Raw genomic sequence first — 461373 nt, forward strand, 5'->3', positions numbered from 1 at the left:
GATCCCGTTCGAGAACCTGAACCCGCTCACGCGGCGTCCGGTGAAGCTGGACCTCGACGCGGTGGAGCGCAAGCTCGTCACCGAACGCCGCGGCGGTTACTGTTTCGAACAGAACGCGCTGTTCGCCAACGTGCTGCTTCAGTTGGGCTTTACGGTCACGCCCTTGCTCGGGCGCGTGCTGTGGGGCCGCGAATCGGACGCCGTTCCGCCTCGCACGCATATGGTGTTGCGCGTCGACCTGAACGACGCAGCGTGGATCGCGGACGTCGGCTTCGGCAGCGTGACGCTGACCGCGCCGCTGAAGCTGACCGCGGGGCTCGCGCAGCCCACCGAGCTCGGCACGTTTCGCCTCGCCGACGCGTCGCGCGAGGCGCTCTATCTCGAAGTGCAGGCGCGCGACGAAAGCTGGGCGCGGGTCTACCGCTTCGATCTGCATCCGGTCGAGTGGATCGATTACGAAACCTCCAACTGGTACACATCGACATCGCCGGAAGCCATTTTTGCGAGCAACCTGATCGTGTGCCGCGTGTTGCCCGAGGCGCGGCTCGCGCTGCTCAACGATCAACTGAGCGAACGCGCCGCGGACGGCCGGCTCATCAGCGAGCGGCAACTCACGAGCGCCGACGAACTGGCCGCGTGTCTGCGCGATCGGTTCGGCCTCGATACCGGCGAGATCGACATCGCCGAGATATTCGAACGCGTGCGCACGCCGGCAACAACCACGTAGGAGAAAACGGTCATGGTCGCGCGCCTCGTCTTCCAAACGGTGGTCTGGCTGGCGGGCATGGGCGCGCTGCTGTTCGGCGCGGCGGGCACCTTTGCATGGCCGGCCGCGTGGTGGTACGTGATCGAGTTGGGCGTGCTGAGTCTGTGGATCGGCTTGTGGCTGGCGCGTCACGATCCCGGCTTGCTAGCCGAGCGTCTGTCGCCGTTCGTGCAGAAGCAGCAAAGCCGCTGGGACCGCATGTTCATGGTGGGCGTCTGCGTGGCGTGGTGCGGCTGGCTGGTCCTGATGGCGTTCGACGCGATGCGCTTTCATTGGACCGCGCCGCTGCCGGTCGTGCTGGTCAGCTTGGGCTCGCTCTGCGTGTTCCTCTGTCTCTTCATGTGCCGCTTCGTGTTTGAGGCCAACAGCTATGCCGCGCCGGTCGTGAAGATCCAGACGAGCCGCGGGCATAAGGTGATCGACACCGGCCCCTACGCGCATGTGCGCCACCCCATGTATGCCGCCGCGCTGCTGATGTTCATCGGCACCCCCTTGTTGCTCGGGTCGTGGTGGGGACTCGCCTTCGCGCCGTTCATGGTGATCGGCATCGGCTGGCGCGCGGTGCGCGAAGAGCGCGTGCTGGCCGCGCAACTCGACGGTTATACGGACTACATGGCGCGCGTGCGTTATCGGTTCGTGCCGTTCGTCTGGTAGGCGCATTCCAGGCACCATCGGCGCTTACGCGGCGGCGCGTCGCGCACCAACCTGTCTAGACAAAACAATTGGCGCCGGCCTATTCGGCCGCGCGCGCCCCCCGCCTTTCACACTTGAAAACTCCCCGCCAAGCCGCGCCAAACGGCATCGTCTAGGGGCTTACCCGATGATCCCGCCAATTTCCCGCAATTCTTCTTGCAGCGGCTTTTTGACTCATGCAGACTTGTCTATACAAATTAAGCAGCGATTAAACACTCGGTTCGACGGTTTCCTCAATCAAAGGAGTTTCGACGTGAAAGTGAAGCGCACGACGGCAGCAAAGGCATGGATCGGCGCCGTGATCGGCGCCGCGGCGATTTTCGCGGCACCGGCGCAGGCCAAAGACTGGAAGACGGTAACGATCGCGCTCGAAGGCGGCTACGCACCGTGGAATCTGACCTTGCCGGGCGGCAAGCTGGGCGGCTTCGAACCTGAACTCGTCGCGAACCTGTGCGAGCGCATCAAGCTGCAATGCAACCTCGTGGCGCAAGATTGGGACGGCATGATTCCCGGTCTGCAGGCAGGCAAATTCGATGTCCTGATGGATGCGATCTCGATCACGCCGGAGCGGGAAAAGATCATCGCCTTCTCGAAGCCGTACGCCGCCACGCCTGCTACGTTCGCCGTGGCCGATGCGAAGATTCTGCCGAAGGCCGCGCCGGGCGCGGGCGTCGTCAAGCTGTCGGGTGACCCGAAGGCCGACCAGCCGACTGTCGACGCTTTGCGCAAGCAGTTGAAGGGTAAGACCATCGGCATTCAGTCGGGCACGGTCTACACCAAGTTCATCAATGACGGCTTCAAGGACGTCGCCACGATCCGCGTCTACAAGACGTCGCCCGAGCGCGATCTGGATCTGGCCAACGGCCGCATCGACGCCTCGTTCGACGACGTGACCTACTACGCGGCCAACATCGACAAGAAAGAAACCGCGTCGATCGTGATGGCCGGCCCGAAGATCGGCGGCCCGATCTGGGGCCCGGGTGAAGGTCTGGCGTTCCGCAAGCAGGACGCCGATCTGAAAGCGAAGTTCGACACGGCGATCAGCGCGGCGCTCGCCGACGGCACCGTCAAGAAGCTTTCCAACAAGTGGTTCAAGACCGACGTCACGCCTTGATCGAGCGGGCGCCCGCGAACGTCGAGGCGGCGCGGTGCTGGCGGTGAGCCTGCGCCAGTCGCCGGCGGCGCGCTCGCTTGCCATGTCGCCGCTTTGCGCGAGGCGAAACCCGCGGGCGGCTCGCGCGTTTTCCCGGGCGCGTTCAGAGAGTACGGCGCGCGTGACCGCATTGCGCGTGCCGAGCGGTTGGATCCGCCGTAACGGATGAGAGGTAGAGAATGGCTCTGATACAGATGCTCGGCTTCGGGCCGGAAGGCTGGGGCGGCGTGTTGCTGCTCGCGGCGTTGATGACGGTCGCGCTCACCCTGGCGGCGCTCGCGGTCGGCGCCGTGTTCGGCGCGCTGGTGGCGGCGGCCAAGCTGTCGCATTTGCGCACCTTGCGCGTGGTCGGCGATATCTACACCACCGTGTTTCGCGGCGTGCCCGAACTGCTCGTCATCTATCTGTTCTATTTCGGCGGCTCGACGCTCGTCACCACTGTCGGCCAGTGGTTCGGCGCGGAAGGTTTTGTCGGCGTGCCGCCGTTCGTGATCGGCGCGCTTGCCGTGGGCATGATTTCAGGCGCCTATCAGGCCGAGGTGTATCGCTCGGCGGTGCTGGCGGTGTCGCGCGGCGAACTCGAAGCCGCGCGCTCGATCGGCATGCCCACGCTCACCATGGCGCGCCGCATCCTGATTCCTCAAGTGCTGCGTTTCGCGTTGCCCGGCATCGGCAACGTGTGGCAGTTGAGCCTGAAGGACTCGGCGCTGATCTCCGTGACGGGGCTCGCCGAATTGCTGCGCACGAGCCAGGTGGCGGCAGGGTCCACGCATCAGTACTTCACGTTCTTCGTGGTGGGCGGCGCGCTTTATCTGCTCATGACCAGCATCTCGAACCGCGTCTTCAATCGCGCCGAAGCGCGCGTGGGCCGGTCCTTCAAGCGCAACTTCGCGCGTAACTGACGAGGGCGGCCATCATGCATTTCGACTTCGACTTTCTGTTCGACACGCTCAAGCAACTGCTCGGGGCCGTGCCGACCACGCTTGGTCTGTTCTTCTGCTCGCTGATTCTCGGCGGCCTGCTCTCGCTCGTGATCGTCACGATGCGCGTGTCGCCGCACTGGCTGCCGAATCGCTTCGCGCGCGCTTATATCCTCGTGTTCCGCGGCTCGCCGCTGCTGATCCAGATGTTCCTCGTGTACTACGGCATGGGCCAGTTCGGCGTGATACGCGAGAGCTTCCTGTGGCCGGTGCTGCGCGAACCCTACATGTGCGCGGTGTTGTCGCTCGCGCTATGCACGGCCGGCTATACCGCCGAGATCATTCGCGGCGGGTTGATGGCCGTGCCGGTCGGTCAGATCGAGGCCGGCTACTCGATCGGCCTGTCGGGCTTCGCGCTGCTGCGCCGCGTGATCGGCCCGATCGCATTGCGCCAGTGCCTGCCGGCGTATTCGACCGAAGCCGTGCTGCTCGTCAAATCGACCGCGCTCGCGAGTCTCGTCACCGTGTGGGAAGTGACCGGCGTCGCGCAGCAGATCATTCAGCAAACCTATCGCACGACGGAAGTCTTCATCTGCGCCGCGCTGATCTATCTGTTCCTGAATTTTGTCATCGTGCGCCTGCTTGGCTTGCTCGAAACGCGCCTGTCGCGCCACCTGCGCGCGGCGCGCCCGCAGCCCGCGGCGAGCCGCGCGGTTTCGGGCAGCACCGAAGCGCGTCGCGCCGCGCCCTGAACGGCCGCCCATCCTGGATGAATCTGGAGAATCCCATGAACGCTACGGCACCCGTTGCACTGTCGGTCAAGAACATTCACAAGTCGTTCGGCGATCATCACGTGCTCAAGGGCATTTCGCTCGACGCCCACCAGGGCGATGTGATCTCGATTCTCGGCGCGAGCGGCTCGGGCAAGAGCACGTTCCTGCGCTGCCTGAATCTGCTCGAGACGCCCGACGACGGCTCGGTCGCGCTGGCCGGCGAAGAACTGAAAATGAAGCGCCGCAGCGACGGCAAGCTGCAGCCGAGCGACCGCCGCCAGGTGGACCGGGTGCGCTCGCAACTCGGCATGGTGTTCCAGAACTTCAATCTCTGGTCGCATATGACGGTGCTGGAGAATCTGATCGAAGGGCCGATGCGCGTGCAAAAGCGCAGCCGCGCCGAGTCGGTCGAAGAGGCCGAGGCGCTGCTGGCGAAAGTCGGCCTCGCGGAAAAGCGCGGCCACTATCCCGCGCATCTGTCGGGCGGACAGCAGCAACGCGTGGCGATTGCGCGCGCGTTGGCGATGCATCCGAAAGTCATGCTGTTCGACGAGCCGACTTCGGCGCTCGATCCCGAACTGGTGGGCGAAGTGCTGCGCGTGATGCGCTCGCTGGCCGAAGAAGGCCGCACCATGCTGGTCGTCACGCACGAAATGGGTTTCGCGCGCCACGTGTCCAATCGCGTGATGTTTCTGCATCAGGGGCAAGTGGAAGCCGACGGCACGCCCGACGAAGTGTTCGTCGAATGCAAGTCGGATCGCTTCCGGCAATTCGTGTCGAGCCATCAGGACCGCACCACCAACTGATCAGCATCACCAGGCAATCTACCGAGCAGAGCACTGACATGGCCGTGATCCGTTCCAATCGTCCTCTCGACTGGGCTCAGGTGGCAGCGGTTGCCGCCGGCGAGCCCCTCGAACTTTCCGCCGACGCCCGCGCGCGCATCGCGGCGGCGCGCGTGCTCGTCGAACAGATCGTCGAGCGCGGGATACGCGCGTATGGCGTGAACACCGGCGTCGGCGCGCTGTGCGACGTCATCGTCTCGCCGGGTGAACAGCGCACGTTGTCGCGCAACATCCTGATGAGCCACGCGGTCGGCGTCGGCGCGCCGCTCGGTGTCGCCGAAACGCGCGCGATCATGGCCGCGGCCGTCAATAACTTCGCGCATGGTCATTCGGGTATTCGTCTCGAAGTCGCGGACCAACTGGTGGCGCTGCTCAACGCGGATTGCCTGCCCGAAGTGCCGGCGTTCGGCTCGGTCGGTTATCTGAGCCACATGGCGCATATCGCGCTCGTCTGCATCGGCGAGGGCTACGTGCGCTTTCGCGGCGAACGGCTCAAAGGACGCGACGCGCTGCAGCGCATCGGGCTCGAACCGCTCGTGCTCGAAGCCAAGGAGGGCTTGAGCATGGTCAACGGCACGCCGTGCGTCACCGGCCTCGCCGCGTTGGCGCTCGCGCGTGCCGAACGCCTGCTCGACTGGACCGATATGGTCGCCTCGATGAGCTTCGAGAATCTGCGCGGTCAGCTCGCGGCTTTCGATGAAGCATCGCTTGCCTTGCGCATCTCGCCGGGGCTGAACAAGGTCGGCGAGCGGATGCGCGCCGCGTTGGCCGACAGCGGCATTCTGGCCGCGGTGGTCGGCCATCGCACGCAGGATCCGCTGAGCATGCGGACCATTCCGCACGTGCACGGCGCCGCGCGCGATGTGCTCGCCGCGACCGCCGAGGTGGTCGATCGGGAACTCGCGTCGATTACCGATAACCCGATCGTCGCCGGTACGCCGGAGGACCCGCGCGTGTATTCGCAGGCGCACGCGGTAGGCGCCTCGATCGCGCTGGCGATGGACAGTCTCGCCACCGCGATCGCGCAGGTCGCCGCGATGGCCGAGCGGCGCCTGGACCGCCTCGTCAATCCGCTGGTCAGCGGCCTGCCGGCGTTTCTCGCCGAACCGGGCGGCACCTGCTCCGGTTTCATGATCGCGCAGTACACCGCAGCGTCGCTGGTCGCGCAGAACCGGCGTCTCGCGCTGCCCGCGAGTCTCGACGGCGGCATCACCTCGGGTTTGCAGGAAGACCACCTGTGCCATGCCACGCCCGCCGCGTTGAAGGCGCTGGAGATTATCGACAACGGCGGGCGCATCGTCGCGATCGAATTGCTGGCGGCGACGCAAGCCTACGACCTGCAAAGCATCGACGCGCCGCGCGCGCCGCACACCGAAGCGCTCTGGCAGCGCGTGCGCCGCGTCGTGCCGGCGTACCGCGACGACCGGCCGCTCGCGGACGACATGAGCATCGCCTTTCGCATGATCGCCGACGAGGCGCCGCCGCCGTTGCCGAACCCTGGTAACATTGGCCCGCGACCCGTCACGTCCGCCGGCGGCGCGGCGTTGACGCCACCGGCCACGCTCACCCGTCTGGCGGCCGCGGGCCACGTGCGCGCGGCCGCGAGCGGCGCCGTCAACGACGGGCAGGCCGCCGCACACATGGCATGATGGAACAGCGCCGGTGAGCAGGCTTACCCGCCGGCAAGCCGGCCGAGGTGTACCAGTCAGGTACAACCCGCGTACCACCCACGAGGTCGGAGTGAACACAACTACAAACGCGAGAAGCGCAGAGACGCAGGACTGCCCTGATAGCAAACCGGCGACACCCGCGAAGGCGATGCCCGCCTATGAGCAGATCAAACGCTATGTGATCAGGCGCATCAGCGAAGGGGACTGGAAGCCCGGCGGCCTGATTCCGTCCGAAGCGGAACTGGTCAAGGAATTTGGCGTCGCGCGCATGACGGTGTCGCGCGCGCTGCGCGAATTGACCACCGAGCGCGTGCTTACGCGCGTGCAAGGCTCGGGCACGTTCGTCGCGCCGCAGCGCTACGAATCGACCGTGCTGGAAATCCGCAATATCGCCGACGAAATCGCCGCGCGCGGCCACCGCCATTTCGCGCGCGTGCTGACGCTCGAACCGAGCGACGACCCGAACGCGCTCGAAGCACTCGGTCTCGCCTGCGGGCCGGCGTTTCACTCGTGCATCGTGCACAGCGAGGAGGGCGAGCCGATTCAGTACGAGGACCGCTACGTCAACCCGAAGGTGTTCCCCGATTACCTGCAACAGGACTTTACGATCGAGACGCCGAATCACTACATGGTGCGGCTCGCGCCGATTCAGCGCGCGGAGTTCCGCATCTATGCGCAGAAGCCCGACGCCCATGTGCGGCGGCATCTGATGATGGATATCGGCGAACCGTGCCTGCAACTCTGGCGTCGCACCTGGGTGGGGGACGACGTGGCGACATCGGTGCAGCTGTGGCATCCGGCGTCGCGTTTTCATCTGGCGGGCAACGTCTAGCGTGGTTCGACACGGAGCGCGTTTTCAACCCTGGCGTTGCGACATATCTGGCGAGAAGCGGCAGCCTAGCCGGTAGCGCGAGCCCGGATGCACGAAACGCGCGAACGTGACCGCCACGCCGCTCGTCCACGTGCGGCGCATCAGCGTGAGACACGGCTCTTCGGCGCGGATTTCGAGCAGTTCGGCTTCGGCGCGCGTGGGCAAGCCCGCGTCGACCACGTGCTCGACGTCGTGCGCCGGCACGATCTCGAACAGATATTCCGACGGTCTGGTCGCTGAAAAATCCTGCAGCAGAAAATCCGGCGCGATCGCCGGATTCACATAGCGATCCTCCAGTTGCACCGGCAAGCCGTTCTCCCGATGCACGCAGATCACATGAAACACCGAAGCACCCGGCGCAAGCCCTAACGCGTTCGACACCATCACGGAGGCCGTTTCGCGCTGCAACAGGACGGTGTCGTAGCGATATTCGTGGCCGCGCGAGCGGATCTCGTCGCCGATATGGGCGATCATCAGCAGCGTGGATTGCGGCTTGCTCTGCGCGACGAAGGTGCCCACGCCCGAGACGCGCGTGACGAGCCCCTCTTCGGCGAGCTCGCGCAGCGCGCGATTGACCGTCATGCGCGAGACGCCGAGCGTCGCGACCAGATCGAGTTCGGACGGCAGACGGTCGCCCGCCTGGCGTTCACCCGATTCGATGATGTGCCGGATGTGGCTCTTCACCTGTTCGTAGCGCGCGGCCGGTGCATCGGCTGCGGCGCGCGCGGCTTTCATCGCCGCGGCGGACGGCGGCTTGTCGTGAGCCCGGCTGCGAACGCTGGAAGACATCGGCTGGGCCTTTGACTCAGTGCGCGCGTGAAACGGGCGGAAACCGGCGCGCGCTCATAGCGGTTGCGCGTCGTCGGGGCCGCGCGTCCAGAATGCGTTGCGGTCGAAGTAGTTTTGCAGGAACTGCCGCAACCGCGGCTGGCCGGCATCGTGAAACACATCGCGCGGGTTGCCCTGCACGGCGATCCGGCCCTGGTCGATGAACATGACCTTGTCCGCGACCTGCGCCGCGAAACCCATTTCGTGCGTGACCACGGCCATCGTCATGCCGTCGCGCGCGAGCTGCTTCATCACTTGCAGCACTTCGCCCACCAGTTCGGGGTCGAGCGCGGAGGTCGGCTCGTCGAACAGCATGATGTGCGGCTCCATGGCGAGCGCGCGCGCAATCGCCACGCGCTGCTGCTGGCCGCCCGAGAGCTTGGCCGGATACGCGTCGCCCTTGTGCGCGAGCCCGACCGTGTCGAGCATCGCATTGGCGCGGCGGCGCGCCTCGTCGCGCGACAGATGCCGCACGCGCAGCAGCGATTCCATCACGTTGCCGAGCGCGGTCATGTGCGGCCACAGATTGAACTGCTGAAACACCATGCCGACGTTGCGGCGCACGCGGTTGATCTCGCTTTGCGAGGCGCGCACGCGTTTGCCGTTGCGCTCGCTGTAGCCGAGCAGTTCGCCTTCGATGCGCACGTCGCCCTGATCGTAGGTCTCGAGTGCGGCGAGGCAGCGCAGCAGCGTGCTTTTGCCCGAACCGGACGGGCCGATGATGCAGACCACCTCCGAGCGCGCGATCTCGAGATCGACGCCGCGCAGCACTTCGACTTCGCCGAAGCGTTTGCGCAGGTCGCGCACTTCGATCAACGGCGCGCCGGGCGATGCTTTGACGTGGGCAGTGGACGCGGAGGAGGGCATGTCGGCGATGGCGTTCATAAGAGGGTCTCCGTTTTCGTTCATGCCATGAAGCGTGCGATGCGGGTTTCAGCCCACATGCCCGCGCGCGAAGTCAGTTCGACCAGCGCGAGATAGCACACGCACAGCACGAGCAGCGTTTCGACGAAGGCGAAGGTCGCCGAACCGATGCCGGTCAGCACGAACGTGAGCTCGGGCACGGTGACGATGGACAGCACGGCCGTTTCCTTGCTCAGCACGATGATCAGATTGGTGAGCGCGGGCACGATCAGCACGAGCATTTGCGGCACCTGAATCCGCATCACCGCCTGCCAGCGCGTGAGACCGAGACACGACGCCGCTTCGAGATGACCCGGTGGCACCGATTGAAAACCGGAGCGGAAGGCTTCGGCAAAATAGGCGCTGCCGTACAGGCCGAGTCCGAGCACACCCGCGGTCATCGGTTCGAGCGTGAGGCCGAAGGACGGTCCGCCGTAATAAAGCAAAAAGAGTTGCACGAGAAACGGCGTGCCGCGAAACAGTTCGATATAGACGCGCAGCGCGCCGCGCACCCAGCGGCCGCAAAACAGTTGCAGCACGGCAATCAGAAAGCCGATCAGGATGCCGATCGCGACCCCCGCAGCCCATGTGCCGAGCGTCGTGGCGAGGCCCGCGGCGATCGGCTGCAGGTGGTGCGTAATGACGGTGGGATCGAGCTTTTGCATGGATGGATTCGATGTCGGACGCAGAGCCGCTCAAGCGTGCTGCAAGCGGTGTTCGGCGGCGTGCGCGACGAGCGTGAGCGCACCGCAGATCACGAAGTAAATCAGCCCGGCGGCAAGATACGCTTCCAGCGGCCGATAGGTGCTGGCGGCGATGTTCTGCGCGGTGCGCGTCAACTCGGCCACGCCCACCACCGAGATCAGCGACGAAGCCTTGATGAGCAGCACCATTTCATTGACGAGCGACGGCAGCGTCAGACGGAACGCTTGCGGCACGAGAATGCGCCGCAGCATGTCGAACGGCGAGAGGCCGAGCATGCGCGCGGCTTCGAGATGGCCCGGCGGAATGCTGAGAAAACCGCCGCGCAGGATCTCGGCGATATAGGACGCGGAACACAGCGAGACGGCGCTGACCGCCGCCACCACCGGCGACACGTTGATGCCCGCGAACGGCAGCAGGTAGTACACCAGCAGCAATTGCACCAGCATCGGCACGCCGCGAAAGAAGAACACGTACGCGCCGCCGAACATGCGCGCCGCGCGGTTCGGCGAGAGCCGCGCCGCGCACACGCCGATCGCGACGAAGAAGCCGATCAGCAAACCTGTCAGCGAAATGCCGATAGTGGCGAGCGCCGCATGCAGCAGCAGCGGCAAGCCCTGAAGGAAGACGGTCGTGCTGAACATAAGCGTCGCTCGCTAGAACGGGAAGCGCGATGCGGCCCGGAGCGCGGTCCGCATCGCTTGCGTCACGACACGTGCATCGAAATCAGCGTGTCGGCCTGACAAAGCGTGAGGCGATCAATAGTTCGGCGCGGGCATGGTGGTGGGCGCGTCCATGGCGACACCGAACCATTTCTTCTGCAACGCGGCGAGGCGTCCGTCGTTGTGCATTTTCACGAGCGCGGCGTTGAACGCATCGGCGAGCGGCTTGCTGTCCGCATCTTTACGCAGACAGTAGGCGAAGTAAACCTTGGCGCCGAACGGCGGCTGCACCACGGCGAACGTTTCCGGGCGCTGCTTGGCCACATACGCAATGTTGGTCATGGAGTTCGCCACCGCCACGATCCGGCCTGCGGCGAGGTCGGCGTAAGCCTGATTGTTGTCGACGTATTCGCGGATTTCAGGCGGCTTCGGCAACGTCGCGACGTAGGCCTTCAGCTGGTCGAGTTGCGCCGAGCCTTTGCCCGCGCCGACCGTCTTGCCCGCGATATCCGACGATTGCTTGAGAGACGAATCGTTCGCGCGTTTGAGCAGCGCATCGGTAGCGTCCGCGATCGGCAGCGTGTACGTGTAGCGCTCCATGCGCGCCTTGGTGACGGTCAGCGGGCCGCCCACCATGTCGAACTTGCCCGCTTCCAGACCCGGCAGCACGCTTGGCCACGGCAAGTCGATAAAGCGCACCTTCACGCCCATTTCCTTGCCGATCTCGGCGAACAGATCCTTGTTGAAGCCCGCTTGCTGACCGTTTTCGAGGAAGTCGAAGGGCGCGAACTGCATCTCGGTGCCGACCACCAGTTCGCCGGCTTTTTTCACTTTGGCGAGCTGGTCTTCCGCGTGGGCGGTGACGCTTGCCGCGCACAACGCCAGCATGACCAAACGACACTTCCAGCCTGCAAGGATGCTCATGGGATTCTCCGGTTGGCAAAGCGGTGTCGCGCGAAGGTGGGCACGAAAACGGGTTCGGCGCGAGCCATGCGAGGCAGTATATACCGCAGTTTTGGCGCGAAATAAATAAACACGCGAGTAGAGAAAAGCCCTTACATGAGGCGGCGCGAAGCAACTTGCAGGTGCGCTTTTGGCGGTATATACAACTGCAATGCGCGAGGCGGAATGGCGTCTTTTCACAGAGCATTCATGCGCCTTCGTGTGCCTCTTTCATCAGTCGATACAGCCGGCCCTTCAGGAGCAGCGCGATGCCCGTGACCCGCATTCCGATCATCGATCTAGCCGGCGTTCGCGCGGGCGACCCGCAGGCTTTACAGCGCGTGGCGCGGGAAATCCGTGAAGCGTGCACGACGATCGGCTTCTTCTACATCGTCAATCATGGCGTGCCGCAAGCCTCGATCGATGCCGCGGCGCAGGCGGCGCGCCGCTTCTTCGCGTTTCCGGTGGAGACCAAGCGGCGCGCGGCGGTCAATCAACGGCATCGCGGCTTCAATGCGCTCGGCGACGCGACCATGTATCAGGCCAAACGGCCCGACTACAAGGAGTTCTTCAGCATCGGCCTCGAATTGCCGGAGGACGATCCGGACGTGCTGGCCGGTCAGGCGCTGCGCGGACCGAATAACTGGCCGGACTTCATGCCGGAGTTGCGCCCCGCGCTGTACGGCTACTATGAAGCGGTCGCGGCGTGCGGCGCCGATCTGCTGCGCGCGGTGGCGGTGAGCCTCGGCGTCGACGAACAGTTTTTCGCGCCGCGCTATACCAAACGGATGCAGCGCACCCAGATGGTCTACTATCCGCCGCAGCCGCCCCAATCGGACGACGATCAGTTCGGCGTCGCGCCGCATACCGACTACGGCTGCATCACCCTGTTATGGCAGGATCAGGTGGGCGGCCTGCAGGTGCGCGAAATCGCCAACGATACGTGGGTGGACGCACCGCCCGTCGACGGCAGCTTCGTGGTCAACGTGGGCGATCTGCTCGCACGGTGGACCAACGACCGCTTCCGTTCCACGCTGCACCGCGTGATCAATGCGTCGGGTCGCGAGCGCTATTCGATCGCGACGTTTTATGATCCGACTTACGGCGCGCTGGTCGATCCGCGCGATCTCGGCACGAACGAAGCCGAACTTAAGTATCAGCCGGTTGCCGCGGGCGACTATATTCTCGGGCGTATCAACGACTCGATGGGCTACCGGAAGAAACGCGCCGCTGAAGGCGCGCAAGGAACCGCTGCATGACAGAGAACAGCATGGCGCATCACGCAGCGCCGCTTTCCGCGACGCTCGAGGCGCTGCGCGCCGCGCTCGGTGAAGACGGCGTCCGCGTGGGCGAGCAGATTGGCGAACGCGCGCTGACCGACTGGACGCGCCACGATCCCACGCGACCCGCGGCATTGCTGTTGCCGCGCACCACGGAGCAGGTCTCGCGCGCGCTTGCGATTTGTCATGCGGCGCATCAGCCGGTGGTGCCGCAAGGCGGTATGACCGGCCTCGCGGGCGGCGCGATTGCGCGCGCCGCGGATCTGGCCTTGTCGCTCGAACGGATGGAGGGCGTCGAGGAAGTGGATGCCGCTTCCGCCACGCTGACCGTGCGCGCCGGCACGACCTTGCAGGCGGCGCAGGAAGCCGCGGCCGAAGCCGGCTTCGAACTCGCGCTCGATCTGGGCGCGCGCGGGTCCTGCCAGATCGGCGGCAATCTCGCGACCAATGCGGGCGGCAACCGGGTGATCCAGTCGGGCACCGCGCGCGACCAGGTGCTCGGTCTCGAAGTGGTGCTGGCCAACGGCGACGTGCTGACCTCGCTCGGCAAGATGGTCAAGAACAACACCGGCTATGACCTCAAACACTGGTTCATCGGCTCGGAGGGCACGCTCGGCGTGATCACGCGCGCCGTGCTGCGCTTGCACCCGCCGCGCGCCGCGCGCCATACCGCGCTGGTCGCGCTCGACGGCTACGATGCCGCCGTGAATCTGCTGCGCCGCTTGTCCACGCGGTTTGGCAACGATATCGGCGCGTTCGAAATCATGTGGCCGGACTTCTACGACTTCGGCGTGAAGCTGACCGGCACGCGTTCGCCATTCGCCGACGCGCACCCGCTCTATGCATTGATCGAACACGCGAGCTTCGATGCGGGCGACGGCGGCGAACGGTTTTCCGCCGCGTTGAGCGAAGCGCTCGAAGCAGGCGCGATCCGCGACGCCGTGATCGCGCAGTCGGTGGCCGACGTGCGCGCGTTATGGGCGATTCGCGAATGCACCGCGGAGTTTCCGGTGCGGCTCGACGCGATCAACTTCGACGTGAGCTTGCCGATCGGCGAGATCGGCGTTTTCGTCGACCGTTGCCGCGCGGCGCTCGATCAGCGCTGGCCGGGCAACGCGTCGTATTTCTTCGGGCATATCGGCGATTCGAATCTGCATGTCACGGTGGACGGCCATTCGATCCCCGGCGTCGATCATCACGCGGTGTACGCGTTCGTCTACGACATGCTGGGGCCGCTGCACGGTTCGGTGTCGGCGGAACACGGCATTGGTTTGCTCAAGCGCGAGTTCCTGCCTATCTCGCGCTCGCCGGCGGAGTTGGCGGCAATGGTCGCGATCAAGCATGCGTTGGACCCGCACGGCATTCTGAATCCGGGCAAGTTGTTCTGAACGGAGTGCGCCGTCGCCCGCGGGCGACCGCGCACTCGCTGCGCAGTTTCAATGAGCGGCGACGGAATCCAGACCCGTGGATTTGACCGCGGCTTGTGCACCGGGCGAGGCGAGGTAGTCGAGCAGCGCTTTCGCCTCCTGCGGATGCTGCGCGCCCACCGGAATGCCCGCGGCGTAGCGCGTGACCGATTGCACCGACTCCGGAATCTTGCCGACGAAGGTGGCGCCCGCCACCGGCAGCAATTCGCTGACCTGCTGGAATCCCACTTCGTAATCGCCATTGGCGACGACGGACGCGACCGGGATCTTCGGCACCATCTTCGCCTTGCTCTTCACCTGATCTTCGATGCCGAGCCGCTTGAAGAGCTCGCGCTCGATATAGACTCCGCTCGCGCTGTCCGAGTAAGCGATGGATCTGGCGCGCAGCAACGCCTCTTTCAGCGCCCCGACCGAGCTGATGTCCGGCTTCGGCGCGCCGTCGCGCACGGCCATGCCGATGCGCGAATCCGCGAGCTCGACCCGCGAGCCGGGAATCACCTTGCCTTGCTTGATGAGATCGTCGAGTGCATAGCCGACCATGATGACCACGTCCGCCCGTTCGCCGCGTTCGAGTCGGTTCGGAATGGCTTCCGGTGATTTGCCCATCGACGGGCCGAGGATGGTGTCGAGCGTATTGCCCGTCGACGCCGTGAACCCGGGGCCGAGGAGTTTGTATGCGGCAGTGAATCCGCCCGAACTCATCACGTGAAGCTCCGCCGCCTGCACATTCGCGGCGGCAACCGTGCTGCCCAGCAACGCGGCAGTCAACATGGACATACAGAAGGTTTTGATTGGCATAGGGGTGACGGTCTAAAAGTGCATGAAAGCGCTGCAGCTTGGAGACCATACCCGAACGGGCGCCAAAGGAAAACCGGCAGAATGTTGCTGAAAGCCTGCGTGCGGGCGAACGAAGGGGGCGCACGCGCAAGGTCCGCGCACCCGCCGGATAGCCCGGGCGCTCTTCGTCAATGCGCGTCCAGATACTTCGCGATCACCGGATAGACATCCACGGCGGCATTCTTGCCGAAGATACAGTCGATATGTCCATAGCCGGGAATGATGTGCCGCTCGTAAGGCTGTTCGGGGAACTGCCGGGTCAGCATCTCGTACGTGAGCAGCGTGCTCTTCGGCAGATAGGTTTCGTTTCTTTCGCCATGAATGAATCCGATCGGCCGGCGCATGCCTTCCAGCCCCTTCATGCCGTCCGCGCCTGTCAGATAGACATCCTTGCCGGCGGCATCGACCACTTTGCCGGCGCGCACCATCGCTGCAAGGTGCTTGAACACCTCGACGTCGTGTACGCCGAGCAGCTCCTGCAGATTCGCGTGAAGTGTCTCGTTCAGCTTTTCATGTTCGTAGAGCAGGCCGTACAGGAAGGTCGCGCGGTGGCAGATCGGATTGCCGCACCCTTCGTCGTGATCGAGCGGATAGAACTTGAGCGCTTCATCCAGCAGGTTATGAGGCCAGGACTTGTGTTCCGTGTACGCGGTCAGGTCGAGCACGCCGAGATGTTTCATGATGTCGGGAATATGCAGGCCGGCCTTGAGTTTCTGTAGCGTGCCCGGCACCGGATGCGTCGACACCTGCGAGATGACCGCCGAACGCACACCTTCGAGTCCCTGCAGCAGCGACATGCTCAACGCCAGGCCGCCCAGGCAGTGACCCAGTGCCTGAATTTCCGGCACACCGGTCAACTCGCGGATCTTGGCGACCGCGGCCGGAATGTCCTCGCGCGCCACCTTGTCGACGTTGGTCGGCACGAGCACGCTCGGCATTTCGATACTGACGCGCAGATCGACGAGCCACACGTCGTAGCCTGATGCGCAAAGATATTCGACCATGTTGGTCGCGATCAGGTCGGTGGAGTAGATGCGGCTCGATACGCCGGAGCCGTGAATCAGCAACACCGGGCGCGCCGCTTTGTTCGCGGGATCGTGGTAGCGCGTGAGCCTCAGCTTCGTTCCATCGGGCGTATCGAAGAAGACGACTTGCGGTGCCGGCGCGCGCAATGCACGCTTCAGACGCGGCTCGGCGTTCGGGTTGAAGTACTGCAAGGGCGCGGCCACGCCGCCGTACTCGGTAAACAGCACACCCGCGAAGAACTTGCCGAACTTCAGCGTCCATTCGAGGCGGGTCTTCAGATCGGGCGCGTGGGTGACTTCGAGCGTGCGCTGCTGCTTGAGGAAATTCTCGGGCGTGATGATCAGCGTCGCCTTGCCGAGCAGCGGTGCGTCCGCTTGCGCGGATTCGCGAATCTCAGCATAGAGCGTGTTGGTTTGCTCCCACAAGTTGATCGGCGAGCTGCGCGTAATGATCTTCTGTCCGCTCAGGTAGTAGGTCTTGCCTTCGGTGGAGTTGAGCGTCATGCGGTAATTCATGTTGCGCTCGTCCACGTCGGACGCGTCGACCACGAACAGATTGAAGGTGCCGTTGGTGATCGTCATCGGCTGCGCGGAGAGCGCGGGGCAGGTCAGCGTGCCGGCGGTGCGCGCCAGATGCTGCGGATTGCTGAGCATGTCGGCGAGATCTTCCGATTCGACGGTCAGCGTGAATTCGATCGGACTCGTCGCGGCTTCGCCCGCCACGACCGGCGTGTAGGTGCCGATCATCGTTTCGGTGAACTGCAGGCCGATCTTCTGCGGCGAGGACGGCGTCAAGGACGAGGACGCGAGTTCGGGTGTCGGCGCAGGCGGCAGGCTCGGCGTGGCGGCCGCGCCATCCGCTGTGGCGGTCACGGGGTGCGTGGCGAGCAGCAGTTCGCAATTGCGTTCGGCCAGCGCGGAAATGGTGAGAAGCGGATTGACGCCGAGCGACATCGGCATGACGGCGCCGTCCATCACGTACAGGCCGTCGTGCACCGCATTGCCCGTGGCGCCGCTGAACACGCGGCCCATATGGTCCACCACGCCGCGCTCCGCGTCTTCGCCCATGCCGCAGCCGCCGAGCGGATGCACGGTAACGGTGCGGTTGCCGACAATATCGGTGGAGATGGGGTTGCGCAGGTATTTGCCGCCGAGCGGCACGGTCGCCTGCTTGAGCGCTTGCTCGACCGCCTGAAAGATCGGCTGCTTGCCCGCGTTTTCCCACACGATGCGCGGCTCGCCTTTGCCGTCCACCTCGATCTGGCCGTTTTCGTCGTCATGCGCCATCACGAGGTAGCTTTGCGTGTGATTGAGCGCGCCGTGATACGGGCCGCGCAGAAAGCTCTCGGACGCGCGGGCGTCGTAGGCGAGTTGTTGCTCGAGCGAGCGCGGCGCGACATCCACGCCTTCGAGCGGCGCGGCGGCGCCGAGCAGGCCGACGAGCGCCGCGCCCACCGGTCCGGCGAGCGAGCCTTCTTCGATCACGTAGCCGTCCTTGACGTTCTCCGTATTGCGATGATCGATGAGGCCGGTAATGGTCGGCCCGACCGGCGGGATCTCGCCTTTCTCGTGCGCGCCCCAGCCGACGCCGTTGATCACGGGCTCGGTGTTGTACGCGAAGGCGAGCACGTCGCCGTTGCCGGTGAAGTGCTTGCCGAGCATGCCGGACACGCTCAAACCCTGATTGCGCGAGCGCAACAGCAACGCGGTCGAACCGATCGTGCCGGCCGACACGATGACGATATCGGCGCTCACGAACAGGTCGGGCGCGCCGTAGCTTTCGCGACCCAGGCTCACCAGTTGGTAGCCGACGATCCATTTCCGCGTGGCCGCGTCGCGCCGAACCGAATGGACGGCGGTTCCGGTGAAAATCTGCGCGCCGTGCGCCACGGCGTCGGGCAGATAGTTCATGTGGGTTGAATTCTTCGCGTCGTAGTTGCAGCCCGAATTGCAGTCGCCGCAGCCGACGCAAGCCTTCTGGCCGACGCCCGCGGCGTTCACGCGGTCCTCGAAGGTGACGGTGATATCCGGGCGCGTGAAGCGGTCTGCCATGCCGAGCGACTGTGCCGACATTTCCAGTGCCTGCAGTTTCGGCAGCGTCGGGTAATCCTTCGGCACCGGCGACGGTTGCAGCATCGCACGGGCGAGCGCATAGCCTTTGTCGCGGGCCGTCTTGTCGGCGCGCAATGCGGCCGGCCAGCGTTCATCCTCCCACAGGCGCGGGTCGGCTTCGAGCGCGACGTTCGCGTTGATCAGCGAGGTGCCGCCCAGACCGCAGCCGACTACCGCGTTCACATCCTCGTTCACGTGCACTTCGAGCAGGGCGAGCGGCGAGCCGATATGGGCCGCCGCCGTGTTGTACTGCACCTGCGCGGCGCCCTGAAACGGCGTGCGCGGAAATTCGCCCGCCATGAATTCGCGCCCGCGTTCGAGCACGCACACGCGCCGTCCGGCGCGCGCCATGCGGCACGCGGCTATCGCGCCGCCGTAGCCGGAACCTACGACGACCACGTCGTAATGCGATTGAATAGCGGTCACGGCGCTCGATAAGCGGTTCATCACGACCACCTCGTCTGGAAGGGAGTGCGGGGAAAAACGACCAGGACTTCGGAAGCAAGACGGTGTGCGGCGACGGCTTTTTTATCGTAGGCGGTGCGGGCTCACAAAAAAAGGCGCATCGTACGAAGCGCACGGCTTTGGCGGGGCACGTCCGCGACGTGAGAAGACGGTGCGGCTAACCCGCGCTCGCCTCGCGGCACGCTATTACGCGGCTGCTTCATTCATTTCGCTGTCGCTCGATTCCGCGGCGAGCAGGTTCAGCGCGAGCAGAATGGCGGGGCGGTTGTCGATGTCGATCTCGATGCCGAGCTCGTCCGTGAGCCAGCGGCCGATCTTGGTATTGGAAAAATCCTCGGCGCCGGCCGTCTTCTTCATGGTGACGCCGAGTTTGACGGCGCGATAGTGATAAGAGGGCACCCGATGCTGCGCTGCGACTGCCGACAAACCGCCTTTGCCTTCCGAGCACCAGCCGAGGCTGCCGGCCAGCACGATACGCTCGGGTTCGTCGAGGCTTTCGATAAACGCGCGCGCGGAGAGCCGCACGCGCTGTTCGTCCAGGCCGTATTGCAGCAGCACGCTTTCCACCGGGTCCTCCAGCGCTTGAGCATGCAGATCGATTTCCTGCGCCATGCCTTCGTTTTCCATCGATACGTTGCGCTGATGGCCGGCGCTGCGCAGGCAGTCGATCAGATAGCGGCGAAAATACGCGCACAATGCGTAGCCGTTGGACGGCGCGCTGTCGGCGCAGGCGCGGGTTTCGGTGTGGCCGGGCGCGAGGCGCAGGACTTTCGCGTAGATGAACTGGGCGACCAGTTCTTCCTTGTCCTCGCCGAGCGCCTGCAACTCCAGCGGGTGATAGGTCCGCAAGGCCCGCTTGACCAGTTCGACCATCGACACCATTTCGTCGCCGGACAACCGGGTGCGCCGGCGCCACAAATCCGGCAGGATCGCATCGTCGAGATTGCGGACGAACTCGTGGCTCGGAACTGCGCCCATGAAAACCTCCAGAAGGGGTAAGGCAACGAGCGCGGTGAGCCTGAACTGCAGGCGGGGTGTGGACGGTGGAGCTTTGAAGCCGCGCTGGAGAATGTGAATCCAGTATGGTTTCCAGCGGCCGTTTCGCCTATATGGATTAAGTGGTAGCTGATGGGTAAACTGCCGGGTAAACCATCCGGCAAGGTGCATCTCATTCGTCTGAAGAGAAACGGGTTGCACGGGAAGATCGCATCGCACTGCGGCCTCGCAGTTGCATCGCACACGCAGCGCCACGCCGTACCCGATGCGGTTGCAGTCAGGTCCGCGCCGCCCGCGTCGCCGCGCTTTCAGGCGACTCCACCGAATTTGCCGTGCCCGATGCGGTGCATCGATCGGAGCAGGCGCTAAAGCGCTAACTCCAGTCGACGCTGTGCATGGGACTGGAGTAAGCGCTAAAGCGCTAACTCCAGTCGACAAAAAAGGAGACCGCGTAATGCGGGCCGACCCGATCCAGCGTGCCATCGACGAAGATCTGGTGCGCGTGCTGTACGCACAAGACCCGATCGCTTTCTTTTCGCACTGGTTTTCGATCGCGGTGCTGGTGGCGATCTACTGGCCGAAAATACCGTCTCCGCCGCTGTTTATCACGTGCTTCGGGTTTTATGCCGCGGCCAATTGCGGCAGTCTCGCGCTATGGATCTGCAATCGCCGCTATCCCGGTCTCGTCTCGCCGCGCGGCTGGATCTATCTGCATGCGCTGCGCGGCGTGCTGCTGTACAGCGCCCCGGGCATCGCCGTGTGGTTCGCGTTCCAGAGCCCGCAAACCGACTTGCCGCTGCTGCACACAGTCATGCTCGTGACGTTGGCCGCGGGTGTGTTCATGTCGAATGGTTTCGACCTGCTGAATTTTTCGACCGCAATTCCGTTTCTGCTGTTTCCGTCGATCGTCATGCATTTCGGTACCCATACGTTCGACCGCACGATTCTCGCCATCGTCCTCGCGTTTTTCTTCTGCGCGATCAACGTCTATGCGCTGAGTTATCGCAAGCTGTTCCAGCAGGTCGTGCAGGCACGCGTCGACCAGCAATATCTGGCGGAGTCGCTGGCCGCGCAAAAACGCGTGGCCGAAGAAGCGAGCCTCGCCAAAACCCGCTTTTTTGCCGCCGCCAGTCACGACCTGCGCCAACCGCTGCACGCCATCGGCCTGCTCGCGGCCTCGCTCAACGACGCGGCGGCGACGCCCGTGCAACACGCGAAGACCGCGGAGCATATCGTCTACAACGTCGAGGCGCTGAACCAGTTGTTCAATCAGGTGCTCGATCTGGCGAGGCTCGAAAGCGGGGTGACCCAGGTGATCCGGCTGCACTTCCGCCTGTCCGAACTGTTCGAACGGGTCGGCAGCCAGTACCGTCCGCAGGCCGCCGCCAAAGGGCTGGCGCTGCGCATCGCGCCGACCGCGATGGTCGTGCATGACGATCCCGTGCTGCTCGAACGGATACTGAGCAATCTGCTTTCGAACGCGGTGCGTTACACCGAAGAAGGCGCGATCTGGCTGGGCGTTCGCCGCGCGGGGCGGCCCGCGGGCGGCTATATCGAAGTGCGCGACTCGGGGATCGGCATTCCCCCGGAGGAACACGAGCGCATCTTCGAGGAGTTCTATCAGGTCGCCAATCCGCAACGCGATGCGCGCCAGGGTCACGGTCTCGGCTTGCCGACGGTGAAGCGGCTGGTCGAGATGCTCGGCGGCAAGCTGCAACTGCGTTCGGCGCCGGGCCGCGGTTCGGTGTTCCGCTTCCCGGTGGAGGCGGGCGATGCGAGCGGCATCGTCGCGAGCCTGAACGAAGCCGTGGCAGGCGGCCCGTCGGCGCAAGGGCGGCGCGTGCTGTGCATCGACGACGATCCGTCGATTCTCGAAGGCCTCGTCAGTTTGCTGGGCCGCTGGGGGTGCAGCGTGCTCGGTGCGCGCGACGAGGCCGATGCCCTCGCGGCGCTCGAAGGCGGCTTCGTGCCCGATGCCGTGCTGTGCGATTACCAGTTGGCGAATCACCGCACCGGCGCGCAGGCGTTGACGGCGGTGCGCAACGCACGCGCGCGCGCGGGGCACGATAACGTGGTGACGCTGCTCATCACGGGCGACATGGCGTCGGCGGAACTGGCGGCGCTCGCCTTGCAGGGGATTCCGGTGCTCCACAAGCCGGTCACACCGGCGCGCCTGCGTCGCACGCTGGAGATGCTGTGGCAGCAGGCCGAACTGGACAAGGGGCGGGCGACGGCGGCGCTGGAGTTGCGCGGGGATCAAGCGGGAAGAGAAGCAGGCAAAGAAGCGGGCAAAGAAGCGGGCAAAGAAGCAGGCAAAGAAGCAGGCAAAGAAGCGGGCGGTCGGCAAGTGGCGTGATGCGGGCTGCGGAATTTCTGTCGCAACGCGAACGCACGACAGGATCGCACAGCCCGTCCGGGAGCACTCAGCATCGCAGCGCCCCGCGGCAAGGCAAGCCGCAGAACCATATGCGAACAGGCGACGCGGACGCCCCTGTCCCTCACCCCGTGCTACAGGGTTTTCCCGGCTTCCAGCCAGCCGTTGATGACGGCGATCGCCGTCGACCGGTTGTGCACGCCCAGCGCGCGGAAGATCACCGACAGATGCACCTTCACAGTCCCTTCCGCGACGCCCAGTTCGCGCGCGATCATCTTGTTGGTCCAGCCGCGATGCACGAGCCGCATGATGTCCTGCTGACGCGGCGACAGATTTTCCAGCAGATGCTGCTGGTGCGGCTGCAATGACTGAATCTGCGCGAGAGGTTCCGTGAGCGTGGCGGCGCCCTGGCTGGGCGCGCGCGCGCCGGTGGCGGCCGCGCCTTGCAGCGGCGGATCGGCGGCCGCTTCGGCGTGGGCGGGCGCCGGCTGCGCTTCACGGCAGCCCAGCAGGCTGAGGGCTTCCATGGGAACGTAGGCGCCGCCCGAGAGCACCAGTTCGATCGCCTTGAGCATGACGCTCGCGGGCTGACGTTTCGGCACGAAGCCGAGCGCGCCGGCCGCCAGCACCGCGCGCATTTCGTCCGGTGATTCTTCGGCGGAGAGGACCACGAGCGGCAGCGCCGGGTTCGCCTTGAGCAGCACCTCGAGCGACGAAGCGCCGCTCATGCCCGGCATATGCAGATCGACGATGGCGAGATCGTGATCGGCATCGGGACGCGCGAGGGTCGCGAGCGTCTCCCAGTTATCGGCTTCGTCGAACTGGGCGTCGGGATCGAGGCCGCGCAGCATGCCCTTGACGCCTTCGCGGATGAGTTCATGGTCGTCGGCTACAAGAAACTTCATGATGGCTCCGCGAGTCGGGCCCGCCCGATGTGGGCTGCCGCCGTGATAGGGTCTCGTTTTACTTCTAGCCTCGTGAATCGCATCATTGCCGCCCACCCCGCGATCTTATGCCCGACCGGTGGCGCGGCGCACCTTCCGGCTTGCCGCTCGTGTGACTGCCTATTTGTCAAATCGCCGCCGGGTCCAATGCACTGCATGATGTCTAAGGCAGGTCTCCCGCGCATAGGTTCCGGCTTGCATGGAAGACGAGCCGAACGGCCCTTTTTTGAAGCGGTCCATGCAGGATTCCGAAGGTTATGCGCTCCGGATCGAATCACGCCAAAGCAGTCGCTATTTGACTGCAAATAACGTCACATTCATCAGAATCTTGAATGCGAAGCCGAGCGACACCGCCGAGCCTACGCCGAAACACCATAGCGCGATGAACCAGAGCCAGCCCGGCAGCTTGCGAGCCGGCGCGGGCGATGCGCCGTGGTTTGCGCGATGACCCGCGCGATGACTTGCGCCGGCGTTCGTCTGCTCAGTGATAGTGATGTTGGTCGCCATGACGCACCTTGCCACGAAATACCCAATAACCCATCGTCGTATACGCGATGATGATCGGCAGAATGACCGCTGCGCCGACCAGCGTGAACATCTGGCTCGAGCGTGGCGCGGCCGCTTCCCAGAGCGTCATGCTCGACGGAATCGCGTACGGCCACAGGCTCACCAGCAGCCCCGCGTAACCAAGCAGCACCAGCAGCAGCGCGAGTGCGAACGGCGTGTTGTGATGCCGCTCACGCACCGCGCGATGCATGAAGAACGCGCAGACGGCCACGAGGAACGGCACCGGCAGCAAGCGGTAGAAGAGGCCGTCGTGGAACCAGCGTTGCGCGATGTTCGGATCCTGCAGCGGCGTCCAGAGGCTCACCATCGCGATGAAGCCGAGCAGCACGATCGTCAGCGGCCAGACCACGCGGTGCAGGCGGCGTTGCAGATCGCCTTCGGTCTTCGCCACCAGCCAGCAGCAGCCGAGCAGCGCATAGGTGACGACGAGGCCAAGACCGGTGAGCAGGCTGAACGGCGTGAGCCAGCCGAAAGCATCGCCCGCATAGGCGCCGTCGATCACGGGAATGCCTTGCAGGAACGCCCCCAGCGCGATGCCCTGAAAGAACGTCGCGCCCGCCGAACCGCCGATGAACGCCAGATCCCACAGGTGCTTCGTACGATTGGCCTTGGCGCGAATCTCGAACGACACGCCGCGAAAGATCAGGCATACGAGCATGAAGATCAGCGGCAGATAGAGCGCGGACAGCACGGTCGAGTAGACCGCCGGAAACACCGCGAACAACCCCGCGCCTCCGAGCACCAGCCAGGTCTCGTTGCCGTCCCACACCGGCGCGACGGTGTTCATCATCAGGTCGCGCTCCTTCTCATCGGGGAAGAACGGGAAGACGATGCCGATACCCAGATCGAAGCCGTCCAGCACTACATACATGAAAAGGCCCAGCGCGATGATCGCGGCCCACACTACGGTTACGTCCATGTTCTTTCTCTATCGCAAGTGGCGGGTGAAGCAGGGTGGGTTCAGGCGGCGTCGATCATGTGATCGGCGGCGGAGAGCGGGCGGCGCGCGGTCTGATTCGGTGACCGTTGCTCCGGCGCGCCGTGCGGCGTGTGTCCCGGCAAAGCGGGGCCCGTGCGCATCAGCTTGAGCATGTAGTAGATGCCGATGCCGAACACCAGGAAGTACACGATCACGAAGGCCATCAGCGAGATGCCGACCTGCTGCGTGGTCAACGGCGATACGGCCTGCGAGGTGCGCATCACGCCGTACACGACCCACGGCTGACGTCCCGCTTCGGTCGTGACCCAACCGGCCAGCAGCGTGATGAAGCCGGTCGGCCCCATCGCCACCGCCACGCGCTGAAACCACTTCGATTCGAACAGGCGTTCACGGCGGCGCAGCACCCAGGCGGCCACCGACATCAGGATCATCAGCACGCCGAGGCCGGCCATGATGCGAAAACTCCAGAACACCAACGTCGAGTTGGGCCGGTCTTGCGGCGGGAATTCCTTGAGGCCGCGAATCTCGCCGTCCCAGCTATGTGTGAGGATCAGGCTGCCCAGATGCGGAATCGATACGGCGTAGCGGGTAGTTTCCGCCTGCATGTCGGGAATGCCGAACAGGTTCAGCGCGGTGCCGCCTTTTTCGGTGTCCCACAGGCCTTCGATCGCCGCGATCTTGGCCGGCTGATATTCGCGCGTGTTCAGACCATGCTGATCGCCGACGAAAGCCTGGATCGGCGTGAGAATCAGCAGCAGCCAGAGCGCCATCGAGAACATCTTTTTGACGGCCGGATCGCGCCGTCCGCGCAGCAGATGCCACGCACCCACCGCCGCCACCACCAGCGCCGCGACGATGAATGCGGCGAGCGCCATATGCGCAAGCCGGTATGGGAACGACGGATTGAACACGATCTTGAACCAGTCGAGCGGCACGACCCGGCCATTCACGACTTCGAAGCCTTGCGGCGTTTGCATCCAGCTATTGGACGCGAGAATCCAGAAGGTCGAGATCAACGTGCCGATCGCCACCATCAGCGTGGCGCCGAAGTGGGCGCGTGGACTCACGCGCTGCCAGCCGAACAGCATGATGCCGAGGAAGCCCGCTTCGAGGAAGAACGCGGTCATGACCTCGTACATGAGCAGAGGTCCGGTGACGGGGCCCGCGAAACTGGAGAAGCCCGACCAGTTGGTGCCGAACTGGTAGCTCATCACGACGCCGGAGACGACGCCCATGCCGAAGGCGACTGCGAAGATCTTCGACCAGAACAGGCAAAGATCTTTGTAGTACGCCTTGCCGGTTTTGAGCCAGCGCCATTCGAGAACGGCGATGAAACTGGCGAGGCCGATGCTGAGCGCCGGAAAAACGATGTGGAACGAGACAGTGAACGCAAACTGGATGCGGGCGAGATCGAATGCCGATAGAGCGGAGTTCATGAGCGTGAAGTGCGTGATGACCGCGAAGGCGGACTACGCGCGTCGACTGGTGTCGGTGCGCACTGCTTTGGGCAGATGGCGCAAGAGTATGGGATCGACGGAAAGTTTGCTGCGCTGCGATCTGCGTCAAAAAACCGCGTTGTTTGGGGTTGATTTTCTTTTATGAGACAGCAAACCGTTGATGGGTATCAAGTTTTCCTGATTGCCTTCGTGCTGTCGTGTGGCGCGCGATGGTGCGCAACTGCGGCAATCGACCGCGCCGCAGCAACCTGCCAGGACGAAGGTCGCGCACGCATGGAGCCAGGCGCGGTGCTGGCCGTCGAACTGTCGCAAGTGCGGCGGGACCGCTCAGGCAGTCCACACCAACCGTCGCGCTGATAACGGATCGGGTTGAGTGCCATGCTATCGCGGCAATTCAGCTCGCCCGTGCGCGTTGCCGGTCCGCGTGCGCTAAGTGGAGTCCGCGTGGGGACGACACGTGCGATCTTCACGTCGCTCATTCCACCAAAAAAGCATTCCTAGTTATACGATGTCACATAAATGGAATATCGATATGGCGTTGATTATAAAGAGAAGTCTGACAATGGAAGGGCTGGAATAAGGGTAAGTGCCTAATTGAAATCGAAGCTGGCATCGATAATAGTACGTTATCGTACAACTATCGCTGGATCGGCCGGCAGTGCCGTGACGACGCAAAGCGATTGCGATATCCGAGTTCGATCGCGCACGGCGCAGTAAAGGAACCCTATGAAAAAGATTGCTCTGAGTGGAGCCGGTGGTCAGCTAGGCTCGGTGGTGCGCGCCGCGTTGATCGCGCGCGGCACGCCGTTGCGTTCGGCCGCGGGCTCGAAAGCCCTCGTGCCCCTGGTGGATGGCGAAGACGTGATGCACGGCGACCTGCGCGACCCCGCGGTCGTGGACCGCCTGCTGGAAGGTGTCGACGTCCTGATCCATTTCGCGGGTACCAGCGTGGAGCGGCCGCTGCCCGAGATCATCGAGAACAATCTGCGCGGGTTGGTCGAGGTGTACGAAGGCGCGCGCCGCCAGGGCGTGCGGCGCATCGTGTTCGCCAGTTCGAATCACGCTATCGGCATGTACCCCGTGACTGAACATCTGAGCCTCGATTGCGAGTTGCGCCCTGACGGTTTTTACGGGCTGAGCAAGGTGTGGGGTGAAGCGCTGGCCAGAATGTACTGGGACAAACACGGTATCGAGAGTGTGTGCGTGCGCATCGGCAGCTGCCTCGAGCGGCCGACCGAGCCGCGGCATCTGAGCACCTGGTTCGGCCATCGCGATCTGCTGCATTTCCTCGACCGCTGTGTCGAAGCCGAGAAGGTGGGCTTCCTGACCATCTGGGGTGTGTCGGCCAATACGCGAAGCTGGTGGGACAACAGCGGCGCCGAGCGGCTGGGCTATCGGCCGACGCAAAACGCCGAAGCCTACGCCGAAGAGATTCTCGCGCGGCCGAATCCGCTCGACGCGCTGGGTCAGCGCTTCCAGGGCGGCAGCTTTGTGGGTATCGACTATTCGCGCGATGATGCCGGCCCGGACGGCTCGGCCGCTTGCGCAACGCGGCCTGCTTGAGCAGTCCAGGACAACGAGGAGACGCAGCAATGAAAATCAAGGGCATCCGCTGGTGGATGGTCAGCCTGGTCGCGGCCGGACTCATCATCAATTATCTCGCGCGCAATACGCTGTCAGTGGCGGCGCCGACGTTGATGAAAGACCTCCACATCACCACGGAGCAGTATTCGCACGTGGTCGTGGCGTGGCAGCTTTGCTATGCATTCATGCAGCCGGTCGCCGGCTTCCTGCTCGATACCGTCGGCACCAAGATCGGCTTTGCGGCGTTCGCGCTGGCGTGGTCGTTGGCGTGCGCCGCGGCGGCGTGGTCGACGGGCTGGCGCAGCCTCGCGTTCTTCCGCGGCCTGCTGGGCATCGCGGAAGCGGCCGGCATTCCGGCCGGCGTCAAGGCGACGAGCGAGTGGTTCCCCGCCAGGGAGCGCTCGGTGGCGATCGGCTGGTTCAACATCGGCTCCTCGATCGGCGCGTTGCTGGCGCCGCCGCTGGTGGTCTGGGCGCTGCTGCGCGGCGAATGGCAACTGGCGTTCGTGATCGTCGGTGTTGCCGGGATCGTCTGGAGCGTGCTGTGGATGGTGCTCTACAAACACCCGCTCAAGCAGAAGCTGTTGGGCGACGCCGAGCGCGACTACATTCTGAGCGGCCAGGAAGCGAAGCACAGCGACGCCGGCGCCGCGAGGCGCAGTTGGTTCACCATGCTCCGCAGCCGCGACTTCTGGGCGATCGGCATTCCGCGCATTCTGTCCGAACCGGCCTGGCAGACTTTCAACGCGTGGATTCCGCTGTACATGATGACCGAACGTCACATGAACCTGAAGGAAGTCGCGCTGTATGCGTGGATGCCGTTTCTGGCCGCGGACATCGGCTGCGTGCTGGGCGGCTACCTCAGCCCGCTGTTTCACAAGTACGCCGGGGTGTCGCTCTTCACGTCGCGCAAGATGGTGTTCGTGGTCGGCGCGCTGTGCATGATCGGACCGGCCTGCGTCGGCCTGGTGGCGAGTCCTTATGTGGCGGTGGCGCTGCTGTGCGTCGGCGGTTTCGCGCATCAGACCTTGTCGGGTGCGCTGTACGCGATCACGTCGGATATGTTCGGCAAGAATGAGGTGGCTACCGCGACCGGCATGGGCGGCATGGCGGGCTACCTGGGCGCGGCGGCGTTCACGGCGCTGTTCGGGGTGCTGGTCACGCAGGTCGGCTACAGCCCGTTGTTCGTCGTGCTGGCGGTGTTCGACATTATCGCGGCCGCCGTGGTGTGCCTGCTGGCGAAAAGCGCCGACAAGACGCCCGAGCCGCGCTGGACGCCGGCGAACGCGGTGGCCAAATGATGCTGGCCGGCTTGCGATGATGCGTTCCGCCCGCTGATCGAGCGAGCACGTAATAGAAAAATGGCGGCGCTTTCGGGCGCCGCCATTTTTGCTTCTGCTCACCGCGTTCCTTCAATCTTCACGGCTGGACGAAGCTCGCGCTTCGCGCAGCCGGTCGATCTCCTGCCGCTTACCGTTTATCGACGACCGTCGTGTTGTACGTCGTCGCACCGATCACCACATTGTTCAACGTAATGCCGTTGACGTTGTACGCGTAGATCGGCCCAGGCGTGGTCGCGCTCGCGGGGCCGGCCGAGACCGCCGTGCCCAGATTGCAGTTCGAGATCGTCACGCCGGTGATCGGCGGAATGGCCGGGGCCGGCGCCGCGCCGTTGTAGTCGAACGCGACAGGCCCTTGCGCGACGATCGCCTGGAAGCACGAGCCGGTCACGCCGCCCACCGTCACGTTGCTCGCCGTCACGTTCGAAATGTTCACGTTCTGCACGACTGCCGGACGAATGCGAATCGCGTCGTTGGCCGGTTGATAGTCGCAGTCGAACGTGATCAGCCCGCCCTGTGCCGCCGACGGATTGGCCGCCGCCGCCGTCACGACCCCGAGCGGCACCGTGGCATTGATCGGGCTGCCGCTCAGCAACGCGCTGCCGTAGCCCCCGCCCTTCAGGCTGACGCCGTTGGGCAGCGTGACGGTATCCACATAGAAGTTCTTCACGAAGCCGCCGCGATTCATGTTCGTCTTGATGCGAATCGCGATGTTCAGCGGATTGGTCGCCCAGTTCTGGTTCAGCATCTTCAGATTGCGCGCGTAGATGTTCTGCACGCCGCCGCCCATTTCGCTGCCGAGCGTGATGCCGCCGTGGCCGCTGTTCATCGTGCAGTTCTGGATCACGTGATTCTGCGCGGGACCGTACTGCGTATCCAGATCCTTGCCCGATTTGATCGCGATGCAGTCGTCGCCGGTGTTGAACGTCACGCTGTCGCAGAGCACGTTGTTGCACGCGTCCGGATCGAAGCCGTCGTTATTCGGGCCGATGCTGTTGGTCGTCACGCCGCGAATCACGACGTTCTTGCAATCGGTCGGATGATGCTGCCAGAACGGTGTGTTGTTGGTGGTGTAGTTCTCCATCAACACATTCGTGCAGCCGATGAACTCGACCATGCACGGACGCAGATAGTGGCCGACGCCGAACACCCGCTGCGCGATCGGCACGCCGGCTTCGGAGAGGGCGGGCAGATAGTTCTGGTCCTCTTGCCAGGGTGTCGTGGGGCTGGTCAGTTGCGCATACAGCGCGTCGGAAATGCCGGGTGCGGCGGTTTTCAGGTCGACGTTCTTCGGGTTGAGAAATGCCTGCGACGGCGTCGACGAATTCACGCAGCCGTACGCGCCATTCGATCCCTTGAAGGTCCACCAGCAGGTGGCGGTGTTGCCGCTGCCGGCGAACGGCGTCATGGCCTGGCCGTTGAGCACCGAGCTCGCGTCCTCGCCGGTCAGGGCGATATTGGTCTGGTTGCGCGCATAGACAGGGGAGCCGTAGTTGAGGCAATCGTTCGCCTGCCAGCGGCTGTAGAACAGGTTGCCGTTGGCGCCGCAGGCGACCGGGCCGTCCTTCGCGTAGTCCGCTGGGTTCGGGCTGAAGTAGATCGTGCAATTCGCGCTGAGGTGGAAGTTCACGTTGCTGAGCAGGACGATCGGTCCGGCGCAGTACCACGTGCCGGCCGGCACGACCACGCGTCCGCCGCCGGCGGCGTTGCAGGCCTGGATGGCGGCGAGAAAGGCCGGGCGCGAGTCGAACGAGCCGGCGGCGTTGGTCAGGTTCGAACCGGGACTCGCGACCGACGCCGAGCCCGTATACGGATTGGCGGCGACGACGACGGCGCACGGCGCAGCGCCGTATTGCGTGACCACGAAGTCGCGGGCCGGGAACATCGACTGGGTGATGCCCTGCAGGGACGCGATGATCTGCGTCGCGGCGCCCGAGGTGCCCCAGATCGGATCCTGTACGACAGGCGGTGTGACCGGAGCGGAGGTACCGCCGGTGACGGATCCGCCGCAAGCGGAGAGCCCGCCAAGCAGGGTCGCGCCCGCGGACGTTCCCGCCAGCACGATAAAGGCGCGGCGAGCGGGCGAATTCGGTTCGGTCGGGCCGGGCGCGCCTGATGTCGCCCGCTTGCCGTTGTTTTTATCGATGATTGCCACGGATGTCTCCTTGCCCTTTGCGGGCGTTGTCAAATGTCGTTGCTATTCGGATGGATGCGGCTGGTCAAAGACGTTGTCTTAACGTAAGGTATCCTTAATAATTGTGAAAAAAATCTGCCGGCGAGGTGCCATGCGGCTTTGCTCATGCGCAGCGAAAAAGGCGAACGAACGCACGTATGCGCCGCTGCGCGTTGCCTATCTGCATAGGCAAGCGGAGCGGCGCCTGGAATACAGACGTGCGGCTTAAGCGGGTTTCTGCCCGATCTCGTGATTGGCGAGGATTTCGAGCGCGCGCACCATCGCCGAGTGATCCCACGCCTTGCCGCCATGCGCGACGCAGGCGTTGAACAGTGCCTGGCAGGTGGCGGTATTCGGCAGCGAGACGCCGAGCGATTGCGCCGTCGAAAGCGCGAGGTTCAGATCCTTCTGGTGCAGTTCGATACGGAAACCCGGATCGAAGGTGCGCTTGGTCATGCGTTCGCCGTGCACTTCGAGAATGCGCGACGACGCGAACCCGCCCATCAGCGCTTCACGCACGCGCGCCGGATCCACGCCGGCTTTGGACGCGAGCAGCAGCGCTTCGCCGACTGCCTCGATCGTCGCCGCGACGATCACCTGGTTGGCCACCTTGCACACCTGTCCCGCGCCGACGCCGCCAATCAGCGTGACGTTCTTGCCCATCATGTCGAAGAGCGGCTTGACGCTCTCGTACGTCGCGGTTTCGCCGCCCACCATGATGGTCAGCGAGCCGGCCTTGGCGCCGACTTCGCCGCCGGAAACCGGCGCATCCAGATAGTCCGCGCCGTGCTCGCGCACGCGGGCCGCGAACTCGCGCGTGGCCATCGGCGAAATCGAGCTCATGTCGACGACGGTTTGTCCCGCGCGCAACGCGCTTGCGAGGCCCTGTTCGCCGAACAGCACGCGTTCGACGTCGGGCGTATCCGGCACCATGATGAAGATCACGTCGGCGTGCGCGGCGACGGCGGCCGGGCTGTCGCACGCGACGGCGCCCGCCTGGACGAGATCGTCGGGCACGCCGCTGCGCGTGAACGCTGCCAGCGCGACGCCGTTCTTGAGAAGGTTGGCGGCCATGGGCTTGCCCATGATGCCGAGTCCGATAAAGCCTGCTTTTTGCATGAAATGCTCCGAAGATGTCACGGCGGCCGGTTTACTGCTGGCCCGCCTGTTTCTGCATGAAATGTTTTTGAACCGTCTGCGCGGCGCCTTTCAGCAGCCCCATGTCCGCACAGACCGCGACGACGCGGCAGCCCATGCCGATGTAGCGCTCCGCGTCGGCCTGGACCGGGGCGAGGATGCCGCTCGGCTTGCCCGCGGCTTGCGCGCGTTCGAACACGTGCGCGATGGCCTGTTGCACGTCGGGATGACTCGGGTTGCCGATTCGGCCGTAGGCGGCCGCGAGGTCGGACGGCCCGACGAACACGGCGTCCACGCCGTCCACGGCGAGAATCTCGTCGATTGCGTCGACCGCCTTGCGGCTTTCTATCTGCACGATGACGCAGACGTTGTCGTTGGCAATGTCGAAGTAGTCGGGCACGGTCGCGTAGCGATTACCGCGCTGGCTCACCGAGACGCCGCGAATGCCTTGCGGCGGGTAGCGCGTGGCGGTGACGGCGCGCGCCGCGTCGTCGGCGCTGTCGACGAACGGCACCAGAAAATTCGAGAAGCCGCTGTCGAGGAGCCGTTTGATGAATACACTGTCGTTAGCGGGCGGCCGGACGACTGGCGCGCTGGCGCTGTCCTTGAGCGCCATCAATTGGGGGATCAGCGTCAGCACGTCGTTCGGTGCGTGCTCGGCATCCAGCAACATCCAGTCGAAGCCGACCACGCCGAGCAGTTCGGTCACGATCGGGCTGGCGAGCGACGCCCAGCAGCCGATCAGGGTTTCGCCGCCGCGCACCGCTCGGCGAAAACTATTGGGTAAGGCCTGGTAGGGCGTGACGGCAGGCATGGGCTGTTTTCCTCGAACGGCAGTGGATCGGGCAAGCTGCGGACGACGGCTAATCGATAGTCAAACCATGGTTATAGGTCGTCGTATGTCTAGAATTCAGATTAGCACCGGCTCTGCCGATTGTAACGGCCACGTAAACCCGAATTCCTCACCAGGCAAGCGTTTCAGCTTGCAGGTGTAGTCTCTGATGTTGTAGGATGACCTATATCTTAGGCCTTTATCCAAGGAAAGCGAAATGTCTATTACCGGCGAAATGCTGATCGGTCGCAAAACGGTGCGCGGCGAGGAAAAACCATTGCATGCGTTCAATCCTGCCACGGGATCGGACATCGCGGAGCCGGTTTTCGGCAGCGGCTCGGCTGCCCACGTCGGCGAGGCCTGCGAGCTCGCGCGGCAAGCTTTCGATCCGTATCGCCAGTTGCCGCTCGCGGTGCGCGCCGAATTTCTCGAGCGCATTGCCGACGGCATCATGGCATTGGGCGATGCGTTGATCGAGCGGGCGCAACAGGAGTCGGGCTTGCCCAAGGCGCGTCTCGAAGGCGAGCGCGGCCGCACCACCGGGCAGCTCAAATTGTTCGCGCAAGTCGTGCGCGCCGGCCAGTGGCTCGCCGCCACGCTCGATTCGCCGCTGCCGGAGCGCAAGCCGTTGCCGCGCTCCGATCTGCGCCTGCAAAAGATTCCGCTCGGGCCGGTCGCGGTGTTCGGCGCCAGCAATTTTCCGCTCGCGTTTTCGGTGGCGGGCGGCGATACCGCGGCGGCGCTCGCTGCGGGCTGCCCGGTGGTGGTGAAGGCGCATCGCGCTCACCTGGGCACTTCGGAGATGGTCGGCCGCGTGATCCAGCGTGTCGCGCAGGAAATGGACTTGCCGGAAGGCGTGTTCTCCCTGATCGTCGGCGCCGGGAATTCCGTTGGCGAAGCGTTGGTTGCGCATCCGGCGATCAAGGCAGTGGGCTTCACCGGTTCGCGCGCGGGCGGCACCTCGCTGATGCGCGTGGCGGCGGCGCGCGCCGAGCCGATTCCGGTCTACGCGGAAATGAGCAGCATCAACCCAGTGTTCCTTCTGCCGAGCGCGCTGGCTCAGCGCGGCGAGAGCATCGCGCGCGGCTTCGTCGATTCGCTGGTGCTCGGCGCCGGCCAGTTCTGTACCAATCCGGGTCTCGCGATTGCCGTCGATAGCGACGCGCTCAAGGACTTCGTTGCAACCGCGTCCGACGCGCTGAGCGGCAAGCCCGCGCAGACCATGCTGACGTCCGGCATCCACGCCGCTTATGAAGAAGGCGAGGGCAAGCTGGCCGCGACCAAAGGCGTCGAGGCCGTGGCGCGCGGCGTCGACGCAACCGGTCCGACGCAGGCGCGCGCGGCGTTGTTCGTGACCGATGCGCAGACGTTCCTCGCCACGCCCGCGCTGGAAGACGAAGTGTTCGGCCCGGCTTCCACCATCGTGCGTTGCAAGGACGAGCAGGAGATGCTCGCGGTCGCCGAGCACTTCGCCGGTCAGTTGACCGCCACGGTGCAGATGGACAGCGCCGACCTGCCGGCGGCGAAGAAGCTGGTGCCGATTCTCGAACGCAAAGCCGGCCGGATTCTGGTGAACGGTTTCCCGACGGGCGTCGAAGTGTCGCACGCGATGGTGCACGGCGGCCCGTTCCCGGCCACCTCGGACAGCCGCGCGACGTCGGTCGGCACGACTTCGATCGAACGCTTCCTGCGTCCGGTGTGCTACCAGGATTTCCCGGCCGATCTGCTGCCCGAGGCGCTGACCGACGGCAATCCGCTGAATCTGTGGCGCCGCCGCGATGGCGAAATCACGCGCAGCTAAATGCTGAGTAGGCCTGATCGGGTGAAATGAAAAATGGCCGGGATATCCCGGCCATTTTTCTTTGCGTTCACGGCGACCGTAGCGCGACTTCGCTACGACTTCGCCCTGACGAATCCAATCAGCTATTCGCCTCGGCGGCTTCGTTCGCGCGCCGCAAGCGCTCGCGGCTATTGGACAGATGCATCCGCATAGCCGCGCGCGCGCCTTCCGCGTCGTGCCGCGTGATCGCTTCGAGAATGCTTTCGTGTTCGAGATTCACGAGCGACAGATACGCATCCGGTTCCGCGCGTGCGATGCCCGCCGAGTCGAGCCGGTTACGCGGAATCAGCGCGCTGCCCATTTGCGTGAGGATGTCGACGAAATAGCGGTTGCCGGTCGCGCGCGCCACCGAGATATGAAACTGCAGATCGGCATCGACACTGTCCAGCCCGTTATGACGCGTGGCTTCGATCGCGTCGAGCGCGGCGCGCATGCGCGCGAGGTCGTCCGGCTTGGCGCGCTGGGCGGCCAGCCCCGCGCATTCCGTTTCGAGGCTGATGCGCAGTTCCAGGATCGACAATACGTCGCGCAAAGTGGTGGCGGGCACCATGTCGATGCCCAGCTTTTCACGCTGCGGCTCCAGCACGAAACTGCCGATGCCGTGCCGCGTCTCGATGATCTTGCCCGCCTGCAATCGCGAAATCGCTTCACGAATGACGGTGCGGCTCACGCTCAGCGTGACCATGAGCTGTGACTCGGTCGGCAGTTTGTCGCCGGGTTTCAAGGCGCTGGACGCAATCTGCTCGGTGACGTAGCTGACGACGAACTCGGCAAGATTACGAGCGCGTCGTGGCGGTGCCGCGGATGCCAGTGGTGTAGCCATCGAAAACGCCCCTTGAATCAGATAGTTGCAGACACTTCATGCGCTTCATTATACCGTCGTCTGACGACTGATTATATAGACGCCGAATCATTTTGCGCGCGGGTGCGCGGCGTGACATCGGCGCATCGTTCGGGATGTCTGGCGCTGCGGCGGCCGTTATTTCGCCGCCGCAGAGAAGTACGAAAGCCGCAATGACAACCGCAATGACAACCGCCGCATAGTTAGCGCGGGCGCAACTCGACCCGTTTGATGTCTTTGACGATCACGAGATAGCTGAACACCGTGAGCAGGGCATTGATGCCCACGAACACCAGCGCGCCGTTGAACGATCCGCTCTTCGCCACGAGATAGCCGATCACGATCGGCGTCACGATGCCGGCCACGTTGCCGAACATATTGAAGATCGCGCCGGACAGCCCGAGCGCTTCCTTCGGCGACGTGTCGGCGACCACGGCCCAGCCGAGCGCGCCGATGCCTTTGCCGAAGAACGCGAGCGACATGAGGGCGACGACGACCCAGTCGGTCGTCACGTAGTTGCAGCCGATGATGCATACCGACAGCAGCATGCCGCCGACGATCGGCACCTTGCGCGCGATCGTGAGCGAATGGCCGCGACGGATCAGCCCGTCGGACAGGATGCCGCCGAGCACGCCACCGGAGAATCCGCAGATCGCCGGCAGCGAGGCCACGAGGCCCGCTTGCAGAATCGTCATGCCGCGCGCCTGCACGAGGTAGATCGGAAACCAGGTCAGGAAGAAGTAGGTCAGCACGTTGATGCAGTACTGCGCGAGATAGACGCCGAGCAGCATGCGATTGCCCAGCAGTTGGCGAACCAGATGCCAGCCGCCGGCGTTTTCGATCTTCCCGACGGATCGGGTTGTCTTCTGCCCGTTGACCACGCCGCCGCCCTGTTCGATGTACTCCAGCTCGGCACGCGAGACACGCGGATGGTCGGCAGGGTTCTTCATCATCTTAAGCCAGGTGAGCGCGAGCAGAAGCCCCGTCGCGCCCATCACGACATACACCATATGCCAGCCGAACGCGTGCGTGAGCCACGCCATCAGCGGCGTAAAGACCACGGCGGCGAAGTACTGCGCCGAATTGAAAATGGCCGACGCCGTGCCGCGTTCATTGGTGGGGAACCAGCTCGCCACCACCTTGGCATTGGCGGGGAACGCCGGCGATTCGGCCGCGCCCATCGCAAAGCGCAGCGCGAACAGCGCGGCGATGGCCGCCGCCGCGCTGCCCAGCAGGCCGATCGCGCCTTGCAGCAGGGTGAATAGCGACCAGAAGAAGATGCTCGCCGCGTAGACGCGCCGCGCGCCGAAGCGATCCAGCAGCCAACCGGCCGGCAGTTGCGACAGCACGTACGCCCAACTGAACGCGGAAAAAATGTAGCCCATGCGGATCGCGTCGAGACCGAATTCGGCGCGCATGGCCGAACCGGTCACCGACAGCGTGGCGCGGTCCGCGTAATTGAAGGTCGTGATCAGAAAGATCAGCAGCAGGATCGCGTAGCGGACTCGGGTACGCTTCGCGACGTGGGCGGCACTCGCCGTGCGGCTCAATTCCATGGTCATCTCCTGAAGTTCTTATGCGCGGGAGCGGGCTCCCCGGGCGTCGCGCCGCCGCAAGCGGCCACGAGCCTCGTCGATACCTTCGCGCGGCACAAAAACGCCCGGCGACGTTGCCGTGCCGGGCGCTCTTTACGGTGCCGTTCGCGCGGCGATCGTTCGCACGGTCGCCGCGCGCTATCTGCGCCTGATGCGCGAGCCGGATTACTGCGGGCCGAGCGTCTTGATGAGCGCGTCCAGCTTGTCCATTTCTTCTTCGGTCAGATCGGTCAGCGGCGCGCGCACCGGCCCGGCGCTGTGGCCGACCAGCTTCGCGCCCGCCTTGACGATGCTGACCGCGTAGCCCGCGCGGCGGTTGCGAATGGCGAGGTACGGCAGGAAGAATTCGTCGATCAGCTTGCCGACGGTCGCGTGGTCGTCCGCGGCGATCGCGCGGTAGAAGTCCATCGCGGTCTTTGGAATGAAGTTGAACACCGCCGACGAATACACCGGCACGCCAAGCGCCTTGTAGGCCGCGGCATAGACTTCCGCGGTCGGCAGGCCGCCGAGATACGAGAAGCGCTCGCCAAGGCGGCGGCGGATCGACACCATGTTCTCGATCTCGCCCACGCCGTCCTTAAAGCCGATCAGGTTCGGGCAGCGCTCGGCCAGCCCTTCGAGCATATCGGCGTTAAGCTTGGAATTCGCGCGGTTGTAGATGATCACACCCATGTTCGGCACGGACTTGCAGACTTCTTCGGCATGCGCGGCGATGCCTTCCTGGCAGGCTTCCGTCAGGTAATGCGGCATCAGCAGAATGCCGTTCGCGCCATGCCGCTCGGCTTCCTGTGCGTAGGCGATCGCGACCCGCGTCGGACCGCCCGCTCCGGCGAGAATCGGCACCTTGCCTTTACAGACTTCCGTGGCCGTGCGCACCACGTTCGAATAGTCGCTGTGCGTGAGCGAGAAGAATTCGCCCGTGCCGCCGGCGACGAACAGCGCCGACGCGCCATAAGGTGCGAGCCATTCCAGGCGCTCGGCATAGGTGTCGGCGCGGAAATCACCGTGCTCGTCGAAGTCGGTAACGGGGAAGGACAGGAGGCCTTCGGAAACGATCTGCTTCAGTTCCTGCGGTGTCGTCATGATGAGTATCCAGTGCGTCGGAATGGTTCGCGGTTGATTCGATGGGTCGAAATGGAGATTTCTTATACGTCATCGTACAACAACAAATCCACCAACTCAACGGGCATTTGGCAGCATAATGCTGCTACTAGGGTAAATACGGAACGTCTGCGGAATCTTTCATGTTGTAGGATGACGTATGAATAGTCGGCGCACCAGGCGTGCAGCGCCATAAGGATCGATGCAATGGAACAATCTCCGCTCTACATTCGCGTTCACCCCAATGACAATGTCGCGATCGTCGTCAACGACGGCGGGCTGGGTGAGGGCGCGGTATTTCCCGATGGTCTGGCGCTGCGCGAGCGGGTGCCGCAAGGGCACAAGGTCGCGCTGGCCGATCTGGCCGAAGGCGACGAAGTCATCCGCTATAACGTGGTGATCGGCTATGCGCTCAAGGCGTTGCCGAAAGGCAGCTGGATCAACGAACACGTGATTCGCATGCCGAGCCCGCCGGGACTCGAAGATCTGCCGATCGCCACGATCAAGGCGCCGCCGATGCCGCCGCTCGAAGGCTTCACGTTCGAGGGCTACCGCAACGCGGACGGCTCGGTCGGCTCGCGCAACATTCTCGCCATCACGACCACGGTGCAATGCGTGGCCGACGTGGTTCAGCATGCGGTCACGCGCATCAAGGCCGAGTTGCTGCCGAAGTACCCGAACGTCGACGACGTGGTGAGCCTCGGCCACACGTATGGTTGTGGTGTCGCGATCGACGCGCCCGACGCGATGGTGCCGATCCGCACCGTGCGCAATATCAGCCTGAATCCGAATTTCGGCGGCGAGGTGATGATGGTCAGCCTCGGCTGCGAGAAGCTGCAGCCCGAGCGCCTGATGCCGCCCGGCACGATTCCGATCGCCGCGGCCGCCAATGTGGCCGAAGTCGCGGACATCGGCGATATCGAGGCGGATCTGAACGGCGACGTCGTGGTGCTTCAGGACGAGGCGCACGTCGGCTTCCAGTCGATGATCGAGTCGATCATGAAAATGGCCGATGGTCATCTGCAGCGCCTGAACAATCGCCGCCGCGAGACATGTCCCGCGTCCGATCTGGTGATCGGCGTGCAATGCGGCGGCAGCGACGCGTTCTCCGGTCTCACCGCCAATCCGGCGGTGGGCTACGCGACCGACCTGCTGGTGCGTGCCGGCGCCACGGTCATGTTCTCCGAAGTCACCGAGGTGCGCGACGGCGTCGATCAACTGACGGCGCGCGCGGCCAACGCCGAAGTTGCCGCGGCGATCATCCGCGAGATGCAGTGGTACGACGATTATCTGAAGCGCGGCGGCGCCGACCGCAGCGCCAACACCACGCCGGGCAACAAGAAGGGCGGCTTGTCGAACATCGTCGAAAAGGCGATGGGCTCGATCATCAAGTCGGGCAACTCGGCCATCTCCGGCGTGTTGTCGCCCGGCGAAAAGGTCAAGCAGAAAGGCCTGATTTACGCGGCCACGCCGGCGAGCGATTTCATCTGCGGTACGTTGCAGGTGGCGGCGGGTATCAATCTGCACGTTTTCACCACCGGCCGCGGCACGCCGTACAGCCTCGCCGAAGTGCCGGTCATCAAGGTCGCGACGCGCTCGGATCTGGCGCGCCGCTGGCATGACCTGATGGATGTCAACGCCGGCACCATCGCGACCGGTGCGGCGACCATCGAAGAGGTGGGCTGGGAATTGTTCCGTCTGATGCTCGACGTCGCCAGCGGCCGCAAGCAAACCTGCGCGGAAAAACTCAAGCTCCACAATGCGCTAGTGCTGTTCAATCCGGCGCCGGTGACCTGATTGGCCCGCTCGATCCGCCAGGTCTGCTTCATCATGCTGATCTGATCGCACCCACACCAACATAGAAACATGACTGACTTGAATCTCGATCGCAGCGCGGCCCCCAAACCCTTCCGCCGGCTGCTGCTCACCGGCGCGGCGGGCAACCTCGGCCAGCAACTGCGCGGCGCGCTCGCTGCGTGGGCCGATATCGTGCGCGTCACGGATATCGCGCCGCTCGGCGAGGTGGCGGCGCACGAAGAGGCGTCGACAGTCGATCTCGCGGACGAGGCCGCCGTCCACGCGCTGCTCGAAGGCGTGGACGCGGTGATTCACCTCGGCGGCATTTCCGTCGAGGCGCCGTTCGAAGCGCTGCTCGAAGCGAATATCCGCGGTCTGTATCACCTCTATTCGGCCGCGCAGAAGCAGGGCGTGAAGCGCATCGTGTATGCGAGCTCGAATCACGCGGTGGGTTTTCATCCGGTGACGGATGTGGTCGATATCGACGCGCCGCCGCGCCCCGATAGCCTGTACGGCGTGACGAAGTGCTTCGGCGAATCGTTGTCGCGCTACTACTTCGATCGCTTCGGTCTGGAGACAGTGTGCCTGCGCATCGGCTCGTCGTTCGAGCAGCCGAAAAATCCGCGCATGCTCGTCACGTATCTGAGCTACCGCGACTTCATCGAACTGGTGCGCTGCTCGCTGTTCACCAATCGCGTAGGCCACGCGATCGTCTACGGCGTCTCGGATAACCGCACCAAGTGGGTCGATAACACCAAAGCCGCGTTCCTCGGCTTTCGTCCGCAGGACAGCTCGGTCGAGTTCGAACATCTCTTTCCGGTCACGGCACCCACGACCGACCTCGACGATCCGACCCAGCGTTTCCAGGGCGGCCCGTTCGTGCTCGCCGGGCCGATGGAGCCCAAGCGGTGAGCGCCGCGGCGAACCCGCGCGTGGAGCGGGTGGAGGCGGCAGGACAGGCGCCGGCTTCGGTCGGCGAAAGTCCGGTGTGGCGGGTGGCGGAGCAGGCGCTCTACTGGGTCGACATTCCGGCGCAGAAGATCGTGCGGTTGCGGCTCGACTCGGGTGAGCGTTGCGCGTGGCGGCTGCCGGAAAAGGTGGCATGCATTGCGTTCGACCATCGCGGCACGGTGCTGGCCGGCTGCGAGACCGGGCTGTTCGCCGTCGCGCTCACCGAGGGCGTGGCCGGCGGCGAGTCCGCGCAGGTGACAGGGCGCAAGCTCGCCGCGCCGGACTTCCCATGCGACGACATGCGTTTTAACGACGGCCGTTGCGACCGGCAAGGGCGCTTCTGGTCCGGCACGATGGTGCAGGACATGGCGGCGGCCAAGCCGGCCGGCGCGCTCTACCGATTCGACGCGCACGGCGTGCTGTCGGCGCCGGTCGTCGACGCGCTCATCACGCAGAACGGCCTCGGGTGGTCGCCCGACGGCCGGACCATGTATCTGTCGGACTCGCATCCTTTGCGCAGGCAGATCTGGGCATTCGACTACGACATCGAGACGGGCGAGCCGCGCAACCGTCGCGTGTTCGCCGACCTGAATCAGCATGCGGGCCGTCCCGACGGCGCCGCGGTGGATGCCGACGGTTGCTACTGGATTTGCGCGAACGACGCCGGTTTGTTGTTGCGCTTCACGCCGCAAGGCAAGCTGGACCGGCGGATTGCCGTGCCTGCGACCAAGCCGGCCATGTGCGCTTTCGGTGGGCGCGATCTGGACACGTTGTTCGTGACGTCGATTCGTCCCGCAGCGAACGCGAGCGAGCACGACGGCCATCTGTTTGCCGTGCGTCCTGGCGTGACCGGGCTGCCCGAACCGGAGTTCGCCGGCGCGTTGTAGGCGCAGCTTGTGTGAGAAAGGCGCCGGCCATGTCGACATGGCCGGCGCCTTTCTTTTGCTGGTCATGTTAATTCATCGCTCGTCGTACAACATTGTGACGTAAAACTGACGGTTTGTGCGCGGAGCTGGCACCAAAACGCCGCGTCGAATGACGCTGACCATTGCCTCCCAATTGCCGCGCCAGTTGGCTCGCCAATCGGCACACACCCGCTGCGCGCGAGGGTTCGTCCATCCCTGCCGATGCCTTGGTGGTGCGGGTAAATACCGTCTGTACAACTCAAATTGCGTTTTATAGACTTCATATGTTGTCGTACAACGTATAAGCCCAAACAAATGCCTTTCTGTGAGGTTTCAAGTTTCAGGGATGAACGAGGCGGCGTCGACGCGCGCGACACCTCGCGCGCGAGATGCAAGCTGAAGCAGTTGAAGCAAAAGTAAAAGAGTCGAGTTGTCTGACAGGAGTGCTGAGCATCTGCGCCGGGGACGTTGCACAGACCAGCATGGCAAGACGCTCGCGGCCGCAAACGGCGGCGGGCGCCGAGCCGGGAGACGCAGCAAACCATGTCGCATCCGCGGGCCGATGCCCGCAAGCGGGCCCTCCGCAATCGATTGGATGGTCAATTTTTCAAGGAATTTCACGATGAACAAGAAGTTTGCCTCTTCCCGTGTTTCGATAATCGTCGCAGCCTCGGTGCTGGCCTTCAGCACCGTGTCGGCACAAGCGCGTGTGTTCCGCGTGTCGGACGTGCATGGCGACACCTATCCGACCAACATGGCCGTGAAATACATGGGAGAACAGATCAATAAGGCAACCGGCGGCAAGGATTCCGTGAAGGTCTTCGGCAATAGCGCGCTGGGTTCGGAAAACGACACGATCGATCAGGTGCGCATCGGCGCATTGGACATGGCGCGCGCCAACGGCGCAGCGTTCAACGAAATCGTTCCCGAATCGATGATCCCGTCGCTGCCGTTCCTGTTCCGCGACGTCGACCATTTCCGCAAAGTGATGTACGGCCCGGAAGGCCAGAAGATTCTCGACGCCTTCAAGGCGAAGGGCATGATCGCGCTGACGTTCTACGAGAGCGGCGCGCGTTCGATCTACACCAGGAAGCCGATTCATACGCCGGCTGACATGAAGGGCCTCAAGGTTCGCGTGCAGCCGTCCGACCTGATGGTCGACGAAATCCGGGCAATGGGCGGCACGCCCACGCCGATGCCGTTCGCCGAGGTCTACACGGGCCTGAAGACGGGGCTGGTGGATGCCGCCGAAAACAACCTGCCGTCGTACGAAGAAACCAAGCACTTCGAAGTCGCGCCGGTCTATTCCGAAACCCAGCATTCGATGACGCCTGAAGTGCTGGTGTTCTCGAAGAAAGTGTGGGACACACTGACACCGCAGGAACAGGACATCATCAAGAAGGCTGCCGCCGACTCGGTGCCGTACTACCAGAAGCTGTGGACCGCGCGCGAGGCCGATGCGAGCAAGACGGTCACGAAGGGCGGAGCGACTATCGTCGGCTCGTCGCAGATCGACCGTGCGGCTTTCGTCAAGGTCATGCAGCCGGTTTGGGCGAAATACGAAAAGACCCCGCAAATGAAGCAGATCGTCGACGAGATTCAGGCAGTCAAATAAGGCTGGCGGGAACGGCGGCGCGCTGGCGGCGTGAAGGGCTTGCGGGAAGACTCGCGGGCCCTGGCCGCTGTGCGCCTCCTGAACCGAAATGCCGAACAGGATTGCTGACTAATAAAAACAGGTCGGTCGTATGCAAGGATGGGGTCAATGAGCTTCTTGAAGCGCCCAAATGATTTTCTCTTTCGCACGCTGGTTATCGTGGCGTCGGTGAGTCTCGCCACGCTGAGCCTGCTGGTGATCTACAGCGTCGTGATGCGCTACGTTTTCAGCGATGCACCGGATTTCGTCGAGCCGATCGCGCTCTTGCTGGTGATCGTGATCGCCATGTTCGGCGCGGCCCTCAAGGTGCGTGAAGGCGGCCATATCGGGCTCGACTCGCTCGTGAATAAATTGCCGCCCAGGGGCCAGCTCGTTGCAACGGCCTTTCAGCACGGTTGCCTGATCGTGTTCGCGATCGCGCTGTTCTTCGGCTGTCTGCAGATGGTGGAGGCCACCATGGAGGACCGCATTCCCATTATCGGGCTGCCGGAGTCGTTGCGTTACTGCGTCCCGGTCATTGCCAGCGTCTGCATTGCAATGTTCTCGTTAGAGAACCTGCTCGCGCTTTTCGCACAGAAACAAAAATAGAGCAATCATGGAACTTGCCATCCTCTCCGTCAGTTTCCTCGTTTTTCTTCTTCTCGGCGTTCCTGTTTCCTTCGGGTTAGGGCTCTCCTGTGTCCTGACGTATCTGTACGAGGGCTTGCCGGCGGCCACCGCCATGCAGTCGATGATTTCGGGCATCAACGGCTTTTCGTTCCTCGCGGTGCCGTTCTTCATTCTGTCCGGCGAGCTGATGCTGCACGGCGGCATCGCGGACCGCATCCTGCGTTTCGCGCAAGCCACGGTCGGGCATTTCCGCGGCGGCCTCGGCATGGCCAATGTGGTCGCCTGCACGCTGTTCGGCGGCGTCTCCGGTTCGCCCTCGGCGGATACGTCGGCCATGGGCGGCGTAGTCATTCCGTTGATGAAGCGTGAAGGCTACAGCGCGGCTTACGCGGTCAACGTGACGACGCACTCGTCGCTGGCGGGCGCGCTGATGCCCACCTCGACCAACATGATCATCTATGCATTCGCGGCCCAGGGCATCACCGGCACGCTGAATGGACACCCGATGAGCGGCGTCTCGATCGGCGATCTGTTGTTTTCTGGTCTGCTGCCGGTGTTGTGGGTGATGGGTTTCGTGCTGATCGCCGCGTACTGGCAAGCGGTCAAATACGGTTATCCGCGTCGTGCCGATGGTTCGACGGAGCTGCAGAAATTCCCCGGCTGGTACGCGGTGGCCCGCACCTTCCTCGGCGCATTGCCCGGCTTGATGGTGATCGCGATCATTCTGGTGTGCGTGGCCAAAGGCATTGCCACTGCCACAGAAGCCGCCGCGATAGCCGTGTTTTATTCGCTGGTGCTGACGATCGTCGTGTATCGCTCGATGACGATGAAGAAGCTGTTTCACGCGCTCTCCAAGGCCGCCAAAACCACTGGCGTGGTGCTGCTGCTGATCGGCGTGTCGAACATGCTGCGCTACCAGATGGCTTATCTGGAGATTCCGGATGCGATCGAACACATGCTCGACGGCGCGACCAGCCTGCCGTGGCTGATGCTGCTGTATATCAACCTGATCCAGATTTTCCTCGGCACGTTCGTCGACATGGCGGCGCACATCCTGATCACCACGCCGCTGTTCCTGCCGATGGCGATGCACGCGGGCGTGGGTCCAGTGCAGTTCGGCATCATGATCCTGCTGAACTGCGCATTGGGTCTGGTGCACCCGCCGATCGGCTCGGTTCAGTTCATCGGGTGCGCGATTGGCAATGTGTCGATTGGTGAAACTACCAAGGTGGCGTGGCCGTATTACCTGGCTATCTTCAGCGCGATCAATATCGTGACCTATGTGCCGATGTTTTCCACGTGGCTGCCTAGTCTGATCAACGGTCACCCGGTATTTTGAAATCCTTAATTACCGCCCCGAGGGAGATTCCCTTTGGGGACACTCGCCGGCGCTCGCACAGTGCAGCAAACAAAGAACAATCTTTTAAAGAGGAGCAGAAATGAAAAAGGCACTAGCAACCTCGGCCCTTGGGTTGGTCGCCCTCGGCGCGCACGCGCAGAGCAGCGTGACGTTGTACGGGATCGTCGACACGGGTATCGGTTATCAGAGTAGCCAGACGACGCTCGGTTCGACCTCGGGCGGACGTTCGGTCGTCAAGATGGTCAACGGCATCTGGGCGGGCAGCCGTTTCGGCCTGAAGGGCGCCGAGGATCTGGGCGGTGGCACGCGGGCGATTTTCCAGTTGGAAGAGGGCTTTAACAGCGCAAACGGCGCGCAGTCCGTTTCCGGCCTCGGATTCAACCGCCAGGCTTATGTCGGCGTGGCGAATGCCAGCTACGGTACGTTCACGGCGGGCCGTCAATATACGTCGTACTACACAATGCTCTCGCCGTATAGCCCGACCACGTGGCTCACGGGCGCCTACGGTGCGCACCCCGGCGATATCGATTCTCTCGATACGTTGTATCGCGCCAACAACTCGCTCGTGTACACGTCGCCGAGCATCTACGGTCTCACGGCTAGCGGCTCGTATTCGCTGGGCGGCGTGCCGGGCAGCTTCAACGCCGGTTCGACGTGGAGCGCTGCGTTGCAGTACCTGAATGGTCCGTTCGGCATTGCGGCGGGCTTCCAGCGCATCAACAACTCGACGCCTGGCGGCGGCGCGTGGGGCGCGGATTCCACGACGTCCAACAACGGCGCTCAGGCTGGCGTGTCGGGCATCAACAACGGCTATCAGCGCGCCCAGGCGCAGCAGCGCGTGGCGGTGACGGGCGGCTATGCGTTCTCGTCGCAATGGGACGTGTCGTTCTCGTACTCGAACGTGCAATACATTCCGGGTATCAACTCGCCGTTCCACACCACGGCGATCTTCAACACGGGCGGCGCCGTGGTGCACTTCAAGCCTTTGACGGCGCTCGATCTGGCGGCGGGCTACAGCTATACGCGCGCAACCAAAGCGAACGGCATCACGAGCTCGGCTAGCTACCAGCAGTTCAACCTCTCGCAGTACTACAGCCTCTCCAAGCGCACGGGTCTGTACGCGCTCGAGGCGTATCAACGCGCAGGCGGCCAGACGCTGGGAACGAACGGCGTGAGCATCATCAATGCGACGGCCGATATCGGCGACGGCCAGAACGGCGCGCCGTCCTCGTCGCGTAGCCAGTTTGCCGCGGGCGTGGGCATCATCCACAGGTTCTGATGGCGGAAGCCGGTGGCGGTGTGTTGCTACACCGCCACGGCGACGCGTTTTAATGCGCGTCGCAGAGCATCACCGGCTGCGCGCGCAATGCGCGCAGCATTTTCGACGACGCCAGGCCCGCGGCATTGCGCGCGTCGGACCAACCCGCGCGTGCGGCACGCTTCGCGCTTAGGCGTCGGACCACAAACGCCCACCCGTCGCCCAGTTTTCGCGTTTCACGTCGGTCAGGATGATATCCACCGAGTTGGCCTCGACACCGAGCGATTCGCAGGTCGCTCTGGTAATGGCTTCGACGAACTGGCGTTTCTGTTCCACCGAACGGCCCTCGAAAAGTTCGATATGAAACGTGGGCATGGCATGACTCCGTACAGGTTTGAGATGGGGTTGAGGTGAGCGTAAGGCCCAATTCAATCGCGATAGCCGGGATCGAGCCTGTCGAGCTTGCGCAGCAGGGCAGGCCATTCGAGCGCGCCTTCAATGGCGCCGCCATCGTACAGTTGTTGCGCCGTGCGGGCGGCGACCGCATCGTTCGGCACTACGAGTTCCGTGCCGCATGCCTGCGCCTGCAACTGGATCTCGCATGCCTTGAGCAGCGTGGCCATCAGCACGTAGGCTTCGGCGACCGTGCGACCGACGGTCAGCGTGCCGTGATTGCGTAAGAGCATGGCGGCCTTGTCGGCGAGATGGGCGACGAGACGTCCGCCCTCGGCCGGCGTGAACGCGAGGCCTTCGTAATCGTGGTACGCGAGTTGGCCGTAAAAACGCAGCGCGTGCTGCGAAGCGGGCAGCAGGCCGGCCGGCTGAGCGGAAACCGCCACGCCCGCCGTATTGTGCAAATGCATCACGCAGAAGGCATCGGCGCGCGCCGCGTGGACCGCCGCGTGCAGCGCGAAGCCGGTCGCGTTCACCGCGTGTTCGCTCGCGCCGACGATATTGCCGGCAATATCGATCTTGACGAGGTTCGACGCGCGGACTTCATCGAATGCGAGGCCGAATGGATTGATCAGGAAGTGGCCGGGCTCGTCCGGAACGCTCGCCGAGATATGCGTGTAGATCAGATCGTCCCAGCCGTTGAGCGCCGCGAGCCGATAGGCGGCGGCCAGGTCGACGCGGGTCTGCCGCTCCGCGTCGGACCGTGGACCCGTTTCGGCGACGCGGCCGGCGGGGGTGTGAGTGAACGACATGTCTGTCTCCTGAAGTCATTTGAGCGCCGCGGCGCGTGCGTGGCGAAAAAGCGGCGGGCTGGCTCACGCGTCCACGGGAACCTTAGTCGCCGCCGCGCGCGCGGTGTCGTTGCGGTGAGCGGGTTGCGTCGCGCCCGCGCCATGTGCCGGGCGCTGCTCGAGCCACTGCACGCTCCATGTCGCGAGCACGAAAGGTGCTGTCATCGCCGGCCAGCCGAAGTGTGCGGCCGCGGCTTGCAGCACCACCGACAAGGCCACGCCGCCGAGCATCGTCAAGACACCACTGTCGGCCAGCGCGAGTGCGGTCAGCGCGCCGTTGAATCCTAACAGGCCTGCGTCGAACGAGCTTGCGGTGGCGCCGAGCAGCAGGTGCGCGACGCTGGCGAACCCCGCGCCGATCAACGCCCACAGCGCATGCCAGGGTGACGACGCCGCGATGCCGACCAGCACCAGCAGGCCGGGTAGCGCATTCGAAGCAAAGCCGGTCTGCGCGAAGCCGGCCAGCAAGCCGCTGCCCCATTGCGCGGCGCTCAGCGCGTGGGTCGCGGCCACGCTTGCCGGTTGCGTGCCGGACGCGGCCAGCGGCAACCAGAGCCAGGTGAGGATCAGACACGGGCTCGAAAAAAAGCCGAGCCCCCGGGCACGCAGCATGCGCGACCATGGCTCCAGAAGCCACGCGGTAGCCGTGGCGGCGAGAATCGCCACGGCGGCGGCGGTGGCATTGTCGGCGATGAAGTGGCAGGCGGCGAGACCCGCCAGCGCGCCGTTGAAGCCGTGCAACCCGGCACGCGTATCGTCCTCGCGGTATCCGGCCAATACCGCGCTCACATTGGCCGCGACCGCACCCATGAGCGCGGCGCACGCAAGGCGCGGGTCGTCGAGCAGCCACGCACCCAGCAGGCACGCGCCGGTGAAGGCGTTCGGTTGCAGCACGATCTGGCCGAGACTGCGCAACAGCGTGCGCAAGGCGGCGGATCGAGATTCGGTCGCGGCGGCGTGCATGATGTGAAGGCGGCGTGATGTCGTTGAGGCGCAAATCCGGGGCGCGCGTGTCGAGCGCGCCGCGCGGGACGACTGCGAACCGCGAGGATAGGCCAGCTGCGCTGCGCCGTGCATCGCCGTGCGTTGATAGTGGCTATTTGCGACACCTGCCTGGAACCGCCTGGCGGGTCGGCGAACCGAAGGCTTTCGCGCTACGATAGTAGGCCGGCGCGCAGGCTGCGCCGTTTCACGAGGAGACACGCACATGCGCGAACTACGTTGGGCATCGGAAGAAGGCGACGGTATCGAACATCTGGCGTTCGACGCGCATGAGGACGGCTTCGCGGCGGAAAGCGTGCTGGTCGGGCAGCGCTATGGCAAGGCGTATGGACTGCATTACAAGGTGCGCTGCGACGCGCAATGGCGCACGCGTTATGCGTGGCTGAAGATCGTCGGCGGCGGCGAGCTGGAACTGCATGGCGATGGCGAGGGCCACTGGCACGATGGACACGGGCTCGCGCTGAGCGCGATCGAAGGCTGCATCGACATCGATATCGCCGCCACGCCGTTGACCAACACGTTGCCGATCCGCCGTTTGCAACTGGCCGAAGGCGAACGTCGGCCCATTTCGGTGGCGTATATCTCGACGCCGGATTTGCAGGTCACGCGTGTGGAGCAGGCCTATTCGTGCATCGCGTTGGATCGCGAGTATCGCTACGAGGGCATTTTCCGCGATTTCGCGGCGGACATGAAGGTGGACGAAGACGGTCTCGTGATCGACTATCCGACGCTGTTCACACGCCTGCCGCGCGCGCGTTGAGCGTGGCGGCGGCCGAGCCGCCATGGTCCGTGCGGTGCCGTTCGACAAAACTTGCGATGGCCGCCGCGACCCGCTCGGGCTCGCGCAGCACGACCCAATGGCCGGCATCCATCTCGACGCGCTCATGGGCGCCGAGCCAGCCCTCCAGTCCGAGCGAGAGCGCCGGCCCGACGTAGCGGTCATGCAGCGGCACGAGGAATTGCACCGGCGCGTGCGCATGACGCGCGCGCGGGTGCAGCAGCCTGTCGATGAAATTGGCGCGGTAGAGATTCAGGCCGTTGATCGCGTTGCGCATCTGCGCGGGATCGGGCGCCGGGCGCACGCGTTCCGTCACACGCAGCCATAGCGGCCACCAACGTGCGCCGCCCGCGCGCCATATCCACTCCGGCAGCCACGGCAAATGAAAGAAGAAGATGTACCAGGATTTGAGCGCTTGCCGCACGCCGCTGCCGAATGGGCGCTTTGCCGTCTGATGCGTGGTTTGAGCGTCGCCGCCGCCGCGTAAGTCGAAAGACGCATGATCGAGACACGGCCCCGAGATCGACGTGTACGAGGCAATGCGGCCTTTGAACGACGGATCGGTCACCGCTTCCCAGCTTTGAATCGAGCCCCAGTCATGCCCGACGAGATGAAACGGCCGTGTGCCGCACGTCGCATCGGCGACCGCCGCGAGATCGGCGGCGAGGCGTTCGAGCCGGTAAGCGCTGCGTGTGGCCGGCGCCTCGGAAGCACCCGCGCCGCGCACGTCGTAGGCGATCACGCGGTAGCGTGCATCCAGTTGTGCGCGCACCGGTTCCCATACTGCTGCCGAATCGGGGTAACCGTGCACCAGCACGATCGGCGGCGCGTCGCGCGGTCCGCTCACGTAGACCGCGAGCCGCACGCCGCCGGCCTCGACCGAGAGCGTGTCGCGTATCACGCGGCCGCCTGCACGCCGCGCCGCGCGGCCTTGCGGGCGCCCGGCGTGGCCGCGTTGGCCGCATCGACCGCCGCAACCAGTCCGTCGATGCGCGCCAGTTGCGCGCGGTTGTCGTGATCCCACGGGTGGAAGCCGGGCCGGAAAAAGCTCAGCCATTCACCGGCAATGCGCGGAAACACGCCGTGGCGCGGACCGTATAGATACTTCACGACGCGCCACATGCCGCGCAGATGGCCGCCACGTTTGCGGTCGGCAATGATGAGCCGCACATGGTAGTCGAACACGATCAGCCAGAACGTCACGGTGGTGGCGAGCATGGTGCCGGTGCGCAGCAGATAACGGCCGAGCCCTGGCTTCAGCACGGTGTTCCACACGTCGTACGAAACGGACTTGTGTTCGGTTTCTTCGAGTGCATGCCAGGTCCACATCTGCGTATAGCCCTCCACCGAGCCGCCAATGCGGGTCGCGTCCTGCAGCAGCAGGCCCGCCAGCATGGCCGTGTAATGTTCGAGGCAGACGGTCACCGCGAGCTGGTACGAATGCGGCAGGATCTTGCGGCCGAAGTTGAGAATCGCCCAGAGCCGTTTGTCGAGCTTATGCGCGGGCAAGCCGGCTTGCTGCAACAGATCGTTGTATTCCACATGCTCGCGCGTATGCATGGCTTCCTGGCCGATGAAGCCGAGCACCTGCTTCTTCAGCACAGGGTCGTCGATCTGGTCGCGATAGTTGCGCACGCTATCCATGAAGAAACGCTCGCCGGCCGGGAACAGCAGCGACAGCGCGTTGAAGAAGTGTGTCACATGCGAGCCTTGCACGTGCCAATCGCAGGCACGCTCCTGCGGCAAGTTGAAACGAAGGTCGCGGCGAACCGGCATCATGGCCTTTCTCCTTGAGATGCTTTATCCGTTGCTGATTGGTCTGATCGGGTGGTGTGCATGGCGCGGCTGGCAACGTAGCGGGCGCGCGGGAAGCCGCGCAAAGGGCGGCGCATCAGGCGCGCTTGCCGTCCAGTTGCGCGGCGCGCCGCGCGCGTTTCTCCGCGATGCGCTTCATCCGGCGCGTTTGCATCACCACGAGCGCCTGATAGGCCGCCGGCAACGTGCGCGCCAGCCAGTCGGCGGCCCGCGCGTCGCGTCCGATCAGAACGCGCCGTTTGTTCCTGCGCACGCCTTCGAGAATCACGCGGGCCGCTTCGTCGGCGGTGGTGATGAAGAACTTCTCGAAGTCGTCCTTGCCTTGCTGTTCGGTTTCCAGCATGAAGCCGACCATGTTCGGCGAGATACGGCTCGATTGCGCGATTGCCGTGCGGATGCCGCCGGGATGCACGCAGGTTGCGGACACGCCGCACTTCATCAGGTCGAGTTCCTGGCGCAGCGCTTCGGTGAAGCCGCGCACCGCGAACTTGGTCGCGTTGTAGCCGCTCATGCCCGGCTGGGAGAACAGCCCGAACACGCTCGACGTGTTGACGATATGACCCGCGCCCGATGCCTTGATATACGGCAGAAACGCCTTCGTGCCGTGCACCACGCCCCAGAAGTTGATGCCGACGATCCACTCCAGATCGGCGTAGTCCATGCCTTCAATGGTGCTCGACAGCGCGACGCCCGCGTTGTTGAACACCAGGTTCACGCGCTGATGTTGCGCGGCGGTTTCGGCGGCCCAGTCGAACATGGCGGCGCGGTCCGCGACGTCGAGCACCTTGGTGGTGATGCGCAGCGGCGAGCCGACGATCTGCGGTGCCGCGGCCTGCGCAAGCTGCGCGGTTTCGGCAAGGCTTGCGGCATTGCGGTCCGCGAGCGCGAGGTGGCAGCCTTCGCGGGCAAGCTGGATGGCGAGCGAACGGCCCATGCCTGAGCCTGCGCCGGTGATCGCGGCCACTCTGTCGGTAAAGTTTTTCATTGGCTTGTCTCCCATGCAGTAGCAGTCGGGCAGAGCTAGCGCTTCAGCGCCTCACTCCAGTCCCGTGCAAACTCGTTGCTGTTCTCCCTGAACGGCGCCCTGTCATGACCGTCATGTCCTGTCAGCCCGCTTCCGCCGACGCCGTCGCGCCGCCGCGCGCCTGCACGGGGGGCTGCGACATCACCGGCGCGCTTGCCGGCCGCGGCGCGGACGAATACGCGAGGTAATCGCCCATGCTGAACGTGCTGGTGGCCTGGCGGAATCTGTATGCGAATCCCGGCCACAGCGTGGTGTTCTTGCCGGATTTCGGATCGAGATACCAGCTCTTGCAACCGCCGGTCGACCAGATCGCGCGGCCCAGTTTCTGCTGGATCTGTTCGTTGTACGCGCGCTCGACTTGCGGACGCACTTCGATGGCATCGGCGCGCTGCGCGCTCATCGCCTTCAGTGCGCGAAGAATGTATTCGACCTGCGACTCGATCATGAACACCATCGAGTTATGGCCGAGGCCGGTGTTCGGTCCGACGATCATGAAGAAGTTTGGATAACCAGGCAATGTCGTACCGAGGTACGCATGCGCGCCGTCGCGCCACGTATCGACGATATCGACACCGCCGCGCCCCCGCACCACGCCGCGCGGAAACGGATCGGCCACCTGAAAGCCGGTGCCGAAGATCAGGCAGTCGGCGCGATGACGCGCACCGTCGGTGGTGACGACCGCGTCTTCCTCGATACGGGCGATGCCGGTGCTCGTCACCGAAACGTTCTGGCGCGACACGGCGGGGAAGTAGTCGTTCGAGATCAGGATGCGCTTGCAGCCCATCGTGTAGCTGGGTGTGAGCGTGGCGCGCAATTGCGGATCGCGCACCTGGCGGCGCAGATGCCGCTCGGCGACTTTTTGCGCTGTCTTCATCAGCGAAGGGTGAATCGCAAAACCAAACGCGCGCGATTCGAGCATGCAATAGAGCGCCGAGCGCATGATCTTCTGCGTGAACGGCAGATGTTTGAACAGCCATTGCTCCAGCGGCTTCACGCGGCGGTCGGCCTTCGGCATGATCCACGGCGGCGTGCGCTGGAACAGGTCGAGATGCGCGACGCGCGGCGCGATCTGCGGAACGAACTGGATCGCGCTCGCGCCGGTGCCTATCACGGCGACACGCTTGCCTTCGAGCGAATAGCTGTGGTCCCAGTGCTGCGAATGGAACGCTTTGCCCTTGAAATTCTCGATGCCGGGAATATCCGGCATGGCCGCGCGCGACAGGCCGCCCATGCCCGAGATCAGCACGCGTGCCGACCATTGCTGGCCGTTCGCGAAGCTCAGCTGCCAGCGGTGGCGCGTTTCGTCGTAAGTCGCGCTCGCGAGTTCATGGCCGAAGCGCAGATGCCGCTGCACGCCGAAACGCTGCGTGCAGTCCTCGAGGTAGGCGCGGATTTCCGGCTGACGCGCGAACATGCGGGTCCAGCGCGGATTCGGGGCGAAAGAGAACGAATAGACGTGGGATTGCACGTCGCACGCGCAACCGGGGTAATGGTTGTCGCGCCACGTGCCGCCGACGGAATCGGCCTTTTCAGCGATGATGAAGTCGCTGATGCCGGCCTGGCGCAGGCGGATCGCCATGCCGAGGCCGGCGAACCCGGACCCGATGATGGCGATATCGGTCTCGATGGGCGCGGACGCGTCCGGCGCCGCGGTCTCATGGGGCAGCATGCGTGCGTTCATCCGATCCGTCTCCTTTTTACTCTCTTAACTGTTACATTTGTTAGTGTAACAATAGAGACTGGTAACGGATCGCGCAAGGAGGCGGTTAGACGCCCGACTCTAGGAACGGATGCACGCTGCGGCTTACTTTGCGGCCAGGGCCGCCGCGACTTCGCGGTTCTTCCAGACGCTGTCTTTCACGGTAATTTTCTGCGGGATCAGATTGGCGCCGTAGAACGCGTCGGCGACGATCTGCTGAGAATGCACGATCTCGTCGGTGACGGGCGTGGTGCCGTACGGATAGCGGCGCACCCACGTTTCGACCAGTTTCTGGTCGAGACCGACCTTCGGCGCGATCAGCGCGGCGGTTTCCACCGGGTGGGCATTGACCCACAAACCCGCGGTGCGCAACTGTCCGAGAATCGCGCCGATGACATCGGGATGTTGCTGGGCGAAGTCGCGCGTCGCTTCATAGAAGTTGTACGGCGCGTTCAGTTCGCCGTAGTCCGCCAGCGTGCGTGCCTTCAGCGCCTGCTGCGCGGATGCGTAGTACGGGTCCCAGATCACCCATGCATCGACGCTGCCGCTTTCGAAGGCGGCGCGCGCGTCGGCGGGCGGCAGGTACACCGGACGAATATCCTCGTAGCGCAAGCCTGCTTTCTTGAGCGCTTCGAGCAGCAGATAGTTGGAGCTCGAACCTTTTTGCAGCGCGACGCGTTTGCCCTTCAGGTCGGCCACGCCGTGCAGCGTCGAGTCGCTTTTGACGAGGATGGCTTCGGCGTGTCGTCCCGAGGGCTCCGCGCCCACGTACACGAAGCGCACGCCGCTTGCCTGCGCGAACACCGGCGGCGGGGCGCCCGTGTAGCCGAAGTCGATGCTGTTGGCGTTCAACGCTTCGAGCAGTTGCGGTCCTGCCGGAAATTCGAACCACTTGATGCTGTAGCCCAGCGGCTTGAGCTTTTCGTCGAGCGAGCCTTGGGCCTTGAGCACCGCGAGCAAGCCTGATTTCTGATAGCCGATGCGTAGTACCCTGGCCGTCTCGCCGGCGTTGCCGCCGGTTTGCGCGGTGGCGCTCAAGGTCGTGAATGCCGCCAGCAAAGCGGCGGCGAGTTGAAGCGAAAAACCGGTGTGACGGGCCATCCTGCGAATCTCCATTGCGTTCGATTGGTGTGGACGCCGTTCGTGGTCAGCGTGTTCCGCGCGTTCGCGATAGTCACGAGGAGAGCTTGCGGAGACGGCTGAAAACGTGTTGCGGCGACGTTCGGGGATCGTCGCATGGACCTCCCGCCGTTCAAACGAAGCAATGCAGATTTGAATATGACGCACCGGAACAGGGCGCAGCGGGCGCGAGCGTCTCGCCGCACCGGTTGGCGTGCCTCAGCACGAACGCCGGCGAGAGCGCGCGCAAGGGGTTACTTCTTCGATTTGTCTTTCTTCGCCGCCGCGGTGGGTTCGGCGGGATGGCCCAGTTTCTTTGCCATGATGGCCGCGACGCGGTCGCCCAGATAATCGCCGGAGGCTTCTTCGAGCGCGCGGTTCATTTCGCTTTCGACCAGCACCATAGCAAGCGGCCGCACGCGCCAGATGGCGTCGACCAGAGCGGGCACGTCGGCGGGCGGAGGCAGCGCGCCTTCGTCGTAACGGTCCAGTTGCCGGACCACCAGATCGACCAGCGCCTTGGCGACCGCGTTGAAATGCGGCCTTGCCACGCCCACGGCGTCGAGCAGGTCGGCAAGCGGAATGCCTTCCTTCGCCATCGTGGCGCCGGCGGCCAGCGCTGTCGGGCTGGCTGACACGAAGGAAAGACCGTCGCGCTCCAGCAGGCCGAGATCGACCGCTTTGCCGAGCGCGTTCGGCGAGGCTTTGTCGCCGAACATTTGCAGCAGTTCGATCAGCGAGTACTTTTTCGGCCGCTCGCGCGACCAGCGCCCGCCGATCGCCGTTTCGAGCCCGAGAATGGAGCGCAGATCATGGCCTTCGTCGACGGCCATGATCAGGTCCTGGATGTTGGCGAGCGTGTAGCCGCGGGCGAGCAGATGGTTGATCAGTTTCAAGCGCGACACGTGCGTGTCGTCATACACGCCGACGCGGCCGCGCTTTTCCGGCGGTGCGAGCAGTCCCCGGTCCTGATAGGCGCGCACGTTGCGCACGGTGGTGTCGGTGACGCGCGCGAGTTCGTCGACGGTGTATTCGTTGCGCGGCGTGGCGCTGGCCGGGTCGCCGGAATCGGCGGGCAGCGGCGGGACTGGAGGCGGCGTGTTGGGCATGGCGCGATTTTAGCGCGGCGGCGCGCGTGGCTGCCAGCGCGCTCGCCCGATGCCGGCCCATGAAGGGAGTTTCCGCGGGTATTGGCTTATGCCTACGGCCCTGCGTCCGGACTATTTAGCGCGGGCGGCTCGCCGTCCGCACCTGAAAGCCGGACGGCGCCGTACACCGCCGGGCCTTCAGATGTAGCAGGCGTAACGTCTCAGCCGCCTCTTTGCGCAACGTCGTCCGGCGAGGTCGAGTCACCCTTGCCGAGCGTGCGCTGCATCAATGTCGTGTCGAGCCAGCGGCCGTGTTTGAAGCCCACCGCCTTCAGCGTGCCCGTCAATTCGAAACCCAACTGCGTATGCAGCGAGAGTGAACCGCCGCTGCCGCCGTCGGCGATCACGGCGACCATCTGGCGCCACGGGCCGCTCTCGCAGCGCTCGATGAGCGCCTGGAGCAATACGCGTCCGAGGCCCCGGCCGCGATAGGCGTCGTTCACATAGATCGAATCTTCGATGGTGTTGCGATACGCGGCGCGCGGACGGTAAGGCGTCGCGTAGCAATAGCCGGCGACTTCGCCGTCGATCTGCGCCACCATGTATGGCAGCCCGTGGCTGCGTACCGAGGCGAGCCGCGTGCGCAAGTCGTCGACGGAAGGCGGCACTTCTTCGAACGAAGCCACGCCGGTCAGCACGTGGTGTGCATAGATCGCCTGAATCGCGGGGAGATCGGCTTCGGTGGCGTCGCGAATCAGCGGGACGGCTTCGCGCGCTGGGCCCGAAACAGAGGGCGCGGGGCAGGTGGTGCTCATACGTGTTCCTGTCGTGGCGATAAGTCTGCGGATACGTTTTACTATGCCCGCCGCGCGCGCGAATTTAAAGCGAGTCAAAAATCGGTGCGACGTAGAGCCGCGATGTCGAGCCGCGATCGGCGCACGGCCAACGTCGCGGCACTCAGTTATGCGAGTACGTATCCGGCTGTGTCACATGCCCGCGATGATGCCGGTGATGCTTCACCTTATGTTTCGATCCGGCTGGTGACGCCGGCACGTGCTGTTCGTCGGGCGGCGCGGCTGTCGGCTCCTGAACCTGCGCGCGAGGCGCGGGCGCGGGACGCGCCTGACCTGAGGGCAGCGCGCTTTGGCCTTCGCCGAAACGGAAGGTTTGGGAAGTCTGGGCGTATGCGCCGGCAGAGAGGGTCAAGGCAGCGGCAGCCAGGCAAATGGACAACTTCATGGATCCTCCTTCTGAACGAGCCGGTGAGGATACCCGTTTTCCTGACAGTCGGCCGCTTACATCGGGCGCAGCGGTCCGCGCCGTCCATCACGCCCAGCCACGGCATGCGGTCGCTGCGCCTCTTGCGGGGAGATTGCGCGCCGTCCCCTGGGCGCGGTCGATGTCGACGCCATGCTTGCCGCGTGTGATCGCGATGAGCCGATGGCCAGTCATGGAGCGAAGAACGCGAAGGGCGTCAGAGGTCGTCGAACTGGTCGAATTCGCTTTGCAGTTCACGGTTGCGGGCCACGCGTTCGTCGAGATTCGGCCCGAGTCGTTCGACGATCGCCGAAATCAGGAGATTGAACAGGCACGTGAGCGGCGCGAGCGAATCCCAGAACTGGCCGACGTCGGTTTTCACCTGCAGCAGATCACCGTCGAATTCGCGCGCCCACGGACAGTAGATGTCGGTGATGAGCGCAAAGGGCAGGCCGCGGCGTGAGGCGGCTTCGCAATAGCGGCGCGCGACCTTCGAATAGGCGCGAGTGTCGGTGACGATCAGATACGGCGCTTCGAATCCCGAGTTCAGCGAATCGACGTACGAGCCCGACATGCCGTCGGAATAGAACACGCGCGGGCGAATGTATTCGAGGTAGCTGTAGAACGCGTTGCTGATGCCGCGGGTGGACTGAATGCCCAGAATGTAGACGGCATCCGCATTGGAAATACGCTCGGCCACGCGCGCGAACACCGGCGCTTGCGCAAGCTGGTAGACATGCTGGATCGCGCCGATCTCGAGTTCGAGCGAATGGGCGAGTGCGGGATTGGGCGCGGCGGGCGAACCCGCATCCGGCGCGGCGTCGTCGTGCTGGCCGGCGGTGCGGCGGAACGCGTCGAGCCGGTCGGTGATCAGCCAGGGACGCTCCTGTGCGCCGCGCAATTCGCGCTTCAGGTCGTCGAGATTCTGATAGCCGATGCTGCGCAGGAACCGGCCGACCGAAATGCCGCTCGTGCCGGCTTGCTGGGCGATCTGATCGGCGGTTTCGAGGCCGAGCCGTTCGAGGTTGGCCAGCATATAGCTGGCGACGCGCTTGGAAGTGGGTGTGAGTTCGGCAAAGCGGGCTTCGACGGTTTGTGCGAAAGCGGTCGGCATCGTAGTTGCGCGGCGGGGCAGTGGTTAGTCGATCATTGGAATGATGACATATTCAACCCGCCGCCCGCATGACGAGCGTCTAAAACCGGCTAAAGCGCGGGCGTGCCGCGGACGGCTCGCGTGTCAGGCGACCGGCCGCGTCGGCGCTGTGCGCGAGAAGCGCCGCGCGCCCGCCACGCAGCCCACTACCACGACGGTGACGAGGATCATTGCGGGCGGCACCTGTTCGTGCAGCAGCAGTCCCGCAAGCAGCAGGCCGAAGAACGGCTGCAGCAGCTGCAGTTGCCCGACGCCCGCAATGCCGCCGAGCGCGAGGCCGCGATACCAGAACACGAAGCCGATCAGCATGCTGAAAAGCGACACATAGGCGAGGCCCCAGAGCGCCGCATGACTGACTCCGTCGAACGATGCGGGCCGCGCCCACCAGGCGAGCGGAAGCATTAGCGGCAACGACAGCACGAGCGCCCACGAAATCACCTGCCAGCCGCCGAGGTGGCGCGACAGACGCGCGCCTTCGGCATAGCCGAGCCCGCATGCGACGATGGCGGCCAGCATCAGCGCGTCGCCAAGCGGCGAGGCGTCGAGCCCGTGACGCAACGCAAAGGCCACCACGGCGCCGCTGCCGAGCGCCGAGAACAGCCAGAACGCCGGTTGCGGCCGCTCGCCGCCGCGCAGCACGCCGAAGATCGCCGTGGCGAGCGGCAGGAGGCCGACGAACACCACGGCGTGCGCCGAACTCACGTGCCGCAAGGCCAGTGCCGTCAGAAGCGGAAAGCCGACCACCACGCCGAGTGCGACCACCGCGAGCGGAATCAGATCGCGGCGCGCGGGGCGCGTCTGGCGAAACACCAGCAACAGCAACAGGCCGAGCGTGCCGGCGATCGTCGCGCGGGCAACCGTCAGGAATAGCGGGTCGAGGCCTTCTACGGCAATACGCGTGGCCGGCAACGAGCCGCTAAAAATCAACACCCCGATGAGGCCGCTCAGCCAGCCATTGGTTGTTTTTTCCATCCGGAGAGTTCATGCGTAAGAAGAGAGAGAACGCATAGCATCGGCTATCCGGCCATGGACAGTAAGGTACGGATCCGTGCAAATCGCCCAAACTGTATCGAGGAATGGAGCGGTACAGCGCGTTACGCGACTGCCCGTTCCAGATGCGGATCCGCTGCGGCAGCCGGGTTCGGGCTCCGTCATCAAGGTCTATCCTATCTATGATGAACCATGAGTTCATGGGATTGGGCCGACCACGTCAGGAGGGGATCATGAGCAAGCTGACCAGCACGATCAAGCATGAATTCATGGAGATGCTTCCGCCGACCCTCTACTTCTTCGTGATTCTCCACATCGTCACCATCATGCGCGCGCTGATAACGCGAGGCTACGACGTCACGTTGCCGACCACGGTCTCCGTGACCATCGCCGCCCTGATTCTCGGGAAATCGGTGCTGATCGCCAACATGCTGCCGTTCATCAACCACTTTCCCCAAAAGCCGCTGATCTGGAATATCGGCTGGAAGACGGTGATCTATACGGTCGTCGCCTTGATCGTCCACTACCTGGAGCGTCTTTACGAGTACTGGAAAGAGGCGCCGAGCGTCGCCGCCGCGAACCGCATGCTGCTCGCCGATATCAACTGGCCGCATTTCTGGGCCATCCAGATTCTGCTCGTGACGCTGATCGCGATCTATTGTCTGGTTGCCGAGCTGGTTCGCGTGATCGGCCGTGACAAGTTCATGGCGATGTTCTTCGGCTCAGCGCCGCCGAAGTCGACCGGTCAGCCCGCCGGATAGGTCGGTCGCGGCGGGCGGCGCGCCGGAGCGTGCGCGTGCCGCGCCGCGGAACCTACTTGCAAAGCAGAAGCAGTCTCTCCTGATCCGAACACGTGGGGCGCGGCTTCGGCGCGGCCTGGGCCGCCGTGGCGTTGATCGCCGCGCTCTTGTTCGCAAGACACGCGCGCAAATGCTTTTCGACCGGCGAGTAGTATTTCCAGCCACGCACGAGAGTCGGCAACTCGAGCTTCACCTGCTTCCACTTCGGATGGCCGTGCTCCTGAAGATTGTCGAAGTTGGCGCATAGCGAGTCGGCAAAGTGATTCAGGTTGCCGACGGTATCGCGCAAACCGTAATCGTAGGTGACGAGAAAGGCCTTGACGGTCAGCGTGGGGACATCCTCCTTGAGCCAGTTCGGATAGCTGGTGGCTCGAATCGTTGCGGGAAAATAGGTCTGTTTGGCGCGGGCGGTTTCGGGCGCAGCCTGGTCGACCTTCAGAAGGCGGATCTGTTGCAGCAATTCGGGGTTCATGTCGTTGAACAGTTTTGCCGGCTGGCCGACCACGATGATCGCCACGTCCACTTTCTTCACGATCAGCGCCGCCAGCGCGTCTTCGTTGCTCAGATGCTGCACGTTCTGCTCGGGAATCGCCTGGCCGAACATCAGGTGATAAAGCGTCGTGGCCGACTGCGCGGTTCCGCTGCCGATCAGGCCCACGCTGATGCTCTTGTCCTTGATATCGGCGAAAGTCTTCAACGGCGAATCCGCGCGCACCACGACGTTAATTTCCTCGTCATAGAGCGGCATGATGAGCCGCAGCGGCCGGATTGCCGTGCCCGCGTCGGCATTGCCTGCGTTGGCCATGTCGATATAGGCCTGGTACACATCGGATTGCACCAGCGCGAGCTTGACGCCCGGCTCGAAGCGCATGCGTTGCACGTTTTCGGCCGAACCCTTCGATGCCACCACTTCCAGATCGATGCCCGCTGGCTGCGCCACCCATTTCGACAGATCCTGGCCGATCTGGATATACGTGCCCCGCTCTGGACCGGTGACGATCTTGTAGTGCGCCGGCTCCGCGCAGGCCAGCGAAGATACGACCATCAACGCCAGCCCCAGCCATCCCCCCACAAGTCTCTTCAGCATGGTCTATCTACCTATCGGTCAGGTTCGTACAGCTTCGCCCGTCAACGCGGGCGAAGCACCAGAGAGCCGGTTTGCCATGTCATGTTCCAGGTGCAGCAAGTGCCGTGTCCGTCTGTTACCTATCAAAGCGCATGCGCCTGGGAGAACGACAGCCATCCGAAACGACGATATGTTTCGGTATCCAGAAGATCGCTCACTGCCTGGGCGCGGTGCCCGCGGCAGGCCTCGCGGCATTCGCGCTCGCGCGGTTCCAGCCGGAGTCCTTGATGGCGCGCTCGCGCGCTTCCGCGCTATTGTTCTCGGGCGCCGCGGCGCCGGTGCGCGGTGCGGTCACGACAGCGTCCTTGTTCGCCGGCATGCCTTGGGGAAGAGGAGCCTGTAGCTGGGACACCTGCTGCGCCGGCGCTTTGACTTGCGGCGCCGTGCCTGTCGCGGCGCGCGGGTTGAGCGGCGCCCACCCTGTCTCGCGAATCACGCGCGCGAGGATGGACTTCGCGGTTTCATTGCCGGAGTCGATTGCGAGCGCTTCGTTGGCGTGCTGACGCGCGCATGGCCACGACTGCTGCGCGGCGCATGTTTGTGCCGCTTGCAACGCGGCATCGCGGCGTGCGAGCAGGGGTTTCAGCTCACCCGCGAGGTCTTGTGCGTCGGAATTGCCCGGTTGCAGCGCCTGCGCGGCGCCGAGCGCGGCTTGTGCAGACGAGAGGTCGTTGGCCCGCAAGGCGAGGCGTGCCGACTGCACGGCCTGTTCGGCATCGCTGAACCTGGGTGCCGCGGGTTTGACGGGCGCCGCGATCGGCGTTGCGGGTGTCGCCTGAACCGGTTTGGCGGGGTTGACCGGTATCGCGGGTTTGTCCGCGCCGTTGGCCTGACGGGGCGACTGGGCCGGCGTGTACGGTGCGATCGTGCCGGTCGTCGTTCTGGCATCCTGAATGGTTTCGCTTTCGGGCGACTGGCCGGCGCTTCCGCTCGATAGATCACGGTCGCTGAATAGCGCATAACCGACATACGCCAGGCCGATTACGACAACCGCCCCCATGGCATACAGCGCCGTGCGAATCGGGATGGTCCCGCGGGTCGTCGCATTGGGCAATGGAGTAAGCGTCGGGGCCGGCGTGTCCGGTGACACGAGTGCCGATGCATGCGCCGCAGCCTGGGCAGCGACGGATTCACCGGCGACCGGCGCGCGTGTTGCGAAGCCGGTATCGTCTGCTGACGCCGGATCGAGGCTGCTCTTCTGTGCCGTTTTGCTCGTAGCGCTCGCGCGGCTGCCGGGAATGACGGTGCGCTTGTGCGGACCCGCGTCGAGCGGATGCACCGCGCCGCAATACGGACAATAGTCGACTTGCCTGTACAATGCCCCGCCACACCGCTTGCAAGGCGTCGGAAAACTGTGTCCGATCAGTGTCTGGGTGGACATACTGTGACCCACCTTTGGAAAACAATGCCATTACGGCATGTTCCGGATCATGTTGATGCGGGAGCAATGTCCGCGGAAATCACGATCCACATGCGCCGGAGAGTCTTGAGCGGCAAGCCCGCGCTTGCGGTGCCGCTGCTCGCCAATATGTGGCGTTTCGATGAGAACGTCAATCGACGATGCTACCTATCCTATGTGCGCTAGCGAACATTTGTAGGTACGACGAAATGCTTCCTGTGCCGGCAGGACGATTGGGCAGGAGGGTTTTTTCACATCATTGGAGCGACGCTGGAAACACAACGAGGCCGGCGCGCGGGGCGGTCGGCCTCGTTCTGCTGTCGTCGTTGTCGTCTGCCGTTCTCGTCCGTCGTTCTCGTCCGTCGTTCTCGTCATTAAGCGTTTGCATCAGGCGCTCGACGGAAGCGAACGCACGATCAGTGCTTGCGCAACGGATGATCCTTCAGCAGCCACGCGAGCGCGAACGCCAATATCACCACGCACGCGGCCGACAGGTACACCGTGTGCAGCGCGCCGGCGAACGCTTGCAGATAATCGTCGCGCAGCGCTTGCGGCAACTGATGGATCGCGGCGGGCCCAAGCGCATGCGGCAATTCGGTGTCCGGCGGGATCAGCTTTCCCAGACGCGCGGCGAGGCCGTTCGAGAACACGGCGCCGAAACCCGCCACGCCGATCGAGCCGCCGATCGAGCGGAACAATGTCGCGCCCGAAGTCGCCACCCCCATATGCTTGAACTCGACGGTGTTCTGCACCGCCAGAATCAGCACCTGCATCACCATGCCGAGGCCACAGCCGAGAATACCCATGTCGAGATACATTACATAGATCGGCGTGTCGATCTGCAGGCGCGCGAGCAGCAGCATGGCGACCGCCACGAGTAACGTACCGGCGATCGGGAACATGCGGTACCTGCCGATCTTGCTGATGACCCGGCCGGTCACCATCGATATCAGGAATAGCCCGCCCATCATCGGCAGCATCTGCATGCCGGCTTGCGACGGCGTCGAGCCTTTGACCACCTGCAAGTACAGCGGCAGGAACGTCACCGATCCGAACAGCGACACGCCGATGATGAAGCCGATCAGGCTGCTCAGCAAAAACGTGCGTTGTTTGAAGAGTTCGAGCGGCATGATCGGTTCGACCGCGCTGCGTTCCTCGTGAATGAAACCCCAGATCGCGACGAGCCCCATGCCCAGCGTGAACCACAATTGCGGCGACGACCACGGCAGGATCGTGCCGCCCTGGCTCGTGAACAGGATGATGCAGGTGAGGGCGCCGGCGAGAAATGCGGCACCCATGTAGTCGATGGTGTGCTTCACGTGGCGAACGTGCGGCTTGAAGACCGCGCCGATCACGACGAGCGAGACGATGCCGAGCGGCAGGTTGATGTAGAAGATCCAGCGCCACGTCAGGTGCTCGACGATAAAGCCGCCGAGCAGCGGGCCGACCACGGTCGCGAGACCGAACACGCCGCCGAACACGCCTTGGTAGCGGCCGCGTTCAGCCGGCGGAATCACGTCCGCGATGGCGGCCATCGTGACCACCAGCAAGCCGCCGCCGCCGAGACCTTGCAGCGCGCGCAGCACGATGAGCTGCGTCATGTCCTGCGCGACCCCGCACAACGCGGAGCCCGCCAGGAACACGATGATCGCCGTCTGCAGCACGATCTTGCGGCCGAACAGATCGCCGAATTTGCCGTACAGCGGCACGACGATGGTCGAACTGAGCAGGTACGCGGTCACCACCCATGACAGGTTGTTGAGCCCGCCCAGTTCGCCGACGATGGTGGGTAGCGCGGTCGAGACGATTGTCTGATCGAGCGCGGCGAGCAACATTACCAGCAGCAGTGCGGGAAACAGCAGGCGGATGGGCGGGTGATCGCCAGCCTGCGCGCCGCCCTGCACCTGAGCCTGCGTCAGCGCGGCGGCTTGAGTCGTGGTCGATTGATCCATGGCAATCCGGCGTTGAAATTAATTAACGTAGAGATTAATATATGCGACATCGCGTCACCAGTCAAATCGAGTGCAATGGCAAGAACTCCGTCCGACAAACAAGCGGTGCAGCGCGCGCCGGATAGCCCGGCCGCCGTGAGGGTTCGCAAACCGGGTGCCGCGCGCAGTCAGCCTGCTGAAGCGGCGGCAGATGCGCCGGCAGAATCCTCGGCAGAAGCGCCGACGAGCGTCGGGGGCACCGGGGGCGCCGCGCCCGCCCGGCGGCCGGGGCGGCCTTCCGGCGTTGCGCGTGGCGTCGAGCAGCGCAACCGTCTGCTAGACGCCGCGCTCGCGCTGTTCGCGCGGCAGGGCATCGTCGACACCACGCTCGGGGAGATTGCCCGTGAGGCCGGCTTCACTCCGGCGATGGTGCATTACTACTTCAAGACGCGAGATCAGTTGCTCGACGTGCTGATCGACGAGCGTTTCGCTCCGCTGCGCGCGGGGCTAGGCGTGCCGTTCCAGGAAAATCCCGACGATCCGGTGGCGGCGATCACGCAACTCACGCAGCGGATGGTGCAGGTGGCCGTCGACAACCCGTGGTTCCCGTCGCTGTGGGTGCGCGAAGTCATCAGCGACGGCGGCTTGCTGCGCCAGCGTATGCATGAACGCTTCGGCGACGCGCATCAGAAGGCGTCGCTCTCGGCTATCGCCCGTTGGCAGAAAGAGGGGCGGCTGAACGCCGGACTGGAGCCTGCGCTCGTGTTCGTCACGCTGTTGGGTCTGACGATCTTGCCGCTGGCCACGTCAAAACTGTGGCGCAACGATCCGATGCGCCGCAATATCGGCGGCGAGGAAGTCGCCCGGCATGCCGTGGCCTTGCTGGTGCAGGGAATCGGTCCGAAGAAAGCAGACTGACGCCGCTCACCGCTCACCGCTCGTCAAGTCGTCAAGTCGTCAAGTCGTCAGGCGCCGGCCCGAGTCACGTGGTGCGAGACGCGACAGCCGGCCAGCGCGTTCCACCGTCGGTTCGCGCTTTCCACCATCAAGTATTCGGCTTCACGCTTTGCGTTTCTGCTTCCACGCCTCGTAAGCGGCCTTCGTCGTATCGTTCGGCGGGTAAGTGCCGGGCAGCGCCGCGCCGTCGCGAATCCGCTCGGTGAGAAACGCTTCGAGTTGCTCCTGTTCGACAGCGGCTTGCGCGACCTCAGCGGCCATTTGCAGCGGAATTACCACCACGCCGTCCGCATCGCCCACGATCACGTCGCCCGGAAATACGGCGACGCCGCCGCAGCCGATCGGCACATTGATATCCACCGCATGATGGCGGATCAGGTTGGGCGGCGCGCTCGCGCCCGCGCAGAACACCGGAATGCCTAACGCGGCGATTGTCGGGCTGTCTCGCACCGGGCCGTCGGAGACCATGCCCGCCACGCCGCGAACCTGCAAGCGTTGCGTCAGGATCGAACCGAACGACGCGCTGCCGCGCTCGCCGCGGCAATCCTGCACCAGCACATGGCCGGCCGGAATCGTTTCGACGCACTTGCGCTGCGCGTACTCCGGATCGGCAAAGAGTTCAAGCACGTCGATGTCTTCACGCGACGGAATGTTGCGCAAGGTGAACGCCGGCCCGACCAGGTTCGCGCCAGTGAGCGCGGCGAGCGGCGCGACGCCTTGCATGAACGTGTTGCGCAAGCCGCGTTTGAACAGTTGGGTGGTCAGTGTCGCGGTGCTGACATGACGAAGCGCTTCCAGCGTGGCGGAGTCGAGATCGGACATGGTGTCGGGCGGCCTCAGGGTTGAGAGCGGTGAACAGCATGGATAGACGCGCGAGGCGCACGGCGTGCGGAACGGCAGCGGTGGAGCTGCCGATGCGGTCTCGCGTACACGATGATAGCGCCGCCCGCGGACGGCGCAGCAACGCACCATGCGAACTGGCCCGCACGACAGCGAGGCAGGCGAGGCACGTCACGTGCTACTGATCGGGGGAGCGTTAATGCAGGCGGCATGAGTTGGCGCCGCCGGCATCGCAACGAACAGGAATGTGGAAAGAGGCGCCGGGGCGGGAAGGGCCGTGTCGAATGGGGTTTGCACGAGCCGCCGCGGCGAATCGGGAGTCGGCATCGGCTAGCCGTGACGCAACGGCCGAGGGCCGGTTTTTCATCGGCGTGCAATTTTGGCGCGTTACCGTGCGCACGCGTTGGCACTCGGGCCATGTTTTACAATCGTGGGCCTGTTTGCAACTCGGCGCATGAAATTGAGTCGGACCATGAACAGCACCATCGCAGCCGCGCAAATTGGCGGCAACCAGCAGAGTGAAACGTTGGCCACGTCTGACGGCCTAACCGGTTTTTTAGAGCAACAACAGAAAATGACTGCAGCATTGAGACTCGATCAGGCCACGATCGTGCTCGTAGAAGACGACCCGGACAGCCGGGAATCGCTGACCTTGTTACTCGAAGCAGAGGGCGCGCATGTCGTCGCAGCGGCGGATGCGGAAGAGGGCGTGGAGGCGGCGCTGCGGTTGTTGCCCGACGCTGTGGTATGCGACCTCGACCTGCCCGCCATGGACGGTTTCTACCTGATCCAGCGCTTGCGTGACCATGAGATTCGCGGCGACCACGCGCCTTCGGTGGCCGTTGCGCTCACAGGCCATACCGACGACGCTTATCGTTTACGAAGTATCGGCGAGGGCTTCCAGCACTTCATGACCAAGCCGGCTTTGCCTGAAGACCTCGTGACGCTGCTGCACGACGCGATCGACGCACGCGCGGCGGGTTGAACGGAATGAGGCGGCCGGTCGGCGGATGGTCGGCGAACACGTGTGGCGCGTTGTAGTCGCCATGCTTTCGCCGTGCCGCGAGGCGCTTGCAGTTTCACGTGCGCGCTGCTTGCCGGCGGGCAGCGCCCGTGCGGTCTTCGAACCAGACTGACGCGCGGCCGTTATTTGACGGCCGCGACGGGCGTGGCCGGCTGCTGGCCCGACGCCGCCGCTTCCGCTGCCTGACAGGCTGAACACAATCCCTTGAGCTCGATTTCATCGCTCGCGAGCCGGTAGCCCGCGTCTTCGATTTGCGTGACCAGCGCCTGGCGCAGCTTCGGCTGATGCAGTTCGGTGACGCTGCCGCATTGCTGGCACACCACCAGAATGCCATGCTGACATTGCGTCAGATCGTGGCAGACGGTGAAGGCATTGATCGATTCGATCCGATGGACGAGCCCCGCCGAGAGCAGAAAGTCCAGTGCCCGATACACGGTGGGCGGCGCGGAGCCGGGATGAATCTGGCGCATCTCGTCGAGCAGCGAATATGCTTTGGTGGCGCGCCCGGAATTCAACAACAGTTCGAGCACTTTACGGCGGATCGGCGTAAGTTTTTCGCCGCGTTCGCGGCAATATTCTTCCGCGAGTGTCAGGGCGGCTTCCTGCGAATCACCGTGCGCGTGCCCCGGCCCATGCGACTGAGCGGCGTGGGCGGGGGCGGCTTGGTGGGCGGTCGCGGCGGGCTTGGCGGTCTTCATGCGTCGATTATAAGGGCCATCGTGTCAGGCTGTGCCGGCGCGCCGCGCGCTGGCAGGCACGAGCGCGGCGCGGCGCGGCAAAGGCGCAAGCCACGCGCGTGACTGCCATGCTGGCCGGGCGCGGCTCGATGACTCAAGCCGGCGGCTCAGGTCAGCGGAAAATCGACGTACTTCTTGAACCCCGTACGCGTTGCAATACGCGAATACCAGCGCTGCAGGTTCGGCAGCGGCGGCCGCTCGACGCCGTCCACGCCGAACCAGCGTTTCGCGTAGGCGCCGATCACGATGTCGGCCAGCGTGAACTTCTCGCCCTCGAGGAAAAAGCGCCCTTGCAGATGCGTGTCCAGCATGCGCCACAGCACGGCGACGGCATTGAAGTCGCTGGCCAGTTTGGCCGTGTCGCGCTCGGCGGCGGGCGTGCGCACCAGCGCCCAGAACACCGGACGCTCGGCGGGTTGCAGCGTGGACAGCGACCAGTCCAGCCAGCGGTCGATGCCGGCGCGCGCCTTCGGCTCAGATGGATACAGCAGGCTGGCTTCGCCGTATTGCAGCACCAGGTAGCGCAAAATCGAGTTCGATTCCCACAACACGAAGTCGTCGTCGACCAGCGTCGGAATCTTGCCGGTCGGGTTCATCGCGAGATAGGCGGGTTCGGTGTTGCGGCCGAATTGCAGACCGGCGTCGATACGCTCGTACGGCAGCACCAGTTCATCGCAGCACCACAACACTTTCTGGACGTTGACCGAATTGGCGCGTCCCCAGATCGTAATCATCCGGTAAATCCTTTTCTTGGCAGTTGGCAAGCCGCGCCCGTCGCGCGGCGTTCAGCCAGTAACGATACACGATGCGGGTGATCTTGCGCGTCGCCGGGCGGCAGGCGGCCGGCTCGCACAGGGCGGGCCGCGCCTGCGAACTCGGCGCCCGACCGGCATTCGGCAACGCGCGGGCGTTGCGTACAATGAGCGCACCCGAATACGACGAGGCACGCATGGCCCGCATTGTTCCCGACGACTGGAAGAGCCTCGCCGCCACCGGCGCGGCGGCCCGCGAGCGCGAAACGCTGGCGTTGCTGGAAGAAGCGCTTCCCGATGGCTACACCGTGTATCACGGCGTGCACTGGACGCGTCTGAACCAGAACTTCTCGGTGTTCGGCGAAGCCGACTTCGTGATCGTCAGCCCGGCCGGGCGCGTGATGATCGTCGAACAGAAAACCGGCTTCCTGCGTGAAACGCCGAAGGGGCTCGTCAAGGTCTATCTGCAGACCGAGCGCAATGTGGCGATCGCGCTCGCGCACACCGTCGAAAGTTTGCACCGGCGCTTCACGGCGGCCTTCGGCGCGGGCACCTATTTCATCGAGGAACTGCTGTATTGCCCGGACCATATCGTCAAGGACGCGGCGATTGCCGGCGTGAATCCCGCCCGGATCGTCGACGCGACGCGCAAGGACCGGCTCGCGGCGGTCATCCGCGAAGCCTTGCCGGCCGATGAGCCGCGCGTTGCCAGCGCGCCGAAAATTCACCACTTCTTCGCCGACGAACTGGCGCTCACGCCCGACGCCAGCGCGCTGCTCGGGCAGGCGGGCACGCTCGTCACGCGCCTCGCCGGCGGTCTCGCAACGTGGGCGAGGCGGCTCGAATTCTCGCCGTTCCGGTTGCGCGTGATCGGCACCGCCGGCTCCGGCAAGACGCAACTCGCGGTGCAGGTCATGAAGGACGCGGTGGCACGCGGCCAGCGGCCGCTCTACGTGTGTTTCAACCGGCCGCTGGCGGATCACATCGCGCGGGTCGCGCCGCCCGAAGCGAAGGTGGCGAACTATCACCAGCTCTGCGACTGGATCGCGCGCGATGCGGGCCGCGAACCGGACTTTCAGGCGGGCGGCGTGTCGGCCAATGGGACATCCCTCGCGGCGTTCGATCAACTCGAAACGATTTTCGCCGACACGCCGATCGGTCCGCGCTGGCAATTCGACGTGCTGATCGTCGACGAAGGGCAGGACTTCCAGCAACCGTGGGTCGCCGCGCTCGAGCGGCTATTGCGGCCAGAGGCCGCATGGTGGTGGCTCGAAGATCCGCTGCAGAATCTGTATATGCGTGAACCGGTCGCGTTGCCCGGTTGGACCACGCTGAAAGAAACCACGAACTATCGCAGCCCGCGTGACATTCTCGACTATGTGCGCGAAGTGGTCGGCGCCTCGGTGCCGGTCGCCGCGGCGCTCGCGTCGGGCAGCCCGTTCGACGGCTCCGATATCTCGCTGTCCGTGTACGACGAGGCGCATGCGGCCGAAGCCAGCATCGAGGTCACCAAGCGCGCGATCACGCAGGCGCTCTCGCTCGGTTTTCGCAAGCAGGACATCGTGGTGCTGTCGTTTCGCGGCCGCGAAGGCTCGGCGATGACCGCGCTGGATCACCTCGGCCCGCATCGGCTGCGCAGTTTCACGGGCAAGTACGATCTGTTCGGCAACCCGGAGTACCGCGAAGGGGAGGTGCTGTTCGAGTCGATTTACCGCTTCAAGGGACAGGCGGCGCCGTGTGTGATTTTCACCGAGGTCGACTTCGAGACTTTCGACGAGCGCATCGCGCGCAAGCTGTTCGTCGGCGCCACGCGCGCGACGATGAAGCTGATCGTCGTTGCGTCGCAACGCGCCGCGCGGCATCTGCATTTGCGCGGCGCGAAGGAGACGAGGGAAGTGAAAGACGGGCGGGAAGCTTAGGGGCCGTTTAAGGCCGTTCAGCCCGCTTGCGCCAGTCGGTCACTCCGAGCGCTCGACCCTGCTCAAACCCACGCGCGCGCGCCCACCAGCATGCCGGTTTGCGTATGCGCATCCCACCAGATCACGCGCAACAGCGGCGCCTGCTGAGCGATCAGCAGCGCCTGCACCGGATCGCTCTCGATGAAATGCGTGACACCGCCGCGCAATGCGGCCGTGGCCTTGTGAGCAGCGCTGCCGGCGGGACTTTCATCGTGCGTGTCGGGCGTGCGCATCAGCAATTGCAGATGGCCGAAGCCGTGCCGCGCGAGCCACGTTTCGGTACGCGCGCGGTCCATCTCCGGCCGGCCGGTGATGATCGTCCGAACCCGCTGCAGGTCGATGCCGGGCAGCACGTCGAAGGGCAACAGGGCATCGCGTTCGGCGAGCGCGGCGGCGAGGTCTTCGTCATAGCGCGCGAGCGGCACGTCGGGCAGCAAAATGCCGTCGAGGTCGATGGCGTAGGTGGCGTATTCGTGATCGTCCGCCATCGCGGGCGACTCGCCGGCTTCGACGCGCGCCCAGTCGTCGCGGTAACGCTCGGTGTAGGCCTGGCGCTCCCACGGGAACAACGCGAAGTAGCCGCGCGCATCGATCGCGTAGTCGGGTTGCATGCGGCTCAGATCGTCCACGGCGCCAGTCAGCGTCCTGACCACGAGGCCTTGCTGTTGAAGAAACGCGATGCAATCGGTCAGCGTAAAACCGCGCCCCGCGATGTCCTCGCACAGCAGCACGACCGAGCCGGCGGGCGGGATCGGCAGCGTCGAATCCCAGGCGACCGTGCGCGTCTGGCGGTCGTAGCGCAGGAAGGCGACCGGTGTGCCGACGGCATGCGACACCATCAGCGCGAGCGGCGCGCCGCCACGCAGAATGCCGATCGCCAGCGTGAAGCGCTCGGCCAGCAAGGCTGGTTGCAGCGATTCGATCCAGTGATCGAGTTGCTCGTACGTCAGGGGCAAAACCGGCTTGGTCATGACTCGTAGGGGCGGCGCGTGGCGCGTGTGGGGCGAGTGTTGCTGGTGCGCAAGCAGCGTGCGGCGCTTGCGCGGCCGCTCTTCCTCGTTTTTGAGACAAGGAATTTTGGCGATATTATGCATGCGGTTCAAAGATCGCGCGTCGGAGTCAGCGGGCAGCGGGCGCGGCAACAGATCGGACCGGGGACTGTTACGCCAGTCCGCAGGAAAATAGAAAACGGAAAAAAAGAGCAGATGACCAAGTCGAGCGCAGGGGTGAATGGCAGCAAACGTGCAATCTGGGCCGCGGGCCTCGCTCTCGTCCTCGCGCTGGCCGCGTGGGGCGCGCAGGCTCAATCGGAGCCTGCGCCTTTATCGCTCGAGGTGCGCGGCAAGATCGCCAGGACGACCGATGCGTCGCGCCAGACGTACCGCTTCACCGAGGCTCAACTGCTCGCGCTGCCGGTCCACGCGATCACGACCACGACCACCTGGACGCCGCGTTCCACCTTCACAGGGCCGCTGCTGGCGGATATCCTGAAGACAGTCGGTGCGTATGGCAGCCAGGTCGAAATCCATACGCTCGACGACTACACCTATACCATTCCGGTGTCGGACTGTGATCGCTATGGCGTGATCGTCGCGTACAGCATGAACGGCCGGCGTCTGAAGATCAGCGATTTCGGGCCGCTGTTCCTTATCTACCCGCGCGATGCGTTCCCCGGCGAACTCACGGGCGCCTCGGGCGATTCGAAATTCGTATGGCAGATCAAGGCCCTCATCGTCAAATAACGCGCCGTCCGTGGCGCCGTGTCCTCTACGTGCTGATCTGGCTGACCGCGCTCGCGGCGCCGGCCGGCGCGATCGGCTACCTGTTGTACGCGAATCTGCTCAACCCGCGCGCCACCGAGCAGTTGACCGGCTCTTACGACGGCTTCTACTGGGACGCCGCGCAGTTGCAGATCGCCTACGCGCGCTTCGAGAATCAGTTGCTGCTGTATCAGTCGGGCGTCGACGACGACTATCAGCGGCTGATGCTGCGTTACCAGTTGCTGCAATCGAAACTGCACGTGATGGCGGGCTCGACGCGCCGGTTGACCACGCAGCTCTCGCTGCTGCAAAGACAACTCGACGAAATCCATTCGCTCGACCAGTTGCTGGGCGGCATCGAACCTGAAGTCGACGCGCTGCCGAAGGACCGCAGCCAGGCCAGCCGGATCGTCGCGCAACTGCGCGAACATTGGAACGAGGTCAACGATCTCGCGCTGAGCCGGCGCTTCGCCGACGTCGCCGACCGCGAAGCGATGAACCGCGATTTCATCGACAAGCGCCGTATGCTGTTCGCCGGCGGTTTGGTGCTGCTATTGCTGTCGGCGGCGGCGACGCTGTTGCTGGTGTTGAACGGGCGGCGCCGCGCGCGCCTGATGCGTCAGCAGCACGCGGCGCTCGAAGCCGAGCACCAGGCGAGCCGCGCGGCGCGCGAGGCCAGTCACGCCAAAGACGCGTTTCTCGGCATGATCAGTCACGAACTGCGCACGCCGTTGCATGCGATCGTGTCGTCGATCGAATTGCTGGGCTTTAACTATCACTCCGAGGCCGACCGCAAGGTGATCCAGCGTCTGGAAACCGCGGGGCGCCATCTGGAAGCGCAGATGAAAGACCTGACCGACTACGCGCGCCTCGGCGCCGGCAAGCTCGAACTGCGTCACGAGCATTTCGAGCCACGCGAGTTGCTGGCGTCGATCGTCGACGAACACGCGATGTCGGCCGCCGCGCGAGGTTTGCGACTCGAAAGCGAGGCGAGCGGCATGGGCGGCGTGGTCGATTCGGATCCGCACCGTATCCGTCAGATCGTCAACAACCTCGTCACTAACGCGATCCGTTACACCGAGACCGGCACCGTGCGCGTGCAGTTGCGGCAGCGGCCGGCGTTGCTGATGTTCATCGTCAGCGATACGGGGCCGGGCGTGCCGCATGCGCAGATTCCGCTCATTTTCCAGGAGTTCACTCAACTGGACGCGTCGCGCACGCGCCGCTTCGAAGGCGCGGGGATGGGGCTGACGATCGTGCAGGGGCTGGTCAAACTGTTCGGTGGCACCGTCGAGGTGACGAGCAAGGTGGGCGAGGGCACGACCTTCACCGTGACCATTCCGGTCACGCCGGTCACCGCCGCGCAGCCGCCGGACGTGGCGGCGCGCGCCGCGCCTGGGGGCGCGCGTCCATGCGTGCTGATCGTCGACGACAACCGCCTGATTCGCGAGTCGCTCAGTGAAATGGTCGCCCACATGGATTTCGATGCGCACGCCGTCGCCAATGCCGACGATGCGCTCGCCTGGCTCGACGCGCGCCGCTGCGACGTGGTGTTGCTCGATCTGCATATGCCCGGGCGCGACGGCTATGCGTTTCTCGCCGACTTCGCGGCGCGCGGCGGGCCGTCCGCGGGCGTGCCGGTGATCGTGGTCAGCGCGTATGCGCCCGACGAGGAGATGGCGGGAGACGCCGGCTCGCGTCCGTTCTTCGAGGCGTTATTGAAGCCGGTGCATTACGAGGAACTCCGCAACGCGTTGCAGCGGGCTTTGGCTTCGCGGCACACAGTGTGACGCGCGGCGTGGGCGGCCGGGCCGACGTGGGCATCGACCCGCGCCCACTTTCCCGGTGTTTGCGGGCGCGGCTCGCGGCTCGCGGCTCGCGGCTCGCGGCTCGCGGGTCCGGGGCGCGTTCAGGCCGCCGAGAGCCGCTGAGGGGCGCTGTAGGCCGCTTATGGCGGCTTATGGCGGCTTATGGCCGGTTCAGCCGCTTCGACAGATCCGCCACCAGAATCGCCATGCGCGCGGGCTTTTCATAGCAAGCGACATCGTAATTGCGGATCACCTGGCTGATCTCCGATTCACTGGCTTTGCCGGTCAGCAGTTCCCCGGTCAGCACGAAGATCGGCGCATCCGGATTTTCCGACGCGCGCACCGCGCGAATCGCGGCCGCCGAAGTCTGCGAGCCGAACAGCCAGTCGATCACGATACCGTCGAACACCTGGGTTTGCAGCTGTTCGGCAAAGGCCGCCAGGCCATAGATCGCCACCGCCGCGAAGCCGCTGCGCTCCAGATAGTCGCGCAGGTTGTCGGCGCTCGCCTGATCGTCGTCGACCACGGCGATGGTCGGCTTGTCGGTTTCGGCGCGGCGCGGATAAATCTCGATCTTGTGAACCTCGTACGCGCTTTGGTAAAGCGTGCCGTCGTGACGCGCCACGCGCCATTGCCCGAGCCTCGCGTACGCGACGAATTCCGGGCGGCTGCCCGGCTCGAGCGCGGCGCCGATCCACGCCGTGCAGGCCAGTTCGATTGCGCCGATGCTGAATATGGCTTCCTGGGCAATCGCGCCGACCATGCCCGGATCGAGCGATTGCGCGCCGAACAGCTGGGCGGCGGGTTCGCCGAACACCTCGGCGACCTTCTTGATCTGCGACAGGGTCCACGGGCTGTTGCCGCGCAGTTTGCGGTGTCCCTGTGAAAAACTCAGGTCGAGAATGCGGCACAGTTCCGTGGTCTGCTGGCGTTTGCCGATTCCATGCCGGCTCATCAACTCGCGCACGCGCTCGGCGACTGCGATGGAGTCAGGTGAGTGTGTTTCGTTGGCCATGCTGCGTGAGAATCCGCCGTCTTAAAGGGTGCTGGGGAACGCGATACGACAGGCGCAGTTCGACCATGCGCATTCAATGCGCATGGTCGCGGCTACGCGGGGGACAGCAAATGTACCGTAAAAGTATCGCAGTCTGTCGTTTTGTTAAGCGCCGCCGAGTCCATGAGTGCGAGAGTCGAAACAGACCGGTTTGGCGATTTTTTATGCATTGAGCATTGAAGGTATTTTACCGATTAAACCGTGCCGCATCGGTAGAGAAATAGGTTGAGCGGGGCGAACCGAGCGCCATGCCTAGCCCGCGGGCATGGTGGCGAGCTTTGCCGCCGAGCTCGTCAGGCCTTTGAAAATCCGTTCGGCGATCTTGGCCGGAAAGCGCTCGGGCAATTCCGCCGAGACCCGCTCGATGACACCGGGGGTCTGTTCGATCAGCCGCTGGATCAGCGGTTCCGCGTTTGCGCCGTACGAACACTTGAGCGCCATCGTGTTGAAGTGGCGCCGCTGCACGTCGCGAAACGCGTCGTGTTTGCTGCGCGACCACATGCCCATGGCGAGCCTCGCCTTGAACCACGACCACTGGTTCGGGCCGCTGCCTTCCACCGGCCAGATCGACATGACGTCGTAAAGCGGCGTGAGGCGGTAGTGGCCGCCGGGCAGCAGGCGAATGCTGAAGTTCTTGGCGTGACCGTCCGGCGCCGCCAGCATCCAGAACAGGACCTGGCTCGCCAGCAGTGTTTCGATGTCCTGCCGGGCCGCGACCGACTGCTGAAGAATCCGCGCCAGATCGAGCACGCCCGGGCCGCCTTCGTTTTCATATTTTCGATGCGACGGCACGCCGTACACCTGGCAGAAGTCTTCCTGCGGCAGGCGCAATAGCCATTGCCCGCTCGAATGCAACTGCCGGTCGAAGCGCTCGACGCTCAACACCCGTTGTTTGCCGAACGTCACGATCTCCGTGTTGGCGACCGGCAGGCCGAAGGCGTGCAGAATCCGCAGACAGAGCCACTCGTTTTCGACCGAGGTGCTGAGGTCGGCGAGCTTGTTGCCGACGAGGCCGAGCGGCAGCTTGAAGATGTGCGTGGTGGGTGTGGCGCCATGCGGCCTCTGCCACTTGCCGTCGTGCCACAGCAGCGCGGTTTTTTCCTGCGCGCCGGCGAGCGAGATGCGGAAATCGTCCGCCTCGTCGGGCGCGCCGAACGCGGGGATGCTGACCGTGCGCACCAGCATCGCTTCGATGTCGGCGTCCGTGAGCGGCGTGCCCTCGATCCGTTCGACGCCTTGCGGCGCGTCGTCTTCGGCGAGTAGCTGCACGGCACCCACGCAGTCGCGGCCGATGGCTTGCAGCAAGTCGAACGCATCGAGCGTCTCGGTCTGGTAGCGTTGGGCGATGCGCTTTCTGATCGCCTCGCTGTCGGGCAGCAGATTGTCGAAATAATTGAGGACGCGCGGGCCTTTGTGCGCCGGATTACCCGGCGTGAACGGCAGCGACAGGGACAGTGGCCGACCCGCGGGCGAGGCGACCCACGCCGGGTCGTAGGCGAACTCCATGGGGCCGCGAGCGGGAAGGCGCCAGACGCCGACGCGCTCGCCGTTGGCCCACACCGACAGCGCGCGTGAGTGAGTTTGCCGGCCCATGCTCACCACTCGACCGAAGGCGCGGGTCCGGGCAGCGCCTGGCTCTTGTCGCGTATTTGCAATTGCAGGCCGTAAATGCCGCACAAGGCCAGCAACTGGGCGAGGGTGAGCGCGGCGGCCTCGGTTTCCAGCGCCGAAATGCGGCTCTGGCTGACGCCGATCCGCGCGGCGGCCTCGGCCTGCGTGAGTCCGGCTTGCCGCCGGCTGGCGGCGAGCAATTGGCCCATCTGGTCCGGCGTGGCGATAAGGTGGAGCATGGCAAATTATCCGCGATACGAATAAGCGCACTTTATGCGTCACACGAATATTTGTCAAATATTCGCGTGACGCATATTTTGCCAATATCTGCCTGACGAATAAAATGCCGATATCCGTGTCACGCATAACGGCGTGTTCGGGCGTTTTGGTGCCGTTCCGTACTGGTTGCGCGGGCCGGCGTTTGCGTCGCGCGCCCTGGCATCGCGCCATTGCGAACAAGCGGTCCGCCTGCGAAGATTACGCCCACACTTAAAACCCGCCCGTCCGATGACCACGACTTACCCCTTGCACGCGAACTTTACGCCCGCCGACCAGGCGTTCCCGAAACATGCCGACGTGGTGATCGCCGGCGCCGGCATCATGGGATGCGCGGCCGCCTACTATCTGGCGCGCCGCGGCCTTTCGGTGGTGGTGCTCGACAAATCGCGGATTGCCGGGCAGCAGTCGTCGCGGGCGTGGGGATTCGTGCGCCAGCAGGGCCGTGAAGCCGCCGAGGTGCCGCTGATGATGGCGGGCATCCCACTATGGAAAACACTCGAAAGCGAGCTGAATTTCGACCTCGAATGGCGTCAGGGCGGGTGTCTGTACGTGGCCACCCGCGAAGAAGACTGGAGCTCGTTCCAGCAATGGATGGACGTCGCGCGTCAGCACGGGCTCGATACCCGCACGCTCGATCGCAGGCAGATCGACACGATCGTGACCGGCATGCACGGCCCGGCGCTCGGCGGCCTCTATACCCCGAGCGACGGTCAGGCGGAGCCGCGCCGCGCCGCGGCCGCCTTCGCGGCGCGGGCGGCCGAAGCCGGCGCGCTGTTTTTCGAAGGCTGCGGCGTGATCGGCGTCGAGCGCGCGGGCGGTGCGATTGCCGGCGTGGTCACCGAGCGCGGCACGCTGCGAACTTCGCGCTTCATCTGCGCGGCCGGCGCCAGCAGCTGGCGTCTGCTCAAAACGCTCGGGCTCGAACTGCCGCAACAGGCCGTGCGCGGCACCTGCATGCGTACCAACCCGTTGCCGCGCATCACCGCGTCGACGTTCTGGGGCCACGGTCTCGGCGTGCGGCAACGCGAGAACGGCGCCATCAATCTGGCCGACGACATGCAGGTCGACGTCGACATGACGCTCGGCCATTTCCGCGCGCTCAAATGGTTCTTGCCGGAGTTGTGGGCGCAGCGCGAGAAGTTCAGCTTCCATCTGAACGGCGCGTGTCTGCGCGACCTGCGCGAGCGTCTGCCGGGCGGCGTGCCGGAATACGAAAGGGTGCTGCATCCGCGCGACCCGCATCCGCAGCCGAACGTGAGCCACGCGCCGCGTGCGTTGAAAAAACTGCGCGCCTTGTTCCCCGCATTGAAAGACGCGCAGGTGGTCGAATCGTGGGCCGGTCTGATCGACGTGCTGCCCGACGGCATCCCGGTCATCGACGCGCCGCCGCAGGTTAGCGGCCTGACGATCGCCACCGGTTTTTGCGGCCATGGTTTCGCGATGGGACCGATCGTCGGCAAACTGCTCGCGGAATTGAACGACGGCGGCAAGGCGTCGCTCGATCTGTCGGCGTTCCGTTTGCAGCGTTTCTTCGACGGCACGATGCAACGGCCACGCAGCATGCTGTAAAAACGCTTATCCCCGCCACTTCGCGCGTCGTCGCGCCGGTCTTGCGCCACGGTGGCGCGCTCCGCTACGCGCAATAGGGCTGCCCCGTCGTCTCGTCGAGCGATAGCGCGATTTTTGCGGCGATCCCGCCTGTCCGCGCAGCGGGCTCTGCGCCCCGAGCATTAAAACTGATCCAGCGAGTACGGCATGTTCAGCGGATGCGCTTTGCCTATGGCCGTTTCGCCTACGGCGATCGCGCGCGCAACCACCCGGTGCGAGGGGCGCGGCGCAAGCGACAGCTTCGTGCATTACCTTGCGCAACCCGGGTTGGGTTTCTATCTCTCCTGTCACTGCAAACATCGGCGCGGGATAGGCGGCCCCTCGCCGTTCTGTCCGTGACTTCCGGCGTCGTCGTCTCAGAGGAGGGAGAGCAACCTATGAAAGTATCCACCGTCAACCAGAGTCCAGCTTCCGGTTTTCCGGCCGGCGAGGATTTATCGACCGCTGCGCGCGGGTGTGCCGCGCCGTCCCCGCGAGCCCCGTCCCGCGACGACTTGCTGCGCGAGCGTGCCAGCGAAGCCATGCGTTCGCCGGGCATCTTCGGCAACGCGCATGCCGGCGTAACGCGCACGCAACCGGGGTATTCGCGAGCCGTCAAGGGGACTTCCGCCAATGCGTCGAAGCCCGCATCCGGGCCGCCGCCGTCCGGGCGGATAGAGCGCTCGCCCATGCCGCAGACTCCGCAGCCGCCCGCGGCGCCCGATCAGGTCCAATACAACGGACACGCGATCACCTTGCGCCCCCCGGTCGCGGCACCTCGCGATATTCAGACGACGGCCCTCCAGGCGAACGTGTTCAACATCTTGTACCGTCCGGCGATCAACGACGATCCGCAGACACTGCCGGGCGCATGCCGGGAAGCATTGTGCGCGGGCGCCGTGCTGCATGTCGAGCGGCTGGCGGCTGGCGGCGGTTCGACGCTGCTGTCGGCTGCCGCCGGTGTGAGAGATCAGTTGAGGTCAGGAGGTCAGGCGCGCGACGCGGCCATGTCGGAGATCGAGCGCGCTCATCAACAGTTCCTGCGCTTTTCACAGCCAGTGGAACTGCCCAACCGCATCAGGCACTACGGCTCCGGAAACGAAGCCACGAGAAACGGGTTCAGTGCCGATGCGCTCATCGACGATCTGCGGCGAAACTTCGGCTCGCCTTTCATGGTTCGCACCTCAGCAGGGGATATCCAGCAAAGGCCGAACGATTTCGCGAACCTCAACCTGTATTACCAGCTGCGTCCTGACCGTTACGGTCGAACCTACGTGCCCGGCGGGATCGACGGGCACGTGGTCGGGATTCAACGGCTGATGCGTGACCCGGACTATCGGAATGATCGCTACCAGGTGACCGAAAGCAATTCGGGCACGTTCGAGTACGCCAATTTCGATCAGATGGCCTATGCATTAACCGATTTTTATAACAACGGGTATCGGGAAGTGGCCACCGGGATCGTCGCTTTCTCGACCAGTTATTACTTTCCGGCGCAAGCTCACGGGAGCGCGCAGAATCCCCATGACATCGGAGGCTATGCGCTCGAAGACCTGCCGCTCGACCTTTCCGCTGGCGCGCAACCACCCGGGCAACAACCGACGCAACAAGAGCCGCTCGATCTGTCCGTGCCGCGCATGCCCTATGTGAGTCTGACGCCGCCGCGCGTCGATTTGCCGCCGCCCCCTGAGCCACACAGCAGCCGGTATCGCGGCGGCGACCCGTACAGCGATCTGAAGCGTTCGACGGACGGTGAGCCGCTCGATCCGATCGTTCTGTACCGTCCATCTCAGGTGACGCCGGACCAGATGAAGAAGCAGGGCGGCTTCAGCGCAGAGGGGACTCGCTTGCAGAACGTCAACCTCAGTACGCACAACGGCGACGTTGCATTCGGCAGGGGGGTAACCGACGGCGCCGGCTACCTGGGCGCGTTCCGCAAGCTCGATACGGCGGCGCACAGTCTCCAGTTCGCCGGCGGCGCGAAGGGCTACATTTACGATGTCGCGCCCACGCCGAACATGATCGATGTCGGAGCGACGCTAGGCGAGCGCACGCATAAGCCGGAGGACGGCGAAGTCGCCGCGCTGGGGCGCATCGACAACACGCAGATTCGTGGCTGGCGCAGCGTGGCGGACGGCAAGGTCGGGGATTTCGTGGCCAATCCCGACTATCGCTGGGACGTGTACGACCAGACTCACATCGCCGGCGCGCAGCCGCAGCTCTCGGGTTTTGCCCCCGACGATCCCGCCTGGGGCGACGCGAACCGCCGCCCCTTCGTGGAGGCGCGCCCAGCCGCGGGCAGGACCGTCTATGCGACCCACGAAGACCCGAACCTCGCGACGGCACGGTTCTACGCACATGCGAAGGAAAAGATTCGCTCGCTCGAACGCGGCGAGAGTTATCTCGGGCCTGTTTCTATCCGGGCGAAGGATGACTGGTTTGACGGTGCATTCGGCACACTCGCGGCCGGGGCGATTTTCCGCAGCGACGGTTCGACTTCATTCACCGGGCCCGACGACAGCTACGTCGGTGTCACCAGTCCCAAGAGAGCAAAGCCGGATTTCGGCAACCTGGAACTCGCGCCCGATGGCCGGCTGCAATTCACGGGCGATATGCTGCGGGGAAATGTCGTGCGCGTCGGCAGCAACGGCCGCCTGTATGTCGACCGGCGCCCCGTCGACGCGAACGATCAGAACGGCGTGTTTCGCTACGACAACCAGAGTCGTCTGGTTCACGTACCTGACGGCAAGTGGCTGACCTATGGTTCTGACGGCCACGCGTACCTGACCGACGACGCGACGCCCAGCCCGTTCGAAGCGCTGAAAACGAAGTGGGGCATGGTCGACCCGGCCGGGCGCCACGTAACTCCGCCGCTCAGCCCGTCCGCCTTCAAGGATACCGATGCGGGCGGCGCGAGCACGCTGTATCGGTTCGAACGCGATCCCGATAGCGCGCTCCCCCCGGAGGCGACGTACTTCGTCACCGACGTGCCGATCCTGAGCCGCTATGACACGCTCGGAAGCTGGCTTGACGGGGTGAACGACCAATCCAGCAGTGCGCCTGGTTCGCTCGCAAAATGGTTGAGCGACCGGAATGCGGCGTGGTTGTTTCCTGAAGGCTACTATGTCTTCGCGCCTGCGCCTGACCGGCTCGAAGTGCGCAATCTCGAAGGCGCAAGCAAGGCGACGCTCAAGCTGAAATCGCCGGGCGGCCCGTTCGTGCGCACGGATGCTCAGCCGATCCATCCCGACTACAGAATTCCTCAGTCGATATGGAAGCGCCTCGAGGACTATACGCAGACGAGACAGCGGCTGTCCGAACTGACGGCGCCGACGCGCCGCGCGGGCGGGTGAACACCGGGCGCGCGCCGTCCCGTTAAGGGGCCGCGCGCCTGCGGAGCCTGCCATGGGTTGGGTCGGAGTTCGACGATTGCCGCATCGATCACGTGCCGCGCTGCCCGGCGGCGCGCGGTGCCATGACGCCGCGTGACCAAGCGCTGCGCCAGGCAGCGTCCGGCAGGCCGTCTGGCGGGCCGGGTTCGGGCCCGTTTCCTGCTAAACCGCCTGCACCGACCAATGTCATTTCGGACCTGCCATGAATCGAACTTACGCGCTGCTCGCCGCCGGCCTGATTGCTGTCGGCTTCGCCACCCCCGTGAACGCCGCCAGCCGGGACGAACAGGCCAAGGCCTGCCGCGGCGACGCCATGCATTTCTGCGCCGCGGACATTCCCAACGAAGACAAGATCACCGCCTGCATGGAGAAACATGTGGATGAACTCAGTCCGGCGTGCCGCGCCATGTTCAAGGGCGGCAAGAAGAGCGGGGACAAAGATACGCCGCAATGATGGCGGCGCGGCGTACTTTACTTTCTGCTTTTCCCCGCACGGGCTTTGCGTGTGCTGGTCCGCGGGCGGCGACGGTACTTCGGGCGGGCGACAAGTGGCCCCGAGGCTCGCACCTGAGTTGCCCGCGGCTTAATGTCGAGCGCCCTATGCGGCGCCCGTCGCCTCACTTCCCTTTGCCGCGATCGGGCCCCACGGCGCCGCAGGCGTCGTAGAATCGCTTGTCCTCGACCTGCGCAGCCGCCGCATGCCCGGTCTGTCCAGCTGCCGGCGTGGCCGCCCGAGGCGTGCGACCTGCCGATGCCGAGCCGATCGTATCGTCAGTCGCGCCGGTCGAGCGCGGCGAGCGCCGCCTGCTAGTCGATCCCAACTCAACGTTCTGCCAAGGACTGGAACCACCTGCCCATGACTCGCCCGATCACGCAGATTTTCGACGCCGCCGCGACCGCGCGGCTGATTCCGTACGCCGCGCTCGTCGACGCGCTCAAGCGCGCGAGCATCGAGTATGCACAGCAGCGTATCGCGAGTCCCGAGCGGCTCGTCGTGCCGCTCAACGAGGGCGGCATCATGCTGTCGATGCCCGCCACCGCGCCCGACCTCGCGATCCACAAACTGGTCAATGTGTGCCCGAGCAACGGCCCGCGCGGCCTGCCGACGATTCACGGCAAAGTGATGACGTTCGACGCCGACACCGGCGAGACGCTTTTCATCCTCGACGGCCCGATCGTCACGGGTCGCCGCACCGCGGCGATCTCGATGCTCGGCGTCGAGACCTTCGCCGCCGGCACGCCGCGCGAGTTCCTGCTGATCGGCACCGGCACGCAGGCGCTCAACCATCTGGAGGCGATCGGCGAGCTGTTTCCCGACGCGCGCGTCTGGGTGAAGGGCAGTGCACCCCCGCGTGCCGAAGCGTTCTGCGCGCAGCATCGCGACAAGGCGCGCGAACTCCGGCCGCTGACGCAAGACGGCGGCACGACGATTCCCGAGTCGGTCGACGTGGTGATCGCGCTGACCACGAGCAAACAGCCCATTTACGACGAACCCGCGCGCGCGGAGCGCCTCGTGATCGGCGTTGGCGCGTTCACACCGGCCATGGTCGAGATCGGCGCGCGCACCATCGCCGGGAGCGCGCTTTTCGTCGACGACGAGGCGGGCGCACGCCATGAGGCCGGTGACTTCATTCAGGCGGGCGTCGACTGGGCTCAGGTCGGCGGGATCGCTTCGGTGCTCGACAACCCGGCGCTGCTGCCACAAAAAAAACCGATCGTGTTTAAAAGCGTCGGCTGCGCGGCGTGGGATCTGGCGGCGTGTCGGGTGGCGCGCGAAGCGTTGTCGGGAGCCTGAAGGCCCGGCGCGGAAAGCTGGCGTGAGAGGCCGCTGCGGGCGAGCGGTGAAGGAGAAGAGCGCAGGCGAAACAACCGGTGACGCGGCTTGCCGGCGAACGCCGAAAAAAGCCCCGCACACAGGCCGTTAGCGCCTCGGGTTGGCATATTGCGCCAACCTGAGGCACATGTTGCCGTGCAAACAATCGCAAAACGTTGCACCATAGGCGTTTGCCAGAAAAAAGTGCCGGCCCGCCGGCACGGTGCTTTCGTTGCTGTTTTTTCTGCTGCTTTTTTCTGCCCTTTACCGACGCCTTATCCATCACGACGCTGCGACCGCGCTATGACGACCCACCACGCTTCTGCCACTCCCGACCTGCCGCTCGACATGATCATTTTCGGCGGCACCGGCGACCTGTCGTTTCGCAAGCTGCTGCCCGCGCTCTACATGGCGCATCTGCACTGCAATCTGCCGCCGGATACCCGCATTCTTACGATCGGCCGCAAGCCCTGGTCGCGTGAGGAGTACATCAACGAATTCATGGAGTTGAAGGCCAAGCCCTTCATCGAAAAGAAAGCGTTCGACGCCACCGCCTGGGACAAATTCCTCGCGCTGTTCGAATACGTGCGCATGGACGTGGACTCGGTCGAGGACTACCAGCGCCTGAAGGAAGCCTCGCGCGAGGGCGTGCGCCGTGTGTTCTATCTGGCGACGTCGCCGGATCTGTTCACGAATATCTGCGATAACCTCGCGGCGGCCGGCCTGGTCGACAGCAACTCGCGCGTGGTGCTCGAAAAGCCGCTGGGCCACGATCTCGCCTCCGCGCAGGAGATCAACACGGCGGTCGGCAAGCACTTTAACGAAGCGCAGATCTACCGGATCGACCACTACCTCGGCAAGGAAACCGTGCAGAACCTGATGGTGCTGCGTTTCGGCAATCCGATTTTCGGCCCGCTGTGGCAGGCGCCGTATATCAAGAGCGTGCAGATCACGGTGGCGGAGACGGTCGGCGTGGGCAGCCGCGCGGGTTTCTACGACAAGACCGGCGCGCTGCGCGACATGGTGCAGAACCACTTGCTGCAGTTGCTGTGCATCGTCGCGATGGAGCCGCCCGTGTCGCTCGACCCGGACGCGGTGCGCGACGAAAAGCTCAAGGTGCTGCGTTCGCTGCGGCCCATGACACCCGAAGACATCGCGCGCGACACCGTGCGCGGCCAGTATACCGCCGGCGCCGTGGACGGCGAGGCGGTGAAGGGTTACCTCGAGGAAGACAACGTGCCGGCGGGTAGCCGCGCCGAAACCTTCGTCGCCTTGCGCGCGCACATCAACAACTGGCGCTGGGCGCACGTGCCGTTTTTCCTGCGCACCGGCAAGCGGATGCAGAAGAAGGTGTCGGAGATCGTCATCGAATTTTCGGAGTTGCCGTTCTCGATCATCCCGAACGGCAATAGCGGGCGCAACTACGGCAACCGGCTCGTGATCCAGTTGCAGCCTGAGGAGTCGATCCAGTTGCAGGTGCTTGCGAAAGAGCCCGGCAGCGGCATGCATATGCTGCCGGTGAACCTGAATCTGGACTTGCAGCAGGCCTTCACCGAGCGTCGCGCGGAAGCATACGAGCGTTTGCTGATCGACGTGATTCGCGGACGTCTCACGCACTTCATGCGCCGCGACGAACTGGAAGCGGCATGGGCGTGGGCCGAGCCGATTCTGGCGGGCTGGAGCAAGTCGGGCGACAAGCCGCGCGCGTATACGGCCGGCACGTTCGGACCGGCGGCATCGACGGCGCTGATGGCGCGCGAAAATGCCGTGTGGGCGGAAGAGTCGCAATAAGCGTCTTGTCTCAGCGCTGCAAAAAAGCCCGCCTAGGCGGGCTTTTTTCTTTGACCGATCGCGCGGAGTTAAGGCTAAGGCAAAGAGATCGTCGACGTAGCCGATCGCCGGCCGAGCTTGACCCCCTGCGAATACGGCGCGAGCGAGCCCAAGGTCGGATCGCGCAGATAGGTGCGCGCCTGCGTCGAACCCGCCTCAGGCGGGATGCAGGCCGCGCAGCAACTGACGGACACGCGTGAGGTCCTGATCGACGTGCTCCGCTTTTTCGAACAACTCCGCCAGCCAGTCGACGAACGCGCGCACGCGTGGTGAGACGCGGCGATTCTTCACGTAAGCGACCGAGACCGGCATTGGCACGGGCTTCCATTGCGGCAGAACTTCGCGCAGCAGTCCCGAGTCCAGATAGGGTTGCGCGGCGATCCGGGCGGGCTGGATCAAGCCGAGGCCTTGCAAGCCGCAGGTGAGGTAGGCCTGTTCGTCGCTGACCTTGACGAAGCCTTTCACCTTGACGTTGTGCGCCTCGCCGTCCACTTCGAAATCGAAGTCCACTTCGCGTCCGTTATGCGGCGACATGCAATTGACGGCGACATGTCCACGCAAATCGTCGAGGTCCGCGGGCGTGCCGTAGCGGGCCAGATAGGCCGGACTCGCACAGGTCACGTGTTCGAGGGTGCCGAGTTGGCGCGCGACCAGATTCGAATCCGGCAATTCGCCTAGCTGGATGCTGCAGTCGATCGCTTCCGAGATCAGATCCACTGTGCGGTTGCTGATGCCGATAGCGAGGTCGAGGTTCGGGTAACGCGTGTGAAAGTCGTCCAATGCGGGCAGGACGATGGTGCTGGCCACGGCGCCGGGCATTTCGATACGCAGACGGCCTGTCAGGTTATCCGTCGCGTGACGGATGCTGGCTTCCATTTCGTCGATGTCGGCAAGGATTTGCGCGCAACGCTCGTAATAGGCCGCGCCTTCGGGCGTGACGCTCAGGCGCCGCGTGGTGCGGGCGAGGAGGGCGGTGCCTAGCAGCGCTTCCAGATTCTGAACGATGGTGGTCGCCGTGGCGCGAGGAATGTTTAGTGATTCCGCTGCGCGGGTGAAGCTGTTGGTGTCCACGATTCGGATGAATGTGCGCATTGCGGTTATTCTGTCGATCACGGTTCATGCTCCAGTCGGGGTTTTTGGGGGGGCGTGGGGTTGCCTGCGCGGCGGGTTGTATCTGTGATCCTGGTGGGTTGGGCTTTCCTTGATTTCCTGGTGGTCTATTGGCGTTGCCCCTGTGCGGGGCGGCGCTTACTTTCTTTGCCGCCGCAAAGAAAGTAAGCAAAGAAAGCGGCTTCACACCGCCAGCTCATAAGCGGGTCCCGTGGCTCGGAGTGGGTAGTGGTGCATCTGGAATCTGGCTTCTCGCGCATTCGACCCCGGTGACAAGGCCGTCATACTCCGGAGACGCTGCGCGCGCCGCAGCGGTAATGCTGACCAGCGGTTTCAATAGCGTGCCGCCGAGGCGAAGCCGACGGCCCCCCGACGCAAGTACTTCCGACGGTTTCCCATGCAGACCCGTCCGCGACGCACGGAGTGCGCAGTGGGAGCGAATGATGGCTTTGTCACTGACGTGAAATGTGCGAGCGCACGGATTCCAGATGCACCACTGCCGTGGCTGTGCGGGGGCCCCGCTGAAGAGCTGGCGGTGTGAAGCCGTTTTCTTTGCTTACTTTCTTTGCGGCGGCAAAGAAAGTAAGTGCCGCCCCGCACAGGGACAACGCTAATAGACCACCAGGAAATCAAGGAAAGGCCAACCCACCAAAGAACCGATCCCTACAACACCCACGCCGCAGGCAAAAACCCCCTCCCGCAGCGCGGGCCACCTCCTCTTACTTCCGCAAGGAATCCAGATCAATCACAAACCGATACTTAACATCACTCTTCAGCATCCGCTCATAAGCTTCATTAATCCCCTGCATAGGAATCACCTCGATATCCGAAGTAATTCCATGCTCACCGCAAAAATCCAGCATTTCCTGCGTTTCGGCAATCCCGCCAATCAGCGACCCAGCCAGGCGGCGACGCTTGAAAATCAGATTGAACACCTGCGGCGACGGATGATCATGCTCCGGCGCGCCGACCAGCGTCATCGTCCCATCACGCTTGAGCAGATTCAGAAACGGATTCAGATCGTGCTGCGCAGCCACGGTATTCAGAATGAAATCGAAGCTGTTCAAATGCGCTTCCATCTCTTCGGCATGCTTCGAAATCACCACCTCATGCGCACCCAGCCGCTTCGCGTCTTCGATCTTCGACGGCGATGTCGTGAACAACACGACATGCGCACCCATCGCGCGCGCCAGCTTCACCCCCATATGACCCAGGCCGCCGAGGCCGACAATGCCGACCTTCTTGCCGGGACCGGCGCCCCAGGTGCGCAGCGGCGAATACGTGGTGATGCCCGCGCACAGCAACGGCGCCACGCCGGCAGGGTCGAGATTGTCCGGCACGCTCAGCGTGAAGGCTTCGTCCACCACGAGTTGGGTGGAATAGCCGCCGTAAGTGATCTGACCATCGACGCGGTCGACGCCGTTATACGTGCCGACGAAACCGTTTTCGCAGTACTGTTCGAGACCCTCCTCGCAACTCGCGCAGGTGCGGCACGAATCGACCAGACAGCCGACGCCGACCAGGTCGCCCACCTTGTGCTTCGTCACGTCCGGGCCGACCGCGCTCACGCGGCCAACGATTTCATGGCCCGGCACTACCGGAAAAACCGTGTTCTTCCATTCATTGCGCGCCTGATGCAGGTCGGAATGGCACACGCCACAAAACAGAATTTCCATCTGCACGTCATGGGGGCGAAGTTCGCGGCGCTGGATTTCGAACGGGGCGAGCGGCGCGGTGGCGTCGGTCGCTGCATAGGCATAAGTCGTGCTCATGGGTAGCTCCAGCAAAGAAGGTGAAGTCGCAAGGCGCAGCCGACGGGCGACGCATGCCGCCGTTGTGGCCAACCTCGTCATGAACCGGGATCACGGCGCGGGCGGTGGCTGGCGAATTCGTCACCCGGGGAATTGGCAGCCGAGCCCGGCGCAGCGCGGAAATAGATGATCCGGCAGGGTTCCCATGATAGGAGCGGCAGGGGAGCCCGGGAATACCTGAATGTCTTGAAGGTTTGCCTAAAACTCCTGACTAGCAGCGCGATAGGTCGTTTGGTGCTAAATTTCAGGCATTATTCTCTTGCGCGTCACTATATCGTCATGCCCGCTCATTCCGTCGATCCTGTCCCGGCCGATCCCGCCCAGCAGCGCGTGGTCGAATTATTCGACGTGCTCGCGCCCAACCCGGGCTTCACCCGCACGAGTCTCGAAGGCGTCAATCTGATGCGCGCGAATGCTCCCATGCCGCGCATGCCGGTCATGTACGAGCCGAGCATCGTGATCGTCTGCCAGGGCCGCAAGCGTGGCTTTCTCGGCGATCAGGTGTTTCAGTACGACGCGCAGCAGTACCTGGTGCTCTCGGTGCCGTTGCCGTTCGAATGCGAGACCGAGGCCAGTCCGGAGGCGCCGTTCCTCGCCATCTCGGTGCGCGTGGATCTCACGATGGTGGCCGAATTGCTGATGGCCTTGAACGAAACGCAAGGAGCCGCGCAGCACGAACCCGTCGGCATCTATTCGACACCGCTCGACCCGGCGCTGTGCAACGCGGTGCAGCGGCTGATGGAGGCGCTGGCCTCGCCGCTCGACGCGCGCATTCTCGCGCCCGGCGTGGTGCGGGAGATCTGTTATCGCGTGCTGACCGGCGAGCAGGGTGACGCGATTCGGGCGGCACTCACGCATCAGAATCATTTCGGCCGCATTGCCAAAGCATTGCGGCGAATTCATGCCGATTACCACGGCGTGCTCGACGTCGATACGCTTGCGTCCGAAGCGGGCATGAGCCTCGCCGTGTTTCATGCGCAGTTCAAAGCCGTCACGGCCACTTCGCCGATGCAATACGTGAAGACCACGCGTTTGCATCACGCGCGTTTGCTGATGGTGCAGGACGGTTTGAATGCGGGCGCGGCCGCGGCGCGCGTCGGTTATGAAAGCGCGTCGCAATTCAGCCGTGAGTTCAAGCGCCTTTTCGGTTTGAGTCCGGTGGACGAAGTCAAGCGCATGCGTACCCTGTACGATGCGCCGCCCCCGCGCGTGGTCAAACCGGTGGCGCGTTACGTCACCGCCGTGTGAGCGCGGAAGCGGGCCGCGTTATAAACCGCTGAACCAGTTGTAGCCCTGATCTTCCCAATAGCCGCCGGGATTCGTGTTCGTCACGAAGATCGCCGCGATATGTTTCGGGTTCTTGAAACCGAGCTTGGTCGGCACGCGCAGCTTCAGTGGATAGCCGTATTTGGCCGGCAGCGGTTCATTGCGGAAATCGAGTGTGAGTTGCGTCTGCGGATGCAGGGCCGTCGCCATGTCGAGACTGGAATAATAGCGGTCCGCGCATTTGAAGCCGACGTAGCGCGCGTTCAGATCGGCGCCGATACGCTCCAGAAACGTGCGAAACGGCACGCCGCGCCATTGTCCGATCGCGCTCCATCCTTCAATGCAGATGTGCCGCGTGATCTGTGAAACCTGCGGCAAAGCGCGTAGCTCATCGAGATTCCAGCTGTGCCGGTCCGACACGAGTCCCGACACTTCCAGTCGATACGTCGACCCGTCGATATCCGGCGCGTCGAACTCCGGATAGAACGCGTTGAACGGGAACGGGTCGGTGATGTCGCGCGCCGAATAGGTGGGCGCCAGCTTGTTGCGGTCGAATAGCCAGCCCTGCACGCGATCGTTCCAGCGCGACATGGCCCACAGCACCTTGTCCACCGAATCGCCGTCCTGCATGTTGCAGCCCGAGAGCATGGCCAGCGCGCCGATGGAGAGCGACGAGCGCAGGAACAGGCGCCGCTGCAGTCGCTCGATTTGCGGCCGATGATCGGCAAGCACGATACGGGTTCGGCGCGCGTCGCCGTTGCGTTCGGATGCGCTCATGCCTCGCTCCCTTCGTGCGCCGAATGCCGGGCGCGCCCGGTCAGCATTGGCAGTAACGTGCGCGGAACGAGCAGCACCAACGCCAGATGCACCACCACGAATCCCACCACGCCGGCCATGGCGATGAAATGCACGCGCCGCGCGAAATCGAAGCCGCCGAATAGCGCGGTGAGCCCGGCGAATTGCACGGGCTTCCAGATGGACAGCCCGGACGCCACCAGCAACACGCCAAGACACAACACGAGCAGATACAGCGCGCGCTGCACCGCGTTATATCTGCCGGTATCGTGCGGTAACCTGAACTGCAGCGCGAGGCTTGCGTCGCGCATCACGTCACGTGGATGAACCGGCAACAGCTTGCGCCGGAAGTGCCCACGCCCCAGACCATATGCGAAATACAGCAGTCCGTTTGCGCACAGCAGCCACATCGCCGCGAAATGCCAGGCGATCGAACCGCCCAGCCATCCGCCGACAGTCGCCCACAGCGGAAACGTGAATGGAAAAAAGGGCGACGCGTTATAGATGGCCCAGCCGCTCATGACCATGCAGACCATCGCGAAAGCGTTGATCCAGTGCGTAATTCGTACGACGAGCGGGTGGACGAGCAGGCGCGTTTGCGGTTCAGGCATGGTGCAAGCATCACGGGACGAACGGGAAGTGGAAAGCCGCGCCATCGAAGAACGCGGCTGCTCGAACAAACGGGAGAAGCGCCCCCGCCGTCTTACATCGGCGGCGTTACGCCATGCTCGCCAGCGGAGATAAAGTTGGCCGCCAACGAGCCGTCGGCCTCCTTGTGGGCGAACAACACGACTTTCGCGCCCGGCACCAGCAGCGAACGGTCACCCGGTTCCAACGCGACGATAGGCACGTCTTGCGGAATCACGACTTTCTTTTCGCCGTCCTTGTACTTCACGGTGATCGTGCGGCCGTTGCTGACCACGAGCGAACCCACCGTGCCGTTGGTCATCGAGCTGTTCCCGCCGAGGTCCCACGGCCGATGGCCTTCGCCGGAGCCGCGCATGCTGGCCGGGAACACGTGCACTTCGAGCGCCTTCAGCGTGCCGTCCGCCTGCGGAATCGCCGCGGTGCCCACGTAGCTGTCCGGCTTGATGTCGTTCACGTCGGCGATCACTACGCCGCGAATCGGCGTGTCCTTGGCGAGCTTCACGTCAACGTCCTTGCCGTCGCGCGTGTGAACCTTGAGCAGATCACCCGACAACGCGGTCACGGTGCCGCGCACGCCGGTAGGCGTGGCGTTCTGGGCGTGCGCAGCCGGTCCGGCGGCGAGCAAAGCAGCGGCGGCGAGCGCGGGGGCGACGAAGGTGCGCAACGCACGCGCGGAAACGATCTTCATGAATCTGCTCCAGGTGGTGAACGATGGGGGCAGATTAGACTCGGGACCGGCTCCGGCGAGTGACAGACGAATGACAAAAACGTCATGAATGGCGCGCGAGGGCCACGTAAAATGCTCGGCATATCCACGTCCAGCATTTCAGCGAGCCTCGGAGCGAGGCTCCGGGCCGAAGCCCGAATGGGAGCACCGAGCACCATGAGCATCCTCGTCATCGAAGACGATCCAAAAACCGGCGACTACCTGAAGAAGGGTTTACGCGAGAGCGGCTATGCGGTCGATCTCGCGCGCACCGGCACGGACGGCCTGCACATGGCGCTCGAAAATCCGTACGACCTCGTGGTGCTCGACGTGATGCTGCCCGGTATCGACGGCTGGGAAATCATGCGTGCGCTACGGGCGCGGCGCGATCTGCCGGTGATTTTCCTCACCGCGCGCGACCATGTCAGCGACCGCATTCGCGGTCTCGAACTCGGCGCGGACGACTACCTCGTCAAGCCGTTTTCATTCACCGAACTGGTGCTGCGCATCCGCACGCTGCTGCGCCGTGGCGTGATCCGCGAAAGCGACGTGTTCGAGATCGCCGACCTGAAGCTCGACGTGCTGCGCCGCAAGGTGACGCGCGAAGGTGTGGAAATTCCGCTCACCAACAAGGAATTCATGTTGTTGCATCTGCTGGTGCGCCGGCAGGGCGAGGCGCTGTCGCGCACGCAGATCGCCTCCGAAGTGTGGGACATGAACTTCGACAGCGACACCAACGTGGTCGACGTCGCCATCAAGCGGCTGCGCGCCAAGGTCGATCATCCATTCGAAAAGAAGCTGATTCATACGGTGCGCAGCATCGGCTACACCTTCGGCGACGGCTCATGACCTTCTGGACCGGGCGCTCGCTCACGGCTCGCACCACGGTGCTGTTCGCGGCGATCGCCTGCGTGGTGATCGGCTCGTTGGGCGCGTATTTCTACCGCTCCGCCGAACTGTCGTTGCAGCACCGCGCCGACGTGGTGCTGACCGGCCGCGTCGAGCATTTCAGCCGCATCGTGCGCGATCTGTATTCGGTCAGCGAACTGAAGAACCGGCCGTTGCTGTTCGAGACCATGCTCGGCGCGGAACAGGACGTGCTGCTGTTTCGCCGTCCGGGCGAAGCGCCGTTTGTCGACGTGAACCCGGCGGGCGTGGCGGTGCCCGCGCTGCAAGCCGGCGCGCAGGGGCATTTGCCCACCATCGCCGACATTCGCCAGACGCAGCTCGCCGACGGCGTGCCGGTGCATTGGGCGATCGCTACCGCGAGGGCGCGTGAAGACGGCACTGAGGTCGAAGTGATCGCCGGCCACCCGATGACGCAGGAAGTGCGCATGCTGGCGGCTTATCGCAACCGCATCGTGCTGGCCACGCTGATCGGCATGCTGGCCGCGACGCTGCTCGCCTACTACGTGCTGCGCCGCGCGCTGCGCCCGGTGCGCGAGATCGCCACGCGGGCCGCGCAGATCAGCCCGGCGAGCCTGTCCGTGCGGCTCGACAGCGAGGCGGCGCCGCTCGAATTGCGCCAGCTCACGCATGCGTTCAACGCCATGCTCGACCGTCTCGCTGAGGGTTATCAACGTCTCTCGCAGTTTTCCGCCGACCTCGCGCATGAGATTCGCACGCCGGTCGGCGCGTTGATCGGGCAGACCCAGGTGACGCTCGCGAGAACGCGCGAGCCAGACGAGTATCAACAGGTGCTCGAATCGAATCTGGAAGAGCTGAGCCGGCTGAGTCATATCGCCGAAAACATTCTGTTTCTCGCGCATGCGGACCATGCGGCGCTTTCGGTCGACCGCGAGCCGGTCGAGCTGCGTGACGAACTCGTCAGGATCTCCGACTATTTCGAAGGTCTCGCCGACGAACGCGGCATGCGCTTCGCGGTCGAGGCCGAAGGCGTGGCATGGGCGAATCCCATGCTATGCCGGCGCGCGATCAACAACCTGGTCGTCAACGCGGTGCGCTACGGCGCGAGCGATACGGTGGTGCGTCTGCGCGGCACGCAGGACGAAGCGGGCGCCACCGTGGTGGTCGAAAACGACGGCGCACCGATTCCCGAGGCGCAGCTAGGGCGTCTGTTCGATCGCTTTTACCGCGGGGATGCGGCGCGCAGCGCGTTTACCGAGTCGAGCGGTCTGGGTCTCGCCATCGTCAAGGCGATCATGCATCTGCATGGCGGCACGGCGCGCGTGGTGTGTCCGGCGCCGGGCGTGGCGCGTTTCGAACTGCGCTTCCCGGCCGTTTGAGCGCCACCGTTGCCCGGCGGCGCACTCCGCTCAGACCTTCTTCAGATACGCGGCCTTCAGCATGAAGTTGCCCGCGTCCATTTTGCAGTCCACTTCATGATCGCCGCCCACGAGGCGAATGCTCTTGACCTTGGTGCCCATTTTGAGCGTGATCGACGAACCTTTCACTTTCAGGTCCTTGATCAGCACGACGGCGTCGCCATCGGCCAGCGGGTTGCCGTTGGCGTCCTTGACCACGCGTTCGTCGGCGTCTTCGGCGGATGCGGCGGCGTTGATCGGCCATTCATGCGCGCAATCCGGGCAGACGTAATTGTCGCCGTCCGGGTACGTGTTTTCCATTGCGCATTGCGGGCAGGCGGGAATTGTCGACATGATCTTGTTTCCGAACCGCGGCGTGCCGCGGATAACTTCAGGGCCCGCGAGTATAGCGGAACCATGCCGGGCCGCCAGTGTCCGTCACGCGCAAAGCTGAGCCAGCGCAAAGCGGCGGATGCTGTTGCCGATCCGAAGGTCGCGCGGCGACGCTTGACGGGAGGCGGACTATACTCTTCCGATAGCGTGGCTGTCTCGCACGTTCCGTCATGCTTTGCGACGCTTTGCCAAGCACATCTGGTGCTCGAATCTCACAGCAGGAGTTCCATCATGGTCAAACTCGCCCTGTACGTGCGTCTTGAAGCCAGACCCGGCAAGGAGAAGGAGGTCGAAGCGTTTCTGCTCGGCGGCTTGCCGCACGTCGAGGAGGAGCCGGGCACCGTCGCGTGGTTCGGTCTGAAGCTGGGGCCGTCCACGTTCGGCATTTTCGATGCCTTTAACGATGAGGGTGGCCGTGACGCGCATCTGCACGGCAAGGTGGCGGCCGCCTTGATGGCGAAGGCCGGCGAGCTGCTCGCCTCGCCGCCCAGCATTGAAAAGGTCGACGTGCTGGCGGCCAAATTGCCCGGCTGAACGAGCGGCCAACCGCGCGTGCGCCGGTCAGACGCCGGACGCGTCGTCCGCTTCGGCAGCCGGCTGGCTCGCGTAGATCGCGCGTTTGTCCTCGTACATGAGCAGATCGGCGCGCTGCACGCCCGCTTCGAGCCGGTCGCCGCGCTGGCAGGTGGCCGCGCCCATCGAGAAGCTGAGCGGTGAGCCGGGATAGAACTGATTGTTCATCTCGACCAGTTGCCTGATCGCATCGACCATGGCGACGCCGCCGCGCTCGTCGGTGTCCGGCATCAGGATCGCGAACTCGTCGCCGCCAATGCGTGCCGCATGAAACGGGGTTTCGGTCGCCTTGGCGAGCACTTCGCCGGCGCGCCGCAGCAGCGCATCGCCCGCGGCGTGGCCGAGCTGATCGTTCACGCGTTTCAAACCGTTCAGATCGGCCATGATGATCGTGACGGGCCACGGACCCTTGCGTTCGAGCCGGTTCAGCTCGTCCACGTAGAAGGAGCGGTTGCGCAGTTTGGTCAGCACGTCGTGCTTGCCGAGGAACTCCAGGTACGCTTCGGCCTTCTTGCGCGCCGTGATGTCCGTGAGCGCCACCAGCACCAGATCCCAATTCTTTTCATGGCCCGGCAGCACGGAGAATTGCAGATGCACGTGCACCTCGCTGCCGTCGAGCGAGTAGTTGAGCACCTCGCGCTGCTGGAACAGCTTGCCGTCCCATAGATCGATCAACTGCTCGCGGAAATGCGGCCGCATGTCGTCGCGGAATACATCGGGCAGGTGCGCCAGCAGCGTTTTCTTGTCTTTGGCCGCGAACATGTCGAGCGTGTGCTGGTTCACGTCGAGCACATGGATTTCCTGCATGCAGCGCTCGACGAACTCGGGATGCACGTCGGTGAACACGCGGAAATCGTTGATGCCGGCCGCGCGCGCTTCGTCGAGCAGACGCTTGACCGCGCTGAAATCCTCCACCCAGAGCGATACCGGCGAATACTCGAAGAGGCCCCGCACGTACTGCTCGGCGAGCGTCACGCGATGCCGCGCGCCTTCCAGTTCGGTGATGTCTTCGACCGATACCAGCACGCGGTCCCAGCGCGCCTCGTGCCCGGGCAGCACGGCGCCCTTGAGCAACACGTCGAGGCGCCGTCCGCCGAGCGTGTAGTTGACTGTCTGGCTGGTGAACTGCGATTGCCCGGCCCACAACTGGCATAGCTCTTCGAGGTGGGTCTTGAGCATGTCGTCGCGGAACACCGAGGCGAGATTGCCGGTAAGCGCCTCGAAATCGGCAGCCTCGAATTGGGTGAGCGTCTTCTGATTGACCTTGACGACGCGGATGCTGTGCGCGCACTCCGCGACACAGCCCGGATTGGCGGCGAAGTGCGCACGCAGATCGGTCACGCCGTCGGCCCGCCATGCATCGAACAGTGCGCGCACGCCGCTGAAATCTTCGAGCCAGAGCGAGACCGGCGCGAGTTCGAACATCTCGGAATCGTCGTTGGCGGGCGCGGGGCCGCGCGGGAGGATGTCCAGCATGGAGTTCTCGGAATCGGAAGTGCCGCTATTTTAAAGCCGGTTGAGCGGTTGCTGAAAAGAAAGACCGGTTACGCATCATCTTCGCTTTCGCCCTTCATCGAGATAACGGCCGGGTTGCAGGAGACTTGAGGCACGCGGCCGCGCCGGTTCGCGTTCCAGGCAGGGCGCGGCGAGTCGTCGAGCGCTCCGGCTGCGCGCCTGCGCGCGTTGGCGAGCCTTGCTACACTGCGCTGAAATCCGTTCCGTCCATTCACGTTGCACGTTGCCGACGAAAGCGCCTTCATGAAGCCATCCCTTCTGGTTCTGATCCACTTGAACGATGCAAGCCGCGCGAGTATCGAGGCGGCTTTCGAGCTCGTCTATGCTCCCGATGCGACCCAGCGGGCCGCCGCGATCGACGCGCACGGCGCGACGATTCGCGCGGTGCTGACCAACGGCACGACCGGGCTCACCGCCGCTGAAATCGACCGCATGCCGCTGTTGGAGCTGGTCAGCGCGTTGGGCGCGGGCTATGAAAACCTTGCCGTCGACCATGCCCGCTCGCGCGATATCGTGCTCGTCAACGGCTCGGGGACCAACGATGATTGCGTGGCCGACCATGCGTTCGCCTTGCTGCTCGCGGTGGTGCGCGACGTCCCGCAACTCGATCAGGCCACGCGCGAAGGCGCCTGGCGAGATACCTTGCCGATGCGCCCGAACGTTTCCGGCAAGCGCCTCGGCATTGTCGGGCTCGGCAATATCGGTGCGAAGGTGGCACGCCGCGGCGCGGGTTTCGACATGGAGATCGGCTACCACAACCGTAAGCCGCGTGAAGGCTCGCCGCACGCGTACTTCGACAGCGTGGAAGCGCTCGCGCGGTGGAGCGACTTTCTCATCGTGGCCACGCCGGGCGGTGCGGGCACGCGTCATCTGATCGGCCAGACGGTGTTCGAGGCGCTCGGTCCGCGGGGCTTCGTGGTCAACGTCTCGCGCGGCAGCGTGCTCGACACGGCGGCGCTCGCGCAGGCGCTCACGGCGGGCACGATTGCCGGCGCGGCGCTCGACGTCTACGAAGGCGAACCGAATCCTCCCGCGCCCTTGCTGACGCTGCGCAATGTGGTGTTGACGCCGCATGTGGGCGGACGCTCGCCGGAGGCGATCACGGCCTCGGTCGATAACTTCCTGAGCAACGCCAGCCGCCATTGTGCGGGCGAGGCGGTATTGACGCCGATCTGACGCGGAGCCTTCGCTCACGCGTCCAGCGGTTTTGCCCTCTGGTGTCAGTGCAGTGACGAGCGGAAGCGCGCGCCCGGTTTGCAAACCGGGCGCGGCCGCCCCCTCGCGCTCCGCACGCGCCGACGCATCGCTGAAAGGCAATCCGAAACTATCGGTGTGGCGGATACTTTCCGTCGAAAATGGCGATTTCCATTGTCGGGCTGCGGCGAATAGGATGGGCGGTATTGCATCACCACCGCTTCGACACATCCGGAGCAGCGACGGAGATCCCGCATGGAACACCACGCCCGCACGCAGAACGAACGGCTCGATGTCAAGACCACCACCTGCTACATGTGCGCCTGTCGTTGCGGTATCCGCGTGCATCTGCGTGACGGCGAGGTGCGCTACATCGACGGCAATCCGGAGCATCCGCTCAATCAGGGCGTGATCTGTGCGAAGGGCGCCTCCGGCATCATGAAGCAGTACTCGCCCGCGCGCCTGACGCGGCCGTTGATGCGCAAGCCCGGCGCGGAGCGCGGCAGCGCGCAGTTCGAGCCGGTGTCGTGGGAACACGCGTTCGACGTGCTCGAACAGCGCCTCGGCGCGATTCGCGCCACCGACCCGAAGAAATTCGCGCTCTTTACCGGCCGCGACCAGATGCAGGCGCTGACCGGACTCTTCGCGAAACAGTTCGGTACGCCTAATTATGCGGCGCACGGCGGCTTCTGCTCGGCCAACATGGCGGCCGGCATGATCTATACGATCGGCGGCTCGTTCTGGGAATTCGGCGGCCCGGATCTCGACAGCGCCAAGCTCTTCTTCATGATCGGCACGGCGGAAGACCATCATTCGAATCCGCTCAAAATCGCCCTGTCGAAGTTCAAGCGCGCGGGCGGCCGCTTCATTGCGATCAACCCGATCCGCACCGGCTACGCGGCGATCGCCGACGAATGGGTGCCGATCAAGCCCGGCACGGACGGCGCGCTGTTCATGGCGTTTCTGCACGAACTGATTGCCGCCGACGCGTGGGATCACGAGTTCGTGCGCCGCTATACCAACGCGGCGGAACTCGTCGATCTCGACGAAGCGAGCGACAACTTCGGCCTGTTCGTGCGCGACCCCGAGCGGCCGGTCGGCAATCCGCTGTTTCCGCAGAACCATCTCTGGTGGGATGCGAGCGCGGCGCGCGCCGTGCCGCATCACGCGCCGGGCGTCACGCCCGCGCTGGAGGGCCGCTATACGCTCGACGACGGCACGCCGGTCACGCCGTCGTTCGCGCTGCTGCGCGAACGTGTGGCCGATTGCACGCCGGAGTGGGCCGCCGCCATCACCGGCATTTCGGCGGACACGATTCGGCGCCTCGCGGGTGAGATGATCCAGACGAGCCGCGAGCACCGCATCACTTTGCCGATCCGCTGGACCGACGCATGGGGCGAGACGCACGAAACGGTCACCGGCAACCCGGTGGCGTTTCACGCCATGCGCGGCCTCGCGGCGCATTCCAACGGCTTCCAGTCGATCCGCGCGCTCGCCGTGCTGATGTCGCTGCTCGGCACGATCGACCGGCCCGGCGGCTTTCGTCACAAGTCGCCGTTTCCGCGCGCCGTGCCGCCTTCGGCGAAACCGCCGAACAGCCCGGACGCCGTCAAGCCGAACACGCCGCTCGCCACCGGACCGCTCGGCTGGCCCGCCGCGCCGGAGGATCTCTTCATCGACGATCAGGGCGGCCCGGTGCGGATCGACAAGGCCTTCTCGTGGGAATATCCGCTCGCCGTGCATGGCGTAATGCACAGCGTGATTACCAACGCGTGGCGCGGCGACCCGTATCCGATCGACACGTTGATGATCTTCATGGCCAACATGGCATGGAATTCGTCGATGAACACGATGAAAGTGCGCGAGATGCTCGCCGACAAGCACGAGAACGGTGAGTACAAGATTCCGTTTCTGGTGGTGTGCGACGCGTTCCAGTCGGAGATGACGGCGTTCGCCGACCTGATCCTGCCCGACACGACCTATCTGGAAAGGCACGACGCGATGTCGATGCTCGACCGGCCGATTTCCGAATTCGACGGCCCGGTGGATTCGGTGCGGGTGCCGGTCGTGCCGCCCACCGGCGAATGCAAGCCATTCCAGGAAGTGCTGATCGAACTGGCGTCGCGGCTGAAGTTTCCGGCCTTCACGACCGCAGGGGGCGCGCGGCGCTTTCGCGACTATCCCGACTTCGTCGTCAATTTCACGACTTCGCCCGATTCCGGCGTGGGCTTCCTGAGCGGCTGGCGCGGCAAGGACGGCGACAAGGCGCTGGTGGGTGAACCCAATCCGCGGCAGTGGGAGCAGTACGCCAAGAACAACTGCGTGTTCCATTACCGGCTGCCCGAGACGCTGCAATACATGCGCAACTGCAATGGGCCGTATCTCGAATGGGCGGTCAAGAACGGTTTTCGCAAGTTCGGCGAGCCGATCCTGATCCAGCTTTATTCCGATGTGATGCAGAAGTTCCGGCTCGCCGCGCAGGGTCGCACGAGCGGCAGGCAGCCGCCCGACCATCTGCGCGCGCGCGTCGAAACCTACTTCGATCCGTTGCCGTTCTGGTATGCGCCGCTCGAAAGCGCGGCCACGGACCTCGCGCGATTTCCGCTCGCCGCGGTGACGCAGCGGCCGATGGCGATGTACCACTCGTGGGACTCGCAGAACGCATGGCTGCGGCAGATTCATGGCGAGAATTATCTCTACATGAATCCGTTGATGGCGGCCGAACACGGCATTGCCGACGGCAGCTGGATCTACGCCGAATCGCAATGGGGCCGCGTGCGTTGCATGGCGCGCTTCAGCGAGACCGTCGAGCCGGGCACGGTGTGGACCTGGAACGCGATCGGCAAGGCAGCGGGCGCGTGGAGCCTCGGCCCCGGCGCGAACGAATCGCAACGTGGTTTCCTGCTCAACCACCTGATCACCGACGAGTTGCCCGGCCGCGATGACGAAGTGGCGAGCCGCATGTCGAATTCCGATCCGGTCACGGGTCAGGCCGCCTGGTACGACGTGCGCGTGCGCATCTATCCGGCGGAAGCGCACGCGCGGCACACGCTGCCGCAATTCGCTGCAATGCCCGCGGTGCCGGGCGAGAACGGCGTGATCTCGCGCATCGTGCAAACCTACTTCGCCGGGCGCGGGGAGTTCGCGGCGCGGCTGCGCGGCGCGACGGGGCGCAAATAGCATCGACAGCCGCAAGGAGCCTTTGATGACACAGATGGCATTGGTGATCGACCTGAACGTGTGCGTGGGGTGCCATGCGTGCGTGACGAGTTGCAAGGAGTGGAATACGTCGGGCGAATCGGGCAGTCTCGCCGATCTGAATCCGTACGACGCGGATCCCTCCGGCACCTTCTTCAACCGCGTGCAGAGCTTTGAAGCCGGCAGCTTTCCCAACGCCGAGACGATCCATTTTCCGAAGTCGTGTCTGCACTGCGAGGACCCGCCGTGCGTGCCGGTGTGCCCGACCGGTGCGAGCTATAAGCGCAAGGAAGACGGGCTCGTGCTGGTGGACTTCGACCGCTGTATCGGCTGCAAGTATTGCGCGTGGGCGTGCCCGTACGGCGCGCGCGAGCTCGACGAAGGCCGCAAGGAGATGACGAAGTGCACGCTGTGCGTCGATCGCATTCACGATGAGAATCTGTCGGAGCGTGACCGCCAGCCGGCCTGTGTGCTTGCGTGCCCGACCTCGGCGCGGCTCTTCGGCGATATTCACGACCCGCAGTCGGTGGTGTCGAAAGCGATCGAGGAGCGCGGCGGCTATCAGCTGATGCCCGAGTGGAATACGCGGCCGGCCAATCATTATCTGCCGCGCGTGCCCACCGAGGCCGCGGGCTGCGGCAGCGGCGCCTGCTCGTGCAAATCGTCCGGCTCGATGTCGGAGCCGGCCCAGTCGCCGGAATCGCTCGACGCTCGGCTCGAGCGCGGTGAGCTGCATCTCGCGTCGATGGCGACGCGCATCTGAAACCCATAGGACCTTACGATGAACCCCGCATTCTCCGTGGTTTTCCTCACCACCTTGAGCGGCGCGGCACAGGGCCTGCTGATCGCGCTCGTCGGCGTGGAAACGGCTGCGCATCTCGGCCTGCTGGCGCCGCCCGCCGAGGCGTTCTATCTCACCGGCGCGGCCGTGTCGGTGATATTGGGCGGCCTCGGCCTGCTCGCCTCGTTCTTCCATCTCGGCCATCCGGAGCGCGCATGGCGCGCTATCGCCATGTGGCGCACCTCGTGGTTGTCGCGCGAATGTCTGTGTCTGCCGGCGTTTCTCGCCTGCGCGTTTTTTTACGGCGTCGCGCACGGGTTCGGTTCGCCCTGGTCGCTCGCGATAGGCTGGCTCGGCGTGCTCGCGAGCGCCGTGCTGTTCGTCTGCACGGCGATGATCTACGCGTGTTTGCGCTTTCTGCAGGAGTGGGCCACGCCGCTCACGCTGGTCAACTTCGCGCTGCTCGGTTGCGCTTCAGGCTTCACGCTGGCGACAGCCTTGAGCGCCTGGTTCGCGGCGGCGCTGACCGCGGGGCTCGCGGTGTGCGCGTGCGCATTGACGCTTGCCGGTTGCGCGAGCCGCTCGGCATCGCTCGTGCGCAATGCGCGTCTGCGGCCGAAATCGACGGTGCAAAGCGCCACCGGCATTCGCAATCCGAAGCTGGTGCAGGTGTCGCGCGGCTTTACCGCCGGTGCGTTCAATCTGCGCGAGTTCTTCCACGGCAAGTCGGCGGGTACGCTGCGCGGTGTCAAATGGGGCTTTCTCGCCGCGGCGTTCGTCGCGCCGGTCGTGCTGATGGCGCTCGGCGCGAGCCTGCATTCGATCGGCGTGTCGCTCGGCTTGCTGGCTGCCGCGTGCCTCGTTCAGTACGCGGGTCTGGTGGCGGAGCGCTGGTTTTTCTTTGCCGAAGCAAAGCATCCACAGAATCTGTATTACGCGAGAGTGGGCTAAGGCGAAAGTTCGCGCGGCTTCGCCGGCATGCCGCCGCCCGCTCGACTGGGCCGCAAGGCCCGCGTGCGGTGCGCTCGGCGATATCAGAAAGATGCATAAAGAGAGGGCCGCCAGAATAGGGCGGCCGTGGCATTTCCGGTCGGCGTTACCCGTCGCCGGCTTTACCCGCAGGCGCCCACTTCACCGCATGCCGTGCAGAAGTCGCAGCCGTCCTTGCGAATCACCGCATTCGCTCCGCACGACCCGCATTTGCGCCCGAGCATGGTTTGCAGCCCTAGTACTCCGCCGGGCTGTGTCAACGCGAGCGCGTCGGCGTCGGTTTCGACAGGATGCGGACGAATGCCGAAATCCGCCGGCAACGCCGTTTCGGCGCGCATCTGGCCGCGCGGCAAACGCGCCAGCATGCGCGAGGGCACCTGATTGCCTTCGGCGTCGAGAAAGCCGCGCCGATGCAGAATCTGCTGGATCGCAAAGGCGAGGGCGGCCACTTCCGAATCGTGCCAGCGCGGCGTGCGGTGGCCATCCAGCCGCTGCACTTCGCCGAGCCTGACCTGGCCTCGGTCCCACGACACCTTGCGCATATCCTGCAGGTTGCGCGCGACAAAACCGCCGCGCGCCGCGAGCGACAGCGAACGCATGGTCGCGGTGATCCATTGCTGCGATTCGTCGCGCTGACCGGTGGGAATGAAGAACTCGATAGGCCGCTCGATGGTGACGTCTTCGCCGCCCAGCCGGCCCGTGACCTCGATAAACGACACCGCCACATACAGCGACTTCTTGCCCGCCTGCGTCAGATACTCGACTTTCTCGATGATCGCGGGCAGTTCGCCTTTCGGCCGGTGATCGATCGCGATACGCAGCGGATCGAGATCGCTCTCGGCGAGCGTGTCGTCGGCTTGCGGCGGGCTCACGCTGAGCACCGCGCCGAGCGTTTCGTTGGGCCGATAGGTGGCGAGACCCTTGAGACCGTTCTTCCACGCGTCGAAGTAGAGGCTTTCGAACGCTTCGAATGGATAGTCGGCGGGCACGTTCACGGTCTTCGAGATCGAGGTGTCCACATACGGTTGCACGGCCGCCATCATGTCGAGATGGTCGCGCGCCGACATTTCCAGCGCGCTGACGAAATAGTCGGGCAGTTTGCCGACGTCGCCGCCGAGCTCGCGATAAAGACGATACGCGTAGTCTTCCACGTCGAACGATTCGCGGCTGCCGTCGGCCATTACCTTCATGCGCGAGTAAGTCCACGAGAACGCCGGTTCGATGCCGTTCGACGCGTTGTCCGCAAACGCGAGGCTCACCGTGCCGGTCGGCGCGATCGACAGCAGATGGCTGTTGCGAATGCCGTCGCGGCGAATCGCCTGCTTGATGTCCTCGGGCAGGCGCGAGGCGAACGTGCCGGCTTCCAGATAGCCCGCGGCGTCGAAGAGCGGAAACGCGCCGCGCTCGCGCGCCAGTTCGACGGACGCGCGATACGCTTCGTCTCGCATCAGTTGCGCGATGCGCACGGCGAAGTCGCGGCCTTCCTGCGAGTTGTAGCGCAAGCCGAGCATGACGAGCGTGTCGCCGAGGCCGGTAAAGCCCACGCCGATGCGCCGCTTGGCGCGCGACTCCTCGTATTGCTGCGGCAGTGGCCACAGCGTGACGTCGAGCACGTTGTCGAGAAAGCGCACCTGCGTGCGCGTGCGCTTCGCGAGTCCGTCCCAGTCGAACGAGGGCTTGCGGCCTTTGATCTGCGCGAACGGATCGATCACGAAACGCGTGAGATTGAGCGGTCCGAGATTGCAGCAACCATAGGCGGGCAGCGGTTGTTCGCCGCACGGATTGGTGGCGCGAATGGTTTCCACGGCGCGCAGATTGTTGTCTTCGTTCATGCGCGAGATGAACACGATGCCGGGTTCCGCGACGTCGTAAGTGGAGCGCATGATGCGATCCCAGATCGCGCGCGCCGGGCGTTCGCTGTAGACCCACAGGCCGTCTCCGCGTTGCCGCACGTCGTCGGCCGCGCGTTGCGCCGGCGAGGGCTCGGCGCGATGCACGAGTTGCCAGGGCTGATCTTCTTCGACGGCGCGCATGAATTCGTCGGTGACGCCGACCGAAACGTTGAAGTTGTTCCAGCGGCCTTTCGAATGTTTGGCCTCGATAAATTCCAGCAGGTCCGGATGATCGCAGTCGAGCACGGCCATCTGCGCGCCGCGCCGCGACCCGGCGCTCTCCACGGTGCGGCACGACGCGTCGAACACGTCCATATAACTGCACGGACCGGAGGCCGACGAACTGGTGGTGTGAACGCGCGCGCCCTTGGGCCGGATCGCCGAAAAGTTGTAGCCGACCCCGCCGCCGCGGCGCATGGTTTCGGCCGCCTGCAGCAGGGCAACGTAGATGCCGGGCAGGCCTTGTTCGTCGACGCCTTGAATCGCGTCGCCCACCGGTTGCACGAAGCAGTTGATCAGCGTGGCCGCGATGCCGGTGCCCGCCGCGCTCATGATGCGGCCCGCGCCGAGCGCGCCGTGCCGCAGGTTGTCGACGAACAGTGCCTCGACCGATGCGCGCAGCGCCGGCGGCTCGGCATCGGCCACGCCACGCGCGACGCGTTTGAACACGTCGTCGGCCGATTGCTCATCGCCTTTCGCATATTTTTCGAGCAGGACGTCGACGGAGAATTGCTGCGGTGCGACGAGCGATACGGGATGTGCGGCAGGTGCGGCGGGCGCTATCTGCGCGCGCGTTTCCGGCGTGTCTTCGGCCATGGCTTGCCCTCAAACGGCGCCGCGAGGGGCACGGCGCGGTGGGTGGAAGTGCGCGTCACTGTACCGCCGGGCGTGGTACGGCAGGGTGACACGGCGCAATGAGGTCCACCTTAACGCACGTGGCGAAGGGCTGCAATCAAAGGGTGTTTTGCCCACGGCGCGATGCGGAGCGCATGCCGCGCTCACCGCTACGTGGGTTGTTCGGCCGGGCGGATCGGGCACCTCGAGCCAGCGTGCGCGACGCCGGCGGCGCATGGGAGTGTCAGTCCTCGACGCACTCCAGAAGTTCAGCGCAAATCATCGCCGAAGCGTTAGAAGGCGCCGGCCGCTCGGCCGGTTTGAATACCGCGTCGCCGCGGCGGATCTTGCGGCGCGACACCGCGCATGTGCCTGACGTATGTGCCGACCTGCGCCGCCACCGTTGTTCACCGTAGTGACAGCGTCCCGGCTCGACCCAGCGAATCACCAGCGTCGTGTCGGAGCGCTCGAGAATTTCGATGCGTACACCATTGGCACCGTCCAGGGGGATGGACTCCAGGGTCATCGTCGTCGGCTCCGTATTGTGGTGTGCCGAATGTAGTCCCGCGCGCGCCGGATAGCCATTGTGCCGCCGTTGAAACACTGTTCTTGAAACAGCAACAATGAAACTTGACATTCGAGCTGTGCCGACGAGACGGGGCTTTGCGGGCCGCCAAGACGGCGCAACAGTAATAGGCAGGATTTTTGCAACGCAGTGTTGTACGTGGTGAGACAAGGGCGTGAGACAAGGGCGCTGCCTGCGGGAGGGCCCCGGTGTTCCTTTAAGATGTAGTTTATTGATCGGCGACCGGTGCAGCGCCAGTGTAGCGGGTTTGCATTTTTCCGGTCGGCTCGCACACGCCCGAGGGACGTCCTCTTCAAAGACGCCTTCCCAGAACCATAAGAGCTCACATGATTTCATCCCCGCCTGTCGCACCTCCCGAACCGCCGGATGCACCAGATCTGCCGGTCCGCCCGAAAAAGCAGAGAACGGCCTCGCTCGTGCTGTACATCGGATTGGTGCTGCTGGCGCTGTGGGTGGTGCGCGATTTCATAGCGGTGGTCGCCTGGGCCGGCGTGATCGCCATCGCGCTGTGGCCGGTGTTGCGCAAGGTCGAGGGCAACCGCTGGTTCACCGGCCGCACGACGCTGATCGCCGCCGTGTTGACGCTCCTGATCGCGTTGCTGGTCGTGCTGCCGGTGGGCATCGGCATTGCGCAGGCGCTTCGCGAAGCGCATGACATGAACGAGTGGTTCAAGACCGTGCAGGAAAACGGCATTCCGCTGCCGGACTTCGTCCAGCATCTGCCGTTCGGCGTGCAGCAGATTTCAGGCTGGTGGCAGGCCAATCTCGCTCAGCCGCTGCGTGGGTCGGCGGCGATGAAAGGGCTGCACAGCCCCACTGTCATGACGCTCGGCCGGCACTTCGGCGCGCGCGCGGTGCATGCCGTGATGGTGTTCGCATTCGTGCTGGTCACGCTGTTCGTGATCTTTCAGGCGGGCCCGCGTCTGTCGGGCTCGCTGCTCAAAGCCATGCGGCGCGGTTTCGGCGACGACGGCGCGCAGCTTCTTCAACGCATGGCCGCGGCGGTGCGCGGCACGGTGTCGGGACTGGTCGTGGTCGGACTCGGCGAAGGCGCGTTGATGGGCGCGGCCTACTTCGTGACGGGCTTGCCGCACGTCGCGCTGCTTGGGTTCGTCACCGCGATTGCCGCGATGCTGCCGTTCTGCGCGCCCATCACCTTCGGCATCGCGGCGTTGTGGCTCCTGTCGCAAGGCTCGGTGGCGGCGGCCATCGGCCTTGTCGTGTTCGGCTCGGTCGTGGTGTTCGTTGCCGAGCACTTCGTGCGGCCGGTGCTGATCGGCAACTCGACGCGTTTGCCATTTCTGCTCGTGCTGTTCGGCATTCTCGGCGGAGCGGAAACGTTCGGGCTGCTCGGCATCTTCATTGGTCCCGCGCTGATGACCGTGCTGATGGTGTTGTGGACCGACCTCGTGCAATAGTTGCACGGAGTTGCCCGGCCCATTGCGGCCGCACGCCTGAACCGTTCAGGGCCGCTGATTCGACGGATGGTCCTGCGGCGGCGGCTTCACGCAGCCCAGCGTGTATTTGAGCGCGGCGGGCAGCAGCGCGCTCCAGACATCCCAGGTATGGCCGCCGTCGATAATGCGCAGCGCCGCCGGATTGCCCGCCAGCCGAAGGTGCGTATAGAGCGACGACGCTTCGGCCTGGATCGCGAGATCGTCGTCGCCGGCGGCGATGAACACCGGCAGACGATACGGCCGGCTCATGTAGCGCTCCCACTGCGCCGGATAGTTGAGCTCGTGCCAGACCCGCGCGTCGAACTCGTGCTCGCCGAACACGCCGACGCGCCGTGCCGCCGAGGCGCGCGGCGGCTCGTTCGCGTAGATCGCGGGGCTCAGCAGCAGGGCGCCGCAAAAGCGCTCCGGCTGCGTCATTGCATAACGCAGCGCGCCGAAGCCGCCCATCGAGACGCCGCCGATCATCCGCCCGCCGCGTTGTGTCGAAACCGCGTAGCGTGTTTCGATCTCGGGCAGCAGATCGTCAAAGAACGCGCGCTCCATCTTTTCCTTGCGATCGACGTACCAGTCCGTGCCGCCTTGCGGCATCACGATCGCGACCGGCGGCATGTCCTTGTGCTCGATCAGCGCGTCGGCCGCGGATTGCAGATGGCCTTGCGTGATCCAGTCGTTGGCATCGCCGTTGTTGCCGTGCAGAAGATAAAGCACGGGAATGCGGCTCGTGTCATGGCGGTAGCCGGTAGGCAGATAGATCGTGTAGGACCAGTCGCGGCCGAGCGCATCGGAATAAAAGCTTCGGCTGATGACGGTGCTGGCGAACGCCGGCGCGCTGGTGGAAGCGGCGCAAAATGCAACGAGGGCGGAGTGCAGGAATGGACGCATGTCAGATCAGGAGGCGCGCCGCGCGAGTCGGCGCGCGGCCGTCATGCTATCAGGATCGGCTGTGAAATCTTGAGGAGCGGCCCGGGTGCGCCCGTCGCTCAGGGCCAGGTGCGAAGCCGCCCGCCATAGAGCCGCCCGGCCAGACGCTTGAGCGGCTCGGCGCCCAGCGCCACCGCGAACAGCGCGGCGACCGCGACCGCGTCGGCGAGCAGTCCGAGCGGATAGTTGAGGTAGCCTTCCGTTGCCGCGTACAGCACGGAATCGACCACAAGCGAGATTACGGCGCCGGCGATAAAGCACAGCAGCCCTTTGCGGCCGATCACGCCGATCCACGGCATCCATTGCGCGAGTTTCTTCGCCCAGCCGAGCTGAATCAGATTCGCGACGAGCCACGCAATGGCGAGAAAATTGACGGCTCGCAGGTACGAGAGATTCTGTTTGAGGCTGGCATCGAGCGGCTCACGCTCGATCACGAGCTTGTAGTAAGCCGCGGCCGCCACCGCGGCGAACGCCAGCAGGCTGACGAGCCAGCTCAGGCGGTGGGTGCTGACGCGCTGATAGACCGGCTGGCAACGGGCCAGCACGCCGAGCACGAACAACAACTGCCAGGCGAACGGATTGAAATCCCAGTGCATGTCCGGCGCGGCGGGCAGGTAGGCGTCGATCGCCGGAGCGCCGGCCCATAGCGCGACGCTGCCGGCCAGCAGCAGCCAGGGCTTGCTGCGCGCGAGCGGCAGGATCATGGGCACGAGCAGCGCGAAGAACGCGTACATGGGCAACACGGAAGCCAGATACGGCTGGCGGCGGAACAGCAGAATGTCCCCCAGCGCGGCGAGCGGGGTGTCCATCAAGTCGTCGAGATCGGTCGTGGCGAGATTCGGTCCGTCGATGCTCAGCGCCATGAGCACGGCGCTGACCAGCAGCATCAACGCGGCGGTCACGAGAAACGCCCGATAGATTTCCAGCGAGCGCCGCAGGAAGCGGCTACGCGCAATCGTCTCGTTGCGCCGTTCGGCCAGCGCGGCATAGGCCGTGGCGGTGGCGAAGCCGCCGAGGAACACGAACACTTCGGCAGCGTCGCACAGCGCGTAGGCGTGCAGCGTGACGCGCGAAAGAATGCTGCCGCCGATGTGGTCGACGACGATAATCAGAAGAACCAGCCCGCGGAAAAAATCGAGCTCGATAAGACGGGGTTGCGACTTTTGCATTGTGCGATGCCCAAAGCAAGCCCTGTGCGACGGCGCGCTAGTCCAGCGCGGCAGGCGTCTCACAAGGCTTTTTGAAATTGGATTGGCTACAGCGGCGGATACGCGATCCGCGTCGCCGCTTTCAACCGGCCGGACGTGGCACGGCTGCAGGAGGCAGTAAAAATGACTGCCGCGACGGCGCGGAGTTCCGCTGCACCGCCGCAAAAAGCTTTCGATTATATTTCTTTCCGTGACAAGTCCGCTTTGGAGCGCGCAGGGCGGCCGAGCGTCAACCGTTGCCCAGCACGAGTTCGCGTGGCGCTGCTCCGCTTACCTGAATGAGCGCCGGGATAAAAGGGGCTGCCGCACCAAGTGGAGATTTCGCAACATTTTGAGATATCGACACCACACCCAATGGACGGCCAGCTAACGGCGTGTGAGGATTTCCGTAAAGCGCGGCCGGGTCGGTGAGTACCGGGTCGAAGCGTCAAGAACAACAGCGGCCGGATCGAGTTGTCCCATTGCTCGAGTGCAGGGAGATCGTCATGAACAAGCAAGTGTTCGCGCTAGCTGTCTCCGCCGCTGTGTCTGCCACTTTTGCCGCGTCCGCCTCCGCGCAGACGAGCGTGACGCTTTACGGCGTGCTCGACGAGGGCATCAACTACACCAACAATGTCGGCCACGGCCATGTCTATGAGCTGGCGAGCGGCTACGCACAGGGTAGCCGTTGGGGGCTGAAAGGCGCTGAGGATCTGGGCGGCGGGCTGAAGGCCATCTTCCAGCTGGAAAACGGTTTCGACGTGAGTTCCGGGCGGTTCAACCAGGGTGGCCGGATGTTCGGCCGCCAGGCGTTTGTCGGTTTGAGCGCCGACCGCTTCGGCACGCTGACGTTCGGCCGCCAGTACGATTCGGTGGTCGACTATCTGGCCCAGACCACGGCCAACGGCAACTGGGCCGGCTTGCTGTTCTCGCACCCATACGATAACGACAATACGGACAACACGTTTCGCCTCGACAACGCGGTCAAGTACACCAGTCCGTCCCTGTCCGGCTTTCAGTTCGGCGGCGTCTACAGCTTTAGCAACGACACCGGCTTCGCGAACAACCGCGCGTACAGTTTCGGCGGCCAGTACGCGTACGGCGGCCTGCTCGTGGCCGCCGCGTACCTGCAGGCGGACAACCCCGGCAATGGCGCGAACGGCGCGATCACGGCGAACGACGCCGGCTTCATCGCCGCCCGCATGCGCGTGTTCGGCGGCGGCATTACCTACACGTTCGGCCCGGCGACGGCCGGCTTCGTCTATACCAATTCGAACTATCTGGACCCGACCGGCAACGGCTACCTCGGCGTGACGCCACTCGTGCCGCCGGGCGTGCTGCTGAACTCGCTGAAGTATCAGAATTTCGAGGTAAACGGCAAATATCAGATCTCGCCGATGCTGTTCGTCGGCGCGCAATACGTGTACACGATGGAAACCTACGACGCCTCGACCGGCGGCGTGAAGCCGAAAATCCACTCGTTCGGCCTGATGGCGGACTACAACCTGTCCAAGCGCACCGACGTCTACATTCAGGGCGAATATCAGCAGGTGACCGGCGACTCGACCTATTCGATTCTGGACGAAGCTTTCACGCCGGGCACTCAGTCTCCTTCATCGACGTCCAGGCAGGTCGTGGTGCGCGCGGCGATCCGGCATAAATTCTAGTTGCGTGCGAATTGCTTTCATTTCATCGCCGCGCGCGGATCCGGATTACTAGCGAAGGCCGCGGATTGAAGAGCGTGAATATCGGATAACGCACGACGGATTAATGCTCAATTCAAGACGCAATTCTGAATCAGAATACCGACTAGCACGCCGAACGGAATGCCAAAAGTTCTGCCGCGCAACGTGGCGTTGATGTCTTCGTCGAGTACGAAGCTGCAGCGGCGTTCGCGCCAGACGGTTTTGTAGGCGAATGGCTTTGCGTCGACGACCACGATCGAAATCAGCGCGGTCACGATAACCTGTTGCACCGCATGCAGCTTGGCCATGAACGGCGAGAATTCGCCGGCATTGCACAGCAGCAGCATGATGACGGCGGCAATCAGCGTGCCGAAGAAAAAGCCGCTCATGAATCGGTTTGCTGAACTGAGAGAATCCACTTGAACCTCGGCTTGATTTGCCGCCAGGATCAAGGCGGCAAACTAAAAATAGTTTGACGGACATGCTTTTCCTCCGATCGAGCGGCGTTGCCTTGGCTGCGGCGGCGCTCGACCTCAATGGATGCGTAAGAATATTTTTATTGCCGTGTTCAACCTATCGTCCTTTTCCTAATGGTGGCTAGGATAAATCCGAAAAACGCGCAAACTCGCGACGTTCCGGCTAGCTGTTCAACAGGTTCAGTCTCGCGTACTGCAATAGCATGATGGTCTTGCCGTCGACGATTTCACCTCGCTCGATCATCGCCAGCGCTTCGTCCACCGGCAGTTCCAGCACCTCGATGTCTTCGCCTTCATCAGCCAGACCGCCACCCGAGCCGACTTTCGCCACCGCATCGTATTCGGCGACGAAAAAGTGCAGTTTTTCCGTGACCGAACCCGGGCTCATGAACGCCTCGAATACCTTGCGGACCTCGCGCACCCGATAACCCGTTTCTTCCTCGACTTCCGCGCGAATCCGTTCTTCCGGCGACGCGGCCTCCAGCAGGCCGGCCGGCGCCTCGATCAGCATGCCGTGATGACCGTTGACGAAGGCCGGCAGGCGGAATTGCCGCGTCAGCACGACAGTGCGCCGCCGCGGGTCGTAGAGCAGCAGCGTCGCGCCGTTGCCGCGGTCGTAGGTTTCGCGGCTTTGGCGCTGCCAGCTGCCGTCGGCGCGCTGGTAGTCGAAGGTGGTTTTTTTCAGGACGTACCAGTCGTCGGACAGTACCTCCACGTCGACGATCCTTACCCGGCTGGTGGTTTCGTTCATGGTTCGCATCCTCTTCGGTGGGCGAGCGGCTCGTGCCGCATACGAATCCATGGTATCGTGCGATATCGTGCAAAAACAAGGAATTTCGTGCAATCCGCCGAACTCGCCGGGAATCTTCGCCGATGCTGACCTCGCAAAGAAAGCAGTTGATCCTCGAAGCGCTGAAGCGCCACGGGCAAGTGGTCGCCAAGACCTTGAGCGCGGAATTCGAGGTCTCCGAAGACACCATCCGGCGCGACCTGCGCGAACTCGCCGCCGAGGGCCAGCTTCAGCGCGTGCACGGCGGCGCGCTGCCGGCGTCGCCCGCCGCGATGGATTTCGCGGGGCGCGAGCGTATCGAATCGGCGTCGAAGGCGGCAATCGGCCGGGCGGCGGCCGGCATGATCGCGCGTGACCAGATTGCGTTCGTCGACGGCGGCACGACCGCCGTGCAACTGGCGCGTCATCTACCGCGCGACTTGCGCGCGACGATCGTCACGCATAGCCCGAGTGTCGCGGTCGAACTCGCGGAGCATGCCGGGCTGGAGGTCGTCATGATCGGCGGGCGCCTGTTCAGGCATTCGATGGTCAACGTCGGCGCCGCCGCCATAGAAACGCTCAGTCACATTCGCGCCGATCTGTATTTCATGGGCGTGACCGGCGTGCATCCGCAAGCGGGCCTGAGCACCGGCGACAGGGAAGAGGCCTATGTGAAACGCGCGTTCGTGGAGCACGCGGCGGAGACGGTGGTGCTGGCGTCGGCGGAAAAACTCCACGCGGCGTCGGCGTACAAGATTGCGGATGTGACGGCGGCCAGCGCGATCGTCGTCGAACGGAACACCGCCGAGGCGCTGACCGCGCCGTTCGAGGCGTTGGGCATCACGATCGTGCGCGCATAGTTCGGCATGCAGAGGAACGGGAGGGCGTCATGCTGCGGCCGCTTTTACGGTTCATACCGGATCCGTTTGTGTGAGCCGCATATTTTTTTACCGGCGGCGAAGTGTGCAACCAAACACACCAACGCATTTTGATTGCGGTTGCCGGCTCTGGATGCGTCAACATCGCGCCACTCGCGCGCGATATGGACGCTGACGATGTGCGCTGCGCAGGCTGACTCATCGCATCTCCCGTGAACGCACGCGATGAACTCGCGCGCCATGTTCTGCTCAAATGGTATCGCGCCGCCGCCGGCTTGGACGCGCCTTACGTTTCGCCGCAGGCAAGACGGATTCCTTTCACGGAGACTTCATGAGCAATCGCGCAACGCAGATCCTTCCTCACCATAGTTATGTTCATTCGATCGGTGCGCCGCTGGCCTGTGTGCAAGGCACGATCGGCAAGGTGTTCGCCAGCCCGGAAAATCATAACGGGGCCAATCACCAGCACTTGATCATCAAGATCGACACGGTTTTGAAGTTCGACGGCGGTACGGACAATCTCGTGGGCACGGAGGTCTTCGTCGCCGTGCGTTTCGGCGACAACGAAGGTCTCGCGCATGAAATCCCCGGCTTGCAGGCCGGCCAGCCAATCGAAGCCCAAGGCGAATACATTCCCGACGCCAGCGCCTATCCCACTGAAGACAACAGCAATCCCGTTCTGCCGGTCCTGCACTTTACGCATCATCCTGTCGGCTATGTAAAGTATCACGGGGAGTACTACAGCTAGCCGTCTTCCATCACGCCGGAGCGGCGCGAGCCCGTTCTCGCGCCGCGACCATTCTCCTCCCGCACTCGCTGCCGTTTGCGTGGACGATTCAAGTTTTGCTCCCACTTTGCCGTTAAAGCAAACGTTGTCGTGCGGCTGCCTAGGGGTAGCCGTTGGCGCGTCTTGCGTGGCGCGCGGATCGGATCGCTTGTCCGGACGAGGGCAACGGCACGCATAGCCGCCCGACACGTTGCACGCGCAACGATGTCCGCAATACCGGGCGTAAGGTTTGTATCAGAGTGTGTGAGTTGACGCGTTTTTTATAAAACGCACTTTACAATTCCGCTGGAATTTTAATCGGTAATCTGACCCTTTTCGCGGAAGATCGGCTGTTTTGGCGGGCGGTATCCGCGCGTCCGGGGTACCCGGCAGCCGGTAAAGGCAGGGGGCGGATTGGTCGGCAGGGCATGGATGAACGCCGCACGAGGCGGTTCGGCCGTGTCGCAGGGAAAGCAGCGCGCCGTCCGGGCGCGCGCATCGTCTGCGGCAAGCCGGCATCCAGCTCGACAATGAATGAGGCAGGAGTCGAACAAGATGGGAAAGCGTTTCGACAGAACAATGATGGCCAGTCTCGCTGGCGCATGGGTGGCGCTGGCAGTCAGTGGTTGTGCGAATGTGGGACAGCAGGGTGCGCAGTCAGGCGCCGCATCGGGCGCGGCGGTTGCATCCGGGGCGCCGGCCGCCAGCGCGCCGGCTGCCGATGCGATAGCGGCCACGCCGGCCGCGATCAGCGCCGATCAGAGCGCGCCGCTTAAGAAGTCGCCGCCGCTGGTGTATCGCGTCAAGCGTGGCGACACACTGGCGCGGATCGCGCAGCGTCATCATTGCAGCGTCGGGCAGTTGCAAGCCTGGAATGGATTGAAGGCGTCCTCGCGGCTCAAGCGCGGACAGGTGTTGCACGTCGCGTCGCCGGAAACGGTGCGGGCGGTGAATGCGGCTAATGCCGCAGCGAAGGCCGCTGCGGCTTCCGGGGCCGCGGCTTCTGGCGCTGCGCGGCAAGCGGCGGCGGCCGCCTCGGCCGTAGGCGCGACGCCGTCGCCGTCGGCACCTTCGCCCGCGCCCAGCGCCGCCGAAGCACGCGAAGTGGCGCAACAAACCGCGCGGCACGCGAATGGCGTGTCTCTCGCGTGGCCCGCGGGCGGAACCGTGGTGGAAGGATTCCAGCCGGGTGAAACGCGAGGCATTGAAATCGGCGGCAAACCGGGCGACCCTGTGCGGGCGGCGGCCGACGGCAAGGTGATGTACGCCGGCATGGGCTTGAACGGTTACGGCAGTCTGATCATCGTCCAGCACAACAAGGACTTTCTGACCGCTTACTCGCATAACCGCAAGCTGCTGGTCAAAACCGGCGATATCGTCGTGCAGGGACAGCAGATCGCCGAGATGGGCGACGAAAAGAACTCGCGGGTGTCGCTCGGGTTCGAGCTGCGCCGCGACGGCAAGCCGATCGATCCCATGCCGTACCTGCCGCAAGGACGCGGCTAGCCGCGCGCCTTTAATCCAGCCACCGCAGCGCCGCGGCGACGATCGCTTCCGGCGCGTCTTCCTGCATCAGGTGGCCGGCCTTCGGCACCGGCTGAAAGCGCGCTTCCGGTATGGCGGCGGCCAGTTGACGGCCGCGCGCCAGCGCAATCCATTGATCCTCTTCGCCCCACAGAATCTGCACCGGACAGCGTAGCTGCGCATAGCGCGCTTCGACTTCGTCGGTGTAGCGTTGGTCCATCTGCGCGATTTGCCGGTAGAACGCGGCCTGGCCCGTTGTGCCGAGCCAGGGCGTGACATAAGGTGCGAGTTCGTGGTCCGGAATCTCACGCGCGATCGCGCCGCGCACATAGGCCTTCACCACCGCCTCGTGGATGTAGGGCGGCAATCCGGCGAACGCGTCACCATGTTCGCGCACATGCCGCACGAACGGCGAACCCCACGGCGCCACCGCCACCGGATCGATCAGCGTCAGGCTGCGATAGTCGCAACCGTCGATCAGATGCGCGCGCAATGAAGTCGCACCGCCGAAATCGTGCGCGATGACGTCTGGACTTTTCAGTTCCCAGTGGGCGAGCAATTCCGCCAGTAAGGTATTCTGCACGCCGAGCGAAACGTCCTGGCCGTCGCGCTGCTCGGACTGGCCGTAGCCGAGCAGATCGTAGTAGTACACCGTGCGGGTTTGCGCGAGATGCGGGGCAACGCGGTGCCACACATAGGAAGAAAACGGCGTGCCGTGAACCAGCACCAGCGGCGGACCGTTGCCGGTCACGTTAAAGCGCACGGATTGATCGCGGAACGTATAGCTTTCGGGAAGCGGCCAATTTTGCATAGCGATGAGCGTCGCAAGAAAGTCCGCCTACCTTAGCAGGCCTTCGTGAAGCATGCAGGCCGGCTTTTCGTAGCCTGTTCGGCGCGCCTCCCGCAGAAGCTCACTTTTGTTTTATTCAGCAAAACCAGGCAAATTCGATCGCGGCCCGCTCGCGGACTCGTCTGAACGACAAACGGGCGCCGCGGGCAATACGCACTCTTACGAATCGCGCATAAATTGGCCTGAAATAAGGCCTGGTTGGATTGGTCGCATCCGAAAACGCCTGGTAATCGCACGATGGCTTCCGTATGAGCCAGCGTGCGAATCAGTTTTGCGCGATCGAAACGCACGCATTCAACGGTGAGGGAATTCGGGAGCCGGCTACTTCGACTCGATCTCGCGCAATAGCTGCGCCACCTGGCCATGATGATGCAGGATCGCCGGATCGGCATGCAGCAGCGGCAGATAGCGCGGCAGGAACATATTGTTCGGCAGGTCGGGCGAGAAGAGTCCTGCTACCGCTTCGGCCGCCGCGATCCGGTCGGTGGCCTCGGCCTCCTTGTCATCGAGAATTTCGTCGACGTTCGCAATCACGGTTGAGAGCGGCGTGAGCCAGCGAAACCCCGAACCGTTGATGAGCGCCTGCAGGAACGCCGCGGGCGTGACCGGGCCGAATTCCTTTTCATACGCTGCGCGCTCGTGATCGAGAATGGCTTTGTGCAGCGCCAATAGCGGCCGGCGAATGTCCGAGAGGAATTGAGTGCATTGCGAGTCGTTCATGTGTGCTGCTCCTTCGGATAGTCAGACCGCATCCATGCTAACAAAATCGCACGGCCATGATTCGACAAGATTAATCGATCCTGCCAGGCCCTTCGCCTCGACGCGATGCGAAAAGAGTAACGCATTGATTCGAATCCGCTTTCAGCCATGCAATAGACCCACCCGAGGTTTTTTCAGCCCGCAGGGGCCGGGCAGCCTGGCGGCGAACTTCTTAATGCGCGGCTACAATTCGCCGGTCAGTCCCGCCACGTTTGCGCCGTGCATTAACCGCCGCTTTCGAATAGCAGAAAGCCACATGGCCTATTAGTCCGGCGTATCGAATAAACACGGCGGGTCTTCACGTTTTGGTTCGACGTCTCTGTCTAAACAACCTCACAAACAATAAACCCGACTCTCGGAGCCGCTCAATGACAACGCTCAATATCAACGGCCAGACGCATACCGTCGACGCGCCACCCGACATGCCACTCCTGTGGGTCTTGCGCGACCTCGTCGGCCTGACCGGCACGAAGTTCGGTTGCGGCATCGCGCAGTGCGGCGCCTGCACCGTGCACCTCGACGGCGTGGCGGTGCGCTCGTGCGTCTTGCCGGCTTCGGCGGTCGGCGAGCGGAAGATCACCACGATCGAAGCGGTGGGCAGCACGCCGGCCGGTCAAAAAGTGCAGCAGGCGTGGCGTCAGCTCGACGTGGTGCAATGCGGCTACTGTCAGTCGGGGCAGGTGATGTCGGCGGCTTCGCTGCTCGCGAGCAACCCCAATCCTACCGACGCCGACATCGACGCCGCCATGGCCGGCAATATCTGCCGCTGCGGGACCTACAACCGCATCCGCGTGGCGATCAAGCAAGCCGCGAAGGGGGCCTGACATGTCGCAGGGATTGCTCGATGCGCAGAACGGCGCAGCGCCGTCGAAAGCCGACGCGCGCGGCGCGGGGGGATTGTCGCGCCGCACCTTTCTGAAATTCGGCGTGACGGTGGGCGCGGCGGCCGGCGGCGGCCTGCTGCTCGGCTTCAGCATGCCGGCCGCCAGCCAGGATCAGAAGGCCGGCAAATCGGTGATCGGCGGCGATGGTGTCGAAACGCCGCAAAGCGGCGTGTTTGCGCCGAACGCGTTCATCCAGATCGACACGGCCGGCAAGGTCACGCTCGTGATTCCGAAGGTCGAGATGGGCCAGGGCGTCTATACGTCGATTCCGATGCTGATCGCCGAGGAGCTCGAAGTGCCGCTCGACACGGTCACGGTCGACCACGCGCCGCCGAACGAAAAGCTCTTCATGGACCCGCTGCTCGGCGGCCAGCTCACGGGCGGCTCGACCTCGATCCGCTATGCGTGGGAACCGATGCGCAAAGCGGGCGCTGCCGCGCGCACCGTCCTGATCAACGCGGCCGCGCAGCAATGGCAGGTCGATCCGGCAACCTGCCATGCGCAGGCCGGCCAGGTGATTCACGCGGCCAGCCAGCGCAGCATCGGCTATGGCCAGCTGGTCACCGCGGCCGCCGGTTTGCCCGCGCCGCAGAGCGTCAAGCTCAAGGATCCCAAGGACTTCAAGCTGATCGGCACTGCGGCGAGGCGCCTCGATTCGCCGGAGAAAGTGGACGGCACCGCCTTGTTCGGGCTCGACGTGCGCGTGCCTGACATGGTCTATGCGGCAATCGCGAACTGCCCGGTGTTCGGCGGCACGCTTGCGAGCGTCGACGACACCCACGCGAAGAAGATTCCCGGCGTGCGCCAGGTCATCAAGATCGACAACGCGGTCGCGGTGATCGGCGACCATACCTGGGCGGCCAGACGCGGCGTGCAGGCACTCGTGATCAAGTGGAACGAAGGCGCGGGCGCGAACCTGTCGATGAAGCAGATCGTCGACGACCTCGCCAACGCGTCGCAGCGCAACGGCGCCGTGGCGCGTAAAGACGGCGACGTCGGCACTGCATTTAACAATGCGAAGACGCGCGTCGATGCCGTGTATCAGCAGCCGTTCCTCGCGCACGCCACCATGGAGCCGATCAACTGCACGGTGCATGTGCGGCCCGACGGCTGCGACGTGTGGCTCGGCTCGCAGGTGCCGACGCGGGTGGTGGACGCGGCCGTGGCCGTCACGGGCCTGCCCGCCGACAAGATCGTCGTGCACAACCATCTGATCGGCGGCGGCTTTGGCCGCCGGCTCGAATTCGACATGGTCACGCAGGCGGTCAAGGTCGGCAAGCAACTGTCGATGCCGGTGAAGGTGGTCTGGACGCGCGAAGAAGACATTCAGCACGACATGTACCGGCCGTACTACTACGACAGGATCTCCGCGGGCCTCGACGCGAACGGCAAGCCGATCGCGTGGCAGCACCGGATCGTCGGTTCGTCGGTGATTGCGCGGTTCGCGCCGCCCGCGTTCAAGAACGGCATCGACCCGGACGCGGTCGAAGTCGCGGCCGACCTGCCGTACGACTTGCCCAACCAGCTGGTCGACTACGTTCGCCAGGAGCCGCACGCGGTGCCCACCGCATTCTGGCGCGGCGTGGGACCGACACGCGGCACCTTCGTGGTGGAGAGTTTCATCGACGAACTCGCGGCGCAGGCCAAGGTCGATCCCGTCAAATACCGTCAGGATCTGCTCGGCAAGACACCGCGCGCGCTGAATGTGCTCAACGTGGCCTCGCAGGCGGCGAACTGGGGCAGCGCGGTGCCGAAGGGGCAAGGGCGCGGCGTGTCGGTCATGCATGCGTTCGGCAGCTTCTTCGCGATCGTCGTCGACGTCGCGGTGGATCAGGGCGAAGTGGCGGTCAAGCGCGTGGTGTGCGCGGTCGATTGCGGCATGGTGGTCAATCCGAACACGGTCGAGGCGCAGGTGCAGGGCGGCATCATCTTCGGCATCACGGCGGCGCTCTATAGCGAGATCACCATCAAGGACGGTCGCGTCGAGCAGAACAATTTCACCGACTACCGGATGCTGCGGATCGATCAGACGCCGCCTATCGAGGTGCATATCGTGAAGAGCAGCGAGGCGCCCGGCGGCATCGGCGAACCCGGCACGGCGGCGCTCGCGCCCGCTTTGACCAACGCGATTTTTGCCGCGACCGGCAAGCGGCTGCGGCAATTGCCGGTCGGCAGCCAGCTGCAAACCGCCTAACCGGAGCCGACATGAAAAACACACTGAAGGGTTTTGGCGCGGCCTTGTGCGCGGCACTGCCGCTGCTCGCGCAGACGCCGGCGCAGGCGGCCGCGCAGTCGGCCGATCCAGCGCTGGTGCAGCGCGGCGCCTATCTGGCCAAGGTCGGCGATTGCGTCGCCTGTCATACGGCACCGAAGGGCAAGCCGTTCGCGGGCGGCCTGCCGATGACCACGCCGATGGGCCAGATCTACACCACCAACATCACGCCCGATCCGCAGACCGGCATTGGCGGTTACACGCAGGAGGAGTTCGCGCGGGCCATGCGCGAAGGCGTCGCGAAAGACGGCCACAATCTCTATCCGGCAATGCCGTACCCGTCCTACGCCAAGGTCAACGACGACGACATGAAAGCGCTGTACGCGTATTTCATGAGCGGCGTGACACCCGTGCAGCAGGCGAACCGCGAGCCGGACATCAAGTGGCCGTTGAACATGCGCTGGCCGCTGAAGTTCTGGAACATGGTGTTCCTCGAAAAGGGCGTGTATCAGGACAAGCCGGGTAAAGACGTGGCGTGGAATCGCGGCGCGTATCTGATTCAGGGGCTTGGGCACTGCGGCTCGTGCCATACGCCGCGCGGCATCGCGTTCCAGGAGAAGGCGCTGGATGAAAGCGGCAGCGCGTTCCTGACCGGCGGCCTGCTCGACGGCTGGTTCGCGGCGAACCTGACCGGCGAGCACAACGTCGGCCTCGGCCGCTGGAGCGATCAGGACCTGCAGGCGTTCCTGAAGACGGGCGCGAACCGGCATGCGTCGGCGTTCGGTTCGATGACCAGCGTGATCAACAACAGCACGCAGGGCATGAACGATACGGACATCGCGGCCATGTCGACGTATCTGAAGTCGTTGCCGCCGGCAGGCGGCAGCGGCGCGCCGCCTTATACGTACGACCCGCAGGCGACCAGGGTGTCGTTGAACCGTCCGGCGAACAATGAAGGTGCGCGTGTCTACACGGCGTACTGCATGCACTGCCACGGTGTCGACGGACGCGGCTTCGCGCCGATGCTCGCGCCCTTGTCCGGCAATCCGAACGTGCTGGAGAAGGATCCGTCGTCGCTGATCAACGTGACGCTGAACGGTACCGGAGACCTGGTGATCGACGGTATTCCCGCGCCGTATCCGATGCCGAAGTACGCGCCGGTGCTCAACGACCAGCAGATCGCCGACGTGCTGACTTTCGTGCGGGCCGGGTGGAACAACGGCGCGCTCGCGGTCACGGCGGACGAGGTGGCGAAGCTGCGCAAGTCGACACACGCGGCCCGCTAGTTCCGTCAGGCGGCATGCAGGAAAAAGCGGCAACCGTGCAAGACGGTTGCCGCTTTTTTCATTCGACCGCTGTGGCGAATCTCAGCGATGCTGGCCCACCTTCTGCCGTTTCTCCAGCACCCGCGCGTACCACGTCAGCGGGAAGCACATCGCGAAGTAAATCATCGCGACCATGCCGTAGATCGGGAACGGGCGGAACGCGGCGTTGGTGATCATGGTGCCGGTCTTGGTCAACTCCGTGAAGCCGATGATCGACGCGAGCGCCGTGCTTTTCACCACCTGCACGAGAAAGCCGACCGTCGGCGCCACGGCGATTTTCAGCGCCTGCGGCCATACGATATAGCGCAACTGCTGGCCGAACGTCATGCCGAGACTCGCGCCCGCCGCCCACTGGCCACGCGGCACGGCTTCGACGCAGCCGCGCCAGATGTCGACCAGATACGCGCTCGTATAGAGCGTCAGCGTGACGGTTGCCGCTACCCACGGCGACACGTCGACGCCGAGCAGCGGCAACCCGAAGAACGCCAGAAACAGCTGCATCAGCAGCGGCGTGCCTTGAAACACTTCCACGTACACCACGACGATACGGCGCAACCACGCGATCGGCGACACGCGCATGGCGAGCAGAATCAGCCCGACAATGCCGCCGCCCACGAACGCGATCAACGACAGCAGCACCGTCCAGCGGGCCGCGAGCAACAGATTGCGGGCAATGTCCCACAGCGTGAATTCGACCATGATCAACGCTCCGTGGGCAGCGTGCGGGCGCCGCGCCAGATCAGGCGGTTGCGCCAGTTACGCGGCGCGCGGTCGTTGCCGCGCGCCGCACGGCCCGCGAACAGACCGCGGCCGAGCCGGTTGAGGATTTGCCGCAACACGATCGACAGCAACAGATACGTCGCGGTGATGATCAGGTAGCTCTCGAACGAACGGAAGTTGCGCGACTGGATGAAGTTGGCCGCGTAGGTGAGATCGGGCACGGAGATCTGTGAAACGACCGCCGAGCCGAGCATCACGATCAGCACCTGGCTCAGCAGCGCCGGAAACACGTTGGCGATGGCCTGCGGCAACACAATGAAGCGAAACACCTGGCGCCCATGCAGACCGAGCGCCTGCGCCGCCTGCACCTGGCCGCGCGGAATCGAGTCGATGCCGGCGCGCACGATCTCGATCGCGTAGGCGCCGAGATTGACGGTCATGGCCAGAATCGCGGCCTGCACTTCGTCGATATGGATGCCGAGGCTCGGCAAGCCGAAGAACACGAAGAACAACTGCACGATGAACGGCGTATTGCGGATCAACTCCACGTAACTCGCCACCACCCAGCGCGCCCATTTCGGCCCGGCCACCGCCACGCTCGCACCGGCAATGCCGACAATCGCGCCGAGCACGGTGGAGACGGCTGTCAGCCCCAAGGTCACGGCGACGCCGCGCGCGAGCATCCCCGCATAGAGGCCGAAGCCGCTGAAATCGAACGCATAGGTCATGGCGTGGCGCTCATCGTGAGGTCAATCTCCGCCGCTAGCCACGCAGCATGTCCGCCTGGGGAGGACTACGCTGCGCGGTTCGCGCAAAAAAAGGTTCAGAGGTCGGCCGGCAGCGGCGCACGCAGCCACTTCTGCGAAATCGCATTCATGGTGCCGTCCTTGCGGGCCTTGGCAATCGTTTCGTCGACCTTCTGCTTCAGACGCGGCTCGTTCTTGTTCAAACCGACGTGATCCGGCGAGCTGAACAGCGAGAACTTCTGCTCGGGATCGTTGGCCGGATGACGCGCGAGAATCGTGGCGCCGACGTCGTTGCCGACGACCATCAACTGTACCTGACCAGAAAGAAACGCCGAAATTGCGCCGTTAGGATCGTCGAAACGTTTGATGTTCGCCGAGGGCGGCGCGATCTTGGTCACGCTCAGGTCTTCCAGCGTGCCGCGCGCGACCGAAATCGACTTGCCGGCGAGGTCGGCGGCGTTCTTCACGGGCAGGGCTTTCGGGCCGAACACCGCGAGGTAGTAGGGCGCGTACGGCTGCGAGAAATCGATCACCTTTTCGCGCTCCGGCGTCTGGCCGACCGACAGCAGCATGTCCGCCTTGCGGTCGGCGAGGTAGGCCATGCGGTTGTCGCCCGTCACCTGCACGAGTTCCACCTTGGCGTTCAGCGCCTTGCCGATCAGGTTCGCGACGTCGATGTCGTAGCCCATCGGCTTCATGTCCGGGCCGATCGAGCCGAACGGCGGATAGTCCTCGAATACGCCGATGCGCACCGTGCCCGACTTGGCGATGGTGTCGAGCGCATCCGCATGCGCGGTGGAAGGCAGCGCGCACAACGCGCCGAGGCCGGTGAAGGCAAGCGTCGCCGCGAGCGTGGCGAACACCCGGCGGGTGCTGGATTGGGCAACGGGGCGTTGGTTCATGGTCTGTCCTCTGTCGAAAATGTCGGAATTGGAATGGGCGAATCTTAATGATTCAGCGGCGCGCCGACGACCCTGCGTCAGTGCGAGGCGCGCGCGGCGATCAGCTTGCACGCATGCGGCGGCAGTTCCGCGAACACCGGCATGCCGAGCATGAGCCCCGGCGTTTCGCGCGGCGTGGTGGCGGCGGTCAGCGTGAAACCGGCGCAGTCAATGGTCGCTTCGAGCGACGCGCCCACGTCGCGGATGAACGTCACGGTGCCTTGCAGCCGGTTCGGGCCGGCGGCGTCGGACGCGGCTTTCACGCCCTTCACGCACACGTCTTCGGGGCGGATCAGCAGACGGATATCGCCGCTGGACGCCGGCACGCGCGCCGGTTGCGCGACGCTGATGCGCCGGCCGCCCGGCAGGCTCACGCCGCCCGCGCCGTCGTAGGTGACCGGCAGGATATTGCCGAGGCCGATAAAGTCGGCGACGAACTCGCTGACCGGATCGCGATAGATATCGAGCGGCTTGCCGACCTGGGCGATGCGGCCTTTCTCCATCACGACGATCTCGTCGGCCATCGTCATCGCTTCGCGCTGGTCGTGCGTGACCATGATGGTCGTGATACCCAGGCGCTGTTGCAGCAGGCGGATTTCCACCTGCATCGCCTCGCGCAGCTTGGCATCGAGCGCGGAGAGCGGCTCGTCGAGCAGCAGCAGTTTCGGTTGCGACGCGATCGCGCGCGCAATCGCCACGCGCTGGCGCTGGCCGCCGGAGAGTTGCGTGACCGGCCGGTTCGCCATGTGCGGCAACTGGATCAGTTCGAGCAATTCGGCCACGCGCCGCGTCTGCTGGTCTTTCGTGATCTTGCGCAGCTTCAGCGGATAGGCGACGTTTTGCGCGACCGTCATGTGCGGAAACAGCGCGAGCGACTGGAACACCATGCCGAAGTCGCGCTGGTTCGCGGGCAGCCGCGTGATGTCGCGTCCGGCGAACTGGATGCTGCCCGAGGTCGGCGTTTCGAGGCCGGCGATCATCCGCAGCAGCGTGGTCTTGCCGCAGCCGGACGGGCCTAGAAAGCACACCAGCTTGCCGTCGGGCACGCTCAGATCGACGCTGTCGACGGCATGCGCCGCACCGAAGCGCCGGGTCACGGCCTGCAACGTTAAATGGGTCATCGGATGCTCCAGCAAGGGGTCGTCATGAGCGCGCGTGTTCGAAAGGTGAGGTCACAGCGCAACGCCTTCGTCGCCGATCAGCTTTTCGAGCAGCCAGATCAGCGCGAAATCGATCGCGACGACGAATACGGCGAAACAGAACACGGTCGGATCGAGCGACGACACCGTGCGGCTGTACAGCCACACCGGCAGCGTCATCGTGTCGATGCCGTAGAGGAAGAACGTCACCGTGAATTCGTTGAACGAGACGATGAACGCGAACAGCATGCCGGCGAGGATGCCGGGGCGCATCAGCGGCAGGATCACGTCGACGAGCGCGCGGCCGGGACTCGCGCCCATCACGCAGGCGGCCTCTTCGAACTCCGGCCCGATCGCGGCGACCGACGCAGCGCAGTTCTTCACGGTGAACGGTAGCGCCAGAATCACGTGCGCGATGATCAGGCGGAACACGCCGAGTTCGACCGGCAGCACGTTGAACACCAGCAGCAGCGACAGGCCGAGCATCACGAGCGGGTAGACGAGCGGCAACGCGACCAGTTGCTCGACCGCGGGCTTGCCGCGGAAACGGTAGCGGCTCAATGCATACGCGGCGGGCACCGAGACGAGCGTAGCGATCACCATCGTCGAGAGCGCGACGATCAGGCTCGTGCTCAGGGCGGCGCCCATCGACAGCGAGTCGCTCGCGTCCGGCGACACGAAGCTGTGCCACGCCGCGCGATACCAGTGCAAGCCGTAGGCGTGCGGCGGGAATTCGAGTGTGTCGGCCGCGCTGAACGACATCGTGATCATTGTGAGGATCGGCAGCGCGGCGAGGAACAGAACGATCGCCGCGAGCAGGGCGGTGGCTTTGCCGAGCTGGCCGGGCATGGTGGTCGGCAGACGCGGTGCACGGGGCGGGCGCGGCTGCATGCGCGTGGTGTGCGCGGTTTGAATCGGCGTGCTCATGCGTGCGGCTCCTCGGCGAGACGCTGCGTGCGGCGCACGAGGCGCTGCGACAAGGCCATCACGGTCAACGTGGCGACCATCAATACGACACCCGACGCGGACGCCGCCGGCCAGTTCAGCAGCGGCGCGACCTGGTCGTGGACCAGCACGGCGAGCATCGGCACGCGTCGGCCGCCGAGCAGCAGCGGCACGGCGAACGCGCTCGCGTTGTAGGCGAACACGAGCAGCGCGCCGGACACGAGCCCGGGCATGGCGAGCGGCAACAACACGTGACGCAGCGTTTGCCAGCGTGTCGCGCCGAGCGTGGCGGCGGCTTCTTCGTAAGAGTTCGAGACCGCGCGCATCGCGCTCGACAGCGGCAGCACGGCGAGCGGGAACGCCGTCTGGATCAGACCGAGCAGCACGCCGTTTTCGCGGTACAGCCACATCAGCGGACGTTGCACGAGGCCGCTGCCGAGCAACGCGTGATTGAGCAGCCCGGCCGGACCGAGAATGATCAGCCAGCCATAACCTTGCAGCAGCAGATTGACGAGCAGCGGCAGCAGCACGCCGGCGAGCAGGAGGCGCCGGGCGAGCCGCGACTTGGTGCGCGCCATTGCCAGCGCGACCGGAATCGCCAGCAACACCGCGCAGATCATGCTTTGAAACGCGAGCTTCAACGTCAGCCACAACGACTTCATGAAATAGCCGTCGAGCAGGTCCGCGTAGTTTTGCAGCGTGAAGCCGCGCCACTCGTTGCCCTGCGTGCCGAAGCTCATGCGCAGCACGACCAGCGCCGCCGCGCCGAGGATGGCGAGAAACAACAGGATCGGCGCGAGCAGCAGCCACGGCCGCGCTCTTTCCATGGCGGTGGCCGCGGGCGCGTCAGGCACGCCGGCGGTGCCGGCGTCCGGCATGGCGCCGGACGCCGCTGAAGCACGCCGGGAGAAGCGCGCGTGCATCGTGGTCATGCCGAGAAGATTTCGGTGTATCGCTTGATCCACGCCGGCTGCACGACGGCGAGCGCCTTGTCGTCATGCAATACGGCTTTCTCGGCGATCTGCTGCGGACTCGGCACGAACGCGCGGCTCTCGGCGGGAATCACCGCCTTCGAATTGACCGGGCCGTTCAGCACGTCGGCGGCCATGCGGCCTTGCACGCCCGCGTCGAGCGAATGGTTGATGAAGGCATGGATCAGATCGCTGTCGCCCGGATGCGATTTGGGGATCACGGTGAACATCAACTGCGTGGCAAAGCCTTCCTTCATGCCGTAGGTCACGCCCATCTTGTACTCGGGCTTGCGGATCTGATCCGGGAAGAACGCCGGCGAATAAATGCCGCCGATATCGAGCGAGCCGGTGCGGAACAGATCGGCCACCTGGTTCGGGTTCTCGCCGAGCGTCATCACCCGGTCTTTCAGCTGCATCAGTTTCTTGAAGCCGGGCTCGATGTTCTGCTGCGAGCCGCCGTTCATTTTCGCGGCGATGATCGCGAGGTCGACCGCTTCGGCCCATTCGGGCGGCGGCAGGAACAGGCGGCCGGCGTACTTGGGATCCCACAGTGCTTCGTACGACGCCGGCGCCGTCTTGACCGTCGACGTGTTGTAGATCAGCCCGTCCGACCACAGCAGATAGCCGACGCCAAAGCCGTTCGCGCCCGTGCGGTATTGCGGCGCGACGTCTTTCAGATTCGGCAGTTTGTCCAGATCGGGCTTCACCAGCAGACCGGCGTCGCCGAGGCCGGCCGCGCCGACGCCCGCCAGCGTGATGACGTCATAGGTGGGGCGATCGCCCGCGGCCTTGACCTTGGCGACCATGCCGGAGGTGCCGTCGGCGCGGTCGGCGATCACCTTGGCGCCGGTTTTCGCCGTGAAGGTGGCGGCGATGTTGCGCAACGCGGCCGCGCCCGTGTCGTCCGACCAGGTCAGCAGACGCAGCGTCTTACCGCTGAAGTTGTGTTCCTGCGCGCGCAGATTGATGAACGGCATCGGCAAGGTGGATGCGGCGAGCGCCGCGCCAAGCGTCTTGATGGCCTGCCTTCTACCCCGTTTGATCTCTTGCATGGCGGTCTCCTGTGTTGAACGCCTGTTGCCTGGTGAATTCGCTGTAACCGCCGCCATTGCAGCGCTCGTTCGCGTTGCCTGCTTGCGCTGCGTGTGGATGCACTCTAGGTTTGCCAAAATCCCTCAACAAACGAAATATGCGCATGGAGGGCATGACGTAATCTCATGCGGCGGCCGTCGCGCGAGCGGGCTAGCGCGCGCCGCTCAGACGGCGGGAGCGCCGGGGCAGTGGCGCATGCGGGTTAACGTCCATGTTTTACCGGCGCTCCGCGATTGGATGGAGGTATGAGGAAAGCTCGGTTCTGGTGCGGTTGCGGACAGGTTTTGCCCTTTATCGGTGCGTGGCGGCTCCGCGGTCCGCAGGTCCGGCGGCGGCATGAGCCGAATGCATGAACCTTGGGCCGGCTACCGCTCGTGCGAGAAATCGTGATCGCGTATCCTATGGGCTCCAAAGACGTTTCGGCCCCGTGCGACGAGCCGTGCCGCGACGTCCGCCAATGACTTTTCCTGATCCCGGATACATCGATGCGACGCCTTCCGCCGCTCAACGCGCTGCAGATTTTCGAAACGGTGGCGCGGCATCGCAGTTTCACCCGCGCCGCCGACCACTTATGCCTGACGCAAGGCGCGGTGAGCCGGCAAATCATCGCGCTCGAGGACTACTACAAGTTTCCGCTCTTCAAGCGCCATGCGAAAGGCCTGACGCTCACCGCCGAGGGTGAATTGCTGCTGCCGGCGGTGAAGGAGAGCTTCGCGCGCATCGAGGAAATTTCGCTGCGGCTGACCCGGCAGCGCACGGACCTCGCGCTGAAAGTGCCGACCTGCGTGATGCGCTGGATGCTGCCGAAGATCATGCGCTTTCAGGCCGAGTATCCGGACCTGCACGTGCAGATCACGACCACGTGGCAGCACGACGTCGATTTCCAGCTCGAACCGTTCGACGCGGCGATCATCTACGGCTCGTCGCCCGGTGCGGACGTGCAGGCCGTGCCCCTGTTCGAGGAGCGTCTGACGCCTGTGTGCGCGCCCGATCTGTTGAGAGACAAGCCGCTCGCCGAAGTGGCCGACCTCGCGCGCCACACGCTGCTGCATCCGACGCGCGATCATCGCGACTGGAAGATGTGGCTCGCCAGAGTGGCCGAGGTGGATGGCGCGAGCGCGCCGCTCATCGACGCCGAGCACGGCCCGAGCTTCGACACGCTCGATATGGCGACCAACGCCGCGCTACAGGGCTTCGGTGTCGCGATCAGCGACCTCGCGCTGATCGACGAAGACGTGGCGGCCAAGCGCCTCGTGCGGCCGTTCGATACGGTGCTCAAGACCGGGTGGCGGTATTACTTCGTCTATCCGGATTCGGTCGCGCATCAGCAGAAGCTGAATCTGTTTCGCGACTGGATCGCGGCGCACTGGGAAGAATAGCGCGCCACGTCAGGGCGCGAACGAGAGAAACAGATACGCCGCGAACAGCGACAGATGCACGGCGCCCTGCAAGATCGTCGTGCGGCCGCTGCTGAGCGTGAGCGTGCCGACAATCAGCGTCAGCACGAGCAGCACGGTTTCCTTGCCGTCGATCCCGAGTACGAGCGGCTGATCGGTGTACAGAAACACCCCGGCGACCGTCGGAATAGTCAGGCCGATACTGGCGAGCGCCGAGCCGAGCGCGAGATTCAGGCTGTTTTGCAAGCGATCGGCGCGGGCCGCGCGCACGGCGGCAAGCCCTTCGGGCAGCAGCACCAGCGCGGCAATCACAATGCCGACCACGGCCGCCGGCGCGCCCGCATTCTGGACCGCGGTTTCGACCACCGGCGAGAGCACCTTGGCGAGCAACACCACCGCGACGAGGCACACCAGCAGCAGGCCGGCGGCCGCCAGCGCCTGGGCGGCGGTCGGCGGCGCGGCGTGGACGTTTTCATCCGGCGTGCCGGCGAGAAAATAATCGCGATGGCGCACGGTCTGCACGAACACGAATACGCCGTACAGCACCAGCGACGACACCCCGGCGAACGCCAGCTGCGAAGACGACAGCAGCGGCCCCGCGCTGGTTGTCGTGTAGTTCGGCATGACGAGCGTCAACACGGACAGCGAGGCGAGCACGGCCAGCGCCGCCGAGGCGCCGCGGCTTTGAAAATCCTGCTCGCGATGCCGCAGGCCGCCCACCAGCAGGCAAATCCCCACGATGCCATTGCAGACGATCATGACGGCGGCAAATACCGTGTCGCGCGCGAGGCCGGCTTTTTCCGGGCCGGACGTGAGCATGACCGAGACGATCAGCGCCACTTCGATCACGGTGACGGCCACCGCCAGCACCAGTGTGCCGAACGGCTCGCCGACCCGATGCGCGACCACTTCCGCATGGTGCACCGCCGTGAAGACCGCCGCGCACAGCGCCACGCCGACCAGCGCGAGCAGCAGGCCATTACCCGGCATGGCATACGCGATGCCGAGCACGATCCACGCGATGAATGGCACGGCAAGGGTCCAGCGGGGCAGTACGGTCGCGGGCGTGGTCATTCGGGCCTCCTTTTTAGTGCTTGCGCTGGATCGTGCGTCGAACTCGGGACGGCTTGCACCTTGCCCTGGAGTGCGTTCGAAGGCTCAGGTGATTTGTTAAGAAAATGTTCTAACGCTTTATATTATAAGGCTAATTGTCGCGAAACCGGCGCTTGAGTCGTCAGGGGTTCGACGACGGTGAGGTGGAGCGTCCGGCATTCTGAGAGCGCAAACGGCGACAGCCTATGAGGGGGATTGCATCACGCGGAAGTGCGTGGCCTGGCAAATGACGCTTGTCGCTCACGCGAGGCGAGCAGGACTTCGTGGTTTCGTCGGCGAAACGCGGCGGGAAGTGAGCAACTTCGATGTGCCGGACAAGTTCCGCGCGCGGCGCCCGCCAGAACGGCCGCGGGTCGAACTTTGGCGCCGGCGCTCCGTGACGGAGCACCGGCGCCCGGCCATGTCGTTACAGCCGGTTCATCCGATTACTGGCCGACCGAACGAATCGTCAGGGCGTTCTTGACCGACGTCACGCCGGCCACGCCTTGCGCCGCCTGGGTGGCGATGTCGATCTGTTGCTGCTCGGGGACGGAGCCGGCGAGCGTCACGGCACCGCCTCGCGCGCGCACGGTGATGTTCGCCACGCTCAGGCCCTTGGTCTTGGCCAACACGCCACGGACTTTACGACCCAGGGCGCGGTCGGCCGCCTTGACCTGCTTGGCCGTCGGCGCCGATGCCGCAGCCGGGGCTGCCGCATCGCTGCTTTGCGCATAGGCATTGAGGGACGCGAGAACGATCAGCGCGCTGCCGATCATCTTGATTGCCGGAAATGCTTTCATTCAACTCTCTCCTATTGTCATGAGTACTACGCCCCCGAAATGGGACGGTGCGCTACACCAGCAGGTACATCGGGATCAAATCTGAATGGAACGGTGCTGCGGATCGTGCGGATGCTTTCCATCTGTACGCTGATTCGGGCGGGCCGAAACACACGCGAGCCGGCAAAGGCTGTCCTGCGGGCCGGAAACACACGATACTCCAATTAGTGCCATGGTGATGGCGACGCGGTGCGCAAGTGAGGTTTTGCTACAACGATTCGGCCGATGAAAACCGACTGATGGCGTCGTACCGCTCGATATCAGGCGCGCAGAGCGGTATTTGCTCTGATAACCGGCCGACCGGGCCGACACCCGCAGCGCATCTCGCTTGCGCCGCTTTCGAATCTCGCGCCCCCTGTGCTTCAAAAACAAGGCCTGCCGCATGCGCAATCAGCAACTCCCTATCGTGCCATTGGTTCGTGACGATTTACCGCTCGATACCGTCGAGCTCGCGCGTTTCATGGTCGGCAAATATCTGGTGCACGATCTGCCGCAAGGGCGCATGAGCGGGCGAATCGTCGAAACCGAGGCTTATCCCGTCGGCGATTCGACAAGCCATGCATTCATCGGCCGGCGTCCGTATAACCGCTCGCTGTTTCTCGCCCGCGGTCACGCGTATGTACGGCTGACCTACGGGCTCTCGTACATGCTCAATATGTCCGCCGAGGCGGAGGAGGTGGGCGCGGGCATTCTGTTTCGCGCGATCGAGCCGCTCGAAGGCCTGCCGCTGATGGAAGTGCGGCGCCCCGGTGTGCCGCTGCGCGATCTCGCGCGCGGGCCCGGCCGCCTCACCATGGCGCTCGGCATCGGCCAGGCGTTCGACGGGCTCGATCTGTGCAGAGGGCGCGGTCTGTGGATCGGCGTGGTGGAGCGAGGCGACCTGCCGGTGGGCGTGACGACGCGCATTGGCCTGTCGCGCGAAATGCACCGGCCGCTGCGGTTTTTCGAACCCGGCAGCGCTTTTGTCAGCGGACCCAGAAAGCTTTTGTCGACGCCCCAATCCGGTGCGCGCAAAGAGGCGTCGATTTGACCTGCGCCAGCACGCCTGGCGGCAAAACGTACTCATATCAGACGTATTTTTGAAACGTCAGACACGAACGGTTACGATCCCGACAATTATTACGCCGTCCATGCGGCATGGGTCGAAATCCCCCGTAAATTCCGGATCATTATTGCGAATGCGACAATTATTTGTCTCGAAATAAAGGGTTTTCCCTTGATGATCTGGTGACTAGACTAAAACGACTCGCTGCTCACATGGTGTGTCGGCGACGCAAATAAAACCATGTCTGGAGGTAAGTCATCATGAAATCGCTCATCAAGGCAGTCGCCCTTGCCGCAGTGCTCGCCGCGCCGGCGGCATCGTTCGCTCAGGCGAGCCAGCAGCCTGTCACGCGTGCGGAAGTTCGTCAGGATCTGATCCAGATGGAGCAGGCCGGCTATAACCCGGCCACGTCCAATGATTCGACGTATCCGGCCGATGCTCAGGCGGCTGAACATCGCATCCAGGCGCAGAACCCGGCGATCGCGCAGAACCAGGAGCCGGTCGCCGATACGAGCGGCTACGGCGGTGCGGCGAATGGTTCGTCGCAAGCCGGTGGCGTGGTCCAGCCGATGTCGGGCCCGCGTGCGGTGTATTTCGGCAATTGATGCTGTCCGCTATGCCAGCCGTTCAGCGCAGGCGCGTTCAGGCTCTGAGATGGGCCTGAACGGTGGGTTCTCCCGGCCGAACGGTGGTTGAACGTCGCGAACGTTGCACCGGGACAGGCAAGATTCGTGTCGATCGGAATGTGCTTCGATTGAAGGGCTTTCCGCTTCGCAATAACTGTCAGACACCGTGACTCGTAACCGGATCAAGCGGTGACTGCGGCAGTATTAGTGTGCGCACGGGTGCGCGCGCCGACTGGCGCGGCACTCACGGCGCTAGAAGTAAGCGAATGTGCATGCGAAGCGCATCAAAAGCGGCGCGAACGCTATCGCACCGCTGCGCCGCGCAACCCGCGGCACACGCCATTCAAGGAACCTCCGCTGCCGTCAGGTAGCTTCGCCCAACCGTTTCATCGATTGGGTTTTTTTTGCGCATTCGGCAGCGGGGCGTGCGCCGCGCGTCAGGGCCGCTCGCCGTGGATATAGAACTCGAGTTGCTGAATCGTGAACTGCTGTTCGGCGATGATGTTCTTCACCAGGTCGCCGATCGAGACCATGCCGACCAGCCGGTCATTCTCGATCACCGGCAAGTGGCGCATGCGCCGCTCGGTCATGAGGGCCATGCAGTCGTCGGTGGACTGGTCGGGGCGCACGAAGCGCACGGCCTTGCTCATGATGTCGCGCACCGGCGTGGCCTTCGACGAGCGGTCCAGCAGCACGACCTTGCGCGCGTAGTCGCGCTCCGTGACGATCCCGGCGATGCTGTCGCCGTCCGTGACGACCAGCGCGCCGATGCCCTTTTCGGCCATCAGCCGGACCGCCTCGTAGACGGAATCATCGGCCCCGATTGTGAAAACAGTGGTGTTGTTCGGTTTCGTTTTAAGAAGCTGTGCAACGCTTGTCATGGAGCGGCTCCGTTTCGCAGTGCAGCACGCCGGCGCGGCGCGCTGTCGTGAGGGACAGGCCATTCCAGTATAGGCGTGACGCGGCGCGGGAGTACCCAGGGAATAACTGTGGCGCGCGCGACGTTCAACTCGGGTAGCGGTGCGCCGCCGCGGCGCTTCCTCATCGCGCGCAAGGGCATACGGGTGCGGGACGTCGATTAGCGGTAAACTCCCCAGTCCGTACCTTATCCCCGGTTTGATCGGGTTCATGTCAGCACCACTGTCTAACGCCATGCTCACGTCTCACGATCCGTCGCCCGCAGCAGACGGCGCACTCAACGGCGAATGCGTCGTTCTCGACGCCACCGCCACGCTTCCCACGCGCTACGGCACCTTCACTTCCTACGTGTTCCGTGTGTGCGAGAGCGGCGCCGAACATCTCGCGCTCGTGATGGGCGACGTCGCGAACAAGTCGTCCGTGTTGACGCGCCTGCATTCGGAGTGCCTCACCGGCGACGTGCTCGGCTCGTATCGCTGCGACTGCGGCGAGCAGCTCGACCTCGCGCTGCGCTACATCGCCGCGGAAGGCTGCGGCGTGCTGCTGTATCTGCGCGGCCATGAGGGGCGCGGCATCGGCCTGTCGAACAAGATTCGCGCATACGCGCTGCAGGAGCAGGGCCGCGACACCGTCGAGGCCAATCTCGACCTCGGCTTGCCGGACGACTCGCGCGAATACGATTCGGCCGCGGGCATTCTGCGCACGCTCAAGGTGACGTCGGTGCGGCTCATGAGCAACAATCCGGAGAAGTTCGACACGCTGTCCAAGCACGGCATTCCGGTGTGCGAGCGCGTCGCGCTGGCCATCCCGATGCGCGAGGAAAACGAGCGTTATATCCGCACCAAGCAGGTCAAGTTCGGCCACTACTTCGACGAAAACGAGTGAGCCACGCGCGTGCACCGCTTGCCCGGTGTGAAGGGCGAGCGGCGCTGTAGCGGCGGGTTCGTCAATATCTTGCGGCCGGTATGCGGCCGCTTGGCTTTGCGGCGTCGTTGCGCTCCTGTGCGCCCGTTGCGCTGCTGTTGCGTAGCGCGGCGGATCGGAACACGCCGAAGTCGTTCTTGCGCCGACATCGCGCCGAAGCACGGCAGCTCAGAACATGCCGAAGTCGTCGTTGCTGTCGGGGATCGCGGCGAGTACGTCCCGCAGTGCGCGCCAACCCAGCCATTGCGCCAGACTCGCCCGGATTGCCGGCCGGCGGCGCGCGCTTGCGCGCATCGGCGGCGCTTTACGACAGACCGTCGAGACCTTGCGCGCCTCGATCGAGGCGCGCAGCCAAGGACAGGTATGCATGGCGTCTCTCCTCGTCAGCGTGCGGTCGCCGTAACCGCGGCTGCGTGCGGCAGAATCGCCGCCAATACTTCCGCCAGCGTCGTCGCGCCGAAGCGCCGCTCGCTGACGTCCGCTTCGACATCGATGCGACCCGCGTTGTGCGCGTCGTAAAGGTCCGTGATCAGGCGGGCGTAGGATTCGCCGAGGCCCGCGCCGGCAAGCATCGCGGCCCATTCGCCGCGCGGCACTTCGCGCGCCGCGACTGCGCGGCCGGCCAGGTCGCCGATCGTGCGCGCCACCTCCAATGTGCTCACGCGCTCATCGCTTTCGATGCTCACGATGCGCGGCGAAACCCGCTGCGCTCGATCGTCGAGCAGCAGCTCGGCGGCGAGCGCCCCCACGTCCTGCGCGGCAACGCTCGGAAAGCGCTTGCTCAACGGATGATGCAGACTTGGCAGCACGCCTTTCGCGAGTGCGATCGGTAGCACGCGAGCCCAGTTGTGCATGTGTTCGGCGGCGCGCAGAAACGTCGATTGCGAATCGACGCTTCGAAGTTGCGTTTCGAGTTCGTGGAACAGCGTGGTGATGCCCGTACCGGTGGGATGTTCGGCGCCGTAGTCGGAGAGCGCGAGAAGGCGCGGCGGCGGATCGGCGCGCAATGCCGCGACAGTCGCGTCGATCATGCGGCGCATCGCCTGCGCGGGATCGGTGTCAGCGTGCGGCACCGGACACAGCAACTGCACGGCATGCGCGCCTTCGATCGCGCGCGCCACGGTTGCGGCGTCGAGCAGATCGGCGAGCGCGATCTCGCAGCCGATCTTCGCGAGGAATTCGCCCTGGTCTGCGTTGCGGACCACCGCGCGCACTGGGCGGCCCGCACGGCGCAATGCCGCCGCGCTCACTCTGCCGACATGGCCTGCTGCTCCAAAAATCACGAACACGGTACGCTCCTGGTTGGCTCGGTATGACGTCATACTAGGGATACGACGTTTGGGAAGCGCGCGGGCAAGGATGGTTTTGCGCAGATTCGGATGATGGTGTTGGTCTTCCGGGCCGCGGCGGGAGCGTTGAATTACGTAGGGTCGAGCGAAGCGGCAAAAAACGCCGCACAATGCAGAGACATTGGCCGCCATCCACGAGGGAAGCAATGCATGCTGTGACACCGATACCGCAACCGCATAGTGGTTCCCGCGTCGTGTTGCGTTCGAGCCGGCTGCTGGGCTGGCAGGGCTTCGGCGCGGAACTGGTCAACGTGTCGGCCGGGCTGCATCGCATCCCGGCATTCAAGTATCACAGGGTGGGCGTGCATGTGGGCGCACCGGTCAGGGCGCGCTGCATGTGCAATGAGCGCCGCTACTCGCGAATCCAGGCGCATGGCGACGCCGACGTGATTCCCGCCGGACTCGAGGGCCAGTGGAGCGACGATGCCGCCTGCACGATTTTCAGCGTGTGGATCGGCGAAGCGTTCGCGCGGCGCACTGTCGAGCAACTGTCGCTGAAATCGTCCGACGCGCAACTGCGCCCGCAATTCCAGCTGCGCGATCCGCGCTTTCAGTATCTCGCCTGGGCTTTACGCGCCGAGCTCGAAGCCGACGAGGCATCCGATCCTTTGTACGCCGAAAGCTTGTGTACGGCGATGGTGGTGCGATTGATCGGCGGCGCGCCGACGCTCGATGACAAGCGGCGCACGCTCGCACCGAGAACGGCCGCGCGCGTGATCGAGTTTATCGAAGCGCATCTGGACCAGCGTCTCACGTTGAGCGAGCTGGCCGCGCTTGCCGAATTGAGCGTGCCGCATTTCAAGGTGCTGTTTCGTGAGACGCTCGGCATGCCGGTGCATCAGTACGTGGTGCGGCGGCGCGTGGAGCGCGCGCGAGCGCTGCTGCTGCACGGCAAGCTCGACGCGAGTCAGATCGCGCTCGATACGGGCTTCGCGCATCAGAGTCACATGGCGCACTGGATGGGCCGGTTGCTGGGGGTCACGCCGCGCGAACTGGTCAAGCAACGCGACGCGCAAATCACGCAACTGCGCCAGCCGTCCTTCACCAACCCGGGCGATGCCCTGCGAGTGGTCTCGCGGGATCGAGGCCGCTCGCAGGGGAACTGACGCGCGTCACATCGTGCCGCGCCGCGGTCAGCCCGGCGCCGCACCCGTCAACTGCGCATAGACGTCATGCGACAGTTGCAGCAACTGCTTGCGGTCGATCCCGCCTGAGACCGCATAGCCGAAGTCGCCGTCGATCCAGTAGAACACGTTCACCGGGCCGTCCTGATACAGCTTGAACGCCGTGGTGTTCGAATTTTGCTGGCGACGCGAGATGCACAGCGTGACACGCTCGCCGTTCGGGCCGCGATACATGAATTGCGCGGTCGGTCCGTCGGCGCCGGGCAACAGGCGCCCGCCAGACAGGTTGAAGCCGTTCTTCGAGAGAATCGGCGGATGCACGTTGGTGCCGAGCCGGTTGGCGAGCCACTGCACGAAGTCCTGTTCGTGATCGCCCGCGCTCATCTCGGTCGGCCGGTCGACGGCGGGCATGTAGACCACGTGCGCCACCGCCGCCTGCCGCGCGAACATTTCGGAGCTGTCCGCGCTCACGGGGCGTGTGTCCTGGTGGCCGCCCGCAACCGGCGCGATGACGTCCTGACCCATATGCGTGCCCACGCCGATACCCACGCCCAACACCAGCGCCGCCGCCATCCCGGCGAACTGCGGCCAGTTGGCGGCAATCCGCCAGCGGCGCGGCGCGGGCGCTTGCAGACGCTTGGGCACGGGCTCGTTCAGCACCCGGTCGTAGCGCTCATGGAACATGCTGTTCAGGGAGAAATAATCGCTGACGCGCGCGGCCAGGTCGGGGTTCTGTTCGAGCGCGCGCTCCACATCGGCACGGCGTTCGTCGGACAGTGTGCCGTCCACGTACGCGTGCAGGTCTTCTTCGCCGATCGGCATGTATTGGTCGCTCATCGCACCACCTGTAATTTCGCACCGGGCTGCGTGCCCGCCATCAACGCCCGTAACCGCTCGCGGCCGCGTGACAGCCGCGACATCACCGTGCCGATGGGGATGTTCAGCGCGAGCGCCACGTCGGCGTAGCTCATTTCCTCGAGTCCCACCAGCAGCACGACTTCGCGCTGCTCCATCGGCAGGCGCTGCAATGCGTAGTCGAGGTCGCGCATTTCCAGCGAGCGGGTCTGCTCGGAGGGCACGGCGAATTCGCTCTCGGACACGCTTTCGTCGTCGACGGCCACGTGGACGGCGCGCGCCGAAGCCTTGCGCGCCTGATTGGCGAACACGTTGTGCATGATCGTAAACAACCACGCGCGCAGGTCGGTGCCCGGCTGGAACATGCCGGTGCGGCCGAGCGCCCGCTCCAGCGTGTCCTGCACCAGATCGTCGGCGAGGTCGCGGTTGTTGATCAGCGCTCGCGCATAGCGCCGCAAGCGCGGCACATGCTCCATCAACTCGTCACGGACATCCATTTTCTATCCCTGTCGGGGGGCTTTTCGCGGGCGGGGAGGCGTCCGCCGGTTGCAGGAAAAGATCCATTCGAGGTGCGAACACACGGGCATGCACTTTATTCCCCTGCTTTCCATAAGATTTCTGAATGCGTTCGGCGCTCATCGCATGGTCATCGCATCGGCGGCGCGCATCAGACCGTGCGTACGGGCGTCGCCGGCAATCACGAAGCGTTGCCGCTGCGTGGTCCAGAGCAACAGGCGAATGTCGCCGATGCGGCGCGCGGACCACTGCGGCTGCGCCGGCGCCAGCAGTGCCAACGCGCAAAGCAGCACCACCGGTTGATTGTCGCCGTTCAGATAGATGAACTCGCTGACCCGCTGAAACGGGCTCAGCGCGATCACGCGTTGATCCACGAGGCGCAAACCGATCCCTGAGAGATTCGGCGCGGACGGATCGAAGCGGGTTGGCGACGCAGCGGAAAATTGTCCGGCGGCGCTTTCGGCCAGTGCCATCACGGCGGCATTGTTCAGCGCCTGAGCGGACACCTGGGTCGCGGCGAGCCAGCCGCTCGCCACCGCCAGCGTCAGCGCGAGCGCCGCCAGCGTGTTGAGCAACTTGCGGGTGCGCCGGGACGCGTTGATGCGCGCGAGTACGCGGCGCCATCCTGTGGCGCGGCCCGGCACCGGTTCGTCAGTTGTTTGAAAGGCCTGCTGGATCTGCGTGTTCAGCCTGCCGTAAAACGCCACCCGGCGCGCCTCCGCCGGATCCTTGCCCAGATAGTCCCGCAGGAACGCGGCGCGCTCCGGCGTCAGCGTGCCGTCGGCGTAAGCCTGAATGTCCGCTTCGGAAAGCGGCGAATCGGAAGGGGCATCAGTGGTCATGGTGTCGGCGTGCGTTGGAGTTCGGCTACCGAGGGCGAACACCCCCACGCCCAAGTTTATTCCATATGTTCCCACGCCCGTTCGACTTCGCACGGCTCGCGCGAGCGCATTGTCAGGCGGCCTTCGTCGTGCCGGCGCGTGGCGAGCTAACCCGATCTCACGCCGCTTTATTCCCGGCTGCGGATATGTTTTTTTCGCGGCTCCGGGACAGGAATAAAAGCCGCGAACGCGTGGTTCTCCCTGATGCAAACCCGCACAAAACTTACCGGAGTTCATCATGAAGAAGATCGCTTTTGCCATATTGTCCGTCGCCGTGCTCGCCGCTTCGTCGAGCGCTTTTGCACAAGGCAAGACACGTGCTGAGGTGTACCAGGAATTGATCGAAGCGCAGCAGAACGGCCTGAATTACGTCACCGATGCATCGTATCCGGACGTGAGCCCGGTGTTCGCCCAGCAGGTCGCGCAGCACAAGGAAGCACTCGCCACGCAAGCGGCGATCGCCGGCCGCGCCGCGAGTCGAAGCACGCAGCAGGGCGGCGTAAATTAAAGCTGTCGGTATCCGGCGCGCGAATGGAACGGGCGCACCGGATATCGATTGGAATAGATCGCGGCAACGCGTGTTAGCCCGGTAAGCACATCTATCTGATAGAGGAGTTACCGTGGCAAAACCCTCCGTTCCCAACCCCGCACCTCGCTGCGTGCCTTGCAGGCTCGCCGTGATCGGCGCAAGCGTGCTGACGCTCGCCGGCGGATTCGCCTACACGGCCGGTTGGCTGACCCCTGCGCGCCTCACCGCGCCGCGTCTGATCAACACCTTCGAAACCGTGGCCGGTCAGCCGCATCCCGGCTACCGGCGCAACCATGCGAAGGGTCTTTGCATCGAAGGTTACTTCGACAGCAATGGCGCCGGCGCGGCGTTGTCCCGCGCCGCTGTATTCGCGCCGGGCCGCACGCCGGTTACGGGCCGCTTCGCGGTGCCCGGCGGCAACCCGTCCGCGCCGGACACCAGTTCGCCCGTGCGCAGCCTCGCGTTGCAGTTCCAGTTGCAGGACGGCGAGCAGTGGCGCACGGGGATGAACTCGACGCCGGTTTTCGCGGTGCACACGCCCGAGCAGTTCTATCAGCAACTGCTCGCCGCCAGGCCCGACCCGGCGACCGGCAAAGCGGATCCCGCGAAACTCAAGGCGTTTTACGCCGCCAATCCCGAGACCCAGCCGTTTCAGGCATGGATCAAGGCGCATCCGCCTTCGTCGAGTCTGGCCAATGCCGCGTACTACGGCATCAATGCATTCCGCTTCACCGACGCCGCCGGCAATATGCGCGCCGTGCGCTGGGCGATGGTGCCCGAGACGCCGTATGCGCCGATCACCGATGCGGAAAAAGCCGAGAAGAATTTCCTCGAAGCCGACCTCGATCAGCGCCTCGACAGCGGACCCTTGCGTTGGCATCTGATCCTCACCGTCGCCCAACCCGGCGACCCCACTAACGACGCCACGCTGCAATGGCCCGACGATCGTCGGCAGATCGACGCAGGCACCCTGGTGATCGATCACACGAGTTCGCAGGAAAACGGCGCATGCCGTGACGTCAACTTCGATCCGACGATCCTGCCGGCCGGCATCGCGCCGTCCGACGATCCCTTGCTCGCCGCGCGCTCGGCCGCCTATGCGCTGTCGTTCAAGCGCCGCACCCGCGAGGAAGCGCTGCATCCCGCGGTTCACCAAGCTCAGACAAACGGAGAACACTCATGATGCCGACGCGCACCCATTTCAGTCCGCTCGCGCGACTGTTGCACTGGACGATGGCGCCCTTGATCATCGCGATGTTGTTCATCGGCGTGGGCATGGTCGCCACCGTCTCGCGCGCACACGACACGCTGATCGCGATTCACAAGCCGCTCGGCATCGCGCTGCTGCTGCTGGTGGTGCTGCGCGCGGGCGTGCGCCTCACGCGCGGCAGCCCGGCGTTGCCCGACGACATGCCCACGCCGCAACGGTTCGCGGCGAAGGCCTCGCACCTCGTGCTGTACGTGTTGATGGCGGCCATGCCGTTGATCGGCTGGGCGATGCTGTCCGCCGCGGGCTATCCGGTCACGCTGTATGGTGCGCTGCATCTGCCGCCGATCGCGCCGCATAACGTCGCACTGTTCGCGTTGCTGCGCGCGTTGCACACGTGGCTCGCATTTGCCCTGTTCGCCACGGTGCTGCTGCATCTCGCGGCGGCGTTGTTTCATGGGCTGATCCGGCGCGATGGCGTGTTTTCCAGCATGGCGCGCGGCGGGCGTTGATGCTTTGTTGCGGGTTTAGTTCTTCACGCGTTCCGACCTCGGATCGTAAGGCGCCTTCAGATGCACGGTGGCCGGCAGCAGTTCGCCGGCGACATCGATCGCATAGCGGCCGCTGTTCAGATACGCGGCATCCGCTGCGCCGTCGGGGTTGTTCACATAACCCAGTGCGACCGGACAGCCGAGCGTGTGCCCGAACGCCGCCGAGCTGACGAAGCCCACCGGCTTGCCGTTGCGCAGGATCGCTTCGCCGCCCCACAGCATGCGCCGCGCGGCGCCGTCGGCGGTCAGCACGACCATGCGGCGGCGCAGCGGTTCGGCGCGCAGTTTCAGCAGCGCGTCGCGGCCGCGGAACGCAATGTCCTTGTCGAGCTTGCACGCGAAGGACAAGCCCGCTTCGAACGGATGGGTGTCCGGCGTGAGTTCACGGCCCCAGGCGCGATAGCCTTTCTCGATGCGCAACGAGTCGATCGCGTAGTAGCCCGCGTTGACGAGGCCGAACGCCTTGCCGGCTGCGTGCAGCGTTTCGTATACGCCCACCGCGAATTCAACCGGCACATACAGTTCCCAGCCGAGTTCGCCTACATAGGTGAGACGCGTGGCGCGCACCGTCGCGTAGCCGAGATCCACCTCGCGGCTATGGCCGAAAGCGAACGCCTCGTTGCTCCAGTCCGCTTTGGAGACGCTTTGCAGCAGTTCGCGCGAACGCGGGCCCATCACGGCAAGCACGGCGTACTGGCCGGTGACGTCGACGAGCGTGCAGTGCCTGTCGTGCGGAATCGCCCGTTCAATGGTGTCGAAGTCGCGCGTGGTTTGCGCGCTGCCTGTCACGAGCAGGTATTGATCGTCGGCGAGGCGCGTGAGCGTGAAATCCGATTCGTAGCCGCCGCGCTCGTTGAGCATGCCGGTGTATACCGTGGTGCCGGTCGGCACGTCCACGTCGTTGGCGACGATGGCTTGCAGCACGCTTTGCGCGTCGCGTCCCTTGACGAGAAATTTGGAGAACGACGTCATGTCGAACAGCGCGACGCCTTCACGGCACGCGCGGTGTTCTGCGCCGCTCCAGGGCAGCCAGTTCTGCTGGCCGAAGGCGTACTCGATCCTCGCTTCTGCGGGCGACGGGGCGAAAAAGTTGGCGCGTTCCCAACCCATCTTGCTGCCGAAACACGCGCCCTCGTCACGCAGCAGCGAATACAGCGGCGAGCGGCGAAACGGCCGTGCGCTGTCGAGTTCGCGATTCGGCCAGGGCATGGCGTAATGCAGGCCGAGCGTCTCCTTCACGCGATCGTGCAGCCAGGTGTCGTTGCCGTTAAAGCGCGCGAAGCGGCGAATATCGACCGGCCATAGGTCCATGGTCGGCTCGCCCGCCATGATCCATTCCGCGAGCGCCATGCCCGCGCCGCCGGCCGACGCGATCCCCATGGAATTGAAACCCGCGCCGACGAAAAAGCGCCGCAATTCAGGCGCTTCGCCCAGCATGAAGTTGTTGTCCGGTGTGAACGATTCGGGGCCGTTATAGAACTGGCGCACCTGGGCCGTTTCGAGGGCGGGCACGCGCTGCAGCGCATTTTTCATCAGGATTTCGAACTGATCCCAATCGTCCGGCAGCAGCTGGAATTCGAAGTTCTCGGGAATGCCGTTCATGCCCCACGGTTTCGCATCCGGCTCGAAGCCTCCCATCACGAGGCCGCCAACTTCCTCCTTGAAGTAGATGAAGCCGTCCGGATCGCGCATGACCGGCAAATCCGGATGCACGCCGGCAATGCGTTCCGTGACGATGTAATAGTGCTCGGCCGAATGCAGCGGCACGCTCACGCCGCACAGGCGGCCGACCGCCTTGGCCCATTGGCCCGCGCAATTCACGACGATGTCCGCGCCGATCGTGCCTGCTTCGCCGTCCTTGGTGCGCCACGCGAGGCCGCTCACTTCGCGCGCGCCGCGCGCCGTGCCGTCCCGCGCGGCGCGCGTGTGGATCGCCGTGACGCGGGTGTTTTCGACGATGCGCGCGCCGCGCATCCGGGCGCCGCGGGCCAGCGCCTGGGTGAGGTCGGTGGGATTCGCCTTGCCGTCGCCCGGCAGCCAGACGGCGCCGAGCAGGTCGTCGGTGCGCATGACCGGCCACAGGTCGCCGGCCTCCCGCGGGCTGATTACCTCGCAGGCCACGCCGTAGGCGCGCGCGACGGCCGCGGTGCGTTTGAGTTGCGTCATCCGCTCGGACGTGCGGGCTACCGAGAGCGAGCCGCATTGCTTCCAGCCGGTCGCGAGGCCGGTGTCGGCTTCAAGTTCGGCGTAGAGCGCGGTCGAATAGCGGATCAGCTTCGTCATGCCCTCCTGGGCGCGCAACTGGCCGACGAGGCCGGCCGCATGCCAGGTCGTGCCGCACGACAGCTGACCCTGTTCGAGCAGCACCACATCGGTCCAGCCCAATCTGGTCAGATGGTAGGCGACCGAACAGCCGATGATCCCGCCGCCGACAATCACGACGCGAGCGTGGGTAGGAATGAATGTGGACATGTGTGGAAAGTCGTGGATTAATTGCGAGCAGATTGCCGCAAAAAAACACGGAATGCAACGGGCATCTGACATCGTTGGGCAATCACCTGTCGAGTCACACGCCTGACACATTAATAGCCTGCCGGTAACGCGGTGCTCATCGCGCCCGCTGGTCGCGCCTATGCAGCGCACGGAGCTGAGCGCTGTACAGGCACCGCAGTGTGGTTTTGCTTGGAAGCATGTGGCTATACTCCCTGCCGAAGCGCGTCTTTTGCTAGACTCCCGTATACAGTCACCGCCCGAGCCCGAATGTTCTCCAACCAGCGCCAAGCCGAAATCCTGCGACTCGTCCGCGAGCAGCGCACCTGCACGATTACCGATCTTGCCGGCCGCTTCGACGTGTCCGACGAGACCATCCGCCGCAATATCAAGCCGTTGATCGCCGACGGCCTGCTGATCAAGGTTCACGGCGGCATCATGCTGCCCGAGCGTCTGGACGAGCCGCCGTTCCAGCGGCGCATGGCGGTGAGCGCCGAGGGCAAGCGGGCGATCGGCGCGCGCATCGGCGAACTGGTGCGGGACGGCGACTCGCTGATCATCGAGGGCGGCACGACCTGTCTGCATATTGCGCACGCGCTTGCCGCGCGCTCGCGGCTCACGGTCGTGACCCATTCCGTCGAAGTCGCGCGTGTGCTCGCGCCGCGCAACGGCAACCGCGTGTTCATCGCGGGCGGCGAGTTGCGCGCGGACGACTGCGCCGCGTTTGGCGACAGCGTGCTGGCTTTCCTGCGTCAGTTCCACGTGCGCTACGCGATCGCCTCGGTCACGGCGATCGACATGCAGGGACGTTTCATGGACGCGCTGCCCGCCGACGTGGCGTTTTCGCTGGCGGCCTTCGCACAGGCCGAGCGGCGGGTGGTCGCGGCGGATCACGCGAAATTCGGCCATAGCGCGCTGGTGCACGCGTTCGGCGCGGACGCCGTCGACCTGCTGGTGACGGACGAAGCGCCGCCGCCGGCACTGGCTCAGGTGTTCGCGGCGGCCGGGTTGGATGTGGAGCTCGCCACACAGCCAGGTTCGTCCGACGCGTAAAATGGCCGGTTACCACAGACAATCGATGCCGCACGAAAAGTCGCCGGCCGGCGCCCACCACGCTGCGCCAGGCTGACACGATCCGCGCGCGCTTGCCTTTGCCGGCTTGAATAGGAATGGACGCCGATGTCGTCAGTTTTCTTCGATCGGGAGCGTATTGCGGAATGGCTCGGGGACCACACCGTCGCCAAGGCGCGCTCGGTCGGCCCCGTTACCCATGTGAAATGGCAGGGCGCCACCCTCAGCGGCGACGTGCAGGGCTCGCAGCGGCTTCCCTATAAAACGCGCGTGCGCTTTCGTACCGACGGCGGTTCGCCTTGGGCCCAAGGCGACTGCAGTTGCCCGGTCGGCCGGAACTGCAAGCACGTCGCCGCGCTGCTGCTCGCCGAGCTCGACTATCACGACGAGATGGACCATATCACCCAAGTCGAACTGGACGAGGGCGAGACCGCGCACGACTTGCCGCGCGAGCCGCTGGCGCATCCCGGGGCGCCTTCAGGCGTGCGGCCCGAACTGGTCAGTTGGCTCGAGCGTTTTCGCGCCCGCGCCGAGGCGGCGGACGCCGACGCCCAGAAGGCCAGCGCGCCGCGCACCCAGACGCTCGCGTATCGGCTGAACTGGTCCAAATTCCACATGCGCCATGAGGTGGTGCTGTACCGCGCGCGCTGCGATGCGCAGGGCGCGATCGTCGAAGTCGACGAACCCTGGGGCAATGTGGAAGCGGCGCTTCTCAAACAGCCCAAGTTCGTCTCCGACGAAGACCTCTCCATTCTGCGCGGGCTGTGGCTCGGCCGCTCGCGCGAGGACTTCGGGCAGTTCATTCTGCGCGGCACGAGCGGCGCGGAGATGCTGCAGAAGCTGATCGCCACGGGCAGGCTGTTCTTCGATTTCACGCCGGGCGCCGGCCAGGATGGACCGGTCCCGCTCGCGCGCGGCGCCGACCGGCCCGGCCGGATCGAATGGGAGCCGCTCGCCGACGAGCGGCTGCGGCCCGTGCTGTGCACCGAGCCGCGCGCGAGCATGGTGCTGCCGACCGAGCCGGTCTGGTATGTGGACGGGGTCGCCAACGAAGCGGGCATCGTCCAGTCGTCGCTGCCGTTCCAGCAGTTGCCGGACTATCTGGCCATGCCGCCGATCTCGCTCGCCGAAGCGCCGCTGGTCGCCTCGGTGCTGCGCGAGATCGCGCCCGAGTTGCCGCTGCCGCCCACGCACGACGCGTGCGCGATTCGCGTGATCGACGTCGATCCGGTGCCGGTGCTCACGCTCAACAGCCACGCGCTGCCGTCCTCGGCCGGCAAGTCGGGTTTGCGTCAATCCGCGGCGGTCGAACTGGCGGGCGTCAGTTTCGATTACGACGGCGTGAGCATCAATGTGGATAGCAGTGTGACGCTCGTGCCGATGCCGGGCGGCGACGTCATTCATATCCGCCGCCGCTACGAGGCCGAGAAAAAGCGTCTGCTCGAACTGCGCAAGACCGGTTTGCAGAAGGTGCCGACCAGCCGGGTCTATGCGTCGCGGCTGCTGCCCGACACCATGCTCGGCCTGCCCGATGCCGACGCGTGGTCCGCGTTCGTCAACGACGCCGTGCCGGAGCTCGTGAGCAAAGGCTGGCGCGTCACGATGGCGCCCGAGTTCCGCTACAACGTGATCGAGATCGATGCGATCGAAGGCACCGCGCATCAGGCGGGCGACGGCTGGTTCGATCTGGAGATGGGCATCCGCATCGGCGAGCGCAACGTGCGGCTGGAACCGCTGCTCGCCGACCTGTTCAAGCGCGACCGGCGCTGGCTGAACGGCGCGCTCGAAACCATCCGCGACGACGAGCCGATCGAGCTGAAGACCGAGGAGAACAAGCGTCTGCGGCTGCGCGCCGACCGGCTGAAGCCGGTGGTGCGCGTGCTCGTCGATCTGTTCGACGCGCTCGGCGGCTCGCTCGCCGAGGGCGCGCCGCTGCGCGTGGCATCCGTCGACGCCGGCCGGCTGGAAGCGTTGGATGGCACCGGCCGCTGGCAATTTCGCGGCGAAGATTCGATCCGCCAACTGGCGCAGCGCCTGCAAGCCGGGCCGGGATTGCGCGAGGTGCCGGTGCCGCGCGGCCTGAAGGCCGAACTGCGGACCTATCAGCAACAAGGCCTGAACTGGATGCAGTTTCTGCGCGAGCACGATCTCGCCGGCGTGCTTGCCGACGACATGGGGCTGGGCAAGACCGTGCAGACGCTCGCGCATATTCTCGCGGAGAAAGAAGCGGGGCGCCTGAAGCGGCCCGCGCTGATCGTCGTGCCGACCACGCTCGTGCACAACTGGCGCGAGGAAGCGCGCCGCTTCGCGCCCGAACTGAAGGTGCTGGTGTTGAACGGTCCGCAGCGCAAGGAGCGCTTCGAGCAGATCGGCGAACACGAGCTGATTCTGACCACTTACGCGCTGCTATGGCGCGATCAGAAGGTCCTGGCCGGGCACGACTATCACTTGCTGATTCTCGACGAGGCGCAGTACGTGAAGAACGCCACTACCAAAGCCGCGCAGGCGATTCGCGGACTGCGCGCGCGGCATCGGCTGTGTCTGACGGGCACGCCGCTGGAGAATCATCTCGGCGAGCTGTGGTCGCAGTTCGATTTTCTGTTGCCGGGGTTTCTCGGCAGCCAGAAAGACTTCACCAAACGCTGGCGCAATCCGATCGAGAAGAACGGCGACGGTGTGCGCCGCGCTTTGCTGGCGCGCCGCATCCGGCCGTTCATGTTGCGCCGTCGCAAGGACGAGGTCGCCAAGGAGTTGCCGGCGAAAACGACGATCTTGTGCTCCGTGGACCTGGAAGGGGCGCAGCGCGATCTCTACGAAACCGTGCGCACGGCGATGCAGGAGAAAGTGCGCGCCGCGGTCAGCGCGCAGGGTCTCGCGCGCAGCCACATCATCGTGCTCGATGCCTTGCTGAAGCTGCGCCAGGTGTGCTGCGATCCGCGCCTTGTTCGCACGCTCAAGGCGGCGGGTGAAGCGCACGAGGCGCGTGATACGCGCGTCAAAGTGGACAAGATCGAGAAGGGTGCGCGCGCCATGCGCTCGGCCAAGCTCGACCTGCTGCTGTCGATGCTGCCCGAATTGATCGAGGAAGGACGCCGCGTGCTGTTGTTCTCGCAGTTCACCGGCATGTTGGCGCTGATTGGCGAAGCGCTCGAGGAGGCCGCCATTCCCTACGTCATTCTCACCGGCGACACGGCGGATCGCGTTACGCCTGTCGAGCGCTTCCAGCAAGGCGAGGTGCCGCTGTTCCTGATCAGCCTGAAGGCGGGCGGCGTGGGCCTGAACCTGACCGCCGCCGACACGGTGATCCACTACGACCCGTGGTGGAACCCGGCGGCCGAGAATCAGGCGACGGACCGCGCGCATCGGCTGGGGCAGGACAAGCCCGTGTTCGTGTACAAGCTGATTGCGGCGGGCAGCATCGAAGAAAAGATCGTGGAGCTGCAGGAACAGAAGGCGGGGCTCGCCGACAGCATTCTCTCCGAAGACGCCGCCGGCGCCGCCAAGTTCTCCGACGACGACCTCGACGCGCTGTTCGCACCGATGCCGGAAATCGAAAGCGGCCGATAACGCGCGCCGTGATCGCGATCGCGTGTGTCCGCGCGAGTTGAGTCGGCTGCTTCCGGGGTCTCGAAACAGCTGTGGCGCATGCCGCGCCGTGTGACGTAGCGCGCGTTCGCGGCGTTCAAATATCCCCAGTTTTGCCGCTGCTTCGCCCAGAAGTGTGACAAATAGTCAATGCGCGCCGCGCTGGCGGCGGCGCCGTCAACGCTTTCTCCTGACACTCGTTGAACACGCGACCCTAAGTGGTCAGTCAACGCAGAATGTTAAGGACACGCCATCAATGAAGAAGCCGATTTTTGCCGCTGCTGTCGCGCGCGCTGCCCAATGAGTTGCCGCATGCAAGGGCTACTCACTTCGACACCACGCCCGATAGCCGTTGCAGCCGTTGCCGCGACGACGGCCGCGGCTAGTCGCCCACGCGATTTACCCGCGCACGCTAACGAATTCCGCTCGATGAAGCCCTCTTTGTCCCGCTGCGTCAGATGGGGCTTTGCCACGCTGTGCGCGTTGTCGCTCGCCGGGTCGTTGGCCGGCTGCGCACCGTTCAGGTCGGGCACGGTGCCTCGTGGGTCGGCGCACGTTGCCGGCACGTCGCCGTCCCTGGCTTTGCCCGCAGCCGAATCGGCGCCTGCGGTCCCGGCCGGCTTCTACCGCGTCAATCCCGGCGATACGCAGACCGGCGTTGCCAGAGCGTTCGGTCGCGAGCCCGCGGCGATCGGGCAGTGGAACGGCCTTTTGCCCGATGACGGTCTGCAAATCGGCCAGGTGCTGCGCGTCGCGCCGCCGGTGGCCGAGGATGGCTTGCCGCCATCGACCACGTCATCGGATTCACGTGCGCAGGCGCGCGCGCTCTTCGCCGATGGCTCGAACCGGCCTCCGCCCGCCGCGGCACGACTCGGGTGGCCGGCCGGCGGCCCGGTGATCGAGCGATTCGTTGCGGGCAGCACGAAGGGGATCGTGGTGGGCGGGCACGCCGGCGAACCGGTGAGGGCCGCGTCGGGCGGCCGTGTCGTGTACTCGGGCGGCCGGATCGCGGCGTACGGCAAGCTGATCATCATCAAGCACGACAGGCGTCTATTGACGGCATACGGCAACAACCGCGCGTTGCTAGTCAAGGAAGGCGCGGCCGTCAAGGCGGGCGCCCCGATCGCCGAAATGGGCGCGGACGATAAAGGCCAGGCGTCGTTGCGCTTCGAAGTGCGAGTGGACGGCAGACCGGTCGATCCGCTCGCGTACCTGCCCAACCGCCCGTGACGCGGCGCGCTCGCGGCTTCCTCGTTCATTCGAACACAAACACAAACATGAAGCGGCGCCTGCTAGCAGGCCGCGCGCCGCTCGACGCGATGCCTATGATCTTCAGGTTTCAATATTTTGGTGCGGGCCGGCGCGGTTTGATGGTCGCGCTAGCCGGTACGTTGCTCACGCTCGCCGGATGCGCGCAGCTGGAACCCGTCAGCAGTTCGCTGAACGATGCCGGCGCTCCCGCACTCTCGAACCGGGTCACGCGCCCACGTCCGTTGCAAGCCGCCGGTGTGGCCGCCCAGCGCGCGTCAGTCACCCTCGGCGATGAGCCGCTACCCGGTCGCGCAACCGGCGACGATGTGCCATCGTCCACAGCCGTCCGCGCATGCGGCAGCACCTTCCAGCAAACCGGAATGGCGTCGTGGTACGGCAAGCGCTTCAACGGCCGCCGCACTGCGAGCGGCGAACGCTACGACATGCGCGCGCTCACCGCCGCGCATCGGACCTTGCCGCTGGGCGCGTGCGTGCGGGTGACGGCCGTCGGCAGCGCGCGATCGGTGATCGTTCGCATCAACGATCGCGGTCCGTTCGTGCAGGGAAGGGTCATCGATCTGTCGTACGCGGCCGCGCGCTTGCTCGGTTTCGGTATGGCAGGCAATGCGCAGGTCACGCTGGAGCGCCTTGCTGCGGTACCCGTCTGCCCGGAAGGCCGGGGCACCTGATGCGCGGCGCGCCCTAGCGGACCATAAAACCGCTACGCCCCGCACGATTGATCAGACATCGCCTCGGTATTCCACCGGCAATTGCATCTGTAACAAACTTGCTGCGTCTGTAAATGGGCCGTTTCCGCAGCTTCAATTCATACCATTTTCAGGGCGAGATGAGACAACGCTTCTATCCGTAACGCATGATTGTTTGCGTAATAACTACCTGTCGCGCGGTTACAAAAGCAGTTCTTTCATCTTGAGCTGGAATTTCGGAGCAGCTAACTTCGGCGTACTCGTGTGGTTAGTTCCCCGCGAGCGTGTGATGTGTTAGCGGCGTCGGCTTCCGGAAGGAGGCGGCGCCGCATTTTTGCCAACGTTGCGCGCCCGGCTTAACAATCTTTAAACGATTTATTTTGAGACTGTTTCTATACTGACTCGCAAATTGTCAAATCGCCGTTTCCCGAACGCGGGACGCAGCCTGAATAAGACAACGGCGAAACAACGGCGAGACAACGGCGAACGGGGCCAATCACCAGGCGAGCGAGACCAGCCGCTGAAAACGCCGACCGTCACGGTCGATGCGCGTGCCGGGCGGCGCGGCAAGTGCGCGGCCGACAATGCGGGAGACGGCTTAAAAAATCGCATTGGACTGGCGTTGCCGGTCCGGATAGCCGCTGGATGGCATCTGGAAAAAGAACGACCGTTTTTTCGATTATGATGACCGGCCCCCCTCGATACGCGGCGCGATAGAGCCCACAATGCGCGCTAATTTTGAGACGGAGGGCGGGCCCGAACGGGGCGCAAGGCAAAGGACCACTAGTCGAAAAATGTGCCGCCGAAGATGAAATTGGAAGCCGGATCGTCGGTGCTTACGCCGTCATCCCGGTCATCTGCCGGTAAGCCGGCCACCAGTTACGAACGACGATGTCGCGTTGCGGGGTTTTATGAGAATTGCAGTCCTGGATGACGATTCGGCTCAGGCCGATCTTGTTTGCCAAACGCTGTCGGCGGCGGGCCATATCTGTCACGCATACGGTGCGGGCCGCGAACTGGTGCGGCAACTGCGGCGCCAGACGTTCGATCTGCTGGTGCTCGACTGGAACGTGCCCGACATGTCCGGTGAAGAGGTGCTGCGCTGGGTGCGGGAGAGTCTCTCCGAGCGCCTGCCGGTGCTGTTCATGACGAGCCGCGGCCGCGAAAGCGACATCACGTCGATTCTCAACACGGGTGCGGACGACTATGTCGTCAAGCCGGTGTCCGCCGCGGTGTTGCTGGCGCGAGTCGGCTCCTTGCTGCGCCGCGCGTATCACCTCAAGCCGGCCGCGGTGAAGGAAGTTTTCGGCGAATTCGAATTCGATCTGGGCGCGAGGCACGTGGTGGTGCGCGGCGCGACGGTGGCCGTCACGCAGAAGGAATTCGAACTCGCGCTGCTGCTGTTCCAGCATCTGAGCCGGCCGTTGTCGCGTGCGCATATTCTCGACGTGATCTGGAAGCAGGCGACCGACATCCCGTCGCGCACCATGGACACCCACGTATCGATGCTGCGCAGCAAGCTCGGTCTGCGCCCGGAGCACGGCTACCGTCTGACGCCGATTTACGGCTATGGCTACCGGCTGGAGCGGATCGAATCCGCGACGCCGCCGGCCGCGCTCGACCCCCGCGCCGAAGCGGGGGACGCGTGACGTTGTCCGCCGCAGCGGCGCCGCGCGGCAGCACGGTTGCGCCGGGCCGCCGCCATGGTGCGCTGCTCGCGGTAAGCGGCCTGCTCGCGATGGCCTGCTTCGCGCCGGTGTCGGCGCATGCCCAGTCGCCGCGCGCGACGAAGCCGCGGGTGAAAGCCGCGGCGCCCGTGTACGTTTCGTATGTGACCCGCGACGGCGACACGCTGTACGACATCGCCAGCCACGCCATGCGTGACCCGAGTGACTGGGCCGTGCTGAGCCGCCTGAATCATGTGCCCGCGCCACGCCGCATGCCGGCGGGCATCGTTTTGCGTCTGCCCGCCGATAAACTCAAACAGGAACAGGAGTCGGCCCGCGTGATCGCGACGAGCGGACCGGCCGAGCATGCGTTCGGCAAGAATCCCTACGTGCCGATCGAGCAGGGCACGACGCTTGGCGAAGGCGATCGCATCCGCACCGGGGAAAACGGCTTTGTGACGCTGGAATTGCCCGACGGCTCGCATGTCACGGTCGCGCAAAACGGCCTGCTGGAAATCGGCGCGCTGCGGAGCACCACGCTGACCGGCGCCACCGACCGTGTGCTCGAACTGCGCGGCGGCGAAGTGGAAAGCCAGGTCACGCATGCGACAAAGAAAGATGACCGCTTCCAGATCCGCTCGCCGTCTGTCGTGGCGGGCGTGCGCGGAACCCGCTTCAAGGTCGCCTACGACAACGGCGCGCAAACCACCGCGGTGGAGGTGCTCGACGGCGCGGTCGGCGTCGACGCGGCCGGCCCCGGCGGACGCGGCGCGGCGCCGCTGCCGGGCGTGCCGCTGCAGGCCTCCGCGCAACTCGTGAAGGCGCGCTTTGGCAGCGTGACGCGGGCAGGCGAGACGGTCGGCGGGCCGGTCGAGTTGCTGCCCGCGCTCACGCTCGCGCAGCCGGCCAAGGTGCAGGACGGCAACACGGTCGCGTTCGATCTCGTTGCGGCCGAACACGCCGTGGCGTACCGCGTGCAGATCGCGCGCGACGCCGACCAGCTCGACCTGATTCGCGATCTGCGCGTGAGCGTGCCGCATGCGGATTTCGGCGACCTCGCCGACGGCACCTATTTCGTGCGGATCGCCGCGATCGACGCCAACGGACTCGAAGGTCTGCCGCAGGTGTATGCCTTCGAACGGCGCCAGCTCGGGCTGGCCGCCTCGGCGGCCCAGCGCGCCGGCAGCCGCGACTATGAGTTCCGCTGGTTCGTGAACCGCGCCGCGGTGGCGACACGCTTTCGTTTCGTGCTCGCGGCGACCGCCGACCTGCGTCATCCGCTCGTCGACCGCACCGATCTGTCGGGCGGCCAACTGGTCGTGAGCGATCTGCCGGCCGGCGTCTACTACTGGACGATCGTCGCCGAGCAGTTCGAGAACGGCCGCTTCTACGAAAAGAACAGCGCGGTGCGCTCGTTTACGCTTGCGCGCTGACGCTGGTAGATTCACGGGATTCACGGGGCTGAGCGATTCATCAGCCCGCTTCCTCGCTCCGAACCAGGCAACGCTTTGCCGACCACCTCTACGCGCCTGAGCCTCGATCCACGCGCCCGTCTCGGACGGCGCGCCGGCCGCCGCTTCCTGATCGAATGGGCGGGCATCGGCTGTCTGGGCATCGTGGTGATTCTGCTCAGTTCGCTTGGCCGCCTGAGCGCGAGCGTCGATCATCTGGTCTACGACCGCTTTCTGAGCCTGCACACCCAGCCTTTGCTGCGCGATATCGTGGTGCTCGAAATCGACAACGCGAGCATCGCGCAACTGGGCCGCTGGCCGTGGCCGCGCAGCGTCCACGCAAAGCTGCTCGAACAGATCGCAAGCGCGAAGCCCGCCGCAGTGATCTACGACGTCCTGTTCACCGAGCCCAATCCGCAAGACGCCGAGCTCGCCCGCGCCATCGCGCTGAGTCCGACCTATCTGCCGGTGCTGCTGAGCGCGCCCGATAGCGCCGGGCGCCGCACCGTGGTCGAGCCGGCGGGGCCGCTCGCGCATGCGGCGGCGGGGCTCGGCCATATCAATCTCGAAGTCGACAGCGACGGCATCGTGCGCAGCGTCGCGCAATACGAGGGCGACGCCGACTCCCGCTGGCCGCAATTGATGGTGCCGGTCGCCGAGGCGGTCGAACATGGCGCGCTGCATCGGGATGGCCGCCGGCCCGCCCGCGCTTCGGCCGTGGCCGCGTCCGGCCACGACGGCGGCGAAGACCGTTTCCTGATCCCGTTCGGTCCGAACGCGCAGCACTATCCGACGCTGAGTTTCGCCCGCGTACTCGCCGGCGACGTGACGCCGGAGCAGTTGCGCGGCCGCATCGTGCTGATCGGCGTGACCGCGTCCGGCTTGTACGACCGCTTTGCGACGCCCGTGTCCGGCGAACTCGGGCCGCTGCCCGGCGTGTATATCCATGCGAACGTGCTCGACACGCTGCTGACGGGCCGCGAGATCGAGCCCGCCGCGCGCTGGGCGCTGTTCGCGGTGTCGCTCGTGCCGCTTGCCGCGCTGCTGGCCGGTTTTCTGGTGCTGTCGCCGCGCCGTTCGTTGCTGCTGACCGGCGCGCTGTGCGTGCTCGCGTCCGCCGGCAGTGCGGTCTTGCTGTACGGCGCGCGGCTGTGGCTGTCGCCGGTGCCGGCGATCGTCGGCGTGGTGGCCGTCTATCCGATCTGGAACTGGCGGCGCCTTGAAATGACGATGGCCTATCTGCGCGAAGAACTGCAACGCCTCGCCGACGAACCCCATCTGCTGCCGGAAACGCCGCAGCGCCGCCGCGAATTCGGCGGCGACGTGCTGGAGCAGCACATGGCGCTGATGGCGCAGGCCGCGCAGCGCGTGCAGGACATGAAGCGTTTCGTGTGGGACAGCCTCGACAGCATGCCGGAGCCGATTCTCGTGAGCGACGTGCGCGGCGTCGTGCTGATCGCGAATCATGCCGCCAAGGCGCATTTCGCGCGTCTGGGCGCGCCGCTGCCCGAAGGCCGTCCGATGCGGGACGTGCTGGGCGGCCTGACGCTCGTGAAGACGATCGACGGCGACGCGGCGTCGGATGCCGAAAACAATCTGCTCGCGCGCGCGCACTGGCCGGCGCCGCTCGATCCGGCGCGCCACGAATTCGCCGCGCTGATGGCGCATGGCGTCGAAGTGCGCGACGCCCGCGAGCGCGACCATCTGCTGCGCTACGCGAACTGCACCAACGAGCAGGGCGAGACCACCGGCTGGATCGCGGGTCTCGTCGACGTGTCGGCCTTGCACGCGGCCGAGCGTCAGCGCGAAGACGCGCTGCGGCTCCTGTCGCACGACATGCGTTCGCCGCAGGCGTCGATTCTGGCGCTGGTGGAGATCGAGCGCGCCCGCCGCGAGCCGGTGCTCGCGCGCGGCTTGCTGGAGCGTATCGAGCGCTACGCGCAGCGCGCGCTCACGCTTGCCGACGACTTCGTGCAACTGGCGCGCGCCGAATCGCAAACGTATGTGCTGGAACCGGTGAGCCTGACAGAACTGCTGATCGACGCCAGCGACGAGGTCTGGCCGCAGGCCCACGCGAAGCGCATCGCGTTGCACACGGAGACCGCCGCGAGCGATGCCGCCGACGACGGCGGCCACTGGATCTGCGCCGACCGTTCGCTGATGACGCGCGCGCTCGTCAACATTCTGAACAACGCGGTCAAGTACAGTCCGCCGGATACGCAGATCGTGTGCAGCGTCGCGAGCGCGACGCCCAAGGCCGTGCCGGGCGCGGCGCGGCGCGTGTCGTGCACGATTCGCGATCAGGGTTACGGCATTCCGAAGGAGCAGCAGGCGGGCCTGTTCGAGCGCTTCCGGCGCTTTCACGAAGCCGAGCGGCCCGACGTGGGCGGTGCCGGGCTCGGCATGGCTTTCGTCAAGACGGTTGTCACGCGCCACGGCGGCGATGTCGAGGTGGCGAGCGAACCCGGGCAGGGCACGGCGTTCACGATCCGCCTGCCGGTGCTCGAAGAGGCGCAATCCGGCGCCGCCCTCACGCCGCGGACTTGATCCATGAATAGCACCTTAGCGCGCCTTAGCGCACCTTAGCGAAGCGAGAAGATGGTGAAAGCAATCCTGATCGGTGCCGCGCTGGCTGCGGCGAGTCTCTCCGGTTGCGCGGGCCTGAGCGCCGACGTGCATACCGCCGCCACCGCGAACGCCGCCGCCGTGCTGCAAGGCGAACGGACCTACGCGATTTCGCGCATGCCGTCGCAAGAGGCCAGCGCGGATCATCCGCGCTTCGAAAGCTTGCTCACGGACGAGTTGGCCAGGCAGGGCCTGGTCGAAACGGCGGGGCCGTCGGCCCGTTATCTGCTCTCGGTGGCTTACGACACGCGGCCGGCGGCGATCGGTGTCGGTGAAAAAGGCTGCACGCCGGGCGACTGCGGGCGCGCGCGCGACGCCCCGTTCTCGCTGTTCAGCGGCCGGGCTTACCGGCACGCGCTGACGCTGCGTTTCTTCGAGCGCGCGAGCGGACAGGAAGTGTATAAAGTCAGCGCGTCGAGCAGCGATCGCGACGCGGATCCGCTGCATGCCATGCCCGCGCTCGTCAAAAGCGCGCTGGCCAGGTTTCCGTTCGATGCGCCGCCCGACTGGCGTGTGAAACTGCGTACCGACAAAACGGGCGGCGTGCCGGTGGTGACCTCGGTGAAGCCGCTGCAACCGTAACGCGCCCGCGTCATTGCGGCGCGTTGCGGTCCTCCGGCCAGCGGTTTTCGAAGACGCAGTCGGCGAGCGGCAGACGGCTCGCCCAACGTTCGGTTTCCAGCATCGGCTCGCTGTAGAACTGGTCGACGTGCCCCAGACACAGAATCGCCACGGGCCGCGCGCCGTCGGGCATGTGCAGCAGCCGGCGCACCGCGTCGACGTCGAACAGCGACACCCAGCCCATGCCCAGACCTTCCGCGCGCGCGGCGAGCCACATGTTCTGGATCGCGCACGCCACCGACGCGAGGTCCATCTCCGGCAAGGTGCGGCGGCCGAAGATATGGCGCTCGCGTCCGTCCATCAGCGCCATCACCAGCAGCTCGCCGCATTCCAGCATGCCTTCCACTTTCAGCTTCATGAATTCTTCGCGGCGTTGGCCGAGCGCGTCGGCGGTGGCGAGGCGTTCGGCTTCCACCGTGTCATGCAAGGCCGCGCGCAGCGTGGAATCGGTGATGCGCGCGATCCGCCATGGCTGCATGAAGCCGACGCTCGGCGCGTGATGCGCCGCGTCGAGCAGACGCCGCAGCACGGCCGGGTCGACCGCATCGCGCACGAAATGGCGCATGTCGCGGCGTTCGTAAATCGCGCGGTAGACGGCGTCGCGCTCGGAATCGTTAAAAGGCTGCGCCATGGAACAGGGCGGCCGCGAAGGCCGGGTTGGAGGGCCAGTAAGCGTGCATGTAGCTCGCCACGATCGAGCCGGCGCGGTAGACGGCTTCGCCGGGCGCGCCGCCTTGCGGCCGGGTGGCCGAGCGCAGCGGCATGAGCGGGGTGTTCAGCTTCGAATAGTGAAACGTGTGGCCGGTCATCGGCCCGTGCAGGCTGTCGATCTGCTGCATGCCGAGCGCGGTGAAACGCGTTTGCATCGTCGCGTGGCCGGGCAGCAGGCCGAGCATCGGCGTGCTGGCGCCGTGCGCGTCGGTGAGCCGGTTAAGCAGATAGAGCATGCCGCCGCATTCGGCCACGAGCGGCTTGCCGGCGCCCGCGTGCGCGCGAATGCCGGCGGCGCTGCGCGTGTTGCCCGCCAGCGCCGCCGCGTGCAGTTCCGGGTAGCCGCCGGGCAGGTACAGCGCATCAGCGTGTTCGGGCAGTGGCTGGTCGGCGAGCGGCGAAAAGTATTCGATCCGCGCACCGAGGGCTTCCAGCAGCGCGACGTTGGCCGGATAGATGAACGAGAATGCGGCGTCGCGCGCGATGGCGATCGTCCGGCCTTCCAGCAGGCGCGGCAGAGGCTGCGGCGCGGGCGCGCCGAACTCGACCGGCGGCGGCAGTTCGGCAAGCGGGGTGCCGCCGAGCGTGTCGGCGGCGTGATCGAGGCGCGCGTCGAGATCGTCGATTTCGTCCGCCTGGTGCAGGCCGAGGTGACGGTCGGGCAGCGCGATTTCGTCGCTGGCGGCAATGTGGCCGCACCAGCGCAGCCCATGCGGCAACGCCTCTTCGAGCATCTGCGCGTGCCGCGCGGAGCCGACGCGGTTGGCGAGCACGCCGTAAAACGGCACCTGCGGCCGGAATTGCGCGAGCCCGAAGGCCACCGCGCCGAAGGTCTGCGCCATCGCCTTCGCCGAAATGACCGCGAGCACCGGCACGCCGAAGGTGGTGGCGAGATCGGCGCTGCTCGGCGTGCCGTCGAACAAGCCCATCACGCCTTCGATCAGGATCAGATCGGCTTCGGCGGCCGCTTGCGCGAGCAGGTTGCGGCAGGCGGTTTCGCCCACCATCCACAGATCGAGCGAGAGGACGGGCGCGCCGCTCGCGCGCGCGAGGATCATCGGATCGAGAAAGTCGGGTCCGGTCTTGAAGACGCGTACGCGTCGCCCCAGCCGCCGATGGTAGCGCGCCAGACCCGCGGTGATCGTGGTCTTGCCCTGGCCCGACGCGGGCGCGCTGATAAAGAGGGCGGGGCACGCTCCGGGCGAAGTCTCCCCGGCAGACGTGTCGGCGGCCGTGCCGTGGGGGCCGGTCATCGCTCAGAACTCCACGCCGCGCTGCGCTTTCACGCCCTGCTCGCGATACGGATGCTTGACGATGCGCATTTCCGTGACGAGGTCGGCTGCTTCGATCAACGCGTCCGGCGCGTGACGGCCGGTCACCACCACGTGCACCATCGGCGCGCGCGCGGTCAGTACCGACAGGACTTCGTCGAGCGGCAGGTATTCGTACTTGAGCACCGTGTTCAGTTCGTCGAGGATCACCATCTGATACTCGCCGCTCTCGATCATGCGGCGCGCTTCATCCCAGCCTTTGCGCGCGGTCGCGATGTCGGCGTCGCGGTTCTGCGTGTTCCAGGTGTAGCCGTCGCCCATTGTGACGAAATCGCAATTGGCGATCGCGCCGAGAAAGTCTCGCTCCGACGTGTGCAGCGCGCCCTTGATGAATTGCACGACGCCGAGGCGCATGCCGTGGCCCAGCACGCGCACGGCCATGCCGAACGCGGCGGTGGTCTTGCCCTTGCCGGTGCCGGTGTTGACGATCAGCAGGCCTTTCTCGACGGTGGCGTTGGCCTGTTTCTTCTCGTGGCCTTCGCGCCGGCGCTCGGTCATGCGTTGGTGCGATTCGGGATCGGTCTTCATGGCAGGTTCGGTTCCTGAGTGTCGTTGTTGGGGTGTTCGTGATCAGCGACGGTGGTGGTCGTGGCGATCGCCACGGCGACGCCGGCATGCACCGTTTTGCGCATGAGGAGCGCGGCGCGCGGCACGTCATTGCAAGCGGCGAGGTCGCCGAGCCCGGCCGTTGCGGCAAGCAGCGCGCACGGCTCGCACACGCCGTCCACGCCGAGGTGCCCGCGCACTGCCGCCGAAGGCTCCGTCACGGGCATCGCCGCGATCTGTGCACGGCTGAAGAATGTCAGCGGCAGGGCATGACGTGCGCAGAATTCGCGCAGGCCCGTTTCGCCGGCTTTGGTATCGACCGAAGCCACGGTGCGGATTGCGTCGAATGCATGCGGGCCGAGCGCGGCGCGCACCGCCGCTTCGATCTGCTCAGCCGGGCTGTGCAAACGGCAGCCAATGCCGACGCTCAGCGTTTTCATGGCGTAGCCGCTCCGTGCGCGCCCGGCGTCGCGGCATCGGCCTGCGCCGCTGCGCGCATCAACGCGAGCGACACCACGCCGCCGATCACCACGATCGCCGGCGAGCCGAGTCCGGCGCGCGAGACGGTAGCGGCGAACTCGCCCAGCCGTGCGAGCGCATGGCGTTGCTCGGGACGGGTGGCCGACTCGATCGCCGCGCATGGCGTGTCGGCGCTCATGCCCGCCGCGAGCAACGCGCCGACGATATCGTCGAGCCGCCGCATGCCCATATAGATCACGAGCGTCATCTGCGTGGCCGCGAGCGCGGCCCAGTCCGGCTCGCCGCTGCCCGCGCCGTGCCCGGTGACGAACACCACGCCTTGCGCGTAGTCGCGATGCGTGACCGGAATGCCGATGGCCGCGGGCGCCGCGATTCCCGCCGTAATGCCGTTGATGACTTCGACCTCGACGCCGGCGGCATGCAGCGCCTGCTGTTCTTCGCCGCCCCGGCCGAACACGAACGGATCGCCGCCTTTCAGGCGCGCGACGCTGCGCCCGGCCCGCACATGATCAAGCAACTGTGCGACGATGCCGGCCTGCGGCGTGGACGGATGTCCGCCGCGTTTGCCGACGTAGACGATCCGTGCATCGGCGCGCGCGAACTGCAGCACCTCGGGATTCACCAGATCGTCGACCAGCACCACATCGGCTTGCGCCAACGCGCGGGTCGCCTTGAGCGTCATGAGTTCGACGTCGCCGGGTCCGGCGCCGATCAACCAGGCGCGGCTCATCGCGACGTGCACGGCAAGCGCCATGTCGTGACGTGCGGATCGGGGCGAAGCGCGCGGGAGCGCCGGATGGCGGATTTTTGGGGCATGCGGGCTACGGATTCGGGCACGGCGACATGCGCGGCTCGCAGCGGTCCTTTGGGGGAACTCGCACGCGAACGGACGCGTGACGTCGTGCTTCAGCGCCTTCACATCCGTCCCTCGCGGATTCCGGCGGCCGGCGGCGCGATGTTGCCTGAGGTTCGCCGCCTCCGCGTCTGGCCGGTATCCGGGCTGGCGGCCTCATGCGCTTTGCCTTCCCGTCCGCATTCATTGGCATGTGCGGGACAGTGGCATAGAAAAAACGCATGCGCGGCGCGAGACGAATCAACATCGCGCCGCAGGTCGCTTACCGTTGCGGGGACAGCACAGGTTGAGCGCATGAAAGCGCGGCCTGTTTCCCGTTTAACTGCACACGCGAATGCATGTGCGGGCACCAAACGCGCGCATACGATAGCACACGGCGCCCCGCCCGATAAGCGCTCGCGGCTTGGGTTTCCTTGACGGCATCGGGCCGCGGGCCTACACTCGCTCGCACTTTGGTGCTCGTGTGCGCGCTCGTGCGCATGCAGTTAAACGGGAAACAGGGCACCCGCCTGCCATGGATCGGGTCAACCTGTGCTGCCCCCGCAACGGTAAGCGAAATGTGGCGCTACGGTCAGTGCTGTAGCGCCGCAAAGCCGGCTTCGATGTCCACGCGCAAGGCCGCGTCGGCATATCACCACTGGGCGAGAAATCACTCGTCCGGGAAGGGGAAGCGGCGCTATCGCCAGCCCGGATACCGGCCAGAATACGAAGGGCGAACGCCGCGGGGATGCGGCGGTGCGTTCATGATCTCAATTCCGCTTTCTGTTTACCGTTGTCGCGGCAATCCGTCGTTCGTCCCCGTGTTTGATTTTCGCCGTGGCTTGCCAGGCCCATGTCGGGTTTGTCAGGACCATACGGACAGACGCGCGGATACGCCGGCAGGCACGTGCAACTCCTACGGATGGACCTCACGATGCAAACCCAGATGCGCAAGATCCCCGTCACCATCGTCACAGGCTTTCTCGGCAGCGGCAAGACCACGCTGCTGCGGCATATTCTTCAGCATGCGGGCGGCAAGCGCATCGCGGTCATCGTCAACGAGTTCGGCGAACTCGGCATCGACGGGGAAATCCTCAAGGGTTGCGGCATTGGATGCGATGAAAACGGCGTCGAAACCGAAGGCCAACTGTATGAGCTCGCAAACGGCTGCCTGTGCTGCACCGTGCAGGAAGAGTTTTTTCCGGTGATGGAAAGGCTGGTCGAACGCCGCGATCAGATCGATCACGTGCTGATCGAGACGTCGGGCCTCGCATTGCCGAAGCCGCTGGTGCAGGCATTCAACTGGCCGCAGATCAAGAACAGCTTCACCGTGGATGCCGTGGTCACCGTGGTGGACGGTCCGGCTGCGGCAAGCGGCCAGTTCGCCGACAATCCGCTCGCCGTGGATGCACAGCGCAAAGCCGATCCGAATCTCGATCACGAGTCGCCGCTGCATGAACTGTTCGAAGATCAGTTGTCCGCCGCCGATCTGGTGATCCTGAACAAAACGGATCTGCTCGACGACGCGCAGCAAAACGCGGTCGAGGCGGTGATTCGCGAAGAGATTCCGCCGCAAGTGAAGATCGTGCGCGCGCAGAAGGGCCAGCTCGATCTGCATACGCTGCTGGGCCTCGAAGCGGCCTCGGAAGACACGATCCACTTGCGCCACGATCATCACGGTTCCGCCGGCGACGCCGACCACCATCACGACGAATTCGATTCGGTGGTCGTACACGCGAACGCGCCTTCTCGCGAAGCGGTGATCGCCGCGCTGCAAGGCCTCGTCGAAACGAACACGATTTATCGCGTCAAGGGCTTCGCGGCGCTGCCGGGCGCGGCGATGCGTCTGGTGATTCAGGGCGTGGGCCGCCGCTTCGACAGCTATTTCGATCGGCGCTGGCAAGCGGGCGAAAATGGTCCGAGCCGCTTCGTGCTGATTGGCGAGGATCTCGATCAGGCCGCGTTGCAGCGTGCGTTCGACACGGCGCTCGGCGTCCCGTCGGCCGTCGAAACGCAACAGGCGTAAGCGCTCATGCATCTGCTGCGCACCACGCCGGGTGGCTTTGTCGACGATACGCAGGGCGTGATCCGTATCGATCAGCAGCCCGCCGATATCGTGGTGCTCAGTTCGGCCGACACCACGCTGTCGCTGCTCGCGAGCGTCTTTCCGCGGCTGGGCGAGGGTTTCCCCAGCGTGCGGCTCGCCAACGTCACGTATTTGCGGCAGCCGGCCTCGGTCGATTTCTATGTCGAAGACGTCTTGCAGCATGCGCGCGCGGTGGTGGTCGATCATCTCGGCGGCGAGGCCTATTGGCCTTATGGCATCGAGCAGGTGGTGGCGCTCGCCGAGCGCAAGCAGCAGACGCTCGCAATGTTCTCCGGCGATCTGCAGGAAGATCCAAACCTGCTCGCGCGCAGCACCGCGAGCGCCGAGCTATGCCATCAACTGTGGCGCTATCTGCGCGAAGGCGGCCCGCAAAATGCCGAAGCGTTCCTGCGCTGTATCGCGCACCGCGCCGTCGGCTGGGGGCGCGAGCCTGCGCCGCCGCGCGCGTTGCCCGCCGCGACGCTCTACCATCCCGAGCGGGACACGCCGACGGTTGCCGACTGGCAGGCGCGCTGGCAACACAACGCGCCGGTCGCGGCGATTCTGTTCTACAAGGCGCATCTGCAGGCGGCCAATACGGCCGTGTTCGACGCGCTGATCGATGCGCTCGAGTCGCAGGGCCTGAATCCGCTGCCGATTGCGATTACCTCGCTCAAAGACACGTTGAGCCGCGAAGTCGTGCAATCGCTGTGCGCCGAGCACAAGGTCTCGCTGGTGCTGAATACGACCGCCTTCGCCGCAAGCGCGATCGACGACCCCGAGCCGCTCGCGCTCGCCGGCGACGCGCCGGTGTTCCAGGTGATTCTCAGCGGCGGCAATCGCGAAGACTGGCAGAAGGACAATCAAGGCCTCAATTCGCGCGATATTGCGATGCATATCGCGCTGCCGGAAGTGGACGGCCGCATCATTACGCGCGCTGTCAGTTTCAAGGGCCTTGCATACCGTTGTCCGCACACTCAGGTCGACGTGGTGCGTTATCAACCGGATGCCGGGCGGGTGGCTTTTCTCGCCGAGCTCAGCCGCCGCTGGTGCCGTCTGCGCTCGCTCGACAACGCGGACAAGAAACTCGCGCTGATCCTCGCCAATTATCCGATGAGCGAGGGGCGCATCGGCAATGGCGTGGGGCTCGATACGCCGGCCTCGGTGGTGGGCATTCTGTCGATGCTGCGCGACGAAGGCTATCGTCTCGCCGATTTGCCCGCGAACGGCGACGCGTTGTTGAAGAAGCTCACCGAAGGCGTGACCAACGATCCGGTGGTGCGCGATCTGCGTCCCGCGCTGCAAAGCCTTGCGCTAGACGACTATCTTGGGTACTTCAACGCCTTGCCCGCTGAGGCGCGGCACGCATTGAACGCGCGGTGGGGCACACCCGATCAGGATCCGACGCTGAGGCGCGGCCGTTTCATGATCGCGGGCTGGCGGTGCGGACAGGTGTTCGTCGGCATTCAACCCTCGCGTTCGCGCGAACAGGGCGATTACGCCAGCTATCACGACGCCGACCTCGTGCCGCCGCACGCCTATCTGGCGTTCTATTTCTGGTTGCGCCACCAGTTCGGTATCGACGCAATCGTGCACGTCGGCAAGCACGGCAATCTCGAATGGCTGCCTGGCAAGAGCGTCGCGTTGAGCCACGCCTGCTGGCCCGATCTGATTCTCGGGCCGATGCCGCATTTGTACCCGTTCATCGTCAACGATCCGGGCGAGGGCAGCCAGGCGAAACGCCGCGCGCAGGCCGTCATCATCGATCACCTGATGCCGCCGCTCACGCGCGCCGAAAGCTATGGGCCGTTGCAGGATCTCGAGCGCCAGGTCGACGAATACTATGAAGCGCTGATGGTCGACCCGCGCCGCTCGAAGCTGTTGCGGCGCACGATTCTGGCGACCATCGTCGAACACCGGTTGCATGAGGAGTTGAGTCTCGCGGCGCCGAGCGGGCAGGACGATGAAGACGTGCTTCTCACGCGGGTCGATGCGTGGCTGTGCGAGTTGAAGGAAGCGCAGATTCGCGATGGCCTGCATACGTTCGGGCAATCGCCTGACGGTGTGCAACGGCGCGACACGTTGCTGGCGTTGGGGCGCTTTCCAGTCGGCGACGGGCAAGGCGCGAAAGCCGGCTTGATCGATGCGCTGGCGCGCGATCTGCATATGGACCACCTGTTCGATCCGCTGTCGGTGGACTGGTCGGCGGCATGGGACGGACCGCGTCCCGATCTGCTGCGCGATGTCAGCGATGCGCCGTGGCGCCACTGCGGCGACACGCGCGAGCGTCTGGAGTTGCTGGCGGCGTCGCTGTTGCGCGGCGTGTGCGAGGCTCGACCGGAGGCGTCGGCGGTGACGCTTGCTGCCGGCTTGCCGCAAACGGAGCGCGTCGTCGAGCGACTGCGTGAGGACGTGCTGCCGCGGCTCGACGCGTGCGGTCCGCAGGAAATGCTGCAGTTAAAGCGTGGTCTCGAAGGGCGATTCGTGCCACCGGGGCCGAGTGGTTCGCCGTCGCGTGGACGGCCCGATGTGCTGCCTACCGGCCGCAACTTTTATTCGGTCGACACGCGCGCCATTCCCACGCAAGCGGCCTGGTCGCTCGGCTTGAAATCCGCCCAGCAACTGATCGAACGGCATATGCAGGAGAAGGGCGATTATCCGCGCGCCATCGGCCTCTCCGTGTGGGGCACCGCGACCATGCGCACCGGCGGCGACGATATCGCCCAGGCCCTCGCGTTGCTCGGCGTGCGGCCGAAGTGGGCGCCGGGCAGCCACCGCGTGACCGATTTCGAAATCATGCCGATCGCGGTGTTCGACCGGCCGCGTATCGATGTCACCTTGCGTGTGTCCGGTTTCTTCCGCGACGCCTTCGCCAATGTCATGCACTTGTTCGACGCCGCCGTGCAGGCGGTGGCGGAACTCGACGAGCCCGAAGACCTGAATCCGATTCGCGCGCGCGTGCTGCGTGAACGCGATGCGCTCATCGCGCGCGGCATGGACGCCGCCGAAGCGCGCAGGCGCGCCGGCTGGCGCGTGTTCAGCGCACGGCCGGGCGCGTACGGCGCCGGTTTGCAGGACATGATCGACTCGCGCCACTGGCAGACCGACGCCGACCTCGCGAACGCCTATCAGGCGTGGGGCGGTTACGCCTATACGCAAAAGAGCGCGGGCGAAGAGGCGCATCACGCTTTCGGCACGCGCCTCGCCGCGATGGACGTGGTGCTGCAAAACCAGGACAACCGCGAGCACGACCTGCTCGATTCGAACGACTACTACCAGTTCCAGGGCGGCATGGTCGCCGCGGTGCGGCATCTGGCCGGCGATCAGCCGAGCGTGTATCACGCCGATCACAGCAATCCGGCCGCGCCGCGCGTGCGCACGCTGCATGAGGAAATTGCGCGCGTGATCCGCTCGCGCGTGGTCAATCCGAAATGGCTCGATGGCGTGAAGCGTCACGGCTACAAGGGGGCGGCGGAAATCGCCGCGACCGTCGATTATCTATATGGTTACGATGCGACCGCGCGCGTGATCGCGGATCATCAATATGCGCTCGTGACCGATGCCTATCTGAACGACGCCGACACTCGCGAGTTCTTGCAGCGGCACAACCCGCACGCGTTGCATTCGATTTGCGAGCGCCTGATCGAGGCCATGCAGCGCGGGTTGTGGCAGACGCCCGGCGACTATCGCGCGCAGGTCGAACAGCATCTGCTCGCGAGCGAGCAGCAGATTGAAGGAATGCAAACATGAACTCGGCAATCGAGCGGCCCGTTTTTCCCTTCGCCGCGCTGATCGGCCAGGCGCCCTTGCAGCAGGCGCTGTTGCTGGCCGCCATCGATCCGGCCTTGGGCGGCGTGCTGATCACGGGGCCGCGCGGCACGGCCAAGTCGACTGCGGCGCGGGCGCTGGCTGAGTTGTTGCCCCAGGGGCAACTGGTGAATCTGCCGCTGGGCGCGAGCGAAGATCGTTTGATCGGCACGCTCGATATCGAAACGGTGCTGCGCGACGGTTCGGTGCGCTTCTCGCCCGGACTGCTCGCCAAAGCGCACCGCGGCGTGCTGTATGTGGACGAAGTGAATCTGCTGCCCGACGCGCTCGTCGACGCCTTGCTCGACGCCGCGGCGAGCGGCGTGAATACCGTCGAACGTGATGGCGTATCGCATAGCCACGACGCGAGCTTCGTGCTGATCGGCACGATGAATCCGGAAGAGGGTGAACTGCGGCCGCAACTGATCGACCGTTTCGGCTTGATGGTCGAGTTGCAGAACTGCTTCGAGCCGCGCGTGCGTCAGGCGATCGTGAAGGCGCGACTGGCGTTCGATCTCGATGCGCAGGGTTTTCGTGCGGCTTATGCGCAGCAGCAGGCGGCTTACGTGCAGCGGATTGGAGCGGCGCGCGCCATGCTGGCGCAACTCGCGTTCGACGACGCGGTGCATGCGCATGTCAGCAGGCTGTGCATCGACGCCGCCGTGGACGGTCTGCGCGCCGATCTCGTGATGCTGCGCGCGGCGCGTGCGTTGGCGGCGTTCGAACAGGCGGCGGCAGTGACGGTGGAGCATGTCGATCGGGTTGCGCAGGCGGTGCTGCTTCATCGGCGCCATGCTCGCGAGTCGCAAGTGGATCGTGTTGCGCATGAGAGCGACGCTTCTGCTCGCGGGGGCCTGGAACGGCCGTCCATGTCTTCGTCTGCGGCTGCGCAAGGCGATGCGCCGCCGGCCGACGCCGCCGGCGATAGCGATTGGGGCTACCTCGCGCCCGAGCCGGCCGCGACCATGCAGGTCAAAGGCGTCATACCGCTCAACGCAAAAAAACGCTGAGCCATCGGAAGGGCGCCGCCGCTGACTCGCGCAGCGGTTTCCGATGGCGGCAAGGCGCGGGCGCGGGCGCGGGTGTGCGCAGCCGTTCGCGCGGCACGCCGGGCAAGCGCATCGCGTGGCCCCAGACACTCGCCGCGATGCGTGACGGCGCGCTGCGGGCCGAGCATCTGCGCTTCATGCACGAGGCGCCGCGCGGCGGCGTGCTGCATTGTTTCGTGCTCGATTGTTCCGGTTCCATGCTGACCGGGCAGCGCCTCGCGCTCGCCAAGGGGCTGTTGGTCGCCTTGTTCGACCGCGCGAGCGCCGCGCGCGCCGAGGCCGCGTTGGTTTGTTTCGGCGGGGTGGGCGCGGACGTGCGATTCGGCCCCGCCGTGCCGCGCTGGTGGAACGAGCGGTGGCTGAGTCCGGTGGGCGGCGGTGGCGGCACGCCGCTCGCCGCCGGCGTTCGGCGAGCAAGCCAGCTGCTCGCCCACAGCGCCCGCCGCAAGCCCGCGCAGCAGCGCTGGTTATGGATTCTGACCGATGGCCACACGCGCGACACGCCCGTGCGCCCGCTCGACGTGGATGAAGTCGTGTTCGTCGATTTCGAGCGTGAGGGATTACGGCTGGGCCGTTGCGAAGCGCTCGCCGATGCCTGGGGCGCGCGTCGGTTGACGCCGGATGAATTGATGGGTTGAGCAGCAGGCGCGCGGTGCTGCTCAACGTCCCGCCGATTTATTTCAAGCCGTTCGACCAATACACTACGTCGTCCTGGCGATCGAATACGAAGACTTTCATCGCCATCTGCTGGGTGGCGTCGAGTTGATCGAGTTCGAGTCCATGAATCGACGGCTCGCCCGGCCCCTTGCCTATGTGCACATTGCGGATCACAGCCGTGGTTTCGATCTCCGTATCGAGATCCTTCGATTTCAGACGGAACGCGAGGCGCAACCGGTCGCCGACAGCGCCCAGGGTCCACGAGGCGGCGAGCGACATGCCCAGCGCACTGATGCCTTTCGCTAGCCCGAGCCCTTCATACGATTGTCCGCTTTCGCCGATGCCGAAACGCACCGCGAGGTGCGTGCGAACGCGGATCGACTTGCGTTCGCGCAGGCGACGGATCACGCCAGGCTTCGATAGCACGACGTAGTCGAACGGTGAGCGGCAGATCGCCTCGACCGTACAGACGAAACGAAATACCGCATGGCTGGCTATCGCGACGAGTTCAATGTTTTCGCCGAGGCCCAGCGGGAGCATGCGGCCGTCGTGTAGCGGCGGCGTGACGAACAGCGCGTGATTCGGCGCGAAGCCGATGATGCGGCACGGATGCATCGGCGCGCCGCTGCCCAGTTGCGGGCGCACGCCGATCAAGGCGCCGATTTCAAGGTGCATGTCCTTCAGCGTCAGCGGCGTGGCGGGGTCGGCCTGAGTACCGGGTTGGGGCAATGGCTGCGTGGCCGTATCCAGTAAGTCACCGCGTTGCGGATGGAAGTGCGCGAACAGGAAGTTGCGCTCGTCCGGGGAGGCCAGGATGTTGCCGGCGGCGAAAAGGAGCGTGCCGTCGGTGTCGACGATCGGCCAGTCGAGGGCGGTGCCCACCGGGACGTGATCCGGATTCAGTGCTGGTGTCTGCGCGGCAGGTGCGTTTTCCTCGACGTTTTCCTCGAGTGGATTATCCATGGGGCAGCGGTTATTGGAGTGACGGGATATCTAGATTGACGGCTGGGGAGGGAAAAACTTTAGTGCTGTCGAAGAGGGGCGTGACTTTCGTTTCTTTCGGCGTCTTCTTCCGGTCGGGTGTCGGGCGCTCTCGCTATATATATCTATAGCGAGGATGGTCGTTACCCGGTGGGTTCGGCAGAGGTGCGCTCACTTATCACTGGCTGGTTGTCGCGAGTACGATTGCCTCGCGAGCAGGCAATTGAGTCGGATGACTAACTAATTTGCCGGTGTTGTGAAGGCGGCCTGTTTCGACGCTTCTCTACTTTCTGAAAAATATTGCGCGAAGGGGGTTGACGGCGTGCCAGTCGCTCTCCATAATCTCGTTTCTCTGCTGCTGATGCAGCGACGCAGAACGAAGCGGTGCCGGGTAGCTGGAAGTGCGGTGCTGGTTCGGTAGTGAATGCGGACTCGATCTTTAAAAATTAACAGCCGATAAGTGTGGGCGCTTGATGCGCGATGCGGGCTGGATTCTCCGGAGTCTGGCGCAAAGCAAAAGTATCAAGTCTCACACAGTAATGAAAGGAAGGTTTGACTGTCGCAAGATGGTTGGATCATTCGTCAGTACGTTGAGTGAGCGACCGGGTTCGAAAGAGCCCGAAAAACAGTAACAGGTTTGAACTGAAGAGTTTGATCCTGGCTCAGATTGAACGCTGGCGGCATGCCTTACACATGCAAGTCGAACGGCAGCACGGGGGCAACCCTGGTGGCGAGTGGCGAACGGGTGAGTAATACATCGGAACGTGTCCTGTAGTGGGGGATAGCCCGGCGAAAGCCGGATTAATACCGCATACGATCTTTGGATGAAAGCGGGGGATCTTCGGACCTCGCGCTGCAGGGGCGGCCGATGGCAGATTAGCTAGTTGGTGGGGTAAAGGCCTACCAAGGCGACGATCTGTAGCTGGTCTGAGAGGACGACCAGCCACACTGGGACTGAGACACGGCCCAGACTCCTACGGGAGGCAGCAGTGGGGAATTTTGGACAATGGGCGAAAGCCTGATCCAGCAATGCCGCGTGTGTGAAGAAGGCCTTCGGGTTGTAAAGCACTTTTGTCCGGAAAGAAAACCTCTTGGTTAATACCTGAGGGGGATGACGGTACCGGAAGAATAAGCACCGGCTAACTACGTGCCAGCAGCCGCGGTAATACGTAGGGTGCAAGCGTTAATCGGAATTACTGGGCGTAAAGCGTGCGCAGGCGGTTCGCTAAGACAGATGTGAAATCCCCGGGCTTAACCTGGGAACTGCATTTGTGACTGGCGGGCTAGAGTATGGCAGAGGGGGGTAGAATTCCACGTGTAGCAGTGAAATGCGTAGAGATGTGGAGGAATACCGATGGCGAAGGCAGCCCCCTGGGCCAATACTGACGCTCATGCACGAAAGCGTGGGGAGCAAACAGGATTAGATACCCTGGTAGTCCACGCCCTAAACGATGTCAACTAGTTGTCGGGTCTTCATTGACTTGGTAACGTAGCTAACGCGTGAAGTTGACCGCCTGGGGAGTACGGTCGCAAGATTAAAACTCAAAGGAATTGACGGGGACCCGCACAAGCGGTGGATGATGTGGATTAATTCGATGCAACGCGAAAAACCTTACCTACCCTTGACATGTATGGAATCCTGCTGAGAGGTGGGAGTGCCCGAAAGGGAGCCATAACACAGGTGCTGCATGGCTGTCGTCAGCTCGTGTCGTGAGATGTTGGGTTAAGTCCCGCAACGAGCGCAACCCTTGTCCCTAGTTGCTACGCAAGAGCACTCTAGGGAGACTGCCGGTGACAAACCGGAGGAAGGTGGGGATGACGTCAAGTCCTCATGGCCCTTATGGGTAGGGCTTCACACGTCATACAATGGTCGGAACAGAGGGTCGCCAACCCGCGAGGGGGAGCCAATCCCAGAAAACCGATCGTAGTCCGGATCGCACTCTGCAACTCGAGTGCGTGAAGCTGGAATCGCTAGTAATCGCGGATCAGCATGCCGCGGTGAATACGTTCCCGGGTCTTGTACACACCGCCCGTCACACCATGGGAGTGGGTTTTACCAGAAGTGGCTAGTCTAACCGCAAGGAGGACGGTCACCACGGTAGGATTCATGACTGGGGTGAAGTCGTAACAAGGTAGCCGTATCGGAAGGTGCGGCTGGATCACCTCCTTTCTCGAGCTAACGCGTCAGGTGTTGAGCGCTCACGCTTATCGGCTGTGAAATTGAAGACAGATACGCAGACAGACTCAGGGGTCTGTAGCTCAGTCGGTTAGAGCACCGTCTTGATAAGGCGGGGGTCGATGGTTCGAATCCATCCAGACCCACCACTGATTCTGCGGTGGCTGACCGGTGAAACCCCTGGGATGAAAGCAGATCTGATCTGTGCATGACTGGGGGATTAGCTCAGCTGGGAGAGCACCTGCTTTGCAAGCAGGGGGTCGTCGGTTCGATCCCGTCATCCTCCACCAATCCTCAATGCCAAGGGTTCAGTTGAACTGAATGTTTGGCATTGGCGATTGAGCCAGTCAGAGTGATACGCGGTTATAGCAACTGCGATATCGGCTGTCGTTCTTTAACAATCAGGAAGAAGTAGTAAAGAGATTCACGAAAGTGTACTTAGAGATGGGTGCGCAAGTAGGTGAATCAGGGTTGTGATTGTATCAATGTATGAAAAGGTGATCGAAAGATTGCCTTGGAATACGGCGCAACACGAATACTCAACCTGTAGCGATTGTGGCGAGCGTGTGATTCCCAGTGGATCACACATGAGACACACCCGTTATAGGGTCAAGCGAACAAGTGCATGTGGTGGATGCCTTGGCGATCACAGGCGATGAAGGACGCGGTAGCCTGCGAAAAGCGGTGGGGAGCTGGCAAACGAGCTTTGATCCACCGATATCCGAATGGGGAAACCCGGCCCGTATGGGTCATCCGTAGCTGAATACATAGGCTACGTGAAGCGAACGCGGTGAACTGAAACATCTAAGTAACCGCAGGAAAAGAAATCAACCGAGATTCCCAGAGTAGTGGCGAGCGAAATGGGACCAGCCTGTACTCTTTATCTTCATTGTTAGTCGAAGGCTCTGGAAAGTGCCGCCATAGCAGGTGATAGCCCTGTAGACGAAAACAGCGAGGAAGAACTAGGTGTACGACAAGTAGGGCGGGACACGTGAAATCCTGTCTGAAGATGGGGGGACCATCCTCCAAGGCTAAATACTCGTGATCGACCGATAGTGAACCAGTACCGTGAGGGAAAGGCGAAAAGAACCCCGGGAGGGGAGTGAAATAGATCCTGAAACCGCATGCATACAAACAGTCGGAGCCTCGTAAGGGGTGACGGCGTACCTTTTGTATAATGGGTCAGCGACTTACATTCAGTGGCAAGCTTAACCGATTAGGGCAGGCGTAGCGAAAGCGAGTCCGAACAGGGCGTTCAGTCGCTGGGTGTAGACCCGAAACCAGGTGATCTATCCATGGCCAGGATGAAGGTGCGGTAACACGTACTGGAGGTCCGAACCCACTAACGTTGAAAAGTTAGGGGATGAGCTGTGGATAGGGGTGAAAGGCTAAACAAACCTGGAAATAGCTGGTTCTCTCCGAAAACTATTTAGGTAGTGCCTCGTGTATCACCTTCGGGGGTAGAGCACTGTCATGGTTGTGGGGTCCATTGCGGATTACTACGCCATAGCAAACTCCGAATACCGAAGAGTGCAATCACGGGAGACAGACATCGGGTGCTAACGTCCGGTGTCAAGAGGGAAACAACCCAGACCGCCAGCTAAGGTCCCCAAATATTGCTAAGTGGGAAACGAAGTGGGAAGGCTAAAACAGTCAGGAGGTTGGCTTAGAAGCAGCCATCCTTTAAAGAAAGCGTAATAGCTCACTGATCGAGTCGTCCTGCGCGGAAGATGTAACGGGGCTAAGCAATATACCGAAGCTGCGGATGCACATTTATGTGCATGGTAGGAGAGCGTTCCGTAAGCCTGCGAAGGTGCATTGAAAAGTGTGCTGGAGGTATCGGAAGTGCGAATGCTGACATGAGTAGCGATAAAGGGGGTGAAAGGCCCCCTCGCCGTAAGCCCAAGGTTTCCTACGCAACGTTCATCGGCGTAGGGTGAGTCGGCCCCTAAGGCGAGGCAGAAATGCGTAGCTGATGGGAAGCAGGTTAATATTCCTGCACCATTGTTAAATGCGATGGGGGGACGGATCGCGGAAGGTTGTCCGGGTGTTGGAAGTCCCGGTCCTTGCATTGGAGAAGGCGCTTAGGCAAATCCGGGCGCGGAATTCAAGGGTGCGAGGCCATTCACTTCGGTGAAGAAGCAACTGGAAGTGGTTCCAAGAAAAGCCTCTAAGCTTCAGTTTAACAAGACCGTACCGCAAACCGACACAGGTGGGCGAGATGAGTATTCTAAGGCGCTTGAGAGAACTCGGGAGAAGGAACTCGGCAAATTGGTACCGTAACTTCGGGATAAGGTACGCCCCTGTAGCTTGACTGGCCTGCGCCAGAAGGGTGAAGGGGTTGCAATAAACTGGTGGCTGCGACTGTTTAATAAAAACACAGCACTCTGCAAACACGAAAGTGGACGTATAGGGTGTGACGCCTGCCCGGTGCCGGAAGATTAAATGATGGGGTGCAAGCTCTTGATTGAAGTCCCGGTAAACGGCGGCCGTAACTATAACGGTCCTAAGGTAGCGAAATTCCTTGTCGGGTAAGTTCCGACCTGCACGAATGGCGTAACGATGGCCACACTGTCTCCTCCCGAGACTCAGCGAAGTTGAAGTGTTTGTGATGATGCAATCTCCCCGCGGCTAGACGGAAAGACCCCATGAACCTTTACTGTAGCTTTGCATTGGACTTTGAACCGGTCTGTGTAGGATAGGTGGGAGGCTTTGAAGCGTGGACGCCAGTCTGCGTGGAGCCGTCCTTGAAATACCACCCTGGTTTGTTTGAGGTTCTAACCTTGGTCCGTTATCCGGACTGGGGACAGTGCATGGTAGGCAGTTTGACTGGGGCGGTCTCCTCCCAAAGTGTAACGGAGGAGTACGAAGGTACGCTAGGTACGGTCGGAAATCGTGCTGATAGTGCAATGGCATAAGCGTGCTTAACTGCGAGACCGACAAGTCGAGCAGGTGCGAAAGCAGGTCATAGTGATCCGGTGGTTCTGTATGGAAGGGCCATCGCTCAACGGATAAAAGGTACTCTGGGGATAACAGGCTGATACCGCCCAAGAGTTCATATCGACGGCGGTGTTTGGCACCTCGATGTCGGCTCATCTCATCCTGGGGCTGTAGCCGGTCCCAAGGGTATGGCTGTTCGCCATTTAAAGAGGTACGTGAGCTGGGTTTAAAACGTCGTGAGACAGTTTGGTCCCTATCTGCCGTGGGCGCTGGATATTTGAAGGGGGCTGCTCCTAGTACGAGAGGACCGGAGTGGACGAACCTCTGGTGTACCGGTTGTCACGCCAGTGGCATCGCCGGGTAGCTATGTTCGGAAGAGATAACCGCTGAAAGCATCTAAGCGGGAAACTCGCCTTAAGATGAGATATCCCCGGGGCTTCGAGCCCCTTGAAGGGTCGTTCAAGACCAGGACGTTGATAGGTCAGGTGTGGAAGCGCAGTAATGCGTTAAGCTAACTGATACTAATTGCCCGTAAGGCTTGATCCTATAACAGGTGTGTCTTGCGATGATCGTTAGTGCTTCAGCACTTACGAGCATCCCACCCCCGAAGGGGGCACGCGTGAACTCCAGATGGGGCACGCAGAACGCACGGTTGAGATCAGTGTTGTGCCAACAGAAACAACACAACCCCACGCTCTACCCTGGTGAGCATCACCAGAAACTACTTCTTCCAGATTGGCTGGGCTGTCCCCGGGACAGCCGAGCAACAAGTCATGCCTGATGACCATAGCGAGTCGGTCCCACCCCTTCCCATCCCGAACAGGACCGTGAAACGACTCCACGCCGATGATAGTGCGGATTCCCGTGTGAAAGTAGGTAATCGTCAGGCTCCCCAGCAGCATCAGAAACCCCACCCCCAAAAAGGTGGGGTTTCTGCGTTTACCGGCCGCCGTCCCCGGACTACCCGGAATACCGGTCACCCCCGCCACTACCGGCGCGGCAAACCGCCTTCACTCCTTCCCCAGCCGCAGCGCCTTCGCGTAACCCGTCAGCTCCAGATAGGCCCGCCCCACCTCCACGCCTTCCCGGCTCACCCGTACCGCACCTTCCCAGTACGGGGCGCCCGTCGATTGCCTCGAATCGAGTTCCTGATCGTCCATCAAAGGATCGAGTCGCCACCTTAGCGTGCCCGTTTTGACCGTCATCGAAACGGGATAGGAGGTGTTCGTGCGCGGCGAGCGCCATGTGCGCAGCGGCGTAAAGTCGACCTGGCCGGCACCGAACGTCGTCACGTCGCCGTCGGGTTTGCGCAATGCGGCGTGCGTCCATATGGCGTGACCGTCGCGACCGCGAACCTTGAATGCCATCAGGGCCGAGCCGTCGGTGAGGTTGGCGCCCAGCCAGTCCCATCCCACCGCATCGGCGTCGAGCAACGTGCTCGACCATTCATGATCGAGCCACGCCATGCCGGTCACGGCAGTCTCGCCATGCGACGGGCTGCCCGCCCCGACCGGCCGGACCACGCTGCCACTCACACGCAATTGCGGCTCGCTGTAGTAATAGCTCGCCTGCTCGGCGCGCGGACCTTTGCGTGAGTAGCCGCGTTCGCCCTGGATCAAAGGGGCTTGAGTCGGCGTCAACATGAGATGCAGCGCGAAGCCGTTCGCATCGACAGTGACGTCGTAGTGACCGTCGGCGGCCCGCATCATCTTCCATGCGTCGAGTTTGACGTCGGTATTGGCTGGCTTCGCATAAGCGAGCCCGAAGCCCTGGCGCGCCATGCGCTGATCGTGCGCAAGATGGCCGAGCGCGGGGTCGCTTAACGCGGCATGGGCAATGATCAATTGCGACGGCGCAAAAGCGCTCGGGTCGGCAGCGTCGTGACCGGTGGCCGAACGGAAGAAGGTGATCTGAAAACCGAGCGGCCGATTATCCGGCGTCGTGAGCCAGCCTGTCGCGTACCACCACTCGGTGCGAAAAGCCGCATGCGCGCCGCTGTCCTGCGCAAGGGCGATCGCATGATCAGGTGTGACCGCCGCGAATTCGGGTGTTGCGGCGAACGCGGTCGAGAGAGTCAGCGTTCCGATAGACAGCCAGCCGCAAAGCCGCGGACTTCTGCGCCGTGGCGTCACGCAACGGGACTCAATTAACGGCCGGCGCGACCGCTCGCGTGCGATCAATACGCCGCTTGACGCGGCCTCAGCCAAAGCCAGACTTGCTGCCCGCGGAGCGCGCCGCCGCCGCAAGCCGAGGCAAGCTTCGCCGCAGACAGGATCAAGGCGCGCCGCGGCCACACGCAAAATCCATCGCGCCACCTCGCGCGGGAGCGCCCGCATTACCAATCCTCCTTCACGGCGCGCACCGCATCCACCGACACCGCGCCGCGTCCCGCGATCACCGCGGTCGAACAGGACGAAGCGAGCATCACCAGCGCGATAGTGCTTAACGCCGTCCAGGGCACGTGCAGTGACATGCTCCAGTGAAACGACTGTGGATTAACGACGAATACCAGAATCAGACTGATCGCGAATCCGAGAACGAAGCCCATGGCGATGCCGCACGCGGTGAGCATGCCGCCCTCGAGCGCAAGAATGGCGAGCACCTGCGAGCGCGTCACGCCGACGTGCCGCAGCATGCCGAACTCACGGGCCCGCGCGAGTGTTTGCGCGGAAAACGTCGCCGCCACGCCGAACAACCCGATCACGATAGCGACGGCCTCGAGAAGATAGGTGACCGCAAAACTGCGATCGAAGATCACCAGCGTGCGCGCACGAATCTCACCCGGCAGCGACAGGTCCAACGACGCGCCGAAGGGCAGTGCGCGCAGTCCCGCGGCAACGCGCTCGACGCTCGCCCCCGGTGCAACGGTGACGGCCACGTCGGTTGCATTCGTGTCGCCGGTCAAGCGCCGGTAATCGGCGAGCCGTATCTGGATCGCGCCGGTCTGCCGCGCATAATCGCGCCATACGCCGGCCACCACGAACACGTGTCCGGGCTCGCCAAGCGGCAATCTCACACGCTGGCCCGGTTTGTATCCATACAGATCGATCATTGCTTCGGATACCCAAACAGGTGTTTCATCCGCATGAAGCTGGGAGGGCGGCAGCACTGCACCCGTCATCTGCAGATTCGCGCCCGGATCGGCGGCGTCGATTTCCCGCGCGAGCAGGGCGATATCGGGCCGCGCCGGGTCGAGCGCGAGATGCGAGATCCGGGCAAAGGCGGCGGTTTTGATGCCCGGCACGGCTGCCAGCAGCGACTGTTCATCGGGCCGAAGACCGCCGGTATCGCCGTTTGGCGCCACGCGTACATAGAGGTCGGCGGAGAGCAGGTGAACCAGCCAGTCTTCGACGGACACCCGGAAGCTCGCCACCATGATGGCCATCGCGACGATCAGCGCAAAGCTCGACAGCACGCCGCCCATTGCGATCGAAGCGTGCCCCGGCGCATTCGCAATACGGGCGAGAGCGAGCGTGCCGACCGCGCCAGTGTGGCGCCGCGTTGCAACGGCCCGGCTCGCCGCGCCGAAGATGAGGGCGGTCACGCGCGGCATCATCGCGATCCCGCCCACCAGCAGCAGGGCGACGGCCGCGTAGCCGCCAATCGGCGCATCGAACAACGGCGGCAATTGCGTGAGCACGGCGGCGGCCAGCAGGCATAGCAACGCTGGCCACGGTGTGGCAAGACGCGCCAACGCGCCTTCTTCGGCGCCGGCCTTGAGCGCCGCGGCGGGCCGCGCACGCACGGCTTCCAGTGCGGGCGCGAGACTCCCCAGCACCGACACGGCGAGCCCAAGCGCCAGAAATAACGCGCTCGCCAACGGTTCGAAACCGACGTGCGGCTGGACACCGGGAAAGTAGCCCCCGCCCAGGTCGCTGCCGAAAAATTGCAGCGCGCCACTCGCCATCGCATAGCCGAGCGCGAGTCCCGCGAGCGAGCCGAGCAGGCCGAGCAGCGCGCCTTCCATCAGAATCTGGCGCAGCAGTTGGCCGCGTGTCAGTCCAAGCACGCGCAGCATGGCGAATTGCGCGCGCCGCCGCACGACGCTTAATGCCTGCGTCGAAAACACGAGAAACGCACCGGTGAACAATGCCACCAGCGCGAGCACGTTCATATTGATCCGATACGCACGGGAGAGGCGATCGGTGCGGCTTTCGGCGTCACGGGTTGCGGCAACGACCCACCGGCTGCCGAGCCGCGTTTGCAGATCGCGCCTGAAACGCTCCCTGTCGATGCCGCGTTCGAGCTGCACATCGACGCGCGACAGCTTGCCGAGCTTGCCGAACTTCCATTGCGCGGCGGCGATATCCATGATCGCGAGCCGCTGGCCGGGCCGCGTTCTGACAATGCCGCCGGCCACCCGCAAACGCACGATCGCGGTGCCGCTTCGCAGCGCCACCGCGTCGCCGGCTTTGACGTTCAGCCACTGCTGGGCTGCTGGCGAGAGAAACACGGCGTCGGCTGCGAGCGTATCGAACGGCCGATCCGGCGAGGGCACGCCGGTCAGATCCGGCGCGATACGGCTTGCCTTGAACACGTCGATGCCGAGCACAGGCAGTGCCGCGCTCCGCTCGGGCACGGTGACATCCAGTGCGAGCACGGGGCTGGCCAGCGCGACACCGGGTGCGTTCGCGAGCAGCGGATAAACGGCTTCGTCGACCCAAGGTTGTGCTCCGCGCACCTGCAGGTCGGCGTCGCCCGACAGACTGCGGGCCGCCGCGGAGAATTCGTTGAAGGCCGCGCTATTGATCAACTGCACGGCGTAACCGAGCGCGACGCCGAGCGCGATCGCTGCGATCGCCACCAGCGCGCGTCCACGATGACTGCGCCATTCGGCGCCCAGCAGCCAGCGCGCGAGGACGCGGTGCCCTTGTCCGCGCACTCGCATACGCAGCGGTGAATCAGCGCAGATCATCGGCGGAAGGCGCCGGGAACCGGGAGCCGAAAGGCGCGGCTGGCCGGGGCGAAGCGTGCAGGCCGCCGTCGCTCAGAATCAGGATGCGGTCGGCCACCGCGGCGGCGGCTTGCGAGTGCGTCACCATGATCGTTGCCGCGCCGCTCGCCTTGCTTTGTGCGCGGAACAGGCCGAGCACGTCGTGCGCGGTGTCGGGGTCGAGGTTGCCGGTGGGCTCGTCGGCGAGAATCAGCTTCGGGCGATGCACGAGGGCTCGCGCGATCGCGACGCGCTGCAATTCGCCGCCCGAGAGTTGGCGCGGAAAGTCCTCGCCACGTCCGCCCAGACCGACAGCCGCGAGCATGTCGGGTGCGGCGGCGGTGGGCAGATCGTTGAGCAGCAGGGGCAGTGCGACGTTCTGCGCAAGCGTCAGGTGCGGCAGCACGTGAAACGCCTGAAAGACGAAGCCGAGTTTTTGCCGGCGCAGGCGCGTCGCCGCGCTGTCGTCCAGACGCGAAACAGCGCTGCCGTCGATGATCACGTCGCCGCTATCCGCGCTGTCGAGCCCCGCCACCAGATTGAGTAGCGTCGATTTGCCGACGCCGGAGTCGCCCATGATCGCGACGAACTCACCCGGCGCGAGCGTGAAATCCAGCTGCGCCAGCACGACGCGGCCCGCGCCGTATGTCTTGCAGAGCCCACGGCACTCGAGTGCGGGAACGGCGCCTTCGTCACGAAGCAGCATGCGGTTTCCGAAATGTGTGGCCGGGCAGGACGGCGTCCCGAAAGGCGAATGACGCGGCACGCTCATGCACCCCATCGGCTCCCGAATCGCCGAAGTATATTCGGCTTCTGTAAGGCGCGCAGAAGCCTCGCGTACCTGCTACGACTGGTTCGAAGAGGAGCCGGTCGATCCGCGCACCGATCGTCTCAGGTCCCGCGTGCCGGCTTTATTTAGAGTGCCGGATCAAAAAATTTTTTGTCCGCCGATGCGCAAAATTTTTTCCACGGCTTCGAAAAGCAGGCCCACGGCGTTCTATGCGTGGACACCTTCTGTTCCGGACCGGAAGGCATGCTGAAAGCGGTCTCGCAAATGTCGACAACAGGCTGCCAATTGCTGGCTTTGTCGTGCAAATTCGCTCCCGGCAAGATAATTCCGCGAGTTTGTGCGTCTGCACATTTTTATCCATTTCGCAAGCGCAGCCGGGGCAATAACGCATTGCCAGCGGCGTTTGCGGGTTGTTGCGCTGCAAAAGTATTCTTATCTTGGTAATCTCCCACCCTCGGTCATTCGACTGCGGGTAAACGTGTAGCGGACAGCACCGCTTCGACGTCAATTTCAGCGAAACCAAGCCTACATATCCATTTCAATGCCTTGCATTCTGAAGGCGTTGAGACGGCGTTTTGTACTTCAAGTTTTTGACAGAGCACATGCCATTGCCTCTTCTTAGCCTTCTTATCTGGATCCCCATTGTCGCCGGCCTGGTCGTTTTGCGCGCCGGATCCGACGCGGCACGTGGTCGCACCCGGTGGCTCGCGCTCGCCGGCGCGGTGGCGGCTTTCCTGCCGGTGATTCCGCTGGTGTCGAATTTCCGCAACGACGTCACGTCGATGCAATTCGTCGAGAACGTCAGGTGGTCTCCCACGTTCGATATCGCCTGGCACCTGGGCGTGGATGGGATTTCGCTGTGGCTCGTCGCGCTGACCGCGCTTACCACGATCATCATCGTGGTCGCCTCGTGGGAGTCGATCACCGAGCGGACCGCCCAGTACTTCGGCGCGTTCCTGATGCTGTCGGGTTTCATGCAGGGCGTTTTCGCGTCGCTCGACGGCATGTTGTTCTTCATCTCGTTCGAAGCCACGCTGATTCCGCTCTATCTCCTGATCGGCACGTGGGGGCAATCGAACCGCTCGTATGCCGCGGTGAAGTTCTTCTTCGTGTCGTTCCTCGGCTCGCTGATGATGCTGATGTCGATGCTGTATCTGTACGGGCAGACGCATAGCTTCGACCTCGCGCTGTGGCGTGAGACGCACCTGGGCACCTGGCCGCAGGTCCTGATCTTCCTCGGCTTTCTCGCTGCGTTCGGCGTGAAGGTGCCGATGTGGCCGCTGCACACGTGGCTGCCGGACGTCCACCTCGACGGCCCGACCGGCGCGGCCGTGATGATCGGCATGCTGAAGCTGGGCGGCTACGGTCTGCTGCGCTTCGCGCTGCCGATCGCGCCGCAGGCCAGCCACTTCTTTGCGCCGATGATGATCACGCTGTCGCTGGTCGCGGTGATCTATGCGAGCCTGCTGGCGCTCGTGCAGACCGACATGCGCCGGCTGCTCGCGTATTCGACGGTCGCGCACATGGGCCTCGTCACGCTCGGCCTGTTCGTCTTCAACCGTATCGGCCAGGCCGGCGCGATCGTGCAGATGCTGTCGTACGGCGTGGTCTCCGGCGCCATGCTGCTGTGCACGGGCATGCTCTACGACCGCACGAAGACCGCATCGATCGCCGAGTACGGCGGTGTGGCCAACACCATGCCGCGCTTCGCTGCCTTCGTGATGCTGTTCTCGATGGCCAACATCGGGTTGCCGGGCACCTCGGGCTTTGTCGGCGAATTCATGGTGTTGATGGGGACGATTCGCTTCAATTTCTGGATCGGCGCAATCGCCGCTTCCACCTTGATTCTGAGCGCGGCTTACACGCTGTGGATGTATAAGCGCGTGATCTTCGGCGCGATCGCCAACGCGCGCGTGGCGAACCTCAAAGACCTCGGCAAGCGCGAGTTCGTGCTGCTCGGCGCGATGGCGGTGCTGGTGCTCGCGATCGGCATCAATCCGAAGCCGTTCACCGATGCGATCGATCCGTCGGTCGGCACGCTGCTGGCTCAATCGGAGCGCTCGGTTCATCCTTCGGACACCGTACCGGCTGACGGCGGCGAACGCCTGCAGGCGGCGGCGCCGGCACTCGTGGCAGCGAAAACCCGCTCGCCGGGCTGAGCGAGGCGGGAAATTGTGCGATCGCAGCATTCGCGACGCGAATGCTGCTCGGCCAACCCGTTTTTTTCCCTTCAGCATTCAGTCTCTTCGCATGCGTGATGCGCGACGTGTCCATTCAGGTCACGTCGCGTTTTAGCGCTTGTTTGAAAGGATTTTGTGATCTTCGCATGGTCCCGATGCTCTGCAATGGAGCATTATTCGCGCGCACCCGCGCGCACCCGCGCGCACACATGCGGCAACGTGTCGCACGGTGCTGCGACGCAATAGATCGTTGCAAAAACGAGGGTTTATTCCGGCCAAACGTCCCACTATTATGCGAGCGCTTACTATTGGGAGAGCGGTCGAATGACGTTCGTTGAAGTCGTAAAAAAGAGGCAATGCTTATGAAAGGAAAGACTCTGCGAGGGTCGATAAGTTTCCTTTCCGCCGGCCTCGTGTTGTTGCTCTCGGGTTGCAGCAACCTCGATATTCTGAATCCGAAAGGGAGTGTGGGTCTGGCGGAACGCGAGCTGATCGCGACGTCCACCTGGGCCATGCTGATCGTGGTCGTGCCGGTGATCGCACTCACGCTGCTGTTCGCGTGGCGTTACCGCGCGTCGAACAAAAGCGCGGATTACCGTCCGGGCTGGGTGCATTCGACCGGTATCGAAATCGCCATCTGGACGATTCCGACGCTGATCATTCTGTTCCTCGCCGTGTTGACGTGGAAGACCACGCACGAACTCGACCCGTACAAGCCGCTCGAGTCGAACGTGAAGCCGATCAACGTCGAAGTCGTCGCGCTCGACTGGAAGTGGCTGTTCATCTATCCGGATCTCGGCATTGCGTCGGTGAACCAGTTGGCGTTCCCGGTCGGCACGCCGGTGAACTTCGTGATCACGTCGGACACGGTGATGAACTCGTTCTTCATCCCGCAACTCGGCGGCCAGATCTACGCGATGGCGGGCATGCAAACGCGTCTGCATCTGATCGCGGACGAAGCCGGCGACTACGCGGGCACCGCGGCGAACTTCAGCGGCAAGGGTTTCTCGGACATGAAATTCCGCGCGCTTGCCACGACGCCTGAAGGATTCAACGCGTGGGTTGCGAAAGTGCGCGCTTCGTCGGACAACCTCAGCATGGACCGTTACCACACGGTATCCGCGCCGACCGAGAAGGAGCCGGTGCGCTACTTCTCGACGGTCGATCCGAAGCTCTTTCACAACATTATTGCCCGATACAACAACGGTAACGTCCTCGACAACATGAAGGACGCCAACTGTGCGCCAAAGGGTAAGGGGTAACGCATGTTCGGTAAACTCTCACTAGACTCGATTCCGTACCACGAGCCGATCATCATGGTGACGGCCGTGATGATCGCCCTCGGCGGTGCGACGGTGCTGGGTCTGATCACCTATTTCGGCAAGTGGCGCTATCTGTGGACCGAGTGGCTCACGTCGGTGGACCACAAGAAGCTTGGCGTGATGTACATCGTGGTCGCGCTGATCATGCTGTTCCGCGGCTTTGCTGACGCGATCATGATGCGTCTGCAACAGGCGCTCGCCTATGCGAACCCGGGCTACCTGCCGCCGCATCACTACGATCAGGTGTTTACGGCGCATGGCGTCATCATGATTTTCTTCATGGCGATGGCCTTCATGATCGGCTTGATGAACATCATCGTGCCGCTGCAGATCGGCGCACGTGACGTGGCGTTCCCGTTCATCAATTCGCTGAGCTTCTGGATGACCGCGGTCAGCGCGATCCTGATCAACATTTCGCTGGTGATCGGTGAATTCGCGCAAACCGGCTGGCTGGCCTATCCGCCGCTCTCGGAGCTGCAGTTCAGTCCGGGTGTCGGGGTCGACTATTACCTGTGGAGCTTGCAGCTCTCAGGTATCGGCACCTTGCTGACCGGCGTGAACTTCTTCGCGACTATCGTGAAGATGCGCGCACCGGGCATGACGTTCATGAAGATGCCGGTGTTCACGTGGACCGCGCTTTGCACCAACGTGCTAATCATGGCGTCGTTCCCGATCCTGACCGTGACGCTCGCGTTGCTGGGTCTGGACCGCTACCTCGGCATGCACTTCTTCACCAACGACGCGGGCGGCAACGCCATGATGTACCTGAACCTGATCTGGGCATGGGGTCACCCCGAGGTGTACATCCTGATCCTGCCGGCGTTCGGTATCTTCTCGGAAGTCGTGGCGACCTTCGCCAAGAAGCCGCTGTTCGGCTACAAGACGATGGTCTGGGCGACCTGCGCGATCATGGTGCTGTCGTTCCTCGTCTGGCTGCACCACTTCTTCACGATGGGTTCGGGCGCGGACGTGAATGCGTTCTTCGGCATCGCGACGATGGTGATTGCGATTCCGACCGGCGTGAAAGTGTTCAACTGGCTGTTTACGATCTACAAGGGCCGTCTGGAATTCACCACGCCGATCCTGTGGACGATCGGTTTCATGATCACCTTCACGATCGGCGGCATGACCGGCGTGATGATGGCGATTCCGGGCGCGGACTTCGTGCTGCACAACAGCCTGTTCCTGATCGCTCACTTCCACAACGTGATCATCGGCGGTGTGCTGTTCGGTTATCTGGCCGGTTTCAACTACTGGTTCCCGAAGGCATTCGGTTTCAAGCTGAACGAAAAGCTCGGCAAGGCGGCGTTCTGGTTCTGGCAGATCGGCTTCTGGCTGGCGTTCACTCCGCTGTACGTGCTGGGCTTCATGGGCATGACGCGCCGTCTGAATCACTACGACAATCCGGCGTGGCATCCGTGGCTGATCGCGGCCGCGTTCGGCGCGGGCCTGATCGCCATTGGTATCGCCTGTCAGTTGCTGCAACTGTACGTGAGCGTTCGCGACCGCAATCTGCCGGGCAATCGCGACGTGTCGGGCGATCCGTGGAATGGCCATACGCTGGAATGGGCGACGAGCTCGCCACCGCCGGTGTACAACTTCGCGATCATCCCGACGGTGCGCAAGCTCGACGCGTTCACCGACATGAAGTCGCGCAAGGATAAGCAGGCACAACCGGTGTATCGCGACATTCACATGCCGTCGAACACGTCGGCGGGTCTGCTGGTGGGCTTGTTCTCGCTGGTGCTCGGCTTTGCCAGTGTCTGGCACATCTGGTGGCTGGCGATCGTCGGACTGGTGGGTGCGGTCGGCACGGTGATCGTCTATAGCTTTATGGACAACGACGGCTATTACATCCCGGCCGACACGGTCGCGCTGATCGAAGAAAAGCGCAGCGGAACGGGTGCCCAGGTCGCGTTGGAGGTGGACTGATGTTACAGAAGACTATTGCGGTCCAGCCGCATCTCGCGCCGGATCATGTGCCGTCGCAATCGGTATTCGGTTTCTGGCTGTATCTAATGACCGACTGCATCATCTTCGCGGCGCTGTTTGCGGTGTTCGCGGTGATGGGCCACCAGTTCGCGGGCGGCCCGAGCGGCAAGGATCTGTTCGAGATTCCGGGTGTCGCGCTCGAAACCACGATGCTGCTGCTGAGCAGCATCACGTACGGCTTCGCGATGCTGGGCGCGCACAAGAACAGGAAGGGCGTGCTGCTGTTCTGGCTCGGCGTGACGTTCCTGCTCGGCCTCGCGTTTCTCGTGCTGGAAATGCGCGAGTTCTCGCACCTCATCGCCGAAGGCGCCGGCCCGAGCCGTAGCGCGTTCCTGTCGTCGTTCTTTACGCTGGTCGGCACGCACGGTTTGCACGTCACGTGCGGCCTGATCTGGATGGTGGTGCTCGCCGTCCAGGTCATGGGCCATCGCGACCTGACCGAACGCGACATGATTCGCCTCACGTGCCTGAGCCTTTTCTGGCACTTTCTGGACGTCGTGTGGATCGGCGTCTTCACCTTTGTCTATCTTGCGAGCGTGATCTAAATGGACCATAGCCATAACGCACACGCAGGCGAAAGTCACGGCAGCATCGGCAGCTATACGACCGGCTTCATTCTCTCCGTGGTGCTGACCGTCGCGGCTTTCGGCCTCGTCATGACGGGGAAGTTGACCGGCGAGCACGCGTTGTTCGCGATCGCGGGACTCGCGTTCGTACAGATCCTCGTGCACCTGGTGTTCTTCCTGCACATGAACACGTCGTCCGCGCAGCGCTGGAATGTGATGGCGTTTGCCTTCACGGTGCTCACCGCGGTCATCGTGATCGGCGGCACGTTGTGGGTCATGCATAACGTCAGCATGCACATGATGTCCCGCTAGACGGGCACCCGGCCGAGCATCGCGAAACCCCGCAAGGCGAAAGTCTTGCGGGGTTTTTCCGTGGCGAGCTCAAGCGTGCCATCCGTGCGAGCGCTCCGGGCGATTGACCGAACCCGGCAAGCCGCGTTAGCATCGTTTCCATGACCGCTCCCATCCTTTCCCGTCCGCATTCTTTGCGCGCATGCTGTTACTGCCTGCCGAGGGGAGCTTGCGTCTAGCGAGTCGATCTGCACACTCCGTCTCCCCGAGGCCACCCGTCACACGACCGGTGGCCTTTTTGCTTTTCAACGCGTTTGAACGCCCAGTGCCGGAGAAAACCCATGCCGCTTCGCCTGTACGACACCTGGTCGCGCGCCGTGCGCGAATTCACGCCGCTCGATCCCGACCATGTGGGCTTGTATTGCTGCGGCCCGACCGTGTACGACCATGCGCATATCGGCAATCTCCGAACCTACGTGTTCGAAGACGTGCTGCGGCGCGCGTTGACGCTCGACGGCTATACGGTCAGACATGTGGTGAACATCACCGACGTCGGCCATCTGGTCTCCGATGCGGACGAAGGCGAAGACAAGATGGAGAAGGGTAGCCGGCGCACCGGCGAGTCGGCCTGGACGATCGCCGGGCGGTACACGGCGGCGTTCATCAACGACTGGCGCGCGCTCAATCTGCTGGAACCTGCCGTCTGGTGCCGCGCGACCGACCACATCGCCGAACAGATCGACTTTGTGGCGGACCTCGAACGCAACGGCTACACGTACCGCACGGCCGACGGCATCTATTTCGACACGAGCCGCCAAGACGACTACGGCTATCTGGCGCGGCTCGACGTGGCGGGTTTGCAGGCGGGCAAACGAGTCGCCGCTGGCGAGAAGCGCAACGTCACCGACTTCGCGCTGTGGAAGTTCAGTCCGCCCGGCGTCGCCCGGCAAATGGAGTGGGAGAGTCCTTGGGGGCGCGGCTTTCCCGGCTGGCATATCGAATGTTCGGCGATGTCGGCGAAGTATCTGGGCCCCTGGTTCGACATTCATTGCGGCGGCGAAGACCATATTCCCGTGCATCACAGCAACGAGATCGCGCAGACTCAGGCCCGCCACGACACGCGCCTCGCCAACTTCTGGATGCACGGCCACTTCCTTTTGCTGGATGCCGGCAGGATGTCGAAGTCGAGCGGCGAGTTCGTGCGCTTGCAGACGCTGATCGAGCGCGGCTACGATCCGCTCGCGTATCGCTATTTATGCCTTGGGGCGCATTACCGCAGCAGCCTGCGTTTCAGCGAGGCCGCGCTGGATGCCGCGCAATCCGCGCTGGACCGTTTGCGCAGAACCTATGTGCAATGGCCGCAAGGCGGCACGCCGGACGCGCAAAGCGTGGCGCGTTTCAAGGCCGAGATCGATCAGGACCTGAACGTGCCGCGCGCGCTCGCGGTGTTGTGGGACGTGGTGAGGAGCGACTTGCCGGCGGCGACGCGAAGGGCCAGCGTCGATTGCTTCGATGCCGTGCTCGGACTGGGTCTCGCCGATTGGCAAGCTGACGACTCATCCGTGATTCCCGCGGACATCGCGGCCTTGGCGGACGAGCGCGAAAAAGCACGCGCGGCGCAGCAATGGATCGAAGCGGACCGTTTGCGTGACGTGCTGACGGCTGCCGGCTGGCTGGTGGAAGACAGCGCCAGCGGCCAGATACTGCGGCAACGGGACAGGATCCGGTAGCGCGACAGGCGGCGTGGCGAACGGCGCTCAGACTCGCGCGCTCCGCCACGCCGCGGCGCGGACAGGCCACGCCGTTGCCATCTGGCCGGGCGGGTGCATTACAGCGGCACCACGGTCGGTTCCGGGTGCGACGGCATGTTGCCAAACGGGAAGTAGACCGGTCCGCAACCGGGATGAACCGGCGGACACGGAATCCAGCCGCGCCGCACGAGCACCGGTTCCAATCCGCCGGGGCAAGCGGAGGGTGCTTCACGTGTCAGATGGGCAATGCCGCCGCGAACGGATAGCGACGCCGCGCGGTCGAGTTCGTCGATGCGGGCCAGGTCTTTGAGGACGAGCGTTTTCATGGTGAATCTCCAACGGAGTGAGTGGATCGAGGAGCGCGGAAATGGCCGCACTCGAGCCAATCACGTGCACACACCGTGCCATCGGCGGCCTAGCGGCGTGCCGCGTGCTTCTCTGCGTGCTTCTCCGCGTTTTTCCGGGGCACGTGTGATGGAGACTGGCCAACGGCGCATAGTCCGGTGTCGGCCGATTCTGTTGAAAAAGTCGGCGGCGATGCGGAATGTTGGGTATCCTGGAAGACATCAAACGACGGGAGCGAATCGTCATGATGGGTCGACTGGATAGCGGACAGGACAAGCTCTTCTACTCGTTCAACCTCGATAACCACGTCCCGCAATCGCACCTGTTGAGAGGCATCGATCGCTTCCTTGATCTGCGAGATCTGCGCCGACACCTCGCGCCGTTCTACAGCCCGATGGGTCGGCCATCGATTGACCCGGAGCTCATGATTCGCATGTTGATCGTGGGTTACTGCTTTGGCATCCGGTCCGAGCGACGTCTATGCGAAGAGGTGCATCTGAACCTCGCATACCGGTGGTTCTGCCGCCTGGGTCTGGAAGACGCCGTACCGGAACACTCGACGTTCTCAAAGAACCGTCACGGTCGCTTTCGCGATAGCGACCTGTTGCGCCACGTATTCGAATCTGTGCTGAGTCGTTGCATGGCCGAGGGCCTCGTCAAGGGCGAGGGATTCGCCATTGACGCAAGCATCATCAAGGCGGACGCGAGTCCTGCTCGCGGAGTGCCGGGAACCGAGCCTATCGACTGGGGACGTGCCGACGGCCAGAGCCGCGCTGTGCGGGAATATCTTGAGGCACTGGAGCAAGCCAATCCGGTGGCCGCAGATACGTCCGAGCCAGCATCGTCTTCGGCACCTCCAAAGAAGATATCCCTGACTGATCCTGCTGCACGATGGACGGCCGCTCCGGGCGGTCCTGCGTTCTTTGCCTACTCGACGAATTACCTGATCGATCTGCAGGCAGGGATCATTGTGGATGTTGAAGCGACGCCGGCGAACCGGTCACAAGAGGTCGAATCAACCAGGACAATGATCGATCGTGTTCAACACCAACGGGACCTGAAGCCTCGCCGACTGGTAGGTGACACCGCATACGGCACAGCAGCACTGCTTGGCTGGATGGTTGAAGAGAAACAAATTGAGCCGCACGTTTCAGTCTGGGATAAAACAGAGCGCAAGGACAATACATTCTCTCGTAGCGAATTCATCTGGGATGAAGAGGCCAACGAGTATCGATGTCCTGCAGGGAACGCGCTGCGCTGCGACTGGCGTCCACTGAAGAATCCACGCACGCACATCACGAAAGCCGACACTATCGTGTATCGATCGAGCGAAAAGAACTGCAACCGATGTTCGATTAAGAATCAATGCTGCCCGAATATGTCGTTTCGCAAAATCACGCGCAGCATCCATGAAGCCGCCCGCGATGAGGCTCGACGCATCGCGGCAACCCCCGAATACAAACAGTCGCGCCGGCAGCGAAAGAAGGTGGAAATGCTCTTCGCTCACCTCAAGCGCATTCTCAAACTTGATCGCTTGCGACTGCGTGGTCCAAGCGGTGCCCATGATGAGTTTCTGATGGCAGCAACTGCGCAAAATCTGCGAAGAATGGCCAAGTGGCTCACGCCTGAAGGTAAGCAGGCAAACCAGGCAGCTACATGACGAGAAACGGGGGGCGTCGCACGTTGCAAGACCGCCGCCTCGCTGAACTCCCCAACTCGAAACTTACTGCCGAAGCCCGGGACCCAAACCAAAACACGACTTTTTCAACAGAATCGGCCATTCGCCGACAGCCGTGTGTCCTGCATGCGGGCGTGACGCTCGCCGGAAATCGCGGCACAAATCACGGCACAATAGACCTCCACATGAACCGTGCGTATTGCGCGCACAGTTCGCCGATTCTCGTCAGCCAAGTAAGGGGAACCCATGAGCCAGCTCAAAGCCGTCGAGTATTGCGCGGCGTCGCCCGAAGTCAGAGCCGTCTACGACGATATCAAGCAGACCCGTCAGGTCGACGACGTCAACAACTTCTGGAAGTACATCGCCCAGCATCCGCCCACGCTCGCGCGCACATGGGACAGTCTGAAGGAGGTGATGGCGCCCGGCGCGCTCGACCCGTTGATCAAGGAACTCCTCTACGTTGCGGTGAGCGTGACGAATAACTGCGGCTACTGCGTGGCGAGCCACACCGCGGCCGCGCGCCGCGCCGGCATGACCGACGAGATGTTCGGCGAATTGCTCGCGGTAGTGGGCATGGCCAACGAGACAAACCGGCTCGCGGTAGGGTATCGCGTGCCGATCGATCCGGCGTTCGAATAGCCGCCGCGGTCAGCGCAAGACGCTGCGCCATCCCGCCAGCAATGCCGGCAGCTCGGCCATGTCCCTGAACACGTGCACGGCGCCCGCGCCGTGCAACGCGGTCGCGCTGCTGTGGCCGAGTTCGAGCGGACAATAGCCGAACACCGTGGCACCCGCGGCAACGCCCGCCGTCGCGCCCGTGACGGTATCTTCGACCACGGCGCAGCGTGCCGGGTCCACGCCGAGACCCGCGGCCGCGGCGAGGTAGACGTCGGGATAGGGCTTGCTGCGGGGCGTTTCGTGGCCGCTGAAGATGCGGCCTTCGAAGCAGTCGAGTATGCCGGCCTTCACGAGTTGCAATTCGACCTTGATCCGGTCGGCGCCGGATGCGACGGCGATGCGTCCACTCAGCGACGCATGCAATTCGCGCACCGCCGAAGGCGCGCCGGGAATCGCGCTCAGTTCGAGATCCAGCGCCGCATTGCGGCGCGCGCGAAACTGCATGAGCCAGTCTGTCGTGATCGCGAAGCCTGTGCGCGCTTCGATCAGCGCCGCTTCGTCCCGGACCGCCTTGCCGACGAAAATGCGCATCGTCTCTTCGACGCTCAACTGCCAGCCGAGCTCGCCGAGCATGTCGGTGAGCACGCGGTTGGTGATGGGTTCGGAGTCGACGAGCACGCCGTCGCAGTCGAAGAGTACGGCGTCGAAGGGAAAATCGGCCATCGGGCAGGGTACGGATAGAGGTCGCGGAACCGGCAAGGATACCTCACCGGCTCGCCCGCCGCAGCGCAAAGACGGTGGTGGCAGCCTTTGCCGCAAGGCTGCGACTTCAGTCCCGATAGCCGTCGCTCAACGTCTTCATGAACGCGATGATGTCCGCGATGTCCTGATCGGTCATGACCGGCTGGTCGCCGAACTTGCGGTCGAACGGTGCATCGGCGACGTCCACGTTCGCGTGATACTGAGGCGGCAGGTCGTTGTACTTCTGCACCTTGCCCGACGCATCGCGCGGATAGATTTTCTCGGGCGACGTATTGCGCAGGTTGTAGAAGTCCATCACCTGCGTCAGGTCGTGATACACGCCGTTGTGGAAAAACATCTTGCGTTCAGCCACATTGCGCAGCGTCGGCGTCAGGAACATGCCGCAGTACTGCGTCTGTTTGGCGAGATCGCTGCGAAACGGTCCGCATACGCCCATATCGAAGAACTTCGGATCCCGGTTGGCGGGAATCGCCGGATTGCGCGGCACGCCGAGCGCTTCGTACTGCGTGTCCGTAAACACCGGCGGCAAGCCGTCCTTGCCCGGCTGGCTCAAATGGCAGCCGGCGCAGTTCGCCTTGTCCTTGTCGTTGAACAGCTGCAAGCCGTGCAGTTCGGCATGGGTCAGGCGGGCCTTGCCTTCGAGCCAGTAGTCGTACTTGCTGGTGAAAGCATGAAACGACGGATCCTCGATCTGATAGCGCCCAACGGCGAACATCGCCTCGGAAATCAACAGGCTCGGATTGCCGGCAATGCCCGGCCCGAAGATCTGCTTGAATTGATCCAGATAGCGGGTGGCGAGCAGCTTGCGAGCAACGTCTTCCGGCGTCGCGTTGGCCATTTCCACCGGATTGGTCAGCGGACCGATTGCCTGGTCCTGCAAAGTATCGGCGCGGCCGTCCCAGAACAGGCCGCCTTGCGGCACCATGGCCGGCGCGGCAGGCGCGGCCAGCGCCGTTTTCTGTGCGCGTTGCACGCCGGCTGCCTGCGTGGCCAGTTGGGTCATATCCACCGGCACGTCGGTGTCGCCCTGGTCCGGGCCGATGCTGAACGGCGCCTGCCGGTACAGATACGTGAGCGACGGCGGAGGACGATACCCGGCCTGATTCATGTGCGCGCCACCCAGCTGCACCGGGAACGCGTTATCCGGCCCATAGGCGTGCTGTGGCGAGTGGCACGACGCACACGACTGCATGCCGGAGGCCGACAGGCTCTGGTCGAAGAAAATCTGCTTGCCGAGCAGCGCCACGGCGCTCAGCGGCGCGTTCTGTGGACGCATCAACTGCACCGGATGCGGATTCGCGCCGGTGATTTCTTCCACGATGGCGCCGACCGCGGGCGGCATGCGCTCCGGGTACACGAGCGCATACGCACAGTAGATGGCAAATGCGAGCGCGATGCCGGCCACGCTCCACGCAAGCAGCCGGAGCCGCGAGCGGCGGGTAAGCACAGGGCTGGGCTCGCCGCCCGCGGGCCTATGCGGTGGCAGGGCGGCGTCTGAAGGATGATTCATGGCGGTGGTAATGACAGGCAATTCGATCGGGTGCGGTAAAAAGCAGAATCGAGCCAGCACGTTTGCACTGGCTCGATGCGCGACTACGACGCGGCGTGCGTCACGCTCTCCACCGGGCGCCGCCGCGCGGCGTGGGGCACGCGTTGGGTGCGTGCCTCATGCGACGGCAGGCGCACGAGAAGAGCGCCCGGCACGTCCGCGCATCAGCTCGCCGGCGCGGCGGCCAGCTTCGTGCCCAGGTTCTGGTCCAGGAACAGCGTCGGATTGTTGCCGGAGCCCGAGAAGTCGAACATGTTCATGATGCTGCCGGCCGTCGCGTCGAACGAACCGCGGCCGAGGCGCTGACCGCCGAGCCAGTTGTCCTCGATGAAACGCACCACGGAGGCCTGGGTGATCGGCGTATCGTCGACGAAGTTGACCTTCGCCCACGGCGACACCACGATGAACGGCGTACGCGTTCCCGGGCCGCAACGGCCGTTCACCGCGCCGCCGTTCACGCCTTGCGGCTGCACCGCACCCGCCGCCGTGCACTGACCCACGCCGCTCAGGTTGTCGCTGCCCGCCACCGTCTTGCCGCCCGCGGATTGCGCCGTGGTCGAATCGAACGATGCGCTCGTCGGCGCCTTGAAGCGGTGGTCGTACCAGCCGTCCGAATCGTCGTAGGCGATGATCACGGCGGTGTTCTTCCAGTCAGGCTGCTGTTGCAGGAAGTTCAGCACCTTCGTGACGAAGGCCTGTTCGTCGATCGGATCCGAGTTGCCCGGATGGCCGTCGCCCACGGCCGGCGCCTTCAGGAAGCTCACCGACGGATAATTGCCCGCCTTCACCGCGGCAAAGAAGTCGTCGGTGTCGTACTGGTGGTGCACCGGCGTTGCCGTGTTGTCGAGCGGATCCGTATAGCCGATCACAGCGGCCGACGACGGACGCGTATGCGCGAGGTTGGCCGTGCTCGCGTAATACTGGAACCACGCGTGATGCTGCACGTAGTCGGCCTTGGTCGCGTTCAGCACTTGCGAGAAGGTCGAGCGCGCGCAGCCGGTCGTGCCGTTGGCGTTGACGGTCTGCAGGTTGAAGCCGCCCATGAAACCGCCCCACGTGAGGCCCTTTGCATTGAGCAGGTCGCCGATGTTCTGGTTGTTCGACGACATCGTGCCGGTCACCGTACTGCCCGCGGCGGTCGTGCAGACGTCGCCGGTCGGGTCGAGGTCGCCGACCATCGTGAAGCCGCCCGCCGCATCGGGAATCGCGTTGGCCGAGTTGCCGCCGCTCACGATGACGCCGTTGTTCTGTCCGGACACCACTTCGAGCGCACCCGGCGTCGACGGACCATAGGTATCCGTGTACGCGTTCTGGTTCATCGCGAAGTTCTGCGCGTAGTTCCACAGGGCCGTGACCGTGTTGCCGTCGAAGTAGCCGAGCACCTGGCCCTTCGTTGCGAACGCGCCCGTGCTGCCCGCAATGGTCGAACCCGCTGCGGTGAACAGCGGGAACGAGTCCATCGCGCCGTTGTTATACGCGAGCTGTTCCGCCGCGTACGCGTGGTTCTGACTCGACGTGTTGGCTTGCGAGCGATCCAGCCGGAACGGCAGCAGATCGGCGGCGGGCAGGCCGAGGCCGGCGATCGTCACGCTGCCGACCGTCCGGCCCGCCGTGTTCGGCGAAGTGGCGAGCGCGTTCGGGTTCGCCGTGATCAGATTGTTGCTGCTGAGGTTGTTGACCGTCGGCGTGCCCGCCGCCGCGGTGAATTGCGGTTCGCCGACCGGATTGCTGGCTTGCGGGTAAGTGGCGAAGTAGTGATCGAACGAAACGTTCTCGCCGAAAATCACCACCACATGCTTGATCGGCGTGGCCGTGGCCACGGCGTCCTGGGCCGATACGGTGGCGGCCGGCGTGGTGGCGGACGCCGGCGAGTTCACACTATTGTTGCCACAGGCTGCGAGCGTGAGCAGCGCAGCGAACGGGATGGGTAAAAGGGTTCTACGGAACATTTGGCAGGCTCCAGTTCGACTTCGCCGTTCAGCGTTTCCATCGGTGCACGTGTGGATCTTCGCTGGGGATATTGTTGGAAATGCTGCTGGTGCTAAGGGTCTTGCCGCGAAAACTGCGCGCATTTGACCATTCGATAATTAAGATTTCGGGGCGCGAACCTTACCGAAAACATCTGCTTTTATTCATTTGCATAACTTCCGCTGTCGTTCCGCTGACGCAGCATGGCGATGCGCGCAGGGCTGCGACGCTGCGTCTCGCGTCCCGGCGCGATTTTTCGCGCATCCTTCTCCCCTTTTTTCATTTTTCAGGTCGCGCGCAGCGACGGGTTTTTCCCGCTGCTGCGTTCAAGAAGAAACGAAGCCGTGTCCGGCTTCGGCTTTCATGGGAGAAATCAGCATGACATCCACCAAACCAGTTCGCCTTCTCAACTCCGTGCTAGCGGCCGCGCTGACGTGCGCCGCCACGCTCACGGCCGCGCCGGCCTTCGCGCAAGCGGTGATCGTCGCGCCGATGGCGCCGCCGCCGCCGCGCGTCGAAGTGGTGCCGGCGCCGCGCGTCGGCTATGTATGGGATGAAGGCCGCTGGCGTTGGGATCATGGCCGGTATGTCTGGGTGGGGGGCCACTGGCAGCCGGTGCGCGCCGGTTATCACTGGGTGCCGGGGCACTGGGTACAGCGCGGGCCCAACTGGCGTTGGATCGAAGGCCATTGGGCATGATCCGCGAGCGTTCCCGCGCACGGCATGGCTCGACGCGCGGCACGCGGCGCTTCCTTCTGAGGAGATCGCTATGAAGACGCTCGTGATAATGCTGCTGGCGGGTACGCTCGCCGGCTGCGTGGTGGTTGCGGCGCGGCCGGCCTACTATCGGCCGGCGGTCGTCGTATATTGACCGTGGCCGCGCAGGCAGGAGATGCCGTCCGCGCGGTACGGGTGCGCCGTTTCGGTGCGCGCACAACGATCCGTATGAGGTGGGTCAGCATGAGACGCATGGCCAGGAGCTGCGCCAGATGAGCAAGGTTCGCCCTGTGGCGGGCGCGAGGCGGCGCCATGAACGCGCGCCGGGGAGCGCCACGCCTTGAGCGAACGCGATCCGGATGCGGAACTGCTCGAACAGGTCGGCCGGCAGGATCCGGCCGCCGTCCGTTCGCTCGTCTCGCGCAAGCTGCCGCGACTGCTCGCGCTCGCCACGCGCATGCTGGGCGACCGCATGGAAGCGGAAGACGTGGCGCAGGAAGTGTTCGTGCGAATCTGGAAACAGGCATCGCGCTGGCGGGAAGGCGAGGCGAAATTCGACACGTGGATTCATCGCGTCGCGCTCAATCTCTGCTACGACCGGCTGCGGGGCCGGCGTGAAGAGCCCCACGGCGAGATGCCCGAGGAGATCGATCCCGCCGCGCTCCCCGAGGCGGGTCTCGAAGCGCGTGCCCAAGACCAGCGGGTTCGCGACGCGCTCGCCGCGTTGCCGCCACGGCAACGCGAAGCGCTCGTGCTCAACTACTACCAGGAGATGTCGAACATCGACGCGGCGGCCCTGATGGGCATCACCGTCGATGCGTTGGAAAGTCTGCTGGCCCGCGCGCGCCGCAATCTGCGCGCTCAACTGGCCGGCAGCGGCCTTAGCAAGGACAAGTCATGACGCCCGAAAGATTCCATCAGATCGTCGAGGCCTATGGCGCGGAGCCGCGCCGCTGGCCGCAAGCGGAGCGCGCGGCGGCGCAGGCGTGGGCGCGGGCGCATCGCGCCGAAGCCGAGCCGCTGCTGGCGCAGGCGGCCGGCATCGACGCATGGCTCGCCGCCGACAAGGTCGAGCCGCCGGCCGCGGCGCTGCTCGAACGCGTGCTGGACGCTGCGCCGGTGCGGCAGGCGGCGCCGCGGCGGCGCTGGTGGTGGTCGGGCGCGGCGGTCGCGGGCGTCGGACTGCTGGGCGGCGTGGCAGGCGCGTTTGCCGTCTCGTTCTTCGTTCTCACGGGAGCGGCGCAGCAGGTGCCGCCAATGCATGAGTCGTCTTATCTAACCTCGAGCTACGGTGGTTCGTCCACCGATTGGAGCGACGAATGAACGGCCGGTCGTGGAAAATCGTGCTCGTGGCCTCGCTGGTGCTGAACGTGTTTCTGGTGGGCGCGATCGTCGGCGGTGCTTATCAATGGTTCGCCGCGCGCGGCGCGGCGGCGCCGGTGCTGGCGCAACAGCACGCGCTGCGCTTCGCTGCGCAGACGCTGCCCGCCGAGCGTCAGAAGGCTTTCGCCGACAGCCTGAAGAACGGCCGCCGCGAGGGCCGGCAATACGCCCGCGAAGGGCGCGAAGGGCGCCGCGAAGTGTTGCGCCTGCTGGCGGCGCCGCAGTTCGATCGTGCGGCGCTGGACGCCGCGCTCGCCCGCACGCGCGACGCAGACAGCCATTTGCGCGCGCAAGTGGAAGGCAGTGTGGCGGATTTCGCGGCGACCTTGTCGCCCGAGGAGCGGGTTCGGTTCGCCGACAGCCTCAAGCTGCGTGGGCAGTGGCGCGAACCCCAGCCGGCAGCGAAGGCGGGTAAGCCGGAAAATCCGGCATCGAGCGAATCTTCGGGCGATTAGGAAGAAAAAAACCGGAGCGGGCGCGACGGATTGGCCTGCGGCAGCCGTTTAACGACTATCCAAAGCCGAAGAGGGTGGTATGGCCAACTCACCGAACCTGAACGCCGCGGCGATCGCACTGAACCGCTTCGGCCTGGGCGCGCGTGCCGACGATATGCCGCCCGCCGAGCCGAAAGGCTGGCTGCTCGCCCAATTTGAACGATACGAGGCGCGGCCGGCCGCGTGGGCGGGCCAGCCCGGCTCGGTGGCGCTGTCGACCCAACTGCTGCAACAGCGTGCGCAGTTCACCCAGCAGGCTCGCCAGAACGCGGGCGAGGGCGCGGCCATAGAATCCGCGAACGCGGGTAATGCGGGTAATGCGGGTAATGCGACACAGCCCGATACGCAAACCAACGCACCGACGAACGCTCAATCCGACCCACAAGGCCCGGCGCAAGCCAGCGCTCGAATTGCCAGGCAAGCCGAACGAAAAGCCCTGCGCGGCGAAATACTCGACCTGTACCGCTCATCCGTGAATGCACGGGTGACGAGTGCGTTGACCACGCAAACGCCGTTCGTCGAACGGCTGGTGCATTTCTGGGCCAACCATTTCGCGATATCCACCGAGAAGCCGGGCGTAGCGGCGTTGGCGGGCGCGTTCGAGGCCGAAGCGATTCGCCCGCACGTGCTGGGCCGCTTCGAAGACATGCTGACCGCCGTGGAACGTCATCCTGCGATGCAACTGTTTCTCGACCAGACGCGTTCGGTGGGACCGGACAGCATGGCGGCCATACGTGCCGCCCAGCGCGATCCGGATCGCAAGCGCGGCCTGAACGAAAACCTGGCGCGCGAGATCATGGAGCTGCACACGCTCGGCGCGCGCAGCGGCTACACCCAGGAGGACGTCACCGAGTTTGCCCGCGCGCTGACCGGCTGGAGTGTCGCCGGCAATCCGGCCAACGCGGCGAGCTCCGGCAATGCGGGCCGGCTGGCCCGGCAGCAGAACGCGGCGCCGGGCACGTTCGTGTTTCGCGCCGCGCTGCATGAGCCCGGTTCGCGGACCATCATGGGCCGGCGCTACGACCAGCCCGGTGAAGAACAGGCGCTCGCGATCCTGCATGACCTCGCGAGCGCACCGGCGACTGCGCAGCATATCGGCGGCAAGCTGGCCCGTCATTTCGTCGCCGATACGCTGCCGCCCGGCGTGAGCGAGCGGCTCGCCAGCGCGTTCGAGCGCAGCGGCGGCGATCTGCCGTCCGTGTACCGGGCGCTGATCGATCTGCCGCAAGCGTGGTCGCCCGCCGCCGTGAAGTTCAAGACGCCGTGGGAGTGGACCATTTCATCGATGCGCGGACTCGGCTGGCGCGAGCTCGGCAACCAGCAGGCGGCGCCCCTTCTCACTCAGCTCGGCCAGCCAGTGTGGCGGCCGGGCTCGCCGGCCGGTTACGACGACATCGCCGCGAGCTGGGCCGCGCCCGACGCGCTGGTGCGCCGGGTCGAAGTGGCCCAGCGTTTCGCCGCGCGCGTCGGCGACCGGCTCGACGCGCGCGCGCTCGGCCAGAGCTTGCTCGCCGGTTCGCTCAGCGCGCCGACGGCCGTCGCGGTATCGCGCGCCGAGAGTGCGTCCACGGCGATCGCGCTATTGCTGGTCTCGCCGGATTTTCAACGGAGATGAATCTCATGTTCTCACGCCGCCAGTTTCTGAGCGTCGCCGCCGCGGGTGCGGGTGCGATGCTCGTGTCGCCGCGGATCGCTCTCGCGAGCGTCGCCACCGATCGTCGTTTCGTGTTCGTGATCCAGCGCGGGGCGGCCGACGGCCTGAACCTCGTCGTGCCATACGCCGAGCCCGCTTATGCCACGCTGCGCGGCGCGCTTGCCATCGACACCTCGAACGCGCCGCGGCTGGACGGCACGTTCGCGTTGCACCCGGCGATGGCGCGGACCGCCGCGATGTATGCGGACCATCAGGCGCTGTTCGTGCACGCGGTGGCGTCGCCGTATCGCGACCGCTCGCACTTCGACGGACAGAACGTGCTCGAGACCGGCGGCGCATCGCCGTATCAGATCAAAGACGGCTGGCTGAACCGGCTCGTCGCGCAGTTGCCCGCCACGCGGGAGAACGCGATCGCATTCGCGCCGACCGTGCCGATGGCGTTGCGCGGCCCGGCGGCGGTGACGTCGTATGCGCCCTCGGCGCTGCCGCAAGCCCCCGACGATCTGCTCGCGCGGGTCTCGCAACTCTACGACGAGGACGCGCAGTTGCGCCCGTTGTGGGAGTCGGCGATGAACGCGCGCGGCCTCGCTGGCGACGCCGGCGCGCGTCAGGATCCGGCGAGCCTCGGCAAGCTCGCGGCGGGTTTCCTGTCGCGTGAGAACGGTCCGCGCATCGCGATGATCGAAACCGGCGGCTGGGACACGCATAGCGCGCAGAACGCGCGTCTCGCCAATCAGCTGAAGGCGCTCGACACGATGCTCGCCGCGTTGCGCGACGGCATGGGTCCGTTGTGGGGCAAGACCACCGTGCTGGTGGCGACGGAGTTCGGCAGAACCGCCGCCGCCAACGGCACGGGCGGCACCGATCATGGCACGGGCTCGGTGGCGATGGTATTGGGCGGCTCGGTGCAAGGTGGGCGTGTGATCGCCGACTGGCCGGGGCTCGCGCCTCACGACCTTTACGAGGCACGCGACCTCAAGCCGACCACCTCGCTCGACGCGCTGATTGCCGGCGCCGCGAGCGAAAGCCTCGGGCTCGATCCGCAGCGTACGGCGTCCGCATTGTTCGGCCCAACGCCGAAGGGGCGGCCGCTGACCGGCATCGTGCGCGCGTAGCGGCGGTGAACGGACATCGGATAGATGCCCCGCGTGGATCCATTGCAGCAGGATCGCATGAGGCGAGCACGACGGCGGCCGTGTGTTTCAAATACCGGGACGACAGGCGGCGCGTCATGCTGTTATCGAGCGGCGTCGCCTGTCGTCACCTCGCAAGTCGCCGGGTGAAAACCGTGACGTTTAACCTCCGCCGCCTTGCGTGCCGATCGTCAGCTTGTTATTCACCGACTTCACGCCCGCCACATTTTTCGCCACTTCCTCCGCCTGCGGAATCTGTGCGCCGTCGGGCACGGATCCAGTAAGCGTCACGACTCCGCCGCGAGCCCGGACAAACACGTTCGACACGTCAAAACCCTGCGCCTTCGACAGAGCCTTGCGCACTTGCAGACCCAGCGAGCGGTCCGCCTTCTTTACCGTCTTGGCACTGGGCGCCGCCATGTCGCCGGACGCCATCGCGTCACTCGCCTGGGCATAGGCGCCGGATGCGGTTGCCACACACAATGCGATGCCGAGCGCCTTCAAAAGATTGACTGTTTTCACGTTTTCTCCATCCTCGAAAAATTAATGTCGCTTCGTTGCATGCAAAAAACCACGCGCTTGCGAGCACTTTCCGCTCACGAGGAGCACCCTGTCTTGTAGAAGAGTCATGCTGCCACGCTCCCGGCGCGCTTAAACAATACTCCAGCGCACGCGCTCATGCTGAAAAAACTGGCGCGCAACGCCGCGCGAGCCGGGGGGCGGACAATCGCTGCGGCCGCCGCCTTCGCTCGCGTGGATCGGGCATGGTGCGTGGTTCGGACTGCAGATTCGCGCGTGACGCGGTGCCTGGAACCACCGCGGCGCCATGCTGAGCGTGGTGTCGTCCAGAGCGCGCAGCATCTGGAGCAGCGGGGCGACGCGCGGCAGTTCCTAGCGGAAAAACCACTGGCACGCCTGCAGTTTGCCGCGATAGAAGTCCGCATCCGCCTCGCGATTCGAAGCGGGCAGCGCGGCGCTGGCGACGATCGCCTGCCGCAACGACGTCCACGCGATCACGATATGGCCGAATGCTTCGAGAAACGCATTCGCATTGGCGAGCGCACGTTCGCCGTCATGGGCCAGCGCGGGCAGCAGCGCCTCGGCGGTGGCAGCCAGGTCAGCCCATGCTTCGCCGAGTGCGGCGGCATGCGCATGCAAGGGCGTATGCTCGCGCGCCGCATCGATCGTGCGCTGGATTTCACGCGCCAGTTGGCCGAGCGCGGCACCCTGTTTCATCGTTGCCTTGCGGCCAAGCAGATCGATGGCCTGAATGCCATGCGTGCCTTCGTGAATCATATTCAGGCGATTGTCGCGATAGAACTGCTCGACCGGATACTCACGCGTATAGCCGTAACCGCCGTGAATCTGGATCGCCAGACTGTTGGCTTCGAGACACCATTGGGACGGCCAGGATTTCACCGCCGGCGTGAGCAGGTCGAGCAGCAGGCCCGCTTCAGCGCGCGCCGTGTCGCTCTCGCCGGTGTTCTGTTCGTCGACCAGACGCGCCGCGTACAGGCATAACGCGTAAGCACCTTCCACGTAGGCTTTCTGTGCGAGCAGCATGTGGCGCACGTCGGCGTGTTCGATCAGCGGCACTTGCCGATCGAGCGGATTCTTGTTGTCGGGGCGACGTCCCTGCGGACGCTCACGCGCGTAATCGAGCGAGGCCAGATAGCCGCGGTAGCCGAGCATCACCGCGCCGAGACCGACGCCGATGCGCGCCTCGTTCATCATGTGGAACATCGCGGCGAGACCCTGATGCGCTTCGCCCACCAGTTCGCCGATGCACTCGCCCCGTTCGCCGAACGACAGCATGGTCGACGTCGTGCCGCGCCAGCCCATCTTGTGAATCAGTCCGGCGAGCGCCACGTCGTTGCGCGCGCCGAGGCTGCCGTCGTCGTTGACGCGCAATTTCGGCACGGTGAACAGGGAAATGCCCTTGACGCCCGGCGGCCCGCCAGGAATGCGCGCCAGCACCAGATGCACGATGTTCTCGCTCAACTCGTGATCGCCGCCCGAGATGAAAATCTTGTTGCCGCGGATCGAATAGGTGCCGTCCGCATTGGGCGTGGCGCTCGTGACGAGATCGGACAGGCTCGAACCCGCCTGCGGTTCCGTCAGCGCCATGGTGCCGAACGCGCGGCCTTCGAGGAGCGCCTGCAGATATTTGCGCTTTTGCGCCGCGCTGCCGAACCGTTCGATCACGTTCGCGTTCGCGCTGGTCAGCATGGCGTACGACGCGGTGGCAATGTTCGCACTCTTGAAGAGTGACAGGCACGCAAACGAAATCACCGAAGGCAGTTGCATGCCGCCCCATTCGTAGTCTTTCCCGGCAGCGAGAAAGCCGGTGGCGCGCAATGCGTCGAGCGCCTCTTTGACTTCGGCGGGCAAGGTGATGCGTTGGCCGTCGAACCGCGGTTCGTGTTCGTCGGAAAGGCGGTTGTGCGTCGCGAACTTTTCCACGGCGACCGCATGCGCGGTGTCGAGTGCGGCGTTGAAGGTCTCACGGCCGTGATCGGCGTGACGCGCGCGGCGCGTAAGCGTCTGTGCTTCGAGCACTTCGAACAACTGGAACTCGAGATCACGCGGATTGATGATCGACGCATCTTGCATGGAAGAAGACCCGTAGAAAAAGTAAGCCGCTATGCGCAACAGCGACGTGACGCATAGGGGAAAACACGACGGAACGCCTCAGCACGGCATGCTTGAAAAGCACGCTATCCGGGTAATTCCCAATGCCTTGCCGCGCGGCTATGCGAGCCAGCTTATAACGAAAACGAATGAGCGTGCTTTTATTTACAGGCTGAATTCCGGCACGTATGATGGGCGAACAGGACGGCCTACCAATCTGCACAGCAGAACAATCTGGAGGAGCGACGCAATGTCTGTGAAGGACCTGTTTCGACTGGACGGCAAGGTTGCACTCGTCACCGGCGGCTCGCGCGGACTCGGTTTGCAAATGGCCGAGGCACTCGGCGAAATGGGCTGCCGTGTCGCCATCACCGCGCGCAAGGCCGACGAACTTGCCGAAGCGAAAACGCATCTGGAACAACGCGGCATTCAAGTGCAGACGGTGGTCAACGACCTGCAACGCTTCGAAGGCATTCCCGGCCTCGTGGATGAAGTGCTGAACGTGCACGAGCGCATCGACATTCTCGTCAACAACGCCGGCGCGACATGGGGCGCTCCCGCCGAAGACTATCCCGACGAAGCGTGGCACAAGGTGATGAATCTGAACGTGAACGCACCGTTCTTTCTCGCCCGCGAAGTCGGCAAGCGCAGCATGATCCCGCGGCGCGCGGGCAAGATCGTCAATATCGCTTCGGTGGCTGGGCTGAAAGGATCGCCGCCCGGCATGAACACCATTGCGTACAACACGTCGAAGGCCGCCGCGATCAACTTCACGCGTGCGCTGGCCGCGGAGTGGGGCAAGTACAACATCAACGTCAACGCGATTTGCCCGGGTTTTTTCCCTTCGAAGATGTCGGCGGGGCTGCTCGGCAAACTCGAAGACACGATCGTCTCGCGCACGCCCTTGCAGCGGCTGGGCGGCGACGAAGATCTCAAAGGCCCGATCGTGTTTCTTGCGAGTGAAGCGTCGCGCCACATCACCGGTCAGGATTTCGCGGTGGACGGCGGCGCGATCATCGTCTGAGCGAAGCGTGGGTCACGCGTGACGATGTGAACGAAAGCGCGCGGCCGCAGAGAACCGCGCGCGGACACTACAAGATCAGGAGACGCTGATGAACGAACGCCATCACGCCCATTGGCCGCCGCAAGTGCCATTGCATTTGACGCTGCCTGAAACGAGTCTTTTCTATAACGCCGAGGTGTCGGCAGCGCGCTTTCCCGCCAAGCCGTTCATCATCTTCTACGATACGGCGGTGACGTTCTCGCAGTTCAAGGACGAAGCCGAGCGGATCGCGGGCTTTCTGCAGCAGGAGTGTCAGGTCAAGGCGGGCGACCGTGTGCTGCTCTATATGCAGAACAGTCCGCAATGGATCATCGCGTATTACGGCATCCTGCGGGCGAACGCGGTGGTGGTGCCGGTCAATCCGATGAACATGAGCGCCGAGCTGGCGCATTACGTCGAAGACAGCGGCGCGACCACCATCATCGCGCCGCAATGCCTGTTCGCGAACGTCGAGCCGCTGATCGGCAGCGGGCCCGGCAAGGGCATCGAGCACGCGATCGTGGCGACCTATAGCGATTATCTGCAGCGGCCGTCGCCGATTCCCGTGCCGGAGTTCGTCGCGGCGCCGCGCAAGACATTCAGCCTGGCCGGCGTCACGTCGTGGCACGACATGATCGAGCGGCGCATCGCGCCGGGGCCGCTCACCGCCGGTCCCGACGATCTTTGTGTGATGCCTTATACGTCCGGCACCACCGGCAAACCGAAGGGCTGCATGCATACGCACCGCAGCGTGATGAGCACGCTGCTTGGCGGCTGCGTCTGGTTCTCGGCGCCGCCAGACGGCGTCTATCTATCGGTATTGCCGCTCTTTCACGTGACCGGCATGCAAGGCGGCATGAACAGCGCGGTCTTCTCCGGCGCAACGATCGTCCTGTTGCCGCGCTGGGATCGCGAAGCGGCAGCGCTATGCATGCAGAAATATCGCGTCACCGCGTGGCAATCCATCTCGACGATGATGGTCGATTTCCTGTCGAACCCGAAACTCGGCGAATACGATCTGTCGAGCCTCACCGGCACGCGCGGCGGCGGCGCGGCAATGCCGGATGCGATCGCCCGAAAGCTCAAGGCGCTGACCGGGCTCGATTACGTCGAAGGCTACGGTATGACGGAAACGATTGCCGGCACGCATATCAATCCGCCGCACCGTCCGAAGCCGCAGTGTCTGGGCATTCCCGTGTTCGACGTGGACTCGCGCGTGATCGATCCGGTCTCGCTGCAGGAATTGCCGCAAGGCGAGACCGGCGAGATCGTCGTGAACGCGCCGCAAGTCATGCTGGGCTATTGGGGCAATCCGAAAGCGACGGCGGAGGCATTCATCGAACTCGACGGCAAGCGGTTTCTGCGAACCGGCGATCTCGGCCATATCGACGAAGACGGGTATTTCTTCATGACCGATCGCCTGAAACGGATGATCAACGCATCCGGCTACAAGGTGTGGCCGGCCGAAGTCGAGGCGCTGATGTACCGGCATCCGGCAATTCACGAGGTGTGCGTGATCGGCGTGAAGGACGAAAAGCGCGGCGAGACCGTCAAGGCGCTGGTGGTAGCCGATGCGGCTCACGCCGGCACGATTACTGCGAAGGAGATCATCGACTGGGCGCATGAGCAGATGGCGTCGTATAAGGCGCCGCGCATCGTCGAGTTCCTCGAGTCGCTGCCGAAATCGGGCAGCGGCAAGATCTTGTGGCGGAAATTGCAGGAAGAAGACGCGGCGCGCACGGCCGGCTCGTGAGGTTCGTCTGACTGACATAGCGGCGGCTCGGGGCGCTGAAAATACGCTTCTGACGGTTTGCCTGTAAGCTTTGACCGCGAGTACGCCATGACTGCCGTGCGCGGCTCGCGGTAGTGAACAAAGGCCTGCTGACAGGCTTGAATGCTATTGCCAACTTTCGAGAGGGGATTTTGAAAATGAAGAGCTTTGCCGTTAAACAGATCATGCTCGGACTGGCCGTTACCGCCCTGATGGCCGGCAGCATTCCGCTCGCCGCGGCGCAAGATGCCAGCGGCGCTGCGGCTACGGCGGCACCCGCCGCGGCGAGCAGTGCAAAACCGACCAAGGCCGAGCGCAAGGCGGCGCGCAAGCAAGCGCGTGCCAAGAAGAATGCCGAGTTAAAGAAGCTCGAAGATGCAGGCTACCAGCCGGGTCAGAACGATCCGAACTATCCGGACAAGCTGCAGAAGGCGGAGAAGAAGGCTGGCATCGGAGCGGGCGCGAGCCAGTAATCGTGACGCACGCCGCGCGGCGTGACTGCACTTCGCGCGGCTGCCGATAAGATCAACGGATCAGCGGATCAACGTCCCACGTGCGCCCCGCGGCCGCGAACGATTCGCCTTGGGTCGGCTTGACCCATTCAACGCGCGCCAGGCGTCTCGATCAGCATGTCCACGCACGCCTTGACGCGCGCCGTCATCTGTAACTGCTGCGGGTACACTGCGTAGATATCCGCACCCGGCGTGCGGTTGTCGGCCCGTTTGCGATCGGCTGGCTGAAGAGCGTGACGGGCGGATACGCCCCGGGCTCTATGTGGTGGCGGCGAGTCTCGCGGTGTCCGCTTTGCTGGCGCTGGCCGTCGGCCGGCGAGGACACCGGACCGCGCCCGCCGCGCATTGATCCGGCCGGCGCGAGTGTCGACGCGAAGCATTGAAGTTCTCGCTCGAGCGACGTTTTAGGGCGTTGATGCTTTCCGTACCTGAATCGATTACGCTTTTGCGAGCGACTTAAAAATTCAGGTACACCGCCATGGCATCCCGACAGGAAATAAAACGTTATAAAGCCAATCTCTCCGATGAACTGCACAGCGCCGCGCTGTACGAAACGCTCGCCGAGGCCGAGAAAGACGACACGCGCAAAGAGGTGTACAGCGACCTCGCCAAGTCCGAGCGCGCTCATGCGCAGGTCTGGGCCGACAGGCTCAAGGCCAGCGGGCTCGAACCGAAGGGCGCCGGCCCCGCCATAAAAACCCGCCTGATGAAGGCTCTGGTGCGCCTGTTCGGCGCGGGCTTCGTGCTGCCCACGCTCGCTGCCGCGGAATATGCCGACCGCAACAAATACGAGGGGCAGCCGGACGCGGGCCGGATGTCCGCCGACGAACAACATCATGCCGCGGTCGTCCGCACGCTGGCGCAAGGCGGCGGCGATGCGAACCTGTCGCCGGGCGCGCGGATCGCGGCCGCGGAGAAGTGGCACAAAGGCGCGGGCTCAGGCAACGATTTGCGCGCCGCCGTGCTCGGGGCGAACGACGGTCTCGTCTCGAACTTCTGTCTGATCATGGGCGTGGCCGGCGCGGGAACCGGCAACAAGGCGATTCTGTTGACGGGCCTCGCGGGGCTCATTGCCGGCGCCTGTTCGATGGCGCTGGGTGAATGGCTCTCGGTGACCAATGCCCGCGAACTGGCCAGCACGCAGATCGCGAAAGAGGCGCAAGAAATCGAGGAAACGCCCGAAGCCGAAGAACACGAACTTGCGCTGATCTACCGCGCCAAAGGGCTCGACGCGAACGAGGCGAAACGGGTCGCCTCCCAAATGATGCGTGACAAGAGCAAAGCGCTCGATACCCTGACACGCGAGGAGCTCGGGCTCGATCCCGCGGAGTTGGGCGGCAATCCGTGGTCGGCCGCGGGCGTGTCGTTCTGCCTCTTCTCGGTGGGCGCGATTTTTCCGGTGCTGCCGTTTCTGTGGGCTCGCGACTTCAGCGCGATCGTGCAATGCGTGGTGCTCAGCATGCTGGCGCTCGCGTCGATCGGCGTGTTTACCTCGCTTTTCAACGGACGCAGTGCGGGATTTTCGGCGTTGCGGCAGATTGTGATCGGGCTGATCGCGGCGGCGTTTACGTTTGGAGTTGGGCGATTGCTGGGGGTGTCGGTTTCGTGAACGCCGAACGTTGTCCGGGTAAGCGTTTACACTGACTCCCGGAAGACGCCTCGTCTGCTGCACCACCGCATCTCACGCGGCAACCCCGCCGAAACGCATTTTTTTTGCCGCCCACCGCGTCGACTTGCTCTGGCGCGACATGCGTCGGCGCCCCCCCGAACACCCTCCAAACCCTTGCCCAGTAACGCTTCGGCCGCCGCCGCGCGGCGTGCGCCAGATAGGGGTGTCGCATTTCCACATGTGCTTGTCGCAAATAGTCGGCTAGGCGTACTTTTTTCTGGCAACTATGTATGCACAGCGCGGACGGACGTCCGCCACTGCAGCAACTATCTTGCATGGGACTGGAGTCGGCGTTAAAGCGCTGGCTCAGGTCGACATAGGAGAGCATTCAATGAATTCCCCCAAGGTCGTGGTCGAAGGGCTGTGCAAGGTGTTCGGCACCAACCCGAAACAGGCGATCGGCATGCTGGCAGGCGGCGCAACGAAAGAGGAAGTGTTCGCGCGCACCGGTCAGATTGTCGGCGTCCACAACGTATCGTTCGAAGTCAAGGAAGGTGAGATCTTCGTGCTGATGGGCCTGTCCGGCTCGGGCAAGTCGACGCTGATCCGTCTGATCAACCGGCTGGTCGAGCCGAGCGCCGGCAAGGTGCTGATCGACGGGCGCGATGTGGCCAGCGTGCCGCGCTCGGAATTGACGGCGCTGCGCCGCAAGGACATGAGCATGGTGTTCCAGTCCTTCGCACTGATGCCGCAGCGCACCGTCCTGTCCAACGCGGCGTTCGGCCTCGAAGTGGCGGGCGTGGGCCGCAAGGAGCGCGAAAAGCGTGCGATGGCCGTGCTCGAACAGGTCGGCCTCGCGCCGTTCGCGGAAAAGCTGCCCGCGCAACTCTCCGGCGGTATGCAGCAGCGCGTGGGTCTCGCGCGGGCACTGGCGGTCAACCCGTCGCTGATGATCATGGACGAGGCGTTCTCCGCACTCGATCCGCTCAAGCGCAAGGAAATGCAGAACGTTCTGCTCGATCTGCAACGCGAGCAGCAGCGCACCATCCTGTTCGTGTCGCACGACCTGGAAGAGGCGATGCGTATCGGCACCCGCATCGCGATCATGGAAGGCGGCCGGGTCGTGCAGGTCGGCACGCCGCAGCAGATCATCACCAATCCGGCCGACGATTACGTCCGTGCGTTCTTCGAAGGCATCGACACGAGCCGCTATCTGACCGCCGGCGATCTGATGCAGACCGACGCCGTGCCGCTCATGCAGCACTCGCCGCAGATCGATGCGTCGAGCGTGGCGGCCACGCTTAACGGCAGCGCCGACTACGCGTTCGTGCTCGACAGCGAACGCAAGATTCGCGGCTTCGTGTGCCGCGACGCGATGGGCAGCGCTTCGCCGCAACTCAATCAAATCGAATGCATCCGCCGCACCACGCCGCTCGACGATGTGGTCGAACTGGTGGTGGCGAGCCGCGCGCCGCTGCCGGTTGTCGAAGCCGACGGTTCCTACTGTGGTTCGGTCAACAAGACGAACGTGCTGAACGTTCTCACACGCCATCGGAGTTCCCATGTCTGAAGTCATTCCACTTGGCGCCTGGGTCGATCACGGCGTTCATTACCTGCTTGACCACGACGCAAAAACGTTTGATTCCATCGGCAAGGTCATCGAGAGCTTTGCAGCGGTGATCGAACACGGTCTGCAAGCCGTGCCGATGTGGGCGATGATGGCCTTTTTTGTCGGCATCGGTCTGTGGCGGGTGGGCTGGCGCTTCGCGCTGTTCACGCTGCTCGCCATGCTGCTGATCTACGGCACCGGGTTCTGGGATCAGATGGTGATCACGCTCGGCCTGACGTTATCGTCCACGTTGATCAGCTTGCTGCTCGGCGTGCCGCTCGGCATCTGGACCGCGAAGAGCCGTACCGTCGAGATGATGGTGCGCCCCGTGCTCGATCTGATGCAGACCATGCCGGCATTCGTGTACCTGATTCCGGCCGCGATGCTGTTCGGTCTGGGCCGCGTGCCGGGGATTCTCTCTACCGTCATTTTCGCCATGCCGCCGGCGGTGCGTCTCACGTCGCTCGGCATCAAGCATGTGAACCGGGAAATCGTCGAAGCAGGGCAGGCGTTCGGCTGCACGCCGTGGCAATTGCTCTACAAGGTGCAGTTTCCCAACGCGCTGCCTTCGATCATGACCGGCGTGAACCAGACCATCATGATGGCGCTCTCCATGGTGATCATCGCGTCGATGGTGGGGGCGGGCGGTCTGGGCAACGACGTGCTGGCGAGTATTCAGCGGCTCGATATCGGGCTCGGCTTCGAAAGCGGATTGTCGGTGGTGATGCTGGCGATCATCCTCGACCGCATCACCGAGAGCTTCGGCCGGTCGCCGGGCATGGCGCGCGCGCCGCTACTGTCGGGCTTGCGCAGCCTCATGAAAGTGCGCCGCGAGCCGGCGGCACAACACGGCTGAGCCGCCAATGAAGCGCGACGCGATCACGCCGGTCGAGCCCCAAGCCGATTCGCCGCTGTCCGGGCTCGCGCACGTCGGCTTTCTGACGCTGCCGAACTTTTCGATGATCGCGTTCACCAGCGCGGTCGAGGTGCTGCGCATGGCCAACTACGTGGGCCGCGCGCAGCACTACCGGTGGTCGGTGATCACGCCCGACGGCGAGCCGGCGCGAGCGAGCAACGGCATCACGGTGAAGCCCACCACCACGCTCGCCGAAGCCGGCATGCCGGACGTGCTGATCGTCTGCGCCGGCTGGCATGTGCGCGAATACGTGGACGACACGGTGATTGCGTTGCTGCGCGACGTAGCCGCAAAAGGCATTCCGCTCGGCGGCATCTGCACGGGACCGTACGCGCTGCTGGCCGCCGGACTGCTCGACGGTTATCGCTGCACCGTGCACTGGGAAGACATGTCGCCGCTGCACAAGACTTACCCGGATGTGCGTTTCGCCGACGAACTGTTCGTGATCGACCGCGATCGCCTGACCTGCACGGGTGGCACCGCGCCGCTCGATCTGATGCTTAACCTGGTCGGCATGCGGCTCGGGCATGCGGTCGCAGCGCAGGTGTCCGAACAGTTCATCGTCGAGCGGATTCGCGGCTCGACGGACTACCAGCACATTCCCGTCGATGCGCGGGTCGGTTTCTCGCGCGCGGAACTGATCGAGGTGGTGCGCCTCATGGAAGCGAATATCGAGGAGCCGTTGTCGCTCGACGAACTCGCGCGGCTCGTGCGTCTGTCGCAGCGGCATTTGCAACGCATGTTCAAGATGTTCCTGAGCGTGTCGCCGACGCACTACTATCTGACGCTGCGTTTGCGGCGCGCACGTGAACTGCTGCGCAATACGGATGCGTCGATTGCGCGCGTGACGACGGTGTGCGGCTTTCATTCGCCGTGTCATTTCAGCAAGGCCTATCGCGCGCAGTTCGGTCATGCGCCGAGCGTCGAGCGGCGCTTGTCCGCACAGTGAGTTGCGTCACGCTTGCATGATGCGCCGCCCGAAACGGTCGGCGTACAGGAATCCGCTTCGTCAACAACCAGTCAAGCATCTATCACCCTGAGGGAACGCCATGAAACGTTTGTGGGCTGCGTCGTTGTGCGCGCTGTCTGTGTCATCTGTCTTTGCTGCGGAACCCGCCACTTGCCGCGACGTCCGGTTTGCCGACGTCGGCTGGACCGATATCGCGGCGACCACCGGGCTTGCGTCGACCGTGCTCGAGGGGCTCGGCTACAAGCCGACCAAGACGATCGCCTCGGTGCCGATCACCTTCGCCGGCGTGAAGAGCAAGCAGATCGACGTTTTTCTCGGTTACTGGTCGCCGACCATGGACCCGATGATCGATCCGTTCAAGAAGTCCGGCCAGCTCAGCGTTTTGCCCACGCCGAATCTGACCGGCGCGAAATACACGCTGGCGGTGCCGGATTATGCGTATCAGTCCGGCATCAAGACGTTCGCCGACATCGCGAAGAACTACGACAAGCTCGACGGCAAGATCTATGGGATCGAGCCGGGCAACGACGGCAATGCGTTGATCAAGAAGATGATCGACAGCAATCAGTACGGGCTCGGCAAATTCAAGCTGGTGGAGTCGAGCGAGGCGGGTATGCTGGTCGAGGTGAACCGTGCGATTCGCGCGAAGAAGCCGATTGTGTTTCTCGGCTGGGAGCCGCATCCGATGAACGTGCAGATGAAGATAGATTATCTGTCCGGCGGTGACGACGTGTTCGGGCCAAATTATGGCGAAGCGAAAGTGCTGACGGTCACGCCGAGCGATTATTCGACGCGCTGCCCGAATGTGGCGAAGCTGGTGTCGAATCTGCAGTTCACGACCGATATCGAGAACCACGTCATGCTGCCGATCATGAACAAGACCGACCCGAACAAGGCCGCGCGCGAATGGCTGAAGGCGAATCCGGCGGTGCTGGACAAGTGGCTGGCCGGGGTGAAGACGTATGACGGGAAGGATGGGTTGCCGGCCGTGAAGGCTTATGTAGCAGGGAAGTGAGGTTGGGTTTGAGAATGGGGCGGCGGATCGGGCAGTCTTTTTGCGATGCCCTATACGTCGCTTTGTTCTTTTGTTTTCTGTTCGCTTAGCCCTCGGGCGGTGGTCTCGTGTGTTGCTGCCGGATCTGTTGTTTCTGCATCCCGATTGGATGTCGTTTGACAGCTGAGATTCAGGGTCCCTACAAGGCATGTCGGTGTTTATCGACTCGCATTAGATTCCGTGTGTGGATACCTCAGTTTTAGGAGTTGTCGGATTTTTTGATTGTTGCAGTCCTTATAGGGTGCTTGGGCTAAATCCAAGTACAACCGATAAGGACGACGATGATAAGAAACAGAATTAAAGAGAGTCCGGGCGGAATGGTGGCCCGCCTGTTGGCCGCATTCATGCTGCTCATGTTGGCGTTCGGTGCGAACGCGGCTGATTGCAATGCGGGGTGGGCAGCCACCGGTGCAAAGCCGGGTTTGCCCACCTGCCCGCAGGACGCGTACGCCGGCGTACCAGGCGGCATGCAGTACTACAACTGCGTGAGTTTGCCGCTTATCGACGCGTGGTGTGCGACACCTGCGGATAATCAACCGGAGGCCAGTTATCCGGTCTCTGACCCGGTGTTCCCCGGCAGCGGAGCGGTTACGCTGACTGAAGCCGACTTTGTCAGCGGCGACGATATTCCGATGCTTTTCACGCGGACATATCGTTCAAAGTCGCTGACAGCATTGGCGACGGCAATGGGGCCGGTCTGGTTCCATAGCTGGCAGCGAAGCCTGGGACTGGCAAATGCCAACAACGGCGGCACGTCAACCGTGCTGGCCTATCGGGAAAACGGTGAGCCCACTACTTTCATCTGGTCGGCCGGCACCTGGCGAACAAAGGCCTTTACCGGTCTGACGCTCGCGCAAAACGGCTCTGGCTGGACTCTCACCGACCTGAATACGGACACCGTAGAGTCGTACTCCGGGCAGGGTGTGTTGCTGACTGAGCGCACAAAGACAGGCTTTGTTCGTACGCTGAGCTATGACGGCTCCGGTCTCCTGACCGCTGTTACACAGCACGCCGAAGGCACGGATGCCACCAGGGACATCACGCTTCGACTCGACTATGACGATAAGCGTCGGCTGTTGCGTCTCAATGATCCGCTAGGTGGTCTAACCCAGTACGGATACGACGCGAATGGCAATCTTGTTTCGGTCACCTGGCCGGACGGTTATGTACGTCGCTACGTCTACGACGACACGCGCTTCAAGAACGGATTGACCGGAGAGGTCGACGAGTCGGGCAATCGTATTGCGACGTGGAACTACGATGCTCAAGGTCGCGCAGCGGCGGTCAGTCACCCCAATGCAGTACAGAACGTGCAGTTGGCCTATAACGCCGGCTCAACGGTTATCTCCGGCAGCAAAGGTTCGACCACACTAAGTTTATCGTCGATCGGCGGTGTGCTCCGGCCTACCGGGAGCACTTCTACGGCCGGTAATACCGCCTCGGTCTGGGATGCGTCAGGCAATCTGCTGAAAGACGTTGACGCCAGTGGCGGCGCCTCGGCTGGTAGAAAGCGGCTACACGCAGACGCTGAGCAAGGATGGTAAGGCCGACATCTTTACAAAAGATGGTGCACGGTACACAGTCAGAAATGAATCGAACTCAGGATATCCAACCGCCGAATATGTACCGGCTGGCGCACCACGAGGGACCATTAAGATACGGCTTCCATTATGACCAAACCAGACTTCATCTCCGATTCGGCGATCTTTTATCCACTGTGGGAACGGGCGAATGGGCGCGTGCAAGAGTTGGCTTCAGCGTCGCCGGGCGAGCTGCTCTATTTTGATTCTATTGATATATCGACGCAAAAATTTTTTGAACTTGTGCGAGCGTTGCTGGCCTTCGAAGGTGCGGAGGATTTTGTGACCATGGTGCTGAAGCCGGACCCTTTCAGCTACTTTAATTTCCATTTCATAAGTACCCCGGCTTCGTGCATCGTGCAGACCAGTCCGATGACGATTTTTTTGAATCTTGGCAAAAAGATCCCGGCGACAGTCCGGCAGATTGTCTATGGGCCAATTCTGAGCGTTATGCGGTTCTGCCGACGCCTGGGACGTGGTTTATGTACGCGGACAGAAAATGGGAACTGGGCGTGCTGATGGGACCGCCTAATGTCATTGCGTTCGCCCGTAGCTTTTATCCGTTTTTTCTCCAGCCTGCCGAAGGGTTTAGTATCGTTAAATAGCTCGCGTTCGATCGGGGAGTTGGCTAGGGTCGAAACGACGTAACAATTTGCGTCGTTTCCGCATGCCACGTTGACCGCCCGAGCCTACGCAAAATCACTCGCAGTCGATCTTTGAGATAAACCTCCGCTATGACGGCTGAAAGCAGTTGCTTAGCGAGGGCGGCAAGATCGACATTTTCACTAAAGACGGGAATCGCTACGGTGTTCGTGACCAGTTGAACCACGGGCAGCCCACGACGGATTATTTTCCTGCAGGTTCGAAAGGCGCAACCGTCAAAAATCCGCCAGTGCAGCTTATGAGCAACATTGATTACATTAACGACCGTGAGATATTACGCCGCTTTGGCAGCGTGCACGTGAGTGCATGGAGCGGGTGTCATTCACCCCGGCCGTGGAGGTGTTGCACTACGACTCATCTAACCTTGTGACTCAAATTTGTCATGATCTTATCCGGAACATTGCGGCGTTCAACGGAACCGGCGACTTCGCCGTGGTGGTTCTTAATCCGGACCCGTTCAACTACTTCAATCTGCATTTCGGGAAGTACCCGGGATTCATAGTCGAAGCGCAACATACCAACGACGACTTTTTCGAAATACTGATGAGGGACCCTGGCGACAGTCCGGCTGATGCGATCGGCTTTTATTCGGAGCAATATGCAGTCTTGCCCATATTGGGAGAATGGTTCTTCTATGCCGATCGAGGATGGGACGGTGGAACCGGCGTTCTCGGGGGTCCTCCGGATGTCATGCAATTTGCTCAGCAACGTTTCGGTTTTTACGAGAATCCGGTTTGAGTTTTCTGTTTTGCCAATGTCATTGCGACGTGTGGTCGCGGTGGTCGCGCGCGTGTACGGATCAATAGATCTGGACACGCGCCGAAACCGTCGCCGGCGAATTCGCGTCGCGTCACCCCCCTCAAATCGCCCGCGCCCGCCCCGGAAACGTCTCCTCATAATCCCCACTATCCACGCCTTCCGCCGCGGTGCCGCGCTGCTCGCGATACATCATCGGCGGCAAACCGAACTGCTTGCGGAATTCCCGCCCCAGATGCGACGCATCGGAAAACCCGCAACTCGACGCAATATCGGCCACCGTCTTATCCGAACTCGTGAGCAGCCACGCGGCGGTGCGCAAACGCACCTGCTTCGCATAAGCCTGCGGCGCCTTACCCGTTTGCGCCTTGAAAAGCCGCTCCAACTGACGCGGCGACAGATCGAGCTTGCCCGCAAGTTCGTCGAGCGACAATGAACGGCCCACATGCTGCTCCATCAGCAGAATCGCGCGCTTCACCTTCGGATGCGCGGCCGGCGCGAGTCCCGGTGGATGCGGCTGCGGCGCGTTACCTTTCTGCATGTCGTCCACAAGCAGAATACGCAGCGCCTTCTGCACCGTGGCGGTTTCGAAATGCCGCAGCAGAATCGCGGCGGCGACGTCGATCGACGCGCGTCCGCCTGAACACGTAATGCGGCGGCGGTCGATCACGAACAGCCGGTCGGCGACCAGCGCCTCCTCGTTGACCGACGGAAAGCGTTCGATGAAATCCCAGTAGTGAAACCAGCTCACGCAGATGCGGTGTCCCTCCAGCACGCCCGCGCGCATCAACGAAAACACGCCCGTGCACATGCCGACGAGCGTCGCATTCGTGGCGGCGGCGCGGCGAATGAAGGCGAGGGTTGCTTCGTTCGTGGCAGGCCCGGAATGCAGCAGGCCGCCCACCACCACCACGTAATCGAACGGCTCGGCGGTGTCGAAGGTTTCCCACGGTGTGATCTGAATGCCACAACTCGCGCGCACCGGAGCAAGGGTTTCCCCTATTACGCTCCACGAACAGCGCACGGGCTTGCTGAAATCGCCTTCGTCCGCGGACAGGCGCAGCAGGTCGACGAAACCCGAAAACGCCGTCAGCGTGAAATTCGGCAGCAGGATGATGCCGAAGCGGATGCGCTGCTTCGAGGTGCCGTCAATCGATTGAAGGGGAAGCGGTTCAGCGGAATTCATGCGTGCAGCCAGCAAGGGAAAGGGTTGGATCAAGCATAGCACCAGCGACGGCGGCCGCAGCCTGCGCGCGGATTGGCGGCGTGCCGCCAGCATCGCCAGCCGCCAGCCCGGCGCCTTTCGCAAATGCGTCAGAAGTCTTCGCAAATACGTCGCGCCCCTTTGCCGGCGGGCCGCTTGACGCCACTATCCCACCGTCATGCCGTTTTTATTCTATCGATTCAATTTGACGTGCGGTGCAATAGAGGCAAATCCACCCAAGGCATCGCAACGCACAAGGCACGCCATGAACGTCAGCGTCTTCGATCTGTTCAAGATCGGTATCGGTCCTTCAAGCTCGCACACGGTCGGGCCGATGATCGCTGCTTGCCGCTTCGCTTCGCATATCGAAGACGCCAATCTGCTCGGCTTCGTGCGCAGCGTGAAGGCCGAACTGTTCGGCTCGCTCGGCGCGACCGGCAAAGGGCACGGCACGGACAAGGCGGTGTTGCTGGGGCTCGAAGGCAATCTGCCCGATTCGATCGACCCGGATCTGATCGAGCCGCGCCTGCAGGCGATCCGCGCGACGAAGCAGATCGTGCTGCTCGGCAAGCATGCCGTGAAATTCGACGAACGCGAGCATCTCGGCCTTTTCCGCAAGCTGATGCCGGGCGCGCCGGGTTCGGGCATCGTGCATCCGAACGGCATGCGCTTTCAGGCCTTCGACGAAAACGGCCAGCTGCTGGTGGAGAAGGAGTATTACTCGATCGGCGGCGGCTTCGTGGTGAATCGCGAAGGCGATCGCGTGAACGGCGTGCGCGCCGGCGCGCAAGTGCCCTATCCGTTTCGTACCGGCGACGATCTGATGCGCGTATGCCGCGAAACTGGTCTGTCGATCGCGCAGATCACGCTGCGCAACGAATGCGCGTCGCGCCCCGAACAGGACGTGCGCGAAGGGTTGCTGGCCATCTGGCGCGCCATGTCCGCGTGCGTCGAACGCGGCTGCAAGGTGCGCGGCGAGTTGCCCGGTCCGATGCACGTGAAGCGCCGTGCCGCCGACCTGTGCGCGCAATTGCGTTCGCGCTCGGAAGAGTCGTTGCGCGATCCGCTCTCCATGCTCGACTGGGTGAACCTGTACGCCATGGCCGTCAACGAAGAGAACGCGGCGGGCGGCCGGGTCGTCACGGCGCCGACCAACGGCGCAGCCGGCGTGATTCCCGCCGTGCTGCACTACTACGTCAAGTTCATGCACGCGTCGAACGACGAGGGCGTCGTCGACTTCCTGCTGACGGCGGCGGCGATCGGCATCATCTACAAGGAAACAGCGTCGATCTCCGGCGCCGAAGTGGGCTGCCAGGGCGAAGTGGGCGTGGCGTGCTCGATGGCCGCCGCGGCGCTCGCCGCCGTGATGGGCGGCACACCGACGCAAGTCGAAAACGCCGCCGAAATCGGCATGGAACACAACCTGGGCATGACCTGCGACCCGGTCGGCGGGCTCGTGCAGATTCCCTGCATCGAACGCAATGCGATGGGCGCGATCAAGGCGCTTAACGCCGCGCGCATGGCGATGAAGGGCGACGGCCAGCATTACGTGTCGCTCGACAACGTGATCAAGACCATGCGCGAAACCGGCGCCGACATGAAGACGAAATACAAGGAGACGTCGCGCGGCGGTTTGGCCGTGAACGTCATCGAGTGTTGAACAGTAACGAAGCATCAAGCAAGCGTACCCACAAGGACCGACGATGAGCCGCTATTCGATATTCAGCCTGTTGCGCAACGGGATGTCGTATCACGAGAACTGGGAGCGACAGTGGAAGAGCCCCGAGCCCAAACGTGAATACGATGTCGTGATCGTCGGCGGCGGCGGGCATGGTCTTGCCACCGCGTATTACCTGGCGAAAGAACACGGCGTGCGCAATGTCGCCGTACTGGAAAAGGGCTGGATCGGTGGCGGCAATACGGCGCGCAATACGACCATCGTGCGCTCGAATTACCTGTGGGACGAGTCGGCCGCGCTCTATGAAAAAGCCATGAAGCTGTGGGAAGGACTCTCTCAGGACCTGAACTACAACGTCATGTTCAGCCAGCGCGGCGTGATGAATCTCGCGCACACGCTGCAGGACGTGCGCGATACCGAGCGCCGCGTGAATGCGAACCGGCTGAACGGCGTGGACGCCGAATTCCTCACGCCCGCGCAGATCAAGGAAATCGAGCCGACCATCAACCTGAACAGCCGCTACCCGGTGCTCGGCGCGTCGATTCAGCGCCGTGGCGGCGTGGCGCGTCACGATGCGGTAGCCTGGGGTTTCGCGCGCGGCGCGGATCAGGCCGGCGTCGATATCGTGCAGAACTGCCAGGTGACGGGTATTCGCCGCAATGGCAGCCAGGTGGTGGGCGTGGACACCACGAAGGGTTTCATCAAGGCGAAGAAAGTCGCGATCGTGGCCGCGGGCAATACCTCGACGCTCGCCGACATGGCCGGCGTGCGGCTGCCGCTGGAAAGCCACCCGTTGCAGGCGCTGGTGTCGGAGCCGATCAAGCCGGTGGTCAATACGGTGGTGATGTCGAATGCGGTGCATGCGTATATCAGCCAGTCCGACAAGGGCGATCTGGTGATCGGCGCGGGCGTGGACCAGTACACGGGTTTTGGTCAGCGCGGCAGTTTCCAGATCATCGAAGGCACGCTCGAAGCGATCGTCGAAATGTTCCCGGTGTTCTCGCGGGTACGGATGAACCGGCAGTGGGGCGGCATCGTGGATGTATCGCCGGACGCGTGCCCGATCATCAGCAAGACCGATGTGAAAGGGCTGTATTTCAATTGCGGCTGGGGCACGGGCGGCTTCAAGGCGACGCCGGGTTCGGGGTGGGCTTACGCGCACACCATTGCGAAGGATGAACCGCATGCGCTGAACGCGCCGTTCTCGCTGGACCGCTTCTATACCGGCCACCTGATCGACGAGCACGGCGCTGCAGCCGTCGCCCACTAACGCCACGCACTGGAGAACGCCATGCTATTGATCGAATGCCCCTGGTGCGGGCCACGCGCCGAAACCGAATTTTCCTGCGGCGGCGAAGCGGACATTGCCCGTCCGCTCGACACCGACAAACTCACCGACAAGGAATGGGGCGACTACCTGTTCATGCGCAAGAACCCGCGCGGCGTGCATCGCGAGCAATGGCTGCACACGCAAGGCTGCCGCCGCTGGTTCAAGGCGCAGCGCGATACGGTGAGCTACGAGATCCAGGGCTACGAGACATTCGAGCGGCCGCTGCTCGCCATGGACAGCCACGAGGCTAGCGCACAAAACCAGGCACCGAACCAGGCACAAGAGGGCAAGGCATCATGAGCCAGAAAGACCGACTCCCCAACGGCGGGCGCATCAATCGCGCGATGCCGCTGACGTTCACGTTCAACGGCCGCCAGTATCAAGGCTATCAGGGCGACACGCTGGCTTCGGCGCTGCTTGCGAACGGCGAGCATTTCGTCGCGCGCAGCTGGAAGTATCACCGGCCGCGCGGCATCGTCACGGCGGGTGTGGAGGAGCCGAATGCCGTCGTGCAACTCGAAACCGGCGCATACACGGTGCCGAATGCGCGTGCCACCGAGGTCGAGCTGTATCAGGGGCTCGTCGCCACCAGCGTGAACGCGAAGCCGAGCATCGAGAAAGACCGCATGGCGGTCAACCAGAAGATCGCGCGCTTCATTCCGGCGGGCTTCTACTACAAGACCTTCATGTGGCCGCGCAAATTCTGGCCGAAGTACGAAGAAGTGATCCGCGACGCGGCCGGTCTCGGCAAGGCGCCGGAGCACACCGACGCGGACCGCTACGACAAGTGCTTTGCGCATTGCGACGTGCTGGTGGTGGGCGGCGGCCCGACCGGCCTCGCGGCTGCGCACGCTGCCGCATTGTCCGGCGCGCGCGTGACGCTGGTCGACGATCAGCCGGAACTCGGCGGCTCGCTGCTGTCGTGCCGCGCGGAGATCGACGGCAAGCCCGCGCTGAACTGGGCGCACAAGATCGAAGACGAACTGCGGCAGATGTCCGACGTGAAGATCCTGTGCCGCAGCACGGCGTTCGGCTATCAGGACCACAATCTCGTGACGGTGACGCAGCGGCTCACCGAGCATCTGCCGGTATCGCAGCGCAAGGGCACGCGCGAACTGATGTGGAAGATCCGCGCGAAACGCGTGATTCTCGCGACCGGCGCGCATGAACGGCCCATCGTGTTCGGCAACAACGATCTGCCGGGCGTGATGCTGGCCTCGGCCGTATCGACGTATCTGCATCGCTATGCGGTGCTGCCGGGCCGCAACGCGGTGGTGTTCACCAATAACGACGACGGCTACCAATGCGCGCTCGATCTGAAAGCGGCCGGCGCTCAGGTGACGGTGGTCGATCCGCGCGCGAGCGAATCGAAGGGCACGCTGCCCGCGCTTGCACGGCGCTATGGCGTCAAGGTGATGAACGGCGTGGTGATCACGGCGGCGCACGGCAAACTGCGCGTAGCGTCCGTGGACTTGGCGTCGTATTCGAACGGACAGGTCGGGGCGAAGCAGGGCGAGCTATCGTGCGACCTGCTCGCCATGTCCGGCGGCTGGAGCCCGGTGCTGCATCTGTTCGCGCAATCGGGCGGCAAGGCGCACTGGCATGACGGCAAGGCCTGCTTCGTGCCGGGCAAGGCGATGCAGGCGGAGACGAGCGTCGGCGCCTGCGCGGGCGACTTCACGCTCGGCCAGGGCATTCGCTTTGCGGTCGATGCGGGCGTCGAGGCGGCGCGCGCGGCGGGCTTCATCGTTGCGCGGCCGAATCCGGTGCAGGTGGCCGAGATCACCGAAGCGAAGATGCAGCCGCTGTGGCTGGTCGGCGGCCGTGAACTGGCCACGCGCGGGCCGAAGCAGTTCGTCGACTTCCAGAACGACGTGTCGGCCGCGGATATTTTCCTCGCGGCGCGCGAAGGCTTCGAATCGGTCGAGCACGTCAAACGCTATACGGCGATGGGTTTCGGCACCGACCAGGGCAAGCTCGGCAACATCAACGGCATGGCGATTCTCGCGCAGGCGCTCGGCAAGACGATTCCCGAGACCGGCACCACCACCTTCCGGCCGAACTACACGCCGGTTACCTTCGGCACGTTTGCCGGCCGCGAGCTGGGCGAGTTTCTCGATCCGGTGCGCAAGACGGCGGTGCACGAATGGCACGTGGAAAACGGCGCGGCCTTCGAGGACGTGGGCAACTGGAAGCGTCCGTGGTACTACCCGAAAGCCGGCGAAGACCTGCACGCGGCGGTGGCGCGCGAATCGCTGGCGGTGCGCACGAGCGTGGGCATTCTCGACGCCTCGACACTCGGCAAGATCGACATTCAGGGCCCCGATTCGGCGAAGCTGCTGAACTGGGTCTATACGAATCCGTGGAGCAAGCTGGAAGTCGGCAAGTGCCGCTATGGCCTGATGCTCGACGAAAACGGCATGATCTTCGACGACGGCGTGACCGTGCGCCTCGCCGACCAGCACTACATGATGACGACCACCACCGGCGGCGCGGCACGCGTGCTGACGTGGCTCGAACGCTGGCTGCAGACGGAATGGCCGGATATGCGCGTGCGGCTCGCGTCGGTGACGGATCATTGGGCGACTTTCGCCGTGGTCGGTCCGAACAGCCGCAAGGTGCTGCAGAAGGTCTGCCAGGACATCGACTTCGCGAACGCGGCGTTCCCGTTCATGAGCTATCGCGAAGGCACGGTGGCGGGCGCGGCCTCACGCGTGATGCGCATCAGCTTCTCGGGCGAACTGGCTTATGAAGTGAACGTGCCGGCGAACGTCGGGCGCGCGGTGTGGGAAGCGCTGATGGCCGCGGGCGCGGAATTCGACATCACGCCGTACGGCACCGAAACGATGCACGTGCTGCGCGCGGAGAAGGGCTACATCATCGTCGGCCAGGATACGGACGGTTCGATGACGCCGTACGACCTCGGCATGGGCGGGCTCGTCGCGAAGTCCAAGGACTTTCTCGGCAAGCGTTCGCTGACCCGTTCGGACACGGCGAAGGCGGGGCGCAAGCAACTGGTCGGCTTGCTCTCGGACGACCCGGCGTTCGTGATACCGGAAGGGTCGCAGATCGTCGCCGGTCCATTCCAGGGCGACACGGCGCCGATGCTCGGCCACGTTACGTCGAGCTACTACAGCCCGATCCTGAAGCGCTCGATCGCGATGGCGGTCGTGAAGGGCGGACTCGAGAAGATCGGCGAGACGGTCACGATTCCGCTTTCGAGCGGCAAACAGATTGCAGCGAAGGTCACCAGTTCGGTGTTCTACGACAGCGAAGGAGCACGTCAACATGTGGAATGAAACGAGAGGCACGGCGTCGGTCGTGGATCGCGCTGTCGGCAAGCAGACCGGCGTGTGGCAGGAGTCGCCGCTGGTGGGCGCGGACGCGCTTCTGAAGAAGCATCAGGCGACGGCATCCGCGGCGTTCCGGCTGAGCGAGCGGCCGTTTCTGGAACTCGTGAACGTGCGCGGCGACACGCGTGATGCCGCGTTCGTGCGCGCTTTCGACAGCGTGATCGGCTGCCGCCCGCCCGAGAAGGCGAACACGGTGGCGCGCGGCAACGGCTACGACGTGCTGTGGCTCGGCCCGGACGAGTGGCTGGTGCGCTCGGCCGCCGCCCACGACGCGACGCGTACCGCGCCGTTGCAGGCTAAGCTCGGAGCGGCGTTCGCGGGCGTGTTCGCGGCGGCCGTGGATATCGGCAGCGGCTACACGGTGCTCGAAATCAGCGGCACGCGCACGCGCGACGTGCTGTCGCGCGGTTGTCCGCTCGATCTGCATCCCAAACTGTTCGGCGACGGACAGTGCGCGCAGAGCCATTTTTTCAAGGCATCGATGACGTTGCTGCCCACTGGTGCGAGCAGTTTCGACCTGATCGTGCGCCGCAGCTTTGCGGACTACTTCGTCAAGATCATGCTCGACGCGGCCGAGCCGCTGATGTCGTAAGGCGCGGCGAGCGGTCGATGCCGAACCGCTCGCGCCTTTCGCGCTGAACAACCGCCATGACGTCGACACGTCTAGCCACCGCGCGCCTCACCGAGCGCGCGTGCCACGAGGGCGATGCGCATGCCGCGCTGGCGCTGCTCGATCAGAGCATCGTGCTGCGGCACCGGCGTATCGCGCTGATCCGCTATCTGCTCGCCCAGCAACTCGGCGCGCCGCTGCAGGCGCGTCATCACGAATACGTCGAAAAGATCGCCGCGCGGCTGAGTGCGGATACGCTCGCGCGCATTGCCGGTGCCGCGCGGGCGCGTCTGCGGCCGTAGCGCCCGTCATGCACCTGTCTGGAACGACGCCCCCGTTCCATCGCGATGACGCATTTCTTCTATGTGGCCGATTTATGTCGGCGTCTACTGAAAATTCCACGGAACACCCACGCGGCAGCCGCCGCATCAACCAGGGGATGACATGTCCACCGCTTATCCGCCTCGCGCGAGCGCCGCCGCCCGACTCGAACGACTGCCGTTCTCCGGTTACCACCGGACCATTTTTATCATCATCGCCATTGCGTTCTTTTTCGATTCCGTCGATCTCGGCACGATGACCTTCGTGCTCGGCTCGATCAAAACGGAATTCGGCCTGTCGAGTGCGACGGCGGGACTGGTGGCCAGCGCGAGCTTCTTCGGCATGGTGATCGGCGCGGCGATTGCCGGATTGCTGGCGGATCGCTTCGGACGGCGTCCCGTGTTTCAGTGGAGCATGGTGCTGTGGGGGCTCGCGTCGTATTTGTGTTCGACGGCGCAGAGCGTCGAAGCATTGATCTTCTATCGCGTGCTGCTCGGTTTCGGCATGGGGATGGAATTTCCGATTGCGCAGACGCTGCTGTCGGAGTTCGTGCCGGCTGCGTCGCGCGGCCGGCTGATCGCGCTGATGGACGGGTTCTGGCCGCTCGGCTTCATCACCGCGGGTGTGGTGTCGTACTTCGTGCTGCCGACATTCGGCTGGCGCACCGAGTTCGCGCTGCTCGCGATTCCCGCGGTATTCGTGCTGATCGTGCGCCGCGTGGTGCCGGAATCGCCGCGTTGGCTGGAGCATCGCGGACGACTCGGCGAAGCGGACAAGATTCTCGCGGAAGTCGAAGTGAAGGTGATGAAAGCGGCCGGCCTGAGCCAGTTGCGCGCGCCGGCCATGCTCGCCGAGCCGCCTGCCGCGAAGAGCACGGGCGCGTTTCGCGAGATCTGGAGCATCGCATACCGGCGTCGAACGATCATGGTGTGGACGTTGTGGTTCTTCGCGCTGCTCGGTTTCTACGGGTTGACGTCGTGGCTCGGCGCGTTGATGCAGCAGGCGGGCTTCGCGGTTACGAAGTCGGTGCTGTACACGGTGCTGATCTCGCTCGGCGGCATTCCGGGCTTCATTTGCGCGGCGTGGCTGGTGGAACGCTGGGGGCGCAAACCGACTTGCATTGCGTCGCTCGCGGGTAGCGCGGTGATGGCTTATGTGTATGGACAGACCGCGCTGCACGCGCAGATGCCGACCTTGCTGATTTGCGCGGGGCTGGCGATGCAGTTCTTCCTGTTTGCGATGTGGGCGGTGTTGTACACCTATACGCCGGAGTTGTACGGGACTGGCGCGCGCGCGACGGGCTCGGGTTTCGCGTCGGCGATCGGCCGGGTGGGTTCGTTGATCGGACCTTATGTGGTGGGCGTGGTGCTGCCGGTGTTCAGCCAGGGCGGTGTGTTCTCGCTCGGCGCGATGTGCTTCGTGATCGCGGCGGCGGCGGTCTGGATTCTCGGCATCGAGACGCGTGGGTTGGCGCTGGAGACGCTGGTGTCCGAGGCGGTTGAGACTGATACGCGGGGTGTGTTGAGTCCGGTGCGGGAGTGAAGATCACTGCTTGCGGATAGCGCGCACCATCACGCTGCAGGTTTCAATGCGTGAGCCCGGCGACCGCCGTCAGAATCTTATAAGCCGCGCTCACCCGCTCCTCGATGGGGAAGTTCTTATTGGCCAGTATGACAATACCCAACTGCTTCTCCGAAACGAAAGCCACATACGCGCCGAACCCATTGGTTGAACCGGTCTTATTGATCCAGACATCCTGCCGAGGCGCGAGCGGCGGCTTGATCTCGACCGCGGGCGTCGCCTTTAAAGCCATTGCCGACGAATTGCCCGCCAGCAACGTGTTCAACGCGACCGGATACGCGTACTGCTCCCAGATCAGGTCCTGAGTCATCACGCCTGCCTTGAAGTAGCCGGTGTGCGTTTGCGTGATCGCGCGCTGCAACTTCGCATCGAGCTGGAGCTGATTCATGTTTGCCTGCAGAAAGCGCGTCATGTCGGCGGCGGTGGACTTCACGCCATAGGCTTCGGCGGACAGGACGCCGGGGGCCATACGGATCGGCGCGCCATCCTTCTTATAGCCTTGTGCGTAATCGGGCATTCGTGCTTCTGGAACGTCGATATAGCTGTTCTTCAACCCCAGTGCGGGAAAGAGGCGCTGTTCCATCAGCGGCGTGAAATCCAGGCCCATGCTCTTCGCCGTGATCAGGCCGAGCGTGCCAATGCCGGGATTGGTATAAGTCCGGCATGTGCCCGGCGCGCAACTGGGCTGCCACGCCTTGAAATACTGCATGAGTTCTGCGTCGTCGTGGATCTCGTCCGGCACCTGCAATGGCAGGCCGCCCGGCGTATGCGTGCCTAGATTGACCAGCCTCACGCGACCGAACGGGCTGCCTCGAAGAACGGGCAGATACTTGCTCGTCGTATCCGACAGCGAAAGCGCGCCGCTGACCTGCGCATACGAAGCCAGCGTCGCCGTGAAGGTCTTGCTGATCGAGCCGAGTTCGAATAGCGTGTCGCGCGACACGGGCTTGCCGCTCTGCGCTGACGCCACGCCGTAGTTGTACAGATAAGTCTTGCCCCCGACGACGAGGCCGACCGCCATGCCGTGAATACCGTCTTTCGTCATGAGCGGGCGGATCGTTGCGTCGACGCTCCGTTGGATGCCGTCTTGCGTGGCGTCGGCTGCGCGACTTGCCGGAGCGCTCGCGCACAGAGTAAAGAGAACGGCCGCCGTGAGGCTGAGGGCTTTGCACTTCATCGCTCGCGTTTCCTTGAATGTCTGTCTGCGGATGAGGCCGCACTATCCGGCTTTTACGCGGCGCTGACAATCGACTATAAGTTGCGCGAGGGTAAAGAAAAACTTGTGGGCGGGCCACGGCGTCAAACCGTCGCACGCTCCCGTTTGCGCGACGCCATGCCGTTCGCCACGAAATAGGGCGTATCCACCCGCGCCAGCGCCTCGCGTCCGCGAATGCGATCGGCGATCTTCTCCGCCAGCATGATGGTCGGCGCGTTCAGATTGCCGGTGGTGATGCGCGGCATGATCGACGCATCCACCACGCGCAACCCCTCAATGCCATGCACGCGGCCTTCGTTGTCGACCACGGCCATGTCGTCATAGCCCATCTTGCACGAACATGAGGGATGAAACGCCGTCTCCGCCCGCATCCGCACGAAGTTGTCGAGCTGATCGTCGGTGGTGAGCTCGGCGCCGGGATTCAGTTCGCGGCCGCGATAACGGTCGAGCGCCGGTTGCCGCATGATCTCGCGCGTGATGCGAATGCCGTCGCGGAACTCGCGCCAGTCGAGCGGATCGGCCATGTAGTTGAACAGGATGCTCGGATGCGCGTTCGGATCGCGCGAGGTGAGCTTCACGCGGCCGCGGCTCGGCGAGCGCATCGAACCGACGTGCGCCTGGAAACCGTGCATCTTGATCGCATTCGAACCGTTGTAATTGATCGCGACCGGCAGGAAGTGATACTGGATGTTCGGCCACCCATCGTCGTCGCGCGTGCGGATGAAGCCACCCGCTTCGAACTGGTTGCTCGCGCCGATGCCGGTACCGTTTAGCACCCATTCGAGTCCGATGGCCGGCTGATTCCACCACTGCAAGGCCGGATAGAGCGAAACCGGCTCCTTGCACTCGTACTGGATATACATCTCCAGATGGTCCTGCAGGTTCTCGCCCACCCCGGGCAGATCGTGAACGAGCGGCACGTCCAGTTCACGCAGCCACGTGGAGCGGCCCACGCCCGAGCGCTGCAGCAATTGCGGCGATGCGATCGCGCCGCTGCACACCAGCACTTCACGGCGCGCGTGTGCATTTTGCGCCTCGCCATGATGCAGATACGCGACGCCGACCGCGCGCTTGCCGGAGAACAGCACGCGATCCGTCACGGCATGCGTGACGATGGTCAGATTCGGCCGCGCCTTCGCGCGATCCAGATAACCGCGCGCCGTGCTGGCGCGCCTGCCGTTCGCCGTGACCGTGCGATCCATCGGGCCGAAGCCTTCCTGCTGGTAGCCGTTCAGATCGTCGGTGCGCGCAAAGCCCGCCTGCACGCCGGCGTCGACCATCGCGGCGAAGAGCGGGTTGTTGCCGGGCTTGCTCGTGGTGACGTGCACCGGACCGTCGCCGCCGTGGTACGCGTTCGCGCCCACGTCGCGTGTTTCGGCCTTGCGGAAATACGGCAGGCAATCCAGATAGGTCCAGTTTTCCAGGCCGGCGTGCGCGGCCCAGCCGTCGTAATCGAGCGCATTGCCGCGGATATAGCACATGCCGTTGATCAGCGACGATCCGCCGAGTCCCTTGCCGCGCCCGCATTCCATGCGCCGGTTGTTCATATGCGGCTCGGGGTCCGTTTCGTACGCCCAGTTGTAGCGGCGCCCTTGCAGCGGATAGGCGAGGGCGGCCGGCATCTGCGTGCGGAAGTCGAAACGGTAGTCGGGGCCGCCCGCTTCGAGCAGCAGCACGGTCACGTTCGCGTCTTCGGTGAGGCGTGAGGCCAGCACGTTGCCCGCCGACCCCGCGCCCACGATGATGTAATCGTATTCGTTCGCAGCCATCGCCATGCTCCTTAGAACACCGGTTGATAGGGGCCGAGCTCGACCTGCACGGACTTGATGCGCGTGTAGTGTTCGAGCGTGGTGATGCCGTTTTCGCGGCCCACGCCCGATTGCTTATAGCCGCCCACCGGCATTTCCGCGGGCGACTCGCCCCATGTATTGATCCAGCAGATGCCCGCTTCCAGCCGATGAATCACGCGATGCGCGCGTGCCAGGTTCTCCGTCACGACCCCCGCGGCGAGGCCATAAGCCGTGCGGTTCGCGCGTTCGACGGCTTCGTCTTCGTCGTCGAAAACGAGGATGCTCATTACCGGGCCGAAAATCTCCTCGCGCACGATGCGCATGTCGTCGTGACAGTCGGCAAAGACGGTCGGCTCGACATACTGGCCGTTGCGGAAATGCCCTTCGGTGAGGCGCTTGCCGCCCGCCACCAGCCGTGCGCCTTCCTGCTTGCCGCTTTCGATGTAGCCCAGCACTTTCTGCAATTGCGCGGCGCTCGCCAGCGGGCCGAAGTTGGTGTCGGCGACCGTGGGCGCGCCCACGCGAATGCGCTTGACGCGTGCCAGCACCAATGCCTCGAAGCGCGCGAGCACGCTGCGTTGCACGAACACGCGCGTGCCGTTGGTGCAGACCTGGCCGGAACTGAAGAAGTTGGCGCTCATGGCGATGTCGGCGGCGCGTTCGAGGTTGGCGTCGTCGAATACGAGCAGGGGCGACTTGCCGCCGAGTTCCATCGTCACTTCCTTCAGCGACGAGCCGCCCGCGAGCGACATCACCTTCTTGCCGGTCTCCACGCCGCCGGTAAACGAAATTTTTTCGATCTCCGGATGCGCGGCGAGCATTGCGCCGACCCGGCCGTCGCCTTGCACGACGTTGAACACGCCTGCGGGCACGCCGGCTTCGGTATAGATCTCGGCGAGCTTGAGCGCCGACAGCGGTGTGATTTCGCTCGGCTTGAAAATCATCGCATTGCCGGCGGCGAGCGCGGGCGCCGACTTCCAGCAGGCGATCTGAATCGGGTAGTTCCATGCGCCGATGCCCGCGCACACGCCGAGCGGCTCACGTCGCGTATAGACGAACGAGGTGGGCCGCAGCGGAATCTGCTGGCCCTCGATGGCCGTGGCGAGTCCCGCGTAATACTCGATCACGTCCGCGCCGGTGACGATATCCACCGCGAGGGTTTCGGCAATCGGCTTGCCGGTGTCGCGCGTTTCGAGCGCGGCGAGCTCGTCGTTGCGCTCGCGCAGAATCTCGACGGCGTGGCGCAGAATGCGCGAGCGCTGCATGGCGGTGAGCGCGGCCCATTCGCGTTGACCCGCCCGCGCGGATTGCACCGCACGGTCGACATCGGCCGCCGAGGCCTGCTGCACGCTCGCGAGCGTCTCGCCGGTGGCGGGGTCGTGCGTCTCGAAGGTTTCGCCGCTGGTTGCGTCGACGTAGGCGCCGCCGATATAGAGGCGTTGTGTCTCGAATACCGCCATGACTTGCTCCTTTCTGAAGATGTCGCCGATCTGCCCGCGTCCTTACTCGCGCGATGCGAGGACCAGATCGATATAGTCGTTGGCCACGCGCAGCGCCGCTTTGGTGTCGAACGGCTCGCCCGAGAGCGCGCCGCGCAGCCACAGTCCGTCGATCAGCGCCGCGAGGCCGCTCGCCGCGCGGCGCGCCGCCGCACGCGGCAGGGCCTTGGAAAAATCCGCGCACAGGTTCGAATTCAGACGGCGCGTGTTCACGTATTGCAGCCGCCGCAATTGCGGCTTGTGCATGCTTTCGGACCAGAACGCCAGCCAGGTTTTCATGACCGGACCGCTGGTCTGCTCGGCGTCGAAATTCGCGGCGACCACGGCGCGCAGTTTCGAACGCGGGTCCGCCCGGGCCGCGCGGCGCCGACGCGAGGTGGCCTGCCACAGATCGCGCAGCACGTGGCGCATGGTGGCTTCGAGCAGACCGTCCTTATCACCGAAATAGTGGCTGACGATGCCCGTGGAAATGCTCGCGCGCTGCGCGACCGAAGCGAGCGTGGTCCCCGCGAGACCGGTGTGGTCGATGGTGAGGAGCGTGGCGTCGATCAGTTGCGCGCGGCGGATTTCGCGCATTCCGAGTTTGGGCATGGTGCTGGCGTGGTTGCTGGCATGAGTTTCGGGCGGACTGCGCAAGACACAAACGATCCGCCCGAGTGGATTCAAGCGGCCATGGTAGGTTTTTTATATTGAACGGTCAATCAATAAAAACCGGGTTGCATCAACGTGGACACGGGTTGCGCTTGCCGTGTCGGTTCCGGCCAAACCCGTGTCGCGTTCGATACATGCGTCCGGTTCAGCGGGCGCTACGCTCGTTGAACGGCGTGCCGCAGGAAACCCGGCGAATTGGGCGCGCCGCTCACAAGACATGGAGACAGACAATGAGCAGCAATCGCGGCGTCGTGTATCTCGGGCAGGGCAAGGTGGAAGTGCAGTCGATCGACTATCCGAAGATGGTCGATCCGCGTGGCCGGTCGATCGGTCACGGCGTGATCCTGAAGGTGGTGAGCACCAATATTTGCGGCTCCGATCAGCACATGGTGCGCGGCCGCACGACCGCCGAGGTCGGCCTCGTGCTCGGTCATGAGATTACCGGCGAGGTGATCGAGATAGGCCGCGACGTGGAAACGCTGAAGATCGGCGATCTCGTCTCGGTGCCGTTCAACGTGGCCTGCGGGCGCTGCCCGACCTGCAAGGCGCAGCATACCGGCGTGTGCCTGAACGTGAATCCGTCGCGCGCCGGCGGCGCGTATGGCTATGTGGACATGGGCGGCTGGATCGGCGGTCAGGCCGAATACGTGATGGTGCCGTACGCCGACTTCAATCTGCTGAAATTCCCCGACCGCGCACAGGCGCTGTCGAAAATCCGCGACCTCACGTGCCTCTCCGACATTCTGCCGACCGGCTATCACGGCGCGGTGATGGCGGGTGTGAAGCCCGGCGCCACCGTCTATATCGCGGGCGCGGGGCCGGTGGGCATGGCGGCGGCCGCGTCGGCGCGCCTGCTGGGCGCGGCCTGCACGATTGTCGGCGATATGAACGAGGAGCGTCTCGCGCACGCGCGCAAGATGGGCTTCCAGACCGTCGATCTGTCGAAGGACGCCACGCTCGGCGAGCAGATCGAACAGATTCTCGGCAGGCCGGAGGTGGATTGCGCGGTGGACTGCGTCGGCTTCGAAGCGCACGGCCACGGCAGCAGCGGCTCGCACGAGGAAGCGCCGGCCACGGTGCTCAACTCGCTGATGGAAATCACGCGGGCCGCGGGCGCGATCGGCATTCCGGGCCTGTACGTCACGGACGACCCCGGCGCCGCCGATGCCGCCGCGCGCAAAGGCAGCCTGAGCATCCGTTTCGGTCTGGGCTGGGCCAAGTCGCACTCGTTCCATACCGGCCAGACGCCGGTGATGAAGTACAACCAGAACCTGATGCAGGCCATCTTGTGGGACCGTTTGCCGATCGCGGATATCGTCAACGTGACGGTGGTGTCGCTCGACCAGGCGCCGGATGGTTACCGGCAGTTCGATGGCGGTGCGCCGAAGAAGTTCGTGATCGACCCGCATGGGCTGCTCAAGGCGGCGTAAGCGGGCCTTCGCCAGCGACATCGTGTCATCGTTCGGTGTGCGTGAACTTTGTATAGGATCACGCTATTCGCGACGAAGCGTGCTCAGTCCTCGGGCCAATGCGAGCCATTGGCGCAGTTCAACAGCTTTAATACCAGGCTGCCCGATGACTGGCACGAATCGTCGCGTCGAGGTTGCGTGCAATCGGCTTCGCTGAGCCGGAGCCTGTTGCGCATGGTGCAAACCCCATGGCGCAAATCTTCAACGCACCGGCTGGCCAGCAGTACCGATGAGCAGCAACTTCTCTACCCTGGATCTGCGCAACGTGATGCCATGCGCGGCCGATTCGATCCACCCCGCGTTCGCCGCGCGTGCACTCGAGAACTCGGCGGCGCGGTGCGACTTCGCCGACGCGATCCTCTTCACGCACGCAACCGTACCCACCTCCGTGCGTACCGTGCTGATTCCCCGCCTGCAGTCCAAAGAAGACTATTCGGCGTTCATGGTCAAGCAGCTCCTCGACTGCGCGCCGCAGCTTGCCGCTCGAGGCGCTCAACCGGATCACGACGGATTCCGCCCTCGCCGGGCGGATCTGTTTCGTGAACCTGCATCATCCGCTTGCCGAAGCGGCCGCGGGCGAGCCGGCCGGCGTAGTCGAGCGCTACCTGCCAGGCATTCATTTTTTCGACGACACCGCCGCGTGCATCGGAGAACTCGACGCAGTGGTCGCGGTTGATTCAGCGGTTGCGAATCTGGCCGCGATGATGGCCAAACCGACGTGTGTGCCGGTCAACACCTCCGGCGACTGGCGCTGGGGTCATGTGGGACGCGCTTCGACGTGGGTGGAAGGCACGACGGTGTTGCGGCAGACGCAGGAAGGAGGAAGGCGACTGGCGTGCCGCGGTGCGGGATGCAATGGCGTGGCTAGCCGCGCTGTGATCTTGCTGACTGCGAGTCGTCATGCCCGGAACGGGGCAGTTTCGCCGCTGTGATGTTGTGATGGTGTGAGGTTCGAATTCGCCGAGCGGGCGAGCATACCGCCTCAAGCCGCCTCAAGCCGCCTCAAGCCGCCAGCACCGGCACCGCAGCCAGCGACGGCGCCTGCTTGCGTCTTTCGCGCGTGGGCGCGGTGCCGAACGCGTCGCGATAGCTCTTCGAGAAATGGCACGCCGACTGGAAGCCGCACGCCATCGTGATGTGCATGATCGACATGTCGGTTTGCAGCAGAAGCTCGCGCGCGCGCCGCAAACGCAGCGTCAGATAGTAATGCGTCGGCGTCATGCCCAGATGTTCGCGGAACAGGCGCTGCAATTGCCGTTGCGACATGCCGGCGAGCCGCGCGAGTTCTTCGCGCGAGAGCGGCTCCTCGATGTTGTTCTCCATCAGCGCGATCACTTCGAAGAGCGACTTGTTGGCCGAGCCGAGCCGCGCCACCAGCGGCATTTTCTGTTGCGCGCTGGTATCGCGCACATGTTCGACGATGAACTGCTCGGCGATCTGCGTGACACGTGCCGTGCCGACGCGCGGCGCGATCAGGTTCAGCATCATGTCGAGCGGCGCCACGCCGCCGGTGCACGTGACGCGATCGCGATCGATCACGAACAGTTCTTTCAGAAAGCGCGTGTCGGGAAACTCTTCCTTGAGCGCCGACATGTTCTCCCAGTGAATCGCGCAGGCATAACCGGCCAGCAAACCGGCGCGCGCCAGCGCATAGGTGCCGGTGCACAGGCTGCCGAGCACGCTGCCCATACGGGCGAAGCGGCGCAGTGCGGAAAGATGGGCGGGCGTGGTCGCGCGCTGCACGTCGATGCCGCCGACCACGAACACGATGTCCGGCTGGCCGACGCATTCCACCGGACCCGTGTCGACCGACAAGCCGTTGCTGGCCATGACCGGGCCACCCTCGGGACTCACGATCGACCAGCGGTAAAGCGTTTGTCCCGTCAGATAGTTCGCCATGCGCAGGACTTCAATCGCGTTGGTGAACGCAATCATGGTGAAGTTGGGAACCGGCATGAATGCGAAATGCGACAGCGATGCCGTGCGATCGGTGGACATGGGAGGAATGATTCCTTCGAATCTGTAATGTCGCGTCGCCGTGGGGAGCAGCGACTTCTCTAATTCTGAGGACTAGGGCAACTACCGTGCCATCAGGCTAAACCCTCGGTTGCGCGCCGTTCCACTCAGATAGTTGAACAACCGGCACCAGAACGGCGCTATCGAGGTTCATCGGCGCACCTGAACTGCGCGCGACGGTCAGTTGCAGTGCAACATGCGCGGCGCGTACAGCACGCTCGTTCGCTTGCCGGCGAAGACAGACGGGTGCCGACTTGTCGAAAAAGGACGCTCATGGCGGAAAAGGCAAAGAACGCGTCTGAATTCATAAATTGACGCGCGTGTCGAGCGTCAAGAATAGACCCAATGCACACCGGCGGCGGCAGGGGCGAAGCGAAGCCCAGGCGCGGCTTCCGGCCCTCCGTCAACGACTCCACGGACCTTCCATGTCGAACCCGAATCCTTTCTTCGAAGAATCGCTCGCCACACGCGACGCGGCGGTGCGCGGCGCTATTTTGAAAGAGCTCGAGCGCCAGCAGTCGCAAGTTGAACTGATTGCGTCGGAAAACATCGTATCGCGCGCGGTGCTCGAAGCGCAGGGCTCGGTGCTGACCAACAAGTATGCGGAAGGCTATCCGGGCAAGCGTTACTACGGCGGTTGCGAATACGCCGACGTGATCGAAACGCTGGCGCTCGATCGTATCAAGCAGCTTTTCAACGCGAAGTTCGCCAACGTGCAGCCGCATTCCGGCGCGCAGGCGAACGGCGCGGTGATGCTCGCGCTGGTGAAGCCGGGCGACACGGTGCTCGGCATGTCGCTCGACGCGGGCGGCCACCTCACGCACGGCGCGAAGCCGGCCATGTCCGGCAAATGGTTCAACGCCGTGCAGTACGGTGTGAATCGCGACACGATGCTGATCGACTACGAGCAGATCGAAGAACTCGCGCAGCAGCATAAACCCGCGCTGCTGATCGCAGGCTTCTCGGCGTATCCGCGCGCGCTCGACTTCGCACGGCTGCGCGCGATTGCCGACGGCGTCGGCGCCAAACTGATGGTGGATATGGCGCACATCGCCGGCGTGATCGCGGCGGGCCGTCATCAGAATCCGGTCGAGCATGCGCATGTGGTCACCTCGACCACCCACAAGACACTGCGCGGCCCGCGCGGCGGCTTCGTGCTGACGAATGACGAAGACATCGCGAAGAAAATCAATTCGGCGGTGTTTCCCGGCTTGCAGGGCGGTCCGCTGATGCACGTGATCGCCGGCAAGGCAGTCGCGTTCGGCGAGGCGCTGCAACCCGGGTTCAAGACTTATATCGACAGCGTGCTCGCCAATGCGCAGACGCTCGGCGAAGTGCTGAAGGCAGGCGGCGTGGATCTGGTGACGGGCGGCACGGACAACCATCTGCTGCTGGTCGATCTGCGGCCGAAGGGCCTCAAGGGCAATCAGGTCGAGCAGGCGCTGGAACGCGCGGGCATTACCTGCAACAAGAACGGCATTCCGTTCGACACCGAGAAGCCCACGATCACCTCCGGCATTCGCCTCGGCACACCCGCGGGCACGACGCGCGGCTTCGGTGTGAGCGAGTTCCGCGAAGTCGGGCGGCTGATCGTCGAGGTGCTCGACGCGCTGCGCGACCACCCGGAAGGCCACGCCGCCACCGAACAACGCGTGCGCCGCGAGATTTTCGCGCTGTGCGAACGCTTTCCCATCTACTAAGCACGCCTGGAGCAAACGATGAGCACTTTGCACGACAACAGCATCATCATCGACGGTCTGAACATTTCGAAGTTCGAGCGCTCGGTGTTCGAGGACATGCGCAAGGGCGGCGTGACCGCGGTGAACTGCACGGTCTCGGTCTGGGAGAGCTTCCAGAAGACCGTCGACAACATCGCCGAGATGAAGCAGCAGATCCGCGAGTACGGCGAAATCCTCACGCTCGTGCGCACCACGGACGACATTTTCCGCGCGAAGAAAGAGAACAAGACGGGCATCATTTTCGGTTTCCAGAACGCTCATGCTTTCGAGGACAACCTCGGCTATATCGAGGCGTTCAAGGATCTCGGCGTAAACGTGGTGCAGCTTTGCTACAACACGCAGAATCTGGTGGGCACCGGCTGCTATGAACGCGACGGCGGCCTGTCGGGCTACGGCCGCGAAGTGATTCAGGAGATGAACCGCGTCGGCATCATGGTCGATCTCTCGCACGTGGGCGGCAAGACTTCTTCAGAAGCGATCGCGGCTTCGAACAAGCCCGTGTGCTATTCGCATTGCTGCCCGTCGGGTTTGAAAGAGCACCCGCGCAACAAGAGCGACGAGCAACTCAAAGAGATCGCGGACGCGGGCGGTTTCGTCGGCGTGACGATGTTCGCGCCGTTCCTCAAGCGCGGCGCCGACGCGACCGTCGAAGACTATATCGAAGCGATCGAGTACGTGGTGAATCTGATCGGCGAAGACCAGGTCGGCATCGGCACGGACTTTACGCAAGGCTACAGCACGGAGTTCTTCGACTGGATCACGCACGACAAAGGCCGCTATCGCCAGTTGACCAACTTCGGCAAGGTCGTGAACCCGGAAGGCATTCGCACGATCGGCGAGTTTCCGAACCTGACGGCCGCGATGGAGCGCGCCGGCTGGAGCGAGACGCGCATCAAGAAGATCATGGGCGAAAACTGGGTGCGGGTATTCGGCGAAGTCTGGAAGGTTTGACGTCTTCCTGAAACGAAAACCATCCCACGGATAAAAGCGGAGCCTCCACATGCAACCCCAACTGCCTATCGACGTCGATGCGAACACCGGCGTCTGGACCACCGACGCGCTGCCGATGCTGTACGTGCCGCGTCATTTCTTCACCAACAACCACACCGCCGTGGAAGAAGCACTCGGCCTCGATACGTATGCCGGGATTCTCTACAAGGCCGGCTACAAGTCCGCCTATTTCTGGTGCGACAAGGAAGCCAAGCAGCACGGCATTGCGGGCATGGCCGTATTCGAGCATTACCTGAAGCGTCTGTCGCAGCGCGGCTGGGGCATCTTCACGATCACCGAAGCCGATCCGTCGAGCTCGCACGCGCGCATCGAGCTGCATCACTCGTCGTTCGTGCTGGCGCAGCCGGGCAAGGTGGGCAAGCTTTGCTACATGTTCGCCGGCTGGTTCGCGGGCGCGATGGACTGGGTCAACGACACCGCGCCGGACGCTTCGCGCAAGGGCCCGCCGTCCCATTCCAGAGAAGCGCAATGCGCCGCTGAAGGCCACGAACACTGCGTGTTCGAAGTGTCGCCGCTCGCGTCGTAAGCGCAACCGTAAGCACACACATAAACGGCTTCCGTCACGGCGCACGGCACAGCGCAACAAGCAATTCATTCCGAGGTCGATCGCGATGCGTTACCCGAACCTTTTCAAGCCTCTCACGCTGAACAAGCTGACCTTGCGCAACCGCATCGTCAGCACCGCGCACGCGGAGGTCTATGCGGAACCGGGCGGCCTGCCCGGCGACCGTTATATCCGTTATTACGAGGAGAAGGCCAAGGGTGGCGTGGGCCTCGCCGTGTGCGGCGGCTCGAGCCCGGTGTCGATCGACAGCCCGCAAGGCTGGTGGAAGTCGGTGAACCTGTCGACCGACAAGATCATCGATCCGCTCGCGCGGCTCGCCGAAGCCATGCACACGCATGGCGCGAAGATCATGATCCAGGCCACGCACATGGGACGCCGCTCGGCGTTTCACGGCGAGCATTGGCCGCATCTGATGTCGCCGTCCGGCGTGCGTGAGCCGGTGCATCGCGGCAATGCGAAGATCATCGAGGTCGAGGAAATTCGCCGCATCATCGGCGACTTCGCGGCCGCGGCGAAGCGGGTGAAAGATGCGGGTATGGACGGCGTTGAAATTTCGGCGGCGCACCAGCATCTGATCGACCAGTTCTGGAGCCCGCGCACCAACTTCCGTACCGACGAGTGGGGCGGCTCGCTGGAGAACCGTCTGCGCTTCGGCACGGAAGTGTTGAAGGCCGTGCGTGAAGCAGTGGGCGCGGATTTCTGCGTCGGCTTGCGCATGTGCGGCGACGAGTTCCATGAAGACGGGCTCGATCACGAACAGCTGAAAGAGATCGCTCAGGCCATGAGCGAAACCGGTCTGATCGATTACCTCGGCGTGATCGGTTCGGGGGCGGACACGCATAACACGCTCGCCAACTGCATGCCGCCGATGGCGCTGCCGCCCGAGCCGTTCGTGCATCTCGCGGCCGGCATCAAGTCGGTGGTGAAGCTGCCCGTCATGCACGCGCAAAGTATTCGCGACGCGGGCCAGGCCGAGCGGCTGCTTGCCAGCGGCATGGTCGATCTGGTCGGCATGACGCGTGCGCAGATTGCCGATCCGCATATGGTCATCAAGATCCGCGATGGCCGCGAAGACGAAATCAAGCAATGCGTCGGCGCGAATTACTGCATCGATCGCCAGTACAACGGCCTCGACGTGCTGTGCGTGCAGAACGCTGCGACCTCGCGTGAAGCGACCATGCCGCATGTGATCGCCAAATCGCGCGGAGCGAAGCGCAAGGTGGTCGTGGTCGGCGCGGGGCCGGCGGGACTGGAAGCGGCGCGCGTGGCGAAGTCGCGCGGTCACGACGTGGTGCTGTTCGAGAAGAACGACTACGTGGGCGGCCAGATCATGCTGGCCGCGAAAGCGCCGCAGCGTGAACAGATGGCGGGCATCGTGCGCTGGTTCGACATGGAGACGAAGCGCCTCGGCGTGGACCGGCGTCTCGGTGTCGCCGCCGACGAGAAAACCATCATGGCCGAGAAGCCGGACATCGTCGTGCTCGCCACGGGCGGTTCGTCGTTCACGTCGCAGGTGGCGGCGTGGGGCGTCGACGAAGGTCTTGCGGTGAGTTCGTGGGATGTCTTGTCCGGCAAGGTCGAACCGGGCAAGAACGTGCTGGTCTATGACGGCGTCAGCACGCATGCCGGCGCGGGCGTGGCCGATTTCATGTCGAGCCGCGGCTCGAACGTCGAGATCGTCACGCCGGACGTGAAAGTGGCCGACGACGTGGGCGGCACCACGTTCCCGATCTTCTACCGCCGTCTCTATGCGCAAGGCGTGATCCATACGCCGAACTACTGGCTCGACAAGGTCTACGAGGAAGACGGCAAGAAGATCGCCGTGATCCGCAACGAGTACACCGAAGAGCAGGAAGAGCGCGCGGTGGATCAGGTGGTGATCGAAAACGGCAGCACGCCGAACGACGAGTTGTACTGGAAGCTCAAGCCTGAGTCGCTGAATCGCGGTCAGGTGGACGTGCACAAGCTGTTCGCCTCGGAGCCGCAGCCGTCGCTTGCCGAAGAACTCGGCAATGGCCGCTTCCTGTTGTTCCGTGTCGGCGACTGCATTTCCATGCACAACATTCACGGCGCGATCTACGACGCGCTGCGTCTTTGCAAGGATTTTTGACGATGAGCCCCGTGTTTGTCATCACCGTCCTGCTGTGGCTGTCGGTGGCCGGTCTGGCGTTCGCGCTCGTCAAGCGCGCCGCGTATTGGCGCGAAGGCCGCGCCACGGCGGCGGGCGCCTATGGCTGGACCAATCTGCTGGCGATTCCCAAGCGCTATTTCGTCGATCTGCATCATGTCGTGGCGCGCGATCCGTACATTGCCAGAACGCACGTGGCGACCGCCGGCGGCGCGATTCTCGCGATGGCGCTGGTATTCGTCAACTACGGTCTGGCGATTTACTCGCCGCGGCTCGACAAGCTGATCTTTCTGGCCGCGCTCGTGATGCTGGTCGGCGCGGTGTTCGTCTGGCGCCGCCGCCACGGCGCGAAAGCGGTGCCGGCGCGGCTCTCGCGCGGGCCGTGGGATCATCTGCCGCTGTTGCTCGGCTCGTTCGCGCTCGGCCTCGTGCTGTTCGTCGCACTGCCGGCTGCCGCGATGTCTGGCGCGCTGGCCGTCGTCGTCGCGTTGCTGATCGCGGCGGGCGCGTTCGCGATGACCTTCGGCGCGGCGCGCGGCGGTCCGATGAAGCATGCGCTCGCCGGTTTGCTGCATCTCGCGTTCCATCCGCGTCAGGAGCGCTTTGCCGAGCGCAACGACACCGACGTGGTGCCGCCGACCGCCTTGAAAGCACCGCTGCTCGACGCGAAGGAATACGGGGTCGGCAAGCCGGTCGAATTCCGCTGGAACCAGTTGCTCAGCTTCGACGCCTGCGTGCAGTGCGGCAAGTGCGAAGCGGCCTGTCCCGCGTTCGCCGCCGGTCAGCCGCTCAATCCGAAGAAGCTGATTCAGGACCTGGTCACCGGCATGGTGGGCGGCACGGACGCCGACTACGCGGGCAGTCCGACGCCGGGCATCCCGCTCGGCAAGCATGCGGGCGCGCCGGGCAAGCCGCTGATATCCAGTTTGATCGAAGCGGACACGCTGTGGTCCTGCACGACCTGCCGCGCTTGCGTGCAGGAGTGCCCGATGCTGATCGAGCATGTGGATGCGATCGTGGATATGCGCCGCAACCAGACGCTGGTCGAAGGCAGCGTGCCGGGCAAGGGGCCGATCACGCTCGCGAATCTGCGCGAGACGGGCAGCTCGAACGGCTACGACATCGGCGCGCGTTACGACTGGGCCGTCGATCTGCAAGTGCAGGTCGCGCAGCCGGGCCGTCCGGTGGACGTATTGCTGATCGCCGGCGAAGGCGCCTTCGACATGCGCTATCAACGCACGTTGCGCGCGCTCGTCAAGGTGCTGAACCGGGCGGGCATCGACTATGCGGTACTGGGCGGCGTGGAAACCGACACCGGCGACACCGCCCGCCGTCTCGGCGACGAGGCCACCTTCCAGCAGCTCGCGCACAAACTGATCGGCACGCTGTCGCAGTACTCGTTCCGTAAGATCGTCACCGCGGACCCGCATGTGCTGCACAGCCTGCGCAATGAGTATCGCGCGCTGGGCGGTTTTTACGAGGTGCAGCATCACACGGCGCTGATCGAGCAACTGGTCGCGAGCGGCAAGCTCACGCCGCGCGCGGTGGCCGCCTTCGCGGATCGCAAGATCACGTATCACGACCCGTGCTATCTGGGCCGCTATAACGGTGAGACGGAGGCGCCGCGCCTTTTGTTGAAGTCGATCGGCATCAAGGTCGTGGAGATGGAGCGCAACGGAATGCGCGGACGCTGCTGCGGCGGTGGCGGCGGTGCACCCTTGACGGATATTCCGGGCAAGCGGCGCATCCCCGACATCCGTATCGACGACGCCAAAACCGTCGGCGCGGAGATCGTCGCAGTGGGTTGTCCGAATTGCACGGCCATGCTCGAAGGCGTAGTGGGGCCGCGTCCGGAAGTCCTGGACGTTGCCGAACTGGTTGCAGCGGCGCTGGAGTAACGCGATGAACACTCTCAAACGAATCGATCCGCGCCGTCCGTTCACGATCACGGCGGACGGACTCCGGCGTATCACGCTCGGCGTGACGGGCGTGGCGGGTTCGCTGGAATTCGCCGCGCTCGGCGCCTCGCACCGCGACCAGGCCAAACCGCGCCGCACCACGGCGACGCCTCAGCGCGTGATGCTGGTAGCCGCCCATGCGGACCGCGGCGCGCTCGACGATCACGCCCGCCAGGCGCTGGCCGGCGCCGCCCTGATTGCGGACGCGACGACCGAAGTCGTATTGCTGGTGTTCGGCGAGTTCAGCGGCGACGCCGCCGCGCTCGGCGCGGACAAGCTGATCGAATTGCCGATGTTCGACCGCCGCGCCTTCGCGCCGGTGGACGAATTGAACGCGCTGGCCGCGTGCGTCGCGGCCTACGCGCCGGTCCATATTTTCCTGCCCGATAACGCCACCGGCGACGGCGACCTGGGACGCCGCTACGCAGCCGCCGCGAATGCAAGCGTCGCGACGCATGTCGTCGAGATCGACGCCGCGCACGTGGCCGCCTATGTTCAGGCGAATACAGCGTTCGCCGTGCGCGCGTTGCCCGAGGTCGTGCTGCTCGCGCCCAATGCGGTCGATCCGAAGCTGCCGTTCGTCGGTGCCGGCGAACGGGTCATGTGGCGCTTCGACGGCGCTCCGGCTTCCGCGCGAGGCGCGGTACGCGATCTGGGCATCGAGGAAATCGACGCCGCGCAACTGGCGCTCGAAGAAGCGGATTTCATCGTCTCGGCGGGCAACGGCGTGAGCGACGTGCCGGCGTTCGAGCGTCTCGCGGCCACGCTCGGCGCGGCAATCGGCGCGAGCCGCGTGGCCGTGGACGACGGCAAGTTCACCCGCGACAAGCAGATCGGCGCGACCGGCAAGACCGTCGAAGCGAGCGTTTATATCGCCTTCGGCATTTCCGGCGCGGTGCAGCATCTGCAAGGGATCAAGGACTGCCGCCATGTGATCGCGGTGAATCTCGACGCGAGCGCGCCGATCGCCAAACGCGCGAATCTGACCGTGATCGCGGACGCGCAGGAAACCATCGCGGCGCTCAACGAAGCAGCGGCCGTGGCGCGCACGGCACGCGGAACCGGTGCGGCGCTGCTGAATTCATCGGCTGTCGTCGAAGGAGCGCTCGCATGAAAATCGCCGTCCTTGTTTCCGTGGGCCGTCATCCGGTGAGCGGCACGGCGCGGTACAGCCGTAACGACGCCGCCGCGCTGACCATGGCGCTCGCGCTCGCCAGAACGAACAACGCCACGCTCGAGGTGCTGCATGCGGGCGATCCATCGAACCCTGCGTTGCAGGAGTATCTGGCGCTCGGCGCGCGGTCGGTCGAAGTGCTGGACCTGGCCACGACGCCTGAAATGCAGGCGGACGCAGCCGCTGCGCTGGCGGCGCGGCTGGGCGGCTACGAGCTCGTGCTGACCGGCACGCGCGCCGAAGGCGCATTCGACAGCGGCATGCTGCCGTATCGCGTCGCCCATGCGCTGGAGATCGCGCTGGTCGGCGCCGCGGTCGACATCACGTTGCGTGACGGCTGCGCGGAAGTCCGCCAGTTCATGCCGAAGGGTTTGCGCCGGCGCGTCGAAGTCCAACTGCCCGCGCTGATCGCGGTGCATCCGATGGCCAACGCCGCACCTACCTACGCCTACGCACGGTTGCGCGAAGGCACGATCCGTCCGGTCGCCACGCAAGCGGCCGGCGGCCCTGAAGGCCTCGCCTGGAGCGTCCGTCCGGCGGCCGCCAAGCCGGTGCGTCTCGCCGCCGCCGAAAAGCGCTCGGGCCACGCCCGCATGCTATCGGCGACCACGACCGAAAGCCGCGGGGGCTCCGTCGTAATTGAAGGGAGTTCCGTCGAAAAAGCACAAGTGATCCTCGCGTATTTGCGCGAGCATCAACTCGTGGATTACTGATTTCCGGTTCGGGCCAGCATGCGACCAGGAGGGCCTGGCGCGGCGCCAGACGTGACATGCAACGGAGCACACAATGAAAGTTTCGGCAGACGTTCGCGCAATGATCGAACGCCGTAAGACGAATTACACGCTGGAAGCGCCTTTCTATACGAGCGAGGATATTTTCGCGCTCGACATGGACGCGATCTTCCGGCAACACTGGATTCAGGTCGCGGTGGAGCCGGACGTGCCGGAACCGGGCGACTACATCACCGTGGAGGTCGGCAACGATTCGATCCTGATCGTGCGCGACGACGACATGCAGGTGAGGGCGTTTCACAACGTGTGCCGCCATCGCGGCGCTCGCCTGTGCAATACCGACAAAGGCTCGCTCGGCAATATCGTCTGTCCGTATCACAGCTGGACGTATAGCCTGAACGGCGATCTGATGTTCGCCGAGCACATGGGCGATCAGTTCGACCGCTGCAAACATAGCCTGAAGGCCGTGCATCTCGAGAACCTCGCGGGCCTCATTTTCATTTGCCTCGCGGACAATCCACCCGCGGACTTCGCCGTGATGCGTGCCGCGATGGAACCGTATCTGCTGCCGCACGATCTGGCCAGCTGCAAGGTCGCGGCTTCGATCGACATTATCGAAGACGGTAACTGGAAGCTCACGATGGAAAACAATCGCGAGTGCTATCACTGCGTCGCGAACCATCCCGAGCTGACCATTTCGCTGTACGAATACGGCTTTGGCTATCAGCGCACGCCGGCCAACGAAGAAGGCATGGCCGCTTTCGAAGAGACGGTGGCGCGCCGTACCGCGCAATGGGAAGCGATGCAGTTGCCGTCGGCGGAAATCGAACGGCTTGCCGATCTGGTTACGGGTTTTCGCACGCAACGCTTGCCGCTCGATCGCGACGGCGAATCGCAAACGCTCGACGCGAAAGTGGCCTCGAAGAAACTGCTCGGCGGCTTCGAGCAGGCGGATCTCGGCGGCCTGTCGTTCTGGACCCAGCCCAACTCGTGGCATCACTTCATGAGCGACCACATTGTCAGCTTCTCGGTGATTCCGCTCTCGGCGGGCAAGACGCTGGTGCGCACCAAGTGGCTCGTTCACAAGGACGCGCGCGAAGGCATCGACTACGACGTGAACAACCTCACGGCCGTATGGCGCGCGACGAACGACCAGGATCGCGCGCTCGTCGAATACTCGCAACGCGGCGCGACGAGCAGCGCGTACGAACCGGGTCCGTATTCGCCGTTCACGGAAGGTCTCGTCGAGAAATTCTGCGAGTGGTACATCGGCCGCCTGGCGGATTACAGCCATGCACCGGACACCCAGGACGCCGGCGAAACCGCGCCGGCTTCGCACGGCGAGAAAGTCGTGTCCTTCATGCGCTGAACGCGCCGCCGCAACCAGGAGTCGGAGAAAACAATGATGCGCGATCAGGCCACGTTTCAGCTCAGCACGGAGCCGGCTTCGGACCACGCTGCCAGCCGCGTCACGCAGCCGCGGTTCTGGGAGGCGCTGCCGGCGCGCTGGAACAGCGATACCGACGACACGCTGGTGTGCTGCCAGGTCCGGCAGGAAACGCATGACGTAAAGAGCTTTTTCTTTCGCGCGCCGTCCGGTCGGGCGTTCGTATTCGAGCCGGGCCAGTTCATCACGCTGGAACTGGAGATAGACGGCGAGTCGATCAATCGCTGCTATACGATCTCCTCGCCGCCCACGCGGCCGCATACGATCTCGATTACGGTGAAGCGCGTGCCGGGCGGCAAGGTGTCGAACTGGCTGCACGACAATCTTCACGCGGGCACCGAGGTTCGCGTGCTCGGACCGGCGGGCGAGTTCACCTGCGCGCGCCACCCGGCGCGCAAGTTCCTGTTTCTTTCGGCGGGCTCGGGCATTACGCCGCTAATGTCGATGAGCCGGGCGCATCATGAGCTCGGTGAAGACAGCGACATCGTGTTCGTGCACAGCGCCCGTACGCCGGACGACATTATCTTCGCGCGCGAACTCGATCTGATCGCGTCGAATCAGGCGCATTTCCGCACCGCGTTTGTTTGCGAACGGCTCGGCGCGCGCACGAACTGGCCTGGTGTGACCGGTTTTCTGACGCTGCCGCTGCTCAAACTGATTGCGCCGGACTTTCTGGAGCGTGAGATTTTCACCTGCGGACCCGCGCCGTACATGCAGGCCGTACGCAATCTGCTGGACGAGGGCGGGTTCGATCGCAGCCACTATCACGAGGAAAGTTTTTCATTCGAGACGGTGGCCGAGGTGGCCGCGCAATTGACCACCGCTCACGTCGCGGACGCATTGCAGGGTGCGAGCGCGCCCGTGAGCGCCGACAGCTTCATCGAGGCGCGCGAAGAGGCGGCCGGCTTCGCGCCCGTGTCCACGCCGTCGCCCGCAGCCGTTGAAACGGAAAGCCGCTTCAAGGTGAGTTTCGCCAAAAGCAATCGCGAGATCGAATGCGGCAGTGGCCAGCACGTGCTCGACGCGGCGAAGAAGGCGGGCGTACGGTTGCCCGCGTCGTGCACGCAGGGTATGTGCGGTACCTGCAAGGTCAAGCTGGTGTCCGGTGAAGTCGCGATGAAACATGCCGGCGGCATTCGCCAGCGTGAAATCGATCAGGGCATGGTGCTGCTGTGCTGCAGCAAGCCGTTGTCCGATCTGGTCGTGGATAAGTAAGACGAGAAGGACGGCCCCGCCAGTGGCCGAAGTCGCGTGCGGACAACTGGATGTCGGAAAACAACGCTACCCGGCAATTCTGGCTGGCGATTCTAAATGCACATTGGGTTGTTTTTGACGGCAAACGGGAGAGCGGCGATGGGACTGATCAGAAAGATGTTTGTGTTGAGCGCTTTGAGCGCGGCGCTGGCGGCAAGCAGCGTAAGTGTGTCGGCCGATACCAAGCCGACCATCAAGATCGGTTACGTGGAAGGCTGGGACGATAGCGTCGCGACTTCGAACGTGGCCGCGCGCGTGATCGAAAAGCGCCTCGGCTATCAGGTGCAACTCGTGCCGGTCGCAGCAGGCGTGATGTGGCAAGGCGTGGCGCGCGGCGATCTCGACGCGACGCTGTCCGCGTGGCTGCCGGTCACGCACGGCGCGTACTGGAACAACTTCAAGGACAAGGTGATCGATCTGGGTCCGAACTTCAACGATGCGAAGATCGGCCTGATCGTGCCGGATAACGCCGACGTGAAGAGCCTCGGCGATCTGGAGGCGAAGAAAGCGGAGTTCGGTTCGCGCATTGTCGGTATCGACGCCGGCGCGGGCGTGATGCAGAAGACCAGCGAGGCCATCAAGGCCTATGGACTCGACTACACGCTGATGCCGAGCTCGGGCAGCGCGATGACCGCGGAACTGGCGCGCTCGGAAGCGGCGAGCAAGCCGATTATCGTGACCGGCTGGAAGCCGCACTGGATGTTCGCGAAGTACAAGCTCAAATTCCTCGAAGATCCGAAGAAGGTGTTCGGCGAAGCGGAGCATGTGGATAGCGTGGTGAACCCTGACCTCGAGAAGAAGGCGCCGCCGGTTGTCGCGTTCCTCAAGAAGTTTCAATGGAAGCCGGGCGAGATCGACAGCGTGATGCTGGCGACGCAGAACGGCGAAAAGCCAACCGCTGCCGCCGACGCCTGGATCAGCGCGCACGGCGATCGTGTGGATAGCTGGGTGAAGTGATCCCGCTTTCCGTGTGAACGGGTTGCCGCTTTGAAGAGGCGGCAACCCCCAAAGAAAACGCCGCTGAAAAGCGGCGTTTTCCGTTATTGCAGCACGACGGTCCGATCGCCGTTGATGAACACCCGCCGCTCGATGAATGCCTTGACCGCGCGCGCGAGGGTGATGCATTCGACGTCGCGCCCGGTGGCGAGCAGGCGCTCCGGACTATACGAATGATCGACGCGCTCCACCACCTGTTCGATGATCGGGCCTTCGTCGAGATCGTCGGTGACGAAATGCGCGGTGGCGCCGATCAGTTTGACGCCGCGCGCATGCGCCTGGTGATACGGCTTCGCACCCTTGAAGCCGGGCAGGAACGAATGGTGGATATTGATCGCGCGTGCCGCGAGCGCACGGCTCGTTTCGCCGGACAGAATCTGCATATAGCGCGCGAGAATCATCAACTCCGCGCCGGAAGTCTCGAACAGATCGAGCAGGCGTGCTTCCTGTTGCGGCTTCGTATCGGCCGTGATCGGCAGATGGTGGAAGGGCAGGCCATGCTGCTGCGCCAACGGTTCCAGATCGCGATGATTCGAACCAATGCCGACGATGTCCATTTTCAGTTCGCCCATGCGCCAGCGGAACAGCAGATCGGCGAGACAGTGTTCGAGTTTCGACACCATGATCAGCACTTTCGGCCGCGTGTCGACGTCGTGCATCGCCCACGTCATGCGGAAGCGCTCGGCGATCGGCTCGAATTCGCGCTTGAGGGCCGCGGCGTGAAGCGTTTCGCTGCTGTCCACGCCGTGGAATACGCAGCGCACGAAGAAGCGCTCACTGAGGTCGTCGTCGAAAACGGTCAGTTCGTCGATATAGCAATGATGCCGGTCGAGAAAGCCGACGACGGCGGCAACCTGGCCCGCCGCGCTCGGACACGCGACGGTGAGAACCAGCTGATCGGGACGGGAATCGGCGGACATGCGCTCTCCACTTGGACAATAGGGCGATGCCGCGGGGCGCGGCATGCATCATCGCAGTAGATCAAATCAGGCGCGCACGCGGATAGAAGCTAAACGCCGTCGCGCTGGAACGGGAGCGTCAGGTTCGCCGGGCCGGTGCTCATTCGGCGTCGAGTCCGCATTCGCCGAGCAGCCATTGGCGAAAGGCGCTGACCGCGGGTGTGGCGGCGCGCTGCGTGACGAGCAGATAGCCGCGCTCGGTGACGACCGGCGGATCGAACAGTTCGACGAGTTGCCCGGTGGCGAGCAGTTCGTCGACGAGCGGCGCCCAGCCCAGCGCGACGCCCTGGCCCATGATGGCCGCATGGGCGACCAGCGTGAAACTGTTGAACGTGATGCCGCGGTGCGCGGGCGGTGCGTCCAGCCCATGCGCGCCGAACCAGTCCGCCCATGACAGCCAGCGCGCCGGCTGGGTCGGTTCGAGGTGCAGCAGCGGCAGGTGCAACAGGTCGGAGGGCGTGCGCAATGACGGGTGCGCCGCGACAAAGGCGGGACTGCACACCGGCGTGACCCGCTCGGGAAACAGCTTGACCACGCCGCGCGCGCTCCAGTCAGCGTGTTCGTCGCCGAATGCAATGGCGATGTCCGCCTGATCGTGCGATGGATCGAACACGCTTTGGGACGTGATGATCTTCACGTCGACGTCCGGCATCAGCGCCTTGAACTGCGATAGCCGTGGCATCAGCCAGTAGGTGGCGAACCCGAAGTCCGTGGAGAGCGTGAGGGTTTGCGGCGTGCGCCGCGCGCGGATCTCGGCCGTGGCGAGGCGAATCGTGTCGAGCGCGTGGCGCACCGCTTCGAACAGACGCACGCCGTCTTCCGTGAGCGTGACGCCGCGATGGCCGCGCTCGAAGAGCGGCGTGCCCAACGTTTCCTCAAGCTGCACGACGCGTTGACTGACCGCCGGCTGTGTCGAGCCCAGCTCGCGCGCGGCCGCCGTGAAGCTGGCCAGACGCGCCGCCGATTCGAACATGGTTAGCGCCTGCATCGGCGGCAAGCGATCCTGCCTCGGCATAACACCCCCTTATAGGCACATAACGAATTGCCGTCTTCACAGTGGCGAATTGAACGGCAATAGTGGTACGCATGGCGAGCCCGGCATGCGGGCCGCCGGCTCGCCGTCGTCATGACGGCGACATCCGCACCGACACTTGCGATTCTATTCGAGGCACGCCCCCATGCTTGAGAGCAAAAAGAATATCCTCATTCTGATGGCCGATCAGATGACGCCGTTCGCATTGGCCGCATACGGACACGGTCTGACGAAAACCCCCAATCTCGACCGCCTCGCGAAGCAGGGCGTGGTATTCGAATCGGCCTATTGCGCGAGTCCGCTGTGCGCGCCTTCGCGGTTTTCTTTTTTGTCGGGCAAGCTGCCGTCGGCAATCGGCGCGTATGACAATGCAGCGGAATTTCCGTCGCAAACGCTGACGTTCGCGCATTATCTTCGCGCCGAAGGGTATCGCACCATTCTGTCCGGCAAGATGCATTTCTGCGGCGCCGATCAGTTGCATGGCTTCGAAGAGCGGCTCACTACCGACATCTATCCCGCCGACTTCGGCTGGACACCCGACTGGGAACATTTCGAAGCACGCCCCACGTGGTATCACAACATGAGTTCCGTGATCGATGCCGGACCCTGCGTGCGCACCAATCAACTCGACTTCGACGACGAAGTCACCTTCACGACTCGCCAGAAACTCTTCGACATCGCACGCGAACGTCATGCCGGAAAAGATGCGAGACCGTTTTGCCTCGTCGCCTCGCTCACGCATCCGCACGACCCGTACGCGATTCCACAGAAGTACTGGGACATGTATCGCGATGAAGAGATCGACATGCCCACGTTTCGCGATTCGTTCGACGAGGCCGACCCGCACTCGAAACGTCTGCGCCATGTATGCGAAACCGACCGCACGCCGCCCACCGAACAGCAGATCCGTAATGCGCGCCGCGCCTACTACGGCGCGATTTCGTACGTCGACGATCAGTTCGGCGCGATCCTTGAGGCGCTCGAGCAATCGGGACTCGCGCAGGACACGGTGATCGTCGTGACCTCGGACCACGGCGAGATGCTCGGCGAGCGCGGCCTCTGGTACAAGATGACCTTCTTCGAAGGCGGCTGCCGCGTGCCGTTGATCGTGCACGCGCCGCAGCAATTCGACGCGCATCGCGTGCGGGCCTGCGTCTCGCATCTCGATCTGCTGCCCACGCTGGTTGAACTGGCGCGCGGCGCGCCACCGGCCGTGTGGCCCGATTCGCTCGATGGACAAAGCCTTCTGCCGCATCTGCAAGGCGGCCAAGGCGGGCACGACGAAGCCATCGGCGAATATCTGGCCGAAGGGGCAATCGCGCCGATCGTGATGTTGCGGCGCGGCCGCTTCAAATTCATTCACACGCCCGCGGATCCCGATCAACTGTACGACGTGGCGGCGGACCCGCTGGAGCGCGAGAATCTCGCCGCGCGTGGCGAATACGCCTCACGGGTCGCGGCTTTTCGTGACGAGATCGCGCAACGCTGGAACCTCGCCGCGCTGCACAACGAAGTGTTGCAAAGCCAGCGGCGGCGTCATTTTCATTTCGCAGCCACGACACAGGGCACGGTCGCATCATGGGACTGGCAGCCGCTCGTCGATGCGAGCCAGCGTTACATGCGCAATCACATCGATCTGGATACGCTCGAAGCGATGGCGCGCTTTCCCGCCGTCGCGCACTGATTCTCACTCTGCCAGTCCACCCCACCTCACGAACAGGAAGCCGACATAATGAAAAAGCTCTTCAATCAGGCGGTAACCGGCGTGGCGCTGCTGTGCGCGTCGGCCACATTCGCATTGGCCGCCGAGCCGCAGTCGTGCACGCAGGTCAACATGGCGGGGCCGGGATGGACCGACATCGACGCGACCAATGCGATGACCGGCGTGCTGTTGAAGGCGCTGGGCTACAGGCAGAACGTGGCGAATCTGTCGGTGCCGATCACGTATCAAGGCTTGAAGAAAGGGCAGATCGACGTGTTTCTCGGCAACTGGATGCCGGCGCAGGCGCCGGTCGTCAAGCCGTTCGAGGAAGAAAAGTCGATCGAGGTCGTGCATCCGAATCTAAGCAACGCCAAGTTCACGCTCGCCGTGCCCGACTACGTGGCGGCCTCCGGCATTCACTCCTTCGCTGATCTGGCAAAGAACGCCGACAAGTTCGACAGCAAGATTTATGGCATCGAGCCCGGCGCGCCGGCCAATCAGAACATCAAGAAGATGGTGGACGACAAGGCGTTCGGGCTCGGCAACTGGAAGCTTGTCGAGTCCAGTGAAACCGGCATGCTGACACAGGTGGAGCGCGCGGTGCGCGAGAAAAAATGGATCGTCTTTCTCGCGTGGGAACCTCATTTGATGAACACCCGCTTCAAACTCACCTACCTCGACGGCGGCGACCAATACTTCGGGCCCAACTACGGCGGCGCTACCGTCAATACGGTGGCGCGCAGCGGTTATGCCGAGCAGTGTCCGAATGTCGGCAAGCTGTTCAGGCAACTCACGTTCAATGTGGATCTGGAAAACGGCGTGATCACGGAAGTACTGGAAAAGAAGACCCCCGTGGACGCAGCCGCGGCGCAAGCGCTCAAGCGTCACCCCGAATTGCTGAAGTCGTGGCTCGACGGCGTGACCACGGCGAGCGGCGCCAATGGCTTGCAAGCCGTGCAAACCGCACTCGGCGTGAAATAAGCGCGCATTCCTAACCATGAGGTCGCGCGACGACAGATTTATGTCGCATCCGGTCGAATCCTCGCCAATCTGGCCTCGTATTCTTGATCCGGCGATATGGATGTGACTGGTCATCACATGTATCGCCGATAGCCTCAATCCGTTTTACTCGGTCTTAGCCGGTTTCGAACTGCCCGTCATGCGAGAAGCGCCGCGCGTTGGTCTACAGCGCGCGGCAGGGATCGCTTTATCCAACGAAATACGCAGGCAAAGAGCAGGGGAGAATTAGATGAAGAAGAGCAATGCCGTCAGCCTTTCGGGACTCGCTATCGCGGCAAGCGCCATCTGCGCGCCAACGGCGGCCCATGCGCAAAGCAGCGTCACACTGTACGGCATTCTGGATGCCGGCATTACCTACGTGAACAATGCCGGTGGTGCCCACCAGTTCAAATTCGACGACGGTATTTCATACGGTAACCGGATCGGTTTCAAGGGCGTCGAAGATCTCGGCGGCGGTCTGCAGGCCGTGTTCGTACTGGAGTCGGGTTTTCACCTGGGCAACGGGCAGCTCGGATTCGGCGGAGCGGAGTTCGGCCGCCAGGCTTATGTCGGCCTGAAGAACAACTGGGGCACCCTGTCGCTGGGTAACCAGCTCGACATGACCGAAGAGTTCGTCTACCTCTACAACATCTCGTCATGGGCGAGCGGCTACGCGATTCATCAGGGCGACTTCGACCGGATGAACGGTGACCGGTTGCCGAATTCGGTCAAGTTTCTCTCCAACGACTACGCGGGCTTCTCGTTCGGCGGCATGTATTCGTTCGGCAATACCGCCGGCGACTTCCACAACAAGAGCGCGTGGAGCGTGGGCGCGCGTTACGAGCACAGCGCGTTCAACATGGGCGCGGCCTATACGCAGCTGAACAACCCCTACGGCATCTATGCATTCGACCCGTACGCGATGATCGGCACGCGCACGTTCCTCGGCAAGCCGACCGTGTCCGTCGATCCGGCCACCGGCGCGGTGACGGATCTGTACAGCTCGACGGCGTTCCCGGTCGACAAGCAGGGGGCGTTCGCAGTGGGCGCGGCCTATACGATCGGCAAGGTCATGTTGAGCGGCGACTTCACGTACACGACGATCAAGGGTCTCGGCGAAACCTCGCATATGCAGGTCTATGAGCTGGGCGCGTCTTACACGTTCACCCCTGCGTTGATGCTGTACGGCGGGTATCAGCACACGCGGTTCGAGGGCAATCACTGGAACCAGGGCTCGCTCGGGCTGCACTACCTGTTGTCCAAGCGCACGGACGTCTATATTTCCGGCGATTATCTGCGCGCCTCCGATGGCGTGAACGCGGTGATCGGCTACAGCTTCACGCCGTCCTCGTCGAACACGCAGAGCGATGTGCGGATCGGCATGCGGCATTCGTTCTGACAGGCAGCGAAGGGCGGTCTTCCGTGTGACGGAAACCGCTCGCTCCATCACGATGTGCGTTCGAGCTGCTTCTTGAACGTCTCGATCAGCGCCCGCACTTTTGCCGGCGGATGGCTGGTGGGCGGAAACACCGCCTGAATGCTCGCGGGTTCGCTCGCCCACTCGGGCAGCAGGCGGATCAGCCGGCCCGCGGCGACATCGGCGCCGATCGAGAAATCCGTCAACAGCCCGAATCCGCCGCCGGCGAGGGTCGCCGAGCGGCACGCATTGGCCGTGTTCACCAGAAACGCGTTTTCGCAGCGCACGCTTTCGGCGTCGCCGTCGCCGTTGCGCTCGCCATTGCCGCGTCGCAATTCGAGCGTCAGCGGGTGCGGCAGAACCGTCAGCGCGCAATAGGGCATGGCCGACAGTTCGGCGGGCGTTTGCGGCTCTCCCCATATCTCGACGAACTCCGGGCTCGCGACGATCCACTTGACGAAGCTGCCCAGCTTCACCGCACGGTAGTTGGAATCGGCCAGCCGGCCGAGGCGGATCGCCACGTCGATGCCGTCCGCGATGAGATCCACATATTGGTCGGTGCACAGCAATTCGACATTGAGCTGCGGATGCGCGCGGCGCAGTTCGACGAGTGCCGGCGCGACCGCCAGCGAGCCGTAATCGATCGGCGAACTGACGCGCAAGGTGCCGCGCACGGGCGCCGCTTCTCCGCCGATCGCCGTCAGCGCTTCTTCCGTGGCGCGCAGGATCTTCACGCTGGCGTCGTAGAACGCGCGGCCCGGTTCCGTCAGACCGAGCCGGCGGGTGGTGCGGACCAGCAGGCTCGCGCCCACCTCGGCTTCAAGCCGCTGCATGTGCGTGCTGACCATCGTTTTGGCGAGGCCCAGACGCGCTGCCGCGGCGGTCAGCGAGCCGGCCTCGACCACCGCGACGAAGATCGCCAGCCGGTTCAGGTTTACGTCGCGTACGTCGGCCATGGTGGATTGTCCATCTTCGATTGATTGTGTTTCCCGGATTATCGGGCTTCTGCGAAGGCGCTCGTGCGCATTATGCTCGCTCCATCCCTTAACGCTTCATGGAGCCTGTTATGCCCGCTGCCCAACCCGCCCAGCCGATCCGCCTGTACACAACGCCGCTATCCGGCCATGGGCATCGGGTAAAGCTCTTTCTGACGCTGCTCGGCCTGCCGTTCGAAGTCGTCGAGCTGGATATGAAGGCCGGCGAGAACCGCAAGCCCGCGTATCTGGCGCTCAACCCGTTCGGACAGGTGCCTACGATTCAGGACGGCGAAGTGACGCTGTTCGATTCGAACGCGATTCTGGTGTATCTGGCAAAGCGTTACGGCGACGCCTCGTGGTTGCCGGACGACCCGCTCGGCGCTGCCGCGGTGCAGCGCTGGCTGTCGCTCGCGGCCGGGCAGATCGCATACGGCCCTTGCGCCGCGCGGCTCGTCACCGTATTCGGCGCGCCGCTCGATCACGAGAACGCGAAGAAGATCGCCGCGAAGCTGTTCGAGGTGCTCGACCGTGAACTCGCGGACAAGCCGTTCGCGGCGGGCAATCAGGTGACGATTGCCGACGTTGCGGCGCACACCTATATCGCGCATGCGCCGGAAGGCGGCGTGTCGCTCGAACCGTATCCGAACATTCGTGCGTGGCTGCGCCGTGTCGAGGCGTTGCCGCGGTTCGTCGCCATGCCGTCGACGAAGGCGGGGCTGCTCGCCGGGTGAGCAGCCGATACTTGACGTCAACGGAGTCCGACGATGTCCACGTTTATTCCTTTGAATGGCTGGGGCGCCGATGCCTCGCCGTTTCACGCGGCCGAACTCGCCGCCCAGCAGCGCGCGGGAGTGAGAAGCCAGGCGGAGTCGTCGGGACGCCGTGGAATCCGCCGCGCCATGCCGGACCAGCATCGCCAGTTCTTCGCCGGGCAGCCGTTCATGGTGTTCGGCGGTATCGACGCGCACGGGCAGCCGTGGGCGACCATGCGCGCGGGCGCGCCGGGTTTCGTGTCGTCGCCGGATGCGCGCACGCTGCGTATCGAAGGCGGCGTGCTGGCCGGGGACCCCCTGGCCGGCAGCTGGCGCAAGGGCGCGATGATCGGAGGTCTTGGGCTGCAGCCGCAGACACGGCGCCGTAACCGGATCAACGGTGTGGTGACCTCCGTGGACGGCGCCGCGTTGACGCTCGAGGTTCAACAGAGCTTCGGCAACTGCGCGAAGTACATCCAGAGCCGGTCGCCGAGCTGGGTGGAGGGCGGCGCGTCCCGGTCTTCCACGCCGCCGGACATAGCGGCGCAACTGAGCGACGCCGACCGCGCGTTACTGGCGAGCGCGGATACGTTTTTCATCGCGAGCGCGAATCTTGACGAGGACGCGGGTCTCGCTCGCGGCGTCGACGTGTCGCATCGCGGCGGGCCGCCCGGTTTCGTGCGTATCGACGATGAGCACACGCTGACGACGCCCGACTTCAGCGGCAATAACTTCTTCAACACGATCGGCAACCTGATCCACGATCCGCGCGCCGGCTTGCTGTTCATCGACTTTGCGAGCGGTGATCTGGTCTACGTTGCGGCGGATGCGGAAGTCGTTTGGGACGGCGCGGAACTGGCGGCGTTCGAAGGCGCGCAACGGCTCGTGCGTTTTCATGTGCGGGAAGTGCGGCGCAGCCGGGGCGCATTGCCGTTTCGCTGGTCCGACGTGGAGTTTGCCCCGCAGTTCGCTGCGGCGCTGCGCAAGCCGGTTGTGGCCTCGCCTTGGCGCACGCTCAAGGTTGCCGCGGTAGTCGATGAAACGCCGTCGATTCGTTCCTTCTACTTCGAATCGATCGACGGTGCGCCGTTGCCGCCGTACAAGCCGGGGCAGTTTTTGCCGATTCGCGTGCCGGCGCCGGGTTTCGACACACCGCTGACGCGAACCTACACGCTTTCCGACGCGCACGATCCGCAGCGGTATCGGATCAGCGTCAAGCGCGAAGGCGTCGCCTCGAACTGGTTGCACGAGCATCTGGTTGCCGGCGTGCAGATCGAAGCCATGAAGCCGCGCGGCGCGTTCATCTACGCAGAAGACAGCGCGCGGCCCGCCGTTTTCATTTCGGCCGGCATCGGCATCACGCCGATGATCGCCATGCTCCGGCATGCGTTGGCGGCGTCGCGCGATAACGGCGCGCAAGCGCGGCGGCTTTTTTTCTTTCACGGCGCGCGCAACGATCGCGAACGTCCTTTCAGTGTGGAGTTGAAGCAGATCGCGGCACGCAATTCGGCACTTTCGCTGCATCTTTTCGATAGCGCTGGTTCAGGACCGGCCGGCGGCGTATCGCGTGGACGCATCAGCATCGATGCATTGAAACGCGCGCTGCTTTTCGACGACTACGATTTCTATCTGTGCGGGCCCGAGTCGTTCATGCGCGACCTCTACGAAGGACTGCGTGGCTTGAATGTCGCGGATGAGCGTATTCGCTTCGAAGCGTTCGGTCCGGCGAGCGTCAGGCGTACGCCGGCGAGGGACGAGACAAGCGCACGGGATGCGCCGGTGCAAGGCGCCGAAAGCGTACCGGTGACGTTTGCGCGTTCGGCGCGCACGATCCCGTGGCTTCCGCGCGACGGCAACCTGCTGGAGCTTGCCGAAACGCACGGCATTGCCGCGCCGTCGAGTTGCCGCTCGGGTGTGTGCGGTACGTGTTCGACGCGTGTGCTGGCGGGAAAGGTTGAGTACGAGGGTGAAGTCGAAGCGCAGATCGAACCCGGTGCGGCGCTGATCTGTATGTCGCATCCGGCTGCGGCGGATGCCGGTGGGGATGCAGGGGTAACGCTGGACCTCTGATCGGCGAGCGATAGCGCCGGCCGATATCACGCGCGAGACGTCAATGCGTCGACTCGCGGACATCGGCGCCTGACAGGCAGCGTAGTGCCCGATCGCCGTCGCTACGGGCCGCGGCCTCGATCGGAAAGGTTTCCTTGCTGAACGCCACCACCTTGAATCCGGACCCCGCTGCGCGCGGCGTCGTAATACCCCAATGCCATCCGCCGTCCTGCTCGAAGACATGCAGAACCGGTGTGTTCGAACCGTGTAAAGCCTCATGAGTCGTCATGGCACATTCCTCCGTCGCAGCACGACCGTGAGCGCAAATCGCAGACTCCTGACCCGAGTTTAGCCCTATTTTGCTGCACCGCAATATTTAGTTTGTTGCAGAAACGCTGAATGAGTGTGCGAGAGCCGCGGCCAGCACGGGAGGCGCGGATTAGAGCAGGCGTACCAATACGCTCGAAATGATGACGGGTGGGCTAAACCGGGGGCGCCGGGCCACGATTACACAGCGGTGTCCACATCATTGGACGCGTCCTGACGGTGTAGCTCGACTCGCGGATGCAAGCGAACGGACGAACGAGCGTTCACACCAACGGACGTGAAATGCCAGGATTGCGATAACTGCTATGGACACGCATCGTGGCCTGTCACGCCCGCGTGAGGAAAGCGGAAACGCAACGGGCCGGTTCGCCGTGAAGCGCAACCGGCCCGTGCTTCCTGAGTCAATCGCCTGGTGTCAGGCGGGTGAGGCGAGTTCTCAGAAATCAAGCCCCGGGCTGCCCGCGCCAGGACCGCCTGGCTGACCCGCGGCCGGCGCATCCTTCGGTGCTTCGTGAACGGTGGCGTCGGTGGTCAGCAGCAGCCCGGCTACCGAAGCCGCGTTCTGAAGCGCGGTGCGCGTGACCTTGGTCGGATCGAGCACGCCCGACTCGACCAGATCGCCATATTCGCCGGTCTGGGCGTTGTAGCCGAAATTGCCCGTGCCTTCCGCCACCTTCGCGACCACCACGCTCGCTTCTTCGCCGGCGTTCGTGACGATCTGGCGCAACGGTTCTTCGAGCGCGCGCAGCACGATCTTGATGCCGGCGTCCTGATCCGCATTCACGCCCTTCAGGCCGCTGATTGCATGCCTCACGCGAATCAGCGCGACGCCGCCGCCAGGCACGATGCCTTCTTCGACGGCTGCACGCGTGGCGTGCAAGGCGTCGTCGACGCGGTCCTTCTTTTCCTTGACCTCGATTTCGGTTGCGCCGCCCACCTTGATCACCGCCACGCCGCCGGCCAGCTTCGCGACGCGTTCCTGCAGTTTTTCACGGTCGTAGTCGGAAGTCGCTTCCTCGATCTGCACGCGGAGCTGCTTGACGCGTGCTTCGATATTCTTGCTGTCGCCCGCGCCGTCGATCACGGTGGTGTTTTCCTTGCCCACTTCGATGCGCTTGGCCTGACCCAGTTCGGCGAGCGTCGCTTTATCGAGCGACAGGCCGGTTTCTTCAGCGATCACTTGACCGCCTGTCAGGATCGCGATGTCTTCGAGCAGCGCCTTGCGACGGTCGCCGAAGCCCGGCGCCTTCACCGCCACGGTCTTCAGAATGCCGCGAATGTTGTTCACCACCAGCGTGGCCAGCGCTTCGCCTTCCACGTCTTCCGCAATGATCAGCAGCGGGCGGCCGGCTTTCGCGACCTGTTCGAGGATCGGCAGCAGATCACGGATGTTCGACACTTTCTTGTCGTGCAGCAGCACAAATGGGTTATCGAGTACCGCAACCTGCTTGTCCTGATCGTTGATGAAATACGGCGACAGGTAGCCACGGTCGAATTGCAGACCTTCCACCACGTCGAGTTCGTCGTCGAGCGACTTGCCGTCTTCCACGGTGATCACGCCTTCCTTGCCGACCCGGTCGATTGCTTCCGCGATGCGCTGGCCGATCGACTCTTCGCCGTTGGCCGAAATCGTCGCGACCTGCGCGATTTCCTTGCTGGTGGTGGTCGGCTTGCTGATCTTCTTCAGCTCGTCGATTGCGGCGACCACGGCCTTGTCGATGCCGCGTTTGAGATCCAGCGGGTTGAGGCCCGCCGCGACGTATTTCTGACCTTCGCGCACGATGGCTTGAGCGAGCACGGTCGCCGTGGTGGTGCCGTCGCCCGCGGCGTCGCTGGTACGCGACGCGACTTCCTTGACGAGCTGCGCGCCGATGTTCTGCACACGGTCGGACAGTTCGATTTCCTTCGCCACCGACACCCCGTCCTTGGTGACGATCGGCGCGCCGAAGCTGCGTTCGAGCACCACGTTGCGGCCTTTCGGACCCAGCGTGACCTTGACCGCATTGGCGAGAATGTTGACGCCTTCGACCAGCCGCGAGCGGGCGACGTCGCTGAAGATGATTTCTTTTGCTGCCATGGTTAGACGCTCCGTTCGTTATTGAGTGACGACTGCGACCACATCTTCTTCGCGCAGCACGAGCAGTTCATTGCCGTCGACCTTGACCGATTGCCCGGCGTATTTGCCGAACAGCACGCGTTCACCGACTTTCAGATCGGGCTCGATGCGTTTGCCGTCGCTATCGCGCTTGCCCGGCCCAATGGCGATCACTTCGCCCTGGTCGGGTTTTTCCGCGGCGCTCTCGGGAATCACAATGCCCGAAGCGGTTCTGTTTTCCTGGTCGAGACGCTTGACGATCAGGCGGTCATGCAAGGGACGTAGGCTCATGGTTCGATTTCCACGGTTAATTTCTGGCACTCGTCGTTGGTGAGTGCTGACCGGGATCGAGTATAGAAACGAGGCGTGCGTTGCTCCAATAACGGATTCATCGATCCTTATCGGCAATTCGCATTTCACAATCGCGCATATTCATAGCTCGATTCGCTGGTCTTGCGCGGAGAGCCGCGTCCCTATACTGGTCCGTCATATCGGCATGGCCTGACGGCGCGCCGGATCAATCTCCCCACTCAAACCAGGCGGATCGAATGCGATCCGTGCGTTTTTTATAAGGAATCAACGCATGCAGGTCTCTCAGGACACCACGGCGCGCGCCAGGCTCGAAGCGGCACTCGCCGGGTTGCCGGCACTGGCTCAGGCGATTGGCGAAGACGCCGCGCAACGTGAGGTGCGGCGCGAGCTGCCATTCGACGGCTTCAGGCTGTTTCGCGAATCCGGTCTGGGCGTGCTCCGTTTTCCGGTCGAGTGGGGCGGTCTGGGGGGAAGCCTGGAAGATCTCTTTCACGTGATCGCCACGCTGGCCGCGCATGAGTCGAATGTGGCGCACGCATTGCGGATTCACTTCGACCAGACCGAGCAATTGCTGTTATCGCCGCGCTCCAGCTTCAACGACACGCAGATCGAACGCATACGGCAAGGGGCGATCTTCGGCGGTGCGTCGACGGAGCTGGGTACGGCGAGGCCGGGCGAAATCGTCACGAAGCTCGCGCGCGACGGCGAGCACTTCCGCGTGACGGGCAGAAAGTATTATTCGACCGGCACCGCATTCGCCGACTATGCACGGATCAACGTGCAGGACGAACGCGACGAGAAAGTGTCGATCGTGATTCCCGTGTCGCGCGAAGGGTTGCAGGTACTCGACGACTGGGACGGCATGGGGCAGCGCATGACCGCAAGCGGCACGCTCGTGCTCGACAACGTGCAGGTCTTTTCTCACGAGATCGCGACACGCGGCTATACGTCGCTTGCCGGCCGGCATGGCAGCGCAGTGCGGCAATTGCATCTGGTGACAGTCGCGGCGGGGATCGTGCGGAACATTCTCGCGGATGCGCGCCGCTATGTGACGCAATACGGCCGGCCGGTGCTGCATAGTCCGGCACCGTCGGCGCGCGAGGACGGTTTCGTGCAGCAGGTGGTCGGCGATCTGGCGGCGCACAGCCTGTCGATCGATGCGCTGGTGGCGGCCAACGCACGCACGCTCGACCGCTCGGCGAATGCAATCCACAGCAGCGCGCCCAATGCGGAAGAGCTGGTGCTGGAAGGCGCGCTGGCCACCGCAAAAACGCAACTCGTGGTCAGCAAGCTGGCGCTTTATGCCGGCGAGCGTCTGTTCGAGATTGGCGGGGCATCGGCCACTGGCCGCGCTCATAATTTCGACCGTCATTGGCGCAATCTGCGCACTATCTTCAGTCACAACCCGTTGCTGCACAAGGCGCGCGTGATAGGCGACTACGAGCTGAACGGCGTGACCACGCATCTAACCGAAGGCCGCGTGTTCTAACGCACTGCGCGCCATTCACCTCCTTGATCGAACAGGGCACACCATGAGCCGAGATCTGCTGTTACTGCTGGAGCCGGGTTTTACCGATCCGGACCATCCGGGCGAGCGCTTTATCTGTCCGGATGGCGCACCCATCGAAGGTTTACTGGCGAGCGACCCCGCGCGCAACGCCCGTCTCGACATTCGCCGGCTGCCGTTCCCGCGACCGCGTGCCGAGCTGATCGAGGCGCTGGACGCCGAACACCAGAGCCTGCCGGTGCTGATTCTCGGTGACGGGCAGCCCGCGCCCGCCGATGCCCAGACGCTGGGCAACCGGCGTTTCGTCACGGATACGCGCCGCATTCTCGATCTGCTCGCACAGCGTCACGGTTTCCCCAAAGTGCACTGACGGAACTGAAGCGGGGTGCATGCCGTTGACGCGTCTCGATGCGATAACGGCATGCACCCCGATCCGGTAGTCGACCGGGGTCTTCTGCTTTGCTTCAGAACAGATGCTTGATACCGGCCGAGACAGCCACCTGGTTGCTGGTGGTGGACGGCGTCAAATAGCCGATTGCCGCGACCGCCGGCCGTCCCAACGAGTCGGTGCCGCTCGCGTGCTGATAAGCGCCGGTCACGTAAATGTCGGTTGCTTTGGAAAGCGAATACGCCGCGCCAAGGTTCAACTGTTCGTATTTGGCGCTCTCCTTGCCGTTCACGCTGCCGCCTTCCGTATAGTCGAATGACGTGCCGAATCGCAGGAACGGCGTGGCCTGAAAGCGCAGGCTCGCACTGACGGTGCTCAGCCTCGTCGAGCCGCTATAGTGCAGCGTGTTCAACGACGAGTTCGAGCCCAGTCCGCGGAATTGAGTGGTCGAGTAGGCCGCGCCGACAATCGCGCGGCCGGCCGTGTAGGTTGCCGCCACGGAAATCGTTTGTTGCGTGTTCGCCGATGCGAAGCCGGCAATGGCCGGATTGGATTCGGCGGCCGTTGCCGAACCTGCCGATCCGAGGTTATTGCCCGTGGCGCTCGCATTGGCATTGGTGCCGTATAGCGAGGTATTCGGATTGCGCGCATTGACGATCGACGCCGCGATCGCGAACGCTCCGCCCGTGTAGCTGGCGCCGGTGGACCACAGCTGATTCTGCGTGACATTCCCAGCCACGCCACCCACGCTGTACAGCGCGCCGAAACGCAAGCCGTTGAAGGAATCCGAGAGGTACTTGAGCGAATTGTTGATCCGGTGGGTGAAGTTCAGATTGTCATAGTCGGCCGGATGAATCGCGAGGTTGCCCCAGTACCATCCGTAGATCAATGGCGACACGAATTCGACCGAGGTGTCGCCCTGGCGCCCCAACGTGAACGTGCCGTAGCGGCCGCCATTCACGCCGACCCACGCCTGGCGCCCGAACTCCGTGCCGCCTTGCCCGATTGCGCCGTTGTTCACACTGAAGCCGTTCTCAAGCTGGAACAGGGCCTTCAATCCGCCGCCCAGATCTTCTACGCCTTTCAGACCCCAGCGACTCGACGCGAGGCCCGACGACCCGCTATCGAATTGCGCCACCTGTGAGCCGCCTTTGGGTTTGCCGGAGGGCGACGTTGCAGCCGTCTGTGCGTTATTCGAGTACGTGACATTGCCGGTCACGATCCCGTACAGCGTGACGCTGCCTTGAGCACTGGCCGTGCCGGCCATGAGAGATGAAACGCTGAAAGCGAAGAGCAGTTTTTTCATGGTTGTTTGAATCGTTTTTGAGGACGTGTCGGAGAAGTGATTGCCCGGGGAGAATCTTCAATCGGGCGAGAAACGATAAGCAAAACGAATCGATGAAACAAACAATCAAATTCGATATGGATATCGACGATTTATCTCGACTGCGCGCTAAAACACCGATTTTTTAGCGATAACGCGAGCACCGGAAAATAGATACGCAATCCTTATTTGTATGCTGGCGCAACGGTCGTCCCGCGACGTAACGAAAGGAAAGGCGACAACCGCCAATGGGCCTTTCCTCCGCACAGTGCTTTGCATATGCATAACGATTGGTTCTTTTACCGGCATTGCCGCTTTATCGTGTGCGCTGCGGCAGCAGCATGGCCGACACGACAACATTCCATTCGGCCGGCGAGGCCCGAAACATCGGCATAAGGATCTGGATTACATGGCACGGTTGAATCGACGCGAATTTCTTATTTCATCGGGCGTGGCGCTCGCGACGGCCGGCATGCCGGCGCTGGCGCTCGCCCAGGGCGAGGCCGGCGCACCGAAACGGGGCGGCACGCTGAACATGTTGATCAATCCGGAGCCGCCTGTGCTCGTGTCGATCTTTCAGACCACCGGACCCGCGCTCGTCGCGAGTTCCAAGGTGCTGGAAGGCTTGCTGGCTTATGACTTCGACTTGCGCCCGAAACCGCAATTGGCCACCGCGTGGACCGTCAGCCCCGACGGCCTGAAGTACACCTTCACCCTGCGGCAGAACGTGAAATGGCACGACGGGCAACCATTCACGTCGGCCGACGTCGCGTTTTCGATCGATCTGCTCAAGTCGGTGCATCCGCGGGGCCGCAGCACGTTTGCGAATGTGACGAGCGTCGCCACGCCGGACGCGCGCACCGCGGTGATCGAGCTGTCGAAGCCGGCGCCGTATCTGTTGAAAGCGCTGTCGGCCGGCGAGTCGCCCATCGTGCCCCGGCACCTGTATGCGCAGGGCGATCCGCTATCCAATCCCCACAACAACGCGCCGATCGGCACCGGGCCGTTCCGTTTCAAATCGTGGACGCGGGGCGCCAACATCGTCTATGAGCGCAATCCGGACTACTGGGACGCGGGCAAGCCGTACATCGACAGCCTCGTGTTCAAGGTGATTCCCGATGCGGCCGCCCGTTCCGCCGCGTTCGAAACCGGCGCGCTCGATCTGGGCGGCGAGAATCCGGTGCCGCTCACGGATCTGCCGCGCCTCACGCAATTGCCGCAACTGGCGCTCGAAACGCGCGGCTATCGCTTTCTGGATCCGCTCGCCGAGATCGACTTCAATCTCGATCATCCGATCCTCAAAGACCTGCGCGTGCGCCAGGCCATCGCCCATGCGATCAATCCGCAGGTCGTGCAGCGCACGGTGGCCTATGGCTATGCCGACGTGTCGCCCACGCCGATCACACCGGGCTCGCCCTATCACGATGCCAGGCTCGCACCGTATGCGTTCGATATCGGCAACGCGGAAAAGCTGCTCGACGCCGCGGGCTATCCGCGCAAGGACGGCGGCGTGCGCTTCCATTTGACGCACGACTTCCTGCCGTACGGCGACATGTACCGGCGCCAGGCCGACTACGTCAAATCGGCGCTCGGACGTGTCGGCATCGACGTCACGGTTCGCTCGCAAGACCTGCCCGCGTTCCTGAAGCGCGTGTACGCCGATCGCCAGTTCGATTTCACGAGTATCGGCGTCAATACGCTATTCGATCCGAGCGTGGGCGTTCAGCGTCTCTACTGGTCGAAGAATATCCGTCCGGGTGTGCCGTTTTCAAATGCGCCGCACTACAGCAATCCGGAGGTCGACCGTCTGCTCGAAAGCGCCGCGGTCGAAACCGACGAGAGCAAACGCGTCGTGCTGTATCAGCAGTTCCAGCAGATCGTCTACCGCGAGCTGCCGATTCTCAACCTCGTCGCGCCGCGCATGGTCACGCTGGCGAACCGGCGTGTTCACAACCACACGGTGTCCGCGCAAGGCCTCGAAGGCAATCTCGCGGATGTCTATCTAAGCGCATGACTGGAGCGGCACGATGAGTCGAGGTTTGCGTTTTGGTGCGATTCTCCGGCGTACCGCGTGGCAGGCGCTGCCCACGGTGATCGGTATCGTGATCCTCAACTTCTTCCTGCTGAAGCTGATGCCGGGCGACGCCGCCGACGTGCTCGCCGGCGAATCCGGCTCGGCGACCGCGGAAACCATGCAGGTGCTGCGCGCGAAGTTCGGCCTCGACCAGCCGGTGCTGCACCAGTTGTGGTCGTACCTTGCGCATCTGTCGCACTTCAGCCTCGGTTATTCGCCGCGCTACGACATGCCGGTGATGCAGTTGATCCTCTCGCGCCTGCCCAATACGTTGCTGCTGATGGGCGTGGCGTTGTCGTTCGCGATTGTGACGGGCGTCGTGCTCGGCGCGGTCATGGCGCATTGGGCCGGCAAGTGGCCGGACCGTGTGCTCTCCGTGCTGGCCCTGCTGTTCTATTCGACGCCGGGCTTCTGGATCGGACTACTCGCCATCGTGCTGTTTTCGGTGCATTTGGGCTGGCTGCCCAGTGGCGGCAACATCACGCTCGGCGTGCCACTGCACGGCTTCGCCTATTTCGCCGATGCAGCCCGGCACGTGCTGCTGCCGGCCGTCACGCTGGCGACGTTCTTCGTCGCGATCTATGCACGTCTGACCCGCGCCGCGATGCTGGAAGTGCAACGTCAGGACTTCGTGCGCACCGCGCAGGCCAAGGGCTTGCATCCGTGGCGTGTCACGGTGCGCCATGTGCTGCGCAATGCGCTGATGCCGCTCACCACTATCGTCGGGATTCATTTCGGTACCTTGCTGGGCGGCGCCGCGGTGACCGAGACGGTGTTCAGCTGGCCCGGCCTCGGGCGGCTTGCGCTCGACGCCGTGATGGCGCGCGATTTTAGCGTGCTGCTCGGCGTGCTGCTGCTGTCGTCGCTGCTGGTGATCATCGCCAATGTGCTGGTCGATCTGCTGCAGGCATGGCTCGACCCCCGCGTCGCGTGATAAATCGCGTCGACGTCACTCGCTTTTTCCCGAAGGGATGACATGGCTTCCGATTCTTCCAATCTGATTTCCACGCCGCCCGAACCGGCGGCATCGGCGTGGCGGCGCCAGTTGGCCGGTACGCTGTTCGGCCTGCGCCGCGGCAGCACGCCCGCTGTGCCACAGCGCGGCGCGGCGGGGCGCGGAGTCTGGCGCGCCTTGCTGCGCAACCCGTCCGCGCTTGCCGGGCTCGTGCTGCTCGCGGCTTTTGTCGCGCTCGCGCTGAGCGCGGGGCATCTCTTTCCCGGCGATCCGCTCGACATGGTGGCGGCGCCGTTCGAATGGCCGGGCGCGGACGCCCAATACCGGCTCGGCACCGATTCGCTCGGACGCGACGTGGCCGCGGGCATTGCCCATGGCACGCGCGTATCGCTGCTGATCGGCGCGGTGTCGGCCGGGATCGGGCTCGTGATCGGCACGCTGGTCGGCGCGACGGGCGGATTCTTCGGCGGCGTGATCGATGACGTGCTGGTGCGTATCACCGAACTCTTTCAGACCGTGCCGTCGTTCCTGCTGGTGATCGTGATCGTCGCGATCGGCCGGCCGAGTGTGACGATCATCGCGCTCGCGATCGGGATCGCCTCATGGCCGACCGTCGCGCGGATCGTGCGCGCGGAGTTCCGCTCGCTGCGCCAGGCGGACTTCGTGCTCGCCGCGCGCAGCCAGGGGTTCAGCAACGCGCGCATCATCTTCGGCGAGATTTTGCCCAATGCCTTGCCGCCGGTCATCGTGACCGCGTCGGTGATGGTGGCGAGTGCGATTCTGATCGAGTCGTCGCTGTCGTTTCTCGGCATGGGCGATCCCAACGTGGTCAGCTGGGGCGGCATGATCGGCGCCGGCCGCGATTCGTTGCGCACCGCATGGTATCTGACCGCCGTTCCTGGCGCGGCCATCGTGCTCGCGGTGCTCGCGCTGAACCTGCTGGGCGACGGCCTGAACGACGCGCTCAATCCGCGCCTGCGCGAACGCGTTTGACCCCGGCTGTCTGACTACCCGGCCGATCACGCGGCCAACAACGTATTCGAGGATGCACAGTGGCAAACCTGCTTGAAGTACGCGACCTGCGCATCAGTTTCGGCGCGCACGAGGCGGTGCGCGGCCTGAGTTTCGATATCGCGCAAGGCGAGACGCTGGCGCTGGTCGGCGAATCGGGGTGCGGCAAATCGGCGACCGCGCTTTCGTTGATGCGCCTCGTGCCCACGCCGGGGCGCGTAACGGGCAGCCTGCGTTTCGACGGCCGCGAGCTGCTCGATCTGCCGCCGCGCGAGATGCGGGACATTCGCGGCCGGCAGATCTCGATGATCTTCCAGGAGCCGATGACGTCGCTCAATCCGGTGCTCTCGATCGGCGCGCAGATCGTCGAAACGTTGCGCCAGCACGAAAGCCTCTCCAAAGCCGCGGCGTGGAAACGTGCCGTCGAATTGCTCGACCTGGTGCAGATTCCCGATCCGCGGCGGCGCGTGTTCGATTACCCGCACGAACTGTCCGGCGGCCAGCGCCAGCGGGTGATGATTGCGATGGCGGTGGCCTGCCGGCCCCGCCTGCTGATCGCGGACGAACCGACCACCGCGCTCGACGTCACGATTCAGGCGCGTATTCTCGAACTGCTCGATGGTTTGCGGCGCGAGCTGTCGATGTCCTTGCTGCTGATCACGCACGACCTTGGCATCGTCGCGCAGCACGCGGACCGCGTCGCGGTCATGCTGGCAGGGGAGAAGGTCGAGGAGGCGCCGGTTGCGCGGCTCTTCACGCAACCGCAACATCCGTATACACGCGGCCTGCTTGGCGCCTCGCTGAATCTCGCGGACGATCTGCATTATCGCGGCTGGAAACTGCCGGAAATCCGCCATGGTATCGGCGACGACGGCAAGCCGGGCTTCGCCGTGGTGCCGCGTTCGGTGCGCACCGGGCAATATGTGGCCGATGCCGATGCCGATGCCGATGCCGATGCCGCCCGGCGTGGTGCCTCTCTCAGCGAAACGCCGTTGCTCGAACTGCAGGAGCTGCGGATCGACTACCCGCAACGCCACGGCAAAACCACGCTGCGCGCCGTGGACGGCGTGTCGCTGCAAATTGCCCGCGGTCAGACGGTCGGGCTCGTCGGCGAGTCCGGGTGCGGGAAATCGACGCTATCCAGGGCGATCATGCGGCTCGTGCCGGCCGCGAGCGGTGCCATCCGTTTGCGCGGCACCGATCTCGTGCCGTTGGGCGAGCGCGAGTTGCGGCCGCTGCGCCGTCACGTGCAGATGGTGTTTCAGGACCCGTACGCCTCGCTCAATCCGCGCCGCACGGTGGCGGAGATTCTCGATACGGTGCTGGTGGTAAACGGTATTGGCAACGCCCAGCAACGCCGCTCACGAATCGCCACCATGCTCGATCGGGTCGGATTGCCGAACTCGGCACTCGGGCGCTTTCCGCATGAGTTCTCGGGCGGGCAACGGCAACGCATCGGAATTGCGCGGGCGCTGGTGCTCGAACCGGATCTGCTGATCTGCGATGAGCCCGTGTCCGCGCTCGACGTATCGATTCAGGCGCAGATTCTCAATCTGCTGGTCGATCTGAAGCGCGATCTCGGGCTCGCCTATCTGTTCATCTCGCACGATCTTTCCGTGGTGCGCTATATCGCCGATCGCGTGCACGTGATGCAGGCGGGGCGCATTGTCGAAAGCGGGCACCATCGGGACATCTGGCGCGCGCCGCAACACCCGTACACGCGCACGCTGCTCGACGCGATTCCCGGCCGGGCCTTCGACGCGCAGGCGGCATAGTCCGCGAGCTCAGGCGGGGCGGCTTGGTGCCGCCCTCGCGAGCCCTCAAACCCTCTCACTCGTTGCCGAAGTACGCCGGCAGCCGGAAACCGTCATAAAAGCGATTGCCGCGAATCGCGCGCTGGAAATCCACCGACTGATACGCCTGCACGATATCCTGAGTGGCGCGTGCGTTGCGGTTGGATGCCTTCACGACGACCTGGTTGATATACGGGGGCGTCATGTCTTCGAGCGCGAGCGCATCGGTCAGTTTGTGACCGCTGAAGATCGCGAAGTTGCCCTGGATCGCGGCGTAATCGACATCGTCGAGTGCGCGTGGCGCCTGCGCCGATTCGAGCGGGACGATCTTGATGCCGGCCGGATTGGCGATCACGTCTCGTTCGGTGACGTCCACGGGATTCGGGTTCGGTTTGATCCTGATCCAGCCGATGCGCTGGAGTATCTTCAGCGCGCGTTCCAGATTGACCGGATCGTTCGGCACCGCGACGCGGGTGCCCGGTTTGACCTCCGCGAGCGAATGGTGTTTGCTCGAATAGAGTCCCATCGGCGGCGTCGGAACCTGCACCACGCCCACCAGATCGGTCCCGTTGCGGTCGTTATACGATTTCAGATAGACCTCGTGCTGCATCACGTCGGCGATGATCTCGCCGCGGTAGACGGCCTGGTTCGCTTCGAGGCCGGTGCTGAACTCGACGTATTTGACCGCATAGCCTTTCCTGCGCAATTGCGGCTCGACACCGGCCTTGAATTCGTCGGCATAGGGGCCGGGCACGAAACCCACGCGCAGCTCCTGTGCGGTGCCGCCGCTATCGGCGGCGTAGGCGGTGAATGCGGAGAAGCCGGCAAGCGTGGCAGCCAGTAGTAAAGCGCCGGTAACGCGCCGTCGGACAGAGGATGGTGCGGCAACAGGTCGGGACATGATGATTGAAGTGCGGAGAATGGGTGATTGAACGGTGTGACTACGCTGTGAATTTCAGAGGCTGCTGTTTCGCGAGCGCCGGCAAGACGGCCGCTGTGCCGGCGCACAGGAAAGCCGGCGAAGTCGGCATGAACGGGCGGCGCTCGAAGCGCATGCTCACCCCTGCTGAACGGGCGCTTGCCCATCTTCGGACGCGCCGTGACGCGCAATTCGCCCGAAGAACGGATGCCCCGGATCGTTGAACCCCGGCGTGGACGGGTGCCCGCTCGTGACCAGCGAGTCGACGAATGCTTCGTCTTCGGCCGTCAGGCGGTAGCGCAGCGCCGGCAGATAATCGCGCCACTGCGCTTCGGTCCGCGGGCCGCCAATGGTCGAACTGATATAGCGGCTATTGAGCACCCACGCGAGGGCGAATTGCCCGGCGGACAGCCCCCGCGCTTGCGCGTGTTCGTGCACGCGCCGCGCCAGTTCGAGCGATTCGGCACGCCATTCGGTCTGCTGCAGACGCCGGTCGCTGCGGCCCGCGCGCGTGTCGGCGCCGGGCGCCGCGCCCGGTTCGTACTTGCCCGTCAGCACGCCACGCGCGAGCGGGCTATAGGAAATCACGCCGAGCCCGTAGCGGTGCGCAGCCGTCAATTGCTCAGCCTCGGCCTGACGGTTGGCGATGTTGTAGAGCGGCTGGCTCGCCACCGGCGCATCGAGTCCGAGTGCCTGCGCGGTGTGGCTGAACTCGGCGATCTTCCACGCGCGATGGTTCGACAGGCCGTAGTAGCGGAGTTTGCCAGCCTGAATCAGGTCGTTGAGCGCCCGCACGGTTTCTTCGACCGGGGTGTCGTGGTCTTCGCGATGGATATAGAGCAGGTCGATGTAGTCGGTATTGAGGCGTTTGAGACTCGCATCGACCGCCCGCACGATATGTTTGCGGGAGGCGCCTCGCGCGTTGAGGTCGCCGTCCTGCAGCGGATTGGCGAACTTGGTCGCAAGCACCCAGCGCTCGCGCTGCGCGGCGATGCTGCGGCCCACCACGCGCTCCGATTCGCCGTTGGCGTACACATCCGCCGTATCGATCGAATTCACGCCGTGTTCCTGAGCCTGATCGATGATGCGTGCAGCGTCCGCTTCGTCGGTGGGGCCGCCGAACATCATCGTGCCGAGCGTCAGCGTCGAGACCTTGATGCCGCTGCGGCCGAGTTGTCTGTATTCCATGTGAGTCGGATTCCGTGAGAAAGTCAATCGGGAGAGGTTTAGCGTTGCAGCCACACGTCGGCGAAACTGGCCGAGACGCCGTCCGGCGAGCTCGTATGGTTGTGCACCGCGCGCGAATAGACCGTCAGCTATTGCGGCGAGACCAGATTGATGTCCGGCAGATCGCGTTCGAGAATGCGCTGAATCTGCGAGAAGCGTTGCTTGCGCTTCGCTTCGTCGGTTTCTTCGGCGACCTGTGAAAACAATTGATCGATCTCCGGATTGCTGTAATGGGAGCCGTTGGTGAAGGGCACGCCACGCCGGAAGTTGCTGGTCGTGTACAGACGCGCCACGCCGACCACCGGATCGAACAGGTTGCTCATGCCGTTGATCGAAAAATCGAAATCGCGGTCGGTGTAGATTCGCTTCAGGTACGCGGGCAGATCCTGGCTGCGCACGGTGACGGCAATGCCGACACGCGCCAGCGCCGACTTGACGTAAGCGGCGGTGCGCGCGGGCAGATCGCCGATCGGCAACGGGTCGACAGTGAGCGCGAAACGCGTGCCGTCGGCTTTGCGCGGATAGCCGGCTTCGTCGAGCAGCGCGTTGGCGCGCTCCACGTTGAACGGATAGGGTGTGGGCGCCGGGTCGTAATACGGGCTCGACGGAATGATCGGGCTCGCGAGCGGTGTCGCATAACCGTAGTAGATCACCTTGCGAATCACCTCGCGGTCCAGCGACGAGGCGATCGCCTGCCGCACCTTCGGATTCTTCAACACCGGGTTGTCGAGATTGAACTCGATGCGCGCGACGCCCGCCTGGAACTCATAGCCGCGAGTCTCGAGTCCGAGCTTCGGGTTGGCTTTGAGGCGTTCGAGATCGGACAGCGGGACAGGCGAGTCGCCGCTCAGGTCCACGGAACCATCTTCGAAAGCGACCGTGCGGGCGGCCGGATCGTTGATCACCTTGACGACAATGCGATCGAGCCACGGTTTGCCTGTGTCCCAGTAGTCGTTGTTGCGCACGTATTCGACATAACTGCCGCGCACCCATTTGACAAAGCGAAACGGACCGGTGCCGATCGGTGCGTTATTGGCGGGGTTGGTCAGTACGTCGGTGCCTTCGTAGACATGCTTCGGCACGATCGGCGTTTCCGATGAAGAAAACGCCTTGATCAGGTACGGCGCGGGTTTCGACAGCGTAATGACGACGGTGTAAGGGTCCGGCGTCGCGACATCGGTGACGTTGGCGAAGGTGGTTTTGGCGCGCGGGTGGAGCTGCCTGAGCGTCTGGATCGAATACGCGACGTCGGCGGACGTGAAAGGCTTGCCGTCGTGCCATTTCACGCCGTGCCGCAGATGGAAAACGTATTTCCGGCTGTCGTCGCTCACCTCCCACGAGGCGGCGAGCGATGCTTTCGGCCGAAACCCGAAGTCGTATTCCAGCAGGCCTTCGACGACTTTCGGGCTGACCTTCAGCACGTTGGTCGCGGTGGTGGCGAGATCCACCAGCGCGGTCGGCTCCGGGGTGACGATGAAAGTGAGCGTGCCGCCGCGAGTCTGTGCGTGCGACTGCGGGGCGGACAGTACGACGCTCAGGGCGAGCGCCAACCCGAGCACGCCTTTGAGCAGGCGCGTGCCGCGGCGGCTCGGCGCCGCCTGCGTTATGACATAGGCCATCGTATGGTTGCGTGAGAGAAGGAACGAGAGAAGAAGCGGGTTCAGACGGCGGAGGCCGCCGGAGCATGTCGACGCGCGAGCGCGGCACGAAGTGGCGCGGGGTCGACCCACGCGTCGAAATCGAAATCCGACGCAATGAAGCCCCACTTGAACAGAAACTGCTTGAAGTCGGCGAGGGCCGCGAGCGCCTGTGGATCGAGCCCGATCGTCAACTGTCGATGCAGGCCGCCGGGATAGGCGCGCTCCACCCAATGCTCGGCACTGCGGGTTTCGTGGGCGACGTAGTGCGCCACATCGCCTGCGTGACGCTCGGCCCATGCGCCGGTGTCCAGCGTGCGCGCCAGCACCCGTTCGACCAGATCGGGTCGTTCGCGCAGCAGTTGCGCGTCCACGGTCAGCGGCCGTGGCGTGCCGTTGTTCGCATGCAGCACGCGATTCGGCTGCGCGCTGATGTCGACGAGAATCCTCGCATTGAGCAGGTTCGCGATATCGAGGCCCGTCGCTCCCTTGACGAACACGACGTCCGCTTCCCCGCGCAGCAGCGCTTCGGCCTCGCGGGCGAACTCGTGCGGGCGCTGCGCGTCGAGCCAATCGGCGAGCGGCGCGTCGGCGGCGGGTTTGGCGTCTTCAAGGCCGCGCGGTGTATGCAGCAGGTCGACCAGGTCGATGTCTTCGAGTTGCACACCGAGCACGCCCAGCAATGACGAGAAGCCACGCAACGCAGTCGCGCGATGAAAGTCGACTACGCTCGCGCGGGTATTGAGCGGAAATCCGAAGCGACGCCCGGCGAGCGCATCCGGACTCGCTTCGAGATGGCGGTCGAGTGTGATCAGGGCCTGGAATTCGTCCACCCAGCTCAGGCCGATCAGGCGGGTGTCGCTGCCTTGGGCGCGCGCCCAAAGCGCGGGAATATTGCCGCCCTGGCGGAACGACCAGGGCTGCGTGTGCGTGAAATGCGAGCGGCGAATCTTCACGTCGTCGGCATCCTGCAGCGCTTGCACGTCGATTCGGTCGGCAGCGAATTCTTCTTCAAGCCAGCCTTTCCGCACGGTTATACCGAACGGCGTAGGGGCGGGGCAGCGCGTGTACCAGAGGCGGCTCATACAATGACCTTAAGGTTAAGGACTATCGGACTAGGGAAAGACGGCATTTGGATGCGAAGAAAGGCGCGTAGTCAGAACCTGAGGCCGGCTTCGCGCAACAGCGGCAATACCCGCTCGCCGAAGAACTCGAGGTCTGGCTGAAAATCGAAAAAGCTCAACTGCGCGCCGTCGATACCGGCCTCATGCAAGCGCACGATGTAGTCGGCGATCTGCTGCGGCGAGCCTGCCATCGAGATGTTGCCGCCCACCGCGCGCGCGGCTGCCTGATTGCGCTGTTCGGCGTTGCCGCGCCACGCGTGCGCGTCGCTCTCGAAGCGATGGAAACTGCCTTCGTCACCATGCGCCACGATCGCGTCGCGATAGGCGAGCGCTTCGGCCTCGGTCTCGCGGCAGATCACCATGGGATTGATCAAGGTGCGAACCTTGCGGCCGTACTTCGCCGCAGTCGCCTTCACGCGCGCCGTATGCGCGGGCAGCGCCGCTAACGCCGCTTCGATTTCGGAGCCGGCCGGACTGGTGATGAACACGACGTCCGAGTAACGCGCGGCGAAGTCGATGCCGGCGTCCGAGCCGGTGGCATTCACCAGAAGCGGGCGGCCGTATTTCGGCTTAGGCGTGACGAACGCCTTGTCGAGCTTCCAGCTGGACAGCGCGGGCGCGAAGGTGAAATTCTCAGGCTGCGCCCAGAGTTGCTGCACGGCATCGAGAAACTCGGCTGCCAGTTCGTAGCGCCGGTCATGTTCGATACGCTGCCAGCCGAACATTTCATGCTCGACGGCGCGATGGCCAGTGACGACATTGATGCCCCACCGCCCCTTCGAAATGTGGTCGAGCGTCGCACTGAATTTGGCGAAGTGCAGTGGATGCCACGGGCCATAAAGCACGTGGCTGGTGGCGACCAGAATGATGCGTTCGGTGCGTGCCGTCATCGCGGCGAGCGACATGAACGAGTCGAGCGCTTCACCATTGAATACGCCGCCGTAGCCGCCTTTCGGCAGCCACTGCGAGAGCGCGAAGACCAGATCGAAGCCGAACGCCTCGGCTTTTTGCACGAGCGCCAGGTTGTAGTCGAAGTTCCAGTCGGTGCTGCGAGGCAGCGTCGATGCACTCCAGCCACCCGCCTGAATCGGCAGGAAAAGTCCCAGCAGCAAGGGCTGTTCGAGCGCGCGCGCAACCGGGCTATCGGCAAACGCGGCCGGCGAACGAACCGGAACGAACGGTGTGGCGGCCCGCGCAGCTTCAGCGGAGGTCGTCGAATCCTGCGGTGCAGCGGCGAAAATGGATTGAGTCACAGTGATGGTCCGTGCCGTTTGGCGTGAAGAGCGCGCGATCGATGGCGCGGTCGGCCATCTCGCGTGATGTGCGAAGCAAAATATTCGCGGCGCCACGCCGACGCTCGCGTGAACGCAGTAGATCACGCAAGGTTGGGAATGCAAAACAACGAATTCTGCTTTTCAATTGAAGCGACGGATGCCGCGCAGCCGTGCTGCTATAGCGGAGATATCGCGTATGCATGAGGAACCCGCAGACCATCGTGGGTGAGTTGCGGCATGTGAGTGCGGTCGAGAAAAGCTAATCAGTTTTGCTTGCTTTTCGTTCCTTTCGACGCGTCTTACCATCCGCCATTCGCATCATAAAAAGGACACGTATGAACTCGAAAAGCGGCTTGCGCGAAAGCATTTGCGCCACGTTATTGGTCTTCACGCTGATCGGCGCCGGCCCGGCGCCCGCCCTGGCGGCGCCCGATCATGGTGGAACCCTGACATGGCTCGTCACGCCGGAACCCGCGTCGATCGTTCCCTTGACTACGACCGCCGGGGGCAATGCGGAGATCGGCCCCAAAGTGGTCGAGGGCCTGCTGACCTACGACAGGAACCTCAATCCTCAACCGTTGCTGGCGACCGCATGGTCGGTCAGCAAGGACGGCCTTGAATATCGCTTCACGTTGCGTCGCGGCGTGAAGTGGCACGACGGCAAGCCGTTGACTTCCACCGACGTCGCCTTTTCGATTCTGACACTCAAGCAGGTGCATCCGCGTGGCCGGAGCACATTCGCGAACGTCACGGATGTCAGGACGCCGGACCCTTACACCGCGATCATCGAACTGTCGAAGCCGGCGCCGTTTCTGCTGACCGCGCTGTCCGGTTCCGAGTCGCCGATCATCCCGAAGCACCTGTACGAAGGGACGGACATCGCATCCAATCCGTATAACAGCGCGCCTGTCGGCACGGGGCCGTTCATTTACAAGTCGTTCGTGCACGGCAGCTACATTCTTCTCGAGCGCAATCCGGACTACTGGGACAAGCCCAGGCCATACGTCGACAAGATCATCGTGCGTTTTCTTCCTGACGGCGCGGCCCGCGCGGCTGCGCTCGAATCGGGCGCGGCCAACCTCGGCGACCAGGCGATTCCGTTATCCGACGTCAAGCGCTTCACGACGCTACCTGACTTCACGGTGGACACCACCAATTGGCCCTATGTGAGCAACCACCAGCAGTTGATTTTCAATCTCGACACGCCGGTCCTCAAAGACAAGGCGGTGCGTAAAGCGATTTCACAGGCGGTCGACGTCAATGCATTGAACCGCGTAGTCTGGTATGGCTACGGGCAGGTTTCCGCGGCGGCGATCGGCGCGGCCAATACGAAGTATCACGATGCCGACATTCATTACTTTCCGTACGACGTGGCGCAAGCGAATGCCGCGCTCGATGCAGCCGGGTTCAAGCGCGATGCGCACGGGAAGCGGTTCAAGCTGCGATTGCTCTTTAATCCGTTCCAGGACCCGCGTGCCGCGGATTTTGTCCGTCAGTCACTGGCGCGCATCGGTATCGACGGCGAGATAGAAAGCTATGATTTCGCCACCTACGTGAAAAAGGCCTATACCGATCGCGCTTTCGATATCACGCTCGAAGCGCTCTCCAATGTATTCGACCCGACGGTGGGCGTGCAGCGCGTTTTCTGGTCGAAGAACTTCAAGATCGGACTGCCGTTCTCCAATGCCGCGCACTATTCGAACCCGGAGGTCGACCGCTTGCTCGAAGCCGCCTCGGTGGAGACCGACGAAGCCAGGCGCCGTCAGCTATTCATCCAGTTCCAGCAGGTCGTGCACGACGACATTCCGTCGATCGAGTTCGGTGCGAATCCGAGCATCACGGTGGTGTCGAAGAAGGTAAAGAACTATGCGCCTACCGGCGAAGGGTTGCGTGGGAACTTTGCCGATCTGTATATTCAGCGGTAGGACCGGGGGCCTCGCGTGCCGTCGCTAGCCCCCACACTCACTTTGGCGCGGATCGCTCTAACTGTCTTCGAACACGTACTGCAAGGGGCGGCCGTTGATACCGCCCTGGCTGTTGATCTCGTCCAGCGCGAGGTCGAAGCCGGCTTTCCACTGAGCGCCATATTGCGCATTCGGGCCGGTCAACGGTCCGCTGACTCCGAAGAAGACCGGCTCGCCGCTGGCGGGCGCCGCGGACGAGACACCGTGACAGGACAGCGCGAGCACGGCACCGGCGAGCGCGAAGAGACGCCGGAACAGCAAGGAAGGGCGCGAGGCAGGCATGAGTTGTTCCCCCGAAATGAGTTGGACTGCGAGTCTCTAACGCATCCCACCGGGCGACAACCAAGCGATTGGCATATCCATATGCGCTGGCCGGCGCAGGGCGGTTTCGATGCAACGCGAAGCCCGCTTCAGGCTGGAAACACCGGTTCGCCCAGCGTCAGCATCAACCGGTTTGCCCATGCGAAGATCGCGATCGCATGGCTCAAATCGAGAATCTGCGTATCGTCGAGGCCGGCGTGACGAAGCGCGTCGAGCGAGACAGGGCTGAGCGTTTCAGGATGCAGCGTGAGATCGATCGCGTACCGGACGATGGCGCGTTCGCGCTCGGTCGTGCCCGCGGTCCGCGGGTCCGAGAAGATCTGCTCGATCACGTCGTCGCGTTTCGCGAGTTGCTGGAAACGCTGCGCATGCACCGAGGCGCAGTACACGCAACCATTGATACGCGAGACGACCGTGCTCGCGAGCTCGCGCTCCGCGCGCGACAGGCCGCGAGGCGCGTACATGATGCTGTTGAACGCGCCGGAGCGCTGCCTGAGGATTTCCGCTTCGTGCACGAGCAGCAGGTAATAGTCGGAAGTCTTCGCTTGCGGGTGGCTTGTTTCGAGTACCGCGGTCTGCGCGGGCGACGCCTGCGCGAGCGGGACCGTGTCGAGCCATGCGCGCCAGCCGAGCGTCTGGGACGTGAAGCCGTGATCGGTGCTCATGCTTGTGCCTCCAGCGCGCGCAATGCGGCGACGACCCGCACCTGGTAGGTGACGAATGCGACCAGTTGCGAGAGTGCGACGATCGCACGCGTGGTCAGGCCGGCCGCCTGCAATGCCGAAAGAGCGGACTTGCCGGTCGCGGCGGGCTGAACGACCACGGCTTCGGTGTGAACGAGGATCGCGGCTAGTCGCGCGTCCGTCGTCACAACCGTGCCTACCGACGCCGGGCGAGCTTGCGCGATCGCCTCGAGCACCGTGCTGGTTGCGTCCGCATCCGTTTCGTCATCCGTTTCGCTAGCCGTTTCAAGCGCCAGCAAGCGCTCGCGATACGCTTGCGCGGTCCCGTCCGAGCGCGACAGCAGCGCGGCGTACCAGGCCGCGTAGAGCCGCTCGCGCAGCGTCAGATCGACGACATCGTTCGAAAACAGCGCGTCGTGGCTGCCTTGCGTATAGCGGGTGGCGTCGTAGCGGAAGGCGCGCAGCGCGGCGACGGGGCCATCGGGCGCCAGTCCCGCCAATGCGGCAACGAAGTCATCGGCGGCGGCAGCCGATGTGCGATCGGTCAGTGAAGACATGAAATAGAGGTCCGTAAAAAAGAGTCAGGCAGCGGTGTCGATTGCGCGCGCGTCGGCGTCGGCCCATTCGTCGCCGGCGAGCTCCGCGGTGTCGAAGGCCTGCAGCGCCGCGTAGTGCGCATCCCGGTCGGCGTCGAACAGCATCGCGGCAATCGCGCGCGCCAGACGTTGCGCCCCGTCGCTGATTGCGGGAATGTCGCCGGCGACTTTGCCGTGCGTCAGACTCGCGCCGTGATTGAAGCAGTGAATGCGCGCGAGCGCCGGACAGGTGCCCGCAATCCGTTCCTGCAACGCAAAGTTGCGGTCGAGGTCGGGCGAGCTCGCGAGGTCATCGCTCGGCAGATCAGGCGCGGGCTCGAAGCGGTCGCGCCAGCGGCGCACATGCGGCGCGATCAGCGCGAACTCGTCGCGCGTGTCGATCTCGGAGTGAAAACCGGTCGCGAAGATCAGGTAGTCGAGCGCGTAGCGGCCCTTGGGCGTATCGACGACCACCGTGTCCCCCTCGTGGCCCACGCGCGTGAGCGGGCTGGACAGATGCAGCCTCGCCTGAGGATACTGCGCGACGCGCAGCACGCTATCGCGCGGCGGCGGGGCCTGAGTCCGGGCGGAATAGTGCAGAAAACGCCATTTCCATTCGTCCGGCAGATGGGCGAAACCGTGTACGAGGCCGGGGCTGCCGATTCCGGTCAGCTTGTTGATGCGCGGCAAAGCATCGCGGCGCACGAACAGATCGACTTGAGCCGCGCCGGCTTCGAGCGCGGTCGCGGCATTGTCGAACGCCGACGCGCTGGCGCCCACCACCCCGACGCGCTTGCCGCGCAACGCGGCGAAGTCGATCGCATCCGACGAGTGGGCGCGCAGCCGCACGGGAAGCTCTCGAGCGAGCTCGGGAATGAACGGGCCGCCAAGGCCCTCGCGTCCGGTTGCCAGCACGACATGCCGCGCCAGCACGGTTTCGCGCTGCGGCTGGCTGCTGCCGGTCGCCGGTGCGTGAAGGAGATCGAGTTCGATCAGACCGTCGCCGCGCGTGCGCAGTCTGGTGACGCGCGTATCGTTGCGCACCGGCAAATCGAGCACGCGGCGATACCAGCGCAGATAGTCCATCCATTGCGCACGCGGAATCTTGTAGAGCGCGTTCCATTGCTCGCGACCGAACTGGGCCTCGTACCATGCGCGGAAGGTCAGCGCGGGCAGGCGGAGCGCGGGGCCGGTCAGTTGTTTCGGCGAGCGCAGGGTCTGCATGCGCGCGTAGGTGACCCACGGACCTTCCTCGCCTGCCGGCGCCTGATCGAAGAGCCGCTGGTTGTCGACGCCCAGCAGACGCAACTCGGCGCTCGCCGCGAGTCCGGCCATGCCCGCGCCGATAATGGCGACATCGAGCACGCGTTGCGCGTCGACGTTTCGCGCGGGCACCCAGGGCGGCGCGGGAAGTTCGAGCCAGTCGAGGTCTTCGCGAAGCCGGGTTTCAAGCGCGGCCAGTCTGTCGGCGGCGGGCGGCGGGTTGAATGCGGTCATGCCGGAACTCCGGTGTCGCGGTGAGAAGAGGAGGTGGAATCGCCGGCGCGGTCCGGGCTATCCATGCGATCGTGAGCGACCAGTGCGCCATGCTGCGACGCTGCGTGACGCACCGCGCCCGGCAGCAGAGCGTGCGAGACGTCCGCGAGCGTGGCGATCATCGCGTCGAGCGCGCCGGTGCGTGTTCGGCCGGACAGTGTGACAACGCCATACAGAAACGGAATCGGCACATCGAGCGGTCGCACTTCGACATCGGCGAGGCGCAGGCCGAACGCCGTCACCGGATCGACAAGGGCGACGCCGAGTTTTTGCTGCGCGGCCATCATGGCGTTGAGCGACGCGTTCGTTTCCAGTGCGACGTGAAGCGCAATGCCGGCCTGATCGAACGCGCGATCGATCCGGTTGCGCAGACGATAGCGGTTGGCGAGCGTCGCGACCGGCTGTCCGGCCAGACGCGCGAGCGGCAACACGGCATCTTGCGCGAGCGGGTCGTCCCGATGCAGCACGGCCACGCACGGCGCTTCAATGATGTAGTGCACGTCGAGGGCCGCATGATCGAGTGGCAGCGTGGCAATGCCGACATCGGCGGCACGCGAGAGCAACGCTTGCGCGACCTGCTCGGCAGAGGCGCTGCGCAGTTGCGTGTCGGCACGTGTGCGTTCTTGCGTGCACGCCAGGGGTAGCTTCGCGATGGCGCGCGGCGCCAGCGCCGCGGCGAGCGCGGGCGTCGCCACGATGCGCAGCGGCGTGGGCTCGTCGCGGCCGATCGCGCGCGCACTGGCACGGATCGCATCGAGGCCGATCAGCGAACGTTCCACTTCGTCGTAAAGCTGGAATGCGCGACCCGTCGGCGTGACGCGTGGCCCTTTCCGGTCGAACAGCGCGTAGCCGATCTCCTGTTCGAGATCCTGGATCGTTCTCGTCACGCCGGGCTGCGAGCGGCGCAGCAGTCGAGCCGCGCCGGTGATGCTGCCCGTCGACATGACCGCTGAGAACGCTTCGAGTTGATGCAACTCCATGCGATGCCTCATCCATGTGATGGGTGCATTCTAGAGGCGCTTGCATGCCCGATTCTTATAATAAATTCGGCTATGCAATTGACGAATGTTGCGATCCGCGGGCACGCGAACGCGCGCTTGTATCCATGCAGCCGCCCGGAGCAAGCGCGAAAAAGCCCATGAAACAAGGGGTTTTTTGCAAACTCGCGGTGCCGAACAAGCTCGGCGCACGGCGCTAATCATCCGTGCACATAAGCTTCGTGAGTGGGCAGGAATAAGCTTTGACACTTATCTTCGTTGGCCGGCTTCCAGGCGACATGGTTACATCGTCTCACTCTATTTCATGGCGTGAGAAAAGCATGTCGAATCTGTGGAACCACAAGCGCGGTGCAGCCCGCGCGCTGCTTCAACTGGCCGGCGCACTGACCATTGCCTTCGGCGGCGCCATGCCCGCCGCAAATGCTGCGGATTCCTACTGGGTCGGCGTGACCGGACCGCTGAGCGGACAGGATGCGCAATACGGCGAACAGTGGAAGCGCGGCTTCGATCTCGCGCTCGAACAGATCAACGGCAACGGCGGGATCAACGGCCGTTCGCTTGACTACGACTTCGAAGACAGCCGCAGCGATCCGCGCCAGGCCGTCGCCATCGCGCAGAAATTCGTCGACGACAAGCGCATCCTCCTCGAACTAGGCGATCTGTCGAGCGGCGCATCGATGGCCGCGTCGCCGGTTTACCAACGCGCCGGCCTCGTGCAGTTCGGTTTCACCAACTCGCATCCGGACTTCACCAAGGGCGGCGATTACATGTGGAGCACGGCGATCAGCCAGGCGGAAGAACAGCCGATGCTCGCCCGTTACGTCACCAAAGGGCTCGGCTTCAAGAAGATCGCCGTGCTGTACCTGAATACCGACTGGGGCCGCACGAGTAAAGACATCTTCGCGAAGGCCGCCACCGCGAACGGCGCCCAGGTCGTCGCGGCAGAGGCCTATCAGCCGAACGAGAAAGACTTTCGCGCGACGCTTACGCGCGTGCGCAGCGCGGAGCCCGACTCGATCGTACTGATTTCCTACTATTCAGACGGTGCGCAGATTGTTCGCCAGGCGCGAACGGCCGGGGTGCACACGCCGATCGCGGCTGTCGGCTCGGTGTATTCGCCCAAATTCCTCGATCTGGGCGGCCCGGCGGTGAATGGCGTCTACACCGAATCGAACTTTTTCCCCGGCGATCCGCGTCCGGAAGTGCAGAGCTTCGTGCAGCGTTATCGCGCCAAATATGGCGCCGAGCCGGACACCTTCGCCGCGCGCGCCTACGACGCGATGATTCTCGCGAGCGAAGTGATCCGCCGCTATGGCGCGGACCGCACGGCCGTGCACGATGGATTCGCAAAGATCAACGACGTGCCGAGCGTGATTTTCGGCAAGTTCAAATTCGACCCGCAGACGCGCCGCGTGGCCGGTGCCAGGAACCTGGATCTGGTGGTCAAGGACGGCAAATTCGCGTTGTGGGACGGCGTGAGCGCCGTACACGCGCAATGATCGAACCCACCATAAACGCGGGCTACAGGACTGACACGCTATGACGGCCTGGTTCGACTACACGATCAACGGACTGATCGTCGGCAATATCTATGCGTTGCTGGCGGTCGGCCTCGCGCTGATCTTCGGCGTCTCGCATCTGATCAATTTCGCGCACGGCTCCGTGTACATGGTCGGCGGTTTCATCGGCTGGCTGTGTCTGACGCGGCTCGGCTTGCCGCTGCCGGTCGCGCTCGTCGCGACCATCGCGGGTTGCGCGCTGCTCGGCGTCGTCATCGAACGGATCGGCTTGAGGCCGCTGCAGGGCGCGGCGCGGATCGCGCCGCTGCTCGCCACGATCGGCATCAGTTTCGTGCTCGACCAGCTCGCGCAAATCGTCTTCGGCCCCGACCCACGCCCGGTGCCGAGTTCGTTGCCGGAATGGACGCTCTCGCTCGGCGGCGCGACCCTCGGCTCGCTCGATCTGCTGATCGCGGCGATCGGCATCGGTGCCGCGGCCGTGCTTTACGTGTTTCTGCGCTTCACGCGGCTCGGCTGGGCCGTGCGCGCCACCGCGCAGGATCGCGATGCCGCGCAGCAGATGGGCGTCAACGTGAATGCCGTGAATCAGGCCGTATTCGCGATCGCCTGCGGGCTCGGCGGCCTGAGCGGCTTGCTGGTGGGCATGTACTACAACAGCATCGATCCGGCGATGGGCTTTCAGGCCACGCTGAAGGGTGTCGTCGCGCTGCTGATCGGCGGGCTTGGCAACGTGCCGGGCGCGATTGCCGGCAGCCTGCTGCTGGGCCTCGTCGAGAGCTATGGCGTGGCGCTGTTCGGCACGAGCTATCGCGACCTGTTTGCGTTCGTGCTGCTGCTGGCGTTTCTCGTCTGGCGGCCGAACGGGCTGTTCAGTTCGAGCCGCCGCTTGCCGCCCGAGCCACTCACGGGCACGTTCCTGTCGAACCGCAAGGCGGTCAGAATTCCGCCTCGCGTGATCGTCGCGGTGGTGGCGCTCGCCTTCGTCGTGCCGTTCGTGACGCCGTCGGCGTACGTGCTGCAGACGCTGACCAACGGCTGGATCTACGGGCTGCTTGCGCTCAGCCTGACACTCGTCGCGGGCACCGTCGGGCAGATTTCGCTCGGCCACGCGGCACTGCTGCTGATCGGCGCTTATGCGTCGGCGCTGTTGTCGGTGAATCTGGGCTGGTCGCCCGCAGTGACGATTCCGCTCGCCGGGCTGATCACCGCGGCGATCGGCACGCTGCTGGTGTATCCGTCGTTCCGGCTGCGCGGACATTACGTGTCGATTGCGACGCTCGGTATCGGCGAGATCATCGGGCTCGTGGTGTTGAACTGGGACAGCCTGACGCGCGGGCCGGTCGGCATCACCGGCATTGCGCCGTTGTCGCTGTTCGGCTGGCAATTGACCGGCGTGCGCGCGGTGTACTGGTTCACGCTCGCGGTACTCGTGCTGCTCGCGCTGCTGCAAGTGCGGCTCTTGCGCTCGCACCTGGGCCGCACATGGCGCGCGATCCGGGAGGACGACGTCGCGGCGCGCGCGTATGGCGTGCGGCCCAACCGCTACAAGGCGATCGCATTCGCGTGCGGCGGACTGGCGGCCGGCATTGGCGGCGGTATCGCGGCGCATCTGTACAGCTATATCAACTACCAGAGCTTCGACTCGCAAGTGTCGATCCTTGCACTGACGATGGTGATCCTCGGCGGTCTGGGCAGCGTGGTGGGCGCGGTGGCGGGCGCGATCGCCCTCATCAGCCTGCCCGAACTGTTCCGCTTCGCCGCCGATTACCGGATGCTGATCTACGGCGTGATTCTGCTTCTGCTGGTGCGCTTCCGGCCGCAGGGCCTGTTCGGCGCGGTATGACGGAGGCGACCATGACTTCTTCTTCCAGCGCTGGCGCGGACATTCTGTTCGACGTGCGGCGCGTGACGCGCCGCTTCGGCGGCCTTGTCGCCGTCGACGAGGTGAACCTCTCGGTGGCGCGCGGTGAATGCGTGAGCGTGATCGGACCGAACGGCGCCGGCAAGTCCACGCTGTTCAATCTGCTGACGGGGATCGATACGCCCGACTCGGGTTCGGTGCGCTTCGGCGGCGAAGACGTGACCGGCATGGCGCCGGAACAGCTCGCCGCGCGCGGCGTCGCCCGTACGTTTCAACATGGCCGCGTGTTCGGCAACCTGAGCGTGCTGGATAACGTGCTGATCGGCGCGCACGCGCGCCTGGCGATGACGCGGCGCGGCTGGCCCGTGGTCGGCGCGTTTGCCGAAGTGCTGCGCGCGCTGATTGGGCCCGCGCCGGTGCGCCGCGAGGAAGCCGAATTGCGCGACGAAGTGAAGGCGCTGCTCGCGCGTTTCGGCACACGCCTCGCACCTCGCATCGACGAGCCGGCGCACAGCCTCTCGTACGCCAACCGCCGGCGTGTCGAGATTGCGCGGGCGCTGGCGCTGCGTCCGCGCATCCTGTTGCTCGACGAGCCGACTGCCGGCATGAACGAGTCCGAGACCGCGGAAATGCTTGAACTGATTCTCGAACTGAAACGCGACGGGCTCACCATCCTGCTGATCGAACACAAGCTCGACCTCGTGATGCGTCTGTCCGATCGCGTGCTGGTACTCGACGACGGCCGCAAGATCGCGTCGGGTCTACCGGACGAGGTGCGCAACGATCCCGCCGTGATCGAAGCTTACCTTGGACATCGACACGTCGGCGCGCAGGCCGGCCGCAACGAAACGGCCGCCGCATGAGCACGTCAAGCCTGCACCTGGTGTCGTCGCACGATTTACCCACTACACAACTCGCCATGACTGAGCCGTTGCTGAAACTCGACCAGATCGACACGTTCTATGGGCAGATACAGGTCCATTTCGGCCTGAATCTCAGCATCGGGCGCGGCGAGATCGTGAGCCTGCTGGGGGGCAACGCGAGCGGCAAGTCGACGGCGATGAAAGTGATCCTCGGTCTGCATAAGCCGCGAAACGGCACGATCAGCTTCGACGGCAAGCCGTTGAACGGACTGCCGACCTCGCAGATCGTGCGGCGCGGCATCGCTTCCGTGCCCGAAGCACGGCGGCTCTTCGGCGACATGACGGTGCGCGAAAACCTGTTGATGGGCGCGTTTGTGCGCAGCGATCGCGCCGGGATCGCCGCGGACTACGAACGCATGCTCGAGCTCTTTCCGCGCGTGAAAGAGCGGCTGACACAACGGGCCGGTACGCTCTCGGGCGGCGAGCAGCAGATGCTGGCCATGGCGCGCGCGTTGATGAGCCGTCCCGCGCTGGTTTGCATGGACGAGCCGACAATGGGGCTGTCGCCGCTCTATGTCGACAAGGTGCTCGAACTGATCCAGACCATCAACCGGCAGGGCATCACGTTCTTCATGGTCGAGCAGAATGCGAGCCTGGCCTTGCAGATCGCGCATCGCGGCTATGTGTTGCAGACCGGCCGCGTGGTGTTGTCGGGCACCGCAAGCGAACTGCTCGGCGATCAACGCATTCGCGATGCGTATCTTGGCGGATCGCTCGCGGCGGAAACGGCGTCGTGAGCGCAATGGTATAGCGCTCACGATGTGCTCGGGGCGATTGTCGAGCGTGCGCCACCCTCTGTGGCAGGAGGCTCGCCGTTTGGCGCGATGACCATGGCGAGCGGCGGGTGCGGCATGCCGCCGGCGCCCAGTTGACGGCCGACTCTCCGACAGTCGCAGATCAGGAACCGCCCACGAGTTCGAGCGTCGCGCCGTGCGTGAATTCGCGTGCGAATTCACGGGGCGAGCCGCCCGCCTGCGTTTCCAATGCGACGGCGAAGACCCCTTCACCGCGTGTGGCCAGATGGTCCCGAAGGTCGGATGCCAGACCAGCAGCGGGTTCGTGTGGCGTGCGTGACGGGCTGACGAGCGTCAACGTCGTCGTGCCGAGCGGCAGGATGGCGAAGCTGATGCCGTAGCCGGGCAGCGGCGCGCGCGGCACGCTGAATTCGCCGAGCAAAGCGCGATATCGGGCGAGGCTGGCATCCAGATCATGCACGGCCAGCGTGAGGTTCGCCACGCCGCGCGCGCCGTTGGCATGGTGACGCACGTCACCTTCGGCGACGCGTAAATGACGCGGCGTCAAATCCCCGCACAGGAAGGGCAAGTCCGCGCTGCGCGGCTTGCCGATCTGCCATTCGAGCCGCTCGCCGTCAGGCCGCACGCGCCCGCCGGCGATGGGGCCGTCGTAGCGCAACCCGCGCCCGTGAGCGGCAACTATCGTCGCCGCGACCGAGTGCGGCAGGAGCGCGAAATCGACGAACCCGTCCCCGATGCGATGGCCGGCGTCCCACCAGCGATGTTCCGGGGCGTCGCGCAGAAACGCGATCAGTTCGACATAGCTGCCATCCGCGAAACCGATCAGCGCGTTGTGGGTGGCGCCGTCGGCGTGCGTGCCGCCACGTTGCACCGTAAAGCCGAGCGCGCTGAAATGGTTGATGGTCTGTTCGAGATCCTGCACGCGGATCACGATATGGTCGAGTGAAAGGGACATGCCGGCTTGACTCCTCAGGAGGGTGGCCGACGAGTATGCGAAGCCGCCGGAAAAAACACTAACAACGGATTGTCGATTGCATAGTGCGATGCGTGAATACGATTGAAAACCCGCCTCGCCCGCGGGCCGGATCCCGCTATCAGAATGCGAGTCGCCCTTCCGCCGCGATGACGGACAGCGGATCGCGCTGGCTCTGCACTTCGCGCGCCTGCAGCGCTTGCGGCAGCGACGTCTTGTCGCCCGCGCGGCCGATCGCGATAGCGGCCTCGATCGAGTAGCTGTCCGGCACGGCAAGCGTTCGAGCCTGGAATCAGGACGCCCCGCGGGGACGCCCCAAGCGATGCCGAGCCACTTTATCCGCGCGCGCCGCGCGACTGAACCGATTTATTTTCGCAACGTTATTCCTGCGCCTCCGTTTGCCGGAGGTGATTTGCGTTTGATCCATGGCGCGAAAACCATTCCACAAAACCTTCTTTGCGCTTCCTTTTTCAGGCCGTTAGATTCGTTCGTATGGCAATGAATCGACGGAGGCCGTATGGCCACGCTTTCAGCGACGTTTTTCTGGGCCGGATTCCGGCATCCCGTGCGCACCCTGAAGAAGCAATTGTCGAGGCACGCGCCCCCTGCGTCGGATGCGTTCGATCAATCCGCCGGCGAGAGGTCTGTTCGAGACTACGGAGCCCAGTCGTCCGAACGGCTCGAACGCATCGCGGCTTACGCACGCTGCGGCTACTTCCATATGGAATACACCGCCGGCATGTTCGTCGTGCCGCTGGAGATGCCGCCGCAATGACGGCGCGGCGAGTGCGAAGCAGGCCGGCGCGGAGCAGGATGGTCGCAAGCGGGAGCGAGCAAACCGATGCTTCTTTAGAAATCACAATTAATTGGTTCGGCTTCGGCCGTGGATCTTTCATAGTGTCTCCTGATGGCTATAGGCGGTTGCTTTCGCCGTCGTCTTGAACCGGCGCGTAAGGATGCGCGCGATATCGAAGGAGACGTCATGACGCTTGAACTCGTAGAACGACCCGCCCACGCGCTGCTCGAAGCCGCCCGCGCCCGTGCCGGCGAAGCCGGCCTTTCCTACGCCGGTGGCGTGTCGCCGCAGGATGCATGGGCGCTCGTGCAGGCTGGCGCGGCCGTGCTGGTGGACGTACGCACCGCCGAAGAGCGCAAATTCGTCGGACTCGTGCCCGACAGTCTGCATGTCGCGTGGGCGACCGGGACGGGTCTGACGCGCAATCCGCGCTTTGTGCGTGAACTGGAAGCCAGAACGGGCAAGGATGCAGTCGTGCTGCTGCTGTGCCGCAGCGGCAACCGTTCCGCGCTGGCTGCGGAAGCTGCCGCGAAGGCGGGCTTCACGCAGGTTTTCAACGTTCTGGAAGGTTTCGAAGGCGAGCTGGACGACGCGCAACGGCGTGGCGCCAGCAATGGTTGGCGCTTTCACGGGCTGCCGTGGATTCAGGACTGAAGAGCCAGATCGTCCACGCTGCACTTTACGGGAGTCACCGCTGTGGCTGTGTTTGATGTCGATGAGATTGTCGAGGCGCTTCAGACGGTCCGCCAGCAATGGCGCGAAGTGCAGAAGCGCTCGCTCGAACCGGGCGGGCGCGAATTACCGGGGCGCGAGGCGCTCGCGGAGATTATCGATACGCTCAAGGGCGTGCTGTTTCCGATGCGGCTGGGTCCGCCCGACCTGCGTCAGGAAAGCGAAAACTTCTACGTCGGGCACGCGCTCGATGCCGCGCTGCATGCGCTTCTGAGCCAGGCGCGGCTGGAGTTGCATTACCGCAGCCGGCATCAGCCGCCGCCCGCCGCCACGATCGAAGCGCAGGCGGACATGGCGGTGCGCGCGTTCGCGGCGCGCTTGCCGGCGATTCGCAGCCTGCTCGACAGCGACGTGCTGGCGGCGTTTCACGGCGACCCCGCAGCCGGCAGCGTGGACGAAGTGCTGCTGTGTTACCCGGGCGTGCTGGCGATGATCCATCACCGGCTGGCACACGAGCTTTATGGGCTGGGCTTGCCGCTGCTCGCCCGCATTGTCGCCGAACTCGCGCATGCGCAAACCGGTATCGATATCCATCCCGGCGCGAAGATCGGCGCGGGGTTCTTCATCGATCACGGCACCGGCGTGGTGATCGGCGAAACGGCGGTCATCGGCGAGCGCGTGCGTCTTTACCAGGCCGTCACGCTCGGCGCGAAGCGTTTTCCACGCGATGCGCAGGGTCACCTGGAAAAAGGCCGTGCACGCCATCCGATCGTCGAGGACGACGTGGTGATCTACGCGGGCGCGACCATTCTTGGCCGCGTCACGCTCGGCCGCGGTTCGGTGATCGGCGGCAATGTGTGGCTGACGCAGGACGTCGCGCCGGGCTCGCATGTGACGCAGGCCGTGTCGCGCAACGAGGGCGCTGGCGCCGCCGTGAATGCCGGGCGCTCGCCGCGCGGTCATGCGGACGCCACCGCTGTCGCGGCGAGGGCCGCACGATGAGCGGACTGGTCAGGGAGTTCGGTGCCGCGGTGCGGCGGCTTCGCGAGACCCGCGGCTGGTCTCAGGAGCAACTGGCCGAGTACGCCGGACTCAACCGCTCGTATGTCGGCGAAGTCGAACGCGGCTCCGCGATCGCGTCGATCGTCACGGTCGACAAACTGGCCCGCGCATTCCAGGTGCCGATCGAGCACCTGCTCACCCCGGCTTCCGACCCCGCGGGCATCGCCGCATTCGCGCGCGCTGCGTTCGTCGATCCCGCATCGGCGAGCTAGATCCCGCTTTACCGTCTATAGCATGTTGAAGGGCCGGGGTGGTCTCTCGATAATCGCTTTTGCTCATAAGCTTTCCCGCTTTTCTTCTATCAACCCCGGAGCTTCAGATGACAGCAACAGTGGGCGGCCTGACGGCGCTCGGCGATAACGCAGCACGGCAACTAGCCAATGCCACCAAAACCGTTCCGCAACTTGCCACGATCACGCCGCGCTGGCTGACTCATTTGCTGCAATGGCTGCCGGTCGAGGCAGGCATCTATCGCCTGAACCAGGTGAAGAATCCGGAAGCCGTGGTGGCCGCCTGCACCGCGCGCGAAGATGAAAGCATCCTGCCGCGCACCTTCGTGCCGTACGAAGAGCAGCCGCGCGAGTACTTCCTGAATGCCGTCAGCACGGTCCTCGACGTCCACACGCGGATCTCGGATCTGTATAGCAGCCCGCACGATCAGATCAAGGAACAACTGCGCCTCACGATCGAGACGATCAAGGAATTGCAGGAAAGCCAGTTGATCAACAACCCGGATTACGGCCTGCTCGCCAACGTGGCGGAAGAGCAGCGCGTGTTTCCGCTGACCGGCGCGCCGACCCCCGACGATCTGGACGAACTGTTGACCAGGGTCTGGAAAGAGCCGGCGTTCTTCCTGACGCATCCGCTCGCGATCGCCGCCTTTGGCCGCGAATGCACGCGCCGTGGCGTGCCGCCGCCGACGGTCAGCCTGTTCGGCTCGCAGTTCCTCACATGGCGCGGCATTCCGCTGATTCCGTCGGACAAGGTGCCGGTTGCCGACGGCAAGACCAAGATTTTGCTGCTGCGCGTGGGCGACAAGCGCCAGGGCGTGGTCGGCCTGTTCCAGCCGGGTGTGGCCGGCGAGCAGGGGCCGGGTCTGTCGGTCCGCTTCATGGGCATCAACAATCACGCGATCGCGTCGTATCTGATCTCGCTCTATTGCTCGCTCGCCGTGCATTCGCCGGACGCGCTGGCGGTTCTCGATGACGTGGAGATCGGCAAGTACCATGACTACCCAGACACCTACAAGTAAGCCCATGGAGAGCGTCCTGCCGCACGATGTGCCGGGCGGTCCGTCCGCAGGTTTGCCGGCGGGTTTGCCAGATCCCGCCACGTTGGCGTCGCTGGCGAATGCGTTCTTTTCGGCGTTGCCGGGCAATGCGCCGCAGTCGGGCGCGACGCCCGGCGTCGCCGGCACGCTGCCGTTCACGGCGCCGGTGATCAGCGAGATCAGCAATCCTGCGCCGGCGGGTTCGCCACTCGCGGGCCCTGGCGGCACGGGTACGGGCGTGCCCGGTGCCGCTTTGCCGCAAGGCCACGTGCCCGGTGGCAACCTGCTGCCCTCGTCGCCCACGCATGTCCTGTCGCTGGGCAACCGCGCGCCTGCGCTGGCGCCGCATGCAACGGCGCAGAACGGTTTGCCCGATAGCGTCGTGACCATTGCGCCCGCACTCGATCCGCGCTTTGGCGGCGCCGCGCTGGGTGTGCCGCAAGGGCATGGCGCGCAGCGTCCGGCCGCCGGTGGTGCTTCGCCGGGTTCGCCGGTCTCGCCTGCTTCTCCGGTCTCGCCGGTCTGCGCATCGCCGTTCTATTTCGTGAGCGAATCGGGCCAGCCTCACTCCGCGACCACAGCATCGCCGGATATCGTCGTGCCGGTCTGGAACGAGGTCAGTGCGCAATCGTTCGGTCTGCCGGGTGTCGACGAACCGCTTGCCGAGCAACGTTTCCCCTATGACCGTCCCGCTGCCTCGCATGCGGCGCCGCCGTCGAAGCCCGCGGCACACACGGGCGGCTCGCACTATTTCCTGAATCCGGGCGAGCCGTCGCGCTCCGCGGGGCAGGTGCCAGGCGTGCCGCATGCCGGAGCGTCCGCCCATCCGCCATTCGACGTGAATGCGATTCGCCGTGATTTCCCGATTCTGCAGGAGCGAGTGAACGGCCGCCAGCTGGTGTGGTTCGACAATGCCGCGACCACGCACAAACCGCAGGCGGTGATCGACCGGCTGGCGTATTTCTACGCGCATGAAAACTCGAACATTCATCGAGCCGCTCATGCGCTGGCCGGCCGCGCCACGGACGCGTACGAAGCCGCGCGCAGCAAGGTGCAGCGTTTCATCGGCGCGGCCTCGCCGGAGGAAATCATCTTCGTGCGCGGCACCACCGAAGCAATCAACCTGATCGCGAAGACGTGGGGCGTCAAGCATGTCGGCGAGGGGGACGAGATCATCGTCTCGCACCTCGAGCATCACGCCAACATCGTGCCGTGGCAGCAGCTTGCCGCGCAAACCGGTGCGAAGCTGCGGGTGATTCCGGTCGATGACAGCGGCCAGGTGCTGCTCGACGAATACCGGCGGCTGCTCAATGACCGCACGAAAATCGTCTCCGTCACGCAGGTGTCGAACGCGCTCGGCACGGTGGTGCCGGTCAAGGAGATTGTCGAGCTCGCGCATCGGGCGGGCGCGAAGGCATTGGTCGACGGCGCGCAGTCGGTATCGCACATGCGGGTGGACGTGCAGGCCATCGACGCGGACTTCTTCGTGTTTTCGGGTCACAAGGTGTTCGGTCCGACCGGCATCGGCGTGGTCTACGGCAAGCGCGCGATTCTGGAAGACATGCCGCCGTGGCAGGGCGGCGGCAACATGATCGCCGACGTGACGTTCGAGCGCACGGTGTTCCAGCCGCCGCCGAATCGTTTCGAAGCCGGCACGGGCAATATCGCCGATGCAGTGGGTCTGGGCGCGGCAATCGATTACGTTCAGCGCGTGGGCATCGAGAATATCGCGCGCTACGAGCACGATCTGCTGGCGTATGCGACGAGCGTGTTGCAACCGGTGCCCGGTGTGCGTCTGATCGGCACCGCGCGCGACAAGGCGAGCGTGCTGTCCTTCGTGCTGAAGGGCTACGAGACCGAGGAAGTCGGTCAGGCGCTCAACGAAGAGGGCATTGCCGTGCGCTCGGGGCATCACTGTGCGCAGCCGATCTTGCGACGCTTCGGCGTCGAAGCGACCGTGCGGCCGTCGCTCGCGTTCTATAACACCTGCGATGAAGTCGACGCGCTGGTGTCGGTGGTGCGACGGTTGTCTTCACGACGCTAAACAAAGGCGGCGGCCGGCCACGGCTGCCGCCTTTTTCCTTCATGCGCCGCGCGAGCGGCAATGCCCGCGCTTTCCACCGCGTCATTATCCACCGCGTCATTTCCGCCGTGTCACATAGCGCGCGCCGACGGTCCGCATCGCCGGCCACTGCTTGTGCCCCCCCGCCAACAGGACGCGAAGACACGCAGGACGCGCCCCCGTACGAGGCGCCGAGTCGAGCGTTCACGCGGTCGCCGCCGCTTCCCGTGTTTCGAGGTGGCGGCTCACGGGCCGTTGCAGCCTGAAATGCTCGCGCAACGTGCGCCCTTCATACGCGGTACGAAAGATGCCACGCTGTTGCAAAAGCGGCACCACGCCGTCCGCGAAATCCTGCAAACCGCCCGGCAAAACATCCGGCATGAGATTGAACCCATCGGCGGCGCCGCCTTTGAACCAGTGTTCGATATCGTCGGCAATCTGCTCCGGCGTGCCGACGATCACCCGGTGCCCGCCACCGCCCGCCAGCGCGCGGATCAACTGGCGAGCCGTGTAGCCATTCGAGCGCGCTTGCGCGAGCGTGGCATGGAAGAACGTGTGATTGCCGTTGCCGCCGCCGGGCAGTGACAGATCATCCGGCAGGCGCTCGTCGAGTTTCAGGCGCTCGACGCTCACGCCCAAGATGCCCGCGAGCCGGGTGAGGCTGTAGGTCCACGGGATCAGGTCGACCAGTTCATCGCGACGGCGCAGCGCTTGCGCCTCGGTCGCGCCGATGATGGTGGTCAGGCCGGGCAACACGCGGATCGCGTCGTCGCCGCGTCCCCATGCCGCGGCGCGCGATTTGAGTTCACGCGCGTAAGAAGCCGCTTCGTCGAACGACTGCGACGCGGAGAACACGGCTTCCGCGTGGCGCGACGCAAGCTCCCGCCCATCCGCCGAGCCGCCGGCCTGGACCAGCACGGGATGACCCTGAGCACTGCGCGGCAGATTGAACGGGCCGTCCACGTTGAAGTATTTACCGCGATGGTCGATGCGATGCACTTTCGCCGCATCGACGAAACGGCCGTTCACCTTGTCGCCGATCAAGGCGTCGTCTTCCCAGCTATCCCACAGCGCCTTCACGACCTGCGTGAATTCGGCCGCGCGCTCGTAGCGCGCGGCGTGATCGGGCACCGCCTCGCGGCCGAAGTTGCGCGCCGAGCCGAGGTCCGCGGTCGTCACGATGTTCCAGCCCGCGCGCCCCGCGCTGAGGTGATCGAGCGTGGCGAAGCGCCGCGCGATGTTATATGGCTCGTTATAACTGGTCGACGCCGTGCCGATCACGCCGATATGGGTCGTGGCCGAAGCAATGCCGGCCAGCAAAACGGTCGGCTCCAGCGCGGTGATCGGCCGGAAGTCGATCTGATCCGCGATCGACGCATTGTCGGCGAGAAACACGGCATCGAACTTCGCCGCCTCGGCAATCTGCGCGACGCGAACGTAATGAGCGATATCGATGAACGCGCGAGGATCCGCGTCGTCGGTGCGCCACGCGGAAGGGACGAAGCCCGAGTGGAGGATGTTGACGTTCAGATGGAGCTGGCGCGGCGGGTCGGTTCTCATGGGTCGTGTCGAATGCAGGAGGGGCCAGCGACGAAGGAGCAAAGCATCTGGCCGATGCTTGAATTGTCGATTGGCCGGCCATTCGAGACCACTAACGAATTGTGGCATCGATATGCCGGCAACGACTAAGGTTCGTCGGTCCGGAGCGTGAGCAAGAACCTGCGCAAGAACGTGAGTAGGAACGTGAGTAAAAAGCGGCGCCTCGTGCGGCCCGCGATTGCGGTCCGCGACGTGCCGGTCGATTCATAACCATATCGGAACTCGGTCTTTCCAAATTCCGGCGAACACTGCCATGCTTTGACTCAGGCCCTGCGCGGGTTCAGCGCACGGCGTTCATTTCATAACCGCAGTGACCTACCTTTATCGAGTATGGATCCATTGATCGAGAGTCTGATGCTGAAGATGAGACACAGCCGCGTCTACACGGCCGTGACTTTCGCCCGTCTGTTCGGCGTATCGGAGAAAGCCGTGGAAGCGGCGCTCGCCACGCTGATCGCAAGCGGCAAGGTGCGCACCTGCATCAATGCCAGGCGCGATGTCGGCTACTGTTTGTCTGGCGCCACGCCGGTTTCCGGTTCGCCGCTCCGCTCCGATGCAACCACCGTTGCCACGCCGCCTTTGACGCGCCGCGTGGACGGCGCGCTGGCGGGCTACGACAGGCAGCTCGATGCGCATCGCTCGCTCGCCATGCTCGTGCGGCGCTAACGGGTTTGCGACGGCGGCCATTGACGCGTGCATTATCAGCAGGGCTGCTTAGCACCTGAGAATTGCTTGGTTCGTGCCGTCCGCATGCGTTGTTAGAGTCTGCGTCTCACGCTCAGGGCGCGCGCCGTTCGATAACGCGCGGCCCATCAAAACAACAGGAAACCACCGTTATGAATCTCAGAGTGCTTGGCGCAGTGATCGCCGGAAGTCTGCTTGTCATGTCCGCTGCCGCGCACGCGGATCGCCTCGACGACATCAAGAAAGCGGGTGTGTTGCGCGTGGCCGCATTCGACAGCAATCCGCCGTTCGGCTTCGTGGATCCGAAGAGCAACCAGATTGTCGGGCTCGACGTCGATTATGCGCGAGCGCTGGCGACGCGCCTTGGCGTCAAGCTCGAGATCCAGCCGACCAATCCGGCCAACCGCATCGCGTTCCTGAAGTCGGGCAAGGTGGATCTGGTGTTCGCCAACTTTACGATTACCGACGATCGCAAGAAGGAAGTGGACTTCAGCACCCCGTATTTTGCGTCCGGCACGCAATTCATCGCGAAGAAAGGCACGCTCACCTCGCCGCAGCAACTGAACGGTTTGCGGATCGGCGCTGACAAGGGCACGACCAATGAGCAGCAGGTGCGTGCGCAATTCCCGAGCGCCACGATCATTGCCTACGACGACACGCCGTTCGCATTCGCCGCGCTTCGCACGGGCAACGTGCAGGCGATCACGCAAGACGGGCCGAAGCTCGTCGCCTTGCTGGCGAAAGTGCCGGACAAGGCGAACTACGAGATCGCGCCGTTCACGATCTCCAACGACTACGAAGGCGTGGGCGTGCCGAAGGGCGAGACACGCCTGCTGGATGTCGTCAACGACACGCTGAAGGATCTGGAAGCCAAAGGTGCGGCCGGCAAGATCTACGATGCCTGGTTCGGCCCGAAGAGCGCCGCGCCGCTGCCGCGTCTGTTCAAGATCGGCGATCCGCAGAAGAGCTGACGGGCTTCGCTTCGCAGCCGCCTCGAACAGGCCCGGTCACTGCCCAAAACGCGTGACCGGGCCTTCTTGCTGATACGGAACCGCGTTTTTTTCGAATGCACCTCATGAATTTCTGGCTGGATCCGCGTTATCTCGGCTGGCTCGCACAGGGCTTTCTCGTCACCCTGATGCTGTCGGCATGCGTGAGCGTCTGCGCGACGCTGCTTGGATTCGGGCTGGCAATGGCCCATATCGCGCAACATCGCACGGTCGCTGCGGCCGCGAGGGCCTACGTACTCGTGTTTCGCAATTCTCCGCTGCTGGTGCAATTGCTGTTCTGGTACTTCGGCGCGGCGGCGCTGCTGCCGCAACCGTGGATGACGTGGCTGACCACGCCGCATGGGTTGAGCGCTGGGCCGTTTGCGCTGCACTGGCCGAGCTTCGAGCTGTTCGCCGGCTGGCTCGGCCTGACCTGCTATAGCACAGCCTTCATCGCAGAGGAGTTTCGCGCCGGAATCCGTGGCGTGGGCATCGCGCAATACCACGCGGGCGCCGCATTGGGCATGACGCGTTACACGACGCTGCGGCACGTCGTTCTTCCGCAAGCGGTGCGTATCGCCACGCCGCCGCTCGCGGGGCAATACATGAATATCGTGAAGAACTCGTCGCTGACGATGGCGATCGGCGTGGCCGAACTCTCTTACATGTCGCGTCAGGTCGACACGGAAAGCTTCCGGACCTTTCAGGCCTTCGGCACGGCGACCGTGCTGTATATCGGCGCTATCGCGCTGATCGAAACGGCGTTGGTGATCTGGCAACGCACCGGTGCGCGGGCGTTGCAGCGGGGCCGGGCATGACCGCGCTCGAGTGGCTGCCCACGCTGCGCTATCTGCTGCTCGGCGCGTTCCCCAATGGGCCGCTGGGCGGCGCGGCGCTCACGGCCGTGCTCTCGGTGGTGTCGGCGTTGCTATCCGCGCTAGCGGGGTTGGCGGGCGGCGTGGCGCTTTCGCTGACACGCGGCGGCGCGCATCTGCTGCTGCTCGGGATCGTCGCGTTTTTCAGGGCGATTCCGGTGCTGATGCTGATCTTCTGGACTTTCTTCCTGATGCCGATCCTCCTGCATATCGACGTGCCGGGTCTGGCCGCGGTGGTGTGCGCGCTGTCGCTGATCGGTGGCGCGTATCTGTCGCATGCGGTGCATGCGGGCATCGTGTCGGTCGGCGCGGGGCAGCAGCAGGCGGCGCTGTCGCTCGGGCTCACGCGCTGGCAGGCGTTGCGTCATGTGGTGCTGCCGCAGGCGGTGCGCATCATGATGCCGTCGTTCGTCAATCAGTGGGTGTCGCTGGCCAAGGACACTTCGCTCGCGTATATCGTCGGCGTGCCGGAATTCACGTTTCTCGCCAATCAGGTCAACAGCCGGCTGATGATCTACCCCGCGCAGATTTTCGTGTTCGTCGGCATCGTTTATCTGCTGCTGTGCTCCGCGTTGCAATGGATCGCTCATCGCATCCTGCTGCGCGCGCCGTCCGCTCGTGCTGCCGCTCGCAAGGATGAGGAAACGGCGACGCCATTGCCGCTTGGCGGGCTCAGCGAATGAAGAGAACCACTGGACAATGACGCGAGCACGATCCGCAAATCGGCACGCGTCATAAGCAATCGCGAATTCGATAGTAGGCGTGATGCGCGGGGACTGGTCCAATAGATGATTAGCCTTTCCGTGGCGAGTCGCAGCCGTGCCGCTGCCTATGGCAACGGGCGGAAAACGCCGCGAACGGACGGGTCTCAACTGTCTGTGTGAACCATCATGTCCAGTCTTACATCTCGCCCTGTCGCGTCGCGACTGCCGGCGCGTCCCGACCCGCCACGCGTCGCGCGAATCGCCGACGACGCGCAGGCGCTCGCCGCGTCCCGCACACTTGCCGACGCTTTCGCGTCCGGCGCCGCCGAACGTGACCGTGATCGCGTGCTGCCATGGACCGAACTGGATCTATGGTCGCAAAGCGGTCTCGGCGCCATCACCGTGCCGCGCGACCATGGCGGCGCCGACGTGTCGTTCGCGACGCTGGCCGAAGTCTTCGTGAACCTCTGCGCGGCCGATCCCGCGCTGGGGCAGATTCCGCAGAACCATTTCGGCGTGCTGGGCGTGCTGCGCGAAGCCGGCACCCCGGCGCAGAAGCAGCGGCTGTACGGCGAAGTGCTGGCGGGCCAGCGGCTTGGCAATGCCGGCCCGGAACGGCGCTCGGCCGCGGCCGCGACGGTGCTGCAGGGCTCGACGCGCCTGCGCGCGACGCCGGACGGTTTGCGTCTCGACGGCCAACGATTCTATTCGACCGGCGCGCTGTTCGCGCACCGCGTCCCGACCCGCGCGACCGACGACGAAGGACGCGCCGTGCAGGTCTGGGTGCCGCGCGACGCGCCGGGCTTGACGGTGGTCGACGACTGGAGTTCTTTCGGCCAGCGCACCACGGCGAGCGGCACCGTGACCTTCGAGAACGTGGCGGTCGATCCGCAGGACGTGCTGCCGATCTGGCAACTGGCCGACCGTCCGGGTCTGTTCGGCCCGACCTCGCAACTGATCCAGGCGGCGATCGACCAGGGGATCGCGCAGGGCGCCGTCGCCGACGCGCTTGCCTTCGTGCGCGAGCGCGCGCGGCCGTGGGTCGATTCGGGCCTCGAGCACGCAACCGACGACCCGTACATCATCGCCGATGTCGGCCGTCTGGAGATCGATCTGCATGCGGCGCATGAAGTGCTGCTGGAAACCGGCCGCACGCTGGACGCCATCGCGGCCCAGCCGATCGACCCCGAGGCCAGCGCGCGCGCATCCGTCGCGGTTGCCGAGGCGAAGGTGCTGACCACCCGCATCGCGCTCGAAGCCAGCGAAAAGCTCTTTGAACTGGCGGGCTCCGCGTCGACCCGCGCGGTGCACAACCTCGACCGCCATTGGCGCAACGCCCGCACCCATACGCTGCACGACCCGGTGCGCTGGAAGCTGCATCTGCTCGGCAACTATCACCTGAATCAAGTGCTTCCCGCGCGGCATTCGTGGAACTGAATCATGACCATTGACCTTTCTAGCGCGGCCCGCGGCAGCGCCGCGCCGGCCGCCTTGCCTCGCGAACTGCGCGCGCCGCCCACGCCCGAGCTGATCGCAGACGACGCGCAGGCGCTTCTCGCCGCCCGCCGTCTGGCCGAAACGTTTGCACCGGAAGCCGCGCTGCGCGATCGCGAACGGCGGCTGCCGTGGGCCGAACTCGACGCCTTCGTGGCGAGCGGCCTGTGGGGCATAACCGTGCCGCGCGAATTCGGCGGTGCGGGCGTGCGCAACGGCACGCTCGCCGAAGTCACCGCGACGATCGCCGCGGCCGACGGCTCGCTCGGCCAGATCCCGCAAAACCATTTCTATGCACTCGAGGTGCTGCGCGTCGGCGGCAGTCCTGAGCAACAGCGTTTTTTCTACGGACGCGTGCTGGCGGGCGAGCGTTTCGGCAATGCGCTCGCCGAAATCGGCCACAAGGATTTCAAACGCCGCACCCGGCTCACACGCGGGGCGGCCGGCTGGCGCATCGACGGCCAGAAGTTCTATTGCACGGGCGCGCTCTACGCACACTGGATTCCCACGCTGGTCGTGGCCGACGAGCAGGGCCGCGATGTCACCTATCTGGCGTTCGTGCCACGCAATACCGCGGGCGTCACCGTCACGGACGACTGGGATGGCTTCGGCCAGCGCGTCACCGGCAGCGGGTCGGTGCGGTTCGATCACGTGCGCGTCGAACCCGAATGGGTCGTGCCGTTTCAGGCGTCGTTCGAGCGCCCCACGACGATCGGACCGGTCGCGCAGATCATTCACGCGGCGATCGATCTCGGTCAGGCGCGCGGCGCCTTCGCAGCCGCGCTGAAGTTCGTTCGCGAGCGTTCGCGGCCGTGGATCGACGCGAAGGTCGAACGTGCCGCCGACGATCCGCTGACCCTCGCGCAGTTCGGCGACCTCTCGGTGCGGCTGCGCGCGGCCGAGGCGTTGCTGCGCCGCGCGGGCCGCTTCGTCGACGCGGCGCAGGCGCAGCCCACCGGGCGGACGGTCGCGCAGGCCTCGATCGCCGTGGCCGAGGCGCGCGCGCTGACCACGACCGCGTCGCTGGATGCCGGTTCGCGGCTGTTCGAACTCGCCGGCACCGCCGCGACCCTCGATGGTCTCGGCCTCGACCGCTTCTGGCGCAATGCGCGCACCCATACGTTGCACGACCCCGTGCGCTGGAAGTATCACGCGGTGGGCAACTTCTACCTCAACGACAAGCTGCCGCCGCGGCATGGAGCCTTGTGATGGCGAAGAAACAGATCCTGCTCAACGCGTTCAACATGAACTGCGTGGGCCACATCAACCACGGCCTGTGGACACATCCGCGCGACCGTTCGAGCGACTACCGGCTGCTGCCGTATTGGACCAACCTCGCGCGCACGCTGGAGCGTGGGCTGTTCGACGGGCTCTTTCTCGCCGACATCGTCGGCGTGTACGACGTGTATCAGCACAACGTCGACGTGACGCTGCGCGAATCGATCCAGTTGCCCGTCAACGATCCCACGCTGCTGGTCCCGGCAATGGCCGCCGTCACCGAGCACCTCGGCTTCGGCGTGACGGTCAATCTGACTTATGAGCAGCCGTATCTGCTCGCGCGCCGCTTCTCGACGCTGGATCATCTGACGCAAGGCCGGGTCGGCTGGAACATCGTGACGGGCTACCTCGACAGCGCGGCACGCGCAATGGGGCTCAACGAGCAACTCCCGCACGACGAGCGCTACGACCGCGCCGACGAATACCTGGAGATTCTCTACAAGCTGTGGGAAGGCAGCTGGGAGCAGGGCGCGGTGCTGCGCGACAAGGCGGGGCGCGTGTATGCGGACCCGGCCAGGGTTCATCCGGTGCGGCACGCGGGCCGCTACTACAAGGTCGACGGTTATCACCTCGCGGAACCGTCGCCGCAGCGCACGCCGGTGCTGTTCCAGGCCGGCAGTTCCGGGCGCGGTCAGCGCTTCGGGGCGCGTCACGCCGAATGCGTGTTCATCTCGCCGCCGAACCGGCAAGCCGCGCGGGAAACCGTGCGCACGTTGCGCGAGCAACTGGTGCGGGCCGGCCGCCGCCCCGACGACGTCAAGGTGTTCGTCGGCGCAGCGGTGGTTGCGGGGGCTACCGGGCAACAGGCCCGCGAGAAATACGCGGACTATCTGCAATACGCGAGCCGCGAAGCGGGCCTTGCGCACTTCGCGGCCAGTACCGGCATCGACTACGCGCAATACGATCTCGACGCCCCGGTGGACTACGCACCCGGCAACGCAATCGAATCGGCCACGCGCACGGCGAAACAGCACGGCTGGACCCGCCGCAAGCTGCTGGAGATGTTCGAACTCGGCGGCCGCTATCCGGCCATTGTCGGCAGCGCGGCTCAGGTGGCCGACGAACTGCAGGCGTGGATCGAGGAGACGGGCGTCGACGGTTTCAATCTCAGCCGCACGGTGGTGCCCGAAAGCTACGAGGATTTCATCGATCTGGTCGTGCCGGAATTGCAGAATCGCGGCCTCTACAAGACCGCCTATGCCGATGGCACGCTGCGCCACAAACTGTTCGGACAGGGCGATGAGCTGCCTGCGCGACACGCGGCGGCGAGCTTCCGGCAGCAAACCGCGGAGGCGGTATGAGAACACCCACGATCGCTATCGCTCAACGTTCGTTACAGGAGCACGCATGAGTCTCGATATCTTCTGGTTTCTGCCGACCTCGGGCGATACACGCTATCTCGGCAAGTCCGATTTCGGCCGGCCGCCGACCAACGAATACATGCGTCAGATCGCGGTCACGGCCGAGAATCTCGGCTACGACGGCTTGCTGATTCCGACCGGCAGCAGTTGCCAGGATCCGTGGGTCACTGCCGCGAGCCTCGTGCCCGTCACACAGCGCATCAAACTGCTGGTCGCGTTGCGCACTTCGATCAGCGGCCCGACGGCCGCCGCGCGCCAGGCCGCGACGCTCGACCAGGCGTTGCACGGACGCCTGTTGCTCAACGTGGTGCCCGGCGGCGACGCCACCGAACTCGCCGCGGACGGCGTGTTTCTCGCTCACGACGAGCGCTATGCGGCCGCCGACGAGTTCCTCACCGTCTGGCGCGATCTGCTCGCCGGCGAGACGGTGGACTTCAAGGGCAAATACGTTCACGTGGAAGGGGCGCGCAACTTTCATCCGCCGGTGCAGCAGCCCTGGCCGCCGCTGTACTTCGGCGGATCGTCGCCGGCCGCGCACGAGCTGGCGGCCAAGCACGTGGATGCCTACTTGACGTGGGGCGAGCCGCCCGCGGCCGTCGCCGAAAAGTTCGCCGACGTGCAGCGGCGCGCGGCCGCCCACGGCCGCAAGCTGCGGCTCGGGGTGCGTCTGCATGTGATCGTGCGCGAAACCAACGAGGAGGCATGGGCCGAAGCCGACCGCCTCATCAGCAAGCTCGACGACGAAGACATCCGCCGTGCGCAGGAGAATTACGCGCGCATGGATTCGGTCGGGCAGCGCCGCATGGCGGAGTTGCACGGCGGGCGCCGCGACAAGCTGGAGATCAGCCCGAACCTGTGGGCCGGCGTCGGTCTCGTGCGCGGCGGAGCGGGCACGGCGCTGGTCGGCGACGCGCTGACGGTCGCCGCGCGGCTGCAGGAATATGTCGATGCGGGCGCGGATAGTTTCGTGCTGTCCGGCTATCCGCACCTCGAAGAGTCGATCCGTTTTGCGGAGCTCGTGTTCCCGTTGTTGCCCGGCAAGAAGCCGGTCACGTTGCGCGATCAGGTGCTCACAGGCGGTGCTTTCGATGTGCGGGCGAACGCGGGTGCGGGCACGGGTGCGCACTGATGTCGGAGCGTGTCTCGTGAGCACGTAGGCATTCTGGACAGCCGTTGCAGGCACCTGGCGCTCGAGGTCCCCAGGTGCGCTATCGAAGCAACACTGAAATTCGCCGCTAAATTGGACTGCCGTCGCAAATGACGGCGTTGCCGCAGGGATGCGAAAGGGCACCGGCTTGCGGTGCCCGAGAAAGTTAGTGACCGGCGCTCTGGCCGCCATCGACGTGCAGGATTTCTCCCGTGATGAACGGCGCGGAATCAAGGAACAGAATCGCGTCGGCGATATCGCTCATCTCGCCCATGCGCCCGAGAGGATGGAAGGCGCCCAGGGCTTCATGAGTTTCCGGCGCGTGCATCGGCGTCCTGATGATTCCCGGTGCGACGGCATTCACGCGAATCCCTTTGCTGGCGTACTCAATCGCCAGCGACTTCGTGGCGGCGTTCAGACCACCCTTGGTCAGGGCCGCCAGTACCGAATACACGCCGCCGATCGCAGCGTCAGCGGTGCTGGAGGTCACGCTAACCACGTGGCCGTTCGAATGTTTTTCCATTTCGGCGATGGCGAGCTGCGTGATGTAATAAAAGCCCGCCACATTCACGTTCACCACCGCGGCAAAGTCTTGCGCTGTGTGTTCCGTGAAAGGCTTGCCGATATAAATGCCGGCGTTGTTCACCAGTGTGTCGATCCGGCCGAACTTCGCGACACCTTCGGAAATGACCCGTTTGGCGGTTGCCGGATCGCCAATATCACCGGCGAGCGTCAGGATGTCCGGATCTTCCGAGGGCTTGATCGAACGCGAAGTCGCAACGATGCGATAGTCGAGCCTGCGAAACGCCTTGACGACCGCGGCGCCTATACCCTGCGATGCGCCGGTAACCACGACAACCTTGTGTGAAATGCTCATGCTTTACCCAGAAAATGGTGGTTCGGCTTCAACGCCGATCGGGACGACTGCGCCGGTCTGCAATCAAGCCTTTTTAGCCTGCGCCAGCCACTGATCGAGGCTGATGCGGCCGATCCGCGCGTCGCCGAGCGGCACGAGCGATTGTTCTTCGACGAGGCCGCCGTAGTACCGCGCGTTGCGATCCGTCACCACGGGGCGCGCATCGCCTACCGATTTCAGATAACGGGCGACAATCTCAGCGAAGGGCGCGCGGTCCGGGCCGGCGATCTCGACTGTGCCGTTCAGCGGCGCAGCGAGTGCAACCTGCGCGAGGATCGCCACCACATCGTCTACGGCGATCGGCTGAAACAGTCCTTCGCCGATCCGCACCGTGCCGCCGTCCGTGCTGAAATCCGCGATGCCGCCGATGAACTCCATGAACTGGGTCGCGCGCACGATCGTGTACGGCACGCCCGCTGCTTCGATCGCTTGTTCCTGCGCAACCTTGGCAACGAAATACGCGTTCTCCGGTGTGCGATCACATCCGACGATTGAAAGCGCGACGTGGTGGCGTACCCCTGCGGCCACTTCGGCTTTGCCGAGGTTGCGCGCCGAGGTGCGGAAAAAGTCGAGCACCGCCTGCGGCTCCCATGACGGCGCGTTCGTCACATCCACGACGACATCCGCGCCCACGAGCGCGTCGCTCAGACCTTCACCCGTCACGGCGTTGACGCCCGTGCGCGGCGACGCGGCAAGTGCCTCATGACCAGCCTTGTCAAGCAGCGTGACGAGACGCGATCCGATCAGGCCGGAACCACCGATTACGACGATTTTCATGGCAGATTCTCCAGATGAAATTAAATAGACGCGCGGGGCGCCGGGCGGGTGTCGTATTGCGTCAAAGTGTTCGCCGCCGTCGCATTGCGTAAGGCGATTGTGGAAGAATCATGCTCTATCGAAAAGTGCCAAGAATGGCCGATCCGACTAGTCCATGTCGGTTGCCGCTCACCTTGCCCGCGAGACCGTCATGACCGTAGGAACGCCCGCGTTGACCATCGAAATCGATCGGCAGCATCAGTTGCCGATCTATCTGCAGATCTGCGAGCGCTTCCGGACCGCGATCACGGCGGGACATCTGCGCCCCGGCGATCGCGTGCCCGCGCTGCGCGGCCTTGCCACGCAGCTGAACACGGCGCGCGGCACGGTCGAGCTCGCCTACACGATTCTCGTCGACGAGGGCTATCTGCAGATGCGCGGCGCGGCGGGCACGTTCGTGTCGTCGTCGCTGCCGGCTTCAGTGATGCGTTCGTCGCGTTCACAAGGCGTTCAAGATGCGCGCGGCGCGCAGAGCACTGAAGGGGCGGCCACGCCGCCCACGCCGGGCGAATCGCGCAGTGCTCGAGCGGCGCCGCACCGGCAGGCCATTGCCGTCGCCATGAGCGGCGAGCCGCGGCCGTTGCAACCCGGGCTGCCGGCGCTCGACGCATTTCCGACCAGACTATGGAACCGGCTCGTCGCGCGTCGCGCGCGCAGCGGCGATCGCGCGATGCTCGCGTACCCGGATCCGGCCGGCTACCTGCCGCTGCGTGAACATATCGCCACTTATCTCGGTCTGTCGCGCGGTGTGACCTGCCTGCCGGAGCAGGTGTTCGTGAGCAGCGGCTATCGTGCGACGCTCGAACTCGTGTTGCGCAGTCTCGCCCGCCCGAACGATCGCGTGTGGTTCGAGGATCCCGGCTATCTGCTCGCGCGCGGTTTTCTCGCCGAGACCGGCGTGCAACTCGTGCCGGTGCCGGTGGATGGCGAAGGGATCGACGTCGAGCGCGGCACACTGCTGGATGCGCAGGCGCGCTTCGCCGTGGTCACGCCGTCGCATCAGAGCCCGCTTGGGCACACGCTGTCGCTTGCCAGACGCATGGCGTTGCTGGACTCGGCAGAGAAAGCTTCCCGCTGGATCATCGAGGACGACTACGACAGCGAGTTCCGTTATCTGGGCCGGCCATTGCCGGCTTTAAAGAGCCTCGACCGTCGCGATCGAGTGATTTATTGCGGCACGTTCAGCAAGGTGATGTTTCCCGGCTTGCGGCTCGCGTATGTGGTGGTGCCGGAGCGGGCCGTCGAGCGCGTCGGCCGGGTGGCGCACAGCATGAACGCCGGATCGCCGACGCTATTGCAGGCGGCCGTGGCGGATTTCATCGGGCAGGGGCATTTTGCGCGGCATCTGAAGCGGATGCGTGGGTTGTACGGCGAGCGACGCAAGCTGATCGTGCATGCGCTGGAGCAGGCGTTTGGCGAACGGCTGATTGTCGATTTGCCGCCCGGCGGAATTCAGTTCGCGGTGCAATTCGCCGAAGGTCCCGATGGCCCGATCGACGACGTTGCCGTTGCCGCGCGAGCCCGCGAGGCCGGGCTCGCGGTGCTGCCGCTTTCGGTCTGGTACGCGAATGGCCGCACGCGGCGCACGCTGCGCGGCCTCGTAATCGGCTTCGCGAACATCGCCGATGCGCGTGAGGCAGGCCGTCTCGCGCGAATGCTGCGCGCGTGTCTGGACGGCTGACGCGCGGTGCCTGTGTGCGGATCTTGAATGAACGTAGCGCGGCACGCTTTCGCACGATGCGACGAGGATGCGTCAGGAACGTATGCGGACCGGCGCGCTTTATGCGTTCTGCGCAGCCGTACCCGCCGCCATGCGCGCGCTGCCGGCCGCCTGCGCGGTGAGCGAGGCGAACACCGCGTCGCGGGTGAGTTGGATACGCGCCGCATCGAGCGCCTCGGCCACTGCCGCTTCGCCCATCACAAGCCCTTGCAGGAAAAGAAACTGCACGTTGTGGATGCCGATCGAGCCGAGCGCATAGCGCAGATAGGGCGTCAGAAAATCCGGCTGCCGCGCACGCGCGCCACTATGGACGCCGCCCGAACTGACGATCACGATGGTCGGCCGGTCGCGCATCCGCCCAATCTTGCCTTCCGGTGTCGCGGCAAACGTGCGATGGATGCGCAGCGCGTAATCGATCCACAGCTTGAGCGCGGCCGGCACCGTGAAGTTGTGCATGGGCGTGTTGATGATCAGCGCATCCGTCGTTTCGATTTCACCGATCAGTTGCTCGGAGACCTCGAACTGCGTCTTATCCGGTATGCGTGACGTGATGGCGCGCGCATAGTCCCGGGCGACCGGCGGCAGCGGCGCGGCTGCCAGGTCGCGCTCGATCACTTCGATGACCGATGCAGCCGGCGCGGCATGCTCGCGCACCATGCCGACGATCTCGTCGGCGAAACGGTAGCCATGGCTCGCCTCGCCGTGCGGGCTGGCGTTGATCCGCAAAATTTTCATGACGTGAGCTCGGCAGGCTGGGAAAGCGGGGCGAGTGGTTCGACGAAGTGCATGCCACGAGCAAGCAACCCATTGCGGAAATAGAAGCGCTGGGCAAGCGGCATGTGCAGGCCGGTGTCGAGCACAAATTGCGCGCAGCCGGCCGCGCGCGCGATCTGCCGTACCGCGTCGAGCAGTTGCGCACCGATGCCGCCACGCTGCAGCCTGCCATCGACAACCAGATCGTCGACATAGACGAAGCGGCCATACAGCAGATTGGTCGGCGTGCGATAACCGGCGAGGCCGACGACGTGGTCCGCCTCGGTGGCGGCGAGCAGGCGATAGCCTTCGGCGCGCTGCCGGGCGACCTGTGCAGCGAACGAGTGCGCGTCTGTCAGATGCGGGCGCAACTGACGCATGATTTCGAATGCGGGCAGCAACGCGTCTGGCGTGTCGAGATGAATGAATCGAAGCGAGGCCGGCATGTGCGTCTCCGTGAGGAACGACGCTTACGATACTCAGTGCTCGGCTTGGTCGATAGAGCCAAGAATGGGCGATTGGACCGAGCCATCCGGGCAGGCGCGGTGTGTCGTCTCGCCGGTGCGGATGCGCGGCGGGACAGGACAACTTTTATGTGCGAGCTCTCTGTGGGCGGGCATGCACGGGACGAAGGTGGATCGTGGATAAGGATCTGCAAGTTGACATAATATAAATTAGCAACAATCTTGATGTAGCAGCTTTATGGAAATGTCGTGTTCTCGTCTCGGTATGCTTGCCGGTTCCCTGCGGGACCATGGAGCCGGCCATGCATGTAGCTGCACTGGTGACACCGAACATGCGCGAACTCGACCGACTGAAGCTCAACCAGACCATCGCCGCCGCGCCAATCGCCGCCCAGGCCCGCGGAAATTCACGAACCCGAGCGTCACCGCGTTCAGTCACAGGCCTTCGACGAGCACGGCGCGATAACGCGCGCCCTTGAACCGGTGTTGCGCGACTTCCTGATACGCCGGGCTGTCATACCATGCACGCGCGGCTTCAGTCGACGGAAACTCCACGATCACGACGCCCTGCGGCGCGTCGCCCTCGAGAACCTGTTGAGGTCCATAGGCAGCGAGAACCTTGACGGGATGACCTTTGAAGGTCTCGCCCACCTTGCTTTGATAAATGTCGAGCTCATTCTGATCCTGCGTGCTTTCCTTCGTGAAGACGATATATGTCGCCATGTCGTACACTCCTGCGGTGGTGTGAAGGTGCGTACGATGATGCCATGAAACCGCTTCGGGCCTCGGCATGCAGCGTCGGTGCATCACCGGCACGCCACCTCGGCGAAATAGGCACCGGACCTCGCAAACCCAGTTCGCGAGGTCCCCAAAACTCAGGCGCCGCTCCCTCCAACCGTCTTCATACTCTTCCACTGACCCTGCTGGACCTGGAACAGCGTGTACGGCGGTTTGATCAGATCGCCGTAGGGATCGAACGTGATCTGTCCTGTCACGCCCGTGACGCTGACCTTCGACAGACTATCGACGATCTTCGCTCGGTCGAGTGAATTCGCCGCGTGGATCGCCTTGATCATCGCGAGCGCTGCGTCGTACGCAAACGGCGCATACAGCTCCACGTCCTGATTGAAGCGCGCCTTATAGCGCTTGCCGAAATCAACGGCCGCCGGCAGCTTGTCGAGCGCGGGGCCCGGCTCCAGATCCTGCGTTCCGTCGCCTGCCGTGCCGGCGATCTGCAGGAACGCATTGCTCTTTAACGCGCCCGCGCCGAACAACTGGGCGGTCATGCCGAGCGAGCGCATCTGTTTGATCAGCATCGCGCCCTGCTCATCCAGACCGCCGAAGAAAATCAGATCGACGTTTTTGCTTTTCAGCGTCGTCAGGACGGCGCGAAAATCGACCGCCTTGTCGTTGGTGAATTCGCGATCGACGATATTGCCGTTCGCTTCCTTCGCGCCTTTTTCGAACGCATCCGCGAGCCCCTGTCCGAACGCCGTGCGGTCGTCGATGATGCCGATGCGCTTCGCCTTCATCTGCTCGACCACGAAGTGCCCCGCCACCACGCCGCCGATGCCGTCGTGGCCCATCGTGCGAAACACGTTCTTGTAGCCCTGCTTGGTCAATTGCGGATTGGTCGAACCGGGCGTGATCATCGCGACGTTCGCCTGGTGATAGACCGTCGACGCCGGAATGCTGCAGCCCGAGTTGTAATGGCCGATCACGCCGACCACGCCGTCGTCGACGAGCTTCTGCGCCACCTGAATCGCCACGCGCGGATCGGCCTGATCGTCCTGCACGTCGAGCACGAACTTCACCGGCTTGCCGTTCACCGTGGGATGCCGCGCGTTTTCTTCATCGAGCGCCAGTTGCGCGCCGTACTGCAGGTCTTTCCCCACGCGTGCGACGGGACCGGTCAATGGCCCGACAAAGCCGATCTTGACGACTTCGGGGTCGGCGGCCCAGGCGAACGGTGCCTGCGCGCCGATCAGACAAACGGCGAAACTCAACAGCCAATTGCGGCGATTCATGATGCGCTCCTTGCGAGTTGTCAGGTCGCGCGTTCTGTCGAACCATCGGTCCGATGCGCGACGTGTGGAAACGGTCCTACGTACGGTTGAAATAAAACTGAAACCCGGCACTGCCATGTCCGCCGTCATGCCTTTCGCCGGACACTGAAACGTGTCGCCGCGTACGGCGCGAGATCGAGCGGCGGCGCACGCCGCGCGACCAGATCCGCGACGATGCGCCCGCTTATGCCGGCGAGCGTCAGCCCTAGATGCTGGTGACCGAATGCATAGATCACGCGTTCGCTGGCGCGTGAACGCGCGAGCACGGGCACGCCGTCCGGCAGGGTCGGACGAAATCCGAGCCAACTGCTGTCGGGCGTGGCGAGTGCGGGCAGCGCGCGTCGGGATGAAAACGTCAGCAGCTCGAGCAGCGAGCGGTTACGCGTGTCGCTGAAGCCGCCCAGTTCGACGGTTCCCGCGACGCGAATACCGTCGCTCATCGGCGTCATGTAAAAACCGCGCTCGGCCCAGCCGACCGGCCGTGAAATCAGGTGTTGCGCGCCCGGATAGCGGACGTGATAGCCGCGCTCGGTGTCGAGCGGCACCACATCGCCGCATTGCCGCGCGAATTGCGCGGAGCGCGCACCGGTGGCGACGATCACGTGGCTAAAACGCCGCGTCGCGCCACCGGCAGTCACGCTTGCGCCCGCGTCGGCGGGCTGCACCGCGCTGACCGTCGATCGTTCAAGCGTCAAACCTTGCCCGGCGAGCTGCTCGTAAAGCGTGTGCAGGAAGCCTTGCGGATCGGAGAAATGCCAGCTGTCGCCAAACAGCACACCGCGCTCGAAAATCGGTGCAAGCGACGGTTCGAGCGCGCGAATGTCGTTGCCACTCAGCACGTCGAACGCCACCCCAAGCTGCTTGCGCAGATCGAGGGCGGGACGCGCCGCGTCGAACGAAGCCGGGTTCGAATAGAGATACAGGCACTCGCGCGGGCGCACGAAGCGCGCCAGTTCGGCATTCGCCAGCAACGGCGCATAACCGCCCTGCGCTTGCGCGAGCAATGCCGCGAGCGCGCCGGCACTCGCCTCGTAACGGCGCGGCAGCGAACTCATCATGAAGCGCGCGAGCCACGGCACGAGGTGCGGCAGATACTGATAGCGCAGCCTGAAAGGACTCTCGCTGGAGAACAGGTAGCGCGGCAGATCGCGGAACACCGACGGGTTGTTGACCGGTATGCACGCGTAGGGCGCGAAGGTTCCCGCGTTACCGAACGATGCCCCCTGGCCGATGCCGGAAGGATCGAACAGCGTGACCCGGTGCCCGTCGCGCATCAACGCAGCCGCGCTGGCGAGGCCGATGAATCCCGCTCCGACGATAGCGATCTCGGACATTACTTGCGCCCTTCCAACTTGCGCCCTTCCATCGCCTGCTCACCGAGCGGCGACCAATGCCGTCGACGTAACGCGGAACCGGGTCTCGGGCGGGCGCCGGGGACGGTGGGCTGCGAGACGCACATGGGACACTCCTTCGGCAGATGCATGGACACTGCCTGGCGACATCGGGAAAAGCGGGCACCAGACAAACTCTGACATCAGAATCACACAATATTTTTTTGTCTGCAATTAAAACGCTCATTGTGTGGTCCTGGCGTTTTCCCTGGGTAGTCCCGGGACAACGCCGCGGTTGGTGCCGGTGGCCACATACGAGACGCGGAGGCCTTGCGGTCGGGCGAGTCTGGTATAGAATCGCCACACCTCCGCACCCTTGCGGACAAAGCCAGTTTGTATGGAGACAGTTGATCTTATGGCTTCTGGCAAAGACGCAGCCCGCGCTGCCAACGGCACGCCGGATGAGGCGAAGCGCTCGACTTACATCGAAGTGTCCAGTTCGATCGAGAAGGAGATCCGCAGCGGCATCTATCCGCCCGGAAGCCGGCTGCCGCCGCAACGGCAACTGGCGACCGAGCTGGGCATCAACGTGTCGACGGTCTCGCGCGCCTACAAGGAGCTGCAGTTGCGCGGCCTGGTGATCGGCAGCAAGCGGCGCGGGTCGCTCGTGACGGGCGGGGCGATGCCGAGTGTCGAACCGGCTCAAGCGGCGAGCAATGCGGCGATCGACCTCACCGTGAACCGGCCCGCAACGGGCGTATTTCTGGAGTGCCTGTCGCGCACGTTGGCCGAATTGCCGCGCGACCCGCGCTTTGCGCAATTGCAGGAATACCAGCCGCCGCAAGGCCCCGAATGGGCGCGCGCCGCCGGCGCCCGCTGGATGGCGGCGCCCGGCTTCACGCCGGATGCCGGCCACGTCGTCGTGACGAGCGGCGCGCAGCACGGCTTGTATGCGGTGCTGAACAGCCTGATCGGCACGGACGGTGTGATCCTCGCCGACCGCCTCACCTACTATGGGTTGAAAGCGCTCGCGCCCGTGTTTCAGTTCGAGATCGTCGGCATTCCGAGCGACGGCGATGGGCTGCTGACCGATGAAGTGGAGGCCGCGTGCCGGCGCATGCCCGTGAAGGCGATCTTCACGGTGCCCAATCTGCAGAATCCGACGGTCATCACGATGAGTCTCGAGCGCCGCATGGCGCTCGTCGACATCGCACGCCGGCACGGTGTCGCGATCATCGAGGACGACGTGTACGGGCCGCTGGTGTCGCAGCGTCTGCCGACCATCGCGAGTCTTTGTCCGGAGCTGACCTTCCATCTCGCGGCGACCTCGAAGATTCTCGCGCCCGGGCTGCGGCTCGGCTATCTGTCGAGTCCGCCGGATAGTTCGGCGCTGTGCGCGGAGGCCGTGCGCACGACTGCCTGGATGCCCGCGCCAATGTCGATGCTGATCGCGTCGATCTGGATCGAGGACGGCACCGCGCGCCGCATCATGGACGCGCAACTCGCCGAGATTCGCGCCCGCCAGGCGCTCGCGCGGGAGTTGCTGCCGCAGGCGCTGCTTCAGACCGATCCGGCGTGCATGTTCGTGTGGCTGAAGCTGCCGCCGCCCTGGCGTGCCGATGATTTCGCCGCCAACGCAAAGGCGCGCGGCGTCGTGGTGATGCCTTCGTCGGCGTTCGCCGTGGATCGCTCGGAGATCGAGCACGGCGTGCGGATCAACCTTGCCTGTGCGTCGAGCCGCGATCAGCTTGTCAGTGCATTGCGCTTGCTGGCGGGAACCTTGAAGGACCGGCCGAGAGCGCTGTTTGGGACGATCTGAGCCCGGTCGTCATCGGTCCCCCGGCAAGCCTCAGCGGAACCCCCCGGGGAAACCCCCGGAGCAGCGGCGGCACCCTGCCCGGCCCGTCCAGTCACGGTTTCGGCCTTTACCTCGCAAGATCGTTACCCTTGGGATAACGGACACGTCCCCAAGGTGATTGAACCGGCATGTCCCGCTCCCTAGACTCGCTTCATGTCCAGAGCGAGATCACACATGTCCAGTCAAAGTGCGCACCCATCCCGCTGGGCCACGCGCCGCGAGGAAAAGCATCGCCGCCTCGCGAGCGTCGCCTCGATCGCGGATGGCGTCATCCTCCCCGCCGAGCGTATCGTCGATGTCCTGCAGAGGCTGATCGCGCCGGGCGATCGCGTCGTCGTCGAGGGTAATAACCAGAAACAGGCCGACTTTCTGTCACGCTCGCTGGCCAAGGTCGATCCGGGCATCGTCAACGGTCTGCACCTGATCATTCCGAGCGTGAGCCGCGCCGAACATCTCGATCTCTTCGAGCGCGGCATCGCGAAAAAGCTCGACTTCGCGTTTGCCGGCGCGCAAAGCCTGCGCATTTCGCAGTTCCTTCAGGACGGCATCCTCGAAATCGGCGCGATCCACACGTACATCGAACTGTATGGACGGCTCTACGTCGATCTGACACCGAACGTCGTACTGGTGGCCGGCTACAAGGCGGATCGGCAAGGCAATCTGTACACGGGCCCCAGCACCGAAGACACGCCCGCGCTCGTCGAAGCCGCCGCGTTTCGCGACGGCATCGTGATCGCGCAGGTCAATGAAATCGTCGACGACCCGAAAGACCTGCCGCGCGTCGATATCCCCGGTTCGTGGATCGACTTCGTGGTCGAGTCAGACAAGCCGTTCTTCATCGAACCGCTGTTCACGCGCGATCCGCGTCTTATCACGCCGATTCACGTGCTGATGGCGATGATGGCGATTCGCGGCATCTACGAGCGCCACCAGGTGCAGTCGCTCAACCACGGCATCGGCTTCAACACGGCGGCAATCGAACTCATTTTGCCGACCTACGGCGAAAAGCTCGGCCTCAAAGGCAAGATCTGCCGGCACTGGACGCTGAATCCGCATCCCACGCTGATCCCCGCTATCGAAACGGGCTGGGTCGAAAGCGTGCATTGCTTTGGCGGCGAGTTGGGCATGGACGCCTACGTCGCGCAACGGCCAGACATCTTCTTCACGGGCCGCGACGGTTCGATGCGCTCCAACCGCGCGATGTGCCAACTCGCGGGACAGTACGCGGTCGACATGTTCATCGGTTCGACATTGCAGATGGACGGCGCGGGTAACTCGTCGACGGTGACGCATGGCCGCCTCGCCGGCTTCGGCGGCGCACCGAACATGGGACACGATCCGCATGGCCGGCGCCATGCGACGCCCGCATGGCTCGATCTGCTGCAGACCGACAGCCCGCTCGAACGCGGTCGCAAGCTGGTCGTGCAGACCGTCGAGACCTTTCAGGCAGGCGGGCAGCCGAGCATCGTCGAATCGCTCGACGCAGTCGAAGTGGGCCGCGAGTCCGGCATGCCGCTCGCGCCCATCATGATCTACGGCGACGATGTCACTCACGTGCTGACGGAAGAAGGCATCGCCTATCTCTACAAGGCCCGCTCGCTCGAACACCGCAAGGAGATGATCGCCGCGGTTTCCGGCGTCACGCCCGTCGGCCTGACGAGCAGCCCGGACAAGCTCGCGGCACTGCGGCGCGACGGCTTTGTCGCGCTGCCCGAGGATCTCGGCATTCACCGCAACGAGGCGAGCCGGTCACTGCTGGCGGCGAAGAGCATGGCCGATCTCGTCGACTGGTCGGACGGTCTGTACGAGCCGCCCGCCCGCTTTCGGAGCTGGTAATGCGCGAGAACCTTGCAACGGCTCTTGCGACGGTTCGCGAACCGCAAGCCAAAGCGTCGGAACGGTTAGCCGAACGTCTGGGCGCGCACGTCACGGCGGCGCTGATCGACGAAGTCACGCTCGCGCCGAAGCCCGGACTCGTCGATTCGCGCAGCCGCGGCGCGCATCACGATCTCGACTGGCAGCTGATGTGCGTCTCGGCCCGCACGCTCGAGCCAAGCTTCATCGACATGGCGCGCGCGGGCATCGACACCCGGCCGATGCTGGCGCTTCGCGAGCGCATCGGCGCACTCGGCCGCGAAGGTGAAGCGCGCATGCTGACGGCGACGCATGGCGTGAACACGCATCGCGGCGCGATCTGGGCGCTCGGACTGCTCGTGACGGCCGCCGCGCGCGAACCGGCCGAGCTGTCGCCGGATCGGGTCGCCGCGCGCGCCGGATCGATCGCGCGCCTGTCCGATCGCCACACGCCCGCGTTGACCGGTCATAAAGGCGAGCAGGCCTGCCTCGATTACAACGTCGGCGGCGCGCGGGGGCAAGCGCAGGCGGACTTTCCGCACGTAGTCGAGGTGGCGCTGCCCGAACTCGCGAGATCGCGCCTGCGCGGCGACAGCGAAACGGCCGCCCGCCTGAACGCCCTGCTCGCCGTTATGTCCTGTCTCGACGACACCTGCGTGCTCGCGCGCGGCGGACGCGGCGCGCTCGCCGAGACGCAAAGCGGCGCGCGGCAAGTGCTGGAGCACGGCGGCGCCGCGACGCTCGCAGGCCGCCGTCAGCTGAAAGCGCTCGACGCACGGCTCGTCGAACGCCACGTCTCGCCCGGCGGCGCAGCGGATCTGCTCGCCGCCGCCCTCTTTCTCGACAGGCTTCAGGACGAAGCCCGTCACACGACGAATGCATAGGAACGCCAATGGAAAACCTCGTCCTTGAATTCCCGGCGGGCCCGCCCGCCCGCGGCCGGGCGCTCGCCGGCGTAGTCGCATCGGGCGATCTCGAAGTGCTGCTCGAAGCGCACGACGCCCCTCGCACCGTGGTGAACATCACCACCTCCGTGGACGGCATGGGCCGCGTCTGGGAAGCTGTGCTTGCGCGCCTCTTCCGCGACGGCTCGCTGCCCGCGGCTCGGCTCGAGATCAACGATTTCGGCGCGACGCCAGGCGTGGTGCGCATGCGCATCGGGCAGGTATTCGAAGAGCTGACCCGCACAGGTGGAGCGTAAAGATCATGAATACAGAAGACATGCTCGAACGCGAAAGCTTCATTGAACTGAGCGCGCGGGAGCGCGCGAAGAAGCTGCTCGACGAAGGCACCTTCACCGAATTGCTCGACCCGTTCCAGCGCATCAGGTCACCATGGCTCGCGCGTCAGGGCATCGTGACCCAGGCCGACGACGGCACTGTCGTCGCCAAGGGAACGATCGACGGCCAGCCTGCCGTGGTGCTGGGCATCGACGCAGGATTTCAGGGCGGCAGCATGGGCGAGGTGTCCGCGGCGAAAATCGCCGGCAGCCTCGAACTCGCGGCCGAAGACAACCGCAACGGCATTCCGACGCGCGCCGTGATTCTTTTCGAAACCGGCGGCGTGCGCTTGCAGGAGGCCAACCTCGGGCTCGCGGCCATCGCCGAGATCCATGCGGGGATCGTCGATTTGCGGCGCTACCAGCCGGTGATCGGAATCACGGCGGGGCCGATCGGATGTTATGGCGGCATGTCGATCGCGGCCGGCCTTTGCAGTTGCCTGATCGCGACGCGTGAGGCGCGCCTCGGCCTGAACGGACCTGCCGTGATCGAGCAGGAAGCGGGCATCGCGGAGTTCGATTCGCGCGACCGGCCGATGATCTGGAGCTTCACGGGCGGTGAACAGCGTTATCGCACAGGGCTCGTGGACGTGTACGTCGGCGACGATACCGATGCGATCCGCGCCGCGGTGATTGCACAGTTTCGCGCCGGACGTCCGCAGGCATGCCGCAGCGAACAGGTCGCGGGCTTTCTGCAACGGCTCTCCGAAATCAGTCCGGGCGAGCAGGCCAGCCCGGAAACGGCGGCCGCCATCTACGGCAAGGGGTTCCAGTCATGAGCACAAAAGAGCTTTCGAAGCGGGGCGCCGTCTGGCTGGATGCGCTCACCTACAGTGCACCGTTGCGGCCGGGCTACCCGCCTTCGGTGCGGGTCGTCGACGCACGGCTCGGCGAACATCCGGCGCGTTTCGTCGCCGTCGTGCCGGATCCGGACAATCCGTTCGCGCGCGCCCGCAGCGGCGAGGTCGGTCTCGTGGAAGGATGGGAAATCGCACGGGCGGTGCGTGAAGTGGTCGATGCCGATGCCGGGCGCCGCGACAAGCGCGCGATCGTCGCGGTGATCGACGTCGCAAGTCAGGCGTATGGACGGCGCGAAGAAGCCTACGGCATCCATCAGGCCCTGGCGGGCGCCGCCGACGCTTACGCAAGCGCCCGCCTGGCCGGCCATCCGGTGATCGGGCTGATCGTCGGGCGGGCGATGTCGGGCGCTTTCCTGGCGCACGGCTACCAGGCCAATCGCCTGCTCGCGCTGGCCGATCCGCAGGTCATGGTCCATGCGATGGGCAAGGAATCCGCCGCGCGCGTCACGTTGCGCGCGCTCGCCGATCTCGAAGCATTCACGGCCCGCGTCCCGCCGATGGCCTACGACATCGACAGCTATGCGTCGCTCGGCTTGCTGTGGAAGCTGCTGAAGGTGAGCCACCCCGATGCGCCGACCGGGGCCGATCAATCCATCGTCGAAACAGCGCTGCAAGCCGCGTTCGACGACATTCGCGCCGACCCGTCGCGCGGTCTGGGCAGCCGGCTCGGCAGCGAGCACCGCGCGGCGTCGGTGCAAGTGAGGCAGAAGCTGCGCGAACAATGGCGCTGACCTCGCCGCGACGCGAGCCCTGATGCGCCGTGGCTCACGGCGCATACAAAATCCGGCGGCCCCCCAGCCGATAAAGCCAATACTGGAGACACAACATGATCATCTACGGCACTGCACTGCTGGCGTTCTGCCATCTGGCGGGACTCTTTCTCGGCGACCTGCTCGGGGTCGCGATCGGCGTCAAAACGAATGTCGGCGGCGTTGGCATCGCCATGTTGCTGCTGATCTTCCTGCGCCTCTATCTGCACAAGAGGGGCCTGCTGCCGAAGGAAACGGAAGCAGGCGTGGGTTTCTGGGGCGCCATGTACATCCCCGTCGTCGTGGCAATGGCCGCCAATCAGAACGTCGTGGCCGCGCTCAAGGGCGGCCCCGTCGCGCTGCTTTCGGCATTGGGCGCCGCGGCCGTCTGCGCATGCTGCATTGCCGTTCTCTCCCGCACCGGTCGCGACAGCACGTCGTTCGTGAACGCGCCGCATCTCGAAGAAATCTGAAGCAGGGGTCCATCATGTTGCATATGCTCGATAAAGTATTGATCCAGAACGGCCTCGTCGCTTCGTTCGCGCTGGTGGGGCTCATCATGTGGGTGTCGTCGCTGATTTCGCGCAAGCTGACGTTCGGACGCGTGCACGGCTCGGCCATCGCGATCGTGATCGGCCTCGTGCTGGCCTATTTCGGCGGCGTCCTCACCGGCGGACAAAAGGGGCTCGCCGACCTTCCTCTGTTCACCGGCATCGGTCTGATGGGCGGCGCGATGCTGCGTGATTTCGCCATTGTCGCGACCGCGTTCGAGGTGCAGGCAACCGAAGCCCGCAAGGCCGGACTCATCGGCGTGTTGTCGCTGCTGCTCGGCACCGTGCTGCCATTCATCGTCGGCGCGAGCATCGCGCATGCATTCGGCTACACCGATGCGGTGAGCATGACGACCATCGGCGCGGGGGCCGTCACGTATATCGTGGGGCCGGTGACCGGCGCCGCCATCGGCGCGAGCTCGGACGTGATTGCGCTTAGCATCGCCACGGGCCTGATCAAGGCGATCATCGTGATGATCGGCACGCCGCTCGCCGCCGGCTTCATGGGACTGAAGACGCCGCGCTCGGCGATGATCTTCGGCGGCCTCGCCGGCACGGTCAGCGGCGTGAGCGCGGGGCTGGCCGCTACCGATCGCCGTCTCGTTCCCTACGGCGCGCTGATCGCCACGTTTCACACAGGCGTCGGTTGCCTGCTCGGACCGTCGCTGCTCTTCTTCGCGACCAAAGCGCTGGTCGGCGCTTGAGCGTGGTGATCACCGCCTGTCCCCGCGAAGGAGCAGCCGTGTCGCCCGCCATTGAAACGCCCAGCGGCTGGTTCAAACCGCATGATCGCCTTCGCAGCCGCGCACCCGCAGACATGCGCGCCAGCGGCGCCCGGCACGCGAACGCGCCCTGCCGGCAAACACGGCGCGAACTTGCGCCGGAGCCGGCTCGGCGTCCCCTGCCGGACACGCACACGCGGACTGCGCACGCATCATGAGCGTACTGTTCACGTTTCCGGGCCAGGGCGCACAGCGCACCGGCATGCTGCACGCCCTGCCGGAGCACCCCGAGGCCATGCATGCGCTGGATGAGGCCAGCGAAACGCTGGGCTACGACGCCCTGTCTCTGGACGATGCGAACGCGTTGCGCTCCACCGTCGCGGTTCAACTTTGCCTGCTGATTGCGGGCGTCGCCCACGCACGGGTCGTCTGCGCGCACGGTCATGCGCCCGATATCGTCACCGGTCTGTCGATCGGCGCGTATCCGGCCGCCGTCATCGCCGGCGCGCTCGACTACGCCGACGCGGTGAGGCTCGTGTCATTGCGCGGACAGTTGATGGAGCGGGCCTTCCCGCACGGATACGGGATGACCGTGATCGTCGGCATGACGCAGCGCACGCTCGAACGCTTGCTCATGGAAGTGAATAGCGCCGCCATGCCGGTCTTTCTGGCAAACATCAACGCTCAGACGCAGATGGTGGTCGCGGGCAGCGATGCGGCCATGCAACGTCTCGCCACGCTGGCGCTCGAACGCGGAGCGCAACGTTGCGAGCGTCTGGACGTCGCGGTCCCTTCGCATTGCGCATTGCTCGACGCACCCGCGGCCGCGCTCGCCGATGCCTTCGGCCGCGTCGCCGTGCGCGCGCCCCGGATCGTCTATCTGAGCAGCAGCATGGCGCGCCCGCTCTTCGACGGCCCGCGCATCGCGGCCGATCTGGCTGGCAACATGGCGCGGCAGGTGCGCTGGCATGACACGGTAAGACTTGCGTGGGAACGCGGCGCGCGTCTGGCTGTCGAGATGCCGCCCGCTAACGTGCTGACCCGCTTGAGCAGCGCGATCTTCACGGAGGGTATCGCGGTGAGTTGCAGCGAGACCGCGCTGCCGGACGTGGGCGCGTTGATCGAGCGGGAAAGGCTGAGCGAGTGAGGCGGCAAGCTCAGTCGACGCTTCTCGTGCGAAGACGGCAGACCGCCATGAGCGCCAGCAGGTTCGGATCGCGCTCGCGGGCGCGCAGAAAGCTGACACCGATCGTCTGGCGCATCAGGTATTGCGGCTTCAGAGGAATGAATTGCACCGTGTCACCGAATACGCCGCGCACGCGGCCCGGCAATAGCGTATAGCCTACCCCGCCGCTCACCAGGTTCATCAGCGAAAAAATATCGCCGACTCTCATCGTCACGTTCGGAGTGAAGTCCGCGACGCGGAAGGCATCCAGAAATCCGTGATACGTGACGAACCCCTCGCCGAGCGAAACGAATGTCTCATCGCGGCAGTCGCGCAAATCGACGGCTTCCTGATTCGCGTACGGCGAGCCGGCGGGCGCCGCGAAAAATATGTCGTCTTCGAACAGCGGGATGGATTCGACTTCGGGCTCGGCATCCGGCAAGGCCATCAACGCCGCATCGACCGCGCCTTGCTTCAGCTTGTCGAGCAACTCGGCATTCGACCCGAGCGCGAGTTCAACCTGGAGCGTAGGCCGCCGCACCTTGATATCGATGACGATGCCGGGCACGGTCCGGATAGTTAGCGAGTAAAGCGAGCCGATCTTTAGCCGGTCCGACGAATAGCCGGCGGCTTCACGCGTTGCGCGAATGCCATCGGACATCAGCGTGAGCACCTCTTGCGCCACATCGGCGAGCATTTGCGCCGCCTCCGTCGACTTGAGATTGCGGCCTTCATGCCTGAACAGCGCGCATCGCACGCCCTGTTCGAGCGAATGCAGCGCGCGGTGCACGCTGACCGTGCTCACGTTCAGCGCCTCCGCGGCCTTCGAGAGGTTTCCCGTCTCCATGAATGCGAGCAGGACTTCCAGCTTGCGAAAGGTGATCTCGTCGTCGATTCGGTCGCGCATGTCGATCCACGCAGTGGTCATGATTGGCGATTATCGGCGTGGGAGACCGCTCGATAAATAGCGATAACCCCCCATCCGGGATGTCGCCGGCCCTCCCATGCGCTGCCGGCCGGTTGCCCGCATTCGCGCTCACGGAGCGGCGCGAGCGCGCTCCTCGGGCAGCTGGCCAGCCTGGCGGCTAACCTGGCGCAACAATATCGTCAGCGCGGACCACGGCGTTCCTGCCACTTCTTTTGGCCGCGTACAGCGCCAGATCGGCGGAGTTCGTCAATTCATTCAGTGACGATGGATGCGAGCGTCGACCGGTCGCGCAACCGATGCTTACCGTGAAACGCGGAAGTGCGCCGTGGGGTGCGGTCGGCCGCCCACGCTCGACTTCGACACGTATGGCTTCAGCAATCCGAACCGCGCCATTTTCATCGGTGTCGGGCAACACGACGACGAATTCTTCCCCGCCGTAGCGCGCCGCGAGATCGCCGCGCCGGCGTGCGTGTCGAGTGATACATGCCGCAAGGTGCTTCAGCGCGATATCACCTTGAGCGTGACCGTGCCGGTCGTTGTATTGTTTGAAGTTATCCGCATCCACGAACAGCACCGACAGGCACCCGTCGTTGCGTTTGAGTCTTCCCCACTCGTTTTCGAGGAACTCGTCGAGCGCACGGCGGTTTTTGAGCCCCGTCAGCGAGTCAGTTTGGGTCAGGCCCGTAAGAAGCACCTGTGTCTTCGCATGATCCCGCAGTGCGAAAGCAAGAAGCCAGACCACCGTGCAGAACGCAAGGCTGACCGACGAGGCGGACACCCCGACTATCCACGACAGCCGCCTCCAGCCCGCGAGGACGTCGCCTTGCGCCGGCGCGACGACGGCGATGAGCGGCGTTCCGGGAACACGCTGGAATGTGTACAGGCGCAGGACCCCGTCCGCGATTGAAGGCGCGGCATAGAACCCGGAATCCTGGTTCACCATACGCGGAAACGTCGGTGACCTACCGAGATTGCCCAGTTTCGCCTCGTCAAGCGGGGGATTTCTGGCCACCAGCGTGCCGTCCGTACGAACGATCGCGGTGATACCGTTTGGCCCCACGTCCAGTTTTGCAAGAAGTTGCCTAAAGTATTCGACGTCGACGGCAACAATCGCTACTCCGCCGAATGACCCGTCGGGCCGGTCGATCCTTCTCGTCATCGCAATCGACTGCGCGCCCGGCCGCGAGCGCGCCCGGTAGACTGACGACACATAGAGGCCGACATTCGCCGACTCACGATGCACGATGAAATAGTCCCGGTCGCCGAAGTCCCAGCGATGGGAACTCGAACAGCAGCCGTCGATTAGACGACCGCGGTCGTCCGTGACCCCCATGCCGGTGACGTACTCGGCAGCGGTCCGGTCAAACAGCAGATCGTGACGCAGGCCCGGATCGATGGTGTGGATAGCAGGCTTGTTGAGCACCGCAATCAGGGAGCGAAGGGAATTGTCCGACGTTTCAATCGTCCGGGCGATGTTGCTGACCAGAACGGCGGTGACGTTTCTGGACGTTTCATGGGCATGCTCGACAGCGGCGTCACGCGAGGCGAGAAGTGTGATCAGGCTGATGCCCATTACGACTAATGCCATCAGGCTGCCTAGCGCACCGACGATCAAAGGGTGTCGGCCTGCAAGAACAGCCAGTCTTCCGGTGGTAATAGAAACAGACACGGTTACGTTCTGGTGGGCGCACTCGGTCTGAAGGTCGTCCTGCCGCGGTGGCGGCGAGTTTGTCGACTCCCTGAATGGGTCCTGCGGCAAAGGATTGCCCGAGCGTCGCGCATAGCCGACGCTCGGGTTTACGGCAAGGGCAGCAAAAAATGGAGGTCTCGGCTCATGGATTCAGTGACACGCAATCAGAATGGGATCGGCGTCGCCGAAGCCTGGCGCGGCTCTCGAACGCGGGACCGTCTCCGAGAAAAAGCTATCAAAAAGTCACATCCAATTGATTTTTTAAGCTGGCGCTGAGTTTATTGGCTTTGTTAGATGCGTGTCACGGATCGAATAGATGACAGACAATTAACCAAATTCACGCGCGCCGACATGCCGACCGCTTTCGCACATACCGTCGAAGCCCGTTTCGCCGAGCTCACTCCCACGGCCAAGCGCATTGCCAGTTACATGCTGGCGAACCTCGAACGACTCGGACTCGAAACCGCGGATCAGATTGCGCAGCAAACAGCCACGAGCGGAATTTCCGTGGGACGTTTTCTGCGCAGCGTCGGCTATCGCAACCTCGACGACCTCAAGCGCGAGCTGCGCGGCGCACAGGAGCGCCCATGGATGATTACCGACCGGCTCGACGAATACCGGCGCGTGGCCGGACAGTTCGGCAGCACCGCGCACCAGGGCGAACACAGCGGGAACAGCGGGAGCGGCGCCCTGACCCGCTCGCTGCAACTCGAAATCGACGCGATCCAGCATGTGTACCAGTTGGCGCAAGCGCCCATGTTCGCCCACATCGCGCAGCGCATTTCCCATGCAGACGCCGTGTATATTCTCGGCATCCAGTCGACGCGCGGCATCAGCAACGCGTTCTACAGTTACCTCGAATATATCCGCCCGCGTGTGTTCTACTCTGACGGGATGTCCGGCTCATACGTCGATTCGCTGAACTCGGAGTTCGCCGCACCGTATCTCGTCATTACCGATACGCGCGCCTATTCGATGATCGCGCGCCGCTACTGTGAAGCCGCGACACGTCGTGACGTGCCGTTCGCGCTGGTTACCGACATCTATTGCCCGTGGGCTCGCGAATTCGCCTGCGACCTGTTGCAGGTCAAGACCGACGTCGGCCAGTTCTGGGACTCACTGGCGCCGCTCACCTGCCTGTTCAACCTGTTGATTACCGCGATCGTCGCGCAACTGGGGTCCGCCATCGACGAACGCGTCGCGCGCAATCGCGAGTTGCAAGGCGAGTTCAACCAGTTCGATCTCTGAACCTTCTCACATTCGGAATCCCACCGCGCCCTCCATGACCAAACCGCGACTCATCGAAATCACTCCCGCCACGCATGGCGTGGATATCGACCTCGTCTATGCCACCGAGCGCAACCTGACCGGCAAGCCCATCTACAAGGAGGCCCACTGCCTGCTGCTCGAACCCGCCGAAGCCGGTTTGCGCAAGGCCGTCGAGATTGCCCGTGACGCCGGCCTGACCGTGCGGATCTTCGACGCCTATCGCCCGCCGCAGGCACAGCAGGTGCTGTGGGATTTCCTGCCCGATCCCACCTACATCGCTGAGCTTGGCCGCGGTTCGAACCACAGCCGCGGCACGGCGATCGACCTGACGCTGCTCGAAGCCGGCGGCAACGAACTCGACATGGGCACGGACTTCGACGCCATGACGGTCGAGTCCGAACATTTCCATACGGGTCTGCCCGCGCACGTGCAGCGCAACCGCCTGTTGCTGCTCGGCATCATGCACGCCGCCGGCTTCGCGCACATCAAGAGCGAATGGTGGCATTACGAGCTGCCAGGCTCCCGCGTGCTGCCGGTGATCGACAACAGCGAAAGCGGCCCATTGCGTCTCATGTAGTGGCGTTTGATTTCTCCATCCGTTGTTCCCTGACAGGCTCTCCCCCATTCCTTCTGGAGCGGCAATGAAACTGGTATTGCGCAATGCACTCGCGGCGGCGGCGATCGCCTCCGCCTTGACCCTGTCGTTCACGGCGGCCAGCCCCGCGGCGGCGGCGACGCCGAAAGACATGTTCGTGATGGCGACCTTCCTCGACGAATTCACCACGCTCGATCCAGGCGAAGTCTACGAGCTGGTGCCGGAAGAATATGTGGCGAACACGTATGACCGGCTGGTGCGGGTCGATCTGAAAGACCCGTCGAAGTTCAACGGCGATGTCGCGCAATCATGGACCGTGAGCCCCGACGGCCTGACCTTCACGTTCAAGATCCGTCCGGGTCTCAAGTTCCACTCGGGCAATCCGTTGAGCGCCGACGACGTCGCGTGGTCGATCCAGCGCACCGTCCTGCTCGACAAAGGCGCGGCTGCCGTGCTGCAAGGCATCGGCCTGACCAGGGACAACGTGCTCAACAACGTGAAGAAGGTTGACGATACAACCGTCAGTGTGACGACCGACCAGAGGTACGCGCCGACGTTCGTCCTGAACGTACTCGGCGCGTGGCCCGCATCGGTGGTGGACAAGCAGTTGCTGCTCTCGCACCAGAAAGGCAATGACTTCGGCAACGACTGGCTGCGCACGAACGAGGCCGGCTCCGGCGCCTACAAGCTCGTCAAATGGACCGCCAACGACAGCATCGTGCTGCAGCGCTTCGACGGTTATCGTGTTCCGCTCGCGATGAAGCGGATCGTGTTGCGTCACGTGCCGGAAGCATCGAGCCAGCGCCTCCTGATCGAAAACGGCGACGTCGACGTGGCGCGCAACCTGAGTCCGGACGATCTCGTCGCGCTGACGAAATCGGGCAAGGCGCATGCGAGCGCGGTGCCGCAGGCGACGCTTCTGTACCTCGGCCTGAACGTCAAGAACCCGAACCTGGCAAAGCCGGAAGTCCAGGAAGCGATGAAATGGCTGATCGACTATAACGGCATCCAGAGCAATGTTGCGAAAACCACCTACAAGGTGCACGAAACGTTCCTCCCGGAAGGCTTCCTCGGCGCGCTGAACACGAACCCTTACCAGCAGAACGTCGCGAAGGCCAAGGCGCTCCTGGCAAAAGCCGGGCTTGCGAATGGCTTTTCCGTGACGATGGACGTGCGTAACGGCTACCCGTACAGCGAAATCGCCGAAGCCGTGCAGGCCAATCTCGCGCAGGGCGGCATCAAGGTTCAGATCATCCCCGGCGACAACAAGCAGACGCTGGCCAAGTACCGCTCGCGCTCGCACGACATCTATATCGGCGAATGGTCGGCGGACTACATCGACCCGCACAGCAATGCGCAGGGCTTCACGTGGAATCCGGACAATTCCGACAAGTCGGCCTACAAGATGCTCGCGTGGCGCAATTCGTGGGACATTCCCGGCCTGACGAAGGAAACCAACGCGGCGCTCGCCGAATCGTCGACGGCGAAGCGCGCCGAGCTGTATCAGACCATGCAGAAGCAGGTGCTTGCGAACTCCCCCTTCGTGATCATGTTCCAGCAGGTCTCGCAAGTGGCGGCGCGACCGGGCGTGACGGGGCTCGAGGTGGGTCCGATCAACGACCTCGTGTCGTATCGTGATCTGAAGAAGCAGTAACGTTGGCGCAGAAGGCGATACTGTAGAGGCGTCGCCTTCGCCCAAGGAACTCGACATGTCGACTCCCCTCACGACTTTCGAGCGCATGCGCGCGCTTTCAGCTGAAAGCGCCGGCGTGCGCTGGAGCTTGCGCCTCGTGCGCTGGATCATCACGCTCGTGATCACCTTCACCGGGTTGCTGGCGGTGACGTTCGTGATCGGCCGCAAAATACCGATCGATCCGGTGCTGGCGATTCTCGGCGATCGCGCCTCGGCGGCGGCTTACGCGGCGGCGCGTCTGCAACTCGGGCTCGACAAGCCGCTCGCCGTGCAGTTCCTGATCTATGTGCGCGATGTGCTGCATGGCAACTTCGGCATGTCGCTGCTGACCGCGCATCCCGTTATCGAAGACATCCAGCGGGTGTTTCCCGCGACGCTCGAACTCGCGACCCTGTCCACCATCGTCGGGGTGCTGATCGGCGTGCCGCTGGGCGTGATCGCCGCCGTGCGTCACAACCGCTGGATCGATCACGTCGCGCGCTTTGTCGGCCTGGTGGGCAGTTCGGTGCCGGTGTTCTGGCTGGGGCTGATGGGCCTGCTGCTGTTCTACGCGAAGCTGCATTGGGTAGCGGGTCCGGGGCGCGTCGATCCGGTATTCGACGGCATGGTCGATACGCACACGGGCAGCCTGCTGATCGATTCGCTCATGGCGGGCGAATGGGACGTGTTCTTCAATGCGTTCTCGCATATCGCGCTGCCTGCGGCCATTCTCGGCTATTACTCGGTTGCCTATCTGAGCCGCATGACGCGTTCGTTCATGCTGGAGCAACTGAGTCAGGAGTACATCACCACGGCACGCGCGAAAGGCTTGCCTGAGCGCCGCGTGATCTGGCGTCACGCGTTCGGCAATATCGCCGTGCCGCTGCTGACCGTGATCGCGCTCACGTACAGCTATCTGCTCGAAGGCTCGGTGCTGACCGAAATCGTCTTCGCCTGGCCCGGTATCGGTTCGTATCTGACGGGCGCCCTGCTGAACGCCGATATGAACGCCGTGCTCGGCAGCACGCTCGTGATCGGCGTCACGTTCATCGCGCTCAATCTGCTGACCGACGCGCTCTATCGCGTGTTCGATCCGCGTGCCCGCTGATGTTCCGGAGGTTTCCCCCTTGCTTCCCCCAACCGAACAATCTATGCAAACGCAGGACTGGCCGATGAACGCCGTGCCCCGACGATGGAAAGACTGGCTGCTGAGCGACACGCCCGCGTCACGCAAGCAGGCCGCGCTCGGCCTCGCTTACCGGCGCTGGCGACGCTTCGCGGGCAATCCGCTGTCGGTCTTCGGCCTGGTGATTCTGGCCTTGCTGATCATCATCGCGGCAGTCGGGCCGCTGATCGCACCGCACGATCCGTTGCGGCAAGTCCTCTCCGACCGCCTGCTGCCGCCGGGTTCGCCATCGCACTGGTTCGGCACCGATCAGCTTGGCCGCGACATCCTCTCGCGTCTGGTCTACGGCTCACGGCTCACGCTTTCGATTGCGATTCTCGTCGTGGTGATCGTGGTTCCGGTGGGCCTCTTGATCGGCACCACGGCGGGCTTCTTTGGCGGCTGGGTGGACAACGTGCTGATGCGGATCACCGACGTGGCGCTCGCGTTTCCGAAGATCGTGCTCGCGCTCGCCTTCGCGGCCGCGCTAGGGCCCGGCGTCATCAACGCGGTGATCGCCATTTCGATCACGGCCTGGCCGGCCTATGCCCGCCTCGCGCGGGCGGAGACGTTGCGGCTCGTGCAAGCCGATTTCATTCACGTCGCGCGCCTGCAGGGCGCGTCGCGCATGCGCATCCTTCTGCGCTATATCATGCCGCTCTGCTCGTCGTCGGTGATCGTGCGTGCGACGCTCGATATGGCCGGCATCATTCTCACTGTCGCGGGTCTGGGGTTCCTCGGCCTCGGCGCGCAACCGCCGAGCCCCGAGTGGGGTTTCATGGTCGCGTCGGGCCGCAACGTGCTGCTCGATTCGTGGTGGGTGGCCACCATTCCGGGCTTTGCCATTCTGCTGGTGAGCCTCGCGTTCAACCTGCTCGGCGACGGTCTGCGAGACGTCTTCGATCCGCGCCATGGAGGCTGACATGCCCGCTGATGCGACCCAACCTTTGTGTGAAATCGACGACCTGCGAATCGGCTTTCGCGGTCATGGCGGCGAATTGACCGAAGCCGTGCGCGGCCTTTCACTGACGCTGCAGCGCGGCGAGCGGCTCGGCATTGTCGGCGAATCCGGTTCTGGCAAATCACTGACCGGGCGCGCGCTGCTCGGCCTGCTTCCGCCCGCGGCGCTCTCTGAAGCGAAGGCGATGAAGTTCGACGGTCAGGATCTGCTGGCGATGTCGGTGCGCAAGCGCCGGCAACTGTGCGGCCGGCAGATGGGCATGATCCTGCAGGATCCGAAATACTCGCTCAACCCGGTGATGACCGTCGCGCATCAGATGCGCGAAGCGTTCGAGCTGCACGGCCCGAAGTTCGGCCGTCGCGAGATGCGCGAGAAAATCATCGAGGCGCTCGCCGCGGTGCATATCCGTCATCCGGAGCGGGTCGCCGATGCCTACCCGCACGAGTTGTCGGGGGGCATGGGGCAGCGCGTGATGATCGCCATGATGGTGTCGACCGGACCGCGCCTGCTTATCGCCGATGAGCCGACCAGCGCGCTCGACGTGCTGGTCTCGATGCAGGTGCTCGGGATTCTCGACGAGATGATCGACAAGCACGACACGGGCCTCATTTTTATCAGCCACGACCTGCCCCTCGTGATGTCGTTTTGCGACCGCGTCGTCGTGATGTTTGCGGGGCGCGTGGTGGAAACCTGCGCGGCGCGCGATCTCGTCCGCGCCCAGCATCCTTATACGCGCGCCCTGCTCGCGGCCAATCCGCCGCTCATCGATCCGCCCGATGAACTGCCCGTGCTGAAGCGGGATGCGGCATGGCTCACGCAAGCGGCAGGAGGGACAGCATGATCGATATCAACGCCCTGACGGTGCGCTTCAAAACCAGAACTGGTCACTTCGACGCAGTACGCGAGGCGAGCTTTCATGTCGGCGAAGGCGAAGTGTTCGGGCTGGTCGGCGAATCGGGTTCCGGCAAATCGACGATTCTGCGTGCGCTGACCGGCCTCGCGCCCGTCGCCGCCGGCCAGATGAAGATCGGCACGCATGTGTTGGGAGAAAAGCTCGGCCGCTCCTTTCGACGCGACGTACAGATGGTCTTTCAGGATCCGTACGGCTCGCTGCATCCGCGTTTCACCGTCGACCAGACCTTGCGCGAGCCGCTGACCATCAATGGGATCGACCGGCAGGACGAGCGCATTGTCGATGCGCTGCGCGAAGTCGGGTTGGGCCCGGCGTATCGTTTCCGCTATCCGCATCAGTTGTCGGGAGGCCAGCGGCAGCGCGTCGCGATCGCTCGGGCGCTGATTGTCGAGCCGCGCGTGCTGCTGCTCGATGAGCCGACGTCCGCGCTCGATGTGTCCGTGCAGGCCGAGATTCTCAACCTGCTGCGACGGCTTCATCGCGAACGCAATCTGACGATGGTGCTCGTGAGCCACAACCTGGCGGTGGTGGGCTTTCTCTGCTCGCGCGTCGCCGTCATGCGCAATGGCGAGATCGTCGAGCAGCGCGATATCGCGGCCATTCGCGCCCAGCAGGTCGAGCATGAATACACGCGCAGCCTGCTGCGCGCGACCTCGGGCTATCAGCGCAAGCCGGTTCAGGCCGTTTCGTGAAGGGCCGAAGCGATATCAGTCCCAACGCGAAGGTTGCCGGCGAGCGGCGCTATCCCCGTAGATTGCGGACAAAGAGTTCAAGGTGTTGCTGGACGGTCGCCGCGCTGCCAGCATCAATGTCCTTCAGCATCTGTTCCTCGAGCACGCGCACGCTGTCCATGCATTGGCGCAGCACCTCGCGGCCGTCATCGGTCAACTGCAGGACGACGATGCGGCCGTGATTGGGATCGGGCTCGCGCGTAATCCAGTTTCGGGCGACCATCACGCTCACCACTTCGTTGGCCGACTGGGGCGTGATGAAGGACCGCTCGGCGAGTTGCGCGTTCGACGCCTGTCCGCGCGCTTCCAGCACGGAAAGCGCGGTGAATTGCGCCAGCGTCAGCCCCAGCGGCGCAAGCGCCTCGGTCATCTGGCGGCGCAGGATTCTGTCCAGGCTGCCGATCAGATAAGTCAGGCGCGGCCGGGCCGCGCTTTTGCGCCCCGCCGGGGCCGCGCGCGGCCGTGGCGCGGAGGCGGGGGCCGGTTTTCTTGTAGCTTTGCTGGTCGTCGCCACGGTGTCTTCGCTCGCATGAAAGGAGCAATGTTACCGCGTCAGTTGGCTCTGTGGCCGGCAAATGGAGGGCGCTGCGGGCCGCCCGTCGGCGCCTGGGCAATGGAGTTGCGTCACCTGGGCAGATACGCGGCGTAAATCACCAGCGGATCGGTCCGCCGGGCATCGTGCATCTGCTCGACGAGTCCCGCGCGGTGGGTCAGCACCGCGCGCTGGTTGATCGAACCCTTGTCGGTGATTTCGCCGAGGTCGAGCGACGGCGCGACATCGAGCAGGCGCAAGCGGGCGATCGACGTAGCGCCGCCGGTGGACTCGCGATTCAGACGGTCAAGCAAATCTGCGAAAAACGCCCGCACGGCGGGTGCCGTGACGATCTCGCCGGCACTCGCCGTGCTCGGCAAACCTGCGAGCTTGCGGCAATCGTCGAGCCGCGGGAACACGAGTACGCCGACGTCATCGCGATTCAGGCCGGTGACCACGACATCCTGCACATACGGCGCACCCGCGGAAATCACGCGCGCGCGCATGGGTCCGACGCTCACAAAGGTGCCTGAGCTAAGCTTGAAGTCTTCGGCAATGCGTCCGTCGAACATCAATCCGAGCTCGGGCGTTTGCGGATCGACGAACTTCAGCGCGTCGCCGCTGCAGTAATAGCCGTCCTCGTCGAACGGCCCGGCGCTCGCGCTACGCTCCATTCGCCAGTAGCCGGCCATCACGTGCGGGCCGCGAAAACGCGCCTCGAGCTTGCCTGCGACGGGCACGAGCTTCACCTCGCAGCCCGGCGCGGGCAGTCCGACATAACCGGCCTGCATGACCGGACCGGTCGTGAAGAGACACGAAGGCGAGGTTTCGGTCATGCCCAGTCCCGCCATGATGCGGATTCGCTCGCCGCAATACTGTTCGGTGACGCGCGCGAGACGGTCCCACGCCGCCTGCGAGAGTCCCGCCCCCGCGAAGAAATAGACCTTCACGCGCGAGAAAAACGTATCGCGAAGCTGCGCGTCGGTTTCGAGCGCACTGGCCAGTTCTTCCCAGCCTTTCGGCACGTTGAAATAAATGGTCGGCGCAATCTCGCGCAGATTGCGCAGCGTTTCATCGAACTTCCTGCCGACCGGCTTGCCGTCGTCGATATAGAGCGTGCCGCCGTTATAGAGCGCAATGCCCACGTTATGGCTGCCGCCAAACGTGTGGTTCCAGGGCAGCCAGTCGACCAGCACCGGCGCCTCGACGGCAAACTCCGGGAAGGTCTCGAGCAGCATCTGCTGGTTGCTGCATAGCATGCGGTGCGTGGTCGGCACGGCCTTCGGGAGTCGGGTTGACCCGGAGGTAAAGAGAAATTTGGCGATCGCATCGGGTTCGATCGCGGCGTGGGCCGCATCGACGCTCGTGGGCGTCGTGCTCAGCAAATCGTCAAGCCGCGCAGCGCCGCGCCCGGCAGAGCCGCTTGCCGTAACCACTTCCACCCCGCTCGGCACGGCCGCCTCGATGGCGGCGGCGAATGCGTCGCCGTCGGTGGCGAACACGAGACCCGGGCGCAGCAGTTCGATCGCATGACGCAGCTTGCCGTAGTCGCTCGACACGAGCGAGTAGGCGGGTGAAATGGGCGAGTAAGGAATGCCCGCCCACATCGCGCCGAGGGCGACCTGCAGATGTTCGAGGTCGTTACCCGACAGGATGACGACCGGCCGTTCGGCCGACAGCTTGCGATCGAGCAGCGCCTGGCCGATCGAGCGGGCGCGAGCCAGCATCTGCGCATAGCTGATGCCGAGCCATTCGCCGTCTTCGCCGCGACGCGCAACCAGCCAGCGGTCCGGATGCGCGTCGGCACCGCTCACGAGCCGGTCGGTCAGCCGCTGCGGATAGGCGCCCAGCGCCTCTTTCGACTGCATGAACCAGGCATCGCCCTGCTGCCGCACGACGGCCTCTGGCGAGCCGATCCGGACCGGCCGGGAAGGCACTGACTGTTCGCGCGCCGCGGTTGCGACAGTGAATTGAGGCGGCTCTGATTTCACCTGTTTGTCTCCTGCTTATGGCTGACTCGCGCAAGCGCTTGAGCGCGCGCAAGCATTCCGCCTGCGGCGAAAGTTGCCTGAATCGTTTCGTTCACCCGCTCAACACGTGGCGCGGATTGCCGGTCTGTTGCCGAAGCTAGATGGGATAGTGCCGCGGCCCCGTCTGAATCGTGATCCAGCGCAGATCGGTGAATTCTGCGATCGATGCCTGACTGCCGAAGCGCCCGTATCCGCTGCCCTTTACGCCTCCAAAAGGCATTTGCGCCTCGTCGTGAACGGTCGGGCCGTTGATGTGGCAAATGCCGGATTCGACGCGCTTCGCCACGTTCAACGCCCGCGCGATATCGCGGCTGAAGACCGCCGCCGACAAGCCGAACTCGCTGTCGTTCGCGACCCGCACCGCCTCGTCGTCACTGTCGACCCGCTGCACCGTCACCACCGGGGCGAACGATTCCTCCGCGTAAAGCTTCATGCCGGGACGCACGCCATCGACGATGGTCGGCTGCACGATCGCGCCGTTCACCGCGCCGCCGGCGAGTATCGTGGCGCCGCCGTTGCGTGCATCGTCGACGAGCGCGGCGACGCGCTGCGCCGCCTGTGCGCTCACCAGCGCGCCGAGCACGGCGCCGTCGTCCGTCGGCGCGGTTGCGACCAGTTTGCGTGCCTTCCCGGCGAGCTTCGCGACCAACGCGTCCGCGACGCTTCGATGCGCGATCACACGCTCCGTCGACATGCAGATCTGCCCCTGGTTGAAGAATGCACCGAACGCAATGGCCTCGACCGCCGCATCGATGTCGGCGTCCTCGAGCACCAGCACCGGCGCCTTCCCGCCCAGTTCGAGCAGCGCGGGCTTCAAGTGCTTTGCAGCATGCATCGCGATGATGCGGCCCACCTGGGTCGAACCCGTGAAATTCACGCGTCTGACGGCCGGATGCGCGATCAGCCGCTCGACGATCGCCGCGGCGTCTTCGGGCGCATTGGTCACGACGTTGACGACGCCGTCGCCGACGCCCGCTTCCTGCAGCACGGTGCCGATCAGGCGATGCACTGCCGGACACGCTTCGGACGCCTTGAGCACGACCGTATTGCCGCACGCGAGCGGCATGGCGAGGGCCCGCGTGCCGAGGATCACCGGCGCATTCCACGGCGCGATGCCGAGCACCACGCCGCACGGCTGACGCACCGCGAGCGCCAGGTTGTCGAGCGTATCGGTGGGAATGACGCTACCGTCGATCTGGGTCGTCATCGCCGCCGCTTCGCGCAGCATATTCGCGGCGAGATGTACGTTGAAACCGTACCAGTTCGCCATCGCGCCGGTTTCGGCGACGCCCGTCGCAATGAACTCGCCGGTTCGCGCGTCCATGAGGTCAGCCGCCTTCAGCAACCGCGCGCGGCGCTCCGTGGGCCGCAGCGCCGACCAAGCCGGAAACGCGGCCGCGGCCGCATCGACGGCCGCGTCCGCATCGGCGAGCGTGGCTGCCGGCGCGCGGGAAGCAAGCTTGCCCGTCACCGGATTCAGGCGCTCGAACGTCGAGCCGCTGGATGCCGGACGATCCCGGCCGCCGATCAACATGTTCACTTCGTTCACGCTGGCTGTCTCCTTTGCTGTTCTTCTGCATGCACCCGGCGCGTTCCCAGCCGGATGCGGGGCGTTGTCAATCGGCGCGCCTGTAAGCCTGCAGGCCGGGCTTGATCGACTTGTCGTCGAGGAACTGCTTGAGCCCCTGCTCACGGCCATGCTCCGGATCGCGCAGTTGGGCCTGGTCGAGTTTGGCGTACAGATAGTCTTCGTTCTGTTCCCATGTGAGTTCGCGGGAACGTTTGAAGCCATGCTTCGCGGCGCGCAGCACCACGGGATTCTTTTCCAGCAGCTTCGCCGCCAGCGCCAGCGTTTCATCACGCAGCCGCGCGCGCGGCACGCTCTTGTTCACGAGGCCCATCGCGGCCGCTTCCGGTCCGGTGAAGGTGTCGCCCGTCATGATGTAGTGCAGCGCCTGACGATGACCGACGGTGTCGGCCATCGCCTTGCTGACGAGGTTGCCCGGCGGGATGCCCCAATTGATTTCCGACAGGCCGAACACCGCTTCGTCTGCTGCAATCGCGAGGTCGCAGGCCACGAGCGGCGAAAACCCGCCGCCGAAGCACCAGCCGTTGACCATTGCGATGGTCGGCTTCGCATACATGCGCAGCAGTTTCCACTGCCACTGGCAAGCGTCGCGACGAATTTTCTCTTGCAGGATTTCGGGGCCGGCGTCGACCTCGCGGAAGTATTCCTTCAGATCCATGCCGGCGGTCCACGCGTCGCCGGCACCGGTCAGCACCAGCACCCGGGCGTCGGCGTCGAGCTCCAGCGTTTCGAGCACCTGGATCATCTCGCTGTTGAGCGTCGGGCTCATCGCATTACGCTTCTCGGGACGATTGAACGTCACCCACGCAATACCTGCCTCGACCTTGACGTCGACCGTCTTCCACTTGCCCTCGTAGTTTGCCATGTTGTTACTCCTGAGCGTTCATGCCCGTTTAGGCGGAAATTCCGTCTGATTGCATTGATATCAAGTAACCTGACGCATGGTTTTGTATCAGGTAGCCTGAGATAAATCTTAATATCAAGCTGCCTGATAAACAAGCGTTCACTCCTCGGTGAAAACCCTCGACCATCCTCGCTCGGGGCTGGTGCTGAGCGTCCGTACGACGGATCGAGGCGGCGAGATCGCATCGCATCGACCCGCCGGGTGAGCACGCTCCCGCTGCTCTTCAACCGGACTTCGCACCTCGTGCGCGTCGATCTTTTCCTCGTGCGGATCAAGCGCCCTGACTTCCGCGATAGCGTCCATCCCCACTTCAGACCAGGGAATCTACCGAACATGTTTGCCTTGCCTATGTCAGGTCGCCTGATATTAAATAGGCTGCGTCGGCGCTCATCCCGGAGTCGGACTTCAAGGTTCGGAAGCTCGACATATTCCCCATCGCCACCAGTCTGCGCGTTCCTGATGAGCGCCCTCTCCGGTTCGATCTTTATATCAGGTTTCCTGATACAAAAGGGTGATCTAAAAAATCCGCAGGAAAGGACACAACACTCAGGTGACTCATATGAAAACAACCAGAACAGCAGTACCAGGAGACGACACGACGACGCGCCCCGTCACGGGTTCGGGCGCCGTCATGACTTTGGGTCTCTGCTTTGCCATTGCGCTCCTCGAAGGGCTCGATCTGCAATCGGTCGGTGTCGCGGCCCCGCGGATGGCGCGCGAATTCGGCTTGTCGGTCGCGCAAATGGGCCTCGCGTTCAGCGCGGGAACGTTCGGCCTCCTGCCCGGGGCGATGTTCGGCGGGCGCCTCGCCGATCGCATCGGGCGCAAACGGGTGTTGATCCTTTCGGCGTGCGTATTTGGCCTGCTGTCGATCTGCACCGCGCTCGTCAGCAGCTTCAGCGCACTGGTGCTGGTCCGCGTGCTGACCGGCATCGGCCTGGGCGGCGCGCTGCCCAATCTGATCGCGTTGTCGTCGGAAGCGGTTTCGTCCAGAGCGCGCAACACGGCCGTGAGCGTGATGTATTGCGGCATCCCGTTCGGTGGTGTAATCGCGTCGATCATCGGCATCGTCAGCGTCGGCGACACCGACTGGCGGCACATCTTCTATGTCGGCGGCGCGGGGCCCCTGATTCTGGTGCCGCTCCTGTTCGCCTGTCTGCCGGAGTCCAAAGCATTTCGTAAGGCATCGCACGGCGGCAGCGCAAAGGCGGCGCCTGTCGGCGAAGTTCTCTTTGGCGCGAGCCGCGGTTTGTCCACGTTGCAAATCTGGGTCAGCTATTTTTGCACGCTGATCGTTCTGTACTTCCTGCTCAATTGGCTGCCGTCGTTGATGGCCGCGCGCGGGCTATCCCGCCCGGAAGTCGGCTACGTGCAGATCTTCTTCAACGTCGGCGGCGGCCTCGGCGCGCTGTGCATCGGCATGTTGATGGACCGTCTGCGCGGCGGTGCCGTCGTGTCGGGCATGTATATCGGGGTGATTGCGTCGCTCGCGGCCTTGTCCGTCGCACCGGGCTTCGGTGCGCTTGCTGCATCGGCGTTTTTTGCCGGCATGTTCGTGATCGGCGGGCAATCGGTGCTCTATGCGCTGTCCGCCGCCTTCTATCCGACGACGATGCGAGGCACCGGCGTCGGCGCCGCCGTGGCAGTCGGACGGGTCGGCTCGGTGGTCGGGCCGCTCGCGGCGGGACAACTGCTTGCGATGGGACGCAGTTCGTCGGTCGTGATCGGCGCGAGCATTCCCGTCACGCTGATCGCCGCCGTCGCGGCGCTGTTGCTGATCCGGCGCCCGCGCGCCACCGACTGACGTTTTCTGGATACAACACACAACGTTTGGAGACAACGACAATGCAGACAACAACAACCCGCCTTCTGCTATGCAGCGCGCTCTGCACACTGAGCACCGCTGCCGCCGCGCAATCGAGCGTCACGCTGTACGGAATCGTCGATACCGGCATCGAGTACGTCTCGCACGCGAATGCCTCGGGCGGACACGTATTCCGCATGCCGGCCGTGACGGGCGAATTACCGTCGCGCTGGGGCATGCGCGGCCTCGAAGATCTGGGCGGTGGCTACAGCGCGGTCTTCACGCTCGAAAGCGGCTTCAACGTCCGGGATGGCAGTTCCGGGCAAGGCGGGCGGCTGTTCGGCCGCCAGGCTTTCGTCGGCGTCAAGAGTCCGTATGGGACCGTTGCGTTCGGACGGCAGTACACGATGACTTATCTCGCGCTCATCGGCGCCGACATTATCGGACCGGACATCTACGGGCTGGGTTCACTGGATGCCTACGTGCCCAACGCGCGCGCCGACAACGCCGTCACCTATATCGGCACCTATCGAGGTGTGACGCTGGGCGCGAGCTATTCGTTCGGACGCGACTCCGCAGGCACCGGCAACTCGCCGGGCCAGGGCACGTGCGCGGGCTCGGTGCCGGGCCAGGCGACGCAATGCCGGGACTGGTCGGTGATGCTCAAGTACGACGCACCGTATTTCGGCGTGGCCGCGTCCTACGAGGAGCAGCGCGGCGGCACGAATGCACAGGCGAACTTCTTCGACGGCATTGCGCCCACGTCGCTCGGCAGTGCCGCCGACAAGGACGCCCGCACGCACGTCAGCGCCTACGCGCAGTACGCCGGCGCGAAGATCGGGGCGGGCTGGCTCGGACGCCGTGTCGCGACCGACTCGCCCGCGGTGCCGGACGTGCGCTCGAACCTGTTCTTCATTGGCGCCTCGTACACCGTCACACCGGCGCTGCTCGTCGACGGCGAGGTCTTTCGCATCGTCAACAGCGACCACGACTCGCGCGCGACCATGGGCACGCTGCGCACCACCTATCTGCTCAGCAAGCGCTCCTCCGTGTATGCCCAGGCCTCTTACCTGGCCAATAGCGCGAAGGCCCGCTATTCGGTCAGCGGCGGCGGTGGCGGCACGACGCCGGCGGCCGGCATTGGGCAGACGGGCGCGATGGTCGGTATCAAGCACATGTTCTAGGAGACATCAGATGAAGACGTCAGTAATCGCCCTGTGCGTGTCGACCACCCTCGCGGCGTGCGGCGGCGCGGTCGACAGTTCGTCGCCGCTTCCCAGGCTGAGCGCGGCGACACCCGCCACGCTCGCGGGGAACTGCAACGCGCTGGCCGCCAGACTCGCGTTTGCGAACACGGCCTTCACCTCCGTGCAGGACGTGCCGGCTGGAACGCTGAAGGTGGCCGGCAAGCCGATCGCCGAACACTGCGTGATCGAAGGACAGATGAACCAGCGCGTAAGCCCTGTCGATGGCAAGACATACGCTATCGGCTTCGAAATGCGGCTGCCGGTTGCGTGGAATGGCCGATTTTTTTACCAGGCGAATGGCGGCCTCGATGGCAACGTACTGACCGCGACCGGCGAAATCGGCGGCGGCGGCCCGCTCAACGATGCGCTGAACATGGGCTTTGCGGTCATCAGTTCGGACGCGGGCCACTCGTCGTCGCAGAACCCGCTGTTCGGTCTGGATCCGCAGGCCCGTATCGACTACGGCTATAACGCGGTCGCGACCCTCACGCCGATGGCGAAGCAGGTGATCAGGATTGCGTACGGCAAGACGCCCGACCGGAGCTATTTCGATGGCTGCTCGAACGGCGGCCGGCACGCGATGGTGGCGGCGGCGCGATCTTCCGCGGAATATGACGGCATCATCGCGGGCGACCCGGGCTTTCATCTGCCCAAGGCGGCGATCGGCGAGATGTGGGGCGCACAGCAACTCGCGAAGGTGGCAACCGCAACCACCGCGAATGGCCTGCCCGACATCAAGACCGGATTTACTGCTGCGGAACGTCAACTGGTTGCAGCGCGAATCATCGCGAAGTGCGACTCGCTCGATGGCGTGAGCGACGGCATGGTTCAGGACATCAAGGCATGCCAGGCGAATTTCAGCCTCGTCAATGACGTGCCGACCTGCACGGGGAACGTGCGCGACGGCTCGTGCCTCACGACTGCCCAGAAGGACGCGATCGGCAACGTCTTCTCCGGCGCGCGCAACAGCGCCGGCACGGCGCTCTACGCCAGCTTTCCGTTTGACGTGGGCATTGACGGTGCGAACTGGGCGTTGTGGAAGCAGACCAATGCCATCACGCTCGATCCGGCCGCCGCGGCCTTCACGTTCACGACGCCGCCGCAAAGCGCCTCGCTGATCACGCAGTTGTCGTCGTATGCATTGAACTTCAGCATGGACAACGATGCGCCGAAAATCTTCGCGACGAGCGGCGCTTACACCGAGGCGGCGTGGTCGTTCATGACGCCGCCCGACGAAACCCATCTGAGCGCGTTGAAGCAGCGCGGCGCCAAGCTGATGGTGTATCACGGCACGAGCGACCCGGTATTTTCGTCCAACGATACGACCGACTGGTATCAGCGTCTGATGGCGGAGAACGGCGGCGATGCGAGCGACTTCGCCCGCCTCTACACCGTCGCGGGCATGAATCACTGCTCGGGTGGACCGACTGCGGACCAGTTCGACATGCTCACGCCGCTGGTCGCCTGGGTCGAGCAAGGCAAGGCGCCGGACAGCGTGATCGCAACCGCGCGCGATGCGGGCAACGCAATCCCGAACAGCGAGGTGCCGGCGGACTGGGGCGCTGGCCGCACGCGTCCGTTATGCCCTTATCCGAAGGTCGCCCGCTTCAAGGGTGGGGATGTCAACTCGGCGGCAAGCTTTTCCTGTAGCTGAGTCTTGCGCAGCAAGCCCCCTCAAAAAAACAGCAGCGCACGCAGTTCGATGCTGCGGCGCGGCGGCGCATCGGCCGGCGAACTGGGGTCGTCGAACGCCGTATGCGCGGTCAGCCGGGCGATGCCGTCACCCGCCGAATCGTAGATCTTGAGCAGCAGGAATTCATCGGGGGTCATGTTGGGGAAGTAGTACCAACGGTGACGCGGATTGAAGACAAGGGCGTAGGTCTCGCCCACTTTGTCGGGATAGACGAGATCCGATGCCACCAGATCGTTGAGCGCGATACTGCGCGAATCGCACAGGGCGAGCGGCGACGATTGCACGGTTTCGCCGACCGGACGCCACACGTTGACGATCGCCACACGCCCTTGCAGCAACTGGTCGGCTTCGCCCGGCGGGAGATGATCGCGCACGCGCCGGGGCCCCGACACGAACGTCTGGTCGTTATGGATGTACTTGACCGGCTCCCTCACCCCTGCCGCGCGGCCGGCGTTGCCGTCACGCAACGTGTGATCGAACACCACGACCCTGCGCGCGCCCGTGGCCTGCTTCAGCAGGTGTTCGCTTTCCCGGTAGTAAACCGATTCGATCTTCGCCGGGTCGGAAAAATCGCTCAATGCACTGGCATGTCGATGCAGTTCGAAGCCGTTCCGGTCGAGCGACAACGCACCCGGCGGCGGTGCGACTCGCGCGTTCGAAACTGTCACACGATGCAGCCGGTACACGCCGCTGCGCTTCGGCACGCCGGGCGGCGGTTCGTATTGATACGCGACCGGTTTTTCTCCGGTGAACTCGAGATAGTTCAGTTCCGCCTGGACCGACGCGGCACTAGCCGGTGTGTCAATGACGATATCGCTCATGGTCGAGCCCTCACCACTTCAAAAGGATTCGTTGAACGGCCGCAGATCGATTTCGTGCGACCATGCGCTGCGCCCCTGCTGATGGAGGTACCAGTACGCATCGGCGATATCGTCCGGGTCGAGCAGGCCATCCGGGCCCCGTTCGGCCACTCGTTGCGGCGCGGACGTGCGCAGGCGCTCACCGTCAATGCCGCCATCCACAATCACATGCGCGACATGGATATTCCGCGGTCCGAACTCGCGCGCAAGGCTCTGCGCGAGCGAGCGCAGACCGGCCTTGGCGGCGGCGAATGCGGCAAACGGCGGGCGGCCGCGCAGCGATGCGGTTGCGCCGGTGAACAGCAGCGAACCGCGTCCGGTTGCGAGCAACGGCGGCAACGCCGCGCGGGCGAACAGGAAGCCGCCCAGCGTGGTGACGCGCCATGCGGCCTCGAACTGTCCGGCACTCAGGTCGAGCGTCGGCGCACGCGTCGCGCCCGCAGCGTTGAAAATCGCGACTTCGAGCGTGCCTCGTTCAACGAGTTGCCGTGCAATGGCCGCGAGCTCGCTTTCGATCGTAACGTCGCCGGGCAAAGCGAGGGCCTGCCCGCCCGCGCGCTCGATTTCAGCGACGATCGCATCGAGCCGCTCGCGCGAGCGCCCCGTCACGGCGACGCTCAAACCCCCGCGAGCAAAACGGCGGGCGAGCGCCGCTCCTAATCCCGCGCTGGCGCCTACCCCGGCAATCCACGCCACACGCGTGTTGGCTTCTTTTTGCTGGACAGCATCGGTCATTGGAATCTCCATGGCAGCGTTGCCGCACGATGCGAGACACGACGCGCGGCGGCAAGAGGGGCATGCGTTGACTTCATGAGCGTAGGCGAACGACGTCGATGATAGAAATAACCATTTGTGGAATGTTAAGCGGCAAAGCCAGATCAAAGGCGAGATCAGGTAACCGCCTCACGGCAGGTGACCAGTCCTAGCTTTCGTCACTAACTATGCTCACGACGCCCTGCACCATATCGCGCCGATCTTGCTGACGCGTGTGGCGATGCCGGCAAGCTGACCCGCCGCCGCTGGTAGTGGAGCGGTCCCCTGCCTCATCCAACGCTTCGTGCTGCCCGCTCTCCGTCGCTGGCGTGTCCAGGTTGGTTCACACGACGCGTGCTCCCCGTCCCGCGATGCAAACAAGCCGGCTCCCGTAGAACGCGCGAAACGGAAACATTCTTCGAGGCCTAGCAGCCGGCTCGCGGCACTCAGTCGGCCGCCGGAATCCACTTCGCCGTGGCCGCGTCTCTAGCCCGAAACGCCGGGAATTTCTGGCCCGGTTCGGCAATCGTCTTGATGGTGTTCTTCACCAGATCGTGACGCGTAATCAAAGCGGGCTTGACGACGATCCGTTGCGCGGGTTCCCGCCCGGCAACGCGCAACGCGGCTGCTCGCGCGGACACCGCGCCGACCACCGCGGGATGGGTCGCCGCGGTCGCGACCCAGCGGGAAAGGCGTCGTTGTTATCCCTCACCGCATCCGCCAGCACATCCGCACAGCCCGTCAGCGCCGACACCCCAAAGTGGTTACCTTAATTTGCTAAAAATTGGTCATTCCACGAGTCCACTCCTGAGGCTAATCTTCACTCATCGCATCACCGGATGCGCCTCATCCCACTCAGGAGCGAATCATGGAACAACGTCTCGATTTCTATAAAGCCAACCCCGCAGCGATCAAGGCGCTGATCGGCGTCGAAGAGCGCATCGGCAAATCGGCGCTCGAAAAATCGCTGACCGAACTGGTGCGCCTGCGCGCGTCGCAGATCAACGGCTGCGCGTACTGTGTCGATATGCACACCACCGACGCCCGCAATGGCGGCGAAACGGAGCGGCGTCTCGCAACCGTGGTGGTATGGCGCGAAACCCCCTTCTTCACCGACCGTGAACGCGCGGCGCTCGAATGGACGGAGGCGCTGACGCTGGTCTCGGTCGAGCACGTGCCCGACGCCGTGTGGACCGCCGTGCGCCCCCACTTCAGCGACGCGGAGCTGGTCGACCTGACCCTGCTGATTTCGGCGATCAACGCATGGAACCGCTTCGCGATTGCGTTCCGCAAGCTGCCGGAATGAGCGATTCGGTCAACGCAAGCCGCAACCTTCTTTGAATGATCCTCGCGAGGAAAGCAATGATGAAACTGATGCACGTCGATGCGAGCGCCAAGCGTGAGCGCTCCAACTCCCGCGCGTTGAGCCGCTTCTTTATCGAACGTCTGCGTGAGGAAGGCGTGGCGCTCGACGTCGATTACCTGGACGTGACGGTGGACACCCCGCCCCACGTGAGCGAAGCGTTCGCGATTGCGACTTACACGCCGGAGCACGAGCGCACCCCCGCGATGCGAGCGACGCTGGCCGGTTCTGATGCATTGTGCCGACGCCTGCTCGAAGCCGACGCGCTCGTCTTCGCCATGCCGATGTACAACTGGTCGATGCCCTCCGCGTTCAAGGCATTTGTCGATAGCGTCACGCGCACCAACGTGACCTACGTGAATAGCGCCGACGGCCGCATCGTCGGCCAGCTCGGACGGCAGAAGGCGCTGTTCATCACGAGCCGCGGCGCGGACCTGCGTCCCGGCACGCCCTATTCTTCGATGGACGCGCTGACGCCTGCGCTCAAGGCGGCCTTCGGCTTCCTTGGCGTGACGGACCCCACGTTCGTCGATGCCCAGCCGCTGCAATTCTCCAACCAGGAGGAACGGGCCCAGGCACTCGAGCGGGCACGCGCCGAGTTGTCGGCGGTGGCTGCGGCGTGGGCGAAATCAGGAATGTCCCACGAAGCGGACAAGGAAGCCGTGGCGTTCTGATCGACGCCAAAGCAGAGAGCGAATGCACGCCGTCAGCCATTCGGGATGCTAATTGACGAAGCAGCGAGGAGTATTGAAATGCCTACCAGAAAATTTTTCGCGGCCGTCGCATTCGCCGGCCTTTCGCTCACCACCGCATCGCACGACCTGTTCGCCGGGGAACCGGCCGCCACGCGCGAAACGATTACGCCAGCCTTTTCCGAGGCGATCGCCAACGTGCCCGGCAAGAAGATGACCGCGCTGATCGTCGACTATGCGCCCGGCGGCAAATCGCTCCCGCATCGGCACGGCCAGGCTTTCGTGGTCGGTTATGTGCTGTCCGGCGCAATCCGCAGTCAGGTGAACAACGGCGAGAAGAAGGTTTTCCACGCGGGTGAACATTGGACCGAGAAGCCCGGCGTTCATCACACCGAGAGTGAAAACGCCAGCGCTACGGAACCTGCCAGGTTGCTGGCCATCTTCGTGGCCGATTCGAAAGACAAAAACCTCGTCACGTTCGACAGTCAGTGACCGGAGCCGCTAACCACGCAGGCGGTCGATGCGCATCCACGTGTGGAGCGCATGCGAAGCCTCTCACTTCGGACATGGAGTAGGAAGGTATTGCGAAGACCGGTAGGGATCGCGCCGCGGCGTGTTCCTTCGCCACCGCCGGCTCGACGCGGTGCGAAGCCGGGACCGGACGGTCGGCCGGCCCCGCGTCAGGCAACCGCTGACGTCGCCCGATTCGCAAGGTGTTCGACCATGCGCCGCGCCGCCGGCTGCAGTGCCTCCAGGTCGCGAAAACACACGGCGAACTGGCGCAGGGCCCACGCGTTCGTCAGCGGAATCGTTTCGATCTCGAAGATGCGCTTATAGGTTTCCCCGACTTCGAGCGGTACGACACTGATGCCGAGGCGCGCGGCGACAACCCGGAGCGCGGCGTCGAAGTTGGACACGATCACGCGGTACGACACCGTGCGCCCCGCTTTGGCGGCCGCGCGTTGCAACATCGCATGGACCGCGGTCGATGGCGGCATGCCGACATGATCATGCTCGAGCGTCTGCTCAAAACGTACGGACTTCAGTCCAGCCAGCGGATGGCCGGGATACACCGCGAGCGCCAGCCGGTCCTGACGGTAAGGCAGATGCTGCAAGCCCTCCAGGTCGGCGCTGTCCCAGCAAACGCCGACGGAGGCCGCGCCCTCCCGGAGCTCGCGAACGAGATCGACGGACAGGCGCTCCTCAACATCCACCCGAATGTTCCGGTTATCCGGTTCGCGCATGAAGGCGGCGATATCGTCGAGCAGTACCTCGGCGATCGCCGAGGCCGTCGCGCAGACGCTCACGCTGCCCCTCAGACCGCTGCCGAAGGCCGCCACGTCGCTGGCGATGCGGTCCATCGTGAACAGGACATTGCGCGCGTGTTCGAGCAGACTCAGCCCAGCCGGCGTCGGTTGGACGCCGCGGCGCGAGCGCGTCAGCAGCGGGACGGCAAGGTCGGCCTCCAGCTGGGCGATCCGCTTGCTGATCGCGGACGGCTCGATATGCTCTTCCTCCGCCGCGCGGCCCATATTGCGATGCTCGCAGACGGCCACGAATAGCCGCAGCGTCTTGAGATCGATGTCTCGCATGGCTGTCTCCTCACCCGCCCTTCACTTTCCAGATTGGAATCTTATCGCTTCCAAAATACCTTTTTATGTCGAACGTGGAAAGTCTAAAGTGAGCCCATCGCCGGCACGCATGACCGGCGGGCATTCAGGAGACACCCATGTCCTCGTTCCCCGCGAGCGTCGTCATTCGCGAAGTCGGCTTGCGTGACGGCCTCCAGAGCATTCAGACCGTGCTTGCCACCGAACGCAAGTTCGAATGGATCCGCGACGCCTATGCCGCCGGTCAGCGTGAAATCGAAGTCGGTTCGTACGTTCCCGCCAAACTTCTGCCGCAACTCGCGGACACCGCCGAGCTGGTCGCCTACGCGAAAACCCTGCCCGGCCTGCGCGTCTCGGTGCTGGTGCCTAACCTCAAGGGTGCGGAGCGCGCGATCGAATCACACGCGGACCTGATGCTGGTGCCGTTGTCCGCCAGCCATGCTCACAGTCTCGCCAACCTGCGCAAAACCCCCGACGAAGTGATCGCCGAAGTCGCCCGCATTCGCGCCGCCCGCGACGCCGCCGGCGCGAAGACGCAGATCGAAGGCGGCATCGGCACCGCGTTCGGCTGCACGATCCAGGGCGCGGTCGGCCACGCTGACGTGCTGCGTTGCATGCAGGCGCTGCTCGACGCGGGCGCCGATCGCGTCAGCATCGCCGATACGGTCGGTTACGGCGGCCCTGCCGCCGTGCGCGAACTGTTCGGCAAAGCCCGCGCAATTGCCGGCGATAAATTCTGGTGTGGTCATTTCCACGACACGCGCGGTCTGGCGTTGGCCAATGTCTACGCCGCGCTCGAAACCGGTGTGGCCCGTTTCGACGCGACGCTCGCCGGTATCGGCGGCTGCCCGCATGCGCCGGGCGCAAGCGGCAACGCGTCGAGTGAAGACCTCGCCTTCATGCTTGCCGACATGGGCATCTCCACCGGCATCGATATTCCCCGCCTGCTTCTTCTGCGGGAAAAAGTCGCGCAATGGCTGTCCGGCGAAACGCTGCACGGCGCCCTGTGGCTGTCGGGCTTGCCGAAAACCTTCGCGCACGCGTCCAGCGCAACACTCAACGCCTGAGGCCATGATGAACACTCCGAATCCCCTTCCTCTTGCCGGCGTGCGCGTCATCGAGTTCACGCACATGGTGATGGGCCCGACGTGCGGCATGATCCTCGCCGACCTCGGCGCCGAAGTCATCAAGATCGAGCCGCCGGGTGGCGACAAGACGCGCAAGCTGCCGGGTCTCGGCATCGGCTTCTTCCGCTCGTTCAATCGTAACAAGAAGAGCGTGGTGCTCGACATCAACACGCCCGACGGTCATGCGGCCGCTGTCGAGCTGATCGGCCAGTGCGACGTGATGCTGGAAAATTTCCGGCCCGGTCTGATGACGAAGCTGGGCCTCGACTATGACACGCTGTCGAAAATCTACCCGAAACTGATCTACGTCTCGCACAAAGGCTTTCTGCCCGGCCCGTACGAAAAGCGCCTCGCACTCGATGAAGTCGTGCAGATGATGGGCGGTCTGTCCTACATGACGGGGCCGGCCGGCCGGCCGCTGCGCGCGGGCACTTCCGTCAACGACATCATGGGCGGCATGTTCGGCGCGATCGGGGTGCTGGCCGCCCTGCGCGAGCGCGACATGACCGGCCGCGGCCAGGAAATCCAGAGCGCGCTGTTCGAAAACTGCGTGTTCCTGAGCGGTCAGCACATGCAGCAATACGCGATGACCGGCGAAGCGCCGCCGCCGATGCCTTCGCGCGTCTCGGCATGGAGCGTCTACGACGTCTTCACGCTCGCCGACGACGAACAACTCTTTATCGGCGCCGTAAGCGACAAGCAGTTCATCACGTTGTGCGACGTACTGGAGCGGCCCGATCTCGCCGCCGAACCGCAGTTCGCCAACAACGCGCTGCGTGTCGCCGTGCGTCCCGAACTGCTGATTCGCCTCGGCGAAATCCTCAAGCATCACCGCGCCGACGAACTCTCGCCGAAGCTCGAAGCCGCCGGCATTCCGTATGCGCCGATCGTGCGGCCCGACCAGTTGCTCGACGATCCGCACCTGAAAGCAAGCGGTGGCCTCGTGCCGATGGAAACCGAGGACGGCATGACGGAGGTCGTGCTCCTGCCGCTGACGATGGGCGGACGCCGGCCGGGCGTGCGTCAGGCGCTGGCCCGCGTCGGCGAGCATACGCAGGAAATTCTCGCCCGCCTGAGCGGCCGCGCCGCGGCCTGAGTCGATCGGCCGCGATCAGGTCAGTCGTGACGTATCCGCACAGAAATAGTTCGTGAGATTGCCGGCTATGCCATCAACGGCAGCCGGCGAATTGAATTCCCTCAGGCTTTCCTAAAACAACACAGCCGCGGGACCCATCAAGGAGACATGCATGCAACGCGTCATCACTACGGATATTCCGCCTCTTGCGTCATCCGGCACCCGAACGCACACGCGTACCGCCGCGGTGCTTTCGGCGCGAATGGACCGCTTGCCCGCCACGGGCTATATCTGGATGCTGGTGTTACTCATCTCGCTCGGCGGCTTCTTCGAAGTCTATGACCTGATCTTCACGGGTTATATCGCGCCGGGCATGGCGAAGAGCGGCTTGCTGAAAACCACTACGACTGCGTTCTTCGGCTTTCAGGGCATCGCGGGGTTCATCGCGGCGACGTTCGCGGGCCTCTTTGTCGGCACGTTCGGATTCGGCTGGCTGCCCGACCGTTACGGGCGCCGCTCCGTGTTCACGTTCTCGCTGGTCTGGTACTCCGTCGGCTCCGCCATCATGGCCTTTCAGACCACACCCGAAAGCGTGATCCTGTGGCGCTTCATCACCGGTATCGGCGTGGGGATCGAAATCGTCACGATCGACAGCTACGTGACCGAGATCGTCCCGCAGCATATGCGCGGCCGGGCGATGGCCTTCAACCAGATGGTCATGTTCGCCGCAGCACCCGTGGCCGCGATCCTGTCGTACTGGCTGGTGCCGACCACCGTCTTCGGTATCGACGGCTGGCGTTGTGTCGTGCTGGTGGGTTCGATCGGTGCCGTGCTCGTTTGGGTGATTCGCCGCGCCGTGCCGGAAAGCCCGCGCTGGCTCGCGGCGCATGGCCGTGAGGAGACGGCCGAACGCATCGTCGAGAAAATGGAAGCGAAGGCGGTCAAGCAACTGGGTCGGCCGCTGGCCGCGTCCGCGCCCGCTGTCGAACAGCCGGCCCATCGTCGCGCGTCGCTCGCTGAGTTGCTGCAGCCGCCCTACCGCTCCCGTCTGATCATGCTGATCGTTTTCAACTTCTGCCAGGCGATCGGCTACTACGGCTTTGCCAACTGGGTGCCGACGTTGCTGATCGGGCAAGGCATCACCGTCACCAAGAGTCTGCTGTATTCGTTCGTAATCGCGATTGCCCTTCCCGTGGGTCCGATGCTCGCCATGCTGGTCGCGGACAGGTTCCAGCGCAAATGGCTGATTGTCGGCGCGGCGCTCGCGGTCATCGTGTTCGGGTTGATGTTCGGCCAGCTGAAATCAGTCGGGCCCCTGATCGTGCTGGGCGTATTGATCAGTCTGGCCGGGCAGACGATCTCGGTGTGCTATCACGCCTACCAGGCTGAGTTGTTCCCGACGGCGGTGCGCTGCCGCGCCAACGGCATCGTGTATTCGGCGAGCCGTGCGGGCGCGATGATGTCGGGTTTCATCATCGCCTTCCTGTTGCGCGACTTCGGCGTGGCAGGTGTCTTTATCGGTATCACGGCGTGTATGGTGGTCGTGATGATCTCGATCGGTGCGTTCGGTCCCAGGACCAACGGGCTGCGACTCGAAGAGATCAATCACTGAGCGCTTCTGCGCATCGCAAGAGCGCTGCCGCTCGGGCTCATTCAGCGCAGCGCTCCTGGCACCGCTTGCGTGACGCCATACTGAACTTGCATTGGCTATTTGGATCCCATATCCTGCATACGTAAAGGAAACGGATCCGCGAGAACATGACAGTCATGCTGGCGTTAAGCGCACAGGATCAGGCCATGCTGGACGGTGCGTTCGGAAGCGGCGTTGCGCTCGCAATGCGCATTGTCGCCCGCACCGCGAACGTCATGGGCGCGCGCGAGCTGATCGATATCAGCTCGGCGCACATTGACGGATGTCTCTATCACGGCCCCGCCAGCCTCGATTTCGTCGAGCGCTTTGTCGAGGGCGATACGAGAGTCGCCGTTCCCACCACGCTGAACGTCGGCTCACTGGACCTGATCCATCCGGAGCTTTATCACGGCGACAAGACGACACAGCGCGCCGCGGAACGACTGATGAAAGCGCACCTCGCGCTGGGCTGCGAATCGAGCTTCACCTGCGCGCCTTACCAGCTCAAACATCGGCCGAAGCAAGGCGATCAGATTGCCTGGGCCGAATCGAATGCGATCGTTTTTGCCAATTCGGTGCTGGGCGCGCGGACCAGCCGGTACGGCGACTTCCTGGATCTGGCCGCCGCCATTACCGGCCGTGCGCCGCACGCCGGACTTCATATCACCGAAAATCGCGCGGCCCGTATCGTCATCCAGGCCCCCGACTTTGCAAACCTGCCAAGCCGCGAGGTATTCTTCGCCGCGCTCGGCTTTCTGCTGGGCGAGCAGGCCGGCGCGACCGTGGCGGCGATCGTCGGCCTGCCGCCCGACAGCAGCGAGGACGAATTGAAGGCACTGGGCGCCGCGGCCGCTTCGAGTGGCGCCGTCGCGCTCTTTCACGCAGTGGGCATTACGCCGGAAGCGCCGACGCTTGACGCTGCATTGCAGGGCCGAGCGCCAGCCCAGACCCTATCCATTTCAATCGATCAGCTGGTGGCGGTGCGGCGGCGGCTGAACCAGGGCCGCCCCGGCGATCCGCTCATCGCGGTGAGCCTCGGCACGCCGCATTTTTCAGTCGACGAATTCGAGCAACTCGTCGAGTTGTTCGCGCTGCATGCCGGACCTCTGCAATGCGACTTCTACGTGAACACCAGCCGGTTCGTACTCTGGCAACTCGAAACAACCGGGATCGCTCAGGTGCTCGCGAAGCGCGGGGTGCAGATCGTGGTCGACACCTGCACCTATATCACGCCGGTGATGAAGAAACTCAGTGGACTCGTCATGACGAACTCGGGCAAATGGGCGCACTATGCGCCCGCCAATATCGGCGTCTCCGTGGCGTATGGAAGCATGCAGGAATGCGTGCGCTCGGCCTTCGAAGGCAAGGTGTATTTCGATGAACAGATCAGCTAGCAGCACCGGTCGCGGCGAGAGGGAGCACCGAATCGACCAGGGTAGCTGGTCAGCCGCACGCACCCTCGCGCCCGGGCGCGCGAGCGGCGTCATACTCGCACTCGAGCCATTGAGCTTTTGGGGCGGCTATGACGCCGCGCTCGGGAAAATTATTGAGAAATCTCACCCGGGTCATGGGCAGAGTCTTGCCGGGAAGATCATGGTGATGGCGCGCGCCAAGGGGTCCAGTTCAAGCAGCAGCGTGCTTGCCGAGGCCATCCGCAATGGCACGGGCCCAAGCGGCATTGTCCTTCGCGAGCGTGATTTGATCATTGCCATCGGCGTGATCGTCGCGAACGAACTTTATGGCGTGAGCGTTCCGCTGGTGGTGGTCGACGACGATGTATTCGACACGCTATATCGCTGCACATATCCGCTTCGGATCGATGCGCCGCGTGAGGGTGGCGAAGCCCGCATCGAAGCGTTGGGTGACGGCTTCGTCGACCGCGGACGATGAAGCGCCGCACGGACAAGCCGCGCCAGTGCGCAACTTACCGCGAAATCACGGCCTCGACCACGCTGACAATCTGCCGGGCCGCGGTCTTGACATGCTGCTCCAGAAGCTTCGCGCCCAGTTTTGGATCGCGCTTCCGGCATGCCTCCACGAGGCCCATATGCTCCTCGTGCGACTGCTCGCGAATCGGCACCTGCACGACCTGAAACCGGAAATACCGGTCGCTACGGTCATGCAGCACTCTCAGCAACTGCAGCGTGATGTCCCGCTGTGCCGGAAGATAAAGGGTTTCGTGGAAGCGCCAGTTCAACTGTCCCCACTGCCCCTCCGAAGCCTTGTCCATTTCCTTGACGAGGCGCTCTGCCTTGTTGATTTCGGCATCCGTAATGCGCGGAATCGCTTCGGAGAAGAGCCATGGTTCGAGGCGCAGACGGATATCGAATGTTTCCTGGACTTCTTCGACCGACAGCTCCGCTACGTAAGCGCCCTTGTGCGGAACACTCGTGAGCAATCCCTCGCCGGTCAGACGCGTGATGGCTTCACGAATCGGCACCCGGCTCACGCCCAGTTCCTCGGCGAGCGCTTCCTGCCGCAGCACTTCGCCTGGCGCCAGTTCGCCGCTCAGAATCCGCTGGCGGATCGCGGTCAACACGAGATCGACCGTGGTGGGTCTAACGATTTTCCGGGTCACGCTCGCAGCGGCGGAAGCCTCGCCTGGCGTGGACGTTTCGGAGCGACGTGGTTTGGCGGCAACCGGGGGCATGGCGACGGATCTATGCGGTGAGGACGTTGCCGACATCGTAGCACGATGTCGGCTTTAGGATCCAAAATCCAATAATCCGTGCTCCGTTTACAGCAGGGCTTGACGAATCCATGCGCCATTTTTCATGACCGCGGCGATCCGCTCGCCCTGCCCGCCAAGCAGGCGGATATCCATGGACGGGTCTCCGTCGACAACGAGAAGATCCGCAAATGCGTCCGCCGCTACCACTCCGAGGCGCCCCTGCATACCGACGATTTCCGCGCCGATCGCAGTGGCCTGGCAGATCGTCTCGAATGCGCCCAGAATGTCCGCCCGAATCGACAGTTCATCGCTTTGATACTGATGCATGTCGCCAAGCAGATCGGTGCCGAGTCCCATCTTCACGCCGTGACGCTGCAGGATTTCCAGTGCCTTCAGCCCCTGGAGGCGCACCGTTTCGTTCTTGGCGAGCGCGCTCTCCCCGACGCCCGATTTGATGCCCGCCTTGCTCATCGCGTCATACGTCACCAAGGTCGGCACGGCGAATGCCCCATGTTTTGCCATCACGGCGGCAGCCTCATCGTCGATGAGGTTGCCGTGCTCGATCGTGCGCACGCCGAGTTCGACAACTCGCGCGATCGCCTTGCCCGTGTACGCATGGGCCATCACATAGGTCTGATGCGACGCGGCCTCCTCCACCACGACTTTCACCTCGTCGACGGAAAACTGCAGATTGCCGATCGGGTCGGTCGGGGATGCAACGCCACCCGAAGCCATGATCTTGATGTGGTGCGCGCCGGCACGCATCTCTTCGCGAACGGCCTTGCGAACCTCGTCGACCCCGTCGACGATGCGGCCGATTGCGCCGAGGTTCCGATGACAACCGCACGGATCCGGATCGGAGTTGTCGAAACGTTCACGAAAATCCCCGTGGCCGCCGGTTTGCGACAGCGCCTTGCCGGCCACGAAGAGGCGCGGACCGGCGATCACGCCTTCCTCGATCGCGCGCGACAACGCATAGTCGGCGCCGCCTGCATCGCGCACGGTCGTAAAGCCGCGATGCAGCATGCCGGCCAGAATCGGCACGGCGCGCAGCACGGCGAAGGTGTTGGGCAGCCGACCGTTATTGCCCAGATGCGCCACGGAGGCGATCACATGCGCGTGGCAGTCGACGAGGCCTGGCATCACGGTCTTACCGGCAACGTCGATGACATCCGCACCGTTGTACGAAACCGGCTCGCGCGACACCTCGCGAATCCTGTCGTTCTCGATAACGATCGAATAGCGCGCGTCGTCGTGTTCATGATTGACATCGAGCACACGGGCGTTCCTAAGGATAAGCATGATTCCCTCTTCAGATTGAAGTCATATGCTGCGTGAACCTCGCTCGCAACTTCATTTCAACAGGAAGCCCTTCGCAAGCGGATCCCGGTCGTCGACGAAAATGGTGTTATGGCCCGTGACGCGAGCCCAGCCCTCGATACTCGGAATGATCGCGCCGAACTTGCCGACACGCGTTGCCTCCTCCGGCACTCCAACGAAGAGCGTGCCGATAATGCTCTCGTGCACGAAGCGCTCGCCGATTGCAAGCTGGCCTTTGCCGACGAGCTGCGCCATGCGCGCGGAAGTGCCGGTGCCGCAAGGCGAGCGGTCGATCGCCTTGTCGCCGTAGAACACCGCGTTGCGAGCGCTTGCGCCTGCAACGGTCGGCTCACCGGTCCACATGACATGGCTCAGGCCGCGAATCTCCGCCTTGTCCGGATGCGTGAAATCGTATTTCTGGTTGGCTTTGTGCCGCAGAATCGGACTCAGCCGCTGTATGTCCGACGGCTTCAGCGTATGCATACCCGCGTAGTTCGCTTGCGGTTCGACAATCGCGTAGAAATTTCCACCATAGGCGACGTCGAAGCGAATCTCGCCCAGTCCTTCGACTTCAACGGACAAGTCGGTCGAATGAAGGAATGACGGTACGTTGATGAGCTGGACCGAATCGACGTGGTCGCCGTCCAGCTTGTATCGGGCAATGACGAGACCCGCCGGCGTGTCCAGTCGCAGCAGGCCGGGTTCCCTGGGGCGTACCAGACCGTTCTCGATCGCCGTCGTGACAGTGCCGATCGTGCCATGGCCGCACATCGGCAAACACCCGCTGACCTCGATGAACAGGATGGCCACATCACAGTCAGGCCGGGTCGGCGGATAAAGGATGCTGCCGGACATCACCTCGTGTCCCCGCGGCTCGAACATCAAGGACATGCGGATCCAGTCGAACTCTTTCTCGAAGTGCGCACGCTTCTCGATCATGTTCGCGCCTTCGAGCGGAGGGGCGCCGCCCGCCACGACGCGCACCGGATTGCCGCAGGTGTGGCCGTCAATACAGAAGAAAGTCGACTTCATTGTCTCGCTCCACGATGATGTGCTCCGGCTTGCGCTGTCTCTTGGTGAGTGAAGCTGCTTGAACTCACTCGGACAGCGCCCGGACATTGGCGATGGCCTGTTCGACGATCGCCACGACTCGCTGGCGCTCCTCGCCTTCGAGCTTCAGGCGCGGCGCCTTGACGTTTTCCGGGTAGCCGGCCGTGATGTTTTCCGCCAGCTTGATGTACTGCACCAGTTTGACATGCACGTCGAGATGGAACAGATCGATCAGTGCGCGATAGAGCTTGCGCGCCTTGGCGAAATCACCCGCCACGGCGAGATTCAGCAATTCAACCGACTCCTTCGGCATGGCGTTGGCCATGCCCGAGACCCAGCCCGTCACGCCCAGAGCCGCCGATTCCAGCACCAGATCGTCAACGCCGCAGAAGACAACGAAGCGATCGCCGAAACGCTTCAACAGGTCTGTCACGCGAGTCGTGTCGTAGGTCTCTTCCTTGATCGCGACGACATTCGCTTCGTCCTTGAGCTGTTCGAGCAGATCCGGGCGCATGTCCACGCCGTAGCCGCGCGGATTGTTGTAGATCATCAGGCCGAGCTTGGTCGAGCGTGCGATCGTGCGATAGAACTCGACCGTTTCACGGTCGTCCGAGCGGTAGGTCAGGCCTGGAAACACCATCAGGCCTTGCACGCCGATGGCCTCGGCGTCCCGCGCGAACTGGACCGCCAGCGCGGTGTTCGTTTCCGCGAGACCCGAAATCACAGGTACGCGGCCAGCAACCGTTTCGACCGCCAGCTTGAGGACGGTGCGCTTCTCGTGCGCGGTGAGTTGGGCATTTTCACCGACCATGCCCATCATCACCACACCGCCGACACCGTTGGCGATCAGGCGGTTCAAACCGCTTTTGATCGCTTCGTGATCGAGTGAGCCGTCATCCTTCAGTTTCGTCGTGACAGCGGGGAAAACACCTTTCCAGTTGACTTGCATGGCTATACCTTTTTTAGAAAAATCAAACACGAGCGGGCAATCCCGCGGTTTAACCGAGGTCGCGCGGGCCTCGCTATTTCCTGAACCTTTCTATCGAGTAATCGTCCAGAGGGATTCCGGGCGTACGATTTGCGAGCAGATCCGCAACGAGCGCACCGGTAGTCGCGGATTGCGTCAGGCCGAGATGTCCGTGACCGAACGCGTAAACAATGGCAGGCACACGCGGCGAGCGACCGATGACGGGCAGCGAGTCGGGCGTGGCCGGGCGGTGGCCCATCCACCTGAGCGCGCCCTGATCGTTGATGCCCGGCAGGAAGCGTTTGCCGAGCGTGAGCAGCGCGTCGCTGCGCCGATAGTTCGGCAGCGCCTTCAGGCCGGCGAACTCGGCCGCGCCGCCAATACGCAAACCGATATCGAGTGGCGTCGCCACGAACTTGCGTTCGGCAAAGATCACTTCGCGCGAAAGGCTGATGCCATGTGCGGGCAACGTGGTGTTATAGCCACGCTCGCTGTCGAGCAGCACACGGTCGCCAATGGAATGCGCGAGACCGGCGGACCATGCGCCGGCGGCAACCACGAGCCGGCGGCCGCTCACCCGTTCGCCGCTGGCGAGCAGCGCGGCGGGCAACAGGGCATCGGAAGGGTCGAGCGCCGTCGCGCGCCCCACGACGAATTGCGCGCCAAGCTCGCGAATGCGCTCGCGCAGTTGCGTCACGAGTTGCCTGGGGTCGCCAATGTGAGACCAGTCCTCAAGAAATACGCCGTGCCTGAAAACCGGGGCCAATGAAGGCTCGCAATCGCGGACTTCGGCGGCGGTCATCGTCTTCAAGCGCACACCCAGTTCCCGTTTGAACGCCCATTCGGAGGAGTCGGCCCTGAACGCTTCATCGGTTTCGTAGACGGTCAGCGCGCCGCGGCGATAGAAAGTGTCCATTGCGCCGATATCCTTGAACATCGGCACGATGTCGTCGTAAACGCGATTGTTGAGTTTCGCCAGGGCGTGGGAAATGGAACGGAACCGGTCCTCGCGGCTCGCTTTCTGGAACTCGATCAACCAGGGCAAAGCTGCCGGAACATGTTTCCAGTCCAACGAAAGCGGACCCAGCGGATCGAACAGCCACTTTGCCGCCTTGAAGAACAAACCATGCACCGAAATCGGCGTGCTTTCAGTCACCGCAATCCCGCCCGCGTTTCCGTGCGACGTACGATCCCCTTCGAAATCCGGATCGACTATCGTCACGATGGCGCCGTCTTTCAGCGCCGACCACGCGCAGGCAAGACCGACAATGCCACCACCAATGACCACTACGTCGGGCGTCGCTTGTGAGGCACGAGTGTTTGTTTGCATTTCCAGTTCTTCAATACTGAATCGTCGGCGGGCTATCCATCATGTGCCCGCCGCAGGCCGTGAATCAGGTCGATCCGGCCAGCGGTTCTACACCTGTTCCATATGATCCGGCTCGCCGAGCTCGCGCAACCTGTCAAGACAGGCTTCGAAGGGCGCCACGGCAAGCTGGGCAAACACCACTGCCAGACGGACGTCCGCGTGGTCGTACTGGCCCGCGCCGGCCAGCAGGTTCATGGTGCCGATCGTCAGGCCGTTCTTGCGCACCGGTATGTTGAGGACGCTCTCACAACCAATCGACCACAGCACTTCATACTCCGAAAACACCGCCTTGATATCCTCCCGGGTCGAACCGACAAATATCTCGCCTCTGTGCAACACGTGATCCACCCATCGGCTTTCGGTCACCCGCTTGAAACCGCCGACCGGGTTGATGTCCGGACGGTTGCTGTGCAGGCGCCCGAGGCGGCGGGACTGTTCGTCGTAGGCGAGTACCGTGAATAACCGCTGGCCATAGACCTGGGTCAGCGCCTGCTCGATCGTTTGCCAGACGAGCTCTGGCGTTTGCCCTTCCTGCAGCGCATCGGCGACACGCTCCAGCGCCGACAGAGCGCCGTTCGGATGACTATTCGACATGGTGGCTCCGCTAATTATTTGGCCGTCTTCAAGGAAGCGCCCGACATATCATCACCAAGGCTGTATTCGTCGGCCGTGATCTGCTCCAGGGTTTTTCCACTGGTGGACACGCCCAGTATCAGCACCGCGAGCGCACCAACGAGCAGGATCGCAGTCGTCATGCCGAAGACCCCGGCAAAGCCCCAGATCGGATAGACATAGCCCACCAGCATGGGCGAACAGATCGCCCCTATGCGGCCGAACGCGGACGCGGTGCCCATACCGGTCGCACGCAGATGCGTCGGGAACACCTCGGGCGTATAGGCATATTCGCCGGCGTTGACACCGTTCATCGAGAACGACATGGCAATCGACGCGAGCACGATAGTCAGGTCACTGCCGGCGAAAGCAAGCCAGATTCCCGAGGCGCAGGCGAGCCCCATGTAGGTGACGATCGTCGCCTTGCGTCCGAGTTTTTCGCAAAAGTAAGCCGAGGAGTAGTATCCCGGAATCTGTGCGAGGTAGATCGCGATCGAAACGGAGAAGCTCTTTGTGATCGTCATTCCGTGCTGGACGAGCAGCCCCGGAATCCAGACGAAAAACGCGTACGAACAGAACGTCACCGAGAGCCAGAGGCACCACGTCATCAGCGTCGTTTTCGCAAGCGGCGGCTTCCACAGCAGCTTCAGATTGCCGAAGAACGAACCCGAATACTCATGGAGCGTCGCGTCGCCCGCGACGGGCACGACGGGCGGAAGCGCCACGCCCGAGCGTTCTATCTGCCTTTCGATGTCCGTCACCACGGCAGCCGCTTCTTCGTGGCGTCCGCGCGTTTCCAGCCAGCGAGGCGACTCGTGAAGCGAGCGCCGCCACCAGAGCAGAACGACGACCGGCACCGAAACGATCACCAGCGCGATGCGCCATCCTTCCGGGTTCAGAGGAATAACAAAGTACCCGATCAGCGCGGCCGCGACGAATCCGAACGAGAAAAAACCGGCAAGCGCCCCGGTAAAGGCGCCGCGATAGCGATTGCTGACGAACTCGACGAGGAACGGCGCAATGATTGCCCCTTCGGCGCCCATGCCGATCCCGGCGATCGCGCGCAGCAACGCGAACGTGTGCCAGTCATTCACAAACGCATTCACGAACGTCAGCACGCAGAAAAACGTCAGTGCCCACATCATCACGACACGACGGCCGAACCGGTCGCCGAGCAAACCCGCGAACAACGCGCCGATCAGAAAGCCGACATAGGTGCTGCTGCCGAGCAGACCGGTCTCGAAGCTGGTCAGATGCCATTTCGTACGAACCACCGGCAGGATGAAGGCGATGATGGCCGCATCGACGGCCTCGAACATGAAGCCAAGTCCGCCCATGATGAGCAGCTTGAAATGGAAGCGAGTGAACGGCAAACGCTCGAGCCGTGCTGCGATCGGTGACATGTAAGCCTCCATGAGGAGAGAAGTGGCGCGGGAGCGGCACTGAACCGCAGCCCGCCTCCATGATTCCAATATCCTGTATCCAAAATACGGTGTCAATCGCAAATTGCCAACAGCCGATTCTTACCAGGGATTACCCTTTAGAACGCGTGATGGTGGACTGCGCGCAGTCCGGTGGCCGGGAGACAGCACTGCCTGCGGCATCCTCGGGACTTAGAAGTTGTGACGCACACCCACCCGGACCGCAACCTGATTTTCCGTCGAAGAAGGCGTCAGGAAAGACAGCGCGGCAACGGCCTGTTTGCCGGTGGAGTCGGTTCCCGTTGCGTGTTCCCACGAGGTGGTTGCATAGAGAAGCGTACGTTTGGAGAGCGCATACTGGGTGCCCAGATTGAGTTGCCCGTATTTCGCGGATTCCGCCTTCGTATAGTCGTACGACGCCCCGAGGAGTAACGCCGGCGTAAGGTTGTACGTGGCAAGCGCTTCGAAGTTGTTGAATGTCGCCGTTCCCGAAAAGGGCGTCGACGAGGTTCGAACCACGTCCTCGAAGCGCGTATTGGTGTAGGTAAAGCCCAGCAACGCCGCACCGATACGATAATTGACGCCCGCGCCGGCGACCTGCAACGTATGCGCGGACGTATAGCCGCTGAAGGTGGGGTTCGTGATCGGATTGGCGAACGTCGTTCCCGCGACGGGACTGGCAGTCGCGTCGTAGATCGACGTGGCCGGGTCATTGATTCGCGAAAACACCGCGCTCGCGCTCAACGCGTTGTTCGTATAGGCGAGGCTGACCGACTCCTTCTTGCCGTTGGAAAAGTCCCCCGCGACGCCACCGAGGCTGAAGAGTGCTGACAGTTTGAAACCCGCATAGGTCGGCGAGAGATACTTGATCGAGTTGCTTAGCGAGTAGTCGCCCCAGACGTTGTCAACATCCGCGGCGTGTGCAGCCAGAATGCCGCCGAAGCGGCCCGATGCCGAGAGCGGCAGCAGCGAATCGAGTACGAGATCGTATTGACGCCCCATCAGCAGCGTGCCGAACGGCGAACCCAAACCCACGTAGGATTGCCGCCCGAACAGACGTCCGCCGTTATTGAACTTGCCGGTATTGATGTCAAACCCATTTTCGAGGCGTGCGATCGCGCTGTAGCCGCCGCCGAGGTTCTCGTTGACCAGAAAGCCCCACTTGCTGCTGCCCAGAGCGCCGTTTGACGCCTGGTAATTTTGATGGCCGCCCTGATTGTTGGTGAAGGTCAGGCCGTCGTCCGCGGTGCCGTAAAGCGTCACCGAACTTTGTGCGTAGCACGATAGCGTCGCCGCCATCAATGCCGTCATGCCGAGAAACTGCTTCTTCATCGTGAATCTCCTTGCGAATTAGTTCGTCATACTGAGTGTATGGATGGGAAATCCCTAGGCTCGGGTGATAGCAGGACCGTGCAGACGCGGATCCAGCAGGTCCGGCCAATTCGGTTCGAAACTACGCCGGGTCGCGCGAGGAGCAAACGACCTGCCCTCGCCAACGGCGATGTGGGGCATCAAGCGTGACTGGCATATCCGGTTTTGCGGACTCACCACTGCCCGCCAGGCATCAGCAGCGACGGCGCCGACCAGTTCGCAGACAATATCTTGGATCCAATATAATTGGTCAAGGATTTTTCACGGCAGAACTTTTGGCGGGCGGTCGCGCCGCGCAAGCAGCCATTGGACACCTGGTGGTCAATCGCTGACAATCCACTAACGGCCGATTCGCCAAACGAAATCTTTTGACACGATGAAAATCGCAGCCCTTTCAGACATTCACGGCAACCTCGCCGCGCTGAACGCGGTGCTCGATGACGCGCACCGGCAAGGGGCCGATGTCATAGTCAACCTCGGCGACATTCTGTCCGGCGCCCTCTATCCGTCCCAAACGGCTGATCGGTTGATCCCGCTCGGCCTGCCCACGATCAGCGGCAACCATGAAAGGCAACTGCTTACGGGTGAGCTTTCCCGCATGGGACTGTCCGATCGTTTTGCGAACCAATGTCTACGCGACGATCAACTGGCCTGGATACGGGCATTGCCCTCCACCCTGAGACTCGCCGGTGACGTCCTGCTCGTGCATGGCACGCCGCAAGACGATCTGAGCTATTTCCTCGAGACCGTGACAGCGAGCGGCTGCCGGGTGGCGACGCACGACGAAGTCAAAAGCCGCGCAGGCGAAGCCGATGCAACCTTGATACTGTGCGGCCACACCCACCTGCAACGGTCGATAAAACTCGATGATGGGCGCCTGATCGTGAACCCGGGCAGCGTCGGACTGCAAGCCTATGCGGATGACCTTCCGTTTCCACATCGAATGGAAATGGGTTCGCCGCATGCGCGCTACGCCAGCGTGACGAGAACCGCTTCCGGATGGGACGTGGAGTTTCGAGCCGTCGAATATGATTGGAACGCGGCGGCGACCATAGCCGCACTGAACGGACGGCCCGATTGGGAAACCGCGCTTCGCACCGGATATTGCTGAGAATTTCGCCTGGGGATCGAGTACCCCCATGTCCGTTTTCGGACAAGGCCCCCCTTCTCGCCGAAAGCCGCAACAAGCGGCAAACCCACCTTCCCCCACCCTTGCAGTCAACGCATATCACGCTCGCCGCGCGCGCCACCTCTTGTTATAATTCTTTCACCTAATCGAAAAAAACATAACGTTCATCCACACACTGCGCGACAGGATCCCCATGCTGAAACCCGACCGCCTCCGCGCCCTCGCCGACGCGTTGGCAAGGCAAAACGTGATGCGCTTGCGCGACGCCGCCGGCCTGCTGGGCGTTTCGGAAATGACTGTCCGGCGCGACATTGCAGGCAGTCCGGAACGATTCACGTATCTCGGCGGTTATATCGTCAGCGCGACCGACGTACCCAATAACGCCGGCTATTCACTCGAAGAAGAAAAAGACCACTTCGCGCAGGCGAAGGCGGAAGCGTCGGCGGTCGCGGCGGGATTGATCGGCGATAACGAAACCCTGTTCATCGACTGCGGCACGACGCTCACCACGTTGGCGCGGCTGATTCCGGTCGAGCGCCACGTCACCGTGGTGTGCTACTCGCTGAATGTCGCGGAGATTCTGCGGCGCAAACCGAATGTGCGAATGATTCTGCTCGGCGGCGTGTACGTGCCCTCGTCAGATTCGTTCGCAGGCGAGGAAAGTCTGGAGATGCTGCGCCGCATGGGGATCAACAAGGCGTTCATTTCCGCGGGCGGCGTGGATGTGGCGCGCGGCGTCACCTGCTGGAATTTTCATGAGGTCGCGCTCAAACAGGCGGCCATGGCGAGCGCGGTCGAACGGCATCTGGTGGTGGATCAGAGCAAGTTCGGCGTAGTCAAGGCGGTGCGTTTCTCGCAGGTGGACGACTTCGATTCCATCATCACCGAGAAAGGCCAGGAGCACCGCAAGCGCCGCTAGGCGCACTTGCCGCCTTCCGCATCGCGGGCGCAAACCCGGCAACGCAGAGGCCGCCCCGTCAGTCTTCAGCTCTTGCGCTGCAATGCGAAGAGCGTCCCGGCGATCAGAATGAACGCGCCGATAATCACCTTCTGCCAGGTGCTCGGCACGCCCACCAGAATCAGCACGCTATTGATCAGCGTGACCAGCACCACCCCAAGCAACGTGCCGGCCACCGTGCCGGTGCCGCCCGTAATGCGCGCCCCGCCCAGAATCACTGCGGCGATCACGTCGAGCTCCGAGCCCACCAGATCGAACGGATTGGCGAGCCGGTTGTTCGACACGTGCAGAATGCCCGCAATGCCGGCGAGCATGCCGGTATAGCCGAATACGAACAGGTGAATCGCGCGCAGGTTGTAGCCGAGCCGCTCGGCAATCGCAAGGCTGCCGCCCATGGCATACACGCCGCGACCCATCATCGTGCGGTTCAACAGCCACCATGTCACCACCGCGGCCGCCACCAGCGCCACCACCGACACCGGCAAGACGGCGCGCAGGCCGTCCGCGGTGTGATAGAAAAACAGCGGAATGCGGCCGAAGTGATCCATGCTGTGCGGGATGTTCATGAAGAACGAGGTGCCGATAAACGTCAGCAGCAGCCCGCGATACAGATACTGCGTGCCGATCGTGACGATCAGCGAAGGCGCCTTCAGCCGATGCACCAGCAGCCCGTTGATCACGCCGAGCACGACGCCGCCGAACGCGCCCGTGATCAGGATCAGCGCGAACGGCGCATCCGGCCACCACGCGAACACGGCCTTGGTGATGCCGTACATCGTCAGCGCGGCAATCGCGGTGAACGATACGTCGATCCCGCCGGAGGCCAGCACGACGAGCGTGCCGAGCGCGAACAGCGACATCGTGGTGGCCGAGTGCAGCAGGTCGAATAGCGTCGCGAGCTGGAAGAAGCGCGGATTGATCGAGCCGACAATCAGGCACGTCACCGCAATCAGCGCGACGGTAAACCATTCGGGATTGCGCGCGAACCGGGTTCGCAAGCTCGGCGGCTTGACCTCGGGAGCGACTTCGACAACGGTCGGGGTGGTCATGGTCTGGTTCAGGCGCGAATCGAGGCGCGAGTTCATGAGTAGGAACGTCCTTTATGCGGCTTCCGAAAGCAGCGCGTGATACAGATCGGCTTCGCTCAGCGTGTCGGCCTGGTATTCGCCTGCCACGCGCCCTTTCTTCATCATCAGAATGCGGTCGCAGTTCTGCAGCAGTTCGGGCAAGTCGTCGCTAATCAGAATGATGCCGATGCCGCGTTGCGACAGGCGCTGCATGATGCGGTAAATGATGTCCTTCGAGCCGACGTCGACGCCGACCGTCGGCCCATGCAGGATCAGCACGCGCGGGTCGATGGCGAGCCAGCGGCCAATCAGCACGCGCTGCTGGTTGCCACCCGACAGCGACTGCACGGGTTTGTCGACCCCCGGCGTGGCGATCTGCAGATCCTTCACCGTCTGTTGCGCGAGCGCCTGCGCGCGCGTGCGGTCGATCTGGCCGAAGCGGTCGCGCAAGCTGGAGATCATCGCCGTAATCACGTTGTCTCGAATCGACTTGTCGAGAAAAAGCCCTTCGTTCAGGCGGTCTTCCGGCACATAACCGATGCGATGCGCCTTTGCGTCCGAGGGGGTGCGCAGCGACACCGCCTTGCCGTCGAGCGTAACCTGCCCGGACTGCGCGGGCGCAACGCCTGCCAGCGCACGCGCGAGTTCGTTGCGCCCCGAATCGAGCAGCCCGGTAATGCCGAGAATTTCGCCGCCGTGCAGCGAGAAAGACACATCGCTGAACTGGCCCGAGCGCGTATAACCGCGCACGTCGAGCACCACTTTCTGCTCGCAGGCGCCCTCGCGATAACGTTCGTTCGACAGATGCCTGCCCGTCATCAGTTCGCTGATCTGCGCCTTGGTGATTTGCGCGATCGGCCCTTGCGCCATTTTTTGGCCGTCGCGCAGTACGATCACCTCGCCGCCGATCGCGTAGCACTCGTCGAGCTTGTGGCTCACGAACAGCACGGTCACGCCCTGCGCGCGCAGATTGGCGAGCACGGCGATCAGATTGTCGACTTCCTTCTGCGTGAGCGAGGTGGTGGGCTCGTCCATGATGACGAACTTCGCCTCGCTGGCAATCGCGCGGGCAATCGCCACGAGTTGCCGTGTGGCGAGCGGCAATTGCTCGATGAGCGTCGCCAGAAACTCCGCGTTGCCGGGCAGCCCGACAGCTTCGAGCGCGCGAGCCGCCGTGCGCGCCAGTTCGCGCCGGTCGAAGGTGCGGGCGAGCTTGCCCTCGTGTGTGGCCAGTTCGGACGTGAGCGCGACGTTTTCGGCCACGTTCATGTTGGGCAGCAGCGAGAGATCCTGATAGACGGTTTCGATGCCGGCCGCGAGCGATTCGAGCGCGGAGAGCCGCGCGTGCCGCACGCCTTCGATCACGAGCTCGCCTTCATCGGGCGGCTGCGCGCCGGAGATGATCTTGATCAGCGTGCTCTTGCCGCAACCGTTTTCGCCGAGCAGGTGATAGATCTGACCGCGCTCGAACGAAAGGCTCACGCCGCGCAACGCATGCACGCCGGTAAAGCGCTTGTGCACGCCGACCACCTGCAGAAACGGCTGCGCAGTTGCGGATTGCGGTGACTTCGGTGAGGTTGCGTCTTGATTCATGGTAACGAGTCGCAAGTTGAGGCGTCCCCGTGGGGGGACGCCGGGACACATGAAGCCAAAGCTCCGCTCAGAACGGATACTGCTTGTAGTTCGACTTGTCGACGTTCACCCAGCCCTGGCCGCGCACGATGATGCCCTTGCCCGGCCCCTTCGCGACCGTCACCTTCGTGTAGCCGGGAATGCCGAGGTCGGCGCCGTTCTCGACCGTCTTGCCGTCGATCAGCATTTGCGCGACCTTGTTCATCGCAATGCCCGCGAGCTTCGGATCCCAGAACGCGATGCCGTTGACGGCGCCGCTTTCGAGGAACTTGCCGGCTTCGGTCGGCAGGCCGGTGCCGTACACGCAGATCTTGCCCTGCATGCCGGCCTCTTCCACCGCGCGGCCAATGCCGATCACGTCGAGCGACGACGAGCCCTGGAAGCCCTTCAGGTCCGGATGCTTGCGCAGCACTTCCTTCGCGACTTCATAAGCGCGTTCGCCGTCGTTGTTGGTTTCGAGCTTCGGCTCGACCAGGTTCATCTTCGGATACTTGCCCTTGGCGTTGCCGATACCGCCGTCCGCCCATTGCACCTGCGAGCGGCTGCCGAGCGAGCCGACCAGCACCGCCCACTTGCCCTCGTCGTGCATGCACGAGGCGAGCCGTTCGTTCAGGCCCGCGCCGTACGCGGTGTTGTCGAACGCCTCGATGTCGACCATCGTGTTCTTGGCATTGTCGGCTTCATGCGTGACCACCTTGATGCCACGATCCATCGCCTTCTTGAGCGCCGGTTCGAGCGTCGGCGGATCGTAGGGCACCACGGCGATCGCCGAGACCTTCTTGGCGATCAGGTCTTCGATGATCTTCAGTTGCTGGGCCGCATCCGCGCGGCCGGGGCCCGTCTGATACGCGGTTACGCCGGGGTTGTCCTTGGCGAACTGCTTGACGCCGTCGTCCATCCGGTTGAACCAGTTGATGCCGGTCACCTTCACGACCGTGACGATCGTCTCGTTCGTGGCAGCCTGCGCGGCGGCGATTACGCCAATCGTCAGCGCGCCTGCTGCGAGCGCGGCACCCAGTCGAGTCAATTTCATGCGATGTCTCCTTTTTGGTTCGATATTGCCCATTTCATCGTCACGGACAGCCAGGGCTCGTTGTCCGCCGCGTACTGAAACCTTGTTTGTCACCCGCCAGCTTACGTCCGCTAACTCTTTGGCGCCGCGCTCGTGGCCGAGCCTGCGCCCCGCCCGCCACCGCCGAAGCCGAAGATCGCGCGCACCCGTTCACCGCCCGCGAACGCAAGCGACAGCAGCAACAGAAAGCCCCACGCGCAATCGCCGAAGAACTGCGACACGCCCATCAGGTTGAACAGGCTGGAGAGAAACTGCAGCACCGTCGCGGCGAAAAACACGCAGATGATGCGGCCATGGCCGCCGGCGGGATTCACGCCGCCCATCACCGCGATCAGGATCGCGATCAGCAGATAGGAGTTGCCGTAGTCCCATTTCGCGCTGGACGTGTGCGTCGCGCTGATCAGCCCGGCCAGCGACGCGAGCACGCCGCACATCGCATAGGTCGCGATCAGCATCCGCGCCCGCGGAATGCCGGCATAGAACGCCGCTTTGGGATTGGTGCCCATCAGATAGAGACGCAGGCCGAATGGACTGCGTTTGAGCAGCCAGCCCAGCACGATCACGGCCGCGATAAAGATGCAGAACGCGATCGGCACCTGAAACACCGTGCCGTTGCCGATATTCGACAACGGGTCCACGTAATCGACATGCACCGACGCGCCATTGCTGAGCACCACCGCGAAGCCGGTGAACAGCAACTGCGTGCCGAGCGTGCAGAGAATCGGCGTGAGTCTGAGGCGGGCGATCACCACGCCGTTCAGCAACCCGCCCAGCAGGCCCATCGTCACCACGATCACGCAGAAGAGCGACGTGTAAAGCGCGGGCGAGTCGTCGCCGTTGACAAAGCGCGGCACGACCAGCGCGGCGACCATGCCGGAGAGGTTGGCGAGCCCGACGCCGGACAGGTCGATGCCGCCGTTGCCCGACACCATCGAGAGCATGATGCCGAGCGCGAGCAGGCCGAGTTCGGGCAACTGGCCGCCCATCGACTGCAGATTGTCGATGTCGACGAATTGGCCGTGCGAGAGCCACGTCGCGACGAGCACGACGAGCACGTTGACGATCAGCAGAAAATTCAGCTGCCGGTCGCCGAACAGTTTTCCAGCGGTGAACGAAGACTTCATGGTGACGATACGCTCCTTCAACCTTGGCAGACGATCAGGATGGCTGGGACATGCCGGCCGGCTGGTTCGGCCGCTTCAGAACCTGGTTCACTTCGTCGAGCGTCGGCATGGAAGGCGCCGTGCCCGGCCGTGTCACGGAAATGCCCGCGAGCGCGCAACCGAAACGCAATGCGGTGACCGCGTCGTCGCCGCGTGCGAGCGCGGCCGCGAAGCCGCCCGTGAAGCCGTCGCCGGCGCCCGCGGTTTCCACCACGCGGCCGCACTGATACGCGGGCACGAGGATCGATTGCGTCGCCGAATGCAGCAGCGCACCGCCCTCGCCCAACGTGACGATGACCGTGCCGACGCCTTTGGCGAGCAGCACGTCGGCGGCGCGGCGGGCGTCGTCGGCGTTCGCGATCGGCACGCCGGTGAGCGCGCTCGCTTCGGTTTCATTCGGGGTGATGTAGTCGCACAGCGGGAAGATGGCGTCGTCGAGCGGCAAGGCGGGCGCCGGATTGAACACGGTGAGGACGCCATGCCGGCGCGCCACTTCGAGCCCACGGCGCGCGGCCTCGAGCGGTTGCTCGAGTTGCGTGACGAAGACACGGGCGGCGGCGATGTCGCTTTCGATTGCGTCGACGTCGGCGGGCTCCATCGTGCCCGCCGCGCCGGATGCGACGATGATCGCGTTCATGCCGGTGTTGTCGTCGACGAAGATATGCGCCGCGCCGGTCGAGACGCCCTCGATCACCGACGCACGCGCCGTGATGCCTTCAGCGGCCCACGTGGCGCGCGCAATGGCGCCGAACGCGTCGTTGCCGATGCGGGTGCAGAACACCACGTCGGCGCCGGCGCGCGCGGCCGCCACCGCCTGATTCGAGCCTTTGCCCCCCGGTCCCATGGCGAATGCCGAGCCCGCGATGGTCTCGCCGATCTGCGGCATGCGACCGGCGCGAAACGTCAGATCGGTCACGTAGATGCCGAGAATGACGACGCGTCCGTTTCGTTGCGAAGACGTGCTCATACGCCTTCTCCTCGCGCCTGAAAAGCCGCGTTCAGGGGAAGGTGCCTCGATGCCAGCGATGCGCGCGGCACCTCGGCGTGGCCCAGCGGATCCAGATTCTTCAGCACGTTGTCTCCTCCATTTTCTGGTTGGCGTGCATGTATTCGGAGTGTCGGTGTGACGTCCGGTCAGTTCATCAGTCGCCGTACGGTATCCAGATGTTCTTCACCTGCACGGCCTGACGCAGGAACGGCCGGCCTTCGCTCGAACGGTCGAACCAGTCGAACTGGCGGCCGTGATCGACGAAGGTTCGCTTCAGATTGCCGACCGATTCGCGTTCGACCAGCGTCGAATCCGCGGCATCGCCGAAGCACCACAGCGCGTCCACATCGTCGTGTTTCGCGAGCGCCGGCAGCAGCGCGCCGCGTTCGCCGGTGACGATGTTCAGCACGCCGCTGGGCACGTCCGAGGTCTCGGCCACCTGATAAAAGTCGGTGACCGTGAGCGGCGACGCTTCGCTTGGCAGCACCACCACACGGTTGCCCATGGCGAGCGCGGGCGCGGCCAGCGAGACGAAGCCGAGCAGCGGCGCTTCGTCGGGACAGGCAATGCCGATCACGCCGAGCGGTTCATGCATGGCCAGCGCGACACCACGCAGCGGCGGCGTATGCACGGCGCCGTCGAACTTGTCGGCCCACGCCGCGTAAGTGAAGAGACGCCGCACCGAGGCGTCCACTTCCGCGCGCGCCGTGGTTTGCGTCGCGCCGTTTCGCACCATCAGCTGGCGCACGAATTCGTCCGCGCGCACGGCGAGGTTTTCCGCCAGATAGAACAGCACCTGGGCGCGGTTATGCGTGCTGGCCTGCGACCACTTCTGCGCCGCGCGCGCCGCTTCGACCGCGTTGCGGATGTCCTTGCGATTGCCCGCGGCCACTTCGCCGACGGGCGTGCCGTCAGGCGCATGAACCGGCAGCGAATAGCCGCTGTCCGGCCGTGCCTGCTTGCCGCCGATAAAGAGCTTCGCGGTGCGGTCGATCGACGTGACGTTCGACAACGTGTCCAACGCGCCCGTGCCGGCCGCGCCGCTTCGCGCCCTCCGGCGCTCCGCAAGATTGAGCCACGCCCGCGGTTTCAGGTATTCGTAGATGCCCTCACGCCCGCCTTCGCGGCCATAGCCCGATTCGCGATAGCCGCCGAAGCCGACCGCCGCGTCGAACAGATTCGTCGCGTTGATCCAGACGACGCCGCAGGCCAGACGCGGCGCGACATCGAGCGCGCGGCCGATGGTTTCGCTCCACACGCTCGCGGCGAGTCCGTAGCGCGAGTTGTTGGCGAGCGCAATCGCTTCGTCGGGCGTGCGAAAGCTCATCGTCACCAGCACCGGTCCGAAGATTTCTTCCTGCGCCAGCGTGGAAGCCGGCGCCACGCCGGTCACGAGCGTCGGCGGATAGAAGCAGCCGCCGGCCGGCAGCGTCGTATCCGGCGATTGCCAGACTGAACAGCCTTCGCGTCGGCCCGTTTCCACCAGCGACCGGATGCGTTCGAGCTGCAGCGGATCGACGATCGCGCCGAGGTCGATGCTCTTGTCGAGCGAGGAGCCCACGCGCAGCGTTTCCATGCGACGCTTCAGCTTCGCGATGAAGCGCGCTTCGACGCCTTCCTGCACCAGCAGCCGCGAGCCCGCGCAACAGACTTGTCCCTGGTTGAACCAGATCGCGTCGACGACGCCTTCCACCGCGCCGTCCAGATCCGCATCGTCGAAGACGATGAAGGGCGACTTGCCGCCGAGTTCGAGCGTCAGCGATTTGCCCGAGCCGGCCGTGGCGGAACGGATCAGCCGGCCGACTTCCGTCGACCCGGTGAACGCGATCTTGTCGACCTGCGGATGCTCGACGAGCGCAGCGCCCGTGCGCCCGTCACCCGTCACGACGTTCAGCACGCCGGCCGGCAAGCCGGCACGATGCGCGAGTTCGGCGAACAGCAACGCGGTGAGCGGCGTGTACTCGGCGGGCTTCAGAACGACGCAATTGCCCACGGCGATGGCCGGCGCGATCTTCCACGCGAGCATCAGCAGCGGGAAATTCCACGGCACGATCTGCCCGACCACACCCAGCGGGGCGTAGTCGGCGAATTCGCTCTCCTGCAATTGCGCCCACCCCGCGTGATGCAGGAAGTGGCGCGCGACGAGCGGCACGTCGATATCGCGCGTTTCGCGGATCGGCTTGCCGTTGTCGAGCGCTTCGAGCACGGCGAAGAGCCGGCTATGACGCTGCACCATGCGCGCAAGCGCATACAGATGCCGCGCCCGCCCCGCGCCGCCCAACGCAAACCAGCCAGGCTGCGCGGCGCGCGCGGCGGCCACCGCGGCGTCGATATCGGCCGCGTCGCCCTGGGCGATGTCCGCGAGACGCTCGCCCGTGGCGGGCGCATGCGAAACAAAGCGCTCATCGGCTGCGGGCGCATGCCACGCACCGCCGATGAAATGCCCGAAGCCGCCCTCATGCCGCGCCAGCCAGGCGCGCGCGGGTTGATCGTCCTCGGGTGCGGGACCGTACTCCATCGATGAAAAATACTCGGCTACGCTCATGGGATCGATCTTCTGTTCAGGCTACGGGGTGACGGTTGAAAGCGGAGTAACGGCCGCTCACGTAATGTTCGAGCTGGCGTTCGATATCGGCCAGCAGGCTCGATGCGCCGATACGGAACAGCTCCGGTTCGAGCCACGCGCGACCGAGTTCTTCCTTCATCAGGATCTGGTACGACAGCACCGACTTCGCGGTCGATACGCCGCCCGCCGGCTTGAAGCCGATGAGCACGCCGGCGCGCTCCTGATATTCGCGGATCATGCGCACCATCACGAGCGACACGTCCAGCGTCGCATTGACGCCTTCCTTGCCGGTGGACGTCTTGATGAAGTCGGCGCCGGCCATCATGCAGACCATCGAGGCGCGCGCCACGTTCGACAGCGTGCGGATGTCGCCGGTGGCAAGAATCGCCTTCAGATGCGCCGGGCCGCAGGCCGCGCGGAAGTCGCGCACTTCATCGTAGAGCGCCTGCCAGTTGCCGGTCAGCACGTATTCGCGCGTAACGACGATGTCGATTTCCTGCGCGCCGTCCGCGACCGAGGCTTCGATCTCTTTCAGCTTCAGCGGATGCGGAATCAGCCCGGCGGGAAAACCCGTGGACACCGCGGCCACCGGAATGCCGCTGCCATGCAGCGCATCGACGGCCGCCGCGACGAAGCGGTGATAGACGCACACCGCGCCCGTCGTGATGCCTTGCGGCGCGATGCCGAGCGCTTCGAGCAGATCCGTGCGCACCGGTTGGCGCGCTTTCGCGCAAAGGCGGCGCACGCGGCCTTCGGTGTCGTCACCGTTCAGGGTGGTGAGATCGATGCACGTGATGGCTTTGAGCAGCCACGCCGCCTGCGCCTCTTTCTTGACGCTGCGGCGCGTGCCGAGCGTGGCGGTGCGCCGTTCCACGGCCGATTGATTGACGCGCAAGCCGTCGAGCCACGAGGCGTCGAACGGCATGCCGGGATTGCGCACCGGATGGACGAGCGGTGTGCCGCGCAGCGCGACGACCGATGAAGACTGCAATGGAGCTTCTGGCATAAGACATCCGAAAATATGATGCGACGCACAACAGCCGCCGACAATTTGTTCGCTCTTATGCTACAACGATTGATAGAATCATAACAAGCTTTGCTAGCAATCATGACATCCGCAAGCCAATCAACGTGTTGAATGCCCATGAATGTTATTGACGCACCATATTCATGATGCGAAGATCACAACACGGTTTCGGCCGGATAGCGTGAGACAAAGAAGAAATTTCGTCGCGTGGACGAAGGAGACATGCCAGATGAGTGAGCCGGTTGCGGTCGCGGCCGCGTCATCGCCTCAGGTTCCGTTGATCCGTGTTGCGGGCGTCACCAAGCGATTTGGCGGCGTGCAGGCGCTGCGCGGCGTCAAGCTCGAAGTGTTCCCCGGCGAAGTCCATGCGTTGCTCGGCGAAAACGGCGCGGGCAAGTCCACGCTGATCAAGATCCTCAGCGGCGTGCATGCGTATGACGACGGTGTGATCGAAATCGCCGGCCAGACAGTGGCATTCGACTCGCCGGCGCAATCGCGCGATGCGGGTGTCGCCGTGGTCTACCAGGACCTGAGCCTTGTCGAATCGCTCTCGGTCGGCGCCAATCTCATGCTCGGCCGCGAACCTCGCACGCGTTTGGGCTTCGTGAAGAACCGCCAACTCATGGCCACGGTCGGCGAATTTCTGCGCTCGCATGGCATCCCGCTCGATCCGAAGACGCCGGTCGGCGCGCTTCCCTTCGCCTACCGGCAAATGACCGAGATCTGCAAAGCCTTGATGGGCGAAGTGCGGGTCCTGATTCTCGACGAGCCCACCTCCGCGTTGACGGGCGGCGAAGAACAGATTCTGTTCGACGCGATCCGCGCGGTCACGGCGCGCGGCGTGGGCGTGATCTATGTGACGCACCGGTTGAACGAGGTGTTCCGGATTTCGCAGCGCGTCACGGTGTTCCGTGACGGCGCCAACGCCGGCACGTTCGAGACCGCGCAAACCGATATGAAGCAACTGGTGGCGGCGATCGTCGGCACCGGTCATGCCGCGTTGCAGGCACGGCAAAAGACCGCGGTGGGCAACGGGCCAGTTTCCGCAGCGCAGGCAAGCGCATCGCCGAAATCCGGCGAAGCGCCCGACGCCGCCGCCGCGCCCGTACTTCAATTATCGGATGTCAGCAACGACCGGTTGCGTCACGTCGATCTCCTGCTTCGCCGCGGCGAAATCCACGGACTCGCGGGACTGATCGGCAGCGGGCGCAGCGAGATTCTGCAAACCATCTTTGGTCTTCGCACTGTCGACGCGGGCGCCATCCGGATCGACGGCCGGGCGCGTTCGCGCATCACACCCGCCCAAGCCATTGAACTCGGTGTCGCACTGGTGCCGGAGGACCGGCATCTCGAAGGGCTGGTGCTCGATCATTCGATCGAACGCAATCTGACGCTGCCGCGCCTGCCGCAATTTTCGCGCTGGGGATGGCTGCGCGGTCAGGCCGCCGTGCAGCAGGCGAGGCGCTCCATGAAGGAGCTTTCCGTCAAGGCGCCCGGCCCTTCCACCGCGGTCAAGTTTCTATCCGGCGGCAATCAGCAAAAAGTGGTGTTCGCGAAGTGGAATCACCCGCGCCCGCGGGTTCTTCTACTCGACGAGCCGACGGTAGGCGTGGACGTCGGCGCTCGCGAGGAAATCTACGGCGTGGTGAACGACGCCGCGCAGGCGGGCACCGGCGTGCTCGTCGTGTCGTCGGATCTGGATGAGCTCCTGCGCCTGTGCGACCGGATTTCGATTGTCGCGGACGGCAGCATCGTCAAGACCGTCGAGCGCGCCGAACTCGCCAACGCCGAAGCGCTGCATCACCTGATCCAACTTTCCCGCTCTTCCATCGAGGCGCAAGCAACATGAACGAATCCGTCTCGCCGCTGACGTCTGAACGGCAGGCATCGCCGCCGCAGAAAAGCCGCCTGCGGCGCATCGCGCGAGCGCTTTTGCAAGGCGACCGCCCCTATGCGCTCTATGCCGCGTTCGCGATTTTGCTGGTGGTGTTCAGCTTCGCGTCGCCGTGGTTCTTATCCATCGACAACTTCCTGAATATCGGCCGGCAAACCGCGCTGGTGTCGATCATTGCGATCGGCATGACCTTCGTGATCATTGCGCGGCAGATCGATCTGTCGGTGGGTTCGACGTTGGCGCTTTCGGGCATGTCCGCGGCGCTGGCCATGACGTATCTGGGTAACAACTGGGCGATCGGCGCGATTGCCGGTATCGGTACCGGTGCGATAGTCGGGGCGATCAACGGGATCGTGACCACGCGGGTCAACATTCCTTCGTTTCTGGTCACGCTCGGCACGCTGAGCGCCGCGCGCGGCCTCGCGCTGATGGTCACGACCACCAAGCCCGTCATTATCGACAACGACTCGTTCATCGCGATCTTCGGCGAGGGCGACATTTTCGGCGTGCCGGTGCCGATCATCTGGACGCTGCTCGCCGTGATCGCGGGCATTCTGCTGCTGCACTACAGCGTGTTCGGACGGCAGATCTATGCGGCGGGCGGCAATCCGACAGCCGCGCTCTATTCCGGCATCAACACGCGCCGCGTGACCACCCTCGCCTTCATTCTCACCGGCATGCTGGCCGGGCTCGCCGCGCTCGTGCTGTCGGCGCGCTCGCATGCGGCGCGGCCCGACGTCGTGCAGGGCATGGAACTGGATGTGATCGCCTCCGTCACGCTCGGCGGCTGCAGTCTGTTCGGCGGCCGCGGCTTCGTGCTGGGGACGCTGCTCGGCAGTCTGATCATCGGCACGCTCAATAACGGGCTGGTGCTGCTCGGCGTGAGTTCGTCGCTGCAATTGGTGATCAAGGGCGTGATCATCGTCGCGGCGGTGGCTTTCACCAGGAAATAGCAATGAAGCAGTTCGGACGTGAAGACGTAAAGACGTATAGACGTGAAGCACAGACATGAAGACCAACGGAGGAGAGACATGAAACAACATCGTGGTTCGAGCATAGCGTTAGCCAGTGTCATGGCGGCGGCCGTCGCATGTCTGGCTTCCTCGGGCGCTTACGCGCAATGTGTGACCAGTTTGCCCACCGGATCGATCGGCCCGAAGACGATTGTCGGGCAAGGGCCGAACGGCGAAAAAGCCGCCTCGGTGGATGCCGTGAAGTTGACCGACGCCGACATCGCCAAAATCAAAGCCGGCAAATTCAAGGTCGGCATTTCCATGCAGACCATGAATCTCGACTGGTCGCAACTGCAGGTGCAAGGCATTACCGATACGCTGAAAAAGTACGGCGTGGAAGTGATCGGCACGGCCTCGGCCGAATATCAGGTCGACAAGCAGATCGCCGATATCGAGAACACGATCCAGCGCCATCCGGACGGCATTATCTCCATTCCGGTCGACGGCACGGCCACGGCCGCCACCTACAAGAAAGTGTCCGCGGCCGGCATCAAGCTCGTGTTCATGGACAACGTGCCGACCGGCCTGAAACATCCGGAGCAATACGCCGCGATGATCTCGGCGGACAGCGAAGGCAATGGCCAGATCGCGGCGAAAGTGCTCGCCTCGTGCGTGCCGCAAGGCGCGACGGTCGGCCTTGTGAATTTCGGCGTGGACTACTTCAGCACGACCGAGCGCACCAAGGCCGTCAACGACTGGCTGAAGAAGAATCGTCCGGACATCAAGATCAAGCAGGTCGCCTTCACGGACCCGTCGAAAGTCGGACAGATCGCGGGCGACTTCCTGACCGGCAATCCCGATGTGAAGGGTCTCTTCGCCGTCTGGGATCAACCGGCGCTGGACACGCTCACGTCGATGCGCGCGCAAGGCGTGACGATTCCCATGACCACGGTCGACCTCGGCCTGCAATCCGCGATCGAAATCGCCAAGGGTGGGCCGCTGAAGGCCACCGGCTCACAGCGCCCGTACGACCAGGGCGTCGCCGAGGCGATGGCGATGATGAAGGCGCTGATCGGCCAGACGCCGCCGGCATGGATCGGTGTGCAGTCGTTGCCGGTGGTTCAGTCGAACGTGCTCGAATCGTATAAGACGGTGTTCAAGAAAGACCCGCCGCCCCAGCTTGCCGATGCCTGCAAGAAGGCCAAGCCGGCTTGCGGTTGACAGCGCGGGCCGCACCGCGGCATCGCGTCATTCTCCTTTCGCGGCCGCGCGCCGGTGTCACGAGCCGGCACCGGGCGCGAAATCTGCTACTCGATAGATTTATTGCGTCGACTCGAAGAAGGAGAATACCGATGACCCTGCTCATTTATCTGGCCGGCTGGATCATTCTGATCGGCGGCGTGTCCTGGGGCTTGATGGCCATGCACGTCGCGCAACATACGATTGCCATCGTCGCGGTGATCCTGCTCGGCGTCGCGATCATTACCGGCGCGACGCGGGCACGCAGCCGCGACCGCTCATAGCGCCGGGGCGGTCCCGGCCGTCCCCGCCGTGCGAACCGCGCCGGCCTCATGCGTGCCGTGCTGGATCGCATAGATTTCACGATTGCGCGCCACTTCGGCAGCCGTCGGCGGATAGTCGCCGTCGGTTGTCGGCAAGAGGCCTTCGGCCTGTGCCTGCTGCAACTGAGCCACCACCTCCGCGCGCGTCAGCCCTGACGTGCTGGTTTGCGCAAAAGCGCTGGCGCCGAACGTCAAGCTCAATGCGGCGACGGCAAAAGCGGTAAGCAATTTCATGATGTCTCTCCGGGTAGCTGCAAGAAAGGAGTGGCCTGAACCACGCTTCCCATTCTTGCCATTTCGCCTGTCCCGGCACTGACCTTCAGATTACCGTTTCGTTATCCACGCTCGCCTGACGCAACGCCGCGCCATGCCGCGCCATGTCGCCGCCAACGAGAACCGGCACGCGGATAACAGAACCGTAATCTAGCCGACGGCAGCCCGTCAGCGCCGCCACGCCACACTCCTGCCCCATGAAGCCCGCGTCGCGGCCTCAGCGGCACCGCACTGCACCGCAACGACGCGAACCTCCATCGGCCTCTTTTCAGGAACCCGTCATGTGGATCGTCAGGCTCGCGCTGCGCCGCCCTTATACCTTCGTGGTCCTCGCCGTGCTGATCTTTATCGCCGGCCCGCTCGCGATACTGCGCACACCGACCGATATCTTTCCGAACATCAATATCCCGGTGGTCAGCATCGTCTGGACCTACAACGGCTTCTCCGCCCAGGACATGGCCAATCGCATCACGTCCAACTACGAGCGCGCGCTGACCTCGGACGTCGACGATATCGAGCACATCGAGTCGCAATCGCTGAACGGCGTTTCCGTGGTGAAGATCTTCTTCCATCCGGGCGCGGACATTAATCGCGCGATTGCCGAAGCGGCGTCCAATTCAGCGTCGATCCTGCGCGTGCTGCCGCCGGGCACGCTGCCGCCGAACATCATCACGTATAACGCGTCGACGGTGCCGATCCTGCAACTGGGCCTGTCCAGCAACACGCTCTCCGAACAGCAGCTCTACGACCTCGGCAACAGCCAGATCCGCACGCAACTGGCGACGGTGCAAGGCGCGTCGGTGCCGCTGCCGTTCGGCGGCAAGGTTCGCCAGATCATGGTGGATATCGACCCGCGCGCATTGCAGGCCAAAGGGCTCGCGCCGCTCGACGTGGTCAACGCCGTGAACGCGCAGAACCTGATTCTGCCGGGCGGCACGGCCAAGATCGGCACGAAGGAATACAACGTGCAGATGAACGGCAGCACCGACACCGTGGCGGCGCTCAACGATCTGCCGGTCAAGACCGTGGCCGGCGGCGTGGTGTACGTGCGCGACGTCGCCCATGTGCGCGACGGCTATGCGCCGCAGACCAACATCGTGCGCAGCGACGGCAAGCGCGCCGCGCTCCTCACCATCGAGAAATCCGGCAGCACGTCGACGCTCACCATCATCCAGCAGGTCAAGGCGATGCTGCCGCATATCGCCGCCGGCCTGCCGAGCGCGCTGCATATCACCGCGCTTTCCGACCAGTCCGTGTTCGTGAAGTCGGCGGTGGTGGGCGTAGCGCGCGAGGCGCTGATCGCCGCGGCGCTGACCGCCTTGATGATCCTGCTCTTTCTCGGCAGCTGGCGCGCCACGCTGATCATCGCGGTGTCGATTCCGCTCGCCGTGCTGACCTCGCTGATCGCGCTGGCCGCGCTCGGCCAGACCATCAACATCATGACGCTCGGCGGCCTCGCGCTAGCGGTGGGGATTCTCGTCGACGACGCCACCGTCGCGATCGAGAACATCACGCACCATCTGGAAAACGGCGAATCGCTGTACGACGCGATCTTGAACGGCTCGGGCGAAATCGCCGTGCCGACTTTCGTCTCGACCCTGTCGATCTGTATCGTGTTCGTGCCGATGTTCCTGCTCTCAGGCGTCGCGCGCTATCTGTTCGTGCCGCTCGCCGAGGCGGTGGTGTTCGCGATGATCGCGTCGTACTTCTTCTCGCGCACGCTGGTGCCGACCCTCGCGATGTACCTGATGCGCGCCCGCAGCAACGCGCCCGTCACCGGCAACGGTCCGATTGCGCGCCTGATCCGCTTTCAGGCCGGCTTCGAGCACCGCTTCGAACGGCTGCGCGAACGCTATCGAGGCGTGCTCGCCGCGGCGATCGCGAGTCCGCGGCGCTTCATCGCGATCTTTCTGCTGCTTTGCCTCGGCTCGCTCGCGCTGGTGCCGTTTGCCGGCCGCGACTTTTTCCCGGCCGTGGATACCGGCGAGATCCGCCTGCATCTGCGCGCGCCGACCGGCACGCGCATCGAGGACACCGCGAGTATCACCGATCAGGTCGAAGCCCGTGTGCGCGAGGTGATTCCGAAGCAGGAGCTTTCGGCGATCCTCGACAACATCGGCGTGCCGGTGAGCGGCATCAATCTGACCTACGACTCGTCGGACCCGATCGGCCCGGAAGATGCCGACGTGATGATCACGCTCGCGCCTAAGCACAAGCCGACCGCACAATACGTGGCGACGCTGCGCACCGCGCTGACCAGGGAATTCCCCGGCGTCACGTTCGCGTTCCTGCCCGCCGATATCGTCAGCCAGATTCTCAACTTCGGCCTGCCCGCGCCGATCGATATCCAGATTGTCGGCAACAAGCTCGACGCCAACCGCGCGGTGGCGAACCGCCTGCTCGCGCAACTGCGCGGCGTGCGCGGCCTCGTCGACGCGCGCATCCAGCAGCCCGGCGACGCGCCCGCCATCAACGTCAACGTCGATCGCACCCGGGCGATTCAGGCCGGCCTGCTGCAGCGCGACGTGTCGCAGAACCTGCTGATCGCGCTGTCCGGCAGCTCGCAGACTTCGCCGAACTTCTGGCTCGATCCGCACAACGGCGTGAGCTATCCGTTGATGGCGATGATGCCGCAGTACGACATCAACTCGCTGCAGGCGCTCGCCAATATTCCGGTCGCGCAGAACGGTGCGGCGGCCACTACCACGGCGGCGGCCGCCGCCTCGATCGCGGCGAACGGCACGGGCCCCGCGCCGCAAAACCTGCTCGGCGCGTTGAGCACGCTGACGCGCGGCACGCAGCAAGCCGTCGTCTCGCACTACAACGTGCAGCCGGTGCTCGATATTTTCGCGTCGGTGCAAGGGCGCGATCTCGGCGGCGTGGCGGCGGACGTGAACCGGATCGTCGAGCAGATCCGGCCGCAATTGCCGCCCGGCGCGTCCATCGTGGTGCGCGGCCAGGTGCAGGCCATGCGCGATTCGTTCAGCGGCCTCGCGAGCGGCCTCGTGTTCGCGATCGGCCTCGTCTATCTGCTGATGGTCGTCAACTTCCAGTCGTGGCTCGACCCGTTCATCATCATCAGCGGCTTGCCGGGCTCGCTCGCGGGCATTGCGTGGATGCTGTTCAGCACCGGCACCCGCCTGAGCGTGCCGGCGCTCACCGGCACGATTCTGTGTATCGGCATTGCCACGGCCAACAGCATTCTCGTCATCAACACCGCCCGTGAATTCCACCAGGCCGGGCAGCCGCCGCTCGCGGCCGCGCTCGAAGCCGGCTTCAGCCGCTTCCGTCCGGTGCTGATGACCGCGCTCGCCATGCTGATCGGCATGCTGCCGATGGCGCTCGGCCTCGGCGACGGCGGCGAACAGAACGCGCCGCTCGGCCGCGCCGTGATCGGCGGCCTCGCGCTCGGCACGGTGTCCACCTTGCTGTTCGTCCCGGTCGTCTACGGGATGGTGCATGCGTGGCTCGACAAACGCCGCGCCGCGCGCACCGAAAAACTCGAACCCGCCGTCCCGGCCCGCACCCTTTGATTTCGACGAGACCTATCCCATGAACGATTCCTCACTTCCTCCGGGGTCTGGTGAGCAGGCACCCAAGGCCGCAGAAACCCACCCTGCCGCTCGCACCGGCGCCGCCAGCCCCGCCGCTGAGCGCGACACGACCGCGCAACCGCGCCGCCGCCTCTGGCCGTTCGCCCTCGGCGGCGTGGCCGTGGCGCTGCTGATCGTGGGCATCGTGCCGCGTCTTCATGCCAGCGCGGCGCTCACGGAGCAAACGCAAGCGCAGAGCATGCTAACCGTGTCGGTGGTCAAGCCGCGCGCCGCGCCGAGCGTCAACGAACTGCTGCTGCCCGGCTCGGTCACGCCGTTCGCCGAGGCCTCCATCTACGCGCGCACGAGCGGCTATCTCGCGCACTGGAACACGGACATCGGCGCGCAGGTGAAAAGCGGCCAGCTCCTCGCGACGATCGAAGCCCCGGACCTCGACGCGCAATTGCGCCAGGCCCGCGCCGACGAAGCCACCGCGCAGGCCAATTTCGACTACGCGAGAACCACCGCGCAGCGCTGGCAGGACATGCTGAAAACCCAATCGGTCGCGCAGCAGGACGCCGACACCAAGGTCAGCGACATGGAGGCGCGCCGGGCGATGCTGGCCTCGGCGCAGGCCAACGTCGCGCATCTGGCCGAACTGGTCTCGTACGAGAAGATCACCGCGCCGTTCGACGGCGTGATCACCGCGCGCAACGTCGACGTCGGCGCGCTGGTGACGGCAGGCGGCACGCCCGGCACCGCGGGCATGTCGGGCGAGCTGTTCCATATCCAGCAGAACGGCGAGCTGCGGGTCTTCGTCGACGTGCCGCAGAACGACGCGCCCTACGTCACGCCGGCCACGGGCGTGTATCTGAGCGCCCAGCAGTATCCGGGCCGCCGCATCCCGGCGAAGGTGGCGCGCAGCACCGGCTCGATCGATCCGTCGAGCCGCACGCTGCGCGTGGAGGTGGACGTCGACAACAAGGACGGCGCGCTGATGCCCGGCGCTTACACGCAGGTGCATCTGCAACTGCAATCGGCCACGCCGGCGCTCGATCTGCCGGTCAGCGCCCTGCTGTTCCGCCCCGACGGCGTGACGGTCGCGGTGGTCGACAGCAATGGCCGCGCGGTGCTGAAGACCGTGCATATCGGCCGCGATTTCGGCACGCACGTGGAGATCACGACGGGGCTCGCCGCCACCGACCGCGTCATCGACAACCCCAGCGATTCGCTGAGCTCCGGCCAGATGGTTCAGATCATGCCGGCCATGCACGGCTGAGCGCCTCATCACAGAAAGGATTCGCCGATGTTCTCCCTGTCTCCCGCACGACCGCTGCCGCGCCGCGCGCTGGCGGCCACGCTGATCGGCGCGCTGCTCAGCGCATGCTCGACCCTGCCGCCGTATCAGCGCCCGAGCGCCGCGATTCCCGCGCACTACGCGGGCGCCGCGCCCGGCTGGGCGCAAGCCGCGCCGGCCGACGCCACGCCGCGCGGCCCCTGGTGGACGATCTTCAACGACCCGGTGCTGAACCAGCTCGAAGCGCGCATCGACGTATCGAACCAGACGGTGCGCAAGGCGGTCGCGCAGGTTCAGCAGGCGCGCTCGATGGTCGACTATCAGCGCGCCGGCTTCTTCCCGACGATCACCGCCGGTGTCGCGCAGGACCGCTACCGGACCTCGCAGAACGTCGAAGGAAAGTCGCTCGCGGGCAAGACCGTGCCGGACTATTCGGCGGCTGTGGCGGCGAGCTGGGAGCCGGATCTGTTCGGCCGGGTGCGCGACAGCGTGAACGGCGCGCAAGCCGACGCTCAGGCGAGCGAGGCCGACCTCGAAGGCGTGCGTCTCGCGATGAGCGCGGATCTGGCCGTCGACTATTTCTCGCTACGCTCGCTCGACACGCAGAAGAAGCTGCTCGACGACAGCGTGAACGCCTACGCCGCCGCGTTGAAGCTGTTGCAGCAACAGTTGCAAAACGGCGCGATCGATGCCTCCGCCGTCGCCCAGGCCACCACGCAACTCGAAGCGACGCGCACGCAGGATACCGACATCGACGTGACCCGCTCGCAGATGCAGCACGCGATCGCCACGCTGATCGGCGAGCCGGCCTCGACCTTCACGTTGCCGCCGAACGGGTCGGTTGCGACGCCGCCCGCGATTCCGACCGGTCTGCCGTCACAACTGCTGGAGCGGCGCCCCGACATTGCCGCCGCTGAACGGCGCGTGGCGTCGGCGAATGCGCAGATCGGCGTGGCCCATGCGGCGTTTTTCCCGGATCTGGTGCTGTCCGCGAGCGTCGGGCTGGAAAGCACGTTTTTCGCGCCGTGGCTGAGCGCGCCGAGCCTGTTCTGGTCGCTCGGGCCGCAACTGGCCGGCACGCTGTTCGACGGCGGCAAGCGCAAAGCCACCCTGCACGGCGCGACGGCGCAATACGACGGCGCGGTCGCGGACTATCGGCAGTCGGTGCTGGTGGCGTTTCAGCAGGTCGAGGACAACCTCTCGGCGCTGCATGCCCTCGCCGACGAAGCCGCCAGCCAGCAGCGCGCCACCACGGCCGCGGATCTGTCGTTGCGGCTCACCACGAACCGTTTCAACGCGGGCGCGGTCAGCTATCTCGACGTGGTGACCGCGCAGACTATCGCACTGACGAACCAGCGTGTCGCCGATCAGATCGCCGCGCGGCAGTTGGAGTCGAGCGTGCTGTTGCTGAAGGCGTTGGGCGGCACGTGGGGTGACGGAAGTCAGAGCGCGGCGGGTCCGGTGTAGGCACGCCGGAACGTCAGCACGAAGCGCGTGCTGCGCGCATCGCTTTGCGCGTGCACGGTTCCGCCGTGCAGTTCCATGATCGTGCGCACGATAGCGAGCCCGAGCCCCGTCGAGCCGGAGGAGCCTTGCGACAGCCCCGCCGAGGGCAGCGCACTGCGCGACGGATCGACCCGGTAGAAGCGGTCGAAAATCCGCTCGATGTGCTCGGCGGGAATCGGCTGCCCCTGGTTCTCCACGCTCACGCGCACCGCGTCGGCCGACGCGCTCGCGGCGAGCACGATCTCGCCGCCCGACGGCGTATAGCGAATGGCATTGGCGAGCAGATTGCTCACGGCGCGGCGGAACAGCTCGAGATCCGCCGTCAGGCTGGCCGCGCCGCTGACACGCACGCGCACATTCGCGTCCTCGGCAATCCCTTCGAAGTAATCGGCGATATGCGCCAACTCCTGAGCCGCATCGAACTCGCGCATATGTTTGACGAACTGCGGATGTTCGGCGCGCGCCAGAAACAGCACGTTCTCGATCATTTTCGACAGCCGGTCGCACTCTTCCAGATTCGAGGCGAGCACCGACTCGTATTCATCGACGGAGCGCGGCCGGGCCAGCGCGACTTCGGCGGCGCCGCGCATGTTGCTCAGCGGCGTGCGCATGTCGTGGGCGAGGTCGGCGGTGAAACGCGACAGACGCTGAAAGCCGTTGTCGACGCGTTCGAGCATTGCGTTCAGCGCGGCCACCAGCGTCTGCAACTCGCTCGGCACACGCGCCACCGCGATCCGCGTATTGAGACGATTCACCGTGACGAGGCTCGCGCTCGCCGCGATATCACGCAACGGCCGCAGCGCGGCGCGAATCAACAGGTAGCCGAGCAGCACGGCCAGCAGCACGCCGCCCACGCCCGCTATGTGCAGCTTGTCGCGGTAACGGTCGAGCAGCAGCCAGCGGTCGCTCATATTGCGCGCCACCAGCAGGCTCGCGGTGTCGCCGTCGCGCAGCCGCGCGTCCGTGAGAACGCCGCGGATCGGCGCGCCGTCGCGGCCGGTCCAGTCGCCGATATCGCTTTCCGTGATGCGCACCGTCGCGGCCACTCGCGACAGCGGCGGCAACGCCGCCATGGTCGCGGCGCCGCTCGCCGCCTCCGGTGCGGCGAACACACCGGCGATGTTATGTTCGAGCGCGCGCGCGCCGTCGGGATCGAACACTTCCATCGACATGGCCTGGTTGCCCAGCACGGTGCTGGTCAAGCGCTCGCTGTGCTCGCGTATGGCCGCCGCCGAGTCCAGTTCCTCGGCGAGCCGGCGTGCGTGGCGCGCGGCGAGCACGATGTCGAGATCGTCCTGCGCCTTGATCTGCTTTTCGAGCGCGATGTACAGAAAACTGCCGACCAGCACGAACACCGCCAGCGTGGTGGCGCCGAACGCCAGCGCCAGCGTGGCGGCAAGCGAGCGGCCGCGCATCAGGCGGCGTCCTTCAGTTCGAGCACATAGCCCACGCCGCGCACGGTGTGGATCAGCTTGACGGGAAAGTTGTCGTCGATCTTGGTGCGCAAGCGGCGGATCGCGACTTCGACCACGTTGGTGTCGCTGTCGAAATTCATATCCCACACGTACGACGCGATCTGCGTGCGGCTCAGCACTTCACCCTGACGCCGCGCGAGCAATTGCAGCAGCGAGAATTCACGCGGCGTGAGGTCGATGCGCGTGCCGCCGCGCTTCACGCGCCGGCGGTTCACGTCCATTTCGAGGTCGCCCACCTTGATCAGTTCACTTTCGCGCGGCGGCCCGCGGCGCGCCAGCGTGCGCACGCGAGCCAGCAATTCGACGAACGCGAAGGGCTTGACGAGGTAGTCGTCCGCGCCGAGTTCGAGGCCGCGCACCCGGTCGTCCACGTCGTCGCGCGCGGTGAGGAACAGCACGGGGGTGGTGCGGGTGGTGCGCAAGGTCTTGACGATGGTCCAGCCGTCCATGCCGGGCAACATTACGTCGAGCACGATCACGTCGTACTCTTCTTCGAGAGCGAGGATCAGCCCTTGCGGGCCGTCGTTCGCCACGTCGACCGCGTAGCCGGATTCTTCCAGGCCTTTCTTCAGATAGGCCGCTGTTTTCAGCTCGTCCTCGATCACCAGGATTCGCATCGGTTGCTCCGCTTTGCGTTGACGGTGGAATCATACCGTCAAGGACCCGGGCGCGTGGTGACGATCACATCATGCTGATGCGCTCATTCGGGATGCGCAACACCTGTCTCCCGCGAACTCCGCATGGCGGGCGCAGCAGCCGCCCCCGGCTCCTGCGCATGCGGCGCCGCAGCACCGGACTGGCGCAGGTTCTTCACGCGGCCGATCAGGTCACGGGTCATGCGTCGCGCGCGGACCGCCGCGAGGCCCCAAATCGAATTGATGGTCTGCACGGTCCACGCGGTGCTCGCCTCGCCGCGCGACCAGTAAGCCTTGAAATCTTCGGTGCCGACGCCGAAATCGAGGTCGTAGCCACTGTCGAAGGCCCACTTCACGCATTGCTCGACGGCGATCAGGCCCGGACAGGACTTGCCGTAATGCGGGTCGAAGCCGGCGAAGATCGCGCTCGCCCACGGATTGCCCACGCTCGCGATGATCGCGGCGACCGGCGCTTCGTCCAGCGTGACCACGATCAGGCGCGCCATCGAAGGCACCTCGCCCGAATAGATCAGCTTGCCCAGGAAGCGCTCGAATTCGGGCAAATCGAGCCATACGCTACGCTTGCCGACACGCTCGCTCCACGCGCGTTTGCACCTGAACATCCACTCGATGATGGACGCCGTTTCGGCTTCTTCCGCGGGATCGAGCGTGCGCACGGCGACCGTGCCTTCCCTGGACAGCTTCTTCGCGAAGCCGCCGGGCCGCTTGCCGAACAAGGTGCCGAGCGTCTGGCAATAGGCGTCCCAACTGCCCTGCCCGCGCAAACGCGCGGCGGACGCGTTGTGCGCCTCGCTGAACAGGATCCTGCGTTCCCGCATCACGAGTCTGTGCAGTTCGAGCCGCTCACGCACGTACGGCAGATGGATGAAGTCGGCGCGGCAACGCCGGCGAGCCATGTCCCACGCGCCCGCCACCCGCGCCTCGGCCACTGCGTCGGCCTCGATCAGCATGCTCGTGAAATCGCCGCCTTGCGGGCCGAGCGGCACCAGATAGACCCAGAGCGAACGTCTGACGGTTTCGAGCGGCCAGACCAGCACCAGCTTGCCGTCTTCGCGGCACACAATGCATTTGAGCCTGCGGCCATGCGGCTTCGACACATGCTTCCATGCGAGCCAGCAAAAGGCGAACGACTGGTAGCAATAGCCTTGCGCCTTCAACCACAAGGCGTCCCATTCTGGCTGCAACGCGCGAAACTCAGCTTCGCCGCTGATCACTTCGTAGCGCCGCGTGGTCCGGGTTGTCTCGTCCATGTCGCCTCACACCATGCCATGCCGTATTGATGATCCCCGTGCCGGTCCATCCGGAAATGCGCGGACGCCGGACCCCACCGGCGCCGACTGGAACGGGTGACATGAGCATGCGCCGAGGCGCTGTCAAGGTGTGTGCGGCGCCGCACGCTGCCATGCGTGCGTAACGGCGGCTTTCACGTTGCGGCGCCGGTCCGCGCGCGTGCCGGCGGCTGCGCTCTATTCGACGTTGTCCGCGACATCGGTCATCCGGATCATGTGCGGCTTGACCACGTCGTCCTCGTCGTCGTGCTTCTCCGAGGGCGGGTGGATCAGCGCTTCCAGCCGCGCCTTGGTCGCCAGAAACTCGGGCGACGTGACCTGCGAGTAATCGCGCGGCCGGGGCACCGGCACTTCGATCAACTCCTGCACCTCGCCGGGATTCGCCTTCAGGACCAGAATGCGGTCGGCCAGAAAGATCGCCTCGTCCAGATCGTGCGTGATGAACAGCACGGTCACGTCGATGTTGCGCCAGATATCGAGCAGATGCGTCTGCATCTTCGCGCGCGTCTGCGCGTCGAGCGCGCCGAACGGTTCGTCCATCAGCAGAATGCGCGGCCGGTTAGCGAGCGCGCGGGCAATCGCCACGCGCTGCTTCATGCCGCCCGACAGCTGATGCGGATACGCGTTGGCGAACTTCGCCAGGCCGACCAGATCCAGCCATTGCAGCGCCTCGCGCTCCGCATGCAGGGTGGCGTGGCCGTTCATCTTCAGACCGAACATCACGTTCTTCTTGACGGTCAGCCACGGAAACAGCGTGTAGCCCTGAAACACCATGCCGCGGTCGGCGCCCGGACCCTGCACCGGTTTGCCGTCGAGCAGCACGCTGCCGCTGGTCTGCCGTTCCAGGCCGGCGAGAATGCGGATCAGCGTGGACTTGCCGCAGCCCGACGGTCCGATCACGCAGACGAACTCGCGCCGGTGCGTCTTGAAGTCGATGCCGTTCAGCGCGGTGCACTCGCCTTGCGCCGTCTCGAAGCGCTTGCCGAGCTCGCGCACTTCCAGAATCACCTCGCGCGACTTCAGACGGTCGAAACGCTCCCGTACCGCTTCGGACTGGATCAGGTACGACGGAATCGGTTGCGGATTTAACATGATGGAATCCTTTGAATGCTGTGCGGTGCTATGCATACGTTAAGCCGTGGCGCGGTGCGGTGCGCTACGCCTTGAGCGTGCGGTCCCACGGAAACAGCTTGCGGCCGAGCCAGGCCAGCACGAGATCGGTGCCGAGACCGATGATGCCGATCATCATGATCGCCGCGTAGACGTTGTCGAAATGCTCGTAGCGCGCCTGCTGCGTGATGTACCAGGTGATGCCCGAACTGGTGCCGACCAGTTCCGCGACGATCAGATAGGTCCACGCCCAGCCGAGCAGAATGCGCTGATCGCGATACAGATCCGGCAGAATGCCGGGAATCACCACATGCGTGAGCAGCTTGAGCTTCTTCGTGCCGAGCGTCATGGCGGCTTCGAACAGGCCGTATTCGAGCTTGCGCGTGGTGTTCGCCACGATCAGCACCTGCTGGAACAGCGTGCCGATCACGATGATCGCGATCTTCGGCCCGTCGTAAATGCCGAGGATCGCCACCATCAGCGCGCCGAACGCGGGCGCCGGCAAGTAGCGGAAGAACTCGAAGAACGGCTCCTGCAAGCGGGCGATCGCGCTATACGTGCCGCACACGATGCCGATCGGCACGCCGATCACGGACGACAGCACGAAGCCCCAGAAAATCACCTGAATGCTGTGCCACAGGCTTTGATGCAGCCACACGCCGTCGCGCGACGCGGGCGGCGTGGTAAACGCCGTGTAGAACGCGCGCAGCACTTCATGCGGCGCGGGCAGATATACCGGGTTGACCGGCTCGCCGGCCGGCAAGGCCGTATGCGCTTCCCGTGCGTGGCTGAGTTCGTCGGCGAACACGTCCTTGTCGACCCGCATGCCCGGCTGGAAATAGTCGACGCTGCCAGGACTCTCGATCAGCACCTGCGGATGCCAGATGAACGGCACGTAGCTGACCAGACACCAGACGAGGAGCGGCAACAGGAACGAGCCCGCGCCCAACAGCCATTTGCCGCGCACGGAAAGTTCGCGGCGCACCGCGAACCATTCGGTTCTGTCAATGACGGCCATGTGATTCTCCGGGGTGGGCAGCGGTTGCGTCGTTGGCGGAGGTCGAGGCCGCGGCCGTTTCGTCGCGCCACGCACGCGCCAGCTCGAGCAGCATGGCGTCTTCATGCGCGCGGGCCACGAAGGTCACGCCGAACGGCAGGCCCGCGTGTTTGCCGATCGTACAGAGGCCGGCCGGCACCGCCAGCGCGGACAGGTCGAGCAGGTTCACGAAGTTCGTGTAGTAGCCGAAGCGCGAATTCACCCGGATCGGGTCCGCTTCCAGTTCATCGACGGTGGCGGTCGTCGCCGAGGTCGGCGTGACGATGGCGTCGATGCGCGGCCAGACTTCGGCGGCCTGCATGCGCAGGAGCGCCAGACGGTCGAAGGCGGCGAACGCATCGGCCGCGCTCCAGCGCGCCGCTCCTCTGAGGATCTCGCGGATCACCGGATGCAGCGCGTCGGGCTGCGCAGCGGCGAACTCACGCAGCGCCGCGAGCCGCTCGGCGACCCACGGTCCTTCGTAGAGCAGCCGCGCGGTGGCGAGAAACGGCTCGAAGTCGATCTCGATCAGGTCGGCCCCGGCCGAACGCAGGCGCGCGAGCGCGGCGTCGAAAGCGTGCGCATACGAGGTGTCGCCGAAGAATTCCAGCTGGTTAGCGCGCGGCACGCCGAAGCGCACGCCGCGTAGCGAGCGTTGCGCGCCGGGTTGCGTCACGGCTTGCGGCGGCTGGAATGCCCGCGCATACGGGTCGCCCTCCGTCACGCCGCGAGCGGCGTCGAACACGCGCTGCGCGTCGTCCGCCGAGCGCGCGAAGATCGACACGCAATCGAGCGACTTACACGCCGGCACCACGCCCACTGTGCTCAACAAACCCTTGGTCGGCTTCAGGCCGATCAGGCCGTGAAAGGCCGCGGGCACGCGGCCCGAGCCCGCGGTGTCGGTGCCCAGCGAGAATGCCGCCAACCCGAGCGCGACCGAGACCGCCGAGCCCGAACTCGAGCCGCCCGACGCATAGCGCGGATCGAGCGCGTTACGGCACGCGCCGTGCGGCGAACGCTGCCCGGACAGACCCGTGGCGAACTGGTCGAGATTGGTTTTGCCGACCGGAATCGCACCGGCGGCGATCAGGCGCGCGACCACCGGCGCGCTGGCCGTGGGCGTGTACGCATAAGCGGGGCATGCGGCCGTGGTCGGGATGCCGGCCAGGTCGATATTGTCCTTGATGGCGAACGGTATGCCGTACAGCGGCAGCGTGTCGAGGTCGCGGCCTTCGAGCGCATCGACATAACGCATCATTTCGTCACGGCTCAAAGGACGGATCCACGCATGATGCGGGTCGTCGCCCGAGGTGCGCGCGGCGATCGCCTCGACCAGCCGCCGGGGCGTCAGGGTGCCGGCGCGGTAGCGCGCCGCCAGCCCGTCGATCGACATGGACTGGAACAGATCGTCGTGTGATTTCATTTGCACGTAGCCTCCTCGGCGGCGTCGGCTGCAATGCCGGCGCGCATCACCATCAAACGTTGCCCCGCGACGACCGCCGAACCCTCCGCGCAATCGATCGCTTCGATCACGCCGTCGCCGCTCGCGGTCACGGAAATTTCCATCTTCATCGACTCGACGATCGCGACCACCTGCCCGTCGCTGACCCGTTCGCCCTGGCTCACGAGCAGCTTCCACACACTGCCCGACACGTCGGCGACAATGCCCTGCTGGCCGGCCGCAAGCGCGTCGTTCGCCGTCGCGCCGGCGGCTGCGTCGCCATCCGTTTCGCCGACGTATTCGGCATGTCCGGCGGCGTTCCAGCGCTCGCGCTCCGCGTCGAACGCGGCTTGCTGCGCGCTCTTGAACGCCGCGATCGATTCGGCTTCGTCCTTCAGGAAGCGGTTGTACGCGCCGAGGTCGAACACGGACTCCTCGATCTTCAGGCTCGCGCGCCCCGCGATGAAGTCCGTGCGCAGCTCGGCCAGTTCCGCTTCACTGACTTCGTAGAAACGGATTTCATCGAAGAAGCGCAGCAGCCAGGGCTTGCCCGCTTCGAACTCGCGCGTGGTGCGGTAGCGGTTCCACATCTGCACGGTGCGGCCGACGAACTGATAGCCGCCCGGCCCTTCCATCCCGTACACGCACAGATACGCCCCGCCGATGCCCACCGCGTTCTCCGGCGTCCACGTGCGCGCCGGATTGTATTTGGTGGTGACGAGCCGGTGGCGCGGGTCGAGCGGCGTGGCGACCGGCGCGCCGAGATAGACATCGCCGAGGCCCATGACGAGGTAACGCGCGTCGAACACGATGCGCTTCACGTCGTCGATGCTATTCAACCCGTTGATGCGGCGAATGAACTCGATATTGCTCGGGCACCACGGCGCGTCGGGACGCACGGACTGCATGTAGCGCTCGATCGCGATGCGTGTCGACGGATCGTCCCACGAGAGCGGCAGATGCACGATCCGGTTCGGCACGCGCATCTCGTCCACCGCGGGCAGTTCGCGCTCGGCTTGCTGCAGATGCGCGAGCAAGGTGTCGTGCGAGAGCACGCGGTGATCGAAATGCACCTGCAGCGAACGGATGCCCGGCGTCAGATCGATGATGCCCGGCAGCCGGTGCGCGTCGAGCCAGTTCATCAACGCATGCACGCGAAAGCGCAGGTTCAGGTCGAGCACGAGCGGCCCGTATTCGATCAGCACGTTCTGGTCGCCGGAGCGGCGGTACACCACGCCGGTGCCCTCGCCGGCCGCGGGATCGCGATAGAGGATGCAATCGTGGCCCTCGTCGCCGGCTTGAGCCACATGCTCCGGCGCGGCAAGCGCGGCTTTGACCGGCATGCGTTCGAAGCGCACCGTATCGCCGGGGCGCAGTTGCCCGAGCTTCCACAACTCTTCGCCGACCACCGTGACCGGGCACACGAAACCGCCCAGACTCGGACCGTCAGGGCCGAGAATTACCGGCATGTCGCCGGTGAAATCCACCGCGCCGACCGCATACGCGTTGTCGTGAATGTTCGACGGATGCAGCCCCGCCTCGCCGCCATCGGTGCGGGCCCATTGCGGCTTCGGACCGATCAGGCGCACGCCCGTGCGGCTGGAGTTGTAATGCACTGTCCAGCGCGTGCCGTAGAGCATCGCGATGTCGTCGGGCGTAAAGAAGTCGGGCGCGCCGTGCGGGCCGTCGAGCACGCCGAGGGTCCAGTCGTGCGTCATGACCGGCACGCGCGCCGCGTCCAGTTGCGCGCCCGCTTCGCCGCGGCCCGCGCCGTCCGCGAGATGCAGCACGTCGCCCTTGCGCAGCGCACGGCCCGCATGGCCGCCGAACTGGCCGAGCGTGAAGGTCGCCTTGCTGCCCAGATAGTCCGGCACTTGCAGGCCGCCCTTCAGCGCGAGACAGGAGCGCATGCCGGCCCCCGTCACGCCGCCGAGCTTGAGCACGGAACCGGCCGGCGCGCGCGTGACCTGCCAGAGCGCGACCGGCGCGCCGTCCAGCGTGGCGGCGAGCGGCGCGCCGCCCAGCACGAACAGCGTCGCGGTATTGAAGCGCAGCGTGGCGCCGACCATCGCGCATTCGAGCCCGGCGGCGTCGGCGGGATTGCCGAGCAGTTCGTTGGCGAGGCTGAACGACAGATCGTCCATCGGACCCGACGGCGGCACGCCGATGTCCCAATAGCCGGTGCGCCCGGGCGTTTGCTGCACGGTGGTTTGCACGCCGCCGTCGAGCACGTCGATGGTATGCGGCGCGAACACGAAGCGCGACAGGAAGCCGGTGGTCTGCTCGCCGCGTGCGAACGTCGCCGAGCCGGCAATGGCGCGCAGATAGTCCAGATTGGTCTCGATGCCGTAGAGCTGCGTCTGCTCCAGCGCGGCGCGCAGTGCCGCGAGCGCGGCCTCGCGCGTCTCGCCTTTGACGATGAGTTTCGCCAGCAACGGATCGTAGAACGCGCTGACCTCCGTGCCCGCGTCGACCCAGGTGTCGACCCGCGCCGCCGTGGCGAACGCGACATGCGTCAGCACACCCGCGCTCGGCTGAAACTGCTTGTGCGGGTCCTCCGCATAGAGACGCACCTGGATGCTCGCGCCTTGCGGCACCGGCGCAAGCGTGTCGAGCGGCGCGAGTTCGCCCTCGGCTTCGCGAATCATCCACTCCACCAGGTCGATACCCGTGACCTCTTCCGTCACGCAATGCTCGACCTGCAACCGCGTATTCACTTCGAGAAAATAGAAATGGCGCGTGTCGGCATCGAAGACGAACTCGACGGTGCCCGCCGACCTGTACTTCACCGCTTGAGCGAGACGCACGGCGCTCGCATGCAGCGCGCTTCGTTCCGCCTGCGTCAATCCGGGTGCGGGCGTTTCTTCGATCACCTTCTGGTTGCGCCGTTGCACCGAGCAGTCGCGCTCGCCCAAGGCGATCACGCCGCCGCGGCCGTCGCCGAAAATCTGCACTTCGATATGACGCGCGTTCTCGACGAACTTTTCGAGGTAGACGCCGGCGTTGGCAAAGTTGGCTTCGCCGAGCCGCGCGACCGACGCGAACACGCTCGCGAGCTGCGCGGCATCGCGACACAGCGACATGCCGATACCGCCGCCGCCCGCGGTGCTTTTCAGCATCACGGGATAGCCGATCGACTCCGCCTCGCGCAACGCCGCGCTCGCGTCCGGCAGCAAGCCGGTGCCCGGCAGCAACGCCACGTGATTGGCTTTCGCGAGTTCACGCGCCGTGTGCTTCAAGCCGAACTCACGCATCTGCGCCGGGGTCGGGCCGATGAAGCGGATCCCCGCGTCGTCGCAGGCCTGCGCGAAAGCGGCGTTCTCGGACAGAAAACCGTAGCCGGGATGCACGGCGTCGGCGCCGCGGGCGCGCGCGGCTTCCAGAATCGCCGCGCTGTTCAGATAGCTCTGCGCCGCGAGCGCCGGGCCGATGCAGACCGCTTCGTCGGCGAGCATCACATGCATGGCATGGCGATCGGCCTCCGAATACACCGCCACCGACGCGATGCCCAGACGCTTGAGCGTGCGAATCACGCGGCAGGCAATCTCGCCGCGATTGGCAATCAGGACTTTGCGCAATCTCATTGGGCATCCCATATCGTCAGTCGCACGGGCGTGGGGTTGTAGCCGTTGCACGGATTATTCAACTGCGGACAGTTCGAAATCAGCACCGTGACATCCATGTCGGCGCGCATCTCGACGTATTTGCCCGGCGCGGAGATGCCGTCCTCGAAAGTCAGTTTGCCGAGCCGCGTGACCGGCACGTTCATGAAGAAATTGATGTTGCTGACAATGTCTCGCTTGCCGAGCCGCGTGCCCGCGCCGCACGTGCAGTGCGTGATCGCGTGCAGGAAGCTGTCGCGGCAGTTGTGCATGTAACGCTTGTCGAGCGCGTAGCGCACCGTGTTGCTCTCCGCCGCGCACGCGCCGCCGAGCGTGTCGTGACGGCCGCACGTATCGGCGACGATCGTCAGCATCGGCTTGCCGAGATTGGACATCAGCACGCTGCCGGCCGAGAGATAGAGGTTGCGCTGCGCGCGGATCGTATCTTGCGCGCTATAGCGTTCGAGCGGATCGGCGCTGTTGTAGAACAGCGTGTCCACCGCCTGATTGCCTTCCAGGTCGAGAATGCGGAACACCTGTCCGCGCTTGACTTCATGCAGCCACGGTTCGCCCGAAGGCAGTGTCTGGTCGTAGACCGCATGACGCAGTTCGAGCTTGCTTTCGATGATAGGCATCACGGGTCTCCTTAAACGAACAGACGGTCGGTGTTGACGAAGCCGCGCTCATTCTCGGGACACGCCGAGCGGCAGAAATCGTCGGCCGGTACGCAGGCGTCGGTTGCATACGCGCGGTACGCGATCAGCTTGACCGGCCTCGGTTCGTATTCGGATGAAGGGTCCAGCGGATGCGGCGCGGTGGAGAACGCGGCGAGCGTGTCCATTTCGAAGCGCAGATCGAATGCCGCGCCGGCCGGCGAATGGCCGGTCACGAAGTCGAGCGCGCCGTCCTCGCCGATCGCGAGTTTGCTGAAGAAGTTGACGTTGGCGACCAGATCGCGTGCGCCCAGGCCGTGCTTCGCCAGTTCGAGCAGCAGGCTGTCGCGGCCGTTGCGGATCATCGCGTTGCGATGCTGCTGATAATGGGCCACGCCGTACTTGCTCGCGAACAGTTCCGCGTCGCCGACGCCGCCGAGCGGATCGTGCCAGCCGAGCGTATCGGCCGTGATCGAGGCCAAGACGCGCCCCATGTCCGAATAGAGCACGTGGCCGCGCGTCAGATGCGCGGTGTGCTGCGCCTTCAGCGTATCGGCCATGTTGTAGCGTTCGAGCGGTTCGTCGTGCCGGTGGAATACGGCGGCGAGATTCGCGCCGCCTTCGGTATCGACGATGCGCAACGCCATGCCGCGGCGCAGCACGCCGGACCAGTGCGTGCCGGCGGGAATCACCGCTTCCCACGCCACATGGGGGATCGGTGCGAGATCGACTGGGATTTGCGTCGACATGGAGGCTCCAGGTATCGGTTGGGAATAAGCGTGAGAGGGCGATTGACCGACATCGCGACCTCCCGGGCTTTTATCCCTCCGTGGAGCCTCGCCGGCGCCTTGAAAGAAGGTGAACGGCAAGACCGGATTGCTCTCGGACCAGGCATCGTGCGACTTGAAGCGAACGACCGGAACCCTAGCGATCCTGAAGATGATGCAAATTACTTCGCACCTCTCGGTATGCATCTAAGCGAGTTATGTGCCAGCGTGTCGCCGGGAATGCGGCAAGCGCAGCGTGGCAAGGGATTGGGTGCGGCCGTGGGCTGATCGGCGTATGCGCGGGTGGATCGCTCACGCACCAGCGCAGTTGGTGAATTCGCACCACCAGGATGCGCGGAGCACCACGATTGGGCCCGAAGTTCGCGTGCGCCACGCTCGCGTCGCGTCTGCGCGATGGCACGGTGTGTGCATCTCAATGCGCCACGTCCACTTCGCTTCTTACCCGACCATGCCGACCCTTGCCGCTATCCGACGCGCGCTTTACACCCTCATGTCGGCACGTTTCATCGAATTGCAGAAGCAACAGCGCCGCTCATGATCCTCGCCGCGCCGTTGCCGTGACGGCGCGCGTCTTCTCTCAAACCTGAGCATCCGGTTCGGCGCTCGCATAGCGCGCCTGTTGACCGAAACTCGCCAGCGCCTTCGAACCGTCGGGCAACACGAGTTCTCCTCGTTCGAGACGCTCCTTCAGATAGGTAAAGCTCTGCGCCGTCTGCGCGAACAGATGGTCGCCCGCCGCTACAGGCGGGTATTTCGCCACCGCCTCGGGCGTCGCGAACCGCGGCAGCGGCGCAACCACCGTGTGATAGTCGCAGGCGAAAAAGAGCGGGAACGAATAGCGCTCCTGCCTTACTTTGCGCACGCGATGCGAGGTCGCGACGTAGGTCCCGCCGGTCCACACTTCCAGCATGTCGCCGATGTTCACGACGAACGCATTCTCGACCGGCGGCGCATCGATCCACTCGCCCTCGCCGTTCATCACTTCGAGACCGGGCGCGCTCGGCAGCAGGATCGTGAAGCACTCGTAGTCGGTATGCGCGCCGATGCCCGGCCGGTCTTCCGCGGACGGATCCAGCGGATAGTGGATCAGGCGCAACTGGCTCGGCGGCTTGCGCAGATAGCGCTCGAAGTGCTGTTCAGGCAAGCCGAGCGCGAGCGAGAAACCTCGAAACAACGCGCGGCCGAGTTCGAACGCCGCTTCGTAGTAGCCGCCCACTGCTTCGCGAAAACCCGGTTGGTCGGGCCAGCTGTTCGGGCCCAGCATGGGGGTGCCGGCGGCCACGTCGGGGTCGTCGGCCGGCAATTCACGGCCTGTGTCGAAGGCCTCCTTCCTGTCGCGCTTGCCGCCCGCGAAGACTTCCTCGCCTTCGGGCACATAGCCGCGATGCGCGGCGGAGTTGCCGATGTAATAGCGCATCTTCCACTCGTGCGGGGCGGCAAAGAAGCGCCTGGCCTGCTCGATCAGCGCGCTTTGCTGCTCGAGCGACACCTGGTGGCCGGTGACGTAGAAGAAACCGGCTTCGCGCGCGGCGCGATCGAGTTCACGCGCGGTCGCGAGGCGGCGGTCCGTGTCATCGCTGAAGAGGCCGCTGACATCGACGATGGGCAACTGCTGGAAACGGGTATGGGTTGGGCTCATGAGAGGGCTGGCGCCTGGCTGGCTTGCGGGTTGGTCGGCGATTGCGTTGGCTGGCCGCCGCGAGCGTCGGGAGCGCGGCCGGGGTCGTGGGTATCGCGTGCTTCGCGTGTTTCGCGCGCGGCAAGAAACGCGGCCAGATGGCGCCGTTCCTCGCGGCCCATCCATGTATTGATCTCCCACAGATCGGCGACCGGCGCATTCGTAAACGGCAGCGTGTGCAGATAACCGTCGGGGCCGAACTCCGGCGTCATCGTCGTGACGGTGTAGCCCTGCTCGATCTGCGCGGCCCACAGCGCTTCCCAGATCCGCTGATGCGAGGCGAGGCAATCCGCGTACTCCGGCGCCGCCGGATGCGGCACCTGCGGACCTTGCGGATAGCCGACACGGCCATGCAGATGGTGCGCATGCGGCGCCAGTTCGAGAACCGTGTCCCACTCGCTGTCGAGCAGCCGCTCGCAGACGGACACCCAATGACTGAAGTCGCAGGTCAGCTTGAGCGCGGGCACGGCGCGCGCGACGTCGCGCGTAATCCACGGATTGAAGAACGAGCGCCCGCGATGCGTTTCGAAGCTGCAGACCACGTCGTGCTTCGCGGCGACGTCCACCGCGCGGCTGAAGAAGTCCACTTGCGTCGCGGCCGGCCACGCGTCGCAGCCGGCCATCACGTTGAAAAAGCGCGGCCCGAGCGGCTTGCCCCAGACGATCTTCTCTTCGAAGTCCCGCAGATGATCGGCCGGCGTGGCCGAACGCTCCGGCACGTAGCTGCCCGCCGTCGTGATCTCCGCGATGAAGCCGAGACCCTCGTCCGCGATCGCCTGCGCAAAAGCGTCGCGCGCCGCGCCGCCGGGCGGGAGCGGCGCTTCGATGCCGTCGAATCCGGCCGCTCGCACCAGCGGCGCGGCATCACGCGGGCCGCCATCGAATCCCCAGAACGTCTTGAACAATTCGAATTTCATCGCCTCTCCATTTACATGCAAAATTGCATGCAATAGTACACATTAAATTCGCGAGTCAATAAACTATCCGCGCGTGCCTTTCAAAAATTCGGGCGCGCCCGATTTCCGGCTCAATTAGCACTTAAACTGTGCAGCCCTCCTCCTCGTGGTGAATCGATGAAGAAGAAAATTGCGCGTGCCAAGGGCCAGGCCGTCGCGCGCGCCATTCTCGACATGGACTGGCAGTGGTCGGCGCATTTCGGCGATCTCGGCTTGAACGACCTGAACTACAGCGACCTGTTCTGCCGCATGTGGGTGGACCCGGACGACTACTTCGCCAAGACCGCGCTCTACGAGTTCATGCCCGGCGTGAGCCGCCGTACCGCCGTGCGTTACGTGCAGGAGCTGATCGACGGCGGCTGGCTGGTGGAAACCCATTCCGCCGAAGACCGCCGCATCAAGCAGGTGAGCCTTGCGGCGTCGATCGAGGAACGCCTGGAGCAGTTTCTGGCCTACGTGCATCAACGGTTTGCCGCGCTGGATTGACATCGCTTCCGCATAAACCCTGGCGCGCAACCGGTTGGCATATTTCTCGCTACATGTTTCGCCGAGAGGTGCGGCAGCGTCGCATCTTAGGGATGCTAGGGTTCCGGTTCGAGAGAACGTCTGGTCCGAGAGCAGCCCGGTGCGCCGGCGGGTTCGATTGCTTCGTTTTGCGGGTTTCAATGCAGACACGAACGACGAACCGCCGGCCGCACTACACGGCGGGACAAAAGCCCGGGAGATTGGCGATAGCAATGTCTATCGTGCCTCTCCGTGGCCGGTGTTTGTCTCGTGCACGTTTGTCCCGTGCAGTTTCCGCGCTTTGTCGTTCGCTCTCGCGCGGGAGCCGGTCATGTTGTTTCATCGCGCAGTCGCCGCGCGATCCCACTCAACAATCGCAATTGACCGGTCTCCTGGAGAAAACGATGAAACGCTTCGAATCCGTCCGCACTTCCCGTCATTCACTCGCCTCCCCCGCCCGCTTCGCATCGGCCCTGCGCGTGCGCGGCGCGCTCGCCGCGGCCGCGCTCGCCATCGGCCTGAGCGCGGGTGGTGCCGCGACACCGGCGCAAGCGGCCACGCCGCTCGCCATCGGCTATAGCGACTGGCCCGGCTTCGTCGCGTTCCAGATCGCGATCGAAAAGGGCTGGTTCAAGGAAGCCGGCGTCGATGTGAATTTTCAATGGTTCGATTACTCGGCCTCGCTCGATGCCTTCTCGGCAGGCAAACTCGATGCGGTCGGTGCCACCAACGGCGATGCGCTCGTGACCGGCGCAAGCGGCGCGAAGAACGTGATGATCCTGCTGACCGACTATTCGAGCGGCAACGACATGATCGTCGCGAAGCCGCCGGTGCGCACGGTGGAAGGACTGAAGGGCAAAAAAGTCGGCGTTGAAATGGGCCTCGTCGATCACCTGCTGCTCGACACGGCGCTGGAAAAACATGCGCTGAAGGAATCGGACCTCACGCTCGTCAATGCGAAGACCAACGAGTTGCCGCAAGTGCTCGCCTCGTCCAAAGACGTCGCCGCGGTCGGCGCGTGGCAACCGAACGCGGGCGAAGCGCTCAAGCGCGTACCAGGCTCGCGCCCGATCTTCACCTCCGCCGACGCTCCCGGCCTGATCTACGACGCGATCACGGTCAACCCCGTCAGCCTGCAATCGCGCAAGGCCGACTGGGCCAAGGTGATCACGGTGTGGTACCGCTGCGTGGCTTATATCAACGATCCGAAGACGCAGCCGGACGCGGTCAAGATCATGTCCGCGCGCGTCGGTCTCACGCCGGCGCAGTACCTGCCCTTGCTCAAAGGCACGCACCTGCTCGATTCGGCGGCTGCGAAGAAGGCCTTTACCAAGGGCGACGGACTGGACTCGGTGTACGGTTCCAGTGCGAACGCCGACAAGTTCAACGTGCGCAACGCCGTGTACAAGCAGTCGCAAAACGTGAGCGCCTATATCGACCCCTCACTGGCCAACGCGCAGTAAGCGGGCCGCAAAGCGCCGCCGCTACAGCCGCTGAAATAGCCCGCGGACCCGAAGCTGTTATTCTTGCGTCTCTCACGACCCTCGACGGGTCGCCTGCCGCCTTCGGGCGGCAACTCCCAAGCGGCGCGTTTGCGCCCGACTTCCGAGACACAGGAATTTGCATGTTTGGTTTTCTGCGCGGCTATTTTTCCAACGACCTGGCAATCGACCTCGGCACGTCGAACACGCTGATCTACATGCGCGGCAAGGGCATCGTGCTCGACGAGCCCTCGGTGGTCTCGATTCGTCAGGAAGGCGGTCCGAACGGCAAGAAGATCATTCTGGCCGTCGGCAAGGAAGCAAAACAGATGCTCGGCAAGGTGCCGGGCAATATCGAAGCGATCCGCCCGATGAAGGACGGCGTGATCGCCGACTTCAACATTACCCAGCAGATGATCAAGCGCTTCATCCAGATGGCGCACGAGTCGCGTATGTTCGCGCCGTCGCCGCGCATCGTCATCTGCGTGCCGTGCGGGTCCACCCAGGTGGAGCGCCGCGCGATCAAGGAAGCCGCGCACAGCGCGGGCGCCTCGCAGGTCTATCTGATCGAGGAGCCGATGGCCGCGGCCACCGGCGCGGGTTTGCCGGTGTCGGAAGCGACCGGCTCGATGGTGGTCGACATCGGCGGCGGCACCACGGAAGTGGGGGTGATCTCGCTCGGCGGCATCGTCTATAAAGGCTCGGTGCGCGTGGGCGGCGACAAGTTCGACGACGCCATCGTCAATTACATTCGCCGCAACTACGGCATGCTGATCGGCGAGCAAACCGCCGAAGCGATCAAGAAGGAGATCGGCTCCGCGTTTCCGGGCTCCGAGGTCAAGGAGATGGAAGTCAAGGGCCGCAATATGTCAGAAGGGATTCCGCGCAGTTTCACTGTCTCCAGCAACGAGATTCTCGAAGCGCTGACCGACCCGCTCAACCAGATCGTCTCGGCCGTGAAGATCGCGCTGGAACAGACGCCGCCGGAACTGGGCGCCGACATCGCCGAGCGCGGCATCATGCTGGCGGGCGGCGGCGCGCTGCTGCGCGATCTGGACCGTCTGCTCGCCGAGGAAACCGGCTTGCCGGTGTTCGTCGCCGAAGCGCCGCTGACTTGCGTGGTGCGCGGCTCGGGCATGGCGCTCGAACGGATCGACAAGTTCGGCGGCGCGTTCTCTTACGAGTGAGCCTCGCGCGCCTGCAAACGCCCATGCCGCTCAGGACACGAACGGCAGCTTGCTGTCGCGCGCCGCGGCGAGCATGGACAGGGTGATCTTGCGCACTTCCAGCTTGCTCTGCGTGATATGCGCGCGCAGCAGAATGATGGCTTCGGTCAGCCGGTTGCGTTCGATCAGATTGAGCATGGTGGCATGCTCGTCGTAGGTGGCGCTGGTGCGGTGCGGTTTCAGAAAATCGAGCCGCCGCACGATACGGATGCGCTCGGTCACTTCGTTATGCACGCGCAGCATTTCCGCGTTGCCAGTGGCGGCAACCAGTTGGCGGTGAAAGTTTTCGTCCATGCCGAACATTTTCACCGGATCGCTCTCACGCAATTGCGGCTCGACACACCAGAGCGCCTTCAACGCCTCGACGGCGGCGTGCGCGCTATCGCCGCCCGCGCCCAGCCGCTCCACCGCCGCGACTTCCAGCACGATGCGCAGATCGTAGAGCTGATCGAGCTGGTCGAAGTTGATCGGCGAAACTTTCCAGCCGCGCCGGAAGCCGACTTCCAGATAGCCCTCGCGCTGTAGACGGAACAGGCCGTCGCGCATCGGCGTGCGCGACACGCCGTAGTGCTGCGCAATGCCGTTCTCCGAAAAACGGTCGCCGGGAAACAGGCGAAAGCTGAAGATGTCGCTCTTGAGCTTCTGATAGACCTGCTCGGCAAGCGGGTTGGCCGCGGCCGGCGGTGCGGGCGCATCCTGCCCGCCTGAAAGAGCGGCTGTCTCCAGCAGATTCGTCGGGTCGTCGTTCATGATGCCAAGGTCCTTTTACTTATTATCGGCGTTTCATGACATGGCGATAAGACTGACATGCGCGGCGACGATCTTCCAGCCATCGGCGGGACTGAGCCTTGCCCACGTTTGCATCTGACGCCCGAGCAAGGGCGTGGCGTCGCTCGTGAATTCGGTGCTGACGGTGGCGAAGTCCGTACCGAAGGTGGTCACCACGGTCCGAAGCAGCTTGCGCGACTTCGGCACCGGCTCGCAGCGCTCGCGCCACGCACGGATCGCTGCGCCGCCGTGCTGGACTTCGGCGATGCCGTAGCGCACGGTTTCCGGCGTGTGCCAGAAGAGCGCGTTCATCGTCGCGATGTCGTTGTCCACCAGCGCCCGTTCGTATTCGACGAACGCCGCCTGTACCTGTGCCACGATGTCGGGCTGATTTACTTCCATGCTGGGATTGTCCCGTCGATTGCCGTCAATGAAGAAAAGGGTGCGGTCCAGCCGACGATGCCGCCTTGCGAGCGCACCATCTCGAGCGTCGCCTGTTTGAAGGCGGGGAAATAGCTCGCGGTGGCGTCTTCGATCAGCAGGCAGTCATAGCCACGGTCGTTGGCTTCGCGCATCGACGTCTGCACGCACACCTCGGTGGTCACGCCCGCAAACACCAGATGCGTGATGCCGCGCATCGCCAGTTCCTCGCCGAGCCGGGTCGCGTAGAACGCGCCCTTGCCGGGCTTGTCGATCACCAGTTCGCCGGCGAGCGGCGCGAGCGGCTCGACGATCGCATTGCCGGGCTCGCCGCGAACCAGGATGCGGCCCATCGGCCCGGCATCGCCGATGCGGGCATTCGGCGCGCCGCGCAGCCGTTTGGCCGGCGGGCAGTCGGACAGATCCGCCGCATGCGATTCACGCGTATGCACGACGAGCCAGTGGTGGTGGCGCGCGAAGGCAAGCAGCGCGGCCACCGTCGGCACGATCTGCGCGAGCAGCGAGACGTCGTTGCCGAGCGATTCGCCGAAGCCGCCCGGCTCGATGAAGTCGCGCTGCATGTCGATCACAACCAGCGCGGTTCTGGCGGGGTCGAAGCTGAACGGGCCCGGCTGAGCGTTAATGGTGAGCATGGGGGGCGATGTCATCCGATGGCTTCCCTCAGTTTTTCGGCCGAGGCGGCGGGCTGCATGGGGGTGTCGCCGTGTCCGGCCATATGCTGGCCCAGCACCGTGCGATCCGCGCGCGCCGCCGATGTTTCGAACACCAGTTCGCCCTCGGCGATCACCATGATACGGTCGGCCAGTTCGAGCAGTTCGTCGAGGTCTTCGCTCACGAGCAGCACGGCCGCGCCCGCATCGCGCGCGGCCATCAGACGCGCATGAATATCGGCCACCGACGCGAAGTCGAGCCCGAACACCGGATTCGCGACGATCAGCACATCCACCGGCTGGCCGAGTTCGCGCGCCAGCACCGCGCGTTGCACATTGCCGCCCGAGAGCGTGCCGATCGCGCGTTCCGGCACCGGCGGGCGCACGTTGAATTCGCCGATCAGCTGCGTAGCGCGCTCGCGCAGCGCGCGGCGATCGAGCCACCAGCCGCCGCGCCGCAACGGCTCGCGATCGAAGTCGCGCAACGCGAGATTCTGCGCGACGCTCATGCCGCTGACGCAGGCGTTCTTCAGCGGCTCCTCGGGAATCGCGAAGACGCGCCGCTGCGTCATCTGTGCGCGCGTTGCATGGTACGGCTTGCCGGCGACCTGCATCTCGCCGGTCTTCACGCGGCGTTGACCGACCAGCGCTTCCACCAGTTCTTTCTGGCCGTTGCCGGAGACGCCCGCGAGTCCGAGAATTTCGCCCGCGCGCACCGACAGCGTGGCGTGCTTGACGGCGGTGTGGCCGCGATCGTCTTCCACGGAGACATCGCGCAGCGCGAGACGCACCTGAGCGGACTCGTCGGCCGCTTTGCGCTGCACGCGCGCTTCGGTCACCGCGGCCATGACAGGCGCGTCGCCGGTCGCCACGGTGCCCATCATCCAGGCGGCGAGTTCGTCGCGGGTGGTGTTCGCGACCGCGCTCGTGCCGACCTGACGCCCCTTGCGCAACACGGTGACGTCGTCCGCGTAGGCCATCACTTCGCGGAACTTGTGCGTGATCATCAGCACGGTCAGCTCGCCGCGCGTGGTCAGATCGCGCATCAGGCCGAGCACTTCGTCGGCTTCCTGCGGTGTCAGCACGGAAGTCGGTTCGTCGAGTATCAGGAAGCGCTGCTGCAGATAGAGCTGCTTGAGGATTTCGAGCTTCTGCTTTTCACCGGCGGCGAGACCCGCGACCGGCGCGTCGAGCGGCAAGCGAAACGGCATGCGCTGCATGAACGCCGCGAGCGCGGCGCGCTCCGCTTTCCAGTCGATTTTCCACGGCATTTGCCCACGCGCGAGCAAGAGATTTTCTTCGACGGACAGGCCCGCGGCCAGCGTGAAATGCTGATACACCATGCCGATGCCGAGCGCTTGCGCATCGCGCGGCGAATGGATGTGCACTTCGCGGCCGTCGGCGGCGATCTGGCCGTCGTCCAGTACGCCGTAGCCGACCAGTCCCTTCACGAGCGTGCTCTTGCCCGCGCCGTTCTCGCCGAGCAACGCGTGGATCGTGCCGGCCTTGACCTTGATCGAGACGCCGTCGAGCGCGCGAAATGCGCCGAACGACTTGCTCGCGTTCAGCACTTCCACACCGAGGGCTTGCCGCACCGTCGACATGATCATCCCCCTAGCGTATGCAGCAAGGCGCCGGAGTCCGACACCGTGCCGAACACGCCGCCTTGCATCGTGATCATGTGCAAGGCGGCGTCGTGATTGCCCTGGTCGGTGGCGCCGCAACAGTCGGCGAGCACCGTGCATTCGAAACCGCGGTCGTTGGCTTCGCGCATGGTGGTGTGCACGCAGACATCGGTCGTGATGCCGGTCAGAACCAGATTCTCGATGCCGCGCGTGCGCAGGATCAGTTCGAGATCCGTCGCGCAGAACGAGCCTTTGCCCGGCTTGTCGATGACGATCTCGCCCGCGAGCGGCTTTAGTTCGTCGATGATTTCCCAGCCCGGCTCGCCGCGCACGAGGATCCTGCCACACGGGCCGTCGTCGCCGATGCCCACGCCGTTGGTGCCGGCGCGGCGGCTGCGCCAGCGCTTGTTGGCGGGCAGATCGGAGAGATCGGGGCGGTGGCCTTCACGCGTGTGAATGATCGTGAAGCCCTGTTCGCGCATGGCCTTCAGCACGCGTTGGATCGGCTCGATCGGCGCGCGCGTGAGCGAGAGGTCGTAGCCCATCTTGTCGACGTAGCCGCCGTGGCCGCAGAAATCCGTCTGCATGTCGATGATCACGAGCGCGGTGTTCTCCGGGCGCAGGTTGCCGTCGTAAGGCCACGGGTAGGGTTTGGCTTCGATGAATCGGGTCATGGTCGAAATATCCTGGGTCGGGTTCGTCGGGTTCGTCATAATCGGCAAAAGCCGCGAAGGCGCGAGCGCGTCAGCGCGTCAGGCTCAGCTCGCCGGGCGCACCCGCCAGCGTGCGATCCGGACGGCAATTGATGATCATGATTACGAGCGTCAGCACATACGGCGCGGCGTTGTACAGGTAGTAGCCGCTCGTCACGCCGATCGCCTGCAGCGCGGGGCCGAGCGCGCCGGCGGCGCCGAACAGCAACGCGGCCCACAGACAGCGCAACGGCTGCCAGCGCGCGAAGATCACCAGCGCGACCGCCATCAGCCCCTGGCCACTGGAAAGCCCTTCGTTCCAACTGCCCGGATAAACCAGCGACAGATACGCGCCACCCACCCCCGCGAACACGCCGCCCACCGCCGTCGCGGCAATCCGCACGCGAGTCAGCGGATAGCCCATCGCGCGCGCCGTTTCCGCGTGATCGCCGACGAGCCGCAGCACCATTCCCCAGCGCGTATTGCGCAAGCCCCATTGCAGAACGAAGGCGAGCACCACGCCGATCACGAACAGCAGATTCAGATGCAGCGCGTTATGCAGTTGCGGCGATGAAGTCCATCCGCCGAGGTCGATGAACGGCAGCATCGGCGCCTGCGGTTCGATAAAGGGTTTGCCGAGATAGAACGCGAGTCCGGTGCCGAGCAGCATCAACGCGATGCCGAAAGCGATGTCCGACACGCGCGGCAGCGAGCACACCAGACCGTGCAGGCAGCCGAGCAGCAAGCCGACCGCGCCCGCGGCGAGCACGCCGATCCACGGCGAGCCGCTCAGAAAGGCGCCGGCGTAGCCGCTCATCGCGCCGGAGACGAGAATGCCTTCGAGGCCGAGATTCACGCGGCCGCCCTTCTCGGTCAGACACTCGCCGAGACTGACGAACAAATAAGGCGTGCTGACGCGGATCGCACCGGCGAACAGCGACAGCAACAGGATCACGATGGGCGAGTGCATATCAGGCATGGGTCTGCTCCAGTTGCACGGGAAGATCGGTCTGCGCGGCGGCCTGCAACTTCACTCGCCATGCGGCGATGCGGCCGCCGAGCGCTTCCCACGCGAGCAGGTTGGCAAACAGCAGGCCTTGCAGCACGAGCGTGGTGGCGTCGGGCAGATCGAGGCGCCGTTGCAGCAGACTGCCGCTCGCCTCGATGCCGCCGATCATCAGCGCGCACGCGATGATCGCGAGCGGATTCTGGCGCGCCGCGAAGGCGACGAGAATGCCCGCGTAACCGTAGCCCGCGAGCAGCGACGCGTTCGCGCTGCCCTGCACCGCCGCGACTTCGAACATGCCGCCGAGGCCGGCCGCGGCGCCGCCCAGCACGCACGCGGTCAGCGCGAGCGCATTGACCGGCAGGCCGACCAGACGCGCCGCGCGATGGCTGCCGCCCACCACGCGCATCGCGAAGCCTTTGGTGCTGAACTTCACGAACACCCAGGCCGCAACGCATGCGACGACGCCCCAGAACAGTCCCCAGTGCGTTTCGAGTCCGGGGATCGAGCCGATCATCATCGCGTCGGGCACAGGGAGCGTGGACGGTTTGTTCAGGCTCGCGGGGTCGCGCAGCGGCCCCTCCACCAGATGCTTGAACACGGCGATCGCGATATACGACATCAACAGGCTGCTGATGGTCTCGTTCACGCCGCGCCACTGCCGCAACGCACCGACCGCGCCGATCCAGACGCCGCCCGCCAGCATGCCGGCAAGCGCCATCAACGGCGTGGCGATGAACCAGGGCGTGCCGTGCGGCAAAAGCTGCGGCACGATGGCGGCGCACATGCCGCCCAGTGCCAGCGCGCCCTCGCCGCCGATCACGATCAGCCCGACCTGCGCGGGCAACGCCACGCACAACGCGGTCAGCATCAACGGCGCGGCGCGCAGCAACGTGCTTTGCCAGGCAAATGACGAGCCGAACGCGCCCTGGAAAATCAGCCCGATCGCGTCGAGCGCGGGCTGTCCCTGCACCAGCAGGAACAGCGAGAACAGCAGCAAGGTGCCGAGCACCGCCAGCACGGTCGGCAGCGCGGGCAGGAGCGAGAGCATCACTCTCGCGAGAGAGGCATTGGGGCGCATCACGGCTCCTCGATTGACGCCAACATCGTCACGCAACTACCACCGTCATCAGATCTGGCCGACGACGCCCGCGACCAGATAGTTCATGCTTTCGAGCGTGTAGTCGGTCTGCGCGTGGCTCGCACCCGAGGCGATCGCCACGCCGCCCTTGTTGTCCTTCATCGGGCCTTTGAAAATCACGAAGTTGCCGGCCACCATGCTGGATTTGATCGAGTCGGCGTTCTGCTTCGCGGCGGCCGTGACTTTCGCGCCGTATGGCGACATCTTCACGAAGCCCTCTTTCAGGCCGCCGCGCAGCACGTTCGGCTGCGGCGTGCCGGCTTGCGCGCCCGTCACCAGTTGCCTGTACGGCGTCGCCCAATCCCACTCCGCGCCGGTGAGATAACCTTTGGGCGCGAGCGCGGCCTGGCTCGCGTGATAGCCGCAACTCATCGCGCCGCGTTTTTCCGCCGTCTCGACCACGACCTTCGGACCGTCGACGTGACAGGTCAGCACGTCGCAGCCTTGATCGACGAGACTGTTGGTGGCTTCGGCTTCCTTCACCGGCATCGACCAGTCGCCCGTGAAAATCACCTGGGTGGTGATCGACGGATCGACCGACTGCGCGCCGAGCGTGAACGAATTGATATTGCGCAGCACCTGCGGAATCGGTTTGGCCGCGACGAAGCCGAGCTTCCTGCTCTTCGTCATATGGCCGGCCACCACGCCGTTCAGGTACTGGCATTCGTCGATATAGCCGAAGTAGCTGGTGATGTTCGACGGATTGCCCTGCTTCCACAAACCGCCGCAATGCGCGAATCGCACCTTCGGATATTTCGCTGCCATCTTCAGCACGTGCGGATCGAAGTAGCCGAACGAGGTCGCGAAGATAAGCGTGGCGCCATCCTGTTCGATCATCGCTTCCATCGTTTTCTGCACGGCGATGGTCTCGGGCACGTTCTCTTCTTCCACCACCTTCACGCCGGGCATCTTCTTGATGACCGCGGCGGCTTGCGCCTGCGCCTGGTTGTAGCCGTAGTCGCCGCGCGCGCCGACGTAGATCACGCCGACGGTGGTCTTCGGCGCGGCGAACACCGACCGGATGGGCAGAATATTGCCGAGCGTCAACAGACTGGCGCTCTTGATGAAATTGCGGCGGCTTGTCATGGTGTCCAATTCCTGATCGAGGGTTAGAGAGCGTGGGTCTGGGGTTCGGCCGGGGTGTCGGCCTTCAGGCTCGCGAGATACGCGAGCCAGCCGCCGAACGACGTGATATCGAGCGCGCCGCTGTCCCCGCTCACCGCCGAGGGCTCGCAGATGAAGCCCTTCACGCTGTGGCCGTCGGCCACTTCCAGGGTGCCGATGCCGAGCGGCGCGGGCACGTCGGCGACGAATTTGCCGAAGGCGCGCAGCGGCACTTCCCACAGTTCGATGGCGATCGGCTGGCCTTGCTGTTGCGTCGCTCGTACGAGGCCGGGTTTGGGCGGCTGGGTGTTGGCGAGCGCGAAGAGCCGGTAGCCGGGCGCGGTATGTGTCGCTCTCACGAAACGCGCGCCGGCTTCCTGGAGTTGCCAGTTCAACGGCTGTCCACGCAGGTGCGCGCCGACCACCGCGAGCGTAATGGTCGGCTCCTGGAACGGCAGCGGCGGGATGAGTGCGGCCGTCGATGGGGCTTCGGCGGCATCGGCGGCATCGGCCGTTTCGGCGGCACTCGTGAACAGCGCCTGAATCCGCGCGCCAAGTTCGGCGAGGCGCCGGTCCGCGCCGCTCGGCGCGATCAGCGTCACGCCTGCGGGCAAGCCGTCGCCGCGCCGCTGACACGGCACGGCCAGCGCGCACAGGTCGAGCAGGTTGACGAAGTTGGTGTAGTAGCCGAGCTGGCTGTTCAGTTCGACAGGATTGGCCTGCACGTCGGCGATCAACGGATGCGTCGGCGTGGTGGGCACGATCAGGATGTCGATCGTTTCGAAGAGCGCTTCGGCGTGGCGCTTCAGATCGGCCAGCGCGTACTGGCCGTTGAACGCATCGGCCGCATTGAACTGCTCGGCTTTGCCGATCACTCTGGCCACGACCGGATCGATCGCTTCGTGATGGGTGTCGAAGAACGTGCCGAGCGCCGCGCGGCGTTCGGCGACCCATGGGCCGTCGTAGAGCAACGCGGAGACGGCCTTGAGCGGCTCGAAGTCGATTGGTTGCGGCGTCAAATGCAGGCGCGCGGTGAGCGTGCCGAGTGCCGATGAGAACGCCTCGCTCGCCGCCGAGTCGCCGTAAAACTCCAACCGTTCCGGCACGCCGATGCGGGGCGCCGCGCGCAGCAGACCCAGTGCCGGCAGCTTGCGCGAGTAGCCGTCGAGCGAATCGAAGCAGGCGATTTCGCTGAGCACGCGCCAGGCGTCGTCGACCTCGTGCGCGAACACGGAGATCGTGTCGAGGCTTCGGCACGCGGGCACCACGCCACGTTTGCTGACCAGTCCGAGCGAAGGCTTCAGGCCGACGAGTCCGTTAAAGCCGGCAGGCACGCGGCCTGAACCGGCCGTGTCGGTGCCGAGCGAAAACGCGACGCAACCCGCCGCCACCGCCACCGCCGAGCCCGAACTCGATCCACCCGACACGCGCAGTGGCGACTCGGTGTGCCGCACGGCGCCATACGGCGAACGCGTGCCGACGAGGCCGGTGGCGAACTGATCGAGATTGGTCTTGCCGAGCAGAATCGCGCCGGCGTCGATCAGACGCTGCACGGCGAATGCGGATGCGTCCGGCGTATAGGCAAACGGCTCGCAAGCGGCCGTGGTCGGCAAAGAGGCAACGTCGATGTTGTCCTTGACCGCGAACGGCACGCCGAACAACGGCATCTGCTCGAACACGGCGCTGCCCTGCGCCTCATAGAGCGCTTCGAGCGCGGTTGCGCGGGCCTGCACGTCGGCTGCGGACACGCGCAGAATCCAGACTTCCGGCCGGTCGATGGCGTCGATCCGCGCCATCGCCGAAGCGACGGTTTGAGTCGGCGTAAGGCTCCCTGCCGCGTAGGCCGCGAGCAGACCTTTGACCGTCATGGGTGAAGAAATAGGCACCTGTTTGTCCTTGAGTTCAATCTTGAATACAAGTTTGGACTCAGCTGAGCAGGAGCTATGCCAAGTGCTGATGCAGGCGCGGAAAACCGCCTCAAAACCAAGCCAGGCGGCGCTTCCCCATGCCGGTCCGAGTGAGCGCGCCGCTCACGCGGACGGCCACGGCGGCGCTGCCGATGGTGCAGCGCTCACCAACTCGGGGCTCACGCGCCCTGGATTTGCGCCCGCGCGCGCAGCAGCGGCGCCGGCTGCGACGCGCCGGCGATCGCGAACGCGCGCCCGCTCTCATGCGCCTGGGCCTTCTGATCTTTCTGTCATTGCGCCGCGAGCATGTCGGTCTTGAAGGTGCGCGACAACGCATACGCGTTCGACTCATGGAACGAGCAGAGACTGACGCGCGTGATCACCGTGCGCAGCTGCGTCGACACCGGAGACGACAGTTCCGGAATCGCGCTCGACCCCCTCATCACGCGGGCGCGGTTCAGAGTCTCGAACTTCAGGGGCGCGATTGCGCCGATTCCGCTGCGCGGGCCCGCGTCGCATGTGTTCCGCCCGGGCGACACGGTGTTCATCGGCGCGACGGATCGCGAGGGCCGCAGCGTGAGCGCGCCGCAAACGGTGTACTTCGATTGGGGCAGCGGCGTGGTGGCGGGCGATGCCGGCATTCTCTGGCACAACCGCGGCGCCTCGTTCAGCACGAATGCCGCGCATCACAACGTCGTGCAGCCGGCCAAGCGTCCTTTCCATACGCTGAACCCCGGCATGTATCTGAAGGACGGCAGCCCGCAACTGCTGTTCGGCACGCAAGGCGCGGACGGTCAGCCGCAAACGCTGGCCGCCATTCTCACGCGGCTGATCGACTACGGCATGGATCCGCTGGAGGCCCTCGCCCGCCCGCGCTTTCTGCTCGGCAAGACCTTCTCCGATACACGCGATGCGTTGAAACTCGAAGCGGATGCCGGCGCCGACGTGTTCGCGGCGCCGGCCGCGCGCGGTCATGAAGTGAGCGCGATTGCGGCGCAGAGTCCGTTGGCGGGACATCCGGGCGTGATTCGCATTGAGGCGGACGGGGCGGCTGCGGGCGCGCACGATCCTCGCAGCGATGGCCGTGCGCTGGCCGTGCGCTGGCCGTGTGATGCGCCGTTATGCCGGGTTATGTGAGCCGGCTCGTCACCCAAGCGTGAACCGGTCCCGCGTCGTTATATAGTCGCTCGCGCCAAAGCGCCCCACCGGAAAATAGTGTTGCAGGCGCACGCGCCACGTCTCGGTGTCGATCAACTCGTCGCGCGCGTGCAACCTATGCACGCGTCCGATGAAGATCTGCCGGCTCGTGGTCTCCAGCGTCTCCCAGGTGGTGCATTCAAATGCGACCGGCGCTTCGGCAATGCGCGGTGGCGCGACGTGCGAACTCGGCAGCGGCGTCAAGCCGACCTCGGTCAGCTCGCTCACGTTCGGCGGCAACCTTTCGCCGCAGCGATGCATTTTGGCCGCGATCGCTTCGTCGGCGAGATGCACCACGAACTCGCCGGTGCGCACGATATTCACCGCCGTGTCCTTGAGCGTACCGTCGGCCACGCGGTTGACGCTGATCATCACGATCGGCGGTTCCTCGCCGAGCATATTGAACATCGAGAACGGCGCGGCGTTGATCGTGCCGTCGGCGCCGAGCGTCGTGACGAGCGCGATCGGACGCGGCACGATCAGGCTCGCCATCAGCTTGTAACGCTGGTATTCGGTGATTGCTGCGAAATCGATTTCCATGTCGGTTGCCTAGTTGGGCGTGACGGATGCGGTAATGCCGAGCAACTGGCCGAGGCTCTTTTCTCCCCGCATCCGCGAGGTTTCGATCCGTTCTTCGATATCGCGCAGATGCGCTTCCATATGCGCGATCGCGCCGGCCGCATCGCGCGCCTCGATGCAATCGACAATCGCCGCATGTTCCGCGTGCTCGCACGGCGCATGTCCAGGCGGTTCATACACGCCCACGATCAGCGAGCAGCGCGAGACCAGTTCCTTCAAATAGTTCTGCAGGATCGAATTACCCGCCAGCGCGGCGATGCGCATATGAAAGCCGCTGGCGAGCGTCGCCCATGAAGGCTGATCGAAGCGATGCATCGCTTCATGCTCGCTCGCGAGCTGTTGACGCAACGCCTTGATGTCCGCAGCCTTCACGCGCTGCACGGCCAGCTCGACCAGCACCCGTTCCACGGAGCGCCGCGCTTCGAAGATCTCGCGCGTTTCCTCGGGCGTGGGTTCGGCGATCACCGCGCCCTTGTTCGGCCGCAATACGACGATGCCGTCGTACGCGAGCTTTTCCAGCACGCGCCGCACCACCGCGCGGCCCACGCCGAATAGCTGGCACAACTCGGGCTCCGGCAGCTTCATGCCGGGCGTCAGACGATGATTCAACACACCGTCGAAGATCGACTGATAGATGCGCGCGTCGAGATCCGCCTCGTCCTTGCGGGCCTTCTTCGCGGTGGCCGCGCCGGCTTTCGCGTTCATGCAACCGCCGGGCGCACCACGCCGTCCCGCTCCAGTCGATCCATATGGTCCGCGATGGCGCCCGGCGTGGTGATCCACACGTCGCCCCGCGCGCGCGCCGCGGCAATATGCTGAAGCGCACGGCGCAAATGCCGCAAACGATACGGCTGTCCCACCAGATACGGATGCAGCGCAATGCCCATGACGAGCGCCTGCGGCTGCACGCCACGATTGGCCTGTTCGAGCATCTCGTCGAACTGGTCGATGATCATATCGGCGAAGGCGCGGCCGTCCATATGACGGCCTACCATCATCGGCAAATCGTTGAGTTCCTGCGGATAGGGAATCGACCAGAGCGGCCCACCGCGCGTGGCCATGCGCACCGGGCGGTCGTCGTGGCACCAGTTCAGCGTATAGCGGTAGCCGGTTTCGGCGAGCAGATCGGGTGTCAGGCGGGACTCTGAAATCCACGGCGAAAGCCAGCCATGCGGCGTCGTGCCCGACACTTCGATGATTCGCTCGCGGCAATGCAGAAGCAGCTCACGTTCGCCGTTTTCGTCCAGATCGCTCTGCCGGTGCGCGTTGGTGTGGCCGTGGCCGATCAGTTCGTCGCCGCGCGCCACGCAGGCCTCGATCAGTTCAGGACAGTGATCGTAGAGCGCGGTGTTGATCAGCGTGCCGGCCGGCAGGTCCAGTTGATCGAACAGTTCGATGCAGCGCCACGCGCCGACGCGATTGCCGTACTCCCGCCAACTGTGGTTCAGCACATCCGGTTGCGGCGAGATCGGGCCGAGCGCCGCGCCGAGCCCCTCGCCGAAAGCAAAGTGTTCGATGTTCAAGCCCAGATAGACCGCGAGCCCGGTATCGCCGGGCCAGCGATAGGCGTCGCTGTCGGTGATCGGCCGGTACGCGAAGCGGCCGTGCGTGGCGAGCAACTGGCGCGCGCGGTTCTCTGCTGCTGGCATGTTCCGTGTGTCGTTCATTTGAAGAAGCCGTGGATGAGGAAACGCGACGGGTGACGCCACGGATGAACCGGGTTGGCCGGTTCATGCCCCGAGACGGACCGAAGACGCACCGTGATCGCGCAGGAAATTTCACCTGGATCGCTAACGATCGACGCAGCGGATCGTTTGCAATATGTGAGCCAACTCGTTGACGTTACGCACACGGGTCGGTCGGCAATCGAACGGCTCGATGCAACGGATGGCACATGTCTTGCATTTGCCTGGGTTCGTTCAGGCGCCGCGTCGACTTTCGTGCGCCCCGCTCTTCGCCGTTCACGAGGACACCTCTTCATGATCCAGCCTGTTTCAACGGTGCTCGAAACCAAAGCCGCCGATATCGAACTGGTGCACGTGTCGAAGCAATATGGCGATTCGCTTGCCGTCGACGCGATCGATCTGCGCATTGCCGGTGGCCAGTACTGCTGCCTGCTCGGGCCGTCGGGATGCGGCAAGACCTCGACCTTGCGCATGATCGCCGGGCATGAATCCGTCACCGAAGGCGACATTCTGATCGCCGGCCGCAACGTCACGCGGGCCGAGCCGGCCGCTCGCGGCACGGCCATGGTGTTTCAGAACTATGCGCTGTTCCCGCATCTGAGCGCGCTCGACAACGTCGCGTTCAGCCTGAAGATGCGTGGCATTGCCAGGGATGTGCGGCGCAAGCGCGCCGCCGAGTTGCTGGAACTGGTCGCGATGTCCGCGTATGCCGAACGCAAACCGGCCCAGCTCTCCGGCGGCCAGCAGCAACGCGTCGCGCTTGCCCGCGCGCTGCTGAACCAGCCGGGCTGCCTGTTGCTCGATGAACCGCTCTCGGCGCTCGATCCGTTCCTGCGCGTGCAGATGCGCGCCGAACTCAAGCGCTGGCAGAAAGAACTCGGCATCACCTTCGTGCACGTCACGCATTCGCAGGAAGAAGCGATGGCGCTAGCCGATCTCGTCGTGGTGATGAGCCACGGCCGTATCGAGCAGAGCGGCACGCCGCATGAAGTGTTCAACCGCCCGCGCACCGAATTCGTGGCGCGCTTTCTCGGCGGTCACAACGTCTTCAACACCAATGGCCGGCTGTTTACCGTGCGCGCCGATCATCTGCGCGTCGTGCCGCATGGCATCACGCCGGTGCAGAACGCCAGCGGCGATAACGGCATGACGCGCATTGGCGGCGTGCCTTGCACGGTGCGCGAAGCCGAGTACCAGGGCACGCATCTGCGCATGACGCTCGACCCGCTCGACGGCTCGCCCGAGTTGGTCTCGCTCGTGAGCGACGGCGATTACGATCCGGCGCGGCTCGGTCCCGAGGCCCGCGTGGTGGTCTGGTGGAACGAACAGGACGCGCATCCGCTCGCAGCCTGAGTCCTGAAGTTTGCGCACGAAAGCGGCATGGCATGGCCGTGCGCGCAACGTCGAACAAGCGGGAACCGAACGTCAATGGAACGTCAACGCAACGTCAACTGAGGAGAAAGCAATGAGTGAAGCGAACGAGAGCCCGGCACCGGCCACTACGGATGGGAAGGAAAAAGGCCTGTCGCGCCGCACGTTCATCAAGGGCGCGGTGGCGGCGGCCGGCATTGCCGGTTTTCCGTACGTGCACGCGCAGGAAAAAATCACGTTGCGCTACCTCGGCACGGCGGTCAATCAGAGCGCCGACATCGCTAAGAAATTCAAGGAAGACACCGGCATCGAGATTCAATATGTGCCGGTGACCACCGACGACGTCGCCAAGCGCATCATCACCCAGCCGAACTCGTTCGACATTGTCGACACTGAATACTTCGCGCTCAAGAAGCTGATTCCGGCCGGCACGCTGGCGGGCATGGACGCGAAGCGCATCAAGCTCGCCGACAGGATCACGCCCGTGCTCACGCGCGGTGAAGTCAACGGCAAGAAGATCGGCGATCAGGGCACCGCGCCGAAGAAGGTGATGTTCCTCACCGGTGCGCGCTCCACGCAATTCTCCGCCACGCCGACCGAGTGGATGACGCTGATTCCCACCACCTACAACGCCGATACGCTCGGCATCCGTCCCGACCTGATCAAGCGGCCCATCGACAGTTGGGCGGAGCTGCTCAATCCGCAGTTCAAGGGCAAGGCCGCGCTGCTGAACATTCCCGCGATCGGCATCATGGACTCGGCCATGGCGATCGAGGCGATGGGTCACGTGAAATACGGCGACAAAGGCAACATGACCAAGGCCGAGATCGATCAGACCATCAAGATTCTGATCGAAGCGAAACGGGCCGGCCAGTTCCGCGCGTTCTGGAAGGACTTCAACGAAAGCGTGAACCTGATGGCCTCGGGCGAAGTGGTGATCCAGTCGATGTGGTCGCCTGCCGTCACCAAGGTCCGCACCATGGGGATTGCGTGCAAATTCCAGCCGCTCAAGGAAGGCTATCGTTCGTGGGCCTCGGGCTTCGGTTTCCCGCGTTCGCTGCAAGGCAAGAAGCTCGACGCCGCCTATGAGTTCGTCAACTGGTTCCAGGACGGCTGGGCAGGCGCCTATCTGATGCGCCAGGGCTATTACCCGGGCGTGCTCGAAACCGCGAAGACGCACATGCAGCCTTACGAGTGGGACTACTGGATCGAAGGCAAGGCCGCCGCGCAAGACATCAAGGCGCCGGACGGCCAACTGCTCGAAAAAGCCGGCACCGTGCGCGACGGCGGCTCGTACAACCAGCGCATGGGCGCGATTGCCTGCTGGAACGCGGTGATGGACGAGAACATCTACATGGTCCAGAAGTGGAACGAGTTCATCGCGGCCTGATCGATTCCGTGGCCGACGCCATGGTTCGACAAGACAGCCGGCGCCCGGCGCGCCGGCTGTCACCGCCTGTCTGAACGCACAGTCATTCCTTAGAAATACGCCCATGGCAACGATCGACCTTCCCTCGCGCGCGCAGGACAAGCCCGTCAAACACCGCCGCGCGCCCGCATGGCTGCAGGCGGCGCCGCTTTCGCTGACCTTCCTGCTGTTTTTCATCGTGCCGCTGGTCATCACGCTGATCGTCAGTTTCTGGGACTTCAACGAATACCAGATCATCCCCGCGTTCACGTTGAAGAATTACGCGGCGATCTTCAACGGCTGTTCGTCGATGACGGACGTCTGCGTCACCGTCAAGACCTACTGGTCGACGCTCAGGTTTTGCGCGATCGTGTGGGCGGTGACCTTGCTGCTGGGTTTTTCGATCGCCTACTTCCTCGCGTTTCACGTACGCACTACGAGCATGCAGACCGTGTTGTTCCTCGTCTGCACGATTCCGTTCTGGACCTCGAACGTGATCCGGATGATTTCATGGATGCCGCTGCTCGGCCGCAACGGTCTCGTCAATCAGGCGCTGCTCGGCGCGCATCTGATCGACCAGCCGCTGGAATGGCTGCTGTATTCGAATTTTTCGGTGGTGCTCGCGTTCGTTCACCTCTACACGTTCTTCATGATCGTGCCGATTTTCAACGCGATGATGCGCATCGACCGGTCGCTGCTCGAAGCCGCGCGCGACGCCGGCGCGAGCGGCTGGCAAGTGGTGCGCGACGTGGTGCTGCCGCTGTCGAAAACCGGCATCGTGATCGGCTCGATCTTCGTCATCACGATCGTGATGGGCGACTTCCTGACGGTCGGCGTGATGGGCGGCCAGCAGATCGCGTCGGTGGGCAAGATCATTCAGGTGCAGACCGGCTACCTGCAATTTCCCGCCGCGGCGGCCAACGCGATCCTTCTGCTCGCCGTGGTGCTGATGATCGTGTGGGGTTTGACGCGGGTCGTCGACATTCGCAAGGAGCTGTGAAGATGCAGGCCATTCGCCTCAAACACCGCGAGCATCGCCCAGCGAGCTTCTATTGGCTCGCGCTGCTGTTCGGCCTGTTCGTGCTGTTTCTGTACGGACCGGTGATCACCATTTTCATTCTGTCGTTTCAAGGCCCTGAAGGCGGCCTCACGTTTCCCATGCGCGGCGTCTCGCTGCACTGGTTCGCGGTGCTGCGCGACGGCGTGGGCGACGTCGATATCTGGGCCGCGTTCGGGCGCTCCGTGCGGCTCGCGGCGGCCGTCACGGTGCTGACGGTGCTGTTTTCCGTTGCGGCGGGCCTCGCCTTTCGCAGAAAATTTCGTGGCGATACAGCGGTGTTCTACGTGTCCGTTGCGAGTCTGATCATGCCGTCCATCATCGTTTCGCTCGGCATCGGCTTGACGTTCCGCCTGCTCGATAACGGCGTGAAGTACTTCGCCTCGGCATGGGGCTATCAGTCTTTCGCCGACAGCTACACCACCTCGATGGGCCTTTTCACCTCCGCGCTCGGCGCGCATCTCACGTGGACGCTGCCGTTCGGTTTGCTGGTCATGTTCGCGGTGTTCAACCGCTTCAATCCGGCTTACGAAGAAGCGTCGCGCGATCTCGGCGCGACGCCGTGGCAAAGTTTCCGGCACGTGGTGCTGCCGATCATCGGCCCCTCGGTGGTAGGAGTCGCCATGTTCGGCTTCACGCTCTCATGGGACGAGATTGCCCGCACCTCGCAAGCGATCGGCGATCAGAACACCTTGCCGCTCGAGCTTCAGGGTCTCACCACCTCGGTGACCACGCCGGTGATCTACGCACTGGGCACCATGACGACCGTGCTCTCGCTGACGGTGATGGGCGTGTGCCTGCTCGCGGTGCGATGGCTGGCGCGCCGGCGCGCGGTGGCGGGATTGACGTAGGCGTTGCGCCGGTGCCGGGCGCTCTGCCCGGCCGGGACGCTGCGGCGAGCATTTCACTCCTGCTGCTAAGAATCGGCCAAATACTTGGTTGCCCGCACCCGTGCCCGTCCCTTACCGTTCTCTGATTGCGCGTCACGCGCGCCTCGTTCCGGAGAACCCATGTCCGCAGTCGAATCGCCAACCCACTCAGACCACAGCATCGCCGACGCCGCGCAACTCTTCGGCGACGATCCGCTGACGCGCCGCTTCGCCCCCGTCTTCGCCCGTATTGCGCAAGGCGCGGTCGAACGCGAGCAGCAGCGCGAACTCGCTTACGCGCCAGTGGAATGGCTGCGTGAAGCGGGCTACACCCGCCTGCGCGTGCCCAAAAAATACGGCGGCGAAGGCATCTCGCTCGCGCAATTCTTCGCGTTGGTCACCCGTCTCGGCGAAGCGGACTCGAATCTGCCGCAAATCCTGCGCGTACACGGCGGCTTTATCGAAGCCCTGCTGGAAAACGGCGACGACGCGCTGCGCGAGCGCTGGCTCACGCGGGTGGCGCAAGGGCAGATCGTCGGGGGCGCGGTGTCCGAGCGCACCGGCGTCACCAACAACAGCGTGCGTCTCACGCAAACGGATGGCGCGTGGCAACTCGACGGCGAGAAGTACTACACCACGGGCACGCTGTACGCCGATTGGGTCGACGTCACCGCGCACGACGGCACGAGCGACGTGCGTGTGCTCGTCGAAGCCGACACGCCGGGCCTCGAACGTATCGACGACTGGGACGGTTTCGGGCAACGGCTCACGGGCAGCGGCACGGCGCGCTTCACTCGCGTGCCGGTCTCGCTCGATAACCTCTACCGTCGCTACAACGCTGCCGAGCCGCGTCGAAACAGCCTGCTCACGGCCTACTATCAGGCGCTGCATGTCGCGAACCTCGCGGGGATCAGCCGGGCAGCCTTGCGCGATGCGGTCGCGTTCACGCAAACCAGAACGCGCACCTTCGGTGTGCCGGGTGCGTCGAGTCCGCGCGACAATCCGCTGGTGCAACGGGTGGTCGGCCGCCTCGCCAGCCTCGCCTATTCGACGCAAAGCATCAGCACGTCGCTCGCGCGCGCCATCGACGAAGTCTCCGTCGCGCGCCAGGAAGGCCGCACCGACGAGCAGACCTACATCCACCTGGACATTCAGACGTTCCAGGCGCAACAAATCGTCATCGAGCAGACGCTGCAAGCGGCGACGCTGCTGTTCGAAGTGGGCGGCGCATCGGCCACCAGCGAGACGCGCCGCTTCGACCGCTACTGGCGCAATGCGCGCGTGCTGGCGTCGCACAATCCGGCGATCATTCGCGAGGCCGCGATCGGTGACTTCTATCTGAATGGCCACGCGCATAACGAGCGCTTCGGGGTGGAGCGGCAGCCGGAGATCGCGGCAGCGGCATAGAGACGGCGGGCTAGAGACGGCGGGATGACGACGGCGTGCGGCGCGCCGCCTTCATGTCGCGCATTCATGTGGCACAGTGTCGACAGGCGCATGCGCTAAGCTTGCGCAATCGAACAGCCCTCATGAGCGCCATGACGAATCTGCCTCCCTACGAGCCTCCGGTCGACGAGAACCAGCTTCTGCTGAAATGGATTCGGCGTGCGCGCGAATCCCAGATGAGTCATTACGACATGGCGGACCTGCTGTCGGCGCGCGACCGCCAAGTCGGCTGGCTCGCCACCGCCTTGACCGCGTTCGTGGGAACCGCGGTGTTCGCCTCCCTGCATGCCACCGCGGTGTCGCCGGAGCTCAGGATCTTTGTCGGCTTCGTGAGCGTGGCGGCCGCGGTCTCCACCGCGTTGCAGACTTTCCTGCGCTATGCCGAGCGCGCCGAAAAACATCGCGCCGCCGGCGCGCGCTATGGCGCGGTGCGTCGCAGGCTCGAAGCGGTTTTTGCGGGCGATGCCGATGCGCGCGACGGCCACTATCTCACCGCGATCCGCGACGAACTCGACCGGCTAGCCGAAGATTCGCCCAACGTGCCGCCGCGCGTGTTCTATCGCACGCAGCGCACGCTGTCCGCGGATACGCAGCGCAGCCGCGACGCCTGAACTCATTCGCCGGCCGTCAGATCTCCGACATCGATACCCAGCTCCGCGGCCATGCGGCGCACTACCGTCTGAAGCCGGCTCACTTCGTCGGCGAGACGCTTCTGTTCGGCCTTGACCGCCTCGAACGCGGACAGCGGCACCGAGTCGTCTTCCGCGCCTGGCTGCGCCAACTCGCTCGCACTCACCTCGCCGCACAAAAGATGCGTCCAGCGGTTCTCGCGCTCGCCCGGCGTGCGCGCCAGTTTCACGACGCGCGGCGGGTCGTTGGCCGCGAGTTCGTCGAGAAACGCCTCGACCGAAGAGATGTCGGCAAAGCCATGCAAACGCGCGCTATTCAGGCGCAACTCGGCGGCGGTTTGCGGACCGCGCAGCAGCAACGTGGTGAGCAACGCCGCCGACTGGCTCGGCAACCCCAGCACGCGGTTCATGTTGTGTTCGAAGCGCGGCACGCGGCTGCTGCTGCCCTCCATCACGAGGCTAAGCCGCTTCAATCCGTCGACGGCGGTCAGCACCTCGGCCTCGGTGGCGTTCATGACCGGCGCGCGGCCGGTTTTCTGGTTGCAGCCCAGCGTCAGCGCGTTGAGCGAAAGCGGATAGCTGTCCGGCACCGTGTGCTGCTTTTCGACGAGCACGCCGAGCACGCGTCCTTCAAGCAAGGTCAACGCGCGGATCGAAGAACGGGGAGAAGTGTCGGGAGTGGAATTCATGAATGATGTCGCGGCATGAGCCGCCGGGTCTCGTGGATGACTGCCTTACCGTTGCACAGCCGGGCGGCGCTTTCTGGTGGGTGGGCACTATGATAAACGGCTCAGGCCGCGGCGGTGTACGAATCTGAGCCGCGGCGGGTGCGCGCGCGGCCATCTGGCACACGGCGTGCTGTCACCGGAAACCCCTTTACTCATGGAGTCGATCAATGCCCCTGCGCCGTCACCGGATCCTGCGCCTGAGCGCCATTTCACTCGTGGTCGGCACGGTGTGCCTGCTCGGCGCCTGCGCGCTCAGCCCGGCAGGCAAGAGCGGCAACGCGCACGTGCCCGAGCCCGCCAAGCCCGTGGACCTGAGCCGCTATCTCGGCCGATGGTATGAACTGGCGCGTTATGAAAACCGCTTCGAGCGCGATTGCGAAGCCGCCACCGCCGACTACGCCACTCGCGACGACGGCCTGATCGACGTCGTCAACAGTTGCCATCAAGGCGCCGTGAACGGACCGCTGGATGTCGCGAGGGGCCGCGCGAAGGTGGTGGCCGGCTCGGGCAATGCCAAGCTGAAAGTGTCGTTCTTCGGACCGTTCTTCTTCGGCGACTATTGGGTGCTGGATCACGCGGACGACTACAGCTGGTCGATCGTCGGCGAACCGAGCGGACGTTATCTGTGGATCCTCACGCGGGAGGCCACGCCCTCCGCCGGCGTGAAAGACGCGTTGATCGAACGGGTTCGCGCGCTGGGTTACGACACGTCGATGCTGCGCATGACCCGACACGAATAAACGAACTCCCGTAGCCGCTTGAAACCGCGAAGAACACTCGAGCCGCGCGCGTTCACCTGATTTTTTCTCGTTGACGCAGTTCCATATTCGAGATAATTTCCCGAATATGGAAAACGCATTCAACGACGATAACGCCATCGACCGTCGCATCGCGCGGCGGCTGCGGGCGCTGCGCGCCGAACGCAACTGGTCGCTCGACGATCTCGCGAGACTCAGCGGCGTCAGCCGCGCCACACTGTCACGCCTCGAGAACGCCGCCGTGAGCCCGACGGCGAGCGTGCTCGGCAAGCTTTGCGTCGCGTACGGCCTGCCGATGTCGCGCCTCATGCACATGGTCGAGGAGGACTTCGCGCCGCTCGTGCCGCGCGACGCCCAGCCGCTCTGGACCGACGCCAGCGTCGGCTTCCGGCGGCGCTCCGTGTCGCCGCCCGCGCAGGCGTTGAGCGGCGAAGCGCTCGAATGCGAACTCGAAGCCGGCGTGCGCATCGCCTACGACGCGTCGCCGCGCCCCGGCCTCGAACATCATCTGATCCTGCTCGAGGGGCAACTGCAGATCACCGTCGACGGCCAACGCCACGACTTGCAACCCGGCGACTGCCTGCGCTATCAACTGTTCGGCCCCAGCGCGTTCGTCACGCCCGCGCACAGCGCGGCCCGCTACCTTCTTTTCATCGTGTGAGCCAGCATGAGCGCGACCACCATCACCCCGTTCTGCGCCGACGACCTCGTGCGCCATCTCCCCGAATTCGGCGCGCTGCTGGGTGCTTGCGTGCATGACGGCGCCAGCGTCGGTTTTGTGATGCCATGTAGCGTCGAAGCGTGCGAAGCGTTCTGGCGCGGCAAAGTGCTGCCTTCACTGCGTGCCGGCGGCCTGGTGCTGCTGGTCGCGCGTCAGGGCGAGGCGCTTGCGGGAACCGTGCAACTGGACTACGACACGATGCCGAATCAGCGGCATCGCGCCGAGGTGCGCAAACTTCTGGTCCATCCGGCCTTTCGCCGTCAGGGCATTGCGCGGGCCTTGATGATCGAACTCGAACGCCATGCGCTTGGGTTGCAGCGCAGCCTGCTCACGCTCGACACCCGCACCGGCGACCGCGCCGAGCCGCTTTACACCGGACTGGGTTACCGGACCGCGGGCGTGATCCCGGGATATGCGCGTGACACGCACACCCATGCGTTCGACGCGACCACCATCATGTACAAGCCGCTCTGAACGGAGCGCGGCCGCGCGTCAAGCCGCGCGCGAATACTTGAACGTGCCCTGCGCGCTGGCGATCAGCAGCTTGCCGTCCACCCACGCCTCGCTGCGCGAGAAGAAGATCGAGCGGCCCGCGCGCTCCAGAAAACCCTTCGCGGTGACCGATTCACCGAGTCCCTTGTCCAGATAGTTGGTGGTCAGCGACAGCGTAAATGCATGCCGCGCCGGGGCGCCGCGCGGCGCGAAGATGCCCGCATAACCCGCCGACGCATCGAGCAGCGTCGCAATCGCGCCGCCTTGCAGCACGCCCTGGCGATTGAGCTTGCTCGCATCGATCGGCATGACCAGTTCGGCGTAACCGTCGCGCCATTGCGTGAGGCGAACGCCGAGCGATTCGAGAAACGGGTTGTCGATGGGAAGGTCGGACATGGGGCTGCCTTTGTGTTCACTGTGTTCGTTGTGTTCGAGAACAGCGATGCGGGATGCGCGGAGCGCCCGCCCGGTGACGAGCAGTCAGCATACTAGCGTTCATGGTTGGGCGTCGCCCTGCCCGGCGTCGAGGCGTAGAGCCGCGTGTCCGTCCGGCTCGTTACCGCCTCGTTAATCGACGACCTGCGTTCGGCCGCACTTGCGCCCACTCGAACGGCCCGATTGCCCGCGCTCGGGCACAATCGTCTTTTCGCCGCGCTTGCGGCCCGATCTCTGAGCGTTGCGCTTCCCTTCCTGCCTCGATGAGTTCAGCCACTCCCGCCGACGGCGCGCCGCACTGGCAGCGCAATCTCTATGTCTGCCTGTTCGGCTCGTTCACGACCATCGTCGCGATGACCCTGCTGCTGCCCTTCCTGCCGCTCTATGTGCAGCAGCTCGGCGTGCAGTCCGCCGCGGCCGCCGTGCAATGGTCCAGCGTCGCGTTCGGCGCAACGTTCCTCGCCGCCGCGCTGGTGTCGCCGCTGTGGGGGCGCATGGCCGACCGCTACGGCCGCAAGCTGATCCTGATTCGCGCGAGCCTCGGCATGGCCATCGTAATGTCCTTGCTCGGGCTCGCGCAGAATGTCTGGCAGCTGGTGGCACTGCGTTTTCTGGCGGGTCTCGTGGGCGGCTATGCGTCGGGCGCGACCGTGATGATCGCCACGCAGACGCCGCGCGCACGCACCGGCTGGGCGCTCGGCACGCTGGCCTCGGGTGTGATGGCCGGCAGTCTCGTCGGCCCGCTGGTCGGCGGCGCGCTGCCGCCGCTGATCGGCATCCGCAACACGTTTTTCATTGCCGGCGCGATGATCTTCTGCGCTTTCATCGCAACCACGTTGCTCGTCAAGGAGCAGCCGCTCGAGCGCACGCGCCGCACATCGCGCGAGGCGCAGGCGGCTACCGGCTGGGCCACCGTGCCGGACCTGCGCCCCGTGCTGGCGATGCTGTTCACCTCAGGCTTGCTGATGTTCGCCAATATGTCGATCGAACCGATCATCACCGTGTATGTCGGCCAGTTGGTGCACGACGCAAGCCATGTCACGCTGGTGTCGGGCTTCGTGATGTCGGCCTCGGCGCTGGGCAGCGTGCTGGCGGCGTCGCGCGTGGGCCGTCTGGCCGACCGGATCGGCGCGCCCAGGGTGATCGTGGCGTGTCTCGGCATGTGCGCGGCTCTGCTGGTGCCGCAGGCATTCGTCACGAGCGGCTTGCAACTCGTGGTGCTGCGCTTTCTGATGGGGCTTGCGCTGGCCGGCCTGTTGCCGTGCATGACGAGCGTGATCCGCCATAACGTGCCCGACCGCTCCGCCGGCCACATTCTCGGCTACGCGACTTCGGCGAACTACGCGGGACAGGTCACCGGGCCGCTCGCGGGCGGCTTTGTCGGCGCGCATTTCGGCATGCAGTCGGTGTTTCTCATCACCAGCGCGTTGATGCTGTGCGGGGCGCTGTTCAACGGCTGGGTGTTCAGGGGTTCGGCTTCGGCGCGCGGCGGGTAACGCGCCGCCAAAAACTCAGCGGCGCGGATCGAGCGCAATGCGCACCGCGAGTCCGGCGAGCACGGTGCCCATCAACCAGCGCTGCACCTGCAGCCACACCGGCCGCCCGGCGAGAAACACGGCAATCGAGCCCGCCATGCTCGCGATCAGCGCATTCACGGTCACGCTGATGACGATCTGCACACAGCCGAGCGCGATCGACTGCGCGAGCACGCTGCCGTGCCCCGGCGAAATGAACTGCGGCAGCAGCGACAGGTACATCACCGCGATCTTCGGATTCGCGAGGTTGGTGACGAGGCCCATGGTGAAGAGCTTGCGGCGGCTGTCGTGCGGCAGGTCGCGCACCTGGAACGGCGAGCGTCCGCCCGGTTTGACGGCCTGCCACGCCAGGTACAGCAGATAGAGCGCGCCGCCGAAGCGCAATGCGTCGTACGCGTAGGGCACGGTCAACAGCAGCGCGGTAATGCCGAAGGCGGCGCAGAACATGTAGAACACAAAGCCGAGCGCAACGCCGCCGAGCGAAATGAGACCCGCGCGGCGCCCCTGGCAAAGCGAGCGCGAAATCAGATAGATCATGTTCGGCCCGGGCGTGAGCACCATGCCGAGCGAGACCAGACCGAAGGCAAGCAGCGTTGTGAAGGCGGGCACGGCATTCTCCTCTGCGAATGGAAGGCGGATGGTGCCGCCAAATATAGCCGATGGCGGCGATTTCAGCCTCGCGGGCGGCTTGAATAATTCGCATGGGCGTATGAGCGGCATTCATCTTCGGACGCGGCGCTCTGCTCGTGTCGGGCCGCCGATGGGCGTTTCTTGCGCGGCGCACCGCAGGAAACACTTGCGGCGATTAATTTTGGACGGTATTGTCGAGCCGTTCTGCAATGCAGCGCGGGAGAGATCGTCAGCGGTTCGTGACGACGCCGACGGAGCAACCGCCCCGGAAACTCTCAGGCAAAAGGACCGCGCAGCAGGAACATCTGGAGAGCGGCGCATCGGCATACCGTGTGCGCCCACCGAAGGGGATTCCCCGCACACGGCTCATATCGGGCCGGCCGCGGTGGGGAAGAAACTCTCAGGTACATGGACAGATGGGGCATCGACGCCGGTTTCGACACGAAATCGACACCGGTGATGCTCAACTACTCTGGACCATGACATGTCACGAATCGCCATTATCGGCGCCGGCATTACCGGCGTCACGACCGCTCACGCCCTCGCCCGGCGCGGCCACCACGTCACTGTGTTCGAACGCCATCGCTATGCGGCCATGGAGACCTCGTTCGCCAACGGCGGCCAATTGTCCGCCAGCAATGCCGAAGTCTGGAACAGTGCGGCCACCGTCATGAAGGGCCTGCGCTGGATGCTCACGCGCGACGCCCCGCTGCTGCTCAATCCCGCGCCCACCTGGCACAAGTACTCGTGGATGGGCGAATTCCTGCGGCAGATTCCGCACTATCGGGCCAACACGGTCGAAACCGTGCGGCTCGCGATCGCGGCGCGCGAGCATCTGTTTTCGATTGCCGAGACCGAGGGCATCGACTTCGATCTCGAACGGCGCGGCATTCTGCACATCTACAAGACCCGCAAGGAATTCGACGCCGCGGGCAAGGTGAACGAACTGTTGCGCGAAGGCGGCCTTGACCGCAGCGCGGTGACGGCGAGCGAGCTGCATGGCATCGAGCCCACGTTGCAGGGCGACTTTTACGGCGGTTTTTTCACGCCGTCCGATTCGACCGGCGATATTCATAAGTTCACGCGCGGGCTCGCCCTGGCGTGCATGCGGCACGGCGTCGAATTTCATTACGATGCCGAGATCACGTCGATCGAACAGCCCGCCGAGGGCCGTTTTTCGCTGCTGGTCAATCTCGAGGGCGAATCGCAGCGTTTCGCGTTCGAGCGGATCGTCGTGTGCGCCGGCGTGAAGAGCCGCGATTTTGCGGCCATGTTGGGCGACCACGTGAACATCTACCCGGTGAAAGGCTATTCGATCACGGTCTGTCTCGACGACGACATCAGCCAGCAGCGCGCACCCTGGGTGAGCCTGCTCGACGATAGCGCGAAGATCGTCACGAGCCGGCTGGGCGCGGATCGTTTTCGCGTGGCCGGCACGGCGGAGATCAACGGTTTTAACCGGGATATCCGCTCGGACCGGATCGCGCCGCTGGTGGACTGGACACGGCGTCATTTCCCCGAGGTGTCGACCTCGCGCGTGATTCCCTGGGCTGGCTTGCGGCCGATGTTGCCGAGCATGTTGCCCAAGGTGGGACGCGGAAAACGGCGCGGCGTGTTCTACAACACCGGCCACGGGCATTTGGGCTGGACGTTGTCGGCCGCGACGGCGCAGGCGCTGGCGGGCGCGATTCAGTAGGCGTGCCCTCGGGGTTTCGCCGACGGCGGCGGCTCGGCATCACGAGCCGCCGCCAAATTTGAAATCCCCGTGCTGCGGGCGTTCGGGCGGCGGCGGTGGCTCGACACCGCCGCCGCCAAACCATGCCAGATTCTCCACTTCTGCTAGTGTTCTTCCATCCGTGTTACTTCGGTGGAGAACCCATGCCGCACGCCCGCGCCGCCAGACTCGAGGCAGACAACACCCGCCTGAGCGATGCGCAGATCGCCGTGGAGGCGACGCGGCGTCTCGCCTGGGACGCCGCAGTGCCTGAACACGCCGTGAAGGTTCACGTCTCGCGCGGCCGCATCACGCTGCGCGGCGAGTTGCAGTGCGATGAGCAACGCACCGCGGCACTCGAAGACGTCACGCGCCTGTTCGGCGTAACAGGCATTTCGGATCACACCGTCATCAAGCCCGAGTGAAGTCAGCCCGCATCGGATTGCCGCAACAGCGCGCGGCAATGCCGCGCGATCTGCTTTTCCTCTTCGGTGTGAATCGCCCTCACCTTGCCCGCCGGATCGTTTTCCGTCAGCCCCATGAAAGCGAGCCCGTCGCATACGCGCCTGCGGATCTCCTGGCTGTGCTCGCCAATCCCGCCGGTGAACACCAGCAAATCGATTCCGCCCAGCAACGCCGCATAGCCGCCGATCGTCTTGCGCACGGCGGTCGCGAACGCATCGAGCGCGAGCGACGCGTTCGGATCGCCCGCCGCAGCGCGTCTTTCCAGCGCCTGCATATCGCTCTCGCCAGCCGCGTAGCCGGCAAGTCCGCTCTCGCGATTCAGCAACGTCTCCAACGCGCCGGCATCGAGTTTCTCCACGCGCATCAGATAGAGCAGCACGCCCGGGTCGAGATCGCCGCTGCGCGTGCCCATCGGCACGCCGCCGGTCGGCGTCAGGCCCATCGAGGTATCGACCGACTGGCCGTCGCGCAACGCGCACACGCTCGAACCGTTGCCGAGGTGCGCGAACACGGCGCGCGCCGGCAAGTCGGCGCCGAGCCGCGTCACCAGCGATTCGTACGATAGCCCGTGAAAACCGTAGCGCATTACACCGGCCTGCGCATAACGGCGCGGCAACGCGAGTTGCGCCGCGCGCGGCGGCAGCGTGGCGTGAAACGCCGTGTCGAAGCAGGCGAAGTGCGGTGCATCGGCGAAAATGGTTTCGGCCTCGTCGATCAACGCAAGCGCCGGCGGAATATGCAACGGCGCAAAGTGCACGGCGTCGTGCAACTGACGGCGCAGGTCGGCGGTAATCCGCTGATGCGTGCGCAGGTGCGGCCCGCCATGCACCACCCGATGCCCCACCGCCGAAGGCCGCGCATGATGCTGTTGCGCGAGGACCTGCGCGAGCTTTTGCAGCGCATCGGTCTGCGATTCCAGTTCATGCTCCCGCTGCAGCAGCAAGCGGCCATCGGGCGCCTTGATCCGCAAACTGCCGTCGCCGCGGCCAATGCCTTCCGCGCTGCCTTCCAGCAAGAGCGTTTCGTCACCGCCCGCGAGCCTGAACAGCCCGAATTTCAGCGACGACGAACCGCTGTTCAACACCAGAATGGTTGGATCGTCAGCATCGTCTGGAGCGCGCATGATCATGTCTCGCTCAACCTTTCCACGTCCAGTTGCGGATCTCTTCCCGGTCGATACCCTCGGCATGCGCATACGCCAGGTGCTCGATGATCTGCCCACGCAACCATTCCTTCGCGTGGTCGCCGACACCCCGCAGCTTCGGCACGCGATCGATCACGTCGATGGCCAGCGAGAAGCGGTCGACCTGGTTGATGATCGCCAGTTCGAGCGGCGTGTTGATGTTGCCCTTCTCGTGATAGCCGTGCACATGCAGGTTGTCGTGGTTCGTGCGGTTGTAGGTCAGCTTGTGAACCAGCGAAGCATACGAGTGGAAATTGAAAATCACCGGCTTGGCCGCGGTAAACAACGAGTCGAAGTCGCGGTCGGACAGGCCGTGCGGATGCGCGTGCTCCGGCATCAACCGGAACAGGTCGACCACGTTGACAAAGCGGATCTTCAGGTCGGGGAAACGCTCCTTCAGAATCTGCACGGCGGCGAGCGCCTCCATGGTCGCGATGTCGCCTGCGCAGGCCATCACCACATCGGGCTCGACGCCCTGATCCGTCGACGCCCAGTCCCAGATGCCGATGCCCTTGGTGCAATGCGTGACCGCCGCGTCCATGTCGAGATACTGCAAATGCGGCTGCTTGTCGGCGACGATCACATTGACGTAGTCGCGCGAGCGCAAACAATGATCGGCGACGCTCAGCAGGCAGTTCGCGTCCGGCGGCAGATAAATACGCACCACGTCCGGGCTTTTATTGGTGACGACATCCAGAAAGCCGGGGTCCTGGTGCGTAAAGCCGTTGTGATCCTGGCGCCACACGAGCGAGGTGATCAGCAAGTTGATCGACGGCACCGGCTGCCGCCAGCCGAGATCGCGTTTCGCCTTCTCCAGCCACTTGGCGTGCTGGTTGAACATGGAATCGATCACGTGGACGAATGCTTCGTACGTGGCGAACAAACCGTGCCGGCCGGTCAGCACGTAACCTTCGAACCAGCCTTCGAGCGTATGTTCGCTGAGCATTTCCATCACGCGGCCGTCCACCGCGAGTTCGCCGCCGTCCGCGTCGCCCGGCTGGGTTTGCGCGAGCCAGGTCTTTTCGGACGCTTCATAGATCGCGGTCAGCTTGTTGCTGGCGGTTTCGTCGGGGCCGAACACGCGAAAGTTCGTCATGTTCCTGCGCATTACGTCGCACAGGAATTTGCCGAGCACCTCGGTCGGCGACGTATAAGCGCCGGCCGGTTTTTTCACCGCGACCGCGTAATCGCCAAACGGCGGCATGTCGAGCGTCTTGCACAGCAAGCCGCCGTTCGCATGCGGATTGGCGCTGATGCGGCGCGCGCCCTTCGGCGCGAGTTCGCGCAGCTCCGGCACGAGGCGCCCTGCTTCGTCGAACAGCGACTCGGGCGCGTAGCTGCGCAGCCAGCTTTCCACCAGCTTCAGGCTCTTGCTGTTCGTGACCGGATCGAGCACCGGCACCTGATGCGCGCGCCACGAGCCTTCCACCTTGTGGCCGTCGACTTCCTTCGGGCCGGTCCAGCCTTTCGGCGAACGCAGCACGATCATCGGCCAGCGCGGCCGCGTCGCGTCGTTGCTCGCGCGCGCATGCTGCTGGATCGCGCGGATTTCGCCGATGCACTGCTCCAGTGTCGCCGCCATCTGCTGATGCATGACGTCGGGATCGTCGCCTTCGACGAAATACGGCTTGTGGCCGTAGCCGGTCAGCAAGGCTTCGAGCTCCTCGCGGGGAATGCGCGCGAGAATGGTCGGATTGGCGATCTTGTAGCCGTTCAGATGCAGCACCGGCAACACCGCGCCGTCACGGATCGGATTGAGGAATTTGTTCGAGTGCCACGAGGTGGCGAGCGGACCGGTTTCCGCTTCGCCGTCGCCGATCATGACCGCGACGATCAGCTCGGGGTTGTCGAACGCGGCGCCGTAGCCGTGCGAGAGGCTATAGCCGAGTTCCCCGCCTTCGTGAATCGAGCCGGGCGTCTCGGGCGTGCAATGCGAGCCGATGCCGCCGGGAAACGAGAACTGCCGGAAAAAGCGCTGCATGCCGGCGGCGTCTTCGCTGCGGTCGGGGTAGATTTCCGAGTAATGACCTTCCAGATAGCAATGCGCCAGCGTGGCCGGCGCGCCATGACCGGGACCGGCCACGTAGATCACATTCAGATCGAGCTTGTTGATCAGCCGGTTCAGATGCACGAGCAGAAAACTCTGCCCCGGGTCGGAGCCCCAATGCCCCAGCAGACGGTTCTTGATGTGTTCGGGTTTGAGCGGTTCGCGCAGCAGCGGATTGTCGCGCAGATAGATCATGCCGGCCGAAAGGTAGTTGCAGGCGTGCCAGTAGCGATCCATGTTGCGCAACGTATCGGCGTCGAGGGTTTGCGGCGGCGTAGGACGGGAGGTTGCTTCAGCCACGGCGTCACTCCTTGAAAGGACTGTCAGGCGGGTTAGCGGGTGCGGCGGCGATGTGGTTCGCGATAGAGCCGGCGCGCAAAAATCGGCACTGCCGGCCGTCTCGTCATGCGCATGACATAACGCAGGCGTAGCGGTCAGGGCCCTTTACAGCAGCTCCGATGCGACTTTTCATGCAGCGCTTTGCGCCGATACCCGGCGCACGTCACGCAGTGTGACAGGAAGCGCGCCGCATGGTTCTACGCATTCGTCCATCGCTTGAGCCAACACATGTCGGCCTGGATTCCGGGCACTCGGCCTCGCGCCGCATACGCTAGACTTAAGCGCACATTAAGTGAATGCGTTTAAGCTCGTCATGCCGCGTGCACTACGGCGGAGCGCGGACCACATCTGACGCATTCCGCTTCGCTCGCCTTCCTTAACCGACCACTCGATCATGCCGACACCCAGCCGCTTCAAAGCACCATTGATCCTCGTTATCACATTCGTGCTGCTGTTCGCGGGTGTCGCTGTCCTGATCGGCGTGTTCGGCTTGCTGGTCAAGCTGTTCGGCCACGGCTGAGCAGCCCCGCGCGGGCGTGGCCGGCGCAAAATGTGTATCCTGAACGATCTTGCCGGCGCCTTTGCATGTGTCGTCCCGCGTTTGCGAGACGGACGGCGCCCGGCTTCATTGCAAGGAGAGGCCATTGACGGACCACGCTGATACTTCCCCGCCCTCCGGCCAACCCGTCGATCCGGAGTTGCTCGAACTGGCGCAGCAGGTCTTCGACCTCGCGCGGCGCGGCGACGCCGCCATGCTCGCGGCGGTGATCGAAAAAGGCGTGCCGCCGAATTTGCGCAACGACAAGGGCGACAGTCTCGTCATGCTCGCCAGCTACCATGGTCACGCGCAAGCCGTACGCACGCTGCTCGAGCACGGCGCCGATCCCAATCTGCGCAACGACAACGGACAGACGCCGATTGCGGGCGCGGCCTTCAAGGGCTTCGACAGCGTGATCGAAACCTTGCTCGCGCACGGCGCGGATGTCGAAGGCGCGTCGCCGGACGGACGCACCGCGTTGATGATCGCCGCGATGTTCAATCGCACGGCGATCATGGACTTGCTGATCGCGCATGGCGCGGACCCGCAAGCCCGCGATACGAACGGCGTGACGGCGCTAGATGCGGCCGGCCGCATGGGTGCCGGCGATGCGCAAGCGCGCCTGAAGGCGCTCGGTTCCTGAGTTGGAGCACGGCTCGCTCGCGGCGCGTGTGCCTCTGTGCGTGCGGACACCCTGCAACAGAGGCTCGCAAGCGCCGCGAACAACGCTAGCCTTTGTCCGCCAACAGCCACTCCACGTCGATCTCCACCAGATCCCCGATGCGCTCCACTGTCACATCCGCCGGCGGATTGCTGGAGATCTCTTTCGGATCGAACGCGTAGTGCCCCTGGCGGGGAAAGACCGTCGTCAGCCTCGCGCCCCAGGCCCGTTTCATGGCGGTCAGAATCCGCAGCTTGTCGTCCACCATCACATAGTGGCGGGCGGGATAGCACTCCATCACCTGGTCGAGCATCAACTCCTTGTGGATGTAGATCAGCACCCGCCCTTCGACTTCATCCCATAGCCCCGAACGGGCAATCTTGCGCGGCTGGAACACCACGTCGCCGTCGGAGAGAATGACCGTGGGACCGTGCGCGCGCAGATGCCGCAGCGCATCCAGCGCGCCCGGATACAGGCGGTTCGCGAACGGATATTCGATCAGGAACGACGACATCATCAGGAGCCGCGTGTCGCGCGGCTGCTCCAGACGATACCGTTGCAACGCGCCGAGGTAGTCGGCATAACCGAGCTCCGTGCGCAGGGTCTCGAAGATTTCCCAGTAGCGCGTGCTGTTCTGTGCGCCGAACTCCCTCACCATGTGCGCGCGCAGGTCCTCGAGCACATGGTCGTTGTCCAGCAAGGTGTTATCGCAGTCGAACAGAAACACGACATCGTGCGGCGTCGCGGTAGCGGCTTGCATGGCGGCTCCCTGGAATCAGCCTTTGGGCCCGTCGGACGGATTGGCCGCTTTCTCGACGTGACCGCCGAAATCATGCCGCATCGCCGAGAGCACCCGGTTCGCAAAATCCGCCTCGCCGCGCGAACTGAAGCGTGCGAACAGCGCCGCGCTCAGCACCGGCGTGGGCACGCCTTCGTCGATCGCGGCCGCCACGGTCCAGCGGCCCTCGCCCGAATCGGATACGCGCCCCGCGTAGTTCTTCAGGTCGGCGTCGCTGACGAGCGAGCCGGCAATCAGATCGAGCAGCCATGATCCGATCACGCTGCCGCGCCGCCAGACTTCGGTGACATCGGCGAGATTCAGGTCGTACTGGTACAACTCGGGGCGGCGCAGCGGCGATGTTTCGGCGTCGGCCTCGCGCGCCTGTTTGCCGGCATCCGCGTGGCGCAAAATGTTCAGCCCCTCGGCGTACGCGGCCATCATGCCGTACTCGATGCCGTTGTGGACCATCTTGACGAAGTGCCCCGCGCCTCGCGGCCCGCAGTGCAGGAAGCCCTGATCCGCGGTGCTGGTGCCGCTGGCGCGGCCCGGCGTGGCCGGCGCGGCGTCCGCGCCCGGCGCGAGCGTCGAGAAAATCGGTTCGAGCCGCTTCACGATCTCCGGCTCGCCGCCGATCATCAGGCAGTAGCCGCGCTCGCGCCCCGCCACCCCGCCGCTCGTGCCGACGTCCACATAGTGAAGCTGACGTTGGGCAAGCTCCGCGCCGCGGCGAATGTCGTCGTGATAGTAGGAATTGCCGCCGTCTATCACGATGTCGCCGGGCTCCAGCAGGGGCACGAGTTTCTCCAGCGTCATATCGACCACCGCGGCCGGCACCATCAGCCAGACTGCGCGCGGTTTCTCGAGCTGCGCGACCAGATCTTCCAGCGACGCCGCGCCCGCGACGCCGTCCTGCTTCAGCCTGTCCACCGCCGCCGGCTGCACGTCGTAAGCGATGCATTGCTGCCCGCCCTTCGTCAGACGCCGCACCATGTCGGCGCCCATGCGTCCCAATCCAATCATGCCTAGCTGCATATCTCGCTCCGGAAAGTGCCTCGTTGCGCTGCTCGATTTGCTTCGTTGTACTGCGGCAATGTTTGCGGTTTCGCTGAGTGTTTCAGCGGCGACGGCGGCGAACGCATATGACTGACTTTACTGGCGTTGCGTTTTCCGGCTTGCAGCGACCGCGCGTCAGCCGCGCGGCATGTCTCGTGATTGCAATCAAGCCGCGCCACAGCCCGTATCGAACGACGATACGCTTATTTGCAGAGACTTTGCGCGGCGTAAAGTTCCTGGCATGTCTGCAGAGCGGCGTTGCGCTCGCTCGGCCTTCGATTCGGCTACGGTCTTCTTACACTTCGGCGCCGCAGCCGCAAGACGGTGGCGCCTGCACCGGCTCGGGCGGCCTCGCGCAGGTGTGAATTGCTAGCGCCGCCGGGCCTGAAGCCTCGCGTATTGTGACCGCACAAAACGTTTCACGGCCCGCCACATCGCCGGATAACGATCGCCCGGCACGGCGAAGAGCACCAGCGCGCACAACGCCAGCAAGCCGCAAAACATGAACGTGCCGCGATAGCCGAACGCCTGCACCAGCAAACCCGACAACACGCCCGAGAGAATCGAGCCGACCCGCGCCGCGTTGAAGAAGAGCGCGGTGGCGCGCCCCGGCGCGTGCGGCATCAGATCCTGCACATACGTCATGCCGAGGCACGAGGTCACCGCGACGACGAACGCGTTGAGCATCTGCATCGGGATCAGCACCTCGACGTTCCCCGCCAGCGACATGCCGGCGAAATACACCGCATGCACCGCGGCACACGCGCCCAGCCAGTTCGGCTTGTGCAGCGCCGAGGACTTCGCGCCGAGCGCGAGCATCATCGGAATTTCCATCAATGCGCCGAGCCCGAGCATCACCGACACGTCCAGATGCGTGCCGTTCAGCCCATGCACGATGTAAAGCGGCAGCACGATCATGGTGGCGTTCGCGGCAAGGCCGAGCAAGGTGAGCGCGGCGACCGCGCGGCCGATGTCGTTGGCCGAGGCGACACCGGGCAGTTCCTCGTGCGCGTCTTCGCCGGGCGCGGTCAGCGGCGGCACGGTGATCGAGGCGGACGGCTCGGACGCCGTGTCTTCCACCGTGTGGTCGCCCAGGTGGCCTTGCGGCTCCCGCATGCGCCAGACGACGGCCGCGCAGGCGCCAAAACTGGCGGCGGCGAACAGAAAGAGCCCGTAGAAGCTGCTGGCGGCAAGCACCAGCGCGCCCACCGACGGCCCGAACACCCACGCCGCCGACAGAATGGTCCGCAAGGTCGCGCTGGCGAACACGCGCTGCGCCGGGTCGGCGACCGGCAACGCCGCGCGGCTGAACGAGAACACCATCGAAATAGCCGAGCCGCCCGCGCCGATAAAGACGATCCCGACCACCAGCAGCAGACGGTAGTCACGCACCACGCATAGACACAGATAGCCGAGCGCCGCCGCCACCAGCGCCGCCAGCAACAAAGGCCGGTGCCGTCCGCTCGCGTCGCTCCAGCGGCCCGCGAAGGTGCTGGCGAGCACCCCGCTCGCCGCGATCAGCGTCATGAAGACGCCGAGCCTGAACGGCGTCATGCCGGCGCGCTCGACGCCGAACAGGGAAAGATAGGGAGCGGTGAACGACATCGCCACACCGAGCATCAGGGTCGCGGCGGCGAGCGGCTTGAAGCCGGGGATGTGTAGCAGGGCGAAAAAACGTGAGGTGTTCAACACAGGGGGCGGTGGGTCAGGAGAAGCGACTGTGCGACGCGCAATGCGCACCGCACACATCGTGGCCGGAACGACCGGGGCATTATCGGCTTAGCTCGCGAGCGCGTAAACCCGCGCCACCGCGTCCCAAAATTGCGAGCCGCCTGCGCCGCGCGTGAAGCGCTTCGGCGTGCCCGACGCGCGGCCTCGTCCCAGCAATATTCGCTCCCGCGCGGCGCCGCAGCGCTCACAGCACGACGTAGCCGCGCTTTTCCAGCGTCCAGCGGTGCCACTGATTGCCATACATGCCGCAGGCCATGCCGAACAGCACCGACAGCACCAGTCCGATCAGGTCCGCGGTTTCGCCCCACAATCCCGAGCAGAACAGCAACAGATTGACCGCCAGCATGACGAAGGCCGCCAACCACATCTTCTTCGACAGCGCCCAGATGAAGCCCAACAGGCACGCGCCCCAACTGAAGCCCGTAGCGACCGCGACGGTCTCGTCCTTGCCCGGATACCGCAGATAAATCCTTTCGCCCATGTCCTTTCCCGACCACGATGATGCGCCGCCGCGTCGCGGCTGCCCCCGACGAGTGTTTACCACGTCGCGCCGGCAAGCGGATAAGTTCGCGAGAAATTCACCCCGCCGCGTGCTTGGCCGCACATCGGCCGGCGCCGCGCTGCCTGACGATCCGCGGCATAGCTGATACTCTTGGCAAATTCAGGCGCAGGGAACGCCACCGCGGCGCGCCTTGCCCGCACAGGTTGAACCGCTTCGGAGCACGCATGGCCACGCAAACCGCCTATTCATCCAAAGCCCCTTCGCGCGCCGAGCTCGACGCGCTGCCGGGCACCACCATCGTCGAATTCGGCACGGACTGGTGCGGCTACTGCCAGGGGGCGCAAGCATCGATTGCCCAGGCGCTCGAACCGCATGCGGGCGTCAGGCACCTGAAGATCGAAGACGGTCCGGGCCGGCCGCTGGGCCGCTCGTTCAAGGTGAAGCTCTGGCCTACGCTGATCCTCATGCGCGACGGCGCCGAACTCGCGCGCGTGGTGCGCCCGTCCAGCGCGACGCAAATCGCGGACGCTTTCACGTCGCTCTGACGCCAGGCTGCACGCGGCGCGACACCCGCGCCCGCGCACCGCCCCGCGCCCGCTTCACGTGAGACCCACCGATCCCCTATCATGCGCCAAGCCATCCATCATCTGAGCGTCAAGGCCCGCACCCGCGGGCTCGTCGAGTTCACCGGCGAGGTGCGCCGCTTCGTGTCCGCGCAAGCCATCGAGACCGGCCTGCTGACGCTCTTTTGCCGCCATACGTCCGCTTCGTTGCTGATTCAGGAAAACGCCGACCCTTCGGTGCAACGCGATCTGGAGCGCTACTTCGCGAGCCTCGCGCCCGAAGACGCCGAGCGCTACGAACACGACGCCGAAGGCCCCGACGACATGCCGGCCCATTTGCGCACGGCGCTCACGCAGGTGCAGTTATCGGTGCCGGTCGAACATGGGCAGATGGTGCTCGGCACCTGGCAAGGCTTGTATCTCTTCGAACATCGCCGTCATACGCAGCAGCGGGACATCGTGCTGCATCTGATCGGGGAATGACGGCGCGGTCCCCGGCCGTGGCCGTGTCGGTTCGAGACGTGTTGTTGACCGGGACTGGCTGCAACATTTCATCCGCAAACCGGATTAAAGGGAGCACACCTCATGGACACCCGTAGCGAGCTGCAAGCCACCGTCAAGGCGATGGTTCAACCCGGCAAAGGCCTCCTCGCCGCCGACGAAAGCGGCCCGACCATCGCCAAACGCTTCAAGACGATCGGCCTCGAATCGAGCGAGGAAAACCGCCGCGCCTATCGCAACCTGCTGCTCACCACGCCAGGTCTCGGCGAATTCGTGAGCGGCGTGATCCTCTACGAAGAAACGCTGGGCCAGAAAGCGGACGACGGCACGCCGTTTCCTCAACTCGCCGCGAAAAACGGCATCGTGCCCGGCATCAAGGTGGACCTCGGCAAGATTGCGCTCGCGCTCGCTCCGGGCGACGAGATCACCGAAGGCCTCGACGGACTCGCCCGCCGTTTCGTCGACTACAAACGGCAAGGCGCGCGTTTCGCCAAATGGCGCGCGGTCTACAACATCACGGCGAGCCTGCCGAGCCGGCTCGCCATCGAGGCGAACGCCGATTCGCTGGCGCGCTACGCCGCCATCTCGCAGGAGGCGGGCATCGTGCCGATCGTCGAACCGGAAGTGCTGATGGACGGCGAACACAGCATCGAACGCAGCGCCGAGGTCACCGAGGCCGTGCTGCACGAGGTGTTCCATGCGCTGCACCGGCATCGCGTGGTCCTCGAACATATTCTGCTCAAGCCGAGCATGGTGATCGCCGGGTCCGAACACGCGCACCAGGCGACGACGGCCGACATCGCCGCGCATACGGTGCGGGTGCTCAAGCGCACGGTGCCGTCGGCGGTGCCGGGCATCGTGTTTCTGTCCGGCGGTCAATCGCCTGAAGAGGCGACCGCGAATCTCGACGCCATGAATCGTCTCGGCGCGCTGCCGTGGAATCTGAGCTTTTCATACGGCCGCGCGTTGCAGGAGCCGCCGCTGCAGGCGTGGAAGGGCGAGGCGAGCCACGTCGAACAAGCCCAGCAGGCGCTGCTCAAACGCGCGCGGCTGAACAGCGCCGCCGCCCTCGGCAGGTACGAGGCGTCGCAGGAGAAAAGTTAGGCGCGGCCCCGCACGGTCCGTTGCGTGCGGCGATCGATCGAGGGCGACGGGCCGGGCGCTCGCATCAAAGCGGCGCCCCGCCGAACGCCTGGCGCTGCGCGAGCGACACGAACGCCTGGGCATCGCGCGCCGCCTGCACCACCGCCGCCATACCGAAAAACTCGTGGGTCGCGCCCCGGTAGTTGCGATGCTCGACGGGCACGCCCGCGCCGTGCAGCTTCTGTGCGAGCTTCTCGCCGTCCGAGCGCAGCGGATCGATGCCCGCCGTCACCACGACCGCCGGCGGCAAACGTGACAGGTCGGCGCTCACCACGTCGATCAACTCACTGGTGAGATCGCTCTCGCTGTTGATCACGTTATGGAGGAACCACAGCATCATCGGCTTGTTCAAGGGCCGGGCATTGCGATTCTCCTCATAGGAGATCGACACGATGTTGTTGCTCGCCACCGGATAGATCAGCGCCTGGTGCATCGGCATGCGCATGCCCGTGTCGCGTGCGTGAATCGCTACGTTGAGCGCCAGATTGGCGCCGGCGCTCTCGCCCATGATCGCGATCTTGCCCGCGTCGCCGCCGAGGCTCGCCGCATGGCCCACCAGCCAGCGCCACGCGGCGAACGCGTCTTCGTGGGCGGCGGGCAGCCGGTGTTCCGGCGCCTGCCGGTAGTGCGCGGAGACCACGATCGCCCGGCTCTGCGCGGCCATGGAACGCGGGGTGGCGTCGTAGGTATCGAGGTCGGCGAGCACCCAGCCGCCGCCGTGAAAATACAGGATCACCGGGAACGGCCCCTCGCCTTGCGGTGTATAGACGCGCGCTGGATTGCTGCCTGCCGCGCCGGGAATCATGAGGTCCGTGGTGCGCACGGCCTCCAGTTCCAGCGCGGGGCGCGCGCTGAACGCGGGGTCGCTCATCAGCTTTTTGACGGCGTCGGCGGGCGTCGGTTGCTGTCTTGCTTCGGCTACGGTGCAATCCTCGATCGGCTTCGGGTTCAGACTCTTGAGCGCGTCGAGCACGGCTTTCATGTCGGGATCGGCATGCCCCGTGGGATCCATGCCGACCATGCCTTTGATGGTGTCACCGAGTGTCATGGCCAGGCTCCTGATGGAAGAGTTCACGGATCCATCGAAGCTCTTGAACGCCGCCCGCGACGACCGTGGATGCCGGGGAATTCGAGCAAGCGCTATACCCGTGAGATGACGGTGCGCCGAAGACGCCGCGCACCAGGCACCACGGCGCACAGCCCGCCCCGGCGCTCCAGCGCCGCGTCAGGCTGTGTCGTCACTGCCCCTTCGTATCGCTGCTGGCGTCCGCGCCCGGCGTGTTGGTGGAGTCGGTTGCAGGCTTGCTCGCCTTCGAGGACTTCGTATGATGCATCTTGGCCGACTTCGAATGCGCCTTCGCGCCCGATGCCTGCATGTCGCCGCCCTCGCGCGTCGTGCCGGCCGTGGTGCCGCCGTTCGGATCGTTGCCGGCCGGGCCGCCACCACCGCCGGCACCCTGAGCCATGGCGAGCGAGGAAGCGGCGAGCAAAGACGAAATAAGCAATACGTTGCGGGTTTTGTTAATCATGGTCATGACTCTCTCCGGTTCGAAAAGGAAGCGGGCTGCGCCGGCCGACCCAGCCAAAGGCGCATGCCTCGTCTTCTTCCCAGCAAGGGCTGTGCCGCGAGTCATGAAACACTTCGAACATGCAACGGATCACGCCGTGGCTTGCGAGCCTTACGGTTCGCAAGCCACGAGGGCGTGCAACTCGTCGATATTGAACGGCTTCGCAAGAATCGCCACACCTAGCCGGCGCGCGCGTTCGAGTTCGTCAGCGTAGCCGGTCATCAATGCGATCTTCTGCGAGGGCCACGCACTGCGCACTTTCTCGGCGAGGTCGATGCCGTTGAGCCGGCCCGGCATCTGGATATCGGAGAGCACGAGTTCGAAGCGCGCGCCGCCCGTGAGCACCTCGAGCGCCTGATCGGCGGTCGGTTCATGGCGCACCTCGCAGCCGAAGGTTTCGAGTACCGCTGCCACGCCCGCGGCCACGTCCTCGTTGTCCTCCACCAGCAGCACCACGCTGCTCGACGCAGGCACTGCCGCGCGCGCCGTGTCGAGTTGCGTCGCGGGCGCCTTCTGGCGCTCGCGATATCGCGGCAGATACAGCCTGACCGTGGTGCCGCTGCCCGGCACGCTGTCGATCTTTGCCGTGCCGCCCGCCTGTTCGCACATGGAGAGCACCTGCGCGAGGCCGAGGCCCGTCCCCGAGCCGCGCAGCTTGGTGGTGAAGAGCGGCTCGAAGGCCCGGCGCACGACGGCCTCGGGCATGCCTTCGCCGTCGTCGGAACAGGCAATCAGCACATATTCGCCGTCGGGCAGCAAGGTATCGCTGCTGACCAGCCGGTTGTTCTGACAACGAATCACGAAGCGCCCACCGTGCGGCATCGCGTCGCGCGCGTTGACGGCCAGGTTCATGATCGCGTATTCGAGGTCGGTCGGATCGGCCAGCACCTGCCAGACGTTATCGACCATGTTCAGCGCCAACTCCACGTTGTCGCCGAGCGCCGCGTCGATCAGCGGCGCGGCGCCGGGCAGCCACGTGGCGAGATCGAGCGGCTCCTGTTTGAGCGGCTGCTTGCGCGCCACGCTCAGAAGACGCCGCGTGAGCGATTCAGCCGTGGCGGTGGCGCGCTCCACCGCGAGCACTTCTTTCTCCACGTTGTTAAAGCGCTTGAGCCGCGCGAGTTCGGTGTTGGCGGAGACCACCATCAGCAGATTGTTGAAATCGTGCGCGACATTCGCGACGAGATTGCCGAGCGCGCCCATGCGTTGCAGTTGCCGGCTCGACGCTTCGGCCGACAGACGCATCGCCACTTCGCCCTGCCAGCGTTCCCACGCGCGCCGCTCGCCTTCCAGCTGACGCAGCGAATAAAGCACCAGCAACCAGACGGCGATACAAGGCACGGCTGTCAGCGCCGCGATCATGATGAAGTGCTGCCGCCATGCTGCGCCGATGGACGAGGTCGCGTAAGCGCTCATCACATAGAGCGGATAGTCGCCCACGCGGCGAAACGCGAGCAGGCGCTCCACGCCGTCCACCGGCGACTCCAGGCGGACGTGACCGAACAGCTGTTTGTCACGCAACGCCTGTACGAATTTATTTTGCGGACCGAGCTTCGCGCCTCGCGGCCACGGCGGATAGCGCACCAGCAGATTGCCGTCCTGGCGATACAGGCCAAGCGCCAATGACGGGTCGCCATTCGTCAGTTCGCGATAGAAGCGCGAAAAGTACTCGTTGCGCAGCGCCACCGAGACCACGCCCAGAAACCGGCCGTCGGCGTCCGAACGCCCGGTCGCCGTGCTGAACACATTGTTCTGCGAAACCGGACCGAACATGGGCAGCGAAAAATACGGCTGCGGACGCATCGCCTTGGCGGACGTGAAGTCTTCACGCTGACCGATCGACATGGCGGGGGCGGGAAAAGCGCGGCTCGACACCAGCAGATCACCTTGCGCGCCGAGCAGATAAATGGACGACACCTGCGGAAAGTCACCGCCGATCTCGCGCAGGCGTTGATGCAACGCAGCTTCACGCGCGCGAATTTGCGCTTCGGTCTCGTTGCCGAGCAACTCCACGATGCGCGAGGACATCTGCTGATTGAGGTCCAGCACCTTCACGGCCTGTTCCTCGGCAACGCGCGCGAGCCGCTCGATCATGTCATTCGCATCGGCCACGCGCCGCTGGTAGTCGAAGTAGCCGTAGCCCGCCAGGCAGAAGAGAGGAAACGCAATCGACGCCGCGAGCACGATCAGCAACATGCGCCGCGTTGCCGCGAAATTGCGCGACGGCATCGGGACATCTACTGCGGCACGTTCCGCACGCTGCACGATCAAGGTCTCCGTGAAAGGTCGAGATGGTCGGGAATGACACGCCGCGCCATGAGTCGCGCGCGGCTCGTGCGCCATTTCCTTTCCCCGGAATTTACCGCACTTCAGGCGTTCTCCATAGCGGGCGCGATGGAGAGGCGGCGCTTGCGCCGAGGCCGGCGCGTGGGCACATGGATTGCTGCTCCACGGGCATCCAGCAGGATCGAAAGGCGTGCTGCGGTGCCGGCATGAGTGCGCGTCTTGCCGTCCACTTTTCATTCTCCGTGAGGAGCAAGCCATGACCACGATTGCCCGACGCGTCGCCCAGCTATCGCAATTGCGATCGGAGCGCGCTGTACGCGTCGTGGTGGATGGCGAACAGATCCTGCTGGTGCGTGACGGCGACACGGTGCACGCCTATTCCGCCGATTGTCCGCATGCCGGCGCGGCGCTGGAAGAAGGCGCGCTTTGCCGCGGCCGGATCATCTGCCCGTGGCACAAGGGCACGTTCGACGTCGCCACGGGCAATGTGCTCGAACCGCCTGCCCTCGTCGGGCTCGATCGCTACCCCGTGGTCGTTGCGGGCGACGATGTGATGGTCACGCCGGAAAAACTGCCCCAACCGGTGCGCACCGCAAGCGGGGAAAAACGGCATTACGTCGTGATCGGCGCTGGCGCGGCGGGTGCGGCGGCATGCGCGGCCTTGCGCGAATGCGGCTTTGGCGGCCGCATCACGCTGATCGGCGCCGAGCCGCACGCGCCCTACGACCGCACCGCGCTGAGCAAATTCGTGCCGTCCGGCGAAATGGCCGCAGCCGACGTGCCGCCGCTTCTCGCGCCAGACTGGCTCGAACGGCACGACGTGGAGCGGATCGTCAGTCGAGTCGCACGGCTCGATGTGCCCGCCCGCACGATTCATTTCGAAACTGGCGGACAACTGATCTACGACACCGCCTTGCTCGCCACCGGCGGCGTGCCGAAGCTGCCGGCGCTACCGGGCATCGAACTCGGCGGCGTGCACGTGCTGCGCAGTCTCGACGACGCCGCCGCGCTCGCCGACGCGATCGGCGACGACGCCGGTCAAACCCAGGTGGCGATTCTCGGCAGCAGCTTCATCGGACTCGAAACAGCGTCCGCGCTGCGTAAGCGCGGCGTGCAAGTCACCGTCATCTCGCCGCAGAAAGTGCCGTTCGCGAAACAGTTCGGCGAGCGCGTGGGCGCCATGTTCCGCGAACTGCATGAGCGCAATGGCGTGGTGTTCCGTCTGGAAGCCAAGGTCGCCTCGCTCGACGGCGAAGAAGACGACGTGCAACAAGTGATGCTTGAGAACGGCGGCCATATCACGGCCGACCTCGTCCTGCTGGGCACGGGTGTCGCGCCGGCCACCCGTTTTGTCGAAGGACTGCCGCTGCAGAAAGACGGTGGCGTGCTCGTCAACGCGGGCATGCAGGCCGCGCCGGGCCTCTATGCGGCGGGCGATATCGCTGCCTTTCCCTTGCATGAGGATGAGGAACCGTTGCGCATCGAACACTGGCGGGTCGCCCAGCAACATGCGCGTATTGCCGCGGAAAACATGTGCGGCGCGCGCCATCGCTATGTGGGCGTGCCCTATTTCTGGACTTATCACTTCGGCAAACGCTTCGAATATCTCGGCCATGCGAGCGAGTGGGACGAGATCGTGGTGGACGGTGAACTCGATCAGCAGGAATTCATCGCCCTCTATGTCAAGGACGACAAGGTGGTCGCGGTACTCGCCTGCGAGCGCGAAGCGCAGACCGCGCGCCTGATCGACGCGATGGCACGAGGCGTGTCGCGCGCGCAGGCGTTCGCCGTGATCAGCGGTGCGTCGTGCCTGGCCCATTGACCAAACGAATATGAACAGCCCGCGCGGCGCCGCAGCGCCCTGCAGGAACAGATGGATACCTGGATAGGGCCGCGTGGTTTGCCACGCTGCCTCGATGATGACTCAATGACCTGAAGGAGAAACACGATGACTGAGCATAAGGAAAAGCACCCGAACTCGAACAAGAGCGAAAAGCAGATCGATCGCGAGGTCGAAGACAGCTTCCCCGCCAGCGACCCGCCGTCTACCGGCGGCACCACGAAGATCGTGCCGGACAAGGACGCCGCTTCGCAAGACAAGCCGGCAACCAGGAAACAGGCTGACCACTGAGCTTCGCCGACCGAGGTTGAATCGCCCGGACGCCCTGCGTACGGGCGATTTTTTCCTTGTGCGGCCGGCCGTGATCATGCCCGGTAGCCGGCACTGCTCTCGTAGCTTCAGATAACCCGCACGCGCAAGGCGTCGTCTGGCAGCGTCACGTCGCGTCATGGCCTTGGCGAAAACCTGAACGTCGATCTCTCGTCACGGCGGATGACGTCCTCGCGAGGGTGGTCACAGCGGGCCACGGCGGGTCACGGCGCGGCCCCGTTAGCCATTGGCGATCAAGGGCACCGCTTCCTCGGCGCGAGTCCTGTTCAACTCGACGCGCTTGCAAGCCGCCACGATCTCCTGCAGCGAGGTGGCATAACACTCCGCTCCCATTGCGGTTTGCAGATCCGCGCTCCACTTCTCCGTATCCTCCAGCGCCCACAGTCCGACGACGATCGACACGTTGGGCAGCCGCGCGTGAATGCGCCTGACCAGATAGCGCAAATGCGACGGGATGCCGTCGATCTGCAGATAGAAAATGCAGACGATACCGACGTCGTCCGCGTCGAGACTGTCGATCGATGCGCGCGAGGCGGCCTCGTGCGGCAATGCCCGTGACGTGAACCCATGCTTGCCCAGCAACTGCAGCAGCAGCGTCGTGGCCAACGGGTCGAGCGGGCCGCGTCCGGGGATGCACAGCACCCGGTTGCTGGCCGCGAGCGGCGGCTGGCTCGAGGCGTTTTCTTCCATAGCGGCGGGAGCAACACTGCGCGGGCTTGGCGGTTGGGCTTGCGCTTCGTCCACGGCCGAAGGCGCCATCGGTCCCACCACGCCCCAGTTTTCATCGCCCGCGTGCGTGGCCGGCTCGCGGTCCTCGTAGCCGTCCAGCACATCGACGAGGTCGTTCGTGGTCGCTTCGATGCGCGCAAGCTGCACGGCCGTCACGCTGCCGCGCACCACGTCGTTTGCCGCGAGTTGCAAACCTTTGATCGCCACCTCGTCGTAGTACGCCGACAATGACCGGTCGCGCAACAAGGTCTCCGCCTGTTCGATCGCTTCGTCAGGGTCGCCCGCCAGCGCTCGCTGATAGAAGTTTTCGACCGGCGTGAGCGCCGGCTGATCGCCCAGCAGCACGTCGAGAAACTCGAGGCGACGTACGTGCCGGCCGAGCACGAGCAGACATAGCGTCAACGGCGTCGAGAGAATCAGCCCTATCGGCCCCCAGATCCAGCTCCAGAAAATCGCGGCGACCACCACGGAAAACGGCGAGAGACCCGTGCTGCGTCCGTACAGCAGCGGCTCGACGATCTGGCCCACGAGCAATTCGACGGTGACGAACAACGCCAGTGACCAGATCGCCATCGTCCATCCAGGGCTCACGGCGGCGGCCAACGCGGTGGCCAGCGTCGCGGAGATCCAGATGCCGACATACGGCACGAGCCGCAGCAACGCCGCGAGAATGCCCCACAGAATCGGACTCGGTACGCCGATCAGAAAAAGCCCCGCGCCGATGACGACGCCGACACCCGCGTTGAGCCCGAGTTGCGAAACGAAATAACGGCTCAAACGGCGCGCGGCCTCGTCCATCACGGTAGTCGTGCGGTGCAGATCGCGCGAGCCGAACAGGCGGATCGCGCGGTCGCGCAGATCGTCGCGTTGCAGCAGGATCACCACCATCACCACGAACACGATGAACGCCGTTTCGAGCGGGCTGATGGCCGGCGACAGCACGCGTCTCGCGAGCTCGAACGGGGTCGGCACCGGTTCGCGCACCTCGACGGGAACGGCGGCGGGGACTTTGGCCGTGGACTGCGTGCCGCCGGACGACGCCGAGTCGCGCTGCGCGGGTTGCGGCGGCTCGACCGTCGCGCGCTGCAGCGCCTGGCCGGCCGCATTGGCAAAACGGTCCAGCTTGCCGATGGTCAGGCTGTGCGCGGTTTCCATCTTCTGTTCAATGGTGGCCTGGTAGCGCGGCATGCCGGCCGCCAGATCGCTGAGTTGCGTGGCAATCACCGCGCCGAGCATGCCGATCACCGACACGGAAATCACCACCGCGGCGAAAACAGACGCCACGTGGCCGAGCCGTAAACGCGTCAGCGCGTCGGCAAGCGGCGCGACAAGGAAACTGAGCAGGATCGCGAGCGTGATCGGAATCAGCACGGCACTCGCAAAGTACAGGCAGGCGACCACCGTGACGCCCACCGCGAGCGCGATCAGGCTATCCAGACCGAAAGCCGTGGGCGGAGCTTGTATGCGGGCGGCGGGTCTCACGCCTCGCGGGTCGGGTATGTCCTTCATTGGGCGAATGATCTGTCCGGTTCTATTCGGTTCCTGTTCTTGTCAGGCGTCACAGGTTGGACGCGTTGAAAACGGTTGCAAACGGGTTGCAAGCGGGTTGCAAGCGACGACGGTGTCGCGGCGGCGCGCCGCGCGAGCGTCGACGTTGCAACGCGCTGCTGCACATCATGTTGCGTTCAGCGTTCTGTCGATCTTCTATTCGACGCTGTCACCGTTTCGCATCCACCGGCGCAGCGCACGCTACTCATGGCGCGGACCTCTCACCCACCGGCCCACTTTCCGTCGGCGGCGCCTCCTTTTCTATTTCAGCGCGCGCCTGCTCCCAATACTCGTCAGGCGTGCCTTTCTGATCGCCTGCCTGCTCCCACAGGTAATAGGCTCGCGTGCGAATCTGCTCCTCTTGAGAGGTTTGTTCCTGTTCCATTTGATCACCCTCGGTTAGAACTGGCGAAGACCGTTAACGGTTGTACGGCGCGCGTGCCGCCGAAGGCAGCTCGCGCGCCGTCATTCGCAATCGAGCAAGCGCTATACCCGGCTAGCGCGTGGCTCGACGCGGTCCGCGTGTCCGTTCGTCAGGCCTGTGCGGGGGCGACGCTGTCGTCGGTGGTGAGCTGTTCTTCGAGCCGGTCGAATACCCGCTGGGTGGCGCGGCTCGGCGCTTCGAGCGCGAGCAGCAGCAGCGAGCGGGCGGTCACCTGATACGCGTCGCCGGCGGCGAAGTGCGGTAATTCGGCGCGTACCGGCATGTTGGTATCGAGCAGGCAAGTCCACTGCTCACCCTCGGGAATGTCGGGCAGCGTGAAATTCACGACATCGTGATGCGCATTCAGCACCAGCAGCAAGGTCGCGTCGGAGGCAGGACGGCGAATGCCGCTCGCCTGCGCGCGGCCGTCGATCACCACGCCAAAACAGCGCATGGACGGGTCGTCCCACTGTTCCTGCGACAGGTCCGTGCCGTCCGGAGAGAGCCACCGCGCGTCGGTGACATCCAGCGCCTCGTTGTATTCGCCGGTGAGAAAGCGGCCGCGCCGCAACACCGGCAGACGGTGGCGCAGCGTGGTCAGATTCTTGACGAACTCTATCAGCGCGCGACCGTCGTCGTCGATCGCTTCCCAATCGACCCAGCTGATCTCGTTGTCCTGGCAATAGGCGTTGTTGTTGCCCTTCTGCGTGCGGCCGAACTCGTCGCCCGCCAGAATCATCGGCGTGCCTTGCGAAAGCAACAGCGTGGCCAGCAGATTGCGCTTCTGGCGCTCGCGCTGCTGACGGATCTCCGGATCGTCGGTCGGACCTTCCACGCCCATGTTCCAGGACTTGTTGTCCGAGTGGCCGTCCTTGTTGTCCTCGCCGTTGGCCTCGTTGTGCTTGTCGTTGTACGAGACCAGATCGTTGAGCGTAAAGCCGTCGTGCGCGGCAATGAAGTTCACGCTGGCCCACGGACGGCGGCCGCGATGGTTGAACCGGTCGCCCGAACCGGTCAGGCGCGTGGCGAGATCGGCGACCTTGCCTTCGTCGCCCTTCCAGTATTCGCGCACGGTGTCGCGAAAGCGGTCGTTCCACTCGGCCCAGCCGGGCGGAAAACCGCCGACCTGATAACCGCCGGGACCGCAGTCCCACGGCTCGGCGACGAGCCGCACGCTCGAAAGCACCGGATCCTGCCGGCAACTGTCGAGGAAACCGCCGCCTTCGTCGAAACCATGCAATTCACGCCCGAGAATCGTGGCAAGGTCGAAACGGAAACCGTCCACCTTCATTTCCGTCACCCAGTAGCGCAGGCTGTCGGTGACCATCTGCAAGACGCGCGGATGCGACAGGTTCAACGTGTTGCCGGTGCCGGTGTCGTTGATGTAATAGCGCGGCTCCTCAGGCATCAGACGATAGTACGACGCGTTGTCGATACCCTTGAACGAGATGGTCGGTCCACGCTCGTTTCCTTCAGCCGTGTGGTTGTACACCACGTCGAGAATGACTTCGAGATTGGCGTTGTGAAAGCGGTCCACCATCTCCTTGAACTCGCCCACCGAATCGATCGACGACGCGAAGAAGCGCGGATCGGCCGCGAAGAAGCCGATCGTGTTGTAACCCCAGTAGTTGGTGAGGCCCTTATCGAGCAGATAACTGTCATTCACGAAGGTCTGGACCGGCATCAATTCAACCGACGTCACACCAAGACTCTTGATGTAGTCGAGCACGGCCTGCTGCCCGAGTCCGGCGAAAGTGCCGCGCAGATTTTCCGGCACTTCCGGATGCCGCATGGTAAATCCGCGCACATGGGCTTCATAGAAAATCACGCGCTCCCACGGCAGCGCATTGCGCTCGGGATGACTCCACGAAAAATTGGCGTCGACCACCTTGCACTTCGGCACGAAAGGCGCGCTGTCGCGCTCGTCGAAAGACAGGTCGCCTTCTTCGGAGTCCAGCGTATAGCCGAAGATTTCCGGCGCCCATTTGAGCTCGCCGATGTGCGCCTTCGCATACGGATCGAGCAGAAGTTTGTTCGGGTTGAAGCGATGCCCTTTCTCGGGTTCGTAAGGACCGTGCACGCGATAGCCATAAACTGCGCCCGGTTTGAGATTCGGCACGAACACGTGCCACACCTCGTCGGTGTATTCCGGCAATTCGATGCGTTCGATCTCGGTTTCGCCGGTTTCATCGAATAGACACAGTTCGACCTTGGTGGCGTGCGCCGAGAATAGCGCGAAATTGACGCCGCTTCCGTTCCATGTCGCGCCGAGCGGAAAAGGTGTGCCTTCCGCGATGCGCGTCGAGTAGCTGGCTTGGGATGACATAAGGGTTCCTGTGGAAACTGGAGCGCTGACGCGCGTGTTGTATGCAGTGAATGGCAAGCCTGCTGAAACAGCAAGTTTCAGACCTGACCGCATTGGCGCGCCACGCCGGTCGACGCGGCACAACTTTTGCAGCCGTTAGGGAAAGCTGGCTCATTCGAGGCCGACATGGTGCGCAGCGAAAAGCGCCGGCTCCACATAGGGAGAATATCGTCATGAAAAGAATCCAGATCAACCCGCTGGCCGCCGGCGCATTGCTGCTCGTCACCCTCGCCTCGTACGGCAATGCGTACGCCCAGGGTGCTCCCCAGGCAATCACGGAAAAACGCACGGACGTGGTCCAGCTCGCCAGCGGCTACCGGGCCTCAAAGCTGAGCGGCGCGGATGTCTATAACAAGAACAAGGATACGATCGGCACGCTGGACGACCTGATCGTGTCGCCGAGCGGGGATCGCAGCACGTACGCGATCCTGTCGGTAGGCGGATTCCTCGGCATGGGCAAACATCTTGTCGCCGTTCCGTTCAACGACCTGCAGATCAACAACCGTCGCGTGATGCTGCCGGAAGCCACCAAAAAGTCGCTCGAAGCGCTGCCCGAGTTCAAGTACGCACCGGATTGAGCGGCTGCGGCTACACGCCTCGGCGCCGGACTCGAGGCCGGCCTGCCAGGGTCCGGCTGGATTGGCCGAGGCACAGTCGTCACGGCCCGCCATCGATGTGATGCGCGCATGAGAGGGGACGCTCTCATGCGCTTTCATCATAAGGCGCGACAGCTGGGCCGACGCGCAGGCCCAGGCCGGACGACGCAAACTGCTGAACGAATGCGCGTCAGCCCAGCAGCTTGTCCAACGTGATCGGCAGCGCCCTCACCCGTTTGCCGGTTGCGTGCCACACCGCATTGCTCACTGCCGCGGCCACGCCCACCACGCCGATTTCTCCCACGCCTTTGGCACCCAACGGATTGACGATCTCGTCGTGTTCGTCGACGAACAGCACGTCGATATGGTGGATGTCGGCATTCACCGGCACATGGTATTCGGAGAAGTTGTGATTCATCTGCCGCCCGAGCGTGTGGTCGAACTGACCATGCTCGTGCAGCGCCATGCTGATGCCCCACACCACGCCGCCGGCGATCTGGTTGGCCGCCGTCTTCGGATTGACGATGCGGCCCGCGGCGATCGCGCTCACCACGCGCGTTACCCGCACCGTGCCGAGGGTTTCGTCCACGCGCACTTCGACGAAAACCGCGGAATGCGTGCCCATCGAATACGCCTGTTGTCTTTCATGCGGCTTCACGCTGGCCTGCTCGTCGAGCTCATCGATGCCGGCGCGGCTGAACAGTGCGTCGATAGTGACCGAGGCGTCGGCGCCCTCGCCGCACACGAGCCGGTCGTCCAAACGGCGGATGTCGTCGCGCGCAACGGTTGCGAACCGTCCGCCGCCATGTTGCCGCGCCAGTTCGACGAGCCGGTTGTGCAGCCGCTTGCAGGCGACCTCGACCGCGCTGCCCACCGACGACACCGTCCACGAGCCGCCTTCGAGCGGCGCCTTCGGCAAGCGTGTGTCGCCGAGCTCGAATTTGACGTCGTGAATCGATACGCCGAGCGCGTCGGCTGCGATCTGGCACATGACCGTGTAGGTGCCGGTGCCGATATCCGCGGTCGAACTCGACACTTTCACCTGCCCGTCGCGCGTCATGACCGCGCGCGCGGCCGCTTCGTTCTGCATGGCGTCCCAAACCCCGGTCGCCATGCCCCAGCCGATCAGTTCGTGACCTTCGCGCCGCGCACGCGGCGCAAGCGGCCGCCTTTCCCAGCCAAAGCGCGCCGCTCCGTCGCGATAGCACTCGCGCAAAGCCTTGCTCGAAAAAGGCAGATTCTTGTTGGCGTCGCGCTCGGCATAATTGCGCAGGCGCAGATCGAGCGGATCCATCTGCAACGCTTCGGCCAGTTCATCCATGGCCATTTCCAGTGGAAAAAGGCCTTGCGCGGCGCCAGGCGCGCGCGTGTCCGCGGGCGTCGGCACGTCGATTCGCGCGACCTTGTAGCCCATCGTGACGTTGTCGCACTGATATAGTTGGCCGGCCCAGTTCACGACCACGTCGCAGTAGTCCTCGTAGTGCGAGGTTTCCGACACCGCTTCGTGAATCACCGCCTGCAATCTGCCGTCCGCACCCGCACCCAACGCGACGCGCTGGATGGATTGCGGACGGTGGGCAAACGTGAACATCTGCTGGCGTGTGAGCGTGAGCCGGACCGGCCGTTTCAGTTCGCGCGCGGCCATGACCGCGAGCGCCAGATGATAGTGCGGCCGCAAGCCCGATCCGAATGCACCGCCGACAAACGGCGCGATCACCTGTACTTCATCGTCTTTCAGGCCGAATACGCTGGTGAGATACGACTTGGTGTTGCCCACGCCCTGGGTCTTTTCGTAAACGGTCAGGCGCCCTTGCGCATCCGGCACGACGGTGCATCCGTGCATTTCCATCGGATTGTGATATTCCGCGGGCGTGCTGTAGAAAGTATCCACACGCGCGACGGCGCTCGCCAGCGCCGTGTCCGCATTGCCGCGCGCCGCGGGCGGCGGCTCGAAGCCGCCCTTTTCGGTCGACGGTGGCACGGCGCTCATCACCGCTTCGCTCAGATCGGTTCGATGCGGCGCCGTTTGGTAGCGGACTTTTACGAGCGACGCCGCATGACGCGCGAGTTCCAGCGATTCGGCGACCACCAGCGCGACCGGCTGCCCGCTGTACCACACGCGATCGTCCCATAGCGGTCTGAACGGACTGCCGCCCGGGGCGACCAGATCTTTGTAGGGCTTGTCTTCGAGCGGCAATTGCGGGCGATTCTGATGAGTCAGCACGAGCAGCACGCCGGGCAACTGCAGCGCGGCGGACGAATCGATCGACACGATACGGCCGGTCGCGATCGTGCTCGACACGACGAAACCATAGGTGAGCCCAACGGCCGTGAAATCGGCCGCGTAGTGCGCCGCACCCGTGACTTTCAGCCGGCCGTCCACGCGGTTATGCGGCACGCCGACCGCGCGTGGAGTCGGTAAAGTTTCGACGCGGTTCATGGTGTGCTCTCCTCGAACGAAGGTTGCGTCGCCAGTTCGAACGCGCGCGCAATCACGCGAGCAGACAACTCGATCTTGAAGGCGTTATCGCGGCGACCTTGCGCGCCGCGCAGCAGCATGGCGCTGAAATCGCGCACGCTGGCCGCATCGAGACGCTGGCCGCGCAAGCTGGCTTCCGCCGCGGGATCGCGCCAGGGTTTGTGCGCCACACCGCCCAACGCGCAATGCGCGTTCACGATCGTGTCGCCGTCGAGCTCGACGCCCACTGCCGCCGAGACGAGCGCGAACGCATACGAGGCTCTGTCGCGCACTTTCACGTAAGCGTGATGCGTGGCGAAGCCCTGCTTCGGCAATTCGATAGCGGTGATCAATTCGTCGTCGCGCAAGTTCGAGTCGCGATTCGGCGTGTCGCCGGGCAGACGGTGAAAGTCCGCAAACGCCAGCGTGCGCGTTCCGTCCTTGCCCGCGAGATGAACGGTGGCATCGAGCGCCGCCAACGCCACGCACATGTCCGACGGATGCACGGCGATGCACTGATCGCTCGCGCCGAGAATCGCGTGAATGCGGCTCACCCCTTCCAGCGCCGGACAGCCCGTGCCCGGCTCGCGCTTGTTGCAGGGGGTGCCGGCGTCGTAGAAATAATGGCAGCGCGTGCGTTGCAGCAGATTGCCGCCGACTGTCGCCGCATTGCGAATCTGCGCGGAAGCGCCGGCTAGAATCGCCTTGGCGAGCAGCGGATAGCGTCGTACCACCATGTCGTCGTACGCCACCGCGCTGTTGGTCGCCAGCGCTCCGATCTTCAGGCCGCCGGCCCCGGTCGCCTCGATCTGCCTGAGCGGCAGACGGTTGATATCGACCAGCAGCGCCGGATGCGTCACCTCTTCGCGCAGCAGGTCCACCAGGTTCGTGCCGCCCGCGATAAACGCCGCGCCTGCATGGGCGCGATGTTGATCGAGCGCCTGCGACACGGCACTCGCGCGGCTATAGGAGAAGCGGTTCATGAGCGCACTCCCGCGCCGCCGTCCTGCTCGTGCGGCAGGTCGGCGGCATCGAGAATCGCCGCTACGATATTCGTGTACGCGCCGCAGCGGCACAGGTTGCCGCTCATCAGTTCGCGCACGTCGTCGGCGCACTTGACGTGGCCCTCGTCGAGCATGGCGACAGCGGAGCAGATCTGGCCCGGCGTGCAGTAACCGCATTGAAACGCGTCGTGGTCGATGAACGCCTGCTGCATGACATGCAGCGTGTCGCCATTGGCGAGGCCTTCGATCGTCGTGATGGTCGCGCCGTCGTGCACGGCCGCCAGCGCGAGACAGGTGTTGATCCGCTGACCGTCCACGATTGCGGTGCACGCGCCGCACTGTCCGTGATCGCAGCCTTTCTTGGTGCCGCTCAAATGACAATGCTCGCGCAGCAGATCGAGCAAGGTGGTCCAAGCTTCCACGTCGAAACGCTGGGTCTTGCCGTTGATTTCGAATGTGACCGGCACGCGTTCGACTTCGCTCGGCGCGAGATCGAGCGCCGTGCCGGCGGTTGAGGTATCCATGGGCATTCTCCTTCTTCTGGCGACAGGTCGCTACGCAATACAGCGGGGATGCGCAAGCGACGTGCCACTGTGGCACGTCGCCAAGCGCTCGCGCCGCAACGCTGTGCACGCGAGGCCATCGTCGTGCAGCCGGCGCGCCCATGTTCCGGCTTGCCGGCCGATATATTCAACAAACCTAAATGATCGGCGCGCCGCCGGTGACCGCGATCGTCGCGCCGGAGACATAGCTCGCCTCGTCGGACGCGAGCATCACATATGCGGCCGCCAGTTCGGCGGGCTGGCCGGGACGCTTCATCGGCACCTGCTCGCCGAACTTTTCGACTTTCTCCGGCGGCATGGTGGACGGAATCAGCGGCGTCCAGATCGGGCCAGGCGCCACGCAGTTCGCGCGGATGCCTTGTTCCGCCAGCAATTGCGCGAGGCCACCGGTAAAGTTCTGGATCGCGCCCTTGGTGGCCGCATAGGCGATCAAACCCGGATTCGGATGATCCGCGTTGATCGACGTGGTGTTGATGATCGCAGCGCCGGGTTTCATATGCTCGACCGCGGCCCGCGTGATCCTGAACATCGCGCCTATGTTGGTATCGAAGGTCTTGTCCCACTCCTCGTCACTGATCGCATCGAGCGAGGGGTAGCTCATCTGGTAGGCGGCGTTGTTGACCAGCACGTCGAGCCGGCCGAACGCTTCGATCGCGCGCTCGACGATCGCATTGCAGTGCGCGGGGTTCGTGATGTCGCCGGGCAGCAGGACGGCTTTGCGGCCGGCCTCTTCGATCCAGCGCGCGGTCTCGCGCGCGTCGTCGTCCTCGTTCAGGTACGAAATGAGCACGTCCGCGCCCTCGCGCGCGAAGGCAATGGCGACCGCGCGGCCGATCCCGCTGTCACCACCGGTGACGATCGCCGCTTTGCCCGCGAGACGTCCGGAGCCGCGATAGGATTGCTCGCCGTGGTCGGGTTGCGGTTGCATTTCTGCCGTGCGCCCCGGCGTGTGATCCTGTTGTTGCTTGGGGAATGGCGGTGTGGGACGTTGCGTGTCGCTCATGACGAATCTCCGGGTGCGATAAACATGACATGCGCGGTGTGCAAAAGACGCACCGCATGGCAACGTAATCAGCAACCCGTGGACCCGCGTTTTTATCTCAGGCTCGAAAACTTCGTCATGCTGGATAACGAAATTTGAACTGAATGCCGGACACCTGTTTTAATCCATCGCCCAGATCCGGATCGGCGGCATGGGGAATTTTTTCAAAGCGTGCGCAGCCTTTACGGCCGACCTACCTCATGGGGAGCGCCGCCGCCGACTCGAGCACCCGCAAAAGGCGTTCTGGCGTTAGAGGCTTGGCGCAATGCGCATCGAAACCGGCCGCCCTGGCGCGTGCCCGGTCGTCACGCGAGGCAAACGCGGTGCAAGCCACCAGCAGCATATGGGAAGTCGACGCATGGGCGCGCAGGCGGCGAGCCAGTTCAAGCCCGTCCAGTCCCGGCATCTTGATGTCGAGCACCACCGCGAACGGTTGCCATTCGCGCGCCATCTCGCACACTGCAAGCGGGTCCTCGAGCGCGCGGCACTCGAAGCCGTCGGCGGTCAGTAACATCTGCAGCGCGTCTGCCGCTTCCTCGTAATCGTCCACCACGAGCACACGCCGATGCGAAACCATCGCATACCGGATAGGCCGCCACACTACAACGTCGTCGTCATCATCGGTCTGGTCGTCGAACGTCACCTTCTTCTCCCTTGGCTTTCCACCGTGCGCCGCCCGCGGGCACCTCGGAACACGCGCGCAAGATTCGCTCCCGGCGTGCGGACAAAGTCCATCATGGGCCGGACGAAGGCTTCGGATTGCGCAGCGTGGCGCCCTCAGTGCGCCTTCGCCTACGCTTTACTTCACAACCATAGCGCACGCCATAATTCACCGCTTCCGGTATTAACGCCTAAAGACAGCACGCGTTTCGTGCAACCAGACGTGAGCGCTTCGATGAAACGCATAACGGCTGTGCGTGCGGCACTGGCCGCGCGCACTAGTGCCGCGTATTTGAGGCTGCTTGCGAAGCTTTAGGGATTTTTACTCAGCGGGTTATCCCGGACGATCATCGATGAAGCCCTTCAACATGGCTAACGTATCGGCATCGTCGATATGTTTGTCGGTGCGCCAGCGCAGCATGCGTGGAAACCTCACCGCCACGCCGGATTTATGCCGCGGGCTCGCCTGAATGCCTTCGAAGCCGATTTCGAACACCAGCGTGGGCGTGACGCTGCGCACCGGCCCGAATTTTTCGATCGTGGTTTTGCGCACGATGGCATCCACCTGGCGCATTTCTTCATCGGTGAGACCGGAATAAGCCTTCGCGAACGGCACGAGCGTGCGCACGCCATTCGCTTCCTCCCATATCGCGAAGGTGAAGTCAGTGTAGAGACTGGCACGGCGGCCGTGACCACGCTGCGCGTATACCAGCACCGCATCCACCGCATAGGGGTCGATCTTCCATTTCCACCATGTGCCTGAGGCCTTGGTGCGGCCTACGCCGTACAGCGACTCACGCTCCTTGACCATCAGTCCTTCCACGCCGCGCGCCCGGCTCTGCTCGCGCAGCGCCGCGAGCGCCTGCCAATCCGGCGCACTCACGAGCGGCGACACGCGCAGCAGATCACGCGCGAGCGTGCCGTCCACGGCGCTTGCCAATGCGTCCAGTTGCGCTCGCCGCGTGGCGAGCGGCGTCATGCGCAGATCCTTGCCGTGCGCTTCCAGCAGATCGTAGGCAAGCAGCGTGGCCGGCGAATCCACGAGGATTTTTTTCGTCAGCGTCTTGCGCGCAATACGCGGTTGCAAGCGCGCGAATGGCAATGGCGCGGTTGCACCCGGTTCCCACGCGAGAATTTCGCCATCGATCACGAAGCCCTCGGGCAAGGCCTCGGCTAGCGCCGCGACTTCGGGGAACCGCTCGGTGATCAGATCCTCGCCGCGCGACCATAGCCAGAAGCGTCCGCCGCGTTTGACGAGTTGCGCGCGAATGCCGTCCCATTTCCATTCGATCTGCCATTGCGCGGGATCGCCGAGCGTCCCCGGATCGGTCTGCAACGGATGGGCCAGGAAGAACGGGTACGGCAAGCCGAGATCGCTGTCATGCTGGAGTTCGGCGGATTGCGCGTCGCCACCCGTCGGTTCGGGTGCGATCAAACGCAGATAGCGCGCGGCGTCGGGCTGCTGTTTCGAGTCGGTCCAGCCGACCATGCGCTGTGCGATCCGCTTATGATCGACGCCCGCGACTTCCGCCAGCGCCCTCACCACCAGTTGACGCGCAACGCCCACCCGAAAGCCGCCGCCTATCAATTTCGTCAGCAGAAAGCGGCCGCCCCAATCGAGTTCGTCCCAATAGCTGAGCAAACGCGTGCGCAACTCTTCCGGCGACGCGCCGCGCAAGGTCAGGACGCGGTGCTCGATCCATTGCGTGAGACCGAGTTCGGAATTGCGTTGCGCGGGCGGCAGGATATGGGCAATCGTCTCGGCGAGATCGCCCACTGCGTGATACGACTCCTCGAATAACCAGGCCGGCAAACCGGCCCGCTCGCGGGCGATCTCGCTTAGCAAACGCGTCGGCACCGACTGGCGCGGCTTGCCGCCCGCCAGAAAATACGACGCCCACGCCGCGTCCTCCGGCCCGGCCACGGCGAAATAGCTGGTGAGCGCGTCGAGTTTGTCGTGCGTGGAGGTGGTCGCGTCGAGCGCGGTGTATAGGGCGGCGAAGCGTTTCATGCGCGGCTCGCCGGGCTAGTCGGATTGGCCGGGTCGGCCGGGTCGGCGAAGGCGGCGTCGCGATCCGCGGGCCCGTCGAGGTCGCCCGTCTGATTGAACGCGAGCGGCACGCTACCCGTCACGGCCGCTTCATCCGCACCCGCGGCATCCGCTTCGACGGTATCGTCGCCGTATTGCGTTTCAAACGCGCCCGCTTCGAGTCCCTGCTCGCGCAACCAGCGTACCATCGGCTCGACCGAGCCATGCGTCACGATCACGCGTTCGGCGCCCGTCGCCTGAATGGCGGTTTGCAAACCGGGCCAATCCGCGTGGTCCGACAGCACGAAGCCACGGTCGACACCTCGTCTGCGACGCGTGCCGCGCAACCGCATCCAACCTGACGCGAACGCGTCGCTGTAGTCGCCGAAGCGCTTGAGCCAGGCACTCCCCTGCGCGGACGGCGGCGCCACGATCAACGCCTGCCGGAACACCGCCTTGTCCTTGACCGGTATCTCAGCGACGGGTCGCACCGGCGGCAAGCGCACGCCGGCCTCCCGATACGCGCGATTGAGCGGCTCCACGGCACCGTGACAGAAGATCGGACCAATGCCCGCATCGACGCTCGCCAGCACGCGCTGCGCCTTGCCGAACGAATAGCAGAACAGCACCGAAGCGCGTCCTTGCGCCGCGTTATGACGCCACCACGAATCGACGCCGTCGAACACGGTTCGCGGCGCGTCCCATCGATAGATCGGCAGCCCGAAGGTCGACTCGGTAATGAAGGTATCGCAGCGCACCGGCTCGAAAGGGTCGCAAGTCGGGTCGGGATCGAGCTTGTAGTCGCCCGACGCAACCCATACGCGCCCCTGGTGTTCGATCCGCACTTGCGCCGAACCCAGCACGTGCCCCGCGGGATGCAGCGACACGGTCGTGCCGTTCAGATCGAGCCGCTCGCCATACGCGAGGGTTTGCAGCGAAATGCCTGGCAGACGCGACAGCAGCACGTTCGCTCCCGCTCGCGACGCGAGATAGTGCCGATGCCCGAAGCGG

Annotated in this window: 394 protein-coding genes, 2 tRNA genes, 3 rRNA genes, 6 pseudogenes and 5 riboswitches (2 of these 410 cut by a window edge); of the genes and pseudogenes, 212 read left to right on the plus strand and 193 right to left on the minus strand. The window is 64.3% G+C overall.

Annotated features, from left to right (window positions below; genetic code table 11):
• The 8 genes from CJU94_RS20575 to hutC (CJU94_RS20610) form a co-directional block, all read left to right on the plus strand.
• Positions 1-727, plus strand: partial view of an arylamine N-acetyltransferase family protein gene (locus CJU94_RS20575; RefSeq protein WP_095420574.1) — the 3' portion only. The gene continues 110 nt to the left of window position 1, outside the view; only the last 727 of its 837 coding nucleotides appear in the window; its start codon lies off the left edge, out of view; the stop codon is at positions 725-727.
• A 12-nt stretch (positions 728-739) separates the two neighbouring features.
• Positions 740-1420, plus strand: a complete 681-nt coding sequence (locus CJU94_RS20580; RefSeq protein ID WP_095420575.1) for a methyltransferase family protein — start codon at positions 740-742, stop codon at positions 1418-1420.
• A gap of 292 nt (positions 1421-1712) precedes the next feature.
• Positions 1713-2573, plus strand: a complete 861-nt coding sequence (locus tag CJU94_RS20585; protein ID WP_095420576.1) for a transporter substrate-binding domain-containing protein — start codon at positions 1713-1715, stop codon at positions 2571-2573.
• Positions 2574-2791: 218 nt separating this feature from the next.
• On the plus strand, positions 2792-3514 hold the full coding sequence (locus tag CJU94_RS20590) for an ABC transporter permease (protein ID WP_095420577.1): 723 nt from the start codon (positions 2792-2794) through the stop codon (positions 3512-3514).
• Positions 3515-3528: 14 nt separating this feature from the next.
• Positions 3529-4284 carry an ABC transporter permease gene (locus tag CJU94_RS20595; RefSeq protein WP_095420578.1) on the plus strand — a complete coding sequence of 252 codons (756 nt, stop codon included), beginning with the start codon at positions 3529-3531 and terminating at the stop codon, positions 4282-4284.
• Between the two features lie 35 nt (positions 4285-4319).
• Positions 4320-5111 (plus strand): ABC transporter ATP-binding protein, encoded by a 792-nt coding sequence (locus CJU94_RS20600; RefSeq protein ID WP_091802147.1) that lies wholly within the window; start codon positions 4320-4322, stop codon positions 5109-5111.
• A gap of 38 nt (positions 5112-5149) precedes the next feature.
• The gene (locus CJU94_RS20605) at positions 5150-6799 is read left to right on the plus strand and encodes an HAL/PAL/TAL family ammonia-lyase (RefSeq protein ID WP_095420579.1); all 1650 of its coding nucleotides are present in this window, start codon (positions 5150-5152) and stop codon (positions 6797-6799) included.
• 91 nt (positions 6800-6890) lie between these two features.
• Positions 6891-7652 carry a histidine utilization repressor gene (gene hutC / locus CJU94_RS20610; RefSeq protein WP_425272222.1) on the plus strand — a complete coding sequence of 254 codons (762 nt, stop codon included), beginning with the start codon at positions 6891-6893 and terminating at the stop codon, positions 7650-7652.
• Positions 7653-7676: 24 nt separating this feature from the next.
• On the opposite strand, the gene hutC (CJU94_RS20615) is transcribed toward hutC (CJU94_RS20610), so the two are convergent.
• From hutC (CJU94_RS20615) to CJU94_RS20635, 5 genes are all read right to left on the minus strand, one after another.
• On the minus strand, positions 7677-8480 hold the full coding sequence (gene hutC / locus CJU94_RS20615) for a histidine utilization repressor (RefSeq protein ID WP_095420581.1): 804 nt from the start codon (positions 8478-8480) through the stop codon (positions 7677-7679).
• A gap of 54 nt (positions 8481-8534) precedes the next feature.
• Positions 8535-9404, minus strand: a complete 870-nt coding sequence (locus CJU94_RS20620; RefSeq protein ID WP_095420582.1) for an amino acid ABC transporter ATP-binding protein — start codon at positions 9402-9404, stop codon at positions 8535-8537.
• Between the two features lie 20 nt (positions 9405-9424).
• On the minus strand, positions 9425-10087 hold the full coding sequence (locus CJU94_RS20625) for an amino acid ABC transporter permease (protein ID WP_095420583.1): 663 nt from the start codon (positions 10085-10087) through the stop codon (positions 9425-9427).
• Between the two features lie 30 nt (positions 10088-10117).
• Positions 10118-10768 (minus strand): amino acid ABC transporter permease, encoded by a 651-nt coding sequence (locus CJU94_RS20630; RefSeq protein WP_095420584.1) that lies wholly within the window; start codon positions 10766-10768, stop codon positions 10118-10120.
• 114 nt (positions 10769-10882) lie between these two features.
• The gene (locus tag CJU94_RS20635; RefSeq protein ID WP_095420585.1) at positions 10883-11710 is read right to left on the minus strand and encodes a transporter substrate-binding domain-containing protein; all 828 of its coding nucleotides are present in this window, start codon (positions 11708-11710) and stop codon (positions 10883-10885) included.
• A gap of 287 nt (positions 11711-11997) precedes the next feature.
• Between CJU94_RS20635 and CJU94_RS20640 the strand changes: the two genes are divergently transcribed.
• Positions 11998-12987: an isopenicillin N synthase family dioxygenase gene (locus CJU94_RS20640; RefSeq protein ID WP_095420586.1), complete on the plus strand. Its 990-nt coding sequence runs from the start codon at positions 11998-12000 to the stop codon at positions 12985-12987.
• Complete coding sequence (locus CJU94_RS20645) at positions 12984-14396, plus strand: FAD-binding oxidoreductase (protein ID WP_095420587.1); 1413 nt, start codon at positions 12984-12986, stop codon at positions 14394-14396. The genes CJU94_RS20640 and CJU94_RS20645 overlap by 4 nt, the downstream gene beginning before the upstream one ends.
• Positions 14397-14444: 48 nt before the next feature.
• On the opposite strand, the gene CJU94_RS20650 is transcribed toward CJU94_RS20645, so the two are convergent.
• The 3 genes from CJU94_RS20650 to CJU94_RS20660 form a co-directional block, all read right to left on the minus strand.
• The gene (locus CJU94_RS20650) at positions 14445-15212 is read right to left on the minus strand and encodes a substrate-binding domain-containing protein (protein ID WP_095422716.1); all 768 of its coding nucleotides are present in this window, start codon (positions 15210-15212) and stop codon (positions 14445-14447) included.
• A gap of 188 nt (positions 15213-15400) precedes the next feature.
• Complete coding sequence (locus CJU94_RS20655; RefSeq protein WP_095420588.1) at positions 15401-18856, minus strand: GMC oxidoreductase; 3456 nt, start codon at positions 18854-18856, stop codon at positions 15401-15403.
• Between the two features lie 204 nt (positions 18857-19060).
• Complete coding sequence (locus tag CJU94_RS20660; protein WP_095420589.1) at positions 19061-19852, minus strand: hypothetical protein; 792 nt, start codon at positions 19850-19852, stop codon at positions 19061-19063.
• A gap of 472 nt (positions 19853-20324) precedes the next feature.
• Here CJU94_RS20660 and CJU94_RS20665 point away from each other — a divergent pair, with 472 nt between their 5' ends.
• On the plus strand, positions 20325-22226 hold the full coding sequence (locus tag CJU94_RS20665; protein ID WP_244221038.1) for an ATP-binding protein: 1902 nt from the start codon (positions 20325-20327) through the stop codon (positions 22224-22226).
• Between the two features lie 152 nt (positions 22227-22378).
• Here CJU94_RS20665 and CJU94_RS20670 read toward each other — a convergent pair whose 3' ends face one another.
• From CJU94_RS20670 to CJU94_RS20685, 4 genes are all read right to left on the minus strand, one after another.
• Positions 22379-23149, minus strand: coding sequence for a response regulator transcription factor (locus CJU94_RS20670; RefSeq protein WP_095420590.1), 771 nt, complete (start codon positions 23147-23149; stop codon positions 22379-22381).
• 330 nt (positions 23150-23479) lie between these two features.
• A complete protein-coding gene (locus CJU94_RS20675; protein ID WP_095420591.1) occupies positions 23480-23695 on the minus strand; it encodes a hypothetical protein in 216 nt (71 codons plus the stop codon).
• Positions 23670-24674, minus strand: a complete 1005-nt coding sequence (gene cydB, locus CJU94_RS20680; RefSeq protein WP_095420592.1) for a cytochrome d ubiquinol oxidase subunit II — start codon at positions 24672-24674, stop codon at positions 23670-23672. The genes CJU94_RS20675 and cydB overlap by 26 nt, the downstream gene beginning before the upstream one ends.
• Before the next feature lie 41 nt (positions 24675-24715).
• Positions 24716-26131, minus strand: coding sequence for a cytochrome ubiquinol oxidase subunit I (locus CJU94_RS20685; protein WP_095420593.1), 1416 nt, complete (start codon positions 26129-26131; stop codon positions 24716-24718).
• Here CJU94_RS20685 and CJU94_RS40955 point away from each other — a divergent pair.
• The 3 genes from CJU94_RS40955 to CJU94_RS20695 all read left to right on the plus strand — a co-directional run bounded on the left by CJU94_RS40955 (position 26130) and on the right by CJU94_RS20695 (position 29037).
• Positions 26130-26297: a hypothetical protein gene (locus CJU94_RS40955; RefSeq protein WP_157763793.1), complete on the plus strand. Its 168-nt coding sequence runs from the start codon at positions 26130-26132 to the stop codon at positions 26295-26297. The genes CJU94_RS20685 and CJU94_RS40955 overlap by 2 nt on opposite strands.
• 581 nt (positions 26298-26878) lie before the next feature.
• Positions 26879-27715 (plus strand): NAD-dependent epimerase/dehydratase family protein, encoded by an 837-nt coding sequence (locus CJU94_RS20690; protein ID WP_095420594.1) that lies wholly within the window; start codon positions 26879-26881, stop codon positions 27713-27715.
• Positions 27716-27744: 29 nt separating this feature from the next.
• Positions 27745-29037: an MFS transporter gene (locus CJU94_RS20695; protein ID WP_095420595.1), complete on the plus strand. Its 1293-nt coding sequence runs from the start codon at positions 27745-27747 to the stop codon at positions 29035-29037.
• 169 nt (positions 29038-29206) lie between these two features.
• On the opposite strand, the gene CJU94_RS20700 is transcribed toward CJU94_RS20695, so the two are convergent.
• From CJU94_RS20700 to garL, 3 genes are all read right to left on the minus strand, one after another.
• The gene (locus tag CJU94_RS20700) at positions 29207-31231 is read right to left on the minus strand and encodes a glycoside hydrolase family 28 protein (RefSeq protein ID WP_095420596.1); all 2025 of its coding nucleotides are present in this window, start codon (positions 31229-31231) and stop codon (positions 29207-29209) included.
• Positions 31232-31474: 243 nt separating this feature from the next.
• Positions 31475-32368, minus strand: coding sequence for a 2-hydroxy-3-oxopropionate reductase (locus CJU94_RS20705; RefSeq protein ID WP_244221039.1), 894 nt, complete (start codon positions 32366-32368; stop codon positions 31475-31477).
• A 31-nt stretch (positions 32369-32399) separates the two neighbouring features.
• Positions 32400-33200 (minus strand): 2-dehydro-3-deoxyglucarate aldolase, encoded by an 801-nt coding sequence (gene garL, locus CJU94_RS20710; RefSeq protein ID WP_095420598.1) that lies wholly within the window; start codon positions 33198-33200, stop codon positions 32400-32402.
• Between the two features lie 235 nt (positions 33201-33435).
• Here garL and CJU94_RS20715 point away from each other — a divergent pair, with 235 nt between their 5' ends.
• The gene (locus tag CJU94_RS20715) at positions 33436-35019 is read left to right on the plus strand and encodes an aldehyde dehydrogenase (NADP(+)) (protein WP_095420599.1); all 1584 of its coding nucleotides are present in this window, start codon (positions 33436-33438) and stop codon (positions 35017-35019) included.
• Positions 35020-35137: 118 nt separating this feature from the next.
• Here the strand turns inward: CJU94_RS20715 and CJU94_RS20720 are convergent, their stop codons facing one another.
• From CJU94_RS20720 to kdgD, 3 genes are all read right to left on the minus strand, one after another.
• A complete protein-coding gene (locus CJU94_RS20720; RefSeq protein WP_095420600.1) occupies positions 35138-35881 on the minus strand; it encodes a FadR/GntR family transcriptional regulator in 744 nt (247 codons plus the stop codon).
• 221 nt (positions 35882-36102) lie between these two features.
• Positions 36103-37455 carry an MFS transporter gene (locus CJU94_RS20725; RefSeq protein WP_095420601.1) on the minus strand — a complete coding sequence of 451 codons (1353 nt, stop codon included), beginning with the start codon at positions 37453-37455 and terminating at the stop codon, positions 36103-36105.
• Between the two features lie 204 nt (positions 37456-37659).
• Positions 37660-38577, minus strand: a complete 918-nt coding sequence (gene kdgD, locus CJU94_RS20730; protein WP_095420602.1) for a 5-dehydro-4-deoxyglucarate dehydratase — start codon at positions 38575-38577, stop codon at positions 37660-37662.
• A gap of 225 nt (positions 38578-38802) precedes the next feature.
• On the opposite strand from kdgD, the gene garD reads away from it, so the two are divergent.
• The 7 genes from garD (at position 38803) to CJU94_RS20765 (ending at position 47150) form a co-directional block, all read left to right on the plus strand.
• Positions 38803-40392, plus strand: coding sequence for a galactarate dehydratase (gene garD, locus CJU94_RS20735; RefSeq protein WP_095420603.1), 1590 nt, complete (start codon positions 38803-38805; stop codon positions 40390-40392).
• Positions 40393-40461: 69 nt separating this feature from the next.
• Positions 40462-41304, plus strand: coding sequence for an NAD-dependent epimerase/dehydratase family protein (locus tag CJU94_RS20740; RefSeq protein WP_095420604.1), 843 nt, complete (start codon positions 40462-40464; stop codon positions 41302-41304).
• Positions 41301-42230, plus strand: coding sequence for an SMP-30/gluconolactonase/LRE family protein (locus CJU94_RS20745; protein ID WP_095420605.1), 930 nt, complete (start codon positions 41301-41303; stop codon positions 42228-42230). Before CJU94_RS20740 ends, CJU94_RS20745 begins: the two co-directional genes overlap by 4 nt.
• A 640-nt stretch (positions 42231-42870) precedes the next feature.
• Positions 42871-43863, plus strand: a complete 993-nt coding sequence (locus tag CJU94_RS20750; protein ID WP_095420606.1) for a TRAP transporter substrate-binding protein — start codon at positions 42871-42873, stop codon at positions 43861-43863.
• A 147-nt stretch (positions 43864-44010) separates the two neighbouring features.
• Positions 44011-44490: a TRAP transporter small permease gene (locus CJU94_RS20755; protein WP_095420607.1), complete on the plus strand. Its 480-nt coding sequence runs from the start codon at positions 44011-44013 to the stop codon at positions 44488-44490.
• A gap of 7 nt (positions 44491-44497) precedes the next feature.
• The gene (locus CJU94_RS20760; protein WP_095420608.1) at positions 44498-45850 is read left to right on the plus strand and encodes a TRAP transporter large permease; all 1353 of its coding nucleotides are present in this window, start codon (positions 44498-44500) and stop codon (positions 45848-45850) included.
• Positions 45851-45950: 100 nt separating this feature from the next.
• Positions 45951-47150 (plus strand): porin, encoded by a 1200-nt coding sequence (locus CJU94_RS20765; RefSeq protein WP_095420609.1) that lies wholly within the window; start codon positions 45951-45953, stop codon positions 47148-47150.
• A 168-nt stretch (positions 47151-47318) separates the two neighbouring features.
• Here CJU94_RS20765 and CJU94_RS20770 read toward each other — a convergent pair whose 3' ends face one another.
• From CJU94_RS20770 to CJU94_RS20780, 3 genes are all read right to left on the minus strand, one after another.
• Positions 47319-47504 carry a 4-oxalocrotonate tautomerase gene (locus CJU94_RS20770; RefSeq protein ID WP_095420610.1) on the minus strand — a complete coding sequence of 62 codons (186 nt, stop codon included), beginning with the start codon at positions 47502-47504 and terminating at the stop codon, positions 47319-47321.
• A gap of 53 nt (positions 47505-47557) precedes the next feature.
• Complete coding sequence (locus CJU94_RS20775; protein WP_095420611.1) at positions 47558-48334, minus strand: class II aldolase/adducin family protein; 777 nt, start codon at positions 48332-48334, stop codon at positions 47558-47560.
• A 63-nt stretch (positions 48335-48397) separates the two neighbouring features.
• Positions 48398-49336 carry an urea transporter gene (locus CJU94_RS20780; protein ID WP_095422717.1) on the minus strand — a complete coding sequence of 313 codons (939 nt, stop codon included), beginning with the start codon at positions 49334-49336 and terminating at the stop codon, positions 48398-48400.
• A 244-nt stretch (positions 49337-49580) separates the two neighbouring features.
• Between CJU94_RS20780 and CJU94_RS20785 the strand changes: the two genes are divergently transcribed.
• On the plus strand, positions 49581-50135 hold the full coding sequence (locus tag CJU94_RS20785; RefSeq protein ID WP_095420612.1) for a putative glycolipid-binding domain-containing protein: 555 nt from the start codon (positions 49581-49583) through the stop codon (positions 50133-50135).
• Here the strand turns inward: CJU94_RS20785 and CJU94_RS20790 are convergent.
• From CJU94_RS20790 to CJU94_RS20835, 10 genes are all read right to left on the minus strand, one after another.
• Positions 50110-51054, minus strand: coding sequence for an alpha/beta fold hydrolase (locus CJU94_RS20790; protein ID WP_095420613.1), 945 nt, complete (start codon positions 51052-51054; stop codon positions 50110-50112). The two genes, CJU94_RS20785 and CJU94_RS20790, sit on opposite strands and share 26 nt — an antisense overlap.
• On the minus strand, positions 51051-51932 hold the full coding sequence (locus CJU94_RS20795; RefSeq protein ID WP_095420614.1) for a metal-dependent hydrolase: 882 nt from the start codon (positions 51930-51932) through the stop codon (positions 51051-51053). Before CJU94_RS20795 ends, CJU94_RS20790 begins: the two co-directional genes overlap by 4 nt.
• Before the next feature lie 112 nt (positions 51933-52044).
• Positions 52045-52953: an SDR family NAD(P)-dependent oxidoreductase gene (locus CJU94_RS20800; protein WP_095420615.1), complete on the minus strand. Its 909-nt coding sequence runs from the start codon at positions 52951-52953 to the stop codon at positions 52045-52047.
• A gap of 121 nt (positions 52954-53074) precedes the next feature.
• Positions 53075-54673 (minus strand): flavin-containing monooxygenase, encoded by a 1599-nt coding sequence (locus CJU94_RS20805; RefSeq protein WP_095420616.1) that lies wholly within the window; start codon positions 54671-54673, stop codon positions 53075-53077.
• Between the two features lie 123 nt (positions 54674-54796).
• Positions 54797-55792, minus strand: coding sequence for a sulfonate ABC transporter substrate-binding protein (locus tag CJU94_RS20810; protein ID WP_095420617.1), 996 nt, complete (start codon positions 55790-55792; stop codon positions 54797-54799).
• A 272-nt stretch (positions 55793-56064) separates the two neighbouring features.
• Positions 56065-56919: a MerR family transcriptional regulator gene (locus tag CJU94_RS20815; protein WP_095420618.1), complete on the minus strand. Its 855-nt coding sequence runs from the start codon at positions 56917-56919 to the stop codon at positions 56065-56067.
• Positions 56920-57119: 200 nt separating this feature from the next.
• Complete coding sequence (locus CJU94_RS20820; protein ID WP_095420619.1) at positions 57120-57713, minus strand: GNAT family N-acetyltransferase; 594 nt, start codon at positions 57711-57713, stop codon at positions 57120-57122.
• A 142-nt stretch (positions 57714-57855) separates the two neighbouring features.
• Positions 57856-58137, minus strand: a complete 282-nt coding sequence (locus CJU94_RS20825; RefSeq protein WP_095420620.1) for a hypothetical protein — start codon at positions 58135-58137, stop codon at positions 57856-57858.
• A 235-nt stretch (positions 58138-58372) separates the two neighbouring features.
• Positions 58373-59269, minus strand: a complete 897-nt coding sequence (sapR, locus tag CJU94_RS20830) for a sap1 transcriptional regulator SapR (RefSeq protein ID WP_095420621.1) — start codon at positions 59267-59269, stop codon at positions 58373-58375.
• 123 nt (positions 59270-59392) lie between these two features.
• Complete coding sequence (locus tag CJU94_RS20835) at positions 59393-60280, minus strand: DMT family transporter (RefSeq protein WP_095420622.1); 888 nt, start codon at positions 60278-60280, stop codon at positions 59393-59395.
• A gap of 251 nt (positions 60281-60531) precedes the next feature.
• On the opposite strand from CJU94_RS20835, the gene CJU94_RS20840 reads away from it, so the two are divergent.
• Entirely contained in the window at positions 60532-61059 is a 528-nt protein-coding gene (locus CJU94_RS20840; protein WP_095420623.1) for a hypothetical protein, read from the plus strand.
• Positions 61060-61111: 52 nt separating this feature from the next.
• Here CJU94_RS20840 and CJU94_RS20845 read toward each other — a convergent pair whose 3' ends face one another.
• From CJU94_RS20845 to CJU94_RS20855, 3 genes are all read right to left on the minus strand, one after another.
• Complete coding sequence (locus tag CJU94_RS20845; protein ID WP_095420624.1) at positions 61112-62185, minus strand: TAXI family TRAP transporter solute-binding subunit; 1074 nt, start codon at positions 62183-62185, stop codon at positions 61112-61114.
• Between the two features lie 193 nt (positions 62186-62378).
• The gene (locus tag CJU94_RS20850) at positions 62379-63542 is read right to left on the minus strand and encodes a hypothetical protein (RefSeq protein WP_244221040.1); all 1164 of its coding nucleotides are present in this window, start codon (positions 63540-63542) and stop codon (positions 62379-62381) included.
• Positions 63543-64039: 497 nt separating this feature from the next.
• Positions 64040-65575 carry an MDR family MFS transporter gene (locus CJU94_RS20855; RefSeq protein WP_208645396.1) on the minus strand — a complete coding sequence of 512 codons (1536 nt, stop codon included), beginning with the start codon at positions 65573-65575 and terminating at the stop codon, positions 64040-64042.
• A 75-nt stretch (positions 65576-65650) separates the two neighbouring features.
• On the opposite strand from CJU94_RS20855, the gene CJU94_RS20860 reads away from it, so the two are divergent.
• Entirely contained in the window at positions 65651-66472 is an 822-nt protein-coding gene (locus tag CJU94_RS20860; protein WP_208645415.1) for a TetR/AcrR family transcriptional regulator, read from the plus strand.
• Positions 66473-66613: 141 nt separating this feature from the next.
• Here CJU94_RS20860 and CJU94_RS20865 read toward each other — a convergent pair whose 3' ends face one another.
• A complete protein-coding gene (locus tag CJU94_RS20865; protein ID WP_095420626.1) occupies positions 66614-67333 on the minus strand; it encodes a ribonuclease activity regulator RraA in 720 nt (239 codons plus the stop codon).
• A gap of 490 nt (positions 67334-67823) precedes the next feature.
• Here CJU94_RS20865 and CJU94_RS20870 point away from each other — a divergent pair, with 490 nt between their 5' ends.
• Positions 67824-68336, plus strand: a complete 513-nt coding sequence (locus CJU94_RS20870; protein ID WP_095420627.1) for a response regulator — start codon at positions 67824-67826, stop codon at positions 68334-68336.
• A gap of 161 nt (positions 68337-68497) precedes the next feature.
• On the opposite strand, the gene CJU94_RS20875 is transcribed toward CJU94_RS20870, so the two are convergent.
• Together CJU94_RS20875 and CJU94_RS20880 are read right to left on the minus strand one after the other, a co-directional pair.
• A complete protein-coding gene (locus CJU94_RS20875) occupies positions 68498-69073 on the minus strand; it encodes a Fur family transcriptional regulator (RefSeq protein ID WP_095420628.1) in 576 nt (191 codons plus the stop codon).
• A 146-nt stretch (positions 69074-69219) separates the two neighbouring features.
• Complete coding sequence (locus CJU94_RS20880) at positions 69220-69846, minus strand: glutathione S-transferase family protein (RefSeq protein WP_095420629.1); 627 nt, start codon at positions 69844-69846, stop codon at positions 69220-69222.
• 215 nt (positions 69847-70061) lie between these two features.
• On the opposite strand from CJU94_RS20880, the gene CJU94_RS20885 reads away from it, so the two are divergent.
• Positions 70062-71783 (plus strand): ATP-binding domain-containing protein, encoded by a 1722-nt coding sequence (locus tag CJU94_RS20885; RefSeq protein ID WP_095422720.1) that lies wholly within the window; start codon positions 70062-70064, stop codon positions 71781-71783.
• Positions 71784-71845: 62 nt separating this feature from the next.
• Here CJU94_RS20885 and CJU94_RS20890 read toward each other — a convergent pair whose 3' ends face one another.
• Complete coding sequence (locus tag CJU94_RS20890) at positions 71846-72793, minus strand: phosphoribosyltransferase (protein ID WP_095422721.1); 948 nt, start codon at positions 72791-72793, stop codon at positions 71846-71848.
• Positions 72794-73027: 234 nt separating this feature from the next.
• On the opposite strand from CJU94_RS20890, the gene CJU94_RS20895 reads away from it, so the two are divergent.
• Positions 73028-73564: a putative pterin-binding protein gene (locus CJU94_RS20895; RefSeq protein ID WP_095420630.1), complete on the plus strand. Its 537-nt coding sequence runs from the start codon at positions 73028-73030 to the stop codon at positions 73562-73564.
• Positions 73534-75372 carry an ATP-binding protein gene (locus CJU94_RS20900; RefSeq protein WP_095420631.1) on the plus strand — a complete coding sequence of 613 codons (1839 nt, stop codon included), beginning with the start codon at positions 73534-73536 and terminating at the stop codon, positions 75370-75372. Before CJU94_RS20895 ends, CJU94_RS20900 begins: the two co-directional genes overlap by 31 nt.
• A gap of 178 nt (positions 75373-75550) precedes the next feature.
• Here the strand turns inward: CJU94_RS20900 and CJU94_RS20905 are convergent, their stop codons facing one another.
• The 3 genes from CJU94_RS20905 to CJU94_RS20915 form a co-directional block, all read right to left on the minus strand.
• Positions 75551-76405, minus strand: a complete 855-nt coding sequence (locus tag CJU94_RS20905) for a helix-turn-helix domain-containing protein (RefSeq protein ID WP_095420632.1) — start codon at positions 76403-76405, stop codon at positions 75551-75553.
• A 291-nt stretch (positions 76406-76696) separates the two neighbouring features.
• The gene (locus CJU94_RS20910; RefSeq protein ID WP_095420633.1) at positions 76697-78037 is read right to left on the minus strand and encodes a type II toxin-antitoxin system HipA family toxin; all 1341 of its coding nucleotides are present in this window, start codon (positions 78035-78037) and stop codon (positions 76697-76699) included.
• Between the two features lie 2 nt (positions 78038-78039).
• Positions 78040-78294, minus strand: a complete 255-nt coding sequence (locus CJU94_RS20915) for a helix-turn-helix transcriptional regulator (RefSeq protein ID WP_095420634.1) — start codon at positions 78292-78294, stop codon at positions 78040-78042.
• A 268-nt stretch (positions 78295-78562) separates the two neighbouring features.
• Between CJU94_RS20915 and CJU94_RS20920 the strand changes: the two genes are divergently transcribed.
• From CJU94_RS20920 to zwf, 5 genes are all read left to right on the plus strand, one after another.
• The gene (locus CJU94_RS20920) at positions 78563-79903 is read left to right on the plus strand and encodes an NAD(P)/FAD-dependent oxidoreductase (protein ID WP_095420635.1); all 1341 of its coding nucleotides are present in this window, start codon (positions 78563-78565) and stop codon (positions 79901-79903) included.
• Positions 79904-80319: 416 nt separating this feature from the next.
• Positions 80320-83274, plus strand: coding sequence for an enterotoxin A family protein (locus CJU94_RS20925; RefSeq protein ID WP_157763794.1), 2955 nt, complete (start codon positions 80320-80322; stop codon positions 83272-83274).
• Between the two features lie 241 nt (positions 83275-83515).
• The gene (locus CJU94_RS20930) at positions 83516-83767 is read left to right on the plus strand and encodes a hypothetical protein (protein WP_095420637.1); all 252 of its coding nucleotides are present in this window, start codon (positions 83516-83518) and stop codon (positions 83765-83767) included.
• Positions 83768-84169: 402 nt separating this feature from the next.
• The gene (lhpI, locus tag CJU94_RS20935; RefSeq protein WP_095420638.1) at positions 84170-85108 is read left to right on the plus strand and encodes a bifunctional Delta(1)-pyrroline-2-carboxylate/Delta(1)-piperideine-2-carboxylate reductase; all 939 of its coding nucleotides are present in this window, start codon (positions 84170-84172) and stop codon (positions 85106-85108) included.
• A gap of 321 nt (positions 85109-85429) precedes the next feature.
• On the plus strand, positions 85430-86917 hold the full coding sequence (gene zwf / locus CJU94_RS20940; RefSeq protein WP_095420639.1) for a glucose-6-phosphate dehydrogenase: 1488 nt from the start codon (positions 85430-85432) through the stop codon (positions 86915-86917).
• A 195-nt stretch (positions 86918-87112) separates the two neighbouring features.
• Here zwf and CJU94_RS20945 read toward each other — a convergent pair whose 3' ends face one another.
• Positions 87113-88069: a LysR family transcriptional regulator gene (locus tag CJU94_RS20945; protein ID WP_157763795.1), complete on the minus strand. Its 957-nt coding sequence runs from the start codon at positions 88067-88069 to the stop codon at positions 87113-87115.
• Positions 88070-88785: 716 nt separating this feature from the next.
• A complete protein-coding gene (locus tag CJU94_RS20950; RefSeq protein ID WP_095420641.1) occupies positions 88786-89838 on the minus strand; it encodes an NAD(P)-dependent alcohol dehydrogenase in 1053 nt (350 codons plus the stop codon).
• A 318-nt stretch (positions 89839-90156) separates the two neighbouring features.
• On the opposite strand from CJU94_RS20950, the gene CJU94_RS20955 reads away from it, so the two are divergent.
• Positions 90157-91125, plus strand: coding sequence for an AraC family transcriptional regulator (locus tag CJU94_RS20955; protein ID WP_095420642.1), 969 nt, complete (start codon positions 90157-90159; stop codon positions 91123-91125).
• Positions 91126-91143: 18 nt separating this feature from the next.
• Here CJU94_RS20955 and CJU94_RS20960 read toward each other — a convergent pair whose 3' ends face one another.
• The 3 genes from CJU94_RS20960 to CJU94_RS20970 all read right to left on the minus strand — a co-directional run bounded on the left by CJU94_RS20960 (position 91144) and on the right by CJU94_RS20970 (position 93274).
• Positions 91144-91920 carry a molybdopterin-dependent oxidoreductase gene (locus CJU94_RS20960; RefSeq protein WP_095420643.1) on the minus strand — a complete coding sequence of 259 codons (777 nt, stop codon included), beginning with the start codon at positions 91918-91920 and terminating at the stop codon, positions 91144-91146.
• Positions 91917-92549: a cytochrome b/b6 domain-containing protein gene (locus CJU94_RS20965; RefSeq protein WP_095420644.1), complete on the minus strand. Its 633-nt coding sequence runs from the start codon at positions 92547-92549 to the stop codon at positions 91917-91919. The genes CJU94_RS20960 and CJU94_RS20965 overlap by 4 nt, the downstream gene beginning before the upstream one ends.
• A gap of 92 nt (positions 92550-92641) precedes the next feature.
• Positions 92642-93274: a hypothetical protein gene (locus CJU94_RS20970; protein ID WP_095420645.1), complete on the minus strand. Its 633-nt coding sequence runs from the start codon at positions 93272-93274 to the stop codon at positions 92642-92644.
• A gap of 195 nt (positions 93275-93469) precedes the next feature.
• Here CJU94_RS20970 and CJU94_RS20975 point away from each other — a divergent pair, with 195 nt between their 5' ends.
• On the plus strand, positions 93470-94141 hold the full coding sequence (locus tag CJU94_RS20975) for a heavy metal response regulator transcription factor (protein WP_091801881.1): 672 nt from the start codon (positions 93470-93472) through the stop codon (positions 94139-94141).
• The gene (locus tag CJU94_RS20980; RefSeq protein WP_095420646.1) at positions 94138-95538 is read left to right on the plus strand and encodes a heavy metal sensor histidine kinase; all 1401 of its coding nucleotides are present in this window, start codon (positions 94138-94140) and stop codon (positions 95536-95538) included. The genes CJU94_RS20975 and CJU94_RS20980 overlap by 4 nt, the downstream gene beginning before the upstream one ends.
• 30 nt (positions 95539-95568) lie before the next feature.
• Here CJU94_RS20980 and CJU94_RS20985 read toward each other — a convergent pair whose 3' ends face one another.
• Positions 95569-95910, minus strand: coding sequence for a zinc ribbon domain-containing protein YjdM (locus tag CJU94_RS20985; protein ID WP_095420647.1), 342 nt, complete (start codon positions 95908-95910; stop codon positions 95569-95571).
• Positions 95911-96180: 270 nt separating this feature from the next.
• On the opposite strand from CJU94_RS20985, the gene CJU94_RS20990 reads away from it, so the two are divergent.
• On the plus strand, positions 96181-96483 hold the full coding sequence (locus tag CJU94_RS20990) for a putative quinol monooxygenase (protein WP_095420648.1): 303 nt from the start codon (positions 96181-96183) through the stop codon (positions 96481-96483).
• A gap of 27 nt (positions 96484-96510) precedes the next feature.
• Here CJU94_RS20990 and CJU94_RS20995 read toward each other — a convergent pair whose 3' ends face one another.
• Positions 96511-97998: a sensor domain-containing diguanylate cyclase gene (locus CJU94_RS20995; RefSeq protein WP_095420649.1), complete on the minus strand. Its 1488-nt coding sequence runs from the start codon at positions 97996-97998 to the stop codon at positions 96511-96513.
• A gap of 68 nt (positions 97999-98066) precedes the next feature.
• On the minus strand, positions 98067-98282 hold the full coding sequence (locus CJU94_RS21000) for a hypothetical protein (protein WP_095420650.1): 216 nt from the start codon (positions 98280-98282) through the stop codon (positions 98067-98069).
• Here CJU94_RS21000 and CJU94_RS21005 point away from each other — a divergent pair.
• The 4 genes from CJU94_RS21005 (at position 98281) to CJU94_RS21020 (ending at position 104161) form a co-directional block, all read left to right on the plus strand.
• A complete protein-coding gene (locus CJU94_RS21005) occupies positions 98281-99213 on the plus strand; it encodes a 2-hydroxyacid dehydrogenase (RefSeq protein ID WP_095420651.1) in 933 nt (310 codons plus the stop codon). The genes CJU94_RS21000 and CJU94_RS21005 overlap by 2 nt on opposite strands.
• Positions 99214-99486: 273 nt before the next feature.
• Positions 99487-102411 (plus strand): molybdopterin-dependent oxidoreductase, encoded by a 2925-nt coding sequence (locus tag CJU94_RS21010; protein ID WP_095420652.1) that lies wholly within the window; start codon positions 99487-99489, stop codon positions 102409-102411.
• A 25-nt stretch (positions 102412-102436) separates the two neighbouring features.
• A complete protein-coding gene (locus tag CJU94_RS21015) occupies positions 102437-103192 on the plus strand; it encodes a 4Fe-4S dicluster domain-containing protein (protein WP_095420653.1) in 756 nt (251 codons plus the stop codon).
• An 18-nt stretch (positions 103193-103210) separates the two neighbouring features.
• A complete protein-coding gene (locus tag CJU94_RS21020; RefSeq protein ID WP_095420654.1) occupies positions 103211-104161 on the plus strand; it encodes a dimethyl sulfoxide reductase anchor subunit family protein in 951 nt (316 codons plus the stop codon).
• A gap of 161 nt (positions 104162-104322) precedes the next feature.
• On the opposite strand, the gene CJU94_RS21025 is transcribed toward CJU94_RS21020, so the two are convergent.
• Positions 104323-106908, minus strand: coding sequence for an adenosylcobalamin-dependent ribonucleoside-diphosphate reductase (locus tag CJU94_RS21025; protein WP_095420655.1), 2586 nt, complete (start codon positions 106906-106908; stop codon positions 104323-104325).
• Positions 106909-107170: 262 nt separating this feature from the next.
• Positions 107171-107452, minus strand: coding sequence for a DUF3331 domain-containing protein (locus CJU94_RS21030; protein WP_007177006.1), 282 nt, complete (start codon positions 107450-107452; stop codon positions 107171-107173).
• 386 nt (positions 107453-107838) lie between these two features.
• Here CJU94_RS21030 and CJU94_RS21035 point away from each other — a divergent pair, with 386 nt between their 5' ends.
• Positions 107839-108930: an AI-2E family transporter gene (locus CJU94_RS21035; RefSeq protein ID WP_095420656.1), complete on the plus strand. Its 1092-nt coding sequence runs from the start codon at positions 107839-107841 to the stop codon at positions 108928-108930.
• Between the two features lie 45 nt (positions 108931-108975).
• Here the strand turns inward: CJU94_RS21035 and CJU94_RS21040 are convergent, their stop codons facing one another.
• Both CJU94_RS21040 and CJU94_RS21045 read right to left on the minus strand, forming a co-directional pair.
• Positions 108976-109851 (minus strand): alpha/beta hydrolase, encoded by an 876-nt coding sequence (locus CJU94_RS21040; RefSeq protein ID WP_095420657.1) that lies wholly within the window; start codon positions 109849-109851, stop codon positions 108976-108978.
• 98 nt (positions 109852-109949) lie between these two features.
• A complete protein-coding gene (locus CJU94_RS21045) occupies positions 109950-111059 on the minus strand; it encodes an OpgC domain-containing protein (protein ID WP_095420658.1) in 1110 nt (369 codons plus the stop codon).
• Between the two features lie 524 nt (positions 111060-111583).
• On the opposite strand from CJU94_RS21045, the gene CJU94_RS21050 reads away from it, so the two are divergent.
• Positions 111584-112744 carry a porin gene (locus CJU94_RS21050; protein WP_095420659.1) on the plus strand — a complete coding sequence of 387 codons (1161 nt, stop codon included), beginning with the start codon at positions 111584-111586 and terminating at the stop codon, positions 112742-112744.
• Between the two features lie 107 nt (positions 112745-112851).
• Here the strand turns inward: CJU94_RS21050 and CJU94_RS21055 are convergent, their stop codons facing one another.
• A complete protein-coding gene (locus CJU94_RS21055) occupies positions 112852-113151 on the minus strand; it encodes a hypothetical protein (RefSeq protein WP_244221041.1) in 300 nt (99 codons plus the stop codon).
• A gap of 250 nt (positions 113152-113401) precedes the next feature.
• Positions 113402-113989: an NUDIX domain-containing protein gene (locus tag CJU94_RS21060; protein WP_095420661.1), complete on the minus strand. Its 588-nt coding sequence runs from the start codon at positions 113987-113989 to the stop codon at positions 113402-113404.
• 122 nt (positions 113990-114111) lie between these two features.
• On the opposite strand from CJU94_RS21060, the gene CJU94_RS21065 reads away from it, so the two are divergent.
• The 3 genes from CJU94_RS21065 to CJU94_RS21075 all read left to right on the plus strand — a co-directional run bounded on the left by CJU94_RS21065 (position 114112) and on the right by CJU94_RS21075 (position 117157).
• Entirely contained in the window at positions 114112-114867 is a 756-nt protein-coding gene (locus CJU94_RS21065) for a DeoR/GlpR family DNA-binding transcription regulator (protein ID WP_095420662.1), read from the plus strand.
• A gap of 349 nt (positions 114868-115216) precedes the next feature.
• Entirely contained in the window at positions 115217-115633 is a 417-nt protein-coding gene (locus CJU94_RS21070; RefSeq protein ID WP_095420663.1) for a hypothetical protein, read from the plus strand.
• A gap of 573 nt (positions 115634-116206) precedes the next feature.
• Positions 116207-117157 (plus strand): peptidoglycan DD-metalloendopeptidase family protein, encoded by a 951-nt coding sequence (locus CJU94_RS21075; protein ID WP_095420664.1) that lies wholly within the window; start codon positions 116207-116209, stop codon positions 117155-117157.
• Positions 117158-117167: 10 nt separating this feature from the next.
• Here the strand turns inward: CJU94_RS21075 and CJU94_RS21080 are convergent, their stop codons facing one another.
• Both CJU94_RS21080 and CJU94_RS21085 read right to left on the minus strand, forming a co-directional pair.
• Positions 117168-117986, minus strand: coding sequence for an alpha/beta fold hydrolase (locus CJU94_RS21080; protein WP_095420665.1), 819 nt, complete (start codon positions 117984-117986; stop codon positions 117168-117170).
• Positions 117987-118346: 360 nt separating this feature from the next.
• Entirely contained in the window at positions 118347-118745 is a 399-nt protein-coding gene (locus CJU94_RS21085) for a hypothetical protein (protein ID WP_095420666.1), read from the minus strand.
• Positions 118746-119152: 407 nt separating this feature from the next.
• On the opposite strand from CJU94_RS21085, the gene CJU94_RS21090 reads away from it, so the two are divergent.
• The 3 genes from CJU94_RS21090 to CJU94_RS21100 are packed head-to-tail and all read left to right on the plus strand — an operon-like array spanning position 119153 to position 123166.
• Positions 119153-119608: a (2Fe-2S)-binding protein gene (locus CJU94_RS21090; RefSeq protein WP_095420667.1), complete on the plus strand. Its 456-nt coding sequence runs from the start codon at positions 119153-119155 to the stop codon at positions 119606-119608.
• Between the two features lies 1 nt (position 119609).
• Entirely contained in the window at positions 119610-121862 is a 2253-nt protein-coding gene (locus tag CJU94_RS21095) for a xanthine dehydrogenase family protein molybdopterin-binding subunit (protein ID WP_095420668.1), read from the plus strand.
• Positions 121863-121873: 11 nt separating this feature from the next.
• Entirely contained in the window at positions 121874-123166 is a 1293-nt protein-coding gene (locus CJU94_RS21100) for a c-type cytochrome (RefSeq protein ID WP_095420669.1), read from the plus strand.
• A gap of 81 nt (positions 123167-123247) precedes the next feature.
• Here the strand turns inward: CJU94_RS21100 and CJU94_RS21105 are convergent, their stop codons facing one another.
• The 7 genes from CJU94_RS21105 to CJU94_RS21135 all read right to left on the minus strand — a co-directional run bounded on the left by CJU94_RS21105 (position 123248) and on the right by CJU94_RS21135 (position 129719).
• On the minus strand, positions 123248-123904 hold the full coding sequence (locus tag CJU94_RS21105) for an amino acid ABC transporter permease (protein ID WP_007177020.1): 657 nt from the start codon (positions 123902-123904) through the stop codon (positions 123248-123250).
• A 2-nt stretch (positions 123905-123906) separates the two neighbouring features.
• Positions 123907-124653, minus strand: a complete 747-nt coding sequence (locus CJU94_RS21110; protein ID WP_095420670.1) for an amino acid ABC transporter permease — start codon at positions 124651-124653, stop codon at positions 123907-123909.
• A gap of 95 nt (positions 124654-124748) precedes the next feature.
• Positions 124749-125573 carry a transporter substrate-binding domain-containing protein gene (locus CJU94_RS21115; RefSeq protein WP_095420671.1) on the minus strand — a complete coding sequence of 275 codons (825 nt, stop codon included), beginning with the start codon at positions 125571-125573 and terminating at the stop codon, positions 124749-124751.
• A 77-nt stretch (positions 125574-125650) separates the two neighbouring features.
• Positions 125651-126733: an ABC transporter ATP-binding protein gene (locus CJU94_RS21120; RefSeq protein WP_095420672.1), complete on the minus strand. Its 1083-nt coding sequence runs from the start codon at positions 126731-126733 to the stop codon at positions 125651-125653.
• Positions 126734-126784: 51 nt separating this feature from the next.
• Positions 126785-127678, minus strand: coding sequence for an ABC transporter permease (locus CJU94_RS21125; RefSeq protein ID WP_095420673.1), 894 nt, complete (start codon positions 127676-127678; stop codon positions 126785-126787).
• A complete protein-coding gene (locus CJU94_RS21130; RefSeq protein ID WP_425272228.1) occupies positions 127675-128619 on the minus strand; it encodes an ABC transporter permease in 945 nt (314 codons plus the stop codon). Before CJU94_RS21130 ends, CJU94_RS21125 begins: the two co-directional genes overlap by 4 nt.
• 5 nt (positions 128620-128624) lie before the next feature.
• Positions 128625-129719 (minus strand): ABC transporter substrate-binding protein, encoded by a 1095-nt coding sequence (locus CJU94_RS21135; RefSeq protein WP_095420675.1) that lies wholly within the window; start codon positions 129717-129719, stop codon positions 128625-128627.
• A 525-nt stretch (positions 129720-130244) separates the two neighbouring features.
• Here CJU94_RS21135 and CJU94_RS21140 point away from each other — a divergent pair.
• Positions 130245-131138, plus strand: coding sequence for a LysR substrate-binding domain-containing protein (locus CJU94_RS21140; RefSeq protein WP_095420676.1), 894 nt, complete (start codon positions 130245-130247; stop codon positions 131136-131138).
• Between the two features lie 9 nt (positions 131139-131147).
• On the opposite strand, the gene CJU94_RS21145 is transcribed toward CJU94_RS21140, so the two are convergent.
• Positions 131148-132230: a calcium:cation antiporter gene (locus CJU94_RS21145; protein WP_095420677.1), complete on the minus strand. Its 1083-nt coding sequence runs from the start codon at positions 132228-132230 to the stop codon at positions 131148-131150.
• Between the two features lie 464 nt (positions 132231-132694).
• The gene (locus tag CJU94_RS21150) at positions 132695-133048 is read right to left on the minus strand and encodes a BON domain-containing protein (RefSeq protein ID WP_095420678.1); all 354 of its coding nucleotides are present in this window, start codon (positions 133046-133048) and stop codon (positions 132695-132697) included.
• A 421-nt stretch (positions 133049-133469) separates the two neighbouring features.
• On the opposite strand from CJU94_RS21150, the gene CJU94_RS21155 reads away from it, so the two are divergent.
• Positions 133470-134117: a DNA-3-methyladenine glycosylase gene (locus tag CJU94_RS21155; protein ID WP_095420679.1), complete on the plus strand. Its 648-nt coding sequence runs from the start codon at positions 133470-133472 to the stop codon at positions 134115-134117.
• A gap of 275 nt (positions 134118-134392) precedes the next feature.
• Positions 134393-134737, plus strand: coding sequence for a DUF4148 domain-containing protein (locus CJU94_RS21160; RefSeq protein WP_095420680.1), 345 nt, complete (start codon positions 134393-134395; stop codon positions 134735-134737).
• A 458-nt stretch (positions 134738-135195) separates the two neighbouring features.
• Here CJU94_RS21160 and CJU94_RS21165 read toward each other — a convergent pair whose 3' ends face one another.
• Positions 135196-135639, minus strand: coding sequence for a CBS domain-containing protein (locus tag CJU94_RS21165; protein WP_095420681.1), 444 nt, complete (start codon positions 135637-135639; stop codon positions 135196-135198).
• Between the two features lie 271 nt (positions 135640-135910).
• Here CJU94_RS21165 and ribA point away from each other — a divergent pair, with 271 nt between their 5' ends.
• On the plus strand, positions 135911-136561 hold the full coding sequence (ribA, locus tag CJU94_RS21170) for a GTP cyclohydrolase II (protein WP_035516591.1): 651 nt from the start codon (positions 135911-135913) through the stop codon (positions 136559-136561).
• A 207-nt stretch (positions 136562-136768) separates the two neighbouring features.
• On the opposite strand, the gene CJU94_RS21175 is transcribed toward ribA, so the two are convergent.
• Positions 136769-136969: a hypothetical protein gene (locus CJU94_RS21175; RefSeq protein ID WP_095420682.1), complete on the minus strand. Its 201-nt coding sequence runs from the start codon at positions 136967-136969 to the stop codon at positions 136769-136771.
• A 14-nt stretch (positions 136970-136983) separates the two neighbouring features.
• A complete protein-coding gene (locus CJU94_RS21180; RefSeq protein ID WP_095420683.1) occupies positions 136984-137889 on the minus strand; it encodes an NmrA family NAD(P)-binding protein in 906 nt (301 codons plus the stop codon).
• Positions 137890-138095: 206 nt separating this feature from the next.
• On the opposite strand from CJU94_RS21180, the gene CJU94_RS21185 reads away from it, so the two are divergent.
• The gene (locus CJU94_RS21185) at positions 138096-139055 is read left to right on the plus strand and encodes an AraC family transcriptional regulator (RefSeq protein ID WP_244221042.1); all 960 of its coding nucleotides are present in this window, start codon (positions 138096-138098) and stop codon (positions 139053-139055) included.
• Positions 139056-139082: 27 nt separating this feature from the next.
• Here CJU94_RS21185 and CJU94_RS21190 read toward each other — a convergent pair whose 3' ends face one another.
• The 3 genes from CJU94_RS21190 to CJU94_RS21200 form a co-directional block, all read right to left on the minus strand.
• Positions 139083-139910, minus strand: a complete 828-nt coding sequence (locus CJU94_RS21190) for an anti-sigma factor family protein (protein ID WP_095420684.1) — start codon at positions 139908-139910, stop codon at positions 139083-139085.
• Positions 139907-140425, minus strand: a complete 519-nt coding sequence (locus tag CJU94_RS21195) for a sigma-70 family RNA polymerase sigma factor (protein WP_091801701.1) — start codon at positions 140423-140425, stop codon at positions 139907-139909. Before CJU94_RS21195 ends, CJU94_RS21190 begins: the two co-directional genes overlap by 4 nt.
• A 138-nt stretch (positions 140426-140563) precedes the next feature.
• Positions 140564-141286 (minus strand): anti-sigma factor family protein, encoded by a 723-nt coding sequence (locus CJU94_RS21200; protein WP_095420685.1) that lies wholly within the window; start codon positions 141284-141286, stop codon positions 140564-140566.
• A 277-nt stretch (positions 141287-141563) separates the two neighbouring features.
• On the opposite strand from CJU94_RS21200, the gene CJU94_RS21205 reads away from it, so the two are divergent.
• The 3 genes from CJU94_RS21205 (at position 141564) to CJU94_RS21215 (ending at position 143573) form a co-directional block, all read left to right on the plus strand.
• Positions 141564-141833, plus strand: a complete 270-nt coding sequence (locus CJU94_RS21205; RefSeq protein WP_095420686.1) for a DUF4148 domain-containing protein — start codon at positions 141564-141566, stop codon at positions 141831-141833.
• A gap of 112 nt (positions 141834-141945) precedes the next feature.
• A complete protein-coding gene (locus tag CJU94_RS21210; RefSeq protein ID WP_095420687.1) occupies positions 141946-143037 on the plus strand; it encodes a catalase family peroxidase in 1092 nt (363 codons plus the stop codon).
• Positions 143034-143573 (plus strand): cytochrome b, encoded by a 540-nt coding sequence (locus tag CJU94_RS21215; RefSeq protein ID WP_095420688.1) that lies wholly within the window; start codon positions 143034-143036, stop codon positions 143571-143573. The genes CJU94_RS21210 and CJU94_RS21215 overlap by 4 nt, the downstream gene beginning before the upstream one ends.
• Positions 143574-143588: 15 nt before the next feature.
• On the opposite strand, the gene CJU94_RS21220 is transcribed toward CJU94_RS21215, so the two are convergent.
• Complete coding sequence (locus tag CJU94_RS21220) at positions 143589-146084, minus strand: GcvT family protein (RefSeq protein ID WP_095420689.1); 2496 nt, start codon at positions 146082-146084, stop codon at positions 143589-143591.
• Between the two features lie 288 nt (positions 146085-146372).
• Here CJU94_RS21220 and CJU94_RS21225 point away from each other — a divergent pair, with 288 nt between their 5' ends.
• The 8 genes from CJU94_RS21225 (at position 146373) to CJU94_RS21260 (ending at position 159041) form a co-directional block, all read left to right on the plus strand.
• Positions 146373-147155 carry a DeoR/GlpR family DNA-binding transcription regulator gene (locus tag CJU94_RS21225; RefSeq protein ID WP_095420690.1) on the plus strand — a complete coding sequence of 261 codons (783 nt, stop codon included), beginning with the start codon at positions 146373-146375 and terminating at the stop codon, positions 147153-147155.
• A gap of 126 nt (positions 147156-147281) precedes the next feature.
• On the plus strand, positions 147282-150740 hold the full coding sequence (locus CJU94_RS21230; RefSeq protein WP_095420691.1) for a DEAD/DEAH box helicase: 3459 nt from the start codon (positions 147282-147284) through the stop codon (positions 150738-150740).
• Between the two features lie 447 nt (positions 150741-151187).
• Positions 151188-151988, plus strand: coding sequence for a peptidoglycan DD-metalloendopeptidase family protein (locus tag CJU94_RS21235; protein ID WP_095420692.1), 801 nt, complete (start codon positions 151188-151190; stop codon positions 151986-151988).
• A 95-nt stretch (positions 151989-152083) separates the two neighbouring features.
• A complete protein-coding gene (locus CJU94_RS21240) occupies positions 152084-152698 on the plus strand; it encodes a septal ring lytic transglycosylase RlpA family protein (RefSeq protein WP_244221043.1) in 615 nt (204 codons plus the stop codon).
• Positions 152699-153627: 929 nt separating this feature from the next.
• The gene (locus CJU94_RS21245; RefSeq protein WP_095420693.1) at positions 153628-154365 is read left to right on the plus strand and encodes a response regulator transcription factor; all 738 of its coding nucleotides are present in this window, start codon (positions 153628-153630) and stop codon (positions 154363-154365) included.
• Positions 154362-155816 (plus strand): FecR family protein, encoded by a 1455-nt coding sequence (locus CJU94_RS21250; RefSeq protein WP_095420694.1) that lies wholly within the window; start codon positions 154362-154364, stop codon positions 155814-155816. The genes CJU94_RS21245 and CJU94_RS21250 overlap by 4 nt, the downstream gene beginning before the upstream one ends.
• Before the next feature lie 75 nt (positions 155817-155891).
• Entirely contained in the window at positions 155892-158381 is a 2490-nt protein-coding gene (locus tag CJU94_RS21255; protein ID WP_095420695.1) for a CHASE2 domain-containing protein, read from the plus strand.
• 51 nt (positions 158382-158432) lie between these two features.
• Positions 158433-159041: a DUF4136 domain-containing protein gene (locus tag CJU94_RS21260; RefSeq protein WP_095420696.1), complete on the plus strand. Its 609-nt coding sequence runs from the start codon at positions 158433-158435 to the stop codon at positions 159039-159041.
• Positions 159042-159051: 10 nt separating this feature from the next.
• On the opposite strand, the gene bluB is transcribed toward CJU94_RS21260, so the two are convergent.
• The 5 genes from bluB to cobA are packed head-to-tail and all read right to left on the minus strand — an operon-like array spanning position 159052 to position 162878.
• Complete coding sequence (gene bluB, locus CJU94_RS21265; protein WP_095420697.1) at positions 159052-159711, minus strand: 5,6-dimethylbenzimidazole synthase; 660 nt, start codon at positions 159709-159711, stop codon at positions 159052-159054.
• On the minus strand, positions 159695-161044 hold the full coding sequence (locus tag CJU94_RS21270; protein ID WP_095420698.1) for a cobyrinic acid a,c-diamide synthase CobB: 1350 nt from the start codon (positions 161042-161044) through the stop codon (positions 159695-159697). Before CJU94_RS21270 ends, bluB begins: the two co-directional genes overlap by 17 nt.
• A 3-nt stretch (positions 161045-161047) precedes the next feature.
• On the minus strand, positions 161048-161650 hold the full coding sequence (cobO, locus tag CJU94_RS21275) for a cob(I)yrinic acid a,c-diamide adenosyltransferase (RefSeq protein WP_095420699.1): 603 nt from the start codon (positions 161648-161650) through the stop codon (positions 161048-161050).
• Positions 161647-162108 (minus strand): cobalamin biosynthesis protein, encoded by a 462-nt coding sequence (locus CJU94_RS21280; RefSeq protein ID WP_095420700.1) that lies wholly within the window; start codon positions 162106-162108, stop codon positions 161647-161649. Before CJU94_RS21280 ends, cobO begins: the two co-directional genes overlap by 4 nt.
• A complete protein-coding gene (gene cobA / locus CJU94_RS21285) occupies positions 162105-162878 on the minus strand; it encodes a uroporphyrinogen-III C-methyltransferase (RefSeq protein ID WP_208645416.1) in 774 nt (257 codons plus the stop codon). Before cobA ends, CJU94_RS21280 begins: the two co-directional genes overlap by 4 nt.
• 239 nt (positions 162879-163117) lie before the next feature.
• Positions 163118-163370: riboswitch (cobalamin riboswitch) on the minus strand.
• A gap of 67 nt (positions 163371-163437) precedes the next feature.
• Positions 163438-163718, plus strand: a riboswitch (cobalamin riboswitch).
• A gap of 196 nt (positions 163719-163914) precedes the next feature.
• On the opposite strand from cobA, the gene cobW reads away from it, so the two are divergent.
• From cobW to CJU94_RS21305, 4 genes are all read left to right on the plus strand, one after another.
• Positions 163915-165006 (plus strand): cobalamin biosynthesis protein CobW, encoded by a 1092-nt coding sequence (gene cobW / locus CJU94_RS21290; protein ID WP_279636652.1) that lies wholly within the window; start codon positions 163915-163917, stop codon positions 165004-165006.
• Positions 165007-165012: 6 nt separating this feature from the next.
• Complete coding sequence (cobN, locus tag CJU94_RS21295; RefSeq protein ID WP_095420702.1) at positions 165013-168816, plus strand: cobaltochelatase subunit CobN; 3804 nt, start codon at positions 165013-165015, stop codon at positions 168814-168816.
• Positions 168813-169883: a magnesium chelatase ATPase subunit I gene (locus CJU94_RS21300; RefSeq protein WP_095420703.1), complete on the plus strand. Its 1071-nt coding sequence runs from the start codon at positions 168813-168815 to the stop codon at positions 169881-169883. The genes cobN and CJU94_RS21300 overlap by 4 nt, the downstream gene beginning before the upstream one ends.
• Positions 169884-170020: 137 nt before the next feature.
• Positions 170021-170560: a vWA domain-containing protein gene (locus CJU94_RS21305; RefSeq protein WP_095422724.1), complete on the plus strand. Its 540-nt coding sequence runs from the start codon at positions 170021-170023 to the stop codon at positions 170558-170560.
• Between the two features lie 37 nt (positions 170561-170597).
• Here the strand turns inward: CJU94_RS21305 and CJU94_RS21310 are convergent, their stop codons facing one another.
• Entirely contained in the window at positions 170598-171542 is a 945-nt protein-coding gene (locus tag CJU94_RS21310; protein ID WP_095420704.1) for a flagellar brake protein, read from the minus strand.
• A 657-nt stretch (positions 171543-172199) separates the two neighbouring features.
• Here CJU94_RS21310 and CJU94_RS21315 point away from each other — a divergent pair.
• The 5 genes from CJU94_RS21315 (at position 172200) to rrf (ending at position 177565) form a co-directional block, all read left to right on the plus strand.
• Positions 172200-173730 (plus strand): 16S ribosomal RNA (locus CJU94_RS21315).
• A gap of 78 nt (positions 173731-173808) precedes the next feature.
• Positions 173809-173885, plus strand: a tRNA-Ile gene (locus CJU94_RS21320).
• Between the two features lie 65 nt (positions 173886-173950).
• A tRNA-Ala gene (locus CJU94_RS21325) sits at positions 173951-174026 on the plus strand.
• A gap of 317 nt (positions 174027-174343) precedes the next feature.
• Positions 174344-177222, plus strand: a 23S ribosomal RNA gene (locus CJU94_RS21330).
• Positions 177223-177452: 230 nt separating this feature from the next.
• Positions 177453-177565 (plus strand): 5S ribosomal RNA (gene rrf / locus CJU94_RS21335).
• The 16S, 23S and 5S rRNA genes sit together here with 2 tRNA genes alongside, the layout of an rRNA operon.
• Positions 177566-177686: 121 nt before the next feature.
• Here rrf and CJU94_RS21340 read toward each other — a convergent pair.
• From CJU94_RS21340 to CJU94_RS21350, 3 genes are all read right to left on the minus strand, one after another.
• Positions 177687-178769: a lipocalin-like domain-containing protein gene (locus tag CJU94_RS21340; RefSeq protein WP_244221082.1), complete on the minus strand. Its 1083-nt coding sequence runs from the start codon at positions 178767-178769 to the stop codon at positions 177687-177689.
• A gap of 242 nt (positions 178770-179011) precedes the next feature.
• A complete protein-coding gene (locus CJU94_RS21345) occupies positions 179012-181564 on the minus strand; it encodes an FtsX-like permease family protein (RefSeq protein ID WP_095422726.1) in 2553 nt (850 codons plus the stop codon).
• Between the two features lie 13 nt (positions 181565-181577).
• On the minus strand, positions 181578-182315 hold the full coding sequence (locus tag CJU94_RS21350; protein WP_095420705.1) for an ABC transporter ATP-binding protein: 738 nt from the start codon (positions 182313-182315) through the stop codon (positions 181578-181580).
• A 686-nt stretch (positions 182316-183001) separates the two neighbouring features.
• On the opposite strand from CJU94_RS21350, the gene CJU94_RS21355 reads away from it, so the two are divergent.
• The 6 genes from CJU94_RS21355 to cysS all read left to right on the plus strand — a co-directional run bounded on the left by CJU94_RS21355 (position 183002) and on the right by cysS (position 190480).
• Entirely contained in the window at positions 183002-184558 is a 1557-nt protein-coding gene (locus tag CJU94_RS21355; RefSeq protein ID WP_095422727.1) for a complex I subunit 4 family protein, read from the plus strand.
• Between the two features lie 383 nt (positions 184559-184941).
• Positions 184942-185841 carry a ubiquinol oxidase subunit II gene (gene cyoA, locus CJU94_RS21360; RefSeq protein WP_095420706.1) on the plus strand — a complete coding sequence of 300 codons (900 nt, stop codon included), beginning with the start codon at positions 184942-184944 and terminating at the stop codon, positions 185839-185841.
• 3 nt (positions 185842-185844) lie between these two features.
• Positions 185845-187833 carry a cytochrome o ubiquinol oxidase subunit I gene (cyoB, locus tag CJU94_RS21365; protein ID WP_095420707.1) on the plus strand — a complete coding sequence of 663 codons (1989 nt, stop codon included), beginning with the start codon at positions 185845-185847 and terminating at the stop codon, positions 187831-187833.
• A complete protein-coding gene (gene cyoC / locus CJU94_RS21370; RefSeq protein WP_095420708.1) occupies positions 187833-188438 on the plus strand; it encodes a cytochrome o ubiquinol oxidase subunit III in 606 nt (201 codons plus the stop codon). Before cyoB ends, cyoC begins: the two co-directional genes overlap by 1 nt.
• Positions 188439-188771: a cytochrome o ubiquinol oxidase subunit IV gene (gene cyoD / locus CJU94_RS21375; RefSeq protein ID WP_095420709.1), complete on the plus strand. Its 333-nt coding sequence runs from the start codon at positions 188439-188441 to the stop codon at positions 188769-188771.
• Positions 188772-189091: 320 nt separating this feature from the next.
• Positions 189092-190480: a cysteine--tRNA ligase gene (gene cysS, locus CJU94_RS21380; protein ID WP_095420710.1), complete on the plus strand. Its 1389-nt coding sequence runs from the start codon at positions 189092-189094 to the stop codon at positions 190478-190480.
• Positions 190481-190578: 98 nt separating this feature from the next.
• On the opposite strand, the gene CJU94_RS21385 is transcribed toward cysS, so the two are convergent.
• Positions 190579-190827, minus strand: coding sequence for a hypothetical protein (locus CJU94_RS21385; protein ID WP_095420711.1), 249 nt, complete (start codon positions 190825-190827; stop codon positions 190579-190581).
• Between the two features lie 263 nt (positions 190828-191090).
• On the opposite strand from CJU94_RS21385, the gene CJU94_RS21390 reads away from it, so the two are divergent.
• Both CJU94_RS21390 and CJU94_RS21395 read left to right on the plus strand, forming a co-directional pair.
• Positions 191091-192506, plus strand: coding sequence for a transposase (locus CJU94_RS21390; RefSeq protein ID WP_095418279.1), 1416 nt, complete (start codon positions 191091-191093; stop codon positions 192504-192506).
• Positions 192507-192770: 264 nt separating this feature from the next.
• Positions 192771-193163 carry a carboxymuconolactone decarboxylase family protein gene (locus CJU94_RS21395; protein WP_095420712.1) on the plus strand — a complete coding sequence of 131 codons (393 nt, stop codon included), beginning with the start codon at positions 192771-192773 and terminating at the stop codon, positions 193161-193163.
• Between the two features lie 9 nt (positions 193164-193172).
• Here the strand turns inward: CJU94_RS21395 and CJU94_RS21400 are convergent, their stop codons facing one another.
• The 3 genes from CJU94_RS21400 to CJU94_RS21410 form a co-directional block, all read right to left on the minus strand.
• Positions 193173-193865, minus strand: coding sequence for an HAD family hydrolase (locus CJU94_RS21400; RefSeq protein WP_095420713.1), 693 nt, complete (start codon positions 193863-193865; stop codon positions 193173-193175).
• Positions 193866-193971: 106 nt separating this feature from the next.
• Entirely contained in the window at positions 193972-195414 is a 1443-nt protein-coding gene (locus CJU94_RS21405) for a cytochrome-c peroxidase (RefSeq protein WP_095420714.1), read from the minus strand.
• A gap of 203 nt (positions 195415-195617) precedes the next feature.
• The gene (locus CJU94_RS21410) at positions 195618-197402 is read right to left on the minus strand and encodes a phospholipase C (protein ID WP_095420715.1); all 1785 of its coding nucleotides are present in this window, start codon (positions 197400-197402) and stop codon (positions 195618-195620) included.
• 74 nt (positions 197403-197476) lie between these two features.
• Here CJU94_RS21410 and CJU94_RS40960 point away from each other — a divergent pair, with 74 nt between their 5' ends.
• The 7 genes from CJU94_RS40960 to CJU94_RS21440 all read left to right on the plus strand — a co-directional run bounded on the left by CJU94_RS40960 (position 197477) and on the right by CJU94_RS21440 (position 202784).
• Positions 197477-197803, plus strand: a complete 327-nt coding sequence (locus CJU94_RS40960; protein WP_157763796.1) for a hypothetical protein — start codon at positions 197477-197479, stop codon at positions 197801-197803.
• Positions 197800-198120, plus strand: coding sequence for a YXWGXW repeat-containing protein (locus CJU94_RS21415; protein ID WP_095422728.1), 321 nt, complete (start codon positions 197800-197802; stop codon positions 198118-198120). Before CJU94_RS40960 ends, CJU94_RS21415 begins: the two co-directional genes overlap by 4 nt.
• Before the next feature lie 358 nt (positions 198121-198478).
• Entirely contained in the window at positions 198479-199039 is a 561-nt protein-coding gene (locus tag CJU94_RS21420; protein WP_095420716.1) for an RNA polymerase sigma factor, read from the plus strand.
• A complete protein-coding gene (locus CJU94_RS21425; RefSeq protein ID WP_095420717.1) occupies positions 199036-199461 on the plus strand; it encodes a hypothetical protein in 426 nt (141 codons plus the stop codon). Before CJU94_RS21420 ends, CJU94_RS21425 begins: the two co-directional genes overlap by 4 nt.
• Positions 199458-199976, plus strand: a complete 519-nt coding sequence (locus CJU94_RS21430) for a periplasmic heavy metal sensor (RefSeq protein WP_095420718.1) — start codon at positions 199458-199460, stop codon at positions 199974-199976. The genes CJU94_RS21425 and CJU94_RS21430 overlap by 4 nt, the downstream gene beginning before the upstream one ends.
• Before the next feature lie 79 nt (positions 199977-200055).
• Complete coding sequence (locus CJU94_RS21435) at positions 200056-201630, plus strand: DUF1800 domain-containing protein (RefSeq protein ID WP_095420719.1); 1575 nt, start codon at positions 200056-200058, stop codon at positions 201628-201630.
• Between the two features lie 5 nt (positions 201631-201635).
• Positions 201636-202784 (plus strand): DUF1501 domain-containing protein, encoded by a 1149-nt coding sequence (locus CJU94_RS21440; RefSeq protein ID WP_095422729.1) that lies wholly within the window; start codon positions 201636-201638, stop codon positions 202782-202784.
• Between the two features lie 180 nt (positions 202785-202964).
• Here CJU94_RS21440 and CJU94_RS21445 read toward each other — a convergent pair whose 3' ends face one another.
• Both CJU94_RS21445 and CJU94_RS21450 read right to left on the minus strand, forming a co-directional pair.
• Positions 202965-203324 (minus strand): BON domain-containing protein, encoded by a 360-nt coding sequence (locus CJU94_RS21445; protein WP_095420720.1) that lies wholly within the window; start codon positions 203322-203324, stop codon positions 202965-202967.
• 288 nt (positions 203325-203612) lie between these two features.
• A pseudogene (locus tag CJU94_RS21450) lies at positions 203613-205415 on the minus strand (acyl-CoA dehydrogenase); the annotation flags it as partial.
• Positions 205416-205683: 268 nt separating this feature from the next.
• On the opposite strand from CJU94_RS21450, the gene CJU94_RS21455 reads away from it, so the two are divergent.
• The 12 genes and pseudogenes from CJU94_RS21455 (at position 205684) to CJU94_RS21515 (ending at position 217897) form a co-directional block, all read left to right on the plus strand.
• Complete coding sequence (locus CJU94_RS21455) at positions 205684-206457, plus strand: SDR family oxidoreductase (RefSeq protein ID WP_095420721.1); 774 nt, start codon at positions 205684-205686, stop codon at positions 206455-206457.
• A gap of 88 nt (positions 206458-206545) precedes the next feature.
• Positions 206546-208228, plus strand: coding sequence for a long-chain fatty acid--CoA ligase (locus CJU94_RS21460; protein ID WP_095420722.1), 1683 nt, complete (start codon positions 206546-206548; stop codon positions 208226-208228).
• A gap of 176 nt (positions 208229-208404) precedes the next feature.
• Positions 208405-208719: a hypothetical protein gene (locus tag CJU94_RS21465; RefSeq protein ID WP_095420723.1), complete on the plus strand. Its 315-nt coding sequence runs from the start codon at positions 208405-208407 to the stop codon at positions 208717-208719.
• Between the two features lie 239 nt (positions 208720-208958).
• Positions 208959-209107, plus strand: a pseudogene (locus CJU94_RS41840) (MFS transporter); the annotation flags it as partial.
• A 129-nt stretch (positions 209108-209236) separates the two neighbouring features.
• Positions 209237-210367 carry a VIT1/CCC1 transporter family protein gene (locus tag CJU94_RS21480; protein ID WP_095420724.1) on the plus strand — a complete coding sequence of 377 codons (1131 nt, stop codon included), beginning with the start codon at positions 209237-209239 and terminating at the stop codon, positions 210365-210367.
• 391 nt (positions 210368-210758) lie between these two features.
• On the plus strand, positions 210759-211937 hold the full coding sequence (locus CJU94_RS21485; RefSeq protein WP_095420725.1) for a quaternary amine ABC transporter ATP-binding protein: 1179 nt from the start codon (positions 210759-210761) through the stop codon (positions 211935-211937).
• Complete coding sequence (gene choW, locus CJU94_RS21490; RefSeq protein ID WP_095420726.1) at positions 211930-212832, plus strand: choline ABC transporter permease subunit; 903 nt, start codon at positions 211930-211932, stop codon at positions 212830-212832. The genes CJU94_RS21485 and choW overlap by 8 nt, the downstream gene beginning before the upstream one ends.
• A 7-nt stretch (positions 212833-212839) precedes the next feature.
• Positions 212840-213841 (plus strand): GlxA family transcriptional regulator, encoded by a 1002-nt coding sequence (locus tag CJU94_RS21495; protein ID WP_095420727.1) that lies wholly within the window; start codon positions 212840-212842, stop codon positions 213839-213841.
• A 100-nt stretch (positions 213842-213941) separates the two neighbouring features.
• Positions 213942-214877: a choline ABC transporter substrate-binding protein gene (locus CJU94_RS21500; protein WP_095420728.1), complete on the plus strand. Its 936-nt coding sequence runs from the start codon at positions 213942-213944 to the stop codon at positions 214875-214877.
• Positions 214878-215197: 320 nt separating this feature from the next.
• Positions 215198-216460, plus strand: coding sequence for a DUF6531 domain-containing protein (locus tag CJU94_RS21505; protein WP_095420729.1), 1263 nt, complete (start codon positions 215198-215200; stop codon positions 216458-216460).
• 126 nt (positions 216461-216586) lie between these two features.
• A complete protein-coding gene (locus CJU94_RS21510) occupies positions 216587-217015 on the plus strand; it encodes a hypothetical protein (protein WP_244221044.1) in 429 nt (142 codons plus the stop codon).
• 459 nt (positions 217016-217474) lie between these two features.
• On the plus strand, positions 217475-217897 hold the full coding sequence (locus tag CJU94_RS21515) for a hypothetical protein (protein ID WP_157763797.1): 423 nt from the start codon (positions 217475-217477) through the stop codon (positions 217895-217897).
• 121 nt (positions 217898-218018) lie between these two features.
• On the opposite strand, the gene CJU94_RS21520 is transcribed toward CJU94_RS21515, so the two are convergent.
• A complete protein-coding gene (locus CJU94_RS21520; RefSeq protein WP_095422730.1) occupies positions 218019-219101 on the minus strand; it encodes a GlxA family transcriptional regulator in 1083 nt (360 codons plus the stop codon).
• 283 nt (positions 219102-219384) lie between these two features.
• On the opposite strand from CJU94_RS21520, the gene CJU94_RS21525 reads away from it, so the two are divergent.
• The 7 genes from CJU94_RS21525 (at position 219385) to CJU94_RS21555 (ending at position 227953) form a co-directional block, all read left to right on the plus strand.
• Positions 219385-220779 carry an L-serine ammonia-lyase gene (locus CJU94_RS21525; protein ID WP_095420731.1) on the plus strand — a complete coding sequence of 465 codons (1395 nt, stop codon included), beginning with the start codon at positions 219385-219387 and terminating at the stop codon, positions 220777-220779.
• 43 nt (positions 220780-220822) lie between these two features.
• Positions 220823-222067 (plus strand): sarcosine oxidase subunit beta family protein, encoded by a 1245-nt coding sequence (locus CJU94_RS21530; RefSeq protein ID WP_095420732.1) that lies wholly within the window; start codon positions 220823-220825, stop codon positions 222065-222067.
• A gap of 21 nt (positions 222068-222088) precedes the next feature.
• Positions 222089-222427, plus strand: coding sequence for a sarcosine oxidase subunit delta (locus CJU94_RS21535; protein ID WP_095420733.1), 339 nt, complete (start codon positions 222089-222091; stop codon positions 222425-222427).
• A complete protein-coding gene (locus CJU94_RS21540; protein ID WP_095420734.1) occupies positions 222424-225426 on the plus strand; it encodes a sarcosine oxidase subunit alpha family protein in 3003 nt (1000 codons plus the stop codon). Before CJU94_RS21535 ends, CJU94_RS21540 begins: the two co-directional genes overlap by 4 nt.
• Positions 225416-226072: a sarcosine oxidase subunit gamma gene (locus CJU94_RS21545; protein ID WP_095420735.1), complete on the plus strand. Its 657-nt coding sequence runs from the start codon at positions 225416-225418 to the stop codon at positions 226070-226072. Before CJU94_RS21540 ends, CJU94_RS21545 begins: the two co-directional genes overlap by 11 nt.
• Before the next feature lie 56 nt (positions 226073-226128).
• Positions 226129-226392 (plus strand): hypothetical protein, encoded by a 264-nt coding sequence (locus tag CJU94_RS21550; protein WP_095420736.1) that lies wholly within the window; start codon positions 226129-226131, stop codon positions 226390-226392.
• A gap of 142 nt (positions 226393-226534) precedes the next feature.
• Positions 226535-227953: an MFS transporter gene (locus CJU94_RS21555; RefSeq protein WP_095420737.1), complete on the plus strand. Its 1419-nt coding sequence runs from the start codon at positions 226535-226537 to the stop codon at positions 227951-227953.
• A 43-nt stretch (positions 227954-227996) separates the two neighbouring features.
• Here the strand turns inward: CJU94_RS21555 and ampC are convergent, their stop codons facing one another.
• From ampC to betI, 4 genes are all read right to left on the minus strand, one after another.
• Entirely contained in the window at positions 227997-229169 is a 1173-nt protein-coding gene (gene ampC, locus CJU94_RS21560) for a class C beta-lactamase (protein ID WP_095420738.1), read from the minus strand.
• A gap of 122 nt (positions 229170-229291) precedes the next feature.
• The gene (gene betA / locus CJU94_RS21565; RefSeq protein ID WP_095420739.1) at positions 229292-230977 is read right to left on the minus strand and encodes a choline dehydrogenase; all 1686 of its coding nucleotides are present in this window, start codon (positions 230975-230977) and stop codon (positions 229292-229294) included.
• Positions 230978-230988: 11 nt separating this feature from the next.
• Positions 230989-232458 (minus strand): betaine-aldehyde dehydrogenase, encoded by a 1470-nt coding sequence (gene betB / locus CJU94_RS21570; protein ID WP_095420740.1) that lies wholly within the window; start codon positions 232456-232458, stop codon positions 230989-230991.
• 42 nt (positions 232459-232500) lie between these two features.
• Entirely contained in the window at positions 232501-233088 is a 588-nt protein-coding gene (gene betI, locus CJU94_RS21575; protein ID WP_095420741.1) for a transcriptional regulator BetI, read from the minus strand.
• A 290-nt stretch (positions 233089-233378) separates the two neighbouring features.
• Between betI and fdhA the strand changes: the two genes are divergently transcribed.
• The gene (gene fdhA / locus CJU94_RS21580) at positions 233379-234578 is read left to right on the plus strand and encodes a formaldehyde dehydrogenase, glutathione-independent (RefSeq protein ID WP_095420742.1); all 1200 of its coding nucleotides are present in this window, start codon (positions 233379-233381) and stop codon (positions 234576-234578) included.
• 578 nt (positions 234579-235156) lie between these two features.
• Complete coding sequence (locus tag CJU94_RS21585; RefSeq protein ID WP_208645397.1) at positions 235157-235549, plus strand: hypothetical protein; 393 nt, start codon at positions 235157-235159, stop codon at positions 235547-235549.
• A gap of 70 nt (positions 235550-235619) precedes the next feature.
• On the opposite strand, the gene CJU94_RS21590 is transcribed toward CJU94_RS21585, so the two are convergent.
• On the minus strand, positions 235620-236615 hold the full coding sequence (locus CJU94_RS21590; protein WP_095420743.1) for a GlxA family transcriptional regulator: 996 nt from the start codon (positions 236613-236615) through the stop codon (positions 235620-235622).
• Between the two features lie 443 nt (positions 236616-237058).
• On the opposite strand from CJU94_RS21590, the gene CJU94_RS21595 reads away from it, so the two are divergent.
• The 10 genes from CJU94_RS21595 to CJU94_RS21640 all read left to right on the plus strand — a co-directional run bounded on the left by CJU94_RS21595 (position 237059) and on the right by CJU94_RS21640 (position 249597).
• On the plus strand, positions 237059-238333 hold the full coding sequence (locus tag CJU94_RS21595) for a serine hydroxymethyltransferase (protein ID WP_095420744.1): 1275 nt from the start codon (positions 237059-237061) through the stop codon (positions 238331-238333).
• 18 nt (positions 238334-238351) lie between these two features.
• Entirely contained in the window at positions 238352-239323 is a 972-nt protein-coding gene (locus CJU94_RS21600) for a dipeptidase (protein ID WP_012426939.1), read from the plus strand.
• A gap of 49 nt (positions 239324-239372) precedes the next feature.
• Entirely contained in the window at positions 239373-239909 is a 537-nt protein-coding gene (locus tag CJU94_RS21605) for a DUF5943 domain-containing protein (RefSeq protein ID WP_095420745.1), read from the plus strand.
• 85 nt (positions 239910-239994) lie between these two features.
• Entirely contained in the window at positions 239995-242058 is a 2064-nt protein-coding gene (locus CJU94_RS21610) for an NADH:flavin oxidoreductase (RefSeq protein ID WP_095420746.1), read from the plus strand.
• A gap of 2 nt (positions 242059-242060) precedes the next feature.
• Positions 242061-243974, plus strand: coding sequence for a (Fe-S)-binding protein (locus tag CJU94_RS21615; protein ID WP_095420747.1), 1914 nt, complete (start codon positions 242061-242063; stop codon positions 243972-243974).
• Positions 243975-243978: 4 nt separating this feature from the next.
• Positions 243979-245148 carry an electron transfer flavoprotein subunit alpha/FixB family protein gene (locus tag CJU94_RS21620; protein WP_095420748.1) on the plus strand — a complete coding sequence of 390 codons (1170 nt, stop codon included), beginning with the start codon at positions 243979-243981 and terminating at the stop codon, positions 245146-245148.
• Entirely contained in the window at positions 245145-245921 is a 777-nt protein-coding gene (locus tag CJU94_RS21625) for a drug:proton antiporter (protein ID WP_095420749.1), read from the plus strand. Before CJU94_RS21620 ends, CJU94_RS21625 begins: the two co-directional genes overlap by 4 nt.
• Positions 245922-245994: 73 nt before the next feature.
• Positions 245995-247308 carry an aromatic ring-hydroxylating oxygenase subunit alpha gene (locus tag CJU94_RS21630; protein WP_095420750.1) on the plus strand — a complete coding sequence of 438 codons (1314 nt, stop codon included), beginning with the start codon at positions 245995-245997 and terminating at the stop codon, positions 247306-247308.
• Positions 247309-247341: 33 nt separating this feature from the next.
• Entirely contained in the window at positions 247342-248601 is a 1260-nt protein-coding gene (locus CJU94_RS21635) for an FAD-binding oxidoreductase (RefSeq protein ID WP_095420751.1), read from the plus strand.
• Between the two features lie 138 nt (positions 248602-248739).
• On the plus strand, positions 248740-249597 hold the full coding sequence (locus tag CJU94_RS21640; protein WP_095420752.1) for a glycine betaine ABC transporter substrate-binding protein: 858 nt from the start codon (positions 248740-248742) through the stop codon (positions 249595-249597).
• 83 nt (positions 249598-249680) lie between these two features.
• Here CJU94_RS21640 and purU read toward each other — a convergent pair whose 3' ends face one another.
• Both purU and CJU94_RS21650 read right to left on the minus strand, forming a co-directional pair.
• Complete coding sequence (purU, locus tag CJU94_RS21645) at positions 249681-250556, minus strand: formyltetrahydrofolate deformylase (protein ID WP_095420753.1); 876 nt, start codon at positions 250554-250556, stop codon at positions 249681-249683.
• A 139-nt stretch (positions 250557-250695) separates the two neighbouring features.
• Positions 250696-251610 (minus strand): choline sulfate utilization transcriptional regulator, encoded by a 915-nt coding sequence (locus CJU94_RS21650; protein WP_095420754.1) that lies wholly within the window; start codon positions 251608-251610, stop codon positions 250696-250698.
• Between the two features lie 163 nt (positions 251611-251773).
• Between CJU94_RS21650 and betC the strand changes: the two genes are divergently transcribed.
• From betC to CJU94_RS21665, 3 genes are all read left to right on the plus strand, one after another.
• Positions 251774-253312 (plus strand): choline-sulfatase, encoded by a 1539-nt coding sequence (betC, locus tag CJU94_RS21655; RefSeq protein WP_095420755.1) that lies wholly within the window; start codon positions 251774-251776, stop codon positions 253310-253312.
• A gap of 48 nt (positions 253313-253360) precedes the next feature.
• A complete protein-coding gene (locus CJU94_RS21660; RefSeq protein WP_095420756.1) occupies positions 253361-254311 on the plus strand; it encodes a choline ABC transporter substrate-binding protein in 951 nt (316 codons plus the stop codon).
• A gap of 268 nt (positions 254312-254579) precedes the next feature.
• Positions 254580-255728, plus strand: a complete 1149-nt coding sequence (locus CJU94_RS21665; protein ID WP_095420757.1) for a porin — start codon at positions 254580-254582, stop codon at positions 255726-255728.
• A gap of 47 nt (positions 255729-255775) precedes the next feature.
• Here CJU94_RS21665 and CJU94_RS21670 read toward each other — a convergent pair whose 3' ends face one another.
• A complete protein-coding gene (locus CJU94_RS21670) occupies positions 255776-256702 on the minus strand; it encodes a LysR family transcriptional regulator (RefSeq protein ID WP_095420758.1) in 927 nt (308 codons plus the stop codon).
• A 110-nt stretch (positions 256703-256812) separates the two neighbouring features.
• Here CJU94_RS21670 and CJU94_RS21675 point away from each other — a divergent pair, with 110 nt between their 5' ends.
• Both CJU94_RS21675 and CJU94_RS21680 read left to right on the plus strand, forming a co-directional pair.
• Positions 256813-257454 (plus strand): glutathione S-transferase family protein, encoded by a 642-nt coding sequence (locus CJU94_RS21675; protein ID WP_095420759.1) that lies wholly within the window; start codon positions 256813-256815, stop codon positions 257452-257454.
• A 33-nt stretch (positions 257455-257487) separates the two neighbouring features.
• Positions 257488-259545, plus strand: coding sequence for a pyridoxamine 5'-phosphate oxidase family protein (locus CJU94_RS21680; protein WP_095420760.1), 2058 nt, complete (start codon positions 257488-257490; stop codon positions 259543-259545).
• A 40-nt stretch (positions 259546-259585) separates the two neighbouring features.
• On the opposite strand, the gene CJU94_RS21685 is transcribed toward CJU94_RS21680, so the two are convergent.
• The 3 genes from CJU94_RS21685 to CJU94_RS21695 all read right to left on the minus strand — a co-directional run bounded on the left by CJU94_RS21685 (position 259586) and on the right by CJU94_RS21695 (position 262237).
• Entirely contained in the window at positions 259586-259813 is a 228-nt protein-coding gene (locus tag CJU94_RS21685; RefSeq protein ID WP_095420761.1) for a hypothetical protein, read from the minus strand.
• Positions 259814-260287: 474 nt separating this feature from the next.
• On the minus strand, positions 260288-261928 hold the full coding sequence (gene groL / locus CJU94_RS21690) for a chaperonin GroEL (protein WP_095420762.1): 1641 nt from the start codon (positions 261926-261928) through the stop codon (positions 260288-260290).
• Between the two features lie 18 nt (positions 261929-261946).
• Positions 261947-262237, minus strand: coding sequence for a co-chaperone GroES (locus CJU94_RS21695; protein ID WP_095420763.1), 291 nt, complete (start codon positions 262235-262237; stop codon positions 261947-261949).
• A gap of 292 nt (positions 262238-262529) precedes the next feature.
• Here CJU94_RS21695 and CJU94_RS21700 point away from each other — a divergent pair, with 292 nt between their 5' ends.
• Entirely contained in the window at positions 262530-263747 is a 1218-nt protein-coding gene (locus tag CJU94_RS21700) for an acyl-CoA dehydrogenase family protein (RefSeq protein WP_095420764.1), read from the plus strand.
• A 43-nt stretch (positions 263748-263790) separates the two neighbouring features.
• The gene (locus tag CJU94_RS21705) at positions 263791-264135 is read left to right on the plus strand and encodes a DUF3088 domain-containing protein (RefSeq protein ID WP_095420765.1); all 345 of its coding nucleotides are present in this window, start codon (positions 263791-263793) and stop codon (positions 264133-264135) included.
• 94 nt (positions 264136-264229) lie between these two features.
• Here the strand turns inward: CJU94_RS21705 and CJU94_RS21710 are convergent, their stop codons facing one another.
• Positions 264230-265459: a porin gene (locus CJU94_RS21710; protein ID WP_095420766.1), complete on the minus strand. Its 1230-nt coding sequence runs from the start codon at positions 265457-265459 to the stop codon at positions 264230-264232.
• Between the two features lie 427 nt (positions 265460-265886).
• Between CJU94_RS21710 and CJU94_RS21715 the strand changes: the two genes are divergently transcribed.
• From CJU94_RS21715 to CJU94_RS21730, 4 genes are read left to right on the plus strand one after another with little or no spacing between them, the layout of a single operon-like run.
• Entirely contained in the window at positions 265887-267491 is a 1605-nt protein-coding gene (locus CJU94_RS21715; RefSeq protein WP_095420767.1) for an ABC transporter substrate-binding protein, read from the plus strand.
• 13 nt (positions 267492-267504) lie between these two features.
• Positions 267505-268485 carry an ABC transporter permease gene (locus CJU94_RS21720; protein ID WP_095420768.1) on the plus strand — a complete coding sequence of 327 codons (981 nt, stop codon included), beginning with the start codon at positions 267505-267507 and terminating at the stop codon, positions 268483-268485.
• A 42-nt stretch (positions 268486-268527) separates the two neighbouring features.
• Positions 268528-269499, plus strand: a complete 972-nt coding sequence (locus CJU94_RS21725; protein ID WP_095420769.1) for an ABC transporter permease — start codon at positions 268528-268530, stop codon at positions 269497-269499.
• Between the two features lie 59 nt (positions 269500-269558).
• Positions 269559-271292 (plus strand): ABC transporter ATP-binding protein, encoded by a 1734-nt coding sequence (locus CJU94_RS21730; protein ID WP_095420770.1) that lies wholly within the window; start codon positions 269559-269561, stop codon positions 271290-271292.
• Positions 271293-271347: 55 nt separating this feature from the next.
• Here CJU94_RS21730 and CJU94_RS21735 read toward each other — a convergent pair whose 3' ends face one another.
• The 5 genes and pseudogenes from CJU94_RS21735 to CJU94_RS21755 form a co-directional block, all read right to left on the minus strand.
• Positions 271348-272211 carry a MetQ/NlpA family ABC transporter substrate-binding protein gene (locus tag CJU94_RS21735; protein WP_095420771.1) on the minus strand — a complete coding sequence of 288 codons (864 nt, stop codon included), beginning with the start codon at positions 272209-272211 and terminating at the stop codon, positions 271348-271350.
• Between the two features lie 156 nt (positions 272212-272367).
• A complete protein-coding gene (locus tag CJU94_RS21740; RefSeq protein ID WP_095420772.1) occupies positions 272368-273417 on the minus strand; it encodes an aldo/keto reductase in 1050 nt (349 codons plus the stop codon).
• Positions 273418-273455: 38 nt separating this feature from the next.
• A pseudogene (locus CJU94_RS21745) lies at positions 273456-275075 on the minus strand (ABC transporter substrate-binding protein).
• A gap of 41 nt (positions 275076-275116) precedes the next feature.
• Entirely contained in the window at positions 275117-276178 is a 1062-nt protein-coding gene (locus CJU94_RS21750) for an ABC transporter substrate-binding protein (RefSeq protein ID WP_095420773.1), read from the minus strand.
• 71 nt (positions 276179-276249) lie between these two features.
• Positions 276250-277458, minus strand: coding sequence for an LLM class flavin-dependent oxidoreductase (locus CJU94_RS21755; RefSeq protein WP_208645417.1), 1209 nt, complete (start codon positions 277456-277458; stop codon positions 276250-276252).
• Between the two features lie 368 nt (positions 277459-277826).
• Between CJU94_RS21755 and CJU94_RS21760 the strand changes: the two genes are divergently transcribed.
• Positions 277827-279416 (plus strand): ABC transporter substrate-binding protein, encoded by a 1590-nt coding sequence (locus CJU94_RS21760; protein ID WP_095420775.1) that lies wholly within the window; start codon positions 277827-277829, stop codon positions 279414-279416.
• Positions 279417-279476: 60 nt separating this feature from the next.
• Here CJU94_RS21760 and CJU94_RS21765 read toward each other — a convergent pair.
• The 5 genes and pseudogenes from CJU94_RS21765 to CJU94_RS21785 form a co-directional block, all read right to left on the minus strand.
• Positions 279477-279737: pseudogene (locus CJU94_RS21765) on the minus strand (ABC transporter substrate-binding protein); the annotation flags it as partial.
• Between the two features lie 128 nt (positions 279738-279865).
• The gene (locus tag CJU94_RS21770) at positions 279866-280441 is read right to left on the minus strand and encodes a peroxidase-related enzyme (RefSeq protein WP_095420776.1); all 576 of its coding nucleotides are present in this window, start codon (positions 280439-280441) and stop codon (positions 279866-279868) included.
• On the minus strand, positions 280438-281016 hold the full coding sequence (locus CJU94_RS21775; protein ID WP_095420777.1) for a CMD domain protein: 579 nt from the start codon (positions 281014-281016) through the stop codon (positions 280438-280440). Before CJU94_RS21775 ends, CJU94_RS21770 begins: the two co-directional genes overlap by 4 nt.
• 24 nt (positions 281017-281040) lie before the next feature.
• The gene (locus CJU94_RS21780; protein ID WP_095420778.1) at positions 281041-282531 is read right to left on the minus strand and encodes an NAD(P)-binding domain-containing protein; all 1491 of its coding nucleotides are present in this window, start codon (positions 282529-282531) and stop codon (positions 281041-281043) included.
• Entirely contained in the window at positions 282528-283550 is a 1023-nt protein-coding gene (locus CJU94_RS21785; RefSeq protein WP_095420779.1) for a LysR family transcriptional regulator, read from the minus strand. Before CJU94_RS21785 ends, CJU94_RS21780 begins: the two co-directional genes overlap by 4 nt.
• A 425-nt stretch (positions 283551-283975) precedes the next feature.
• Here CJU94_RS21785 and CJU94_RS21790 point away from each other — a divergent pair, with 425 nt between their 5' ends.
• The 4 genes from CJU94_RS21790 to CJU94_RS21805 are packed head-to-tail and all read left to right on the plus strand — an operon-like array spanning position 283976 to position 288609.
• On the plus strand, positions 283976-285067 hold the full coding sequence (locus tag CJU94_RS21790; protein ID WP_425272229.1) for an ABC transporter substrate-binding protein: 1092 nt from the start codon (positions 283976-283978) through the stop codon (positions 285065-285067).
• Between the two features lie 40 nt (positions 285068-285107).
• Positions 285108-286931: an ABC transporter permease gene (locus CJU94_RS21795; RefSeq protein WP_095420781.1), complete on the plus strand. Its 1824-nt coding sequence runs from the start codon at positions 285108-285110 to the stop codon at positions 286929-286931.
• Between the two features lie 11 nt (positions 286932-286942).
• Positions 286943-287812 (plus strand): ABC transporter ATP-binding protein, encoded by an 870-nt coding sequence (locus CJU94_RS21800; RefSeq protein WP_095420782.1) that lies wholly within the window; start codon positions 286943-286945, stop codon positions 287810-287812.
• Positions 287809-288609, plus strand: a complete 801-nt coding sequence (locus CJU94_RS21805) for an ABC transporter ATP-binding protein (protein WP_095420783.1) — start codon at positions 287809-287811, stop codon at positions 288607-288609. Before CJU94_RS21800 ends, CJU94_RS21805 begins: the two co-directional genes overlap by 4 nt.
• Before the next feature lie 160 nt (positions 288610-288769).
• Here CJU94_RS21805 and CJU94_RS21810 read toward each other — a convergent pair whose 3' ends face one another.
• Both CJU94_RS21810 and CJU94_RS21815 read right to left on the minus strand, forming a co-directional pair.
• The gene (locus tag CJU94_RS21810; protein ID WP_095420784.1) at positions 288770-289582 is read right to left on the minus strand and encodes a VOC family protein; all 813 of its coding nucleotides are present in this window, start codon (positions 289580-289582) and stop codon (positions 288770-288772) included.
• Between the two features lie 139 nt (positions 289583-289721).
• The gene (locus tag CJU94_RS21815; protein ID WP_244221046.1) at positions 289722-289871 is read right to left on the minus strand and encodes a nitroreductase family protein; all 150 of its coding nucleotides are present in this window, start codon (positions 289869-289871) and stop codon (positions 289722-289724) included.
• 246 nt (positions 289872-290117) lie between these two features.
• Here CJU94_RS21815 and CJU94_RS21820 point away from each other — a divergent pair, with 246 nt between their 5' ends.
• From CJU94_RS21820 to CJU94_RS21845, 6 genes are all read left to right on the plus strand, one after another.
• Positions 290118-290375, plus strand: a complete 258-nt coding sequence (locus CJU94_RS21820; RefSeq protein ID WP_095420785.1) for a hypothetical protein — start codon at positions 290118-290120, stop codon at positions 290373-290375.
• 207 nt (positions 290376-290582) lie between these two features.
• Positions 290583-291050 (plus strand): rhodanese-like domain-containing protein, encoded by a 468-nt coding sequence (locus CJU94_RS21825; RefSeq protein ID WP_095420786.1) that lies wholly within the window; start codon positions 290583-290585, stop codon positions 291048-291050.
• A 42-nt stretch (positions 291051-291092) separates the two neighbouring features.
• Complete coding sequence (gene epsC / locus CJU94_RS21830) at positions 291093-292070, plus strand: serine O-acetyltransferase EpsC (RefSeq protein ID WP_095420787.1); 978 nt, start codon at positions 291093-291095, stop codon at positions 292068-292070.
• Entirely contained in the window at positions 292067-292342 is a 276-nt protein-coding gene (locus CJU94_RS21835) for a helix-turn-helix domain-containing protein (RefSeq protein WP_095420788.1), read from the plus strand. The genes epsC and CJU94_RS21835 overlap by 4 nt, the downstream gene beginning before the upstream one ends.
• A 107-nt stretch (positions 292343-292449) precedes the next feature.
• Positions 292450-293382, plus strand: a complete 933-nt coding sequence (locus CJU94_RS21840) for a family 2A encapsulin nanocompartment shell protein (RefSeq protein ID WP_095420789.1) — start codon at positions 292450-292452, stop codon at positions 293380-293382.
• The gene (locus CJU94_RS21845; RefSeq protein WP_425272223.1) at positions 293357-295444 is read left to right on the plus strand and encodes a family 2A encapsulin nanocompartment cargo protein cysteine desulfurase; all 2088 of its coding nucleotides are present in this window, start codon (positions 293357-293359) and stop codon (positions 295442-295444) included. Before CJU94_RS21840 ends, CJU94_RS21845 begins: the two co-directional genes overlap by 26 nt.
• Before the next feature lie 222 nt (positions 295445-295666).
• Here CJU94_RS21845 and CJU94_RS21850 read toward each other — a convergent pair whose 3' ends face one another.
• Positions 295667-297022 carry an LLM class flavin-dependent oxidoreductase gene (locus tag CJU94_RS21850; protein ID WP_095420791.1) on the minus strand — a complete coding sequence of 452 codons (1356 nt, stop codon included), beginning with the start codon at positions 297020-297022 and terminating at the stop codon, positions 295667-295669.
• Between the two features lie 393 nt (positions 297023-297415).
• On the opposite strand from CJU94_RS21850, the gene CJU94_RS21855 reads away from it, so the two are divergent.
• The 8 genes from CJU94_RS21855 (at position 297416) to ssuD (ending at position 305575) form a co-directional block, all read left to right on the plus strand.
• Positions 297416-297727: a hypothetical protein gene (locus CJU94_RS21855; protein ID WP_244221047.1), complete on the plus strand. Its 312-nt coding sequence runs from the start codon at positions 297416-297418 to the stop codon at positions 297725-297727.
• A gap of 170 nt (positions 297728-297897) precedes the next feature.
• On the plus strand, positions 297898-298716 hold the full coding sequence (locus CJU94_RS21860) for an ABC transporter substrate-binding protein (protein WP_095420793.1): 819 nt from the start codon (positions 297898-297900) through the stop codon (positions 298714-298716).
• A 95-nt stretch (positions 298717-298811) separates the two neighbouring features.
• Positions 298812-299552 carry an amino acid ABC transporter permease gene (locus CJU94_RS21865; RefSeq protein WP_208645398.1) on the plus strand — a complete coding sequence of 247 codons (741 nt, stop codon included), beginning with the start codon at positions 298812-298814 and terminating at the stop codon, positions 299550-299552.
• Positions 299549-300292, plus strand: a complete 744-nt coding sequence (locus CJU94_RS21870; protein WP_095420794.1) for an amino acid ABC transporter permease — start codon at positions 299549-299551, stop codon at positions 300290-300292. The genes CJU94_RS21865 and CJU94_RS21870 overlap by 4 nt, the downstream gene beginning before the upstream one ends.
• A 207-nt stretch (positions 300293-300499) precedes the next feature.
• Positions 300500-301750, plus strand: coding sequence for an SfnB family sulfur acquisition oxidoreductase (locus CJU94_RS21875; RefSeq protein WP_095420795.1), 1251 nt, complete (start codon positions 300500-300502; stop codon positions 301748-301750).
• A gap of 3 nt (positions 301751-301753) precedes the next feature.
• On the plus strand, positions 301754-303016 hold the full coding sequence (locus CJU94_RS21880; protein ID WP_208645399.1) for an SfnB family sulfur acquisition oxidoreductase: 1263 nt from the start codon (positions 301754-301756) through the stop codon (positions 303014-303016).
• A complete protein-coding gene (locus CJU94_RS21885) occupies positions 303016-304386 on the plus strand; it encodes an LLM class flavin-dependent oxidoreductase (RefSeq protein ID WP_095420796.1) in 1371 nt (456 codons plus the stop codon). Before CJU94_RS21880 ends, CJU94_RS21885 begins: the two co-directional genes overlap by 1 nt.
• A 46-nt stretch (positions 304387-304432) precedes the next feature.
• Complete coding sequence (ssuD, locus tag CJU94_RS21890; protein WP_095420797.1) at positions 304433-305575, plus strand: FMNH2-dependent alkanesulfonate monooxygenase; 1143 nt, start codon at positions 304433-304435, stop codon at positions 305573-305575.
• A 184-nt stretch (positions 305576-305759) separates the two neighbouring features.
• On the opposite strand, the gene CJU94_RS21895 is transcribed toward ssuD, so the two are convergent.
• Together CJU94_RS21895 and CJU94_RS21900 are read right to left on the minus strand one after the other, a co-directional pair.
• Positions 305760-306470, minus strand: coding sequence for an SDR family NAD(P)-dependent oxidoreductase (locus CJU94_RS21895; RefSeq protein WP_011798716.1), 711 nt, complete (start codon positions 306468-306470; stop codon positions 305760-305762).
• A gap of 63 nt (positions 306471-306533) precedes the next feature.
• A complete protein-coding gene (locus CJU94_RS21900; RefSeq protein ID WP_095420798.1) occupies positions 306534-307286 on the minus strand; it encodes an SDR family oxidoreductase in 753 nt (250 codons plus the stop codon).
• A 190-nt stretch (positions 307287-307476) separates the two neighbouring features.
• Here CJU94_RS21900 and pdxR point away from each other — a divergent pair, with 190 nt between their 5' ends.
• The gene (gene pdxR / locus CJU94_RS21905) at positions 307477-309006 is read left to right on the plus strand and encodes a MocR-like pyridoxine biosynthesis transcription factor PdxR (RefSeq protein ID WP_095422733.1); all 1530 of its coding nucleotides are present in this window, start codon (positions 307477-307479) and stop codon (positions 309004-309006) included.
• A gap of 99 nt (positions 309007-309105) precedes the next feature.
• On the opposite strand, the gene CJU94_RS21910 is transcribed toward pdxR, so the two are convergent.
• From CJU94_RS21910 to CJU94_RS21930, 5 genes are all read right to left on the minus strand, one after another.
• The gene (locus tag CJU94_RS21910; protein WP_095420799.1) at positions 309106-309780 is read right to left on the minus strand and encodes an FMN-dependent NADH-azoreductase; all 675 of its coding nucleotides are present in this window, start codon (positions 309778-309780) and stop codon (positions 309106-309108) included.
• Positions 309777-310244 carry a GNAT family N-acetyltransferase gene (locus CJU94_RS21915; protein ID WP_095420800.1) on the minus strand — a complete coding sequence of 156 codons (468 nt, stop codon included), beginning with the start codon at positions 310242-310244 and terminating at the stop codon, positions 309777-309779. Before CJU94_RS21915 ends, CJU94_RS21910 begins: the two co-directional genes overlap by 4 nt.
• 453 nt (positions 310245-310697) lie before the next feature.
• Entirely contained in the window at positions 310698-310985 is a 288-nt protein-coding gene (locus CJU94_RS21920) for a DUF1330 domain-containing protein (RefSeq protein WP_095420801.1), read from the minus strand.
• Positions 310986-311137: 152 nt separating this feature from the next.
• Positions 311138-312289 carry a branched-chain amino acid ABC transporter substrate-binding protein gene (locus tag CJU94_RS21925; RefSeq protein ID WP_095420802.1) on the minus strand — a complete coding sequence of 384 codons (1152 nt, stop codon included), beginning with the start codon at positions 312287-312289 and terminating at the stop codon, positions 311138-311140.
• Positions 312290-312414: 125 nt separating this feature from the next.
• Entirely contained in the window at positions 312415-313662 is a 1248-nt protein-coding gene (locus tag CJU94_RS21930; protein WP_095420803.1) for an NAD(P)/FAD-dependent oxidoreductase, read from the minus strand.
• A 412-nt stretch (positions 313663-314074) separates the two neighbouring features.
• Between CJU94_RS21930 and CJU94_RS21935 the strand changes: the two genes are divergently transcribed.
• From CJU94_RS21935 to mdcH, 9 genes are all read left to right on the plus strand, one after another.
• Positions 314075-315478 (plus strand): aminotransferase-like domain-containing protein, encoded by a 1404-nt coding sequence (locus tag CJU94_RS21935; RefSeq protein WP_095420804.1) that lies wholly within the window; start codon positions 314075-314077, stop codon positions 315476-315478.
• Between the two features lie 213 nt (positions 315479-315691).
• Positions 315692-317353: a malonate decarboxylase subunit alpha gene (mdcA, locus tag CJU94_RS21940; protein ID WP_095420805.1), complete on the plus strand. Its 1662-nt coding sequence runs from the start codon at positions 315692-315694 to the stop codon at positions 317351-317353.
• Positions 317353-318255: a triphosphoribosyl-dephospho-CoA synthase gene (locus CJU94_RS21945; RefSeq protein WP_095420806.1), complete on the plus strand. Its 903-nt coding sequence runs from the start codon at positions 317353-317355 to the stop codon at positions 318253-318255. Before mdcA ends, CJU94_RS21945 begins: the two co-directional genes overlap by 1 nt.
• An 8-nt stretch (positions 318256-318263) precedes the next feature.
• Positions 318264-318572, plus strand: a complete 309-nt coding sequence (locus CJU94_RS21950; RefSeq protein WP_095420807.1) for a malonate decarboxylase subunit delta — start codon at positions 318264-318266, stop codon at positions 318570-318572.
• Positions 318573-318577: 5 nt separating this feature from the next.
• The gene (locus CJU94_RS21955; protein ID WP_095420808.1) at positions 318578-319429 is read left to right on the plus strand and encodes a biotin-independent malonate decarboxylase subunit beta; all 852 of its coding nucleotides are present in this window, start codon (positions 318578-318580) and stop codon (positions 319427-319429) included.
• The gene (gene mdcE / locus CJU94_RS21960) at positions 319426-320241 is read left to right on the plus strand and encodes a biotin-independent malonate decarboxylase subunit gamma (protein WP_095420809.1); all 816 of its coding nucleotides are present in this window, start codon (positions 319426-319428) and stop codon (positions 320239-320241) included. The genes CJU94_RS21955 and mdcE overlap by 4 nt, the downstream gene beginning before the upstream one ends.
• 95 nt (positions 320242-320336) lie before the next feature.
• Complete coding sequence (gene madL / locus CJU94_RS21965) at positions 320337-320732, plus strand: malonate transporter subunit MadL (RefSeq protein ID WP_095420810.1); 396 nt, start codon at positions 320337-320339, stop codon at positions 320730-320732.
• Positions 320733-320746: 14 nt separating this feature from the next.
• Positions 320747-321514, plus strand: coding sequence for a malonate transporter subunit MadM (madM, locus tag CJU94_RS21970; RefSeq protein WP_095420811.1), 768 nt, complete (start codon positions 320747-320749; stop codon positions 321512-321514).
• Between the two features lie 232 nt (positions 321515-321746).
• Positions 321747-322679, plus strand: coding sequence for a malonate decarboxylase subunit epsilon (gene mdcH, locus CJU94_RS21975; protein ID WP_095420812.1), 933 nt, complete (start codon positions 321747-321749; stop codon positions 322677-322679).
• Between the two features lie 10 nt (positions 322680-322689).
• On the opposite strand, the gene CJU94_RS21980 is transcribed toward mdcH, so the two are convergent.
• Positions 322690-323604 (minus strand): LysR family transcriptional regulator, encoded by a 915-nt coding sequence (locus CJU94_RS21980; protein ID WP_095422734.1) that lies wholly within the window; start codon positions 323602-323604, stop codon positions 322690-322692.
• A gap of 178 nt (positions 323605-323782) precedes the next feature.
• Positions 323783-325213, minus strand: a complete 1431-nt coding sequence (locus CJU94_RS21985; RefSeq protein ID WP_095420813.1) for a GGDEF domain-containing protein — start codon at positions 325211-325213, stop codon at positions 323783-323785.
• Positions 325214-325666: 453 nt separating this feature from the next.
• Between CJU94_RS21985 and sapR (CJU94_RS21990) the strand changes: the two genes are divergently transcribed.
• The 7 genes from sapR (CJU94_RS21990) (at position 325667) to CJU94_RS22020 (ending at position 332582) form a co-directional block, all read left to right on the plus strand.
• Positions 325667-326563, plus strand: a complete 897-nt coding sequence (gene sapR / locus CJU94_RS21990; protein WP_095420814.1) for a sap1 transcriptional regulator SapR — start codon at positions 325667-325669, stop codon at positions 326561-326563.
• 34 nt (positions 326564-326597) lie between these two features.
• Positions 326598-327161 carry a D-alanyl-D-alanine dipeptidase gene (ddpX, locus tag CJU94_RS21995; RefSeq protein ID WP_095420815.1) on the plus strand — a complete coding sequence of 188 codons (564 nt, stop codon included), beginning with the start codon at positions 326598-326600 and terminating at the stop codon, positions 327159-327161.
• Between the two features lie 64 nt (positions 327162-327225).
• A complete protein-coding gene (locus CJU94_RS22000; RefSeq protein WP_095420816.1) occupies positions 327226-328833 on the plus strand; it encodes an ABC transporter substrate-binding protein in 1608 nt (535 codons plus the stop codon).
• 55 nt (positions 328834-328888) lie between these two features.
• Entirely contained in the window at positions 328889-329959 is a 1071-nt protein-coding gene (locus tag CJU94_RS22005; protein WP_095420817.1) for an ABC transporter permease, read from the plus strand.
• A gap of 64 nt (positions 329960-330023) precedes the next feature.
• On the plus strand, positions 330024-330938 hold the full coding sequence (gene nikC, locus CJU94_RS22010; protein WP_095422735.1) for a nickel transporter permease: 915 nt from the start codon (positions 330024-330026) through the stop codon (positions 330936-330938).
• A gap of 1 nt (position 330939) precedes the next feature.
• Positions 330940-331818, plus strand: coding sequence for an ABC transporter ATP-binding protein (locus CJU94_RS22015; RefSeq protein WP_095420818.1), 879 nt, complete (start codon positions 330940-330942; stop codon positions 331816-331818).
• Positions 331815-332582 (plus strand): ABC transporter ATP-binding protein, encoded by a 768-nt coding sequence (locus CJU94_RS22020; protein ID WP_095420819.1) that lies wholly within the window; start codon positions 331815-331817, stop codon positions 332580-332582. The genes CJU94_RS22015 and CJU94_RS22020 overlap by 4 nt, the downstream gene beginning before the upstream one ends.
• A 49-nt stretch (positions 332583-332631) precedes the next feature.
• Here CJU94_RS22020 and CJU94_RS22025 read toward each other — a convergent pair whose 3' ends face one another.
• The 4 genes from CJU94_RS22025 to CJU94_RS22040 form a co-directional block, all read right to left on the minus strand.
• Positions 332632-333135 carry a MarR family winged helix-turn-helix transcriptional regulator gene (locus CJU94_RS22025; protein ID WP_244221048.1) on the minus strand — a complete coding sequence of 168 codons (504 nt, stop codon included), beginning with the start codon at positions 333133-333135 and terminating at the stop codon, positions 332632-332634.
• Between the two features lie 110 nt (positions 333136-333245).
• The gene (locus CJU94_RS22030; RefSeq protein WP_095420821.1) at positions 333246-335144 is read right to left on the minus strand and encodes a feruloyl-CoA synthase; all 1899 of its coding nucleotides are present in this window, start codon (positions 335142-335144) and stop codon (positions 333246-333248) included.
• Between the two features lie 136 nt (positions 335145-335280).
• Positions 335281-336732 carry an aldehyde dehydrogenase gene (locus CJU94_RS22035; protein WP_095420822.1) on the minus strand — a complete coding sequence of 484 codons (1452 nt, stop codon included), beginning with the start codon at positions 336730-336732 and terminating at the stop codon, positions 335281-335283.
• Between the two features lie 67 nt (positions 336733-336799).
• Positions 336800-337636 (minus strand): p-hydroxycinnamoyl CoA hydratase/lyase, encoded by an 837-nt coding sequence (locus CJU94_RS22040; RefSeq protein WP_095420823.1) that lies wholly within the window; start codon positions 337634-337636, stop codon positions 336800-336802.
• Between the two features lie 598 nt (positions 337637-338234).
• On the opposite strand from CJU94_RS22040, the gene mhpT reads away from it, so the two are divergent.
• The 3 genes from mhpT to CJU94_RS22060 are packed head-to-tail and all read left to right on the plus strand — an operon-like array spanning position 338235 to position 342380.
• A complete protein-coding gene (mhpT, locus tag CJU94_RS22050) occupies positions 338235-339479 on the plus strand; it encodes a 3-(3-hydroxy-phenyl)propionate transporter MhpT (protein WP_095420825.1) in 1245 nt (414 codons plus the stop codon).
• A 41-nt stretch (positions 339480-339520) separates the two neighbouring features.
• On the plus strand, positions 339521-340663 hold the full coding sequence (locus CJU94_RS22055; protein WP_095420826.1) for a porin: 1143 nt from the start codon (positions 339521-339523) through the stop codon (positions 340661-340663).
• Positions 340664-340673: 10 nt separating this feature from the next.
• Positions 340674-342380 carry a tannase/feruloyl esterase family alpha/beta hydrolase gene (locus CJU94_RS22060; RefSeq protein WP_095420827.1) on the plus strand — a complete coding sequence of 569 codons (1707 nt, stop codon included), beginning with the start codon at positions 340674-340676 and terminating at the stop codon, positions 342378-342380.
• Positions 342381-342400: 20 nt separating this feature from the next.
• Here the strand turns inward: CJU94_RS22060 and CJU94_RS22065 are convergent, their stop codons facing one another.
• The 3 genes and pseudogenes from CJU94_RS22065 to CJU94_RS22075 form a co-directional block, all read right to left on the minus strand.
• The gene (locus CJU94_RS22065) at positions 342401-343240 is read right to left on the minus strand and encodes a CmcJ/NvfI family oxidoreductase (protein WP_095420828.1); all 840 of its coding nucleotides are present in this window, start codon (positions 343238-343240) and stop codon (positions 342401-342403) included.
• Positions 343241-343258: 18 nt separating this feature from the next.
• Positions 343259-344014, minus strand: a complete 756-nt coding sequence (locus tag CJU94_RS22070) for an SDR family NAD(P)-dependent oxidoreductase (protein ID WP_095420829.1) — start codon at positions 344012-344014, stop codon at positions 343259-343261.
• A gap of 464 nt (positions 344015-344478) precedes the next feature.
• Positions 344479-344721 (minus strand): annotated as a pseudogene (locus CJU94_RS22075) (sugar ABC transporter substrate-binding protein); the annotation flags it as partial.
• Positions 344722-344900: 179 nt separating this feature from the next.
• On the opposite strand from CJU94_RS22075, the gene CJU94_RS22080 reads away from it, so the two are divergent.
• The 3 genes from CJU94_RS22080 (at position 344901) to CJU94_RS22090 (ending at position 346579) form a co-directional block, all read left to right on the plus strand.
• On the plus strand, positions 344901-345338 hold the full coding sequence (locus CJU94_RS22080) for a carboxymuconolactone decarboxylase family protein (protein WP_095420830.1): 438 nt from the start codon (positions 344901-344903) through the stop codon (positions 345336-345338).
• Positions 345339-345397: 59 nt separating this feature from the next.
• Positions 345398-346069, plus strand: a complete 672-nt coding sequence (locus CJU94_RS22085) for an FMN-dependent NADH-azoreductase (RefSeq protein ID WP_095422736.1) — start codon at positions 345398-345400, stop codon at positions 346067-346069.
• Positions 346070-346147: 78 nt separating this feature from the next.
• Positions 346148-346579: a cupin domain-containing protein gene (locus CJU94_RS22090; RefSeq protein ID WP_095420831.1), complete on the plus strand. Its 432-nt coding sequence runs from the start codon at positions 346148-346150 to the stop codon at positions 346577-346579.
• 188 nt (positions 346580-346767) lie between these two features.
• On the opposite strand, the gene CJU94_RS22095 is transcribed toward CJU94_RS22090, so the two are convergent.
• Positions 346768-347679 carry a LysR substrate-binding domain-containing protein gene (locus tag CJU94_RS22095; protein ID WP_095420832.1) on the minus strand — a complete coding sequence of 304 codons (912 nt, stop codon included), beginning with the start codon at positions 347677-347679 and terminating at the stop codon, positions 346768-346770.
• A gap of 137 nt (positions 347680-347816) precedes the next feature.
• On the opposite strand from CJU94_RS22095, the gene CJU94_RS22100 reads away from it, so the two are divergent.
• The 5 genes from CJU94_RS22100 to CJU94_RS22120 all read left to right on the plus strand — a co-directional run bounded on the left by CJU94_RS22100 (position 347817) and on the right by CJU94_RS22120 (position 353419).
• A complete protein-coding gene (locus CJU94_RS22100) occupies positions 347817-348764 on the plus strand; it encodes a hydroxymethylglutaryl-CoA lyase (RefSeq protein ID WP_095420833.1) in 948 nt (315 codons plus the stop codon).
• Between the two features lie 7 nt (positions 348765-348771).
• On the plus strand, positions 348772-349920 hold the full coding sequence (locus CJU94_RS22105) for a CaiB/BaiF CoA transferase family protein (RefSeq protein WP_095422737.1): 1149 nt from the start codon (positions 348772-348774) through the stop codon (positions 349918-349920).
• Between the two features lie 151 nt (positions 349921-350071).
• Entirely contained in the window at positions 350072-351511 is a 1440-nt protein-coding gene (locus CJU94_RS22110; RefSeq protein ID WP_095420834.1) for an MFS transporter, read from the plus strand.
• 155 nt (positions 351512-351666) lie between these two features.
• On the plus strand, positions 351667-352923 hold the full coding sequence (locus CJU94_RS22115; protein WP_095420835.1) for an aconitase X: 1257 nt from the start codon (positions 351667-351669) through the stop codon (positions 352921-352923).
• Entirely contained in the window at positions 352907-353419 is a 513-nt protein-coding gene (locus CJU94_RS22120) for an aconitase X swivel domain-containing protein (RefSeq protein WP_095420836.1), read from the plus strand. The genes CJU94_RS22115 and CJU94_RS22120 overlap by 17 nt, the downstream gene beginning before the upstream one ends.
• Before the next feature lie 34 nt (positions 353420-353453).
• Here CJU94_RS22120 and CJU94_RS22125 read toward each other — a convergent pair whose 3' ends face one another.
• The 8 genes from CJU94_RS22125 to CJU94_RS22160 form a co-directional block, all read right to left on the minus strand.
• On the minus strand, positions 353454-354179 hold the full coding sequence (locus CJU94_RS22125; RefSeq protein WP_244221049.1) for a GntR family transcriptional regulator: 726 nt from the start codon (positions 354177-354179) through the stop codon (positions 353454-353456).
• A gap of 87 nt (positions 354180-354266) precedes the next feature.
• The gene (locus CJU94_RS22130; RefSeq protein ID WP_095420838.1) at positions 354267-355502 is read right to left on the minus strand and encodes a metal-dependent hydrolase family protein; all 1236 of its coding nucleotides are present in this window, start codon (positions 355500-355502) and stop codon (positions 354267-354269) included.
• Between the two features lie 51 nt (positions 355503-355553).
• Positions 355554-356552: a 4-hydroxyproline epimerase gene (locus tag CJU94_RS22135; protein WP_095420839.1), complete on the minus strand. Its 999-nt coding sequence runs from the start codon at positions 356550-356552 to the stop codon at positions 355554-355556.
• A gap of 64 nt (positions 356553-356616) precedes the next feature.
• The gene (locus tag CJU94_RS22140) at positions 356617-357519 is read right to left on the minus strand and encodes a dihydrodipicolinate synthase family protein (RefSeq protein WP_095420840.1); all 903 of its coding nucleotides are present in this window, start codon (positions 357517-357519) and stop codon (positions 356617-356619) included.
• Between the two features lie 73 nt (positions 357520-357592).
• Positions 357593-358867: an NAD(P)/FAD-dependent oxidoreductase gene (locus CJU94_RS22145; protein WP_095420841.1), complete on the minus strand. Its 1275-nt coding sequence runs from the start codon at positions 358865-358867 to the stop codon at positions 357593-357595.
• Positions 358868-358954: 87 nt separating this feature from the next.
• Positions 358955-359500 (minus strand): GAF domain-containing protein, encoded by a 546-nt coding sequence (locus CJU94_RS22150; protein ID WP_095420842.1) that lies wholly within the window; start codon positions 359498-359500, stop codon positions 358955-358957.
• A gap of 14 nt (positions 359501-359514) precedes the next feature.
• Positions 359515-360921 (minus strand): MFS transporter, encoded by a 1407-nt coding sequence (locus CJU94_RS22155; RefSeq protein WP_095420843.1) that lies wholly within the window; start codon positions 360919-360921, stop codon positions 359515-359517.
• A gap of 210 nt (positions 360922-361131) precedes the next feature.
• Complete coding sequence (locus tag CJU94_RS22160; protein ID WP_095420844.1) at positions 361132-362271, minus strand: porin; 1140 nt, start codon at positions 362269-362271, stop codon at positions 361132-361134.
• Between the two features lie 415 nt (positions 362272-362686).
• Here CJU94_RS22160 and CJU94_RS22165 point away from each other — a divergent pair, with 415 nt between their 5' ends.
• Together CJU94_RS22165 and CJU94_RS22170 are read left to right on the plus strand one after the other, a co-directional pair.
• Complete coding sequence (locus tag CJU94_RS22165; protein WP_095420845.1) at positions 362687-363421, plus strand: metallophosphoesterase family protein; 735 nt, start codon at positions 362687-362689, stop codon at positions 363419-363421.
• 211 nt (positions 363422-363632) lie between these two features.
• Entirely contained in the window at positions 363633-364358 is a 726-nt protein-coding gene (locus CJU94_RS22170) for a DeoR/GlpR family DNA-binding transcription regulator (RefSeq protein ID WP_095420846.1), read from the plus strand.
• A 65-nt stretch (positions 364359-364423) separates the two neighbouring features.
• Here the strand turns inward: CJU94_RS22170 and CJU94_RS22175 are convergent, their stop codons facing one another.
• The 7 genes from CJU94_RS22175 to deoC all read right to left on the minus strand — a co-directional run bounded on the left by CJU94_RS22175 (position 364424) and on the right by deoC (position 373891).
• Positions 364424-365482 (minus strand): ABC transporter permease, encoded by a 1059-nt coding sequence (locus CJU94_RS22175; protein ID WP_095420847.1) that lies wholly within the window; start codon positions 365480-365482, stop codon positions 364424-364426.
• A gap of 15 nt (positions 365483-365497) precedes the next feature.
• Entirely contained in the window at positions 365498-367057 is a 1560-nt protein-coding gene (locus CJU94_RS22180; RefSeq protein ID WP_095420848.1) for a sugar ABC transporter ATP-binding protein, read from the minus strand.
• A 67-nt stretch (positions 367058-367124) separates the two neighbouring features.
• Positions 367125-368129: an autoinducer 2 ABC transporter substrate-binding protein gene (locus CJU94_RS22185; RefSeq protein WP_095420849.1), complete on the minus strand. Its 1005-nt coding sequence runs from the start codon at positions 368127-368129 to the stop codon at positions 367125-367127.
• Positions 368130-368239: 110 nt separating this feature from the next.
• Positions 368240-369292, minus strand: a complete 1053-nt coding sequence (locus CJU94_RS22190) for an ABC transporter permease (protein ID WP_095420850.1) — start codon at positions 369290-369292, stop codon at positions 368240-368242.
• Positions 369293-369326: 34 nt separating this feature from the next.
• A complete protein-coding gene (gene rbsK / locus CJU94_RS22195) occupies positions 369327-370298 on the minus strand; it encodes a ribokinase (RefSeq protein WP_095420851.1) in 972 nt (323 codons plus the stop codon).
• A 175-nt stretch (positions 370299-370473) separates the two neighbouring features.
• Positions 370474-372864, minus strand: a complete 2391-nt coding sequence (locus tag CJU94_RS22200; protein ID WP_095420852.1) for an aldehyde dehydrogenase family protein — start codon at positions 372862-372864, stop codon at positions 370474-370476.
• A 16-nt stretch (positions 372865-372880) separates the two neighbouring features.
• Positions 372881-373891: a deoxyribose-phosphate aldolase gene (deoC, locus tag CJU94_RS22205; RefSeq protein WP_095420853.1), complete on the minus strand. Its 1011-nt coding sequence runs from the start codon at positions 373889-373891 to the stop codon at positions 372881-372883.
• A gap of 250 nt (positions 373892-374141) precedes the next feature.
• Between deoC and CJU94_RS22210 the strand changes: the two genes are divergently transcribed.
• The 4 genes from CJU94_RS22210 to CJU94_RS41445 all read left to right on the plus strand — a co-directional run bounded on the left by CJU94_RS22210 (position 374142) and on the right by CJU94_RS41445 (position 378282).
• Positions 374142-375761 carry a sugar ABC transporter ATP-binding protein gene (locus CJU94_RS22210; protein WP_095420854.1) on the plus strand — a complete coding sequence of 540 codons (1620 nt, stop codon included), beginning with the start codon at positions 374142-374144 and terminating at the stop codon, positions 375759-375761.
• Complete coding sequence (locus CJU94_RS22215; RefSeq protein WP_095420855.1) at positions 375758-376759, plus strand: ABC transporter permease; 1002 nt, start codon at positions 375758-375760, stop codon at positions 376757-376759. Before CJU94_RS22210 ends, CJU94_RS22215 begins: the two co-directional genes overlap by 4 nt.
• A 78-nt stretch (positions 376760-376837) precedes the next feature.
• Positions 376838-377980 carry a substrate-binding domain-containing protein gene (locus CJU94_RS22220; protein ID WP_095420856.1) on the plus strand — a complete coding sequence of 381 codons (1143 nt, stop codon included), beginning with the start codon at positions 376838-376840 and terminating at the stop codon, positions 377978-377980.
• 131 nt (positions 377981-378111) lie between these two features.
• Entirely contained in the window at positions 378112-378282 is a 171-nt protein-coding gene (locus CJU94_RS41445) for a hypothetical protein (protein WP_167397566.1), read from the plus strand.
• Here CJU94_RS41445 and CJU94_RS22225 read toward each other — a convergent pair.
• Together CJU94_RS22225 and CJU94_RS42275 are read right to left on the minus strand one after the other, a co-directional pair.
• Positions 378277-378555 carry a DUF4148 domain-containing protein gene (locus tag CJU94_RS22225; RefSeq protein ID WP_095420857.1) on the minus strand — a complete coding sequence of 93 codons (279 nt, stop codon included), beginning with the start codon at positions 378553-378555 and terminating at the stop codon, positions 378277-378279. The genes CJU94_RS41445 and CJU94_RS22225 overlap by 6 nt on opposite strands.
• 85 nt (positions 378556-378640) lie before the next feature.
• Positions 378641-378775, minus strand: coding sequence for a hypothetical protein (locus CJU94_RS42275; protein ID WP_279636653.1), 135 nt, complete (start codon positions 378773-378775; stop codon positions 378641-378643).
• 100 nt (positions 378776-378875) lie between these two features.
• On the opposite strand from CJU94_RS42275, the gene CJU94_RS22230 reads away from it, so the two are divergent.
• The 3 genes from CJU94_RS22230 to CJU94_RS22240 are packed head-to-tail and all read left to right on the plus strand — an operon-like array spanning position 378876 to position 384891.
• Positions 378876-382127, plus strand: a complete 3252-nt coding sequence (locus tag CJU94_RS22230) for an efflux RND transporter permease subunit (RefSeq protein WP_095420858.1) — start codon at positions 378876-378878, stop codon at positions 382125-382127.
• A gap of 19 nt (positions 382128-382146) precedes the next feature.
• On the plus strand, positions 382147-383406 hold the full coding sequence (locus CJU94_RS22235) for an efflux RND transporter periplasmic adaptor subunit (RefSeq protein ID WP_095422738.1): 1260 nt from the start codon (positions 382147-382149) through the stop codon (positions 383404-383406).
• 27 nt (positions 383407-383433) lie between these two features.
• Positions 383434-384891, plus strand: a complete 1458-nt coding sequence (locus tag CJU94_RS22240) for an efflux transporter outer membrane subunit (RefSeq protein WP_095420859.1) — start codon at positions 383434-383436, stop codon at positions 384889-384891.
• Here the strand turns inward: CJU94_RS22240 and CJU94_RS22245 are convergent.
• The 11 genes from CJU94_RS22245 to CJU94_RS22295 all read right to left on the minus strand — a co-directional run bounded on the left by CJU94_RS22245 (position 384867) and on the right by CJU94_RS22295 (position 399575).
• A complete protein-coding gene (locus tag CJU94_RS22245) occupies positions 384867-386345 on the minus strand; it encodes a heavy metal sensor histidine kinase (RefSeq protein WP_095420860.1) in 1479 nt (492 codons plus the stop codon). The two genes, CJU94_RS22240 and CJU94_RS22245, sit on opposite strands and share 25 nt — an antisense overlap.
• Positions 386345-387022, minus strand: coding sequence for a heavy metal response regulator transcription factor (locus CJU94_RS22250; protein ID WP_095420861.1), 678 nt, complete (start codon positions 387020-387022; stop codon positions 386345-386347). Before CJU94_RS22250 ends, CJU94_RS22245 begins: the two co-directional genes overlap by 1 nt.
• Positions 387023-387105: 83 nt before the next feature.
• Positions 387106-388311: a GNAT family N-acetyltransferase gene (locus CJU94_RS22255; RefSeq protein ID WP_095420862.1), complete on the minus strand. Its 1206-nt coding sequence runs from the start codon at positions 388309-388311 to the stop codon at positions 387106-387108.
• Positions 388312-388527: 216 nt separating this feature from the next.
• Entirely contained in the window at positions 388528-389442 is a 915-nt protein-coding gene (locus tag CJU94_RS22260) for an ABC transporter ATP-binding protein (RefSeq protein WP_095420863.1), read from the minus strand.
• Between the two features lie 64 nt (positions 389443-389506).
• Positions 389507-390478 carry an ABC transporter permease gene (locus CJU94_RS22265; protein ID WP_095420864.1) on the minus strand — a complete coding sequence of 324 codons (972 nt, stop codon included), beginning with the start codon at positions 390476-390478 and terminating at the stop codon, positions 389507-389509.
• A complete protein-coding gene (gene atzF / locus CJU94_RS22270; RefSeq protein ID WP_095420865.1) occupies positions 390465-391919 on the minus strand; it encodes an allophanate hydrolase in 1455 nt (484 codons plus the stop codon). The genes CJU94_RS22265 and atzF (CJU94_RS22270) overlap by 14 nt, the downstream gene beginning before the upstream one ends.
• On the minus strand, positions 391916-395521 hold the full coding sequence (gene uca, locus CJU94_RS22275) for an urea carboxylase (RefSeq protein WP_095420866.1): 3606 nt from the start codon (positions 395519-395521) through the stop codon (positions 391916-391918). The genes atzF (CJU94_RS22270) and uca overlap by 4 nt, the downstream gene beginning before the upstream one ends.
• Positions 395518-396174: an urea amidolyase associated protein UAAP2 gene (locus tag CJU94_RS22280; protein ID WP_095420867.1), complete on the minus strand. Its 657-nt coding sequence runs from the start codon at positions 396172-396174 to the stop codon at positions 395518-395520. The genes uca and CJU94_RS22280 overlap by 4 nt, the downstream gene beginning before the upstream one ends.
• Before the next feature lie 11 nt (positions 396175-396185).
• Complete coding sequence (locus CJU94_RS22285; RefSeq protein ID WP_095420868.1) at positions 396186-396941, minus strand: urea amidolyase associated protein UAAP1; 756 nt, start codon at positions 396939-396941, stop codon at positions 396186-396188.
• A 57-nt stretch (positions 396942-396998) separates the two neighbouring features.
• Positions 396999-397131, minus strand: a riboswitch (guanidine-I (ykkC/yxkD leader).
• 426 nt (positions 397132-397557) lie between these two features.
• The gene (locus CJU94_RS22290; protein ID WP_095420869.1) at positions 397558-398619 is read right to left on the minus strand and encodes an isopenicillin N synthase family dioxygenase; all 1062 of its coding nucleotides are present in this window, start codon (positions 398617-398619) and stop codon (positions 397558-397560) included.
• Complete coding sequence (locus tag CJU94_RS22295) at positions 398616-399575, minus strand: sugar phosphate isomerase/epimerase family protein (RefSeq protein ID WP_095420870.1); 960 nt, start codon at positions 399573-399575, stop codon at positions 398616-398618. The genes CJU94_RS22290 and CJU94_RS22295 overlap by 4 nt, the downstream gene beginning before the upstream one ends.
• A 156-nt stretch (positions 399576-399731) precedes the next feature.
• Between CJU94_RS22295 and CJU94_RS22300 the strand changes: the two genes are divergently transcribed.
• The 3 genes from CJU94_RS22300 (at position 399732) to CJU94_RS22310 (ending at position 402786) form a co-directional block, all read left to right on the plus strand.
• Complete coding sequence (locus CJU94_RS22300; RefSeq protein WP_095420871.1) at positions 399732-400100, plus strand: helix-turn-helix domain-containing protein; 369 nt, start codon at positions 399732-399734, stop codon at positions 400098-400100.
• Between the two features lie 84 nt (positions 400101-400184).
• Positions 400185-400340: riboswitch (guanidine-I (ykkC/yxkD leader) on the plus strand.
• Positions 400341-400522: 182 nt separating this feature from the next.
• Positions 400523-401581 carry an ABC transporter substrate-binding protein gene (locus tag CJU94_RS22305; RefSeq protein WP_244221050.1) on the plus strand — a complete coding sequence of 353 codons (1059 nt, stop codon included), beginning with the start codon at positions 400523-400525 and terminating at the stop codon, positions 401579-401581.
• A 161-nt stretch (positions 401582-401742) separates the two neighbouring features.
• Complete coding sequence (locus CJU94_RS22310; RefSeq protein WP_095420872.1) at positions 401743-402786, plus strand: rod shape-determining protein; 1044 nt, start codon at positions 401743-401745, stop codon at positions 402784-402786.
• A 30-nt stretch (positions 402787-402816) separates the two neighbouring features.
• Here CJU94_RS22310 and CJU94_RS22315 read toward each other — a convergent pair whose 3' ends face one another.
• From CJU94_RS22315 to atzF (CJU94_RS22355), 9 genes are all read right to left on the minus strand, one after another.
• Complete coding sequence (locus CJU94_RS22315; RefSeq protein WP_095420873.1) at positions 402817-403575, minus strand: GntR family transcriptional regulator; 759 nt, start codon at positions 403573-403575, stop codon at positions 402817-402819.
• Positions 403576-403608: 33 nt separating this feature from the next.
• The gene (hpxZ, locus tag CJU94_RS22320; RefSeq protein WP_095420874.1) at positions 403609-403995 is read right to left on the minus strand and encodes an oxalurate catabolism protein HpxZ; all 387 of its coding nucleotides are present in this window, start codon (positions 403993-403995) and stop codon (positions 403609-403611) included.
• Positions 403986-404681, minus strand: coding sequence for a cysteine hydrolase family protein (locus CJU94_RS22325; protein WP_095420875.1), 696 nt, complete (start codon positions 404679-404681; stop codon positions 403986-403988). The genes hpxZ and CJU94_RS22325 overlap by 10 nt, the downstream gene beginning before the upstream one ends.
• A complete protein-coding gene (locus tag CJU94_RS22330; protein WP_167397567.1) occupies positions 404678-406288 on the minus strand; it encodes an ABC transporter ATP-binding protein in 1611 nt (536 codons plus the stop codon). The genes CJU94_RS22325 and CJU94_RS22330 overlap by 4 nt, the downstream gene beginning before the upstream one ends.
• 2 nt (positions 406289-406290) lie before the next feature.
• The gene (gene biuH / locus CJU94_RS22335; RefSeq protein ID WP_095420876.1) at positions 406291-406983 is read right to left on the minus strand and encodes a biuret amidohydrolase; all 693 of its coding nucleotides are present in this window, start codon (positions 406981-406983) and stop codon (positions 406291-406293) included.
• Between the two features lie 70 nt (positions 406984-407053).
• Complete coding sequence (locus CJU94_RS22340; protein WP_095420877.1) at positions 407054-407980, minus strand: ABC transporter permease; 927 nt, start codon at positions 407978-407980, stop codon at positions 407054-407056.
• A complete protein-coding gene (locus CJU94_RS22345) occupies positions 407973-409088 on the minus strand; it encodes an ABC transporter permease (protein ID WP_095420878.1) in 1116 nt (371 codons plus the stop codon). Before CJU94_RS22345 ends, CJU94_RS22340 begins: the two co-directional genes overlap by 8 nt.
• 48 nt (positions 409089-409136) lie before the next feature.
• Positions 409137-410234, minus strand: coding sequence for a BMP family ABC transporter substrate-binding protein (locus CJU94_RS22350; RefSeq protein WP_095420879.1), 1098 nt, complete (start codon positions 410232-410234; stop codon positions 409137-409139).
• Between the two features lie 23 nt (positions 410235-410257).
• Complete coding sequence (atzF, locus tag CJU94_RS22355; RefSeq protein ID WP_095420880.1) at positions 410258-412120, minus strand: allophanate hydrolase; 1863 nt, start codon at positions 412118-412120, stop codon at positions 410258-410260.
• A 555-nt stretch (positions 412121-412675) separates the two neighbouring features.
• On the opposite strand from atzF (CJU94_RS22355), the pseudogene CJU94_RS22365 reads away from it, so the two are divergent.
• A pseudogene (locus CJU94_RS22365) lies at positions 412676-413296 on the plus strand (gamma-glutamyltransferase); the annotation flags it as partial.
• Between the two features lie 9 nt (positions 413297-413305).
• Here the strand turns inward: CJU94_RS22365 and CJU94_RS22370 are convergent.
• The 3 genes from CJU94_RS22370 to CJU94_RS22380 are packed head-to-tail and all read right to left on the minus strand — an operon-like array spanning position 413306 to position 415602.
• A complete protein-coding gene (locus tag CJU94_RS22370; RefSeq protein ID WP_095420881.1) occupies positions 413306-413896 on the minus strand; it encodes a flavin reductase family protein in 591 nt (196 codons plus the stop codon).
• Positions 413897-413905: 9 nt separating this feature from the next.
• Positions 413906-414640, minus strand: coding sequence for a GntR family transcriptional regulator (locus tag CJU94_RS22375; RefSeq protein ID WP_095420882.1), 735 nt, complete (start codon positions 414638-414640; stop codon positions 413906-413908).
• Positions 414637-415602 (minus strand): polysaccharide deacetylase family protein, encoded by a 966-nt coding sequence (locus CJU94_RS22380; RefSeq protein ID WP_095420883.1) that lies wholly within the window; start codon positions 415600-415602, stop codon positions 414637-414639. Before CJU94_RS22380 ends, CJU94_RS22375 begins: the two co-directional genes overlap by 4 nt.
• 312 nt (positions 415603-415914) lie before the next feature.
• Here CJU94_RS22380 and CJU94_RS22385 point away from each other — a divergent pair, with 312 nt between their 5' ends.
• The 6 genes from CJU94_RS22385 (at position 415915) to CJU94_RS22410 (ending at position 422382) form a co-directional block, all read left to right on the plus strand.
• The gene (locus CJU94_RS22385) at positions 415915-416973 is read left to right on the plus strand and encodes an ABC transporter ATP-binding protein (RefSeq protein ID WP_095420884.1); all 1059 of its coding nucleotides are present in this window, start codon (positions 415915-415917) and stop codon (positions 416971-416973) included.
• A gap of 112 nt (positions 416974-417085) precedes the next feature.
• Positions 417086-418381, plus strand: coding sequence for an ABC transporter substrate-binding protein (locus CJU94_RS22390; RefSeq protein WP_095422741.1), 1296 nt, complete (start codon positions 417086-417088; stop codon positions 418379-418381).
• A 103-nt stretch (positions 418382-418484) separates the two neighbouring features.
• A complete protein-coding gene (locus tag CJU94_RS22395; RefSeq protein ID WP_095420885.1) occupies positions 418485-419399 on the plus strand; it encodes an ABC transporter permease in 915 nt (304 codons plus the stop codon).
• Positions 419400-419401: 2 nt separating this feature from the next.
• Positions 419402-420307, plus strand: coding sequence for an ABC transporter permease (locus CJU94_RS22400; protein ID WP_095420886.1), 906 nt, complete (start codon positions 419402-419404; stop codon positions 420305-420307).
• A gap of 159 nt (positions 420308-420466) precedes the next feature.
• Complete coding sequence (locus CJU94_RS22405; RefSeq protein ID WP_095420887.1) at positions 420467-421732, plus strand: acyl-CoA dehydrogenase family protein; 1266 nt, start codon at positions 420467-420469, stop codon at positions 421730-421732.
• Between the two features lie 131 nt (positions 421733-421863).
• The gene (locus CJU94_RS22410; protein WP_095422742.1) at positions 421864-422382 is read left to right on the plus strand and encodes an SLATT domain-containing protein; all 519 of its coding nucleotides are present in this window, start codon (positions 421864-421866) and stop codon (positions 422380-422382) included.
• Between the two features lie 2 nt (positions 422383-422384).
• Here the strand turns inward: CJU94_RS22410 and CJU94_RS22415 are convergent, their stop codons facing one another.
• Positions 422385-423089 carry a YceH family protein gene (locus CJU94_RS22415; protein WP_095420888.1) on the minus strand — a complete coding sequence of 235 codons (705 nt, stop codon included), beginning with the start codon at positions 423087-423089 and terminating at the stop codon, positions 422385-422387.
• A gap of 206 nt (positions 423090-423295) precedes the next feature.
• Here CJU94_RS22415 and CJU94_RS22420 point away from each other — a divergent pair, with 206 nt between their 5' ends.
• The 3 genes from CJU94_RS22420 (at position 423296) to CJU94_RS22430 (ending at position 425081) form a co-directional block, all read left to right on the plus strand.
• The gene (locus tag CJU94_RS22420) at positions 423296-423868 is read left to right on the plus strand and encodes a lipocalin family protein (RefSeq protein WP_095420889.1); all 573 of its coding nucleotides are present in this window, start codon (positions 423296-423298) and stop codon (positions 423866-423868) included.
• A gap of 106 nt (positions 423869-423974) precedes the next feature.
• Positions 423975-424547 (plus strand): helix-turn-helix domain-containing protein, encoded by a 573-nt coding sequence (locus CJU94_RS22425; protein ID WP_095420890.1) that lies wholly within the window; start codon positions 423975-423977, stop codon positions 424545-424547.
• Between the two features lie 6 nt (positions 424548-424553).
• Positions 424554-425081 (plus strand): GNAT family N-acetyltransferase, encoded by a 528-nt coding sequence (locus tag CJU94_RS22430; protein ID WP_095420891.1) that lies wholly within the window; start codon positions 424554-424556, stop codon positions 425079-425081.
• An 18-nt stretch (positions 425082-425099) separates the two neighbouring features.
• Here the strand turns inward: CJU94_RS22430 and CJU94_RS22435 are convergent, their stop codons facing one another.
• Positions 425100-425495: a PaaI family thioesterase gene (locus CJU94_RS22435; RefSeq protein WP_095420892.1), complete on the minus strand. Its 396-nt coding sequence runs from the start codon at positions 425493-425495 to the stop codon at positions 425100-425102.
• Positions 425496-425797: 302 nt separating this feature from the next.
• Here CJU94_RS22435 and CJU94_RS22440 point away from each other — a divergent pair, with 302 nt between their 5' ends.
• Positions 425798-427030: an MFS transporter gene (locus CJU94_RS22440; protein ID WP_095420893.1), complete on the plus strand. Its 1233-nt coding sequence runs from the start codon at positions 425798-425800 to the stop codon at positions 427028-427030.
• Positions 427031-427045: 15 nt separating this feature from the next.
• Here the strand turns inward: CJU94_RS22440 and CJU94_RS22445 are convergent, their stop codons facing one another.
• A complete protein-coding gene (locus CJU94_RS22445) occupies positions 427046-427678 on the minus strand; it encodes a LysE family translocator (protein WP_095422743.1) in 633 nt (210 codons plus the stop codon).
• Between the two features lie 228 nt (positions 427679-427906).
• Positions 427907-428000: riboswitch (glycine riboswitch) on the plus strand.
• Between the two features lie 183 nt (positions 428001-428183).
• Here CJU94_RS22445 and CJU94_RS22450 point away from each other — a divergent pair.
• Positions 428184-429395 carry a D-amino acid dehydrogenase gene (locus CJU94_RS22450; RefSeq protein WP_095420894.1) on the plus strand — a complete coding sequence of 404 codons (1212 nt, stop codon included), beginning with the start codon at positions 428184-428186 and terminating at the stop codon, positions 429393-429395.
• A 182-nt stretch (positions 429396-429577) separates the two neighbouring features.
• Positions 429578-429838, plus strand: coding sequence for a BON domain-containing protein (locus CJU94_RS22455; protein WP_095420895.1), 261 nt, complete (start codon positions 429578-429580; stop codon positions 429836-429838).
• Positions 429839-429840: 2 nt separating this feature from the next.
• Here CJU94_RS22455 and CJU94_RS22460 read toward each other — a convergent pair whose 3' ends face one another.
• Both CJU94_RS22460 and CJU94_RS22465 read right to left on the minus strand, forming a co-directional pair.
• Entirely contained in the window at positions 429841-431001 is a 1161-nt protein-coding gene (locus tag CJU94_RS22460) for an acetate/propionate family kinase (protein ID WP_095422744.1), read from the minus strand.
• 13 nt (positions 431002-431014) lie between these two features.
• Positions 431015-433408, minus strand: coding sequence for a phosphoketolase family protein (locus CJU94_RS22465; RefSeq protein WP_095420896.1), 2394 nt, complete (start codon positions 433406-433408; stop codon positions 431015-431017).
• A gap of 433 nt (positions 433409-433841) precedes the next feature.
• Here CJU94_RS22465 and CJU94_RS42280 point away from each other — a divergent pair, with 433 nt between their 5' ends.
• A complete protein-coding gene (locus CJU94_RS42280) occupies positions 433842-433967 on the plus strand; it encodes a hypothetical protein (protein WP_279636654.1) in 126 nt (41 codons plus the stop codon).
• Between the two features lie 124 nt (positions 433968-434091).
• A complete protein-coding gene (locus CJU94_RS22470; protein WP_095420897.1) occupies positions 434092-434628 on the plus strand; it encodes an ankyrin repeat domain-containing protein in 537 nt (178 codons plus the stop codon).
• Positions 434629-434713: 85 nt separating this feature from the next.
• On the opposite strand, the gene CJU94_RS22475 is transcribed toward CJU94_RS22470, so the two are convergent.
• The 4 genes from CJU94_RS22475 to CJU94_RS22490 form a co-directional block, all read right to left on the minus strand.
• Entirely contained in the window at positions 434714-435406 is a 693-nt protein-coding gene (locus CJU94_RS22475) for an HAD family hydrolase (RefSeq protein WP_095420898.1), read from the minus strand.
• Positions 435407-435421: 15 nt separating this feature from the next.
• On the minus strand, positions 435422-436459 hold the full coding sequence (gene gnd / locus CJU94_RS22480; RefSeq protein WP_095420899.1) for a phosphogluconate dehydrogenase (NAD(+)-dependent, decarboxylating): 1038 nt from the start codon (positions 436457-436459) through the stop codon (positions 435422-435424).
• A 390-nt stretch (positions 436460-436849) separates the two neighbouring features.
• Entirely contained in the window at positions 436850-438172 is a 1323-nt protein-coding gene (locus CJU94_RS22485) for a sugar efflux transporter (RefSeq protein WP_095420900.1), read from the minus strand.
• 223 nt (positions 438173-438395) lie between these two features.
• Positions 438396-438692 (minus strand): DUF2628 domain-containing protein, encoded by a 297-nt coding sequence (locus CJU94_RS22490; RefSeq protein WP_095420901.1) that lies wholly within the window; start codon positions 438690-438692, stop codon positions 438396-438398.
• 245 nt (positions 438693-438937) lie between these two features.
• Here CJU94_RS22490 and CJU94_RS22495 point away from each other — a divergent pair, with 245 nt between their 5' ends.
• From CJU94_RS22495 to CJU94_RS22505, 3 genes are all read left to right on the plus strand, one after another.
• The gene (locus CJU94_RS22495; RefSeq protein WP_095420902.1) at positions 438938-439258 is read left to right on the plus strand and encodes a thioredoxin family protein; all 321 of its coding nucleotides are present in this window, start codon (positions 438938-438940) and stop codon (positions 439256-439258) included.
• An 81-nt stretch (positions 439259-439339) separates the two neighbouring features.
• Positions 439340-439759: a secondary thiamine-phosphate synthase enzyme YjbQ gene (locus CJU94_RS22500; protein ID WP_095420903.1), complete on the plus strand. Its 420-nt coding sequence runs from the start codon at positions 439340-439342 to the stop codon at positions 439757-439759.
• Positions 439760-439861: 102 nt separating this feature from the next.
• Complete coding sequence (locus tag CJU94_RS22505; RefSeq protein WP_095420904.1) at positions 439862-440881, plus strand: class I fructose-bisphosphate aldolase; 1020 nt, start codon at positions 439862-439864, stop codon at positions 440879-440881.
• A gap of 64 nt (positions 440882-440945) precedes the next feature.
• Here CJU94_RS22505 and CJU94_RS22510 read toward each other — a convergent pair whose 3' ends face one another.
• The 3 genes from CJU94_RS22510 to CJU94_RS22520 all read right to left on the minus strand — a co-directional run bounded on the left by CJU94_RS22510 (position 440946) and on the right by CJU94_RS22520 (position 444753).
• Positions 440946-441968: an alpha/beta hydrolase gene (locus CJU94_RS22510; protein WP_095420905.1), complete on the minus strand. Its 1023-nt coding sequence runs from the start codon at positions 441966-441968 to the stop codon at positions 440946-440948.
• A gap of 190 nt (positions 441969-442158) precedes the next feature.
• A complete protein-coding gene (locus CJU94_RS22515) occupies positions 442159-442455 on the minus strand; it encodes a hypothetical protein (RefSeq protein ID WP_095420906.1) in 297 nt (98 codons plus the stop codon).
• Positions 442456-442599: 144 nt separating this feature from the next.
• Positions 442600-444753, minus strand: coding sequence for a hybrid sensor histidine kinase/response regulator (locus CJU94_RS22520; RefSeq protein WP_095422745.1), 2154 nt, complete (start codon positions 444751-444753; stop codon positions 442600-442602).
• A gap of 277 nt (positions 444754-445030) precedes the next feature.
• On the opposite strand from CJU94_RS22520, the gene CJU94_RS22525 reads away from it, so the two are divergent.
• Together CJU94_RS22525 and CJU94_RS22530 are read left to right on the plus strand one after the other, a co-directional pair.
• Positions 445031-446596, plus strand: coding sequence for an FAD-dependent oxidoreductase (locus CJU94_RS22525; protein WP_095420907.1), 1566 nt, complete (start codon positions 445031-445033; stop codon positions 446594-446596).
• A gap of 126 nt (positions 446597-446722) precedes the next feature.
• Positions 446723-446905: a hypothetical protein gene (locus tag CJU94_RS22530; protein ID WP_095420908.1), complete on the plus strand. Its 183-nt coding sequence runs from the start codon at positions 446723-446725 to the stop codon at positions 446903-446905.
• A gap of 258 nt (positions 446906-447163) precedes the next feature.
• Here CJU94_RS22530 and CJU94_RS22535 read toward each other — a convergent pair whose 3' ends face one another.
• The 3 genes from CJU94_RS22535 to glgX form a co-directional block, all read right to left on the minus strand.
• Positions 447164-449182, minus strand: coding sequence for an AI-2E family transporter (locus tag CJU94_RS22535; protein ID WP_095420909.1), 2019 nt, complete (start codon positions 449180-449182; stop codon positions 447164-447166).
• A gap of 244 nt (positions 449183-449426) precedes the next feature.
• Positions 449427-449606 carry a DUF2934 domain-containing protein gene (locus CJU94_RS22540; RefSeq protein WP_095420910.1) on the minus strand — a complete coding sequence of 60 codons (180 nt, stop codon included), beginning with the start codon at positions 449604-449606 and terminating at the stop codon, positions 449427-449429.
• Positions 449607-449754: 148 nt separating this feature from the next.
• Positions 449755-451971, minus strand: coding sequence for a glycogen debranching protein GlgX (glgX, locus tag CJU94_RS22545; protein ID WP_095420911.1), 2217 nt, complete (start codon positions 451969-451971; stop codon positions 449755-449757).
• A 212-nt stretch (positions 451972-452183) separates the two neighbouring features.
• Here glgX and CJU94_RS22550 point away from each other — a divergent pair, with 212 nt between their 5' ends.
• The gene (locus CJU94_RS22550) at positions 452184-452588 is read left to right on the plus strand and encodes a PRC-barrel domain-containing protein (RefSeq protein WP_095420912.1); all 405 of its coding nucleotides are present in this window, start codon (positions 452184-452186) and stop codon (positions 452586-452588) included.
• Between the two features lie 208 nt (positions 452589-452796).
• Here CJU94_RS22550 and CJU94_RS22555 read toward each other — a convergent pair whose 3' ends face one another.
• The 7 genes from CJU94_RS22555 to CJU94_RS22585 all read right to left on the minus strand — a co-directional run.
• The gene (locus CJU94_RS22555; RefSeq protein WP_095420913.1) at positions 452797-455046 is read right to left on the minus strand and encodes a xanthine dehydrogenase family protein molybdopterin-binding subunit; all 2250 of its coding nucleotides are present in this window, start codon (positions 455044-455046) and stop codon (positions 452797-452799) included.
• Entirely contained in the window at positions 455043-456047 is a 1005-nt protein-coding gene (locus tag CJU94_RS22560) for an FAD binding domain-containing protein (RefSeq protein ID WP_095420914.1), read from the minus strand. The genes CJU94_RS22555 and CJU94_RS22560 overlap by 4 nt, the downstream gene beginning before the upstream one ends.
• Complete coding sequence (locus tag CJU94_RS22565; RefSeq protein WP_095420915.1) at positions 456044-456592, minus strand: (2Fe-2S)-binding protein; 549 nt, start codon at positions 456590-456592, stop codon at positions 456044-456046. The genes CJU94_RS22560 and CJU94_RS22565 overlap by 4 nt, the downstream gene beginning before the upstream one ends.
• A gap of 175 nt (positions 456593-456767) precedes the next feature.
• Positions 456768-457634: an SDR family oxidoreductase gene (locus CJU94_RS22570; RefSeq protein WP_095420916.1), complete on the minus strand. Its 867-nt coding sequence runs from the start codon at positions 457632-457634 to the stop codon at positions 456768-456770.
• Between the two features lie 232 nt (positions 457635-457866).
• Positions 457867-458316: a response regulator gene (locus CJU94_RS22575; RefSeq protein WP_095420917.1), complete on the minus strand. Its 450-nt coding sequence runs from the start codon at positions 458314-458316 to the stop codon at positions 457867-457869.
• Between the two features lie 351 nt (positions 458317-458667).
• Positions 458668-460344, minus strand: a complete 1677-nt coding sequence (locus CJU94_RS22580) for an ATP-dependent DNA ligase (protein ID WP_095420918.1) — start codon at positions 460342-460344, stop codon at positions 458668-458670.
• On the minus strand, positions 460341-461373 hold the 3' portion of the coding sequence (locus CJU94_RS22585; protein ID WP_095420919.1) for a ligase-associated DNA damage response exonuclease. The gene runs 146 nt beyond the window's last position; 1033 of the gene's 1179 nt are visible here — the last part of the coding sequence; the start codon falls outside the window, past its right edge; the stop codon is at positions 460341-460343. Before CJU94_RS22585 ends, CJU94_RS22580 begins: the two co-directional genes overlap by 4 nt.

Source organism: Paraburkholderia aromaticivorans (assembly GCF_002278075.1).
Classification (GTDB): Bacteria; Pseudomonadota; Gammaproteobacteria; order Burkholderiales; family Burkholderiaceae; genus Paraburkholderia; species Paraburkholderia aromaticivorans.

Excerpts from the sequence above, each read along its gene's own strand:
- CJU94_RS20580 (WP_095420575.1), top strand. The coding sequence starts at position 740 with ATGGTCGCGCGCCTCGTCTTCCAAACGGTGGTCTGGCTGGCGGGCATG.
- CJU94_RS20590 (WP_095420577.1), top strand. The coding sequence starts at position 2,792 with ATGGCTCTGATACAGATGCTCGGCTTCGGGCCGGAAGGCTGGGGCGGC.
- CJU94_RS20595 (WP_095420578.1), top strand. The coding sequence starts at position 3,529 with ATGCATTTCGACTTCGACTTTCTGTTCGACACGCTCAAGCAACTGCTC.
- CJU94_RS20600 (WP_091802147.1), top strand. The coding sequence starts at position 4,320 with ATGAACGCTACGGCACCCGTTGCACTGTCGGTCAAGAACATTCACAAG.
- CJU94_RS20605 (WP_095420579.1), top strand. The coding sequence starts at position 5,150 with ATGGCCGTGATCCGTTCCAATCGTCCTCTCGACTGGGCTCAGGTGGCA.
- hutC (WP_095420581.1), bottom strand. The coding sequence starts at position 8,480 with ATGTCTTCCAGCGTTCGCAGCCGGGCTCACGACAAGCCGCCGTCCGCC.
- CJU94_RS20620 (WP_095420582.1), bottom strand. The coding sequence starts at position 9,404 with ATGAACGCCATCGCCGACATGCCCTCCTCCGCGTCCACTGCCCACGTC.
- CJU94_RS20625 (WP_095420583.1), bottom strand. The coding sequence starts at position 10,087 with ATGCAAAAGCTCGATCCCACCGTCATTACGCACCACCTGCAGCCGATC.
- CJU94_RS20630 (WP_095420584.1), bottom strand. The coding sequence starts at position 10,768 with ATGTTCAGCACGACCGTCTTCCTTCAGGGCTTGCCGCTGCTGCTGCAT.
- CJU94_RS20635 (WP_095420585.1), bottom strand. The coding sequence starts at position 11,710 with ATGAGCATCCTTGCAGGCTGGAAGTGTCGTTTGGTCATGCTGGCGTTG.
- CJU94_RS20640 (WP_095420586.1), top strand. The coding sequence starts at position 11,998 with ATGCCCGTGACCCGCATTCCGATCATCGATCTAGCCGGCGTTCGCGCG.
- CJU94_RS20645 (WP_095420587.1), top strand. The coding sequence starts at position 12,984 with ATGACAGAGAACAGCATGGCGCATCACGCAGCGCCGCTTTCCGCGACG.
- CJU94_RS20650 (WP_095422716.1), bottom strand. The coding sequence starts at position 15,212 with ATGTCCATGTTGACTGCCGCGTTGCTGGGCAGCACGGTTGCCGCCGCG.
- CJU94_RS20655 (WP_095420588.1), bottom strand. The coding sequence starts at position 18,856 with ATGAACCGCTTATCGAGCGCCGTGACCGCTATTCAATCGCATTACGAC.
- CJU94_RS20660 (WP_095420589.1), bottom strand. The coding sequence starts at position 19,852 with ATGGGCGCAGTTCCGAGCCACGAGTTCGTCCGCAATCTCGACGATGCG.
- CJU94_RS20665 (WP_244221038.1), top strand. The coding sequence starts at position 20,325 with ATGCGGGCCGACCCGATCCAGCGTGCCATCGACGAAGATCTGGTGCGC.
- CJU94_RS20670 (WP_095420590.1), bottom strand. The coding sequence starts at position 23,149 with ATGAAGTTTCTTGTAGCCGACGACCATGAACTCATCCGCGAAGGCGTC.
- CJU94_RS20675 (WP_095420591.1), bottom strand. The coding sequence starts at position 23,695 with ATGGCGACCAACATCACTATCACTGAGCAGACGAACGCCGGCGCAAGT.
- cydB (WP_095420592.1), bottom strand. The coding sequence starts at position 24,674 with ATGGACGTAACCGTAGTGTGGGCCGCGATCATCGCGCTGGGCCTTTTC.
- CJU94_RS40955 (WP_157763793.1), top strand. The coding sequence starts at position 26,130 with ATGAGCGTGAAGTGCGTGATGACCGCGAAGGCGGACTACGCGCGTCGA.
- CJU94_RS20685 (WP_095420593.1), bottom strand. The coding sequence starts at position 26,131 with ATGAACTCCGCTCTATCGGCATTCGATCTCGCCCGCATCCAGTTTGCG.
- CJU94_RS20690 (WP_095420594.1), top strand. The coding sequence starts at position 26,879 with ATGAAAAAGATTGCTCTGAGTGGAGCCGGTGGTCAGCTAGGCTCGGTG.
- CJU94_RS20695 (WP_095420595.1), top strand. The coding sequence starts at position 27,745 with ATGAAAATCAAGGGCATCCGCTGGTGGATGGTCAGCCTGGTCGCGGCC.
- CJU94_RS20705 (WP_244221039.1), bottom strand. The coding sequence starts at position 32,368 with ATGCAAAAAGCAGGCTTTATCGGACTCGGCATCATGGGCAAGCCCATG.
- garL (WP_095420598.1), bottom strand. The coding sequence starts at position 33,200 with ATGCCTGCCGTCACGCCCTACCAGGCCTTACCCAATAGTTTTCGCCGA.
- CJU94_RS20715 (WP_095420599.1), top strand. The coding sequence starts at position 33,436 with ATGTCTATTACCGGCGAAATGCTGATCGGTCGCAAAACGGTGCGCGGC.
- CJU94_RS20720 (WP_095420600.1), bottom strand. The coding sequence starts at position 35,881 with ATGGCTACACCACTGGCATCCGCGGCACCGCCACGACGCGCTCGTAAT.
- CJU94_RS20725 (WP_095420601.1), bottom strand. The coding sequence starts at position 37,455 with ATGGAATTGAGCCGCACGGCGAGTGCCGCCCACGTCGCGAAGCGTACC.
- kdgD (WP_095420602.1), bottom strand. The coding sequence starts at position 38,577 with ATGACGACACCGCAGGAACTGAAGCAGATCGTTTCCGAAGGCCTCCTG.
- garD (WP_095420603.1), top strand. The coding sequence starts at position 38,803 with ATGGAACAATCTCCGCTCTACATTCGCGTTCACCCCAATGACAATGTC.
- CJU94_RS20740 (WP_095420604.1), top strand. The coding sequence starts at position 40,462 with ATGACTGACTTGAATCTCGATCGCAGCGCGGCCCCCAAACCCTTCCGC.
- CJU94_RS20750 (WP_095420606.1), top strand. The coding sequence starts at position 42,871 with ATGAACAAGAAGTTTGCCTCTTCCCGTGTTTCGATAATCGTCGCAGCC.
- CJU94_RS20755 (WP_095420607.1), top strand. The coding sequence starts at position 44,011 with ATGAGCTTCTTGAAGCGCCCAAATGATTTTCTCTTTCGCACGCTGGTT.
- CJU94_RS20760 (WP_095420608.1), top strand. The coding sequence starts at position 44,498 with ATGGAACTTGCCATCCTCTCCGTCAGTTTCCTCGTTTTTCTTCTTCTC.
- CJU94_RS20765 (WP_095420609.1), top strand. The coding sequence starts at position 45,951 with ATGAAAAAGGCACTAGCAACCTCGGCCCTTGGGTTGGTCGCCCTCGGC.
- CJU94_RS20770 (WP_095420610.1), bottom strand. The coding sequence starts at position 47,504 with ATGCCCACGTTTCATATCGAACTTTTCGAGGGCCGTTCGGTGGAACAG.
- CJU94_RS20775 (WP_095420611.1), bottom strand. The coding sequence starts at position 48,334 with ATGTCGTTCACTCACACCCCCGCCGGCCGCGTCGCCGAAACGGGTCCA.
- CJU94_RS20780 (WP_095422717.1), bottom strand. The coding sequence starts at position 49,336 with ATGCACGCCGCCGCGACCGAATCTCGATCCGCCGCCTTGCGCACGCTG.
- CJU94_RS20785 (WP_095420612.1), top strand. The coding sequence starts at position 49,581 with ATGCGCGAACTACGTTGGGCATCGGAAGAAGGCGACGGTATCGAACAT.
- CJU94_RS20795 (WP_095420614.1), bottom strand. The coding sequence starts at position 51,932 with ATGATGCCGGTTCGCCGCGACCTTCGTTTCAACTTGCCGCAGGAGCGT.
- CJU94_RS20800 (WP_095420615.1), bottom strand. The coding sequence starts at position 52,953 with ATGAAAAACTTTACCGACAGAGTGGCCGCGATCACCGGCGCAGGCTCA.
- CJU94_RS20805 (WP_095420616.1), bottom strand. The coding sequence starts at position 54,673 with ATGAACGCACGCATGCTGCCCCATGAGACCGCGGCGCCGGACGCGTCC.
- CJU94_RS20810 (WP_095420617.1), bottom strand. The coding sequence starts at position 55,792 with ATGGCCCGTCACACCGGTTTTTCGCTTCAACTCGCCGCCGCTTTGCTG.
- CJU94_RS20815 (WP_095420618.1), bottom strand. The coding sequence starts at position 56,919 with ATGCCCAACACGCCGCCTCCAGTCCCGCCGCTGCCCGCCGATTCCGGC.
- CJU94_RS20820 (WP_095420619.1), bottom strand. The coding sequence starts at position 57,713 with ATGAGCACCACCTGCCCCGCGCCCTCTGTTTCGGGCCCAGCGCGCGAA.
- CJU94_RS20825 (WP_095420620.1), bottom strand. The coding sequence starts at position 58,137 with ATGAAGTTGTCCATTTGCCTGGCTGCCGCTGCCTTGACCCTCTCTGCC.
- sapR (WP_095420621.1), bottom strand. The coding sequence starts at position 59,269 with ATGCCGACCGCTTTCGCACAAACCGTCGAAGCCCGCTTTGCCGAACTC.
- CJU94_RS20835 (WP_095420622.1), bottom strand. The coding sequence starts at position 60,280 with ATGGAAAAAACAACCAATGGCTGGCTGAGCGGCCTCATCGGGGTGTTG.
- CJU94_RS20840 (WP_095420623.1), top strand. The coding sequence starts at position 60,532 with ATGAGCAAGCTGACCAGCACGATCAAGCATGAATTCATGGAGATGCTT.
- CJU94_RS20845 (WP_095420624.1), bottom strand. The coding sequence starts at position 62,185 with ATGCTGAAGAGACTTGTGGGGGGATGGCTGGGGCTGGCGTTGATGGTC.
- CJU94_RS20855 (WP_208645396.1), bottom strand. The coding sequence starts at position 65,575 with ATGGATCAATCGACCACGACTCAAGCCGCCGCGCTGACGCAGGCTCAG.
- CJU94_RS20860 (WP_208645415.1), top strand. The coding sequence starts at position 65,651 with ATGGCAAGAACTCCGTCCGACAAACAAGCGGTGCAGCGCGCGCCGGAT.
- CJU94_RS20865 (WP_095420626.1), bottom strand. The coding sequence starts at position 67,333 with ATGTCCGATCTCGACTCCGCCACGCTGGAAGCGCTTCGTCATGTCAGC.
- CJU94_RS20870 (WP_095420627.1), top strand. The coding sequence starts at position 67,824 with ATGAACAGCACCATCGCAGCCGCGCAAATTGGCGGCAACCAGCAGAGT.
- CJU94_RS20875 (WP_095420628.1), bottom strand. The coding sequence starts at position 69,073 with ATGAAGACCGCCAAGCCCGCCGCGACCGCCCACCAAGCCGCCCCCGCC.
- CJU94_RS20880 (WP_095420629.1), bottom strand. The coding sequence starts at position 69,846 with ATGATTACGATCTGGGGACGCGCCAATTCGGTCAACGTCCAGAAAGTG.
- CJU94_RS20885 (WP_095422720.1), top strand. The coding sequence starts at position 70,062 with ATGGCCCGCATTGTTCCCGACGACTGGAAGAGCCTCGCCGCCACCGGC.
- CJU94_RS20890 (WP_095422721.1), bottom strand. The coding sequence starts at position 72,793 with ATGACCAAGCCGGTTTTGCCCCTGACGTACGAGCAACTCGATCACTGG.
- CJU94_RS20895 (WP_095420630.1), top strand. The coding sequence starts at position 73,028 with ATGACCAAGTCGAGCGCAGGGGTGAATGGCAGCAAACGTGCAATCTGG.
- CJU94_RS20900 (WP_095420631.1), top strand. The coding sequence starts at position 73,534 with ATGGCAGATCAAGGCCCTCATCGTCAAATAACGCGCCGTCCGTGGCGC.
- CJU94_RS20905 (WP_095420632.1), bottom strand. The coding sequence starts at position 76,405 with ATGGCCAACGAAACACACTCACCTGACTCCATCGCAGTCGCCGAGCGC.
- CJU94_RS20910 (WP_095420633.1), bottom strand. The coding sequence starts at position 78,037 with ATGGGCCGGCAAACTCACTCACGCGCGCTGTCGGTGTGGGCCAACGGC.
- CJU94_RS20915 (WP_095420634.1), bottom strand. The coding sequence starts at position 78,294 with ATGCTCCACCTTATCGCCACGCCGGACCAGATGGGCCAATTGCTCGCC.
- CJU94_RS20920 (WP_095420635.1), top strand. The coding sequence starts at position 78,563 with ATGACCACGACTTACCCCTTGCACGCGAACTTTACGCCCGCCGACCAG.
- CJU94_RS20925 (WP_157763794.1), top strand. The coding sequence starts at position 80,320 with ATGAAAGTATCCACCGTCAACCAGAGTCCAGCTTCCGGTTTTCCGGCC.
- CJU94_RS20930 (WP_095420637.1), top strand. The coding sequence starts at position 83,516 with ATGAATCGAACTTACGCGCTGCTCGCCGCCGGCCTGATTGCTGTCGGC.
- lhpI (WP_095420638.1), top strand. The coding sequence starts at position 84,170 with ATGACTCGCCCGATCACGCAGATTTTCGACGCCGCCGCGACCGCGCGG.
- zwf (WP_095420639.1), top strand. The coding sequence starts at position 85,430 with ATGACGACCCACCACGCTTCTGCCACTCCCGACCTGCCGCTCGACATG.
- CJU94_RS20950 (WP_095420641.1), bottom strand. The coding sequence starts at position 89,838 with ATGAGCACGACTTATGCCTATGCAGCGACCGACGCCACCGCGCCGCTC.
- CJU94_RS20955 (WP_095420642.1), top strand. The coding sequence starts at position 90,157 with ATGCCCGCTCATTCCGTCGATCCTGTCCCGGCCGATCCCGCCCAGCAG.
- CJU94_RS20960 (WP_095420643.1), bottom strand. The coding sequence starts at position 91,920 with ATGAGCGCATCCGAACGCAACGGCGACGCGCGCCGAACCCGTATCGTG.
- CJU94_RS20965 (WP_095420644.1), bottom strand. The coding sequence starts at position 92,549 with ATGCCTGAACCGCAAACGCGCCTGCTCGTCCACCCGCTCGTCGTACGA.
- CJU94_RS20970 (WP_095420645.1), bottom strand. The coding sequence starts at position 93,274 with ATGAAGATCGTTTCCGCGCGTGCGTTGCGCACCTTCGTCGCCCCCGCG.
- CJU94_RS20975 (WP_091801881.1), top strand. The coding sequence starts at position 93,470 with ATGAGCATCCTCGTCATCGAAGACGATCCAAAAACCGGCGACTACCTG.
- CJU94_RS20980 (WP_095420646.1), top strand. The coding sequence starts at position 94,138 with ATGACCTTCTGGACCGGGCGCTCGCTCACGGCTCGCACCACGGTGCTG.
- CJU94_RS20985 (WP_095420647.1), bottom strand. The coding sequence starts at position 95,910 with ATGTCGACAATTCCCGCCTGCCCGCAATGCGCAATGGAAAACACGTAC.
- CJU94_RS20990 (WP_095420648.1), top strand. The coding sequence starts at position 96,181 with ATGGTCAAACTCGCCCTGTACGTGCGTCTTGAAGCCAGACCCGGCAAG.
- CJU94_RS20995 (WP_095420649.1), bottom strand. The coding sequence starts at position 97,998 with ATGCTGGACATCCTCCCGCGCGGCCCCGCGCCCGCCAACGACGATTCC.
- CJU94_RS21005 (WP_095420651.1), top strand. The coding sequence starts at position 98,281 with ATGAAGCCATCCCTTCTGGTTCTGATCCACTTGAACGATGCAAGCCGC.
- CJU94_RS21000 (WP_095420650.1), bottom strand. The coding sequence starts at position 98,282 with ATGAAGGCGCTTTCGTCGGCAACGTGCAACGTGAATGGACGGAACGGA.
- CJU94_RS21010 (WP_095420652.1), top strand. The coding sequence starts at position 99,487 with ATGGAACACCACGCCCGCACGCAGAACGAACGGCTCGATGTCAAGACC.
- CJU94_RS21015 (WP_095420653.1), top strand. The coding sequence starts at position 102,437 with ATGACACAGATGGCATTGGTGATCGACCTGAACGTGTGCGTGGGGTGC.
- CJU94_RS21020 (WP_095420654.1), top strand. The coding sequence starts at position 103,211 with ATGAACCCCGCATTCTCCGTGGTTTTCCTCACCACCTTGAGCGGCGCG.
- CJU94_RS21025 (WP_095420655.1), bottom strand. The coding sequence starts at position 106,908 with ATGGCCGAAGACACGCCGGAAACGCGCGCGCAGATAGCGCCCGCCGCA.
- CJU94_RS21030 (WP_007177006.1), bottom strand. The coding sequence starts at position 107,452 with ATGACCCTGGAGTCCATCCCCCTGGACGGTGCCAATGGTGTACGCATC.
- CJU94_RS21035 (WP_095420656.1), top strand. The coding sequence starts at position 107,839 with ATGATTTCATCCCCGCCTGTCGCACCTCCCGAACCGCCGGATGCACCA.
- CJU94_RS21040 (WP_095420657.1), bottom strand. The coding sequence starts at position 109,851 with ATGCGTCCATTCCTGCACTCCGCCCTCGTTGCATTTTGCGCCGCTTCC.
- CJU94_RS21045 (WP_095420658.1), bottom strand. The coding sequence starts at position 111,059 with ATGCAAAAGTCGCAACCCCGTCTTATCGAGCTCGATTTTTTCCGCGGG.
- CJU94_RS21050 (WP_095420659.1), top strand. The coding sequence starts at position 111,584 with ATGAACAAGCAAGTGTTCGCGCTAGCTGTCTCCGCCGCTGTGTCTGCC.
- CJU94_RS21055 (WP_244221041.1), bottom strand. The coding sequence starts at position 113,151 with ATGAGCGGCTTTTTCTTCGGCACGCTGATTGCCGCCGTCATCATGCTG.
- CJU94_RS21060 (WP_095420661.1), bottom strand. The coding sequence starts at position 113,989 with ATGAACGAAACCACCAGCCGGGTAAGGATCGTCGACGTGGAGGTACTG.
- CJU94_RS21065 (WP_095420662.1), top strand. The coding sequence starts at position 114,112 with ATGCTGACCTCGCAAAGAAAGCAGTTGATCCTCGAAGCGCTGAAGCGC.
- CJU94_RS21070 (WP_095420663.1), top strand. The coding sequence starts at position 115,217 with ATGAGCAATCGCGCAACGCAGATCCTTCCTCACCATAGTTATGTTCAT.
- CJU94_RS21075 (WP_095420664.1), top strand. The coding sequence starts at position 116,207 with ATGGGAAAGCGTTTCGACAGAACAATGATGGCCAGTCTCGCTGGCGCA.
- CJU94_RS21080 (WP_095420665.1), bottom strand. The coding sequence starts at position 117,986 with ATGCAAAATTGGCCGCTTCCCGAAAGCTATACGTTCCGCGATCAATCC.
- CJU94_RS21085 (WP_095420666.1), bottom strand. The coding sequence starts at position 118,745 with ATGAACGACTCGCAATGCACTCAATTCCTCTCGGACATTCGCCGGCCG.
- CJU94_RS21090 (WP_095420667.1), top strand. The coding sequence starts at position 119,153 with ATGACAACGCTCAATATCAACGGCCAGACGCATACCGTCGACGCGCCA.
- CJU94_RS21095 (WP_095420668.1), top strand. The coding sequence starts at position 119,610 with ATGTCGCAGGGATTGCTCGATGCGCAGAACGGCGCAGCGCCGTCGAAA.
- CJU94_RS21100 (WP_095420669.1), top strand. The coding sequence starts at position 121,874 with ATGAAAAACACACTGAAGGGTTTTGGCGCGGCCTTGTGCGCGGCACTG.
- CJU94_RS21105 (WP_007177020.1), bottom strand. The coding sequence starts at position 123,904 with ATGGTCGAATTCACGCTGTGGGACATTGCCCGCAATCTGTTGCTCGCG.
- CJU94_RS21110 (WP_095420670.1), bottom strand. The coding sequence starts at position 124,653 with ATGACCTATGCGTTCGATTTCAGCGGCTTCGGCCTCTATGCGGGGATG.
- CJU94_RS21115 (WP_095420671.1), bottom strand. The coding sequence starts at position 125,573 with ATGAACCAACGCCCCGTTGCCCAATCCAGCACCCGCCGGGTGTTCGCC.
- CJU94_RS21120 (WP_095420672.1), bottom strand. The coding sequence starts at position 126,733 with ATGACCCATTTAACGTTGCAGGCCGTGACCCGGCGCTTCGGTGCGGCG.
- CJU94_RS21125 (WP_095420673.1), bottom strand. The coding sequence starts at position 127,678 with ATGAGCACGCCGATTCAAACCGCGCACACCACGCGCATGCAGCCGCGC.
- CJU94_RS21130 (WP_425272228.1), bottom strand. The coding sequence starts at position 128,619 with ATGCACGCGCGCTTCTCCCGGCGTGCTTCAGCGGCGTCCGGCGCCATG.
- CJU94_RS21135 (WP_095420675.1), bottom strand. The coding sequence starts at position 129,719 with ATGCAAGAGATCAAACGGGGTAGAAGGCAGGCCATCAAGACGCTTGGC.
- CJU94_RS21140 (WP_095420676.1), top strand. The coding sequence starts at position 130,245 with ATGCGACGCCTTCCGCCGCTCAACGCGCTGCAGATTTTCGAAACGGTG.
- CJU94_RS21145 (WP_095420677.1), bottom strand. The coding sequence starts at position 132,230 with ATGACCACGCCCGCGACCGTACTGCCCCGCTGGACCCTTGCCGTGCCA.
- CJU94_RS21150 (WP_095420678.1), bottom strand. The coding sequence starts at position 133,048 with ATGAAAGCATTTCCGGCAATCAAGATGATCGGCAGCGCGCTGATCGTT.
- CJU94_RS21155 (WP_095420679.1), top strand. The coding sequence starts at position 133,470 with ATGCGCAATCAGCAACTCCCTATCGTGCCATTGGTTCGTGACGATTTA.
- CJU94_RS21160 (WP_095420680.1), top strand. The coding sequence starts at position 134,393 with ATGAAATCGCTCATCAAGGCAGTCGCCCTTGCCGCAGTGCTCGCCGCG.
- CJU94_RS21165 (WP_095420681.1), bottom strand. The coding sequence starts at position 135,639 with ATGACAAGCGTTGCACAGCTTCTTAAAACGAAACCGAACAACACCACT.
- ribA (WP_035516591.1), top strand. The coding sequence starts at position 135,911 with ATGCTCACGTCTCACGATCCGTCGCCCGCAGCAGACGGCGCACTCAAC.
- CJU94_RS21175 (WP_095420682.1), bottom strand. The coding sequence starts at position 136,969 with ATGCATACCTGTCCTTGGCTGCGCGCCTCGATCGAGGCGCGCAAGGTC.
- CJU94_RS21185 (WP_244221042.1), top strand. The coding sequence starts at position 138,096 with ATGCATGCTGTGACACCGATACCGCAACCGCATAGTGGTTCCCGCGTC.
- CJU94_RS21190 (WP_095420684.1), bottom strand. The coding sequence starts at position 139,910 with ATGAGCGACCAATACATGCCGATCGGCGAAGAAGACCTGCACGCGTAC.
- CJU94_RS21195 (WP_091801701.1), bottom strand. The coding sequence starts at position 140,425 with ATGGATGTCCGTGACGAGTTGATGGAGCATGTGCCGCGCTTGCGGCGC.
- CJU94_RS21200 (WP_095420685.1), bottom strand. The coding sequence starts at position 141,286 with ATGACCACTGATGCCCCTTCCGATTCGCCGCTTTCCGAAGCGGACATT.
- CJU94_RS21205 (WP_095420686.1), top strand. The coding sequence starts at position 141,564 with ATGAAGAAGATCGCTTTTGCCATATTGTCCGTCGCCGTGCTCGCCGCT.
- CJU94_RS21215 (WP_095420688.1), top strand. The coding sequence starts at position 143,034 with ATGATGCCGACGCGCACCCATTTCAGTCCGCTCGCGCGACTGTTGCAC.
- CJU94_RS21220 (WP_095420689.1), bottom strand. The coding sequence starts at position 146,084 with ATGTCCACATTCATTCCTACCCACGCTCGCGTCGTGATTGTCGGCGGC.
- CJU94_RS21225 (WP_095420690.1), top strand. The coding sequence starts at position 146,373 with ATGTTCTCCAACCAGCGCCAAGCCGAAATCCTGCGACTCGTCCGCGAG.
- CJU94_RS21230 (WP_095420691.1), top strand. The coding sequence starts at position 147,282 with ATGTCGTCAGTTTTCTTCGATCGGGAGCGTATTGCGGAATGGCTCGGG.
- CJU94_RS21235 (WP_095420692.1), top strand. The coding sequence starts at position 151,188 with ATGAAGCCCTCTTTGTCCCGCTGCGTCAGATGGGGCTTTGCCACGCTG.
- CJU94_RS21240 (WP_244221043.1), top strand. The coding sequence starts at position 152,084 with ATGATCTTCAGGTTTCAATATTTTGGTGCGGGCCGGCGCGGTTTGATG.
- CJU94_RS21245 (WP_095420693.1), top strand. The coding sequence starts at position 153,628 with ATGAGAATTGCAGTCCTGGATGACGATTCGGCTCAGGCCGATCTTGTT.
- CJU94_RS21260 (WP_095420696.1), top strand. The coding sequence starts at position 158,433 with ATGGTGAAAGCAATCCTGATCGGTGCCGCGCTGGCTGCGGCGAGTCTC.
- bluB (WP_095420697.1), bottom strand. The coding sequence starts at position 159,711 with ATGGCGCAGCCTTTTAACGATTCCGAGCGCGACGCCGTCTACCGCGCG.
- CJU94_RS21270 (WP_095420698.1), bottom strand. The coding sequence starts at position 161,044 with ATGACCGGCCCCCACGGCACGGCCGCCGACACGTCTGCCGGGGAGACT.
- cobO (WP_095420699.1), bottom strand. The coding sequence starts at position 161,650 with ATGAAGACCGATCCCGAATCGCACCAACGCATGACCGAGCGCCGGCGC.
- CJU94_RS21280 (WP_095420700.1), bottom strand. The coding sequence starts at position 162,108 with ATGAAAACGCTGAGCGTCGGCATTGGCTGCCGTTTGCACAGCCCGGCT.
- cobA (WP_208645416.1), bottom strand. The coding sequence starts at position 162,878 with ATGAGCCGCGCCTGGTTGATCGGCGCCGGACCCGGCGACGTCGAACTC.
- cobW (WP_279636652.1), top strand. The coding sequence starts at position 163,915 with ATGCAAACCCAGATGCGCAAGATCCCCGTCACCATCGTCACAGGCTTT.
- cobN (WP_095420702.1), top strand. The coding sequence starts at position 165,013 with ATGCATCTGCTGCGCACCACGCCGGGTGGCTTTGTCGACGATACGCAG.
- CJU94_RS21300 (WP_095420703.1), top strand. The coding sequence starts at position 168,813 with ATGAACTCGGCAATCGAGCGGCCCGTTTTTCCCTTCGCCGCGCTGATC.
- CJU94_RS21305 (WP_095422724.1), top strand. The coding sequence starts at position 170,021 with ATGCGTGACGGCGCGCTGCGGGCCGAGCATCTGCGCTTCATGCACGAG.
- CJU94_RS21310 (WP_095420704.1), bottom strand. The coding sequence starts at position 171,542 with ATGGATAATCCACTCGAGGAAAACGTCGAGGAAAACGCACCTGCCGCG.
- CJU94_RS21345 (WP_095422726.1), bottom strand. The coding sequence starts at position 181,564 with ATGCGAGTGCGCGGACAAGGGCACCGCGTCCTCGCGCGCTGGCTGCTG.
- CJU94_RS21350 (WP_095420705.1), bottom strand. The coding sequence starts at position 182,315 with ATGCTGCTTCGTGACGAAGGCGCCGTTCCCGCACTCGAGTGCCGTGGG.
- CJU94_RS21355 (WP_095422727.1), top strand. The coding sequence starts at position 183,002 with ATGCCATTGCCTCTTCTTAGCCTTCTTATCTGGATCCCCATTGTCGCC.
- cyoA (WP_095420706.1), top strand. The coding sequence starts at position 184,942 with ATGAAAGGAAAGACTCTGCGAGGGTCGATAAGTTTCCTTTCCGCCGGC.
- cyoB (WP_095420707.1), top strand. The coding sequence starts at position 185,845 with ATGTTCGGTAAACTCTCACTAGACTCGATTCCGTACCACGAGCCGATC.
- cyoC (WP_095420708.1), top strand. The coding sequence starts at position 187,833 with ATGTTACAGAAGACTATTGCGGTCCAGCCGCATCTCGCGCCGGATCAT.
- cyoD (WP_095420709.1), top strand. The coding sequence starts at position 188,439 with ATGGACCATAGCCATAACGCACACGCAGGCGAAAGTCACGGCAGCATC.
- cysS (WP_095420710.1), top strand. The coding sequence starts at position 189,092 with ATGCCGCTTCGCCTGTACGACACCTGGTCGCGCGCCGTGCGCGAATTC.
- CJU94_RS21385 (WP_095420711.1), bottom strand. The coding sequence starts at position 190,827 with ATGAAAACGCTCGTCCTCAAAGACCTGGCCCGCATCGACGAACTCGAC.
- CJU94_RS21390 (WP_095418279.1), top strand. The coding sequence starts at position 191,091 with ATGATGGGTCGACTGGATAGCGGACAGGACAAGCTCTTCTACTCGTTC.
- CJU94_RS21395 (WP_095420712.1), top strand. The coding sequence starts at position 192,771 with ATGAGCCAGCTCAAAGCCGTCGAGTATTGCGCGGCGTCGCCCGAAGTC.
- CJU94_RS21400 (WP_095420713.1), bottom strand. The coding sequence starts at position 193,865 with ATGGCCGATTTTCCCTTCGACGCCGTACTCTTCGACTGCGACGGCGTG.
- CJU94_RS21405 (WP_095420714.1), bottom strand. The coding sequence starts at position 195,414 with ATGAATCATCCTTCAGACGCCGCCCTGCCACCGCATAGGCCCGCGGGC.
- CJU94_RS21410 (WP_095420715.1), bottom strand. The coding sequence starts at position 197,402 with ATGTTCCGTAGAACCCTTTTACCCATCCCGTTCGCTGCGCTGCTCACG.
- CJU94_RS21415 (WP_095422728.1), top strand. The coding sequence starts at position 197,800 with ATGACATCCACCAAACCAGTTCGCCTTCTCAACTCCGTGCTAGCGGCC.
- CJU94_RS21425 (WP_095420717.1), top strand. The coding sequence starts at position 199,036 with ATGACGCCCGAAAGATTCCATCAGATCGTCGAGGCCTATGGCGCGGAG.
- CJU94_RS21430 (WP_095420718.1), top strand. The coding sequence starts at position 199,458 with ATGAACGGCCGGTCGTGGAAAATCGTGCTCGTGGCCTCGCTGGTGCTG.
- CJU94_RS21435 (WP_095420719.1), top strand. The coding sequence starts at position 200,056 with ATGGCCAACTCACCGAACCTGAACGCCGCGGCGATCGCACTGAACCGC.
- CJU94_RS21440 (WP_095422729.1), top strand. The coding sequence starts at position 201,636 with ATGTTCTCACGCCGCCAGTTTCTGAGCGTCGCCGCCGCGGGTGCGGGT.
- CJU94_RS21455 (WP_095420721.1), top strand. The coding sequence starts at position 205,684 with ATGTCTGTGAAGGACCTGTTTCGACTGGACGGCAAGGTTGCACTCGTC.
- CJU94_RS21460 (WP_095420722.1), top strand. The coding sequence starts at position 206,546 with ATGAACGAACGCCATCACGCCCATTGGCCGCCGCAAGTGCCATTGCAT.
- CJU94_RS21465 (WP_095420723.1), top strand. The coding sequence starts at position 208,405 with ATGAAGAGCTTTGCCGTTAAACAGATCATGCTCGGACTGGCCGTTACC.
- CJU94_RS21480 (WP_095420724.1), top strand. The coding sequence starts at position 209,237 with ATGGCATCCCGACAGGAAATAAAACGTTATAAAGCCAATCTCTCCGAT.
- CJU94_RS21485 (WP_095420725.1), top strand. The coding sequence starts at position 210,759 with ATGAATTCCCCCAAGGTCGTGGTCGAAGGGCTGTGCAAGGTGTTCGGC.
- choW (WP_095420726.1), top strand. The coding sequence starts at position 211,930 with ATGTCTGAAGTCATTCCACTTGGCGCCTGGGTCGATCACGGCGTTCAT.
- CJU94_RS21495 (WP_095420727.1), top strand. The coding sequence starts at position 212,840 with ATGAAGCGCGACGCGATCACGCCGGTCGAGCCCCAAGCCGATTCGCCG.
- CJU94_RS21500 (WP_095420728.1), top strand. The coding sequence starts at position 213,942 with ATGAAACGTTTGTGGGCTGCGTCGTTGTGCGCGCTGTCTGTGTCATCT.
- CJU94_RS21505 (WP_095420729.1), top strand. The coding sequence starts at position 215,198 with ATGATAAGAAACAGAATTAAAGAGAGTCCGGGCGGAATGGTGGCCCGC.
- CJU94_RS21510 (WP_244221044.1), top strand. The coding sequence starts at position 216,587 with ATGACCAAACCAGACTTCATCTCCGATTCGGCGATCTTTTATCCACTG.
- CJU94_RS21520 (WP_095422730.1), bottom strand. The coding sequence starts at position 219,101 with ATGAATTCCGCTGAACCGCTTCCCCTTCAATCGATTGACGGCACCTCG.
- CJU94_RS21525 (WP_095420731.1), top strand. The coding sequence starts at position 219,385 with ATGAACGTCAGCGTCTTCGATCTGTTCAAGATCGGTATCGGTCCTTCA.
- CJU94_RS21530 (WP_095420732.1), top strand. The coding sequence starts at position 220,823 with ATGAGCCGCTATTCGATATTCAGCCTGTTGCGCAACGGGATGTCGTAT.
- CJU94_RS21535 (WP_095420733.1), top strand. The coding sequence starts at position 222,089 with ATGCTATTGATCGAATGCCCCTGGTGCGGGCCACGCGCCGAAACCGAA.
- CJU94_RS21540 (WP_095420734.1), top strand. The coding sequence starts at position 222,424 with ATGAGCCAGAAAGACCGACTCCCCAACGGCGGGCGCATCAATCGCGCG.
- CJU94_RS21545 (WP_095420735.1), top strand. The coding sequence starts at position 225,416 with ATGTGGAATGAAACGAGAGGCACGGCGTCGGTCGTGGATCGCGCTGTC.
- CJU94_RS21550 (WP_095420736.1), top strand. The coding sequence starts at position 226,129 with ATGACGTCGACACGTCTAGCCACCGCGCGCCTCACCGAGCGCGCGTGC.
- CJU94_RS21555 (WP_095420737.1), top strand. The coding sequence starts at position 226,535 with ATGTCCACCGCTTATCCGCCTCGCGCGAGCGCCGCCGCCCGACTCGAA.
- ampC (WP_095420738.1), bottom strand. The coding sequence starts at position 229,169 with ATGAAGTGCAAAGCCCTCAGCCTCACGGCGGCCGTTCTCTTTACTCTG.
- betA (WP_095420739.1), bottom strand. The coding sequence starts at position 230,977 with ATGGCTGCGAACGAATACGATTACATCATCGTGGGCGCGGGGTCGGCG.
- betB (WP_095420740.1), bottom strand. The coding sequence starts at position 232,458 with ATGGCGGTATTCGAGACACAACGCCTCTATATCGGCGGCGCCTACGTC.
- betI (WP_095420741.1), bottom strand. The coding sequence starts at position 233,088 with ATGCCCAAACTCGGAATGCGCGAAATCCGCCGCGCGCAACTGATCGAC.
- fdhA (WP_095420742.1), top strand. The coding sequence starts at position 233,379 with ATGAGCAGCAATCGCGGCGTCGTGTATCTCGGGCAGGGCAAGGTGGAA.
- CJU94_RS21590 (WP_095420743.1), bottom strand. The coding sequence starts at position 236,615 with ATGTCCACCGATCGCACGGCATCGCTGTCGCATTTCGCATTCATGCCG.
- CJU94_RS21595 (WP_095420744.1), top strand. The coding sequence starts at position 237,059 with ATGTCGAACCCGAATCCTTTCTTCGAAGAATCGCTCGCCACACGCGAC.
- CJU94_RS21600 (WP_012426939.1), top strand. The coding sequence starts at position 238,352 with ATGAGCACTTTGCACGACAACAGCATCATCATCGACGGTCTGAACATT.
- CJU94_RS21605 (WP_095420745.1), top strand. The coding sequence starts at position 239,373 with ATGCAACCCCAACTGCCTATCGACGTCGATGCGAACACCGGCGTCTGG.
- CJU94_RS21610 (WP_095420746.1), top strand. The coding sequence starts at position 239,995 with ATGCGTTACCCGAACCTTTTCAAGCCTCTCACGCTGAACAAGCTGACC.
- CJU94_RS21615 (WP_095420747.1), top strand. The coding sequence starts at position 242,061 with ATGAGCCCCGTGTTTGTCATCACCGTCCTGCTGTGGCTGTCGGTGGCC.
- CJU94_RS21620 (WP_095420748.1), top strand. The coding sequence starts at position 243,979 with ATGAACACTCTCAAACGAATCGATCCGCGCCGTCCGTTCACGATCACG.
- CJU94_RS21625 (WP_095420749.1), top strand. The coding sequence starts at position 245,145 with ATGAAAATCGCCGTCCTTGTTTCCGTGGGCCGTCATCCGGTGAGCGGC.
- CJU94_RS21630 (WP_095420750.1), top strand. The coding sequence starts at position 245,995 with ATGAAAGTTTCGGCAGACGTTCGCGCAATGATCGAACGCCGTAAGACG.
- CJU94_RS21635 (WP_095420751.1), top strand. The coding sequence starts at position 247,342 with ATGATGCGCGATCAGGCCACGTTTCAGCTCAGCACGGAGCCGGCTTCG.
- CJU94_RS21640 (WP_095420752.1), top strand. The coding sequence starts at position 248,740 with ATGGGACTGATCAGAAAGATGTTTGTGTTGAGCGCTTTGAGCGCGGCG.
- purU (WP_095420753.1), bottom strand. The coding sequence starts at position 250,556 with ATGTCCGCCGATTCCCGTCCCGATCAGCTGGTTCTCACCGTCGCGTGT.
- CJU94_RS21650 (WP_095420754.1), bottom strand. The coding sequence starts at position 251,610 with ATGCCGAGGCAGGATCGCTTGCCGCCGATGCAGGCGCTAACCATGTTC.
- betC (WP_095420755.1), top strand. The coding sequence starts at position 251,774 with ATGCTTGAGAGCAAAAAGAATATCCTCATTCTGATGGCCGATCAGATG.
- CJU94_RS21660 (WP_095420756.1), top strand. The coding sequence starts at position 253,361 with ATGAAAAAGCTCTTCAATCAGGCGGTAACCGGCGTGGCGCTGCTGTGC.
- CJU94_RS21665 (WP_095420757.1), top strand. The coding sequence starts at position 254,580 with ATGAAGAAGAGCAATGCCGTCAGCCTTTCGGGACTCGCTATCGCGGCA.
- CJU94_RS21670 (WP_095420758.1), bottom strand. The coding sequence starts at position 256,702 with ATGGCCGACGTACGCGACGTAAACCTGAACCGGCTGGCGATCTTCGTC.
- CJU94_RS21675 (WP_095420759.1), top strand. The coding sequence starts at position 256,813 with ATGCCCGCTGCCCAACCCGCCCAGCCGATCCGCCTGTACACAACGCCG.
- CJU94_RS21680 (WP_095420760.1), top strand. The coding sequence starts at position 257,488 with ATGTCCACGTTTATTCCTTTGAATGGCTGGGGCGCCGATGCCTCGCCG.
- CJU94_RS21685 (WP_095420761.1), bottom strand. The coding sequence starts at position 259,813 with ATGACGACTCATGAGGCTTTACACGGTTCGAACACACCGGTTCTGCAT.
- groL (WP_095420762.1), bottom strand. The coding sequence starts at position 261,928 with ATGGCAGCAAAAGAAATCATCTTCAGCGACGTCGCCCGCTCGCGGCTG.
- CJU94_RS21695 (WP_095420763.1), bottom strand. The coding sequence starts at position 262,237 with ATGAGCCTACGTCCCTTGCATGACCGCCTGATCGTCAAGCGTCTCGAC.
- CJU94_RS21700 (WP_095420764.1), top strand. The coding sequence starts at position 262,530 with ATGCAGGTCTCTCAGGACACCACGGCGCGCGCCAGGCTCGAAGCGGCA.
- CJU94_RS21705 (WP_095420765.1), top strand. The coding sequence starts at position 263,791 with ATGAGCCGAGATCTGCTGTTACTGCTGGAGCCGGGTTTTACCGATCCG.
- CJU94_RS21710 (WP_095420766.1), bottom strand. The coding sequence starts at position 265,459 with ATGAAAAAACTGCTCTTCGCTTTCAGCGTTTCATCTCTCATGGCCGGC.
- CJU94_RS21715 (WP_095420767.1), top strand. The coding sequence starts at position 265,887 with ATGGCACGGTTGAATCGACGCGAATTTCTTATTTCATCGGGCGTGGCG.
- CJU94_RS21720 (WP_095420768.1), top strand. The coding sequence starts at position 267,505 with ATGAGTCGAGGTTTGCGTTTTGGTGCGATTCTCCGGCGTACCGCGTGG.
- CJU94_RS21725 (WP_095420769.1), top strand. The coding sequence starts at position 268,528 with ATGGCTTCCGATTCTTCCAATCTGATTTCCACGCCGCCCGAACCGGCG.
- CJU94_RS21735 (WP_095420771.1), bottom strand. The coding sequence starts at position 272,211 with ATGTCCCGACCTGTTGCCGCACCATCCTCTGTCCGACGGCGCGTTACC.
- CJU94_RS21740 (WP_095420772.1), bottom strand. The coding sequence starts at position 273,417 with ATGGAATACAGACAACTCGGCCGCAGCGGCATCAAGGTCTCGACGCTG.
- CJU94_RS21750 (WP_095420773.1), bottom strand. The coding sequence starts at position 276,178 with ATGAGCCGCCTCTGGTACACGCGCTGCCCCGCCCCTACGCCGTTCGGT.
- CJU94_RS21760 (WP_095420775.1), top strand. The coding sequence starts at position 277,827 with ATGAACTCGAAAAGCGGCTTGCGCGAAAGCATTTGCGCCACGTTATTG.
- CJU94_RS21770 (WP_095420776.1), bottom strand. The coding sequence starts at position 280,441 with ATGAGCACCGATCACGGCTTCACGTCCCAGACGCTCGGCTGGCGCGCA.
- CJU94_RS21775 (WP_095420777.1), bottom strand. The coding sequence starts at position 281,016 with ATGTCTTCACTGACCGATCGCACATCGGCTGCCGCCGCCGATGACTTC.
- CJU94_RS21780 (WP_095420778.1), bottom strand. The coding sequence starts at position 282,531 with ATGACCGCATTCAACCCGCCGCCCGCCGCCGACAGACTGGCCGCGCTT.
- CJU94_RS21785 (WP_095420779.1), bottom strand. The coding sequence starts at position 283,550 with ATGGAGTTGCATCAACTCGAAGCGTTCTCAGCGGTCATGTCGACGGGC.
- CJU94_RS21790 (WP_425272229.1), top strand. The coding sequence starts at position 283,976 with ATGCCCGCCGCAAATGCTGCGGATTCCTACTGGGTCGGCGTGACCGGA.
- CJU94_RS21795 (WP_095420781.1), top strand. The coding sequence starts at position 285,108 with ATGACGGCCTGGTTCGACTACACGATCAACGGACTGATCGTCGGCAAT.
- CJU94_RS21800 (WP_095420782.1), top strand. The coding sequence starts at position 286,943 with ATGACTTCTTCTTCCAGCGCTGGCGCGGACATTCTGTTCGACGTGCGG.
- CJU94_RS21805 (WP_095420783.1), top strand. The coding sequence starts at position 287,809 with ATGAGCACGTCAAGCCTGCACCTGGTGTCGTCGCACGATTTACCCACT.
- CJU94_RS21810 (WP_095420784.1), bottom strand. The coding sequence starts at position 289,582 with ATGTCCCTTTCACTCGACCATATCGTGATCCGCGTGCAGGATCTCGAA.
- CJU94_RS21820 (WP_095420785.1), top strand. The coding sequence starts at position 290,118 with ATGGCCACGCTTTCAGCGACGTTTTTCTGGGCCGGATTCCGGCATCCC.
- CJU94_RS21825 (WP_095420786.1), top strand. The coding sequence starts at position 290,583 with ATGACGCTTGAACTCGTAGAACGACCCGCCCACGCGCTGCTCGAAGCC.
- CJU94_RS21835 (WP_095420788.1), top strand. The coding sequence starts at position 292,067 with ATGAGCGGACTGGTCAGGGAGTTCGGTGCCGCGGTGCGGCGGCTTCGC.
- CJU94_RS21840 (WP_095420789.1), top strand. The coding sequence starts at position 292,450 with ATGACAGCAACAGTGGGCGGCCTGACGGCGCTCGGCGATAACGCAGCA.
- CJU94_RS21845 (WP_425272223.1), top strand. The coding sequence starts at position 293,357 with ATGACTACCCAGACACCTACAAGTAAGCCCATGGAGAGCGTCCTGCCG.
- CJU94_RS21850 (WP_095420791.1), bottom strand. The coding sequence starts at position 297,022 with ATGAGAACCGACCCGCCGCGCCAGCTCCATCTGAACGTCAACATCCTC.
- CJU94_RS21855 (WP_244221047.1), top strand. The coding sequence starts at position 297,416 with ATGCTGAAGATGAGACACAGCCGCGTCTACACGGCCGTGACTTTCGCC.
- CJU94_RS21860 (WP_095420793.1), top strand. The coding sequence starts at position 297,898 with ATGAATCTCAGAGTGCTTGGCGCAGTGATCGCCGGAAGTCTGCTTGTC.
- CJU94_RS21865 (WP_208645398.1), top strand. The coding sequence starts at position 298,812 with ATGCACCTCATGAATTTCTGGCTGGATCCGCGTTATCTCGGCTGGCTC.
- CJU94_RS21870 (WP_095420794.1), top strand. The coding sequence starts at position 299,549 with ATGACCGCGCTCGAGTGGCTGCCCACGCTGCGCTATCTGCTGCTCGGC.
- CJU94_RS21875 (WP_095420795.1), top strand. The coding sequence starts at position 300,500 with ATGTCCAGTCTTACATCTCGCCCTGTCGCGTCGCGACTGCCGGCGCGT.
- CJU94_RS21880 (WP_208645399.1), top strand. The coding sequence starts at position 301,754 with ATGACCATTGACCTTTCTAGCGCGGCCCGCGGCAGCGCCGCGCCGGCC.
- CJU94_RS21885 (WP_095420796.1), top strand. The coding sequence starts at position 303,016 with ATGGCGAAGAAACAGATCCTGCTCAACGCGTTCAACATGAACTGCGTG.
- ssuD (WP_095420797.1), top strand. The coding sequence starts at position 304,433 with ATGAGTCTCGATATCTTCTGGTTTCTGCCGACCTCGGGCGATACACGC.
- CJU94_RS21895 (WP_011798716.1), bottom strand. The coding sequence starts at position 306,470 with ATGAGCATTTCACACAAGGTTGTCGTGGTTACCGGCGCATCGCAGGGT.
- CJU94_RS21900 (WP_095420798.1), bottom strand. The coding sequence starts at position 307,286 with ATGAAAATCGTCGTAATCGGTGGTTCCGGCCTGATCGGATCGCGTCTC.
- pdxR (WP_095422733.1), top strand. The coding sequence starts at position 307,477 with ATGACCGTAGGAACGCCCGCGTTGACCATCGAAATCGATCGGCAGCAT.
- CJU94_RS21910 (WP_095420799.1), bottom strand. The coding sequence starts at position 309,780 with ATGAAAATTTTGCGGATCAACGCCAGCCCGCACGGCGAGGCGAGCCAT.
- CJU94_RS21915 (WP_095420800.1), bottom strand. The coding sequence starts at position 310,244 with ATGCCGGCCTCGCTTCGATTCATTCATCTCGACACGCCAGACGCGTTG.
- CJU94_RS21920 (WP_095420801.1), bottom strand. The coding sequence starts at position 310,985 with ATGGCGACATATATCGTCTTCACGAAGGAAAGCACGCAGGATCAGAAT.
- CJU94_RS21925 (WP_095420802.1), bottom strand. The coding sequence starts at position 312,289 with ATGAATCGCCGCAATTGGCTGTTGAGTTTCGCCGTTTGTCTGATCGGC.
- CJU94_RS21930 (WP_095420803.1), bottom strand. The coding sequence starts at position 313,662 with ATGTCCGAGATCGCTATCGTCGGAGCGGGATTCATCGGCCTCGCCAGC.
- CJU94_RS21935 (WP_095420804.1), top strand. The coding sequence starts at position 314,075 with ATGGCTTCTGGCAAAGACGCAGCCCGCGCTGCCAACGGCACGCCGGAT.
- mdcA (WP_095420805.1), top strand. The coding sequence starts at position 315,692 with ATGTCCAGTCAAAGTGCGCACCCATCCCGCTGGGCCACGCGCCGCGAG.
- CJU94_RS21945 (WP_095420806.1), top strand. The coding sequence starts at position 317,353 with ATGCGCGAGAACCTTGCAACGGCTCTTGCGACGGTTCGCGAACCGCAA.
- CJU94_RS21950 (WP_095420807.1), top strand. The coding sequence starts at position 318,264 with ATGGAAAACCTCGTCCTTGAATTCCCGGCGGGCCCGCCCGCCCGCGGC.
- CJU94_RS21955 (WP_095420808.1), top strand. The coding sequence starts at position 318,578 with ATGAATACAGAAGACATGCTCGAACGCGAAAGCTTCATTGAACTGAGC.
- mdcE (WP_095420809.1), top strand. The coding sequence starts at position 319,426 with ATGAGCACAAAAGAGCTTTCGAAGCGGGGCGCCGTCTGGCTGGATGCG.
- madL (WP_095420810.1), top strand. The coding sequence starts at position 320,337 with ATGATCATCTACGGCACTGCACTGCTGGCGTTCTGCCATCTGGCGGGA.
- madM (WP_095420811.1), top strand. The coding sequence starts at position 320,747 with ATGTTGCATATGCTCGATAAAGTATTGATCCAGAACGGCCTCGTCGCT.
- mdcH (WP_095420812.1), top strand. The coding sequence starts at position 321,747 with ATGAGCGTACTGTTCACGTTTCCGGGCCAGGGCGCACAGCGCACCGGC.
- CJU94_RS21980 (WP_095422734.1), bottom strand. The coding sequence starts at position 323,604 with ATGCGCGACCGAATCGACGACGAGATCACCTTTCGCAAGCTGGAAGTC.
- CJU94_RS21985 (WP_095420813.1), bottom strand. The coding sequence starts at position 325,213 with ATGGCATTAGTCGTAATGGGCATCAGCCTGATCACACTTCTCGCCTCG.
- sapR (WP_095420814.1), top strand. The coding sequence starts at position 325,667 with ATGCCGACCGCTTTCGCACATACCGTCGAAGCCCGTTTCGCCGAGCTC.
- ddpX (WP_095420815.1), top strand. The coding sequence starts at position 326,598 with ATGACCAAACCGCGACTCATCGAAATCACTCCCGCCACGCATGGCGTG.
- CJU94_RS22000 (WP_095420816.1), top strand. The coding sequence starts at position 327,226 with ATGAAACTGGTATTGCGCAATGCACTCGCGGCGGCGGCGATCGCCTCC.
- CJU94_RS22005 (WP_095420817.1), top strand. The coding sequence starts at position 328,889 with ATGTCGACTCCCCTCACGACTTTCGAGCGCATGCGCGCGCTTTCAGCT.
- nikC (WP_095422735.1), top strand. The coding sequence starts at position 330,024 with ATGAACGCCGTGCCCCGACGATGGAAAGACTGGCTGCTGAGCGACACG.
- CJU94_RS22015 (WP_095420818.1), top strand. The coding sequence starts at position 330,940 with ATGCCCGCTGATGCGACCCAACCTTTGTGTGAAATCGACGACCTGCGA.
- CJU94_RS22020 (WP_095420819.1), top strand. The coding sequence starts at position 331,815 with ATGATCGATATCAACGCCCTGACGGTGCGCTTCAAAACCAGAACTGGT.
- CJU94_RS22040 (WP_095420823.1), bottom strand. The coding sequence starts at position 337,636 with ATGGCAAACTACGAGGGCAAGTGGAAGACGGTCGACGTCAAGGTCGAG.
- mhpT (WP_095420825.1), top strand. The coding sequence starts at position 338,235 with ATGAAAACAACCAGAACAGCAGTACCAGGAGACGACACGACGACGCGC.
- CJU94_RS22055 (WP_095420826.1), top strand. The coding sequence starts at position 339,521 with ATGCAGACAACAACAACCCGCCTTCTGCTATGCAGCGCGCTCTGCACA.
- CJU94_RS22060 (WP_095420827.1), top strand. The coding sequence starts at position 340,674 with ATGAAGACGTCAGTAATCGCCCTGTGCGTGTCGACCACCCTCGCGGCG.
- CJU94_RS22065 (WP_095420828.1), bottom strand. The coding sequence starts at position 343,240 with ATGAGCGATATCGTCATTGACACACCGGCTAGTGCCGCGTCGGTCCAG.
- CJU94_RS22070 (WP_095420829.1), bottom strand. The coding sequence starts at position 344,014 with ATGACCGATGCTGTCCAGCAAAAAGAAGCCAACACGCGTGTGGCGTGG.
- CJU94_RS22080 (WP_095420830.1), top strand. The coding sequence starts at position 344,901 with ATGGAACAACGTCTCGATTTCTATAAAGCCAACCCCGCAGCGATCAAG.
- CJU94_RS22085 (WP_095422736.1), top strand. The coding sequence starts at position 345,398 with ATGAAACTGATGCACGTCGATGCGAGCGCCAAGCGTGAGCGCTCCAAC.
- CJU94_RS22090 (WP_095420831.1), top strand. The coding sequence starts at position 346,148 with ATGCCTACCAGAAAATTTTTCGCGGCCGTCGCATTCGCCGGCCTTTCG.
- CJU94_RS22095 (WP_095420832.1), bottom strand. The coding sequence starts at position 347,679 with ATGCGAGACATCGATCTCAAGACGCTGCGGCTATTCGTGGCCGTCTGC.
- CJU94_RS22100 (WP_095420833.1), top strand. The coding sequence starts at position 347,817 with ATGTCCTCGTTCCCCGCGAGCGTCGTCATTCGCGAAGTCGGCTTGCGT.
- CJU94_RS22105 (WP_095422737.1), top strand. The coding sequence starts at position 348,772 with ATGAACACTCCGAATCCCCTTCCTCTTGCCGGCGTGCGCGTCATCGAG.
- CJU94_RS22110 (WP_095420834.1), top strand. The coding sequence starts at position 350,072 with ATGCAACGCGTCATCACTACGGATATTCCGCCTCTTGCGTCATCCGGC.
- CJU94_RS22115 (WP_095420835.1), top strand. The coding sequence starts at position 351,667 with ATGCTGGCGTTAAGCGCACAGGATCAGGCCATGCTGGACGGTGCGTTC.
- CJU94_RS22120 (WP_095420836.1), top strand. The coding sequence starts at position 352,907 with ATGAACAGATCAGCTAGCAGCACCGGTCGCGGCGAGAGGGAGCACCGA.
- CJU94_RS22125 (WP_244221049.1), bottom strand. The coding sequence starts at position 354,179 with ATGCCCCCGGTTGCCGCCAAACCACGTCGCTCCGAAACGTCCACGCCA.
- CJU94_RS22130 (WP_095420838.1), bottom strand. The coding sequence starts at position 355,502 with ATGCTTATCCTTAGGAACGCCCGTGTGCTCGATGTCAATCATGAACAC.
- CJU94_RS22135 (WP_095420839.1), bottom strand. The coding sequence starts at position 356,552 with ATGAAGTCGACTTTCTTCTGTATTGACGGCCACACCTGCGGCAATCCG.
- CJU94_RS22140 (WP_095420840.1), bottom strand. The coding sequence starts at position 357,519 with ATGCAAGTCAACTGGAAAGGTGTTTTCCCCGCTGTCACGACGAAACTG.
- CJU94_RS22145 (WP_095420841.1), bottom strand. The coding sequence starts at position 358,867 with ATGCAAACAAACACTCGTGCCTCACAAGCGACGCCCGACGTAGTGGTC.
- CJU94_RS22150 (WP_095420842.1), bottom strand. The coding sequence starts at position 359,500 with ATGTCGAATAGTCATCCGAACGGCGCTCTGTCGGCGCTGGAGCGTGTC.
- CJU94_RS22155 (WP_095420843.1), bottom strand. The coding sequence starts at position 360,921 with ATGTCACCGATCGCAGCACGGCTCGAGCGTTTGCCGTTCACTCGCTTC.
- CJU94_RS22160 (WP_095420844.1), bottom strand. The coding sequence starts at position 362,271 with ATGAAGAAGCAGTTTCTCGGCATGACGGCATTGATGGCGGCGACGCTA.
- CJU94_RS22165 (WP_095420845.1), top strand. The coding sequence starts at position 362,687 with ATGAAAATCGCAGCCCTTTCAGACATTCACGGCAACCTCGCCGCGCTG.
- CJU94_RS22170 (WP_095420846.1), top strand. The coding sequence starts at position 363,633 with ATGCTGAAACCCGACCGCCTCCGCGCCCTCGCCGACGCGTTGGCAAGG.
- CJU94_RS22175 (WP_095420847.1), bottom strand. The coding sequence starts at position 365,482 with ATGAACTCGCGCCTCGATTCGCGCCTGAACCAGACCATGACCACCCCG.
- CJU94_RS22180 (WP_095420848.1), bottom strand. The coding sequence starts at position 367,057 with ATGAATCAAGACGCAACCTCACCGAAGTCACCGCAATCCGCAACTGCG.
- CJU94_RS22185 (WP_095420849.1), bottom strand. The coding sequence starts at position 368,129 with ATGAAATTGACTCGACTGGGTGCCGCGCTCGCAGCAGGCGCGCTGACG.
- CJU94_RS22190 (WP_095420850.1), bottom strand. The coding sequence starts at position 369,292 with ATGAAGTCTTCGTTCACCGCTGGAAAACTGTTCGGCGACCGGCAGCTG.
- rbsK (WP_095420851.1), bottom strand. The coding sequence starts at position 370,298 with ATGAGCACGTCTTCGCAACGAAACGGACGCGTCGTCATTCTCGGCATC.
- CJU94_RS22200 (WP_095420852.1), bottom strand. The coding sequence starts at position 372,864 with ATGAGCGTAGCCGAGTATTTTTCATCGATGGAGTACGGTCCCGCACCC.
- deoC (WP_095420853.1), bottom strand. The coding sequence starts at position 373,891 with ATGCCAGAAGCTCCATTGCAGTCTTCATCGGTCGTCGCGCTGCGCGGC.
- CJU94_RS22210 (WP_095420854.1), top strand. The coding sequence starts at position 374,142 with ATGAGTGAGCCGGTTGCGGTCGCGGCCGCGTCATCGCCTCAGGTTCCG.
- CJU94_RS22215 (WP_095420855.1), top strand. The coding sequence starts at position 375,758 with ATGAACGAATCCGTCTCGCCGCTGACGTCTGAACGGCAGGCATCGCCG.
- CJU94_RS22220 (WP_095420856.1), top strand. The coding sequence starts at position 376,838 with ATGAAACAACATCGTGGTTCGAGCATAGCGTTAGCCAGTGTCATGGCG.
- CJU94_RS41445 (WP_167397566.1), top strand. The coding sequence starts at position 378,112 with ATGACCCTGCTCATTTATCTGGCCGGCTGGATCATTCTGATCGGCGGC.
- CJU94_RS22225 (WP_095420857.1), bottom strand. The coding sequence starts at position 378,555 with ATGAAATTGCTTACCGCTTTTGCCGTCGCCGCATTGAGCTTGACGTTC.
- CJU94_RS22230 (WP_095420858.1), top strand. The coding sequence starts at position 378,876 with ATGTGGATCGTCAGGCTCGCGCTGCGCCGCCCTTATACCTTCGTGGTC.
- CJU94_RS22235 (WP_095422738.1), top strand. The coding sequence starts at position 382,147 with ATGAACGATTCCTCACTTCCTCCGGGGTCTGGTGAGCAGGCACCCAAG.
- CJU94_RS22240 (WP_095420859.1), top strand. The coding sequence starts at position 383,434 with ATGTTCTCCCTGTCTCCCGCACGACCGCTGCCGCGCCGCGCGCTGGCG.
- CJU94_RS22245 (WP_095420860.1), bottom strand. The coding sequence starts at position 386,345 with ATGCGCGGCCGCTCGCTTGCCGCCACGCTGGCGCTGGCGTTCGGCGCC.
- CJU94_RS22250 (WP_095420861.1), bottom strand. The coding sequence starts at position 387,022 with ATGCGAATCCTGGTGATCGAGGACGAGCTGAAAACAGCGGCCTATCTG.
- CJU94_RS22255 (WP_095420862.1), bottom strand. The coding sequence starts at position 388,311 with ATGGACGAGACAACCCGGACCACGCGGCGCTACGAAGTGATCAGCGGC.
- CJU94_RS22260 (WP_095420863.1), bottom strand. The coding sequence starts at position 389,442 with ATGTTAAATCCGCAACCGATTCCGTCGTACCTGATCCAGTCCGAAGCG.
- CJU94_RS22265 (WP_095420864.1), bottom strand. The coding sequence starts at position 390,478 with ATGGCCGTCATTGACAGAACCGAATGGTTCGCGGTGCGCCGCGAACTT.
- atzF (WP_095420865.1), bottom strand. The coding sequence starts at position 391,919 with ATGAAATCACACGACGATCTGTTCCAGTCCATGTCGATCGACGGGCTG.
- uca (WP_095420866.1), bottom strand. The coding sequence starts at position 395,521 with ATGAGATTGCGCAAAGTCCTGATTGCCAATCGCGGCGAGATTGCCTGC.
- CJU94_RS22280 (WP_095420867.1), bottom strand. The coding sequence starts at position 396,174 with ATGCCTATCATCGAAAGCAAGCTCGAACTGCGTCATGCGGTCTACGAC.
- CJU94_RS22285 (WP_095420868.1), bottom strand. The coding sequence starts at position 396,941 with ATGTCGACGCAAATCCCAGTCGATCTCGCACCGATCCCCCATGTGGCG.
- CJU94_RS22290 (WP_095420869.1), bottom strand. The coding sequence starts at position 398,619 with ATGAGCCCAACCCATACCCGTTTCCAGCAGTTGCCCATCGTCGATGTC.
- CJU94_RS22295 (WP_095420870.1), bottom strand. The coding sequence starts at position 399,575 with ATGAAATTCGAATTGTTCAAGACGTTCTGGGGATTCGATGGCGGCCCG.
- CJU94_RS22300 (WP_095420871.1), top strand. The coding sequence starts at position 399,732 with ATGAAGAAGAAAATTGCGCGTGCCAAGGGCCAGGCCGTCGCGCGCGCC.
- CJU94_RS22305 (WP_244221050.1), top strand. The coding sequence starts at position 400,523 with ATGAAACGCTTCGAATCCGTCCGCACTTCCCGTCATTCACTCGCCTCC.
- CJU94_RS22310 (WP_095420872.1), top strand. The coding sequence starts at position 401,743 with ATGTTTGGTTTTCTGCGCGGCTATTTTTCCAACGACCTGGCAATCGAC.
- CJU94_RS22315 (WP_095420873.1), bottom strand. The coding sequence starts at position 403,575 with ATGAACGACGACCCGACGAATCTGCTGGAGACAGCCGCTCTTTCAGGC.
- hpxZ (WP_095420874.1), bottom strand. The coding sequence starts at position 403,995 with ATGGAAGTAAATCAGCCCGACATCGTGGCACAGGTACAGGCGGCGTTC.
- CJU94_RS22325 (WP_095420875.1), bottom strand. The coding sequence starts at position 404,681 with ATGACATCGCCCCCCATGCTCACCATTAACGCTCAGCCGGGCCCGTTC.
- CJU94_RS22330 (WP_167397567.1), bottom strand. The coding sequence starts at position 406,288 with ATGTCGACGGTGCGGCAAGCCCTCGGTGTGGAAGTGCTGAACGCGAGC.
- biuH (WP_095420876.1), bottom strand. The coding sequence starts at position 406,983 with ATGACCCGATTCATCGAAGCCAAACCCTACCCGTGGCCTTACGACGGC.
- CJU94_RS22340 (WP_095420877.1), bottom strand. The coding sequence starts at position 407,980 with ATGCCTGATATGCACTCGCCCATCGTGATCCTGTTGCTGTCGCTGTTC.
- CJU94_RS22345 (WP_095420878.1), bottom strand. The coding sequence starts at position 409,088 with ATGCGCCCCAATGCCTCTCTCGCGAGAGTGATGCTCTCGCTCCTGCCC.
- CJU94_RS22350 (WP_095420879.1), bottom strand. The coding sequence starts at position 410,234 with ATGACAAGCCGCCGCAATTTCATCAAGAGCGCCAGTCTGTTGACGCTC.
- atzF (WP_095420880.1), bottom strand. The coding sequence starts at position 412,120 with ATGACGGTCAAAGGTCTGCTCGCGGCCTACGCGGCAGGGAGCCTTACG.
- CJU94_RS22370 (WP_095420881.1), bottom strand. The coding sequence starts at position 413,896 with ATGGAAATCGATTTCGCAGCAATCACCGAATACCAGCGTTACAAGCTG.
- CJU94_RS22375 (WP_095420882.1), bottom strand. The coding sequence starts at position 414,640 with ATGAACGCGAAAGCCGGCGCGGCCACCGCGAAGAAGGCCCGCAAGGAC.
- CJU94_RS22380 (WP_095420883.1), bottom strand. The coding sequence starts at position 415,602 with ATGAACGACACACGGAACATGCCAGCAGCAGAGAACCGCGCGCGCCAG.
- CJU94_RS22385 (WP_095420884.1), top strand. The coding sequence starts at position 415,915 with ATGATCCAGCCTGTTTCAACGGTGCTCGAAACCAAAGCCGCCGATATC.
- CJU94_RS22390 (WP_095422741.1), top strand. The coding sequence starts at position 417,086 with ATGAGTGAAGCGAACGAGAGCCCGGCACCGGCCACTACGGATGGGAAG.
- CJU94_RS22395 (WP_095420885.1), top strand. The coding sequence starts at position 418,485 with ATGGCAACGATCGACCTTCCCTCGCGCGCGCAGGACAAGCCCGTCAAA.
- CJU94_RS22400 (WP_095420886.1), top strand. The coding sequence starts at position 419,402 with ATGCAGGCCATTCGCCTCAAACACCGCGAGCATCGCCCAGCGAGCTTC.
- CJU94_RS22405 (WP_095420887.1), top strand. The coding sequence starts at position 420,467 with ATGTCCGCAGTCGAATCGCCAACCCACTCAGACCACAGCATCGCCGAC.
- CJU94_RS22410 (WP_095422742.1), top strand. The coding sequence starts at position 421,864 with ATGACGAATCTGCCTCCCTACGAGCCTCCGGTCGACGAGAACCAGCTT.
- CJU94_RS22415 (WP_095420888.1), bottom strand. The coding sequence starts at position 423,089 with ATGAATTCCACTCCCGACACTTCTCCCCGTTCTTCGATCCGCGCGTTG.
- CJU94_RS22420 (WP_095420889.1), top strand. The coding sequence starts at position 423,296 with ATGCCCCTGCGCCGTCACCGGATCCTGCGCCTGAGCGCCATTTCACTC.
- CJU94_RS22425 (WP_095420890.1), top strand. The coding sequence starts at position 423,975 with ATGGAAAACGCATTCAACGACGATAACGCCATCGACCGTCGCATCGCG.
- CJU94_RS22430 (WP_095420891.1), top strand. The coding sequence starts at position 424,554 with ATGAGCGCGACCACCATCACCCCGTTCTGCGCCGACGACCTCGTGCGC.
- CJU94_RS22435 (WP_095420892.1), bottom strand. The coding sequence starts at position 425,495 with ATGTCCGACCTTCCCATCGACAACCCGTTTCTCGAATCGCTCGGCGTT.
- CJU94_RS22440 (WP_095420893.1), top strand. The coding sequence starts at position 425,798 with ATGAGTTCAGCCACTCCCGCCGACGGCGCGCCGCACTGGCAGCGCAAT.
- CJU94_RS22450 (WP_095420894.1), top strand. The coding sequence starts at position 428,184 with ATGTCACGAATCGCCATTATCGGCGCCGGCATTACCGGCGTCACGACC.
- CJU94_RS22455 (WP_095420895.1), top strand. The coding sequence starts at position 429,578 with ATGCCGCACGCCCGCGCCGCCAGACTCGAGGCAGACAACACCCGCCTG.
- CJU94_RS22460 (WP_095422744.1), bottom strand. The coding sequence starts at position 431,001 with ATGCGCGCTCCAGACGATGCTGACGATCCAACCATTCTGGTGTTGAAC.
- CJU94_RS42280 (WP_279636654.1), top strand. The coding sequence starts at position 433,842 with ATGCCGACACCCAGCCGCTTCAAAGCACCATTGATCCTCGTTATCACA.
- CJU94_RS22475 (WP_095420898.1), bottom strand. The coding sequence starts at position 435,406 with ATGCAAGCCGCTACCGCGACGCCGCACGATGTCGTGTTTCTGTTCGAC.
- gnd (WP_095420899.1), bottom strand. The coding sequence starts at position 436,459 with ATGCAGCTAGGCATGATTGGATTGGGACGCATGGGCGCCGACATGGTG.
- CJU94_RS22490 (WP_095420901.1), bottom strand. The coding sequence starts at position 438,692 with ATGGGCGAAAGGATTTATCTGCGGTATCCGGGCAAGGACGAGACCGTC.
- CJU94_RS22495 (WP_095420902.1), top strand. The coding sequence starts at position 438,938 with ATGGCCACGCAAACCGCCTATTCATCCAAAGCCCCTTCGCGCGCCGAG.
- CJU94_RS22500 (WP_095420903.1), top strand. The coding sequence starts at position 439,340 with ATGCGCCAAGCCATCCATCATCTGAGCGTCAAGGCCCGCACCCGCGGG.
- CJU94_RS22505 (WP_095420904.1), top strand. The coding sequence starts at position 439,862 with ATGGACACCCGTAGCGAGCTGCAAGCCACCGTCAAGGCGATGGTTCAA.
- CJU94_RS22510 (WP_095420905.1), bottom strand. The coding sequence starts at position 441,968 with ATGACACTCGGTGACACCATCAAAGGCATGGTCGGCATGGATCCCACG.
- CJU94_RS22515 (WP_095420906.1), bottom strand. The coding sequence starts at position 442,455 with ATGACCATGATTAACAAAACCCGCAACGTATTGCTTATTTCGTCTTTG.
- CJU94_RS22525 (WP_095420907.1), top strand. The coding sequence starts at position 445,031 with ATGACCACGATTGCCCGACGCGTCGCCCAGCTATCGCAATTGCGATCG.
- CJU94_RS22530 (WP_095420908.1), top strand. The coding sequence starts at position 446,723 with ATGACTGAGCATAAGGAAAAGCACCCGAACTCGAACAAGAGCGAAAAG.
- CJU94_RS22535 (WP_095420909.1), bottom strand. The coding sequence starts at position 449,182 with ATGAAGGACATACCCGACCCGCGAGGCGTGAGACCCGCCGCCCGCATA.
- CJU94_RS22540 (WP_095420910.1), bottom strand. The coding sequence starts at position 449,606 with ATGGAACAGGAACAAACCTCTCAAGAGGAGCAGATTCGCACGCGAGCC.
- glgX (WP_095420911.1), bottom strand. The coding sequence starts at position 451,971 with ATGTCATCCCAAGCCAGCTACTCGACGCGCATCGCGGAAGGCACACCT.
- CJU94_RS22550 (WP_095420912.1), top strand. The coding sequence starts at position 452,184 with ATGAAAAGAATCCAGATCAACCCGCTGGCCGCCGGCGCATTGCTGCTC.
- CJU94_RS22555 (WP_095420913.1), bottom strand. The coding sequence starts at position 455,046 with ATGAACCGCGTCGAAACTTTACCGACTCCACGCGCGGTCGGCGTGCCG.
- CJU94_RS22560 (WP_095420914.1), bottom strand. The coding sequence starts at position 456,047 with ATGAACCGCTTCTCCTATAGCCGCGCGAGTGCCGTGTCGCAGGCGCTC.
- CJU94_RS22565 (WP_095420915.1), bottom strand. The coding sequence starts at position 456,592 with ATGGATACCTCAACCGCCGGCACGGCGCTCGATCTCGCGCCGAGCGAA.
- CJU94_RS22570 (WP_095420916.1), bottom strand. The coding sequence starts at position 457,634 with ATGAGCGACACGCAACGTCCCACACCGCCATTCCCCAAGCAACAACAG.
- CJU94_RS22580 (WP_095420918.1), bottom strand. The coding sequence starts at position 460,344 with ATGAAACGCTTCGCCGCCCTATACACCGCGCTCGACGCGACCACCTCC.